Here is a 461,373-nt window from a genome sequence, read left to right as displayed (position 1 = left end):
CATCAGTTGTTCACGCAGTGAAGGCCATACGAGCACACTGAAACCTGCAAGCATTAATGCAATCACGACATAAATAATCAGAACCGACAGGGCACGCTTGATCTTATGCCTTTCCATATAATCGACGAGCGGGCGCAGCAGGTAATAGAAAAAACCAGCAATCAGTAGCGGAATGATGATGATGTGAATCAGTGAGGTCAGGGGTCTGAAAATAAAATTCACTTTATCCCCCAGATACACGATGAGCAGCAGCAGAATAATCGCTGTGCATATGCGGTAGAACTTGTTGTTTATCAAGAAACGTGATCCCTCCATGCGCTGCTCTGCCAAAGTGACTGCGGCGGTGATATGTATATCTAGTCATTTACTAAGTACCCTTAAATGACAGTCATGCCACAGCCGATGCCGAATATACACTTTTTTCTTCTCAAAGCAGAATTGAGCAAAAAAAAGAAGCAGGCGTTAGCCTGCCACATCTCGTTTGCTGAATACTACCCAGGAAATCACCATGAAAATAATATAATACACGGCGAGAACTGCAATGGAGAAACCCAGCGTCATTCCTGCACTCGGACCACCCATTAGCGCAAAATCCGCCCCGGAGGTCATGTATTTGCTAAGATCCATGTTGTTGAATAGAACATACTTGGCCCACTCATAACGGTCCGGATTGAATATGAGTGAGAAGATACTTTGCGAGAACATAATGAACAAGGATAATCCAATCGCAAGTGCGCCTGAACGAAATACGGAGGAAACCATGAAGGCAATCGCAAGCGTAATGAACAGATCGACGTACAGATATCCCCATAGCGTCAGAGCATTCGTAGCCGGACTACTGCTTCCACCCGGAGCATCATGCGAGAAAAGAATATAGGACGTTAACATCGCCATCACGATGACCAGCAATGTACTCAAAATGCTAAAGCCAACTACAGTCAGGTATTTGGAAGCTAGCACTTTGCTTCGTGACCATGGACGGATCAGCAATAGCTTAATGGTTCCCCAGGTGAATTCGCCTGCGACCGATTCCGCTGCAATCACGACACAGAAGATCGTGTTCAGGAAAAACGTAATCTGGATGGTCGTCACAGCCACTTCCCAGTACAAGACTTCATTGGACCCCATTCCTTCTCGAAGTAACACTGGCATTAACAGCGAGATCAGCGCCAGAATTGATAACATGATCCAGGTACGGGGACGACGGAAAATTTTCATATTTTCATTTAATATCAGATTACCGAAACTACCCAATGCCTCCACCCCCAGTTACTTGCAAGAATTGTTCTTCCAGGGTATGAGTCACGTTGCGAATACCGTATACCTGAAACCCTTCGCTAACCAGTTTGGCATTGATATCCGGAATCTGCTCACGAGACACCCGCATCACCAGGACATTGCCCTGTACCGTAGCACCCTGAATCAGATCCGCAGCGCGGTCAGCATCATTCAGCTCAAAAGCAACTTCAATTAATGCATCCGAACCGGCTTCAGCCCGAAGGTTTCTCACATCAATCAACTTGCCGTTCTGGATGATTGCCACGGTGTCACACATCAGTTCCATCTCCGACAACAGATGGCTGGATACGAATACCGTAATGCCTTCCTCTTGGGTAAGCTGACGCAAATAATCTCTCAGTTCCCGTATGCCTTGGGGATCCAGACCATTGGTCGGCTCATCCAGAACAAGCAACTTCGGTTTATGTAATATCGCTTGTGCGACACCCAGACGCTGGCGCATACCCAGTGAGTAGGTTTTGACCTTATCGTGAATCCGAGCCGTAAGCCCCACACGTTCAATCGTTTCCGCAATCCGTTCTTTCGTAACTCCCGGCGACATGCGGGCAAAGTGAACGAGATTCTGGTACCCGGTCAGAAACTTGTACATCTCCGGATTTTCCACAATGGCTCCTACCTGGGCCACCGCCTGTTCAAACTCATCCTTCACACTGTGTCCCGAGATCAAAATGTCGCCTTTACTAATGGACATCAGTCCAACCATCATTCGAATCGTCGTTGTTTTCCCCGCGCCATTAGGTCCTAAAAAACCAAAAACCTGCCCCGGAGAAATATCCAGAGTCAGGTCGCTGACCAATGATCGGGAGGATATGATTTTGCTGACGCCCTGAATCCGGACGACCGGCTCCTGCTGCATTCAATCCCCTCCTTCATGGACGAGCATATACTTCATGCCCGTTTCTCATATGAACATAGTGTATCATAATCTTTAGTATATTGTCCCGCAAACTGGGATTTCCCCTGACGTTTCGCTTCAACTACACACGCTTCACAGCATCCAAGCGGCATTTCACTCCGGTAGAATCCGGTGCGAAATACGTGATTGCCTCCATTGCCCTCTTCCTTCATTTCGACAGAGCTTCTAGTGACCGACACAATCATCCCACAACTGACACAGTAAAAGCGGCCCGTTTCGATCAATGATATTCCTTCCCCTCACAAGGAGCTTAGAAGTCCCTGTTATTTGTCGTTAGACGCTGAAAATTGATACATTTTGTATCTACCTCGTAATTTACTTGACACCGGGACTAATGTCAAGGCTTTAGAGCAATGAAATGAAGTAAAATACAAAAAAAGCTCCATAAATGCGACAAAAGTCTCGCATTTACAGAGCTTGATGTTAGGTAAATGATACAATTCGGTTCAAGGTATGTGTGAATATTATTATCCCGTAGTTCCAGTTGCTTTCACGACAATGCTTCATCATTCACTGTCATTTTCCTTCGGGGTATCCTCATTCTTTGAATCTGGATAATACCAGAGTAAGGTCCACTCATGCCCATCCTCTACCAGATAACAGGTCTGCACAATATCGAATTGCCCAAAGGTTCCTGAGTACGTCTGGGTAACCCGGATTCTGTAAGCTTCGGAGAATGGCTTCACGCCATCCACTACCGTTACATCAAACTCACGCTCCGGCTCTTCCATCTCCAGTTCAAAGGTCTCCACGCCAAAATGCTGCATGAATATATGTGCTCGGTTCTGTACATATGCGCTCTTTGGAAACCGCTCTTTCATCAGGGGATGAAACAATTCCCACGAACTGCCAAAGTCACCCGACTGCTCATATTTGTAAAACTCTTCGGCAATAGCAGCAGCTTCATCCGGTGTATCTGCCCGAAATAAATACGGAATGGTTCTGCCGATCAACCATAGCAATATCAAAATGATTGCTATGAAGCCTATCTTCTTGAGCAAAGCATTCCTATTCCTTCTTCGCAGCATGTCTCACCCCTCCTTGTCCTACTCCATACACTTTATGATGGATAGCAGACAAGTAGAAGCTAGAAGCGGGTTCTGAAGGCAGCATTTCCTGGGAAATCACGTTCTTTAGCGATGAGAGCTTCTAATTGATGTTATTCTCCGATAGATCGCTACGCCCGCTATCCACAACATAACACCACAGAGACCACCAATTAGATCAACTCCCACATCTCGAATGGAAGCTGTCCGATTGGGGCTGAATTGCTGGATATATTCATCAATTGATGCGATCACGACCACCGTAGCCAGTGCAATTCCTATACAGATCTTCATATCACTTCTTCGATAACGCATCCCACAATAGACAAGTACAGCTAGCACAGCATAAACAAATACATGCGCACTTTTACGAAATATGAACTCGGCAAAGTCATAGGGTCGTGCGTTCAGTGAATAATGATGCTCACCATAAGTGAACTGAATATCAGGCAAGCTTAATGCCCATTGGATTTGTTCAGACCATTGATGAAGCCAAGGCTGAATGGTCTGTTGCTGATAGGATTGTGCGGACATGGACCAGATGAATAAAATCCACGAAACAATCAGAAGTATGGAGATCACGTACCCGTATCTTCTCCGCTTATGGTTATGTCGCCTACGCCGGGAGCCCTCCTGTATTAGAATTGTAATCACCACTTTCATATCTCTTTCTATACTTCTTATAGAGCCAAGTACAGTTTATTGAACAAAATAGCCTGTAAATAATCCACGGCCATTCGTACCTACGTAGACCTTTCCATACGTCTGCCGGTCGGCTTCCATCACTTGGGGCTCATTACCGAGACCGATACCAGTCACAGGTGTGATATTATTCCAGGTGAGTCCCATATTATCGGAACGGAAGAATCCTTTCACCTGATTGACCGTGCCATAGATAAAGACTGCAGGATTAGACACTCCTGATTTCCCTTTTCCAAAAGCAAATAAATCAGACGATTGTACATTTTGTATTTTGGTGAACGTAGCCCCGGAAGTATGTGAAGCATATAAGCCTGCTCCCCCCAGACTCACCCAGACTACATTTTCCATTCCCGGCGCAGCCTCCACCTTGATTTTCTCACTTTTCGGCAATGCAGCTATATTCGCCTTAATCCAGTTAGCTCCACCGTTAGTTGTTCGATACAAATGTCCAGAGAAATACGTATAAAACTTATTCCCATTCGTTCGATCAGCTGCCAGCGTCTGATTATACGTGAATATGGAATCGCCACCTGTATTGATTGACGGGAGTCCATTCATACTTTGCCAGGTTACACCCTTATTTGTGCTCCTCACTGCGTTGCCTTTCTGCGGCAAATAAATAATCAAATTCGGATTCGAAGCCGAATAAGCTACACGCCCCAATTGAGAGCCGGCAGGAACATCCACAGGGGTTGTCGTCAGTCCATTATCGGTTGACACAAATAGCTTGGTGATGGTTCCATACCAATCGTTGCTCCCCAAATAAATGATCTGATTGGGATCTGCCTCGTGATAATCGATGCTAACCACTTCCTGCATGCCTGCAAGTGGGAGCTTTCTGATAGGTGTGTTAAACACATCCGAATGCCTGAACCCAATCTGATCAGCTACACCACTAAAAAAAGAAGCCCCTTGAGGTGGTGTCGCAGCTGAAAGGGCAACGACTTCCTCATGTCCATCTGTAATCGCATCCCATTGCGTCATTGGCTGTGTGATGTTATCTGTCTTAAATACCCCTGACCAATCGGAGGCATATACTCTTCCGGGATGATGGGGATCAAACACAACACTTGATGTCGCCGAAAAGAACATGTTGGATGTCCACCATGGGGGTCTGTCGTTTAACGTTTTGTTCACGTTGGTCCAGGTTTGACCACTATTGGTGGAGCGATATAAGGGTAAGTTACTGCCGCCTGTTCGAACAGAAGCCAAAATGTGATTATCATTGGAGGGATCAATACTTATACCATAATAGGATGAATATGCCGAACTCGGAGTAACATTGGTCCATTGCTTTCCATTATATTTCAGAACTCCACGGTTATCCGTAGTCACATACAAAATCCCACTTTTGGAAACTGTCATTCGTGCTGTACTCTCTGGGCTATTCCTAATCAATTCCCAGGTCATCTGGCCATTGCTTCGTTTCATTTTGGAAAAGATTCCAACACCTCTTATCCCCGCATACACAACTTGCTCATGCTTGGCTGCAGGATTAACTCCATATACAACGCTACGAATCCCCTGCCCTGAGAGTCCATAGGGAACCTCACGTACATGGCTCCATGTAACTCCGCCATTACTGGATGTATATAATCCATCGTATCTTGTGCCCACATGCAGATAGTTCGAGTTTGATGGGTTGACAGCGATACTCTCCCCCATGGCCCTATGAATATTTCCATTCGAAACATTACGAAGATTCAATCCTGTTCGGGTCCATGTGGCACCCCGATCTGTCGACTTCAGAATGTCACTGGGACTCCCATTCGCATACTTTCCGGCAGCAACATAGATAATATCCGGATTCTGATGATCCAGTGCGATGCCATCGATGCCATATAGATTACTTTCATCAGGTTCAATATGATCCAACAAAGGAATCCACCTGTTATTTACGGGATCAAGCCGATAGACACCGCCAATATCCGTACGAGCATAGACCAAATCAGGTTCCGTTGGGTGAACAACAACCGCTGTAATGTAACCTCCACCGCCAATGGGTATTTGATCCCATTGATAACTTTCAGCAGACTGAACAACATTTTGGGTTGTCGGAATCATAAGTGTATACATTAAAATGACGATGAATACCAATTTTGGAAGCCTGAACATACGCATGTGGTTCACCCCTTATCCATTTAACCGGAGTGTTCTTTGATCAACTGATGTATCCGATTCTTCTCAGACTGTTCCACCATATAGTAATATACTCCGTCGATTTTCTTACCTGTACCTTTAATTTCAACCGATTCAACATGCTCCAGCACGTTACGATAATTAGTGAGCATTTGCTTCATCTCATCAAATGAAATGTCTGTTTTGACATGCTCGCTCACTTCTCCGAGCAACGACTCCAACTGAAATACAGTAGATATCTGAACGGTGTTTTTCAATACCTGTTTGATAATTTCACGCTGCCGGTCATTTCGCCCAAGATCACCCTTGGGATCATCATAACGCATGCGTGAAAATCCCAGTGCACTCGCACCATCCAAGTGAAGGGTGCCCTTCTCAAATCGATGACCCTCATATTCAAAGGCAAAAGGATTGTGGACATCTACCCCACCAACCAAATCGATAACTTTAGCGAATCCTTCCATATCCACTTTCAAATAATAGTCCATGGGGACTCCGAGGAATTGTTCAACCGTTTGCACAGACATGTTCACACCGCCAAAGGCATAGGCATGGTTGATTTTGTCCTCTGTTCCATGCCCCACGATGCTCGTGCGCGTATCGCGAGGGATATTAAACATGAGCACAGATTTTTGAGCTGGATTCACACTGAGCACGATCATGGTGTCGGAGCGTCCACGATCATTGGCTCGCTCATCCACACCCAGAATCAGGGCGTTGAACGGTTCCTGATTCTCCATATCAATGGGGAACCTGCCGCCTCCCCTGTTGTCCACAATAGATACCTGCTTGATTGGTTCCCGGGGCTCATAGATGTTGTCTGCAGCTGATTTCACATGAAGGTACAGATAGATTGCGTACCCAAGTACAATGGCTATCATAAAGATGAGAACTGCTAACGTAATTTTGATCCCCAGTTTGAGTTTCATGTTCATGCCCCCGGTTACAGAACTGCGGTTTTTCTTCCATCAATATTCGTTAAACCTGGACGACCTACAGAGTAATATTGAAAAGCAGTGTCCTTGATCTGGTCTTCTTCATAAATGTTTCTTCCATCGATTAGAATCGGTTGCTTCATATGGGCTGCCAGTTCCGTCAGATCTACCTCCATAAACTCCTTCCATTCGGTTAGTACACAGAGCGCATCGGCATCCTCGGCGGCTTCCATTGCACTAGAAGTCCATGTAATTGCCGGTGAATCAACCTCCTTTCGGAAATTCTCCGTAGCAATAGGATCGTAAGCTTTAACCGTTGCTCCCTGATCAAGCAGTCGTTGGATAATTTCAACCGCCGGTGCATCTCGTACATCATCCGTATCCGGTTTGAAGGCAAGACCCCAGACCGCAATTTGTTTGCCATCCAGTACGTCTAATGCCTCTTCGAGCTTACGAATCACGTTGAAACGTTGATCCTTGTTCACTTCCACAACGGATTTCAGCAGTTTGAAGTCATAATCGACATTGCCTGCAATTTGAATCAGAGCTTGTGTATCCTTAGGGAAACAGGAACCTCCATAACCAATGCCTGCCTTGAGAAAAGATGCACCGATTCGTCTGTCATACCCCATGCCTTCAGCAACGCGACCAACATCCGCCCCTACCTTTTCACAGATATTAGAAATTTCGTTGATAAAGGAAATCTTGGTTGCCAGGAAAGCGTTGGAGGCATACTTAATCATCTCCGCCGAACGAATATCCGTTACAATAATCTGATCGGTTAGTGGCTGATGCAGCTCCTTCAGTGTGGCGACTGCCCGCTCACTATGTGTCCCAATGACTATCCGGTCAGGATACAATGTATCCTTCACAGCCGTGCCTTCCCGAAGGAACTCAGGTACCGATGCCATGTCGAACGGATGACTTGTCAAACTGCTGATCCATTCCTGAATACGATCATTGGTTCCGACAGGAACAGTGCTTTTAGTCATTATTATTTTATAATTATCCATATAAGAACCAATTTCTCGTGCAACAAGCTCAATATAACTCAGATTCGCTTCACCATTCGGTAGGGATGGCGTTCCTACCGCGATGATAATGATATCTGAACGACTGATGGCATCCTGAATGTTAGTGGTGAAGGACAGCCTGCCTGCTTTCATATTGGAAGTCATGACTTCCTTGAGTCCCGGTTCATAGATTGGAACATGACCACCCGTCAGCATTGTCACTTTTTCTACATTATTGTCGACACAGATCACGTTATTTCCCAGTTCCGAAAAACATACGCCCGATACCAAACCTACATAACCTGTGCCAATCACCGTAATATTCATTCCAACATCTCCCCCATATCATAAAGTCTTGGTTAAACGTGCTTCATATAAGTCTGAACAATGTCCTGCCATTCAATGGATACTCTAACGATATCTTCCTCAATCAGCTGACTACCGATCTGCACTTCAATGATCTCAAGTTCAGTAACCGCTCTGACAGAATGAAGCATGCTTCGATCGATAATCACCGTATCTCCCTGGCTGATCGTTCGACGCTTGCCATCCAGAATCAATTCCCCTGTCCCCGATACAACTGTCCATACCTCATTGCGGAGTAGGTGATATTGATAGCTCAGGTTCTTCCCGGCACTGATGCAGATTCGTTTCGTGAGAACCTCACCGCCGGCTTCATTTCTCGTATAATCCAGCACTCGGTAGCACCCCCACCTGCGCTCCTCATACATGGGGCGTTGATCCTCGTTTTTCACGATCTCTTTGATCCGTGGACTCGCTTCTTTGTCACTGACCAGAATGCCATCCGGACTCACAGCCACCACCACACCCGACAACCCCAAGACGGCAACCGGAATGTTCAATTCATTGATCAGGTGAGTATCGTGAGAATCATCCGTAATCCAACCTTTACCTACAACAGGAGTTCCCATCTCTTCGGTAAGGGTGTTCCAGGTTCCAAGATCTTTCCAGAATCCATTGTAAGGAATGGCAATAACCTGATTTGCCTTCTCGACAACCTGGTAATCAAAACTGATTTTCTGCAATCGTCCATATTGTTTCAGCATCTCGTCGTACTGGATGGGCAGCTCCATCTCAATGAGCAAATTGATCAAATACTCCAGCTTAAAAGCAAAAACCCCGCAATTCCATAATGCAGCCTGCTCAATCATGAGGGCTGCATCGGATTCGCAGGGTTTCTCCTGGAACTTCGCTACATTAACGTATTCGTTGCTACTTTCACTGGGAGATGAAGATTGCGGAATGATATATCCGTACTTCTCTGACGGGTAGGTCGGTACCACTCCCATTAAGGCCAGATCTGCCCCTGACTTATCGAGCATCTCAGGCAAGGTGGCCAAAACCTCGAAGAATTCCTTTTCAACAAAAGGATCTACTGGAAGTACAGCAACCGTTTCACTCAGACTCACACTCTCCACTGAATACAGATAGGAAGCGGCGAGTGCAATAGCAGGGAACGTATCTCTGCGCTCAGGCTCCACGACCAGTTTTACATCGTCTCCAAGCTGTGAAGTCAAAATCTCCACCTGAGGCAAACTGGTTGCGATAAGCGCCTGTGATGCAAGTCCGGCATGATTCAGCTGTCGCCATACCCGCTGTACCATCGATTCTGTACTCCCCTCCGGTCCATGAAGCACTTTAAGAAACTGCTTGGATCTTGAATCGTTGGATAACGGCCATAGACGCTTTCCCGAACCACCGGATAACAAAATACTTCTCATAGGGCTGCTCCATCCGAGAGCACAACCGCCCCAGATCCTTTACCTGCCTTGGCTGGTTGGTTATATGTGCTGGTCTGACCAGCTTCCAGTCTGCCTGCCGGATTGTTCTTCGTCCAGGCCGCATAATAATTCGAGTTCTTGCCATACGAATTATCCAGCAGAATGTTCGGTTGATCCAGGAGACAAGCCAGAATATGTCCATGCAGACGAGATGTCGTGACGGTTTTGTATTTATTGAATTCCTTTACGGCCGTATGTACCATCCGATCAGAATATTTGTACCACAACCAACGGGCGAGAGTGTTGCCTTTCCCTGATTTCAACCGGGATGAGATCATGCGAATGATCTTCCGGTCTACCCGGTTGTACAATGTCTCCCAGTCTTTAAATGTGGCCTTGGGTCCACTGATGGATTCGTAATGTACCTGATTCTTAGTTTTCTCAATATCTTTCCGAAAGAAATAGAGCATCTCGGCAACAGGTTGGCTTTTGGACTTGAGAGGCCACAACTGATGCGCCATATCCGGAGAAAGATATACGTTCGTTTGTTGAAACTCTTTACTGGCAATCTCATAAGATAATGTATCCCGAACAAAAAAGTGTACATCCCTATGGCGATTGAATACCTGTGCTGTCTTTTTCAATTCAATATCACTTTTGTAAAACATCGTCTGAGGCAGAATGACAATCCGGTGATTGGGATGCTGGGCAATCATTCGTTCTCTCAATTTCTGATGAGCCGGGTACAGATCGCCAAAGTTGCCTCCTCCGTGCAGTACGATCGTGATACCTTCCGGTACCTTGAGGGACAAAGGGCAATCCAGAATGCTGTACCTGGCAAGTACATTAATATGATTGTCTCGGAAGAAAGCTTCCGTACCTTTCATAATCAGCAAGTCTCCACCATTGCTGTGAACCGGGTAATCCAGATAATAGATATCGGTACGCGGGGGAATGACCTTCAGAATCTGAAGTAAGTGTCCCTTCAACTCTTCCATGGGATGAATATTGTTAGTGCCCAGCATCTCCATCTCCTCCTTGGGTAACTCTTCTTTTTTTATTCAACCGTTCAACTAGGAAAGCAATATCCTTTTTGTCAAAAAACATGCCACTGAATTTGACTTTAAACGCAATCTTCATCGCTGCAACGGTGACCAGCATACGCACGATCGAGCCGATGAGCAGGGCAATGGCGATACCGTTTAATCCCCATAGGGGAGTAAGTACAAAAAACAGACCAATCGTGACAGACAACGCAATGAGTTGTCTGATCATAACCAGCCCCGGTCTTCCCAAAGCATTGAATGCAGAAGCGAGAATCCAGGAACCGCCGCCAATAATACATTCAAAAGCCAAAATATAAAATGCCTGACTCGCCTCCAAAAACTCCTTACCGAACAAAACACCCATCAGCCAATTCCCTACAAACATGGTTGGCACGACGATGATTGTCATGATAATTAAAGAGAGTCGGAATGCTCGCCCAACGGTACGAATGACCTGATCCTGTGGTAATCCGGTGACCTTGGGGAATACAACACTGCTTATTGCATTTTGCACCGCATTATAAATGCGAGATAACGCAAAGACGACGGAATAGAGTCCGAAATCTCTAGGGGTGAGCAGAGCCAATATAATAATCTTGTCGAACTGGGTGTAGAGGGTGCCGAGGAGTTCCACACCAAATACCCGACTGCCGTATCCAAACAGATTTTTGGCTGCCTTTCGATCAATCGCCCTGGTAAACCACTTAAACTTCAGACTTTCTCTGAGCGTATATGCTGCCCATGCGACAACAATCACTGAACTCGCTATGGATACAAAAGAAGCCATTCCAATGCTCATCGCACCAAGTAACCATAAGGAGATCATGACAATCACTTTCAGCACGGGGTTATATAACCGTATCCCGTTATAAACCTGGAATCTGTCACGACTCTGCGACAGGGCAGATAACAGATTAATCAGGATCAGTACCGGAATACTGGTGACGGTAAACCAGCGGGCAATCGTAATGACTTCTGGCGGGTAATCCGCCATCCAGGAAGGCATATAGATCCAGGCAATCGCCCCAAGGATAAAGCTAATCGGAATTTGGACCATGAAGCTAAGTCGCAAATATTCAGCACTTTTCTCAGCAGCTTCCCGTTTCAGGTTATAGATAATCGAGGTTGGAAGTCCCCAACTTACCAGACCAATCAGAAATGTCGGCCAGAACAAGATAGCCGAAAAAGCTCCCTTACCCTCAACACCAAACATTCGAGAAGTAATGATCGATGTAATCGTGGTAAAGACCATAATAATGACGTTTGTTCCACTGGTATGCACAATGGTTTGTAACAGACTATTGCCTTTTAAGAGTTTTGGGAGCGCGAGTTGTGACATGAACTATTCCTCATTCCTTACTGTTATATCTGAGTATCCCGATGATCAGACCGTTCCGGTAACAGATTTGAGCCAGTTGCCGGGTGAAACGCTTCGGACTGTAAATGCATAATAAGGCTCGAATAACCCCTTGCCCCAGACGAATAGCGTGTTTTATCATTCGAATCGCGCCCTTGTCTTTTTTACGAACAGCATCACTGACGCCTTGCCAGAAGACACGTCTCAAAAACCAGTTCTTGGTCGTTCGTTCTTTGGATACCTTGTGCTGAACAGAGCCGAAGGGCGTATAAAACACTTTATGTTGGACCCTGATCCGCGAGATCAGCTCACTCTCTTCATTGGATAACAAGTTCTTCCCCACTCTTCCCAGGTCTTCACGAAAAGGCGCAATGTCCTGAAAGAGCTGTGTACGAAACGCCACATTCGCACCGAACGGTATGGATGGATTAGGCATCTCAACTACATGGTCCGCATAATCCAAAATGGTATAAAGCGACAAGTTCTCGCTAGGAATCCAGTCCGGCTTCTGGCTCTCCCAGAGTGGTTCAATCTTGCCCCCCACACATCCAATTGAAGAGTCTCTTTCGAATACATCAACGATATGTTGAATCCATAGCGGAGATGCGATAGCATCATCATCCAGGAAAAGAATGTACTCCCCGCGCGCTTCACGAATGGCTCGATTCCTTGCCGCCGATAAGCCCGGCTTTTTCTCCAGGATATACTTGACGTTATTTACGCCTTCGCCGGCCTGGATCTCCTGAACAAGCTGAGCTGTATGATCTGTCGAATTGTTATCAATCACGATAACTTCATAGTCATATTCAACATGTTGTCTGATAGCACTATGAATGGATTCACTCAGATCATAGGCTCTGTTATACGTGCAAATGGCTACAGTGGCTTTCATTCGATCGTCCCCGCATCCTCATTGATTTAGATCGTATAGAGCGAAATTGTTCGCTTCGCGATCCCTGACCATTCCAACTTATCAAGCATAGATTGGAATCCATTGCCTTCCCTGAACTCTTCATCCTTCGCACGGATCTTTCTCATAGCTTCTTCCAACCCCTCCTGATCCAAAGGGTCATATAATACTGCACAGCTCTCGGGCAAGTACTCTTCCATGAGCCCCATTCTTGGGGCAACGACAGGTTTACCAAAAGACAGTGCCAGAATTGCACTGCCTGATGTCGCAATATTTTTATACGGAAGAATCATCGAATCAATAGCTTCAAAGTAATCCGAGTACTCCCCATCCTGAATAAAATTAAAATACGTGTGAATACGATCCGAATGGCGTATTGAATCCTCCAGATCATAGTCAGGTGCCTTCTTGCCAGCAATCAACAGATGAGCATCCTTCCAATCCAGTTGTTTGAACGCCTTGATTAGATCATCCACCCCTTTATATGGTGAAACCTGACCAAAAAAAGCAAAGACATAGTCATTTGCCGGGATGTTAAAGAGGTCTCTGATATTCTGCCCTGTTCGTCCATATACCCCCTGATAATGACCGTGAGGGATGACTTCAATCTTGTTCTCAGGCACATGAAACGTCTCACTTACGCTGCGAATGAGCGGTTTGCCCATTACAATCAGTTTGGTACAATTCCGCACAAGAAACGTCCTCATCCAGTAATCATGCCACGTTCTGCCGCTGTTATGCGGCCATATGTTATGAACCGTCCAGAACAACTTCGCACCCTTTAGTCGCACATACATAATCATGAGAATGAAAAATATGGACTTGATGAATGTCGAGAACGCGTTGCTTCCTTTGTAATAAAAACTCGGCCAGTGAAAATGAAGTACATCATTCTTACGGACATGTTTTAAGTCTTTTTTGGAAAAATGCTTCACATCCCATCCCTGATCTTCGATGGACTGCGATAATAATTCATTGAATTTGTTCGTCTTGATCATTTTGGGCAACATGTAAACTACAGGTTCACGCATGACTACACCTCTGCTTTAGGCTGTTCCTTTATACTCTTCTTTGCTCAACGCTTCGCTTCGGAACTGTTTTCTCAAGCGATAACCGACCAGTATGGTCCTGATATTGCGCTTGAATAACGTGAAATTTTTCCACCATGGATAAAGAGCCAACGTATTTTTGAGAAAAAGAACATTTCGCTTCGGATTCTTGGACCATTCCATCATGCGATAATGATGAAGTTGACGCCTCTTTTGTTCCTCGCTCATATCCTTGTAATACTTAATCAGTACTTTTCGTTGTCCCTGAAACTTTTTCTTGGATGAGGTAGAGATTCGTGGCCCCTGATGAATATAGATATGCACAAGAGGTTCCCTGATATTGATCGCATGATGTCCTCTTTGCAAAATACGAAGATAGAAATCATAGTCTTGTGCCGAGGTTAATTGTTCATCAAACATGACGGAGCGTGCCAACTGGGTCTGTACCATGATCTTGGAGGTTTCCCCGATCCAGTTGTAGGTCAGCAAATCCTGATAGAATACGAGATCTCTGGATTCAACCGACACTTTCCTGCGAGTCACCTTGTGATCCTGATCCACATAGACAAGGACTTTACTGCAAAAGCAAAAGAGTTCTTTATTTTGCTCCAAAGCTCGGGTCTGGGATTGAATTTTATCAGGTAGCCACTGATCATCATCGTCCAGGAACGCAATATATTTCCCATTCGCACGTTGTATCCCTAAATTTCGGGCATGATTAGCACCTTGAGCATATGGAACCTGGATATATTGTATTCTGTGATCTTCCTTAGTCCATGCTCTGCATACCTCTTCGGTATGATCCTGTGAGCCATCATCCACAATAATAATTTCCAGAAAGGGATAGGTCTGCGCCAGCACACTTGCCATGGCTTTTTTCAATAATTCAGCGCGGTTATGCGTTGTTATAATACAACTTACCAATGCTTCCATAGAACCACCTTTCCCTTGAAACTAGGACACTTTCATGTGCACCTTGTCATAGATGGACGATAAATTTTCAATGAGACTGTTCATGTTGAACTTGGATGTGACCAGTTCCTTATTGTTCAATCCCATTTGCATTCTCAGTTCTTTATCCAGAATAAGTCTTTCCAGCACATGTGCCAGAGCTGTTATATCACCAGGTTCAACGAGAAATCCATTTAACTCATCCGTAATCACTTCAGGTATGCCACCGACCCGAGTAGAAACAATCGGTAAGCCTTCATTCATAGCCTCCAAGATTGCCATTGGAAGCCCTTCGTGATAGGAAGGTAGAACTAGTAGATCCGCATGGTGAAGCAAACGTTCCTTCTCCTCGCCTCTAATCCATCCCGGCACTTCCACGTATTCTGTGATGCCGTAATGCTCAACCAGCGCGCGAACTTCATTAACTTCCCCATCGCCAGCCAGTGTAAAGACCGCTTCGACCCCTCTTTGCTTCAATTGTTGAATAGCTAACAGGAGATCATACACACCTTTTCTCTTGCCAAGACGGCCCATGAACAAGCATCGTGGAACCTGATGCTCTTCTCTAACCGGAGGTTCTTTAATGAATACGCCATTATAAAGCACTTCGATTTTGGATTCAGGAACGATCCGAGAAAAAAAGCTCTTCCATGTATACGACAGTACAATTAATTTATCCACTTGATTCAAGACATACTTACATAGCTTCTGTTGCAAGGGATGCCGATTATAGAACACATCGAAGCTGGAAGCATGAATATGGACAATCACTGGTACCCTGAATATTTTACGGCCAACGAGAATGAACAACGCCTTACGATAGAAACTCCCATTGTAAGACATATGAATATGAATCATGTCCGGTTTGAATGTAACGAGTTTCACGAGAAATTGAAGAAAACCTTTGATGAAGATGATTAGTCGTGCGAGCACACTACCCGTAATGTAGGTTTCAATCCGTTGTAAATGGTACTGCTCGGCGATCAATGAATTTTCAATATTGACAATGACACTTACAATTCCGCCCATGTCCTTCGTAGAAGAACCTATGACCAGCACCTTAGGTTTCATCATTCCACTCCTTTTGAATCGTAACGAACCCATCCCATCAAAGAGAATTAATATAACCCTTAATAGAGGAGAGCAACTGCGAGTTACTTTTCACATAGGGTTGAAAGTCGAGTTTATCAATATTAGCTATTAATGCGTGGAGTTCATCTTCGTTCTGAGCTACCGAAATATATCCTTTATCTTGAAACACTTTTGCGATCTCCAGTTGATGATTATCCACATGTTCCCCATGATCCTTCCGCCTTGGCATCACGATTACCTTTTTGTTCATCTGCAGTGCACTGGTAATGACCCCTACTCCCGCGTGGGACAGGACAAATTCACTTTTCGCAATATGATCATTCATCTCTTCCTGATTAAAAAAGGGCTTTTGTTGATAATGCAGCGGCTTATATTCACTGTAACCGGATTGCACAAGAACCTCAGAAGGCATCTGCCCCTCCTGGATGAGATGATCGACGGCTTTCAAAAGTCGGTTAAACTGGAATCGCTGTGTTCCTAGCACGACAAAGATCAAAATAAAGCCCCCCTATACTTCGCGTTCGGATAAGCCTCTTGAAGTGTTTCCCATTGGATATAAAATTCATCGGCAAACTTATATATCATTCTCCCCGTCAGGGTCGGCGAATATATTTTGGCGTAACTTTCCACAAAAACAAGCTTAGCTCCCATCAATTTCCCAAGTAAGCACAGGGGATAGACAGCTCCGGCTCCAGTGGTAATCAGAACTTTGGGGCGTTCTTTCAGCAGAATGAACAACGAAGCTATGATATTCCTCAGAACAATAAACAGGAACAGGATATTCTTTCGCTCCTGCTGAGACAGGAAATAGGTTCGATTGGAAAGATTCAATTTACTGCTTGCTTCGCTTCTTTCCGTTACCAAAAAGTAATCATGATCTTCCACCGCAGGAATCAGGTTTAACAATTGATTCAGATGGCCACCTGTAGAACTTACTAGACAGACTTTCATTGCACGATCTCCTTTCGATGGACAAACTCCTGGGGATTATCAGAGTCAACGCGTTTCTCATCACTAATCTGATATAACGCATTAAGATAAACACAAAAAGGAGCAATTAAATGAATGGTGGATAATGTATTATCGACAAAAGAGTAGATGGAAAATCCAACAATCATCCCAACAAAATAAGGTTTCACGAGACGATTCAACTTGCTATACACCTTTTTGTATACAAATAATAAGGCTCCAAAAATCAGCAAAGCCCCTACGAGTCCCCCATCATAATAAAAGCGGATGTATTCATTATGGGGAACGGTAAATCCTGAAAAGATACTGCCATCATTAGCAACCAAGGCAGAGCCCAGTCCCTGACCAAAAATAGGGAACTCATTCGCTTTTTTGGTGAAAAAAGCCCAAGCTGAGTCTCTACCTGATAATCCCTTACTCTCCTGCCTCAACTCATAATTGTCCCACTGTAAAACAACCATCACGGAGACGGCTGCCAGAAATAAAACAACAGGAAGAAGAGCACTCGTTCTGCCCTTCACAAATTTCCTAACATGATCGATTAAATACATACCGACGATGGGGATCAGTGCAAGCAAAGGTCCGCGAGTACCCGTTTGAATCAAAATAATAAAATGGGTTAGTGTAAGAGCATAATTCAGGATCACCTGATTTTTGTATCGAATCTCCATCAGACAAACACAGATCGAAATAAAACAAAGCATTCCCAAATGCGCCGCAATATTAGCTCCCTGTAAACGACTTACGCCTGAACCCTCCAGATTTGCGATGGATAACATACCCAATTGCTGCAGAATGAGACCACCAATCAAACTAAACACGGGAAGCCAGGCCAGAACTCTGATGATCCTTTTACTAACTTCCTTCGGAAAATTCACCATCAGTAACAGGAAGGGAACAACTAATCCCAAAAAAGCCTTAAAGGGATCAAGTGGGCTCATCTTGCTTGGCATGACAGATAAAAAATAACTCTGAACAAAGAGATACCCTACAACCAAAGCCGGATAAATGAATTGTTTTTTCAATCCATACCTCATAAAAATAGGAAGTATGAAAAACAGGATCAGCAATTTGTAAAAGGAAGATGCGTCAAAACCCATCATTTGCATTCTGAAGATTTTGTCCATGGATAGCGAGAATGTACCGATCACAATCATATAGACCCAACTTGGATGTTTCATATATATCCCAAACAGAATCAGCAATCCTAATGCCATGATTGAGATGATCGGTAAGTATACTGCCATGCCGATAATGATTAACGAGGAAAGAATGATATATAACGTATTCCCTCTAGAAGAAGCGAAATAGTCTGTTTTTTGCATATCTGCTATGCCACCTCAAAGCCAGAATCGTGTTTCAAAACGCATCCTTCGAACCAAGCAGCACTCTGAACGTTCTGAAGATAATTTTGATATCCACCATCATATTGCGCTCACGGGCATACGTCAGATCCAGCTCTACCATTTCATTAAAGCCCACACTATTTCGACCGCTAACTTGCCATAATCCCGTACATCCCGGAATCATCTGCAGGCGCTGTCTATCATAAGAAGTGTAGTTCTCCACTTCTCTGGGCAGGGCCGGTCTGGGTCCAACAAGACTCATCTCTCCACGGAACACGTTCCATAACTGAGGCAGCTCATCCAGACTGGTTTTTCGAATAAACTTGCCAATTCGGGTAATGCGGGGATCGTTCTTCATTTTGAACATGTTCCCGTTCACTTCATTCTGGTCAATCAGCTGTTCTAGCAGATCTTCTGCATTCGCAACCATCGACCTGAATTTGTACATATGAAACTCTTTCCCATTCTGTCCGACCCGTACCTGACGAAAAAAAACAGACCCCTGCGGGGCCTCGATTTTGATCAGTAATCCGATGACGGCAAACAAGGGGCACAAAATGATCAAACCTATGAAAGAACCCAGCAAATCGAGCATTCTTTTCATAAATAGATACACTTTATCCGCATTTTGCCCTGTCATCGTTGATGCATTGTACCCCAGACTTGGGTCCATAACAATCTCCGCTTCCTTCGTTTGGGGAGATGGACTCATTCAAACTCCCCCCCGGCTACATGTTCTACCGACTCTTTTTCCAGGATTTGTTGCAGAGCCTGCAGCATCGGAATTCTAAGCTCCTGTTTTTGCAGAGCGAAGTCGATGGTCGTCAAAATGAATCCCAATTTCTCGCCCACGTCATAACGTACTCCCTCGAAATCGTAAGCATACACTCCTTGTGTCTCATTTAAACGCTGAATCGCATCCGTTAATTGAATCTCTCCCCCTTGACCAATCTCCTGTTGCTCCAGATGTTCAAAAATCTCTGGACTCAGTACGTATCTCCCCATAATCGCCAGGTTGGAAGGCGCTGTGCCTTGGGCAGGTTTCTCTACGAACCTGAGAACCTCTGTCAAACGACCATCCGATTGAAGCGGGTCCACAATGCCGTATCTGTCTGTTTGTTCAGCAAGTACGGTTTGTACACCAACAATGGAATGTTGAACCTGATCATATTGATCAATCAGTTGTTTGGTGCATGGCACTTCCGATACGACGATATCATCTCCGAGCAACACGGCAAAAGGTTCGTCACCGATAAAGTTACGTGCACACCAGACAGCATGACCAAGTCCTTTGGCCTCTTTTTGTCTTATGTAGTGGATATCCACGTTAGAAGATTTGCGGACCTCTTCAAGCAGGCCCAGTTTGCCTTTTTCCAGCAAGTTGTGTTCCAGTTCAAAAGCGTTGTCGAAATGATCTTCAATCGCCCGTTTCCCTTTACCTGTTACGATGATAATGTCTTCAATTCCAGAGGCAATGGCTTCCTCAACGATATACTGTATAGTTGGTTTGTCCACTATAGGGAGCATTTCTTTAGGCATCGCTTTTGTGGCTGGCAAAAAACGTGTACCCAGTCCAGCTGCAGGAATGATCGCTTTTCTCACTTTTTTCATAAATACCACCCTATCCTCTTTTTTTAGTTTTATAAAAGTTGAACCAGGGCATCTAACCCGTCCTCACGTCATACCTTCGACGATTAACGTCTAAGGTTCATTGAACCCACAGCATGACCGAGTGCCTACAGTGATAAAGGTGCAGTAGACATTACCTGTTTATTTGGAAACATAGGGTAGAACTTTTACTTTTCTCCGTAGCCCACTGGAACTGCAGCGTTTTTGATATTGTTCAGGATCGCGCCCAAGATTCGCGCATTGACATGCTCCAGAGCAGCCTTGGTCTTCTTCACCAATTCCTTCTTGACCTTGCCTGAGTTCACGACCAGCAGCACCCCATCGCACAGCGAACTTACAATGAGGGCATCTGTTACCGCCAGCACCGGCGGTGTATCAAACATGATGACATCGTATTGATCCTCTAACTCTTCAATCAGCTTTTTCATCCGATTGGAACCGATCATCTCGGAAGGGTTCGGCGGAATAGGGCCAGACGTGAACAGCTGGAGGTTGTCGATATAACTTTCTCTGAGTACCTCATCCACACTGTACTGATTAGACAGCACACTGCTAAGACCGATATGATTGGGTACGGAAAACACTTGGTGCAAGGAAGGATTACGCAGATCCGCATCAATCAGCAGAACCTTCTTGCCTTCCTGGGCATAGGTCACCGCCAGGTTGCTAATGGTTGTGGTTTTGCCTTCGCCGGCTTCAGCTGAAGCCACCATGATTTTACTGATGTGACTGTCGATCGAGGAGAACTGGATGTTCGTCCGTAATTTACGGTATCCCTCCGAGATTTGAGATTTGGAGTTAAAATAGGTCACCAGACTGTTATTTTCATTGGTTTGCCGCGACATATTTGCCATCCCCCACTTTCTGTTGAGATATGTAATTTTTCGTATTTTTCAGATCGTCTTTTTTCATTTTGGATATCACCGTAAGCACAGGCAGCCCCAGCTCTTTTTCCAGTTCAGTTTCGGATTTGAATGTATCGTCCAGGTAGTCCAGCAGAAATACGAGTGCAATCGCCAGCACTAGACCTGCGAACAGGCTGACAATGATGCTTAATGTGGTTTTCATATTAATTGGAGATGCGTTACTATCCACTTTTGCTTCACTGAGAATAGCCACATTATCAATTTTCATGATTAGGGGGATTTGAGATTGAAACACGCTGGAGATGGCATTGACTGTTTTTGCGGCTTTTTCGTAGGAAGTCCCTTGTACAGTTATGCTCATCACTTGGGACTCGCTTGCTGTAGAGACGGAGGTGCTATTCATGAGCTGGGCAGAAGTTAAGCCCAAGTCTGGATACGTCGTAGCTACTTTATCCATAATGGCAGAAGATTTAATAATTTCTCTGTAAGAGTTAATAAGTTTGATATTGGTTTGGATCATGCTGAAATCCATCATGGCCTGACCTTCAACCGTTGATGTCTGATTCACGATGAGCTTGGAACTTGCCTCATAGATCGGCTGGGTGAAGAAAATACTTTTGACCCCTGCACCCACGCCCGCTATCAAAGCAATTGCAACAATCAACCAGATTTTCTTTTGTAAAAGTCGAAAATATCCTTTCAGTTCCACTTTCATTCCTCCTATACGTTGTGATCAAACCTATGTAACTACCAGATGGACAGCAACCATTTGCGAGGTTTCCAGCGTTCTGTGACCAGGCTCGAATTCGATAGAATGTGGGATGCATTATCTGCCAGTTTTCTAACGGCTTCGGCTCCGAAGCGACGTTCAATGACACGCTCCCCCTCACCTATGGCGAACGTCCTTTTGCACGTATCATGTGCATCTGATGAAATGAAATGAAACCCGTTTTCTTTGCAAAAATGAAAACACCACTTCTGAACTTTTCGTCCGAAAAGCCCGGTGAAAGATTGAGCCGTAAGCTGGCATAGCCCACCTTGACTCAAGTAATCAGCCAACAGCTTTGGCTTCTTCAAAATGGCACGATTGCGTTCCGGATGAGCAATAATAGGGGTAATTCCCGCTATTCGTAGTTCATGCAGTATCCTGGGGAACTGTGAGGGAATATGACCAAAGGGCAGTTCCAGCAACATGTAACGACTTCCGGCGAGTGTGCAGCACTTTCCTGCATATAAGTCTCCAATCAGGTTGTCATGCACCCTGATCTCCTGTCCGGGACGGATCTCCAGGCGAATGTTACGTATGCGAAGTTCTGCGTGAAGCAGGTTCACGGCCTGATTGACCACCATCGGTTCATTGTTGTATTGCCCGTTCAGGTGATGCGGAGTAGCAATAATGGAGGTAATTCCTGAGGCTGCCGCCTTCTCAGCCATCGCAACGGACTGCTCCATTCGAACAGGACCATCATCCAGACCGGATAATATGTGGCAGTGCATTTCAACCATATCCAAACTTCCTCAATGTATGATCCCCCTTGCCCCTTTATTCATTGCGCAAATGCTTTTGGTGTTAAAGAACTAATGCATAACGCTATGAAATATAGTAAAATGGCGTTAAGTACATGTTTTGTTCAGAAATTGTTAAGAATCGACCTGGAATTATATGGTGAAATCAATGTAATGATAGGGTTGTTGCAGGGACTTTTGCTCTGTTGCCTTTTCGTACTGAAAACGGGAAACCGTGGGAAACTGAACTTCAGTAAGCATTGTGTTTAACTGTCCAGTTATATATAGTTTCTGTTCGTGCTGAATATGCAAGTTTGAATGATACATTGTGAGCTCTCCGAAGGGCTGTTTCCATTGCAACCTTGCATGAAGTCTTACACATACATGATGATCTTCAACATCCAAACCAATGAGCATTTCTGATGATACTGGCAAGTTCAAGTCGCTCAGGAAGGTGATCGTTTGAGTGTCCATTCCAAGTAACAGAACGGGGCGTCTTTTGCGGTCTACCATTTTCCCATGAAACTCCTGAATGTACATATGGACATTTAATTTCATATCAGCCCATTCCTGAATTATTGAATACATGGTTTCATTCCTTTAGAATGGATTAGCCTACATGGACTGCCTTTACTTCCTTCTCACAGGTATATGGTTAAGGCAACAAGGAGATACTTAAAATATTCCAAATGATACATTTTGTAACTCCATACGTCCAATTTACGATACAATACGTATCATGTCAAGCGGTATTTGGACATGGTTCTTTTGATTTACGACAATATGAGATGTCCTTAGACAGACCTATTTACAAATGGAAACGGTTGTAGGAAACGCACGAGGAGATACTTTTTTGTAGGAAAGCTGCCCTGATCAAAAACTTGGCTCAGGATTGTTTCAATATATATTTGATGTCGTTCAGGGGGAAATAGCTTATGAGCTACGGAAATCGCATTGCTGAATTAAGGGAACAGCGGGGACTAACTCAAGAAGAACTTGCGAGCTCCATTCATATTACAAGAGCTGCTCTCTCTCACTACGAGAAGAACCGACGTAAACCGGATTTCGAAGTGTTAACGAGACTTGCTGACATCTTTGACGTGTCTATTGATTACCTCATTGGACGTACGAAGCAAAGTGATGTCGTGATGGATGAGGACGTACGTGAATTCGTTGACACTCTGGAGTTATCAGACAAGGAAGTGCTGGAGCGCTTCGATCTGATGATTGATGGTAAATCCTTAACGGAAGAAGAGGCACGTCGTTTTATCGCTTTTGTCCGAATGGAACGCAGCATGGATTAAACCCGAAAAGAGGACCCAGTTCCCGAGAGATACACTCTCTGGCTTCTGGGCTTTTTTTGTGTCTTGAATTCCCTCCATTCCATGGTTGTCTATCCTGTCAAGGACGCTTGTTGTTGACGGAGGATACGAATTGGTTCCAACGCTCCGGGTCGATTCCGCATTGCAGTAAAACTTTCATGATGTCCATCTGAGTTGCTTCGACTTGTTTACCTGTCGGCTTACGATCGCCCCTGTTTGGATGCTTCATATTCATTCCGCTAACCTCTCTTATCTTTATACTTTCCCTGCACTCCAAAACTAGCCTTATTATACTTGAGAAACTTCCTCAATGTTGTCGTCTCATGGCGATAACGTTTTTTGAAGGGGTTCTAATTTTGTCGAAAGCAAAATAGGAGCTATCTGGCGCCAGCATGGCAACCATATAGCTCCTATTATTCTTAATACAACCTGTTCACGCACTTACACTTGAACAAGGAAGTTATTAACCTCCCGCACGCGCAAGTTCACGCATGTTCGCTTCAAACGCAGCGAGCAATGCTGCTTCTCCAGTCAGACCTGTCGCCTGAATCCGTTCAATCTGTTCTGTCATCCGCTTGAAGTCTTTCGGAATAACCCGAACGAACTGATTCAAGGCATCTTGCCAGTTATCCAGAATGCGCTGACCGGCAGCACTTCCTGTGTTGGCAACGTGACGTTGAATCATGCCTCGAAGATCTGCACTTTCGGCTACGTCTTCGATACGCTCCAAAAGAACCATTTCCAGATTACAACGTTGCAAGAATGTGCCTTCCGGATCATACACATAGGCAATACCTCCGGACATCCCTGCTGCAAAGTTACGACCTGTATCGCCGAGTACAACGACACGTCCGCCCGTCATATATTCACAACCATGGTCGCCGACACCTTCAACGACTACTTTGGCGCCCGAGTTACGTACAGCAAATCGCTCACCCGCAATACCACGGATATACGCTTCACCACTTGTTGCTCCATAGAGTGCCGTGTTACCGATAATGATGTTATCTTCCGCCTTGAATGTTGCTTTCGAAGAAGGCATCACGATCAGTTTACCTCCTGACAGTCCTTTACCTACATAGTCATTGGAGTCGCCTTCAACGGTCAAGGTCATGCCTTTAGGTACAAAGGCCCCAAAGCTTTGTCCGGCAGAGCCGACAAATTTGAATTTAACTGTATCTTTAGGCAATCCTGCGAGTCCATATTTGCGTGTGATCTCACTACCCAAAATGGTACCCACTGCACGGTTAACGTTCGTAATTGGAAGTACCGCTTCAACCGGTTGACCGGATTCAATCGCAGGTTGTGCCAGTGGCAGCAATTGCTGCATATCCAGCGTTTCTTCCAATTGGTGGTTCTGATGTTGTGTGCGGTAACGTGCAGAGCCTTCCGGCATCTCAGGCACGTGCAGCAATACAGACAGATCCACACCTTTTTTCTTCCAGTGATCTACAGCTTCTACCGTTTCGAGGCAATCTGTACGTCCGACCATTTCCTGAATGGTACGGAAACCAAGATCAGCCATGATCTCACGCATATCTTCAGCGACAAATCGCATGAAGTTAACCACATGAGCTGGATCACCCATGTAATTTTTACGCAACTCCGGATTCTGTGTCGCTACACCAACTGGACAGGTATCCATTTGGCAGACACGCATCATGATACAGCCAAGTGCAACGAGTGGTGCTGTTGAGAAACCATACTCTTCGGCTCCAAGCAAGGCTGCGATCGCCAGGTCACGGCCGTTCAACATTTTGCCGTCTGTCTCCAGAACGACACGGTCACGCAGATTGTTGAGCATCAACGTTTGATGTGTCTCTGCAAGACCCAGTTCCCAAGGCATACCTGCGTGACGAATCGATCCTTGCGGTGATGCACCTGTACCACCGTCATAACCGCTGACGAGGATAATATCAGCACGGCCTTTGGCTACACCTGCCGCGATGGTACCCACACCAACTTCCGAGACGAGCTTCACATTGATCTCTGCACGCGGATTGGCATTTTTCAAGTCATAGATCAGCTCCGCCAAATCCTCAATCGAGTAAATATCGTGATGTGGTGGTGGTGAGATCAGACCTACGCCCGGTGTAGATCCACGAACTTCAGCAACCCAAGGGTACACTTTACGTCCTGGCAGTTGTCCGCCTTCACCCGGTTTTGCCCCCTGTGCCATTTTGATCTGAATCTCATCAGCATTAACCAGGTAGTTGGATGTTACACCGAAACGTCCGGATGCTACCTGTTTGATTGCACTGCGACGGGAATCCCCGTTGCTATCTTTAATGAAGCGAGCCGGATCTTCTCCGCCTTCACCCGTATTGGATTTACCACCCACACGGTTCATTGCGATCGCAAGATCTTCATGCGCTTCTTTACTGATCGAACCGAAGGACATCGCCCCCGTTTTGAAACGACGCATGATATCTTCTACAGATTCAACTTCTTCAAGTGGAATGGAAGCTCCCACCGGTTTCAGCTTCAGCATGGAGCGAATGGTCAACAATTGATCATTCTCACCTTGCACGAGCTTGGAATATTTTTTATACAGCTTGTAATCCCCAGTGCGTACTGCGTGTTGCAGGGTATGAATGGTTTGCGGATTGAACAGATGCTCTTCTCCGTCGTTACGCCATTGATAATCCCCGCCGGAATCCAATACTTTATCGTTACCGTCTTTTTCCGTAAAGGCACGGTTATGATGTGTCAACGCTTCGGCTGCCACTTCTTCTAACCCAATTCCACCGATACGGGAAGGTGTCCAAGTAAAGTAACGGTCAACGAAGTCTGATTTTAGACCTACCGCTTCGAAGATTTGAGCTCCACGATACGATTGAATCGTAGAAATCCCCATTTTGGACAACACTTTAGTCACGCCTTTGGTAGCTGCTTTAATGTAATTTTTCACTGCTTTCTCATGCGAGATACCACGCAGTAAGCCTTGCTGAATCATGTCATCCAGCGTTTCAAAGGCCAGATAAGGGTTCACGGCACTTACACCGTATCCGAGCAGCAACGCGTAGTGGTGAATATCACGCGGTTCTGCCGATTCGAGCATAATGCTGACTTTTGTTCGGGTTCCCTGACGAATCAGATGGTGATGCAGACCTGCTACAGCAAGCAACGCAGGAATCGCAGCATTCTCGGCATCCACTCCACGGTCAGACAGGATCAGAATGTTATGACCTTTGTCGATGACACGGTCTGCAGCTTCGAAGAGAAGTTCCATCGCTTTGCGAAGTCCTTCTGCTCCTTCCGCAGCGGTGAAGAAGATTGGAATCGTCATGGAGCGGAAGCCTGGGCGACGTACATGACGAATCTTCGCAAAGTCTTCATTAGACAAGACCGGTGTATCCAAACGAATCTGGCGACAGCTCTCCGGTTCAGGATTCAACAGGTTGCGCTCAGGACCAATGGTTGTTGCCGTAGACGTTACAATCTCTTCACGGATTGCATCGATCGGTGGGTTGGTTACCTGGGCGAACATCTGTTTAAAGTAGTTGTACAGGCGCTGTGGACGATCCGACAACACCGCCAATGGTGCATCATAACCCATCGAACCCGTAGCTTCCATACCAGTTGTCGCCATGGGCTCCAGGATTTTACGAAGTTCCTCAAATGTATAACCATATGCCAGCTGAAGCTGGGTCACGTTATCATGTTTTGGATCAGGAAGTTCCGGTGCTTCCGGCAACTCGCTCAGATCCATCAAATGCTCATCAAGCCAATCCTGATACGGATTCTCGGCTGCAATAATTGCTTTTACTTCCTCATCCGCAATGATACGGCCTTGTTGTGTGTCCACAAGCAACATCCGACCTGGACGAAGACGATCTTTGTAGAGAATCTCTTCCGGTGCGATATCCAGTACCCCAACTTCGGAGGACAGGATAATACGGTCATCCTTGGTTACATAATAACGAGCTGGACGCAAACCATTACGGTCAAGTGTTGCACCAATTTGCAAACCATCTGTAAAGGCCATTGCTGCTGGTCCATCCCAAGGCTCCATCATTGTGCTGTGATACTCATAAAATGCCTTTTTGGCAGGGTCCATTCCCTCATCCGTGCTCCAAGGTTCAGGAACCATCATCATAGCCACGTGTGGCAGGGAACGTCCACTCAGATACAGGAACTCCAGTGTGTTATCGAACATGGCTGTATCCGAACCGTCCGGATTGATGACCGGTTTTACTTTCGCGATGTCGTTACCGAACAACTCGCTCTCGAACAAGGACTGCCTAGCATGCATCCAGTTCACGTTACCACGCATCGTGTTGATCTCACCGTTGTGGATCATGAAGCGATAAGGGTGGGCACGTTCCCAGCTTGGGAAGGTGTTCGTACTGAAACGGGAATGCACAAGTGCAATAGCCGATTCAACGAGATCTTCCTGCAGATCCAGATAGAACTCTCCAACCTGCTCCGTTGTGAGCATGCCTTTATATACAATTTTGCGACAAGACAAGCTCGGAAGGTAGAATGAACCGCCTTCTGCCTCATTTGCCGAATAACGAATAGCCAGCTCAGCGCGTCTGCGAATAACATACAGCTTACGCTCAAATCCAAGCTCATCCTTCACATCTGTGGATCTTCCAATGAACACCTGACGTACATAAGGTTTCGCTGCAAGTGCAGAACGGCCAAGCATTTCATCAAAAGTAGGAACATCCCGGAAACCCAAGAATGTCTGTCCTTCTTCTTCAATAATCTTCTTAAGGCTCTCTTCATGTGCACTGCGAATGGCAGGGTCCTGGGAAAGGAACAACATACCTACGCCATAGAAGCCCTGTTCTGGCAAAGCAAAACCAAGACGTTCCGCTTCCTGTGCAAAATAGCGATGTGGAATCTGAATCAGGATACCTGCTCCGTCACCGGAATTCGGTTCACTTCCCTGTCCTCCACGGTGCTCCATGTTACTGAGCATGGTCAGTGCCTGACTAACGATATCGTGTGAAGGTACTCCTTTGATGTTGGCGACAAAACCCATTCCGCATGCGTCTTTTTCGAACTGCGGGTCATACAGACCCTGTTTTGGAGGTAATCCGATGTGTCTCATGGAACGCAACCTTTCTATAATGAAGTATTTCGGAAAGATCAAGAACATAGGCAACAGGCAACAATGAAACGGGAGGAGCTGGCCTTTCGATTGCGATAGAGCCTGCTAGATAGAAGAGGTGACAGCATGAGACTGTCAAAAATATATGCCTGCTATTGGGCAGAAGCCATTGAATGAGATGAGCTGATCCGGACGATCCGGCAAACAGCATGTATAAATCAACACGCAGCCGCTGGCACGGCTACTGAAATGGAGCGACGTTTTTTTGATATAGTTCTATTATTTTAACACCGACCTAACATCAGCGCAATTTAAACTTTTTAATACCTCTGATAAGAAATGTTTTGCAGTACAGCTTTACTGTAATGACGTTTAAATTCATCTCTTTTTCGAATAATTATACACTTTTTAAGTCAGAGTACAACTGAATTAAATTGCTGACAGAAGAAAATCGTTCCATATGTGGCCTGTGTTTATCAATAATTCCACCAAATTGTTGCTGCTTGATCCAGCGAATCTTTACTTCTCTATGCATTTGTATACAAAATAGCCTGCAGCCCCTTTTTAGGGCCACAGGCTATTTGCACTATTTGACTACTATATTGCATAATTTCGCTACATGAAAATAAAGTTTTTTTTCGTAAATATCACGTTGCTGATGATCAGGTTCGACTTATGCTGTCACAACTTGACCAGAATCAGCGAGTTCCGCTTCTTTTTTCGGACGTCTGCCATTCCAAAGGAAGTAGGCCAGCGTCAGCACGATGGACACACCAGCATATATGCTGAGAATTCCTGCCTGATGCCACATTACATCCAGATTGCCACTCGATACAACCGCCTTGAAGCCCATAATGCTGTGTGTCATTGGCAACCAAGGGCTAAATGCTTGAAGCCACGATGGAATCAGTTCTACCGGGAAAGTACCTGCACTAGCCGCAAGTTGGAAGACCAGCAGCAGAATGACAACATAACGTCCAGGCAGATCCAGCCAAGTCACAAGTGCCTGAACAATCAACATGAAGGTCAGCCCTGTAATAATGGTGAACAGGTAGAACAGCCCTACGCTGTGCGTCTCCAGTCCAAGACCGTATAACATGAAGCTTGCCACGATAACCGATTGGAAAATACTCACGGAGCCAAATACCAGTGTACGGCTGACAAAACGATTCCAGCCTGTTGCACCAGGTACAGACGTTTCCCGCATTTTCAATACAATCGTCGATATCAACGATCCCACGAACAGACCGATCGACAGGAAGAACGGTGTTAATCCAGTACCATAATTGCTCACGTTCTCTGCTGTGTTCTCCGAAGAGTTCACAGGTTCAGCGAACATGTTCACCACATCATCCGTTTTCTTGACTTCGGATGTTTTTTGCGCGGCATCATTCAGCTTGGTTGCCAGTTCACTTGAGCCATCTTTTAGCTCGGTAAGGCCGTCAGCCAGTTTGCCTGCACCATCGCCCAATTGCTTGGAACCATCGGTAAGTGAATGAACACCACCACTGAGTTTGCCTACACCCGTTTGCAGAGCTGTTGTACCTGAGCCCAGCTGCTTGGCACCATCCGCAAGCAATGTACCGCCACTTGCAGCATCACCCAGTTTGCCACTGAATTGCTTCAGACCATCGGAGAGCTGTGCTCCCCCTTGACTAAGCTGTCCGGCACCAGCCAATAATTGCTGCTGACCATCCACCAGCTGGTTCGCACCAGCCAGAAGTTGCTTCTGGCCTCCATGAAGCTCGGCTGCACCCGCAGCCAGCTGCTGGTTACCCTGATGTAGCTGATCTGCACCCTGTGCCAGCTTCTGCTCGCTCTCATGCAACTGTGCACTACCATCGGCAACAGCTTCACTCGCCGCAAGCAGTTTCTGTACATCAGCATTTTCGGCCAGTTCCGGGTTCGATTCAGCAAGCTGTTTCAATCCGGCAGCTACGCCTTTTGCACCATCAGCAACCTTGCTGCTGCCATCTACGGCCGATTGCAAGCCTGTTGCCAATGTTCCGCTGCCCTGGACTGCACTTTGCAGACCTTCAGACAGCTTTGCGCTACCCTGTTCAGACGATTGCAGGCCAGCCTGCAGCTTGCCTGTGCCATCCAGTGAGGACTGTAGTCCGGTTTCCAGTTTGGCGCTGCCATCTTTCAACTGATCTGCTCCGCTCTGAAGCTGGCTCGAAGCGGCTGCCTGAAGTTGTTGCAGACCGGAGACGAGATTCGTTGTGCCACTTTCAAGCTTGGTCGCCCCCGTATGCAATGCATTAACGCCATCACTTAATGGAGAAAGTCCTTCCTGAAGTTCAAGCGTTCCGGATGCGAGCTTCGCCAGGTTATCCTTGAGCTTCACTGCACCATCATCCAGTTTGCCTGCACCCGTATTCAGTTCCCCTGCTCCGTCGCCTGCCTCAGCCAAACCATCGGTTACCTCGGAGAACTTGTCGAGCAACGTCTCCGCATAGGATTCTGTCACTTTGGCCGAGACCTTCGCTTTCAGGTCCTTAATAGCGGTCTTACCGATCTGTGCACCGACAAAGCTGTAATTGCCATTGGGTTCATAGATTAGATCAGCCGGCTCCGGCTTGTCATCGAGCAATGTTGTTGCTTGGGATGAGAAGTTCTCCGGAATTGTAATTTGCATATAATATTTGTCATTACTCATGCCTTCTTTGGCTTGACTGGCACTGACAAAATCCCATTTGAAATCTGCATTTTTCTTCAGCTCATCCACCAGATCACTACCTACATGGAGTGTTTTCCCCTCCAGCACAGCGCCTTTATCCAGATTGACAACGGCAACCGGCATCTCATCCACATGACCATACGGGTCCCAATAGGCCACCAGATAGATGCCACTATACAGGATCGGTATAAACATAATTGCAATAACAGGGATCAACACCTTCGGGTTTCTCACGGCCGATCCCACATCCTTGAAAAACACGGATAAAGATTTCATGTCATTTTCTCCCCTTAATCTCTCTGCTCTATGAGCAGGAATAACCTTAAATGAAATACAATGCCGCATTCCAGAAAACATACTGAAACACGAACTGACCACTTTCCTCAAACGGTCAATTTAGAGCAAAAAAACAACCTGTCTTCCGACAAGCCTCACTGCTTGATACACGTAAAAACCCTTTATTATAGTAGTTTAAATTCGGATTACGTTACAGCAGCAATTCCTTCCATTAAGAAAAGGCGAAAGTACGTCTTAATTTCCTCTTTGCTCAGCGGTTGATGTTGCTTGCTCCAGTCTGAGGTGAGTGCAATGTACAGGCGAATCATCATAAAAGCAACAACTTGCGGATCACAATCTCGTATTTCTCCATTGTCTTTTGCTCTCTCAAGCTCCTTAGCCAAAAAGTCGGAAATAACCTTCTCGACTTTGTCCAGACCTTCCTTGGCCTGCAGCGTTCCAAAGTCCTTCAACTCCTGTGATAACTTAACCAGCAGATCGTGATCACGACGGAACTCTAACAATTCATCCAGTACCCGAAACAGATTATCAAAAAATGCACTTTCCTGATGTACTTCACGATGCGCGATGTTCTTCATTTCCTGAATCACTTCTACCAGGATCTGATCAAACAATTGTTCTTTATTCGTGAAAAATGTATAGATCGTTCCTTTGCCAACGTTCGCAATCTTGGCGACCTGATCCATCGTGGTTGCCTTGTATCCAAACATGGCAAACGACTGGGCTGCTGCATGAATAACCTGCTGTCTCCTGTCAATCGGAGCCATCTAATCCCTCCTTTATCCTGATTCATTGTTCAAACGTTTCATATAAATGACCAAAAATACAATTCAGTCATTCGGTCAAAACTTACAATACCACCTTCGAATTAAGATTGCAACCCTAACAATGAAAAAATTGTGTTAATATTTTTTAACCTAAATGCAGTGGAAACTCCCTCTGTCGTCGTCTATAGTGTAAGATGACTCAAACAATACGCATATAAATGAAGTCAGGCTGTCTCATCGCAAGATATATGGTGTAAATATTCATAGAAGAAACATGATTCTGTGCTTCAATGTATATTCATGTAGTAATTGCTTTCTATCGCAGAATAATCGATGAATATCTTCATTTTAAATTTAAACTTATGAATAAAGGTGAACTCATGCGAAAACCAAGAGTGCTCTTATTATCGGAAGGTTTCGGTACCGGTCACACTCAGGCCGCTCATGCGCTGGCACATGGCATCAAAAAAGTCAGTCCACATGTTCACAGTCGTGTCATTGAACTAGGCAAATTTTTGAACCCAACGGTAGCTCCACTAATTTTTTCTGCATATCGAAAGACACTATCGGTCCAACCCAAACTGGTCAGCCTGTTGTACCGCACACAGTACAACAAATCATTAAATGGCTTTACCAAGCTGGCGTTGCACCGGATTTTCTATACACAGACGGCGCAGGTCGTATCCCAACTGAAACCGGATGCGGTGATCTGCACCCATCCTTTTCCGAATGCAGTGATCTCCAGGCTCAAACGCCAGGGTCTGAATATTCCGCTCTATACCGTCGTAACGGATTATGACGTACACGGAACATGGATTAATCCGGAAGTGAACAAATATCTGGTCTCCACCCCTCAGGTCAAAGCATTGCTTGAGATCCGTGGTGTCGATCCATCCCACATTCAGATCACGGGAATCCCTGTGCATCCGGACTTCTGGGAAGCAGGAGACAAAGTGAAGCTAAGGGAAGAGATGGGGCTTCAGAACATGCCTACCGCGCTGCTTATGGGTGGTGGATGGGGGCTTTCGTTCGATGAGGATCATATGAAAGCTCTCACGTCCTGGGCAGATCGTGTTCAATTGGTGTTCTGTCTCGGAAGCAACGAGAAAATGATCGCGAAGATGAAAGAAATGCCTTGCTTCCAGCACCGTAATATTCGTATTCTGGGGTATACACGGGAAGTAAGCAAACTGATGGATGTATCCGATGTGCTGATCACGAAGCCTGGTGGCATGACATGCACCGAAGCGCTGGCTAAGCGGTTACCGATGTTGTTCATACCTCCACTTGCCGGCCAAGAGGAAGAGAATTGTGAATACTTTGTACAAGCCGGATATGGTCAGGTCATTCACTCAGCCGATGTAATCACCAATCGTTTCAGACAACTATGTGAGCAGGCATCTGCTCAAGCTGAAAGTCCGCTGAACGTGGCGCTCAACTCAGGTAACCGTTCAGTCTATGATCCGACATGTTGTGCTCAAGCTGTTCATGACTTATTGTTCCCGACCACAGCCGAAGTTACAAAAACGTCCGTGGAGCGCTTCACAGCCGGAATTGCTGCCACGTCCTTGTCAGGTACCAGAATACCATTCTGACGTCTCTATGGCCCTATAGAACAGCTCTCATGAGGTGTTCTAGGGGACAAGACAAGTGCCCACGATAATAAAAGAAGGTTCCCTTCCGAATTTTTGGAAGGGAACCTTCTTTTATTTTCACTGGATCCACCGTATGATTTGGCAGAAAAAAGGGTAATTTAGAGTATAACGATATTTGAAAATAACGAAATAAAACTACGATTCAGGCGTTTTGAAGGGCCGTGTGATGCACACACAGTTAACTACCCTGCCTGTTTGCAGAATTTACGGGTCGATTACTTGTAAAAAGTATGATGACCGATCGTTTTTACTTTTTTCTGCGAGCGGGCAACTGTCAGATCGTCGGCAAGTGTCAATGATAAGAAATAATACGTATCATCGGCAACTTCCTTCTTCCCATTCAGCGCAGCATTCACTGCTTTGATACTGTCCTCGTTGGGAACCACACGTTTCAAACGTCCGTTCGCTACAGGACTGAACTGGGATTTCTGATAGATCACCTTGTAAATGGTATCGGGAAAATTGGCTGACCGCAGCCGGTTTAAGACAACATTGGCAACTGCCACTTTGCCTTCGTACGGTTCACCTTCTGCCTCTGCCATGACGATTTTTTGCAGCAGATGCAGTTCTTTATCGGACACACTGTATGACCAGGTTGCGAGTTTCGAGTCTTCCTGGTTCAAAAGTTTGGTCCGGGTAAAGTATAGTTTTTGGGGGGGAGTTGTTACAGCAGCAACTTCTTTGGCACGTTCCACTTTGGCCAATTTCAGTGCAGCTTCTTTTTTGGCTTTGGCCGCAGCTACAGCTCTAGCTTTGTTCTTGGCCTTGGCTTCTTGCAGTTCCTGCTCCTCTTGAGCAGTCGTAAGCCAGTTCTTCGCTGGCAAAGATTCAGTCCAAGTTACGGTTTGGACAGACAGATTAGAGGACAGACTTGTCCCATCTTGCATCATACGCCTCTCTTCTTGCGTAGATGTTTGGTTATTTTGCACAGAAGCCGCAAGTTCGGTCATCTGTTTACTATCACTAGCTTCGTTCCACTTCCCCGTCGCTTGAACGACATTTACCCCAACTATACATACAAGCAGCACTGATAACATCGGTGCTACCCAACGATTCTTGCTTATAATGTTCATTCGAAGATTCCTCCTGTCGAAACAATTCCCTAATCTAAGTAACCCAAAAAAAAGAATTTGAATAACGATGGCTAATATTACATAGGGATAAACGTTATGTCAATGTGATTTTATGGCATAAAAATGATTTTCAGGAAAAAGAGAACGTATCCACGACCTCATACATTGGGGATTGTCCCAGCCTTGTCACATAAAGCACAAAGTCCTCCACCATCCATGAATTAGCACCTGTGGAATGTTCTAGAAGCATACTAGCCACCCCTTTATTTTCATTACCTGGAACTTTGCCCAGATATTTTCTGGCGATGGTAATGTGCGGAGAATAAGGTCTTAATTCAGCTTCATATCCAAGGGTTGAAGTCGCCTGCACGATTTGTTTTTGCAATGAAAACAGTCGCTCTACCTCTCCGCTAACACCTTTCCAAAGTACTTTAGGGGCTTCTTCAAGTCCAAATGTACCCCAGTTCGAAAGCTGAAGTTCAAATGGCTGAAATCCGCTTGTTGCTGAGCGCAATGCTTTTCGTAGGTGTCCGATGTCACTAACTAACGTATCCCCCAGAAATTGCAAGGTTATATGGTAATCCCTATGATCTGTCCATTTACGAAAATCAAGCTTGTTCTGAACAAGCCTCGCATCCATCTGAAGAGACTGCTGAACAGCTGCAGGAAGACGGATCGCTACAAATAGTCTTTCCCGCCGGGATGCATGATCCTGATGTGATTGGTTATTCATTGCATACACCTCTCTAAAGTTCGCTCTATTATTTCATAATTATACATATCGTTTCAAGTTGGGTAAGTATAGAGTGACACAAAGATAAGAATTTGCAAATAAGGCTAGATTCCTGCATTTCCCACCTCAATGCACATCCAACATCAAATCTGATACACTTTACTTATCAAAACTCATCAAACTATTTATCTCAGGAGGACCACACATTATGGGTAAAATTGTATGTTTTCCATCTCTATCCGAAGAACAGCAACAACGCATTCAGAATGCTGCACCGGGGTACACCCTAAAATTCGGAAAGGCCAAGGAATTGGACCCTGCTGAATTGAAAGAGGCTGAAATTATTTTGGGCTGGTCCCCACTAGTCACTGAGCATGCATTGAAACAGGACAGTCTGTTAAAATGGGTCCAGGTCTGGTCCGCAGGTGTGGACAATCTCCCTTTCGCAGATCTGCAACAAAAAAACATTCAGATCACGAGTGCAAATGGGGTTCACGCGATTCCAATCACGGAAATTATTCTGGGCATGATGTTATCCCACAGTCGCTGGCTGAGACAAGCCATGTTGCATCAACAGCAGTCCGAATGGAAAACTCCAGCCAAACCACTGCCGGAACTGCATGGCAAAACAGCGGTCATCGTTGGTGTGGGTGAGATCGGCACGGAAACAGCCCGCATCCTCAAAGCACTCGGCATGCACACGATCGGAGTTCGCCGTTCAGGCAAAGATGTTCCGAACGTGGATCAAATGTACGATATGACCGGTCTGCACGAAGCCTTGAGCAAAGGCGATTATGTGATTAACATTTTACCGCTGACCGATGAAACCAAGCATATATATGATCAAACTGCATTTCAGCAATTCAAATCTGGTGCTTGTTTCGTCAATGTGGGACGTGGCCCCAGCGTGAAAACGGAAGCATTGCTGGATGCACTCCAAAGCAAGCAGATTGCCTTCGCTGCACTGGATGTATTCGAAGAAGAGCCCCTTCCGGCAGACCACCCGCTGTGGGGCATGGATAACGTGTTAATTACCCCTCATATTGCAGGAAGTACGGAACAATATACGGAGCGAGCACTCGATATTTTCGTCAAAAATCTAGAAGCTTACGTCGCTGGCGATACCCTGCCGGTGAACCTTGTGGATTATAGTCATAAATATTAACACAAACACCCGTTCCCATGCAATATTGTGCAAATTACATCTACTATGATTCCAAATAAAAAGCAAAAAACTCCATCTCCGGAAATTGTAATTCCTTCCAGATTGGAGTTTTTTTTGTTATCTTCGCTTACATACATAACCAAATATGACGTATAAACGTGCCTTTTTGTACTGTTCGATACTCCTTTACTGCCCAGCCTGCTTCCAGCAAGTGCTCTTCCACCCACTCTGTGGAAACAACAACTGCCCGATTTGCCAATCTGCGCAAGCTTGCCAGCATGGCTCGTTGCTCATCATCAGGGAGTACAGAACACAGGTTATAGGGCATGTCCAGAATAACTGCATCATACAAACCTTCCAGTTCATTCATATCTCCCAGTGTGATTCGATCCGAATCATATCCATAATGCGGTAGATTGATGCGTGCACCTCGGACAGCCAAAGGATTCAGATCGTTACCTTTTGCATCAATTCCCATGGATAAAGCCTCAATAACAACCGTTCCCATACCACAGCACGGATCAAGCAATCGATGATTTTCCACCCTCGGAATAGCAATATTAACCAACGCTCTGGCCAGTGTAATGCCGAATCCGGTCGAGTAGTTTTGCGGCTTCTGCCTATGAATTTGCCATGATCGATCTGCTTCTGTCCACTGGCCCAAGATCCATTTTTCTCCTGTTCGGATTAGGCCGAAAGTCACCTTAGGCTGCTTCATCTGCGCCTTGCCATTAATACACATGCCAACTTCTTTTTCCAGTTGACGAGACTGTGCATAATCAGGGGCATGATCCCCTTCTTTCAGACATATCACCTTAAAGGTCTCTTCTGGCAATAGCTGGATGTCTTTGGCAAAGGGAAGCAGATCTTTCACTGTGTCTCCTTCACCGATCACATCCAGTCTGCCATGAATAAACGGACTTCGTCCTGGCGGTATATTTATATCAGACCATACATACGAAGCACCGTCTGTACGGATCTCCGAACTCGGTTCGAGCAGTGTGTTCAGCTCCAGCGTACATAATTCGAGTTCGTTCTCGTGGCAAGCAAAGGTGTATAGGTGGATGCCGTAAGTAGGGTGAGTATCAGGTGATTCATCAGGCAAAATTTCTCCTCCCCTTCCTTCAAAATTCATGCTAATTTCCCACCAATCGCTGCCTGTGCGAGTCCAGTTTCTTCTATTATAAGAAGAAGGTTATATTTTTAATTTTTCAATGGATGTAAGCAGATCTTCCGATAATTCTTTCAGACTTTGAATATTGCCGCTAATCGTTTCCATCGAGCTTACCTGCTCCTCCGCCGATGCGGAAACTTCCTCCACACTGGCTGCCGATTGTTCTGAAACAGCGGAAATCTGCTGACTGAAATCATTCATGCGTCCACTTGCTTCCTGCATACCTGCGAGACCATCCGTCATGGTATTGATGACACTAACCATGCCTTCCACCGATTCATTAATCGTACGGAACAGTTGACCTGAAGCAAGCACATGTTCCTGACCCAGTTCGGTCTCCTGAACGCCCGTGCGCAATTCTGCAACCACCCCTTGTGAATCCTGCTGAATATCCTCGGTAATCGTCGTAATCTCTTCCACCGAGGTCTGTACAGCCTCAGATAACTTCCGGACTTCTGATGCCACTACGGCGAAGCCGCGTCCACTCTCTCCCGCACGCGCTGCCTCAATGGAGGCATTCAATGCCAGCAGATTCGTTTGGCGTGCAATGTCATGAATGACCTGCACCAGTTTGGAAATATCTTCATTTTTACGATTCAACTGCTCCATCTTGTTCATGGAAGCCGAGACCGAACCGGCAATCTGTTGCATCTGCTGCACCGACTGTTCCATCGCTTTGCGACCATTCAACCCTTGCTCCAGTACAAGATCCGACATGACGCGCAACTGGCTGCCTTGTTCCGTATGCTTCTGAATGTGATCATTCAGGCCTTCAACAGTACGGGCCGATTCCACGGCTGTCTCTGCTTGGCTCTCTGCAGCCTTGGCTGACTCTTCCATCGTTACAGCGATTTGGCGACTGCCAATCTTAACTTCTTCGGAGGAGATCGCAAGTTCCCCGCTCTGACGATTGACATCTTCCGCAATTCGTCTGACATTGAGAACCATGGAAGTCAGGTTACCTTTCATATCATTCACTGCTTTGGCCAGAACACCGACTTCATCCTCGTGTTTGGTATGTATGTCCTGAACGTTCAATTGGCCTTCTGCAATCAGTTTCACCGCACTGATAACACGCAACAGCGGTTTCACGACCTGTGAACGAATAACAGGAATGCTGATCGCTGTAATGATAATCATGACCAGAACACCGAAGATGATGAACAATCTGCCATCCTGCACAGATCTGATCGTTTGGGCGGAAGCAAGATTGGACTGTTCCTGATTGTATTCCACAAGATAATCCAGATCGACTTGCATGGCGTCAAAGGAATCAGCCCCTTTTTCAGCCACTTCCTTCGCCAGCTGTGCCTCCCCCTCATCGCTCAGCTTGATCGATTGCGTGTTAATCTTGAGATACGCTGCCCATTTATTCTTGAACGCAGTCCAGTGTTCGAGCTCATCTGGAGACTTCTTCTGCTGGTCATAGATTTTAATCGCCTGCGTCGTTTCACGAATATACTTGGTACGCTCTTCTGACAAGGATGCCTTGTCCGTTTCATCCGCCTCAAAATGACGATAACTTAGCGAAAGAACGTGCTCTGTGGTATAGTTCAACCGATTAATTTGCTGGATTGAGGGCATCCAATTGGTAGTAATTTCATTGGTGTTGGATTCTATTGAATTCATCCGGGTGACAATTGTAACACTTAAAAGAATTAAACAGAGGATTAACAAGTAGAACGCGATGCTGATACGCAGACCGATACTTTTGATCTTGAATCTGCTGAACATATGATTTCCCCCTTGACCTCTTCGGCCATCCCGAATTCAGGTGTTTTGTCATTGTTTTCCCCTTCTTTTGACCTCTTGCCAAAAGCACTTATCTATATTATATCGATAGGAAAATAGACGTAAAGTATTATAACATTATTTTGTTATTAAGATGCTTTGTTTTGTAAAAGATTGTTGAATTTTAGCAAAGTACAAAAAGAGCTGCAGCATACGGCAAAATCCCGTTTTGCAGCTCTTCGGTTTGTTTAGATTTCAGCAGGCAGGCGTAGGCATCCTAACGTAATAAACTACTGCACAATTGCTGTCTCATACTCAGCCAGCAATTGATAAGAGTCCAGCCTGCGCTCATAGTCTGGTCCCGCCGTAACGAGAAGCAACCGTTCCGTATCCAGTCTTCGACTCACTTGTTGCAATTGACTCCATACTTGCTCAGGTGTGCCTGCATAGTGCCGCGCCGCTTCCTTAAGATGATCAGAACTAGCTGAATCCTTCGTGCGTGAGACCAAGTCCGTGCTGGAATTCGGCTCGGTTGACTGTTCTTTTCCATCCGCCTTGCGTTTCTCCGCCATATCACGACTCCAAGCCAGAGCATCCGTCTCTGACTTGGCACACAATACACTAACGGCCACCATAACCTCAGGCTCCTTCATGGTTGCACTGGGGATGAACCCTTCCCGGTACCGTCTTACAGCCTCTGTACCATCGGCATCACTCATGAATTGACCAAATACATACCCCATCCCAAACCGTGCCGCAAATTCTGCGCTCTTTACGTTGGTCCCCAGCATCCAGAGCGATAACGGGAGCTCGGGTATCGGACGAGCTGTCACGGGATGTTCCTCGTAGGTGTATCGGTCTTCAAGCAGTTCCGTCAATGCTGCGAGCGATTCAGGCAGCTTGGACACATGCTGCAAGTAATTGCCACTGAGTGCCATCGTGGCATGTGGTCCACCTCCTGGAGCTCGTCCGAGCCCCAGTTCTATGCGCCCTGGATAGAGCGCAGCAAGCAGACGGAAGGATTCTGCCACCTTCAGCGGGCTGTAATGCGGCAACAGGACCGCGCCAGAGCCAAGTTGAATCGTTGTCGTCCTTGCTCCGATATGGGAAAGTAACACTTCGGGAGATGCGGATGCCAGTTCAGCCATATCATGGTGCTCTGACGTCCAGTATCGACTGTATCCCCACGCCTCAGCACGCTGAGCAAGTGTCACCGATTGCTGGAGAGCCTGTTCCGCTGTGGCATCGTGTAACCTTGGAACAAGGTCAAGTACGCCCAGACTGAACTTCTCACTCATTTTGGTAGCCAAGCGTCTCATCTCCCTTTGTCTTGGTGAATTCTAATCCAGATCGTAGATGGAACCCACCTTCAGACCGTAGAGTTCATTGTATATTTTCTCGGCAAATGCATCCGTCATTCCTGCAATATAATCAATCACCATGTGTTCCCAAGTCCAGATCGGCTGGGCTTTGGCTTGATCCTTCTCATACCGCTGCAGCCAGTCGGATGGAATAATGGATTTGGACGTTTCCGGATCAAGGAATGCATCCCATAATCGTTTAATCATCCACTCGCTACGCTTCTGAAGACGCTGCACACGCAGATCTCGAATCATGGTCACCCAGGCAAAGCTCTTGAGCACACTCACCGTACGCAGCATATCGAGGTCTTCAGCCCCTTCACGGACAAAGGTTACCTTCTTCCAGTCACCATCATCAATAACGCCCAGACTGCCTACAAAAAAGCTCACCCAGTAGGCTTTCACCTCACGGCGGGTACGCGAGTAATCATGCTCACAGAACGGCATCTTCTCATTCCAGATGCGCAGGAACGAAGCGAGCACCTCTTCTACCTTTTGCCCAATGGCTTCTCGGGTCCATCCGTTCCAGAACAGATCCTCCAGCGTTGTAATCTTATCCACAATCAGTCGATTGACATGCGGATCCTGCAGGAAATGCTCATGTACCTCGATTTTGCCTGCTTTGATGCCATCCTCCAGGTCATGAGAGGAGTACGCAATATCGTCGCAAAGGTCCATCAGCTGTGCTTCCAGCGTCTTCTTGCCTGCCGGCACGTTCCAGCGATCACGGATCTCACGGATATATTGCCATTCATGATGATACATGCCTTTCTTACTCTCCGTACCAGGGTACGGATATTTGTTAATTCCCAGCAATACTGCATCAGACAGGTTCAGCCCGTCGATATCTTCACGTTTTTCCAAGTGCATAATGAGGCGGAAGTTGTGCGCATTGCCTTCAAAATGCTCGTATTTTCGCTTAAGCTCTGCACGCACCTCGGATTCCGCCTTGGGAACTTTGGCGCCGCGACTTTTCTTCATGATTTTCTTCGTCTCGGTGTTGATCAGGTCATCCAGAATACCATCCAGCACTTCTTCACCTTTATGTCCAAAAGGCGGGTGACCGAAGTCATGTGCGATTGCAGCGCACTCCACCACTTCTGAATCAATAATGAGGCCGGGGCTGTCCGCCCGGTCCCAGTCTACCTTGGGAAAGCGACGAATCAGGCTTCGGGCCGCCTCTCGTGCAATCTGTGCTACCTCCAGGGAATGGGTTAAACGAGTACGATAATAATCGCCCGTTCCCGCGCCAAACACCTGCGATTTACCTTGTAACCGACGGAAGGTCGGTGAATGAATGAGTCTGGAATAGTCCCGTTCATACGCTGCACGAGATCCATCCAACTTAGTTAGTTCGGGATATTGTCTATGTTCTCTCAGATCGTTCCATTGCATGGGGATCACTCCTAGCCGACTGTCTCTATTTTGAGTGATTATACACAACATCTGTGGTTTCGAAAAGTAAAACCTGTCTGTGATTGTCATCTCTTCTTACATCAACTTGTGATGAACAGTCATCTTCTCTTATTATACCCTGCCAGACTATCATCCGTGCATCTAAATGATAATGATTAATATTGAAAGTGAAAGTGACTTATGATGGAAAAAAGTGCCTGATACAGTTTGGCGTGGCCGTTCCGGTTACGGATCGTTCTTCTGATCGCTGTTGTCTACAGGTTTTCTGAATTCCCTTTACTAAGGGAAAAACCCGGAGACAAAGGCGACCGCTCCGCTTCTTCAGAATCGATTCCGTTCCCTTCACTACTTTTGCCGTTTGATTCACACCTAATCTAAATGATATTACATTCCCTATAAAGAGGGGATTTTTTCAAAACTTTGAAAGGCTAAAGAATCCTATTCAAATGTTCAGCCATCACTACAATGATAGTCTGCCTCCCCCACACCCTCCCCGGTATGGGTAAAAAACAAAAAAACCGACAGGACGGAGATGCCCTGTCGGAGTGGAGATAGTGGGTGCAAACGATGTTACACCATTACCTTGCAGATATCGTTAGTGAACTCTACTGGATCCTGAATTGGCAATCCCTCAATCAGCAATGCTTGATGGTACAGCAGGCTTGTGTAAAGGTTCAGCTTCTCCTGATCCTGTGCGAAAGCATCTTGCAGTGATTTGAAGACATCGTGATTCACGTTGATTTCCAGCACTTTATCAGCCTGTACATTTTCACTGTTCGGCATAGCCTTCAGGATTTTCTCCATTTCAATCGTCAACTCACCTTCGGTGGACAAGCATACCGGGTGGCTTCTGAGACGTTTGGAAGCCTTAACCGCTTTGACTTTACCCGCCAATTGAGCTTGCATCGCTTCAAACAACTCTTTGTTGTCGTTGTCCTGTGCGTCCGTTTCTTCTTTGTCCGCGCTATCTTCGATACCCAGGTCACCACTGGAGATGGATTTGAATTCTTTCTCCTTGTAGTTCGTGATCATCTTGATTGCAAACTCGTCGATGTCATCGGTAAAGTACAATACTTCGTACCCTTTCTCAAGAACACCCTCGATCTGTGGCAGCTTCTCAATACGGCTAATTGACTCACCGGATGCATAATAGATGTACTTCTGATCTTCCGGCATTCTGGAGACGTACTCGTCCAGACTCACGAGCTTGTTCTCTTTGGATGACGTGAACAACAGCAGATCCTGCAATGTATCCTTGTTCACACCATAGTCGCTATATACGCCATATTTCAACTGACGGCCAAACGCTTGGTAGAACTTCTCGTAGTTCTCACGCTCGTCCTTCAGCAGGCTTTGCAGTTGGCTCTTAATTTTGTTCTTGATGTTCTTCGCGATCAGGCTCAGCTGACGGTCATGTTGCAACATCTCACGGGAGATGTTCAGGGACAGATCTTCGGAATCCACCATACCTTTAACAAATCCGAAGTAATCTGGCAACAGATCCCCGCATTTATCCATGATCAATACACCGTTGGAGTAGAGTTCAAGCCCTTTTTCGTACTCTTTTGTGTAGTAGTCAAACGGCGTGTTCTCCGGGATAAACAGGATTGCATTGTATACCACTGCGCCATCTGCGCTGATGTGCAGGTGTTTGAGCGGTTTGTCAAAACCGTAGCGTTTTTCCATATAGAAGTTGGTGTAATCTTCTTCAGTCAATTCGCTTTTATTTTTACGCCAGATCGGCACCATGCTGTTCACGGTTTGTTCTTCTTGGTACTCCTCGAACTCGTTCTCTGTGCCCTCTTTCGGACGTTGACCCGTTACATCCATCTTGATCGGGTAGCGAATGAAGTCGGAGTACTTCTTGATGATGGATCTCAGGCGGTACTCTTCCAAAAATTCGTCATACGAATCTTCTTCGGTATTTTCTTTAATTGTCAGGACGATCTCTGTACCTACGGAATCTTTCTCAGCCGGTGTAATGGTGTAACCATCCGCACCTTCGGACTCCCATTTCCATGCCTCGTCGCTGCCCAGCGTTCTACTCGTTACGGTCAGCTTGTCCGCCACCATAAATGCCGAGTAGAAACCAACCCCGAATTGTCCGATGATGTTGTGGCCGTCTTTGGCTTCATTTTCCTTCTTAAATGCCAGGGAACCACTCTTCGCGATAACCCCTAGATTATTCTCCAGCTCTTCCTGCGTCATCCCGATTCCGGTATCCGTCAGTGTGAGCGTGCGGTTTTCTTTGTCGATCGTGAGCTTGATGAAGTAGTCCTCTTTGTTGAAAACGAGCGCCTCGTCCGTAAGTGCTCTGTAATAAATTTTATCAATGGCGTCACTGGAGTTGGAGATCAATTCTCTCAAAAAGATTTCCCTTTGGGTGTAAATGGAATTGATCATCATATCCAGCAAACGTTTGGATTCTGCCTGGAATTCTTTCTTAGCCATGAGTGGTTGGACTCCTTTCAAATTGGGATATCGAATGATTTGATTGAAAATAGAAAGTAACTGAGATAACCCTGCGGCCATTAGTAGACTCAAAAACCTTTGATCGCTCTAGTCCACAGATATTGTGCTTCACTTCTAACTGGCTCATTGTAAAAATAAGTGCACGACGTTCTGCAATGTAGCCGTTCCGGTTACGAATCGTTTTTCGGATCGCTGTTATCCCCAGATTTCTTTGATTCCCTTTTAAAAATGGAGAAATCCGGTGATAAAGGCGAACGCTCTGCTTCCTCCAAATCGATTTCGTCCCCTGCACTACTTTTGCATCTGATCAGCGACTGATTTTTTAGGATAAAGGACATCAATGAGGTGATATCTCTTAAACGTGGAATCTTGCTTCAAGTCTGTTGCATACCTTGGCTTCGCATGTCCTACTCAGATTCAATATCTATTTTCAAAAACAGAATCATTCCATATGTAGTCGTGTAATAAAAACATCATCTGTTAGCACTCTAATGATCGGAGTGCTAAACCCTTCCTTTTATATAACATATGGGAAAATTGGGTGTCAATACGAAGGCGGTTATTTCAACAAAAAGATCGAATAACCCTTCAACTTTTGCACATCACCAATCATTTTACCGTAATCCCGCAGGTAAAACAAAAGCCGCCTCGAACCAAAGTTCGAACCGGCATGGTGAAAGATTGTGATGTGTCTGTTGATATATCGGCTAGTATCAAAACATTCCCGTCTAATGTACATTCGAATATCCTCGGTCTTACGGTATTGAGCCTGACGTTACGGTTACGGTTTGAGTTTGATAATTCTACTTTTTCACCATTTTCGGATCAAGGGTGTCGCGCAGGCCATCGCCCATTAGGTTGAAGCCGAGAACGGTTAACATAATGGAAACGCCGGGGAAAATCAGTGTCCACGGTGCTTTTTGTATAAACTGACGGGAGTCCGACAGCATTTTACCCCATTCGGGATCGGGTGGTTGTGCGCCCATGCCTAGAAATCCGAGCGCAGCAGCTTCGATGATCGCCGTCCCAATTCCAAGTGTACCTTGCACGATCAGAGGAGTAAGGCTGTTGGGCAAGATGTGACGAAACAAGATTCGCCCGTTACCCGCTCCAAGTGTCCGCGCCGACGTAATGAATTCCTCCTGTCTCAAGCTGAGTACCCGTGAACGCACCAATCTCCCATAGGTCGGGATGTTCACGATAGCGATGGCGAGCAGTGCATTTTGCAACGACGGGCCTAATATTGCCACAATGGCAATAGCCAGCAGGATTCCCGGAAATGCGAGCAAAATATCAAATAGACGAGAGATGAGCATATCCGCCCATTTTCCATAGAAACCGGCAATCAGACCAAGCAACGTACCCGCAATAATGGAACCAATGACGGAGAAGAAGCCCACCCACAATGAAATACGCGCCCCATGCATCACTCTGGAAAACACGTCACGCCCCAGATCATCGGTACCAAACCAATGCTCTGCCGAAGGAGCCTGGAGTCGATCCACCAGCACCTGTTCCTTGTAATCGTAAGGAGCGATGTATGGCGCCAGGAAGGCTAATAGGATGAAAAATACAATGATAATCAAGCCCGCAAGCGCAAGCCGATTTTTCCGAAACGTTCTCCACGCTTCCCGCCATGGACCGGATGTGCTCGCCGACGCAGCGTCAATGGATGGTCCGGTATTGGTCGATAATTTGGCCATGCGGCGTCTCCTTTCTTGGATATGAATGAATGATAAATCCCTCTATTTATAGCTGATACGCGGATCAAACACGGCGTAGAGCAGGTCCACAATCAGGTTAATCACCACGAAAAAGAACGCCACGATCAAAATGCCACTCTGGATCACCGGATAATCCCGCGAACTAATCGCTTCATATATATAACGTCCGATGCCCGGCCAGGCGAAGATCGTTTCGGTCAATACCGCACCCCCGAGTAATGATCCGGTCTGGATACCGATCACGGTGAGCACGGGAATAAACGCATTTTTGAGGGCATGTCCATATACGACGAAAAACGGACCCAGTCCCTTCGCCTTCGCTGTACGAATGTAATCAGAACTCATCACTTCCAGCATGCTGGAACGGGTCATCCGAGCAATAACCGCCATCGGAATCGTTCCCAGTGCAACACTTGGCAGAATCAAATGTTTCGTTACGGTCCACAACTGATTCCATTGTCCGGCAATCATCGTATCCAGCACATACAAGCCCGTAATGGCTTCCACTGGATCACGTGCATTCATTCGCCCAATGGATGGCAGCCACTGTAACTTGTTCGCGAACAGCCATTGTTCCATCAGACCGAGCCAGAAGATTGGCATGGATACACCCACCAAAGCAATGACCATGCAACAATAATCAAACCAGGAGTTGTGCTTCCATGCACTGACAATCCCGGCATTCACCCCAATAATGACAGCAAACAACATACTCGCCATCGTTAATTCAAGGGTTGCTGTCAGATAAGGCACAATTTCCTGGGCAATAGGCACCTTGGTGCGGATGGATGTTCCCAGGTCACCTTTGAGCAAATCGCCCAAGTAGGCGAAATATTGCTGGAACCAGGGTTTATCCAGACCAAGCTGGTCACGAAGGGCCTGCTTAGATTGTTCGGTTGCCTTTTGCCCAAGTATGGTCTCGGCCGGGTCACCCGGAATGGCGTGGATGATGGAAAAAACAATCAGGGTCATACCCAGAAGTACGGGCAGCAACACAAGCACACGTTTGACAATATAGCTGTTCAATCCTGTTCACCTGCCTTCGACATATCGTGCAAAAATAAAAAGCGCCGGTAGACAACGTATGCTTTGGATAGTTACGTCCGGATGTGGGTTCTGCCAAGCATTGCGTTTCACCAGCGCTTTGTAAGAAAGAATTAAAACGTAATCACTCCGAACTGTAGTGCCCTCTTCAGATCGCAGTTATCTGAAATTGATAAGTTCAGCTTACTGCTTACTCAAAATAAGCACCGGCATAGGATTCACTGCCCAGCGGAGATGGTACAAAACCTTTCAGGTTCGATTTACCCGCCAGAATTGGGGTGGTGTGCACAAGTGGAATCCACGGTGCGTCTTCCTTGATAATTGCCTGCGCTTGTTTGTAAAGCTCCGCACGTTTCTCCTGATCTGTTTCTTTCTGCGCATCGGTCAGCAGCACATGCAACTCTTCGTTAACATAGAAGCTGCGGTTGTTGCCCGGAATGGCGTCTTTGTCGAGCAAAGTGTACAGGAAGTTATCCGGGTCCCCGTTGTCACCCGTCCAGCCGAGCATGTAGATATCGTCTTTCTCCCCTGCTTTGGCATCATCCAGATACGTCGCCCATTCTGGGGATTCGATGTTCGTGGTCACACCAATTTTCTCAAAATCAGCCTGGATTGCTTCTGCTACCTTTTTGCCATCGGGCATATACGGACGGGATACCGGCATTGCATAGAAGGTTACCGGATCAGGCAATCCGTCAGGGAAGCCAGCTTCGGCCAGTAAAGCTTTTGCTTTTTCCAGATCATATGGGTAATCCTCAATGGTATCGTTGTACCCCCACAGCGTTGGCGGCATCGGGTTCACGGCAGGCTCAGCTTGTCCAGCAAAGAACGCATCAATAAGGGCCTGCTTGTTCACCGCATGGTTGAGGGCTTGTCTGACTTTGACATTATCAAATGGTTTCTTCTTGAAGTTAAAGCCGATATACGCCACGTTGAATGGTGGCCGCTCGATCTTCTGCAACTCGCTGTTGCCTTCAAGGATGGACAGATCGTCCGGGTTCAGGTCTTCCATGACATCAATCTCGCCGTTTTGCAATGCATTGAAGCGAGCCGTGTTATCCGGAATCGAACGCACGATCACTTTGTTCAGCTTCGGCAGTCCTTCTTTCCAGTAATCTGCGTTTTTTTCCAGGGTGATGGAGTCGTTACGCTTCCATTCTTTGAATACAAATGGGCCCGTGCCCACAGGCTCGCTCTTAAAGTTTTCTTTTTTCTCCTGAATCGCGGTTGGGCTGGCAATGCCAAATGGCGTCATCGCAATATTTTGCAGGAAAGGTGCTTGTGGCTGGTTCAATGTGAACTCCACCGTAGTCTCGTCCGTCGCCTTCACTTCCTTGATCACACGTCCGTCCTCTGGACCAAACATGGAGTCGTAATAATCGAAGGAATCTCCCTCAAATTTATATTCACTCGCCGGATCACCCCAGCGGTTGAAGTTGAACACAACAGCCTCGGCATTAAAATCAGTTCCATCATGGAATTTCACACCGGACTTCAGCTTAAACACATACTTGAGCCCATCCGCCGAAATCTCCCAGCTCTCTGCTAGTCCAGGAATGACCTCTGTTCCGCCTTCCTTGTAGTCCAGCAATGAATCAAACACCTGATGCCCAATCTTCAGCGACTCCCCATCGGTTACAATCGCCGGGTCGAGTGCTACCGAATCCCCACCACGGCCCATAATCATCGTATCCTGGGCTACCGTTTCGGTTGGAGGGTCGGTTCCTTCCGCCGGAGCAGGTGTAGCCTCTCCACTCTCATTACTGGAGCAACCAGACAACACCAATACGGTACTCAAAGCCATCGTTAGAACACCGGACATCCATTTTTTTCTCATTCGCATACGTACAACACCCTTCCCTGTCTCATAATGTGTGTGATGCTGGCATGAAAGATCTCCAATGTTGGCAATCGGTTTAGTGCTATGTATCATATAAAAGGCTTTAGATGCCTGCGATACCTGAATTAAAGTTCTGGGGAAAGTACGGCATGTATATGAAATGTAAAAACAGCATGGATAGATATGAATGTTAGATGATGCACATAGGTGAGGATGTCAATTGATCACTTTATAAACAAAAAGAGAAAGGTTCGACAAAGCATCTTGTAAGATAAATCTATGAGATTGCTGTGTTTGCTTGTTGCATATTATTTGAACTTGGGTCAATAAGTAACAGCGAGTGGGTATGGACTGGTAAGAACAAGTTTAAGTTGGTAGATCGAAAATACCGTATGACACATGGATACTACACTGCTGGCTACGCAATAAAGTCTGTTCCTTGAGCGTGTCGTCTTGAGCATGGAATGTGGAAACCGGATTAGGTAGCGTTCGTTTGCAATACGGATGAAAGAAACTCAACAAAGGCTAGGTTGTTAGCTGTGTAAGTTGTTTATTAGAGTGGTTTTCTCTTTCAGATTGGATGTGTAAAATGTATGAACGAGTCATCTTGAGATGTTGGATTGTACAACAGGGAGACATTACAATAACTTCATATGTTATGGTTTTGTCATGATGAGGAGGATTATGGTTATAAACCGTAGTGAAAAACAATTTCGTGTAACTTACTTTACATCACATTAATCATTTAGACAAGAGATTTACAGACATATGTCTTCAACTTTATTATATGTGTTAATATTACTTACACAAAACACAAAAAAGGAACACAGTTCGACAAAAAGCGTCCCGTGTCCCTCCTCCACTCAATCCACATTCGGATAAGATCAAATTGTCATTTGCTAAGAATCAGCTGACTTTTTAAACAAACCTCTGCGATGCATCACGGTAATAAAACGGTAAAAATCATAACTCGCCCCATTCTCGATGCTGAACAATGGATTTTTGGTGTCATATGCTAATGCTGCATCCACGGCTGCTTTCGCCCATACTGGAACTTCCATTTGCTGACGCGCCTGCAGTTTATCGACCTGGGATTTGAGCGCATCAAACGCTGCTTTCTCTTCAACTGTCATTGGTTCGCCCCCTTTCGGTGGTTCGGTTGGCGGATTCGGATTGGACGGCTCCGTTGGTTTCGGAGTAGCTGCTGCGTACCTTGCTCTGAGCTGTGCCGCTGTTCCCTCGAATTCATTCATATCCACGTTGCCACTAATGCCGCTCACCTTGCCCGAATCCGTATACTGCCAGAACGTCCAATGCTTCCATGCTGGCTGGTCGTCTGGTACACGGGTGCTGCTGTAACGTGCAATCCACAGATCGTATGAGCTGAGTGATGTGTCAAAATTCCCGGCAAATGAATTGCCCGTGTATATGATCGGTTTTACACCTGTCAGACGTTGTAATTCGGTTAAAAAAGCCTTAGCAACCGTATTCATCTGCGCTTTGCTCAGGTTGCCGGGGTTGTTCTCGTAGTCCATAACGGGTGGCAGTTGTAGCGCCTTGGCGCCTCCGACTTTTTTCAGCGTATTCGCATAATGTGCCGCTTCTGCCTTGGCACCATCGGTGGATGTCGCGCGGAAGAAATGGTACGTGCCGACCAGTATGCCCGCCGCCAGTGCACCCTTTACATTTTTTTGATAATTTGGATCGGTATATGTCTGTCCCTCGGTTGCCTTGATAAATACAAATGTCATGCCACTTGCCTTCACTTTGGCCCAGTCAATATTGCCCTGGTATCGGGAGACGTCAATGCCCTGTGTGTTGCCCGAACTTCTCGTTTGCATGTTTCTCACACCCTTTATGCGGCAAATTGCCGTTTGTATATAGTTAATGCGGTTGGATCAGGTGTTGCTTGTGTGCGTGTCCCTTGTTGATGGTAATAGCTAGGTTCAATGTTATCTATCCACCCTCTTAAGAAAACATACCAAGTCGGTACGCGACCGTTCCAGATACGAATCGTTCTTCCGATCGCTGTTGTCTCCAAATTTTTATGATTTATTATTTTAATGGTTAAAATTTAGAGACAAAGGCGACCGCTCCGCTTCTTCAGAATCGATTCCGTCTCTTTCACTACTTGTAGGCTAATGGTGCAGACTTTCGACTCTGTAGTGCTCTATATCTTGCCACAGGACAATTTTGAATGAATGCTGAGCCTTTACTTCGTTTCATCTCTAATCTGTTGAGCAGCGTCCTCATGATCTGACTGTACAAAAGATTCTCTGGAATCAGGAGTATAGTTACCTGAGATCCCCCCGGTTCCCCCTTTGCCCTTGAGCACTTCAATGGCTTGCCGAATCACCGGCGGAATCGGTGCTCCCAGTTTGCCCCCATTTTCAATAATGGATAACAGCTCATTCGCGATATAAAAAAAGGCGACCGCATCCCTGAACAAATGTCCGTCTCCCAGAACACCGTCCACCAGATGAGCCACCGATACCATTGCAAATATAAATACCTTTCGGGCGATGCCGAACATGCCGACATTACTTTCTAACTTGCCACTCATACCCGCCGCCGCGATGCCGGTTAGATAGTCGAGGATGACGAATACCAGTAGTACACCGAGCACTCCTGACCAGCCGCCGAAGAAGTAGGTTACTGAACTACTCATAAGCACAATTCCCCATTTCCATAGGGTGTCCCATCTTTCCATGGTTTCACCTCCTTTTTGAAAGATTTTTAGGTAGTTAGTTTGCCGTGATAAAGGTTCCCTGCGCCCCTAAGTAACAGTCGACACTTTGCTGCCCATTCAACTTAGGAACTATTATGAAGTTAATTGGACCTTCACGATCAAAATTAGCAGGAATAGTGAAACTAGCTCTAATATCTTCCCCTTGTCCGATGTTGGTAGTATTTTTACCACTGTAGTATCCTTGAAGAGTCCTTAAATCCCAAGTAATTGTAGAAATCAAGTACATTGCAGAGTAATTAAAATAATCTACTTTAGGGCCTATCTGAGCAGTAATACCCAACCTATCTTTCAAAGCAAAGAATACACCGTCAGTGTATGCAGACCCAGAAACACTAAGTGTAAAATAGGTAGTATTGGTCCAATTTGAAGAAAACTGAAAATAAACCGATTTTTGTGGAATTGTTCCTATAATGAAATCCTCAGCATTTCTTCCACTAGTATAAGATTTTTTTAGATTTACTTGGGTCATATTAGCATTTGATATTTCTATCTGCTTTATCTTATTCGTTAATTGACTAAATGTATCGCTGCCTGATGCCGCTACCCCCTTGCCAGTAATGGCGGCAGCGATAGCCGATTTCCCATCACTGACAGAGGACTTTAAACTCTCAAATTCCTCTCTTGATGGAACTTTGACCCACGCTCCCCAAGTATCATAAAGATTTCGCTGCCATGTCGTAAATCCTACTGGAAGAAATGTAATTAAAGTTTGTGTTACCCCTGGAGTTGACTCTTTATTTTGCGTTCCATTTTTACTAACTTTAAGACTGAATGCCACTCTAACAGGACAATTTTTAAGTGTTTCAGCAGTTAGACTAAGTTGACAATAAAATTCTCCCTCAAATACCAAGTTATTTAGATCTTCATTTTCATTAATGCTAGATGATTTTTTGAGAAAGTTTTTGTCAGCATACTGCTGAAATTCCATTTCTTTATTTTTGCTTTCCATTACAGATAGCTGCCTCGAAATATTGGAAGAATCGTTTATAAATTGTTCTATAATAGATTTCTCACTCACTCCTATCGTTCCGTTAATCGATATTGGTGAAAATTGATCCTGAACCTGATATGTTACACTATAATAAGCCGATGGATCATATTGAGAGGCTGGTAAGGAAGCTAACTCTAACCCATAAACTTCTGACTCCGGATTAAATCGTAGTATATCCCAGTAATCTCTGACATCATTTTTATAAACGGACAGTATTTTTTTAACCTTACTATTTAATTTGGCTGACAAATTATAGTTATTAATGTTATATGATTTATGCACATCAGAAGTATATACTGGTTTAACATTCTCTCTAATTATCATTCCCGTACCTACTTCTACCAAATTATCTCCCTCAATAAACGTCAATTGACCCTCTGACATGATTTGTTCAATAGTTGGTGTTGCAAGCTGGTATATGAGTTGGTATGGGTTTTTATAATCTACTGCCTCTGTCGTTGGCAGTATTGCTGTCCAATGTGCAGCGCCTCCACTTACTACGGTCCCCCACGCTTTCTCTCCTGAACCATTATATGGCATTAAATCGTTCCAATTACGCATTCGCCAACCCATAAAATAAGCCTTAATATCGTCAACTGTTGGCGTATATGAGTCTCCCCAACCGCTGTCTGAATTAGATACTGTTATATAAAGATTCGATCCTCCTTCTCTGAGCCAAGCATAATCAGCATTATCTATGACAGGCGCCCATGTTTTAAGTAAGGAACCATCATATTTTACTGTGTAAGGAAATAGACCAGTATTGCCGGCTACAAAATTGTCATATGAAAGAGTCACTGTTTTATACCCAGATCCACTAGAATCAGGAATCCAGGGTAGTGTTCCATCCAACGAAACTTTGTTCCACTTCGTCAGTTTGAAATACTGGCCATCTTTCTCGTACAATTCTTCAACATTCGTTCCGGTTATTGGATTAGCGTATAGATCCGTTTGCAGAGCAAGCACTGCATCTTCGCGAGGTTCAAATCGTTTGGTCGTTTTTCCAAGCGAGAGCATTGGATTTTTAAACACAAAATCACCGATACCTGGGGTACCTTGTCCTGCTGCATAATTTGATACATATACACGAACAATCTTTCTGTTTCCACTATTAAATGTTACCGAAGTAGCCGAAGTATTAGCTACTATGATCGCTCCATCCGTGCCGCCAGTGACAGATATTGTGGCATCGTTTTGATCAATGCTTAATGTATAATAATTGTTTGGAATAACATGAGCGTCATACGAAAGTGCCGCAACATCGTTCGTAGTTGACGTTATCGTTACTTTGTACCACGATGTTGCCTTTGCACTTCCTGTAGGTGTCCATTCATGAAAGGGAGGCAATAAATTCTCTCCATACCTTATAACATAAGGATTTCGAACAGGCTGAATGCTATCTACATAAGGATATTTCACTGCAATTCGCTCCGTTGTCATATTGGAAAGTGACGTTAACTCTGAACTGGTGATTTCATACAAACGTACAGCATCAACATGGCTAAATTGAGCTATTTCACTTCCCACTATAGAAATTTGCAAATTATTAGTCACTGTACCCAAACTAGATGCAGGAATCAACAGAATAGCAGTTGAGAATTTATCCGCTGTAACTACCGTTCCTGAAACGTTTGCCGTACCGTTCCACAGAGATAGAGCTACACTCGTAGATGTGCCTCTTTTCAAATCTGCAATTGCAAGGTAGTTTTTACTGTTAGACAGGGTTTGTCCTAACTGTTTGTATAAACTTCCCCCAGTACTTCCTCCCTTCAATGAAATTTTAATGCTTTGACTACCTTGTGTTTTGTGCGACGAATCCAATTCAGCCAATACCCCAACAGTTGTAAACCAGCTACTTGTATTCTCACACCCACCATCACGCCCCAACAAATTCACAAGCGTGCGTCCCTTCAATCCTTCCAACTTAAACGCCGAGGCACGTTCAGCATTAACAACTTGCAATCCTGGCCCCAACGTCACCGATCTACGCTTCTCCGTATCCAACCGCTCCTGAATACTACTCAATTGTGCAGCGGTTTTCTCAGCCTTTTCTTCGACATGCCCTACACCTTCATCAACCTTCTCCCAATTCTGATCCAGATACTTGTCCAGATCAAAATAGGTCGTCGACGGCGAGGAACGGTCAATCTTATTCAATCCCAAATTTGGTGTTTTTGGTTCATTCATCTATGCTCCACCTCCTGCAAATTTATCCTGTCGAGTCTGTTCGATCTCCTCTAGCGTCATGCTTTCAACCTCCGAAATCGTCAAATACCGCAGACGGTAATCCACGGCCATATGTGCTGGTTTAATATCCTCAATCGCTGCCTTCAGATCGTCCAGATTGGGCGGTAAGCCCCATGTGTCGATGAAGCGAATTCGGATCAAGTATTCCTCGGGCGACACGGATACATCGATCCCGCCGCTTTCGTAGGCCCGCGCCACGTTCTTGAGCATGGAACCAGAAACTTTGCCGCTGCCGCGCATTTTGGAGATAATTACGGATCTTCGCTGGTCGTCTGGCTTGGCTTGATTCGTCTGAATCTGCAAATCTCGCTCATAACGTTCCAATGCCCAGGTCGCAGACTCCGGGTAGAATTGGTCCAGCACACTTTCCAAACCCACCGTAAGCTTGTCCAGCTCTACACCTTCGGTCTCTGTAAGAAGCTGCATCTCCAGCACATTTTCATACAACGGGGGCAAAAGAGTCATTAATACGTCCGCTTTACTCATGTCACCTTCACCGTCCCAAGAACGGCTACTGCGCTGGGGGCGATCTCCAGATTGGACATACCACCATTCACCAGCAGATCGCTATAATCGATCACAGGCGGGATATCCAGAATGACATTGGCAATACGTGTCCAACGAACCAACGGATCGGCAAAAGCCAGTTCTTTCAGATACGCTGTAACTCCCGTTTCAATCAGTGTCTTCACGCCCTCATACGTTGAACCGGAAGCAAGCGTGACCTGCACCTCCACATCAATAGGTACTTCTTCTGCTCCCACCACTGTGACCACGGGTCCAATTGGAGCAGCACCTTCACCCATTCCATCCAGGGTGGGGTCGATAAATTCCTGCACCGCCTTAATGACCGCCTCAGCAGGTGTTTGCATTTCATTATTCAACAATGCCACTTTGACTGTACCTGGCCCTTCCCACAGTGGAAAAGCCTTCGCTTTGCCAACCCCGGAGTTTTCCCGTGCCCATAGCTCATACTGATATTTGTTGGCACTCGTTACCGGACGGGAAACTTTGTCCTGATATCGGTCAACCAAGGCTTGGTCCGTTTCCTCGTCTTCGCCAGGAACCAGCAACTGTGTCAATTCAGCTGTCGTCAGGCCAGCAATATAATCGATGGGCAGCAGCGCCCCCGTATACTCATTACCTTCCGCTCCCGCGACTTCACATTCCAACACATATCGTCCTGCCGCGAAGCGCTCCACAACAATATACACCCGATCCCCCGTAGAAAAACGACTCTCCAAAGGAACCTCAACAGGCTTACCTTCGTTATTCCGGAAACTACCAACCCATCGTGCCTTCGTGGCCGCTTTCCGACTAATGCCAGACCAAGCCACTGCCCGATCTAAGTACTCTCCAGAAGCTGTATCCGCAAACTTCAGATTGGCGTTCACATCCAGCTCGATATACATCTGAGCCATTTCCACTGCCGCTGGCGCAAGCGCATCATAGATAATGCTGCCTTCACGTTTATCCACACCATCTGGTACCCTATCCAGCATTCGGTTTAAAATAACTTCAAACGTCTGCGCTTCATACATTCATATTCACCTCCGTCTCTTCCCCGAAGCTGCCAAAATCCGTTTCCACGGTAAAAGACACCCGTACTCCATCTTCCTCGTGGACAAAATCGAACTCGGTTACATCCGAAATGCGATCATCCGGAAGCAACGCTTCGCGAATCCAGCGTTCCAGTTCCGATTCAACCATGGATCTCCCGGCCATTCCTTCCCAGGACCATTCCATGCCGTAATCCGAGGAATAGATTAGATGCTCGTAGCGGCGTGTAGACAACGCTTTATACACCGCCTGTTTTACCGCATCTTTTCCATCCAGTTGCAGTCTTCCAATTCGCTGCCCTGAAGCTTGAAACACATACGTCAGACTTGGAAGCACAGCAGCTTCTTCCTGATCTTCTGCGCTAATCTGCGCACCCTGTGGAATCATGGATTCACCAGCCGATCCAGCACGACAAAGCTGTCTCCACCTTGAACACGTAACAACAAGACATGGTCTCCCACGGTCCAAGCTTTGTTCGCTACGGATTCCGGCAGTACCAGAAAAGGCTCAGCCAACGCCAGCCGTTGTTCAACGGTTATCTCCAGAGGCTGGGTGTTTGTCACGCTTCCGTACATTACCTGAACGGGAGACTTGGCATCTACAGCGGCCACCGCTGCCTTTTTAATCACGTCCAGCATCATTTATCGTTACACCACCTTCAAATCCAGCGACATCGTATGCACGCCCCCCTGTACCTTATGCGTGCATTCGTCTACCAGAAAATATTGATTAATCTTGAGTTCATCGATCTGAATGTTGACATAACTGCCTGCCCTCACCTTGAAATCGCCAAGCGCATCCACTTTCAACGTCTGCGTCTCTCGATTACGAAGGGTCATCAGGGTCTTCAGCATGGCATCAATCTGGCCTTCATTCAGGCCGTCATCCGCTTTTTGGTACAAAAAAAGCAGCCCCCATTGACGGATGCTGCCTGAATCCTGATGAACATATGTTTCTCTTTTTCCAGTATCCTTGTTATCCCGATACAGCTTGATCTTGTTATACGTCTGGTCGTCAATCGACCTTGTATAGCTGTAATCCGTGAGCAGACTGTTATCCCCAATAACAAAGCCGTAAGGCATCTCTTCCACATCTCGAAGCACAAGCTTGCCGAAATCATCGTAGAAGATGTAATTTTTTCCGCCATAGATCAACGTTCGGTCCAATGCCTCACAGATCATGTCAATCAGCTTTTTGTTATCAAATAACATGCGTGGAATAACATATTTGGGCTGAATCAGATCATCCGTTTTCAATAGGAAATCCTTTGCAATTCGTTTAATTACATCCGCAGCAGTGGCATTAACGAACTTGTACGTCTGATTCGCAGTCAGATAACGCATCTGGTCGTAGGCTTTGATTTTGACACTTTCGTCCTTACCGCTATCCACCGAGAAGATATATCCGTAAAATATGCCTACCTCGTTGCTGATATATTTCACGACATATCCATTCTCATATGTGAATTTCTTATTCTGGTACAGACTGCCCTTGATCAACGTGAATTCCAGAGAGGAAGGTTTGCCGATGCGGGAGGTTTTGTACGTAATGTCACCGGCAATTTCGCTAATGTCCCAGATGTTGCCCTGCTTGTCATCCAGTAATAACCGTTCCTTCATGTTTGCCAGCTTATCATCCAGCCTGATCTGCTCTTGCATATTCCCTCTCCTTTCACGGAAGCTTGATCACAAGTCCAATCGGCAGCTTCTTCAGTTGTGCATCTTTGATGCTATTCAGCTTCTGCAGTTCTTTCCAGCGAGATCCATCTCCCAAATGGGCTTTGGCTACAGACCACAAGGAGTCTCCGGCTTTGAGTGTGACGGTCTTGGACTGGATTTTTTCATTGGGCCGGGAGGCTTTGGTTTTTGTTTTCGAAGCAGCTGTATCCTTGCTGCCCTTGAGTGGCACTACTTTTTTGGCGGCATAAAAAATGAACTGCTTCAGCTTGATATCATACTGGATATCCCCCACCGTACCCGCAGTCTCCTTCCAGTCGAAGCTCTCAATGGAAACCGCCATATTAATGGTGTACCTTGCACTAGAAAAGAACAGTCTGACGGGTCTGCCCGTCTGCATCCAACGGATGATCTTTTTCACATATTCATAGGGATCACGGTAAAACTGCTTCTGAATTGCCGGATGTCTTGCATCGTAGTTCAGATGATACGGGCTGTAGTCTGCCGGAAAAATCCCGCTGAAACTGACTTCACGCAGCTTCGGCGATTTGATCACGTTAATTTCACCCAAAGCACTAACGTTAAATGTACTGCCGTCTCCCGAATCCGAAAACTCAATGCTCTCTGGTGTCACCGGAAAAAACATGTATTCGGAGCGGTTATTGAAGCTTAGTTGAATATAATATTCCACTTATCCATACACCCCCTGGGCACTGGAGACGATCTGACTGCTCAGTCCATCAGTAATCTTGCTGATGATGCTGTCCACATCATGTCCGCTGTTGATATCCCCTGTGGTGACCTGAACGGTTGGCGTCAGACTGACAAATCGCTGAATCGCCTGCATCTCGGCCAGCTCACGCATCAGTTTCAAGTCCTCGCTGGTTACATCCACTGTGCCATCCACGTCACCGATCTTGTCCACCTGCCCGATATTGTTGATTTTGTTGATGTTACTCATGTTGTTACTCGGGACAACGGTGGGAGCAGGTGCAGTTGGCATCGATGGCATGGAAGGTGTTTTGGGTATTTCGGGTGTGAAGTCCTTGCCAAATTTACCTGGTAAATCTTTATCTTTGGAATCTGCTTTTGCCCCCGTTGAAAAACCGGAAAGCAATTTTTCCGCCATCTCCGGTCCTTTCCCATACGCATTGCCATTGTACTGTCCATCCATTCTCATCGACTTGAATGAATTTGTATCACTTTGCGGCTCCCATGATTCTAAAGTGTCCATCCATCCCTTAATGGTTTTGCTACCAATGGTGATATCTGATTCGGACATCACGGTCAAGTTCGTACCAAATGTGTCATTGATAAAGGAGGCAACACCCGCTATTGCACTTACAGCTCTATTAAGAAAATCCTCTATACCTAACATCACATTATATAGGGTCTGCAAAATAAACATCCCTAGATCGTAGAACAACTTTTGGACTGCATACACTGCATTAGTAAAGAAATTAATTAAGAAATCCGCTAATGAAGCAAATACATTCCACACTGTGGCTACTACTACTCGCACGATTTCTCCAAGCATCATAAATGAACCTATGATGACTCCCAAAATCTCTGTACCTGACATTCCCATCATGTTCAAAATTCCAATAACTGCTGCGATTGCAGCAATGGCGAGCAGGATTGGCCAATTTAGCAATAACCAGGCGGCAACGAGACTATAGACTTGTGCGATAACCAATGCCAGTACCACAATCGCCAATGCCATCAGGATAGGCTGAATGATATCCCAGTTCTGCTGAATCACGGCTGCAATGTATAAAATACCGTTTACCAGCATCGTCAACGCGTTTGCCGCAACCGTAAACGCATTGCTAATCCACTCAATAATGACCGTGAACTCCCCATTTGCAAAGGCTTCATTTAATCGATCCAGTAAAGGTGTTAAGGCAATGAGGGCTGCCTGTCCAATCTGACCGAGAACCCCATTAAACTGATTCACCAGTGCATTCCACTTCTGTAACGGTGAATCCAGCATGGTGTCAAAAGCCTGTTGGGTATAGCCTTGCTTTTGCAAAATAACATCCAACTTTTGGATAAATCCATCCAGATTGGATGAATCAATGGTTTGTTGCAGACCTGCTCCGCTTAGAGCTTCAGCAGGAATGTTAAAAGACTTGGCAAGCTGACCATTGTCTCCGTTCATGGCAGCGACCAAGGCACTCGATGCATCTGACATGTTTTTTCCATCTGGAGATAGCATGCTCAACCGCTTAGCCATATCCCTCAGTTGATCAACTTGGTCCGTATTCTGTGCATACGGGATGAGAGATAGTGTACCTTTCAAAGCATCCGTAACATTCTGTCCGCTCTTGAAAGCTTCCGCACGGTAGCGATTAAAGATCGTCTCACCCTGAGCATCATCACCAGTAGCAGCTATATATCGCTGCTTCAAATCCTCTTCCTGCGCAGCTGGTACGAGAACAGCTTGTCCTGCTGACTTGATCACGCTGATCCAGGCTCGCACTCGCTGGGCACCTTCTGTAAAGGCAGCATTTACCTTAGCCTGTTCTTCTGACACTCCTTGGAGTAAGTTGCCTGCCAACTGAATTCGGCTCAGATTTCCAGGGTTGAATACCGAATTGATTACGGTAGGCAGGTTTTGAAATTGCTGAACCATATTGTTTGACATGATATACAGTCTTGCAAACACTGCATACATTCATTTCTCCCTCCTTTCTCTTTTATTTCTTACGGGCGCGGTTTTTGGATCGTTCTTTCTTCTCTTCCTCCACCCGGATGGAGATCATCGCATAGATGGCCGCTCGTTCTCGCATGGAGAAGGCCATAAGCTCATGCGGCAAAATGTTCAATTCATGGAGAGCGTAATAAGCCAGATTGGCTTCGGAATCGCCCTCTTTAATTAGTTTTTTACGTCATCCACCAGTTCGTTCATATCCTGATTGAAACCGTTCAGCTTCTGAACCTGTTCGCCAAGCGAAGCAAATTCCCCAGGCAACAGCATTTTCCGCAAAAGCGATTCCGCCCCCATCACGCCGTATGAGCGCTGAAGTTCTGCGTTTTTCAAATCGGGATATACGACACTTGAACTCATCAGACGAGCCATGTAATCATTCGCATCAATGTCGGGTGTGTACACACCGTTCTTGCCCTTAATTTTGCGGGTAGCTGCCTTGCGGCATTCCTGGTTTTCGTCCTCAGTCATGCTGCGCAGTTTCCAGGCAACGGGCTCGCCTTTCTCATCTTTGAAACGGGGGGATACGATAAACTCCTCCGTTGTATCCATTGCTGCATTTTGGGCAAAAAACATACTCAATCCACTCATGTATTGTTCCTCCTCTAAAGTTAGGCTCCCCGCCGCAAGAAGCGGCGAAGAGCAGAATTTTGGCACGCCAAATAGCCCGTAACACAGGCAAGTTGAACAGGTTTCTTTTACAAACCCGCTGCTAAGTTTTACTCTTTATAAATCTCAAATCATTAAGCTTTCCGCGCTACTTTACTTCGGCAGATTGAACGATACAGGCATATCGACATCTTCAAAGGTAAAGCTCACTTCTTCCTCCAACGCCTCAGCCTCGGTATCCAGAGATGCCATGATCACACTGTCGAGGTTGACACCTTTGAGAGTTACCGTCTGTTTGCCAATTGTAGAGGAAGGATCTTCGTTGGTCACTTCAATGTCGAAGTACGTGTCCACACCATTCTGCATGTACTGGAGCATCAGCTCGCGGAAACGGGAAGTGGTATAAAAGATTGTCATGGAACCCGAACCGGACCAACCGGTTGCTTTGTGCTGTACGCCGCGGCGGCCCAACGTTTTTACCTCTGCTTTTTGTTTCTCCACTGTTGCTTCCAGCGTCTTCACATAGAACATTTCTTCCGTCTGTACGTTAATCGTTGCGTATGCGCGGCCTTCCTGACCGGAGATCGTGTCACTTGCTTTCAAAAATGCCATCTTAAACCACCTTCACTTTCATATATACTTTTTCAACGGAATCCACAGGTTGGACCTGAATCTCGATCAGAATACTGTCAGTTTCATTGCCCGGAGCAACAGTGATATCTGTTTTGGAATCGAAATTTTGAATCGCCCCAATATCCTGAAGCTGCTTCAGGTAAGTGACACATTGGGAACGGAACAGGCTGCGCCCATCTTCGTTATTGTTCACTTTGCCAATATAATAGGACTCGAAAATCCGTTTCATATCGTTAGCGATGCCATCGAGTACGCGGACAACACGGTTTTTGGCAAAATGACGTGCCTTATCCGGGGTCACCGAACGGAACGTATTTACATCCTGCTCCACCACCGCGCGGTTGCTACTCGCCGTAAAGACAAACTCGCCATTACGCAATGCTGCTTCTGTCTCACTATGTGTCAGTCGTCCGTTCACATCCACGGCTTCGTCATACGCACGGAACGTCAGGGAATCATTCAGGTTAGCTCCCGCTGTTGCGCCGGCAGTCCATGCTACGGTTTGTTTCGGTGACAGGACCGTACCATCTGCGAGCACAACACCATTTTTGACACTGATAATGCCTTCATGATCTGCAGCCGGATAATCCGACAGAACCAGTTGCACCTTCTTGCCCTCGGTCTCACGCAAACGCTTGATGTAAGCTGTGTAGACTGACTTGAGTGTGGTATCGTCTGAAATCAGACCAACCGTGTTAAAATCCAGCACCTCTAGCTTGGTGAGGAAATCAGCATGCTCCTGGTTGGTTGCTGCACCATCCAATCCGCCTGTTAGTGGAAGTGAAGCTGTAGCTGTGAGTGCACCTTCACCAGTAAATGTGACGTATGCGTTGGATTCCAGAGCTCCGATGGTAGACGCGGTTTGTTTGTCCACTTCTTTACCCGCAAGCAGAGTGGAGACATCCAATTGTTCCGGATCATTGATATTCGTGGAGATTACAACAGCCAGATCATTACCGCGTACGCCGTCGTGTTGGGCTGTTACTGTCAGTTTATCCAAGGTTGCCTTGGCTTTGGTCCCTGCATTGAGTCGATACAGAAGCAATGTTTGCGCACGTTTCAAAGCCTCGCGAATCAGCAGCATTTGCGGTGCTGTCCAGTCATAGCCCAATTTGGCTTGTACATCTTCACCTGCTTGTAAGGTCATGATGGTGCTAGCTTGCCCCCACGACAATGAAAGTGCCAAAGCCACCGTTCCTCGCTCTCCTACCGTACCTGGCAATGTGCCCTCTGATGCAAAATTCATATATACACCGGGGCGTACCTTGTTTTGTGTCGTCCATGTTCCTCCAGCCATTATTGTGCCTCCCCATTCATAAATTGTTGGATGTGTTGCTGTGCTTCTTCCATGGTGTATGTTTCTTGTTCCAGCAGAACTGCTGCCAAAATATCTTTCTCGATCCGGCTAAGTTGCCGGGATTCGGCGAACTGTGCTTTGCTGTATTTTTGATTGTTTTTCTGTTGAGCTTCCGTTTTTTTAGTGTCCGGTTCTTTTTTCGTAAACATCGCCAATGAGCCTCCTATTCCTTTCATGGTTATCCCCTCATTTAAGTTCAACAAAAGAATATTTACACTAGCCACTCCCAGTACAGAACAACCTTCCGATCGCTGTTATTCTCAGATTTTTTTTGATTCTCATTTTCAAGGTTAAATCCAGGGATAAAGGCGAACGCTTCGCTTCTTCTGGTTATTTCTGTCCTTTCCGTTCTCGTGCAGAAAATTTCGTTGAACTAATAGTTATTCGTTCACAGCTTTAAGTGCGGTATGTCGCTGTTCCAGATGTTGCATGGTCGTAGCGGACTCTGACACTTTGGTGGTTCGCATGGTATAGTACACCAGCAGTCTGGGATTGTCGTTCTCCGTTTCCCATCGTAGCTCCGTTGCGCGATAGGGTGTTCCCTCTACACTGATCGTTTCCAGCGCTTCAAACAACGCGTCCGGTAGGGTGGCTGGGATATTTTCTGCTTCGAGCCAGCGGATTTCATATGCATGGGATTGCACGAAGCGATCGCTGCGTTCCCGGGTAAGTTGCACGGATAGCAGACGGTAGATAATGCCTTTTTCATCTGGATTAGTGCTACCAGTTGCTGGGTGGATCGGGATGTCAGGGAAATGTTGTGTGAGTGTGTTTGAAATTACTGTGGTTAGTTGGTTTGTGGTCATGGTTCACCTCCTTTAAAAGAATACTCAATTAGAATTATAACAAATAATTTCAATTGATTTTCCCTATACAAACGTCGTCCAAGATGCATTATGTCATTCATAGTTTTAAAGAGGGCACCTATATCTCAAGATAAACTATGAAACTTTTCCTTTATCAAATCCCTTTATACCCCAATAAACATTAATAGCTCTAACTTCCGCGTCAACTCCTGATAATCCCCCTATTTTTGTATAAACAACATCCACCCTCAAATTTTCGCCCCCACTTTCAATATTAACGATTACATTATTGTATAGATCTTGTGCTAGCTCATCGTAAACCTTATCTCCACTTTTATAAATTTTAATACGAACATTATAATACTGCGCATGTTGTGCTAATCGATAACCGTAAACGTAAACTCTAACGGATCCACCGTACTTAAGCGAGAACGATTTGGATAAGGTATTTATATACCCAATTGGATTGTTGCCATTAGGATTATCCAGTCTATAGGGGGAGTAGCTCGGAACTCCTTCAAGCATGTAATCAGATGTATCCGAAGTTAATTCAATGTATTGAAGCGTACCCAGCACGCCACCAATATTAACTCCACTTTTCACATTCTCGGACACTAAATTATTTAGAGAAGCTGTTATCCTTCCACTACCATTATGATAGCCAGAAGGTATAACATACTGCCCACCTTGTGTAGTTATAATAGATGTTTTCGCACCATGATTTATCATTGTTCCGATCAACTTGTTTGCTTCAAAATTACTAAATGTATAACCCGATAACACCTGATCTACAGAAGCCGTACCCTTTGCCAGGATAACCCCTTCCAATTTAAAAATTAACCCCACCCATGTCTCACTAGTGGATGCCGATACACCAATGGAGTTAAGCGCGGCAACCACATTAGCTTTCTGCTCAACTCCAAGTTGCTTTGCCAATAAAGCCTCTTTCAAAGCTGCCTGTACTGCTTTTGGCGTTGCAGCCCTATCCTCAGCATTACTATCCACCGAACTAGACAACTGCACCTTCCCTTTCTGCGTCAAAGACGCATCAGGAATGTCCATCTGACTTACCGCTTCACGAAGCATCTCCAAATCCGCCTGTGTTGCGACACCCGCATCAATCTTTTCAAAAATTCCATTAATACTCTCCCGGCTTACGGTCTCGTTCCCCAAGGGCAGAGGCAATTTCAGTCGATCCGTTTCTTGTGGCATTACGCCCACACCTCCAGTTCATTCCACGTCAACGACGCGGTGTCCAGTTCATCCCAGGTCATCTGTTTGTTGTTCAGATCGTCCCAGACCAGATATCGGTACTCATATTCCACAGCCATGTGAGCCGGTTTCAGTTCTTCAATCGCTCTCTTCAGATCATCAATGTTGGGCGGGATACCCATCGTATCCACAAAGCTCACCGTACAACTCCACGCTTCTGGCTGAAATGTCACATCCACCTTGCCCCCGGCATACGCCTCAGCCACATTCGCAACCAACCTGCCAGAGAACTTCCCGGCACCACGTAGCTTCGATTCCACCACGGCACGCCGCTGCTCCACGGGTTTGAGACGATCTGTCTCAATGCCAAGCTCCTGCTCCCAGAAGTCCAGCCCCCACGTCGTTGTACGGACAAAAAACTGTTCCAACGTCTCATCCAACGCCTGATACAGCAGATCCATTTCGGTGCCTTTGGCCTGCATATCAGCCTGCATCACACGCGAAGTCTCATAATACCTGGGCAAATACGAGAACAACTCCCGCCCTTTCTCACTCGTCAGTCCAACATCTGCAATAGAAGGAGCACTCATGCCCTGTCCCCTCCCTTCCTTGCACATCCACATGTAGCGTCTCGCTCACCAGATCCAACCCGGATCGGTGTATTTCTCCCAATCTTCCTAGGTCTCCGCATTCCCCAATTACTTCCTCATCCACCATCTGCCCAACACTACTCATGCACATCCACCGTCCCCAGCACCGCCACCTGACTTGCGGTCATCTCGATATTCTGGTCACTCACACCGTTCACGGTAAGCTCCGAATAGTCGATAATCGGCGGAATGTCCAGCAGGATCGCGGCAATGCGAGTGTAACGAACGAGTGAATCAGCAAAAGCCAACTGTTTCAGATACGCGGTCACCCCGCGTTCGATCAATGCTCGTACATCGGCCAACGTTGCATCACTAGCAAGAGTCAGCTTCACCTGAATGTTCATCGGCACTTCCTCGGCTGGCATCACGGACACGACTGGTCCTGCCGGGGCAACGCCTTCACCCTGTCCATCCTGCGTTGGGTCAACGTACTTCTGCACGGCGGCTACCAAATCGGTACCCGCAGCACGTTTGTCCGTGTCCAGCAGATACAATCCCACCGTGCCCGGACCCTGCCACAATGGAATCACACGCGTTGCACCAACACCTGGTACTTCACTGGCCCATTGCACATATTGCGACTTGTTGCCACTGGTCCCCTGGTTGCGGACTTTGGCATAAAAGCGTTCCAGCAACGCCGTGTCTGCCTCAATATCTGCACCGCCTTTAATCACATCAACATTCGTGACAGAGGTCACGCCACTTACAGGTGTAGACAGCACAGTTACCGTGCCCGCAGGCACATTGCTATCTTTTCCGGCAACAAGCGCTCGCACGCCAACCACCCCGGAGCCCTCTGCATCCAATTCCAAACGTCCCACCGTCTCATATTCAAGCGAAGCTTCAGCAGACACTTCATCCGCGAGCGTAGCCACGACCGTTCCCGCAGGCACCACTTTCCCCGGCGTACCCGTAAACCTCACCGCACCTTGTGCCGCCACCGCAGCTCGCCGTGTGATGCCGTGCTCCCCTACCCGCAGATCCAGCTCTTCCGAACGAAAATTCGGATCACTGCTCGCAGCCGTACTCGCAAAGCCACGCCGCAGTAATTCCTGCGCCCACAATGCAGCCTCAGACAGCATAAACGCAACCGGAGCCTCCGCATCCCACAGAAACGACCCTTCCGACTTATCCAGATCCGCGGGCAGACGATCCAGCATGCGCTGCATAATCTGTTCCTCCGTCTGGTCCTCCAAATAACGCGGAATCTCAGCCATCCCGTCAGATCACCTCACTTTCCAGAATAAACATCTCTTCCTGCACACTCGCCACCCGGCACGAGAACATGCACTGCTCCCGATTCCAATCAAACGTAAACTGGTCTACCGAATCCGTCCGTGGATCAGCCAGCAACGTCTCCGTCACCATCCGGGTAATCTCACTTTCCATCACACCCCGGCTGTCACCCTGCCCCACCAGATCCTCCAGCTCCGAACCATAGTTTCGGGAGTAAATCACATGTCTGTACCGCGGCGTCTTGACCGCCTTGATGCACCATTGCACCCAGGCTTCATGCCCACCAGCCGCAGCAACTTTGCCACTTGGGGTCAGCACAAAATCCCCAGCATCGTAATCGAATCGCCAGCTCCGCCCAAAGCGTACCTCTTCCGAAGCCGCCCCCGACAGATCCTCCTCATCTCCCCATGCCACTCCCGTTTCTGGGAACAAACTAGGCATGCGCACTCACCACCTTACACAGCACCACAATGTCGTCACCGCCATTCACCCGCATCGCCAGCACACGATCTCCCGCTTTTAATCCCTTACCAAGAGACCACACCGCTTCTTCCACTTCCTCTTCTTGCAAAAGAAACCGTCCCGTGGCCGTCGTTCCGCCGTTTGCCACGTCAGATATACCGGAGATCGCGCCAGCAGCCTCGCGCTCCGGCAGTCCAAGCGTGCCCGGCAACTCGGCCACGAGGTAATCCTGCACTTCGTGCTTGAAATCATCCAGCTTCACACCGGATGAAGTCATCGTACCCAACACCGCGCCCAGACCGCTCACGGCCTGACGAGAATGTGTACTCATCGCCCCTCGCATGACGTCGGCAAAATGCCCATACGGATCATCTTTATTCAAGGTAATACCTCCTTTTCACCAGCTCAGCCGTCCCCAGCTCTAACGTCATCGTTCCAGGTCCAGCAGACAGATCACGGCTGACCGACATGACGATTAGCTTCAGTCCTTTTACTAACACCGCGTCCCCGGCACGAATCGTATTCACATCCGGTGCGGATATCGTAAAGGTCTCCTGAATACCCGTCAGATGACTTTTCGCCAGTTTCTTCGCCGCGGTTGTCGACTTCACCTGATCGTCCTCTACCAGCTTTTGCAATGTGCCCAGTTCTTCCACACGATCCTGCTCAATTGCAAGCACTTTGGAAGGAACTTCTTTGCCACTCGGTGACTCCGACGCCGCCATGACTTTAACTTTGGTAACCGCCCCTTCGAGCGTACGCATCTGGGTTAGATCTATCAGTCGATCCAGCTCGTATACCTTCGCATTACTTCCGACCTGGAAAAGCTGCAGCCCGCCGTGTGTCATCCGTGGATGATACATCTCCCCGCCGGACTTCGCCGTTTCCTTCAGATCAGCAAACATCATCGAAAAGATCGTCTGTGACCGATACACGGCTTTTCCCAGCTTTGTCTTGGTATCCGGGAGCGTGGCGTATGGAATCTTCCACTCTTTGGCGTAGGTTTTAAGTCGCTGTGTGGCGGTCTGATCCTTCGGCAGCAGGAACTCGTCCTCCGATTTTTCCAGATAAATCATCCGGTCGTACACCGTGAGGGACAGCCGCTTGGTGCCGCTGTTCGAGCTTTCCACCTCCCAGATGACCGCAGGATGCAGCAAGTGAACCATTGATTTTTCGCCAAAAGGAACCCCGCTAATCCGCACCGCCATACCCGGTGAGATCGAAGGCAGACCGGAAGATGCAGACACCGCCAGCCGGATGTTAGCCTGATACGCAATCTGGTCCAGAGAGTCCTTCAGCGTAATCGTCTCGACCAACTTGGTGATGTCATATTTGTCGTCGACAATGACCTTGTAGGTCATGGCATCACCAGCTTTTGTCCGGGTTTGATCCGGTTCGGATCACTCCCGATGATCTTAGCGTTCAGCTTGTAGATCTCATTCCATTTGGAACTGCTGCCCAGCTCCAGCTTTGCAATTTTGGACAGGGAGTCGCCAGATTTGACGGTGTAGGTCTTGCTGCTCTTTTTCAAATCGGTACGAGAACCCGACTTGCTCGCGGATGTAGCCGCGCCAACCCTCTCCACCTTGGAATCCCGCCATGTGCGCAGCGTAATGTCGAAGTAAATATCTCCGCTCTCGCCGCCCCGGAAGGTCGTATTGTGCGAGATCAGATATACCGGCACGTTCACCCCCGTGTTGGTAATGATGAAGCGCAGCGGCTTTTTCGATACCAGAAACGTATTCAGCATATTCATCGCTACCCGCGGATCTGGAAAATCTTTTTCATACATGCAATAGGACGCATCATATTCTTTGGGAAAAAAAGAAGAGAAGGTGATCTCCTTCACCTTCTCCCCCTGCGCAAAATCAAACTCGCCATGCTCCAGCATATTAATCGTTTCATACCCTTTGGAACGTGAGATCGTAAACTCTTCTGGATTCACAGGAAATTGAAACTTCGTTTTCCCATCGATCAGGATAAATTCCATTCTGATCCCTTCCACTTTATCTTCAAATACAGTCATACACGGCCTCCTTTCTGCTTAGGCCATAATGGTTTTTCGGTTTTCCATGGCACGGCGGAACTCACCCGTAATCCGTTGTCCGACCTGCTTGGTGACAGCATCGTAATCAATCGCATTTTCGCGCACCGTCACCTGCACCGCGCCTGGTGGAATATTTATTGCAATCTGATTGGTAGTTTCGGTTTTGAAATCCTTCAAGTATCCGGACAGACTGCTCATCTGGTCTTCGGATATCTGTACCGTCATCGTGGAAGATTTCCCATTCGTCTGTGCACCGTTACCAAGCGCCATCGCTTGGTTCTGCATCATGCTTGTTCCCATGAATCCAGCAGAGGTAGGCTGGCCGACCTTGCTGTTCATATATGCTGCTGGGCCTGTCATGGTCAATGCCGGTGGCATATAGGCAGGTGCCATCTGCGGACCTGTTGCAACTGGAGACGGTGCAGCCACCGTTGCTGCCGAGACCGTCTTCTCTTCTTTTTTGGAACCAAATCCAAAGAAGCTGGATATACCATCAGTGATTTTTTTTGTTTTCTCAGAGACGTAATCGGCTGCACCCGACAATGCGTCCCCTACACCCTCGGTAGCGCTAGACATAAAGTTTCCAATATCCTTCGCTTTGTCTCCAATCCAACCGCCTGCTTCACTTCCGGCCCAACCACCTACTGCACCACCTACCCATGTCCCGATGCCAGGCAAAAGAACGCTACCGATGGCGCTACCAATCGCAGTACCTGCTGTGCCGCCAATCATCGAACCCACCGCTCTGCCACGCTCTTCCGGGGGTGCTGTCGCTACGTTCGCCACATCGGCAAGCATGCTGATGGGCCCGAGAAGCCTTTTAGCTCCTTTGGCAAAGCCACTACTTAAATTATCCATCAATCCGTTACCAGCCAGCATGTCGGTTAAAGACCCTAATGAACCATCCGCAAATCCTAAGCGACCACTTCCTCGGATTCTTCTACCACCTCCCCTATTACGGTTGCGATCGGCCGGAGGAGTTGGAGTATCAGGTACAGGATTGGGTACTGGAGATGGACCCCGGTTCGAACGGTTACTAGACCTTCTACCACTTCGATAGTTTCGTCTGCCACGATCTGAGCCACCACCATCCGCATTCGGTGAACGGACTCTGCGATTCTTGCCCATCTTCCCACCTGTGCAACAGCAGCATTTAGATGCAGGACTTTCATCTTTTTTATTTTTGAAACGATCAATAATATCTCCAATATTGTTGAACGCATCCATAACGCTGTTAGCTACTTCTAGTGCCTTTTCCCACCATTTTTTTGGTTCTTCTTCCTTTGTATTGTTAGTAATATTTTTATTATTTTGAATCACGACAGCCATAGTTGGACCCGAAGCCCCTCCTTTACCCATCGCCACTTCGATCTTCTGCCGAACTTCAAGCGATACTGTTCCGGAAGCCGTAACCATCTGGTCCTTGAAACTGTTCAGTTTCGCCCATGCGCGATCCAGTGCCGGACTCAGCTTATCAATAAGCCCAACCGTCGGTGTGATTCGCAGCCTGCTGATTCGCACAGCCATACTATAAATATGTTCCAACCTGCGCCCGGTCGTTCTCAGCTCATTGTTCACCTTAATCAGACTCTGATAACGAACTCTGCCCAGACGTTCGGTTGAGCGTTGGATCTGATCCAGGTATCGAAGGGTTGTCCGCATTTCCGCATTGGATTTGGACAAACCTACAATCATTTCTGCCATTTTTTCACCTCCTGCCCTATTTTGTTATCGATTCATTTGCGAAGTTATCGCTGACATTTCCTCTTCCGAGAACGCAATTAACAGCGAGCGCTCCCCACGTGGCAAAGACCAGAACTCTCCGGGCCGGAGATGATGACGCACCCACATATGATACAGGAACGTGGTCATCCCGCCGGAGTGAATCAGTTTTTTAGGTCTTCAATCTCCACACCGAAGCCGGACAGCTCCAGCACTTTATCACCTACGGCATCCAATTCACCCGCGAGCAACATACGACGTACCGCCTGTTCGCCACCGGATAGCTTCATACGGCCAGTAATACGGGTGTCCCCCCAGCCGGACAATTCCAGGCTGCGGACTTTCAATTTCACCGTTGCTTCGGAAATGAGCAGCGCGTTAAACGTTTCGGTATCCACCTTTTCCTCGGTGCGGCCTTTGGTCGTTTTTCGAATCGTACAGCGTTCGCGAATATGATCCACTTTGGAGGACGTCAGTCCACGCAAGGTCAACAGCAGATCCAGACGCTGAATGCGTACATTCTCCTCTGGCAAACGTTCTGCGGCTTCAAACAACTGATCCAAAATCTGTTCTTCGGACATATTTTCATTCATACTCATTGGGCGTTATCTCCTTCTTATTTCACTAATGGGTTCATCTATGACAGCTTCCAAGCCTGTAGAGACAACAAAGAGACCGAGATCATCTCGGCCTGCATTGGTGTCCATATTATATGAAGTAACTATGCAATCACGCTTGAGCAAACCAGCTCAATAACGTGTGTATTTCAAAGCTTAGTTCGCCACAATCGGATTCAGCAACTCAAATCCTTCAAACGTAAAGCCCGTTTCCTCCGGTACTTCCTCACCCGCTGTCCAGTTGGCAAGCTGAATTTTATCCACCATGCAACCTCTCAGCAAAACGCTCTCGTGTCCATACGATTCAGGGTCGTTCAGCTTGGAAATAATCTCGAATTTGGTGAAGCCGCGCTGGATCATATCGGAAGTGACTTTGTAGCCCGTCATCGTGCCTGTTCCTTTTTTCGCGCCGTTTTTGTGCACCTTCCAGTCGTTACCGACCAGGTTCAGCTCACGCTTTTCAATCTCCACACTCGCCTCCAACTTGTTAATGTTTGTCTGCCACACACCATCGATATGCAGCTGACCATGGGTACCGAGAATTACTCTTGACGCATCCAACATATATTTTCCTCCTTAAAATTAAAAAACAGTTCTTTCCTTCCACACAACCTTATTGCACGTAAAATGTACCAAACAATTGCTCCATTACATCCGTCAGCTTCACATTCCATTGCAGGAATACTTGATCTGCTTCCGGTTTGAGAACTGGTGCCGCGCCGTAATATGCCGGGTCGAGAATGACATCATAACCGTCAGCTTCAATCACATTGCTCTGTGCGAGCAACGCCAAATAGGCCTTCATGGCACTAATCAGTGCCTGACGACCCTCTTCGGTATTGTTCACTTTACCGATATACGTATCTTCCGCGGAACGTTGCAGATCCGTGTTGATCGCGTCCAATACACGAATGGAACGGATTTTTTTCCACGCATTATTCTGTCCAGCGGCCGGAGTTACCAGTGTGTTTACACCGCGAAGTGCCTTCACCTGGCGTCCATCGTGGAAGAAAATAAATACGCCATTCTGTACTGCCTGCTCCTGTTCTGCCCGCGTCCAGCGACGTGTCACGTCATCGAACGGAGTAGCTGCATAGGTTGTGGATTGGTTCAGACGTTGTCCGGCGATCAGTCCTGCAACATAGGCAGACGTTTCCGCCGAGCTGAAGAATGCATCCCCAAGGCGCACGCCTGTACCGACATTAATCACACCTTCATGGTTGAGCGTAAGCGAACGTGCTGCTGCTTTTTGTGCTGCTGTAGCAGAGGTGTCGTCCGCTGCGGAACCGCCAAATACGGCCACCACCGGTTTGCCTTCACTACGCACACGTTTCACCCATGCCGCAAAACTCGCAAGCAGAGGTGCATCAGCCGCCTGATCCAAAGCCAAGACGTCGAATTGCTCCCCTTCCAGCGCACCCTGTACTGCAATGTACTCTGCATTGGTCAGGTCATCGTTGCCACTTACACCGCCTTTGAATGCCGCACCCGAAACGGTAGCAACTACGCCAGTACCATCGCCAATCGCCTGCGCCGTTACCCAGACATTTTGTTCATCCGCGTTAATCTCTTTTGCCAGAGAAGCTGCTGTAATATCCGCTGTCAGGAGCGCATACAACATGCGGTTACCTTCAAAAAGGCGCACTTCATGCTTCGTATTATCAATAACACCCGGCTGGATGGTAACATAGAATCCATTCGCACGATCCCCCGGATACTTCGCATCCAGTTGCAGCACATTGGCGTCACTTCCGTCCTTCAAGGTAAGCGTAGCTGCTTTGGCCGCAGCACTTGTTACACGATAAGCGAGCAACTTCTTCGGCCCACCCAACAGGGCGAGCTTCAAGGATGTATACGCCGTACCGTTGTCCAGCACATTCGCCGCATAGATACGTTCAATCGCAGCTTCGCTCCCTACTTCAACAAAAGTCCCCACCGGACCCCAGTTGGCCTTGATTGGCACAACGACCGTTCCCCGCGTACCCGCTTGAATGGCCGAGGATGCTGCCGCCTGAAAATTCATATATAAGCCCGGAAGGACCGGACGATTCGTTTGCTCCCAAGTTCCACCTGCCATTATCCCTTCACCTTCGCTTTCATAAATTGGTTAATTCGTTCCTGCGTTTCTTCAATGGAAAACGTCTCTTGCGCTGCTTCGTACAGCGCACCGTACAGCACCTCTGCCTTAACGGCAAAGAGGGCTTCTGCATGATTCATTAGTTCGGCCCTTGTATACCGCGGAGCTGTCTGTTTGCTTTTTTTCACTGAGCTTGCCATGGCCATCTCACCTCATTTGTTGGACTACTAATTTCGTGAAACATTGATCTTATCGCTATGATTTCCGAGCTACCGAGCTATGAGCTACAAGCTTGAAGCAAAATTTTTAAATTCAATCTTGGAATCTGACCATTAAGTTTGATCTATGAATTTTTGATCCTATGAACCTATGAATTTGAAGCTATAATGTTGAAGCTAAAGCAATCTACTCAAAGCTATAATCTGGAACCACTCTTAAAAGTGCATGTTCAAAAAGATCGGTTTTCAGTACCGAGAAGATGGGATGAAGTTAGAAATGGAGTAGCAGAGCGTAGGGAAAACTACGTGAGCAACGGACATTTCGGCTGAATTCCATATTCGATGCTGATGATGCCGTTAGGCATCCTTTGTAATCAAAAGCGGGCTTTTTGAACAACCTCTAATAGAAGGTTCCTCTCGACTAACGTTTACTCCATACCCTTGCTATGATGAATCTCTCGAATCAAAGGTACATTCGTACCTGGACGACGAATCCGCTGTTGCAACGTCAGGCGAATCTGACCATTCAGATAGGCATCCGTCTGCAGATCTGCCGTGACTTCATCCACTGTGATATATCGCGTATTACCTTCGTGCTCTTCGCTCCCCGTTTCATTGACGGCAAGACGAGCTTGGACCGCAAGTTGCTCGACCAACCGAGTAACGGTATAGCGTGTTAGCACTGAATGATCGGTGAGCACATGCCCCATCCACTGTTGTCGAACCTCCAATGCCGAAGTGCCCGCCACAGACGTGCTGCATCCGGCCAATCGCCATAACACAGACGGCATATCGTATCCACCGGGCCAGACATCCCCATACACCGACCAGTTCGAGCCAAGTTCCTGCTGTGTCCAGCCTTGAAGCGCATCCAGCCAGGAGTCTCCTTTTTCAGCCGTAGCTTCCGTGCGACCTTCGGGAACATATACGCCAAATCGCAGGCTACGCGTAACCAGTCCTGACCCGGCATCCACCCGATCACTATCTGAAGAACCCAGATAGATGCAGGTGAAGGCCCCGCCTACTTCATCTACCAACCTGACCTGGTGCAATCCTTCGATTAGATCGGCTGACCAAGCTTCCACTTGTTCAGAGCCACCATCTTCCGGACGGGCGTATGGTGAGATTTTAATGATCCGTCGATATCCTGCCCAGGAAGACTTCGGCACCTCTTCAGCAAACGTAACGACTGCACAAGGCCCAGTTAGCATTTCGCCTGACGCTGGAACATCCTGCACACGACCGTCCCAATCTGGAACAAGTACAGCGAGCTTTTGTTTCAGCGTTTTTTTAATGAGCGTACTCAATGTACTGATGCTCATGGCAGTGCTAATCTCATTTCTCATAGACACATTCATTTCGCCCCCTTTGGCTGCAAGTTTGAGATCTGCCCGCATATTGCAGCGATATGCAAGCAGCAGTAGAATCCCCCTTTAACACAGCGTCTGAATGACTACCGAACCCTTGCAGGGACTACTTCACCGCATCAAAAAGACCGGCCACCTGGCCGGTCTGTACATTAGCGTATGTGCTTTCGGTGCGTCCCTTGCTATTGATCCGATAATACAATCTTACACCCTTTCATCCCTAGCGCGGATGGTGTTCCGTACGACTTCGGTGCGATTAAGGGAGTCGTTGGGGTGGAAAAAAGACGATTCTGGAATCATCCATTAAAGGATACCTAAGTAAGCATTAAGATCAAGATCAACAAATTGATAAATTTATCCAAATACATTAATATTTCATTATCAAATTCATTATCGCTTACGTAAAAGAAGGAGAAATATCTATGAGTAAAACATTCAAGATTACTTCACTTGCTGTCTTAGCATTTATACTCGGGATATCCTGCTGGGCCTACTTCGGACTGTTTGGTAATCCGCTCAAGAAAAATGATGCTGAACAACAGGTAACCACTTACCTGATTGAACAGAAAGGTTACTCACCCGAACAGCTTATCGAAGTAAAAGGTACTTACTCTTCAAAAAGCTCTGAAGCACCTTACGGTGCCTCAGTAACATTCGCGGATGAACTGGAAGCGAAGTATCAATACATCATTTTTAAAAATGGAGAGATTAAGCAGTACAGTCATACCAGTGATGATCCCAAACATGAGGAGCCCATGGTGAGATAACAGTTTAGTTCAGCGTAACCTTCGGATTCAATGTGATCTCAAATGCACGGCCCCAGATGAAATCGGGATTGGCATATTCCAGCAGCGCACTGCCATACGTCGCACAGGACAATTCGTCATTACAGATCTGCTTAATCGCCACATTGCCTGTCTGGAAGGCTGTTTTATTCGCAAGCGCCGTGGTATAAGTCTGCATCAAATCACGCAGCAATGTTTGCAAATGGGCATAGTCTTCCTCAGAGTTGAACAGCAACATATTCTGATCCGAAAGGGTAGCCACGTTGGTATAGAGCGCATGGGCTCGGGAATATGTGCGGATCTCAGCAATCGCTACCGCTTTGTAGTAGTAATCCTTCAGGAAACGCTTAAACAACAACGAGCCATGCGCGTTCATCGCATCTCGCAACTTATGCTCATGCTTCTCTGTTGTGATCAACGCGTACCTGGACTGCCCCATACCTACAGCAATACCGATCTTGTTGCCCGGCGTATTCCAGGCACTATAACCCAGAACCCGTCCAGTATATGGACTATTTAGCAACGCTTCAGCAACATCGACATTCGCTGGTCCTTTACCCACAAAATCAATTACGACTGAAGGCAGGCCTTGCTCCCCATTCAGCGTCAATTGCTCCAACGCAGCCTGCACCTGATCCAGAGCCGTAATGGCAATAATCTCGATATCGATGCTTGTGTTCTCCCCGGAATTACCCGGATGACCCTTGGTCATACGATCCAGTTCGGAGGTCATGTCAAACGGGACAACTTGCTCGGCTGAACCAGCCACCAGCTGTTCATTTTCCTCGCTAGCAATCGCATCCGTCCCCACATCCGGTTCAGGATATGCCGAATCCGCTACAAGCACACCACCTACAATATCCACATGACGAACCACATTCTCGTGTACATCCATGTATTCATACGTGTTAATTATGGAATTGCCGTGAGGACCAAAATATTTCACTGCGTAACGTGTCCTCGCCCCGCCTCGGAACAACTGGTTAGCCATGCGAGCAACCAAAGCGTGCCCCAGACCATCTGCATCCGGCAAGATGATGGCACGATCCGGATTTTGTCCATTGGTTCCACCCAACCATTCATTGATCCGCGCTTCTACATATTTGATTTCATTGATCTGAACACCCTGCGTGTTGGCATCGTCGACTCCAACTGCGAGGAAATCGATATAACCTGTGCGAGCCAGCTGATCCAGAATGTACAGATTTGTTTTGAATTTATGTTGTCTTGTGTTGTAATACTGTTCTTTATCAAAATAGGTCGTTGTCCCATATTCCACCCCATCCGGAGAGAGGTTATATCCTTGAATAATATCCTCAAACTCGGTGTATGTCTGACGTGGCTGCTGCATTAACGCACGGGACTCATTATATGCATCAAGCGCCAAACCATCTGCGAATGAGGTCGTGGCAAGACGCATGATGGTGTCCATTACGAATACAGGTTTGCGTGGATATTTCTGCTTGATCACCCGGATCACATCCAGCAAACGAGTAGTCTCATCATCATATTCCGGATAGCCACCTCCTCCATCTTCGCGGAGCTGACGACTGCCAATCAGACCGCCATAGGCGAGCATATCGGATGAAATAATAAATCCATCGACTTTGGCAGCATGTTTCAGAATAAAATCATGAATGTTGGACGGTTTACCATACACCGGCGTGGAGGTGCCGAGCAGCGTTGTGCCATCTACGGTTTTCTCCGAGTCCAGACGATTCTTAATATCACTCAGGTTCGGTGTAACGATATGGATACCGGCTGCTTTCCCTTGCACAATCACATCATCCAGATTCGCTGGACGATCATCCAGTGGAACATACAATACTGTTTTCATATCACGTAGCCTCCTGTTATCTAATTAGTCTTATTACCCGATCAGGGCAAGGAGGCAATCACCGAATTAAAAAACCGGCCCCATGGCCGGTTCGTACTTTAGCGTATGAGCTGTCGGTGTGTCTTCCTTGCTGCTGATCCGATAATACCATTTTACCGCCTTTTCCCACTCGCGCTGACGGTAATCCGTACGGATAAAGTCTATTTGCTGACGCCTTCACAGCGGTTAAAAGTCGGTTTCTTGCGAGAAACTCCTGCCGGATAATCCAACCAAACCATTCCTGATGATGTTTATATGATATAAGCAGCTTTTCAAATCCTATGTACAATAAAGGATGGATATGATCATGAAAAAAAGGCATTTCTTTTATCTTTGGATTGCTGTCACCAGTTATATGGCGGGCCCCGTTATGTATGCGTTGGCGATGTACCTCTTATATCAGGAAACAGATGTTATAACGACATCACTCATTGGATGGACCGCGGCAACATTCTTATCCGTGGGCATCTTGTTTATCCTGATCACAGTAATCATGCTTCGAGTGTTAAACATCTATTATTTCTGGCTGCAAACCCTGCTCTTCAAGCTGCTGTTCCTTGCGCTCGTCTATATGACCACTGTTCTTCTTGGGGCTGGCAACACAGGACTGCCCAAGCTATCCTTTCCATTTACACCCGAAGGCGTTTCCTTATCGATGTTCTGGGGGAGTATTGCACTTATGAGTTCCTGGGGAATATGGGCAGCGCGTCAGCCTATACGAAAATCACCATACATGCTGGTGTCCAGAGTCATTTTGATTCTGTTTATCCTTGAAATTTGGCCCCGTTAAAAAGATGCAGGCTGCTCACGATTCGGTAGACCAGAATAATGCCAAAAAGGGATGTCCTCCGTCAAACTCATGACTGACGGACACCCCTTCTGAAATGTATGTTTTATCTCACGCGATGATATAACGAAATTTCTCCCATGTTTCCGGTACAGGCTCCCCGTTCTTCGCATGATGATAGAAGCTGAACGGGAATTTGAATACATGACCTCCGTACCAGTCACGGGACCGTCTATCGGTGAGCCAGTATTCCAGTTCATGGGGCAGCGCCACCGACCTTTCCGCTCGTGCTAGTGGCAGCAGATCTACAGGGGATTGCAGTGTTGGCATCTTCTGTTCGCTGTCCACATCTCGGCTTAAGCGTAGCGCCTTCACCATGGTCAGGAAAGGCGGAATACCTTTGTGAAACAATGCCGGGTAACCCAATTCATATAAAATGTTAAGCGCATGTCCGTAAGTCAGCATATGACCGATTAGATCATGATGTGCTTCCGCGTGATAGATGGTCTGGAACGCACCAAGCTCATCCAGAATCAAGCGTGACAACTGCGTTGGATCTTCGATCTCAGGGAAACCATCGCTCTTTTCCGGCTTCAGACTGCGAATTTCTTTCACGGTTGTATTCATCCAGGATCTTCCCGGGATGGTTCGATCGAACGAATCGATCAGTTCAACCAGTCGGCCAATGTCTTCCGCCGTACCCCATCCATCCAATTCGCGAATAGCTTTCAGGCTGATTGCCCCGTAGATGGCCTGATGTCCAACCCAGTGCAGCTCTCCAATGGTTCGATGCAATGCGTCCGTAATACGCGCTTCGGCATCTTCCATGGGCATCATCTCACCTATCGGAGAGGTCTGACCAGGGCTCAATCCATGCTGGCGAAGCATGGCTTTTGCTTCGGCGGTAACACTGCCGGCGGCAAGGGCAGTGAGACGATTTTCCCGTACCCAAAAATATGCCGCAATTGCACCTGCCCCATAATGGGCGTGCCACAGATCTCCTGTACGTTCCCGACTGGAAACAATAATCGCAAGTCCTTCTTCCAATAAACGTCGATCCAAGCTTGCCACCACCCTTCATCATATGTAAGCCCATCAGAGAAACTATATAAGTTGAACAAAGATTATTTACACTGACACTACGATGACAGAACAACCTTCCAATCACTGTTATCCCCAGATTTTTTTCGATTCCCTTTCCTAAGGGAAAATCCGGTGATAAATGTGAGATTATGCTTACGAAGTAGCTTTCTTTCAGAAAGCTTTAAGCTTCGCTTTTTCAGGTTTTTTCTGTCCTCTCCGTTATCGTGTAAATTTAGTTCAACTTATATATCCTAATGAATAAATAAAGCGTTTACTTCTATAACATGACGGAAATGCTCCACATATGTCCGTTTTGCACCGGAATGAGAAGTTTAACCCATTCGAAGCCTGCCCACGTCACGAATAGACACTTCTAGCGGATAGATCTGTGCTTTTTGCGTAGAGAAAAACCACGTCCGTTCCTTCCTGACCACAATAAACAGACCATGCACATCCCCAACAGGGGCAAAAGTTTCACTAACCTCACCCCAGCGCTCAAGTCCAATCTGCTGAAGCTCGTTCACCGTAGACAGAACATCATCCGTTACCAGGCCAATCTCACACACCTGTAATATATCTTTATTGGAGAAGTCATGGTCACTCTCGTTCTGAATACGATGATGAGCAATCAGCTCGATAATATTGCCTGCCGGATCTTCGAAATAGACAGAATGAGAGTCCCAATTAGCTGAGTACGTCTCATCCCGATCGTCTTCCCTACTTAAAACAACACGTGATGCAGCCCACTGCTTCGCTTCCTTGAACCGATTTGTCGGAATCAACCAGGCCACATGATAGAAGGGCTCATGATCTGTTTCACACGGTTTGAAAATCATCTTTGTGCTTCCAACCTGAAGGTTGAAAGCCTGATCTGTCTCACTGGATACCTCCATTCCCAACGTATCGCGATAAAAATGCTTGAGGTCCTCCAGCCGTGTTGTATATAACTGTAATTCTTCGATCATCATACGGTCTTCTCCTGCATCTCCTCCCACTGACTCCATGGCACCATGCCAAGCCCAGGCTTTGCTTCATCCGGGAGCATAGCAATGAATTCAAGCGAATGACCATCTGGATCGTTAAAATATACAGATACCGCAGGCATCCAGCCGAAGACGTACAGTTCACCGATATCATCATCCAGGAAGTTGTGTGTCTTAATCCCTTTGTTCTCCAAGTGAGCCACCGCATGTCTCATATCTTCCAGAGATACATGAAAAGCAAAGTGTTGACGCTTCACCTCGGAAGGTTCCTTTTGCCACAATCCCAGCATGGCATTGCCTTTTCCACCTATCCAGTAGAAGGAGTTTCCACGTTCTTTCTGCCCATAGGCATGGGGTAAACCCAAGACCGTTTCATAAAAATGATGAGATTTCTCCAGATCGGTCACGTTCAAATGTGTTTCAAATATGCCTGTAATCATGATGCTCAACCTCTTTTCCTTTTCCCATTTTCGCCGTCGCTTGCGTTCGTTCTTAGCTCATCGATGAGTTCCGCGCATTCGTTAACGTCTGAGCCAGATTCAAAAATGATCCAATGACCCGCTGAACGCGGTCCTCTATATCCTGACTGCCTTCGTACTCTTCGTATCCGTCAAATGTCGCTTCGAATCGTCTGCGCTGTGCACCACCAATGGATATCCACTCCTGCGCATTGATGCCATGCAGATTGCGAACAATCGCTTGCAGTTGTAAAAGCGAACTTACCCCCACCGCTCCACCAGAGGAGCTGATGGACAGGACGGGCTTGCCACTGAAATGAGCCTGGCTCAGGTGATCCAGTGCATTTTTGAGCACACCGCTAATACTCCCATGGTACTCTGGTGTAGACAGGATGATGGCATCTGCCGCGAGCATACGTGTATTCAGGTCTGCCAAATGTTCATGGTCTGCTTGTTTCTCATCTGGTGCGTAAAATGGAAGGGGCGTCTGATACAGATCAAACAGGCTGGCCTGGTGTCCCTGTCCTCGAATAATTTCCACAGCATACTCTCCCAAACGTGTACTGGTTGCATTGTTCCGATTACTGCCTGCCAAAATGACGATATTCATCAAAGTCACTCTCCTTGTTTTTAATACTTCAACTCTCATATTCCAACCGATCTGTTATTTCTACTCTTATCTTACCTTTCTTCCTCTGCTAATTCGTCAGCAGATAGACTTATCTTGAAATACCAAAAAACTCAACCTTTAGGTTGAGTTTATACGACTTAAGGTTGAGAATATGTCGGAATTGCTCAAACGACCCAGCCGTTTCTTACCGCATGAAGAGCCGCTTGCGTCCGATCCGCCAGTCCCAGTTTATCCAGCAGATGACTGACATGGGTTTTGACCGTTTTCTCTGTGATCACCAATTGAACCGCAATTTCCTTGTTGCTCAGCCCTTGAGCAATCAGTCCCAAGACCTCTTGTTCACGACGAGTGAGCATATCCGGACCACCAAAGGACGTTTCAGTTGATTTTCCAGCCTGCTTTGGCTCTTGATATTGACTGTCTACTGACCGATCTGTGGGTATATGCTGTGGTTGCTGTTCATTGATGGACCAATCGGATGAAGCCATCACATGCATCAATTGACCTGCAGCCGCAGGATGGAGTTCCACTTGACCCGCATGCACATTGCGAATGGCCACGGCCAGATCCTCCGGTTCAATATCCTTGAGCAGATACCCTTTCACTCCTGCACGAACAGCCGGAACCACATGATCCTGATCGGAAAACGATGTGAGCACAATGATTCGTGTTTCTGGCATTAACGTACGCATACGCCGGGCTGTTTCAATTCCGTCCATGACCGGCATATGCAGATCCATTAATACCACGTTAGGCTTTAACACTTCCGCCTGCTCCAGTGCTTCCTGCCCGTTCGAGGCTTCACCAACAACCTTCATATCTTGCTGCGTTGTCAAAAAAACGTGCAGCCCTCGTCTCACCATCGCATGATCATCTGCGAGCAAAATGGTAATCGGCATCTCTTCTTCCCCCAGACTTTATACAGATTCGAACGGAAGCGGAATGACTGCCGTTACTGTCGTTCCCTTGCGGGAAGAACTAACTATTTCTAACCTACCCCCGAGTGATTCCGCCCGTTCCTTCATAATGGACAGGCCCAGTGAGCTTCCAGACGATGCTTTTGGCCTGTTCGTACCGCCTATTCCATGATCCGTTACGGTGAGCATCACTTCATGATCATTTAATTTGAGGATGACCTCAGCAGTTGAAACACCCGCATGTTTGCGGACGTTATTCAATGCCTCCTGTCCGATTCGCCACAATGCTTCTTCTATATTACGCGGTAAAGACCGCATTCCCGCTCGATCCACCACCACTTGAAGACCCTGGCTGGTACCGTATTCCTGCAAAGCACGGAGCAGTCCTGCCTCCAGTCCCGCGGGCCGAAGCTGCATAATCAATGCGCGCATTTCCTTGAGAGCCTCCTGAGACAAAGCCCGAATATCCTTCATCGCTTCCGCTGCCGGGTACATCTGCTCGGAGCCGGATAACATACGTTCCGCACCTTTAGCAGTTAATGATAGTGAAAATAAAATCTGATTAACCGAATCATGCAGATCGCGAGCCAATCGGTTACGTTCTTCCAGTCGTGCCAGTTCCCGGCGATTCTCCGTCAGCTTCAGACTCTCCCACGAGGCCGTAATATGCTCGGCCAAAGCCTCCAGCACTTCAAGGTCTGCCTGAATAAGACCTGATGTTCCTACCCCAATCACCAGAATTCCTGTTTCCCCTGGCGTATGATACGGAAGCGGAGCAGCAATTCCCGAAGTAAGGAGATTTATCGTTTTCTCCGGCTCGCACACCGTGAAAATCTCAGTCATTTCTATTGCAGACAGGGATGCAGCACGGTGACTATTGATCACTCGGTTCATGTGGTTTGCTGCTTCCAAAGATAGAGTCGTACTTGGTAACGTCCGAACGATGCCACCTGCATAAGCTGCCTGCACCGTATATACGCCATTTTTCTGCTGAATAATTGCTGCCAAAGGCCAGTCATATTGTTGTCCCAGCAGCTGCACAACTTTTAAAGACAAAGCCTCTGAATTACTGCATTCGTTGACCGCCAGACCCAAGGCGGCGCTGAACTCCCCCAGCTTGGCATACAGATCAGCCCGTCGCTGCTCTGCGCGATACAATCGCATCCGCTCCATCGCACTACCGATCTGATAGGCAACGCCCTGTAACAATGCCAGTTCGGTGTCGCTGAAATGTTCCTTAGCGGGTGCGGCAACGTTGAGCAGGCCAAGCATCTTCTCACCCGATCGCAGTGGAACGGTCGCATGATGGGTTATATCTTGGGTATCTCCCCATTGTAATTCCACCGCATCCTCCAGCCGCTTACAGTTAATGATGTTGACCGCATGATTCAGTCGACCGTCCTTGAAACGGTTCACACACCAGCAAGTGCTCGTTCGCATGGGCTCTTTATCGTTCCGCAGTAATGCAGGGGGCAGGTTATAATCCGAGACACAGGTATAATCTCCGCGTTCATTAATGAGAAATACCCAGCCAGCAGTTAATCCGGTTAACTCCAGCAACTTGCCGACCACGGTATCCAACATTAAACTCAAGTCATTAGATGTATTGAGCGTTTCCGCGATTGTCTTCAGCGTGATCATTTCCTGCATTCCGAGTTCTTCCGACATGGCAGACTTCTCTCCTTTGGGTAGGGCGAGTCTGGAAACTCCGAAGGAGGCAGATTTTGCTGAATTTTCGTTCCAAGCAAGGAAATTTTTCGCAGGCGTGCCGGGGCACGTCAAGGGAAAGTGACGCAGCAGGGGACGAAAAGGCGGTAAAAGATGCACTTCAGCGAGTTTTCAGACACGACCTAATGCCAACTGTGGTTTGTTCAACTATTGTAACCAATCCATCTTGGATATTAAAGGATCAACTTCTTACCTGTTTCACTTAGCCCAGCTTCTGCCGCTCTTTCCGGGACACTGACAGTGGCTCCATATTAATCAGTCCGCGATCTGACAGTGCCAGCGCCATTTTGTAGAAAGCACGTGTACGAATCTTCGTATACGTATCCTTGCTGACAGGTGGATCAAACACATGGTTATACACTTTATAATCAAATACATCATCGTCCTTCAAGTACCGTTCACATACGAGTACACGTTCCTTCTCACTCAACCGGGACACAATAAAATCAATCGTATCGCAGTATGCCTGACGCGCGCGCTGCACGTCCACATTGAAGATCGCGGTTCTCGCCGTGGAATCCCCCGTCACATTGGTTGTACCGTGGAAACGCTCGGCATAACTTGCCGTCACCATAACCTCTCGTTCTTCAAATGCAATGGTTTTATAGATTCGGTATTTTTCCAGTGCAGCTTCAACAGCTGTTTGCGTTTTGCGTCGGTCCAATTCGGGTAGCATTAATTCCATAATCATTTCCTCCTTTAGTGTTCTTTATAAAATGAATATCAATTGGTTCCGCATGTTCACTTGGATGACAGAACAATCCAGTTAAACATGCAACCATCTCATCTCCTGCACTTCTTCTCATTAATCAATTCAAGTCACTCTATCGTTCACATTATCTTGCTTTGCCATCGTTTTTTTGAACGATAGCAAAAGGCTCTCAGTTCATAGAGTTGTCCAGTTTTCCTAAAAAGTAACGACATTTCTTCAATTTTAACTGTTGCCTTTTGGAATCAATCCAAACCGCTATAATCCGGGGAATTCCATTGTTCGGAGGGTACTCCCCCAAACTCAAACCTGTATCGAGTTTACATTTTGTTCGTATATTGTTCGTATTTCTATTTGAGGATACCACTTTCTGGAGATCGGAGTAAACCTTCATTTTGGTTCGTTTTGACGATAAAATAAAACCTTCGCTCTCATTTCCTATGCCTTTTGGCATAATTGTTTCATATCTCTTTACCTAATGGTATATATACGTTATAGTACTGTTTAATTAATGAACTTCCGTACAAGTCATTTGATTTTTATAAGTTAAGATTTGGATTAGATATGCACGTTAACGGAGAGGACAGAAAGAACCTGAAGAAGCGAAGCGTTCGCCTTTATCACCGAAATTCCACCTATGAAGATATACATTCAGGAAATTCGGGGATAACAGCGATCGGAAGGTAGTTCTGTCATCGTAGTGATCTGTGCAGCACGAGCTCTCTTAATTTATAATTCAAGCACTTGTACGAATCGAAGGAGTTGGCATGAATTGTGGAGCACGCTTTTGGTCCTTATATGAAACAACTGCGCGAGCAACAGGGATATAGCATCAATCAGCTCGCCGAAGCAGCCGGAATAAGCAACTCACAGATTTCACGCATTGAAAACGGGGTCCGGGGTGTGCCCAAACCTGCGACCATCCGCAAAATCTCAGATGCACTCTCGGTTCCCTATACAGAGATGATGAAACAGGCTGGCTATATTGAACCAGGGAGTTCCACTGAACTTCAGGATGTGCCGGAATGGGCTACATACAAAGACCGTCGTGATTTCAAAAAGATGCTGGAAGACGATGATGATCTGATGTTTGACGGCATTCCACTCGATGAAGATGACAAGAAACGAATTAAGGATGTGCTGACAGGTCTGTTCTGGGAAGCCAAACAGATGAACAAACGCAAAAAGACAGACGAATCGGACAAGCGCCCATGAGGCACGACAAACTGAATTTAATGAGGCAGCAGGTGAGATCATATGGATGACATCGTAACAAAGCTGATTCGAAAACACCGGACCAACTGCCCTTTCAGCATTGCCCGCGCGGTTGGAATACAGATTCGTTTCACCAATTTGGGGAAGTCCACCAAAGGACTGTACTTTCGGAAGCTCCGGCGCAGGTTTATCGTCATACACAATGATTTGCCGCCGGAATGGCAGCGGTTCGTATGTGCCCATGAGCTTGGTCATGATCGGCTTCATAAAGGAATCAATCGATTCTTTCTGGAGGAGCATTCCTATTTTGCTCCAGGCAAGCTGGAACGACAGGCTAACCGTTTTGCCATTCAATTGTTAACGTCCGGCGTGATGCCTGAACCGGATGAATCTTTGGAGAAATTCTGTTTACGTACCGGACTGCCGCGTGAAGCGCAGCATTTTTTTTACACCTTTTAAGAACATATGTTCTTTTACAGGATTATTTTTTCTCTATTTTCCATTCAAAGATTTACATGTCACTTTCAGGTTACTTATTTTTACGTAAATCGCGAGATTTCCACATACTAGTCTGTTAAAATACAACATGAGCTGTGTAAACGCTCAATTAGATTATTATTTTGGGAGGTTTCGGATTCATATGAAAATCTGGAAGAATTACGTTTCACTTCTGCTAACGGTCTGTTTGCTGTTTGGCAATGTAGGTATTGCCGCGGCTGCAACGGACACCACTTCGGGCACAGGCAAACACATTACAATTCTACATACAAATGATACGCATGCCCGTGCAGTTGAATCTTCACCTGCTATGGGTTTTGCCAAAGTAGCTGGAATCGCTGACAAATATCGTAGCGACAACCCGAACACACTCTTGCTCGATGCTGGAGATGCTGTGCATGGTACAACTTTTGCCACTCTTGTTAATGGTGAGAGCATCGTGAAAGTCATGAATGAAATGGGCTACCAGGCCATCGTACCGGGTAACCACGAATTCAACTATGGTTCGGATCGTTTGATCGAATTGGCAGACATGATGAACTTCCCAATGCTAAGTGCCAATGTGAAGAAAAAGGACGGAACACGTCTCTTCGATCCTTATCTCATTAAAGAAGTTGACGGCGTGAAGATCGGTATCATCGCCTTGACTACACCGGAAACATTGTACAAGACGAATCCGAAAAACGTAGAAGGTCTTGATATTACAGATCCATCTGCCGAAGCTAAAGTTCTGGTGAACGAGATCCGCAGCAAAGTAGATGTTGTTGTGGTATTGGGACATATTGGACAAGATGCGTCCAGCACGGATACTAGTTTAAAAGTCGTTAAAGAAGTTCCTGGCATCGATGTATTCATTGATGGTCACAGCCACACTATACTGCAGGACGGTCTTGTGTCCGATAACGGAACATTGATCGCAAGTGCAGGAGAATACACTAACTACGTAGGTGTCATCGATCTGTGGGTAGACGGTGGTAAAGTAACGAAGAAACAAGCTACTTTGATTGATGAAACTGAAGCAAAAGACATCAAACCGAATGAGAAAGTCGCGGCTCTCGTGAACTCCATTCAAAAAGAACAAGAGCCTATTTTGAAAGAAGAAGTAGCCAACACAGCCATTCTACTGGATGGTAAGCGTGAACAGGTACGTGCAGGTGAAACCAACCTGGGTGACCTGCTTGCAGATGCCATTCGTGATGTCAGCAACGCCGATATCGCACTGACTAACGGTGGTGGTATCCGTGCTTCCATTGAAAAAGGTATCGTAACCAAAGGTGATGTTATCACTGTGCTTCCTTTTGGTAATCAAGTGGTAACCCTTGAAGTGAAAGGGTCCGATATTCTGGCAGCCCTTGAAGTCGGTGTAGGTTCCTACCCTGAACCAAGCGGTGGATTCCCGCAAGTATCTGGAATCAAGTTCAAAATCGACACTTCCGCTGCAGAAGGTAGCCGTGTACATTCCGTAACCGTTGGCGATAAAGCCCTTGATCCGGAAGCAACATACACGCTGGCAACCAATGATTTCACTGCTGTTGGCGGTGACGAGTACACCATGTTCACCAAATATGCTACAACAGGTATGTACGGCGCATTGGATGAAGCGTTGATCAACTACATGCAGAAGCTTGGCGCTGTAGACATCAAAACAGATGGTCGGATCAGTGAAGCGAAAAAACCTGCAGTAGAGCCGGAAACTCCGGCAACCGAAACACCAGCTCCAACCAAGCCAAAACCAGAAACACCAAAACCGGAAAAACCGTCTAAACCGTCGCCAAGCAAACCAGCTCCAGCCAAACTGCACGTTGTTAAATCCGGAGATTCCCTGTATTCCATCTCCAAACAATACGGCACAACTTGGCAGGCACTGCAAAAGCTGAACAATATCAAAAATCCACACTGGATCTATCCGGGGCAACAATTGAAATTGCCTGCAGCTTCTTAAGATCAATACAGAGCAGCAGCATAACGGATCTATCTTGTCATAACAAAAAGGGTGTCCCCCAAGCCAGTTTACTGGTTACAGGGACACCCTTTTGTATATTATTCTTAAACAGCAATCCACATCAGGTACATGAACATTCTCTGTGGACATATCCTGCTAATCTTGACAATCATCTGAGATAAAAATAAATCCCAGTGAGGACTTCATGGACCAACTTTATCATTTGCCTTCGACAACGAACTATATAAAAACTCTCCAGAATTACCGTGTTCATGCGGTTATTGCACATTTAATTTCGACATCTCTGTCTTCTCATTATTGCATACTTGCACATCAATCAGCCTGAGTACGATCATCTTTAAACCCTTAATCATAAAATCATTTGTATACTGAATACAACTACCCGAATGTAGTTATTTCGTATGATACGATACTTAAAATCCTGCCTTTTTTATATGCCTATAGCCCTCTTTTTCTTGCTCTCATTGGAATTTCAGCAATCAAAATCATCTACCGCATGATAACCGGTACTATTATGTGAACTCATATAATTAGAAGATCCCCTGAATTTAGGAAGTGAGCTGTTCCTTCACATAAAGCACAGCCTCCTGTGCCGTCATCCCCATTCGTTTCGATTCACCTGATGCTGCAAGCGCATGTGATCCCAGTTCAACTTGCCCTTCTGCTGCCCCTCGACCAATAACGATCTGTATAGGCAAGCCAATCAACTCTGCATCCTTGAATTTCACACCTGGACGTTCATCCCGGTCATCCACCAATACCGTGTAACCGCCCTCGACCAATTGTTGTTCCAGTTCAAGGGTGAGCTGACGTTGCTGCTCATCCTTCCAGCTCACTGTAATCAGATGCACATCATATGGCGCCACAGCGGCAGGCCATCTTATGCCTTCATCTCCTGCATATTGTTCAGCTATCGCAGCCATCAGGCGGGATACGCCAATTCCGTAACATCCCATGACTGGCGCGCACTGGCGACCATTACGATCCAGGAAGGAGGCCCCCATGGCATCACTGTATTTCGTTCCCAATTTGAATATGTGTCCAACCTCGATGCCTTTGGTAAACACAAGTGGCGATGCACACGTTGGGCAAGCATCCCCTTCGGCAGCAAAGCGAATTCGCTCTACTCGCTCCAATGCAAAATCAATGCCTGGGCGTACGCCAGAAACATGTATATCCACTTCATTGGCTCCTGTAATTGCGCTCTTCATCACTGCCACGTCAGCGTCCACCACCATCGGCAGATTTAGTCCAATTGGACCCAGGAATCCTACCTTCAGATTTGGATGTGCCGCAATGGCTGCATCGTCTGCAAGGATCAGTTCCTCTGCCCCAAGCACCTGCTTCAATGCGATGTCATTTAATTCATGATTTCCACGCACAAGCGCAGCGACGAGCTGACCATCTGCAACATAAAGTAGCGTCTTGATCATCTGTTCAGCACCTTCACCTACAAAGGAACTTAACTCTGCAATCGTACGAACGCCAGGTGTCGAGATACGTACTACGGTTTCCTCTCCTGAATGTTCATCCGTTTGAAGCCCGGATTCTGCACTCGAAGAGTCGGCTGGAACTTCCAAGCTTGCTTCTTTTTCCCCAATATCTCTGAAAGTCTGATAATCAGCTTTCTCCAAGTTTGCAGCATATCCACAATGCTTGCAGGTTACAATCGTGTCTTCGCCCACGTCAGCCAGAGCCATGAACTCGTGTGTTTCTCCTTGACCGCCAATCGTGCCCGCGTCCGCCTCAACACGGATATAGTCAAGACCACAACGCTCCAGAATTCGACTGTAAGCTGTATTCATCGCCTGATAGGTACGGTCAAGCTCTTCCCAATCCGAAGCAAAAGAGTACGCATCCTTCATGATGAATTCTCGTCCGCGCAGCAATCCAAATCGAGGACGGCGTTCATCCCGGAACTTGGTTCCGATCTGGTACAGGGTGAATGGCAGCTTGCGATACGAGCTCACCTCGTCCCGCGCTAAAGCGGTTACGACTTCTTCATGTGTTGGTCCAAGGGCAAATTCCCGTGCATGACGATCTTTCAGACGCATCAATTCAGGACCATACTGTGTGTACCTTCCGGATTCTTCCCATAACTCGGCAGGCTGCATAATCGGCAGCAATACTTCCTGACACCCCGCACGATCCATCTCTTCTCGAACGATCCGTTCAACGTTCAGCAATATACGCCGTCCGAGGGGCAGATAACTGTAAATTCCCGCCGCCAATTGGCGAATCATACCGGAACGCAGTAACCAGCGATGTCCTGCCGCATCTGCCTCCGCTGGCGCTTCACGTAATGTTGGAACAAGCATTTCACTTTGACGCATCTGAACACACTCCTAATTTTTCTTATTGTTATTGGTTATCTAAAGTTATAAACAGCAAAAAGACACATCCGTCAAGGGACGAATGTGTCGTGGTACCACCCTTGTTTAACTGCACATTAAACCGTTCGCTCGCAATCTATGCGATCTGTGACATGCAGTCCTACGGAGCATAACGGGCCCTTCCGGCGGAGGTTGCAACCCTGCATGGGCATTCTCTTCCGCAGCTCGCGAGGTAGGAATTACGAAGCAGCCACAGGAACCTTGCACCACACTGTTCCCTCTCTGTTGAAGCTGACCATCACAATCATGTCCTCGGTATAACGCTGTTATCATTTTTGACCACATTAGTTCATTTACAAGAAATTGTCAACCAGTTAGTCGAATACAACCCCAGAATAATATTCCACTACATCACGTATGAGCATAAACGCATCCCCATTTGTAAGACTGTTCTTGTCAGCAATGCCAGCAAGCGTGTTCTCACTTATAAAGTTTTGCGTTTGCAATTGAGCAAGTGCCTGTTCAAGTGATGTTTCCATTTCTGAAGATCCCATGGTCAGACATAACATATACGCAGCCTGATTCAACGTTAAAGGCAGGGTGGAGGCATTCTCCATACTTGCTAGAGCTTGATCGGCACTGCCTGTGTAGGCTTCTGGATACATCGCTTGCATTCTTTTCAATTTACTTAAAAATCGTTCTGGATTCATTCCTTTATCCAGTTCCCAACCATCGTTATTATAATTGCCTGAAGTCATATACATACTCGCTGCAGCCAGCAATCCCTTGTAATCCTTATGCTCCATATAATCAGGCTGCTCGAAACGATGTACTTTCAGATCCATACCCTGATTCTCCAGCATCTTACGTAGTTCAAATGCTCGCTCTTTAGAAGCTGAAAGTTCGCGGAAGGACTCCTTATGGATATATGCCAGCTTCACCGCCGCTCCTGCTGCTTCTCCCTCTGCCATTCCCAGTGGGACAACTCTTGCACTACCGTGTGGAATGGTATCATAACTTGCTGCACGTCCGACGACGAGCAAACCGTCAACCTTTAGCGGTACAAGCGAGCGAAAGGGTACACCATATTGAATCGGACTCAACATAATCGTGCCGGGATTTCCAACACTCGTGCTCTGAATATCAATATCGTATGAACCGTATCCAATGGCATCCCAATGATCACGATTTTCCATGACATCAGCCAATGTTAATCGGTACTCACCATAGATGTGACGTGACTCCCTCACGTAAAGCTCATCCGCTGTTCCAGCATATTGTAGCCCTGCAAATTCATCATAATTTTTCTTCAGAAAATCAACAATTAGTGGGGCTTCTTTACGCCCGATTTCCAGACCTTCTTTCACAGATATCGGATCTAACGGATCTACCCCAAAGATTTGCATTGTATTAATCAAGATTGTATCATCATTTTGTCTTCCGATATTCAGACTGCGAATCTTAATATGTTGTGGATTGGAGGATTCATATTGTCGAGCATCACCGTACCCCCAAGCACTCATCTTATCAACCCCGGTTCCCTCTCTTTCCCTAAACTTTTGCCATACCTCATCTGTAACACCGCTTAGCTTGAATACAAGCGTAGAGACCATTTTGGATTTACCATCTCCAATATCTTGTCTGCCTATGGAGTATGGAACTCCTGCAGCGGCTGCAATATCCGCATCTTGCGTCGCATCAATGATGGAGCGGGTTGAGATCTGAACAATTGTTCCATCTTCTTTAGTTATGCTCATACCCGTTATTGTCGTGTGATCTCCCGTAGATTGTTCAGTAAGGGGAACTAATTCCTTAGCATTCATCAACAGGTCAATATTAGGTTCAGAACGAACCATCCTATAGAAAATGTTAGCCGCTGTATTGGTATCAAATGAACTACCCTCGATCTGGTCAAACCATTCCTGGAAAATACCTTTGTTCAAAAAGTCAGGCTGCCGCAAACTACTCAATAACTTCGGTTGTTCAGGGGAATAATTTAGATCCAGCGTATTAAGGCCACCCTCGGTCAACAATCCTCCCAACATGTTGCGGTCTCTTGCTTCCACCAGCAATACACGCATCCCATTACGAGCAGCTGATAAGGCAGCAGTAATACCTTCCGGATCCGTTCCAGCTACAATAACGTTATAGGAATCTTTCAGATTTAGTGTAGATTGCACGTCCTCCAAAGGCTGCCATACATAATTATTATTAAATTTATAATTCTTGTTCCAAATATAGAATGCACCATATGCAACACATATCAAAGCAAAAAACAAACTAGCTGTAATTGCTGTTATTTTAAATTTTCTACTAATCAAAGAAATAAACCTCCATATGTACTTTATGCTTTACCAACAAAGACTACCTTTCTCTCCTTTCCACATGAGTACACTGTAAAAACAAAAAACCTCCTAACAGTTTATACTGTGTTAGGAAGTCTTGATAATAAAACGGAAAATTCTACTTTTATGTTGCCACAAATACAGACAAAAAACATAGGAAAGTTCCTAACTTTCCTCATTATAACGACCACTTTTTGTGAAGTAAAGACTTACCAAAACCGGAAATGCATTAGAGAGATAATTAAACACTTAGACGCTTCATTCATCCCGATTACAATGAATTCCACATCGATGGCTGACATGACAGCACGTTCCCTGTAATATAGAGGAATAGAAAGATACCCTGGGTATTAATTGATAAAGGAGCTTGTCCTATGCCATATATTATATATGATCTTGAATTCACAGTAAGCCGCAATACTCGCTATTCTTCCGAAATTATTGATATCGGTGCCGTCAAAGTTACGGAAAGTGCGGATGGATTGGCCGTTACAGATACATTCCATACGTACGTTCGTCCTTCCAACAAATCCGTCCTGTCTACCGACACGATCCAGTTCACAGGCATCACGCAGAAAGATATTGATGCAGCTCCTCTTTTTCCAGCAGCACTGAATCAATTCATCGCATGGATGGGAAGCGAATCCTATTACATGTGTTCCTGGGGACCGGATGACCGTAGTAAACTAATCTCTCATTGTCGTACCCACCAGCTCGATGTGGCCTGGATTACCAATCATAACGATCTCCAGCAGCAATGGTCCCGCACCGTTCGCAAAGAAGGCAAGTTCCGTCAGCTCGGACTCGCGCAGGCTCTTGAAATCTGCGGCATCGAATTCGATGGTACCCAGCACCGTGCCTTGGATGATGCCATCAATACAGCCAAGGTGTTCATGCATCAATTTGATCGTTTCACGCTAGAATACAATTGTGCAGCGGATGATGAGGGCATTACATCCAAGGTCGTCTATTCAAGCTCCACAGAAGATGAAGAGAAAGAATCACCTTTTGGCAATCTGGCAAGCCTATTCAAAACCAAAGAGTAGCCAGCCACAGCTCTGAATTTATTGGTGTTCTAACATCTGTGTTATTGCTTCAGATTGCATGCAAATCTCAATTTCTGTCGTACATTTGTTGCCAACTGTTCAGGCGTTCTTTCATCCTGATGCGGCAGATCTCAGGTTCGATGATCTCCGCATCAGGTCCATATTTAGATACCCATACGAGAATCTCCTCAACATCACTTAATATAGCTTCAAATAACAGGTTGCCTTCCGGTTCAATGGTTAAGATGGGGCTTATGCAGAATTGCTCCTGCATCACACGCTCCACAGCATGGGGTGCAAATCGAATTTTGAACGCTGTCCACTCCGTACTTCCCTCGTATGCCCAAGGAATGCGGAAGTGCGATTGTATGAGATGATCCTCTTTGCGAAACGTGCGTGGCAATATTCGTATCCTCTGCAGCCGGCTTACCTGAAAAATTCGAAGTTTCTCCGACAGGTGACAGTACGCTAACAGCTCAAATCTGTACTCGCGAGGGATAAGACAGTAAGGATCTATGCGTACGATCCCTTTTTTACCTTGAGACAGATATTCCCCTTCAATGGTGTTCTGTGAAATGCCGGCATGAAGCAGGGTAATTAGAGATTGATTCTGCGGATCATTTCTCTCATTTTGCCATGCAGGCAATCCCAGTTTAAACAATCTACTAATATGCTCCGACCATTCCACTCGTTCTGTTTTGTTTTTCTGACTCGCAGCAACCACTTTCTCATAAGCGCTCTCAAAAGCAGGTTTCAGCAAAGGACGAATATTCTCCATAACTTCAGCAAGATGCATGAAAGCTTGGGCTTCTTCATCAGACCAATTTAGCGGATACATGGCAAACTGGCTGATAAACATGTACCCCTGCCCGTGTCCCATATTGGCGATCGGGATATGCATTGCACTGAGGGCCTCCATGTCGCGGTATATCGTCCTTTCCGTCGTCTCGCATCGCTCGGCAAGCTCACGTGCCAGAATGCCCGGCTTGGCCTGTACCAGCGTTATAATGCGCATTAATCGGATTAGTCGGTCAGTCATTTTGCCGGACCCTCCACGATGTTGTTTCAATAAATTTGATACAACTCCATCCATTGTTTAATATGATATTGATACATACATTCGACCTTCTCCTAAACTTCACCTTCAAATATGTAGACTCTCTCTATACCGTTACCATCTGAAATCAACCCTATTCCCCTAATATCTTTTTTTCACGATCATGATATCCGGTTGTAAACGTGATCCCGTAGTGATAACGCAGCTTTTCAACGATCTCGGCTTCCGCGTAATAGTCCAGATCCTGTTTCCGCGCAGCTTCAATTAACAACGCATCTGCATGACGACGCAACATATTACTTCCCTCTTGAACCCGGCCTCTTTCGTAGGCGCGCAGGGCTTGTTTGATCAAGGGCACCGTTTCACTTAATTTGATCGTCTTCTCCACCTTGGGATCTTCCGGCTGTCGCAACATGCCCAGATGACTGGTGTACTGAATATACAACTGTTCTCTTCGTAACAATACGCGTTGACTTTGCTTCAACTTCCTTGTGCTCCAATAGGCTGAACATACGGCAGCTTTTCCTGATACACGGGGTCCCATGACGAATTCAAGCAAAATTTGCTTACTTTCCCCCTTGTACATATCGCCAAGCCTCAGTACCCAGCCAATATCCGTTTCTTTGGAACGACATCCATAGATACCTTTTAGCTGTACTCCATATTCCGGTTTGAGCAAAAGTTCCAAATCTCTTGATACAATTTTGGGTGCTATTTTCCTAAGTCTTTTGGCAGGGGCACCGTTACGCCACTCTACCATCATATATACGGGGTCGGCTCCCCCTGTCGGTATGGCCTCTTTATTCCACGAATAAGATACTTCAAAGACTGAGTTCACTGGTAGTCTCTCCCCCGATTTATATGTATTATCTTCTAAGTTATCAGGGTGAATGGACACTATATTGTCACGGAACACACGTTCTCATTAAATTTTTCCAATATATTAGTTTTATATCCCTAAATCCGTCTCAATACGACAATAAACGACGAAAAAGCCTGGCGCTATGCCAAGCTTTTCAATCACTTATCTATGACAAGTCCCAAATTAAACAGTAGGATGGTCGATTCCCATTTTCTGTAAATTCTGTGTGTTACCTGCTTCGGTTACCGGAGCATAGGTGACACTGTCAATGACCAGCTTACGTCCCACTGGCTCTCCGTTAACAGTGATCATAATTGTTTTGGTTGATGTGTTCTGATCTGCTGTATACATATGTTTCTACTCCTTCATGTTCACGATCTTATATTCAATCGGATATATTGGTATCGTTCATTAAATTGCGTATTTGTGAATAGCATGCACCCGGAACTGAAGTATAAGATGTGTTAAAACGGTCCGGTGTGCTGCCTATCCTACTATTACCCCACAGATTTATAAGCTAAACAGCTCTTACTATAAATAATTTTAAATATTTCGGGTAATAAAACGATATCATCTTGAACCCATCGTCCCGGTTTTGACGTATAATGTAAGAGCCGTATTTCAACATTAGACGACGAATTCGGCAATCGACATATTTAACCGAAGAAAGAGGTGTTAACGATGCCAAAATCCATTCAGGGTTATTTCATTCGGGTGTTATTCACCACATGTATTCTATTTACCGTTTCAATAGCATCCTCAGTAAGTGCAGCCAGTGCCAATATTTTTACTGATATATATAGCGGATGGGAGCGAGTCTCTGAACTGCCCGGAGAAGTGAACGCTCTGCAGGAAAGTTATAAGCAAACGATGGAGCAACTAAATCAAACCTCTGCCCAATTGGGACAAGCCCAGGCTAATGTCGAAGCATTCAAGACCCAGAATGAACAGCTGCTGGCCCAGAACCAGAAACTTACTGAAATGGTAAGCAAACTGCAGGATGACCAGAATGCCAAAGCGGCTGCCAGCAAACGAATTCAGACGATGATTATCACTGTCGTATCACTCATATTGGGTTACTTTATTCTGATTCGTGTGATGCGCTGGGGAATGCGTCGCCGTTCGGGCCGAGTATAAAAGAACAGGAGCAACTGCATGAACATACACCTGAACAATGCTGAAGCAGGCGGAGCAGGACAAGTCGTCACATTTTCACTGATTAAAGATGACCGCCTTCATATTTTACATCCGCAGCAGATTGTGGCCTTCCGCGGTCCGAGTGGTAGTCGCAATGATAAATTCATGAATATCACGGGCATATATCGCAAAAAGAAGTTGATTAAATCCGAAATCACCGGACCTTGCCAATTTGTGGCTGCCCTGCCTCCCGGATTCACCATGAAGGAGGTGGAGCTCACGGAGGATAGTGATCTGCTCTATGACTTCCGCCACCTGTTCTTCTACTCTGATGGTGTAACCATGCATACCAAAATTCAGAAAATCAAAAACATGCTGATCACCCGTGATGCAGTGAAAATGAAATTTTCCGGCAAAGGCAAAATCGGATTGCTCACCCAAGGTCAAGTCTGCCAGCAGGAACTGCATCCGACAGCCCCGCTCTATGTGGATGCTGGCAGCATTATTGCCTATCCCGAAAATGCACATCTGGAACTCACCGTATATGGTAACAACCTTGCCAGTCAGCATATGAATTATCATTGGAAGATGACAGGACATGGATCTGTACTCTTTCAGGCCGGACGTGAGAACCATCGCTTGGAACAGGATCTCAACGATGAGGGACTATTCAAACGAATTCTGAAAGAAGTGATTCCTTTCGGTAATGTACTGATCAAGTAAGCTGTTGTAGGATGAATCCGGCCGATTAGCTGCCACTATGCTCCAGTGGGGTGGTCACCACGCGGTTTCATGTTATAATGGTTCAGACAATTGAAGAAGAAAATCCATGCCCGTGGCATGGGAGAGGTTCGCGAACTCCCTCTATAAGACTTGACCATGCGATGGTCAGTATAAGTCTTGCGTACACGTTGCAGTCACCATGCAATTATGTACGTAAAAAACTAAGGACACTTACTCTTGCCTGCTTTTTTGAAGCGGTTATGGAGAAGGTGTGTTTTTTGATGGATGCCAGTTCATGAACTTCTCTGTTCTTCCGACACTCTGTGCCTATGTGCATAGTTTGATCTCAAGAAGATGGAGAGGTTTTTTTATGTTGAACGAAGAAAAAGCAGTCGTTGTATTTAGCGGCGGTCAGGACAGTACAACTTGTCTGTTCTGGGCCAAACAACAGTTTGCCGAAGTCGAGGTCGTTACGTTCGATTATGGTCAGCGCCACAAGCTGGAGATTGAGTGTGCATCAGAGATCGCTCGCGATCTGGGCGTACAGCAAACGGTACTGGATATGAGCTTATTAAACCAACTTGCACCCAATGCGCTTACTCGCACGGATGTGGAGATTACGCATGAAGAAGGCGAACTGCCGAGCACATTTGTGGATGGACGGAATCTGCTGTTCCTCAGTTTTGCAGCCATTATGGCGAAGCAAAAAGGAGCACGTCACCTGGTTACAGGTGTATGCGAGACGGATTTCAGCGGATACCCGGATTGCCGGGATTCATTTGTGAAATCGATGAATGTGACACTTAACCTGTCGATGGACTATCCATTCGTCATTCATACGCCGCTCATGTGGCTGGACAAAGCCCAAACGTGGAAGATGGCGGATGATCTCGGTGCTTTTGACTATGTCCGTGAGCGTACCCTGACCTGTTATAACGGGGTGATTGGCGATGGCTGCGGAGAATGCCCTGCCTGCAAACTGCGCAAAGCCGGACTAGATCGTTATGTGCAGCAGCGTACAGCTGCTGAATCTGCGGGAGTAGATGTGCGATGAGAGAGCCTGGAACGTTCCGTATTGTAGAGCATCTGCAACGCATCGGAGAAGATATTCTGCCCACCCAGCTGCGCTATCACCGCAAACGTGTGCTTGTAAGCAAAGAATTCACCTTTGACGCAGCACATCACCTGCATTGTTACGAAGGCAAGTGCAAGAACCTGCACGGTCATACGTATAAAGTTATTTTTGGTATCAGCGGTTATCCGGGTGAAACCGGGCTGACGGTTGATTTTGGACATATCAAAGATATATGGAAAACTCAAATTGAGGGATACCTGGATCATCAGTACCTCAACGAGACACTTCCTTTAATGAACACAACGGCTGAAAATATGGTCGTTTGGCTGTTCGAACAGATGGAACATGCGCTCAAGACGGAGCCTTATGCCGGGCTGACCGATGGTGGACGGACGGAGTTTGTCCGACTTTTCGAGACACCCACCAGTTACGCGGAAGCGAGACGGGAGTGGATGATCCATGAGTAGTGCGACACACCAGGTGAATGAGACGGGATTTCGCAAAGAGGCTCGTATTCCCGTGATGGAGATTTTTGGTCCGACGGTTCAAGGCGAAGGCATGGTCATCGGACAAAAAACGATGTTTGTTCGCACCGCGGGCTGCGATTATCGCTGCTCCTGGTGCGACTCGGCCTTTACCTGGGACGGCAGTGGCAAGGACCAGATTCGGATGATTACTCCGGAGGATGTATGGGAAGAATTGCGCCGCGTTGGCGGCACGCGTTTCTCCCATGTCACCATCTCCGGCGGTAATCCCGCCCTGCTCGCTTCGCTGGGCGGGTTGGTTGACCTGCTGCGGGAGAACGGCATCCGCACCGCGGTGGAGACGCAGGGCTCTCGCTGGCAGCCTTGGCTGGTGGACATTGACGAAGTCACCGTCTCGCCCAAGCCACCCAGCTCCGGCATGGACACCGATTGGGCCGTGCTGGATGATCTGATCGAACGGCTCGCCGCTGGCCCGGCGGAACGAAGTCATAGTCTGAAGATCGTGATCTTCGATGAGACAGACTTAGATTACGCCCGCCGTGTACATGCACGGTATCCGGGCACGGATTTATTTTTACAAACCGGGAACCCCGATGTGACTTCCGCCGATACGCCAGATCTGGCGTCCTCGTTGCTTGCTCGTTATGAGTGGCTGATCGAACAAGTCAGTGCCTCCGATGAGCTTAACAACGTTCGTGTGCTTCCACAGCTTCATACATTGGTATGGGGCAACAAACGCGGCGTCTAATGGGCTCTATGGGTGGAGACAATAAGAGAATTAAACAGGCAAAAATGCCTATTTATATATACCGCGAGGCTTCGGGCTTTGACGGAAACAAGGAGCGTTTACGAACCGATGAGACAACCTGATGAAATGCAAGATGTGACGTTGCTGGGCAACCAGAACGTAAAATATACGTTTGAATATGATCCGGGAATCCTGGAGAACTTTGATAACAAACATCCGTACCGTGATTATTTTGTAAAATTCAACTGCCCGGAGTTCACTAGTTTGTGCCCAATCACGGGTCAGCCGGACTTTGCAACGATCTATATCAGCTACATTCCGGATGTGAAAATGGTCGAGAGTAAGTCACTCAAGCTGTACTTGTTCAGCTTCCGCAACCATGGTGACTTCCACGAAGATTGTGTGAATATCATCATGAACGATCTGATCAAGCTGATGGACCCGCGCTACATCGAAGTGTGGGGCAAATTCACACCACGCGGTGGTATCTCCATTGACCCGTATACGAACTACGGTAAACCGGGAACAAAGTACGAGCAGATGGCCGACCACCGCATGATGAATCATGATATGTATCCCGAGACGATTGATAATCGTTAAATTGTGAGGTTCATCCATTCTGTATAAAATAGAATCATAGAATACCAAAAGCCGAACTTCTTAAGCTATATAAGCTGAATTAATCATTTACACGATAACGGAGAGGACAGAAAAAACCTGAAAAAGCGAAGCGTTCGCCTTTATCCCCGGATTTCCCCCTTTAAGAAAGGGAATGGAAAAAATCTGGGGATAACAGCGATTGGAAGGTTGTTCTGTCATCGTAGTGCCAGTGTAAATAATCTTTAGTTCAACTTATACAGCAGAGTTCGGCTTTTTAGTATAAACCTTTAGAACCTCAGTCTCTCGATACAATCGGATCGCAGTGCATTCAAGTAGACTGATCTTCCTTTAGTTCTTTGACTTTTTTAACGAATGTCTCAACATCAGCACACCAATCGATTGAAAAATGATAAATATGACGATGGCAGCAGATAGAGATTTCAGTGCAACATAGACAGCCTGAAACGTTATTACAGCCATATACAAAATAGTCATCACCAACTCACGTTTGGCGGATTCATAAGGTGATAAGGATTTCATATCTCCCTCCTCTATCCTTCTTACACATAAATATGGATCATCTTACATTATACGCTAAAGTAATACGTTTCTTTTGTAAATGTAATGGCTATAAAAACATCTATTGATATCGTCAACGTTTTCCCTTGTTCCCCTTGTCGGTCCAATCAATCTATCCTATTATGTAACAATATGCTTACACGCATAGATTACAACATCAGGCGCTGATCCCTCGTGACCGCGACCAAAGGAGAATTGTACATGTCTACACAAACCTCATTAACCAAGGACGCCACAGCGCGTTCGAAAGCCCCACCCGGATCGGATGCCCAAAGCACCGTTTACCGGATACTCATTGCCATTAGTCTGGTTCATCTCTTCAATGATTCGATCCAGTCGGTTATTCCCGCCATTTTTCCGATTCTGAAAGATTCCATGCATCTCACGTATACTCAAATCGGATGGATCTCATTTGCTATCAACTTTACCGCTTCCATTATGCAGCCTGTCGTAGGCTGGTTTGCTGATAAAAAACCGACGCCGTCCATTCTGCCCATCGGTATGGGTTTTACGTTTACCGGCATGTTGCTGCTGGCCTTTGCTGACAGTTATATGGCTGTCCTGATCTCCGTTATTTTTGTCGGTCTGGGTTCCGCTGCTTTCCATCCGGAAGGTTCGCGTGTATCGCACATGGCTGCTGGTCAACGCCGTGGACTGGCACAGTCCATCTTCCAGGTCGGTGGTAACGCTGGGCAATCCCTTGCCCCATTGCTTACACGTTGGATCTTTATCCCGTTTGGACTGTTCGGTGCCATTGGATTTACAGGCATTGCTGCCATGGGGATTGCAGTCCAGATCTACATAGCCCGTTGGTATGGACGCATGCTGCAATCGGGTGGATACCTGCGTAGACAGGCTGCTGCTCGTCGTGCACCCAATCCTGCTTTGCGCAAAAAGATTACTGCCGCCATTACGATATTAATCTTGCTCGTCTTTGTTCGTTCCTGGTATATCGCTTCCATCGGCAGCTTCTATGCGTTTAATCTAAAAGATACCTTTGGATTGTCCACAGAGGACGCGCAGATCTATATCTTCTTGTTCCTGGCTGCCGGAGCACTGGGTACGTTCTTCGGAGGCCCACTGGCGGATCGATTCGGCAAACGCAACCTGATCTTCCTGTCCATGGCCGGAGCTGCTCCACTGGCGCTGTTGTTGCCCTATGCGAATCTGTTCTGGACAGGTGTACTGCTAACCGTTATTGGTTTTATCATGTTATCCAGCTTCTCGGTTACCGTTGTCTATGCACAAATGCTGATTCCAGGAAAAATCGGAACGGTCTCCGGCCTGATCACTGGTCTGGCATTTGGTATGGGAGGCCTGGGTGCACTCGTTCTGGGTAACTGGATTGATGTCTTCGGCGTATCACCGGTAATGCAGATGTGCAGCTTCCTGCCACTGCTCGGGATCTTCACATTCCTGCTTCCATCCGATAAATTACTGAATATCTGGGCGAAAGAAAATGGTAGTGAAGAGTAACCTACATTTGCAGCCTGAATAAAAGTTGAACCATAACAAAAAGGTTCCCGCCAACTCTGTATTTACAGACCGGCAGGAACCTTTTTGTTATATTTGTTTTCTCGTATTTAGCTACAAACGTTCTATTCAACATCACACATGACAACGCTGCTGCCATGAGCTGTGATCAGTGCCTGAACATCTTCAAATTCTAGGAATACCGTCGCCGTATTTTCCATGGGATGAATTCCAATTCTTTGACCGACTAGATCCTTGTCAAAGACTACGGTTACGTTTTTCTGAATATTATTGAGAACCCCCATCGGATTGACATGCCCTTTTTCCAATCCGAGGAATTCCAACAAATCCTTTTCGCTGGCAAAACTGAGTTTGCGGCTAGGTATCTTTTCGCTTAAACTTCTCAAATCAACGGACTTCGTTCCAGCAATCGTCACCAGATAATAGTTGCGCTTCTTGTCATCACGTAGAAATAGATTTTTAACGATATGTTCTGTATGTGGAATTTGATAAGAGAATATTTCCTCCATCGTGTATACTGCGGGATGTTCAATGCTCTCGTAAACGATATTATTGCGATCCAAAAGATCATAGAAACCCTGTTTGTTTAACATGTAAAATTCATCTCTTTCATTTAAGTATTCTGCTGTACGTTATTTCAACCGCTGAAGGATCAGCCGTTTTTTGTACAGCATTTTACCTGCTTCGGCTACATCACGGATCGTATTTTTGTTGCTCACCGAACCGAATACCATGCCGGCAATCGGAACGAGTTGGAACAGCTTCTTCCAGCCAAAGGATTCACTGTAGGAGTTAAAAACTTCCCGCCAGCCCTGCATCTGCGATACCACTTCAATGGGCTTGTCCGGATCATCGTAAGCTGCGAGTTCTTCAATAATCGCTTTCTTGCCTACAATATCAGCGGAAGAGAATTGCAGGCATTTGACAATAAAGATGCGCTCCAACGGTTCATCTGGATCATACCCGTAACATAGTGCCATCTCCTGAAGTACCTTCAGAGAAAGCCCCATCACCATCGGAATATCTGCTGCAATGGTTACAATGCCACCAAAACCTGTAGCTGCTCCCTGAGCCGCGGCAAACTTCGTTCGACTCTCGGTAATATTATCAGCCACCTGGTCCAGCACCTGAAGTGGCAGATTCTCTACACTATGAATCTTGGCTGTGCTCTCAGCTTCTGCTTCCTGCTCCAGAAGATCGGTCGTATCCATCATGGAATAACCGGACTTTTCAGCTTCCTCTTGCAGCAATTTGGCTATTTTTTTCTTCTGTACGAGAAATTTGCCCCCATTCTGCACATACTGACCGACGTCGTTCAGGGAATCTCCGATCTTCTGTTTTAGCGCTTTAGGCATCACTTTATCCAACATCGCAAAGGGCAAACGCCCGATTTTATCCCAAATAAACAAGTCTTTCTGCTGTTTCTCCCATTTCAAAATCTGTTCAAGTTCCTTGTCCAATGTCTCGCGTGAATCCATATGTGATCCTCCTAATAGGTTGTGTATCGTAATCTGTATCTTTCTCATACGCAGAAATCATCGTTGTGGTTGCTTTGTTTTATATCCAGGACACATATGTTCAGGCCGCTCTATCTTATCGTTCACATACGGAAGAGCCCTTAATCAGCATCACTCGCTAACTAAAGGCTCTCGTATTTAAGGTTTCACTACCTCTTATTTTGCTTCTGCTACTGCTTTTCCATCTGGAACCGGAACACCGAAATCAGGTGTGCCATCTTCACGCCAATGAATCACTTGAGCACGGGCGTGACGGTTTGGATCATACAAGGGATCACCCTCGATGTCTTTGTAATTACGCGCATGATAAATCAGAATATCGGTCTTGCCATCCGGTGACACCGTAAAGCTGTTATGGCCCGGACCGTATTGGCCGTTCGCTTCACAGGTCTGGAACACCGGCTTGGGTGATTTTACCCAGCTTGCCGGATCAAGCAAATCAGCATTTTCATCTGCGGTGAGCAGACCCATGCAATAATTGTAATCGGTCGCGCTGGCCGAGTAGCCGATAAACACCCGCCCATTCCGATGCATCACCGCTGCTCCTTCATTGACCTTAAAGCCGATGATCTCCCAATCGTACTCTGGCGTAGAGATCATAACCTGTTCGCCGCGTATCGTCCATGGGTTTTCCATTTCGGCAATGTACAGGTTCGAGTTACCCACAATATCGGGATCTTTCTGCGCCCAGACCAGATAGCGGATTCCCTTATGTTCAAAGGTCGTTGCATCCAGCGCGAATGATTCCCACCGGGTGTAAATCTGCCCTTTCTCTACCCACTCTCCTTCGAGTGGATTCGCAGAATCGTTCTCCAAAACATACATCCGATGATCGAACAGACCTTCGTTGGTCTCACTGGTGTGAGCCGCAGCGTAGTGTATGTACCATTTGCCATCGATAAAATGAATCTCCGGTGCCCAGATGTTGGCACTCATTGGCCCTGTGTCACGCTTCGTCCAAGCCGTTACCGGCTCAGCAATTCTCAACTCTTCCAACGTCTCTGCTCGCCGGATCTCAATCCGGTCAAATGCTGGTACGGATGCGGAGAAGTAATAGTAACCGTCTGTATGACGGTACACCCACGGATCAGCGCGCTGCTCCAGGATAGGATTAGTAAAGGTAATGGAATCAGTCATGGGAATGCTCCCCTTTCAAATGTGTGTGATGGCTCGGAGTTAGGAATGTAACCCAATTGCGAAAAAGCGAAAACCTTTTTGGTGGTGCACCGCCGACGTTCGGGGGTGGTAGGGCCTTGGTGCTCTCTTGTCCTCCGATTTCTTTTTCCACCGCTCCTGGCGGTTGAAATCGGATGCCAAACTCGCTCCTGCGGCTCCTTCCTCCCCCTCACTGCTTGTGCACCCTTAGTGCGCAGCTCGCTCTTTTCGCGCTCGCTGGGTTACAACCTCACTTCGAGCCTTTTTTTGTTGGCTCGGTCTTATGGGGTTGACCGCTTCGCAGGGTCACCATGTAATGCAGGGCTGGCCGCAGAGCTATAGGCCAGCTTTGGGTGCACAGCGGACGTTCGAGGGTGGTAGGGCCTTGGTGCTCTCTTGTTCTCCGATTTCTCTTTCCACCGCTCCTGGCGGTTGAAATCGGATGCCAAACTCGCTCCTGCGGCTCCTTCCTCCCCCTCACTGCTTGTGCACCCTTAGTGCGGCAGCTCGCTCTTTTCGCGCTCGCTGGGTTACAACCTCACTTCGAGCCTTTTTGTTGGCTCGGTCTTATGGGGTTGACCGCTTCGCAGGGTCAACTCTCCCCGTGTAATGCAGGGCTGGCCGCAGAGCTATAGGCCAGCCTTGAGTGCACCGCCGACGTTCGGGGGTGGTAGGGCCTTGGTGCTCTCTTGTCCTCCGATTTCTTTTTCCACCGCTCCTGGCGGTTGAAATCGGATGCCAAACTCGCTCCTGCGCCTCCTTCCTCCCCCTCACTGCTTGTGCACCCTTAGTGCGCAGCTCGCTCTTTTCGCGCTCGCTGGGTTACAACCTCACTTCGAGCCTTTTTTTGTTGGCTCGGTCTTATGGGGTTGACCGCTTCGCAGGGTCAACTCTCCCCATATTTAGTGCATGATTGGCTTCAGACATTGGCCAGCATAGATGCATTTTGAATGTCTAAAGGCAGCAATACCTTGGCGTTAGCGAACCTTAACAGGACAGCTTTGGGTACACAGCGGACGTTCGGGGGTGGTAGGGCCTTGGCACTCTCTTGTCCTCCGATTTCTTTTTCCCACCGCTCCTGGCGGTTGAAATCGGATGCCAAACTCGCTCCTGCGGCTCCTTCCTCCCCCTCACTGCTTTTGCACCCTTGGAGCGGCAGCTCGCCCCTTACTCTTCCGCTGCGCTGATCTGCTTGCCCCAGACCGCGATGCCGTGGTCATTGATGCCAGTCACCACCAGCGCGGGCTGGCTTCGCTCCCAGTCCCAGGACGGGAGCAGTCGCAACTCTTCCGTGGAAGCTCCGCCCCATGGGCTTTCTTTCCACTTCAACGTCAGTGTTTGTTTACCATCAAATGTCCAGGTTCCTGAACCCTTTTCGCTTTTAATCTTACCGTTGCTTGTTAGGGTATAAGGCACGGCTTGAATCTGCCCGTCCACGGACGGATCAAGTGCCATGCCTTCCCACTCCCCGGCAATCATGGACTTCGGAATGTCCTGTACAGTCTCACCGGCGTAACGCTCCGGTGAAACGACAGGCCAGCCGTCCTTGGTCCATAACATTTTGCGTACATGCAGATAGGGCCAGTTTTTATCCGTCTCACCCCGTGCATGATGCACGATGTAATAATCGTCTCTGTCCTTCAGAACGGAGTTATGTCCGGGCGCAACCCAGCCCTCGCCTTCTGTGAAGCGATAACCGCCGAGAATTTTGGTGCCGATCTCATATTGCGGCAGATACTCTGTATCCAGCATGTTATTGCCGTTTATGTCCGTGTACGGTCCTGTGATTGAATCAGCACGCGCAACCCGCACGTTATAGTCCTCGAATAAAGAATCATAGGAGACGAACAGATAATACTTTTTGAACTCCTGGTTATACACAATGTATGGACCTTCGACTGCACCTTCTTCGGTAGCACGATCCCGAGCAGCAATGCGAGTACCATAACCCTCGTCCTTGAATTTCCCGGTGTCGGGATCAAGTGGCGCAATGTAGATGCCGTCAAAGAATGAACCATATACCATCCACGAATTGCCCTCAGCATCCACAATAGGATTGGCATCAATGGCATTTAATTTGTCCTGTTCATTCGCAGAGGTTTTCACAACCAGTCCTTCATCTGTCCAAGGACCTTCAGGAGATGAGGATGTCTGAAGACCAATAGCCGACTGGGTGCTGCCAAAAGAAGAAGCCGAATAATACATCCGATAGGTATCACCAGCCTGAATTACATCCGGTGCCCACAGATTGACCGCACCTGTCCAGTCCAGCGCTTCTTGCGGAATCCCGGGCAGAGCTTGACCTACCCACTTCCAGTGGATCAGATCATCCGATTTGCGTACCATAACGCCGGGTTTCGCTTCTCCTGCTACACGAACGTCTGTGGAATAGACGTAGTATCCCTGATCGGTTTTGATAATGGCCGGATCATGCGCATTGTTGACCGTCCAACGGGATTCATCATCCAGTATGGAAGTGTCATACAGCTGAGTATCTTGGGGAGCTTCAGGAAAGACCGGCCGGGACACCGTTTCTTCTGCCCCTTCTCCATCACAACCCGTAGCCCCAGTAATCAACAACAGCAACATGGAAGCAACAACCCCTCTCTTCGAAAATGTCCACCCTCGGAATCTCTTCCGCTGATTCATCCCTTCACTCCCGAAATGGCAACCGATTCAATAATCTGTTTCTGGAAGATCAAGAAGATGATTAAAACCGGTAACAGAGCCACAATCGACGCTGCCATAATAAGTGGATAATCCGTCTGGATTGCATACGTGGCATTGAAGTTCGCTATAACCAGCTGCAGCGTCTGCTTCTCCGGTGAATTCAGATAGATAATCGGTGCGAGATAATCGTTCCAGATCCCCATGAACCAGAGAATTAACTGTGCAGCAACGGCAGGTTTAATCAATGGGAATGTGATACTGGAATAGAGCCGGAAATAGGAACTTCCATCAATTTTGGCAGCTTCAATAATGGCATCTGGCACACTAAGCAGATATTGCCGGAGGAAGAAGATCATAATCACATTACCGAACAACCCCGGTACAATAAGCGGCAATAATGTATCAGTCCAGCCAAGCTTAGAGAACATCATGAATTGTGGAATCATGACTGTTGGATATGGAATCATCATGGAAGCAAGCAAAGCAAGAAACAGTTTGTTTTTATGTGGAAATCTCAATTTGGCAAAAGCAAACGCAGCGATACTGGATGTAAACGTACCGACGATCGTTACACTTACCGCGATAATGAGGCTGTTTTTGATCCCGCTTAGCAACGGGCCTGCTTCCCAGATTTCCTTATACTTTCCAAATTGAAATACTTCAGGTATCCACACTGGTGGAAGCGCGAATACATCCTGCTTCTCCTTCAATGAAGTGGATAGCATCCAGATCAGTGGTGCAACCATCGCAATAGCACCGATCGCGAGTACGATAAAAATGATCGTGTTCGTTAAATTCCTTTTTTGACTGTAAGACATCTCCGATTCACTCCTTCCCTTGACAATTAATCCCCATCATAGGCTGATTTTTCGTTCATTTTGAATTGCACCAAGGTAATGACAAAAATGAAAATACCAAGAATCATAGCCATGGCTGACGCATAACCCATCTGAAGGTTACTGAAGGCTTTCTGCCAAATGTAGAAGACAATCGAAGCGGATGAATATTCAGGACCACCTGTAGGCGTCATAATGTTCATCTCGGTAAAGATCTGGGAACCGCCAATGATATTCGTAACGACGAGGAAAAAGGTAACAGGCTTCACCATCGGCCAGGTGATATTGCGGAAAATCTGGAACCCATTGGCTCCATCCAGTTCAGCCGCCTCATAATATGTACGTGATACACTTTGCAGCGCTGCCAGGTACAATAACATGGTGTACCCCAAACCTTTCCATACCGTCATAATAATCAGTGCTGGTTTGACTGTGTCTTTGTTCGCGAGCCAGTTGGGACCCTCAATGCCAAACAGGCCGAGGAACTGGTTCACCAGACCGTAATCCCCGTTATACGCCCAGTTCCACATGATGGACACCGCAGCCAGGGAGGAGATGACCGGAATATAATAAATGACACGGAAGGTCGTAGTCCCGGGAATTTTACGATTCAAACCCATAGCCAGCAACAAGGCCAGCAAAAGGCCAATCGGGATCCCGAGCATCAGGAAGAATGTATTAAACATCGCTTTGTAAAATAAGTCATCCGTTAGCAAGTCCTTGAAGTTGGCCAATCCGATAAAGTTCATCTGTCCCAGTCCATCCCAGTCGGTAAAGGAACCATAGAGGGAGTAGAGGAATGGGAACATGACAAAGATCAGCAACCCAAGAATCGGAGGTAAGATAAACAGATATCCGTACAGCATCTCTTTGCGATACAAACTCGATTTCGTAATCACGGCGTTCACCCCTGTTTCTAGTATCAGCATGTGGCATTCTTCGATTGAACCTTGCCGATCAACGAATGCCACATGCCCGTATGGAATCCAATAATACCCAATACGAATGATGCCAGCAGCATGATTGCAGGCTGCCGGCATCACCCTTTCCTATCTACTATTTCTGAGATTTCTGTTCCTGTTCAACCGCTTTGTCGAGCAGCTTCTGCATTTTGGGCTGTTGTTGCTTCACATAATCTGCGGCTGTAATCTTGCCATCCAAAACCGGCTGGATGTCTGTGAAGAAGAGGTCATACCATTCCGCATTGTACGTGTAGTTACCTGGCAAAGAACGTCCGTAATCCTCTACGATATCAATGAATTCCTGCTTGTTGGATGGTTTCGTGGATGTATCTTTGGCCCACTCGTCTGCCATATCAAGCAGATTCGGAATCTGTACCTTGGCATCTACCAGTTGCTGCATACTTTCTTTCGAAGCAGTTAGGTAGTTCACCAATGCTGCCGCTTCTTCCGGATGTTTCGATTTAGCAGATACCCCGATTCCCAGGGAACCAATCCACGTAGCCGACTTGCCAGTCGATCCCGCAGGGAAAGGTAACAAATCATACTCAAAAGGCAATTTCTCGAATGTACTCATATCCCAAGGACCTACAGGGAAGAAGGCCATTTCGCCTTTCATCCAGCGTTGGTACGTATCCAATGTTTGCGCTTCCTCAATGGAAGGTGTAATGTTGTATACGTTCTGCATATCCGCGAAGAACTGCAGAGCTTCTGCGAATTTCGGATCATCAATGGTTACCTTCGTTTTGCTGTCATCCAGCCAGTCCCCGCCATTGCTCCATACAAAGGATTGCAGTGCCCACTGTACGTTAAAACCTGTACCGAATACATCCGGTTTACCGTCCCCGTTGGTATCCTTAGTCGCTTGCTGATTCACCTTAATGAACTCTTCCCATGTATATGGTTTATCCTTGTCAGGGAGTGGAATGCCTTCTTTTTCAAACAAAGTCTTGTTGTAGCCTAGTGCAAATGGCCCGAGGTCCTTCGGCATGCCGTAAAGATCACCCTGTCCTGCCATCTTGCCATCATAACGGTATAGATCCACTCCATATTTCCAGATGTTATTCAAATCAACATCCGCATTATTTTCAATGTAAGGTGTAAGATTCATGAGAACATTGCTGTTCACATAGGCCTTAATATCGCCTGGGTTAAAATAAAATACGTCAGGCAAGCTGTTGCCTGTAATTGCCGCTCTCAGCTTGGTCGCATATTGATCTGCAGCCGTTACAATAATTTTGACTTTCACACCCGGATGATCTTCTTCGAATTTCTTGACTACCGCCTGGTATGCTTTCTGCTCATCTGTGCCCCCGCGGAACATAAACGTTAACTCCTTGTCCCCACTTGCACCGTTGCTCCCTCCTCCGCAGCCCGCAAGTACCAGTGCACTTACCAGCATAAGAAGCATAAATGTGACCCAATTCTTTTTCTTTACCATCTGAACCCCTCCTGATCTGGATTTGTAACCGTATTCAATTGGATGAAATAAGATTTCTGTTGTTAATTTATCAAATCCAGATCACTTTAGTCAACACTTTTATAAAACATTTTATATTTATCTAAAACAAATCAATACTTCGGCCATCCATTAGCGTCCCACAACAAGTCATTAATCAACAATTTCGGATTGCCATTATCCTCTGCATCATAGGCGTGTCGTGCAATGACATTCCCGTTATACACGTCCTGACCACCTGGCCCTTTCCATTTCACATTGCCGGTATCGAGTACCGTTCCGCCGCCATTCAGCATATTCACTCCGTTTTTATCCACATAAGGGCCTGTAATACTGGTCGAACGTCCATAGACCATTTTGTAGGTACTGTTCACCCCTTGGCAGCAAGAATCAATGGAAGCAAACAGGTAATAATAACCACCACGATATACAATACTTGGTCCCTCAATAGCACCTCCGTTATTCGGGCGCGCAGCAATGGAAGTTATACTTCCCGTTGGTTTCATCGTATTTTTGTCCAGCTTGACAATCTTCAGACCGCTCCAGAAAGAACCAAAGGCCAGCCATGGATTACCTGAAGCATCAATGACCAGATTCGGATCAATAGCATTATAATTATTGGCGGTCGTGGTTTGAAGCACCAATCCTTCGTCCTTCCATTGCCCTGCTCCAATGCTGTTCGCAGAAGCAAGACCAATCGCAGACCGATTGGAGCCAAAGGTGGAGATCGAATAATAGAGCCATACTTTTCCGTTATACTGCTCTACATCCGGTGCCCATACATCCAATCCGCTTTGTCCCGGAACGGCAGAAGCCCACCAGGATGGCTTACTTAAGAAGATTTGTGGAACACGATACCAGGACGATCCATTATCGGATTTCAATACTTGAATGCCCGGACCCGTTGAAAAGGTGTACCACGAACTGCCCTCTTTGATAATCGACGGATCATGAACAGCGGTATCTCCGGTCAGATTCCAGAACGCCGCCAAAGCTTTTGACTGACCTGCCAGCAGTAATACCACCACAAGTAATGCCGGTAACGTCAACCGTTTCCACTTAAACCTCTTCACATTGCTTAACTTTTCCAAACCAAACTCCACCTTTCCTGATCAAATGGTTAATTAGGTTCATGAAGTAATGAATCAATTTAGGTATAATAGGATTATAAAAGCGGTTACATGACATTTCAATGGTATATTTCAAATATATGTGAACTGATTAACACTTATTTTAACCGGAATAGTGAACAAAATATAGATTATATTTTCGTATTTGCGCTATACACAAGGGTTTTGGCTTCTATTTCTCCACCCTTCCCTTCCATGAGGGAATGATTTATAATTATCTGAAATAAAACATATAAATGTGCAAATGTCTGTGTCGAAGACTTTGTTCAGAACGGGGAAAGGAAATCCACCTATGATTTATATTAAAGATCTGATGTCGGGTGTGAATATCTTCAAAGCGCTCAGTTCGGAAATCCGGATTCAGATCATCGAGCTTCTGGCCAAGAACCAAAGCCTTAATCTCAATGATCTCGCAACCAAGCTGGGATTGAGCAATGGCGCCATTACGATGCATATCAAGAAACTTGAAGAGAGCGGATTGATCGAGATCAACACCGCTGTTGGCAAACATGGAATTCAGAAGATATGTTATCTCAATGAGGAAAAATTGATGGTTGATCTGCGTTCACAGGAGATTAACAATCGTTATGAAGTGGAAATACAGGTCGGTCATTACAGCGATTATCAGGCTGCACCTACATGTGGTCTCGCTACCCGGGACAGCATTGTTGGAGAGTTCGATGATCCGCGTTACTTTGCTGATCCACTGCGAATTGATGCGGAGATGATCTGGCTGGCTGAAGGTTATCTGGAATATCGAATTCCAAACTATCTCAAACCCAATCAGTCCTTTAGCGAAATTCAATTGTCGATGGAACTGGGATCAGAGGCCCCTGGTTTTTGTGACAATTACCCTTCGGATATTTACTTCTATGTCAATGGGATTGAGATTGGCTGCTGGACAAGTCCAGGGGATTTTGGCAATACACGCGGTACCTTCAACCCGGAATGGTGGCCTCCCCACTTGAACCAGTACGGCATGCTGAAGCTGATCCGAATCACGCAGGAAGGCAGCTATATTGATGGGTGTCGTATCTCGGATGTAACGCTGGACCAGATTGGGCTGGATTACAAAAGCGATATTCACTTCCGTATTGCGGTTACCGATGGACCTCTCAACAAACGCGGTTTAACGATCTTTGGCAAAAACTTTGGTAACTATGGACAGAATCTGCTCGCTCGGGTTCTCTATAACGTGCAAGAGGAATAGAGCCTACTCTGACTAAATGCCCATAATAAAAGCTCAACAGAACTGCCAAGATACCTAAGATACCTGTTCTTCTTCACAACAATAATGTACCTTGTAAAGAGTGCGATCCAGCACTCTTTTTTGTTGCTTCATCCCAACCAATCCCTTGTTCATTCAGGCTGGGACAAAACATAGTAGATTATAATGACCCTCTGTAGTCATCCATCTTGTTCACTGTGTCGTGATATAATAATGGCCTGTAATGACAAAATGGAATAACGGGCGGGGATACCTTTTGAAATTGGAGCGCTTAATCTCAATCATATATAAACTGCTGAACCACGAAGTATTGTCTGCTTCCACCTTGGCAGAAGAGTTTCAGGTGTCCCCAAGAACGATCTATCGGGATATTGATGTGATCTGTGCCGCCGGCTTCCCGGTCGTCTCCCATCAGGGACTCAAAGGCGGCTACGGCATGATGGACGGATACAAGATGGATAAAAGCTTGCTCGGTTCTTATGATGTGAATTCCCTGATCACGGTCCTGAGCAGTCTATCCACAGTATTCGAAGATGCACGTGCACAAGGCACGATTGAACGTCTGCAAACGATTGGACAGGAGCATCAAACCTCAAGTCTATCGGTGGATCTGGAGACTCGCCGAACAGAACCGGATGCCCTCCCTCATCTGCGTAAAGGTATTACGGATCATCAGGTTGTCCGTTTTGACTACATCAATACTAAGAATGAACATACACCCCGCCATCTGGAACCGGTAAGACTCCATTTTAAATATCGTAATTGGTATGTATATGGATTTTGCCAGACACGGCAGGATTATCGCGAGTTCCGACTGTCCCGGATGATGAACGTGCAACTGACATCGGAACACTTCCAACCCCACCTTGAGCTTCCCCAAGAGACGGTTGTGTCAGATCCGTCATGGCAAGATCAGGTAAGTGATGTGGTATTCCGGGTGAACCCGGAAGCGCTCGCGGAAGCCATGGATCATTTTCAACAGGCAGATAAGCAATTTCACGAGGATGGAAGTATGACGATGCGTATCTCGGTTCATCAGCCGTTACAAGCTAAGTGGTTATGGTCGTTTCTGCTTAGTTTGGGTAGTGGCGCCGAGGTACTTGAACCGATTGAATTACGAGGCATTCTGAAAGAACAACTTCGAAACGCACTTAAGCTCTATGAAGAAGTATGACACGCTGTTGTCATACTTCTTTTTTTATAATCATCTCAGTAAGTTCATCCAATCCATCGCCAAATTAAAGGAGACGATCATCAATGAATTATCCGGAACAAATGTATAACTACCACGCATGGGCCAACCAAACCATCCTGGGCAGAATCAAGGAACTTCCCTCTTCTGTCCTGAGTCAGGAAGTGAACAGTTCATATCCAACCATTGCTCACGCACTCAGCCATATCTATACAGTGGATAAGATGTGGTATCTGGTGTTAACTGGCACCGGGATGCCCGAGGCACTGCAAGCATGCATACCACTTAATAGTGAAATTCACGGTTCTGTGAATGAGTACATCCAATGTTTTACCGACCTGTCGGCACAATACAGTGAGTGGTTACGAGGCCAAGCTGATCTGGAGCAAACCATTCTACTCGATAATCCATTTGCAGGAGTTCGCGAAACCAGCTTATCGGAATTGGTAATCCATGTGGTTAACCACGGAACCTATCATCGAGGCAATATTTCTACCATGCTGCGTCAATTGGGGCATGCCTCCATCATGAATGACTATTCACTCTTTTGGTATCAGGAACCGGCTCAAGTATAGTTGACAATCGAATGGAAAATGTACATTGTATCCCCGTGACATCGAGGGAAGAATTGAGAAATTGGTTGCAGGAGCACGGAAAAGTCCAGCAATCTTGCTGGGTCATTGTAAGCATGAAACCAACTTCTGATACCCTGCTGTACTTGGATGTGGTTGAGGAGTCGCTATGCTTCGGCTGGATCGATGGTGTCAAAAAGAAAATATCCGAGACCCAATTGGCACAGAGATTATCTCCTCGAAGCAAACGAAGCTCTTGGACTGAATTGAACAAGGAACGTGTCCGTCGTCTTGAAAAGTTGGGCTTAATGCATGACGAAGGTAGAAAGGTTCTTCCTGTGATGGACCCGACTGCTTTCATCATCGATGCCGTCATCGAACAAAGGCTGAAAGAGGACCAACAGGTGTATGCGAACTTCTTGGCCTTCCCTGCCCTGTATCAAAACGTTCGGATTGATACGATCCAAAGTGTCAAGAAACAGCCAGCATTATTACAGAGCAGATTGGATAAGTTCATAACCAGCACAAAGGAGAATAAAATGTACGGTCTGTGGCATGACAATGGACGGCTTTTGGACTATTGAATTTACCCGAGACAGCATACAGGACCTCCATATGAGGAGGCCCTGTTTGGTGTTTTATATTCAGTCATGTATTAATGAGTCTGTCTGTATGTTTTGGGAGACTTGCCAAAGGCTTTCTTAAACTGGCGGGTAAAATAATTACTGTCGTTAAACCCGCATTCATACGAAATTTCCGTAATGGACAGGTTCCCGTTTTTCAACAAATGACATGCCTTCTCCAGACGCAACTTTTGCAGATAAGAGATCGGGGTCATCTGATAATAGGATCGAAAAATCCGATTCAGATGCCTTATTGAGATATTCGACTTCCCCGCAATATCCTCCAGCGACAGTGGCTCAAGATAATGATCTTCAATAAATGAAATGGCATTTGCCAGATGCATCAGATTATTACCTTCGATTCCTTTCTCCTGTGTATCATATTGCCTCGACAAATAAACAACCATCTCCGTAAGACGTGAGATCAACATCGTCTGATACCCTTGCTGTTTACTCTGATACTCCTCAATCATGAACGATATCAGCGATTCTACATACTCCAGACTGGAAATGGATAACGCCAATTTACTCGGAAAGGAGTGAATATTACGATAAATCGGTTCCAAAACAAACAGCGCCTGGAAGCCGTTAGATTTTCTCAGATCGGGCCCAGCCGAAGCAAGCATCTCGGGACTGAACATAACATTACAGATCCTAAAATCATGAGGGTCTTTGTACGCATGATGGGTGTCGCCATTGATCACAAACGCGTTTCCTTTTTTGATAAAAAATTCTTCGGTGTTCACCACATGAGTTGCATGACCATTCAGTACAATCACAAGTTCCGTAAAATCCATATGATTATGAAGTTCCATGTCCTCAACATGTCCACCGTACTGAATAAAAAACGGAAATTGTTGATGATCTGAAGTAAACCATCTCAAATATGCATTACTCAAAAGCATTCCCCTCCACGAACATTGTTGGGTTGAATGTCTATATCATGCTATTCCAGGACCGAAAAATCAAGGTTCCATATACTTATAAGCGTTATAATTCGCCTTGTAGCAGGGATTTTCAATGTGTCCAGATTCATACTAAACTCTCACAATGAATAGGAGCATAACATGATAAAATATACCAATCCGGTGATTCCTGGGTTTTATCCAGATCCGAGTATCTGCCGTGTAGATGAAGACTATTATCTGGTAACCAGTACCTTTGAATATTTCCCTGGTGTGCCCATCTTCCACAGCAAAGACCTTGTGAACTGGCGACAGATCGGCCATGTCCTTACTACCCCAGAACAACTTCCTTTAGCAAATGCAGGCAGCTCTGGCGGCATTTATGCCCCAACACTCAGGTATCATGATGGTTGGTTCTATATGACAACAACCAATGTCAGTGGCGGCGGAAATTTTTATGTACGCAGCATCCAACCTGAAGGGCCATGGTCTGCTCCCATCTTCGTTGATCAAGATGGTATAGATCCCTCTTTTCTATTTGACGAAGATGGTCGTGTGTATTTCCAAACAGCCTGTAATGGAAATGAAGGCGAGGGCATCTATCAGTGTGAGATAGACATCAAGACAGGAGCCAAACTAACCAATAGCCGATTGATCTGGAACGGAACCGGAGGAGCAGCCCCCGAAGCCCCCCACCTGTACAAAATAAACGACTTCTACTATTTGATGATCGCCGAAGGTGGAACCGAGTATGGTCATATGGAGACCATTGCTCGGAGTACAGATCCATACGGACCATTTGATCCGTGTCCTCATAATCCGATTCTATCCAATCGAAGCATGAAATCCAGTATCCATGCAACCGGTCATGCAGACCTTGTCCAGATCCAGGATGGAAGCTGGTGGGCCGTATGTCTGGGCCTTCGTCCAGCAGGTTACCCCATGCGGCACCATCTGGGACGCGAAACCTTCCTGGCACCTGTCACTTGGACGGATGACGGTTGGCCAATGATCGGTGTGGACGGACATATTGAGCCGGAGATGTCCAAACCTTCGTTGCCTGAGCACCCTTGGACACCTCAGGCTATCCGGGATCATTTTGACGAACCAACATTGGACATGAACTGGATCTTCTTGCGAAACCCGGCTCCGGATAGTTGGACGCTCACAGAAAATCCCGGGCAACTCATCCTGCGGGGTAACCCGGTTTCACTTGATGATGGACAAAATCCAGCCTTTGTTGGACGTCGATTGAGCCATTTCTTATGCAATATGGCTACCGAGCTGCGTTATGAGCCAAATGCGAGCGGTGAAGAAGCCGGATTAACCTTATTTATGAATGATAAATATCATTACGATTTGGCTGTAACACAGATCGATGGGCAGAAGAAAATCGTATTGCGACGAACCGTCGGCTCTCTGCGAACCGAACAGGTGCTTGACTGTGACACGGGGCGGGTTGTATTACAAATCAAGGCTGACCGGAATAACTTCACGTTCCTCTACCAGCAAGGTTCGTCCGATGCCATCGAAGTGGGTTCAGGGGAAACACATCTGTTATCTACCGAAGTGGCAAGTGGTTTCACAGGTGTGATGATCGCCATGTACGCTTATGCTCCATCGGGGGAGTGTACGCCTGCAAGTTTCGATTTGTTTGACTATGAACCTCTGGAAGAATAATCGTTTTAACTCCTATACTCAATAATTAGAAAATATAATATATGATCAGCTCAAATATATCCCCTTAAAGTAGATACTCTTTGAAAAACCTTGTGTGGTAGCATAAGGAAATGAGTGAACTTTGAGGGGATTTTGCTATCTTTATATCTTTCTCGATAATTGCTCTGAAATTTATTAAAGTTCTCCATTGCTTTATTAGAGAAGTTCTCCTAGTATTTTTAGTAAGAACACCCCAGCAGCTCTCATCTGGCAATACCTTCACTGCCCATATGAGAGCGCTATCGCTGCAGCACGAAAGAAAACGGGAGGTTGCAGATATGAAATGGAATCACTTCAAGTCCAAGCTTCTGCTTAAGTACACACTATCCTATATCTCCATTTTCCTTATCCCTCTTGTTATTTTAACCATCATTATTTATCACAACGCTGTGAACACGCTCCGTTCAGAGATTGAACAGACCAATGTCAATCAGCTCACTCAAGCCAAAACCGTCATCGATGATCGCATGAAGGAATTACAGGACATCGCTTTTCGCATCGCGTACGATGAGCAGTTAACGCGGTATTGGACCCACCATCCGTACTATAGCCGGGAATCAATCGGTGCATTGGTCAAATACAAAGCCACCAGTTCCATTATCGATGAGTTATTCCTGTTCTTCCGCGGAGATGATAACATCTATTCTTCTCAAGGTTCTGAGAATCTGGATGTATTCACTGGCCGCTACAAATTTACTACGTGGAACAAAACAGACATGATCCGGGATTTGAATAACGTGCAGTCCCCCACGATACGTCCAGCGGAGCAGGTCGTCCAAGGAACCAGAATACCCAATTCCATGCTGGCCTATCTTGTACCGATTGCACCTAACAATACACCCGCCCATGGAACCGTCATGTACCTGATTCACGAGTCCAATCTGACAGGCTTAATTGATTCCATCCTCAGTGACTATCACGGGATGACGTATATTTTCGATAATTACGGGCAAGTACTGGCGGCCAATTACAAGGGAGAAATCATATCCGAGCAAGAAGTTAACGCTCTGTTTACTCTTGAACCCGGGACGCATAGCATCTCCTTAAATCAAGAACCACATTCGGTTGTATCTGTTAAATCGGATGCGGGTTGGACTTATGTGACCGCTATGCCCAGCAACCAATTTTTCAGCCGAATCGTTCATATTCGCACCTTTGTTGTTCTCGTTTTCTCCTTCATGGTGGTGATGGGCACGTTCCTCGCCATTATGTTGGCCCGGAGACAGTATCATCCGATTTCAGACTTAATGGAGTTCATTCGGTTGAAGAATGATCCTGATCCATCTTCCACCACCAACGAGCTGGAATGGATCAAGAAAACACTGCATGATTATAGTCAGCGTGTAGATCTTCAGGAGCCCTATGCCCGCAATCACATTTTGCTCATGTTGCTGAAGCATGGTCACACCGGAGATTTCCCCTCTGAGTTTACGGATAAGCTTGGCATACGCTTTAACCGATCCCATTATTTTGTCATGATCATGGGCTGGGAAATGCATGCTTTTCCTAACGGTGATAACCCCGAGCAACCTACTGTCATGCAGCTGATGAACGATGTGGAGCTGCCGGAGTTGTCCGCTTATGCTTACGGCGTGGAGCAGCCACAGGCAAACCAATTGGCCCTTATCATAGGATTTGATGCCGAAATAGAGCATGAAGGTAGCCTAAATGCCCGTATGGAGCCTATTGTTGAAAAACTGCAATGGATGGTGACAGATCACACCAGGGTCGCGCCCGCAATCGGGATAGGCAATCAGTACACTTATCCGAAACAGCTGAATCAGTCCTACATCGAAGCCTCGACCGCTCTGGAAGCATCGATGCTGCATGGACAGGGAAGCAGTACATACTTTAACGACCTTTCCGGTTCCGGTGTACAGGATTCTTCCTTCTGGGTCCCCAAGGATGTATTGTTGAAGCTGGTTCAGAGCTTGAAACAAGGCAGCTATGATGTGGCGGTTCAGATGGTGTCAACTGCATTGAATACCCTGAAATCCGAAATACCATCTGTACCGCTGCTGCGTTGCATCTGCTTTGATATTCTGAATACAATGCTCAAAACCGCTTCGGAGCTTGGAATCCATCATGTGGTTGATCAACTTCCAAGGATCACTTCCTACGACTCGTTGGAGGACTTGGAGAAAAAACTGACAGGCCTTGCCGCCGAAATCTGCGCCCATGTCGAGGCGAAGAGTGAGACGGAAGAAAGCTCTCTTATGGATGAAATCGTTGCTTATATCGATGCCAATTTCTCTGATTATGATCTCAGTCTGGGTACGATTTCATCAAAGTTCACGATCTCTTCATCCTATTTCAGTCGTTCTTTCAAAGAAAAGATCGGCATGAACTTTACCCAATATATCTGGCAGAAACGGATGGATGAGGTCATTCGACTACTGCTGCATACTACCGATCCGTTAAAAGATATCATCACGCGTGTCGGTTACCTGGATACACCAAACTTCATCCGCAAATTCAAAAAAGAGACGGGTTATACCCCAGGGCAATACCGTAAAATGCACCGTCCCAACGGCTCCGCCGATTCCCCTGATGATGACGACGAGGAATGTATTGGATAAAGGGAGACATCGTCTAACATGTGCCTGATTCATTAGACCGAACTAACGCAAACAAGGGGCCGTCCTATACGTCATGCTCATAACGTATAGGACGGCCCCTTCGTATGTTTTTAGTCCGTAGACATAATCTGATTCGTCGCGGCCGGCGGCCTTATCCGATTTTCCCAACCGGAAGATCCTTCAGCCCTTGATGCACTGCACCCAGCAAACGGTGAGTAGGATCACAACCGTACTCCCAGAACATGATTCCGGCCAGACCTTGTTCCTTTACGTAATCACATTTGCAATGGATCGATTCTTCATCATCATAAGATATGAGGCTGGACCCATTAAACAGAAACGGTGCACAGGCTTCCTCATCCCAATAACGGATGTATCCATTCTTGTTGATGTACTTCGCTTCCAGCTCTGCAAATGACGGACCGTAGCCGCCTGTGCTACCAGCCATTTGATGGAGCCCGTGGTTTTGGTCAGGAACCTCATTCCAGATCCGGGAATAGAACGCAGCTCCGATCACAATTTTCTCCTTCGGGACACCAGCGCGAACAAACAGGTTCACGGAAGCATCCGTACTAATTCGAAACAGATCTCCTGTTGGCGTGTACAGATTCGTATGGTGTCCGGTCAGAACCTGAAAACCGCCACGCATATCATAGGTCATCAACTGAACATAGTCCAGGTACTGCTGCACCTCGGCCATCTCTGTACCATCAACGTAGTATTGATCAGCCCCTGCCGCAATGGTGAGCAGATAATGACGGCTATCCTCGGCTCCCTTGGCATCCAGTGACTCCCGAATTGTCTTGAGTAGCAAGGTGAAATTCCGTTTATCATCAGGACTGGATGCGATACCAGCTTCACCATAACAAGGATACTCCCAGTCCAGATCAATCCCGTCAAAAGGGTATTCCTCCAACACCCGGACTGCCGATGCGGCCATGGTGTCCCTCCCCACTTGAGTTGAGGCGGCCTCTGAGAAACCGCCAGCACTCCATCCGCCAACAGACAACAGCACTGTAAGATTCGGATGCTCCCGCTTGATGTTCCGGATCACATGGCCGTTTTTTAAATGCTCGGTGGTGATTGCATCATTTTTGACATGTCCGAAGGCTACGTTCAGATGTGTTAACTTCGACAGATCCTCATGTGCCATATCGGGGAGAACTGAATCAACAGCATAACCCGCAGCAATATATTTGGTCACTCTCTTCACTCCAATCCGTTCGATGATTGAGATATCGCAGCAGCTATCTGCAAGGCTTCCTTTCCCGTACCGATCTTGTAACCGGAAGCCGTATAACGGATTTGATGCTGAGTATCCAGTACAAATAGATGTGGATAACCCGCTTCGTGAGCTGCAGGCTTCGAATTGAAGCCGGACAAGGAAGCATAACTGGAATCTCGTACAAAAACCGTACGTACAGGCAGCTTTGGATAACCAGCAGGGTCAAAGGCAGCGTTCCATTCTGCATCTCCGATTATGAGTACGATTGGTATACCCAGCTTATCCAGCGGCTCTGCCAGCTCGCACAGTTCACGAATCAGATGTTTGGTCGGTTCCCGCTCCGGTTCAATCCAGGCAGCAATGGCACCCTCCGATCCCAGAAGTTCCTCCAGTTCTACCTCTGAGCCATCCAGACGGGTCAGAATACTTTCTGGTACCAGTTTACCCAGTACAGGAATATCAACCTCATTCTCGCGATAAGATAATACAACCTCAGTGGTATCTCCGGCGCTCACGGTAAAGTAAATAAAGCGTACTTTAGCCGTTCCATCTTTCAGCCTAACGCCTGTCGTTAAGCGATAAGCGCCTGCCTCAACCTCATATGGCTCACTATAGACATCCGTACTGCCATAAGGATAAATCAATGTCGTGTAGATGCCATCTTTCAGACGGGCAAACGAGAAGTTTTCGAAATAAGATGCTGCAGGTGTGTCCTGTGGAGCTTTTATATCCCAATGAAGTTGGAGCATTCCCCAGCTTCTGCTCTCCTGAGTTAGAGGTGAGGTGAGACTAAATACTGCATCCTCCCAGCCTCTGTCACTTAGATACTGTGGTTTCTGTGCGCTCGGATGTAATCGGGCCGGAATACCCAAACTGCGACATACAGCCACAAACAAAATATCCAGCGACTGAGAGTCTCCCTTCATTAGACTATACGTCCCTATTGGATTCCCTTTGCCTTTTAGATTGGGAAGATCTTCATAGTATTCATACTGCTGTTCCAGTATTTGGGCAATTAGCGAGGGATTCTCCCTGAAAGTTGCCGCTTCATCTGCCGAAAAGGCATTCTGGAATACACCCCGATAAGGGACCAGCATCTCATAGGAGATCCGCGGACACAGGATGTATCTCACGAACGTATCTTCCGCCCATGACCCTTGCTGCGAGAGCGCACCGATCAGATGATCGTCCAGCGTCTGACGAAAGGTATCCATTAAATCTTTTTCATTCATCGACTCCAACAACCGGAGCGGCCACTCACCATATGCATTGGAACGTTCCTCCAGAAAAGCTGCGATTTCGCGACTGTTCCCTCGTGCCTTCCGTAGAATGTCCCATACCCGTTCCGAAGGCAGTCCAGCCGAACGAGCCAAAGCAAACGCCTCTTCCTCACTCAGGAATGTACCCTCATATCCACTCCGAATCTTCGTGCCTTCCTCCAGGCGGCGGTTGTGATCCCGGATCTTCTCTTCCGGTAATGCAGTCACTACTTCTCCCTCCCCTTCCGGAGGGGGAACCATATCAAAATCCACGATCCCTGATGGCTGCTCTGACGAGTTCAACACTAGCTCAACATGATCGCTGTCCTGAGCCTTGTATAGGATTTCACTCCACTTGCCGCCGCTGACCGCACGAATCAAAAGTTCGCCATAGCCTGTCTTAAAAGCAGCTTCCCCTTGTGCGTCCGTCCTGATTTCGGCAATCGGATAGAATTCAGCGGTATTGTACAGCTCAAAACGGACACTCGCGCCGAGTACAGGCTCTCCCTGTTCATTTTTCACCTTCACATAAATGTTGCGTGTGGGCGCATAGTTCTCAAGCAAATTAATTTCCGTAAATCCCTTCTCGGAGAGCGTTATATCCTCCGGTCCGGGATAGTCGGCATAGATCCTCGTATTAATCAGCATGGCCCTGCGGGCTGGCGGACTGAACCACCCTTGGTTCAGACGGGCTTCAGGCTCGCATGCCCCGATGTAATACCATTGACCATCTGCCCAGGCTTCTACCCAAGCATGGTTACTGTCACAGTGAGCCCAGCGCGGTGTGTAGACCTGACGGGCGGGTATGCCAATGCTGCGAAGAGCGGCCACCGCCAGCGTGGATTCTTCGCCGCATCGACCACGAGCATTCCGGATCATCGTCAGCGGTGATATCGTACGCAGATCGCTGCCAATATAGGTCGCTTTCTCATGACACCAGTAATTGGTCTCTAGAATGGCATCCGCCATGGATAACTTCGCTGTCCGCTCGGCTAATTCGTCATATATCAAACCGCGGAAATCTTCAATATTCTCCGTATTTATGCGATAAGGCAGTACAAAATGAAGGAACAAATGATCAGGAACGCGTTCTCCCCAAGGCACACGTTTGCGGGTGTCCAAAGCCTGGCGCACATGGCTCAAGAACAAGGCCCCGTTATAATCAGCCATGTCGTTTACCGGCATATAGGCATAGACATACTTCAGTGCCCATGTCTCTTCTTGCGTTAGCTCCTGCTGAAAAACATGAAACAATTCCGATTTGCGGGCCTCTGCAAAACGTACCTTCTCCTGGAACTTCTGCTCAATCCTCTCCAATGACTGTGCATCAAGGGAAAACACCAAGGTTTGGCTGGTCATTGCGTTCTCACTCCTTCCACAGCTTTCCGTCTTCCCGAATACAGATCAAGGCCGTGCCATCCGCGGAAGGCGCAGTAATCTGGAACAGGCTGCGAGTCGTTTCAATAACAGGCTCACAGCTCCACGATTCCTCACCCATAAGCAGCTTCACATCCTGTGTAAATTCACCATGGGTTTCATAATAATTGCGTTCACGGTAATAGAGCTTACGAAGCTCCCATTTGATTCGTTCGTCTTCCGTCAACTCAAACGAATGATCCGTTCCGTCATCCGAGAATACAACATAACCCCACAACTCCGGGTAATGCATATTGATGATGCCCATAGGTGACCACACCCAGTTGTCCTCCGGATAAGGTTTACCCGTATCTGGATTCAACACCTTGCGGTACTCACCGTCCTGTACCTCGGTTTGCCACTCCACACGCGAGAAGTTGACACGCCAGAACTCACCCGGCGCAGGTGGACGGTTTCCTTCGGCACATTCCTTTAGACTGGCCCAGGGAATCGCAACTTCCACGCTCCATTTCCGGTTCTCTGCATCAGGTCTGTTCAGTTCCCCATCGATATATACGGCCGTCTTGAGACCGCTGATATCCCAACCGTTAACCGGAGGCCCACCATCCCGATAAGGCTTCACTAATAACAGGTCCCATACCGTATTGAGCGCATTGATCTCGAACTCATAATATTGATGGGAATCCCCGTCGGGATCGATAAAAATTTCGAAGTCATTGTCATAAAAAATAACGGAATCACGTTCAGTCAGGGTAGCCCAGATCTGATCTTCAATCAGCTCGGCAGCAAAATAGAAATAGTCGTCATCCCACAGCATTTTTACCCGTGTCTGTTTCTCTGGCTTCGGACGAAGATCCCCTTCGATATCAACGAAATCATCCGTCCAATGAGCCGCATTCCAAAATGCCTTATCCACACGACCGTCTAACACCAACGGTTCCTGCGCACGCTTGCATATATAATGTTTGGGAGCATACTCAATCCTGGGTTCTGGCACTCCACTTCTGTTCATGTCACTCTCTCCAATTCGTAAGGGAGGGCATGCATCTACCAGCACATGCCCTCCCCGTAATGGTTAGTTATGGGTGACAACGGCTCCAGAGCCGCCGTACATTTCCAGCTCCTCATCAAATTCGAGCTTAAGAACGGTCACCTGTTCATGCGTGTCCTCCGGGGTCATCTTGATCCACGTTGTCCCCGGGATATTGAACCAAGGCACGCCCCCATGAATCTCATGATTCAGCTCTTTGCCCGAATGCAGCACGGTAATTTTCTTGATCGGATTGCAGAGACCCTTGATGCACACATTCTCTTTTGGATCGTCATACACAAACAGGTACAGCGTCTTTCGATCCTCGGATACGGTGCTTCCCCCCAGATAATAGCGGGGCATAATGCCTTCGCCCGTACCAAAGACGGCCTCTTCATGGGTTCGGATCCATGCTCCCAGCCCAAGCAGAATGTCCTCCTGCCTCTGATCGATGGTGCCATCTTCACGCGGACCGATATCCAGCAACATATTACCGCCCATCGAAATGCAGTCACAGAACATTCGAATGATCTGATTTAACGATTTGTATTTATGATCGGTTGGCACATAACCCCATGATGTGTTGATCGTGGTGCAGAATTCCCAGGGTCCCTCCGGTCTTGTGATCGGAATGCCTTGCTCAGGCGTTTTGTAATCCCCATAACCCTGCAGACGGGAGTTAATGATAATATCCGGATTGAAAGATTGCAGGTAATGCTTGAACTCCGGCAGATTCCACTGCTGGGCGCTCCGTTCCCAGTCCCCATCAAACCACAGCAGATCCACCTTTCCGTAATTTGTTAAAATCTCTCCCAGTTGGTGGTTATTGAATTGCAGGAACTTCTGCCACTTTACCTGATCCTGAACGCCGTCCACAGGACTTGAATGCCGGTTGACTCTGCTGAGATCCTCGGGTACTTTTCCACCTTCATACACGCTAGGATAATCCGGGTGTGACCAATCAATCAGCGAGTAATACATCCCCAGATGAATGCCCTTTTCCCGAATCGCTTCCGCATATTCCTTCACAATGTCACGATTCGCTGGTGTCTGTTTGACAACATTGAGATCGCTATATTGCGTATCCCATAGAGCAACGCCATCATGATGCTTCGTTGTTAATACGGCATAACGGGCACCAGACTTCTCAATCAAGTCCGCCCACTTCTCCGCATTAAATTCCGATGCCGTAAAACCATCCAACTGTTTCATATATTCTTCATAGGATATCCTGCCATTATAGAAGGACCAGGATTCCGCAACCCCGTCCACCGCATAGATGCCATAGTGGATGAATATCCCCAGTTTGGCTTCTTCAAACCATTTCTGCATAGCTGTCCACACCTCTTTCGAGAGTCCTTATCTGTGAAAAATCTTTAGGTCATTCTCCAGTATTCCAGCGGTCATATGCCCCCTGATACAGTTCGATGATACGGTCACTGCCCATTTTCTTCATCTGTGCAGTGTACTTATCCCAGTTCTCAAGCGGTTCCTGACCGGTCACAAACTTCGCTTCCATCTGTTTGACGTACGTATCCAGGTCAGACAATAGAGCGGTTGCTTCGCTTTGCTCTTCATTCGTCAGATAAACGTTAGGAAATGGTGCTTTTCCGATAGGTACCAACTTCTCTTGATTCTGCTGGTCAATCCACTCATCAAATTCGGTGCGTAGCCCCTTCGCTACATCCGGATCATTAATACCCGGTGTCAGGATACCAAAGTTCGGCGTGATTTTACCCCGGTATTCCTCACGATCACCGCCGCCAGGAACAGGGAGCCACTCTTTCACGTGATTTTCCTTGTCTTTGAATTTCCACAGCACACCTTCTGGACCTTGATTGAACAGTGTCGCACCTTCATAGCTGTATAAGTAATCGATCCATCGCATCGTCGCCTCGGGTGACGGGTTGCTGCTTGTAATAGCAAAGGTACCGCGAGCCGACATCCCCGGATGCTTGCCGTACACTGGAGAGTCTGCCACCTCGCTCTTCACGGGTGTCATCAGCGGATGATCCGTGCTAGGTTCACCACCAAGCGTGAAGTATGGATGGTAATCGTTGAACAGTGCAAGTTTGTTGCTTTCACCTTTAGCTTTTTTCTGATCACCTGTTTGAGAGAAGGTCTCGTGATCCAGCAAGTCTTCCTTCCACAAGCGGTTCATGAATGTAAGATAACCTTTGTAGCCTTCTTCTTGATAAGGATAGTGAACTTTTCCGTCTTTATCGGAATAGATGCCTTCGTTGTACATTCCCCAGAAGCCGAAGAAAAACATGCGAAGATCATCCAGTTTTACAGAAGTAAGCGGTATTTCATCTTGCTGGCCATTGCCATTAGGGTCTTCTTCTTTTACACGCTTAAGATACGTATACAATTCTTCCGTAGTCTTGGGCTCTTCTACGTTAAGTGCCTTCAAGAATTCCCCGTTGTACCACATTGGGCCTCTATACCACACGGCCGCTTTATCAATGAATGGGAGTGCATACATATGCCCATCAGGTGTTGTAAATGATTTGCGGACATCCGGGTTCTCATCGAGGATCTTTTTGATATTGGGTGCATAACCTTCGTCAATGTATTTTTCCAACGGAATCAGAATGCCCTGGCTACCATAAGTCACCTGCTCAGCTGGCTTGAGGTCTGCAGCATAGAACATATCTGGCAAGTCCCCGCTCGCGAAAACCAGATTTTTCTTCGTTTCAAAGCTATCGATTGGTGAGAGCTGGTACTCCAGCTTGATGCCCGACAGTTTCTCCATTTCTTGCAGCACAGGCATGGTGCTCCAGTCGGCTACGCCCGCATCCTGGGACATGACCTTCAACGTTAGTGTTTTGTCTACAATGGGGAAACCTTCTTTTTTGACCCCCTCTACTTTGGAGGTCGTGCTTCCGTCTTCATTGGTTGAACCACAAGCTGCAAGCAATGTTGCGAATAAGGTGAGACAGAGTGTAATGGATGAAGCCTTACGAAGCTTTTTCATGACAACAACTCCCCTTGTTTAATGTGGTATATGGATTAAGATCATCCCTTAACGGAACCGATCATAACACCCTGTACAAAGTAACGCTGTAGGAACGGATAGACTGCAATAACCGGAAGGGTGGCAACAATAATGACGGCATATTTAACCAGTGCAGCGATCTCCGCTTTGGTATTCATCGCCGTTGCTGAAGACGTATCGATAGCGCCTCCCCCTTGAGCCGCCATTTCCTGAAGCACCAGAATCTGGCGCAGAAAGAGCTGCAGCGGGTACTTGGAAGAATCATTCAGATAGATCATGGCACTAAAATAGCTGTTCCAGTGTCCGACTCCATAGAAGAGCGCCATCACTGCAATGATTGGCATGGAAAGCGGGAGCACAATCTTGATGAACAACCGGGTGTTGGTACACCCATCAATATGCGCCGCTTCCTGTAACTCCTTGGGAATGGTCGATTGGAAGAACGTCCGGCATACGATAATATTCCATATGGATGCAGCTCCAGGCAGAATAAGTGCCCACATGCTGTTCACCATACCAAGATCCTTAACGAGCAGGTAACTTGGGACAAGCCCTCCGCCGAAGAACATCGTTACCATAAACATCGCCATGAAGAATCCACGTCCCACAAAGTCCGAGCGGCTGAGCGCATAGGCTGCGGGTAGTGTAACAATCAGGTTAACGATGGTGCCTACAACGGTATAGATGATCGTGTTTTTGTACCCAATCCAGATGTTGGTGTTCTCAAACACCCGGGCATAACCTTCAAAAGTAATGCCTTTGGGTAGCAGCCACATCTCACCGGAGGCTACATATTTGGGATCACTGATTGAAGCACTGATGATGTATAACAGCGGATACAGCACAATGACGAGCGCTACCGTCAGATAGATGTAATTGCACAATAAGAACAATTTATCACTTCTGCTTTCTTTCACAGCGGATGACATGTGTATTCCCTCCTTTTACCATAGGCTGTTTTCACTGGTGCGGCGTGCAATCTGATTCACGGTAATAAGCAGAATTGCATTCACTACGGAGTTGAACAATCCCACCGCCGTAGAGAAACTGTACTGCGCATCGACCAGACCGGACCGATAGACAAATGTTGAGATGACATCGGACGAGCCCATGTTCAGCGGATTTTGCAGCAACAGGATTTTCTCGAATCCGACGCCCAGAATACTGCCCATATTCAGAATTAACAAGATGGTGATTGTAGGGATGATCGCTGGAATGTTAATATGCAAAATCCGTTTAAACCGGCTCGCACCATCTACCACAGCCGCTTCATGCAGTTGCGGGTCCACACCCGATAGAGCGGCAAGGTATATAATGGTGCCCCAGCCTGCACTTTGCCAGACTCCTGACAGAACATACACTGTCTTGAACCACGCAGGGTCCGTCAGGAATTGAGGTGCCTGGAATCCAAGGGCCTGTACCAAATTGACAATCATGCCTGACGATGGTGATAAAAAGGTAATGATCATCCCCGACATGACAACGACCGAAATAAAATGCGGTGCATACGTGACGGTCTGTACGGTACGTTTGAAAAAGGAGTCCTTTACTTCATTGAACGCTAACGCAAGAATGATTGGCAGCGGAAAACCTATGGCCAACTCATACAAGCTGATGCTAAGAGTATTCCATAGCAAATCCCAGAAATAATAAGAATTGAAGAAACGGATGAAATGATCGAATCCGACCCACGGGCTTCCCGTGACACCAAGTGTCGGGATAAAGTTTTTGAATGCGATCTGTATACCGTACATCGGACCGTAATGGAATATCAGAAAGTATAGAAATGCTGGCGCGATAAACAGATACAACTCCCAGTTTCGAATCATCCTTCTCCATAATTTATTTTTCTTGCTGTTCGGAATCGTGTTTACCGCTAAGTTTTGCGTCGAGGGAGACTCCCCATTTAGCTGCATCAGTTTGTTTCCTCCTTTTATAATGAAAATCCGGCCGTTTGTGAGGAAGAGCCCAGCACACCTGTTTAAATATAAGGAAGGATTTCCGAAACGTTTCCATGACGAGCAGCTCTGTTTCCCTCCCTATTTGGTAACGCTTACATACTGAGTTTATGGATCATTCTCTAATTCGTAAATATGCCATTTCCATCTTCACTCTTAAAATCACGGAATATACTGTTACAACGGGGGTTTACACTTTTGTTATCAGCTTGTCATTGTCATTTTGGGGAAGTAAAACATGTAGAATTTGACCTTTTTCCCTCCTTTAGATGTCATTTGGAGTTGTATCCTACGAACTTGGAAAGATGTTGGAACTAAACGGAGGTTAGCAAACAGGCCTTAAAGTCAAAACCCACATACTTACCTGACCAGGGTGTTCATGTCTAAACGCATCATACTGCAGGGAAAGCCACTTAAATGTTAAATCGAAGTGTAATATTATCTTTCATATACATAACGCATAATACAAACCTGTAACTGCTTGTCCTTATTCTATAATTCTCCTCCCTCTTTCGTATATATGTTGTTTTTATCTTTGCCTATAGGATACATGAATGCCTGTAAACACTGGGGATATTGAGTCGTATATGTAGATTTTGCACAAGGCTTGTAAACTGAGTCCGGTGAGTTTTTTTGGAAAAAGACCATAATATAAGCTGCTACGATAACACAAATTAGCTGTATAACCTTAACAAATACCCATTATATATTTCATAGATTATAGATTTATGTTAATAAACATAACACAAATAATTTATAAAACTTCATAAAGTGTAATTTAAATTATCATACAAAGGAAAAGTTGTCATGTAACCCGACTGAGATGTTCACTTCAACTCAAATGAAAAACCCACCTTCCATACATATATGGAAGGTGGGTTTGAGGATACATATCCGTTTAATCAGCGTTTAGTTTGTATGGTTTGCAGTGAATTTACTTACCAGAAGGTTGAGCTTCTGCCGTATATCCCGTTGGGATATCCGTTTCTGCGGTCACATTTGTGATAACCATCGGATACATCATGTCTGGATCAGGTTGAATAATGGAGTAAAGCACGATAGCGCGTCCATCCTTCTCCAATTTTACATCATCAATCTTCAATCCATAACCAGGGTGTGGCATTTCAGCACTGAGTTTAACTTTGGTTGTTTTGTCATCAACCTTCGTCGTTGTTACTTCAGGTACAATCGCTTGTTGGCCTTCACCTGGATTAGTTGGAGCTGGCTCTGCCGAGCCGCCATTGCCGTGTTTATCCACAAATTCAAGTGCATTGAAGATCATGCTTGCAGCCTCCATACGGGTAAGCGACTGATCTGGACGGAAGTTACCGTCCTTATCCAGTTCAATGATGTTCATGTTCAGCAGGTTCTGGACTGCAGATATGGCGTCCTTACCGATTTTATTTTCGTCCTTAACAAGATTATACTTCATGATGACCGGATAATTCCCGGTTGTGTTAATCCCTTCATGTAGCAAAATGACAAACAGTTCACGCGTCATCTTGCCCTGCGGGTTCACTTCAACCGGAATGGACAGTCCATTCTGAGTAGCGGCTTGAACAGCGTCAGCATACCAAGTGTCCGGACTGATTTTATTCTGAGCGGATGCTTCCGCAAATTCATTTTTCAGACCAAATGCATTCACAATCAGTTGAACACCCTGTGGCTCGGACAATGCAAGATCTGGACGGAACAGATCCGCTGTTACTCCGTTAACAATGCCTTTTGATTTCAATGAATCGACAACCGACTTCTGCCCTTCATCTTTCACATCTGAAAACGCGAGTACCGATGCACCTCCTGCTGTCAAAGAAACGCAGAGCGCAAGTGTTGCAGCCAATCCTCTTTTATGTTTCATTTCCTGGCACCTCCATATGTTTAGTAAAGCCTATTTGTTACCTCTTCATTCCTACAGACGGGGTATCCCTAGAAAATGTTTCAGTAATTTCGACATCTGGTGAATACAACACGAGAACACGGCATACAACTCTTCTCCAACGCCGATAATCTAAATCACCTGCTTTTTGCTAAGTGGCTTCGTTGACATCCCATCGGATTAGCGCAAAAATAAGAATAGAGAAATCCATTGGATGACGGATAAACAGCAAACCGGATCGCATACAGTAAGAGGGCACGACGCGCTAATAACCAGGTGTCGGCCCTCTTCTTGACTCCACCTGAACTGACTTCACCTATACCAAAGGAGAACAACGCTTATGTCCAAGAAAGGATTACTTCGCGGTTATGTTGTGTCGAACTGGCCTGTATATCTGATTGCTGTTCTTCTGATTATTGCCTCCAATGTCGGGCAGGCATCCCTCCCCCGCATACTGGGCAGTTTCACCGACCAGTTGATGCAGAATACACTTCAGATGCAGACAGTCGTAAGGTACAGCCTTTCCCTTCTGGCTATTGCCATCGGGTATAATCTGCTCTTCGGTACCGGGCAATTCATGATTATGAAGCTCGGTCGACGGTTCGAATTCATGACGCGTGAGCGTATATTCAGTAAGTTTTCCGAACTTAGTGAGCATTATTTCTCCAAACAGGGGAACGGTAAACTGCTCAGTTATTTCATGAATGATGTGACTTCCGTACGTGAAGCCATATCGAACGGCGTGACGCTCATGACTAATGCCACCTTCCTCTTATTATCCTGTATCGTCATGATGTTGCTTAGCGGGATTCCATTGTCTCTTATTCTGATTAGTATCGTGCCCTTGCTGGCCATTCCATTTCTGGTTGTGTTTTTCGGTCCGCGAATTCGCAAGCGCTCTCGTGACGTACAGGAGGCCCTTGCGACCATGACGGAGTCCGCAGAAGAACAACTGGGTGGTATTCGCGTAACCAAGACATTTGCCATCGAAGACAGTGCCCGTGAACGTTTTGGAACCACCGTCGATGCGATCAAAAGCAAACAGCTGCGGCTTGTCCGCCTGTCTTCCCTGTTTCAGGCTTTGCTCCCGCTGCTCGGAGCGATCTCATTGGTTGTTTCCCTTCTTGTTGGAGGAATGATGACCATGCAAAATTCCATTACACTCGGAAGTTTTGTCGCCTTAACGTTATATCTGCGCATTATCATGGGACCGCTTCAACAGATCGGCAATGTCATTAATACTGTCCAGCGCTCGGGGGCATCCCTGGAGCGAGTGAATGACCTGCTGAGCGAAGTAGCCGATGTACGTGAACTTCCTGAAGCCACAGCGCTCCAAACCGTACAAGATATCACCATGGAGAATCTAACCTTCTCCTATCCTGGCAGTTCATCTCCTGCTCTCCAAAACATTCAACTGAATATCCGTGCCGGGCGAACCGTCGGTATTGTAGGCAAAACAGGTTCTGGTAAAAGCACCCTCGTTAAGTTATTGCTACGTACATATGAACCACCTGAAGGATCGATCCGCATCAATGGTACAGATATTCGGCAGTTATCGCTCGAAAGTCTTAGATCCCGCATCGCCTATGTCCCTCAGGATGGATTCCTGTTTAGCACCACCATCCGCGATAACATTGCATTTAGCGACCGGGAAGTATCGCTGGATACGGTGGAGCATAGTGCGCGCCAAGCCATGATCTATGACAATATTGTCCGATTCCCCGACCGCTTCGATACACGACTTGGCGAACGTGGGCTTACGCTATCTGGCGGACAGCGTCAACGAACGAGCCTCGCAAGAGGACTGATCAAGCAAGCACAGTTACTTATTCTGGATGACAGCATGAGCGCGGTTGATGCTGTCACAGAGAGTGGTATTCTGCGCAGCCTGCGTGAGATCGGCAAAGGCAAAACCACATTAATCATCTCTCACCGTATCAGCGCAGTCCGTCATGCCGACGATATTATCGTTCTGGATGAAGGGCGAGTTGCTGAACAGGGAACACATGCTCAGCTGATGGCTGCCAAGGGATTATATGCGGCAACCTATCGTTTGCAGGAGGAGGGATTGCATCATGTCTAACGCTAAGGCTGAACTTCGCCCAGATCCAGAGGCCGATCAGAGTAAACGAACTTCGTTCAAGGCCATGATGGCATACGCCAAACCTCATAAATGGGCCTTTGCCGGTATCTTCTTCTGTTCACTGCTTGGCATATCGGCAGATCTGCTGCAACCCTATCTGGTGAAGATCGCCATCGATGATCATCTGGCCATAGGCCAGACCAGTGTGGGCTTTCTCGTTCAACTCGCAGCCATTTTTCTCGGGCTGGCTGTCATCAGTTTTATTTTTACCTATATCCAGAATAATCTGTTGCAGCATGTGGGACAGAACATTGTATCCCGGATCCGAAAGGACCTGTTCAAGCATATCTCCAAAATGTCCATGTCCTTCTTTGACCGTTTCCATATCGGCAGTCTGGTTACGAACGTATCCAGTGATACGGAAACCATCAGCAGCTTTTTCACTCAAGTACTGCTCAGTCTGATTCGAGATGGCATGATGCTGGTGCTCATTATCGTCTTTATGTTCCAGCTTGATCCTGTACTGGCGAGTTACTCCCTGATCGTGCTGCCTGTCATTGCCGTTGTTGCAGTATTATTCCGTAGTCGACTGCGGAAAGCTTATCAAAATGCTCGTACGCGTCTTTCCCGTTTGATCGCATTTACGGCAGAGAACTTGTCCGGCATGTTCCTGATTCAAGCTTTTCACCAGGAAGAAGAACAGAAGAAACGTTTCTCGGAACAGAATGCACTCCATCTGAAAGCCAACATTGCGCAAGCCCGTTCCAATGTCATATTCAACCGCACGTTTGATATCCTTGGTAATGCGGCACTGGTCATGATGGTCTGGCTTGGAGGTCGCGCCGTATTGGGTGAGTCCCTGCAAGTCGGGGTATTGTATGCGTTTATCAGCTATATTCGTCAGTTCTTTCAACCGATTAACCAGATTACGATGCAATGGAATACATTCCAATCGACCACTGTGTCGATGGATCGCATCTGGAACATTCTGAATACGCGGCCTGAAGTGGCCGATCCCGAACCTCAACAGGCTTCGTCACTGGAACCTCGGAACGTGATGGGGCAGATTGATTTTAATGATGTATCGTTCGGTTATCAGGCAGATCGGCCCTTGATCCAGCAGATGAACCTGCACCTCTATCCGGGTGAAATGGTAGGTATCGTTGGAACAACAGGTGCTGGCAAAAGTACACTGATCTCCCTGCTCAATCGCTTCTATGATGTAGATAAGGGCAGTATCGAGATTGATGGTACGGATATCAGGCATCTGCCGCAGGCTAAGCTTCATCGTATCGTGGGTCTGATTCAACAGGAACCCTTCCTGTTCTCCGGTTCCATTATTGATAATGTGAGAATGTTTCGTGAGGATATTACGAGAGAGCAGGCGATTGAGGCCTGCCGGTTTGTCGGAGCACACGCGATGATTTCACGTTTGCCTCAAGGGTATGATACGCATCTATCCGAACGCGGAAGCGGTCTGTCTGCCGGGGAGCGGCAGTTGATCTCGTTTGCCCGGATCGTGGTGTTCCAGCCTCGCGTGCTCATTCTGGATGAAGCAACCGCCAATCTGGACTCACATACCGAACAGCTCGTACAGCAAGCGCTGGAATCGGTATCCCAAGGACGCACAACCATCGTCATTGCCCATCGTCTGTCCACCGTGATGCACGCCGATCGAATTCTGGTGATGGAGAATGGGGAAATTGTGGAGGAAGGCCCACACAAGGAACTGATCGCTGCCAAAGGCGTGTATGCAGACTTGTACACCCATGCGCGTGATGCAGGTAAAAATTCAGCTATATCCGGGTAATGAACCTGAGTTATATTATACAAAGAACGTTGAACATGCCGCTCTGCTCATGCAGGCGGCACGTTTGGCATATCGATCAGCAATGTTCATGAGGAGGAGTATCTATGCAACAACCTGAAACACCCAAGCATGACGGTCAGCAGATTCGTTACCGTCGCAGCACGGCTCTCTGGAAAGGAAGTCTATGCTTGTTGTTCCTTCTCTTGTGCGTGATCCTGTTGTGGATCATCGTAGATGGACAAGCCGAAAGACTGGAGACGATATACTATTCCATCGCAGCCGTACTGGGCATGTGGTTGATCGGGCCATTGTTCTTCATGTTCCTGTCTCGACTAACCAGAACCCCCGCTGTTTTGTTGTCTTGGGATGATGAGTCTGTACGTACTGGCAAACGGAAGATTCCTTGGAGCCAGATTCGTAAAGTTGAACTCGCCTCACCCGCTCGTAGTAAGTGGCTACTATCCACCTCACCCATGTTTGTCCTGTACCTCAAGGACGGCACGCGATCTCACGTTCAGACCGATCACCTGCTCAGCAAAAAAGAACTGAATCAGGCAGTGACTTTGCTTCAGCAGGCTTTACAGGAACAGCAGCAAGCTCTATGAGCATCGGGATGGATAAGGACAAGCTTCCCACACATCACCGTGATTTCTCTACACCTATGGACAGGCTGACTTTGTAATTGCCGTAAGGCAGCAAAGCTTCCAGCAGTTGACCCAACTGCTCTGTGTTACTGGTCTGCACTCTCATCAGATAACAGCCTTCTCCGCTCACACGATGGACTTCAACGATGTCCTCACGTTCGGCAGTAAATGCACGAAAGGCGGTATGTCTGTCGCCGGAGTTCAGAAAAACCGTGACAAAAGCCTGTAGGCCGAGGCCTACACGTTCGGGGTTCCATTTTACCGTGTACCCTTCGATTACACCCAGATCTTGCAACTTACGCACCCTTGCACCAACAGCCTGCCCTGTAAGGTGCACCTCTTCACCAATCTCTTTGTGAGAACGCTTGGCATCCCGGATCAGGATCTGCAGAATGCGTATATCTGTGTGATCTATCGTTTCATTCATTAGCTTCAGCAATCCTTTCACCGTGAAATTAGTGCAGCCTGTTTCCATTCATCATGTTATGTACGACGTCAAAGGGGTTGTATACCATATAGGGTAATACTATTAAACAACCTGAAGGAGTGCAAATATAATGAAAATTCAATTGATTCGCCATGCTACACTCTGGCTGGAATTCGGAGGGCTGAATATCCTCGTTGATCCGATGTTGATGGACGCTGAAGTCATGCCTGCATTTCCAAACACACCGAATGAGCTACGTAACCCGAGAGTCGGTCTGCCTGAAATCGAAACGGATTATCTGAATCCGGATCTGTTGATTATCACACACACCCATCTGGACCACTGGGATGAAGCAGCAACGAAGCAATTTCGCAAGGACATCCCGCTGATCTGCCAGCCTGGGGACGAGAACGTATTTCTGGAGGCTGGATTCACGGATGTAACAGCTGTAGATGAGAAGCATGAGCATCACTCTGTCCGATTCGCCCGTACTTCCGGGCGTCATGGTACGGGTGAAATCGGCGAACATATGGGCAAGGTGTCCGGCTTTGTACTCGAAGCAAATGGAGAACCTGTCACGTACATTGCCGGGGATACGATCTGGTGTGAAGAACCCGCCGAGGCTATTCGCCAATACAGCCCTGAAGTCATTGTCCTAAACGCCGGAGGAGCTCGCTTCGTAGAGGGTGATCCCATTACAATGGACGGGCCTGATGTTGCAGCCGTGAAGCGCCATGCGCCATCTGCTCATGTCATCGCTGTGCACATGGATGCGATTAACCATTGTGTGGTGTCTCGCACGGATCTCGCCACTTATCTGGCATCCGAGCAGTTGGACGGTCAGGTGCTCATTCCACGCGATGGCGAAAGTTTTGAGTTTAAAGCGTAAGTGAGACCGTAGCACATGACAAAAAAAGCTGGATGCGATGAACTCGCACACAGCTTTTTTTGATTCCAGAAGTACGCTAATCCATTACTGGACTTTCAAACGAATCACGTTCCATGATGCTTTCGCCAGGCTCGCCGTAATCAGGGTATCGGAGATGACTGCACCCCCACGATTATGAGGAGCCACACGATTCGGTTGTGCTGCCGTATTAGATGCTTTGAGATCATCACTTTCCAGCACGATGTGCTCGATCACGGTACACTTCCCGAAGCTGCGCAGGTCCACTTCGAGCGGAAGGGATTCTTCCAGATGGCGGTTGACTGCAAATACAGTCACTTCACCCTGTTCTTCGTTATGCACCGCAATAGCTTCCAGATAAGGTACATCTGTGATTTGTTTTGTATCGTATTTCGGAGACTGGATCAATGGCACCAATGCTGTTCCGCGTCCGAAGAGAGACGTATGCATGAATGGATAGAAGATCGTCTGTCTCCATGAACCACCGCCCGTATCTGTCATAATCGGTGCAATCACGTTAACGAGTTGTGCCAGACATGCCATTTTGACCCGATCCGCATGTTTCAACATACTGATAAGCATACAGCCGACAAGCAGTGCATCCTCATGATTGTAGATATCCTCAAGCTGTGGCGGAGCAATCTGCCATGGGTCCATCTTCGAATCATTTTCATTGGAGTGATACCATACATTCCACTCGTCAAAGGACAGATACATCGTCTTCTTGCTGCGCTTCTTCGCTTTGATATAATCACAGGTCGCCTTCACCGTATCGATAAAACGATCCATTTCAAGCGAGCGTGCGAGGAACGTTGGCGTATCTTGCTCCTGGTTGCCGTAGTATTGATGTAAGGACAGATACTCCACGTGATCATACGTATGATCCAGCACCGTTGCTTCCCACTCCGGGAACGATGGCATGTTCAGGTTCGAACTTCCGCAGGCTACCAACTCAATCGTCGGGTCCGTCCACTTCATGACTTTTGCCGCTTCCACAGCTAACCGTCCATACTCTTCTGCCGTTTTGTGACCAATCTGCCAAGGGCCATCCATCTCGTTACCCAGACACCATGTTTTGATCGCATGAGGCTCTTTATAACCATGCTTGATTCGAAGATCACTATAATACGAACCTTCCGGATGGTTACTGTATTCCACAATATTACGAGCTGCATCCGTACCCCGTGTTCCCAGATTGACCGCCATCATCACTTCGGAATTGGCCTGTTTCGCCCAGTCCACGAATTCGTTGAAGCCAAATTCATTGGTTTCAATCGTTCTCCAAGCCAGTTCAAGTCTGCGTTTGCGCTCAGACACAGGTCCAACCGAATCTTCCCAATTGTAACCGGATACAAAGTTACCCCCAGGGTAACGTACAATCGGTACTTGAAGCTCCTTGACCATCTCCAGCACATCTGTGCGAAAACCCTGTTCGTTCGCCGATGGATGTCCTGGCTCATATATTCCACCGTACACGGCACGTCCGAGATGCTCAATGAACGAACCGTATAAACGCTTATCAATTACGCCAATTGTAAAATCCTTGTCTACCGTCATTTTTGCTTTTTCCATAAAGAATTTCAACTCCCTTAGATTAATATAAAAATTAATTGATATTCTATGGATCAACGTTCATATTTATATTAAAATCGATTATAGCCTTAATTTCAACAGGAATTTTGCAAAATGTTATTATTTTCACTGGATTTATGTTTAACTTAATTCTATACACGAAAATTGGAGGAACAATTGTGATTAGAGCAAATACCGATGCCGAATGGCTCCCTCTATATGAAGCACTCGCCAGTGAAGTCCGTTTACAGATCATCCGCCTGGTTGCAGAGACACCCATGAATGTGAAGGACCTCGCTGCTTCACTGGGTTTGAGTAGTGCCATCGTGACCATGCATGTCCGCAAACTTCAGGATGTGGGCATTATTCAGTCCAAAATGATACGCAAAGATGGCGGCACCCATAAAATGAACAGTCTTGCTGTAGATTGGATTGGCATCTCCATGCCCCAGGAAAGCGGGACAGCCCGCAAGCTGCACGAGGTTTCCGTCCCTGTGGGACACTATACTCACTTTGACGTCTATCCGACATGTGGTCTGGCTACATCCACTCAGGTCATTGGACAGTACGATGACCCTCGTTATTTTCTAGACCCCGAGCGGATGCATGCCCATATTCTGTGGTTTGGCCGTGGATTCGTGGAGTACAAAATCCCAAACTATATCTTATCCGGACAGCAGATCAATGCCATTGAATTATCTCTGGAAATTGGATCAGAAGCCCCTTCGGTGAATCCGAATTGGCCCTCAGATATTACATTTATGCTTAATGGCATCCCATTGGGGGAATGGACAAGCCCTGGAGATTCAGGCAACGGCCGCGGCATGTTCACCCCGGAATGGTGGAGTGACAGTATCAATCAATATGGCATGCTCAAGGTGCTGCGAATTACGAATGAAGGTACGTTTATCGATGGACAACATCTATCCGAAATTACACTCGCAGATATCCCGGTTGAACGCAACCAGTGGACTCTTCGTCTTTCGGTGGAGGAAGATGCTCAGCATGTAGGCGGTCTTACCTTATACGGTGAGGGATTCGGCAACTACAATCAGGATATCCTGTTCCGACTGTACTATCAGGATTGAGTCCATCGGGATAACAAATAACACAAAAACACCTTCCACTCGCCTTTTAAAGGCATATGGAAGGTGTTTAATTATGCATTCGAACATGTGTAGAATATCGTAGAATATCTAAAAAGATTCTTGTTCTGACCTACAGTGCACTGCCACCAAACAGGAAGCGATACTCCCAGTGTTTGCCGGAGATATCACTAGTGGTTACACCACCGCCAGCGTTGGAATAGGTGTGTAATACTTTTCCATCGCCCAGGTAAATCCCTGTGTGCGTAATGGTTGCGCTAGATTTATTCACGCCCGAATACGATGATGCAGAACTGCCTTTATAAGACATGAAATACATCAGATCTCCACGTTTCAGGTTTTTCCAATTCGTCTGAACCGAACCTTTCGCTTTTACATAGGCTCCCTGTTTGCGAGAATCCGCTGGAAGTTTGATGCCCAATGCATCGATGAAGGCTTGACGCACAAAGCTGGAACAGTCAAACGTCGCTGTGCTACTGCGACTGGCTCCGAATTCATAAGGTGTCCCCCAATATTTCATCCCTGCAGCAATCACTTTCTCCACAGCTGCATTACCGGTTACCGTTGTACCACTCGAACCTGATCCACTTGTGCTGCCACTAACTGCTTGTGTGTATTTGGATGAAGAAGATATGTAGCCTGTCCGATTAGCAGAATCCTTAATTTTATACCAATTCGAACCGGATTGCTGAAGCACCGTTACCGTTTCCCCTTTAGCGACCATACGAACAATCTTTGCAGAAGAAGCTGGTGATGTGCGAAGGTTTACGCCCCAGATTACTTTTACTTTTGAATTGTCAACAGCAGCTGCTGATACTTGTGCCGTTAGTGCTCCTGTCGTCAGACTTCCCATCAGCATCGTTGCTGTGACACTTGCCGTAATAATGGTTTTCTTCCAGTTCATGATGTCGAGTTCCCCCTGATGTTACAGAATTTTAACCTGGCTTGGTTCTCCCCGGCTTGCCCCATTGTAAACGGGCTATCCATAACGTTCATCAGTCGAAAGTCCTGTATTGATATAGGCACACTTGAGCACTAAGTATCAGGGTCTGTCCATCATCTGCTGGCAAAATTCACTGCTGATTCCTTCTTTTTCAAAGGTTAAATTATTGTAACTATTTGATGTGCTTCATTTTTCCACGCTACAAGAGTTAGGTCGTTTCTCATCCAGGACATGCGCCATATGACCTAGGTTTTAATGTTTATAATCGCAAATATGGTAAACATTACTATGGTTCATTTACCGATTACGGTACCCCGTATTCACATTTTTGCTTCCACCCTCGATACTGATCGATATACCAGCGGTGTCCGTGACATTATTTCGAATTTCATTGTTGCTTGATGAAGTTATATTCTTCGGTTATAACCATTCAAATATGAAGTATTTTCACAAAATAAGAAAAAGCCAGGGATTTCTCCCCGGCTAACCTGCATTATTAATATCATTACCCTACAGCTCTTCGAACAGGTTTTTAAGGTTCAATTCCCCATACCTTGGCGCCATCCTGATACGCTGTCACTTTAGTCCAGGCACTGAAGGCCGTATTGGTGGAATCAAAGGAATAATCATTCGTTTGGTCAAAAGTAGTCCAGTTGTTTTTGGAGAAACGTCCCTGGATGACTCCGGTCTCGGCACCCGCAGCCAAGCTGCCAGCATCCGGTTTGAATCCAATCTCCAGATAGGTGTCTGCCGTGCCCTTGGCCGGATCTACCGAAACAAAATGCCCTTCCACATTACCGCTGCCAATCTGTGCATAATCACACCAGAAGGTCAGATCAGCCGCACTATCCTTCGTGAAATAATACCGGATCTTCACTTTGCTCAAGTCCACAGCCGTTGTACCTGTATTCTTCACATTGAACTGCGGAGTAATCGCATTGCCGGAAGTTCCTGAACCACCACTGCGATACTGCACTTCAAGCGTGCCCGTTGTGACTGGAGGGGCCAATGGTGTTAGCACCAATACATTGGATATCGTCTGACCACTCGTATTCATCGCTACGACTCTGTAATTGTAAGCCGTACCATTCACCGCCGTAGCATCGGTATACGTCAGTGCGGTCAAACCTGTTGCCAGATCAGCATATGCCCCGCTACCCACCGAACGTTGTACTTTGTAAGTCGCTGCTCCAGTCGATGCTGTCCATGTCAGTACCGCCTGAGCATTACCAGCCGTTCCTGTAAGAGTGAGCGCGCCTGGCACAACGATACCTGCCAGCGGTGTTGCTGATGCCTGTGTTGACGGAGCGGACTCACCTACGGCATTCACCGCAGTGATGACATAATAATACGTTGTGCCGTTGGTCAAGCCTGTGTCCGTGAATGTCGATCCTGTGACGCCTGTCGCTACAGACGTATAAGGGCCACCGTTCACTTCTGCACGTTTCACCGTATATGACGTTGCACCAGCGGCTGCGTTCCAGTTCAGAACGACTTGCTCGCTGCCACCAGCAGCCGTTACGCCGACAGGAGCAGCCGGGACTTCAACTTCCGGCGTATCGGTATCACCAAGCAGACGATCATACTCGCCATACGCTGTAGCCATATCCACCTGTGACCAGAAACGGTGATACGTAAAGGTTGGAGCACCATTTTCCCACTGCTTCGTGGTCGGGTTATAAGACGTTTTGTACAGATTATCGAGGTAAGCCCATGCCGGGTCTTGTTTGATGGCTGGGCGCAGGTCAGAGTATCCAATGTAGACGCCATTGCCACCTTTCGCCGGATCGGAAGGTACACCAGCTGTACCTGGAATCGTGTTACCCTGACCGAAGGTTCCTGACCAGTTTGCCGGGATGTAGATCTCTTTCGCGAAGAAGCGGAAGTAGTCTTTACGTACTTCTTCCGTTACAATCCCCACGCCATCATTGTAATCCCAAGCCGTATCCAGTAGTGTCTCGGCCAGATCTTTCGCTTCCTGTCCTTTGGCACTGAGCGTTCCATTCTCTGCCTGAGTTCCTGCGGCAAAGAAAGTCAGCGCTTTAATGTAACTTCCCAGTACCCCTGTGTCCTGCGCAGGATCTTTCGTTACCACACGGAAGTTTGGATTTTCCGTAAAGGAACTGAAACCATTCCATTTGTCCGGTTGACCTTGCCACTCCTGACTGCCTGGAATCCAGAACTCTCCCGGGGCTGGAGTTGTTGCTACCTGGGCATTGGTACCGCCAAGAATACGTTGACCTGCCGCGTTCAGATAGTACCCTTGGGCATCCGTGACCGGACGCTCATCTACAAATACATAATCCTTGGACCAATCGATCCATTTGGTAATGACTTTTTTGGCCATCTGGAAGTTCTCGGAACTCAGATCTCCGCTCTCGGCGAGAATATAATACATCTCAGCTACACGTTCCAGCGACCATGCCTGGAATCCAAACCAGGTGTTGGAATCCGGATCACGATACACAGGTGCCTCCTGATAAGCCATGTCATAGAATGTACTCACCCCAGCCGGATAGGCTTTGTATGAACCGTCCAGGCTGTTCGTTGCACCTCCGCCAATCGCTCCTTCATGGGATTGCAACCATGTGTAGAACTCCAATTGACGCTTCAATGATGCATTCCAGTCTGCCTTAGCTGTAGCTGATTTTGGAATCAAGCCACCTGCCGGATCAGACAGTGCATATGCCGCGACCGGATTCTGATAGGCCTGATGAGTATGACTCGCACCAATCCGCCAAGCCCAATCCCCACCTTGACCCAAGCCACCGCCCCATGACGTATACCAGGCCATGAGATACATGTTTGAATCTTTACCTGTACCCGGCGTTGGCGTACCATTCTTCGCACTGCCGATCTTCTGGAAGTACTTGTCGTGCATTCCATAACGCAGATAGTCCCCCATCTTCTTCGCCTTATCCAGATACGCCGTATTGGTGTATCCCATCTCCTTCGCCCAATACAGCACTTGTACTGCACGTGCATCGGCGTCCGTTGCGTTCGTATAACGCCACTGCGCTGATGGTGCCTGCGTTTCTTTCGTAAACAGGCTCATGAATCCTTCGTTCGGCTTTCCAAATGTTTTATTATCCTGGGACGGATGCGGAATGGCTTCCCACACGGACTCCTGCTCCCCACGCTGGAACGTATTCACATAGGCAGCAGTATGAGATGGATTCAACAGGTTTCCATATCCGTACCAATTATCCACATCCACTAACCAGTGCATCAGGTAGGTCTGATTGTTACCATAAGCCGCCTTGAATTCCGCATCAAGCGGGTCCTTTCCTGCTGCATATTGTCCATTAATCGCCGAAGGATATTGATCCGGGAAAGGTTTCTCGGCTGCATACGTGGCAGGGCTATTCGGATTATAAAAGCTCATAGTTGGCTGCTCTTCCTTGCCATCGCCTTCATTGACCGGGATAATGTATTTCTCCATGCTGTCCCATGCCGCTTCCAATTGGGACCAATCCCCCGTATAGTGCCCATACATCGTCTCCAGCCATAACCAGTAACTGTAAGCCTCCGAAGTCGTCATATGCCCATGATCCGGAGCCTCGCTGAGCAGTGTTTCAATGGAATGATACGGAATGCCCTCTGGAGAAAAATATCCGTTCGCCGGATCTTTCAACTGATCGTACAATTGCAGAAACCGGGCTTCATTCATGCTGTCTGACTGAATCTCGATGGCCTGATCGGCGGCATGTGCCGTTTGCGGTCCTGCCCAGAGACCGGTGTATCCGGTCAACATGACGGTTCCCGCCAGCATGGCTGTTAAACTTTTTTTCGCAGCTGATTTCAACATTGATATATACCTCCCTGAAATAGTGGAAATTGAATATAAGTCTGTTGGTCTGCCCATGCTGATTTTTCGGCTTCCGACATTCCGTCAGTTACGGCTCCAAGCCCCATACTTTGGTGTTTCCCTGATACCCGGTTACCTTGTTCCAAGCGGTAAGAGCCGTCATGGATGCATCATAGGAATAGTCGTTACTTTGATCGAAATTGCTCCAATTTGTTTTGGAAAAGCGTCCCTGGATCACGCCAGTCTCTGCTCCAGCGGCCAAACTGCCCGCCCCGGACTTGAAGCTAATCTCCAGATATGTGTCAGCTGTACTCTTCGCCGGACTTACAGTACCAAATGTCCCTTCTATATTAGCTGCGCCAACTTGGGCATAATCGCACCAGAAGGTCATATTCTCCGTACCATCCTTGGTGAAGTAATACCGGATCTTCACAGTACTGAGATCAATCGGCTGTGTTCCCGTATTCTTCACGTTGAACTGCGGGGTTAGCGCATTACTCGAATTACTGGACCCTACACTGCGGTACTGCACTTCAAGTGTGTCGCTAGTCACCGGAGGTGCAGAAGGCGTTAGGGCCAGGACATTGGAAAGTATCTGTCCATTCGCATTTACTGCTGCAATCCGGTAATTGTACGCGGTGCCATTCACAGCTGTTGTATCCGTATAAGTCAGCACAGACAATCCGGTTGCCACATCCGCATATGCTCCGCCTGCAGCCGAACGTTGCACCTTGTAACTAGTAGCGCCCGAAGCTGCTGTCCAGTTGAGGACCGACTGCGCATTGCCAGCTGTCCCACTTAAAGTCAGTGCCCCCGGAACTGTCGTTACTGCTTGCGGTGTAGCCGACACCTGCACAGAACCTGCCGACTCCCCGGCTGAATTCACAGCAGTCACGACATAATAATAGGTCTTGCCATTCACAAGTCCCGTGTTCGTATAGGTCAGTCCATTCACACCTGTTGCGACAGATATGTACGGTCCTCCGCTCACCTCGGAACGCTTCACCGTGAATGATTCGGCCCCGGATACAGCTGCCCAGGTCAGGTTAACCTGATTGCTTCCGGCTATAGCCTGCACACCAGCAGGTATGCCCGGAACGGTGACTGGCGTAACACCAGGCTCCTGTCCATACACCTTTACCCCTGCATCATAGACTGGAAGGTACACGCTCTTCACAGGATTGCCTGTGGTCAGCGTCTGGAACGAGTGATCATTGCTTGCATTCCATGCGCCCTGCGGACCTGTAATGCGGAACTGTACTTCTTTGCGATAATTCCCTTCCCCACCTGGGTAAATCTTCGTATTGCTGAAATTTGCAGTGATCGCATAGATGTGCTCGGCCGCATTCACCACAACCGGTTGGGATACCGTCGCCCCCTCCGTATAGGAGGTTGTCACTTGCACGTCCGATACCGTACGTCCGGCAGCATACACTTCACTCAAATCCAGGAAATACTTAAAAGACAATTGATCCCCCATTCGAGCAGGCCAAGCGGAACGATTATTAAGTTGTGCCCTGATTTCCGTATAATTGGAACCCGATGATTTGATGGTAGCCTCAACAAAGAACTCATCACCCTTCACCTCAGGTGCAGGAAAGTTCGAAAGGGGCTGATGATTCTGCCCATACAACAGATTCATCTTCGCCAGTGCACCTGTAAAGCCAGCATTGTAATCGGTCGCCACCTCATTGCTCACATAATCTCCGATATCATCGGTATAGCCATCCGATGCGTCTGGTCCACCGACCATGGCACCGTACAGAACGTGGCGATGGTTAGCCGGGATATCTTCGTTATTCAGCCATGAACCGTGAGCAGTCCGATGATGCGGATGTTGGGGTGCATTTTGCCCGTATCCGACAACATAACTGCTCTGACGCGGGTTATCGCCTAGAATATAGTCCATTTGTGAGACGGCAAAATCCTGATATCTTGCTTTTTTCACAGGGTCACTGACCCAGTCGGAGTATACAAGCGAGATAAAAGACGCATTCGCTGCATATCGGAGCGAACCCCATTGATCCAGCCACGCCAGACCTCCCGGTGTATATCTGACTCTCTGTCCATTAGTCCCAACAGACCAGTAATCCAGGTTACGCTCGGTAGATTGAATAAACCTCACGGCTTCTGGCATGTTCAGACTGGACGTAATACGCGCCAGCAAAATTTGGGCACCATAGTTTTTGGTATCCCAGCCTTGTGTCCAGGTATATGGCCAATTGGCGGCACCTCCACTGGAAGACCACCGGTCCGTAGCTGCAATGGCTTTGGACAAGTAAGCGCTATCATTAGTAGCTAAATAAAGCCATGCCCCACCCCATGCCAGCTCATCATAGTATCCGGACCACGAGTTATAGAATGATTGTGCATCAGTGATACAATCGGAGTACTTCCCCCGATATGTATCTGCAAAGTGATACAGTTCCTTCGCATGGTGAAGCAGCTTCGCAGAATACACAGGATCATCATCGGCAAATACAATGGAGGCAGCTGCAAGTGATGCGGCAGTTTCTCCCGCCAGATCGCTGCCTGGACAGGAAGCATCAATCTTAAATGCAGGACGGTTCATCTGCATTACTTCAGCCGGGCCCCACCAGGCGTGATCCACATTCCCGGCTCCGACTTGTCCCCATAATTCATTTGGTTTCGTATGCGCTTTCATAAAGTAGTCTGTGGCCCACTTGATATTATCCTTAATCTCTTCCAGCTGTCCTGCCTGCTCATACCCTTCGCGGTATTCCACCACGGACCAGGCAAGCATGGTCGCAGAATAAGCCATGGGTAATCCAAATTTCACATGATCTCCGGCATCATACCATCCCCCGGTCAGATCAACCCCTACATCCGCCCCATCCTGCATCCCCGAATCGCCGCGCCATTCGACCCGATTGCTCTCTGGCAATGGACCCGAACGCTGCGCCTCATAGAAATAGATGGCCTTTTGCAGTGCTTCAGCATAGTTCTGGTTTCCGGCGGCCGCATCCGCCTTACGAATTCCTGTGCCCATCGATAAACTCCCTGCCAGTAGTCCTGCCGATAACGCGATCATGGCGACTCGTCTCCACCAGCTCCCTTTCATGTTCAATTATTCATCTCCTCTTCATCAATGTTCCGTATGCATTACTCTGGACTGCGAGTTTATATCGCTCCTCCCCATGGTGTATTTCAATGTAACTTCCACCATTAATTACCATTATAGTCTTTTGTTTAACTTGCTATATAAGCGTTGGTGACTTCTGAAATAACATTGTTGTGACCTCCTCTGCGTTAAGCGACAAAAAAAGCTGTTTCTCTGACGCATATGCGCCATAGAGAAACAGCTTCTCGATGTTGCTGTAATCAACACCACAGATCGAATGGCATTCTGACCATCTGGTCTGTATGTTTCTGTACACCTTAGGTATCAGAACATCTCATTGGTTACACTTTGAATTTGTTAATTTGCTCCTGCAGTTCTTCCGCCATCTTGGATAATGAACCTGCGGAGGATGCGATCTCTTCCATCGAAGCCAGCTGCTGCTGAGTTGCGGCAGATACATTATGCACTCCGCCTGCTGCTTCTCCGGCAATATTGGAGATCTGACTCACATATCCTACAACCTCAGTTGTACTCGCAGACATTTCCTCTGAACCTGCAGATACTTCCTGAATCTCACCCGCTACTTTGTTGACCGCATCCGAGATCTGCTCGAACACTTGTCCTGCCGCAGTAACCATCTCGATTCCGGCTTCTGTCTCACTGCTATTCACTTTGACTGCCTGAACAGCATGATCCGTATCTTTCTGGATCAATTGAACGAGATCTGTAATTCTTTGCGCAGATGTGGAAGATTCCTCAGCGAGCTTCCGCACTTCTCCCGCAACTACGGCGAAACCACGTCCATGCTCTCCTGCTCGTGCGGCTTCAATGGCTGCATTCAGTGCAAGCAGATTGGTCTGCCGGGCAATGTTGTTGATTACCTCGGTAATGGTGCCAATCTCTGCTGAACGTTCCCCCAACCCTGTAACCAGCTCTGTCAGCGAAGCAATGGAATTGCGAACAGAACCCATCTGTTCAACCGCTTGCTGAATAATCATGTTTCCTTCGGAAGATTGATTCGCCGCATCTACAGCAGATACGGATACACTCTGAGCAAGCTCGGCAATCTGCTCTGATCCGAGAGCCATCTCATTCATCGCCTGTGAAGAGCGCTTCACAATATCAACTTGATCAGACGTACCTACAGCCAGTTCCTCGACTGTTTGGGAAATCTGTTCCGAGGCTTGGGTATTCTGCTCTGCACTTGCAAGAAGCTCCTCCGATGAAGCGGCTACCTGTTCGGAAGTCATCGATACCGATTCAATCATGGAGCGCAAATTACCACTCATGGAATTGAAGGAAGCTGCCAGTGTTCCCAATTCGTCTTTGTTCTTAAGCACAATCGTCTCACCCGTCAGATCGCCATTGGCAATGGCCATGGCCGCTTCATTCATCTTTTTGATTGGACGTGAAATGATGCTTGCAATGAAGAAGGCAATAAATACAGCTACCAGGAATGCAAAAATCGTCACTGCCAAAATTACATTAAATGTACTTTCGGCCATCTCAACAGATTCATTCGTTGCCGCGTCCGATCCTTCATTACCCAGGGTAATTAACTTGGCGATCGAATCGTTTGCCGTGTACCACATTGGATAAGCCTCCCTGTGTAAACGACTGGACTCATCATAATTGTTGTTCAAACCAAATTCGATAAATGCTGGCATTTTCGCCACATAAGCATCATAATTCGTACTAAAATCATTGTAGAGCTTCATCGCTTCATCATTGCTCTCAATGAACGTTAGCAACTGTTTACGTTCATCTTCAATCTTCGTAAGCAGTAGCTGTAACGCTTCATTTAACTTGGCTGTTTCATCTTTGTTCTGTTCAACGATGATGGCCAGTGCCAAGCGCTCTACATCAGAAATATCACCGTTCATCTGACCCAGCAGACTTACACTCGGCATCCAGGTCTGATCCACAGCGCCCGCTTTATTGGCCATATCTTGGGTCTGTACTAACGCATAGCCACTTACAATAATCAACAAAGCTACGACTATGAGAAAACCAGTCAGTAACTTGCCTCGAATCGTTAACTTCAATTTCCCCAACCTGTTTCCCCGCGTGTCTTCCATGTGTCCCACTCCTCAAATAATACATATTTATAGTATATCGTCACCTATCGTCATGAATTGTAGATGTTAGAATTCAATTTCTAGAAATTTCATGTAACTTCGTATATAACGCAAAAGAAGCCTCCCATCTTTGGCAGAACCAGAGATAAGAGACTTCTTTCATTAAACGAAACTATCACTACTTCACTAGACATCACATTCAGCTGCTATCGGAAAACACGTCGGTGTATGTTAATGAAGAAGTCTGGAATCGATTTGGTATAATTGCGGGTTGTAATCAGAACTACACTAAGCAGACTTCCGAGAATGAATCCTCCCAGGATATCTCCAGGATAATGCACACCAACATATACACGAGACACCCCTGTCAACACAGCGAGTAACAGCATCCATAACCCGAAGCGACGTCCAATAAAGAATGAAGCAGCCGCTAGAGCAAATACAAAGGAAGCATGCTTACTTGGAAAAGAAGGATCAGGTACATGGGCAACCAGCTGATGCACGGTCCCTTCCACAAAAGGTCTTGGATGACCGACCGCTGGTGATATCCCCCACTTGGCCAGAACTAGCGCTACAATGGAAGCCACACATGCATAGAAAACCATTCGCTGTTTCGATGGATCGCCGAGAAACCATACGATAACGAGCAGTGCTATCATAATCCAGACTGCATACTCGGATGATGTAATCATAAACCAGTCCAGAAACGGAATTCGGTCTGCAAACTGATTGATCCAATTAAATATGGATTGATTCATACCGCCTTTTCATGCCCCCCCTTACACAAAACAAGATTATTTTTTACATAATAAATATACACTAACTATTTGTCAAACAATCTTCCATTTTACCGAAGTTACGAAATCAAAGAGGACATTTTTCTTTCTTTTTGTTAAACTAGTTTGGGTTACATATCAGTTCAATCATAGAAAGGTGAAGATTATGCTAAAAAAATGGTTATGGGGTACAGCCCTGACCTTGGCACTTGCAGTTACAGGTGTCATTGTCTATTACGGATATTCGATTGTTCATTTTGCCAATAGCATCTCCACTGCTTCCGGGACTACATCCAACTCGTCCTCTTCCGGCACAGACAGCGATTCAGACAAACCGACTACAACAATCCCCAGGTGGGAGGGCCAGGAACGGGTGAACATTCTGTTGCTTGGTGGAGACTCCAGAGGCGAGGATGCAGGGCGTTCGGACTCTGTCATGGTGGCTTCCATTGATCCGGTCACCAAGAAAGCCCATCTGTTCTCTGTATTGCGAGATACCTATGTTGCAATTCCCGGGCATGGCAAGAGCAGGCTTAATGCAGCCTTTTCCTTCGGGGGGGCGGAGCTGACCAAACAAACCGTCAGTGATCTGCTCGGTATTCCCATTCAGCATTATGTCTACACGGACTTTACGGGCTTCATGGCACTCGTTGATGCTGTAGGCGGCATTGAGATCGATGTGGAGAAAGACATGTACTACACCAGTAAAGCAGATAAACATATGTACGACATTGACTTGAAAAAAGGTCTGCAACATATGGACGGCAAGACCGCCCTGCAATATGTTCGGTTCCGGCATGATGCCACCTCGGATTTCACACGCACCGAACGACAGCGGATCTTCATGACCGAGCTAGCCAAGAAGATGCAGAGCACCACATCACTCTTTAAAATCCCGGATATCCTGGAAGCCATCGCTCCCTATATTGAGACGGACCTTAGTCCAACTCAGATGTTAAAACTCGCATCACTTGGCTTCGATATCCATGTGAACGATATCGATCAGCAGCAGATTCCCCCGAACAAGCTGCTCACCAATGAACTCGCGGGCTCAGCACAGGTACTGGGTGTCGATGTAACGAAACTCCAGTCCTACATTCAGAAACTATTTGAAGAAGATACCTTGTCCTCGGAGACCCAATCATCAGAGGATATGAACTAAAACAAGCAAGAAACTGGAGCATGATTGAACAAGATATGCCTGAGTGATATATCAACAAAAAAGACGGCCGAAGCCGTCTTTTTTAGTACCTATTTTCTTCATTTAATGCAGCCTTAATGTTTAACAGGTACCCTTATATGATAAACTCCGGTTCCTGGAGGGAGGACTACATGTGAAAAAACCACGCATAGCGGAATGGACCGCGCTACGAGGCATTGCTTTTCTGGCGATCGTCATGCAGCATACGATCGCTGAATATATCTATCGCGCCGATATTGAACAACCGGATTCCATTATGCTGACCATGATTTATCATCTGACCCGGTTCGGTACGCCAACGTTTGTATTTCTATCGGGTGTAATGTTGTTTTACCATCATCGTAGCACCAAACCGGATTATCCTCGCTTCATTCGGAAACGATTGGGTGATATTTATATGCCATTTGTCGTATGGACACTGATCTACTGGCTTGCTGTCCGTATCTTCACCCCCGCGTTCTGGTCTGCAGGCATACCCGATTTTCGTAGTCTCATTCGTGAACTGTTCTTCCCGCAGACGGGATATCATCTCTGGTTTGTCATTATGGTGTTTCAGTTCTATATCTTGTTCCCCCTGTTTTTGGCAGGAGCAAAAGCCATTCAGAGACGTATACAGAACGCCTCACGTTTCACGCCCATGCAAGTCATGATAGGGCTCATTCTTCTTGCAGCAGCGTTGTATGCCCTGCTTATGAAATGGTCCTACTATAATATGGGTGGTTGGACAGAATCACTGTCCGAGCCTTGGTCAACGTTACTGCGATATCGATCCTATTCATGGATCATGTACTGGTTCTACTTTTTGCTGGGAGCCGTGTGTGCCTGGTCAGTGGATAACTGGCGGAGCCTGATTACCAAGATCCTGCCTTGGACGATTTGTCTGTTCATAGGCATGTATATTTGGCTTGGATACGATGTGCTACGCGGGTCCGGGGATGTTGTTAATCTGAATATTTCGACCTATCTGAAGCCAACCACATTCCTGATCATTATGGCTCAGATGCTTATGTTCTACGGTTTCCTTGTACTAATGCAAGGCAAAGACACGAAGTTTCAGCACCTTTTATCCTGGATAGGCCGCTACTCATTTGGTGGATATCTGGTTCATGCACTGGTGATCTACGCGATCGCTTACGTCACCAGACCGCTTCAACTCAGTGGATGGCATCTGCCGATAACCTTGCTCTCGTTCCTTGTAACGGTTGTTATGGCTCTTGCGATCAGTTGGGCGCTGTCCAAGCTTCCTGGCTCCCGCTTCACGGTAGGGTTAATGCGCAAATCAAGCCCCAGACCTAATCCATCTGTTACGGCGGACAAGAGAAATTCACCACAGCCAAGCCCATCACCTGTTCCCATCCGCAGTCGGGGAACGAGTGAGACATGATGAAGCAAGAAGAGCGTCCCCCTTATGGAGACGCTCTTCTTTTATTTCACTTCAGTCGAAGTGGATCTTCCAGGGACAGGCTCCTGGGAACCTGGGGCTTCATGTGCGTTGCCCTTCTGATTCACAAACCTCTTCAGATCACCTGTCAATTGTTCCTTCAGCTTGTCTACTAGCTGCGTTTCACTAATGCCTTTTGCCTGAGCAATCTCAGACAAGGATTTTCCTTCCTGAAGCTGCTCGTGCAGTTGAGCAGGTGTGACTCCAATGAACCGGGCAATGGCTCCCTTATCTACCATGGAACGTTTGCCATGGTGAGCAAACTCACGCCGCAAATCACGAAGCGGGGTATTGATGACTTTTTTCAACTTGGTATCCATGTCTGCCTTCGTAGCTGCTGCTTGTTCCTTGGTGAGACAACCCTCATCTACAGCTTGATCCAGACGCTGCGCAAGTGTAGGCTTCAACTTCTGCAACAACTGTTCCTCACTGAGTCCCTTGCGCTCTTTGGCAATCTGAGACAATGTCTTGCCCAGTTCCATCTGTTCTTTTAGATCCCTAAGCCCAATCCCAAGCAAGTCTGCCGTTTCACCAATCATAAACAGGCCATGTCCTGCCTGCATGCATGGCTTCGCTTGTTTGCCGGAAGAAGAAGCTTTAGACCCATCCTCATGTTCCTCAGCCCGAACGGCTGGATCAGCGAATGCCACATGCCCTGTTGTTGCTGTTATAACTACGGCTGCCAATCCGGCTGCCATCCATGTTTTCCATTTTATTTGCATTTTTCTGCCGCCTTTCCAATGTCGAAATCCTGTGCCTTCCTAGTTTGAGCCTAAAATCCACTTTTTTATGCCATAAAATACAAAAAGTCATCATTTTTCTCACAAATGATCACAAAAAATCCTATTTTTTTCAGTTTGTTTCCGCTATACTAAATGTAACTTCATGATCTATATCAGTTGAACTACATATTATTTACACTGACACTACGCTGACAGAACAACCTTCCAATCGCTGTTATCCCCAGATTTTTTGATTCCCTTTCCTAAGGGAAAAATCCGGTGATAAAGGCGAACGCTTCGCTTTTTCAGGTTCTTTCTGTCCTCTCCGTAATCGTGTAAATGATTAATTCAACTAATATAGTTGAACAGTCCTGGAATACCTTAGTCGCAGGAAGGACGATATGTAACGATGCGAAGAGAATGGTTAGATCCGTTTAGATCCGATCTGGAGGCCGTATTCGCTTCAGCGGAAGAACTCGTACGGAAATATCCCGAACCCCTATCAGGATATGGATTGGAACAACTTCATTCGGTCAATCCCCTGTTACGCGACTCGGGGCATAGTTATATCGGGTATATCATTCCACTCTGGATGCAACATTCGGATGGACTATTCCGTGAGCACGCACACCAATTGAGTACAGCCTGCCTCATTCACATGTTATATTTCCTGAATCAGGACGATGTGATGGATGAACAGCCTGAGAACGCCACACGGAAGTTATCCCTGGGTAATCTATACTACCTGGATGCACTTCAATCCTACTCGGAGTTATTCGAACCCACCTCCACATTTTGGATCTATTTCAGACAATACGTCGTGGATTGGGCCGTTAGCGTTACGGGTGAGCATTTCATTGACTATTTTCAACATAATCCCTTGCTGATTGCGCAGAAAGCTGCCCCTCTGCTCATTGGCGCTACTGGTGCACTCCTTCTGCTGGAACAATCCGACCAGATGAACCCGGTGTGCTCTGCCATCAACATTACACTCATGACACTCCAGATGACTGATGACTTCACAGACACGCAACAAGATGCTGTGCATGGAAACTACAACAGCTACCTCTCCCACATATCCGCAGCACTGAATCATAACTATCCAGATCATCCTCTAAGTGAACGTATACATGACAATGTATACAGTACACAACTCATGAACTCATACGTAGACATTGCTAATCACTATAATCGTACATTAACATCTTCTAACTTGGGAATATCGCATCTTGAAGCGTTCAATTCTTATTTATGCAGCACTTTGGTACAAGCTGTTCAGGAGATTACACAACGAAAAAAAAGGCTCCTCCAAGGCGGGTTTCATTACTGGATCAGCGATCAACAGCTGGAATCCTGAGCATCAGGGATGAAGCTGATTCGGTTTAATTTTAAATATGAAGGGAATGTTGACGATGATGGTATCAGAGAAAACGTTGCATGAGGATATTATTGAAAAGGCTTGGAGCGACGAGCACTTCAGACAACAATTGCACTCCAATCCGAAGCAAGCGCTTCGTGAAGCATTCGGCATCGTAATCCCGGAACACATTAAGGTACGTACCGTTGAGGAACAGCAGAATGACTATGTTCTTGTCATACCTCCCAATCCTTCCAAGGTAAATTATGATGTGAATTGTGGACCTTGGAGAAGCTAAATCGGGTAAGTTAACTTTGTAGTGCAAGAAGTCAGGGGTAGGAACAAAAAAAGCCGCTGTATCCTTCTGTGAGTTCGTCATTCGACGAACTCGGCAAAAGATACAACCGCTTCTGTTCCTACCCCTTTGGTGCTTGTAAAACTAATCTGCCCTTGCATCGCTTCTACAATTCGAAAAGTAACCATCATACCCAGACCTGTGCCTTTAATTTTATTGGAGAAATAAGGCTCGCCCAACCGGGAGAGTGCTTCCTCGTCCATCCCTTCTCCGTTATCCCTGACATGCACTTTGATGATCCCATCCTGCTTATACGCCCAGATATCAATCTGGCCTTGTCCTTGCAGGGCTTCGATACTGTTCTTGATAATATTGATAAAAGCCTGTTTGAACTTCGAGGAATTGCCCCGAATATACAGATCTGGCGGAATATCCGTTGTGATCTTGCCACCCTCCAGATTAGCCATCGGTACAAGAATACCTTCAATATGATTGAATTCATCCGAGATATTGAGCGAGATAATATGGTCAAACTCAGGTTTGGCAAAGGTAAGAAAGTCCGTTATGATGCCGGAAGCCCGATCAAGTTCCTCCAGTGCAATTCGAACATATCCCTTATTTTTGTTATCTTCCTGTTCTGTCATCAACTGCAAAAACCCTCTTGTCACCTGAAGCGGATTACGCACTTCATGGGCAACCGAAGCAGCCAGTTCACTAATAATCTCCATCTTCTCGGATCGCTGCAACTCATTGTTAAATAACTCCAGTTCCTTGGAGTACTCTAGAACTTTGGTATGTTTTTCGGCAAAGCGACTTCCGAGAATGGCAATTAACGAGATCACAAATGCAACCATCGACCATTTCCACCATAACAGATGATACGAACCATTCCGCTGATAGTACCATAACAGTTCAGCCACACTAATCAGGGCAAATGTACCGAATCCTGTCGCAAGCAGCATCGCTTCCCGGTTTCGTTGTAGCGCTTTGGCGATGGTGCCCACTAACAGAATCGTCAGCAGAATGACCAGCACCATGCCAACTACACGCTGTACGAGCAGATTGTAGAGCACATCCCATTGCCCGCCTGAAATAACATAGATAAATAGAGAGAATATGGCAACAACTGAATATATGAATTGTATTTTTCGCAGTTTGGTGAAGATTCCATGCAGTCCTGGCCCAATAATCTGTTCGAAGAAATAACAGAGCGCTGGCATACCTAACAGCATTGCCAGATCAAAGACTACGGAATACAGGTCACCATTCACCTGATAGAATGTATACAAAAATTGCGAGTACGTGATGATCATCGTTCCGATGGCCCCCATCACGATGCATAGTGAGATCCACAATCCCTTGTGGAATTTGCCTAGAAAGAACGTACAACTCAGCATCGTAAGGGCTGTGAAGACAAAGGTCGCGCCCAAGATTACATCAATAAGCCCATTATGAATATATTTCTCCTGTAACATGACATAAGGCCCAACCTGAATGGTGCCTTGAACGCCCAGACGGCCTTTTTCATTTTGCGACCATACATAGAGCGTGTCACCTGAATTTTCGTTGGATAAGGGTAGCAACACAGCATTATTATCATAATTGTAATGGTAGTTCTCGTAGACCTTGCGGTACTCCAGATAGATAACAATATGATTGCCTTTGATGTTCTCAAATCGAATGGCTGAGCTTTCCTCACTCAATTCAGGGATGGTCAGGCGAGTCCATAAGGAACTCGATCGATCTGTATTGCTGTACTCTAACTTATCGACGCCTTGCTTTTCCCATATCTCGTCTGCTCCCTTAACCTCACTGATGAACCCTTGATCGTCAACGTTCCCCCACTTTACTTCCCATCCTGTAATGGATACAGGCTGCTGAACCTCTCCTGTAGTTGCAAAGACTATCCCATGCGGCATGCATAGAATAATCATTACACTCATCCATAAGATGATGATAGCTTTGGGCACATTTTTCATTCACAGCACCTCAAAGTGTTTATTTTCCTTATATTAGAATCTCTCATCTATCATTCGCCACGCTTTGTCACGTCACCTTCTTGAGATAAAATGAAATTTCACATTTAAGTCGATTTATAGTCTTATTTCCATTTTATTGTTAAAATCATCCGGTTAATCACGCAGATCTTCGAACTGATTCACTATCATTTCACGTTCTTTTTGTTCAACTTGACTGCGGAATTCAAGCCACTGCTCTGTTTCCTCATCATCATAGATGGTCCATATATCGGAAAAAAGGAAATCACGCAGCTGGACAACTTGTCCAGACCATATACCGCCTACCCAAAACAAACCATCCGGACGACGGATAACGGTACGGGAGAACCCGGGTGTGGACGCCTTTTGCCCGATACGAATACGTGTGATCATATTGCCCAATGTGAACCAGTCCACATGAATCCCTCCCTTACATATTCATGCTTCATCATAACATAGGCAAAACATGAAAAGCTGCAAAAACGGTCGCTGCGATTCAATCCTTTCCTTCGGGTGTAATGGTTTCTCAAAGCAATCACACACCCTAAGGAGATGATTTCAATGAATGAGCCACATCGTACAGTTGAGGTAGAACATAAGGATGTCCAGCATAAATCGGATTCAAGTAAGGTCGCTTCCACATTTATTAAATATGCCGCGTATATCATTATCTTTTTTGGATTTTTATACTTCTTGGTCAAGTATGTATTTCCCAAATTCTAAGGCATTCATATCGTAGTGGACACCCGGAGATAATAACCTTTGCAAGATTACAATACCAGCGCTTTGGGTAACTACGGGGTAATAAGCTTTTGGGCAACTCAAATGAAAGGAAGTGCTACTCATGTCTGACAAACCAATCAGCAACGAAGAGAGCGACCGCTACTACGACCGTTATCAGAGGTCCCGCGATATTCCACCAGAGACGGAAGTTCCGAAAGGTGATATGGATACATTTGACGAGGTTTCCGGCAGACGGATTGTCACGGAAGATTCGAATCTGCCACCGGTAGCAGCAACGGCTGTGGATGAGCCAGAATTGGATTCACGTTTGGCTGAGACACCGCTGGAATCCGTACCCGATGCAGATCTGCTGCAACCGAACAGCCCGGTTGATCCTGCTGCACCTGATCCGGATGCATTGCATGGTACGGATCTGCTCAATGGCGCTGGTGCAGACGCCAAACCGGAGAACGACATTCCACCACGACGCTAATAGTTGTAATGACATCCTGAACAAGGAGGTGCATACACGATGAAAGATGAACGCAAAGAACATGAGCACGAACCGGATAATCTGGTAACGGAACGGGATATTGATCCAGACTTCGGGCTCTTCACAGAAGATTCTTTTCCAGATGCGCTTGAGGACGAGGATCAGCGTGATGCTGTTGAACATGCCATCCCCAAGGAGAAGACTTCCCGTAGGCCCTCTTCGGATGAAAATCCCTAGTAGACTTAAAAAAGATGACGTCTGTAACTTCACAGCGTCATCTTTTTTCGTTACCTTTCAGTCCACTTTCTGTACGCAATTCAGCGTCACCGCTTTGCTGCAACCTTACCTGTTCCAGGCAGCTTGTGATCCAATCCAGACCATTTTGCTACAATCGCAGTGATTAACAATGCAACTCCGTTAATGATAAAAATCCAGCGAATCGGCAGCCAGCCACCGAGAACACCACCAATGATCGGCCCCGCCATCGTCCCGATTTGGGCAGCAGACTGATTCAAGCTAAATGCCCTTCCCCTGAAATTCGATGCGGTAGCCTGCACAATCATGGCGTTAATCGCTGGATATACAGCTGCAAAGAATAAACCGTACACAAACCGCAATATGCCGAATCCGATATACCCTGTTGTAAAGAACTGCAGAAGGTTCCCTACAGCCCCGCCAACCAGTCCAATGATCAGCACTTTACCGTATCCAATCCTTGAACCAATCTTGCCCCAGCGCGGTGCCATGATGACTGTTGCTACACCTACCGCCGAGAAAATAATACCCGAGCTGAGTGAGGCACGATCAGGTTGCACACCCATCTCCATCACATAGACCGTCAATAATGGCTCCAGAATCATGACCGAGAATGTACATATGCCCATCATGCCAAGCACAGTCATAAACAACCGATTCGCTCGCGCTTCACGTATATCATCCATGACGTGGGAACGTGCCTTGTTCCGGTTAAAGTTTTCCTCTTTCACCCAGAAGGTTGCAATGATCGCAGAGACCAGCACTACAATGGCCGAAAACAAAAATGCATTCCGGTTGCCGTAATAGTGGCTCACCACGCCACCGATTAACGGTCCAATAATACCACCTGTAGCTCCCGCAGTAGACATAATGCCCAGTGCATACCCTGTCTTCTCTTCCGGTGTATTCGTGCCTACCAGGGCAATCGCTGCTGGAACAAACCCTGCAAGCAGACCCTGGAACAATCGAACAACAATCAGTGAATAGGGGTCCTGCACGAAGTAATTAATTAAATACAAGACGGCAAGACTATATCCCGACCGGATGAGCATGGGCTTACGCCCGTATTTGTCAGCCAGTGATCCCCAGAAAGGAGACACGAGCGCACTCGCCAGAAACGTAATACCGAAGGCCAATCCTGACCATAACTCCAGATGATCACGAACCCCCAGATCAGCACTTAGAAACAGGGGCAAAAACGGAATCGAGATCGAATAAGCGGTGCTGCAAAAAAATACACCAATCCACAATATCACCAAATTGCGCTTCCACGAGAAGTTCATGCCCACACGTCCTTTCCGTTACTGACGCCGGGACTGCCGTGTATTGGAGCGGACGGAACAGACCCGTACGTCCCCGATGCGGAAGCATTTTCCTTATTTTACACCCATGATTCCATGAAGACCATCCCTTGTTCACCACAACCACACGTATTACATTGCCATCCTGTCCACAAAAACGGTATGATAGTTGGGTAAATATCCAAATAAGATTTGGAGAAAATATATCATGCAGAGATGCAAGGGGGAACATTTTCATGTCTTTACGGTGGAAAAAAAACACAGTAGTTTCGCTGGTTCTTGCGATGCTGCTTATCGTCATTAGTGGTTGTGGACGCCCTTCGAGTGGGGCTACGGAAACACCAGCTCCAGTTGAACCAACAGGTCCCAATCCGGTAGCTACTATTGAAATGGCAGATGGACAGAAGATCGTCATTGAGCTATATCCGGAAATTGCACCCAATACGGTGAACAATTTTATTTCACTAGCGAATCAGGGTTTCTATGACGGCCTGATCTTTCACCGTGTCATTCCTGGATTCATGATTCAGGGTGGTGATCCAGATGGGAAAGGTTCGGGCGGCCCGGGATACACGATTAAGGGTGAATTTACATCCAACGGTCACAAAAACCACCTGAATCATACCCGCGGAGTTATTTCCATGGCGCGTACAGATAATTTGGACTCGGCAGGCTCCCAGTTCTTCATCATGTTAGCTGACGCGGATCATCTGGATAATGCCTATGCTTCCTTCGGTAAAGTAACGGAAGGCTTAGAAGCTGTGGATAATATTGCAGCTCAGGAAATAGGTGCGGGTGACAAACCGGTTAACGATCAAGTTATGAAAAAAGTTACGGTTGATACCCATGGTCTGGAGTATCCAGAGCCGGTAAAAATGCCTTAATCAACATCCCTACCTATTGGATACAAATCCAAGGCCCAAAGCTTGCTTTGGACTGTTCAAACAAACAAAAGCTCTGTCCTATGCGAATGTCGCAAGGCAGAGCTTTAATTAATGATAACGGTTACATAATTGACTTTATAAAAAATGACCTCTTCCGGCATCATCCTCAATACATCCATCCCATCAAACGTAACCAGCCGATAATCGCAATCCATAACGGGCAGCTGAAGGCAACGCCCCATGCAAGCCCTTTCAGTAAACCACGGTTTACTTCCACGAACAACGACTCCTTTCTCCAGGGAATAGTCGCAGTATCGGTAATAGTATATGATTTTATACCCGATTTCATTCGTCACGCAACACTCGTTTTCCTGCTTTTGTTCCGCAGATTCATGGAATGCATTACGTGAACCTGATATACTATGACTACTGTATGATAAATGGAACCTGATTCATGTTTGGAAAGGAGATTTTCCTATGGCAAAATCCAAAAAACGCACTCCTGCTCCCAAAGCAGCAGTAGCACAGGATAAACCCACAACACTGAAGGATCTGCTTAGCAGTGATGTGCTGGAGAAGCTGAAAGCTCAGGCGGATGAAGCCAAGGCTGCCGAGGCAGCAGTTAAAGAGCAGGAACGTCAGCAAGCAGAAGAAGCTCGCCAAGCGGAGCAGAAGCGCCGGGATAACGACTTCGAATATTTGCTTAATAACAGCGCTATGGACTGGAAGAAACATAAGTAAGCATCGGACATGACTTGAATGAGTTTCCCACCATTCACATGCCAAAATAAGTTCACAGCAGACAGATGATGAAGTTGATCTGTTCCAGAACAGGGCCGCGTTGCGGTCCTGTTCTTTTTGATATATACACATATGATTCATCAGTCTTGAGCCGGGTATGTAAAAGTAGAGCGTACAACGACAATCTATACCATACGGAGGGATCAGAGATGACAGAACAGCGTTTGGAAGGCAAAGTCGCAATTGTAACCGGAGGTGGATCGGGTATTGGTCAGGCTACCGCTATTCGTTTCGCCGAGCATGGAGCCAAAGTGTACATGCTGGATCGCACACCCGAAAATGCGGAGGAAACCAAGCAGACGATTGAAAAAGCTGGCGGAGAAGCGTATGTGATCGAATGTGATATCTCCAAACCGGATAATGTGCAGAAGGCGATCAATCAGGCTGCGGCTGAAGCGGGTAAACTGGATATCATATTTGCGAATGCTGGCATCAACGGAACGATGGCCCCGATCGAAACGATGGACATCGAGGACTGGGACCAGACGATGGAGATCAATATGCGCGGAACCTTCGCAACCGTCAAATATGCCATCCCCCATCTGAAAGAACATGGCGGCAGCATCATTATTACCAGTTCCATCAACGGTAACCGGGTCTTCTCAGGGATCGGTTTCTCTGCATACGCTTCCAGCAAAGCAGGACAAACTGCGTTTACGAAGATGGCCGCACTGGAGCTGGCTCGTTATAAGATCCGTGTTAACGCTGTCTGCCCAGGAGCCATCGATACCAACATTGATGATAACACCTACCCGTCGGATGATCTGAAAGAAGTGCAGATTCCTGTTGAATTCCCTGAGGGTCATGAACATCCGCTCAAGGGCGAACCTGGAACGTCGAAGCAAGTGGCGAACCTCGTTCTGTTCCTCGCTTCCGATGAAGCTTCCCATGTTACAGGTACACGAATCTACGTGGATGGTGCAGAGTCTTTGCTCCGCGGATAACATCAACAAAAAGTTGCCCCGTTTCAGGGACAACAGCAGAACATCCCGCAAGCGATCTGAACGGATCAGATTACTGCGGGATGTTTTATTTATGCACAGTTAGTAATCATACGGAGCAGGCGCAACTACAAGGATCATCTCTAAACCGCGGAGCTTTTCCCCTTTTTCATACGATGATTCAACCGGTCCGGAATGGCAAATAGCAGAACATACATCAGCGAAAACAAAACCAGTGCCAGAACCTCTTCCCCAAGGATGTACATGGGATAAGGCCCCAGCATATCCAGGACCGAGGGTGTACTCGGCTTGAATCTCAAGAACATGTAATTCGCATCAAGCAGAATATCTACTATATATACGAACAATGCAGCTACATTCACAAATATCATCGAACCTGCTACCGATCTCCAGCTAGGTCGCAGCTGTTCCACCCATGTCATATAGAGTAAAGCCAGAATTATACAGGCATGTGCAACGAAAAATTGAATGAATCGAAAATGTGCATAAGCATAGCCCAGATTAGGAGTAAGAATGGCCATAAGGGCTCCTGCGATGCCTGCGAACAACAGTGCCGAATGTAACCATCGACAACGTGTGAGTAATAACACCCCCGATAATAACAAAGACAAACTGCATAGTTCGAGTGGAAGTGATGTCTGCAGGCTCCATATACCGCCATATATGTACCAGAGTTGCAGCACGATTTCACAGCCGAACATGATGCAAGCGAGAACAATCCGCAGTGTACGACGTGCCCTCTCTGACCACAATCGAAGCCGGTGTCGAAGCAAAAACAATAACACAATCAGTACTGCAATTCCGCTAATGGTTACGATATGTGAAGTGGAGAACAGAATAAACAGCTCAGCATCATACGGGTCCAGCCATGGTGGATACGCCATGCATCTCTACTCTCCTTTGTTTAATCAATCATCTCACCAACATTATCTCTCTTTAATGTTAACTTTTTCATTTTGCCATTGAATGAAATTACTGTCCAGTTGGAATTCTAAATAAGGATTGTAATTTAAATATCTTTATGTTAAGATAAATTCAAGAACAAAACACACTAAAAGTTAGTAACTTTCTCAATAGACAATAAATTAAAAACACACTCACATGATGTTCAGCTACACGTTTACACTAAATCATTTCATCCAGGAGGAATTATTATGCAAATCAAAGGACTTCATCACGTATCAGCACTAACCGCACACGCCGATCAGAACTATCATTTCTACACTAATATCATGGGGCTGCGCCTCATTAAGAAAACGGTCAACCAAGACGATGTGTCCGTATACCATCTCTTCTATGGTGATGAGAAAGGCAATCCGGGTACCGAGCTTACCTTCTTCGAGATTCCGATGGCTGGACAGACTCGTGAAGGCGTGAACAGTATATCAGGAACGTCACTCCGTGTTCCTAATGATAAGGCTCTTACGTACTGGCAGCAGCGTTTTGACGAATTCGAAGTTGATCATGGAGAGATTGTTCAACGGGGCGGTCGTGCCTCTCTCTCATTCACAGACTTTGAAGGACAACGTCTGATTCTGGTCTCCGATGAACACAATACAGGTGTTGCTGGTGGCAAACCTTGGGATCAGAGCCCTGTACCTGCTGAATACGGTATTGTAGGCTTGGGCCCCATCCATCTTACGGTAAAAGACGCCTCCCTTACCGCTCCGGTTCTTACCGAGCTGCTTGGTTTCAGAGCGAAAGGAAGCTACCCTGCCTTTACTCCAGGTCAACCTGATGTACTGGTCTTTGAATCAGGCGAAGGTGGCAGCGGCTCCGAAGTACATGTCGAAGAACGGAATGACCTTGCTCAAGAACGTCCTGGACGTGGCAGCGTGCATCATGTTGCGTTCCGCGTGGATAATGAGGAAGAACTCAAACAATGGGTGGAACGGGTTCATAACTTCCAATTCCCTAACTCCGGTTTTGTAGACCGCTTCTACTTCCGTTCCCTGTATTTCCGTGAAGCAAACGGTATACTGTTCGAACTGGCCACCGATGGTCCGGGATTCGATACAGACGAAGAATTGGCGCATCTGGGAGAATCGCTTGCCTTGCCACCATTCCTTGAAGGTCGCCGCGCCGAGATTGAAGCCAACCTCAAGCCGCTGGACACCGTCATCCGCTAAGCGAATCTGACTAGCGTTCTCTATACATCTGTACAAGCAAATAAAAACGATTATCGCTTATGCATTCCGGAGATGATCCGGGTAAGGCAGAGCCGGTAATCGTTTTTGATTTGATCTATTTTAAATTATCTCTGGGCAGCACAAAACGAGGCTGTATTTCTCGATTTTTTTCAGCCTCGCCCTGTCCTCTCTGTCCGTCAAAACAGAAAGGGAGATATTTTTTTCAATTGCTTACTGGTAGGACTTCACTTTCATCCACGAGAACTGCCAATCCCCGCCACACTAGGTGTCTATACTATACTGCGATATCAATCAAAGGATTCATAATATTCCTCTTCGTACATTTCCATACTGTAGTTCAAATCTACAGCCTTCCACTCGCCATCTCTATATTCATAAGCGAATGTGAGATCACCAGCATATAAAGCTACACCATAAGAAGCCGCTGCCGTTACCACAAGCTTGCCATTCTCCAGACTGTAATACGTAACCCCACCGAATCCAAGCTCTTCGTTATATACGGCACCGCTTGTATCACCCTCTATACGGGAAGGTTCTACCCGCTCCCCATCCACCGTAACGTCAATATCAACACGGTCTGCCGTAACCGTAACTTTTGAATTCACATGCTCCTTCACAATCTCATCCAGAGATTGCATCTCCATCTCATCCAGCGTCACCGGATCAACAATACGTGCTTGTCCCAAATAAATACCTGTGCCATGACCTTCCGTGTACAAAACAACAATCTCTTTCTGGCCGTCTCCATTCAGATCCAGCTCGTGTACTTCGGGTTTGTAAGACCCGCCTTCTCCCTGCCAATCACTGAATTCTCGCGTCTTGCCGTCCACTTCCAAAATCATTCCGTTATATATATATCCTGAACCCTCAACTTTCATAGGGTATAATCTGACATTTTCATTCTCAGGTGCAACCGAAACGTTCTCCTCTTTCACGGGGATCGATTCCTTCGTTGTCTTCGCTGTGTCATGCATTTTATCTATATTGGAAGCCTCGACCACTTCGGTCTGGCTGGATTGATCATCTATGTTAAGCTGTTTTTGCGATTCATTCATGGTTCTGGCAGCTGAAGTTGTACTAATCGTAGCTACCGCCAAAATAATCATCAGCAGGATACCTGTCCAAGTTTTCAATATACTGGGCTCCTTCTTCTGTGTGATAATCTTATTATATCTTCATTTATCGCCTGCAAGTTGCGAATTTGTTAATCTTTTTAAAAAAATCTTTACAAATTTCTGTTTTCACGAAAGAACGTTCGGCTTTAACCAGAATAAGCAAATTCCTAAGTCAAAACGGTTCTCACAAAGCAAAAAAAATTCCGAACACAGCTCAAGGCTGCATCCGGAATGCTTTGGTTTTGTCCATTAATCGATCGGTTAACTGTCTCAGTTCTTCAGCAGAGGATGAAATCTCCTCCATGATGGCTGTCTCTTCGTGTGCGGCATCCATGATTCGTCTTGCCTCATCCGAGAACGATCCGGCTTTACCCTGGATCTTCTTCACATGACCGTGCGTTTGTTCCACTCGGCCTGTCTGTTCTGCAATCTTGGAACCAATATCATGTGCACCCTTCATGAATACTTCCACCGTACCTGTCAGTTCATGCAACGTCTGATCCACAGAGATGGTCCGCTCCGATTCATTAACCACCAGACCATGCTGCTCATGAGATAGTTGTGCCGTCTCCCTGATCCGCTGCTGCACACGACTGATCAATTCATTAATACGGTGCACCGATTCCTTACTCTCGTCTGCCAGCTTACGGATCTGCTGTGCCACGACTGCAAAACCTGAACCTTCTTCACCGGCTCGTGCTGCCTCAATGGAAGCATTCAGGGCAAGCAGTCCTGTTTCCTCAGCAATGTTTTTGACAGACTGAGTAATCACTTCGATATCGGAAGCTTCCTTCTCCAGCAACAGCATAATGTCGCGGGAACGATTGTGAGATTCGGCCAGCTCGTCCATTCCTTTCATCAGTGATGAAAAGGTCTGCTTCGTATGATCTACCGATCGTTCCATCTGACCAGACATCTCTGTCATCCCCATCGACTGGCTATGCATACGCTGGAAATCGTTCAACATCTCATCCGCAGTAATCAGGGACTGATGGGAAGTGACTTTCTGCTCTTCTACTCCCACCGCAATATGATCTACCGCTTCGGACATCATCTCGATCTGCTCGGCAGCTTGGGTAATCGCTTCACTAAGGGACTGGGCATTCTGTGATGTGGTCCGTGTACTGTCCGCAATATCATTTACAATACTTCTGAGATTAGAAACCATTACGCGAAAAGCATCATATAATACAGTAAGTTCATCCTGCGCACGACGCTGCGGAATCTCGGTTGTGAGATCCCCGGATGAAACTTGTTGTGCCGCACGAGAAAGCTGAACAATCGGGCGAGTCAGCCAGCGAGAGGCGAACCACCCGAGGATTCCGTTCCAACATACCCCCATAACAAGGATGATGGAGATATACAACCAGCTTGGCATGTTGAATGAGAGCCAGTCCTGGAGAAAAAATATAAAAAAGCCGCTAGTTCCGTACGTAATAATTGAGATCAGTACCAAACCCGCGACTGTCTTTGCGCCTAAAGTCCATTTCATATTCACACCCCGTAGTCCTTTTTTCCTATTTTACCAATCATGTACCAAATATCATGTGACATACATCACTGAAAACGTTCTATCTACGCCCTGCTTACGATTCATGCATGACTTCTCTACCATGTAGTGCATAATGGATAAGACAAGCTTTTCAGCCCCCCTTTAATGATGACTGCGTGTAAAGTAAATCCCTAATTTAAATTATTATCGGCAAATCAGACAAAATGATTTAGCTTGGCATCCATTTTGCTTAAATGATATACTGAGTGCGCTTCGGCATAGCCGGAGCTGACCTATTTATTGGATGCCACTGGAGGCGAACGAAATGTCTACAATGTCCACAAGGACGGAGAAAGATTTTATCGGTGAAAAAGAAATCCCGGCTTATGCTTATTACGGAATTCAGACGGTACGGGCCGTGGAAAACTTCCCAATTACCGGCGTGCCGGTACACCGGGAGCTGATCACAGCTTTGGCTGCGGTGAAAAAAGCAGCGGCAGTTACGAATATGGAACTGAAAATGCTACCAAGCAAAATTGGCGATGTGATTGTCATGGCAGCTGAAGAAATGATGAAAGGCCATCATCATGATCATTTTATTGTAGACTCCATTCAGGGCGGTGCAGGCACCTCCATGAATATGAATATGAACGAAATTTTGGCCAATCGCGGACTCGAACTGTTATTGCAGAATAAGGGAGATTACTTCCACTGCAATCCCAATAATCATGTGAACATGTCCCAATCGACTAATGACGTGGTGCCCACAGCACTGCGTATTGCGGCGTACCGACTGTCCGAGACGTTACTGGCAACGATGAAGAGACTACAGGATGCGTTCCGTAAAAAAGAAGTGGAATTCAACGATGTGGTGAAGGTTGGCCGTACCCATCTTCAGGATGCGGTGCCTATTCGCCTTGGACAAGAATTCGGAGCTTATGCCCGCGTAATTGGACGGGATATCGAGCGTCTTGAGTTCGCTAATCGCCGCCTGCTTACCATTAACATGGGTGCAACTGCGGTCGGCACAGGACTTAATGCCAAACCCGAATATATCGTCAAAGTCACGGAACATCTGTCCGACGTTACCGGACTACCATTACAAACGGCTGAAGATCTCGTGGATGCAACGCAGAATACGGATGCCTATCTGGAACTTTCGGCGGCGTTGAAGGTATGTGCGGTCAGCCTGTCCAAAATCTGTAATGATATTCGCATGATGGCTTCAGGTCCGCGTGCAGGATTTAATGAATTACGTCTGCCACCGCGTCAGCCAGGATCGTCCATTATGCCGGGCAAAGTTAACCCTGTTATGGCGGAAGTCATTAACCAGGTATCTTTCCAGGTGATGGGTAATGACCATACGATCTGCATGGCGTGTGAAGCTGGCCAATTCGAGCTGAATGTTATGGGCCCGGTTATTGCATTCAATCTGCTGCAATCGCTGAAAATTATGAATAACGGCATTGATGTCTTCACACGTTATGCCGTAGAAGAGATGGAAGCTAACCGTGAGCGCTGTGAATTGATCATGAAGCAAAGTTTCAGTGTGGTTACGGCGTTGAACCCGCACCTAGGTTATAATGTGGCAGCATCCATCGTAAAGGAAGCGCTCAAGACTGGACTTTCCTTGCAGGAGATTATTTTGGAACGCGGACTGCTGACTCCGGATGAACTGGAAGAGATCCTTCATCCGGAACAGATGACGACACCAGGTATTGCCGGAGAACACTTCCTGCGTAATATGGAACGCTTGTAGGAAATTAGATAATCTAATACAGGAACCTGAATAGCGATAATATAACAAGAACCCCCGCAAACCGTTCATCCGGTTCGCGGGGGTTCTTGTATTCAGAGATGATATGACGCCAGCTACTCCATTAATCCCATCGTTTACGCTCAAGGGAAGGCAGAATCTGAAGCTCCTCCCTGTACTTGGCAACCGTTCTGCGGGAGATGACAATTCCCTCCTCGGCGAGCAGTGTGGCCAAATGACGATCCGAGTACGGCTGCTGCGTCTGTTCCGTGCGAATGATTTCTTTTAATCTCCGTTTCACCGCCGAGGCAGATGTTTTATCCCCTGACGTTGTGCCGATTCCCGAGGCAAAAAAAACTCTGAGTTCATATACACCATGCGGAGTGTCAATGTATTTACCGTTCACCGCACGACTTACCGTTGATTCATGCATGCCAATCTTCTCGGCAATAACAGCCAGATTAAGCGGTCTTAGCGCGGAAGGTCCACTGGTCAAAAAGCGCTTCTGCTCTTCCATCACGGCTGCCAGCACACGCATTAATGTTCTGCGCCGCAGGTGCACACTACGAATGATCGCCCTCGCCTCTGCCGCACGGGTAGACCAGATTTCGTCCGGTGCCTCATCCCTGATCCAGCGGGTGCAGGCTTCATTCATGGATACACGAGGGTTACCTGCCGCATGCAGACTGAAATGGGCCTCACCATTACGCAATCCGACAATGGCATCCGGAATAATGTAATGCGGTCGTTCCGTACATCCGATGGATCGGCAAGGCTTGGGGTCGAGACGCGTAATATAGTCATAAGCAGCCTGGGCTTCACGTGAAGTCATCCCTAATCGACTTCCTGTTCTACCTGGGTGAAAAGGAACCAGTGATCCCAATCCCGCTTCTACCATGCGTTCAGCGTACAGAACAGCCGATGGATCACGCCTGATCTGGAGCAGCAGACATTCCTGCAGGTTCCGCGCCCCTACACCTGCGGGGTCCAGCGACTGGAGAAGTTCCAGTCCCGCTGTAATCTCATTCATGGGCAATCCAAACGCAGCTTGCACCTCTGCCAGCTCAACCGTCAGATACCCATCATCATTAACACACCCTGCCAAGTATATTGATATATTTTCCAATTTCTCCGGGATGGTCATCATCCGAATCTGTGCAATCAGCAATTGCTCCAGTGTAGGTTCGGCATCTTTAACCTGAAGCAGCGGATCATAGGAAGCATATCTGCGCTGATCCACTCGCCTTGGGATCCGGGCAAAGGGCGCCGCTTGCTCTTCCAGTTCAAGCACTGGATTTTCTTCTGCGGCATCCTGCAAATAACGGGTCAGATCCTGACCAGACATGGTTAGCAAATGAAAGGATTGTTTCATCTCCGGCGTGATGGACAGCCGAATACGTTGTTCCTGTACCAACTGAACACCTAACATCCGTTTCCCTCCTTAAGCATTGCTGGGCAATAAACCTCTGTTTTCTTATAATGCGTGTTCAAAAAGTCTGGTTTTCAGTACCGAGAAGATGGAATGAAGCTAGAAATGGAGTAGCGGAGCGTAGGAAAACTACGTGAGCAACGGACATTTCGGCTGAATTTCATATTCGATGCTGACGATGCCGCTAGGCATGATTCGTAATCAAAAGTGGACTTTTTGAACTACCTTTTATACGGACAAAAGCATTTGCTGGGATAATAGCATACTATTCAAGCGATTGTAAGCACTCTTTTAGCTGAATTATAATAATCTTTCTAGTATTTCTCCGATACCAGCTTCGCTTGTGTAAACAACAGCAGATAGTCTCTTCCACCTGCCTTGGAATCCGTGCCCGACATGTTAAATCCGCCAAATGGATGCGTGCCTACCAGTGCCCCGGTACATTTCCGGTTGAAGTACAGATTACCCGCGAAGTACTCATGTCTTGCCTGTTCCAGATGATCACGATTACGTGAGATCACCGCTCCAGTCAGGCCATAATCCGTATTATTGGCAATATCCAGTGCATCCTGGAAGGATTCTGCTTTGATGAAAGCAAGTACCGGTCCAAAAATCTCATCTTGAGCGATCCGTGCTTTCGGGTCCACATCCGCAATAATGGTTGGTTCAATGAAATACCCTTCAACGTTCCCTGTACCACCACCGTGCACAAGACGCCCCTCACCCTTGCCAATTTCAATATATTCCGTGATCTTCGCATATGCCTTGTCATCGATAACCGGCCCCACCTGACTGCCAACTTCAAGTGGACTGCCCATCGTCAGTTTCTGTGTCCGTTCAATCACTTTTTGCAATACTTCATCATATACATCCTTATGAATAATGGCACGGGAACACGCCGAACATTTCTGTCCCGAGAAACCAAATGCCGAAGCGGTAATGGACTCTGCCGCCAATTCCAAATCGCTGTCGCTGTCTACAACGATGGAATCTTTGCCACCCATCTCTGCAATAACTCGCTTGATCCATTTCTGACCCGGAGCAGTACGGGCTGCACGTTCATTAATTCGCAGTCCTACATCTCTGGAACCAGTGAAGCTGATAAATCGGGTAAGCGCATGATCCACAAGATAATCGCCAACTTCACTGCCCGGTCCAGGTAAAAAGTTCACTACACCATCCGGCAAGCCAACTTCTGCGAGCAGTTCCATGAATTTTGCTGCAATCACCGGCGTTGTGCTGGCAGGCTTCAAGACCACTGTGTTGCCAGATACCAGTGCAGCCGAAGTCATGCCTGCCATAATCGCCAGCGGGAAGTTCCAAGGTGGAATGACAACACCAACGCCCAGCGGAATATAACTCAGTTCATTATCTTCCCCTGCAATCCGCACGAGGGGCTGCGGTTCACTCAGTCGCTGCATATCCCGTGCGTAGAATTCCATAAAATCAATGGCTTCGGCTGTATCCGCATCTGCTTCAGGCCAGGTCTTGCCAGCTTCATAGACCATCCATGCCGAGAACTCATGCTTGCGACGACGCATAATAGCAGCTGCTTTGTACAGATAACGGGCCCGTTCATTCGGGTCAGTATGTTTCCAGGTGTGGAATGTCTCCGCCGCGGTCTGGATGGCCTTTTCGGCCAATTCCTGATCTGCTTGGTGAATGGTTCCGACAACCTGATTCTTGGCTGCGGGGTTCACGGACGTTAACGTGCGGCTACTTGTTATTTTTTGCCCCCCAATAATAATTGGATATTCCTGCCCAAGTTCAGCTTCTACCTGACGAAGTGCGTCTTCGAATGCTTCCCGATTCGCCGGGACCGCAAAGGGTGTGAATGGTTCGTTAACAAAAGGGATATTCATAAATGATTCCTCCTTCAGGATGTTGGGTTCACTGGCTGCTCGCCTGAATTGATATGCATGTTACTCATCACCAAATATATGTAGCAAAATCCGTGCCAACTCCGTTTGGAACTGAAATTTTTTCTTTGGAAAATAAAAATGGGATCTTCGCTGTTCTGGCACGCTTCTTGCTTCTATAAAGGAATACAAAAAGCAGAATTCAACCGAGTTGAATCGAATGATGCACGATGCTGAAGGAGGAAACAAAGATGAGTGTAGGAACGGAAATATATCGCAAAACCTTGTTGACTGTGGCAGGCAACAAAGCTGTGGAGAACCTGTCCATCAAATACGGCAAAAAGCTGGCAGGCAAGTTCATCGCAGGCAATACCCTGGAGGAAGCTCTCGAAGAGATCCGTATACTCAACAACAAGGGCATCATGGCTACACTCGATCATCTGGGCGAAGGCATTACCCGTTTAAGCGAAGCGGCATTATACAGAGACGAGTATGTACGACTGGTCGAAGGCATTGCACGTGAAGGCGCAGACTCCAACGTCTCGCTGAAACCTACGCAAATGGGCCTCGCACTCGACCCTGAAGAGGGTTATCGAAATATCCGTACGGTAGCTGCACAAGCCAAGCTGCATGATCTGTTTGTCCGAATCGATATGGAAGATAGTCCATTTACGCAAGCGACACTGGACATTGTGCGCAGACTGCACGCCGAAGGACTGCACAATACAGGCACAGTATTGCAAGCTTACCTTCATCGTACGGAGGAAGATACGCGTGATATGATTCGGGAAGGCCTCCGGCTGCGTCTGGTCAAGGGAGCTTACAAGGAACCCGGATCTGTTGCCTATCAGAATGCTTCTGAAGTCATTCATCAATTCAAAACGATGATTCGCCATCATCTCGATCAGGGCGTGTACACAGCGGTTGCCTCGCATGACGATCACATCATTAACTGGACGAAACAATACGCCAAGGATCGGGGGATTTCGCCGGAAGCCTTTGAATTTCAGATGTTATACGGTCTGCGCATGAGTGAACAGGAACGTCTCGCCAAAGAAGGTTATCGCATTCGCTGTTACGTACCTTATGGCACCATGTGGTATCCATACTACACCCGCCGGTTGGCCGAAAAACCGGCTAATCTCTGGATGGTTGTTAAAAACATGTTCCGATAGTTTTTTTCCAGCCGGATCAATATATATATGAAAAAGAAAACCATGTTGCCTCTTTCTTTCTGGCGGCACATGGTTTTTTCTGTACGAACACTTTACGAGATCATCCAACTTTACGAATGGTCTAAACAAAAGTTGACAACTATATAGTTAGGTACCATACTATATGTATGGACAATCAAAACAAATCAACAACTGATATGTACCTCATCCCTTCGTTAGTACAAACGAAGCGTCAGGTTGATCGCTATCAATTAGACGTGGATGCACAAGCCGTGCTTGTCGCATCCAGACTGATGGTAGCAGGAGCCAAACTTGGGCATGCTGCGGAAATTCATTTCTCCAGATTCGGTTTGTCGACAGGTCGATATCGCCTGTTGGCAGATCTTGAAGATCACGAAGGGGAAGAACTGCCCTCCCAACTGGCGGAAAATCTGGGTGTAACCCGTGCTACCGTAACTGGTCTAATCGAGATTTTAGAACGCGACGGACTGGTTGCTCGTCGGACGAGTTCCGTTGATGGTCGTCAGAAGTCAGTCATTTTGACCGCCAAAGGTGCGAAGAAGCTAACGGATATGGCTGCGGAACATTTTGCCAGACTGGAAGCGATGGTCGGATTACTTACGATCGAGGAAAGGAGTGTGTTCCTCAACCTGCTGGGGCGTGTAACACAAGGTATTGCAGCACTTACAGATGAGTCACGCGACTTCTCCGAACCAAAATCCTAGGAGCATAACCAAGAAAGGTAAACCGGGCTAGTTGAACTAGCCCATTTTTACCCCTATATAGTTAGGCTCCTAATTATATATAGACGAAAGCAAATCAGTGATTTCTATGCAAAAAAGGAGTAGTGATATGGTTAACCTTAATGACCCCATTCATTCCGAGGAAGCTTATCCAAACCGAGCCGCTAATCCTCCCCAAAAACCTTTTGTGCTGTGGCGTGAATTAATCCCGGCCTACTTCTCTCCTGCCATCATGGCAAGCATCGGGGGAATCGTTACCGCTGATAAAGTCCTTCAGTTACGAGCTTTAACAACGATTGGAGGGGCGTCTCTGCTTATGGCTCTATGGGCCGGACTCTGGCTTCGTAACCGTGAGAACCGCACACGGTGGGTGGCGAAAGCACCCCGGTTCATTGTCGTTGGCTGCTTGGCACTTGCAGGCGCAGGGTTTGGCTTTGTGGCGGCGTGGGGGATTTCTAATGTATTGCAGATCGTAAACCCGAGTTCTTCCTGGGCTTGGTTGGATCATATTGGGTTCGATTTTCCATTGTCCGGTGCAATAGCTTGTACGATCATGACATGGCGCTGGCGAGCTTACATTACCAAATAAACAAGTTCATTATAAGGAGAGATTGAAACATGATTACTATCATTGGAGCAACAGGCATGATTGGAAATGCACTTTTGAGACGTTTGATGGAAAGAGGTATTCCCGTTCGGGCAGTAAGTAGAAAGCCGGATAAGCTTCGTCAACAAATGGCGGACTTCGCGTTGTCCGGGATTGAAATCTGTGCTGCCGATGCAAATGATTCCAAATCGATGCGAAGAGCTTTGGCGGGTACCAGTCAACTATTTCTAGCGTTATCCAACAACCCTAAACAAGTGGAACTAGAGACATCCATTATTCAGATGGCTGTGCAAGAGGGAGTGGAGCATGTCGTCAAAATATCCAGCCCAGCATATGACGAACGTTCACCAGTAGCTGTAGCAGGCTGGCATGAACAAATCGAGCAAGCTCTAGTGAAATCCGGGATGACATATACGATGCTGCGGCCCTATGCTTTTATGCAAAATCTGCTCCGACTCGCACCAACCATTACAACCCAAGATTCGTTCTTCGGCTGCATAGGAGATTCCCCGTGCAACTTCATCGATTGCCGAGACATCGCAGATATTGCCACAGAAGTGCTGACTAGAGACAAACCAGTGAACCGCATCTATACGCTGACGGGTTCCGAAGCATTCACTTATACACAGATTGCAGATAAGATGTCCACCCTGTTCAATCGACCGATCGGATTCCTCAACCTCAAACCCGAGGAGCTTCGAACGGATCTGATCGAACATGGACAGATGCCTCCTTGGCTTGCAGACCACGTTGTGGAAATTCAGACGATGTCTACCGTTGTGCCAGAGAAGCCGACGGATACCGTTCAACGCTTGCTTGGCAGAGCGCCGCGCTCGCTTGATGCATTCCTGGGAGAGCAACGAGATGCATTTAAACCAAGGCTGTAACAGAGTCATAAAATAACGAAAAGTCATTAAAGAATTATGGACAAACAACTATGAGATCTACAGGAATCATAGGCGGTAATAATGTCTATTTTTCTGGACACACCCATTTATTATTCAAAAGTTAACCACTTAATTGTTGAATTAGGATAGAGGCATTCGCATTGATCTGTGTTCCGCCTGCCAGGGTCTGCAGATCAACTGCCGATGCATTGGAATGATTCCGTAATGTCAGTACATCACTTGATGCAGCAGTGATAATGACCATTTCTGGATTGGGCAACGATGAAAGACACCGCGTAGTCCCCAGCATTAAAAAAACAAAATTAATCACGATTTCCGATTGCCTTATGTATGATTCATGTCAAAAAATCTATACACACTTCACTTTGAAAGCTATAATATGGATAACTATCTCACTCAAATATTTCCATTTACTCCGATCATAAGAGTTCCTTGTAACAGGTACAGTTCTGAAAGTTATGCTCAAACTGAGGTGATACCGATGAAACATTTACTTCCAGATTTAATGTCTTTATTGCGCACGGATATGGGTACTCTGGATACGGTCCTCCCCACCCCCTGTATCCCTTCATCGACATCGCTGGTAGATGCCATCTCTTTATTCGACACATCTTCTTATCTGTTCATTCAGGATGAAGGACCCGTACTGGGATATATCGTGGTGTCCGATGTCCTGCATGCCATGATGCATGCGCATCGCCTAATAGAAGCTTATTTTGAGACCACACTGGAGACTGCGGGTTCAGCTCTGACATTAATTAATGAAGATGCCAAGGTGGCCTACTGGACAACTGGCGCGGAGCATGTTTTTTCGATCAGCAAAAATGATATTATCGGAAAGCCTGCGGCAGACTTTTTTCCGCCTGATCGGCTACAGTCTCTCAAGACGTTGTATACCGGCGAAACGGTCTATCGCAAACAGCATCAGCCACGGCCCGACCTGTTCGCCCTGATTAATGCTCGTCCTGTCCAACTGGATGGACATATTGTGGGTGCAGTTGCTGCCGAAGTGGATATAACAACTGAAATCCGATTACATCAGGAACTATTACATATGACCTCTAAAGTCCAGCATCTGGAGAAAGCCGTTGCGAGACTGCGTCCTGACACAGATCCCTTTGCTCGCATCAAAGGCAGCAGCCCAGTGATTCACCAGTGTTTGGAGACCATTCGCAAGATTAGCACCACCTCAGCAACCGTACTTATTCTCGGAGAGAGCGGCACAGGCAAGGAGTTATTCGCCAAAGCTATTCATGATCTTCGTGAATTGCCGACGGCACCATTTATCGCGATTAATTGCGGAGCAATTCCCGCTTCCTTGTTCGAAAGTGAGTTATTTGGCTATGAGAAAGGCGCATTCTCTGGCGCTGATCCCAAAGGCAAAAAGGGCAAGATCGAGCTTGCCGAAGGCGGTACCCTTTTTCTGGATGAAATCGGTGAGATGCCTTTGGAACTACAAGTGAAGCTACTTCGGGTGTTGCAGGAGAAGAGTTACTTTCCTGTGGGGGGAACACGTATGAAGCAGGCTGACTGCCGGATTATTGCAGCAACCAATCAGAACCTGCTCAGCATGATTGCCCGTAATCAATTTCGTGAGGATCTGTATTATCGGCTTAACGTCATCAATCTCATCATCCCTCCCCTGCGTATGCGCAAGGAAGATATATACGAATTAACCCAGACGTTCCTGCAAGAGTTCTCGTTGCTCTATAACCGTCATATTGAACTGGTTCCACCCGAAGTGTTCAAGCTGTTGTTCCAGTATGATTGGCCGGGCAATGTACGAGAACTAAGAAATGTAATTGAACGCCTGACCATTCTGACCACAGATGGGGAGGTCAAGTCGGAATACCTGCCTGATACCCTCACTTGCATTGACCTGCAAGAACAGACCGAAGTGCAGTTGACATCGGGAATTCATTTACATTCCAACAGCGAACACGAGGAACGTGAATATTCAACGGAAACGGAGCAAGACTCTCGAATTGCTGCGAATGTGGGAGATTCGGATGATACCTACCAACAAAAAATGGACACCTATGAAGCGCAACTTCTAATTCAATATCTGGAAGCCGCAGGTGGCAACAAACGAACACTCGCGAAACAACTCGGCATCTCCAGGGCAACGCTATATAATCGCATGAAGAGGCTTGGTCTATGACCAGCCTCTTCTTGTCATTATAATGGATGAAAAAAACTACAAAATCCGTGCCAAGCGGATCAGCGCTGTTCGAAGATGGCGATAGAATGTCGCCCGACTCATTGAACATGTCTGGGCTGCGGCAGTTGGATTGCCAGCATGTGTCCAGTAGGCCGCATGGAGCAGCATCTGATCCTGTGGTGACACACCATGCACTCTGCCTTCCAGCAAGTCCAGTATGTACAATTGTAACTGGATACCATCATTTACTCCTGTGATCCTCTTAGCATATTCATGCAATTCCCCCGGAGAACGAAGATGCCCCAACATCTTGCGAACATCCTGTTCCGTCCAGACTTCACGATCTGCCTCCGATGTTTCTGGCTGTATTTGTTCCTCTTGTGTTTCGGGATCAAGCAGAGACATGACCCAGGCTCCGAACTGCCCACTACGCAAATCCAAATCAAGCACATGAGCCTGATCTTCATATCTGTCACAGACACGCGTACGTGTTCCTCGCATTCGAAACCCAATGCTCTGCAAGAACAATTTCAGATGAGGATTCGTTGCAACCAGCAGCGCTCTCGCACCATCACCCAACAGAGAGAGTCGGTCCAGTGCCATGTATCCCACCAGTTCTTCTCGTGTGTAACCAGGCACGTCATCTCTTGCCGCAGCCAGCAATGCAAAGTGAGTATCACTCTGATCCGGGTCATTCTCAAGCTCCTGTAGAGTGAAGCATTCATGCATCTCATTCGGAAAATATTTCAAAAGCAGCTCACTACTATCCCTATGTACAAGTACCGTGATGAACATGGCGATCGTCTCCCCAAGCTTGTCACGCATCAATACGATTCCTTCAGGATAACGGTGTGCCAATTCATCCAGAAAGGGGCCATAGGACACAGCCTGCCATGGTTCCACGCTGTACTCGCACCATTGCTCTAACAACCTGTGCAGAGCGGGCAGATCCTCTTTTCTCATCGTCTCAAGAGGCGAGAACAAGGAATCACGAGACACGTCTGCGTACTTGCGGTATTGAAGCATTGATTCCTGACAGAGCAGCAGCATCTTTCGGGCGATTTGACGACGTTCATGAGCCCCTGCCTGTTCATGCAGCGGTTTCAGCAGCTTCGCGATCTTGATACGCATCGTCTGCAACCGATGTGGCTCACGCTGGCGAAAATCCCGCAACAGATGCACCCTAGCCATGTCATGCATTCCAAGACCATCCGGACCGGAACGGATAAACGACATCTGTCTCAGCATGTGGTAGTCTTCTTGCGTCACAGTCATGTCCAGTACAGATGATAACAATTCCTGATTAGCTGTCTCAATCAGTGTCAGTACCTCCACCATGGGATGTAGACGGGGATTCGTCAGTTCCAATAATAATCGTGCACTGATCATGTGTGATAGCTCAGCCCATTCGGCCTGAGGAAGATTCCGTCTCTGATCCGCAGCCTCCACCGCAAGGGCCAGGCCAAGCGGATGTCCATCCGTCATTCTCGTAATGGTGCCTGCCATGCCCCTATTCAGGAAACCCGCCACCGTGATATACTCCGTAATCTCATTCGTTGTAAAATGTTGAAGCCTCATCGGTACAAATCGCTGATGCAATCGCGGATGTGTCCGCCAGGCGGATGCCAGTTCCGGGCGTGAGGCCAGAATGACAAGTATCCCTCTTAACGGAAGTTTGGATATGAAGACTTCCATAAACCAACTTTCCAGCAGAGCAAGTTCTTCATAATTATCCACCGCCAGGACCATTCGCTTTTCAATTGACGTGTCATTCAGCAGACTCAATGGTCGTGGGTAACCTTCACCATCCAATGTCTCCAGCCCTAATGTCGAGGACAAATATTCCATAAAGACGGAAGGTGTCGCACCACATGATCGGCCGTCCATCCATATTGACGTTGCACCTTGATCCCGAGATATGGATAACATCTCTGATAGTAAGGAGGATTTACCGATGCCCCCCATACCCGTAATTGAAAATATGGTCAATGGGGCTTCCGGATGATTGAACCACGCCTCCAGTGCCGTTAGTTCCTTGGCTCGACCAACGAAACGTTTCCCATGCTTAACATATTTGTCGTATTTCGCCTCACTACTGTTTCCCATATATGTCCTCCGCACTAGATACTGGTACTTTTAATATACAATATATCCTCCCAAAAATGAGACTATATTGAGACGCGCAATTGCATGTGAAGTGATAGAATCTTGTTAAAAGCCAATTTAATGGAAATATTTAAAACAGCGGACATGGAAACGTATAACAAGGTATACATAAACGCCTCCGCACTATTTCTTATCATAATGGATCATTCCGCCGATCAAGCTACAATCAACATGTACATGAGCATTTACCGATCTCGAATTCATGCTTCCCTTTCAGTCCTTACTACCAGCCCGATATTCCAAGAAAGGCGGATTTGTGTGAGAAAAAACCTCGATATCTGTAATCTGAGCGGACAACTCGGAATCAATCCCAAACGACTTAATGAATGGCTGCTCCAAAGCGGTATTTCAATGGCAGCCAATGAGGCTGAACCGGGAGAGCGCTCCGACCGGTCAACACCCCCATATCGGCTGGCTGCTCCTTCTTCTTTATCACTGGCACCATCCTCCGGTCAAACGAAACTATATCGAGGACGCCGTTCTACTCCCACCCTGCAACACCTGCCCGCCTCGTTACAACGTACTCGGCGGATCAGTAAAAACTGCTAGACTGTGCACGAGGTAGTGTAACGATGCACAGTCTGTCTTACATCTCACAACACCCCATCAAGAGGATTGCCACTGTCCATTCTCAATCATCGCATGCGCGAGCAGCGCCATCTCCAGACAGATTCTTCTCTCCTGCTCCATGTAATCAGGTCCCATCAGCTCTTCCAGCTTCTCCAGTCTGTTGTACAGCGTTTGCCGATGAACAAACAACTGGGCAGCGGCATCCCGTTTGGAACCAAAATTCTGCAGATAGGCAGCCAGCGTTTCTACCAATCGCAAGTGATTCGTCTGGTCATGTTCAATCAGCACACCCAAGTGATCCTGGACAAAGGGTTGCAGGAAGGCTTGGGGTAAGGCTTTTAACATTTGATATATACCCATACGTTCGTAAAAGTGAACATGTTCCATCTGATCTACCGATCTCGAAACTTCAATCACCTGATAGGCCTCCTGAAGGCTCTCAGGCAAGCTGGTCAAACGGCTGCGTAACTTGCCAAATCCCGCATGGATGGTGACTTGTTTCAAGTTACGGCTGGCAAACCGGTTCACATCCAGCGTGATTCCTTCCAGCAAGCGCAGCAGTTGATGACGCGCATTAGCAGTTACAGCTTCCTTCGCACAGCACAGATACACCTGATTGTTCTTCAGCATGATCAGGCTGGGCAGATTATTTTTCTTGAGCAAAGATCGAAGCAGAACAAGAATATCCTGATGATTGGCTTCCATCCGCTCCCGGCCTGTACCCTTCAACCGATGTTCAATCTCTATAACCCCTCCAGCAAACCAATACTGTCCCTTCACCAATAAACGAAGTCCCATTCGGGTCTGAGCCTGCTCCTCCTGATGAATGTTGCCATTCATTAGATCCTGGATCAGCTCGTTCTGATTGCGGACCATCTTCTCTTCAAGAAACTGGGAACGAAGTGTGAGAGCTGCCGCTGCCTTCGCTGTATAATCGAGCAACAGCTTGAGATACTCCACAGGAGCGGACGGATGCACGATCATGCCTACAGCGGAGAACACCTGCCCGAAACAGACGACCGGATGACACAGCAGAACCTTCTCTTCATCCATGTGGAACCATAATTCGGTGTCAGAATCATTCAGATCCAGGTGTTCTACCTCTTGTTCATACCACGTATAGATCGTTTGTTCCATCTCCGGAGCCAGTTCAGGTACAAAGCTGCCGGGTTCCATGGACGAGATATACACCACCGGCTTAGCAGCGTACTCATGCAGCAGGTTGAGCACAGCAGACATATCCGTACTTTGTAATGTTCGCTGCTGAAGCTGACGGGAGTAAGCTTCCAGACTTTTCAGCAGTTGATGCTGATGATTAATGAGCAGCGAGTGAATATCCTGTGTGATCTCGACAAAACGGACCGGTTGTTCAAACACAATCAGCGGAAACTGGTGGCTATCCGCCAGTTCAATCAGCTCTTCGGGAATTCCGTTGATGCTGGTACCAAACTCCACACACAGCCCCGCAGCCTCACTGCCAATAAGCTGGAGCAGATACTCTTCACGCCCTTCTTCCGATTGAAGCCACAGCCCAGTGGATAAAATAAGATCATGGGGGCTTACGAATGGAGATACATTCGTAATCTCCAGAACATGAACCCAGCCAACCTGCCGATTCACCCCATCCTTCCCTGCCGCAAGCCTTGCGCGGCCAAATACCGGACGTGCCAGGATATCTCTGATGGTAAACACGCGATCATTTTGCAATGGCGATCCCTCTTCGTGTTATTTTTTCTTACATTATAATCCATGGACAAATGTCCTGAACAGTCTTTTTCGACAATATGTTGAGTTGTATTCCTAAAAATTAGACATCAAGTAAGGTGCAAAACGATTATCCAGGTCATAAACTTGTAGTATAAGCTAACAACCAATAAATGGACGAGGTGCATGGCGATGAGAATCGGAATTCCCAAAGAAATCAAAAATAATGAAAATCGTGTAGCAATGACTCCGGCCGGGGCTGCTGATTTCATCAGAGCCGGTCACCAAGTGATGATCGAACAAGGCGCAGGCATCGGCAGTGGATTCACGGATGATGAATATCAAGCTGCGGGTGCTGAGATTCGGAATGATGCCAAGTCCGTTTGGACAAAGGCCGAAATGATCATCAAGGTGAAAGAACCTCTTGCCAGTGAATACGGTTTTTTTCGTCCGGGGCTGATCCTGTTCACCTACCTGCACCTCGCTGCGGAACCGGAGCTTGCAAAAGCTCTTATTAAAAGCCGGGTAACGGCCATTGCATATGAGACGCTGGAGGTCAACAATACCCTGCCTCTGCTCACCCCTATGAGTGAAGTCGCAGGACGCATGGCATCTCAGATTGGAGCACAATTGCTGGAGAAGACGGAAGGTGGCAAGGGCATCCTGTTGTCCGGTGTACCAGGTGTCAGTCGGGGAAAAGTCGTCATTATTGGTGGCGGTACAGTCGGAACGAATGCAGCCAAAATTGCTATTGGTCTTGGCGCCGATGTGACCATCCTTGATCTGAATCTGAACCGTCTGCGCCAGTTGGATGATATCTTCGGCAATCAGATCCACACGCTGGTATCCAGCCCGTCCAACATTGCTACAGCTGTTGCGTCGGCAGATCTGTTGATCTGTGCAGTGCTGATTCCGGGCGCCAAGGCGCCAACCCTTGTCAGCGAGCAGGTGGTGAAGACCATGGCACCGGGCTCGGTCATTGTGGATGTGGCGATTGATCAGGGCGGGATTGTTGAGACCATTGATCATATCACGACCCACGATGAACCGACCTATGTGAAACATGGCGTCGTGCATTACGCGGTGGCGAACATGCCAGGCGCCGTACCGCGTACGTCCACGGTGGCGCTGACCAACGCCACCCTGCCTTATGCGCTGCAGCTGGCGAACCACGGTGCAGCCGCCGCGATTCGCGGCAGTTCGTCCATTCGCAGCGCGGTCAACGTGCTGAATGGACACATCACGTATGAGGCGGTTGCCCGGGACCTCGGGCATGCCTATGTTCCTGCGGGACAGGCGCTGGAGAATACCGCCGCTGTCCAGTAATCTTGATATGATCGTTCCACCCGGCGCCTTGTCGCCAGGCCTGTGGAACGCCATAGAAGCGCAAGTCGGTGAGATGATGTTCCCGGCTTGCGCTTCTTGATTTTTTTCACATATGAAATAACTCGTTGGTATAAGGCCTGATGTTCCTACGAAGTTGGATCTAGACCGCACGTTCGCTGCACACTTCCCGGAAGTTGCAGTCCCTGCAGGACCGGTGCGAAGGCATCGCCGTAAAGTAGGTGACGTCCTTGGGACGGTTGTAATACTCATCCTCCACGCAGGATCGCATCTCCTCGATGTAACGCCCTACGTTCTCTTCTACCTTCCGTATATCCTCTTCCGTTGCGGTAAACTCTCGGTGCTTTCCGGTTAACAGGTACTCCACTCGCAGCTCAATCTGCTCCAAAGGAATTCGGTAGTGCTCTCTCACATAGGATGCGTACAGCATTAACTGATCGGAGAAGTCATCTTCCTTGCCCGTCTTCCAGTCCACAATGACAATGTTGCCGTTACTGCGTCGATACAATAAGTCCATCTTCACATACACACGTGTATCGTGCAGCATCATGGTATCCCATTTCTCGATCTCCAGAATGTCCGTACTTGCTCGGGACAAGTCCTCCCACGTAAGCGTCTGGTACAGGTTGCTGACACAGGCCGAAGCACGTTCCTTAATCGTGGCAATCCGGTCATCCAACGTATCATCCCCGTAATAAATCTCGGACAGCATCGTGCGATTCTTGGGGTTCAGCCGCCACTGATCCGCATCCATGGATTCCACATACGCCTGATTCAGCAGCTTGCGTATCGTCTGTTCCAGAAAGTGTTCACGTGGTTTATCTTTGCCCTCTTCCCTGCTGCGTACCGCCGACTCACACATCCGATGCGCGAGGTCCCCGAAGACAAGGTACAGATTGCTAAGCTGTTTCAGACGGTACAGACGAACCTGCATCTCATCCGCAGCGTCTGTCTTCCAGCCATTATGGGCACCGTAATAATGATAATAATATTTGCGCAGGCACTCATCGAACATACTCGCCCGCGACTGCGAATAAGACCACTGCGGGTATTGTGCCATAAGAACTTCTGCCTTTCTATATGCCGGATCTGCTTGAGATCCCTTAATGCTCACAGTATAAAGCCAGGTCAACCTCGCCGCAAGCATGCTTCCGTTATTTTCTTCTGACGCAACCGTTTCCGATTCAATCCGTATCGTTTATATAGTAACATCACCAAAAGATGAAATTGCGGAGCAGAACGCTTAATATACTTCATAGAGGACAAAGAATCCGGGATGCTGGTATGTGCCCAGGGCGGGCCTGGAATTAACGCATCTTACACACCTTATCACGTGCATAATGCGGTTTTATTAAATCTAACGATCTCCAGACACGCTAATTAGTCTTTTTTGGGGTTGTAGAACGTAATTATTTTATAAAAAAATTGTACAGGCATATCCTAAAAGGAGGCACCACCCATGAATCGACCGGATTGGTTCCAGGCGGAAGAGGCATTACAACAGATCCAAGTCATCGGAAGCGACCGGAATGAGCTCGTGAACATCATCGGCGATGTAGAAGGATTGAATTGCATTGGCACAGGTACGGATGCGGCTGTATTTACGTATGACGGCTTGCCGCAGTATGCCTTCAAGATGTACTCGGATCATGCCTTGGACAAACTCGAAAATGAAAAGCAGGTATACGAGCAGCTTAAAGGCCTGCCATACTTCCCTACCTATTACGGCAGCGGCAGAAATGTCCTCGTGATCAGTTTTGAACCCGGTGATACCCTGCTGGAGTGTTTGGAAAAAGGAATCCCCGTCCCCGAGCAGGTCATGCTCGATGTAGACGCAGCACGAGAGGCCGTTCGCAGCCGTGGGCTGAACCCTCGCGACATTCATTTGAAGAATGTCCTTCTCCAGAACGGACGCGGGAAAGTGCTCGACGTATCCGAGTACATTCAGGACGGCAATGACAATCGCTGGGAACATCTTGTCTGGGCTTATCACAACATCTATCCGCGAATCAAAGGAACGCCCATATCTCCACGTATGCTGCAAACGATCAAATGGGGATACAATCAACTCGATCATGCCAATGTCAAAATAGACGACCTCTCCAAAAAGGCGAATAGATTGTTCTCCAGATTTATGAAATAAGCATGTTGCAAACTCACTTCAATAAAATAACCCGGATGATCGCCAGAAATTGGCGATCATCCGGGTTTTGTTTGTCTAATGCCATCTCTCCAAAATTATCTTACCCTAAATTCAAATGCCGCAGCTTATCTGGATTACGCATGAGATAAATCCGTTGAACGCGGTCGTTTCTGAACGCAAGGCTGACAACAGTCGGGATTGCCTCGGAAGGGCTGCTTAATACAAATCCAAGTTGTCCGTTGATCTTGACGAGCCGCACAGCCCCCGTGCTGTCACTTTTGGATACAAGCCCTTGAATGAACGCAAGAACTCGCTGGCTTGATGTAACGGGTTTAATTGCTGCCATGACTTTACCGCCACCATCACTATACAGCACGATATCGTCCGAAAGCATTCTGAAGAGCCCTTCCATATCACCAGTAGAGGTGGCCTGGAGGAAACGAAGTGCAAGCTGCTCGGACTGCGCGCTGGGGGTCAACTCGACTTCCGGCTCGTCTTGGATTTTACGTTTTAGACGACTGTAAATCTTGCGGCATCCCAGCTCCGTCTTGTTCACGAAGTTTGCAATATCGCAATAATCAAATTCGAAGGCTTCTCGTAGAACGAATACCGCGCGCTCAATAGGAGTTAGCCGATCAAGCATGACAAGAAAGGCGTACGAGATCGTATCTTCCAGTTCAATCGTTTGGAGTGGGTCCTGTCCCGCTGCTGAAGCCGATCCTGGAGCGACCATATAGTCTTGCACCAGAGGTTCGGGCAGCCATGGCCCGATATATACCTCTCTTTTTTTACGTGTTGATTTCAAGTAATCCAGACAACGGTTCGTAACCATTTTGCATAAGTACGCTTTTAGGTTACGAACAGGGCCACCCTCCATATGGATATCCTGCTGTTGTACCGTTACAAATGCATCCTGCACCAAATCCTCAGCATGAGTGACAGATCCTAACATACGATATGCGATGGAAAGAAGAAGAGGTCTGTACGTTCTGTATACCAAGTCAAGCTCCATGATACATCCCTTCCTTATCCTTTTCTCTACCTGCTATTATCATTTGAGCAGCCTCTTTCGCGCTCGCTAAGGATGCGTTAATCAACATCCCCTCAGCTCCTACCCAATCGCCAGCAACATAGAGTCCGGGTCTTCCTTTGACCGCAGGTCCAGGCCTGCCCGGGAGGCCGCCGTTCGCTGCGGTGACGATGCCATGCGAGACAAGCATTCGGGGAAGGAAACGCTGCTGAATGACGTGCTTGCGCCACCCCGGCTGAATGAAATCAAGAAAGCCTTTAAGCTCGTGTTCATCCTGCCTGGGGTCCGAATGGATTGAAGCTGACAAATACTTCATGACATGCACAACCTCGTTTGCCGGGTTCTCTGATAAGGAAGCCGCGGCGGAATGGTTGGAGTAGTACAACGGGTAATCGGCGCCTAAAACAAATTTCGCCTTTGGTTGAGGCATCCCCGATACGACGAGATCCAGGCACGCGGCACGAACAGGAGTTAACTTTTTATAAGCTTCCGCTTCCATGGGTGTAAGAGCGGGATTGAGGAGAGCTAGCGTATCCATTGGACCGGCAGTGGATATCACGTGACGAGTCGTCAACTGGGATCCATCTTTTAAAGTGACCATCATTTGCGGATAGCTCCCGGCAATGCCCAGTACAACCGAGCTCGTGCGGATTAACACGTTAGCCTGCTGGGCTTGTTCTGTCAGCCGGTTGACGAGGAATTGCCAGCCTTCATCTATATACAGCACTTGGCTCTGCTTGAGCTGCTTGATGACAGCGCCAGCACTTAGCTGGTCGGGAGCATCGCTGTACGTGCTCAAACGAACGAGACCAAGCACGACACTGCGCACACGTGGACTGGAGATCTGGGCTTCCAAGTGAGCCTGCAGACTAACTTTACACAGAGCAGATGTGTCTGTCTTGCTTAGGGAAGTATAGAACCGAAGGAGTTGGGACTTCTCCTGCCACTTCAAGAACGATCCGAGCAAGAGCTGAGCTAGAGGAATCGTCCTATAACCGCCGTTTGTTCCTTCGAACACCAATGTGCCTGGCGGTTTCGGTACTGCTCCGGTAGGTGTGACGCCTACCTCTTGCAGAATGGGAAGCGCACTCTTACTGAGAGCATGGGCTCCCAAGTTTACGCGTGCGGCTGCGATCTCAGTCGAAATAGCCCGGCCTCCGGGATGTTTTCCTTTGTCGAGCAACAGTACAGTCTGGCCCGCCCGTGCCAGATATATCGAGGCGGTTAATCCGGCAATGCCTGCTCCCACGATGACAACATCCCATATCGGCTTATTGTGATTCTGTATCATGTATATCAATCCCTTCCGCTTGATGCATACATGACGATGAACGGAGTATTTTTGTGACTCAACCTTCCTTCTTCAACCGCCCCTGGGAGGGAGTCATCCCCTTGTATTGCTTATACAGTTTCGTAAAATAATTGGCGTTATCACAGCCGACTCTGGCGGCGATCTCCGTAATGGTCAGACTGCTGCCTTGCAGTAGTTTCTCCGCCTCACTCATCCTGCACCCGTTCACGTATTCCACGAAGGTACGTCCGGTCAGCTTTTTGAACATTTTGCAGAAATGATACGCATTCAGTCCCACATGGCTGGCCGCTTCGGTAACAGACATCTTCCCTATGGGGTCCGCTTCGATCTGCGCAATCAACTGTTTGAAACGTTCACGATTAGGAAAATACGACCCAACCGATCTATCTGGCAACTGCTGTGGCATAAAGGTACGAGCAAGCAGAGTGAACAAAGCATGCAACTTGGACTTCACTACCAGCTGATAAGCCGGGGGCTGTGATGCCATTTCCTCTACAGCTTCATTCAACAAAGAATAATAGCCCACGCAGGCTACGTTTTCCTCTGCTGGTTTGACCGGAAATCTCACCCTGCCTTCCAGATACGGCGCGACATATTGCTCATGCACGGGATCATGGGTGAAATCATGAAACAGTGCACGGTTAACCACGACGGAATCATAATGCACATCCCCATCATCCAGGGCATACCCGACATGCAACGCACCTCCGGGTATGATGATGACCTCACCCACTCGAATGACATAAGGTTTGCTATCGATATGAAATAACGCACTGCCCCTTCGCATGACAATCAGTTCAAAATGTTCATGCCAATGCAAATACAGAATGCATTCTTCGGCTTTCATATCCGAACACCGATTTCGGAACAACTGAAACGGGTGCGATTTATGATCAATTCGGGTGTTTTCGTGAAGCGCTTTCAGATCCAGCACGACTTCTTCCCCCTCTTCACAAGATCCGACTAATATTACACAAGATTGTTTAGAGCCATCCCTTTAATCCCCGTCTATAATGAGTGTCACGAAGTACTATAAGCCAATATTGGAGTGAATTACAACCATGAAAAATCCATTACGCATCGGTACCCTTGTAGGCGGGCAGGACGCCGTCCGAGTGATCCCGCAGATCATGCAACACGGTTTCGAATCATTCAATCTGACTTTCTGGCAAACGACAGGCGATCTGGATCTGGCCGAGACAGCGAAACGTGTTCGTGAAATCGTGGATGAACAAGGCATTGTCATCTCCGCGGTGAGTGTGTTTGGTAACCCGCTAACTGGAGCGGGAGACAACGCGGATACACTCGCGAGCTGGGAGCGAGTCATCGATCATGCACAGCTCTTCGGTGCAGATATCGTCTCCGGGTTCACCGGACGCCTGACCGATCAACCCATCAACGAGTCCATCCCCCGTTTCAAGGAAGTATTCGGTGAACTGGCACGCCGGGCAGCAGACCGGGGTGTACGCATTGCTTTTGAAAACTGTGATATGGGTGGAACCTGGCAGACGGGCGACTGGAACATAGCCCATAACCCGACAGCCTGGGAGATGATGTTCGACGCTGTTCCGGATGAAAATGTCGGGCTGGAGTGGGAGCCTTGCCACCAAATGTCCAGCCTGATCGATCCTCTTCCACAGCTGCGTAAATGGGCTCACAAAGTATTCCACGTACATGGTAAAGATGCCACGATTGCCTGGGATATCGTCAAGGAATATGGAGTGCATGGACCACGTGAATTTGTCTGGCACCGCACTCCGGGCTTCGGGGATAGCAACTGGGCAGACATTATCACCATTCTGCGTCAGAACGGCTACCAGGGCACGATTGATATTGAAGGCTGGCATGATCCAGTCTACAAAGATGAACTCGAAATGACCGGACAGGTGCATGCTTTACGATATTTGAAACAATGCCGTGGTGGCGATTTTGTGCCAAACCCAGTGTAGGAAATCTCCCTGAACACTCCTTGTAATGCACGATTCAAGCTGTATAAACACAATCCATACGAAGGAGATGAGACGATGAGTCATGCTTATCAGGTAATTATCGCTGGCTGTGGCGCCATGGCCAATACGTGGGCAGACTATGCCTTGCAAAGACCGGATACGGAAATCGTTGGGCTGGTTGATCTGTATGAACAGACAGCCACTGCTTTCGCTGCAAGACATGGTCTCACCTGTCCTACGTTCACCGATATCCGTGAGGCCATTCAAGCGACCGGTGCGAATATCGTGTTCGATGTCACGATTCCGGCGAGTCATTACGGCATTGCCATGACAGCGCTGAAGGAAGGGTGTCATGTCTTTGGCGAGAAACCCCTTGCGGAGTCCTTCTCCGAATGCACAGATATTGTGCAAACCGCTCACAGCACAGGACGCATTCAAGCCGTGATGCAAAATCGCCGGTTCGATCCGCGTATCCGTGCCTATCAGCATCTCATTTCCGGCGGAGCTATAGGGCAGGTAGGTTATGCCGGGGCTGACTTTTTCCTCGGGCCACACTTCGGCGGATTCCGGGATCTGATGGAAAGTCCACTGCTGCTCGATATGGCGATACATACGTTCGATCAGGCACGGTACATTCTCGGAGCCAATCCGGTATCGGTATACTGCCATGAATTCAACCCTCCAGGTTCCTGGTATCAGGGCAATGCAATGGCGCTATGCATATTTGAGATGTCTGACGGGTCCGTGTTCAACTATCGCGGATCATGGTGCGCAGAGGGTGTACCCACATCATGGGAAGCAAGCTGGCGCGTAACGGGTGAAAAAGGAACCGCCATCTGGGATGGTCATGATGATATCTATGCTGAGGTGGTTGCTGCGCAACACCTGGATGCCGACGGCAAACCATCCTTTTTCCAGCCAAGTGAGCGGATTGAAGCGGAACTGCCGACCATGGACAAAACAGGACATCACGGCTGTCTCGAAGACATGTTCGCTGCGTTGGAATCCGGACGACTGCCTGAAACCGATTGCAGTGACAACCAGTTTAGTATGGCCATGGTCCTCGCATCACTCGAAAGCGCCCGTACAGGACAGAAAGTGTTCATCGCCGATCTGCTGAAAAACACATAGCGAAGCGCCTGTGTACTTCATATTAAACAAAGCCCAAACTGCAAAAGTTTAGCAGTTTGGGCTTTCTTGTTTTTTACCTACTCTCCTATTCTAAAAATGATGTCGTTAAAAAAACAGTCGCGCTCGATAGTAAAAGTAGTGCAGGGAACGAAATCGATTCTGAAGAAGCAACGCGGTCGCCTTTATCCCCGGATTTCGACTTTACAAAAGGCGATCAGGAAATCCGGGGATAACAGCGATCGAAAGAACGATTCGTAACCGGAACGGCTGCTTCGCGAGCAGTGAGCAATTTTTTTTGAACTTTCATCATTTTATAGAATTCCTTTTTTCATTGCCTTGTACACCAATTGCGAGAACAGACTATTAGACCAAGCAAACCAGGGTCTGGTGAACGTGTTGGGATCATCGGCGTGGAAACCCTCATGCATATATCCGGTACCTGCGTCCGTGTTTTCCAGCAGCTCAATCATGGCCAGCATTTCCTCGTCATTGTCTGCAGTTAAGCCCTGCATGGATAGCGCCATATGCCAGATGTATCCCGGAGGGGTATGCGGACTGCCAATGCCTTTGGCTACCTGCCCTTCATAATAGAACGGATTTTCCTTACTTAAAATGAATCGACGTGTGTTCTGATATACCCTGTCTTCAATCGAAGCATACTCCATATACGGTATAGACATCAGTCCAGGCGTGCCCGCATCATCCATCAGACAAAAGTTGCCGTAACCGTCCGTCTCATAGGCATAAATCTGCCCATACTCTGGATGACGGTATGTACCGTACAGAGAAATACCGTGTCGTATCTCTTCTCCCAAACGAGCCATACGACTCACCAGCTGTTCATCTCTGAACACCCACCTCGCGATCTCCCCCATCTGGCGCAAGGTTACCGCAGCGAACATGTTCGCCGGAATATTATAGTGAAAATCACAGGCATCATCACTCGGACGAAATCCGGACCAGATCATGCCCGTGTAATTCACAGGCATACCCAATCCTTCATTACGCAGCGTATCATGGGCTGGACAATTACGGCGCATGAACCGGTAAGGTGAACGCTCTGCGTGATGCTGTTCTATCTCCCACAGGTGTAAGATATTCTCCATCACTTTCTTGAAGCGCTCGTCAAATATATCCGTCAGTTCCGTCTCCCGCCAATATGTATAAGCCAGCTTCATGGAGAAACAAAGGGAATCCAGCTCAAACTTTCGCTCCCACACCCAAGCCGACATCTCCGTCTCATCGTTGGCATCCCAATGCCATCCATTTGCTGTTTCATTGAACGCATTGGCATAGATATCCTGATCAGCGTAGAACGTATGCCGTTTGATCAGGCCTCCGATAATACGCTGCAACTTCTCATCATCCTTCGCAAGCGGAACATAATGCATAACCTGCTCTACTGAATCCCTTAACCACATGGCAGGGATATCTCCTGTAATCACAAAGGTTGTACCATCCTCTAGCAGCTTCGTGGTCGTTTCCAGCGTATTGGGGAAACAATTTCGAAACTGGGCCAGCAATCTCGGCCTATGTTGCAAACGCTCGTCTGCCTCAGTCAGAATATCCTGCACTGCTTGCGGCAGTTCCAGATGCGGCATGGGGATCTTCGGTAATCTGAACTGTTCCATGGATGTCGTCTCCTTTGAATTGGTTTATTTAAGTTCAGCTAAAAATTTTTACACCAGCACTCCGATTGCAGAATAACCTTCCGATCGCTGTTATCCCCAGATTTCTTGATTCCCATTTGAGAAGGGAAAATCCGGTGATAAAGGCGAACGCTTCGCTTCTTCAGATTATTTCTGCCCTCTCCGTTATCGTGTAAATGTTTAGTTGAACATATATAGATTGGATCTAGCACTCCAATTTATATTGTTATTTTTGTTATGATAATTTATAATAACATTATTATTTGTAAGTGTACTGTGTCAGAAGATGATCGTCAAATGAAGGAGTAATGATATGTCACGCAAAGTATCCATTCAGACGCTGGCTGACCAGCTCGGATTATCCAAATACGCCGTCTCCCGTGCACTCAGCGGCAAGACGGGCGTCAGTGAAGCGACACGCGCACGGGTACTGGAACTCGCTCGGGCACTGGGGTATCGCCAAAGTACTCCAGGTACTAGCAATAGTTCTGCTGCTGCAAACCATGTGGATCCTGCCGATCCACCGTTTGTTCTCATTTGCATGAATCAGCTCAACCGCGGTGAACCCCACTACTGGCAACGTGTTCTGTCAGGTATGATCTCCGCCTGTAATGAGCGTGGTTGGCATCATGCCATTGTATCCCCCTCACTCGGAGTGACGGACGAGAACACCTCTCCCGAAAAAGCTATTGCTCCTCATTTGGACTGGGAACGATGTGCCGGGATTATTGTCATGGGGGCTTTTCCTCATACAGTTCTGCAACGGCTCTCTCAGACGGGTCGGCCTATTATTCTGGTAGATCATCAGGAACCCCTGCTGAATTGTGATACGATCAGCCATGATAATCTGGAAGCTGGCATCACCGTCGCGAGATATCTAATGTCTATGAATTGCCGAAGGATCGGCCTCATCACAGATGATGGTCGTGCTGCGAGCTTCGCCCAGCGGAAGATCGGGATTGAGTTGGCTTTGAACCATTTCCATGTGGATACCAGTCATACGACCAGCTTCAGAGAATGGAACATTCCGTACGAGAACGGCGAATGGGTTAACCAACTGGCTACCACCATTCAAAACATGCCAGATAACGAACGTCCCGATGCCTGGATTGGTGTTAATGATGATATTGCTTTGCAATGGATGCACAAATTACAGGAGATGGGTATCTCTACACCTAAAGATTGCCTTGTCATCGGTATCGACAATGTACATTCTGCCGTTACGTCCTCCCCACCACTGACCACGGTTAACCTGTGCAAAGAGGAGCTTGGACAGCGAGCCGTCGAGGCTTTGCAACGCCGGATTGAACGCCCGGGGACACCGAAAGAAACGGTTATGTTATCGACCACGTTGATTCCAAGGGAATCGGCATAATTCGGAAAGGGTAACTGCACTTTTCTGAAGATGGATTCGTTATGTACTTGCTGTCTCCGTAAATCTGGTGCAAACGAAAGAGGCCCCGCATATTATGCATGGCCTTTTTCGTATATCAGGCTTATATCCTTATATTCCTGTACATTCACACTTAAATCTGTTGATCCAACCTTATACATCCATTCGAAGCTTTCATTTACTTCATGTCTTGAATTGTACTAGTGGTTATTTCAGCCAAGGCAAGCTATTGTACGACGGAAGATCCACTTCCCAATTCACATCGCGATACTCTCTATTGACTACGGTTCTTTTCAAAGTGAATTTTGTACCCTTTTCTTCGTTAAACCCCCGAATTTTTAATTGCAGATCATCTTCAACGTATTCACCGTTATTATTAGGTTGATCCGGATAACCGTTCACTTCAACAGGATACTCTTTTCCATCCGAATCTACTGCAACCCAGCGATCACCCATGAAAGCATTTCGGAACGTCCCACTCCCCTTCAGAACTAGTGAATACCCTTCCTTTACATCAATCTTCGGAGGATCATACGATTCCATCAGTGGCTCGTACTCAAAATCATAGAATAATATTTTATCTCCAAGCTGTTCAAATTGTGCAAAGGTATAAAAATTCGTGTCCTTACGCCTCTTATTCAGATCAACTTCCACTGATTTCTCTTCTTTCACCGGCAGGGTGTAACCATCCATAACAAAGCGAATGTTCTTCGCATCTACCGTTACCAACGCAGGGTCCCATGTCTCTGACAACTTCAACGGCCCACCGTTCCTTAAGTCACTCTGATCTTGGAGCTGGAACTTGGCTTGACGGGCATCTGGTCTTATTCCATTGAAAATTCGATATTCATTTGTTTCAGGAATCTCAAGATGGTAGATGATACTCATATAGCTCGCCCAATTCTCATCAACTTTGGCACGAAGTTCATCATCCAGACTCACATTCAGGTCAAGCCGGGTTCCGTTTGGCGTGCGTACAAGCTGTGTCATATCAAGCTTTAGTCCTTCTGGCGTCGTATATGTGTTATCCATAGAATTTTCAACAGCCAATGATTTGGCTTTGGTCATATCGATGTTGAATTGGAAGCTCCAATCCACCGTAACATCTCTATCTTCGTAAGATTTCTTCTCGTAATCATAATAGCTGCCCACATTCAAATTACGCAGTTCACCCCGCACGACCACCTGATCCGGAATTTCATCATGAAACTGGAATAACAATCGTTCAGTTACGGAACCCTTAGTTCTGGTATCTCTTGCAAGAGTAGCAACCTGTCGCCCCTCTTCATCCGTAACATGAATTCTCCCCATCTCAGACAGTAACCGTGATAACCCTAATCCCTCAGGTGTTGTTTGTTGCATGGTCATTACCATATGAGATCGGTCTACAAGCACGTCTTTAATTTTAAGCGTGTAGCCCTGGTCATTGATATTGATATCCGGATTAACCACAAGTCCAAGAGGTTTAAGACGTTTATAATCATCCGCAAAATAGGAATATTTCAATGCTTCAGGCACAGGCATATTCGGTAGCAGGGGGCGATCCACAGCGCTCACTGAGGGGGAGGGTGGCTCTGTTGTACGGTCAAAAGCAAACCAGGCCCCTCCGGCAAGAATCACAACCGCCGCTGCGGCGATTCCAGTCCGGCGCATCCAATGCGCTCTTATGGATTTTTTCACGAATGGATGCTCGTCTTCGCCACGTTCCATAGACACGCCATCCAGCTTCTGCATGAGCTTAAGCGTAAAATCTGCGTCCGGCTCCTCACGGTACAGGTGCTCCTCCCATAACCGATCTTCATCCCTTGAAATAGGCTTCATACGTAGCTAAACCTCCTTTGCGTTCCATTTGCTTCCTCAGCGTTTTTTTCCCGCGATAAAGGGCGTTGCGTACTTTGGTTGAACTCATACCCGTAATGTCTGCAATCTCTTCATAGCTCAACTCGTTTGTGTACTTCAGTAATAACACCAGGCGATACGATTCAGGTAACTGTTCGAGCTGTCGATATATTTCACGCTGCATCTCTTTATGCAGCACACGTTTTTCCGGTGTTTCATTACTGACAGGTTCGATCCCCTGATCGACCGGAGACATGACGGGTTTCTTTTCCCGTATAAAATCCCGCATCCGATTCACCGCAATGGTGTACACCCACGACGAGAAACTGCTTCCCTCCCGCCGCGACGGGAGATAGCGATAGATGCGAATAAACGTATCCTGAGCGAGATCCTGTGCATCCGGATGACTCGCGCCCATTCCGCGCATGATGCCGTAGACTTTATTTTTATATCGATCTACTAGCACAGAGAACAACTGCTTATCCCCTGCAATAATGCGCTGAATAAGCTCCTCCTCCGGTATCTGTTGAGTCATGTAATCCCCCTTCTCTACAGCTTCCATGCATGGTTCTGTACTATATAGACGGAAGTCGTTCCCGAAACCTCTCACTTTATCCAAAAAAAAGAATTCGCCCTTATCGGCGAAGCCGAATGGGTGAACTCTGAATACACATATGTTAATTCCGCAGCACGATTCACTCTATAGATGACCTTGGAGCTGCACTTGTTCTTGCCTCTTAATCTTCCCTGTTCTTCTCCCCGACAAAATCAGCAAGCTGTGAATAGATCGCCACAATCTCATCCATCGACATACGCACGAGTCCACTGGACGATGGAGCGACGAACTCCTGGATCTCCTTGACGACCGGTTCGTCCTGGAATCCCCATTGCACGTTGGCGCGCTTGCTGTACTGGGTGTATACCCCTTTCCCAACAAAACAGGCAATATCCGGTCGGTATTTCTCCAGCTTTTGCCGTAAAATCTGTCGTCCTTCTGCATACTCTTCCTTCGTAATATCCTCCATGCCTTTGGTGGGCCGGGCCACGATATTCGTAAATCCATATCCCAGCTTCAGCAGTTCGCCGTCCTCCTGTGCATCGTATAAACGCGGGGTCAATCCCGACCGTTCAAGAATGCGCCAGAAGCGATTGCCCTTGTAGGCATAGTGGTGTCCGGTTTCACCTGACGTAATGCTCGGATTAAATCCGATAAACAGAATGGATAAACCAACATCCAGATGATCTGGAATCATAATGGGAGACCCCCTTATCTTTTTAGCATTTTGATCGATATCTTGCTGATTGAAAGGCACTCTTGGGATTTATGCAAAATGCTCGTCTATAAAATGATATAATAAGCAATGTATTTTCGAAACCGGATTGAAATTTTCATGAAAAAGGAAGCTGAACTGATGATTGCAGACATCATGCTAGAAGTCGTCCTGCCTGTCTTTCTCCTGATCGCCGTCGGGTCCTGGATGCAAAAAGTGTTCAAGCTGGACTTGTACACACTCGCCAAAATCAATTTCTATTGTATTACCCCCGCAGCCGTCTTTATGAGCATGTATCACTCGGATATGTCGGGCGAACTGCTCGGGACCGTGACACTCTTTTACGCAATATATGTATTGATTCTTTATATTGTAGGTTCTATATTTGCGCGTTCACTTCGGATGAATAAAGGCATGAAGGCTGCCTTCAACAACAGTATTATGCTGGATAACGCAGGCAACTATGGTCTTCCCATCAATGCACTCGTATTCCGCGGTGATCCACTGGCTTCTTCCATTCAGGCGTTGGTGATGTCTTTGCAGGCATTACTGACCTTCACCTATGGCGTATTGTCCATCCAGGGCGCGAAGCTCAAGGGCAATTACCGTGCGGTGATTATTGGATTTCTTAAAATGCCCGTTCCGTATGCACTCTTGCTGGGGATTCTGTTCCACATGTGGAAGGTTCCCTTGCCTACGTTCCTGTCCATGCCGCTGACCTATGCACAACAAAGTATGGTTGCCGTGGCGCTTCTGACACTCGGAGCACAGATTGTTAAATATCCCATCAGATTGTATCGTCTTGATGTGTATATTAGCACATTTTTACGTCTTCTGATTGGCCCGGCTATCGGGATTTCGATTGTGCTTCTGCTTGGGTTGGAAGGTATCTCTGCACAGGCACTCATTATCGCTTCAGGTATGCCTACTGGTGTTAACGCATCCATCCTGGCAGAAGAATACGATAATGAACCCGATTTTGCAGCCCAGACAGTACTGATCTCAACGTTGCTCAATATCATTACGATTACGGCACTGATCTCTTATGCCAAAACGTTCTGAACATAAAAAAACAAGTCCATGACCCATGAACAGGGTTGTGGGCTTGTTTTTTGAGTGCTAAAACTATGATTCAAACGTCGTTCGTTCCGGGAACTTGCCGCCTTCCCTGAATAAACATCGTACCAGTCGCTGCGCGGCTCGGTTAAAGAAAAAACTCGGACTTACCCCATCCACTTGGACAGGTTCCAGTTCCCTCACACTTTCCTTGATCTTATTCATCTCAATGAGCCCCATCTTTCGCTCATTCGGTCCGAATCGATAAATAACCTTCTCATCGTCCTCCGTCTGTTTCACCAGAAGAATCATGGATGCCATACAGGTTACCCCCTATCGTTACGTTATGAGATTCCAGTAATCGCTTGCCTACTATAATTATTACCCAGATTCTAGTGGAAGGATATAGGACTTAAGTTAGTTATACCAAAATTAAATATCCTGATATAAAGATTCTCTGAAATGAGTCATTAGGCTCACAAACACCGTGTTCACACTATCCTTATAGATAGTCACTGTCAGGAAAGTGCGTACTGCCCAAGTTATTTTTCTCCGTTTATACTAGGGCGTGTCTGAAAACTCCGAAGGAAGCAGATTTTGCCGAATTTTCGTTCCAAGCAAGGAAGTTTTTCGCAGGCGTGCCGGGGCACGTCAAGGGAAAGTGACGCAGCAGGGGGCGAAAAGGCGGTAAAAGATGCACTTCAGCGAGTTTTGAGACACGCCCTAACCTTATCTTGAAATTCAAAGGAGAAGAACATATATGTCTACAGTTCAAATCTATAGCCACGGTGTCCCGTGGGAAGAAGCATTCAGTGTTGCTCAGGGATACAGCGTTAACGGTACGATCTACATTGCAGGACAATTTTCACATGATATGCAGGGAACGTTTATCGGTGAGGGTGATATTGAAGCACAAGTTCGCCAGACACTCGATAACTTGGATCGTGTGCTCGCCGCATTCGATGTAACCAAGTCGAACATTGCTGAACTGGAGATTTTCTTAGTTCATCCGCAGGAGCATCTTGAGCCATGTGTTGCTGTGTACAAAGAGTATATTGGTACGCATCGTCCGGCTGTTACGATGGTTGGCACATCGGGACTGGCCTTCCCTCATCAACTGATTGAGATTCGCGCTGTTGCACATACCGACTGATTCGGAAAATCCCTAACGCTCCAGCACTAAGAAAAACGACCTGATAAATTACTCACTATAACGAAGTTCATACACACAAAAAAAAAGCAGGGTCGGATAAACTCCGAACCTGCTTCATCATTTATTCTTTTTATTTAACAATTTACAAACGCGGGTCTACTCGCTCCGACTCCAGTGATAGCGTTGCCAGCACACATTCATGAATTCGCTCCACTGGCTCTCTGCGTATAAAGCGCTCAATCCCTTCCAAGCCCAAGGCACTCTCCATTAAAGCGTGGCGTTCTTTTTTGGACGTTTTGCGTTTACGAAGTCGGGACAGATTCTCGGGTGCAAGGTAATCCATCCCATAGATGATGTGCAAATATGCACGTCCTCGTACTTTAATCGCAGGCTGGATGATTTTATTACCGTTCCAGGTGCGGAACGTTTCGGGCTTGATCACAATACCTTCATGTCCTTCCGCCGTAATCTCATCCCACCAACGAATGACATCCGCTTCATCTGCCTCACTTGCGATTACGCGATATTCTGTCTCCATCATCATGGTCGACATGCGAGCGAACTCACGGTTCTGCTCCATATGCCATTCATGCGTTTGCTCCCAAAATGCTCCCGTGCTATGTGCCAGTGTGTGGAATGGTGCAATTCGAATGTCCCCGATATCCTCCACATCCCAGCAGTATTTCTGGAATACATCGCGGAACGTCTCGGCATTAGCGAGTTTACCTGCTGTCTCCTGCAACCAGTCATCTACATTCCGGCCTGCCGCTTCAGCTTCACGCAGTTTGTCCAGCACCGTAGAGCGATCCATGAGCGAGGCTTCGGCCACGTGTGCATACTGTGAAGCAATCAGCTCACGCGCCTTCAGATTCCAAGGTACAATCTCCGCATCGAGCAGTACGAACTCCGTCTGATGACGATCAAAATAACCATCTGTGGTCAAGTCCGCATGTAATCTGGAAAGCACATCTTGCTCTGTCGAAGGGTCAAAAAAGGATCGGCCCGTCCGGGTCACAATGTTACCCACCATCGGTCGGCCCACTCGTTGCACCGCAGCTTGCTCATCGCGGAAAAGAAGCAAAATGGCCCGGCTGCCCATGTGTTTCTTCTCGGCAACCATACGGGTAACGCCCTGTGAGCGATAATATTGGAACGCATCCTGTGGATGCTCCAGGTATCCCTCTACGGAGCATACACCCGGCGGAGGACTCATTGTAGGCGGGATGTAGATCAGTTCTTCCAGCGGCACAGTATAATGGAAAAACGTATCAATCGCCGTCTTCGCCACCTCACCGTACACAGAAACATCCAGTTTGGATGCTGTCTGAACCGTGAAACCCTCCTTAGAACTTACGTATGTTGGGCGGAGCAAAACGCCGCTGTTCCCAGCGCTTTAATGGACTATCCGGATCTCCTGCATAATCCTGCTTCGCCGGAACACTGACTGCCTCACGTTCTGGCATTCGCCAAGCAGTGAGCATGCCACCAAAAACGACACCTTGATCAATGTTGACCGTATCATTCACAATCGTAGGATATGGACGGGGATCATGTCCCCAGACGATGTATTCACCCGAATTGTGATCCACGTACCAATCCTTGCGCACAGGCCGACCCTGCTCATCCATACCTTCCACATCGCCATATCGGCAGTAATCCTGAATGCGTTTGGACTGTTTTCCGATAAAATGATCTCGAATCCCCGCGTGTGCAACAACCACTTGTCTTACCCCGTTGCGGGAAAAGACCAGATGAGATGGTGCATCAAGCAGAAAGGTCCTTAGCTCTGCACGTACTCGCTTTGCTGTCTCTTGACCTCGCTCCTGCTCAAGCTGTAGCAGTTCCATCTCCACCCGTTCGTCACCATGACTCAGCGTTACGTCACGACCATCCAGATAACGTGCAATCTTCCAGCCGTGATTACTGTCAATCATGTAGGCAAGCTCGGCGGCACAATGTCGTTGCCAGAACAACAGACATTTTAACGATTCTGGCCCACGGCTCGTTACGTCACCAACGGAGACCAATTTACGTCCTGCGGGGTGACGGTACAGACCAGTTCCATCCTCGTCCATATACCCTAGACGGACGATTAATTCCATCATTTCATCGTAACAACCATGAATATCTCCGACGATATCAATACCTGTACCCATATCAATCACCAGCGGATTGGATGTGCGGACAAATGTAATCTCATCCGGCTGCTTCAGCACATAGCTGGCATCGAAGCCATCCTCACGGATGGAGCGTAATGTACGCTTGAACTGCTGCACCTGTTGCTTCACCCGTTGACGTCCACGCGGATACTCCCGCTGGGCATCACGTTCCAGCAGTTCTTTTTCAGGGATATCCAGTACCACAGCAATTACAGGCACATGAGCTTTTCTTGCCACCTGAATCAGGCGCTCGCGATCCTCGGGATACAGATGTGTCGCATCCACCCAGGTCAACTTGTTCAGACGGCAGCGGGTTGCCAGCATCGCCTCCATCGCTTCAAATGCTTTAGCCGATACTTGCTGATACTCCGCATAGATCACATCCGCTTCGCTGCGCGGTCGATGTTTCCAATCCACATACTCATCATCCCCAACCAACATGCGGAATTGATCGGACGAGACTGCTTCCGTGCGGCGAATGACGCTTTCAGCAACAAGACGATCCAGTAACGTACTTTTGCCACTGTTGGACGGGCCGACGAGAACGACAATACCTGCATGTGGCAGATGAATCTCCCGTTCTCTTCCCTCTGTCCCACTTTCCCAATTCTGCTGTCCTCTACCCGCACCCGCTATTTCGTTAAAGTCCGTTTCTTTCCTCATGAATGACTCTCCTTTTTCCGATCAAAAATGACCAGTTGGGTAGGTTGTCCATAGCCTTCCGCATGCTCACCGATACCCTTAATTTCATAGCCATAGTTCCCTTGGTACGTCCATTCCTCACACCGGGAAGCCAGCTCCGCACGAGTCCACTCAAAGCGATGATCATGGTGACGGAAACTTTCCTGCTCCATTGCATACACATCGTTGTATTCCTTGTTCGGTGTAGTGACCAGCAACACTTCTGGCTGATATTCGTTCATGATCGTATCCATAATTCCGTTCAGACGGTATTCCTCAATATGCTCAATCACTTCGCACAGAATCATAACGTCCTGGTTTTGCAACTGCTCGTCAAAATAAAACAATGAACCGATGATAGGCTCCGGCATAGCCACCACTCCTGAACGACCCTCCAACTTAGCAAAGCGCTCCATGGCCCGGAGCCGCGACTGACCGGAAGGTTCAACGGCCAAAATTGCCTCCACACCGGGAATGTACGCCAAACGGGCAGACAGCTTGCCCTCACCAGCTCCCATATCAACAATGCTCCGTTTGACTGGTAAAGCTGCAACCACATCCATAATCGCTCGATAACGCAGTTCATTTAAACGCAAGGGCGGTTCAGATTGGGTCCCATCTCCTTCAGCTGTATCTGTATCCGTACCACCTGTACTTTTTGAATCTGCATTAAGTTGCATCCCGTCGCTATCGGACTCGGACCCACGTTGCTCTTGTTCTCCGTCTTCTCGATGTTCCACGTTAACCTCCTGAATAACCGCCTCCAAGATGCGACCTATTCCTCTCTCCTGTCCAAAAGACGCAGACAAGGCACCCTCTTGTCGCTCATACTGTCGGATCAGTTCAGCAAAACGCAACGTACGCTTCACAATGAGTTCTTTCAGTGGGTGAGCATCCAGCCACCCTTCACCATACCGTTTGATTTTATCGATCTCATCTTCACTGATGAAATAATGTTTGTAATTATCCAGTACTGGAATCAGCAGAAAGAGCTGACGCAGCGCATGTTGTACCGTGTTACGACCACGCAGGATGATATGGCGAACCGTGCTTCTGTTTTTCAGATCAAATGAATACGAAAGCTCTCCACGTTCCACCGAAACGGAGTATCCTAATGGCGAGAATAATTCCTCCACAACCTTATCGGGCAGATCGGAAGCCACTGGACCAAATTTCAGTTCCAGTTCAAAGGCATGATTCACCCACTGCACATAGTCCTCCTTCGGCTTACCATTCAGGGCCGTCCCGAGCGCCGCACGTATGTAGGAGCAGAACAGACTGCTGGTCACGAACTCACGATCGTTAATATATTGCGTTATGTCATATCCATCAGGTGTACCTCTCACCAGATCCACAGGATCAGGCTCGGCATGAATCAGTACTTCTGTTTCGTTCTCTGTAGCCGCAGTGTACACCATTCTTACACGCACACCTTTGTCTACGCGGTCATATATATTCAGCGGATTCTTCGCTAACAGATGGGATACAACTCCCGCGTCAGCGCCGCTTGCTTTCAAGATTAGATGCATCGGTTCTCCTCCTTCGGATCAATTCCATTCTCTTTCACGATTTCCGTTGTCATCAAGCCCTAATTAGTTCCCCACACCTCTTGCAATGCAACTCGAAAATCCGATCCAATTCTTCAAATTGAATTATTTGCTCATTCTCCATCTGGCCAGCCAATCGTTCAACATGCTCGATCTTCTCTGTCAAAAAAGCCTGTATTGCTGGCAACTGCGGCTCCAGATCCAGTTCCTCGCCCGCCTTTTTCCGGCGCAGCAATTCATGAATCTCCGTATATAGCGGTGTAGTCGCAGGTACAAGTTCTTGCACCAGCTCTTCGAATGCCATCGGTGGCATCGCATCGTAACGTTCGATCCAGCCACAAGCCAGCAAGGGGCGCAGCACGTAGAAATACTTTTTGATCTTCACTTGCTCACCTTGTAAATAATCTCGTAAATTGCCCTTTGCCATATTTAGATAATGATACATGCAGGACTTGGGCGAGAAGGTCAAAGGCGACAGTGCACGGATATGCTGTGCCACGCTATACTGTTCATCATACTGAATGGGGGATTGCAGCCACTCCAGCAGCGGTGGATTGGATTTGCGAAACAGCTTCAAGGCCTTGCGCAGATCCCAACCATTGATGTCGAGCTGATCACTGATCGGGCGTTCGATCACATCCCTTTTATCCTCAATCGACAAATACCATTCCAGCGGTCTTACATATATGAAACGCACATCATAATCACTGTCCTGTGAAGGAAATCCCCACGCCCGACTGCCGGATTCACAGGCATAGATAATCCGAACTTGCTCCTCCTGTTCAATCTGCATCAGCTGTTGTCTAATCGTATCTCTCATTTCTTCATGAACATGAGTCATGTCAGTCGCCTCCTTTTAGAAAATTACATTATGTATCATGGATTCCTATTCCCTTCTCGCATTGTTCACCAGATCGATTAAACGTGTTGCCCTTCCTCGCTCATACCCTCATTATGACCCAAGCATGATCATACGAACATGGCAGAAGTATGGCGACGAATCACTTTCATAACTCATTAAATTATCGTTTACCTTCATAAGTTTAAATGAAACCAGCCACTCTTCCTGCTACAATGAAGGGATAACAAGGAGTGAATGTTCATGGCAAGAGAGAGTTTTGACAAAGAAATTCAGTTCTTACGCATGTTATCCCTAACAAGCGGTGCATATAACCGCAAACAGTATGCCGAGCGGCTTGGCATATCCGTACATACCTTTGATAAAACCAATCGCAGATTAAAAGACATCATGCAGAGCGTCACTGACCAGCGTTCAGGTGCTGAAGCAAGCCGGGAAATGGCTGATCTCGTCCGCTTCCAGTATGGAGAATCCGCGGAACCTATGCTGCTCTTCCTCTTCCGCGCCAAGTCTATGAAGGAGACTGAAGTTCAGCGACTTTCTGTCCTTCTGCATACCTTACAAGATAAAGCACTGACCGCAATGGAACTGCTGGATGCCTGCTGTGCTGATCTGCCGGAAGATCTGGCGTTACCTGACGAGAAAACCATTCGCTCTGATCTGAAGTATCTGGAAGAGGTTGGAGTTATACGGAAGGAGCCCGGTGGCAGACCGTATCGATATGCCTTGCAACAGGATGTCCTTACCGAATTAACGGTGGAGGAACAGCTGGAGTTATATGATTTTGTAGATATGATGGCGAACACTCAGGTTCCATCCGTACAAGGGTACTTATTGCGGGATAGTCTGAAGAAAGCCATTAAGGCAAGTTATCCGCAAGAAGAAGCTACCGAGCCCTATATCTATAAGTATCACTATTATTCTCGTATCCTGGATGAAGCTCATCTCTACACGCTGCTTGGTGCGATTCGCCAGCGCAAACGTGTGCAGTTCTTGTACTTTTCACCCAAAAAACCATCCAGCTACAGTTCACAGAATACGAATCCACGCTTTGAACGGGAAGCAGGCGGACGATCCAACCGGATTGTACCCCTAGAAGTGGTCTATGACCATCAGTATGGTCGTTGGTATGTGATTGGATATCAGGGTCGCCGCGGCTTTGTGAAATTCCGCATGGAAGGCATCACACAGCTGGAGGAACAAGATTCAATAGAAGAAGAATATATGCTCGAATTGAAGCAACAATGGACTGACATCAGTCGCTACAGTTGGCTCGTGGATACGGGCAATACCGTGACGGTTCAAGCTCGCTTTTTCCACCCGGAGCGTGGTCAGCGCAATTTTATTCTGGATCGGGTTCGTCTGCAAGGTCAATGGGGCAAGATTATACCCGAAACAGACCATACCTTTCTCTACGAAATTCAGGTCAATGGTACCACCGAGATCAAACCGTGGTTGCGGAGTTTTGGCTCAAGCTGCGAGATAATCGCGCCCCAAAGACTACGCCAGGAGATGATCAAGGAATGGAAGGAGATTGCGGAATATTATGAACCTGTTCGAGAAGATGTTCAATTACCAGATGATGACGCGATTGAATGAAACCGGACTGTTCACCTGGACCTCACAGGAAAGGGCCTGGCTTCGTATGATGCTGAATCACCCTGCTGCGAGAGAAGCGCTGAGTCCTGTAACGTTGGATAAAATGCACAATATGCTTCATGATGAGCAGGACCTGAACCTTCAGGATTACCTGACCGAGAAAGCCAAAAGCGAAGAAAACAGTGTCTCTCATCCACTTCTTAGACGGTTACGATTAATCATTCTTCATCACCAGGGATTTCGACTGATCGGTCGCGTCCGCAATGGACGCACGAGTCAGGATGAATTCGGCTTCCCGTATAAACTGGAGTATTCCATGGTCAAAAAAGAATGGTATGTGCTCTGGTACGCCCCTCGCTTCGACAAACTCATGTCCACCAAGCTGCACAGCATCGTTACCGTGGAAGCCCAGCAGGTTGAGCCGGATACCGCTTCTGACTATACTGCACGAATTGCTGCGATAACGGAGAAGCGTAAGACGACCATCACCATTGAAGTCCTGCCCGAATTCAATCAGGAGCTGTCCCGAATCCTCTATGCCTTCTCCTGCTTCGAGAAGCAGGTCGAGTACCTGGAAGCCGAGCAGACATATCGGATCGAGCTAACCGTCCCGCGGAATGAGATGGACTATGTCTTATCCAAGATGCGTTTTCTGGGCAAACGGGTTCGAATCGCTGACCACACGGTGCTGCGGGAGCGCATGTCCGAGACAGCTGCAAAGGCACTAGCCCGTTATGCGCAAGCTGAACCTGATCAGCATTCTGAACGCACACGAGGCGTCATACCGCACCAGCATGATGAAGAACCTCTCGCGAATGCCGATGTCCATTGATTTTATGAGAGTGGGTTAAATGTCTACTTGTCAAAAGCAGCAATTTCATCTACGCAAATAAGGTCTGGATGATATTATCCAGACCTTATTCCTCTATTCCTGTAGAACTACCTAACTGCCTGTGAACCCCATGATTCTGCACTATGTTCCACCACTGCTGGCAGCCGAGTTTCGTCTTTTATTAATCGCATGTACGCCCATGACCACTGCAATTAATTCATACGTGTCCAGTTGTTCCGACTGGTTGTCTAATACAAATGCCCCGGAACTAAACCAGCCGTTGGTGCGACGGAAACTGGCCACGATCCGGCCACCACTGCCGCTTATATCATATTCCTGCGAAAATGCTGGAGCAGACACATCATTCGTTCCGCGTGATCCTGCGTCATATTCATACTTTTTGCTAAAGAAACTGAACCTCGCCCGAAGTACACCCAGATGTCGCCCATCTGCTGCAGTGATGTCCCAGCGATTGGTTAACATGCGGAATTTGCCGCTGCAAACCAATCCCGAGTTATCCGATACATCGAGCGAAGAGCCAAAGACACTTTTCAAATCCAGATGCCCTGCCTGTTCCTGATTCGGATTCATAATCTCGGTGTAACCGGCATTAAAAAAGTTATCCCTGAAGTATAGTTCCATAACGCTTTCTCCTTTCCCTTACAGATCCTTTTGTTCTCTTTAACCTAATCTCACATCGAGCACACATTATATCTAAACTTACGTATAATTAGCGGGATTCGATTCATCAAAAAGTGAAGTGAACTATCAATGGATGTAAAAAACGAGCAACCCTGGTTGCTCGCATCATGTGACCCTTTTATTAGACTTCAACTTTTTTGTTGTTCAGATAGATGGTAGCCCACACCAAGATAACGGCTACGATGATTTCAAATATAGTACTTCCCCACATGCCGTCCGACCATAATACACCATTGGCTGTGATCGAGATCCCTGTACTTTCTTCCGTGTACTGGAACACCTCGTTTGGATTAAAGCGCCCTGTCATAATAATATTCTCCAACCAGCCAATCAGATTAACGAGTACCAAGAATGCAACGATGCCGATCCATGGCCCAGTTTTCCAACGGAAGCTGCCTGCAATCGAGATCGAAAGGAAGATGATGACGGTCATGAATACCATAACCCATGCGCTAAACAGCAACAAACTAATATAATCCGAGACATGCAAACCCGAAAGATCAATATTGCTAGCGATGTTCATTCTTAGCTTCATTGAGATATAGATGTAGGCATGAGTCGCGAATATAATGACTAACCCCAACCCGCAAAGGGCTCCAAAGATCAAAGGAGACAACACATGTGACAGGCCCGTTACGGGTAAAAGACGGCGATTATATGAGCGGATATTGGACGTGTATGTTTTGATCATTTTCACATAAATAGCCACACCAACTCCAACATAACCCATAATGCCAAGCACAATCCCTGTGACCTCAGACGTGATAAGGGACAGCCCCACTTGAGCGATAATCAAAATAACTAGCCCGGCCAGCAGTGTATTCCAGTTCCTTCTAAAGTCATACTTCAATAATGTCATCATTCCGCATAGACCTCCTTGAACATCTCATCCACACTTTTTCCATATTTCAGACGGAGCGTTTCCACTTCTTCCCGCATCACCAGCTCGCCCTTGCGAATAAAGACAACTTCATCAAAAATCCGTTCGATATCATTCACAAGATGCGTGGAGATGATCAGACTGCTGTCTTCATCATAGAATTTGACGATCGCATCCAGAATCTTGCCACGCGCAACCGGGTCAACTCCACCGATAGGTTCATCCAGCAAATACAGACGAGCCTTACGAGAAAGTGCCAGTGTTAGTTGTAGTCGTTCATTCATGCCTTTAGACAGATGCCGTACCCGGTCACTCTCGACAAGGTTCATAAAGTCCAGCATCTCCCGTGCCTTCTCTTCATCAAAATCAGCATAGAAATCGCGGTAGTATGCAATTGCATCCCGCACTTTCATCCACTTCTCGGTTAATGGACGATCCGGCATGAACGAAACCAGTGCCTTCGTCTCCAGCCCAACAGGCTTACCTGTGACTTGAATCGTTCCGCTACTCGGATGCAACAAACCTGCAACCAGCTTCATGAGCGTACTTTTTCCACTACCGTTGCTACCCAGTAGACCTACGATTCGTCCCGGTGCAATATCCAATGTAATATTACTGAGCGCTTTCTTATTGCCATATGTTTTATTGATCTGGTTCAGTTCAAGGATGTTACTCATGCGTTGTTCCTCCCTTTCCTTCCGCAACGGCATCAGCTACGATAGATAAGATATCCTGCTCTTCGATCCCCAGTTCCTGCATTCCGGTCAGAAAGCGTTCCAGCAATTCACCGGCCATCTCTTTTTTGATCGTCATAATCTTCCGCTCCTCACTGGTCACGTATCTGCCCAAGCCCCGTTTGGTTTCAACCACTTCTTCCCGCTCAAGCTCCTGAAATGTCCGTTGTACTGTATTGGGATTGATCTGTAGTTCGGCCGCCAATTCACGAACCGAAGGGATTTTGTCCCCTGCCTGAAGTGTTCCGGTCACAATCTGTCTTTTGATGTACTGCATGATCTGCAGATAAATCGGTAAGTTATTATCAAATTCCATAGTCACAAAGCTCTCGCTCCTCCCTGTACTGGTGTGTTAGTTATATAGTACACTAGTGAAATAGCATTGTAAAGCCCATTTGTTTAAACCTATTTTTGCTTAGGTCATGCGGAAGCTTCGGCTATCTGTTAATTTGATTAACTTTGCATATAAGCATGGACAAAAAAAAGAGCAGATCGTGTAGATCTGCTCCGCATGACTTATTATTCGTATTTCCGTCTTATTCTACACGATATCTAAAGGTACCTTGCCTTTAGGTGCAGGGAATACCTCATTCAACCGGGTTAACTCCTCTTGTGTCAAAACGATGTTCACTGCTGCCGCATTGTCAGCCACATGATTCAGCTGTACCGCTTTGGGAATTGCCAGCACGTCTCCGTCCCTGATGACCCAGGCTAATGCGATCTGGGAAGTTGTGACCCCTCGGTCCTGTGCAATCTCCCGAATAACCGGATGCTCCAACAATTCATTTCGAAGTCTGCCACCCTGGGCCAGTGGACAATACGCCATGATCGGAACACGTCGTTCCCGCATCCAGGGAAGTAGATCGTGTTCAATACCACGAGAAGCTGCATGGTACAACACCTGATTCACCATACAATGCGAACCTTCCGGCAAGCTCCATAACTCCTGCATATCCCTTGTGTCCAGATTCGAGACACCCCACCGCAAAATTTTACCGGATTGCTTCAATTGTTCCAAGGCCTGAACCGTCTCTTCGAGCGGTACTCCTCCACGCCAGTGGAGCAAGTACAGATCCAGACGATCTGTACCAAGACGCGTGAGACTACGCTCACAGGCCGTAATCATCTGCTTGCGATCCGCATGATGAGGATACACTTTGGATACGAGAAATACTTCGTCACGACAGCCCGAGATGGCCTTCCCCGTAACGACTTCCGCCCCGCCTTCTGCATACATCTCCGCCGTATCAATCACGGTCATTCCCAGTTCAATACCGGAACGCAGCGCCCGTACTTCTTCTTCCTGACTGGATTGCTTCTCTCCCATGTTCCATGTACCTTGTCCTATCGCAGGCAAGGCCGTTCCATCTGGGAGCAGAATTGTGCGTGTCTGATTACCATGCATCATCTATATTCCTCCATTCTGAAGACTTTATGGACATTGCGACCTCTCTAACGACGACTATACGAATCATGAATCATGTTATCGCTCACATGTCTCCAGTGGCTCATCATCATGATATACAATTGATCCAGTGGCAAAGTCAGGCTACTTTGGGCAACACTAATCGTCGCATCGACCATATTGCTGTTAACCGTCATCAACTTACGTTTCATCCCGTTCTGGCGATCCAAAAAAGCTTTCTCATCCCGCAATTTGATTCCGATCATTTTCTGTCCCATTAATTCATACATAAAAATATTCTCAACGTCTCTCCATGCCACTGCTCCTCCTGCAGTATAAGAAGATGAATCCACAAACCCATCCTCATCGATTACAAAAGAAGGCTCCTTCTTAATCATCTTTACCAGACTGTAGCAGAAACATAGCCCGAAAAACAAAATAGAAAGAAGTCCAATCACACCCGAAAGGATGGAATCATCCGTAACTGAGGAACCATCAAAAATCAAAAAAAATCCGGCTACCACAAAAAGTGCAGCCCCTGCCGTAAGCCACGCCATTCGTTTCCGGTTTGGATATTCCACATGCTGCTCATAGGATGTGCTCAACGTGACGTTCCTCCTTCATTACCGACTGAATGATAAGCTTTATATATAAACGAAATGCTATGAATCGAATACCTTAATGTAGAACAGGAATAGCATGGTACATTAAACAAAATCCACCTGTGTTAAACATTAGATAAAGACAATTTTTCGTCATTTCTGCGGTTATTCAACATTAGGATTCGTCATCCTTCGAGCAAATCCTTTTAACACACCTATATGAATTGAACTAAGAATATTTACACGGGCCACTCCGATGACAGAACAACCTTTCGATCGCTGTTATAAAAGTATTGCCTCTCCTTCATTACCCTTATTGTCCTGTCCCTAGCTTTCCGTTAATATAAATGGAAAGGTTAGGAAATTAGCCAATTCTAATTCATGGTGGGAGGACAAACAATGAACAGTCTACGCGGCATAACATCGGAAGATCTTTATCAGATTACATGGGTTAATGATCCAACTCCGTCCCCTCAAGGCGGACAACTGGTCTATGTAAGCCGGAAAACGAATGAAGCACGTGACGGTTATTGTTCTCACCTGAGACTGCTGCATCTGGGGAGTGGAAAGGACAGACCCTTTACCTCTGGTGAGAAGGATCATTCCCCTGCCTGGTCGCCCGATGGGTCTCAATTGGCCTTTTTAAGAGAGGTTGATGGGAAATCCCAAGTGTGGATCATCGCATCAGATGGAGGAGAAGCACAGCAAATCAGTCACCTGAAACATGGCGTCAGTTCCCTGCTCTGGTCACCGGATGGTCATACCATACTTGTGAAATCATCCGTGGATATGAGCGGAGATGAGGAATCAGAACATACAGATCCTATAGACGATGGACCTAAACTGCTGCAAGAACATGTCGTAGACCGGATTCGCATGAAATCAGATGCCAGCGGATTATGGAACGGTAGACGTTCCCACCTCTTCGCTCTCGCACCGATCGATGTGGAACCACTCCCTGTAACTACAGGTCATTATGACGTTGGAGACTACGCTTGGTCACCGGACGGAAGATCCATTGCATGGATTGCCCAGCTGCCCGAAGATGGCGAGGATCATAACGATTACACTCTAACCAATCATGTGTACCTTGCCAAGGCAGACGGATCGGATGTGCAGCAGTTGACCCCGGAAGGATATACGTTCAGCCGGCTGGCCTTTGCACCGGATGGACAATCCATTGCACTGCTCGCCAGTGACCGTTCCTATGGAAATGCCACGCTTGTGAAGCTGTACACCCTTCCGGTATCAGGTGGTGAGCTCGTATGTCTGAGCACCGATTGGGACGTACAGTTAAATCACAGCATTGTCGGCGACATGCGATCACATCTGACAACCACAGGGCCTGTATTCAGCCGGGATGGTTCCTCCATCCTGTGTCTAGCAACCATACATGGTAGTGTCCGCATCGCCAGATTCGCACGAGACGGCAGCAGTGCCGACTATATGTGGCCTGACGAACGGGAGATTTATCAGTTTGCAGAGTTGGACAACGGGCGAATCGTTGCTGCTGTAGCCGATACGCAAAATCCTGGTGATCTATATGTGTATGAGCAACCAGAAAATCCCGGAGTAGAGCCGATTCAGCTCACCCGCAGCAATCCACAGCTTGAGGATGAGATCCATCTCAGCACGCCAGAGACCTTCTGGTTCAATTCCTCGGATGGCCTGCGGTTGCAAGGATGGATCATGAAACCTCATGGTATGGTCGACGGAGTCAAAATCCCGACCATTCTGGAGATTCATGGCGGCCCGCACATGATGTATGGTTTTACATTTATGCATGAGTTCCAGATTCTCGCCGCACAAGGCTACGCTGTTATATATATCAATCCACGCGGTGGCCTCGGATACGGACAGCAGTTTGTAGACGCCTGTCGTGGAGATTACGGCGGTGGCGATTATCGCGATCTTATGGAAAGTGTAGATCATGCGCTGTCCCAATATGAGTTCATTGATGAATCCAGGCTGGGTGTAACCGGTGGCAGCTATGGTGGTTTCATGACCAACTGGATTGTCGGGCACACGGATCGTTTCAAGGCTGCAGTTACCCAGCGTTCCATCTCCAATTGGCTATCCTTCTACGGTGTAAGTGACATTGGATATTTCTTCACGGAAGACCAGATTGGCGGTAACGCGTGGGATGACACGGAAAAACTGTGGAAGCACTCTCCGCTCGCTTATGTCGGCAACGTGAACACGCCGCTGCTCATTTTGCATGGCGAACAAGATCTCCGGTGTCCGATTGAACAGGCCGAGCAGTTGTTCATTGCGTTGAAACGGCGTAAGCAGACCACAAGGCTCGTTCGTTTCCCGGGCGCTAACCATGAGCTGTCACGTGGAGGTCACCCTCACTTGAGAGTACGCCGCCTGGAGCATATTGCTGGATGGTTTAACGAGTACCTGTAACGGACTATTAATTCAGAGTATAGAATCAGAGATGATTCAACCCTAAAAGCCGTCCAATGAAATCTGTTACGATTTCAACGGGCGGCTTTTGCTGTTCACTTTGTATGAAGGGAAGATTACTCTTCGCCCCATACCACGGTGATTTCATTCAGATCCTTGTTGGTTGCAGACACAGCACCTGTGATCGTCACGGCATATTTACCATCTTCACGACCCACGATGCTGAAGCCGTCTGCCTGGATATCCTGACTGTTTTGGCTTAGATTTTTGGTCTGGTAGTAGTCTTTGTAGGATGTTCCAACGGTTAGCAACGTTTCTTTGGTGGTGTACGTGAGCACTACTTTTTTATTGTCGCCGTCTACATTGCTCTCAATGAGACTTGTTGCCTTTGCATCCTTCGGTAATGGGAAATCAACCGGAAGATACTTGGACTTCACGCCTGCCGCTTGTGTGTTCGTGCCTGTAGATGGCGATGTTGATCCCCTATTGTCTGTGGATGTTGACCCACCGGAGGAGCTTGAGGAACCGATGCTTACTTTATTGTTTTGGGAATCATACTTCACTTCGGTCTTCAACGCATCGGCAATGGAGCGAACGGGGAGATATGTACTACCCTGATACGTAATGGGTGCAAGTTTTTTGCCCTGGTCACCTGTCGGTGTGAATTTCTGTCCGTTCACTTCGATGGCGAGCCCATGGTTTAGGTAAGCTTTGATCGTCTCCAGTTGAGTTCCTGCATATACACCTGCCGACCCTGTCAACACCATGCCAAATACACCAGCAGCAATCAACCACTTTTTGCTTTTCATCCCTATACGCCTCCTGAATTCAAATGTCGGCCTTTTGCATAATACCGTTCAAGACGCTCTTCGATTTATGCAAAAGACTCATGTAGTGTTATGCTCATCATGTATGGGTACGAGTCTATTCGGATAACAACCCGTTGTTCCATCAAATGTTAGCAATATAATAGCATCTGGTGAGAGGTTGTAAACGATAAATGGACAAAACAGGACCAGGGGCGTACAAATTTAGTCTTTGTCGTATTCCCGTTGTTCTCTCGCTCGTTAAGTTGTTCTTATATGAATAAAGTCCCGAATTTCGGATCATACATATGAAGCTAATCATGCACGTTCATGAGTTGCGAAAATTACCAATGTATTAGATAATTATTTGTCGATTGTGGTCGAAGGAACGGAAATTCAAGGGGGATTCATACGATGAACAACAATAACAGTACATTTGACCAGTCTATTAACCGGATTTCTACCGGATCTGAAAAATGGGATGCACTTGAGGATATTTTCGGCGCTGCTGATGCGCTTCCGATGTGGGTTGCCGATATGGATTTTGCTGCTCCACCGTCCGTCATTCAGGCCCTGCAAACACGTATGGAGCATGGAATCTTTGGTTATACGGTGCGGACAGGGGCATATCATGCAGCCGTTGCAGGTTGGATGGAACGGCGCCACAACTGGAAAATTAACGATGATTGGATCGTATTCACTCCAGGTATTGTGCCAGCACTCAGCATTGCTGTACAACGATTCACGGATCCGGGAGATGCCGTGGTGATCCAAACTCCGGTGTATGCTCCCTTCTATGAGGTGGTACGTGGTCAAGGCCGTGAACTGATCACCAATCCTTTGATAGAGAATGATGGTCATTACTCGATGGATCTGGAACAACTGGAATCCAGCTTGAAGACGGGTCGGGTCAAGATGCTGATTCTGTGCAGTCCTCATAATCCGGTTGGACGTGTATGGACTCGTGAGGAACTTGAAGGGCTTACGTCACTGTGTCTGCAATATAACGTACTGATCGTTTCAGATGAAATCCATGCTGATCTTGTTCATCAGCGCGGAGCTCATACACCGCTGACCCTGATCTCGGACGCCGTCTCTGATCTAAGCATCATCTGTACGGCTCCAAGCAAAACATTCAATATTCCCGGCCTCAGCACATCCAATATCATCATCCCTAATGCAAAGTTGCGTGAATCGTTCGCGCAGGGTGTGAAAACGATGGGACTTGCCAGTATCAGTACACTGGGCGCCGTCGCAACCGAAGCTGCATACAACGGTGCCGAGAGCTGGCTGGATGAGTGTCTTGCCTATATCCGTGGAAATATGGAGTATGTACAACAGTATGTTACGGAACACATGCCACAGATCAAAATGCATCTGCCCGAAGCGACCTATCTGTTATGGATGGATTTCCGGGAGCTGAATATCCCACATGCACAACTGTGCAACATGCTGCTTCATGAAGCGGGGCTTGCTTTCAATGATGGAAGTTTCTTCGGAACAGAAGGGACGGGATTCATGCGCATTAATGTAGCCTGTCCACGTTCTACGGTTGAAGAGGCGATGCGGAGATTATCTGTGCTGGTTAGCAAACTGTCGGACAATTAAGCTGTACGTCTTATCTATGTACAGTGCTTATGAATAGGAAAAAGGGTGCCCCCATAGTCATATCCATGTTTATACTCATGGTTAATGACTTCAGGGGCACCCTTTTTTTGTATTGAATGACTATATAGGCTCAAAAAACTACAGTGACGTGGGCATCGGAATAATTCTGTCACACAGCCTGTCCAGTAAATCCCGATCATGGCTTATGATCAATAGCCCCAGATTACGCTGGCGAGCCACCCCCATCACGGTATGCCAGATCTGTGCCTGAGTGATCGCATCCAGCATCGTCGTCATCTCATCTGCGATCACGTAACGTGTCGCTGTGCCGAGCGCCCGCGCCACACAGAAACGCTGCAGTTCTCCACCGGATAATTCACCCGGCCTGCGGTCCAGCCAGGCTTGCTGGATACCCAAGGCTTCGAGCAAATGCTCATCCTGCACAGCCGCCTCCTGAAGCACGCGGCGCATTCGCCAGCGTGGGTTCACCGCCTTCTCCGGATGCTGGAATACCAGCTGAACCGGACATGCTCCCGTGCGAGGGAGTGGTTTCCCATCCAGTAGCACTTGTCCTGCCACAGGTTCGGCATATCCTGCAAGGATGCGTCCAAGGCTTGTTTTGCCACAACCACTAGGTCCCCACAAGCCAACCGCTTCTCCCTGTTGCACCTGCATGTTCATCTGTTGGAATACCCATGATTTCTGATCGTAACGATAACTCGCCTCCCGTGCTTCAAGTGACATGGATACACCTCACTTCTCCGCCTCGTATCTTACGAAGCTCTGGACGTTCGCGAGTACATGCAGCGGTTGCTGCGTTGCATCGGGGAACAAATGAACAGCCTGCTGTGATCTCTTGACCTGCCAACGGCTGAGAGCCTGGAAGCCGCTGAAATCCATTCTGCGGCAGTGCATTCCACAGCGCTTTCGTATAGGGATGACGCAGACGTTCTCCATTCCCCGTAAAATCATCTACTTGCGCCGTCTCTACATTGGCCCCCGCGTAAAACACAGCGATGCGATCCGCTGCCGTCAGGGCCGTCGTGATATCATGAGTAATCCACAGAATGCCTACACCTTGATCTGCAAGTTCGCGAAATTGCTTCATTGTCTCGGCCAGCACTTCGGGATGAATGCCTGGTGTCGGCTCATCGGCAATGATCAGCTTGGGCTGAACCGTGGTCGCTGTCGCCATCAGCACACGCCTTGCCATACCTCCGGACAACTCAAACGGGTATTTCCCGGCTGTTCCTTGAGGAAGACGATACCGCTCGGTCAGCTCCTGCTCCGTCTTTTTCAAGTGGGATCGAGTCATGAATCTGGGCTTCCGTCCCGAATCCCGGGTTACCGGCTGAACTTGCCTTCCCACCTTCATCAACGGGTCCAAATAACTGACGGATTGCGGAATTAACACCAGTTCATCACCACGCAGTTGAAGTTGCCGCTCTGGGGACAAGGGCTCGCCACTATAGCTAATCCTCCCATCCAACCTGGCATTGGCAGGCAGAATACCCATAATGGCTTGCGCCAGCACACTTTTACCCGATCCGCTTGCACCTACAACTGCCATAATCTCTCCCTCATGTACGGAAAGATCCAGATTTTGAATGACATACGTCTGTTCATGCCCAAACCATCCACGAGCACGCCGAAATGACACCGACACTCCCTCAATATCAAGAAGAGCCATATTTACCTCACCTCCCTTGAACTACCCGTACCCGTTAATGTCTTCAGACTATTGCCCAATACATCAAACGCACGAACAACCAGCAACAATGCCAGTCCCGGGAAAAAGGCAAGCCACCACATGCCAGCAGATAAATATCTCATCGACTCTGACAAAATAATTCCGATGGCCGGTTGTTGCGGGGACAATCCCAGCCCCAGAAACGTAATGGCTGCCTCATGCAGAATCGCATGAGGGAAAATTAACAGCACGCCCACGAACAGCTGCGGCACTAAATGCGGCAGCATATGCTGCACGGCAATGCGCAATCGAGATCGGCCCAACTTATGTGAAATCTGAATATATTCTGCGGATTTCAGTTGAATCATCTCCGCTCGGACAATCCGAGCCAGATTCGGCCAGTGCGTCAGCGCGATCGCTGCCGCTACTCCTGCCAGACCTCCACCGAATACAAAGGCCAGCATGACCAGCGATACCAGATGAGGCACACTCAGGAACAGGTCGATGATCCATGAGATTACCCGGTCAGCAGCCTTGCTAGAAGCCGCCCCCAGACCCAGCAGTAGTGCGATCAGTCCGCCACCACAAGCTGCAAGCAATCCCACTTGAATGCTGGTTGCCAATCCTTTTAACGTGCGCATGAACATATCTCTTCCGAGCCAGTCTGTGCCAAATGGATGTGCCCAGGCAGGAGCCAGGTTCCGATCCATTAATGAGGTTAGGGTAGAACCAGCGGGAAGCAACCTACCCGTCAACCACACGATGACAATCCAGATCAAGGCAAAGCTCCCCCAGATCACAGCCCTTTGGCGAGGATTGCGAAAAGGTTGGTTGCTGATACCCGTATGAATGTTGTACCGTACCTCTTGATTTGTCGTTTTTACTTTCTGTACTTCGGCTGTTTCTGCCATCTGCTCGGAGGAGCGTTCTACCATCTGTTTCATGACATCAGCTCCTCCTTCATCCGTGGATCGATCATACGATAGAGAATATCGGCCACCATATTACCTGTAAAAACAAAAATTGCACTGCACATTACAAGTCCGAGCAGCAGTGGTACGTCACCGCGCAACCCCGCCTGGACCGTTGCCTGACCCAGTCCGGGGTAAGAGAATACCTGTTCCGCAAGCACAGCTCCCCCAAACAATTCACTGAATGAAGCAAACTGCAGTGTGATAGCCGGCAAAACAACATGTCTGAACCCATGTCGACGAAACAGCTGAAATCCACGCTCACCCCGCGCTCTCGCGAACAGAATATAATCTGACTCGAGCACATCGGTGAGCTTCTGCCGAGTATGCAAAGCGATGGAAGCTACCCCGGTCAAACTAAGGGTCAACGCTGGCAGAATCATATGAATAGCCCGATCTCCCCATGTCACCTGATCAGCCGACATCCCTGCGGGTACTCCAAGCCCAACCGGAAGCCATCCGAGCCATACCCCAAATACCATGAGCAGCAACAGCGCAATCCAGAATACCGGCGTGGAGGCCAGTGTATAACAATACCAGCAGATCAGGCGATCCAGCTTCGAATCCCGTCTCATGGCAGCAACTACGCCAAGAGTGAACCCAATGATGCCGGATAGAAGCCAGGCTACAGCCATAAGCGCTACAGAATTCATGAATCGCTCCTGAATGATATCTGCTACAGGTTGTCTGTAAATCATTGATGTTCCCAGATCTCCCTGAATCAGCGCTTGTCCCCAGGTTAGCAATCGTTCTGTAGGGGATTCATTCAATCCCCATCGTTCTTCGATAAGACTGCGCTGTTCGGCGCTTACCCGGATCATGTCTCCACCAATGTAGGCCTCGATCGGGTCCACAGGAGAGAATTGCATTAATATAAAAGACAATACACTGACTCCAACCAATAGAGATAAGAGTCGCAATATTTTAAAACCAATAAATCTGGCCCATCCATCCCTGCCCGTCATCCCAATCTCTCCCCAATTCAGGCTAAAGCTCATCGCTTCGTTTCCTACTTCGTACTGTTATCCCACGACCATTCCTCCAGATTGGTTGTCACCGGCCAGCCGTGACCATGGGGATGGATCTGCTGCTCACCAATATTCAGGCCATTCGTAACCAGATACAGATGATCTATGTTCACGAGCCACGCCCATGGCGCATCCCCCTGATAACTGAAACCTGTTGTTCCATCCCATTCCGCTTTCTGCCAGAACGGTAATGCTTCTTCTTCACTGGTTGCCTGAAGGGCGTTCTCCATCCATGAATCCACAACAGGATTACTGTACAGTCCCACATTGTAATATCCTTCTCCCTTGTGGGTGCTGCTATAGAGGTTATAGGTCTCCAAGGGATCATGGCTGCCCCAGCCAAATAATACCGCGTTGGAGTATGCCATCTTTTTTGTGTCTTCACGGCTTTTGCCCTCAACATTGATTTTGATTCCCGCTTGGGCAACCATATCCGCAGCAGCCAGCGCCAGAGATTGTCTTGTTAAATCACCTGCAAAATAAAGCAGATTGAATTCGGCCTTAACACCGTTTTTCTCGACGATACCGTCACCATCCGCATCTACCCAGCCACCAGCGGCCAGAATCTGCTTCGCTTCTTCGAGATTGGCATCCGTAAATACAGCTTTCGCATTGCTCCAAGGCAGATCATCACTGACGGAATACGCTGGACGACCGTACCCTTCCAGTACACCCTCAACCAAAGCCTCACGATCAATCACAACATTCACCGCTTGGCGAATCGCCAAATCGGCCGTCACATCATTTCCTACGGGAAGACCCTCGCCCGATTTGGCACCAGCAGGTTGCATGGGGAACATGATGCCCCGGTTATCTACACTCTTCACGGCCTCCAATGTCATACCATTCACCTGTTGCTTGCTAAATGCTGCCGGAATAGCAGCAATATCTACCGTACCTGCCTGCGCAGCGGCGTAGGCTGCATCTTCATCCAGGTACAGGAATGTAAGTTTGTGGAACATGGACTTGTTTCCGTAATATTCTTCATTGGCCTCAACGATGGCCTGTTGTCCTTTGTCCCACTGAACCAGCTTGTACGGTCCTGATCCGACTGGATGTTCTGCATAATCGGCACCATAGGCGTGTTCAGGTACAATGCCAAGTGTCGTCAGCAGACTGATGAATGTAGACTGCGGCGACTTCAATGTGAATATAACCGTGCTATCGTCGGGTGCCTGCACATCAGCCATATTCGTCAAATCAATCACAGACCCACTCTGAGCAGCCGTATCAAACGTAAATTTTACATCTTCAGCCGTAAGTGGCTCCCCATCAGAGAATTTTACATCCTTCCGGAGTGTAACCGTCCAGGTCAGCCCATCTTCACTAACTGAGTATGCCGTAGCCAGATCGTTAACCAGTTGCAGCTTGGCATCCCGCTTCAGCAAGGTACTCTGGAAAAGTGGTGACCCATATTGCCCCCATCCGGTTGTTGGATCAAACCCGCCTTCCGGCTCGGTGCCAACGGCCAGCACCAATTCATCTTTGGTTAAGGCTGTACCTGATTGTCCATTCTCTGCTGATGAAGCTGTTGGCGCTGTGCCCTGTGCACAACCAGATAATCCAATGGAACATATAAGCAGGATCCCTAATCCTGTTCTAACTTTTCGTTCTCCCCATCTCCATGAAAATCCACCCATACTGGTCGTTCCCCCTCTTCATTTGTGCTACCCTCATTCATTTCGTGTTACTTTTTACAGAAATTGTAGCACAAAATACAAACCATATGTCAACAAAGTTAACTTCATAATCCATATATTTTCATATTTCAGATGAAAAACCTGATATATATATTATTAAGGATCTCATTCACCCTCTAAAGTCAGGTATTATAACAAATAACAAAAAAACAGACGGTTGGTATCTAACCAACGGTCTGTTTTGATTACATTCGCTATTTTTTTTGAAAATCGTACTCGTAATTTTCCTAATCTGCAGATCGATTATGATGATGATTGTGAGTATGACCATGCTGACCCGGATTAGGGTCCTGACCGTGATTATGAGCATGAGCCAGTTTATTGAGTTCATCCACATAAGTCACGGACAGTTCCGCATACAGTACACCTTTTTGCACCTGAATCTGTTGATGAAGATGACGCAGCCGTCCGAGGTTTCCCCGTACAGCAATAACTTCCAGACACTGGTCATGATTCAGATGCACATGCATATTGGAAATGATGTCATGATGCGCCTCATGCTGAAGCTCCATTAAGCGAATAGGAAGATCACTGACATGATGATCATAGACCATCACAATAGTACCAGCCACATCCTGATCGGATTGCAGTACGGAGGGTTGAAGTAATGTTTTTCGAACAAGGTCACGGAAAGCCTCGGATCGGTTTTTGTATCCCTGTTCCTCAATATACTGGTCAAACTGCTCAATTAGAGGTGTAGGAAACGCCACCCCGAACCGGGTCAAATCTTCTTTGTCTGCCATGCTTCTCCTCCTGCGCCCTCATTTGCTTCGAGTGTACCACAGACTTGTCTGCTCATCGACTATACTGTTGCATAAAACGTACAGCCGATTGCATTGCCTGTTGTCCAGCTTCACTCTCCAGATCAAATTGATAATCATGTCCCAGCTTCTCCGAAGAGGTTGAGAAAAACAAGGTTTCCGCATCGACATCAAGGCGCTTCAAGACTTGCGCCAGTTCAACCGATTGACTGGTCAACGGGTCATCATTCCCTGAGGTAATAAATGCAGGCGGGTACTCTGTTGTGGCTTGAAGCACAGTCGACATTTCATCCAAACGTGGATAGTCTTCAAATGTTTTGATTCCTGTATATGACCAGAGAAAGGTCCGTATGAGCGGAAAACCTGTATTGGCTACGGTACTCAGATTATAGGGACCACAGAATAGAAGAACCCCGCGTAACTCTTCCGGATCAACGGTTGGCATTATATTCATCAGCTTAGCCAGAGATGGATTTGTCACCACGGCTGCGGTCTGACTTGCAATCTGGGCACCGGCCGAATTGCCTGCGAGAAATATGTTCTCCGGGTCACCCTGAAACTCATCGGCATGGTTCTTCACGTAAGTCAAAGCCTGATTCGTCTGAATCACGGGAATTGGATATTTCGTATCCGGTGCGAGCGCATAATTCATACTGACGACAACATAACCCTGTTCGGCTAGTTGTATCGCATAATCTGCAATGTCCTCCTTGTCACCCAAGACCCATCCACCGCCATGAACCCACAGCACTACAGGCAAAATTTCCGTTGTTACGGAAGGATAATAGATATCCAGCGTACTGTCATTACGACCTTCGTCTGCATAGGGTACATCCGCAACATGAGTTATTCCATCCGAGATCATAGCGTCCTTGCGGTTCGTGTCCCGACTAGCAGTCTCAATGAATGATTTTAGTAAAAATACCGTTATTTTGGGTGTCCATTGTGTACCAACTCCAATAAAACCCATGATCAAGATTAGTACAACGCTGGGAATCCAGTACCGTTTACGTATAAAACCTCTCGTCCCCGCACGTTTCTTTTCCAACTTTGGCTGCAACAGCTTCACCTCATTTCATCATCATTGAAGCGTCTTTACATCTAAAGTGATGTACGTTAGGGATTGAACCGGGTTTCCTATTATTTGGGTCTCTTGGCGATTTCCTGTCTGACTTTCACGTATGTAGTGGATACTTTTTGCTCCAGTGTGTGGATATGTTGTTTTGAGCCTGCCCACTTCTCCGCTGCAGAAGCCAAAGCGTTCAATGAGCTGAGTACACGTGACGGTTGGCCTTGCTTCGCGCTCTGTTTGAACTGTTGCAGGGCGTTCGCATATCGTTCTTTCACCAGACTCGCCTGCTTTTTAGCCGTTTGAATCTGTTTCTTTCCCGAGTCGGCCCCTGCTAGCATAGCTCGTAAACGTTTTATTTCAGCGCTCTTCCGTTTACGTGCTTCAGCAAGTTCCTTCTTCTTGATCCGGATGTCTTCTCTGGCAAGCTGCACAACCGGTCTCAGCGTCTCTGCTTGTGTGCGGATTGCGGCACTCCATTCCTTATTTTTGATGGCTTTGGCTGCATCCAACTGTCTATTGACTGAACTATAGAGGGCGAATAGTGGTTCATATCGGGCTTGGGTTTGCTTTACCTGTTCAGCTAGAGCTGCGACCTTCGCGTCATCAGTTTGTCTTATTTCTACACGTAATCGCTCCAATTCCGCGGTATTGGCGGCATGAAGTGTCTTTATTTTTTGTTCCCAGGCCTGCTCTTGAGCCTTCCAGTTCCCTACTTTCTCGTACGCTTGCTTCAACGTTAACTTGGTTTGTCCATCGGCCTTGTTCAGAACGGTATCCCATGCTTTCTGCGCTGTTACCCCAAGATCAATGCTCGCAGCCTCGGCTGCCGAAGCAAAATCCACCGTGCCCACGCTGAACAGAATCACAAGCCCTAGGAGAAAGCGTGACTTCACTATAAGATGGGTGAATGATCGCAATTTGTTACGTTGGACTTTACTTTGATCCATCATACGACTATCGCTACCTCCTATTGGGGAAGGACAACATACTGTTCCCTCCTGATCAGTTATCATTTCCTTCCACGCTCCTGTTTGCATGCATTCCTACACCCTTTCTTCAAAATAGTTGGAAGATATTAAGCTGCCTGATCCTCTGTGCTGTGCATTTCGAGCAAATCCACCCCCTTTCCTCGCAGCAGAAACAGCTAACGATATCTGCGAACGACAAAAAAGCACCCGCAAGTCAGGCATTTGCCTGCTCTTACGGGTGCTTCCCTCATAAGCCGTTCCAATATGAGATTCGATTGATCAAGTCGCTCGAAGCTTGCTTTTTCTAATATATTCCATCGATTGAATAAGGTCAAGTAGATCTGGTCTCACTGGTTGAATATCCAAACCTTCGATTAACGTGAGAACCCTTCCCGCTTATAGTTAACAGCTTACAGCTCAGTTTTATTGATTGACCAAAATAGCTTTCATTTCCTCGGTCAGATCCTCTTCTTTCAGCATCATATAGATGTTCTCGCCACGAGTTACATTCAACTTGATCTGATAGATGGTATCTTTCTCTGTTAGATAACCCGACCGTTGACGATTGAGTAGATCGCTAATGATTTTTTTGTTTTTGGTCGCGACCTGCTTCTTGATGCTAAGACTCCCATCGATATATTCTGACTGCGGAGTGGCCCACTGAAGCGAACCCGGACTGTTGATCTCTTGCTTCACAAACTGAGCGGAGACAATCTCGTCTGCTTGGACAAGCAACTGATCGTATAATTTGTTCTCCTTCAGCCAAGTCAACACCCGATCATAGCTAGGTTTGATTTCAAAATTCCACATCTCTTTCGGTTGAAATGGATCTTTTGAAGACGAATCCTGATTCATCTCCGCGTAGGCAAACGACTGCCACGGGGAGCGCTGTTCTTCATAGGTCTGATCCAAAATGTCCTGTTTCAACAATGCTTTGAACTCACGGACTTGCTCCGGATTGCTAATATAAACCTTCCGGTATGAACTTATGGCAGAGCGAATGCCGAAACTTAATGCATCTTCATCCAGCTTATACGTTTCAAAGGCGACTCTTTTGTAATCCTGGGACTGTTTCAGAGCCATTAATTCCTGATGGAATTCGGCTTCTGGAATATAGTATTTACGTTTCATCACCTTACCGTTATCCAGCTTGTAGTTAATAAATACATACTCATCGTTACGCATACCCGAATTGATTGGGTCATTCAGTAAGGGAAGATCGGAATCCACAATTTTTTGATGAAGAGCGATAACTGCCCCCATGTATTCCGGATCATTAGAATAGAGGTGAGCATCGTCCTTTTTCTGACTGACACCGTTACTGTAGGTATAACTCTCCCCACCAAGCTTGATGCTGTTCACCTTGCTCATTTCAGGCACTCGAGCGGCGTATCCATTCCAGTCGGCAATAGGCACGTACAGTATCAGACCAGCGATGATACCATATAGAATCAGCTTGGGTAGCAGCCTGCTTCTCCAGATCAGCCATGTTTTGCGAATAATCATCTCGGCAACGATATAACCTACAATTCCTCCGAGGATATATCCGAAGATTCCCCATCCAGCTGATCCTCTTGGAGCAATCATTGTAAAGTAACCTCCGCCAATCAGAACCAATGTAAACATCAATCCAAACCGGAATATAGGTTTTATAAGCTTAAACGTAACTGCTTGAGTAGCAGATTCAACCTGTCTCTTCGCATAAAGCACATAAGTTAGAGGAATAAACAGGATTGCAAATATCCCATAGATAATTAATTCCTGACGGATTACAGGGAGGATACTGATCGAACCCACACGCAGGACAAGTGAGAGTTTCTCCGCATTAATACCTACTTTATCATAAGCATATCCGAGCAAATAATGCTGGAGATGAAGTGACATAATGAACCACACGACAACAGGTAACAAGAGGAGCGCGTACACGGTGAGCCCCTGCAATACAGATTGCCCGATACATATGCCGACCACCACAGTGAGCATGAACATAAATAGCGAGTAGATGCTCATACTCAAACCCCACATCCAAATTGTACTGCCATCGAATAGAAAAGCCGGTTGATCCAATACTGCCCATACCCAGCCGGTAATCGCAGTTGTAATCCAGATCGGAAGCAGGATCATGCCATATCCCGTCAACAGATTCACCGTTAACAGATGTTTACGACGTAACGGCAAACTATGGAACAGATCCGAAGGTGCACCGGATTGAACATACCGGAAAAGAAAGATACCTGCAGCTACTGGTAGTGTAATGGCGAATAGAATCTGCACTTCACCATTAGCCTGAAACAAACTTGTAATCTGCTGTGGCACATCTCTGTACTCGGTAGCGATATATAGCGGAAGTGAGAACAACAATGTGATGAGATATAAAATACCTATCCATCCATGCTGTCTGAAATTTTGGATCAGGATGCCCCGGTTACAGAACAATCGGTTGAATATCATACCCTGCGTCCTCCATTTCATAGATAAAGATTTCTTCTAGTGTAAGTGGCAAAACATCCAGCAGATACGGATCATGTATACGGAATTGATCGGTTACCTGTTGTCGGTTGCCTTTGACAATATACAGGGATACGCTTCCCCGTTTCTCTTCATGCAAAATATCAATCTGCTCCTCCATGGCTTTGGCATGGTCCGGATGGCGGAAAGCAACTTGGATTTTATGCGTATCCGCCTTCAGATCATCGAGATCCTTTTCTACTATAATTCGGCCTTTATGCATAATCGCCACATGGTCACATAGATCTTCGATCTCACGTAAATTGTGGGACGAGATGACAATGGTTACTTGACGCTCAGCTGCTTCCTGGAACAGCAAGTTTTTGATCTGCTGGCGCATGACCGGGTCGAGGCCGTCAATCGGCTCATCCATCAACAGCACTTCAGGCATACAGCTAAGTCCCAGCCATACGGCTGCCTGACGGCGCATGCCTTTGGACATGCGATGCAGCTTGCGTTTTACATCCAGTTTGAACACGGTCGACAGTTGCTTGAACCGCTCCTCATTCCAGCGCGGATATACGGAACGATAAAATGCAGCCATCTGAGTAATTGAAGATTGCGGGAAAAAGTAGGGCGAATCTGCCATGAAAATTGTGCGGCCTTTGAGATCCATATTTTCATAAATTTCAGTATCCTCGATACGAACAGTTCCGCTGTCCTGACGATAAATGCCAGCTATCATTTTGAGCAGCGATGTCTTGCCTGCCCCGTTGGAGCCGAGCAAACCATAGATCGATCCCTTATGTATGTGCATCGTTACGCCATCCACTGCCTTCTCCTGTTCAAACGCTTTGACGACTTGATTCAGCTCAATCATGAGGCTCCTCCTTCTCTATACGGGCCATCGCTTCCTCAAACAAAAGCGTCATATCCGCTTTGGTCAAACCAGAATACGAAGCTTCTGCAATCAACTTCACCAGAGACTCTCTGATCTCATCTCTCATGGCTTCATTCGGATGTTCCACTGACGATGATACGAAGCTCCCTTTTCCCTGCAAAGAATAAATGTAACCTTCACGTTCAAGCTCACGATACGCTTTCTGAATCGTATTTGGATTCACCGTCAGCTGCGTGGATAACGCACGAACGGAAGGAAGCTGCTCGTCGGGCTTTAGAATACCGTATACGATCATTTCTTTGACTTTGTCCACTAGTTGCTCGTAGATCGCCTTACGGCTGCGTACATCTAATTCGAACATCCCGCACCTCCTCTCTGTAAATGTGTGAAACAACCTATGAGTTTAAATGACTGTATCTGAGGTGTATGTGTAGTTATCTAGGTGTAAAAAGGCATTACCTAAGTTGTACAGCTGTACGTATTCAACCCTTAGGTGTATTAACTGTACTACTATTATTAATACAGTTAAATCAGATTGTCAACCGTTGACTTTGACTTCTTGTTTTATTGGGAGTACGTTAATAAAGAGAGGTTATATGGTTTATTTGACATATCAAATGATTGGAAGCAAGTTCATTTCGACTTAGGACGGGGCACGATCAGATGGCATTCACATGAGGTTAGGCAAAACGGCTATCTGAAGCGAAGTGGCTAGATGTGGCTACTTGAAGTGATACGGCTACCCAAAACCTTTTGCTGACCACTTTTGATAGAATTACATGCAAAGGTTGTTCAGGTCTTTCCCCTTCCGTTATGATGGAGATAAAATTATGTTCAGTGATCACTATGTCTTTGTTACTTTTTTGTGCGCGTTTAATCTGATTGATTGTTAGGTCTGTTATTCGTTATATATGTTGTGTTGTGTTGTGTTGCGTTATAGACCTATTGTCTGCACAAACGGTTAGCCTTACAGCAGACAGCTATATTAGAGTTAGCAAGACTGTGTATTTACTTTAAATTCGGGTTTGCACACTAGAGCTATTATGCAGTGGTCGAGTGTAGACTGGGCCCGTTATTCATTTGGCTTTTTGGTCTAAAAATCCGAAGGTCTATATATGATTCACGTTGAATGGGTCGGGCAGACTCCAGCCTTTTCCATCGTTTATCTGTTCGTTTGGAGGGCCAACTCGTGATGTCCGCACTGAGCATACATATTGTAGATATGTCTTTCAAAGGGTGGACACGGACATGAGAAAGTAATCCGAAATTGATATTCTACATATAGATTATTTTTAATTTTATATCTAAAAACATCTATATGTAGTGCTTCATTTTCTTGGATGGATATAGTCTCTTTTTAGAAAAAGTGTCCACTCTTTGAAAGACAAAATTAAGATAAATGTCCTTTTATAGTGGACAAATATATCCCCGAATTCCATTTATATAAGTTGAACTTTACATTTACAAGGAAATATACAAGGCAGTAATAACCCGAAGAAGTGTAACTAGAAGCTTGCTGTAAGAAAGATACTATGGAGGCATATGTTACGCTTCTAATACCTCACAAGGAGAATCGGCGATGAATGAACATAGACAGGATGAAGATCAGAATAATAAACCAAACGCATCATTCGAAAATAGTGGACACCACGGGGATTCAACTGGGGAAATAAACACTTCAGATATAAGTCCGGTACAAGCAAATTCATCACAACGTGTGTTAATTGTAACCGCGGTTGATGCGGAGAAAGATGCGGTTCTCCGTGGTTTGGGAGACACGGGCGCGGAACGATTTGATGTCATCACTGCGGGCGTTGGCCCAGCCTCGGCCGCAGCAGGTACAGCCGCTACATTGGCATATGCCGTAGCGGCTGCAAGCACGAGTGCGTTGGCGCAGGGTTCCACCGCGTCAAGCACATCCGATGTGGCACAGACATCTGCCACATCTTCAAGGCCGGGGCCCCTTGCCGGAGCCGGATCTTCACCAGCCTACATGCTGGTGATCAGTGCCGGCATCGGCGGCGGGTTCCCCGGCCGAGCAGACGTCGGCTCCCTCGTGGTAGCCGACGCCATGGTTGCCGCCGATCTGGGCTCGCAGACGCCAGACGGCTTCCTTCGTGTGGACGAGCTCGGATTCGGCTCGTCCATTGTGGCGGCGGACGCGGAGCTTGCCGCTCGCCTGCGCCATGAGCTGCAGCGGGCCGGGCTCGCTGTCAGCGGAGGCACTGCGGTCACCGTGTCCACGGCGACCGGAACCGCGGAGACGGCCGCGGAGCTATTGCGCCGCGTGCCGGATGCTGCCACCGAAGGCATGGAAGGCTTCGGCGTGGCAACAGCTGCCCAGCAGTTCGGCGTGCCAGCACTCGAACTGCGGGCCATATCCAACGCGGTCGGTCCACGCGACCGCGACGCTTGGCGCATCAAGGATGCCCTCGATGCGCTTCAGGCTGCAAGTTCCATTTTACGGGAGGTTATTACATCATGAAAATTGCATTTTCCCCTTGTCCAAATGATACATTTATCTTTCACGCGTGGGTGCACGGATTGATTCCGGGCGCACCTGAGCTCGATGTCCGTTATGCTGATATTGATATTACCAATGGCCTGGCGGCGAATCCCGATGGACCAGATACACCCGAAGTGATGAAAATATCTTATGCAGCACTGCCATACGTGCTGTCTGACTATGCTCTGCTACCCGCTGGAGGCGCACTCGGCAGAGGATGTGGTCCGCTGGTTCTGACTGCTAACGGTACCACGGATCCCAGCTATCTGTCTGGACGGCGGGTTGCTGTGCCGAGCGAGCGCTCAACAGCTTATCTATTATTCCGTCTGTGGGCAGCACAAAATGTTCCTGGCGGTGTAGGCGAAATTGTTGTCATGCCATTCGACCAGATCATGCCTGCTGTTCGAGACGGCAAGATCGATGCCGGACTTGTTATCCATGAAGCACGCTTCACGTACCAGAACTATGATCTCAAGCTGATGACGGATCTCGGGAACTGGTGGGAAAGCGACACAGGTCTTCCGATCCCGCTTGGAGCGATCATCGCACGTCGCAACATGGATGCTCACGCCCTCGCCGGCTGGGCACGTGCCTCCGTTGAATATGCATGGGCGCACCCGGATGAGTCGAGAGCATACGTTATGGAACACGCCCAAGAAATGGACCCTGACGTAGCTGCACAGCATATTGGCCTGTATGTTAACGAATTCAGCGCAAATCTGGGTGATGATGGTTATGGTGCGATTACTGCACTTCTTGGGCGTGCCATGAAAGAAGGGCTTGTTCCCGAATTCGATCTTGATTTGTTGCGAATCTAACATGTATTTATTTAAACATTTAATTTTTTTCAGCTAGGTCCGTACGCTCTATATCTAACGAACCCTAGGCACCTTATTCAGCCGAATATCATGCTACAAAAATTCTAACGAATCCCAGACACTCTATTCAGCTGGAAATGGGCCATATCGCCGACCAACTCGCTTAATTCCATACAATAACGCTTCTACGATTCGTTAGAAATTGGTATGTGCGTATTGCCAGCGAATAGCGTGTGCTCGGTTCGTTAGAGTCCTGCATAGGGTGCCTTCGGGGATAGAAATTTCTTAGCTAGCCAGGATGATCGTAGTGTCCTAGTGACTTGTTTTTTTTAGGATTTGGGTACTTAGGGTTAGTAACGGTCGTACTCAGGATGTTCAAGAATCGGAGTTTGCCCGCTAAACCGACCACACCCTATTTCACCGATCTCTACTTTCTAACAAAATCTATGAACCATACCTAGTCTGCGGTTTGCGGTTTGCGGTTTTTAAAGTCTACTTTTTAACTAGGCGAAATACTTGCATCTAGATACTTTCTGCAAACTAGTAATCTCACTAACCATTTTGGACTACACACGACATAGAAAGAGCTGTCCCCTAACGTCAGACTTATGACGATGGGACAGCTCTTTTTGACTTTATATTTCAACTTCATATTTATACTCATATCTATCACTTTACCCAACCCAAGATTGAAGCAGAAAGAAACCTATCTCCTTCACTCCTTCCCAATCCACTGCTCTCCCTTTCACAACTGTGGTCTACGAATCCAACCGTCAGCTACAATTCAGCACACCTGTGCCTACCTAACGCAACCGTCTCCTACGATTCAGCCACAACCGCGCGAATCATTATTCGCAGCGCATCTAGCATCACGGGAATAGGCAGCGACGGAACGGAAGGCTGCAGCACCGCCATCTCTGTGGAGGCTGGAAAGTGTACAAATCCGGCACGGATCGGGAACTGTCCTACTCGAATGTGATCCAGCACCCGGTACATCGTGTTGTTGCATATATACGTGCCTGCTGTATTGGATACGGCAGCCGGAATGCCTGCTGCGGACATGTCATTCACCATGGCACGTATGGGCAAGGTGGAGAACAGTCCGTCCGGACTTCCTTCCACAATCGGCTCATCCACCGGGCGCTGTCCCTGGTTATCCGCGTAGGAGCCAGGAGGAATGTCTTTGACATTAATGGCAATACGCTCCGGCGTGATGGACGTTCTGCCCTTGGCCAGTCCACAGGCGATGACCACATCGGGCCGATAGGCCTCCATCTCTGCGATCAGCAGATTTGCACATTCATTGAAGTGCACAGGCAATAGTACTGTTTTTAGCTCAGCACCCTCCATCACTTCGTTCGCAAGAGCTTCCATTAACGCTCCCGTTGGATTCACCGCATCCCCGCCAAACGGTTCAAACCCGGATATCAGAATTTTCACCATCACACGCCAACTCCTGTCTGTTTACTCCGATTTGTAACGCAAGCCCCACTGGCCCCGAATCGTGTCCATCAGCTTCATGATTTCCAAGGATTCGTCCAGTTTAATGGTATCGCTCTCCGTCCGGCCTTCCAAGATACAACGTCCCGCTTCTTCTGCCTCAAAAGCATAACCAATACATGTTCGATCATCCGTGAACTTCTCGGGCTCATCCTGACCATTCACATGCAGATAGGCTTCTTTACCCGCCAAGAATAAAGGTAGACGAATCTTGCCTTCTGTACCGTATATGACCGCTTCATTGCTGAGGTTCAGACGAATAGCAGCACTCAGTGATGCGGAACGCCCCTCGGAATAGGACAACAATACGGAAAATTGCTCGTCTACACCCGTCTTACCGATATTAGCCGTACTCCATACATGCTGAGGCTGTTCGCCAAAGATCATCGAAGCAAAGGAGATCGGGTACACCCCTGCATCGAGCAGAGCACCCCCACCCAGATCCGGGTTAAGTAAACGACCTTCCGGCTCCCAGCCGATACGGAATCCAAAGTCTGCCTGGACCAAACGGACTTCACCAATTCGCCCTTCTTCAATCCATGCTCTGGCTTGGGCAATGGGCGGTAAGAAGCGTGTCCACATGCCCTCCATCAGAAATAGCTTGCGCTCCCGCGCAGTCTCCACCAGCTGCTCCAACTGACGTGCATTCATCGTAAATGGCTTCTCACAGAGCACCGCTTTCCCTGCCTCCAGACAAGCCATCACATTCTCTTTATGTACAGGATGAGGTGTTGCCACATAGATAATATCCACCTCAGGGTCTTGCAGCATTTCATCATACGAGCCGTAAGCGCGTGCAAAACCATATTCTGCTGCAAACTTATCCGCGCTTCCCGCTGTCCGCGAACCTACCGCTGCCTTCTCCGCGTTCCCTGCATGCTCCAAATCCCTTGCGAACTGGGATGCAATCCATCCCGTGCCCATAATGCCCCAACGTACTTTGTCCCGTCCCACTACTTCTGTCATATTAAAGCCTCCCTACTGCAAATTGAGTTAAAAAGATCATGATTCAGATCAAGCCAACATGGTATCCCCTTTATTTTACCAAAAAGAAACGATCACGTCAGAAAACGTTTTCGACTACATCTGAACAGAAATAAATACATCGTTTTGCTTGACGATATGTCATATCAAACTTATGATTTAGTTAGTCGACTAACTAAAAGGATATGAACGGAGCGGAATATATGAACCCAATCCAGAATGATCGGTTAATGGGACAATTATCCGAACTTGTGAAGCTGAAACGCTACAAGGTTCATGAGAAACTTGTGAACCACCCCGAGTTATACCCAGGGCAACCCCCGTTGCTGTTCCAGCTTGAACGGGAAGATGGTCAATCCCAGAAAAAGCTGGCCGAACAACTTCAGCGCAGTCCCGCAACGGTAACGGTGATGCTCAAGCGCATGGAAACATCCGGTTATATTAGACGCGAAGCCGACCCGAAGGATCTGCGCAGTCTGCGGGTATACCTGACGGATCAGGGGCGCTCCGCGCTACAAGAATTGAGAGAAGTGGTTCAGGAGTTGGAACAGCAGGCCCAGAAAGATTTTACCCCGGAAGAATCCCGGATCATGTCTACACTCGCACAGCGTATGCTCCAAAACCTGCGTGAAGCCTGAGGCGATGCAAACTCGCAACATTGCTAACAACAACTTGCTTATGCAATTAAAACTGAGGTGATTTCCTATTGTGGACGTTAAAACGATTCTTGACCCCGTATAAGTCGGCGGCGATCCTCGCCCCGCTGCTCATGGTACTTGAGGTTGCCATGGACCTGCTCCAGCCCAAGCTGATGTCCAGTATCGTAGATAATGGTGTGCTTGCAGGGAACCTGTCCCATATCGTAACTACAGGTCTGACCATGCTACTTGTTGCGTTAATCGGCTGGGTCGGCGGCGCAGGCTGTACACTCTATTCAAGCAAAGCTGCCGTTGGATACGGCACGGATCTCCGCCAGGAGTTGTTTGACCACATTCAGACCTTCTCCTTCCGTAATCTCGATACGTTCCAGGAAGGATCTCTGATTACTCGTCTAACCAGTGATATTACCCAGATGCAGACCTTTGTGCAGATGCTGCTGCGGATGTTTATCCGTTCGCCGATGCTGATCATCGGTAGTATCATCATGGCGTTTACGATCAGTGTGAAACTGGCTTTGATTCTTATTGCGACTGTTCCGGTCCTGTTTATTATTTTATTTATCCTGATAAAAGCGTCCTATCCACTGTTCGCCAGCGTGCAGAGTAAGCTTGATCAGGTCAACGCTGTTCTTCAGGAGAATCTTGCCGGCATCCGTGTCGTCAAGGCATTTGCACGTGCGCGTCTGGAGAAAAAACGGTTCAAACATTCCAATGAAGATTACACCTCAACTGCCGTGAAAGCATGGCGGATCGTCACACTGAATGCACCCGTACTTAGCCTCATGCTGAATGCTACCATTGTAGCGGTGCTGTGGTTCGGAGGTTTCCAGGTAGTGGGAGGCGATATTGCCGCCGGGGATCTGATTGCTTTTATCAACTATGTCACGGTTGTACTCTCGTCCCTCACGTCGATTGGCATGATGATGATGAGCTTCTCCCGTGCCAAGGTATCTGCTGCCCGGATCAACGAGGTGCTACATACACAGCCGGATATTCAATCGGGAACGGATAAATCCGAGAATGTACAGTCACACCAGATTAACCTTGATCCTTCTCCATACCAACCGTCTCTCTTTCCCTCACACGCTACGGGTCAAGTGGAGTTCAGAGACGTATATTTCCGTTATGACGGAGAACACACACTCACCGGAATTAACCTGATCGCTCGTCCCGGCGAAAAAGTGGCTTTGCTCGGTTCAACAGGATCAGGCAAAACATCGCTGGTGCAGCTGATTCCCCGTCTGTATGATGCTTCACAGGGTGAAGTGCTCGTGAATGGAGTGAACGTTCGCCACTGGGATCTTCAGGATCTTCGCAGCCGTGTATCCATTGTGCTGCAGGAATCCATCCTGTTCAGCGGCACCATCCGGGATAACATTTGCTTCGGCCGGCCTGGTGCAACGAATGCTGAATTGCGTGCTGCGGCTCAAGCTGCGGCGGCGGATGATTTTATTATGAAACTGAAGGATGGCTATGACACGGAGCTGGGTCAGCGCGGGGTCAATCTGTCCGGTGGACAGAAACAGCGTATATCCATTGCACGCGCCCTGCTCATGCGGCCGGAAGTGCTGATTCTGGATGATAGCACCAGTGCGGTCGATCTGCGTACGGAAGCCAGCATTCAGAAGGCTTTGCAGTCCTTGATGAAAGACAGCACGACCTTCTTGATTGCACAGCGTATCTCTTCCGTGAGGGATGCCGACTGCATATATGTCATTGATGAAGGGCAGATTGTTGCCAGCGGTACACATGATCATCTCATGGCTCATTCATCACACTATCAAGCCATCTATTATTCGCAGCAACGGAAGGAGGATGTTCAATTTGGCTAAACCTGCATCTTCCTCCCCTCAGCAAACCGTCGTGCCTCCGATTGGAAGACCCGGACCAGCGGGCAGAGGACCTGTCCCCAAAGTCAGAGCCAAAAATGCTCGCCATGCCTTAATTCGGGTATGGTCCTACATGGGGCGTCATCGCAAAGGAGTTATTGCTGCATTGGTGCTGACTGCTCTCGGAACACTGCTCAATCTGGCAGGACCTTACCTTCTCGGACGTGCCGTTAACGAACATATCGTTCCCAAAGTAACAGCGGGCTTGCTGAAGGAATGTCTCCTCTTGCTGAGTGTTTATGTCTTTGGCTCGCTCCTGATGTGGGCTCAATCCTATGTCATGATTGGTGTGTCCCAACTGACCGTTAAGGATCTGCGACATGCGTTATTCTCGCGGCTACAAGAGCTGCCAGTAAGCTTTTTCGATAAAAATCAAAGCGGGGACCTGATGAGCCGGGCCACCAATGATATCGATAATGTATCCACAACGCTGAATCAAAGTGTAACCCAATTGATGTCCAGTGCCATCCTGCTCGTCGGCTCCTTGTTGATCATGTTTGCGCTCGATGTTCGCCTTACATTGCTCAGTCTGGTGACGGTACCCTTAATCACCATCGCCACTCGCCTGATCGCTTCGAGAACCCGCAAACACTTCACTGCCCAGCAGAAGTTACTTGGTGAACTTAATGGATATGCTCAGGAGACCATTGCTGGACAGAAAGTCGTGGCGGCCTATAACCGACAGGATCAGGCACATCAACATTTCAAGAACCTGAACGAGAAACTGCGCACATCCAGCACACAAGCCCAGACCGTTTCGGGTCTGGTAGGCCCTACAATGAACGTGATGAATAATATCGGGTTTGCCATACTCGCTTCCGTAGGGGGATGGATGGCTTATCATGATCTGACGTCTATCGGACTAATCGTCAGTTTTCTCGCATACTCCCGCCAGATTGAACGGCCGCTCAACGATCTGGCCAATCAATACAATTTGATTCAGGCTGCCATTGCAGGTGCTGAACGCGTGTTTCACATCATGGATAAACCTGGTGAGTATGTGGAGGAACAGAAGAAACAGCTGGATCAGATTCAGGGTAAAGTCGTATTTGAAGACGTCTCCTTCGGGTACAGTGCCGAGAGAGATATTCTGAAGAAGGTCAGCTTTACCGCCAAACCTGGCGAGATGATTGCACTTGTTGGACCGACCGGTGCAGGTAAAACGACCATTATCAACTTGTTACCTCGTTTCTACGAGATTACAGGCGGACGGATTACCATCGATGGATATGACATCTCGGAACTGGAGAAGGACCCGTTACGGCGGCAACTCGGCATTGTGCTTCAAGATGCCTACCTGTTCTCGGGTACCATTCGCGATAATCTTGCCTACGGCAAGCCGGATGCAACCGATGAACAGATCAGGCAAGCAGCTATACTTGCGAATGCACATTCGTTCATTCGCAAACTGTCGCAGGGCTACGATACGCCCATCATTTCCGGGGGAAGCAATCTGAGTCAGGGACAGCGGCAACTGTTAACCATTGCCCGGGCAATTCTTGCTGATCCGGCCATTCTTATTCTGGATGAAGCAACAAGCAGTATCGATACTCGCACGGAGATGCAGATTCAGGAAGCGATGCGCACGTTGATGAAAAACCGTACCAGCTTTGTCATCGCCCACAGGCTTAGCACGATACGTGAAGCCGATCAGATTCTCGTCATTGATGATGGACAGATCGCTGAACGGGGAAGCCATGACGAGTTGATGCAGCAACAAGGATTCTACTATCAGTTACATCAGGGACAGGTCCAAATGAAAAACTCCGCACCGGACGAGATTTGAGGACGTCCTCTCGCTTGCGGCTAGAGCAAAGAATGGGCGAACGTTAACGAATCTGAGGCTTCTTAATCAAGGGTTTGAAGCATGTTCCTTAGAAAATCATCTACTATACGCTCGAATCATAAACTAAACGCCGCATGGGGTTCTCCAGGACCCATGCGGCGTTTTTTTGATAAGTGAATATGTTGCTGCTATTTCTGAGTCTGTTATACAAGTTACGTCTCCATTGGCAGATGAAGCGTGAAGGTGGAACCAATCCCCAGTTCGCTATGAACGGTAATTTTCCCGTTATGATCTTGGGCGATCTTCTGACAGAGAGCCAGTCCGAGCCCTGTGCCTTCTTCTTTAGTCGTATAAAATGGATTAAAGATCGTAGAAAGCGAATTTTCCGGAATGCCACTTCCCGTGTCTGTAATCGAGATGAGTACGGCGTCCCCGTCCTGCAACAGATCCATATGAACCTCACCGGGGTCTGTCATCGCTTCAAAAGCGTTGCGAATCAGATTGATTAATACCTGCACAATCTTATCCCGATCCATGTTGACCACGACTGGCTCACTAGTCATTTCAAGCGTAATTCGATGTCCTCGGGATGCTGCATCCGACTCGGTCAGCGACATGACTCGTTCAAGGCAGTGTCCGAGCTTTTCGGGCTTCATATGATTGGCTTGTGGTTTGGAAAACTGTAAAAATTCAGCCGTCAGATCGGTTACCCTCGTTACCTCACCCATAATCACTTCATACCAAGGCGCGATATTGTATGCTTGTCCACGTGACAGTTGCAGGAATCCCCGAATGGCGGTGAGCGGGTTCCGGATTTCGTGAGCCATACCAGCGGCCAATTCACCTACGGCCCTTAACCTTTCGGAACGGAATACTTCTTCTTCTTTTTTCAGCCATTTACTCCGCTGCTGTTGAAGCAACCTGTCCTCAGCAACCGTCATGAATTGCTGCAATGTCTCAGACATTTCCGGGTACAACGAGATGCTATAACTTACTTGCAACTCCTGGAGCTGATCTGATAGCAAAAATGTCATTCGTTCTTCAATATTCTGTATTTCTGGTATAACAACCGCAAAACGGTCTCCCGCATACCGGGATATACCATAGGCCTCCGGGAACTGATTGGTAATGATTTTGCCTGTACCCGTAATTACTGAACACCAGGGATCTTCTGACTCTTTCTTAAATCCGCTAAAATTATTGACATTCAAAAGAACAAGCAAAAAGGAACGTTGTTCCTCCACCGTCTTCCGCAGCACCTCCATATAACCTTCATAGTTCAATAGTCCGGTTAGTGGATCATGAAGGGTAAGAAACCGGTTCTTCTCTCGAAGTCTGCGCTTCTCGACCTCACTGTTAATCAAGGTATGATACAAGAAAATAATGACAACCGAGGTTAACAGATCGAATAACGAAACCAGCAAAGTATATGTATCTATAGGCACGTAGGAGAGCCGAATCACAGTATATTGCAGCATGAACAGTAGTGAGATCGGTAATGTTTGTACCACACGTTGTTTGTCCTGAATCATTGTAATGATCAGCATATAATACAGCATGTTGCACCAGTTCAGTTGACTGAAGTAATGGAATATTCCGAGAAAAATCCAATGAACATTTCGCAGCACAGGATATCTTTTCTCCCCATAGATACTTGCAATCAACAGGGCACCCGAAATCAACAATAATGCCAGATTAGGCGTAAGCTTTAAAACATAAGAGGACAAAATGACAAGCAGACAGCCCAGCGGGAATATCACCATTTTCATCGTGTAACTTAGCAAATAGCCTCGCCCCCTTTGACAAAACTCACATCTAACAACTTTATGTACATGTATTATATCGATTATGATTAGCTGATGTTGTCGATTAATGGAGGATCGTCAAATTCGCACGAATGTATAATTTATGAAGGCAATAGGACATATGCATGAATTGTAATCGAAAAAGTAAAAGAATTCCTCTACGCATGGATCACTATTATGCTACAATACATTTATGGATTAATTTAGGATAAAATCTCGGTTATGGAGGTAATTGCATGACAACACAACGAAAACCACTGGGCCTCGGAACGCTCTCTCTACTCGTACTGTTGATGGGTCTCGCCTTTAACTTCCAATGGGGCAAAACAAATTTTATGATCAGCCATTACCTGTTCAACTTAATAAACATGCCTATCTATAGCAACGGAACTCAAGGACTCCACATCCCCTTTGTAGTCGCAGCCCTCTTCTGGATTCCGACCTTCTGGATAGCCCAAAAAAATCGTTCACATTATGGTACAAGTGTTGCCCGTAATGTGGCCGCATTTATGCTGGTATTTTGTATTATTGGCCCTATAATTACTGTTGTAGATTGGTTTGTAAATGCATAACGCTTAAAGCCAGCTCTCTATATCCCGAGGGCTGGCTTCTTTGCTGCTTTTCCATATAAGATGAACAAATTATTTACACGATAACGTAGAGTGCAGAACCAATCTGAAGAAGCGGAGCTAAAAGCTTTCTGAAAGAAAGCTACTTCGGAAGCATACACCTCGCCTTTATCACCGGATTTTCACTTCTTTAGAAGGGAATCAAAAAATCCGGGGATAACAGCGATCGGAAGATGGTACTGCACTCGGAGTGCAACGGTGTAACCTTTTCACGTTCATCTCATATCCTTTTTATTTCTTCGCCATATACTTACGGATATCAAAAGCCACCGCAGCAACAATGATCAATCCTTTGATAATCAACTGCCAGTATGGGCTCACACCAATAAACGTCAGACCATAGTTAATGACCCCGAAGATCAGTACCCCCGCCATAACACCAGGCACCGTTCCAATACCACCAGCCGTTGATACACCGCCTACCACACATGCAGCAATCGCATCCAGCTCATACATGTTACCGTAATTGTTCGTAGCTCCACCTGTCCGAGCTGCTTCAAGTACACCACCCAGACCATACAACGCACCCGCAATGGCATACAGGGCAACCAGATTACGTGCAACATGAATCCCGGATACATGCGCTGCCTGAATGTTACCACCAATCGCGTACATGTTTTTGCCGAGACGGGTTTTGTTAAAGATCACCCAGCAGATTAACGCCACCGCAATAGCAATCAGGACGATATACGGAATGGAATATCCACCGCCCAGATCAATGTATCCAGAACCAATGACGGTGAAGTCGGGTCTCAATCCTCCGATTGGCTGCGACTGATTGGGTTCCGTATCAAAATAAATGGAGTTTAGTCCGTACACGGCAACCATCGTACCCAGCGTTGCGATAAAAGGAGGCACATGCAATTTGGCGATAATGAGGCCATTCACCAATCCCACGAACAGGCCAACTGTGATTCCAACCAGAATCGGCAATAACACCGGCAGATGTGGCAGATCAGGGAAGAAGCGGTTCGCATACTCGTCAATCTGAAGCATGGAGGCCGATACGACAGCCGTCAGCCCGACAACCCGACCAGCGGACAGATCGACCCCTCCTGTAACCAGGATGAAGGCTGCACCGAGTGCAATAATGGCTCTTGTGGAGGACTGCTGTAAAATATCCCGTAGTGTGGAGAATGCAAGGAAGTTTGGATCAGCGATGGCAATACCAATAATGAGCAGAATCAGTACGATAAAGATGGCTCGCTGTGTTACATATTGTTTCACTTGATTGATTACCTGTGTATTCATCTGTTTCCCTCCTGACTAAGCCATCCGCTGCTGCGCGGCCAGCCTCATAATATCCTGCTCAGTTGCCTCGGCTCCGTCCACGATTCCGGTGAGACGTCCTTCGCTCATCACCATGATGCGATCCGACATGCCCAGAAGCTCAGGCATCTCTGAGCTAATCATGATAATGCTTTTGCCCTGACGAGCCAGTTCCGTAATAATGGTGTAAATCTCAAACTTGGCCCCTACATCGATTCCACGCGTCGGTTCGTCCAGCAGCAGAATCTCCGGGTCGGTCAGCAACCAGCGAGCCAGTAGAACTTTCTGTTGATTACCACCGGACAGGTTTCGAATTAGCGTGTTAACCGAAGGCGTTTTGGTTCTAAACTTCTCTGTCTGCTCCCTTGCTTCCTCGCGGCCCTTTTTCTCATTCAACAAACCTATGCGATTTTTGTAACGGCCAAGACTTGCGATAATGGTATTCTCATACACCGACAACACAGGAAATATCCCTGTCACCCTTCGTTCTTCCGTGAGCAACGCAATGTTGTGACGCTTTGCGGCAGCGGGAGAATTAATCTTTACTCTGCGTCCATGGATCGAAATCTGACCTGAAGCGAGACCGCGCAGTCCGAACAAAGACTCAATCAATTCTGTCCGCTGTGCTCCAACCAGGCCGCCAATGCCAAGCACTTCGCCTTTTCGCAGCTCAAAGGATACGTCCCGAAACGATTTCGACTGATTCGATGTCAGACCCTCTGCCTTCAGAATGACTTCACCGGGTACATTCGTCCGTTCCGGGAATCGTTCGTCCATGTCACGACCCACCATGCGTGTGATGATCAGATCTGTTGTTAAATCCGCGGCGTCCCATGTACCTACAACGAAGCCATCACGCATGATCGTGACTTCATCCGAGATCGTCAGGATCTCCTCCATTTTGTGGGAAATGTAGATAATGGATACGCCGCGACTGCGTAGTTCATTAATAATGGCGAAGAGTTGGTCCACTTCCTTGCCTGTCAGGGAAGAAGTAGGCTCATCCATGACGATGACTTTGGATTGAAAAGAGACCGCCTTGGCGATTTCCATCGATTGAATCTTGGAGACAGACAATGTTCCAGCTTGAGCCTTCGGATCAATATCCAGGTTCAAGTCCTTGAACAGAGCCAGTGTATCGGTATACATCCGTTTCTCGTCCACCAGTATTCCCCTCATCGGAAAACGACCCAGCCAGATATTCTCCATCACCGGACGATGCGGGACCGGATTCAGCTCCTGATGAATCATGGATATCCCTTGCTGAAGTGCAGCTTTGGAATTGGGAATATCCACGTCCCTTCCTTCGATGCGTATCGTTCCTTCATCTGGTCGATACATGCCGAACAGACATTTCATCAGCGTAGATTTGCCCGCTCCATTCTCTCCCATCAAGGCGTGAACCGTTCCCGGCTTCACCTTCAAGGTCACTTGACTTAGTGCCTGCACACCCGGAAATGCTTTGGAAACTCCATTCATCTCCAGCAGGTAAGGTGATTCCATCTTGTATCCTCCCCTTCCATATGACCGGCAAAAAAAGGGACGCTACCCGAATGACGGACGTCCCTGTCTACTGCTGTTATTGGGCGTCGGCGATGTTGTCTTTCGTAATTTTTTTGTATGCAATCCAGACGTATTTCCCATCTGTAATGTCGTATTTGGTATTTTCCTTCGTTGGTGTCTCCCCTTTGGCAAGGACAGAAGCCAGAGCAACCGTGGCAGCACCCTGATTCTTGGCATCATTAAGTACCGTGCCCAGCATCGTACCATCCTGTAGAGCCTGAATGGCAGGAGCTGTTGCATCCACACCTACCACCGGCATTAATTTGCCATCCTTGAAGTATCCGGCTGCTTTCAATGCCTCAATGGCTCCAAGCGCCATGTCATCATTGTTTGCGAGAACGGCTTCAATCTTGTCGCCATGGGAAGCAAGGAATGCCTGCATTTTCTCCTGACCTTTCACGCGGTCCCACATCGCCGTGTCTTCCGCCAGTGCTTCCACTTCGATACCGGCATCCTGGATCGCCTGAACCGAATATTTGGTTCGAAGCTCTGCATCCTGGTGGCCCGGTTCCCCTTTCAGCATGACGTATTGCAGTTTGCCATCGCCATTTTTGTCTGCTTCCGGATGTGCTTTCCAGTAATCCACAATCAGCTGTCCGGAGATCGTACCAGACTCTTCCGCTTTAGCTCCGACATAGTACACTTTATCCCACTTGTTCATGTCTTCCGCTACCGGCTCACGGTTGAGAAACACGACTGGAATGTTCGCTGCCTTGGCCTTGTCAATGATGACGCCCGCCGCTGTGCGGTCTACCGGATTCACAGCCATTGCATTATATTTCTTGGATACAAATAGATCGACTTTCTCATTCTGAGTGGGCTGTGCATTCTGACTATCCACGATATCCAAGGTTGCAATACCTTCCGCTGCTGCGTTCATCGCATTACGTACACCGGTCATGAACGTATCATCGAATTTGTAGATAGCGACACCAATCTTCGGTGTTTCCGTCCCAGCTGCTGTCTGACCGCCTGTATCTGTTCCCGTACTTCCACCTGCACTGTCTCCGCCGCTGCTACAACCCGCCGCCACAACCATACATGCCGTAATCAACAGTGTCATCCATGTCTTCTTCATATCCTAATGACCTCCCCCAAGTTCATTCGGCTTCACCGATGTCTTTATTATGAAAGGGTTTACATTAAATTCGAATACAATATCTTCACCTGTTCTATCGAAATCTTCCTCAAGTTAAGAAATGGATTCATTTCATCATTCCGTATTCGTCATTGTACAAAAGGAAACAGCAGCTTCTGGTTATCCATCCAGAACATATTGTCGGTACTAACCAGCTTCGTCTCAAGTAACACTCTCGCCTGCACCTGTTGATTGTTCAGCCGCGCAACCGCTTGATTCAGTCCCAGGTAACCTGCACTGTATCCATTCTGGACGATGAGATGCTCAAAGACCCCTTCCTGAAGCTGCTCCAATTGCTGTTGTTCACTGCCGAATCCAACAATCCTTATCTTATCCGCAGACTTGCGTCGATTCAGTTCATCGGCTGCTCCCAGAGAAGCCGGTTCTTGAAGGGCAATGAAGCCATCTACCTGCTGTTGGTCCAGCAGCTGCTTCGACGCCTGCCAACACCCGTCCCGGGTATTGCATACCGATTTGGGTTCCACTTGGATGTCAGGATACTGTTCCAGGACTTCCATCACACCCTGCTCTCTGTGAATCAGACCGGAATTAAGAGGATCTGGACCCAATAAAGCCACATGCCCTCGTCCTTCCAGCAGCTCCGCCATGGCCCGCCCTGCTTGCCGTCCAGCCTCCACATTATCCATGGAGATGACACTGGTGATGCCTTTCACGGGAAATTCATCGTTAAGCACAATGACAGGAACAATGGCTCCATCGGAATTCGTTGCCTGCGCCTCCTGAATAATGTCGCTGAGCGCCGTCTCGCTCAGGGGATCAACTAACAGAGCTGATGCTCCCTGCTTCAGAGCCAAGGCGGCGGCTTCCACCTGAGCCTGCTCTCGCGCACTACGAGACAACGTTCGGCGGTCTGCATGGGCCTGCTTAAGCTGTATCTGACTGCCAACGGAGTCTGGAATGGAGGGCGTGTACACATTACCGTCGGAAGGGTAGGCTTCCACGGTCATTAGTTCTGCCCCGCTCTCTTTGGCAGCCGCCTCGGCACCAAGCCGGATGGCTTCCGCAAGTTCCCCTGTCCCAGCTGGCGTAATTAGCGCGATACGTGGCGGTAATGTACGGTCATCGGGACTCGGTATGCCACAGGCTGCACATATTAGCAGACAGCAGCTTGCAGCTGTCAGGAATACCAACCTACGTTTCCGAATTCGCCGGAAGCTCGCATGGGCATCGTTCCTATTCACTTGGCTGTCGATCATCAGGCTCGCCCTCCTTCTGCTGCAATTGAATGGGAATCCGCATCCAGACCGTGGTGCCTTCTTCCAACTCACTTGCAAATTCAAGGCCATATGCCTCCCCGTAATAGAGCCGAATTCGATCATGTACGTTGCGGACAGCTACACCTGATCCTGCACCGCTTTTGACAACCGGACTACCACTTAATAATCCCGACATCTGCTCTTCCGTCATGCCAACCCCATTATCTGTAATACGAAACACCAGCTTGTTATCCTCACGATAGACATCAACCTCAATACATCCCTCATCCATGTGGTACTCGATGCCATGAACAATGGCATTCTCAATCAAGGGCTGAAGCACCAGCTTCAATGTCAGGCAATCCAGAAGTGTATCATCGGCCTTAATCGTGAAGTTGAATTTGCGCTTGAATCTCATCTGCTGAATCGTCAAATAATGCTGCGCATGCTCCAGCTCTTCCCTGATCGTTATAATTGTTTTGCCTTGACTCAGACTGATGCGGAACAGGCGCGAGAGTGACGTGATCATCGTAATCACTTCCTCATTACGGCTCATGCCTACCATGCGCACCACAGAATTCAGGGTGTTGTATAGGAAATGTGGATTAATCTGAGCCTGCAAAGCCTCCAGCTCCAGACGCCGCTTCTGCTCCTGTTCATGGATGATCTCATCCATTAGGGTTCGGATTTTATTGACCATCAGATTAAAGCGACGGGATAGACGTTCCACCTCCAGCGGTCCTTCAATAGGCAACTCTACGTTAAAATCCCCACGCTCTACGGCCTTCATCTTACGTTCCATTCGCCGGATTGGGCGAGTCAGACTGGAGGATAGAAACAGGGACACGATAATAACCAATACCAGGACAACGACCAGGACACGAATGAGATATCCGTTCACTTCCTGACGGGTGGTCATAATCTCATCCAGATAGGCCACACCCACGATTTTCCACCCAATATTGGCAACGGACTTCACGGTATTCAACCTTTTCTGCCCATCTGCCTCATCTTCATAACTGCCGGTAGCCACCAAAGCCTGTTCGATATTCTCACTTTTGAGTCCCATATACATCAATTGCTGCTGCGGATGGTACACAATATTGCCTGCGCTCTCATCAATGATATACACATATCCCCGTTGTCCCAGACTGACCCTGCGGCTCAGTTCATCCATCTGTTTGAAATTGATATCGACCAGCAGGATGATCTGTCGGTCCTGACCATTTTGCCGTATGGTTATGCCTTTGCTCATGGAAACGACCCATTTGTATGGGCCTGTGTACATGTTCTGAATATGAGGTAACGAGAAACTAAGATGATCTGGCACGCGGAGCGCAGACTGAAACCACCCTTGCTGTGTCACATGGGCACTGGTTTTTAATTCAGCTGTAGGTCTGTTCTTCAGCAATTGCCCCTTGGAATCAAGCAGCGTTATGGAGATGATATCCTCACGACTGCTGAGCAGTGTGTCGAGCTGTTTATCCACCTGCTCCCCTTCCCATGTCCCGTCACGCAGCATGTGTTCCTCAATGGCACGGTACAGATGCGACATGCTGCGGACGTAATCCTCCAGATTATAGCTAACCTGATCCACAATCTGTCTCGTCGTCAGTTCCGCACTTCGCTCGGCAGCCTGGGTGAACTTGTCATGCAGAAGCAACGCCATGATGGTCAGCACCAAGACGATGAAGACGGAGAAGGACCATGTAATAATAAACCGGATACTGCTGACCCTGGATGAACGCAGACGAGAGCGTAACTGAAGTCCGATAGACTTCACCCATCTGACAACTGATCTCATCGGATTGAACCTTCACTAGCTGCCAGAGAAGCCTGTTTACGATATTCTTTGGGTGAGACACCGATATGTTTCTTGAAACAAAAACTGAAATAATTCGGTTCGGCGAAGCCAACCTGCTCCGCAATCTGAAACGACTTCAGCTCTGTGGAGCGAAGCAGTTCCCGGGCTGCCTCCATCCGGATCTGCATCAGGTATTGCAGGAAGGTGAGCTGTACTTCTTTTTTGAAAATGCCACAAAAATAACCGGAGCTGATGTGCAGATGTCCGCACACTTTCTGAATGGACAGATCCGGGTCAGCATAATGCTCTTTCGTGAAGACTAACGCCTGTTCGACAATATCCTTATATACATGCTGGCGTCCGCTCGCAATGCGATGTTGTACAAGCAGACAGACCTCCCGCACCTTCCTCTGTGCCTCAGCAAGTCCCGGTAATCGGAACAGATCCGCATATAATTGGAACCCTGCACCGAAGATATCTTCCATCTCTTCTCCTGATGCCTGCGCTGCCTTCCATACCGTCGTTAACACTTCAATCAGATACAGTTGAATATCACTTCGACTATGTTCGACCGTAATTTCCCGGAAAATGATCTCTAGCACTTCCTCCAGCTCCGCCTGCGTACCTGCCTTCAGACAACGTGTCAGCGTCTGCTGCTTCAACTCGTCAAACCGCAGCTTGCCAGCCGTCTGACGCTCCACATCCGCAATATATATAATAGAATCTGTTCCGGGTACAAGACGGTAATCCAGTGCCAGCATGGCATCTTCATAGGCATGATTCACATCCGCAAGTGTATTCACGATCTGCCCAGATCCCACTGTCGCCGGGATGCGCAAGTAGTGGTTGATGCTTCGCATGACATTTTCCAATGCCTTCTGTTGTCGCTTCGCTCCATCTGTACCGCCCCACCGATCCACATAGAGCAGGACGATCGTCTCCTGATGCATAAACGCATGACCAGCGCCGTGTTCCGCCCATACTTCTGCCGCAATGTTAAGTGCAGCAAACCGTTTCAGTTCAGCATCTTCGTCCATGTGCAGTGTCAATACAGATACGCCATAGCGTTCTCCTGTCAGATCCAACCCACATTGTTTGGCTTTACTATGAATGTATGTGGAGGACTTCTGACGATGGAGCAAGGTCGCCATCAGATCTGCCTGTAGTAACGGCAAGCTGGTATGATAATGCTCACGCAGCTGCTGTACATCTTCACGCTCAGCTACTTCTGCCGCCATCTGGGCACGCAGCCTTGTCAGCAATTCGGTGAGATGTCCTGCCGAGAATGGTTTCAGCAGATATTCATCCACACTTAGCGAGATGGCTTGCCGGGCATAATCAAATTCATCATATCCGGTCAAAATGACCACTTTCACGAGTGGATTTCGCTTCCGCAATCTTTGTGCGAGTTCCAAACCATTCATGAACGGCATGCTGATATCGGTCACCACAATGTCCGGCTCTACCCGCTCCGCCATCTCCAATGCTTCCCGCCCATTTTCAGCCAAACCGACAATCCGCAGATCGAGCGCTTCCCAATCGACCTCCACCACTAACCCTTCGCGCACATCTTCTTCATCATCCACCAGCAGTACCCGGTACACGTGCGGATTCCTCCCTTTTATATGACGGGCCCAACACCCGATTAATAATATAGATCTCAGCTTTTGCATCATTTGATATTCATCGCTCACGGGTCTTATGCAAAATGCTCATGTTGATACGTTCCAGGGTTGCCATCATAATATACAATATTATCGGGATTATGTAATCGCTTTCTTCATTAGAGGTAAGGCAACCCTGACGGGCGGTGCCTCTGTGACATGTTAAGGGTAGTATATGAATGCTAAGGGTAGGTTAAAGTAATACAAACACGGTAAATTTCGAAGTACTTCTAATAAGAGGAGTTTTGTTTCTACCTAAAATGGATCCTTCGTTCTGATTTCAATGATGATTCGCATTTAAAGCTTTAACATAAACCATTGTCGTATCAGGATTGGTGTGTCCCATCATGTCCGCCAGAAGGTGCAACGGCGTATGTTCTGCCATGGCATAGCCAAAACGATGGCGCAGATCATGTGAACTCAGGCCTTCCAGCCCTGCTGCAATCATGACTTTTTTAATGAGGTGGCGCAGTGCTCTCTCCGTTAAACGATCATTTGTCTTCTCGGAGGGGAACAGGTAAGAACTGTCGCTAGCAAGTCCGGATAAGTACTGAGTCAATATTACGATACACTGCATATTCAAAGGGATCTTTCGTTGTCCATTGCGCTTGTCAGCTCTTACTGTCAGGTGACCACTCCGTTGACCAAGCTCGATATCATAAGGCGTGAGGTTGCATACCTCCATCGTGCGCAAGCCTGTGTGAAACATAAGGGTAAGAATGGTCTGATCCCGAAGGGAGTTGCTGCACCCCACCGCGGAGATGAATGCTTGTTCTTCTTCGACTGTCATTCGGCGTGGACTGACTTTGTCTTCCGGAATGAATTTCAATGCCTTGGAAGGATCACTGCTGAGCCCGGCTTCCAAGACAGCCCATTTGAAAAAACGCTTCAACGTAATCAATCTCCGGTTAATGGTAGCTGGCTTCAAAAGCATAACTTTGTGTGAATCTTCACGATAATTGACTAAAGTGGATGTGTTCACGTCTTCAATTCGCAATGTGAATTCTTCGCCGAGCGTGGTGCTTTCCTTATACCATTCGATAAAGTGCTTCAGATCACTTGCGTATTCCTTCACGGTTTTGGGATGCAAATCTCCCTCATTGGCAAGCACATGTACGAATTCTTCTATCGTCGGTTTCCGCTGCACCGATATCACTGATGAATGATTCATTAGAAAATACCTCCAAATCTTGACTTATATTAGCGGACATGGTATTATCATATTAATCGATACATTAGCGGACATCAAGTCTGTGGTTTAAATGCACCAGGTGAGTGTCAATTTTTTAATTTATACTCGTCATAATGATCGGCTAAAAACTTATTTTTTGGAGGAATCACATGCAAACAGGTACAGTGAAATGGTTCAACGCGGATAAAGGATTCGGCTTTATCGAAACTGAAGAAGGAACAGACGTATTCGTTCATTTCAGTGCAATTCAAGGTGAAGGTTACAAATCTTTGGACGAAGGTCAACGCGTTCAATTTGAAGTAACTCAAGGCAACCGTGGACCACAAGCTGAGAACGTTACTAAACTTTAATTATATGAAAGCTGCCTTATTAATAAGGCAGCTTTTTATTTACTCATATTTTGCACAGTAAAGATTCCACATCCCAAGAATGAAAGCGAGGTATTCCCCATGGATAAAGAACAATTGATCACAGAAGTAGCTAAGGCTGGCGGTTTCTCCAAGAAGAATGCTGAAAAGGCTGTAACCGTTGTACTGGACTCGATTCTCGAAGCTCTCAAAGAAGGTAAAGAAGTTCAACTGGTTGGATTCGGGAAATTTGAAGTGCAGAAGCGTGAAGCAAGAACCGGAAGAAGCCGTAAAACAGGCAAAGAAATTCAATTACCTGCAGGTAAAGTTCCTGTATTCACAGCAGGCTTAAGCATGAAAGAAGCTTTAAATTAAACAACGCAACACCCCATTGAAAAGAGGTTTTTATTCAAACACACAATGATAAAATGGATGTAAATGTCGTCTTTTCTACCGTTGATGATATCATTAACTTTTATTCAGGTAAGCAGACGAACCCGGATCATACAGAAGATCACACTCACTCTAAGTCCCCATCATCAACAAAGTCCGATTGTACCCTACGACCACCCACCCGCTAAATTAACATTTCATCTTGGACAACAAGAGGCCCTGATCCGCTCAAAACGGTCCAGGGCCTGATTTGCTTGAAAATGGCTCCTTCAGGAACCAGCCATTTTCTTGTCTTCTTTTTACACCTGTGCTACTTGCTGTTCAGAAGTTCGCGCAATGTCTGTGAATCATAGGTAGAGACAAGGCGTTCCAGATAAGTATCCAGCCATACCTCATCCTTCTCCCACCACTTTAGTTCGAGCAGCAGCGCAATTGTTTCTTCGTCAAAGCGCTTTTTGACAGTCTTGGCTGGATTACCGCCAACAATCGTATAAGGTTCAACGTCCTTAACAACGGTCGAATTGGAAGCGACAATGGCGCCATCTCCAATGGTTACACCAGGCATGATCGTCACATGTTGTCCAAGCCAGACATCATTCCCCAGCACCGTATCACCCTTATATGGAAGTTGCTCCAGTGTAGGTGTCACGCGCTCCCATCCCCCACCGAATATGTTGAAAGGATACGTCGTCATACCCTCCATCCGGTGATTGGCGCCATTCATGATGAATGTCACTCCTTCTGCTATCGCACAAAAATTGCCGATGACCAAACGATCACCAATAAAGTCATAATGATGCTGTATCCGGTCATAGAATTGCTCTGGCGGATTCGTGTTATCGCTATAATACGTATAATCACCAATGTCCACGTTGGAACGAGGCGGCAGGTTTTGAATGTAACATACAGTGCGGATATTCTCGTTCGGGAAAAGTTTTGTTTTATCAGGGGCCATAGGCAGTCCCTCCTTTTCCCTATTGTAACAGATATTAAATCTTAAACGGACTAAGTGAGGTCTGCAGCTCTGTCGACACATCGGACAAAATAGCCGCAGATGCCTTGATCTGTTCTACCGACTTAAGCTGTTCATGGACAGATCCAGCTGCCTGTTGTGAATTGGTACTAGCCGTCTGCGCATGGCGAGCGATCTCATGTACGGAAGCAACGATCTGCTCCACGCCTGCGGACATCTCTTCACTCGTCGCAGCCATGTCCTCAATCTCTATGGCCATGCGCAGGTTCGTATCCCGGATCAGGCTGAAGTTTTGTTCAGTTTCGCGGGTCAAACGTAGCCCTTCTTGCACTTCGTCCTTCACTCTTGACATGGCCGATAGGGATTGCTTCATGTCTTGTTCCATGGCTTGAACCAATTCTTCAATACGATCCGAAGAGTCTCCAGCTTGTTCAGCAAGCTTGCGTACCTCCGTAGACACCACGGCGAATCCTCTGCCATGCTCCCCTGCTCTTGCCGCTTCAATGGATGCATTGAGCGCAAGCAGATTCGTTTGATTCGCGATCTCATGAATCGTGGAAACCATCTGGCTAATCTGTGCCGACTTCCCTTCCAGCATACGAATGACTTCATCCGTTGTGGTAACGGAGGATTCGATTGTAGACATCTGCTGAACGGTCAGCTGTACAGCTTCTCCTCCGGTTTCTGCCTGTTTGCGTGAATACAATGCTGAATCGGAGATGCTCAAGGCCTTGTCTGCCATACGTTGTACGCCTATAGCTACTTCTTCCATCGCCTGCAGATTCTCTTCCGTACTAATCGTCTGACTCTCTGCTCCTTGAGCCACTTGTTCAACGGAAGATGCAATCTGGGCCGATTCATTGGCTGTCTGGTCCGCAATCTTCAGTAGCAGCCCAGTCGAATGTTCTGCTTTCTCCGCAGCCTGAAGTCCACCTTGAATGATGACCTGCAGATTACTTCTCATCTCATTGTATCCCGTACCCAGCAATCCGATCTCGTCTTGGACGTCGTCCACAACCGGCTGTGTGAAATCGCCCGTGCCCGCACGCTTAATCGCCATGGATACCCGTTCGATCCTTACTCTTACCCTGCGAACGTACAACAGGATCAGGGTAATCGCGACCAACATCGCGAGCAGGAATACAATCAGGAACGTCTTGAGGAACGAGGAGATAATCACGTCAATTAACGACTGAGAAGCGCCTACATAGAAAATTCCGATAATCTCTCCCGATGCATTTTTGATGGGTTCATAGGCCGTCTGATATTTCTGACCTACAACCACAGCTTCACCAAAGTACCTTTCCCCTTGTTGCAAAACGGTCTGAGCGACCTCTTCGGACACCTTCGTGCCTACAGCACGCTTTCCATCCACCATGACATTCGTTGCGACACGTTCATCACCTCGAAAAATCGTCACGGTGTCACCAGAAGCTTCTCCAATCTCATCCACCAGTTCAAAGTTGCCTTCCAGCGCGGTATCTCCCTTGAATAATTGTCCGTCCTTAATAGCCCAGTCTCCTGGATACTTATATGTAATGATATGATTCGCCATCGCCAGATCTCGCTTCGCCTTCTCTGTAGCAAATGTCGTAATCCCCTGTCTCATCTCCAGGATTACACTTACCGCCACAGCTGAGGAGAAGACGATAAATATACTGATAACGATCAAACTAATTTTGGTACCGATGCTCATGCTTCGCATGTGTGTGAGCCACCCTTTTCCCTATGTAATTGTGGGGATATTCAAGCCGACTTCGATGCCGTTTCGAATATCACATATAGTCTTATCGGTAGGACAGATCACATAATTTATAATGATGCAGTGATTTTTGTCACAAAACAATCCTCTTAAGATCTAATCTTTTACGTTTTCTCCGTAATCATGTGAGAATGTCCTTCCGTTTGGAAATTTAAAACGACTATCGGTATATAAATATCTATATTATGTTGCCAACCACACAAAAAAATGATATATTTTAGTTGCCGACAACATAATTAAGAAAGTTTGAGTACAGTATGACATCTACAGAAGAATAAAGACGAAAAGATAGATTCATCTTCAACCTATTCCCTTAACGACTGGAGCGTGTAGATAATGCATACAACTAGTATGAAAGCTATCCAAGTTCATCAATACGGAGGCCCAGAGGCATTACAGTTCGAACAGGAAGTCCATATGCCCCATCCAGCTGCCGGAGAAGTTCTGGTACGCATTCAGTATGCAGGAGCCATTCCGCTGGACTGGAAGATTCGTAATGGCTGGTTGCAGAACGTGTTTGTCAAAGAGCTGCCTTATACACCCGGAACGGCCATGTCAGGTATCGTTGAATCCGTGGGAGAAGGTGTCGGTACCTTTCAGCCAGGAGATCGCGTCTTCGGTAATGTGAACGGAAGTTATGCTGAATATGGCATTGCTCCTGCTACGGATTTGGTTCATATGCCGGACGACCTGCGTTTTGAGGATGCTGCGACCATCAAAGGCGGAGCCGAATCTGCATGGAAGGTGCTGTTCACCGAGGGTGAGCTGGAAGCAGGACAAACGGTACTGATTCATGCTGCTGCGGGTGGTGTCGGACAATTCGCGGTGCAGCTCGCAAAATGGAAAGGCGCTCACGTTATTGCTACCGCGTCTGGTGCCAATGTTGATTTTGTTGCTTCATTGGGTGCCGATCAAGTGATTGATTACAAGACGGCCCTGTTTGAAGAGCTGTTAAGCCATGTTGATCTGGTTGTTGACGCTGTTGGTGGAGGGATCGAAGAGCGCTCATGGGGTGTTCTGAAACCTGGGGGCAGGCTGGTATCGTTAACTCAATTGCCTTCTGCCGAAAAAGCAGCGCAGTATGGCGTTACCGCCAAGTTTAATTCCAAATTTCCGACATCAGAGGATCTGTACACAATCGCTCAGCTTATCGCTAACGGCTCCCTCCGTTCAGAGATTGATTCCATCTTTCCTTTAAGTGAAGCGAATCAAGCACATGCCAAAAGTGAGTCCAGACATGGACGTGGCCGAATTTTGCTGGACGTGCGATCGGTCTAAGCAGAACAAAAAGGGATTCGATCTGACCATCGAATCCCTTTTATCATTCTCCGTAAAACAACATTGTCCTCAGAGATATTTCTTATTTAGATGTAAGGCTTACTTGTGCAGCGGTTTGATCCCAATCCACGGTCAATCCCAGTCCTTCAGAGATGAATCGAACGGGCACGAGTGTGCGACTGTTTTGAATAATTGCCGGTGTATCCATTTCGAGTGTCTCCCCATTTACGCTTGCCGTGCTGCTTCCGATCTTGAGCACAAGGGACTGGTCATTCAGAATAGCTGTGACCGTCTTCGCTGTTTTGTCCCATGTCACTTCTGCACCCATTGCTTCGAGGATTGCGTTCAAAGGCACCATCACTCGGCCACTTTGCTGCAGCGGGTCCTGATCCGGGAATATGATCGATTTACCATCGAGTGTTACGGTAATGGTTTCGTCCGTTGCCCCGGATGATGTATTGGAATCTGTCTCTTCCGAAGTCTCAGGCAATGGTGTCACTTCACGCCCAAGTTGCTCTTGCAGATTCGCAAGACGGTTCAGTGCAAATGTCGTCAGTGATCCGGCAGCCATGGAGCCCATGCCTCCGCCTCCACCGCCGCCAAAGTTACCGCCAGGACGTGTCTGCGTAGTGTCTGTACTCGTTGTTGGTGGTGTTGTCCCATCTGGAGGTGTCATTCCTTCGAAACCTTCAGGCGGCGTCATGCCTCCCATGTCCTCGGGGGGTGTCATGCCTTCAAATCCTTCTGGTGGTGTACCGCCCATACCACCTGCTACATCTGCATTGGCAGAATAAGCGATGTTGGATTCAAACTGTTCTATCGTATAGAATTTCGTTGGATCTGCTTCCACATAAGGACGAATCTCAGCAGCAAGGCCAGTAATACGATCCTGAATGCCTTCCAGATAGTCCGTCAGTTCATTGACGTAGCTCAAATATTTTTCCTTATACTCCGGCACAGCAAGCAGGTTGTTAATCATCGGTACATTTTCCATGCCGATACCCAGTACAGGCTCGTCCACAGATACGTTCGTTGCGTTGGTGTTGGTTGTGGTTGATCCGGTTGTTGTGCCACGTCCGCCTCCACCCGAGTACCCGTTGAAGGACATGTTGAAGTCCCAAGGAACAACCGTGAACTTGCCGTCGGCATCACTGTAGAGCATGTAGTTGTGCCCTTTGTCGCCGTTATAGCTGTCATAGTTGCCGAAAACCATGTTGCCTGCAATATATTGAAGCGCCGAATCCACGTCCAGCACGCTCTCGATATCGCCTTTTTCACCTTCTGGCATCTCGTTCAGCGTTTGGATGAAAGTTTTCAGTTTTGCTTTGTCCTTATCCGTACCCAAGTCTTTGGTGATTGTACTGTAGTCGCTGCCCTCTTCATATTGAAGATAACTCTTCTCATCCGTATCATAGAGGACGCCTTCTTCGTAATCCTCACCGTAGTTGCGCTCCAGATAGCTGTCATCCACCGCTTCAACGCCGGTATAGAAACCAACCAGCTCGCCATTAACATACAGATTAACGTAATTCGTCATCGGTGCATCCATACCAATACTGCGAAGTGCTTCGTAGTGAAGTACCTCACGCATATACGATGGATCAGCGTAGTTGTTATTCAGCACCATTTTGTCTAGTCCAAGCAAGGTTTGTGTTTTGTCGTATTTATCAAACTTCAATCTGAAGCTGTAACGTTCCGATTCTTCCATGGAGGCTACGGCTTTCAGGGTCAGGTTCCCCTTGGTGGAGAAACCAACGTTGTCCAGCTTGTTGCCGTCCACTTCCACACTCACATTCTTGTAATCCTTATCCAGCGGGCTTTCGAGCATGCTCTTCCAGTCCGCATCATCAATCGTTACATTCACATCAATGACGTTATCCGTCTGGAACAACGACTCATAAGCCTGCGTTACGCCTGCACTCGTAATTGTCGCTGTACTCTCTGTGGCAAATGCCGCATTAGGACTTCCGATCAGACCCAAAGATGCCGTTACCATCGTGACGGATAATGCCGTTACTGCAACTTTTCGTAATATAATATTCAAATGATACATCCTCCTTCTTGGTTTCTGTTAAGCAACTGAGGCTTATGTAACCATGGTAGAGGACGAACCTTTAGCGAATCTTAAATGGTAATCATCTTCAATAAACACCCGTGTGGCTTGTGCTAAAGAAGTTTCCATCGACATACGTGAAGTCATGTAAAAACGCAATTTAATTCCAAGGAACCGGTTCATAAGTCCTATTTTACTTGAAATATCTAACATTAGTATGTCGAAATAACGATATAACTGAGGAGTAGAACTTTCCTGGAGTTCATATACGTGAATAGCAAAACATATTACAGAAGCCGTTTTACAGAAGTAAAAAAGAATCACATTAGATCTAAAATTACATAGCGTGTACAACGCCCAGGATAAGTCCTTCGTCACAATTGTAGAAGGAGTGAACAACCTTGTTTAATAAGCTTCGCTGGAGTACCATGCCTTTCTTTGTTAAAAATTTGGTGATCTCATTCGGTAGCATCACCTTAATTGGTATTATCCTGATTACCGCGGCTTACCAGCTGCAAAAGAACATTCTGGTAGAACAGTTGCATGACCAAGCCACTGTCATCACCCAGAAATCATATAACGATCTGGACATCGCCAAAGTCGCCCAAGCCGCCAGTGAAAAAAGCTACGCCGGTCCTGTACAGCAGGAAATGAAGGCTTATCTCGATTCCATCCATGAGTTCTATCCAAACATCGCGCAAGCGTACATTTTCGGTTCAGAACTTGAGCAAGGAAACGGAACGTCCATCATCGCGATTCCAACGAACTTGTTGGAGCCATTCGAGCAAGACAATCTGCTCGCAGGTGCCATGTACTCGCTGCCCGAGAATAACGTTGTAGTGCTGGAACAGATGAAGAAGGACGGAAAGCCGGCTTTCAGTGATTTCTATACCGATGACTACGGAACTTGGACTACACTAATCTATCCGATTAATAACGCAGATGGCTCCATGTACGCTGCTCTTTTCTTCGATGTCGATGCAAGTGCGGTTCCAAAAGGACTAAATGAATTACTTACGTACGGATTAATGTTCCTTGTCGGTTTCCTGATCCTGTTCATGGTGTTGCAATTCATTTTGCTAAAAAGAACGTTGCTGCCGATTCGCAACCTGATGAAGGGAATCGAGGAAGTCAGCACAGGCAATCTGGATGTCACCATTGATACAGGACGAGATGATCTGGGTGTCATTAACGAGAAGTTCAATGCCATGATTCATCGTTTCAATACAACCATCTACAAAGTACAGAATACTTCTCATCACCTCTCGGAATCTTCCAAACAACTACTGGGAATTTCCGAGAAAAATAATGTGAACATTCAATCCATCAGCCACAACATCCGGGAAATATCCACCGGACTGGTGTCACAGGACAAAGCGACTGTGGAGAATGCACGCGCCATGACAGAGATGTCAACGGTAGTGCAGACGATCGCCAGCAGTTCAGCTGATGTAGCAGACGAAGCCCTCAGCATGGAGCAGCGCTCAAGTACGGGTAATGTGGTAATGCAGCAAGTTATTGAGCAGATGCGCCTCATCTCCGGTGCAGTGCAACATACATCCGAGTCCATTCAGTCTTTGGAAAATAACTCGAACCAAATTAGCAACATTGTCAATCTGATTACGGAGATTGCCGGACAAACCAATTTGCTGGCCCTCAACGCTTCGATCGAGGCCGCCCGTGCAGGTGAAGAAGGACGAGGATTTGCCGTGGTTGCAGGCGAGGTACGTAACCTGGCAGAGCAATCTCAGGAATCAGCGAAGCAAATTCGACAGTTAATTGAGGAAATTCAGCGGGATATCATCCAGTCTTCCGAGGCGATGCAGCTAGGTTCCAAGGAAGTAACCAAAGGCTTGGAAGTTACGCAAGAGACTGGCGTATTCTTCGAAAACATTCTGAATGCTACAAATAAAGTTGCAAACCAGATTCAGGATATCTCCAGCTCTACCGAAGAGATCTCTGCAAGCACCCAAGAAATGTCTGCCACAGCCGATGAACTCTCTGCCAATGTCAGCAAGGCAGCCAATAGCAGTAAACAAATTGAGCAGTCCATTGAAGAGCAGGAAGCTTCCATGGCAGCCATTGTGAGTGCCTCCGACGAGCTCTCGGTTGTATCCGAGCAACTGCAAGAGCTGATTTCGTTCTTTAAAGTACGAGCAGAATAGAATTAATAGGATATATAAAAGTCATAGATACAGAAAAAAACCAAGGCTCATGAGTAACTGAACTCAAATCCTTGGTTTTTTTGTTGTTACCAGGGTAGGCTCTGTACTTTCCCGGTATCATTTAAATGACAGTATTTCTTCTGCATTTATCGTCATCTTCTTCTCGTCACTGTAGCCGGAATGTTCGGATCGAAATCCGGCATTAAGAACAAGATCGACCTCACCATTCGATATATATTGAACCTGCTCTGGTGTGAGTGTTATTTCAAATTCTTCCGAATACCAACGATCTTTCGTTAATTTAGTTGCCAATTCTTCACTGGTGCCCGACCTAGGCGGGAGAATCGTCTTCCCATTCATTTGCAGATTTATATCAAACACTTCTTTGGAATGATATATCTCATTGATGGCATCTTGGCCTATATATTTTATTCCCGGTTGAAATGTTAAGGTAGGTTCGCCTTGTTGTTGGACGATTAACTGAAGTTCATATTCACCCAGTTGTCTGGTTGCCGTCATCGTCTGTCCTTCTCTTTGAATTTGGTCTCGTGCTGTATCGTTGCTTTCCAGTGAGGCATCTGAACAACCGAGTAGGACAAGACACATCATAAGGATATAGGAGAAATGTTTCAAGGTTAGACCTCCTTTCATTCTGATTAAGAATTTGGCTCTTAGATTTTGGACGTAGAATCGTACCAACAAGTTACATTGTTCAGAAAATATATAGAAAATTCCCCCCTTAAGAGAAAGCATATCTAAACAGCCCATAGTATAAAGGTCCAATCCCGATAACTAATGTTATCAACATCAAAACTCTCCTCATCATAATCGGTAATCCACCCAAAATTTCTTTCCCTTCGTAATCCTTTAAAAGCATCGCGAATAATAAATCCCATAACAAAGCTGCCACGGTAATAAATTTCCACACAGCAGGATTTAGAATAGCCGTTTCCGTAACATATCCTAGCAGCCCTATCCATGTAATGACGGATACGACAAAATCTATTTTGCTAAGTTTTGACTCGTACATCCCTTTTAAAAAATACGAGAGTGATGCTGTGCCCAGCAACCCAAGATAGATCGTCCATAAAACGTGTTCCATACATATTCCTCATTCTTTGTTGAATTTTATAATTCACTGTTTCTTCGCTACCCCTTTGCTATTATAGCTATTCAACTCTATAACTGATATATCTAACACTTTTCCATATTATAGTAAATTCTCATCCGTACTTCTTTTACTCATTTATTGTTTTCATTTCTCAGCCCACACTATGACAATGATCACATCCACCTCCCCTCCTCAAGTGCTACAGTTATCAACGACCAACTGACCATAATGGTAAATCGGTCACCAAAGAGTTACCTTACCATTATCCTTTCAACCTACAAGGAGGTGTATATGTCATGAAAACGATAGATCGAAGGCAACAGGTGATGGACTCTGCCGAGAAATCCTTTGCCCTGTTTGGCTACAAAGCCACAACGATGGAGCAGGTTGCGAGACTTGCCAATGTAGGCAAGGGAACGATCTATACTTTTTTCGAGAATAAAGAAGAACTGTTCAGTGAGATTCTGCGCTCGATCATTGCGGATATGAGACAGATTACGGAGCAGACAGTGAAGGAAGAGAACTCCTTTCTGGATAACGTGCATATGAGCATGGATTCTTTACTGGAGTACCGGGAGGAACATGAGCTGTTAATCAAGCTCTTTCAGGAGGTCAATGAGTTCGGTACGCCGCAGGCCAAGGAAGGTTTGCAGAAAGTGGAGACAGCCATTCTCGAATATTTGGAGCGTCAAGTGAGCCGTGCCATGGAGCTAGAGCAGATTCGCAGGGATGATCCCAAGTTGGTTTCTTTTGTCCTGCTGAAGCTGTATGTCACCTTAACCTCGGATTGGAACAAAGCGCATCCTACACTGCACAAAGATCAGATCAAGGATTTTGTGGGCCTCTTTCTCAAGAATGGCTTATCCCCCACGTAGAGAAAGGCATGCCACTAGATTCAAAACATAATAGAGATAGAACAAATGGATTAGCGTAAGGATAGGGAGAGAACATGATGAAATCATTCCACGTATTTGGGCAGGATCTGAAGTCCGCCTTCAAGAAACCAAAAGTATGTATTCCGATTCTTGTCGTACTGTTCATACCGGTACTGTATAGCGGCCTGTTCCTGAATGCATTCTGGGACCCCTATGGCAAAATGAATGAATTACCTGTAGCCGTGGTCAACACGGATCAGGGCGCAGTCTACAACGACAAATCCCTGGAGGTCGGTCAGAATTTGGTCGATGAATTGAAAAAAAGTGATGATTTCAACTGGCAATTCGTCACTCGCGAACAAGCAGAACAAGGTATGGAAGACAACACGTATTATATGACCATTGTGATTCCGGAGGACTTTTCCACCAAAGCAACGACCCTGATGGATGAACACCCTGAGCCGGCAGATCTGATCTATGAACCCAATGAAGGATACAACTTCCTTGCAGGTCAGATTGGCGGGACAGCAGTCAAACAAATTCGCTCCAAAGTCGCTGCCAAAGTCACAGAATCATATACCGAAACGCTATTGGATCAGGTAGAAAAAATCTCTGGAGGTTTGGCGGATGCCGGGGATGGCGCAGGTCAGATTCATGATGGTGCGATCAAGCTGGATGAGGGTGCTGCTACATTAAAAGAGAATCTATCCAAACTGGCCGCAGGCACAGACAAGCTCGAAACGGGCGTAGTTCCGTTAAAAGAAGGTACGTCTACTCTCGCCCAAGGCATTGGTGATCTCCATAATGGCGCGAGTGCCCTGTCCAGTGGGCTGTCCCAATTGTCAGCAGCAGCCACGAAGCTGGGTGATGGAGTAACCCAGGCTGAGACAGGCAGCAAACAGCTACAGGTTGGTCTTCAATCTGCTCAGGAAGGCGCAGCTAAGCTGGATGCAGGACTGGCGGCTTCCGAGGAAGGCAGTGCGAAGCTGACTGCTGGGCTGCAAAGTTCTGTTGAGGGCAGTGGTAAAGTAAGCGAAGGTGCCAAAGCTGTTGCACAAGGCCTTGCCCAATTAGCTGAAGCCAGTCCGGAACTGGCCGCAAGTCCGGCTGTGCAGCAGCTCCTGGCAGCAAGTCAGGCCGTAGCCGCTGGCAGCGAACAGGTGTATCAGGGCGGACAGCAATTGGTTGCAGGCAGCCAAAACCTGTACACTGCACAACAGCAACTGCATCAAGGCAGCAGCCAGTTGGTACAGGGCGAACAACAACTGGTACAAGGAGCCACGCAATTATCCGCCGGACAAGAAAAGCTTGCGACTGGTCTACAACAATTCAATTCCAAATTATCCGAAGCTGCCGCTGGAGGAGCCAAACTTGCGGATGGTTCAGGTCAATTGGATGCTGGTGCAGGCAAGCTGGTTGCGGGTGTAAGCCAGCTTACAGACGGAATCTCAACCCTTGCAGATGGCTCACATAAGCTCGATGACGGTGCTGGTCAGTTAAAAGAAGGTACGCTTAAGCTAACAGACGGCTCTGGCGAACTCGCCACCAAACTGAATGAAGCAGCTGAGCAGACGGCTAGTGTGAAAAAGACGGATGAACTGGTAAAGATGTATGCTGAGCCTGTTCATGTTGATGAACATAAATATAACGAGGTTCCTAATTATGGTACAGGATTCTCGCCATACTTTCTGTCACTCGGGCTGTTTGTCGGGGCATTGATTGCCACACTGGTTGTACCAACACGCGGCAGCACGGTTAGCGAGGCAAGTGGCTGGAATCGCTTTGTGAGTAAAACGTTGGCTTTCACGCTGATGAGTGCTGTACAGTCTCTGCTTGCTTCATGGCTGGTCTTGTACGGCTTGGGTCTGGATGTTCAGAGCGTTCCATTGTTCCTCTTGTTCAGCTTTGTTACCAGTCTAAGCTTCATGTACATCATTCAGGCACTGGTGACTTGGCTGGAGAATCCGGGACGTTTCCTCGCGATTCTGATGCTGATCTTCCAGCTTACTACCAGTGCGGGCACCTTCCCGCTCGAACTAATTCCAAATTGGCTGAAAGTATTCAACCCTTGGCTGCCTATGACCTATTCGGTAACGGGATATAAAGCAGTCATCTCTAGTGGACAGTTCGGCGTGGCTTGGGATCAGATCGGCATTCTGTGCATCTTCGCGGTGATTGGTCTCGGAGGAACCTTAACGTATTTCCTGATGCATCGCACCACGGAGAATGAAAACGTCAGCAGTGAAGTCGCGATTCACGCATAGTACCGATAAAGGGAAATTAAAATAGATAAAGGCATATCCCCTGCCCTGACTCGCTGAATGACAGCAAGTCTGGCGTAAAGAGATATGCCTTTGTGCTTTTGTTAGTTTAAAAATCTAAGAAAATCACCTTGCATGGAGCCAAGGGTAAGCATTTTCTAGTGATGAATAGCATCGATATTATTCCTATTCCTTTTCCTAGTATGTAGAGTACATATCAGAACTCGAGATAGCGAAAGTAAATAACAGCACGAACGCAATCAGTAATAAGTATAAAGCTACACTGATGATTCCACAGACAAGGCCAGCAATGGCTAATCCTCTCCCTTGCTCCATACGGTTCTTAATTTCTTTGAGCGATACGGAGGCAATGATGATAGCAACAATACCAATCAATAATCCCACGTATGGAATCATGATGGACAGTATGCCCAAGACAAGAGCTGCAATCGATTTGCTATTGGTTTTTGGTACTACATAAGGTGGTGGTGAAGGTGAATCGTTATAATAACGATTCACCTCATTCTCGCGATGTTCCAAGGTAAATCCTCCCTATTTATTAAGTAATTTCATTATAATAGTTTAATAGAAATAGTCACCTCCATAATTTGTAAACTATGAATTATTATTAGTTTTATTTTATTTTCATCATCTGTACACTAAAATTGAAGTATAAGTTTCCACAGTGTACTCCAAGAGTATGAAGTTTAGAATCCATTTATCACTACAATGATCCAAACAAATAATTCTTCTAACATACAGATACTATTATAGTAGTAATATCTTTTTGGATTATATTAGGGGGATCGACATTTATGAAAATAGATAAAGTACTGAATATACTTATGACTTTGATGCTTGTGGTCATCGCTGTTTATCGAAATAATGTAGCTGTACTATGTTTTAGCATTGTTTTGTTTGGAATCATGAGTTATACGACTTTTAGAATTCGATCCCTTTGGAATGTAATCACTTATATCGTGTTGACGCTGGTATTGATCGTCTGGAACATATATCTGTGGACATAAGCCATTATTTTCAAAAAAAAAACGCAATCCCTTATTACTCATAGGATTGCGTTCTTTCACATTATATAATTTGAGGTTTCTTCTACCTCTCCACTTCCACCCGCTGCAAAAATGTCCGGGTACGTGCAAGCTTCGGATTGCCGAAGATCTGCTCTGGTGGACCTGCCTCAGCGATCTCGCCGTTATCCATGAAGAATACGCGATCCGCAACGTCACGGGCGAAGCCCATCTCATGCGTAACAATCATCATCGTCATATTTTCCTGTGCAAGTTGTTTGATTACACGTAGTACTTCCCCGGTCAGCTCCGGGTCCAGTGCCGATGTTGGCTCATCGAACAGGAGAATGTCTGGCTGCATCATCAGTGCCCGAGCGATAGCAACACGCTGTTTCTGTCCACCGGACAGATTGGCTGGATAGGCATCAGCCTTGTCCGACAGCCCTACTTTACCGAGCAATTCCAGACTGCGATGCCTAATGGCGCTTGAACTTTCTTTTTTCAAAGTCTTCGGTGCGAGTTCCAGATTAGCTTGTACGGTCAGATGCGGGAACAAGTTGAAATGCTGGAACACCATACCCATGCGATCCGTCATCTTGCGTATATCCGCAGCACCTGCGTAACGGCCATTATCGACCAACGTCTGATCCTGAATGCGAATCGTTCCGCCCGAAATATCCTCCAGATGAATCAGGCTGCGCAACATCGTACTTTTACCCGAACCCGAAGGCCCAATCACCGCAATCACCTCGCCTGGTTCCACGTTGAAGGATACCTGCTTCAGCACATCAAGTGTACCGAATGATTTTCTCAACTGATTTACTTCTATTATATGTGTCATATGCAGACAGTCCTTTGATTGATCAGATTTAATTTATTCAAATGAAAACCGCTTCTCAAGTGCCTTGAACAACAACGTAAGTACAAGTGTCATGAGCAGATACATAATCGCTGCCACAAAGAAAGGGATCAGCTGCAAGTCGCGATTCACCGCCGCTTGAGCATAATACAACAGCTCAGGTACAGCTACAGCATAGAGCAGCGCTGTATCCTTGATGAGCGTAATGGATTCATTGGCCGTTGCAGGCAATACTACACGAATCATCTGCGGAATGATGACTTTGGTCATCGTCTGCCATTTCGTTAATCCAAGTACCTTTGCTGCCTCATGTTGCCCTTTATCAATGGACAGCAATCCGCCCCTGAAGATTTCAGCAAAGTACGCCGCATAGTTCAGGATGAACGCAATTCCCGCTGCTACAAAGCGATCAAACACCAGATACTCTCCAATCACCGGAAGCAACGGTAAACCGAAGCAGAAGAATAGAATTTGGAGCAGTAGCGGTGTTCCTCGCATCACATATACATACGTATGGGCAATCCATGCCAGCGGTTTAATCTGGCTTCTCATGGCGAGCGTTACCGCAAATCCAAGCGGTACAGAGAGCACGATCGCGAGCAAGAACATGAAAATCGTGGTCTGTGCACCTTCTAGCATAGGTTTTAAAATGGTCGATAGATAATCCCAACTCATTATTTTGTCTCCTCTAATCTGTTAACCCCGCATTCCTCTGGGGCATGAATCGCTCCAGCATGGAATACGGGGTCCGTTTTGTTTCAAACTATATATCAGGTGTGTAACCTGCCTATTTCAGAACCTTGTCTTCACCCAACCATTGGGTGGAGATTTTAGCTGCTGTTCCATCTGCACTCAGCTCATCCAGTGCTTTTTGCAGCTGATTCAGAAGCTCTTCATTGCCTTTTTTGATACCAATGCCATATTGTTCCGGTGCAAGAGATTCATCCAGCAGTTTGAATGTTCCCTCTTCTTTGGACATGTAGTATCTCGCTACCACTTCATCAATGATGACCGCATCCAGACGTTTCGTTTTCAAGTCCGTCAGTGCAAGCACGTTATCCTTGAATTCGGAAGCTTTCACTTTATCCTTCAGGGGACTTGCTGCCAGTGCATCTGCCGCTGAGGACAGCGCCTGCAATCCCACATTTTTGCCATCGAGTTCATCCAGCTTCGTAATTGGTGAGTCTGCCAATGTAATGGCTACCTGACTGTTTTCCAGATACGGCTTCGTGAAAAGCACTTTCTCTTTACGCTCATCTGTAATGGTGTACCCGTTCCAGATCATGTCGATCCGACCACTGTTCAGCTCTGATTCTTTGGAAGACCAGTCGATCGGCTGGAATGTGATTTCTTTACCCATTTTCTCCGCTGCAGCTCTTGCGTAATCAATATCAAAACCTACAATTTCATTCTGCTCGTCTCGGAAGCCCATTGGAGCAAACTTATCATCAATTCCTACAACAATCTTGTTCTCATCCTTGCTTGCGGAACTGGAACAACCAGCAACAATCAACACACATATACTGATGAATAATAGTAGAATCGCTTTTTTTCTCATCTCTCGAACCCCTCCATGTCTATATCCAAACCCAAACGCTTTAGTTCGTTACCACGTTATCAGAGACTTATAATAACATAGCATGGGAGAAGAGTCGAGTATCTTGCCTATTTCCTTCTATTTCATGCAGCTTAATTGTCAACAATCTGTGAAAAAGCCTCTTTCACTTGTGCCGGTTCTACCAGCTTCTCGCGTACAGTTGAATTCCATAGCTCCGGGTTCTGAAGCTTCTTTAATTCCTTACCTGTCCATTGTTGGGCAGATTCACGACGTAAGGTATGGCTGGTATTCTCTAATTGGTAGACGATCTGCTCCAGATTATCGATCATAACAAAGTTCGCAACCGCATTATATACGAGTATCCGCTCAAGTTCCTCTGCATCCATCTCACGCGTATCCAAGCTATAATTCACTTGGACCGTGAACGTCTCCGGGTACAGTTGGTAACCATTCAATCTTTCACGTAAAGGTAAAGCCTGATTCAGATGACTAAGGTTTGAATTATCACCCATGTAGGGACTGCGATATTTGGCTAAAGCGGCAAAATCATGTGTCAGCGGATTCTGCTGCTCTTCCTCGTACCGAGCCTGTTTCGCCTCGATCTTCGGATTAACGAAGCCTTCAACAATCACTAAGCCAATGATGCCCAACACAACAAGTGTTATAATCCATATGTTTCTAATTCTCATAACGCATCACTCACTTCATACTTACTAACGATCCGATACGCCCGATGCACCACCAAAGGAATAATAACACTCAGTAATGGGATGGCAAAGGCAATGACGATCACTGCAAACTGATAGGGTCCATCCACCTGAATGGGTCGATTAAACCAGATGTTGCTTCCGAATCGCAACGCTGCCTGCGTTCCCCATAGTACGAGTATTAATGCCGCCCACAACCACCATATTCTGCGATTCCACTGCACTAAGGCAGGGATTCGAATAACCGTGGTTTTCACAGAAGTTGCAGAATCGTTCGTCTTGTTGATCAACAGATACAATACATACGTGCCACCAACAATGAGACTCACGATCATAAGCAGATTGTTTATGGCGGAGCCTTGCATCAGCACTCTCATTGGAATGGTAATGATCCAGGCTATGAGGCTATAAATCAGGGCAGACTGCAACAACGCTGTCCAGTAAGGAACACGTTGTACCCTTCGATGGTCACTCATCACTTCATCCATACCAGCGATATGCTGAATGGCGGTCTGGAACGCCTTCTCTTCACTCATCCCCTGCGAGATATAATCGTCAATCCGCGCAGCAAGATTGCTGTGAATCTCTTCTTTTAATTCTCGATTGTCCAATGTATTTTGTGCGTGAGCGAACAAACGATTCACATGACGGGTGATGCGAGCTTCCAATCTCATAGGTCTTCATCTCCTTTTTCTCCAGTTACAATCATGCAATCAATCAGTGCCTTGGCTGCCTGCCAAGCCTGAACCTGCTCTCTATATGCTTCGAGACCTTGCACGGTAATTCGGTAATATTTGCGTCGTCCTCCCTGCGTCTCTTCCCCCCAGTAAGACTCCACATATCCACTCTTCTCCAGCCTTTTCAAACTGGAATAAAGCGTAGGTTCCTTCAGTTCAAACTGTTCTCCGCTCTTGCGATAGATTTCCTTAATAATGCTGTAGCCATAGTTATCGGCTGGTATAAGTACACTTAGAATGATGGGATCAATGTTGCCCCGAATCAGATCACTATTAATCACTTGCGCATCCATCTGCGATATTCACCGACTTTCTTCCGTCCTGCGTATACTATAAGACATATTACTATGTCTGTAAAGGTAATATGTATCGTATGGTAATGATGCATTGCAATGAGCAATATTCCTCTCTCGCTTTTCGTCTGGATGATATGGGGTCTTTGTTATCCGTGGTGGCAAAAAAATAAAAAAACAAACAGGGCCCCTCCATCGGAGAAGCCCTTACTCACTTTTATCTATTGCTGCACTTTCTCGCGATCTTTCCCTTTATCGGATTCACCCGCGTTTTTGTTGGCAGCATCGCGATCCTGTTTCATTTCTTCCACCGTTTTCACCTTCAGACGTGCTGCACCTTCATATTCCTTCGTTGGAATAAGGTCGCCAGCAGCAAGTCTCTTTTCCGCGGCAGCAATCGCATCTCCGTACTGCGGCAACCACTGGGCTTGGGCAACCAGCATCTCGTCGACCATCTGCCAGATCTCCTTTGGATTACACACGGCACCCACGAGTGGGTCCATCATGAACGCCTGACGAAGTAATTTGTCATCTCCGTTCACCGCGGCTTCAACCGCAAGACGTTGCACGGAAATACTCACATTACATACCGCAGCCGGGCCAAGTGGCAGATCCCCTACATGCGGCATAGAGATCCCGTTGCGATCCACATATCCCGGTGCCTCAATAATCGCATCATCCGGCAGGTTCGAGATTACTCCATGATTAACGGTATTGAAATGTCCACGATAGACACGCCCCGTCTCCAGCCCTTCAATAATGTACGAACCGTGCTCCTCACCCCGTTTCTCCGGAACGAATTGCATCGGTTCATCCTTCATCCAGTTAGGAAAATCAGTCTCAAACCAGTTGCGTCCCTCGGTACACACCCGCAGATACCCACCTGTCTCTCCGTTAATCCAATTGCCCAGGTCGATCCATTCGTTGATCTCTTCCGGACGTTTGCGGTACCACGGCACATATTCACTCAGGTGACCATTCGATTCCGTGCTGTAGTAACCGAAGCGGCTCAGCATATCGATCCGTACTTTCTCGGTGCGGCTGTACTCTGGATGTTTCTCGAAAGCTTCGAGCAGATCACCTGTAAGGTCTTTACCCTCATGAGAAGCCTGGATATACCAGGTCTGATGGTTGATGCCGGCACAGACAATATCCACTTCACTCTTTTTCAAGCCAAAAGCTTCCGCAATCTGATGATGACCATGCTGTACGCCATGACACAGTCCGATCGTCCGCACACCGCCGTACTTGTTGCATGCCCATGTGAGCATCGCCATCGGATTGGAATAGTTCAAGAGCAGCACGTCGGGTGCACTCTGTTCACGAATATCTTTACAGATATCCAGCATCTCGGCGACTCCGCGTTGTCCATACATAATGCCACCCGCACACAACGTGTCACCGACACATTGATCTACCCCATACTTCAGTGGAATATCCACATCTGTTGCAAATGCTTCCAGTCCCCCAACACGAATTGTACACAGTACATACTTCGCATCTTTTAACGCTTCTTTCCGATCTGTTGTCGGCTGAATCTGAATATTCAATCCATTCTCACGGATATCCCGCTGACACAGCTCAGTCACCATGTCCAGATTGTGCTGGTTAATATCGCAGAACGCAATTTCAATGTTGTCAAACTCTGGTACCGTCAGCAAATCCCTTAGCAATCCCCGTGTAAATCCGATACTTCCTGCCCCGATAAACGCCACTTTAAACGACATGTCTATGTCCTCCCCTAATCCGAATCTTTCGCTTCGGTTAATGACTCTCTTCATGAAATCATTGTACCAACGGCAAAAGGGGAAGCGTTATCAAAATCATGACCTGTTCAAGATCTTGTTGTCAAAAATCCTAACTTTTACGCGCCAGTTCCACTAATCGAGATATATTCGAAAATAACTGCAATCGGCTCATTCATCCGACGGGTACTGACTAACATGTCGTTCCATAGAGGAGCGAAATTCAACTGGCGTCGAGCCTGTATATTTCTTGAATAACATATGAAAATACTGACGACTGCCTACACCGACATAATCGGATATCTCTGAAATCGGGATATTGGTCTGCTGAAGCAGCATCTTGGCCTTCTCCATGCGAAGCATCGTCAGGTAGTCGGTCGGTGTGCGCTGCGTGTGCTGACGAAAAATGCGATGTAAATAGCCTGGATGCAGATTGACTGCTGCCGCGATATCCTTCATCTGAATATTGCGATCCATATTGTGATGCATGAATTCAATGGTTCGTTTGACATACAGCTCGGCCTGATCTGGGGCACTCCGGCTCATTTCTCCGCGCAGACGTGCAACACGGACCAGCAACTGGATAAACAGTGTACGCACCAGCATTCCCTGTTCGGGAGACGACAGATTCCGAGCTTCGCGATGTTGTGCCCTTTCCTCTGTAGGAATAACTCCTATCGATACAGACGACCTTCCTTGCTCCAGCAGACCGCGCTGGTCGAGTTCCAACACCAGACTTTTCATAATGTGATACACCTCTTCCGGGTCAGGCAGTACCAGATATGGCGAAGCATTAGTGAGTAGAGTATGGACTTCTTCCTCTTCCAACGCGAGCTGACGGATGGATAGCTGTCCGGGAGGCGAGCCTGAGAACCCAAACTCCACATTGAGCATACGGCAAGGGACACCATCTTCCACCAGCAAACGGTGCGGGACACCTGCGTCGAGCATGATGAACTGTCCTTTTTTCAAAATAGTCTGCTCTGAACTCCCATCTGGCATCTGCACATCCACCCGGCACATTCCCGAAATAATGTACATGATCTCCGTGGAATCATGTTGGTGATAGGACATACGGTAGTTGTCCCATTGCTTGTAATAGTAAGCATAGAAACGCGGTCCACAATCCTCCGTTCGTAGTCCCTCCTGATACAGGCTTCCTGTCCAGCGCTTCGCAATGCTCATGTCCATACCCCCATTTCTACAACGATCAATCCTCACTTTTCTCCATTGTAGCAATTCTGTAGGTTGAATATAAACTGTCTTCGTTAAAACCATCATTGCATTATTTAATTAGATAAATGCTACCGAGCATCTAGACTCCAACGATGTAAAAGAATGACGTAACATGGATGGCTGGGAAAACGCCAAGCTCTATCCGCAGATCCTAATGTGAAAAAAGCTCTGAAACCTCCATGTGCCGAGACACATTGGAGCTCCAGAGCTTCCAAGCTTCGATGCCAACTCTTAAAACTAACGACGCTGCGTTACGTTACAGCCTGATCTTGAACACATGTTATGTTGCTATTGCTAGCTATTATTACTCCGGCCTGCTTACTTTCCGCCCTTACCTGGCTTGTAGAACTTAGGCAGCGTTACTTTGGACCAGTCGATATCCGATGCCATGTAGAAGGACGGATAGGAAGGCTGGTTGTATCCACTGTTCTGTCCGGCAATACCCACACGATACATCGCATCATGCATGAGCGTGTACAGCTTGCGGTCTGTCTTCTCGGTACTCAGATAGATGCGGATCGCTGAGCTGTCGGTGGTTCTCACCAGCATCTCTTCCCGCCAATCTCCGAAGATATCAGCTACGAGAGAAGGCGTACCTTTCGTGTGATTGTTGGTCAATGTGCCTGTTGCGGTCAGCAACGTACCACGACTCCAATCCTTGATGGTTGGGGTAACATCAATCGCACCATCAACGATCTGTGTCGTCATATCGGCAGCCCAACGGATATTCATATTCGTTCCCGGCATCTGATCACTGATTTTCTCACCCTTAGCTGTCCACAAGCCTACAGCCCATGTCTCCAGTCCACGACGAGTCGGATCAACATCCCCCACCATGCCGCGACCGGTATCTTTCCCTGTGTACCCACCATAGATGACTTCTCCGGTCTTCGCATCCCGCAGGGAATAGCCGTATGGCGCCCAAGGACCACCCTCATGAACCATGAAAATCTCAAGTCCCGGACGATCCGGGTCGATATCTGCCACATGAAGAGCGTCCCCATGACCCAGACGGGCAATCGTTCCCGGCGCAGCACTCTCGGCAGGCATCAGGTCTGTGGAGCTGTACAGCACGCTGCCGTCATGATCAATCGTGGCAGAGCCATAGATGATCTCCTGTTTGCCATCTCCATCCACATCCGCCACACTGAAATAGTGCGCTCCCTGGGTTGTTATGGAGCCGTACTCTGGATCTGTACCATCTACGCCGTGTGGCCCGTCATTGAACGGGTTTTTCATCGGTGTCCAGCCGCTATCCACTTTCCATTCCTTCTTCAGCTTCTTGCCATCCCAATTGTAGGCAACCATCGTCGAACGTGTGTAGTATCCGCGTGCAAAGATTGCGGACGGTTTCTTGCCGTCCAGATACGCCACGCCTGCCAGGAAACGGTCTACCCGATTCCCCGGTTCAATCCGTGCCATCGCATAATCGCCCCACATCAGGCCATCATCATGACGCTCAGGTTCATATGGAACGGTCTCTAGTTCCTTGCCTGATTTGCCTTCAAATACCGTAACATACTCCGGTCCATCCACGATAAAACCTTCGAACTTACGCAGCTCATTGCGGTTGCTGCGTTCTACCGCATATACATCAATGAAGTAGTCGGCCAGGCTCTCGGCATCCTGCTGAGATAATGGGTAGTTATATTTTTTCTCAATCCCAAAAGCCTCTTCCAATGTCGCAGGCCAGTTCCCCTTCACAACCTCATCGTGTTTATGCCAGTTCCTGAACATATCCACCACGTGATCATAGTAACCGTCAGCACTCAAACGATAATCATCTTCGTTCGAGTACCCTGCCTTGCGATCCTGCTTGGGAAGCGTGATATATTTCTCGGATGTCACTTTTCCTTTTTTGTTGTATTTAATAATCTTCGTACCGGGAGCGGTCTTGAACATCATCTCGGCCTTGCCATCCCCGTCAAAATCGTAAACAAGCATCTGTGTATAATGAGCACCCGCCCGGATGTTAACCCCAAGATCGATCCGATACAGCAATTGTCCGTCCAGGGTGTAAGCATCAATGTAGGTTTTACCGGTGTACCCTTTTTGAGATACGTCCTTGGCGTTAGATGGGTCCCATTTCACGAAAAACTCATACTGGCCATCCCCGTCTACATCGCCCACGCTCATGTCATTGGCGGAATACGTATAGGCTTCTCCTGCTGGTGTCACGCCATCAGCCGGTTTTTGCAATGGAATGTCCACGTAGCCGTTCGCCCATGGTTTGACAGATGCACTGCGTTTGCTCTCCTTGCCCTTCTTGTTCACCGCTGCCACTTCATAACGAGACGATGATATGCCGGTGGCATCTACATAGTTGGTGCTGTCCGTGACGGTTGCGATCTTTTTACCATCACGATAGACATTAAAGTCCGTACCTGTCAGCCCTTTGTCGCTGTACCCTGTGGCCTCGTCACCAAGCAATCTCCAGCTGAGAAACACCCCTTCAGATGTCGAAGCAGCCACCAGTCCCCGATCCAGATATTCCAGTTGAATCTCTTTCACGTGACCGCCTCCCTTATGTGATTGCAGGCTAGCCTCCGTCGCCCCATTACCGTTCGAAGCTGCTGCTCCCGTAACGCCAGCTGTTCCCCCAACAAGCAAAGCTACGCTGAGTGCCGAAGAAAGCACCTTTGCTGCAAGTGGCATACGTGCCTTCCTGCGACCGGATTGCCGACCTGAAGCCGATCCATTTTGTACCGGCGATGTTGTTTCTGAGTTCATCCACTTTCACGCTCCTTGAGACAGAATAGGTGACGCTTATACACATCGATGAGGATTAGACGTTCGATCATTCGTAAGACCCTCTTTAAAGGAAGATCCCACATTTTATGATTGCGCTTACAAAAGTAAAAAAGAGAAATCAGCTTGCCCGACTACCGGAGTGCGGTCCCCCTTCCATTCTCTTTCCAATCCGAGCGAGGGAATCCCGCCCATCGGGTTCTATTATAGACATCCTGCCTGTCAGACCCTAGGCAAATATCCGTCCAAAACGATTAATAATCAGTGTTTTTAGGATTCATTTGGGAAATCAAACCGATGAACCGTTCAGGCTGAAGTTTGATTTAAGCTCACCGCCAAGTTTTTCTAACGAATCTCACACACCCTATTGGGGCATTAAACTCCAACAACGAATCCTAACGAATCTCAGTAACCTTATTTGGACCAAAAAGGGTCTAAGGGGCTCAAAATCCACCTAAATCAACTGAATAGCGTGTCTACGATTCGTTAGAATTTTCAACTGTATCAATTCAACTAAATAGCGTGCCCTCTGTTCGTTAGAAAAGAAATAGGGCTGTCCCTTGATCATTTTTATGACCAGAGGATAGCCCCGCCTGAATAGCAAAAACCGCGATCCTCTAACACACTGAGGATCGCGGTTAAGACAATTACAAGTAAAGTTTAAGGCTCAATGCCCCACACCAGGTTTCCACCTTGATAGAGTGTTACCTTGTTCCAATCCTGATAGGATGTTTTGGTTGGATCGAAGGAGTAGTCGTTACTCTCGTCAAAGTTGGACCAGTCTGTTTTGTACATGCGAAGCTGGATGTCTCCAGTCTGTCCACCATCCTGAATGCTGCCAGCGCCAGATGTGAAGCTCAGCTCCACATACGAGTCTGTGAAGGTCCGCTGGATATTGGCTCCACCCACTTGAGCGTAATCGATGGCAGAATCCATCGCAGCCGAGCCTTCTTTGGAGAAGTAATATCTGATCTTCAGATCACTCAGATTCACAGCAGTACTGCCCAGATTTTTGATGTTGAAATACGGTTTGATCTGGCTATCCTGAGCATTGGTATCTCCAGCACGATATTGCAGGACAAGATCACTGGTCGGTACAACGACACTTTGAGGTGTCGCGGAAGCTACAGCGGAATTGGCACTTTGCCCTGCTGTATTCACTGCACTTACCACATAATGATACGTTGTGCCGTTCGTGAGGGCAGTGTTGGTGTAGGACGTACCACTCACATTCGCCGTGATCGTTGTGAACGGACCTGATGCACTCAGCGCCCGTTTCACATTATAACTTGTCGCACCTGTAGAAGCGGTCCACGTCAGGCTCACCTGTGCATTGCCTGCGGTTGCTGTGAGAGCAGTCGGTGCAGCTGGCGCCGTTACACCTGCAACGGGTGTAGCTGTTGCTGTTGCAGAGTTAACACTTTCACCTACTGCATTCGTTGCCGTTACCACATAATAATAGGTTGTACCATTGATCAGGCCGGTGTTGCTGTAAGATGTTCCACTTACATTGGCTGCAATCGTTGTGAATGGACCTGATGCACTCAGTGCCCGCTTAACACTATAACTTGTAGCCCCTGTAGAAGCAGTCCACGTCAAGGAGACCTGGGCGTTACCGGCAGAAGCCGTCAATGCTGCTGGTGCTGCCGGAGCTGTTGTTCCCCCCGGAGGATTGCCTCCACCGTTACTGGCAGGCAGTACAGGGAATGCGTTTTTCACCAGTGCCACGAATTGATCATGGAACCAGTGACCCGATACCGGAGCATTAGGCAATGCACCTGTTAATACACCATCCCGAGTTGTGAAGGTTGGATCACACATCCGGTCGAAACCTTTGCCTTCGTTATTCGGAATTTCGGAGCTGGAGCCATCGGATTCACCCGGAGGTTTCACCCATACATAAGCATCCAAATGCGCTGGTCCTGGTGCAGCCTTAGGTGCTTCACCAATACCTGCACCACTGGCATTACACCAGTTCCCCCGATGCTCCCGGCGATCTACACGTCCAGAATTCACATAATCATTGATGTTGCTGCCCGTAGCAGATGCTGGACGGTCTACCCCGCCCCACCCATTACGGCTGGTATCGATCAGGAAGCCCGTGCTGCTTGGCCATCCTGCTTGTACAAATCCAGAATAAAGCGCTGCAGTGAAATCCGTCTCGTCAAAGTACGGGTTCCACTCATAATAATCGGAGGATCGGATTGGTTGTCCACCAATATTCAGATCCGGATTAGGCAGATTCGGTTCATGGGTAGGCGTCGTATTTGCAGTGTTGGTGATAAAACCATCTGCGCTCTGCAAACCTGCTGCTGTATCATTTACCACGTCAGTATACAGGGCAATCGCACCGCTACGGTTGTTGTCCCATCCGAGCCAGCCGGAGTGGCCTATATCCAGGTAGTTGTACACATTGGGAATGGCATGCAGCTTGTCCAGAGCATACTTGACCCCAGCTTCATAGATACCTGTTGAGCTGGCTTGTGCACAGGCGGGAGTACTCAGATTGGTCACAAGGTTAGGCAGACTGTCCGGCTCAATGATCGCTACAATACGAATATCCTGATATTTCGGATCTGCGAAAATATCTGCGATCACATCAATATAATCCGTTTTGTAGGTCTGCAGCGCAGCCTGTGTTAGTGGAAGTTCACCATTGGATGCAAGTGCATGACAATCCCGACCTGGCAGGTTATAGATAACAAATGAAGCGGTTATTGGTGTGCCAGGTTTCTTTTGGGCGAGAACGGCATCGAGATGCTGCTCAACGCTTTTGCGACCAGCATTGTCTGCGCCGCCATAGATCGCAGCTATACGGTCAATCCACACTGCCGTTGGATACGATTTGACCGTCTCCATCTTTGCCTTCAGCGATGTATCATTCGTAAGCGCAATGGACGTATCCACGAGAGCCGAATAATCCTGGTTCAGATAAGCCGTGGCTCCCACAAATGGATTATCCACATGTGCTTCAGCAGCCTGAGTCAGACCTGGAGACATTCCCGGAAAAATCCCCGCCGCGAGCAGCGTTGCTGCCAGCATTTGTTTTACACCTTTGCGCAGGATCTTCTTACCTCTCGATTTGGTATTCAATTTAGTCTTCATAGTTCCACCTTTCCTTTAGTTAGATTGGGTTGCACTCATGTCTGATCCTCTGTGTCATTATGATGCTTAGCACGAAGAGAACGTTCGGATGAGTTGGTTGTATCACCTCCAAAAGAAATAGTTGCGTAGCTGGAATCTTGAGTGAATATACCGTGTGTGGGGTCGAACATGTGAGTATAATGTGGTGGGTGTGGTTGAATGTGTGTTGGACATGAAGAAGTGTGAAAAGGGATTAAGGGATATCTGACTCTCCAACGTGGTAAGCGCTTTCTTTAAGTGGTTTAAAAAAAGGTATTCGCCTACCCATCTACGATCACGATGTTCGGTGTTCACCTCCTTATGTTCTGATTATACGACATGTAAATATTACTGTAAATTGAATTATATAAATTTAATTATATTTTTTTCCATATTTCAGGCAGGAATCTAAGCATCCCTTGCCCCAAACGACACAAAAGGCCCATCCTGGCGATATGCCACAATGAACCTCCCGTTGATTAAGGTCGAATCGACCGCTTGTCTAGGGCAGAACGACAATATCTCCCGGTTTCAACCCGCTAACCACCTCCGTCTTGTCTCCCGACTCCATTCCAGCCTGGATGGTCAGTGGCTCTGTCTGTCCGTTCCCTTTATCCAATAAAACATAAGGTTCAGTCTGATCCCGCATAATCGCCAGGCTGGACACAACGGTCACCTTGTCCTTACGGATCGTCTCGATATCCCCTTCCAGACTCACGCCTCCATACATTCTGGCATCCGGCTTCAGATCAATGACCACGTCAAACTGGGAAGCCTGCTTGAGGTCCGCATCGGTACTCTTGCGCGCAAATTTGGACACCTTACTCACCTTCCCGGTGAATTGCAGGTCTTTCTGCGCTGTCATTCGCACCTTCACTGGCATTCCTACCTTGAGTTTGAACATTTCCTCCTCGCCAACAATCGTCATGAATTTCAGCTTGCTGATGTTCGTAATAGACCCAATTAGCTGTCCTTCCGTCACCGCACGTGTCTTGCTGTCCTCTTCATTCATCTGAAATATACCGGAAGCAGCAGCATAGACAATAGACTTGCTTATTACTGCCTGCTTTTTCTGTATCTCTTTCTCCTTGAGGACCAGCGCTTTCTGATTCAACTCATTCGTCAGGCGTTTGCCTTCCCGGTCTGCAAATGCCTTCTTGCGCTCTTCTTCTGTCACGCCAAGCGACTCGCTCATATTGGCCTGATCCAGGCTAACCTGATTCATCTTATTTTCCAGTTGAGCTTTCTCCAAATCGCTCTGCAACTGCTCTACTTCCGTTTGTAATGCGTACGTGTCGAGGGTAAACAGGATATCGCCTTTGCTCACCGACTCACCACTTTTCACGTGCCACTGCTTGATGTTGGAAGCATACGGAGCGAAGATATCCGTCTGATCGGTGTATACGGATTTCCCCTTCACCTGTATCGTTTGCGTCATCGTTTCCTGTGTGACATCAAAGGTAATCGGGGGCGGGATCTCAACAGGTGCCTCCGGTTTGGGCTTGTACTTTTCATACAGCCAGTACCCCGCACCTGCCAAAAGTATAACGGTGATGATGATTTTAATCCATTTCTTCATGTGCCCAATTTCCCTTTCGCTGATAAAATTACATCGATTTGATCACAGTTAATGCATTGGTCCGGGATGCGCTGATTGCCGGATAGATCCCAGAGATAATACCGACTAGAACAGCAAAAACGATACCCAGTGGCAGAGCAGACTGCTGAATAACGACGGTCATCGGACCATTCACCTGGTCTGCCATCTGACTCGCCAACAGACTGTTTACCCCGCCGAGGGCAGCAAAGGCAATACCGACACCCGCCACGCCACCCATCAATCCGAGCATCGCTGCTTCCGTAATAAACATCTGGCGGATCTGCCACAGATTCGCACCCAGTACCTTCATCACACCAATCTGCTTACGCCGCTGATGCGTAGACATAATCATTGCCACAATAATGGACAACGAGGCCAGCAGCATGATAAAACCACCGATGCCCAATGCCGCTTTTTGGTACATCGCCAGTTGGCCTGCCATCGCTTCCTCCTGGAACAGATTGCTCTGTGTGTTTAACGTTAGCTTTTGGATCTGTTCTTCTACCTGAGATACATAGCGTTTATCCTCTACCTTGACCAAGGCCGAGTTAAGATGTTTGGCCGCACTATTGTCTGCCTGTTGCAATCCAAGCTCATCCTGCAATGCACGAGCTGTATCGAGTGGCAGATATACTTTTTTGTCACCCTGAGCAGTCATATCATCCATATTGGAAGGTTTCATTAGTTCTCCAGATACACGTATGGAGCCGCTCATTCTGGTTTTGCCCGCATTCACAAAGTCTTCATATCGAAACTGAACATGCTGCTGGACGAGCTGATCCTGCTTCGATGCAATCGTCATATACTCTTCCAAAAGCGTATTGTTATATGGATCAGCATTCAACTGCTCGAATAACTTCTGAGTTACTTTGGGATCTACGAGTCCGAATGCGGTCCCATAACTGGTCACCGCCATACGACCATCTTCCGCACCACGCCCCTCAGCATACTTGTATCCAAACCCGCCCAGGGTCTCAAGCTGTGTACCAATGACTTCAACATAAGTACTGCGACCATCTGGAAGCACCATTTCCAGCGAATCCAGCTTTAACATGGGAGCCACGGCAACCACATGGGGAAGCCTTTGGATAATCTGAATCTTTTCCAACGTCAACGCGCCCCGTTCAAACTTCGATGTCTGACTGCTCCCCTTGCCGTTGCCCGTACGAATGCCTTCATTGGGCGTAATCGTAATCTCATCCATCTTGTAATTATCGTTTAATGTTCTCTCGCTATAGGTCTGCACGGACTGCCCCACACTAAGTGCAATGATCATGGCAGCAGAGCCGATGGACAGCCCCATCATGCACAGCAATGTGACCATTTTTCGGCGAATGATCTGTCCCCAAGCCATACGTGCTACATCCCGTATTCTCACATTTCCTCTCCTTTTTGCCTCAAACTTCCCTTACGCCTCTTCAACCAATATTCCATGTTGCAGGGTAAGCACGACCTGCATCTGCTCGGCGACCTCTGCTTCATGTGTCACAATGACGAAGGTTGTATTCATATCCCGGTTAAGCTGCTGCAAAATCGCAATAATCTCTTCCTCCGTCTCGGTATCCAAATTTCCTGTCGGCTCATCTGCAAAGATCACCGAGGGTTCGGTAATGAGCGAGCGTGCAATACTGACACGTTGTTGTTGACCGCCCGACAACTGAGACGGGAACAAGTTTGCTTTTTCACCCAGTCCAACCTGCTCCAACAGCTTCAATGCTTTTGCTTTGCGTTTCGAAGGGCTTACGCCCATGAACACCAAGGGTAACTCTACATTTTCCCGGATCGTAAGATTAGACAGCAGCTCATAGGATTGGAAAATAAACCCGATATGACTGCGCCTGAACTCAGCCAGGCGGTTCTCACTGAAACGTACAATATCTTGTCCCGCGATTAGAATCTTGCCCTGATCCGGTTTCATCAGCCCTGCCATCAGATTAAGCAGTGTAGACTTGCCTGAACCCGAACTGCCCAGCAGGGCCACCATCTTGCCTTCTCCAATCGTCAGGTTGATATCTTGAAGAACCGGCACGGTTCCCTGGCCATTGCGGAACGAGTGGGATAATTGTTCAACTTGAAGCATTACTGCATGTCTTCCTTTCTACTTGCTGAATATGTATAGATTCGCGTCGCACATTCCCTTTTATTATAGGGTGGAGATGTATCCGGGCTGGCCGGAGTTGTATCCAACTTGTAAAATATCAAAACAAAAGACCTTGTCCGCAGAGTAGCTATCGCCAGCTCCATCCAGACCAAGGTCTTATATTCGTATACCTTTCGCAGCTTACCAGGCTCTAAAACTAAAGCGGTACATCTCACTTTTATCCATCGTGCTGCCCACTGCAAATAGCTCATCGTCATTCCATTTCAGATTGATGAAGTTATCAATATTGCGGTAGATCACCGTATCCGACGAAAGCTTGCTGTCATTCAGGTAGGCAATATGCAACTCATTCTTCTGATTCTGATTATCCATCGGATAAAAGTAAGCGATTCGAGATTCCTCTGCATCCAGTTCGAAGTTCCAGATGGAACCTTTTAATACCAGATCATACTGCTCCTGTGCTGCACGATACCGATACAGCCCCTGTACCTTATTCATCGTTCCCTGGATGAGCATGTCACCACTTTTCAGTAACTTGAATTGTTGAATGTCTTCCATTACAGCATATGCCTTCACTTCATGCTCGTCCTCAAGCGATACACGATAGATGGCATAATTGTCTTTGAGCATCACCAGCATATAAAACTGTTTCAGGTCTTCACTAACCTGCAAGACATCCATCACGATAAACGTATCATTCGAACTTTTCCCTTGTCTTGGTCCTGTGAACATGTCCATCAGCTCATCATATGTGTAGATGACTTGACTCGTCCCCTGGCTCAGATCTACTTGTTTGAATAAGAGATCATCCTGACCGATGTAGGATTCGTTCCCTACAAACACTCTATAATAGGAGTTGTCGTTCGGAAGCTTGCGACGTTCCCCATTCTCAATCACATACTCATACGTCGTCTTCTGCGTCTGACCCACCCGGTACTGGGAGTATATGATTTTCTTGTGATCCGGGCTGATCGCTACACCGTAATCCGTATTACTCGCAATACTCTTCACTTCATTATCATCCAGATGCAAGAGAGACAGTTGAAGCCTGGAATAGGAAGATTCCAGTTGATTTAATATAATCGTGTTCCGGTCTACCACTTCAAAATCAAAGATCGGAAAGTCATTTGGAATCTTGGTAGCTGACTCGATCTGAATTGTACTGCTCGGGGGCGGCGCCAGACGGCTATTGAATTGCTCACCTGACAAAATTACGGTTCTTGGTTTGAGGTTCGCGATACTGAACAGGCTACCAATCCCGAAGATTCCGCTGACAAATGCAATTAACAGCCCTGACAGCATTAATCTGTCGCGGTTTTTACGCCAAAATCCGGGATGTCTCATGTGTTCATTTCCCCCGGAAGACTGATATTTACTTGTGTCCCTTGACGCATGATACTCTTCATCTCCACTGTTCCTCCGTGACGTTCAACGATGTTCTTCACAATAGATAAGCCGAGCCCCGCGCTGCCTTTCTCCGCCCTATTGATCTCTTTATCCTGGTAAAAAGGTTCAAATACATGCTGAAGTGCTTCGGCACCAATACCCTCTCCCTGATCACGAATTACGATAGCTATGACATCAGCCAACCGGAAAGATTGCACCTCGATGATTGAATTCACATCACTGTACTTGACCGAGTTATCCAGAACGTTAAGGAAGACCTCCTTCAACTTATCCCGATCTCCTTGTAGATACTGGTTTTCTTCCAGCTCATAGTGGATGCCTATATTGTACTTGCCCGCCTTAATCGACATGTCCTCACAAGCTTCACGAATGATGACCGATACATCTATACGTTCAAATCGGTACGCCTGAATGACCGCAGACGAGACCGACACCTCCAGAATATCAGCAACCATCGTGTTGAGACGCTGGCTTTCCTTGATAATATAATTCATGCCTTTGTCAAAAAAGTCCTGATCGGTGAATCCGTTATCCCGCAAAATCTGGGCGTAACCCAGAATCGTCGTTAGCGGTGTCTTCAATTCATGCGTCACATTGTCAAAAAAGACTTTGCTTCGCGCCTGCACTTGTTTCACTTCGTCCCGCTCCCGCTCAATCACATCAATCTGCTCCCGTACCCGATCAATCATGACGGTGAAGCTTGAAGCCAGTTCACCGATCTCATCCTTGGTGGTAATCTGGATGTCTGCATTCAGACTCCCTTGGGCCACTTCCGCAGAACGTTTCGTGAGTACACGGATGGGTTGTGTAATTTTCCGGGAAATAAAGATAGATGCGATAAATAAAAATACGAAAATAACCGCTGCGAACAGCTTGATCGTATTTTGAAAACGAAGGTTGCGTTTGAACAAATCCGTATAATCCTTCTCCATCTGTACGATTCCAATCAATTGTTGATCCATCTGGAGCGGGAAGGACAGACTAGCCGTGACCTGGCCTTTATCCACAACTGTGGTGTACGCGATTCGGGAGTGTTTGGCTTCTTCCATATCAGGATGGTCAGACCGCTTAGCCACGTTAACCTCGTTGCCCACCGATCCGTATGACGAGGCATCAGGACGAAATACTGTAATCTCCCCTCCAACGGCTGAACCAATCTGCTCCGCAAGCTCGCGGCTCCCTGCTTCGAGCGTGTCTCTGCTCATGCGTTTGTTATGAATCAGGAAGTACTGGTTCAGTGCGATGTCCAGATTTCTTTTGGATTGCACCATGTCCTCATGTACTTCCCGGTACATATTCTCCTGTGCCACCTTATTGGACAGAATCAGCAGAGCCGAGAATCCAATAAAAACGATGACCGAGAATAACACCACCATTTTGAACTGGATCGTCCACTTCATGTCTGCACCTGAATATTCAGCTTGTACCCCACACCGAATACCGTTTCAATCATCGAAATGCCTTGCACACCACTATCCAATTTCTTGCGAATCCGTTGCACATGAATGTCCACGGTTCGGGTATCCCCTGCAAAATCAAATCCCCACACCTTGTCCAGCAGTTCAGAACGTGTATGCACCTTCCGATGATGGGTCACGAGGAATAACAACAGATCATATTCCTTATTCGTGAGTCCTGCACGTTCCCCGTCCTTCCACACTTCCCGTTCATCCTTGCGAATCTCAATATGCTTGCCGAGCCTGACCACCTCATAGGACTGATTCTCCAGTGTCTCGCTAATGAGATCAATCCGGCGAAAGATCGCCCGAATGCGTGCAACCACCTCACGGATATCAAAAGGCTTCGTGATATAGTCATCCGCCCCCAGTTCCATGCCAAGTACTTTATCCAGCATGTCTGACTTGGCCGTGATCATAATGACGGGTATCTTGGAGTTCACAGATAATTGTCTGCACACATCAAAACCGCTCATGTCTGGCAGCATCAGATCAAGCAGGATCAGATCCGGCTTCGAATCCCGAAGCAGATTCAGACCCTCTTTACCCGTAGCTGCTTCCTTGATTCCGAATCCTTCTTTACGTAACGAATAGGATAAAATATCGCGAATGGACTCCTCGTCCTCAATAATCAAAATCTCTTTTTGTCTCATGATACCCTCGTAATCTCCCTGCTCTATGAATTTCATCTGCCTATATTTTGTATCCCAAGCCGTATGCTTGAATAGAGGGAAGCACGAAATGTTACAACTCCGATACAATTCTGAACCTTTTGGAAACAACCTCCCGATATACTTGGATCATAAGAGACTCATACCAGACCGGACCCAAGCCTGATCTGTATCCAAGGGGGATTCACATCATATGAACAGCACACGAATTAATGAAGCTTATATCAACTATAAATCAGAAATCACAAGGTATCTATCCCATATCGTCAAACAACCGCAAGATGCAGAAGATCTGGCTCAGGATTGTTTCATTCGACTAATGAACGTCACCGTTGATATCCCTGAAGATCGGCTTCTTTATTATCTCAAACGCATTGCCCGTAACCTTGCCATGGACAGTTTCCGTAGGCGGACCCGTACACTTAGACGAGACAGTCGTCTGGAAGTACCTACCCATCACCTCGATACACCCCATCTTGAAATTAATGAAGGGGTCGACGATCTGGTCTCCCATATTAACAACACCGAACATCGTAAAATATTGGAGCTGCGTCTCATCCACGGATACTCCATTAAGGAAACGGCAGAGCTGGTGAATCGCAGTGAAGGTATGATTAAATCCTCTGTCTTCCATGCCGTCAATCGAATTCGGGCCAAAGTCATCTCATAAGAGATGGCTTTTTTAATGCCGAAATCAATATACGTGGGTAGATCGGATAAATAAAGACAGGATCGAATTACCTATAGATATGTCAAAAGACCCAATTTTACAAATATCGAGTTAATTTTTACACATTGTTATGACTATGTGAGATTTTCATGTGGTAGAATATGGACGAACTCATGAATCAACTAATATTTGGGAGGGATTTGGTTGGGTAAATTAACAGGTATGCGAGGCGTATTTCTAAAATCACTCCTGGCATTGTCCATGGCTTTGCCGCTTCAGATCGGATTATGGAACGGAGATGCATCGGTTCATGCGGAAGGACCGACAGACCCGGCACCGTTCATCCAGGCAAAGGTTGTGAACCAAAATGCAGGTAAAAAGGTATTGTTCGACAACTCTCACGGCCAAACGGCTGGAGCTGCAGACTGGGTCATTGATGGTGGTTTCTCCGACTTCGGGAATGCACTCGCGAATGATGGTTACTATGTCAAAGAACTTCGCAAGACAACTCCATTTACCTATGATGATCTGAAAGAGTATAACGTATTCGTTATTGCAGAGCCTCAAATTCCTTTCAAAACATCCGAACAGGCAGCACTGAAACAATATGTTGAAACTGGCGGCAGTATCTTCTTCGTTGGAGATCACTATAATGCCGACCGTAATAAAAACCGCTGGGATGGCTCTGAAGTCATCAACGGCTATCGTCGGGGAGCTTTTGAAGATCCGACCAAAGGTATGAGCACCGATGAGCGTAATTCTGAAGCCATGCAAAATGTAACCGGCTCGGACTGGTTGTCCGATAACTTTGGCGTACGATTCCGCTATAACGCACTTGGCGATATCAACGCCAATATCGTCGTACCGGCAGATCAAGCCTTCGGCATCACAGAAGGAGTATCGGCTGTAGCCATGCACGCCGGTTCAACACTCGCAATCACCGATCCGGAAAAAGCAAAAGGCATTGTGTACCTGCCAAAAACCAATGCAAAATGGAATAATGCAGTGGACCAAGGCGTCTACAACGGTGGCGGGATCGAAGAAGGTCCTTACGTAGCCGTATCCAAGCTGGGTGCAGGTAAGGCTGCTTTCATCGGCGACTCCTCTCCAGTAGAAGATGCATCACCAAAATACTTGCGTGAAGAGACTGGCACACGCAAAACGACTTATGACGGTTTCAAAGAAGCCGATGATGCGGTGCTGCTCGTGAATACCGTGAACTGGCTCGCTACGCAAGAGAACTACACAAGCCTGACTGAAGTGAACGGACTTGAACTGGACACAGCTACAGCGTTGTTGCCATTCGAAGAGCCGGCTGCTTCCACAGAACCACAGGCTGAACCTTGGTCCGCTCCTGCTGCCGGATACAAGTGGTACGATCGTTCCACGTTCAAGGCTGGTTCTTACGGCGGCCCTGCATCCAGTGCAAATGCTGCCTACAGCTTCGTGAAACAGGATACTCTCCCAAATGCAGAAGACTTCCAGGTTCGTGTAGTTGTGGAGAACATGCCACCCAACACAACCGTATCCGGTTATAGTGCCGGTATCTATCTGACTGGCGGAACACAGGTCGCCATGATCCAGAATGAAAGTGGCACTTGGCCGACTTCGTACGGCTATAGCTCCACATTCAGTGTAACCTCAGACAGCAAAGGTCGCGCGATCAAAGACCTGAACGTACGCATCAAACCAGGTACAACTGGTGCTGCCAGCTTGCGTCTGCGTCTGAATGGTAGCAACCTGATCACCAATGCCGTGACCGTTGGCAATGTGCCAGCAGAACAGCTTCCGGAAGAAGAAGGACCGATCCCAGCAGCTATTACAGTGGCTGAAGCACGCACCAAAGCGGTTGGTACTACCGTAACGATTGAAGGTGTTGTGACGACAGAGCCGGGTGCATTTGGTGGACAAGCCTTCTATCTTCAAGATGAAACTGCCGGAATCTACGTGTTCCAGCATACTAGCGGCTTCCATGCTGGTGACAAGGTTAAAGTAACGGCAGCAACAACCATCTATAACAGCGAGTTCGAGCTTACCGATATCGTTGCGATTGAGAAAACAGGTACAGCTTCCGTACCTGCTCCAATCGAAGTTACAGCAATTACAGATGCGAACCAAGGTCAACTGGTTCAATTGAAGGATGTAACAATCGAGAATATCATCAGTGCTACACCAGTTGGATCATTTGAATTCGACGCGGTAGCAGCAGACGGAACAAGCACGCATATCCGTGTAGACACCCGTACAGGTGTGACAGATACTTCCTTCCCTTATGTTGCAGGGGACAAGATCAGTATCACAGGCATTTCCGCTATTTTCAAAGATGTGTATCAATTGAAACCAAGAAGTTTGAATGATTTTGTACCTGCTGAAGATCAAGGTGGAGGCGAAGTGCCTTCCACTCCAGCTGCGGGGGCACCAGGTAAACCGGTGCTTTCTTCTGATAATGGATATACAACTGGCCTGTTCGCAGGTTCGTATAACGTAAGCATGAACCTCTGGTGGGGCGAAAATGGTTCCGAGTACAAACTGTATGAGAACGACGTTCTAATCGATACACAGAAGTTGACTGCGGCTTCACCATCGGCTCAGTCCTCCAAAACGGCTATTACAGGCAAAGCCAACGGCACGTATACTTATGTAGCCGAGCTGACCAATGACAAAGGCACAACACGCAGCGACGTGCTGACGGTACAAGTAACCAATGCCGCTCCAGGCAAAGCTACGTTGTCCCAAAACAACTGGGATGGTGATGGCAACTACAACGTATCCATGAACCTCTGGTGGGGTACGAACGCAACGGAATACCGTCTCTATGAGAATGATGTATTGATTGATACACAAGCGTTGAACGCAGCAACACCAGCTTCTCAAAGCGCTACAACGGACTTATCGGGTCGTGCTAACGGCACGTACACGTACCGTGCTGAACTGATCAACGCCGCAGGCGTAACAAGCACAGAGACGATTACGGTACAAGTAACCACAGCATTGCCTTTGGCTAGCTAAGTCTCAGTAAAGAAGCCTAACGTTTAACGAAGAATATAAAAAACCGAAACCAACATTGCCTGATTCACAGGGCAACATGGTTTCGGTTTTTTCATTCATTTCAAACGTTCCGGCTCATATCCATTTCTTGCAAATAGAATGCTGTTCCATACAGCAGAATAGGCGGCCATGGTGATGACACAAATGACAAAAATCAAGTTTATGTGTGTAAACGTATAACTGCTTCCCGTGAAAACGATCAGGATTGCACTGAGTCCAATATTTTCTCTGTTATGTTTTTTAAACTTCTGAAAGACCATTCTGTATAGCAATAGGAGTACCATAAACCCAATCCATATATATTGAAATAATTCCATAGGTCACCTTCCTTATCCCTGAATTCCCTTTATATAGAAACTTTCATTTTACATATAATTGAAAAATAATTCAATCATTGTTATACATATTCTTTGAGCACTCTTATTCCTCAGCCGTTAGCAGAGCAATAAGAATACTGCATTGTTTATTTGCAGACACCAAAAAAGACTATCCCTGCCAATATTCTGGCACCGAATAGCCCTCTCCTCTTACTCTATCATCTACTATAATCGCAGCTCCACATTAACCCTACACCAACTTCTTACGAATATACCCCGAGATCAAGTCAATAATCGTGATCATCACGATAATCCCCAGCAGGATAATACCTACTCGCGGCCAGTTCCGTGTGCTAAGTGCGAAGATCAGCGGTGTACCAATCCCCCCTGCTCCGATTACACCCAGTATGGTCGCAGAACGTACATTAATCTCGAAACGATACAGCGTATAGTTCAAGAATCCAGGCATAACCTGCGGCAGGATGGCGAACCACAACTGCTGCATACGATTGGCTCCGGAGGCGAGCAGCGCCTCAGATGGGCCGTAGTCGATATTTTCAACTTCATCCGCGTACAATTTGCCTAACATGCCGATGGAGTGCAATCCAAGGGCGAGTACCCCTGCGAACGATCCGGGGCCCACTGCCTTGATGAACATCAAAGCCATGATAATCTCAGGGAACGTACGGATGAAGCTGAGTACCATTTTACCTGCACCTGAGATGGAGCGATGTCCACTCATATTGCGGGCAGACCAGAATGCAAACGGGATACAGAGTACTGCCGAGATTACCGTACCTAGTACGGAGATTGCCAACGTGTCCAGGAGACCTCGCAGCAAGTCTTCTCCCTCAGGCAGATATACAAAATCCCAGTCCGGTGAGAAAATCCCGGCTACAATAGCCTTCATAATCTGAGCAGCGGTTTCCTTGAAACCAGTAAACGGTACACCAGCAAGGGCCCAGGCATACACAAGGATCAGCAGTAACACAATAACCCAGCGTAGCAGGTTCTTCCGTGGTTTTGGCCGAATGCGACTTGTTTCATTTTTCATCATAGCAATTTCTCCCGCAGCTTAGTACTTACATAATCAATGACCAGAACGATGACGAGGGTAAACAGAATGATAACGCTGGTCTTGTCATACTCCAGGAATCCAAGTGTAGCCTCATAGTAGAGTCCAATCCCTCCGGCTCCCACCAATCCCAGAATGGCAGCAGCACGTATATTAATTTCGAAGGCATACAGCACATAGGATGTGAACTGGGCAGCCAGTTGCGGCACCACGCCATATACAATGAGCTGAATCCGGTTCATACCGACAGCCGTCATCGCTTCCAGCGGCCCCTGATCAATGGTTTCCAGCGTCTCATACGTCAGCTTTGCAATCAGACCTACGGAGAACACAGCCAGTGCCAAGATTCCCGGAATAGGTCCCAGACCAAACACAGCGACGAACAAAGCAGCAAGCAGCAGATCCGGCACGGTCCGAATCAGGTTCAGCAGAAAGCGTGCCGGATAATAGATCCAGCGACTCGGCATCAAGTTACCGGCACAGATGATCGAGACTGGAATGGCAATAATGGCACCAATCGTTGTTCCAATCAAGGCCATTCGGATCGTCTCCAGCATGCCTTGAACGATATTATCAAAGTAACTCCACCGGGGTGGGAACATATCCTTTAACAATTTCCACATTTCAGGGAATCCCTGAAATAACTCTGTGAAGCCGGCATCGGTCTGCTTGGCACTCGCCCATAGAAGGAGCAGAATGATAACTAAAGTGAGCAGATGTTTCGTACGCCCAGGCGGTTTTGGGCGATTTACAACCTGAGCCGGGCTGGAACCAGGTTCCTTCCCCACTCCGCCTGAATTCTGAAGTGGAACGTTGGACTGCCCCTTCATACCACAACTTCTCCCTGCTCATGCACAGCCTGCTTGTCCAGCAATTCGTCAGCCAGAATCGGTCTGCCGTATATCTCTGCAAAGCGTTCATCCGTTGCCTCTTCCACCGGGCCGTCGAAGACCACCTCACCTGCTCGTAATCCGACAATCCGGGTCGCATACTCTCTGGCCAGATCAATAAAGTGAAGGTTGACGATGGTCGTAATACCAAGCTCCTGATTGATACGTTTCAGGTCATCCATAACCTGCTTCGTTGTAAGCGGGTCAAGTGAAGCAACCGGTTCGTCGGCCAAAATGATTTTCGCTTCCTGTGCCAGTACACGGGCAATAGCCACACGCTGTTGTTGTCCACCGGACAGCTGATCTGCACGGGAATAGGCTTTCTCGGAGATATTCACGCGATCCAGTGCAGTGAATGCCAGCTCAATATCCTCCTTTGGAAAACGCCCGAGAATGGTACGCATGGTGGAATGGTATCCAACTCGTCCAGCGAGTACATTACGGAGTACACTGGACCGTTTCACGAGATTGAAGCTCTGGAAAATCATGCCGATGTCGCGTCTGATCATGCGCAGCCGTTTGCCTTGTGCCTTCGTGATGGAGCTTCCATTAATCAGAATCTCGCCCTCACTAATGTCGTGCAGTCGGTTAATGGAGCGCAGGAGGGTGGATTTACCCGCACCGGACAGACCCACTACAGCAATGAATTCACCCTCCTCAAATTTCAGATTAATATTATCCAGGCCCTTGGTGCCGTTAGCGTAAGTTTTGGTAACGTTATGAAGCTCAATCATGGCAATAATCCTTCTTTCATTCATAATGATCATACATACCTAAGTCCTTGCTATAATGGCACAAGCCAGCGCAGCGTAGATCACGCTGAACTGGCCTGTCCATTGCTACGATTAAGCTGTTCCCATCCAAGAGAGCTATTACAAAGTGAACAGATCCCGAACTACATTTGGGTCTTATTTACTCACCTTTCACTTTTTCGCCATACTGACGAACGATCTCGAACTTGCTATCATCGGACTCTACATAACCTTCATGCGTATAGATTTCTTTGATGATCTGGTGACCTTCAGTATCTTTACCGATATCGATGAAGGCTTGTTTGATCTTCGCAGTCCAATCTGCATTCATGTCTGTTCGAACGGCGATGGTATCATTAGGAATAGGCTCAGTGAACGCCAGTACTCGTGTATCTTCAAATACAGTCGGATAGTCTTTGGCTACCGTATTGCGGGCATCTTGGAAAATAGCTGCTGCGTCAACGTCACCGTTCAATACAGCGATAACACCCTGGTCATGACCTTTCAATGTTACAGGTGATACATCTTTCAATGGATCAATGCCTCTGTCCAGCAACAGACCTGCTGGCCATACATAACCTGCGGAAGACGTTACATTTTGATAAGCAACCTTTTTACCTTTAAGTTCTTCGATGGATTGAATCGGAGAATCTTTTTTTACAATGAACATGGATTTATAAGAATCCGCCAACTCTTCCGTTGGAGCACCTGTCTCATCATTTACACCAAAACGTTGTGCTTGCAAAATAACTTGTGCAGCGCCTTTTTCTTTTGCCAGTACATAAGCTGTCGGAGGCAAGAAACCAACGTCCACTTTGTTGGAAGCCATTGCTTCAATAATCGTGTTGTAGTCGGTGGATACGCTGACTTTTACCGGAATGCCCAGTTTGTCACCAAGCAACTTCTCAAGCGGTTTTGCTTTAGCTTCAAGCGTGTCTGCATTCTGGGAAGGTACGAATTGAACCGTCAGTTCAGTTGGCACATAACCTTCGACAGGTTTCTCTGTCTCTGTCGTAGACGTACCGGATGCATTGGAACTCGAATTATCCCCGTTAGCTGAACCAGTTGTACTACTAGACCCACAAGCACTCAGAAACATAACCAAAATCAACAATGGTAAAAATAAAGCAGACTTCTTCAAACGAACACCCTCCAAAGAGTTTCTATTTTTCAGTACTTATCTACTATAGTTGCCAAATATTAGCGCGATGTGAAACGGAATTTGGAGTTTTGTAAAGTTTCCTGTCAGGCTGTCAGCGCGACTTGTATCTGTTAGAATAGGCTCATTATGGTTGAAGATATAGGGAGAACATCGGAGATCACAGCGTATATTTCGATTCTTCATGTTAATCTGTCTTCTCCGTTTTATAGTAATTCCATATATCTGAACTTATATATTAGAGGAGATTGTAAAATGACATCCATAACCACCCATACGGCAAGCTTCGACATCCTGTTCACCAGTGATCTGCATGGAGCGATCCGCCCCATTCATTACAATACCAATGCATACCGCCCGGCGGGACTTGCCCTGCTCGCTTCGCTGATTCGTAAGGAACGCGAACGTTCACCTGAACTGATACTGGTAGATAACGGGGATCTGTTGCAAGGATCACCCTTGGCCTCTTATGCAGCTTCGCAAGTTTCCAAAAACGAAGTGCATCCATTTATAACCGTTTTGAATGAATTGGGCTATGATGCTGCCGTAATGGGCAATCATGAGTTTAACTATGGTCAGCATCTGTTACGCGGGGCGGTTGAAGCTTCCGACTTTCCTTGGCTGTCTGCCAATATTGTAAAAGATGAGCATCCAGACGTACCTGCCTTCGGTCCTCCATATCTAATCAAAACCCTATCTTCAGGCGTCAAAATCGCCCTAGTGGGCGCAACCACGCATTACATACCGAACTGGGAGCACCCGAAAAATATTGAGGGCCTACAGTTCCTTGATGCCTTGGAGACCCTTCGTACATGGGTTCGCTATATACGCGAGCATGAACAACCCGATGTCATGGTTGTGAGTTATCATGGCGGATTTGAGAGTGATCTGGAGACAGGAGGACCTGCTGAACGGTTAACTGGAGAAAATCAAGGCTATGCCATCTGCCGGGACATCGAAGGCATCGATGTGCTGATTACCGGACATCAACATCGTCAGCTTACCGCTAATATTCATGGCGTAACCGTCATTCAGCCGGGATTCAGTGGTAACGGTGCGGGGCATGTATCTGTTCAGTTGGAACAATCATCGGGCGGGAAGTGGCAGATTACCGATAAGAAGGCTCGATTGTTACTTCTGGATGAATATAGTGAAGTAGAGCCTGATGCGACAGTCTTGAAACTTACGGATGAGGTAGAAAATGAGGCACAAGCATGGCTTGATCAACCCATTGGCGAGGTGGCTGGGGATTTATCCATCACCAATGCTACGTCCCTGCGACTCAAGGCACATCCATTCATTGCTTTTGTACATCAAGTGCAGATGGAAGCGACCGGGGCTGAGCTGTCCAATACCGCAATGCTGAGTGAAGAAGCTCGGGGATTCGGACGCCATATCACCGTTCGGGACGTATTGTCCAACTTCATCTATCCCAATACGCTTACGGTGCTGGAGCTGAGCGGTCAAGACATCCGGGAAGCGCTGGAACAAACGGCTCGTTACTTTGAAGTGAATGCTTCTGGTGAAGTCGCCGTGAATCCTGCCTATATGGAGCCCAAACCGCAGCATTATAATTACGATATGTGGGCTGGCCTAGAGTACGAGCTGGATATCTCCCAACCTGTGGGCAGTCGAGTTGTGAAGTTGGAACGTGAAGGAAAACCAATTGATATGGATGGTACATACTCTGTGGTAATGAACAGCTACCGCGCTGCTGGCGGCGGGGATTATGCGATGTATCCAGGCAAAAAGGTACTGCACGAAGGTGCTACGGACATGGCCGCACTGGTGGAGGATTATATTCGCAGACATCAACCACTTACAGTAGAGCAGGCGGATAATTGGAAGGTTGTTGGCGGTTAATTGAGAAAGAGCAGATCCTGAACACAAGATCTGCTCTTTGTTTTTAACCTATATATTTCGTTTTTTACTTCTCGGCGAGGATCATATAGACAGACTGGTTAGCAACTTTGGTTGATGGGTAGATTTTATTCACAATGGAAAATCCAGCATCCAGAATTGCAACTTCCATATCTGTCGAAGAAACTCTTGGACCAGTAGAAGTCTCCGTCTTTTCTAACTCTATACATAAGAACAAACCTCTGTCTTTCATAACTCTGTTGATCTCTTTCAAAGCTGTTGTAAGTGGTTGAACTTCATGTAAGGAAATTGAAGCAATAGCTATATCAATAGTCTGGTTATCTAACGGAATATCGTTAAAGTGTCCTACAACGGATTTGATGTTTGCCATGTTTCTTTCCTTCGCAAGTGATTCAAGGTATTCAAGGATATCTTTGTCATAATCGAATGCATATACGGTTTTGACTCGTTCCGCAATCGAAAGTGAAATATAGCCGGTACCCGCTCCAAGATCCAATACATTGTCGTCTTTCTTGACAGGTAAGAACTCAAATAATTCTTCTGCTGGAAATCTCTCAATATTCTCTAGGTTGTTAATTTTTTTCTGTAATTTTGGATTCATATTGATCTCCCTTTCAATTAAAGATATTGAAACTCTTTTATAACTATATTAAATATATATCGTATTGTAAACAGTAATTTCTAATCATGAAGTAAATGTACTTGATATCAGAAACCGGTTGGTTGACCGGCTGCTTACTTGTTCTTATTGAACTATCTGGCCCGTTATCCGACATATTGAAGAATTAACTGATATATGGCTATGGAAAACCCTAAAATACTTGCTTTCATTTTAGATGGATGATTTCTTTCGCTGCGAAACAAATAAAAGAAAATTACCATAAACCCTGCAGGGATCCATAGCTCAAAGACACCTTTTGTTGTACTTTGAGAATAAATTGGAGTAATGAACGTACTAATCAAAAAGTAAAAGAAAACCGTAAAACGCCTTGTTTCTAATTGCTTGCTCCACCTTACCAGAAAGAAAAGAATAATTATTGTGATAATCGTAATGTGTACAGGGGGTAGAAGAATAGCACCATTCCCGAATCTAAATTCCATTCCGCATGGCCCTCCTCTCTTTTAATGCATCACTTGACTGACTAAAGGCATACGTCTGGCAACCTTCCAAAAACGGACCTATTCCATTATACCCATATTTTAACACGCAATCACAATTCCATTTCCCACGTTTCTCCAATAAAATATGCAAAAAGAGCAGAAGTGAGGAGCATCGTGCCCTCATCCCTGCTCTTTTTTACATACCTACAAGCTTTCTAATACATGTCACATATTATCCAAAATGACTACTGCGCCTTTTTACGCAGCTGACTGTAATACAGCTCGCTGTAGAAACCGCCTTGTTCCAGCAGGGCATCATGCGAGCCTTGCTCCAGAAGATGCCCATCCTTCAGTACCAGAATTCGATCCGCCTGACGGATCGTGTTCAGTCTGTGGGCAATGACAAAGCTGGTGCGACCTTGCATCAGACGTTGCAGCCCTTCCTGGATTTTGATCTCTGTGACTGTATCAATACTGCTGGTTGCCTCATCCAATACAAGGATGGACGGATCGGCCAGAATTGCCCGGGCAATGGCGAGCAGCTGCTTCTGCCCCTGACTGATACCGCTTCCGTCGGCCTGGAGTACTTTGTCGTACCCGTCCTTCATCCGTACGATGAAGGAGTGAGCATTTGCCAGCCGGGAGGCTGCTTCCACCTCTTCATCCGTCGCGTCCAGACGGCCAAACCGAATATTTTCCCGAATCGTGCCCTGAAACAGAAATGAATCCTGCAGTACAAACGCCATATGGGACCGCAGATTCTCACGCCGAATGGTGGTCATATCCCGTCCATCTACTGTTAACGTGCCACCCGTCGGATCATAGAAACGGGATAACAACTGGATCAGGGTCGTTTTCCCCGCTCCGGTTGGTCCTACAAGGGCAATCATCTCCCCCGGTTTGGCTTCAAAGCTGATTTCATGCAAAATGTTACGTCCTTCATCGTACCCAAAGGATACTTTGTCAAAACGAACAGCTCCCTCCACCTTATCCAGAGATACCGCTGCCCCTTCATCCTTCGCTTCCTCATCTTCGTCCAGTACCTCAAATACACGCTCAGCCCCCGCAATCGCGGACAATAACGTGTTCCACTGGTTCGCCAGATCATTCAGCGGACGTGTGAATTGACGGGCATATTCCACAAAGATAATAATCACCCCAACCGTAACCGAACCCTGAATCGCCAGAATACCACCGATGCCCGCAACAATCGCAAAGCTCAGGTTATTCAATCCATTCATCAGTTTCGGGATAAAACCAGAGATCGTCTGTGCCCAGAAACCGGAAATCCGGATGCGGGTATTGCGTTCCTCAAAACCGCGAATGACACGCTCCTCTTGGGAGAATGCCTTAATGATGCGCTGCCCGGATAATGTCTCTTCGATATAACCGTTGAGTTCACCCAGATTGCGTTGCCGTTCCTTGAAGAGCGGTCCGGTTCTGCGCGTAATCCAACGCATGCCGATGGCCATCAAAGGCACAACGATAAAGGTAAGCAGGGTCAGTAGTGGGCTGAGCCACAGCATAACGCCAAATGTCCCAAGCAGGGTTAATACACTCGAAAAAATCTGGATGGCCGAGCTGTTCAGCGTACCGCTGACATTCTCGATATCGTTGGTCACCCGACTCATAATTTCACCCTGCTGGCGTTTACCGAAGAATGGAATCGGCAATTTGTGCAGATGGGAGAATAGATCATACCGCATGCGGTATACGGTTTCCTGTGCAATTTCGATCATCCATATATTCTGGAGCCAGGATGTGAGTGAGAATAAGACATAAACGGCCGTTAATCCAATCAGAAACCGAGTCCAGCTTGAGCCGGCTTCGCCCGCGATGAAATCATCCACGGCCACCCCCACCATGTAGGGGCCAAGCAAAGCGAGTGCGGAGCTGGCAAACACCATCAACAGTACCATGGACAGCTTGACCTTACGCCTTGCCAGATAGGTCCAGATCCGGCCTAATGTGCCGGACCAGTTCTTCGCTCTTGCCTTGGGTTTGCGGCCACCACCTGACCGTAACGTCTCAGGATCAATCGGTGGCGGTGGCTGACGGAAAGGCTCAATGAATGCTTTGAACATGCTGTGCACCCTCCCCGTATTGTGATTCATGGATTCGACGATACAGCTCTGATGATTCCATCAGGTCTTCATGTTTTCCCTGTCCGATGAGTTGTCCATCATCAAGCAGCAGAATCAGGTCCGCCGATGTCGTCGAACTGATCTTCTGGGTGATGATAAACGTGGTACATGACAATTCTTCCAGTGCATCCAGCAGTCTGCCCTCTGTAGCTACATCCAGCGCACTTGTGCTATCGTCCAGAATCAGAATTCTTGGTCTACGTACCAGTGCTCGTGCAATGGAAAGTCGCTGTTTCTGTCCACCGGAGAGATTAACTCCCCGTTGACCCAGCAATGTATCATAACCGTTTGGTAAATTTTCAATGGTTTCATGGATCTGCGCACGCTTGGCGGCTTCCACGATCTCCTCCAATGTCGCATCTTCCCGGCCCCAGGCAATATTCTCCCGTACAGAGCCCGTAAACAGGATGACCTCCTGCGGCACATAACCAATCGAACCACGCAGCATGGACAGATCCAGCTCTGATGCATCGGCACCATCAATCCGTACCTTACCTTGATCCTCTGTATATAACCGCGGAATGAGCTGTACCAGCGAGGATTTGCCTGAGCCTGTTGCTCCCATAATGGCAATGCGCTCCCCCGCTTTTGCAGAGAAGGTGATGTTATCCAGTACTGTAATATCACTATTCGGATAACTGAAGCCTACACTACGGAATTCAACCGCTCCCTGCATAGCGCGCTGTTTCTTCACTGAGTATACCGATTGCGGAGAGTGCGTAGATTTCACAGATCCAGCAGATGGTGCAGACGTTGATAACGCCTTCGTCTGTTCAGTCTCCGATGTGTCCTCCGTATTAAACACTTCATTCAGTCGTTGCGCTGAAGCGCTTGCTCTGGAGAAGGTCACCAGAATCCATGACAACGCAGACATCGCACCAATTGTGCGAAGCAGATAGTTAATGACGGCAACCACTTCACCTACAGTTGCATTACCAGAGGCGATGTCTACTCGTCCAAACCATAGCACCGCGATGATACAAACGTTCATCATCAGCAGCATGAACGGCATCGTCGTCTCCGTCAGGCGTAGCGCGGAGATCGTGCCTTTCATCAGCTTGCCGCTGAAACCGGCAAAGCGTTCAATCTCGTGGCCCATCCGTACAAAGACACGGATCAGCCGAATGCCTGTCAGATTCTCCTGGATGACTCCGTTGACAGCATCCAGTCTGCGCTGCACATTGCGGAACAGCAGCGCTGCCTTTTTGATCATCCACACCACAACAATGAGCAGTACAGGCACCATGACAACCAGCAGCAGACCCAACCTCGGGTTCACGATCACTGCCATAATCATGCTGCCAATCACCACCAGCGGTACACGCGTCATGAATCGCAGACTCATGAAGACGGTGTCCTGAACCTGGGTCACATCCCCCGTTAATCGGGTAATCAGGGACGACGTTGCGAAACGATTAAATACGGCATAAGAGAACGTTTGCACTTTCTCATATAACTTCTCGCGCAGATCGTATCCGAACCCCAGACTCGCATGGGATGCAAAGAACGAACTTGCAATTCCGGCAACAAAAGCCACAACAGCACTGCCCACGAGCACGCCGCCCCACAACCAGACGACAGACAGATCTCCCTGCTGAATGCCGTTATCAATAATCTTGGAGATCAAGTAAGGCTGAGCCAACTCCACCGTCAGCTCAATTAACATCATGACCAAGGCTGCAATTGCGGCAACTCGGTACTTCTTCAGGTGATACAACAGCTTGATCATAAGCATTCCTCCGGCTCGGAGCACCCTAAACCGATTGCACGTTCCAGCTCAGAGTCTCCATTAGACATGTTGATTTCTCCACTTCGTCCAATATGTAATCATTTTCTATGTACACATATGGTTATTATAGCGTATTTTACAATCCCGCTTCTATTCTTATTACCCTACTTTTCCCATTACAATAAACTTATCAACATTTTGACAGTAAAAAAAGGAAGGTCTCCCTTCCACACGCTAGTTAGGTACCTATAGCTGATGTAGTTTTTCACTTAGATACTCCCGACGTTTCACCACATATTCGCGAATTCTTTCCGGTTCACCTGCAAATACATCCATGGGCCATTTCATGTAAGGATCTTTGCTGACATCTTCACGAATTTCATTGTGCAATCGATGGACTAGAGGCATAATTCGCTTCTCTGTAAAAGCATTCATCAGATGCTGGCGCATCAGCTTTTTATATTGTTGACGGAAACTGCGGAATGCCAGCAATCGTCCGGTAAGTCTGTTATACCCCTGAATTCGAACAAGATTGGGGTCAACTCGTGTTCCATAACAGTTCCTCCCCCAAGTACCCTCATAATCCCAAGGCAGGATGCCATATTTTCCGCTTTTGATTTTCTCATACCATGTGTAATTCTGATGAAATCCGTCGAAGTTCCCTGTAAGCACAGCTCCACTTAACCAGCGTAAATAATTGTCTGTATCCACCCTCGACTGTAAAAAACGAAACAATTCCAGCCTGGACTTTGTGTTCAACTGCTGAATAAAGTTACGTAGCCTTGTGCGATCCACATCTTTGCCACGAATTAAGCTGTATCCGGACAATAGATCGGTACTTGTTGAAGAGGAATTCGAATTTATCATAAAACCAGCATGATCATTCACCGCATAGAAGATGCTGCGCACAGGGATTTTCCGTTGGCGAAAAAAGAAGGATTTCACCCCTTCGATCCTCAGGTATACACCCAGAAGCTGCCCATTCAGATAGAGTACGCAGTGTTGTGTAGACGGTGCGGGTACACGAATCGACTCAAAAAAACGAAAAGAAAGTGCATTACGCAACAACGAAGGATCATCATACTCCGCATTAAAATGATACGTCCGGCTGGATGTACGAATCTCAAATGATTTTTTGGGATAACCGCGTGTATGTCCTCCACGGTATCGAAGCCGGATCGGAAACGGCTTACCGCCCATCTGCATCGTGCTGTTCACAAACGTCTCTGACCATATATTGGACGTTAACTGTTGATATTCGGTTGGAGACAAGCTGATATGGTAGACAGGTAGAGCCATTTCCATCCGCCTTTCGAATACCTGTAAGATTCGCCCTTAGGCTCTTACATCATCCTATGCAGATGCACAGAAAGTCGTACGGGCGAATGCACAGTCCTGATACTTATCACATCCAAATTCACTTGTCATAATGCGGAATAACCGGGTTATTAATCTATAAATTTACATCATTTTCATAGATTATAGCTGAAATGGTATAAATATAGTTAACTGGCTAGTCCCTCCAAGAAGCATGTCACATATGCTTAAACTACAGACAGACACGAATGACGAATGGAAGGGATCATAATTACATCCACCATTTCTGTCCATCTGAACTTATATCATGGAAGGGGTCAAACACAATGTCTATGAATGGTCAAGGAATAAGAGGTTTGTTGGGAAGAGAGATTAAGATTAACCGGGGAGGACCTGATTCAGTACAAGGTACACTTACGGATGTACGCTGGGACTACATGGCAATGAACTGCAAAGAAGGGATTGTCTACGTTAATGAATCACATGTCAAAAGCATAACAGATACAGGCCGTTCCGGTGGTAACCGAAATGCAGCCATGGGGAACCCTATTCCTTCCAACACGTTTTTGGGCGTTATGCAAGCACTCCGCTTCCGCCGTGTTCAGATTAACCGGGGAGGACCTGAAAAAGTCGAAGGCATCCTGGCCGATGCCAACCAGAACCAATTGATCATGACTTTGAAAAATCAGGAGATTGTTCGTATTCCGATGCAACATGTGAAATCTGTATCCCTCGTACGTGGTGGCGGGAACAACAACAACAACAACAACAACAATAGCAGTAATAATACAAGTCAAGGGAACCAAGCAGCCCAAGGTAATCAAGCGGCTCAAGGCAACCAGTCGCGTGGCAATCGTTCTCAAGGGAACCAAGCAGCTCAAGGCAACCAAGCTCAGGGGAATAAGTCCGGCGGCAATAAATCTCGAAGTAATCAAGGCAATCGTTCTCAGGGGCAACGAGTTCAAGGCAACCAATCTCAAGGCAATAAATCAGGTGGCAACAAGTCGCGAGGCAATCAAGGCAGTCAATCCCGTGGTAACAAATCCGGCGGTAAAAAGAAGTAAATAAAATAAACTGACAACTTAAGTTATCTACCAGCTTAAAGGGGGGAATTATCATGTTGATCTTCGTCGCATTAGTCTTGATTGGTGTGCCTTTTTACTGGATCGTTACACCCGGAAGGCCCACTCCATCCCATGAACATCTGCTTCAGGCTTCGTCAGGACTTCTCCCCCTGGGAGGTGAATCACAGTAAATGCCTGACTACCAGTTGTGGTTAACCTTCGGGGTCTTTATCATCACTGTCATTTTCCTGATGTGGCGTCCTGGCGGATTGAATGAATCTATACCCACCTCGCTTGGCGCCCTTCTTCTTATTTTAACTGGAGTGAGCAGCTATGCTCACATTGTTGGAATCTTCGGGATCGTATCTGGTGCAGCCGTAACAATCCTCTCTACCATTGTCATGTCGATTATTCTAGATAGCATCGGTTTTTTTCGCTGGATCGCTTTGAATATGATTGAGAAAGCAAGAGGTTCCGGCTTTCGATTGTTCTGGCTAATTCTATTACTTTGTTTTCTCATGACCATCTTCTTCAACAATGATGGCAGTATTCTGATCACAACTCCGATTATTATTCGAATCTGTTCTATACTTCGTCTGAAAATGCATCAACAGTTACCCTACCTGATCTCCGGTGCTCTAATCGCTACGGCTTCCAGTGCGCCAATTGGACTTAGTAATCTGGCTAATCTGATTGCTTTGCAAATGGTTGGTTTAAATCTGAATACTTATACTCAGATGATGTTTGTGCCATCCATGCTTGCGATCATGGTGATGACTGTACTGCTGTTCTATTATTTTCGTAGAAGTATTCCCAAAGTTATTCATCATTTCCCTGTATCCCTGCAGTCTTCATCAGGTTCAGGATATCATCCGCTGCAGACAACTGAATCTGAGAATAAAGTGGACTGGTGGCTGTTCCGTGTCTGTATAGGTATCGTTGTATTTATCCGTGCAGGATATTTTCTAGCTGAGCAAGTCGGTATACGCATGGAGGTAGTTGCAATCACTGGTGTTATTCTCATGCTCGCTGTGCGTTGGTATCGCACCCGGACTGGACTCAAAGATGTGATAACACAAACGCCCTGGCACATTCTACTCTTTGCCTTCAGCATTTATGTCATTGTGGATAGTCTTCACCGCGCAGGCTTGACCGCGTCAATCATTCAGTGGATGAAACCTATAATAGAAGGAGGAAATGCCAGCATCATTGCTGTGTCGGGGTTAATGCTCACTCTGCTTTCCAATCTATTCAACAATTTGCCCTCCGTCATGATTGGGACCTTTGCTGTTACAGATCTTCCACTAAGTGAATCTCAACTGCATCTTGCGTATCTTGCCAACATTCTGGGAAGTGATATCGGAGCCTTGCTGACGCCTATTGGCACCTTGGCAACGTTAATTTGGATGTATATATTAAAGACCCATCATATTCGAATCTCCTGGAAACAGTATATGAAAGTTACCTTTATTGTGATACCAATAAGTCTAATTGTTAGCCTAATTTCACTATATATTTGGACATCTATTCTCTATTGAGAGGAGGAATACTGTGGAACTTCTTACTCATTGGCTGGGTAAATCCGTCGAATTGGAGCTGTCTGGCTGTAAACTACCGATCCAGGGTGAGATCATTGATGTAGGCCAGGATCTGATTGTAGTCTACGGAAACCAGCGATTTGTTTATATTCCACTTCATCATGTTCAATCCATGCATGTCAATACGGCAGATGATTCAAGTATAGTTTTGCCAACACCTGACCCCGAGATGGATCACACCAACATCTCTTACCGCAAAATGCTGATGAACGCCCGTGGACGTTTCAGTGAAATCTCCATCGGAGGGAAAACATTGCATGGTTATATTACAAATATTATGAATGACTACTTTATGTTCTACTCTCCGTTATATCATTCTATCTATGTTTCCATTAATCATCTGAAATATATTATTCCTTCTCCTACTAACAGCACACCCTATTCTCTTAGTAAGCAACATTTCCCTATGCAACCTTCGTCCATGTCACTCTCCCGTACACTCGATCAGCAACTTCATAAAATGATAGGTGAACTTGTTGTACTCAACCTCGGTTGCAAGCCTTACCGAGCAGGGTTATTGAAGAATGCAGACAACCACTTGCTTGCGTTGGTAGAAGCAGATGGGACTTCTTTAATTATGCATACCGATCATATCCAAACCATTCATCTCCCTTGAGTATCAGAAGAACACAAAGGTTCATCTGCCTATGGCCGATGAACCTTTTTTTCACCTTTACACTTACTACCATCTTCTGCGTCCACGATCACCCCGGTAGTCATCATTCAACTCACCAAGACGATCGTATGTCTCTTTATATATCCGAATCACAGCCTGAACTTTGATAAAATCAGCATCTTCCGGTCCAAGTCCCTCCATAAACATTCTCTGAATGATCTGTTGGAAGAATTGCACTCTGGCCTCCATCTGTTCTTGCTCAAGCTTCAATACTTCCTCGAAGCTATGGTTCCCTATGTAATCCATCAACTCATCATCAGGACTGGAATAATCTGCGTTTCTTCGATCTGCAACCCATTCATCCGGTTCATTGGACTGGAGGTTAACACTGGTGCGCAGTTGAGATAAGATGATTTTCTCTTTGGCCAACATGACATGAAAATCTTTGTTACGGAGCAGCTCCGATACAATCAGACTGCACATTTCACGATTTTGGATCAGTATGCCGTCAAAAGGATGCAGTGTCCAATTCCTGTTAGCATAATACAGGTTAAAGTTAAAGAACTCACTGCCATATTTGTATTGAATATTAATCTTGGTCTCATCAATAATCTCGAATGAAAAGTCCAGCATGTTCAGCAAGCTCCTTCGCACAACCCCAGATTTTACCCTCATTCTATCAAATAAATGAAACAAAGAGACGCACTCAGCGTCCCTCGTAGAAAATAAATACATGTAGCAATCTCGATACGATATGCAGCGAGTCTTACCCTAATCCAGGAAAGATCCTAATGCACTGGAATCCGGTTTGTTTTTCTCCGGAATGGCAGCAGCTTTCGGCCCTTCGAGACCCAGTCGATCGCTCATTTTGGCGTTAAGTGTTGTCATCTTGTTGGTATAGTCATTACAGCTCTCGATAATCCGGCGATTGGACTGCTCGGACAGATCCAGCGCAGACATCAGATCACCCATCGCCTGATTGACCGCTTCAAGGGACATGGCCGGTTTGGACAACAGCTCATTCGTTTTCTCTGTCGTTGTCTTCAACAATCGGGCATTCTCCTTGAATTGATCTTCAATCGTCTTATTCGTAGCTTCCACAGCAGAAATGACCTTCTCCTGATCATTAAGTGCCATCGCAATCATGGCCGAAACGGTGATCAGATTCGCTGTTTTATCAATGGCGTTATTCACTGAATCAATCAACTTGTCATTGTTATCATTAATGATGTCGGTAGCTGCAATCGCTTGATTGTACAGCATGATCATCTCTGTCATGGATTGGGTACGTGTTACCACTTTGCGCAACCCACGCTCCAGATGTGCTTTGCGATTCTCGTTCTCAGGCTTGGCGATCTCGGTTTCAAACAATGCTTTTAACTGATTACCAAAGGAGATTTTGGTCTGCAGGTTGTAGATCTCCTGAATCGAAGAACGTTTCAGCTGACGCATGTTCACGATACTTTCTTCCAGGTTATCCTTACCGTCGCGCAACCCGTTAATGATGGCATCAATGTTCGTGCGAACGGATTGATAACGGTACACGTAGTTTTTCAGTGGGCTTTTACGTAACAACTTCCCGACAAAACTCACATTTTTACTCTGCTGCAGACTCTCACATTCATCACGGAGCTTCAGGATCATGTTCGATACCTCAGCCCGATTCCCCGACATCAGTTCATTGACTGGACGATCAAGCAGCTTGAGGGTCTGTCCTGCTCTCTCTTGTGTTTTCACACCCAACTTGCCGATATCATCCATTAAGGTATCCAGGTGAGCCGGATCACTTTGGGACACTTTCTGAATAAGCTGCGTTGCTTCCTGGTTAATCCGTTGCTCATCTTCCTGCTTCAACTGAGCCCATTCCGTTGCCATGCCAATCCCTCCTATAATTCAGAGCTGTTATACCGTTGATGTATCAGTTCCGCTTTGTTCTGGAGCTCCATTAAGTCTTTATGTTCAATCGTTGATACAATATCCGATATCTTGGAATCCACGTCTCGAAGACCATTCAGAAGCATACGCCGATTGTTGCGTTTGGCTTCTCCACTCAAACGTAGAAATGGATTAATAAAACCGTTCAGGTCTTTCAAAATCAGTCTGCGCACCGTATGGTTGATATCCCCGTTGTTCAGTTCCTGAAGGGAAGGAATCACACGCTGCAGACGGGCAAACAACGCCAGTGATTTCTCCACGATCTCATTATCCAGCTCGTTCTTCTGACCTTCGGAGATGATCATGTCCTCCAGAACCTCCAGGTACTCAATCACCGGATCAAATACAGGATCTGGTTCAGTCCGGGAAGGCTTCGCTTGTTCTGAGTTCGCATGTTGAGCCGGAGCGGAACTCGAATGAGGCTGTGCCGGAGAAGCTTCTATAGTCCCTGCTGGCACTGCGCTCGGCGCTTGTCCACCGTTCAAGCGAGATGTTTCATTTCCAATGTCTGTAATGGGCACAGGTGCTGATGACGAACCCTGGACCTGTGTACGTGGCGTGGAACGTGAAGGAATCAGTCCCCCCACCACAGTTGCCAGTGCCGGAATCGCCCACGTGATGACATCCGGTAGAAAGGGACTCGAGATTGCCGCGAGACCATAACCGACCAATGCGCCTATACCTATCTTCGTTTTCCGTAACATTACTTGTCCTCCTGCCTGTAACAACACATAAAGTGCATATTCAAAAAGTCTGGTTTCAGTACCGAGAAGATGGAATGAAGATAGAAATGAAGTAGCGGAGCGTAGGAAGGAAAACTACGTGAGCAACCACAATGTTTCCCAAGGAAACATACTTCGTAAGCCTCCCGCTTATTTCGGCTGAATTTCAACTTCGATGCTGATGATGCCGTAAGGCATTATTCGTAATCAAAAGTGGACTTTTTGAATAACCTCTTATCCGTATTGTAAAAAAACCATCCAGAAGGTGTCAACGTTGAGGGAAATTCTCAGCTAGACGTGATGTACTCCGCTTACCTTCTGAACGTCGATTATAAATGGCTGTTCGATATGACTTCCCAGAAGACCAAACTTCGGATAAAGTGGTCCAATATCATGACCAAGTGCAGACTTGACCGCAAGATAAGGGAAGTTCACGCCGGACAGACAAGACATGTGCAACCCACCCGACATACGCGGATTGATCTCCAGCAGCTTCGGTGTATCCTTGCGATATTTCATCTGAATATTAAAATTATAAGGAATCTGATATACCTCTGCCACATTACGGGCAATTGCCAGTAATTCCTCATTTTCTTCGAGCAAGCGTAAGCGTCCTCTTTCTTTTCTACGCGGAATAGCCGTTAATAGTTTCCCATCGCGATCCGAAAGACAATCAATACTGTATTCATATCCTTCCAGCACCTCCATCACCATGACATTGGGAAAGGACGGAGCAGAAGAGAACGCACGCAGGGCATCTTCATATGAAATCGAGTTAAGCGCATACCCGAATAACTCCTGCAACGGATCACGTTCATTGTTAATCACCCGGAATCCCATGCCGCCCTCCCCATTACATGGTTTGAAGCATACATCGTGTCCACGTGCACGCAGCGCCTCATAGGCTTGCTGGAATTGTGCAGCATTACTGACCGTGAAATAATCCGGAATCTCCATAATGCCCTTCTCACGCACTGATTCATAGAAGCGATCTTTCTCCATCAATTGTTCCAGCAATTCCGTATCCGAGCATACGATAACCCGTGTACCGATCTCTTCGAACAAGGAGATATGTCTGCTGATGTCCAGCATGTTCCAGCGCGGAATAAAGACATCAATCTGATGACGACGGCAAAAGTCGAGGCAAAAATCAACATATTCCCGGCCCGTTACACGCGGTTCAACTTCTGCAACATCACAGCCCTGTAATGCCATGTGTCCCGGATCAGGATGAGTACCGTAGATCTCAAATTCCAACCCATCCTCATTGTCCCGAATTGCATTCATATAATGATACGTTACAGAGAACCAACGGTTGAAGTAAATCTTCATTTTTTTCATTTATACGGTCTCCCTTATCTCGGCATGGTCTATCTGGATCTGTTGATCGTTATGGATACGGTGAACGTAATCGAGAATCTCATCTGCTGCAAAAGCACCGAATTGTTCCGTAAATTGATACGGTACCTGCTCGGGTACACGCTGTCTCTCGACATGCAGCTCCCCATGAGATGGAGCAATGGCATGCTGCGCAAAGTCCAGCAAACAGCGATCCAGCAAGGAATCGCCCGAAGCAATCACAGGCACATCGCCAATGCGTTGCCTAATGTGCTCCACTGCAGCTCTTTTGTTCACGGCCGAAGGCACCAGATAGAGCTTCCGACCCTGAATTGAACTCTCCCATCCCAGCGTCTCTAACACCCGAATCTTCTCAGCAATGCGCTCCATTGGAAGCTTGTCACGTTCGATCAGCAGTGCATAGAACAGCTCATCACACAATCGCTGATTAATCACCCATTCCGGGCTGAGTACATCGTCAAATAAATCCAGAATCTCTTCGGGAGTGGCTGCCTGCTGACGAAGTAAAGAGCGAATATGCAGGTTCCACTCATTGTCTACCTGACCATCAACAATAATGTTGCCACCATTGCTCGTCACCGCATATTTCGGAATACATTCGGTCTGAAAAATATGAATGCGTCGGTACTGCTCCACAGTACGTGTCGTCACAGGCATAAATACAATATCTTGCGGCAAAGACTGCAAACGCTCCAGTGCATATGCTGACATAAAAGCGGACAACTTGCCGTTAATCCACTCTGCGGGAACAAGTCCCGGTGTATCTTCGGGAATACGGAGCGCACGACGGGAGTACACCAACGTCTGGTCCAGATCACTTGCGTAGATCATCATTCTCCGCCACCTCCCAGGGATTGAATAATGCCGCAACAGGAATAGGTTAATCCCGGATATACCTCAACCGGCACATTTCTGTCTCTGGCGAGCATCATGATATGTTGCAAATCCGGATTATCCAGACGGTCCACAAGAATCTTCCAAGGGACCCGGCGCAGTAGCACCCGGGTTGTTTCTCCGATTCCAGGTTTAATCAGATTGATGTTAGCAATGCCAAAGGATTGCTGAATGGACTCAATATCCTGCCAGCCTTTCCAGGTGATTTCCGAAGTACCGATAACATTGGCGTCCGTACGAAGTTCCACTTGATTCATCACCTGTGGAAAATGCCGTGCAATGGTATCCACGTATTGGTTCGACACATCGTCAGAGGACCATTCACGATACCATTTGGCTCCGTGAAAATCTGTCGGCCCAATCAGATCATCCCGAAGCACTGTACGACTCACCAGTCCGGAGACGGTGGAATTCAGACAAGCGCTAGGAATGAGATAATCTTCTCTTGTCCCAAAGGTGCCTGAACATTGCCCCGGATCGGCCAACACGGCAAGATCATCATCAAGGTTTACGCCATAAGTCCGTTCCATTTGGTCACAGGATTCTTTCAGCACTTTGCGAATAGCCCCTTTGCCGGTCCAACCGTCTACAAACTGAATGGCTGTTTCCAGCCCATGCTGCTGTAAGATATATAAAATTGCGTTCTCGTCCATACCTTTGCCACGAATAATGGAAATGCTATAATGCGGAATCGTCACCTTGTATTTCAATTCAATATAACGCTTGATCAGGATGCCAACAGGGGTTCCCGCTCGAGCCAATGATACCAGCACAAGATTCAGGCCCCTGCGCTCTACGATCTTCTCAGCCACGATGGCGGTATGAAGTGCAATTCTTGCAGCGGATTGTTCCAACGTCTGGTGAAACAGCTCGATGTATTCGGCGGTGGGCTGATATTCCACAGGTAACATCTCCGAATAATGAACCCCGGATTGGATCGCCTGCTCCCGTTCACCTGTTCCCTTTTCCAGATCCACATGGCTGATATCCTTCAGTAGGAAAACAACGTCGGATGCAGCATAGCTGCCCATCGGCGCGGGAGACTGAATCTCACGTTGTCTGATTAGCTCAAGTGTAGTTAAGTTCATTGCTCGTTGTCCCCTGTCTTCTCTGGCAAGCCGCAGTATACGATATGAATGTGTCCGCATCCCAGCTGCTCCAGTACCTTCACCATCGGTTCCATTCGTTCTTCGGACATCTGTCTCTCCAGCAGAACAAAAATCTCGTCATATTGTCCCGGGGCGATGTTGTAGATAAAGTTACGAACAGATGCGTCTTCCGGTGAGGCATATCCAGCACCACTACGAACAGCATATCCTGGAGCCGGATGGGTGTGGATTGGACTGCGAGTCGTGGATTGATACAACACGCCTTCTCCCATCTCGGCAGCAATACGCATTGGAATGTACATGAACTCCCCTGTTCCCATCACCAAAGTCCGTTCTCCCTTACGCTGCGACCGAAGTCGTTCTGCAATCCGACTAATCTCCTGACGTAATACGCCATTATGCCGGGATTGCATACCAAACCTGCCCGTATGCTGGACGTAGCTCGCTGTGCTACGTTTACCTTCACCATCCTCCGAAGTGGCATGAAGCTGATCGAAGGCATCGGCAACGGTAGATATCTGAAGTGTTACAGCAGGATGGGACAGCTGCTCATCTTGGGGTGTTGCTTCCAACTGTGGAGTACCCACCACTTCAATGCGACCCTTCAACAGGCTTAATGGTGTAATGGTAATCCCAAGCTCAACTTCCAGTTCGGCAAATCGATTCTCGTCCGCTTCCGTACGCCAGTCCAGCAGTGAAGCAATCACATATTGCTTCCGGGGATATCTGGCCTGAATATCCCGAATGATATTCAACGTCGTTTTGCCCGTCGTAATCTCATCGTCCACCAGAACAATAGGACCCTCTCCTGCAAAAGCTTCGTGATCCAACGCATAACAGCGATGAGCCATCGCGTGGGAATGTTCTTCTTCAAATTGAATATCCGGACGCATCGCTGGAACATATTCGCGAGTGGTGTGAATGTAGGAAGCATGATCAGCAAACATCTCGTACATGCTGTGTCCCAACGCTGTAGCTGTCTCGGCAAAACCAACAAAACGAATCGTTTCTGGCAAACTCAATTTTTCTTGCAACAGCATGTTGTACACCTGCCGGGCTTGCTTGGGATCAATCAATCCTTCGACCATTTCCCGTTTCCACTCGGTGATCTGATCTTTGGTCTCTTCCGTCTTTTCAGTCAGGTGCTCATATAACAGAACAGCCAATGCAGCGCCGCTTAGAAGCGAGGTATACGGGTTAACCGGGATATGCTTGCCCAGCAGTCTGCTTACAAACAGAAAAGAACGTTTCTTATTGATTCGTGCAGCCATTGAAAATAACGATTCCAGTGGCAGTTGCAGCGGATTATGTGTGACCTGAACATGCAGACTGAATTGATCAAGAATTGGGAACGTAGTTGTCTTGTTGTTCGTGCTTGGGCAAGAGCCCGACAAAATGCTGCTGTTCATGTAACACCCCATATATTTGTGATCGGATTAGAATTCGATTTGCCCAACTCAAGTGTGGTTTAATCTCATTCATTTTGTTATAGTAATTACTTTTGAACACACCCAGGCTACCGTCATTACGAGCGATGATGTCTTGGGCATCAGAATATTCCTCATGTGTAACAACGTACATCGCTTGTACTGGCTTGATATGAGAAGGATGAATGATCGTTTTGCCTACAATTCCATTTTCCTTGTCCATCATGACTTCACGCATCAATCCATCCATTGTGTTCGTAATATATTTCATTCTCAGATGCAACCCTGATTTGCCGAGAGTTTCTTCGAATGGAGTCTGTCGTAATTGAGGCTTGAACACGCGCTCCCGCTGGCTAAAATATTCCCACACTGGACCCGAGATCACGTACGGCTTATCCATCCGACCGAACAGATTAATAATATCCGAGATGCAATCACGGATCGTGGCGATATCGTATATGGTCAATTCCGGGCTGCGGCGTAGTCCAAACAGGCTGGAGAAATCGGTCGCACCAATGCGTACATTGAGCACATATTCATGGTTCTCATCGAGGATGTTTCGAAGGTCCAGCAAGGTCTCCCAACGTGTCTCACGATAGATTATTGAAGCAGTCTCCAATATAGGCATTCCATAAAGAACGGGATAATGATCCGGTTTCCGTTGATTATACTTGCGGATCTGGTCGAAATAGGCTCTTCCATTGCCCACACAGAACTTAGGCAATGCCACGCCTGTCAGCATGGATACCAGTTCTCCCAACGTATCAATCAGACGTTCCAACTGTTGTGGTGAACGTACACGAGCAAACAGAAGAGGCATTCGATCCTGACTGAGCATGCCTGTCTCCATATAAGTCATCAGTTGAGTTAGATGCTGTACCAGACACTGTTCGGCAAACTCCACTTGGTCGTCACCCACAGCGTCCTCCAGATCAATAATAATGGTCGTCAGACCTTCATGCTTACCATTTATAATGTCGTCCGCGATATGTGTGCGGGTCGCGGGCATATATAAAGCAGCCCCAACAGCATATGCCAGTAAATCTTTGGAAGTCCGGTGATTGAACGAGACGGGTGAAGAGAAAAATAAAGTATCTTCTTCTTCCAGACTCAAAAAGTTAAAATATTTCAGGATTGTCTCCTCCTCGCACCTTTGGCAATAGCCAATCTGCTGAATTGATTCAAGCTGTCGGGGCATAAAAACCAATCCCTCCTTAATCTGGAGGGATTGAATAAATACGAATGATTATTTTCTTCCAGCAACCCACTGCATTCCCCAATCATGGGCCTCGTCCAACGCCTGATGCCCATTATAGAACTGCACAATTCGTTCAATACTGAATGTCTCATTGTTCACATTGCGTAACATGGCAATGCCGCACATGCCGAGTGGACTTCCGTATTCATTCATTCGGACAATGATATCTGGACCATCCTTCTGTTGGATGGTTACCACACCGTCTACTTGAGACCAGTTGGCCACGCCGCCATAAATGTAGGTAAATACCAGGATGCGCTCAATTTCCGAGATACGGCCACCATTAATCCGTAGATTCTCTCCCGTCTTAACTGATCCCGTCCGGTCATCCCCATCCAGAGCAATATAAGGAAAACGATTCAGCGAGCCAAATGTTTGTCCCAAGGCCTGGATCACATCCCGTGTACCATCCTTCATCTCGAACAGGCAGCCCAAGTCCAAGTCAATACTCTTGTTACGGCCAAATAACCCTTTGCCGCCCTGTTGATTCCAGTTCAGGTTAATCAGGATTTCACCAAGTCCCCCTGCATTTTTCTTGAGGTTAATGGTGTCACCTTTCTTCTTCAATTCAATTTTGCTGAAATTGATCGAATTCACAGGAGCAGGCGTCGGCTCAGGTACGGGTACCGGGGGTGGTGGAGTCGGTGCAGCTGTCGAGGGTATGGTTGATGTGCTTGGCGCAGAATCTGATCCACCATCCACATCCACACCAAAGTTGGCACATAGTGCATTCAAGCCACCTGCAAAACCCGATCCTATAGCATTGAACTTCCATTCTCCGTTATGGCGATACAATTCACCGATGACAATCGCGGTCTCCACTGTAAAACCGCTGCCCAGATCATATCTCATCACTTCCTGACCTGTAGCTGCATTGGCAAACCGTAGAAAACCATGCTGAACCTGTCCAAAATGATGGCGTCGTGCTTCACCGTCATGAATCGTCAGGCTGAAGGCGATTTTCTCCATTCGGGCAGGGATTTTGCCAAGATCAATGGCGAACTGTTTCTTCTCGCCACCAACCTGCCCACCATCCATATACGTGATGAACGAGGTAGTAGGCTGGTTATAGAAGATAAAATCCTCATCTCCAGCTACTTTATTGTCTGAACCCAGAAGGAATGCCGATGTGTCCAGTTCCACTCCGGAAGCTGCCTCCCAACCAATGCCTACGGTTAAACGAGACAAGCCCGGATTGGTTTTGGTCAGATCACTCTTCTGGCCTTTCACGACAGAAATCGCCATAGCAGACTCACCTTTCTTATGCCAAGTTATTGTGCATCCAGTCCGTAATGTTTGCATAAAGCAGATAGTCCGCCTGTAAAGCCGCTACCTACCGCCTGGAATTTCCAGTCCGCACCTGCACGGTAAAACTCACAGAACACCACAGCCGTTTCCGTGGAGTAGTCTTCTCCCAGGTCGAAACGAAGCACTTCCCGATCGCTTGCAGCATCAACAACACGAACAAAAGCGTTGGAGACTTGTCCAAAATTCTGCCCTCGTCCATCTCCATCATAGATCGTTACCGTAATCCCGATCCGGTGAATGTGCGCAGGGATTTTGCTGAAGTCAACGACTACTTGCTCATCGTCGCCGTCACCCTCACCCGTACGATTGTCACCGGTATGTGTGACCGAACCCGCACCACCGCTTGGATTGTTGTAAAAAACAAAATCATCCGTACCTTTGGCTTTTCCATCTTCATACAGCAAAAAAGCCGAAGCGTCCAGGTCAAAATCGACTCCACCACGATATTTGTTCGTATCCCAACCTAACCCAACCACAACACGGGTAAGGCCCGGATTGGTCTTAGTCAGGTCAATACGTTGTCCTTTGGCAAGACTGATCGTCATTTGTTTTTCCACCTTTCCAAGATATGTGATTAAATGAAAAGGAGAACCGTCCAGGAGACGGTTCTTCCCATCCTGTAAGTCTTACTGTACGTCCTATTGCAAACCGTAGTCGCGTGTCAATCCAACCAATCCATCCTGGTAACCACTACCGATGGCACTGAACTTCCATTCGCCGCTATGACGATACAATTCACCAACAACTACACCCGTTTCAATGGAGAAGTCTTCTCCCAGATCGAAACGAATCAATTCTTCGTTGTTTGCTTCGTTGACGATTCGCACATAAGCACGGGAGACTTGTCCGAAGTTCTGGCTACGTTCCGTAGCTTCGTAGATCGTGATAGCGAATGCAATTTTCTCTACATTGGCGGGTACGTTAGGCAGGTCGATATTGATCTGCTCATCATCACCATCGCCATCTCCTGTACGGTTGTCACCGGTGTGAACAACAGAACCATTTTCATTTTGTGGATTGTTGAAGAAGATGAAGTTTTTCTCGCCTTCTACTTTACCGCTTGCATTGGCACAGAATACCGATACGTCCAGGTCAAAGTCTTTTCCGCCATCATACTTGTTGGTATCCCAGCCCAAACCTACTGTAATTTTAGTCAGACCTGGATTCGTTTTAGTCAGATCGATCTTTTGACCTTTGGAGAGATTAATTGCCATCGTTGATCATCCTCGCTTATTTATAATTTATTGTAGTTATCGTTACATATGAATATTAGGATTATTGTCGAATTAGATTAAATCTTGTACTTAGGAGTACTTACGAGCGAGTTCGTTGATATGTACCGCATGGGAACCCTCTCCAATTGCCGAGAATTTCCATTCACTTCCATGACGATACAATTCACCACAGATCAACGCTGTTGAACCTGTGTAGTTATCGGATAGATTGAACTTCACCAGCTCACTGGAATTTTTACCATCCAGAATACGAATATAAGCCTTCTCAATCATGCCAAAATCTTGTTTGCGATTGACGCAATCGTAGATATTAACAACGATTAATACTTTATGAACATCAGCAGGAATACGGGACAGATCCATTTTGATCTGTTCGTCGTCACCGTCTCCCTGACCTGTTAGATTGTCACCTGAATGGATAACCGAACGACATGCACTTTGCTTGTTGTGGAAGCAAACCAGGTTGGAGTCCTTCACCAACTTGCCTTCTTCATTCAACATGATCGCCGATGCATCACAATCGACATCCGCTTGTTTCTTTCTTCCGAAGAACCCTTTGGCAGTTACCGGGTCCCAACCGAGACCAGCAATCACCTCAGTAAGTCCTGCATTGCCTTTGGTTAAATCAATCTTCTGTCCTTTGACCAAATTAATGCTTGCCACTGATTTTCACCTCCCTTCACATGTAAAATAGCTACTTAGAGATTGAATTCACTCGGGTTCAGACCAAGCACATTGCATATCTCGGCAACGACTCTTTTCTCCTGATCATCAAAGTTGCCATCAGCTGAACCAATCGCACTGCACACGCCCACAATAACGCGGCCTACATCCGGCTTGGATTTGAACTTCCCAATAGCTTTCAGCGCTTCCTGCTTCCCAATCTCCGGAGAGAATTCAAAGTTCGCCACGTAATGATTGAAGCGTGTAATCACTTCTCCCATGTCGAATACTTTCAATTCCTGACTCAGTTTAATATAACCGGCCATCTTGTTCTTCTCGGCTTCGTCAATGGAACCATCCGCAAAAGCAACCAGTGCACAACCTGCTACTACGGCGTCCATAAAATCTTTATTTTTAAACTTTTTGACTTGCTCTTCAAGTCCTTGTTTTGTTGAATTTAACCAGCCTTTAAATGAACTCATACTCAACCTCCAATAGTTTCATACATGGTGTTCTTTCCACCTTTTCATGATTTTCAGTAATTTTCATTACTACATCATGATTGAATATAAGTTAAATTATTCCTTAACTATACTCTGAAATACGGCAATATTCTACATTAAAAAACAATTAATACCTTATCATACGCATCGTTCTGGATATAGTTTCAAGCGAGATGCGAGAACTTTCTATTCACTTCATTTTTCAGGCAAATATTCACGTAAAAAGGCTCTGATCAGGGGATCAGAGCGCTTATTTCTACCAACACCAAAATTATAAATCTTATGAATGATTTGAATCCTTGAATTCACTTCGATTTTTCAAAATCAGCCTGTTGCTGTTCATAGATTTCATAGAAATCGTCCCAGACCAATACATTATCCTTTTCCTTGCTCCACCAGTCTTTGTACCATGCTTCAATCTCCGGGCCACCGCCCTGTTCCCACTTCTGCTGTGCTTCTGCAGCAGCCTGTTCCACCGTATATTTGCTGCCGCCAATGATGGAACGGGTAAAGATATCGTTAATGGCTGTCGTCACATTGGTCAGCTTCACCTGGAGTTCCTTCGGCAACTGCGGCATATGTTCCGAATGGGTAACGCCCTCTCCCACCGGAAGATCCGTCATGTATACTTCACGCGCTTCCTTAAACAGTCGAAGTCCTTCCTTCTGCGACGGAATCTCTTCGCTGAACAACATTTCAGTGTACCCACATTTGCCTTCCTCCAAGCGACTATACAGCATGGCGTAATCGCCTGCCCAGCTGATCTCCTGCTTGTATTTCTCCTGATCCGAGATACGCGGACAGCCTTGATCGTTCAACGTATAATGCGTGCCTTCAAATCCATTTTTGAAGGTTCGGCCTGACTCTGTTTTGGTCAGAAAATCGATATATTGCATGACTGCTTCCGGATTTTTGGCTCGCGCATTCACAGCTGCAGTCATCTGAACCGGGTTATTCCACACCATCGTGTGCTGTCCTACGGACGTGGTTGGCAGAGCGATGACCTTTAATTTAGCTTCAGGAACATTTTGCATCAGTGTATCCAGTTCCTTCGCTGCAAACCCTGTATAATCCGAAGTCATGGCCGCGTACATACCGATTTTTCCATTCAGGAAATCCTGCTTCGCCTTGGCCCCATCCTTGTCGGTCAGTAAGTCCTTATCCACCACGCCTGCTTCATACAATGCACGTTTGAATGCTGTGGCTTCCTTCATGTTGTTGGGACCGACTACCATCTCCTTGTCCTCCACATTCACCCAGTTGGCGTTGTACATATAGCGGAATAGACCCGCTGTATCGCCGAACTGAAATCCACCGATGCCATATGTATCCTTAGCTCCGTTTCCATCGGGATCATTCTCCGTGAAGGCCTTGGCTACCGCCAGCATCTCTTCCTCATTAGTCGGTACCTCCAGATTCAACTTTTCCAGCCAGTCTTCCCGTATGAAAAAGCTCGTCAGTGGAAACACCTCGTTCATACGTCCCACTTCATAGAGCTTACCATCGCTTTTAATGCCGGCCTTCTTGAGCTGGGGATATTTCTCCATCAAGGCTTTGTATTCCACGCTCGAGTTCTCGATCAACTCATCCAGCGGCATCAGCTGTTTCTGATTAAACAGTGTGTTACGGATAGGCGTACCGAATTCAAAAATAATATCCGGTGCACTGCCAGAAGCGAACAATACGTTAAGTTTGGACTGGGATTCCCAGCGGGGAACTGCTGTATATTTTACATTAGCCGGCCCATTCTCGTTGATCCATTTGGACCACATGTTATCTTCGATCGTACCCATGCCGCTCGGGACCGCGCCCCGATCATAGATCGTTGACGTGATGTTCCCCCTGTTGCCTTCGCCTTCCCCCTGTTCGCTACCGTTATCTCCTGTACATCCCGCCAGCAAACCACCGATCAAGCCCAGAACGAGACCCGACTTCATCCATGCCTTCATCGTTAATGCCATAGGTAAGACCCTCTTTCTCTCCTGTAATATGAACCCATGCGGGTTAACCTGCAGCCTGCCTTAACCTTTAATTGATCCAAGCATGACCCCTTTAACGAAGTACTTCTGCAAGAACGGATACACCGCCAAAATGGGTATGACCATCACAATGACAGCCGCTGCCCGGATGCCTTCCGGGGTCAGATTCGATATCATCGTTGGATCGGTAAAATCCTGTACATTCAGATTGGACATAATCATATTCTGGACGAGCACGGTCATGTTGTATTTGGACGTATCATTGATATAAATCATCACACTCATGAACGAATTCCAGTAACCTACGCCGTAAAAGAGGGCAATAGTCGCCAATAAAGGTTTGGATAATGGCAACACGATTCGGAACAAAAGCCCCAGTTCACCACAACCATCGATGCGCGCGGCCTCGTCTACTTCTCCCGGGAGATTTTCAAAATAAGATCGCATGATCAGCATGTTATACGTGCTCACCAGGCCCGGTAGCCAAAGCGCACCGTAACTGTTCACAAGACCGAGATTTTGCACGACCAAGTACGTTGGAATGAGTCCACCGTTAAAAATCATCGTGAATACCATCGCCATCGTAAAAAAGCGCCGGTGGTAAAAATGTCTGCGTGACAGGGGATATGCCGCCATAATCGTCACCGCCATGCTCAGCCCTGTACCGATCAATGTGATCTCCACACTATTCCAGAATGCATTCAGAATTGGTGTTCCCGTAATTAGGCTGTGGTAGGAGAACCAGGTGAAATCGACGGGCCATAACCCCACTTGACCTGAAACGACCGCTCTCGCATCACTAAATGACAAGGCAACGATGTTCAGTAAGGGCAGGATACAGCTGATGGCAACCAGTGACAACAATACATAATTGATTAGGTAAAAGACTTTTTCACCTTTGGTTTTTCTCATGTTGCTCTCCCTCCCTACCACAAACCTTCGTTAAATCGACGTGCGATATAATTGGCACTGAAAATGAGAATAAATGCAACCAGGGATTCGAACAATCCCATCGCCGTTGTCAGGCTGAACTGTGCTCCCTGAAGACCGGTGCGGTAGATATACGTACTGATGACATCCGCTATTTCGTTGACATTGGAATTCTGAAGCATGTACACCTGATCGAATCCGACCTCCATCACTCTTCCCATCGACAGGATAAGCAGGAGAATAATGGTGGAGCGTATACCGGGCAGGGTGACATGCCAGATCTGACGTATTTTGCTGGCTCCATCCATCTGTGCAGCCTCATACTGGCTCGGATCAATGGTCGTTAGTGCCGCGAGAAAAATGATGGCATTGAAGCCCATGTCTTTCCAGATCCCTGAGCCGACAAATACCGCAACCCATGAGCCCTTGTTGTACATGAAGGGATAAGGCGCTCCCGTCCAGGCCTCAACCCAGCGGTTTACGATCCCATTTTCCAAAGAGAAGACCGTCATGATCATCATCGCAATGATGACCCAGGAGAAGAAATGTGGCATATAGACTACCGTCTGTACCGTTCGCTTGAATGCCATGTTTCGCACTTCATTGAGCATGATGGCCAAAATGATCGGAATGGGAAATCCGATAATAATGCTTAAGAGACTGAGGAACAAGGTGTTGCGAATAATCTCCACCGTGCGCGGATCGCTGAACAGTGTCTGAAAATGCTGAAAGCCCACCCATGGACTGTCCCATAGACCGTCATAGAAGTTATAATCCTTGAAGGCCATGACCAGACCTCCGATGGGTGCATAACGAAAGGTAAGATAGAACATAATCACTGGCACAAACATCAAGATTAACGGAATATTCATCTTGAATCGTCGCAGTCGCTGTTGCCGAATCCGATGCTTCATCTCACTGTCCGGCGGTTGCAATCCAGACGGCGGACCTGCGGTCAGTTCCCCTTTCACATCCATCACTCCTCTCTGCTGTTGATGTCCTATAGTTGTATTTTAGATAAAAATGTAAGCGTAAACATTTGTTATTTAACGATCCTTTTATAATTTTCTACGCAAAAATAACCCCACATGGTGGGGTTGACCCTGCAGCCGTTCAAGAGGGATTGCTACATCACTAATCCGGGCACTTCACTTGGCTACTTGCTTGCGATATTCGCGGGGCGATACCCCCGTCATCTGTTTGAATACGGTTGTAAAATAACTGGAGTTATCGAACCCGGTCAGTTCCGCTATATCTGCCATGCTCTGCCGAGTGCTGTGCAGCAGCAGCTTAGCCTTATCAATTCGGCGCTTGCTGACATATTGGCTGAAGCCTTGTCCTGTCTCTTTTTTAAACAAATGGCTCAAGTAGTTGGGTGTCACATGAACATGGGCAGCCACGGCCTGCAACGTGCAGGTGCTGGAATAGTTCATTTCAATATACTGCATAACTCGTGTAACGACATGATCCTGCTGTTCCTGAGTTAGTCGCATCAGCATATCCACCCACTCTTCACTCTTGCAACGGGCCCAAGCGATGACTTCAGGAATGGTATGAATCCAGAGTAGTGGATCTGGGGAAGTTGAGTCCATCCCACCGGATTCCTGAGGCTGAAGCTGTTGTACCAGCAAGTCCGTCATGACCTTCATAAGCATATGAATCTCCGCTTTGCCTTGCGACAAGCTCATCCCGGATACTTCTTCCAGCAATATCTCAATCCGATTCATTATCGCTCCGAATTGATGATGGAGCACCAGTGAAGTCAGTTCCTCTCGCAGTCTCTCAGTACGGTCCACCTGGCTGTATTGTTCCCTGATCCGAATGTCAGACTGTTTCCGGCGATATCGTTCATGTGCCTTTTGCAACACCTGACATGCTTCATCGAGCGAGAACGGCTTCAACAAAAATTCAATCGCCCCATAACGGATGGCACGCTGTGCATATTCGAACTCACGGTATCCGGTCAAAATGATAATCATAATGTCCAGTCCACTCTCGTGTATGCGTTCGGCAAGGTCCAGACCATCCATCACAGGCATGTTGATGTCCGTAATGATGAGATCTGGTGTGCAGCTGTGTACAGCCTGTATCGCTTCTTCTCCATCGGCCGCTTCCCCAACGACCTCCCAGCCGAGGGGGTTATTACGAACCAGATGAATCAACCCCTGACGAAATAATGCTTCATCATCCACCACGAGCATACGTCCATTCACAAAACCTACTCCTCTCAGTCATCTGAATTTCCCGGCATGAGTCCCTCACCAATCTGATAAGGCAAACGAAGACGCACCAGCGTACCCTCACCCACAGTCGACTCGATCTGTACACCGTAAGGTTCGCCATGAATCAACTCAATTCTTCGAAGTACACTCCGCATGCCAATGTGCTGACGTTCCTCATCCACATGTGCCACTGGCGTCATAATGCGTTCAATGACCGATGCGTGCATGCCGCAGCCGTTATCTGAGATTTCAATGATGAGCAGATCCGGCTCTCCCTCATGTCCGTTTTGCCGCGAGCCACGAATCTCCAGATGGCGGTTGTTCCTTTTGTCCGAGAAGGCATGAACAAAAACATTCTCCACGATGGGCTGAAGCAACAGTCGGATCACCTGACAGCGAAGCAATTCATCAGGAACGGTAATTGTAATCGACAAAGCTTCCTGATACCGAGCCTGCTGAATCTGCAGGTAATGATCCATTTGCTTCATCTCATCCTGCACGGTCGTTAGTCGCTGCACGGGCTCCAGCGTATACTGCAGCATCTCCGACAATGCAGTGACCAGGCGAGCCGATTTCTCATCGCCAAGCATATAGAACTTCCAGAAAAACATGCTGAGTGTGTTAAACAGAAAATGGGGATTCAGCTGGGCCTGAATGGCTTTGAGTTCGGCTTCTTTTTCACTGAGTTCCCGTTCATACACTTCATGGATCAGCGTATCAATCCGAGACGCCATTGCATTGAATCGTTCACCGATGAAGCCGAGCTCATCCCGGGACTCAATCCTTACCCGTGTATCGAACTGTCCATCACGGACTCTTTTCATCGCGTTGACCAGGCTCGCAAGCGGACGCAACAGTCTGCCGCTAATTACGGTAATGATAAGCCATGAGCATAATACGCTGGCTAACGCAGAGAACACGGCAACTTTTAGAATGATCTTTCCCTTGTTCTGAATCTGAGCGAGTGAGACCTTGCTGACCAACGTAAAGCCCGCTTTGTCTGACGTTTGTTTCGTATACAAGTGGGTTGTTCCCTGCTCGTCCCTGATCTCGGTCGCTCCTAGGCTTAGCTCGGTAAGCGGTGGTGGATCTGCATCCTGATTATGAAAGGCATATAGAAGCTCACCATCTGCGTCAAACAAGTAGACAGCCACTTCCTCATTCAGTCGCAGATCTTTGAGATAAGATTCGAACAACGAGGTGTTAAACAGAATTAACATGACGCCATAGGTCTCCAGATCAACAGACCGCATTAATCGTCCCGCCAGAATCCAATTGGATTGTTCCTCCTGCAAGAAGGCATCCGGTCCCAAACGATTCCAACCATATTCGCCGCCCGTTCCTTCCAGTCTATGAACCATTTCTGCAAGATAGGAAGGGTCCATCTGTTGAAACGAGCCAGCAAAGGCGCCGAGATTAAATATGTTTTCCTTCAGATCATATATGCGGAGCCCCATGATCTCCGGTGCATCCAGCCTTACCTGATACAACTGATCATCCAGTTCATCTTCCAGCTTCATCTGATCATAGGACGAGATGCCTGAGGTCTGTGCTTTGATGGCATTTTTCACGGAGGGATTCAGTGTGATATAATCGGTGACTTTGTACATGTCGTGTACCCGAGAATCCAGACGTGCAAGAATCTGCTCAGCTGTAAGGCTATACTGGCGACTGACCTCTTCATTGAACAGGTCGATATGGATGCGATAGGTGATTAACCCTGTGGTTCCCGAGATTAGGACCGTTGCCGCAGATAAAAACAAGATTAGCTTTGTTTTGAATTTAAAGCGTTTACAAAAGTTCATCCACCACATCTTGCACACGCACCTCACCTATTCCGTACATGTTTTACTTTTAAAAACATATCATACCCCTATTGGAAAAAACCAGAAAAACCCTGACCCCGCTTCAATCGGTAGTCAGAGTTTGAAGGCATTGTGACCCAGACATGTAACCAGGATTCTCCAGATTAACTCTATCAGGCTATTTTATTCCCCGTAGATCTCTTTGATCCGTTCTTCCTCATTTGTAGACAACACAACATTAAGCAATCCCATCGCATTATTGGCATCGGTTCTCGTCGTCTTATACATCTCAGCAAACGCCGCTTCATCCTGCTCCGGGTCCATCTCTGCAAGCTTGCCCCACGACGTGCGGGCCTTGTCGTATAGTGTAGTCAATGTGATGTCATAAGGATGCTGTGCAACAGGTGCCATGGATTCAAATTTCGCTGTAATGCTGAAGAAATCCTTGGAATCCTGGAACGATGTACTGCTGAAATCCTTATTTTTCATCGCATCTTCGGTAATCAGCAGACCTTCACGGGCGATAAACAGCGTTTTCACCATGGCACGTTCCAGATTCGTTGCTTCTTCCCAGGTTACATAAGATTCGTCAGGTGCTTGTACAGTTGTGAAAAAAGGAAAGGCATCATCAATCAACCGCTGCGAATCGGAATGAATCGGTACCTCCGCATTCATGTCCACAACGGTATCACTATAGTTGGCCACATTAATATTTTTGGAACCTTCCTCACTGACCCGACGTACGGGATGATCCGTAAGCGGGATACGGATATAACCAAGCTTATCGGCATACTGCTGCTTCAACTCTTCCAGTGTGGAATCCTTTCCAATCTTGCCGTCGTCAGCTGAAGAAGATTCTTCTGTAGCTGAACCTGTCTGCTCACTACCATTAGAACCGGATGCTGCTGTTTCTGTGACGGTCGTATTGGGACTGCTTGTCTCCGACGAAGTAACTTCTGTACCCGTAGCAGACTCCGGCGATGACGCCTCTTTAGCTCCACCACCACAAGCTGTCAAAATCGCTGCCAAACTGAACATAACGGTGAACGTCTTTATCGTATTATTCCATTTCATCGTATGATCTTCCCCTTATCGGTTGTATAACTTACAACAATATCCTTTCAGATAACATGCTTGATTCACAATTGGACATGGTCTACATTCTATCACAAGTAGAAAATCGGTTGTATACGACGATATACCTGTGTCTAAAGCCTTTTACTACCCGTGTATGAACTACCACCGCAACACAAAAACACTGTCGCCCATATGGACAACAGTGTTCGTGAAGCAAGATTATTTGATACCTTTGGCCTTCTCCATGTGTTCTGACCGAATCTGAGGATCCGTGGAATTGACCGATGAGAGCAGAGCGTAGATCGCCTGAATATCCTTCTCTTGAAAGACTGTCTCGGGAACTTCAGTCTCCAGTCGTTCTGTCTTGCGCTGAATGGTCTCTACCAATTCATGGTCGTAGATGATTAATTCATCCGAATTCACATATCTCACAGCAGGATCAACACTGATGCGGCAACGGTTCGTGAAGGTGACCATGGAGACGAGACGTACTCTTTTGTAATCTCCGAGGTGTGCATGAATCGCTTCAACATGGGCACGATGCTGCATGAGCGGATTGTACATTTTGACCCGGCTGCTGCTGACCGACCAATTGGCTTCTCTTCGGCCGCCGCGGATCTCACCTGTCGTCAGATTCCGGGTTTCGATGACGAAGATTGCCCGCGGACCGATCACGACATGATCAATCTGCGAATAACCGGAGCGTGACTTCGGATTGGTAACAAGTAAGTCGTTCAGCACTTTATATTCACTTGGGAGACCTATTAGCTGATCTGCTGTACTAGGCTCCTCCGGCTGACGTGTCCAATCCCCTTCCGCTTTTTTCTTGCGCTTACTTCGGACCATACGCGGGGGAATGGTTGTCGTCGCTGGTAACGCTGAAGCGGAGGCTTTAATCTGGTTCGCAAGCTCTGGTTGTGTCTTGAACAGAGACAGGATTTTCTTGAACATGGGCAAGCTCCGTTCTATTATAGTGTGGGTTACGGGTGACCATTACAGGAGGATTAACATCCTTTGACACATTCATTATGTAAACTTCTATTACTTATGTCGGATAAAGCGGGGTAAAAATAAAGGGAAAACGATCAAAATCTCTCCATTATGCAAAGTACATATGAACATTTAACCAATTTTGTGACTTTAGACGCATAAACAGGCCGGAAATCGAAAAAACAGCGCAATCTTTTCTGAATCGAAAAAGAATTACGCTGCTGTTCTCTTGGATGTTAAGCCTGTAGATAATAGGTGTAGAGCACCTGTGTACCTTTCTCATCCAGACCATTATTCGCTATTTCCTGATACAGGGATTCGGCCAGAGCCAGCCCAGGCGTTTTCATGCCCATCGCTTTTGCAGACTCCAGTGCAATTCCCATGTCTTTGATAAAATGTTTCACATAGAATCCAGGCTCATAATCGCCTGCGATCATGCGCGGACCGAGATTACTGAGCGACCAGCTTCCGGCTGCACCGGTAGCAATGCTCTTCAGCACGGTCTCTGCGTCCAGACCAGACGTCTTGGCATAGGCAAGTGCTTCGCATACGCCCATCATGCCAGAGGCAATGGCAATCTGGTTGCACATTTTGGTATGCTGTCCGGCTCCTGCGTTGCCTTGCAGTACAATGTTGGTGCCCATCTGCTCAAACAACGGACGAACGGCTTCAAAGGCCTCCGAACTACCCCCAACCATAATGGACAACTTGGCGTTCTGCGCTCCGATATCGCCGCCCGACACAGGCGCGTCCAGTGCATGCAGTCCTTTGGCTTCAGCAGCTTCAAAGATTCGTGCAGCCAGTAGTGGACTGGATGTTGTCATATCAATCAGATATGAACCCGGTTTGGCATTGGCTACGAGACCATCCTCACCGAGATAAATCTCCTCCACATCTTTTGGATAACCCACCATTGTGATGATGACATCACACGCGGCAGCCAGTTTGCCTGGTGTGTCATGCCATACGGCACCTTCTTTCACCAACGCTTCCGCTTTGGCAGCGGTTCGCGTGTAGACGTGCAACGGGTATCCTGCTTGCTGGATGTGCCCAGCCATGCTTTTACCCATCACGCCTGTACCAATAAAGCCAACTTTCGTCTCTCCAGGTGCCTTCGCTGTATTTGTCATCGCAGGTTTCCTCCCTATTTCTCTAAGTTTTGTGAGGTGCTTGTTCTGAGATAGATAGCTATATCTGTATGTTAAAGCTTTCGTACCCCGCCGTCTATCTTTTGTCTCCAAATCTAGCGAACTGACATGCGGTATTGGTTCGGGGACATATGAACAAAACGTTGAAACGCACGGTTCAAATTACGTTCAGAATAGCCTACCTTTTCCGCAATTTCCGTTATGGTACAATCGGTGTCCTTTAGCAGTTGCTTTGCTTTTTGCACTTTCATATTCATCAGATATTCGATAAAGGATACTCCCATCTCCTTCTTGAAGAGCCTGCTCAGATAGGATGGACTGACGTTCACGAGTTCCGCACAATCCGAGAGGGATTGGACTCCTTCAGGCTGAAGGTTAAGGTGCTCGCATACACGCTGCACAATATGACGGGATGAATGTGTACGGAGATCTTGACTGATCTCTATGCATAGCGGAAACAACACACCCATAAACCAATCATGCATCTCTCGTGACGTCTGATTCTCCTGCAACTGATCGAACAGATTCCCACCAAGACGTTCAAGCATGCCTGGTCCTTTCGTTTCCATATATTGAATAATAGCCGACAACAGCATGTGGTAGCCCTGGATCATGATTGTATACGATTCGGAACCACGGACCCTTTTGGAGAACCTGTGAAGTACATCTTCAGCTTCGGAAAGGGTACCATTCCATAATGACTCCATCATCTCCGTCTCCATCTCTCGCGGATACATAAACACCGGATTTCGCTCGATCGCTACAATATCTTCGTAGAACAGGACATTCTCCGCATCGTCAAATAATCGGTATTGCAGCGCAAGCTGTGCTTCCCTGAACGACTCTGCTACAGTTTCAAGTTGAACTGACCGGCCCACACCAACCGTAGCAGAGAAGGAGAGGTACTGATTCAGAGCGTCATGAATATCCTCTGCATAGCGACATACCCTCTGCCTTATATCAACAGAAGACATCTCTGCATCAAAGTGTAATATCGCTACGGAGTCACTATCATTTTTATCCACCACGTATCCTCTAAGATCATCATTCTGACTGAGAAGTTCATCCATTACATTTTTCAAAGCGAAAACAATAACGGGACCTTCACTTGGTAAAAAACGTTTCTTCTTCACCAGATTCTCTACTTTCACCACCAGCACAATGTACTGTCCTTCGGTTGAAACATCATGTCTGGCGCATTCCTCTGCAAACGGAGTGCCTCTCCATGAACCGCTGAATTGCAAGAGCTTCTGGAAGAAACGATCACGCAAATCAGGTTGTATGCCCTCAATATAACGGTTAAGCTTCTCCGTCTGGTCGTTGAGATAACTAAGTGAAGACCTGATATATTCAATTTCGTTCCCTTTGGGGGCTGATTCCTGGCCATTTCTGCGCAGATGTTCTCCGTAACGCAGTAACTGTTGAATTGGATTATAGGCCAGCCGTGAGCTGAACCAGGTAAGCAGTAGTCCAACGAACACAAAGATCGACACACAGATCAGGATTAATACGCGAATCCAGTTCAACTGGGCAATCATCTCCCGCTCGGGCAACTGGGACACATAGGTTCTTCCCATGGATGCTCCCACGTAGGCCACAAGCTCATTACCCTGTTCCCCCTTCAGTACGTCATGCCCTGACCTTTCCCTCCCCTTCAGATACGCAATCTGCTGTAATATGGCATCATCAGACGCCGCTGTACCAATTGCCTTGGGTCCGTCTGTATGCAAAATAATTCGTTGATCTGAATTCAAGATTGCCAGGGACTGATCTTCCAGACTAACGGAATAACTTCGTAGCAGACTTCGCAATGCCTGTTCTTTCATCTGCAGAATGATCACACCACTGGGTGGCCCCTGACCCATGATCGGCAGTTGTCTGACATAGGAGATATAACCCGCCTCTCCGGACCCAGGCAGATACATCCATCCTGCCCCTTGGCTTCCTTCAAGCGCGACCTTCATATCTTGCTTCTCTCGGTAATCTACCAACGGGACCAATCCATAGTAATGGGATAAAACCATATCCGTTCTGCCGTCAAAATAGATCATTTCTTCAATCAGATTATTGGTGTTTTTGTGAAGTTGAAACAACTCCAGCAGATCTAGATGCAGAAAGTAATCGCTCTCATAATTGGCATTCCCCAGTGCGTTACGCATTAAGGGACCACTGGCGAGCTGCATCGATTCATGCTCAATATTGGTCAGAATATTCTCGACCCGGTCTTTGAGCAAATTAAGAGAGGCCATGTTGTTATCCTGAAACTGACCGGTCAACTTGATCATGGAGAAATGATAATACGCACTCCCGGCAAGCACTACCGGAATGACCACCGACATGCAGCCCAGCCAGATCAGCCTTTTCAAATACCCATTCGTTGCGAACCAGCGATCCAATATGGATCGGACGGTATGCATGATACGTCTCATGTAATCACCCCCGTGTGCTGCCTTATGCTCATTACCCTCAACTATTAGGGTTCATTATATCAAGAGCGGTATGCGGATACACTCCCAAACATCAAGTCGGGGAACGTTTATTTTCAATTCACCTTCAACCCATTCCGTTTTCAGAAGATTTCCGGTAATTAAGGCTTCCGCTTCTCCTGCTGGCCCCCCCTCAACAGAGCCCACCGTAATCTCAATATCATGGAGCGGAAGGACGGAAGACAAGGGTCTGCGCCCTGCTCCGTTGACCAGATGAATAAGCAGCTCGTCGTCTTTGCGAAAAACTGTTAATTGTAGTCCCGGAATGGCTGTCACAGATACCAGTGCCTTTCCATCCAGCAAAAGGTCTACGGCGTTAGCGAAGAGTCTGAAATGTTCCTCCAGCTTAAATTCCTGGATTAGACTGCTAAGCGAAAAAGGTAAATAACACGCCTTCCCCCCTCCAAGTGTACGAAGCAGTGCCAGCGGCAGATCCGTCTGCTTTACAGCCAGTGAAGCCCGTTCAGGAGGTGCGCCCACACTTTCCAAGGGAGAAAATGGAGGCACCAATGTTGCCAATACCTGTACGTCTGTATCGATCGGTTGGCAGTACATTACCTTGCCGCGATGGGGGATAAGTTCGGTCTCTTCCAGTTCACGCTGCAATGGGTTCGTGCCTTTAGATGTGTCTTTGCCTGCAGGTGCCGAAGATTCGAAGCGCAAGTAAGAAGCGAATAAATACTCGCTTTCCTGCATTTCCCCGGCAATACCGAACAGATCAGCCAAAAGGGACTTGCTCTGCTTTTCTTCCATGGGCAACTGCCCTTCTGCAAACACACTCCCTCCTTGACTCACATATTCATGTAACGATTTGGCAAAATCAGGCGGATACGTACATCCTTCAGGCAAAAGAATGACCTGGTACCGATGCAGATCCACGCTTGCCAACTGTTCCGGCAGAATTATCTCAAACGGAATTTGCTTATGAATCAGCGCTTCAGCCAGACCTTCCGCAGAACGATCCGCGTTCCATAGTAATGCTACCTGACATATTGGCTGAGCACCGTCCATATATGAAGCAAGTTTTGCCGCATCCATGTTGACTTCTCTCACCGTACGCAAGATTCGCTTATCCGTAATCGTCTCCGGAATTCCGGTCAGGGAGTGCCAGAGTTGGCCTCCATTGGCCGGAATCTGTGAGAGCCAGAACCGGTACTCGGCTGGTGGAAGCCCCGTGTGGCGCCAGTCCATCCCCGGACAGGAATGAATGATGCCGAAGGGATCCGGACGTCCAGGAACGGAGCGCCCTACTTTGATACTGAGCGCCGGCTGCCAAAATTCCGGTATGCGCGTATGTCCCAGTGACAGGACATCCTGTGGCTCCGTGCAGAGCATATCCGTAATGGAAACCCTCTTCTCCAGATGATCCCGGTGCAGATTATAGTACAGAATCATTGGTACTTCAGGTCGGACAGTCTTGATCTCCTGATACATCCGTCCCAGATTATCATCGAAGCAACGTGCAGCAAAATCAGGCTCGCGTTCAGCAGACGTTCCAGGCAGATCCGCACCATATAGACCTTTGTATTTCTCCTGACATTTGGAGCATTGGCAGAAGACATATCCGGGGGCGTTAAAGAAAACACCGTCGATCTCATAACGTTCCAGCGCCTCCCGAATGACTGGAACAGCCAATTCCTCGTTCCGATAACCCCCGTTAATGCAGGTCGACATGAGAAGCGGCCAATCACCCGGGCGTGTAGCCCCAATAATGTCCGGTTGCCCTCCTTCCTTACGTGCAAACCATTGGGGCCGCTGAAGATAGACGGAGTCCTCTGCCTTGCTGAAATCAAAGCGGGCGATAAATCGAATTCCCCGCTGATGACAACTGTCGATCAACTCCCGCAGCAGATCACTGTCATGAGGCAAATAGTCATTATGCACATGAAATTTCACTTGGGATGAATACCAGGCATAGATCCCACCGGTATTGAACACCATCGCATTGGCGCCCATCTCCATGATCTGATCCGCAAGTTTTTCGGGATTAATCTTAGCCGTATCCTTGACCTGCATATTCGGCTGGATGATACGTAGCGGCTGCTGCCACCAGGGACGATGTTCCTGCTCAGTTATTGGGCTCTTCATCGCTTCTCCTCTATTCCGTTATTGTAGGTTGATTGAATTGATCATACGCTTTGGCCATTTCCTGGTACGCCTGCTTGATGTCAGGCTGATTATTCAATTGGTCTACATAGGCTCTGAGTTGTTCCACACTGGTTTGACCGACAATCGTCCGGGTTAGCATGGAACTGTATTCGTCTGCGTATTTAGGCCACGTTTCTCTCCATGCTTCTGAAGTGATGACGCGATAGAAATCAATCTTGCCTATCTCATCAAAGTTCTCGACTTCCTTGATTTTGGCATCATTATAAGCCTTGTCACCAGAAGCACTGATGACCTTGCCCCATTTGGCGTAAGCGAGCACACCCGCCCCTTTGCTGGTCGTATTCACTTCCTTAACGCCCTGTTCCGTCAGAACCTTCTGACCGTCCTGTTCTGTATAATGAACACCTTCAATTCCATAGTAAGAGAAATCCGTCATCTCCTGAGAAGCCGTCATGTCAAAATACTTCAGAAGCTGCTTCACCTTCTCTTCCGGCACCTTTTTCGAAATATAGAATCCACCCGCTACGCCCGTTTCCAGCCCGACTGCCGCATCTCCATGAGGACCCGTCAGGGACAGATTCAGAATCTTCGCATCCGGTTGGCCGGATTTCTTCATGGCCTGCTCCCATTCGTGATCCCACCAGATTGGACGTCCGTAGGAAGCGGCCCGATTGGTCTTGAAGAGTTCCTCAGCCTGGCTCTCTTTCATGACGGCATACTCTTTTGATAACAATCCATCCGCATACAATTCACGGAACCATTCAATCATCTCGATATACTGAGGTGTTAAGCCGGGGCTCATCAACCCGCCGTCATTATCATAGGTAGGATTATAAGCTCCGAATCCCGCCTGGAACATTGCTGGTGGATTGTTGATGAACAATAAGCCGACGGTATCCTTATTCCCGTTGCCATCCATGTCACTATCAACGATCTTTTTCAGGACTTCCCTGTACTCTTCGAATGTCTTGGGAATCGGCAGATTCAGCTTCTTCAGCCAGTCCTCCCGAATCTTCAGCCCTCCATCAATACGAGAGCGGGAACGCGGCACCGCATAGATTCCTCCATCGACTGTCAGATACTTCAGGGCATCGGGTGCCAGATTCTCCTTCAGATTCGGATATTCGCTGAGATCTCCAAGGAACGGCGTCAAATCCCAGAACGCACCATTTTGAATGGCAGTAATCAGAGTTGGACGAATCTGATTCTGGTAGGCCACCACTTCGGGCAGATCACCCGAAGCGAGCAGCAGATCCAGCTTCGTATCCAGATCTCCCGACGGTACCCATTCGATGTCCAACTTGGCGTTCGTTCGTTTCTCCCATTCGGTCCAATATTCATTGTCCATATCGGGAATCTCATTGTATAAGCCTGCAAACATCTTGATATTCAGCGTCTGATCTCCCCCAGATTCCCCTGTACCTGGATTAGTGGCTTCTCCCGATCCACTGCACCCGGCAAGCATGGAAACGGTCAAAAGAATACAGAGCCAAGTCGTCCATCGTTTATTGAGCTTTTGCATGGTTATTTTCCTCCCTAAAATCCTTTAGTAAGCGTTTGCATATTCATTTGATAAACATTTTGTTTATTCACTTTGTAACTGTCACCCTTTGACCGAACCAATCATGACCCCTTTGGCAAAGTGTTTCTGTAAAAATGGATATACGATCAGGATCGGTACCATCGCCAGTACAATGGAAGCCATTCGAATCGTCTCCTGCGGCACAACACTTTCGTCACTGGCTCCCGCCTGAGCCACGGCGACCGAATTCGAATCGATTACAAGAGTTTTGATAAGCAGCTGAAGTGTCCATTTGCTAGAATCGGATAGATAGATGAGTGCATTAAAATAGGCGTTCCAGTGTCCCACTGCGAAGAACAACGTAAACGTCGCGATGGCTGGCATCGATAACGGGATTATGATGCGGATGAAGGCCGTCAGGTCACTGCATCCGTCAATCTGTGCCGCATCCTCCAATTCGGAGGGCAGCGATTCGAGAAAGCTTTTAATCACAATCAGGCTCCATGCATTCGTCAGTCCAGGCAGAATCATGGACCAATATGAGTTCAACAGCCCCAATTCCTTAACAAGCAAGTAGTTGGGAATAATGCCGGCACTGAACACCAAGGTGAAAATGACCAGCCCCATGATCCACTTATGACCGGGCAACGACTTCTTCGTTAAACCATAGGCCATCGTGAAGGATACGATAATATTCAGTATGGTGCCAACCACCGTAATAAACAACGTGCTTTTGAAAGCGTTCAGGAAGCTATTCGTTGATAAAATGTAACGATACGACTCCAGCGACCATTTTTCCGGGAAAAGATAAAACTTCAGCGGCACATACACCTTCGGATCGGTAAACGATACGCTGAACACGTACAGAAACGGGAAAATGCAGGCTAGCGAGATCAAGGCAACCAGGCTGTAATTAATCCAGTCAAAGAGTGTCAGACCTTTTTTCTGCACAACAAAGCTCATTTCTTATCCTCCTGTCCAAAAAGAACAACGACCCTCCGGGTTAATAGATTCCCTCATGTCCAAGTCTTTTCACAATTTTGTTGGCAGCCACAATCAGGAACAATCCGACCAGTCCTTTGAACAGTCCTACGGTTACTCCGATGCTGATCTTGCCTTGCAATATGCCATACGTGTAGGAGTAGGTATCGAATACCTCCCCTACCGAGCGCACCAAGGGGTTCATCATCAGCAGGATCTGTTCAAAACCGGTATCCGCCATGCTCCCAAGGCGTAGAATGAGCAAGATGATAATTGTTGGCCGAATGGCCGGCAAGGTAATATGCCAGATCTGCCGGAAACGTCCGGCTCCATCCACAACCGCAGCTTCGTAACGCTGAGGATCGACCCCCGCCATCGCAGCAAGGAAAATGATCGTCCCCCAACCAGCTTCCTTCCACATGCTCTGAGCGGTAAGTAAACCCCAAAAATAATTCGGTTCGGATAAAAACGAAATCGTGTCTTTCCCACTCTGCGCAATCAGTTTGTTCACGATGCCGACGTCGGTGGAGAGCAGGAAAAACGTCATGCTTGCAACAACGACCCATGACAGAAAATGCGGTAAATATACAATGGATTGATTGATGCGTTTGAACGTCTCATGCCGGATTTCATTCAGCATTAGCGCCATCAGGATCGGCAATGGGAAATGGAACACCAGCGCGATCAGATTGATGGCGAGTGTATTGCGCAGCATGATATAGAAGTTGGAACTGCCAAACAGTTCATTGAAATGCTTAAATCCCACCCATTCACTGCTCGCAAATCCAAGGAATGGATTGTAATCCTGAAAGGCGAGCAGCAGTCCCCAGAGGGGAACGACTTTGAATAATAAGAAGTACAACAGCCCCGGTAGAATAAGTAAATATATCATCCGGTGTTTGTACATGCGCGATAGCAGACTGCCAGATTCCAACTTGCCACTTGAGCGGCTTATCGTCTTTAGCTGGGTGTTCATCGATCTACGTCACCTCTCTCTTCGAGGCATGATCCATGTCGATTACAATGGCCTCATACCGTGCCAACCTAGGGAGGCTAATCCTTGTTACACTTCCCTCTTGCTTGATGGGAACAGCCTTGGACGAACACAGGGAGTACGCATGTATGGATGTGCCGATGTTGTTAAGTTCAATTACAAGGTCGTATAGCGGTAACGCTTCCATATATGTCGTGCCATTGAAACCGGACAAGTTCAATAGCTGAACCAACAGGTTGCCATCTTCCATCCGGTTCAGGAACAGCTCTACACTGGCTGGAAGGTCTGTTCTCAATGAGCGTTCTCCAATGAACCGATCGAGGATATCCGTCACTGCATGTTTGTGATCTTCGAAACCGTGTTTGTAATACAACGCACCTGGATTCCAACCGTAATATATGCCTGCCCCACGATCTGCATATTGGGTGATCCCCAATCCGTAACTCTTTCCCATCTGATGACCATAGGCCCGCTCCGGTGGACCAAAAGAGGCTGGTTCAATATACGGCATATATCGCTCCGTATGCGATGGATTGAACTGCATCCGCGAAAAACCGCCGCTGACCGTAATCCACTCCCGATCCTTCAGACTGGGAAAGAGATCGTTGTCACCTACATGCAAGTAGGCGGCAGGCAGCATATCAACATCCCCTGAGTGGACAGCCCCAAACCATTCCTGCAAACATTCCGCATCATTCTTGAAGGCATTGCCTGTAGCAAGCAGCGCTACTCCCTGACTTTGCACTTCTTTCAATGCTTCTAATGGTAGTGGCTCAGGACGTTGCAACCCGGGCAAGATGACTACCTTCACTGCGGCGAGTTTATGCGCCATGGCTGCAATCTGTTCTTCCACGATGACATCAAACAGTATGTGAGCTTCTTTTAACATTTTGAACAATCCTAGATATTCCCTTCCCGACCCAGCCACTGACGGTTTGATCAAAATGACTTCTGCCATGGAAGCGAGATGCCCATAGATATGTTCATGGTCTGCATGATAGCGGAAGATACGCTGTGCCACGGCAAAGTTCCTTCGATCCGGATATCCCTCAAATGCCCCAATGATACAGAAGTCCAGCCCTGATCCGTTCGCGATATTCTGAAGTAACCGCACTTCAGTCTCATACGGAGAAACACCTGTGAACCGGTAGGTCAGGTCGATGGCATTGATGCTGCAATTGCTGATCAGCTTGTTATCCCAACTCTGTACGACAGAAGCTACATTTTCAGAAGCAGAGTACTGCCATAAAGGCAAGGCACGAGTAAGTGATGTGTTGGATTCCTTACGAATGATATCGACCTGGTGAGGATGGTAGGTGCTGATTGCCACATGAGGCCAGCGGGATTTGACCAAGTCATGGATTTTGCTGAGAATCTCTCTGGAAGTGAACTCTTGAAATTGAAGATACGCTGCATGCAGCTCATGCTCAGAGCCTGTATAGTCCAGTAGCTCACTCCCGCAGATCTCTTTGAAACGACGCTGACAATTGTCACAGTAACAAGGACCATAATAGTTACCACTGTAATCCCAGTGCTGATAACCAAACATATTGAAGAAAATGCCATCCACCGGATACTTCTCCAATACTTCCGTGATGGTTTCGAGCGATTTTTCCTGCTGATACGCACCGTTCAGACATGTATGCACAATCCCATAATAATTCACTTCTTGTCCTTCACGATCACGATAAAACCATTCCGGATGTGCTTCAAAAAGCGATTCATGGGCTTTGCTGAAATCAAAACGGGCAACAAACTTCATATCCAGCTCATGTGCCTTGGTGACGGCTTCCTGAAGCACATCCGCATGAAGATAAGGTGTGACGTATTGGTGCTCCAATGTGGAAGGATAGAAGGCAAAGATGCCTCCCGCATTCATCATCAACACATTGGCTTGAAACTCCTGAAGTTCTTTCATCAACAGGTCCACATTCATCCCCGCATCGATCTCACGGAGATTGTTCTGAATCAGGCGAAGCCGGTTCGAAGACCACCAGTTCATTCGCATCGTCCTCCTCTTGTCTGCGATGTACTTTAACCGTATACCTTGGATGACAGGCACAGTAGGGACATTTTTTGCAGAAATCGGTTAGGAAATATATGTCTGTTCTACAGAGCCAATGACCCGTATGAAGGCATACATACCAGATATGGCAGACAATAATTGTCCGGTTGCTACTTTGCTGAGTTTTTTGATTCAAAAAAACTGAAAAAGGAATCAACTTCCTATATGCTGTACAACCTAACGGAAACTTCCTTCATTGGAAAGGAGGATTCCCATGAGTCGTGAAAAAGGTCAAATTACCATTTGGTTGTCCTTTTCCATCATTTTATTAAGTGCCGGGCTCGTCTCTCATGTCTTGTCTGTTCCAGCGATTCTCGAAGCTGCAGGCAGGGATGGATGGTTATCTGTTGTGGCGGCTGGCCCCTTATTCATGGTGTTTCTAGGTATGATGTACATCATTATTCGGCGTGTACGTGGACAGCGATTAACCGATTGGATTACGCGAGAATTCGGTGCTGTTCCTTCCTGGATCTTCCGGATCTCCGCTTCCATTCTACTGTTCACGCTTGGCACACATACGTTGTATGAGACAACTAACTGGACCGTGTCCACATATCTTCAATTCACGCCTCCCTATGTTCTGGCCGGTGGCGGAGCACTGGTTGCCGCATGGGCAGCGGCTAAAGGTATACGCTCCATTGCGATGACTTCAAGTCTTCTACTGCCTTTTGTGGTTCTGCTCGGTTATTTTGTAATGTCCGCCAATATGAAATATAAAGACTACAGCCTATTGTTCCCGATCATGGAGAACGGCATGGGGCCCGTGTGGCGGGGCATGATCTATTCTCTTGCCGGACTTATGGAAATCTGGATTCTCATGTTGTTCCAACATGAAGTCAGAGGCAAAATTCGGTGGTGGTATATTCTGATCCTCGGCATTTTCATGCTCAGTATGGCTATCGGACCAACCATCGGAGCCATTGTGGAATTCGGTCCTGAAGAAGCAGCAAAACAACGAAACAGTCCCTATGAGCAATGGAAACTTGTGAATCTCGGTAAGCTGCTGCAACACGTTGATTTTTTGTCCATCTATCAGTGGCTTAGTGGTTCTTTCGCAAGAGTGGCCATATCTATGTATCTCATCGTGGATCTGCTGAATTTCCGCAGGCCGAAGAAACGATATATCGCTATTCTCACCATCACTGTCATCATGAGCTTCATGGCGATGCAATGGTGGCGCATTGATTATGTGGATTATTATGTGGATCATATTCAGTTCCCGGTCATGCTCGCCTATGTCTCCATCGTTACCGTAATATTGACCATTGCCGCATTAATCCATAAAAAGGACAAGGAGGCTCCCGATCATGCCGATCTCAACCCAGCCCAAGAATAATCCTGACGTTGAACCGTTCCGAATGAACGAGCATAACCTGAACACCTTTTTTGCCGGATCTGACGACGTCATCATTAATAGTCACATGATCGGAGAATCTCCGATGCAGATCCTTATGGTATATTGCAGCGGTATGGTGGACAGTGAGGCGATCTATGATATTATTCTTCCGGAACTCAAACGAACGTATGAGCACACACACTTTTTCCGTACGTCCGACATTGAGAAATGCATCAGCCTGCAATGGACCCGGATGGATCTGCAAGATCCGGCATTCGGAACCGAGCTGATGTCTCTCCGTGTTTTTGAAGGCCATATGTTGATCTGTATTCCTTCTCTTCAAGCTATGTGGAGTATTGATATTTCCAACATCCCCACTCGAACGCCGGAGGAATCGACCACCGAGGTTTCGATTCGCGGAGCAAGAGACGGGTTCATTGAACCCCTTGCCGTCAATGTTGCTTTGATACGTACACGTCTGCGTACGAACCAACTGGCCTGTAATATCGAACTGATCGGTTCACGTTCCGCAACCAAGGTAGCCCTGATGTATATCAAGAATATCGCCAATCCGGAGATGATTGAAGACGTCCAGGATCGGTTGCGCAAGATAGAGATCGAACGCATCTTGACCGCCAATGAACTGGAGGAATTGCTGTCCCCTTCGAAGATTACTTTGTTTCCTATCACCCATTATACGGGCAGGCCTGATTTTGCTGCGGAATGTCTACTGAACGGACGTTTCATTCTTATTGTGGACGGCAATCCCAGCGCCATTATTGGGCCAGTCAATTTGTTTCTTTTGCTCAAATCACCGGAGGATGCCAGCTTTCCGTTTCTTCCTGTCAACGTGGGGCGGATGCTGCGCTTTCTGGGTCTGATAATCACCGTGTTCCTGCCCGGGTTCTATATTGCGCTGACATCCTTTCATATGGATCAGATCCCCTTTGCTCTAGTCGCCACAATATCGGTTGGACGCATGGGACTTCCGATGGAATCGGGGATGGAGATGTTTCTCATTATGCTGCTGATGGAGCTATTTCGTGAGGCAGGGGTACGTTTGCCAAGTGCCATCGGCCAGACACTGACTGTCGTTGGAGGTCTCATTATCGGAGATGCCGCCATTCGAGCCGGGATGGTCTCTCCACTCATGATTGTCATCATCGCAGTCACTGTTGTAGCGGGAGCAACCATTGTAAACCAGGTGATGACCAGTTCCGTGCTGATCCTGCGCTTCCTTTGTTTTGTCCTGGGAGCTTCCCTCGGCATCTTTGGGTTCATCCTGTCGTTGATTCTGTTCCTCATCTACCTGACCGATCTCAAATCATTTGGCATTCCGTATCTCACGCCGTTAACCCCCCTTCATTTCAAACAAGCGATAGCTTCATTATTCAAACTGCCAAAAGGACTCGGTAAACGTAGACCCGTCTATCTCGAAACCCAGGAGCCTCGCAAGAAAGGGAACGGACGATGAAGCGTTTGTGGCGGCGATGTATACTGGGTGTGTTAAGCCTGTCGATGTGTGTGATGACGACTGGATGCTGGAGTGCTTTTGAGATTCAACAGGTGGACTACGCCAAAGCCTTTGGCATTGATTACAAAGATGGCATGTATCATCTGTATGTACAAACACTGGATTTTGCGAGTGTCGCCAAAAGTGAGAGTTTTACCAAAAGTGCAGATACGCCGCCTGTATGGGTCGGACATGCCGAAGGGAAAACCATGAGTCTGGCGCTGAACGAACTGTTCCGTACGGCTCAATTGCACATGGCTTGGGGGCATGTTACCGCCATCGTCATGGCCGAAGGGGTGCTCACCAGCAAACATATTAAAGAAGTCTTCGACATGCTGGGACGGTTCCCAGAATCCCGTTATACAACCTGGGTATATGGAACCCGCGAACCACTGGAGAAAATCCTGAGTGCAACGTCCATCTATAATATGTCGCCGCTGGATAGCATTCTTCACAATCCACTCCCGACTTATATGGAAGAATCGTTGTATCCACCCGTGCTTAGCTTCAAGCTTATTGCAACGCATAATGATCCAGCTACCACGACATATCTGCCGAGTATTGCATTGAACAATACCCAGTGGGCAGAGAACCAGAAGAAACATGATTTGTTTCTGATCGAAGGGGCTTTTTTTGAAAGGACAAGTGTTGACTTTGAGTTCCTGCCCCGCAGTCAGCTACCCGGTTATCATTGGCTAATCAAGGACATGCGGCGTGCCCCCTTGCTTGTGCAGAAGGATGGAACGATCTATGGAGCACTCAGTGTAGGATTGCCCAAGATCAAAATCAAACCTGTCATTCATGGTGAAGAGGTCAAGTTCAACATTGACGCCAAATATCTAACTGCTCTGTACGAATATCTGGTACCCACCTCTTATGAAGAAATGATCCAGATTAGTGAAGTAAAGTTACGCGAGCAGATCATGCAGACCTATCGTCACGGCCTTGAGCGTGGTGTGGATATCTATGGCCTGCAGGAGAAACTGTATCGTAAAAATCCGAAGCTCTGGCGGAAATTATCCAACAATGGGAGCAAGATGATGCTTACCGAAGACTCGATCCAGGATCTCAAAATCCATCTCACCATCCCGTATACAGGGAAATATAAAAGGAAAGTGTAACAAGAACGCGAAACCCCTTGCCCGTATGGTACGACGGATAAGGGGTTTTGTGTTTACGCTGTGGTTTGTTTGCAGTTCGGATCATGCGGATGATTACTCTGAAGTTTCCATTCCATCAGCCAACCTATTAATATGGACAAAGACAGGCCGAACAGCAGGATTGGCACGTTGTAAAACAGTGTGTTCGTGTATTGGTTCAGCCAACCAAAACGGTATACTGCCGAATTCGGATCATTCGTGAATCCGTTGAGTTGCAAGCGTAAGTCATCGATGATACGTAACTCCAGAAAGACTGAAAATACACACAGTAGGAGAGCAACCAAGGGTATACAGACATGCACCTTCCCTCCCCAGCGCTGACGCTGATCATATAACCACCATTTGGACAAAGTTGTCGTCCAGATACATAGAATGAAAAAGGTCAGAAGAGATGGAAATAACACCAAAATCCCTAGATTACCGTTACCAGACACGCCTCTACCGGGCTCATGCTGGAAGGTTAATCCACGTACAGCACCAATCATAAGTACGTTCCAGGTCAGGAAGATGAAGTATGGCTTGTTGATTCTTTTGATGCGACTCATATTTGCTTCCCCCTAATATAATGCATTACCCGCAACCGAGTAGTCAGAATTAAGGTCTGAGGAATGAGCACAAAGACAATATACATAAGTACAATTAACCATAGATGTGCGGCAAAATGTTCTGCACCAAACGTTGGTTTCGGACGCTCTATGTAATACCACCAGCATGGGATGGCAATAAACCAGGTCAATCCTGTCGAGAGGAACAAGTCTTTCACATCGCTCCACAGGAAGCAGAACAGCGCGACAAACAAAATGGGACCCGTCCACGAATCCAATATCGGGCCCCAGCTCTGGAAGACAAAGATAATGGCAGGATATAGAAGATTGATGGTCCAGCGCCATATCAAATTGTTATAGATATACATAATTCCCCCCAGTTCGGAAAATAAGGACGATTAATAAGGGTACTGAGCTTTGCGTCGATCTTCGCGGTCGGCCTCTTCCATCTTCCTTATATATTGTTTTAATTGTTCTTTGTGTGCTTCTAACTCTGCTAATTTGGATGTAGTTCCTTCAAGAAATGTCGACATTTTTGCAGACAACTGTACTGCAGACTCCCCCTTCCAATCGTGCAGTCTTCCATATATGTTTCGCATCTGCTGTTCCTGTTGAATCAAGCGTTGCTGCAACTGTTCACACTGCTGGATCGCTCTTCTCAAATCTGACAGAGAGACAGATATTCTCCCCATATGTACACCTCCTGTAGTTCATTGCAACTAAACTATTATCGATCTGCCAGAACAAAATCCTGTCTTTTTCGTTCGATATAATCTGCGATCTCTGTAATGGATTCTTGGTACCACCGATTGACCCGCTCCAACGTTGCTGTAGCATCATAGGCAATGGGTGTAAAGGACTGGCTCTCACTTGTTGATATATGCGCTTGAAACATCTGGATTGAAGAGCGCGCATCATTGGCAAAACCATGTAGACTATCCCGCATCTGTCTGGAAGCATGTCCAAGCTCCTCAGGTGTTAGCTGAATGGTGCTTCCGTGTTGGTCGCCAACATAGTACGCTGAGTTCTGTCTATTCATATCGACTGGGCTGATTCCTAGTAATGCTGCCGCAAGTTGGCCAAAACCTCCCATAGCAGAACCATGCTTCTCGACAAGCATATTCATCGCTTCCTTAAACTCTTCTCTTGCCTTCATCATCTCTGAATAATTTTCTACTCTAGGCTGACCATCCACACGTCGCCCATCTATCGTATACAATGTATTACTTATGTTCCCTTTCTCATCGAATGTAAAATGATCCATACTATGTGTTCTCTGACCCACTAGCATGGAATCCAAAAACTTAGATAGTACACTTTGTTCTCCGGATATAGACGGAACACGAATAAATTCAAACGACCACTTGTTACCAAACAATCTTTGTTCCCACCACGTCTCCCGAGGTGCCGGTAAGAACATGGGGATGGTCTCGTATCGATTAGCATCTTCAAAAGTCGAATTGATATAATAAGTAGCACCGACATGCTGCTCAGCATTCTTCACACCAGAACCCACAGAATCCCCTGGATGGACATAGGCCACATTCGTTTTCAGATAATCTCCGTTCCGAACCTTTTCTTGTAAATCATCAGGAAGTAAATGCACAATACTTGGCGGATTATAACTAGCTGACGATATTCCATTACGAATCGCTACATATTCCGCCTGAGCACCTCCCAACGAGTGTCCAGTCGTTGATATATCAGCTTCTGGGTACTCCTCCTTCACTTTATCAAAGAGGTTCATTGCCTGAACAAATTGATTATTCTGATACCTAGACTCAGCCTCAATAAAAGGCATGTTTATGCAGAGGTAGCGAGGCAATCTCTTCCTTATATTGCTCCATATAATTGTGAGTTTCCTCCAAATTCTTGGTTCGATTACCCACAACATCATTTAAATCAGTCTCCCAGTCTGTTAGTACACTCCATTTGGGACGATCAGGTGGTTCAGTTCCTCTATAACCAATAATAACTTGATTATTATCCTCATTGTAAAACACTGAAGCATCAAATCCCGAACCATTCGTATCGTGGAGTATTGCTCCCTTCGGTTCAACTATTGTCCAACCTGGAAGATTTTCATTTTTATATCCGGATGATGGTAATTCTCGTATGTATACCTCATCAGCAATGGTCCAATAGGTCTTATCATTTATGTATGTCATGATACCCCACCTTGTCTATTACAATAATTTGTATTAAAGTGTCTTTAGAGTTTATTTCCATAAAAGGAGAATTAACGCTTATGCAAATAAAGCCTATAGCTCTGACCGTACTTATTTTTCTATTCTTATTAGGAGGATGTTCAAGTATGTCTACCTCAGAGAAGCAAAGTATTGTAGAAACAGCTACACCAATAAGTGTTCAGTACATAAAGAAATACTATAATGCGGACTTTATTGTAACGAGTCACGATATTGATGATCCTTCCATTCATTCACGTCTATATCTATACGGTCATATAACGGGACATGAGGATGAACGTATCACAGTTTCCTATAACTACGACTCACAGGAGGTTATCAGTGTACAAGGACCAGGCTGGTTTATCGATAGTCGAAATCCAAAAAAGGAAGTACCTTCTTCCCCAGAAAAAACAGCAAAGTAATATACCAATGTTAATGTTTCATTAGGAATGACCTGGAGAAAACGTCCAGGTCTCTTTTTTTGCAGTTGTTAGACGTAGTTTATTTGTAACAATTTACCTGTATTTATATCCATTTATTATAAATCAATATCTACACACCCGAAAACACATGCCTGCAAAAATAAGTAGAAAGTCTGTAATTTGAGTTTAAATAGCAAATAATAATGAATCCTTCTAGGCCATTTTTACCAGATAAAATCAGTGATATGCTTAATTATGGGACAGAAATGAAGAGAAGAAGCATGATTTTGGATATTATAGCTCATACTACCTTCAGGAAAATTATCGAAGGAGTGACAGCATGAGGTTAAAAAGTATCATCGCCGTTGGAGCCGTGTTAACCTGCTCATCTCTGTTATGGGGCTGTGGTAATGGCACTGCGAACAATGCTTCCCAGCAACAGAATGACACCGTTCGGTCGGAGAGTTGGAGCGATCCCAAACGACTGGAAGCTTCCCATCTTGAGGCGCTTGAACGTATGGAGAAAGACCATATTCACCGAATGGTTTCGCTTAGTGCAAGTACAGATGGAGACAAAGTAATGACCACACTTGAACGGTCGAGCCAAAAGTTGGAGGAAATGAGACCGCTCGCCGAAATGCTCCAACATGAAGGACATCCGGCATTATTACAGCGAATCCAGGACATGTCCGGTGATATCCAAGGTTCCAAATCCGTCATTGCTGAGATGAAAAATCTGCCTCAGGACGGTAAAATTAAGATTCAGTCCGAGAATTCTGATTCCTTGCATCACATCAGCAGCTTCCGCGATTACCACCAGTATATTCAAGAGAAAATTCAAACATTGAACAGGAATACTACTGATATACACTAATCAGTTATAGCACTGCTTACCCAAGGAAAGTAAAGAGTTAGGTAGGAGGATCACTTCCTATCTGACTCTTTACTTATGAGCAGATTTAGACAATTACTGTATCTTACTGCAACCTTCCATGAATCGTACGTATCTTCTGTTCCTGTTGTATCAGTCGTTGCTGATCAGCGATTACGAAATCTTCTCTCCTTCATACAAATTAAGATAGGGCAGTTCCGAAATTTCCTTATATGTTTTATCAGTTATATAGGTATCCATAAAAACTCTTCTCTGTTTACTGATCTAAAAAGTTAAAGTATATTATAATGTGCTAAGTTAACATATATAGGAGGTTAAAGATTATTTTTAAAAATATTCAATTTGTATCTTTTATACTTATAATCTTATCCCTTATATTGGGAGGATGTAACTCTATAACGAATCAAGACAAGATTATTGAAGAAGCCACTCAAGTGGGTCATCAATACTTCATTAATCACTATAATACTAAAGTGGAATTCATTGATCATAAATTTATGCCGAAAGATCTTAGCCACAATATTAGTTTGAGTGGACATGTTAAAGATCATAAGGAAACCGAAATCACTATCCTAATTGATTATGATACATTTGAAGTTCAAACAGCTGTTGTACCGAAAGAGTTACTCGACAAGAAAATCAAATAAGTTCCAACAAGGAGTGGTAGATGTGCTCAATAAAAAATATCGTACACCTCTAACCCTATTAATATTGATTAGTATAAGTATCACTGTATTTTGCGGTTGCATGTCCAACGAGCAAAAAGAAATTGTACAAAAAGCCGAAATCGCAAGCCTAGCTTATTTTAAAGAAACCTATGGAATTGATGTTGAGTTTACAGGCCACAAATTCATTCCATCTGACTTGTCTCATACGGTATCACTAACGGGGTACGTAAAAGGGAATAAAACTCAAGAAATAGTTGCAATGGTGGATTATGATACTTATGAAGTCAAAACAGGCTCAGCACCTGATGACATCAAACCTCTTAAGTAGATGTATGAGCCTAAAAGAATTGATAGTACCAAGAGCCTTGTAGAGATGCATGGCTCTTGGGTCAGATCAGTTGTACTTCGTTATATGCAAAAGGTTAGACAGTGACGAGTAATCCTCCCCCCTCACTGTCTAACCTCACCTCTCTGCTACTCACTCGCACCCAGATACGTCAGTAACGCCGCCAGCGTCATCACAATAAAGATGTGAATCCATACGTTCGCAGCTCCATACGTCATGTTGAAAAACCCCAAATAGGTGAACGAGTCACCTCCGTGACTCACCAATTGGAATATAAGTAGCATACACAGCAGAATACTGAATACGACCACTGTCAGCGCTCCGGCTTTTACCCTTCGCTCCTCATCCATCCGAAAAATCAACAAAGCACCAAATACGATCGCAATAAAAAACACAATAAATAACATACGGGGTCCATCCTCCTTATCTCTCTAGCTGTCCACTACTCTACCCACAACGATACCCAGATGAACATGCTAAACAGCAAGACTGGTGCAAGTGCGCCTGTGGCTAATATGATCCAAAGTGTCGCGGGCTTGATCTTTTGGCAGTATGCATCGACTTTGCTCATCCGGTCTTTGCGCCACTTGGCGAACCTGAGCTGTTTGATCATCCGATTGAGAACTATTTCTCGCTGCTCGCCCTCTTCCACATCTTCGATCTCACGCCGCAACTCCTCGTATAATTGAGCCTCTTCCTGCCCAGCCACTGTAGGTGTACCCATCTGACCCTTCCTCCCATAAGAACATTATTGAGATATAGCAACTACTTAAATAACACATTACAGACCTTCAAAGTTTGAAGTTTTTTCAAAAAATGGACAATCCAAAAAGCCCGGGCATGGCCCGGACTTCGTTAAATCATATTGAACTATTTATCTAAGTGCTTTTTAGCCCGCGTTAGCGATCAAAGCATTCAGACATACTGCGCCTTGTGCACGCACATTAACGACAATAATCGGCGTTTCCAGCATGTCGTGCATCCATGACATATACTCTTCTACTTTTTCGTTTGGAAGGATCGTCAGAATAACCCCTGCGAATCCACCACCATGAATACGACAAGCGCCATCACCCAGGTTTTGCAGATAATTCTCGGTCAGTGCCAGCGCGATGCCAATCTCTTGTTCCTTCACAGCACCACTCTGATATACATTCTGCAACCACTTCCATGACGAGTTACCAGACGCCGTAATCAGTTTCAAGAAATCAGCAAAACGTCCATCACGCAACGCCTGAACCTGACCATCGACACGATTGTTTTCCTCCAGGAAATGAAGCGCACGCAGCACGGCACGATCCCCAGCAGCTTCACGAACCTTCTTGAGGTTGGCATAGATGGCGTCTGCAGTAATTTCCCGAACATACTCACTGCCCAGTGCCTGAGCAACCGCTCTCATCTCATATGGCACAGCAGCGTAATCTTCTGTCAGATCAGCGTGGTTACCGCCCGTATTCACAATGACCAATGAGTAGCCGTTTTGTTGGAAATCCCACTGAACAGGCTCGATGACTGGCTGTGCAGGATTTTCAAAATCAATAGCAATGAGTCCGCCGTACGCACAAGCCATCTGATCCAGCAGACCGGAAGGTTTGTTCCAATAGTGATTCTCCGCATACTGACCAATTTTGGCCAAGGTTACAACATCCAGTGCTCCATCGTTATAGAAATGATTCAAAATCGTACAGATCAGCATCTCAAATGATGCCGAGGAACTCACTCCTGATGCCGAGAACACATTACTTGAGAGGTACGCCTGGAAGCCGCCTACCTTATATCCGAATTCTCCAAATCCCGCAGCCATACCACGAATTAATGCAGTTGTGCCATCGTCTTCCGTATTTGGCGTAAGATTCGTGAGATCGATTACATATTTCTTGTCATAACCTTCTGAATAAAAGGTAATAACCGATTCTGCCGTTGGCGCAGCCACCGCAAGTGTATCCAGCGTAATGCTGCCCGCCAGCACTTTACCATGGTTATGATCCGTGTGATTGCCGCCAATCTCGCTGCGTCCTGCCGCGCTGAACAACTTGCTTCCCTCTTGCGCGCCGAAGTACTCTTCGAACATTGCGTTCAACTTCGTGTAACGTGCAGTCTGTTCCTCTACTTGTGATTGTCCATACATTTGAGCAAGCAATGCTTGGCCCTCCGTGGATTGGATCAGATTCAATGGTTGTGTGGTCATTAATAATCCTCCTATGGATATGCAGCTTTTATTTTTAGACTATTGGTGAACATGGTTGTCGCGTCTGTTTCATGCGTTATTCCTCTCCCATTATCTCAGCTTCGTAGCGGAAAAGGTAGGGTAGAATTGAAAGTTTGTAAGCGTTTTGTGAAGTTATTTGTTGTAAAAATAGGATTGAAAACCATTTTAGAATAACTTAAATTTGGTTTAAGTGAAAACACATTATTTTCCAACCTCAATGTTACTATGCTATACATCTTATTGGCGGAGGGAACGATGAAAATCAAGTCGAATTATACCAAGTTATTTGGTGCATTTTCGCTTACATTTTTGGGTGATGGACTTACACTTGCTGCGGTTCCTTGGCTCATATCAACCCTTACAAGCGATACGCTGTATGCCTCTGTCACCATGACTGCACTTCGTTTACCCTGGCTGCTATTCAGTCTGCCCGTGGGTGTCCTCATCGACCGTTACTCACGCAAACATATGCTGATTGGGGCAGGATTTACGCGAATGATCCTTCTGCTTGCCCTGACGTTATGTATCTGGGGAGGATGGGTGAGTATTCCGATTCTGGCTCTCTTCATGTTTGGTATTGGCATGAGCCGAGTTGTATTCGACAGTACGGTGCAGACGGTCATTCCTCACTTGTAGATGAAAGTAAATTGGAGAAAGCGAATGGGCAGTTCACCGCCGGACAGTTAATCACAAGTGATATTCTGGGCGTTGCTATGGGAGGGTTCATTATCACCCTGCATATTGTTTTTCCTTTTGCCATAGACGCCGTAACGGCTGTTATTGCTCTGCTTTTTTTAATCAGTTTGAAGGGAAACTTCTATCCAGGTGATACGGAAACATCCAAGAAGGAAGTTCGCCCGATGAAGAATTGGAAACGCGAGATGTGGTCCGGTATTCAATATGTCTATCGAGATCGTTTTCTCCGCGGACTAGCGATTCTGTCTGTCACCATTACGCTGATGTATTCGATCATTCTGGCTACTCAGATCTTTTTTGTACGCGATGTGCTTCAGTTGGATGCTTTTGCATTCGGTATTCTCATCTCCATTGCAACAATAGGCAGCATTGTAGGGAGCCAGGCTGTTGCTTATATGCGCAAGAAATGGAGTACAAAACAATTGATTATCTCCTCCATTTTGTGCATGGGAATTATCTACGGTGTGGTGGGTCTAACTACAAATGCGTATATGGTAGGTAGTCTGTACTTCTGTGCTGCATTTTTCATCATTGTCTACAATATTACCCGTTCCTCCATCCTGCAACGTTCCGTTCCTAATGAGATGCTCGGCAGTGTCGGAAGCGTTTTTCGCTTTTTGTCCGTTGGCATCAGTGCCATTGGTACGCTTCTTGGCGGATTATTGGTGCGGGTTAGTGAAACGACATTTGATCGAGTGTTCTCGCTCCAACTTCCTTATCTCTTGTTAAGCCTGATCTATATCCTGTCTGCTCTGATATTCGCGCTGAAAATGCATAATCATTCAGAGAGCCAGCAGCACAACATCAACGCTTGACTGTAACGTTAGGTCATACTTGATAATGATCTCAAGCTAATAAGAAGGAGAGATTAAGGATGAAAATTACCGCGTTACGTTCAGATAAAATCTATAAGGAGATCATCCAGGCTGCACCCGATGAGAAATTGGAGTTATACCGCGAGCGAATGATGAGTCCATTCATGAACAAATGGAACATTCAACAGATCCCGTTTCGCTCTCAAGAGCCTCACGGCTTCGATGTGATCATGATGAATAACTTTATGAATATCGCTCCCGCAGATATCACACCTGAGATTAACGAATCGTTAGCAGCGATTTCTTCTGAATCATTTTGGCAACAGTGTTATGAAGCTGTCCGTACGAGTCTATCGACCTTTACAGATCACGGGATTGAGCTATCGGTCTCCGAATATCTATATACGATTTTATTAGGCGACAAGAACAGTCCATCACTCACCATGAACGAAGGCATCAGCGGAGATGGTGGAATCCCGGGTTATATTATTGCGAACCTGATCCCCAATGGGTATACTCTACCTCGTATGCAATCCGTGTTGGCCCATGAATGCAATCATAATGTGAGATATCAATATATCCAGTGGAATCCACAGATTACGCTTGGTGAAATGGTTGTTAGTGAGGGGTTGGCTGAGAGCTTTGCGACATCCCTGTATGGAGAAGATTTGCTAGGCCCCTGGGTAGCCCAAACGGACATGGAGACATTGAATACCTTAATCAAACCCAAGATGAAAGACCAGCTGCATGTCACCGGTTTTGACCAAATTAATCCGTATCTATACGGCGATGAACTTGCCATCATGCAAAATTTCACGCCCGTAGGTATGCCCTATGCGGCTGGCTATGCCTGCGGTTATCACTTAATTCAATATTATCTGCACAAAACAGGTACACCGATTACCAAAGCAACCATCACTCCGGCAAGTGTCATTCTTGCTGAAACAAAGGACTTTTGGAATGAAGACACCCTATTTCACCGTTAAAGATATCATTCAGATTACTGGCATCACCAAACGCGCATTACATTATTACGATAAAACCGATCTCTTAAAACCGAGCAAAGTCGAGGACAATGGCTATCGGTATTACGATCAAGAGGCACTAGGGAATCTGCAAATGATTCTCTTGTTCAAAGAAATGAATTTCTCATTGAAAGACATTGCAACCATGATACGGCTCTCCAAAGAAGAACAGAAAGATATCCTGAGAGAGCATCGCAGTACACTCGTTCAACGAAAACAAAATCTCGAAACCATCATCGACCAGTTGGACGAGTATGTAGGTGGAACGGATATCTCTCATCTTAATCTGTTTGACGACTCTTCCATCCTGTCCATTCAAGAGCAATATGAATCCGAGGCGAAGTTCATCTACGGAGATACCGAGAAATATCAGGAATTCGAAGCTAATGTGAGCCAGCTGTCTGTGGAAAAACAAGAAAAAGCCTACCAGCAGTTCTCGGTCAACATGGAGCAGGTATTTCGGGAGTTGGCGAAGCATCAGGAGCAGTCCCCTGCTTCTGGTGAGGTGCAAGCGTTAGTGCGTGAATGGAAGAGTTTTCTGGAGCAGTTCATGGTATGTGATGATGAGATTCTGAGATGTATCGCAGAAGCCTATACGATAGATCGTCGCTATGCGGGTTATTTTGATCAGTTTGGTGATGAGGATTTTTTGAGGTTTTTATATCAAGCGATTATGGTTTATGTGGAGGGTGGGGAAGCATAAGTTGCTTTCAAGCTCCTCCAGACGCGGTAAGACGACAAGCGATTAATCACACCCGTTCCTAGAATCCAACGCTCCTTGACTTTGTTGCCCATAACTTGTCAAGCTTATAAGTTACGGAGGACTGTCTGACACAGAGGAACAAGAATATCATCAGAAGGCGATTACTATTTCGAGTCGCATTTTTTTGTGAATTTAATCTATTTTTTAAATATTTCTGAAACTTTTCTCGATTTATTTTGTTATATATTATTATAGTTGGAAAATAATTTAATATATATTATATTACATACAATCATTTTCTGCTTAAATAATTTTAGGAGAGTGAAGAATTTGTCTAAGGGCAAGGTGAAATTGTTTGGATTACTTGGCTGCATCTCTTATGTTCACAGTGACTAGCTCATCCTTGTATGCAGCTCCTATTGAACCAAAAGAAGGGCTGTTTTTTGCTACAACCTAAGAAATTAGCAAAAACGTGTCACGGTCAAACATTACACTTGAGACTCCTAGTTCTGATTTACCTAATCTTAATGACTACAGCTCTTTCGCCTATGATGTAAAGGTAGTGGAAAACAACCCTGAACTGAGATCGTTCTTACAGAAAGCGCTCCAAGGTGGGAAAAAAGTTTACTTATATGGCGGACTGACTCCAGGGAAATATGAAGAGCTTTTAAATCAACCGTTAGAGTTTAAAGTCGAAAATGAAGCTGAAGGGGAAGTAAGGTCGCTCTTCATTGATGATGTTCAACAAAACGAAGGTCAACTAAATGGTGGACTAAAAGAAACAACCGAACAGGACATTGTCGGTTACACCCTGGAGGACAAAAATAACAAATTGTTGATGCTTAACTATCAGAACATGGATGAGAAAGGAAATGAAATACCTACAGATGCATCCCATCATACATATTGAATCAAATAGTCAATCACGAAGAAAGAGCAAATCAGATTACTCCTATGTCTACTATCGTAAAAAGTAACACATCTGATATTAGGACTGTGGGTGGTCTCTATGGAGTAGATAGTGCAGAAATGACAACTCAATGGCTGCTATACAAAGAAAAAAATGAGTCAGATGCAAAATTTGATTATTTTGCAATTAAAGATATTATACGGATCAAAAAACTTAGTGGTACTACCAATGCCAAGAAGTTAACTGCCACTCACGATGTCATGTACTCAAAGGATGATTTATACGATGCTGCTCCTGGTGACAGTAGTAGTGGTCCTTATGAAGTTATATTTACGTATCCTTGGGCACTAGAGTGGAGCTTTAGTTATGATGGTAATCCAAACATCGATCTCACAGAAAATACAAGCAAAGACACAGCGAAATGGGTAATTACACCAGATTGGTTACAGAATCTTCAATCAACAGATAACTTTCAACTCGGCACCAGTTGGAAGGCAGCTTCTGCATATCCTTATACAGGACTCCAAATAAGCCATGTCACGGAATGGCACAGTGCTGTTGAACACATGTTTGATTTAAATAACACATTTAACGTAGGGTACAATTGGTAATGAATAATTTCCAAAAAATTGTATCTGTTTCACTGGTGCTGATAACTGTCTTACTGAGTCTTATCTATTCTGAAATGAGGCATAGCAACAAAGTACAAGACGGTATTCATAAATATTTTTATAATGCTGATTAAAGCATAAGCCCCATTAAATTTCTGTTTTCAAGGAAGCTTAGTGAAAGTGAACACTAGGCTTCCTTTCCTTTGTCCTTAAAGGTATACCTTTACAGATTATATGTACGCCTAATATGGTCGCACTCTTACGAACATGTAATGTAATTCTAACTTTTCTTTAAGGGTAGTAAAATCAGAAAATACAGGACAAAAAAAGCCCTTGTAGGGCTTTTAAAATTATTATAAAATAATTTACCATTGTTTGGGTAATATACAAATAATCTCTTTAACTTTCTCTTGTCGGAGTATGAGAAGCGACTCTCCATTGACCTTCCTCATAGGTTAAAGTTATTTTTGCAGAGAGCGAACCCTCATTGGAACGATACTTACTGACCTCTATGGTAATGTTATTATCTGACTGTTGCTCCTGCTTTTCAATTTTCAGTAAAACCCCTTTAAGCTTGCTTTCAGACTGTTCAGACAGTCCTTCTTCAACCAATTCTTCATAGGTTAGGTTATATATCTTTACATTATATTTGCTTTGAAGGTAATCCTCGATGCTTTTTTTATCAGAAGCCTTTATTGGAAGTCCTTTATCGAAATCCAATGAGATATACTCCATGTTTTCATTAAGAGCCTTATCTGTTGAAATTAATTCATCCAACGCCACACGATAAGGTTCACCTAGTTCATTCTGCTGACTTGAGCCAGTAACACCACTTCCGCAAGCTGACAGTAAAAAAACCGCTACAACACTGAGAATAAAATATATTGACTTTACTTTTATGACAATCCCCTCCTTGGTACTCGTTACCTAATCAACGTAATAAAAACCATAAATGTTGCATTTTAATTTAAAAAGCAGCCCACACGGGCTGCTTTTTTTTATACCGTTCAAGTTAAATATTACTTTCTTGGCCTTCTGGAAGATATAATTTCGGAATGTTATTTACTTTGTTATATTTTTCGATCAAATTAATTTCATTCTGAATATTGTTAAGATCCAGACTGTGAGTATCTGTACTATTTTTCGCTACGCCTTGTGACTGTGACTGGATACCAGAATCAAACTTTCCTTGAGCTTGTCCTACCAAATAATAGCCGAAATCGTTCTTATCCGGTCTCGATCCTTTATTGCCAGTAAGAAATACAATGGCTTCTTCTCCAATTTTAAATGTAGGAGAGGCTTCTTCATTGAGGGTGTAAATCATATTATCTGTTTCCCCACCCTTAACCCGTATTGTTACTGTTTCACCAGGTTCTCCTTTATAAACAGTTTGAACCCGAATGGTAGTATCTGTGACAGGGAATCCTTCAAAGTCTTTTTTCACTTCTTGAGAAATAACTGTTCCAGACACAATAACATCAGCTTCATTTACAAGTTGATTTTTATCATATTGAATAACTTCAGCTTCAGAATGAACAACAACCTTATCACTATGATCTGATTTGGAGCTTTCATCATCATTTGTTCTCAGTGAATTAGTTATCCATCTCGACACTGAAGCTTGGGCTGCCTCCCGATCAGCAGTTGTCAACGTTCTCTTGTAGTCTGTATTCAATGATCCCTCGCCAAACATGGTATCTTCATAAATCGGAGAATGCCCTACACGAAGAGAATGACCAAATTCATGAGTCATCGTACTTTGAATATCACGAAAATTTGGTTTTGGAGAGTTGGACCAGTTGTGGCTGCTGTTAACTCTTATATCTGATTCAATTACTTTTCCGGCAGAATTGAGATAAGGCACATGTTCACCGGTAAACCCATCAGCTCCGTAAGGATATTTTGTTATAGTATTGATGTTGTTTTGGCTTGGTGTCGAATCATTGGTATCTGAAGCCGATTTATAAAGAAAGCTGCCTGAAGGCAATGCGTTATTCCATTGGCTCATTGCAGTTTGCATTTGTGTTTTGGTAGTAGAATCAAAAGTAGATTGGATAGAATAAGTGACACTTGATCTTCCCTGTGGCCAATAGTTAGGGTACAAATCATGACTGTAGGCAGCGAAAGACGTTCCTGCGCTACTCATTAACAAAAGTAATGAGCCAGCTATAATTAAAGGTTTTTTCAATTGTTTTTTAGACATCTTGTTTCCCCTCTCAATAAGTCTAGAATTTAGTAGCTTAAAAATAACGTGATCTGAAATGAACTCGAACCTTAGAACATACAGAATCCAAAGAGCACCTCCCTTCAAAGGTTCCCCGTGAAATGCTTATAAAGCATTGTGTTCTATATTCTAAGTTGTGCTAGGCCTTACTAAGCAAAAGGGCACATACCATATATACCCTATCAAAAAGGTAAAAGTTTCATTAAAATGTTATTTTTTATCGAATTAGCAATCCTTAAGAAAAAAAGGGCGATTTTCTCATGGCCCCCCCTTACCTTTATGGTATTTTTTCCGGGCTTTATTTGGCAGCTTGAAAAGATATACCTTTGAGACCCGTGAGGTATATAGTATCAGTGAAAATGGAGATCACGATCACATGGTTTCATGCTACAAAGTAGTATTTCTTGATTGCGAAATGGTTCCAATTGCTTCATATATCTCTTCAAAAAAAGATGGGGGTACTATCAAGGAATATCATCGATGAATAATTTAGTTATAAAAATATTACTAAACTCTTAATGTAACCGCTACTGTCCCACGTTCAAAATACGCATGCAAACGATACTGACAAATCTCCTTCGTCCAACGATACAGTAGCTCCTTTTCCTCCGTATCCTGCACTTTTACATTCAGCGAGAACATGCCATCCTCGAAACGGGTCATACTACCCTTCGCCCCGCTCCACATAGACATTGGCATGTCGATTATCAGTTTTTCAATCCGTGTTGCCGTCTTCTCATTCCATTCCCAGATCGCAAGTTTGCCTTTGTCCGAAAAGTCCTTCCGTTTCCGGTACTCCTTCTCCGTCAGGTACGTATGGAAAAACCTTGCCATCTCCCCCGGTGTGATCGGGTCCATCCAGTGCGCTTCGCCTCGCTCCAGCATGTACAGCAGCACGATCATTTTATAGCTTTTGTTCATGAGTGTCTTCTCCACATCGCGCAGCCAAGCCTCATGCCGGACGTAAACCTCCCCCTCAGTCGGGGACAACAGCTCCGTCCAATAGAGAAATCCAACATAGGAGCCAAATTCGTTTCGGTACCCGATGCTCTTCGAACGCCCCATCAGATGCAACTCCAGATAGTTCGGAATACGCCCCAGCTCTCGTTTCACATCCAGAAAATCCTGATGCAACTTCTCGCGGCGCGGCAGCCGTTTGCGGCTTAGCTCCTGAAGTAGGTTCACCACTCGAGTCTCCAGATGAATCCCACAGTTAGCCGGAACTTCCGGCACAGCCGAATCTCGGACCTTCGCTGTTCCCTCCAGCTCCCCGCGCACATCCAGTAAACTCAGCTTCACATCCGCATTTCGGTAGTTTCCGATCAGATCGATGATCACACAATGCGATTTCCCCTCTGCCAGCCGCAGACCGCGCCCTACCTGCTGGGTAAACACGGTGAGTGACTCCGTTGGACGCACAAAGAGAAGCGTGTCCACACGCGGTATATCCGTTCCTTCATTGAATAGATCCACCGTCAACACAACCTCCAGCTCACCCGCATCAAGCTGGCGAATGGCTTCCTCCCGCGACATCTCCGATGTGCGCGAATGCAGACTGAGCACCTTCACGCCCTGACTGCGAAAATACGCAGCCAAATAGTCCGCCTGCCGGATCGACGAGCAAAAGCCAATCGTTCTCGTCTGCTTGTGCCGCCGCCAAGCTTCATAAATGGTCTCCACATGCTCCTCTTGCAACTGAACAGCCATGAGCTGTTCTTCATCATACTTCGTACCGATCCAGCGGATCTGCGAATAGTCCGTATCGTCGAATACTCCGTAATATTGAAATGGCGCCAGCCAACCTCGCCGGATCGCTTCAATAAAATGCATCTGGTAAGCCACATTCCCATCACAGAGCGCATACACATCCTTGCCATCCAGCCGATCCGGGGTAGCCGTGATGCCCAGAAGGAACTCAGGCTGGAAATGCTCAATCACCGACATATACGTCTTCGCCGCCGCATGATGGAACTCATCCACCACGATCAGATCAAAGGCATCCACCGCAAATCCATCCCGGTGCTTCTGCATACTCAGCGTAAAGATCGAAGCATACACACAATCTGCCGCCCCATCCTTATACTGTCCGTTATATATCCCATGACTGCGCTCTGGCATAATCCGTTGAAAAGACTTCTTCGCCTGGAACAGAATCTCTTCCCGATGCGCCACAAACAACACCCGCTGGAACCGTTGGGCGAAGAAACCCGCCAGATACGTTTTGCCAAGCCCGGTCGCCATGACGACCATCGCTTTGTCGTACTGCTCCTCCATCGTGCCATGGAGTGCTTCGAGGGCATCCAACTGAGCCAAACGCGGCTGGATCGGCGCAAGCGAGAGCTCGGCGGAGGTTTCTTCATCATTTTCCTCTGGTAGCCCCGTACCGAACTCCGCTTCTTCCATCTCCATGATCCGCTGGATCATCTCTGGGTTCTTCTGGTGATATTTGAGGTACTCTTCCTCATACAGCGCAATCGAATCCAGGTTCACTGGCAAGGTTGTCTCGTGGTAGAAGCTCTGCATGAACTTGTCCAAAGCTGACTGGAACGTATACGGCTCCGCCTCCGCATTCATCGCCAGATTCCATTCATACCCTGTCTTCAGGGCCGTGAACGAAAAGTTGGACGAGCCAACGATCAGCAGCCCTTCCCCATTGTCATGATCGAACAGATACGCTTTCGGGTGAAAAGAAGTGCCCATACTTCGCCACAAACGTGTCTCAATTCGTGGATCAACCTCACAGAGCGCACGCAAACCTTCCGGCTGTGTGATATACAGATAATCTCCTGCGAGCATCCGTACTTCTGCCCCACGTTCTGCCGCCCGTTTTAAGTGCGGGGCCAGCAGTCTCACCCCGGACTGCATAATAAAGGACGTCATAATATAAATCCCGGACGCATGCTGCATCCGGGAAATGAGTTCGTCTGCCAAGTTATCTGTAATGAGTTTAACGTTAAGCTTCGTCGACATCGATCAGATACACCCGTTCCTGGAATCCACCGCGCTCCTCGGCCTTGTCCGCCCGCAGCTTATCCAACTGTGCTGCATTCGCTCCATGCACCTCCGCCAGCGCCCGGATCACCTCCAGCATGTCAGCCAGTTCTTCTAGGGCTTCCTGATCACTCGCTGCATTTACGTACTCATCCGATTCTTCTTGCAGCTTCGTTCTTAGTTCTTGCTTATACTCCTCCAGGTCCAGAATGCGTGTACGGCATTCCTTACCGCTGGATGTGATAATATGCGGAATCTTGTCCCGCACCAATTTGTTGTATGTAGGCATGTGGTATAACATCCTTTCTGCTATGAGAGCCTTCAAGCCTCGCGCCAGAATCTCCCTTTTTGCCATTATACCATTTGCTATGGGGAGGGATGGGTTGATTTTGTAAAGTGGTTGGGATGGAATGAGGAGATAAAAATAACCCATGACTACTCGTATTCGAGTTGAAATGGGCTTTCTGCCATTATTAATGTCTAATTATTTTGCATCAAACTCTGGTTCAGAAGGATTCTAAGCCAACAGTTTTGAGACAATAGCATTCATATTCGTTGTTTCTTTATCAATCTCGACCAAACAAGTGTCATCATCCATAGCTGGTTCATAACCGATTCTAACTTTTTCAATTGCATACTTCTTCATAATATCAAGAATATACTCTATTAACTTCTGAGCATTTAACGTTGTCTCTGAATTTTCTCCGCTGAACAACTCCTCTTCAGGAAAATTCATAACGATATCTCCAGATTCCTCATCGAATGAAAATACAATCATCACGTCGTTAAAGGTATGACCCAGGTTAAGCTGAGACAATAATATATTCCCCGTTCCCTTAGGAGAAAGAATCTCTTCAAGGCTCTCTATTTGCTGAAATTCAATATCGTTTTCACTACGGTTATCATAAAAGTGAGAACTTTTGATATGATTCAACTGAATGTTCAAATCATTCTTAATGAATCGATCTAGATTATTTTTGTTAAAATCAATCAAAATAATTTCTAAACTTTCCATATCCAAACCTTCTTACATCATATAATTCTTTCATTTTCCCAATGTTTTCAATTCGGTATTGTAGGCGGATGTAGTTGCTTATGTTCCAACTCAAACCATTGCTCAATATGGTTACATAACAATGGGATGTCTTGAATCGCTTGCTCACAGATTTCTTTATATGAATCTTGAAGCACTTCTTCAAGTTCCAAATTCACCTGATATGCCTCAGTTTGTTTCGCATGGTATACATCAGCAGGCTCAATGACATAATTTTTATTTTTGGTTAAAGGACTTACATAGATCGTCCACTCAAGGTTACCCTTAAAGTGCTGAATACAATGCTTTAATTCCTCGTAAAGCTGATCAGCGTTATGGAATCTAAAATAAAAACCCGCAGGTTTCTCATATATCCGATTCGGATTATACATCTCTGTTCTATTCCATTCATACGAACCTAATTTGGCCAAGGTATACGCCATAAGTTCCGGTGCAAGCACCTCTTCTTTTTTCTTCATATAAATACTTTTTGACACCATGCCACCCACTTTAGAATCCGTTTATTCATTTGTTGAAAACTATGTTTTCCTGATTACTTTCAATGATCTTATTATTAATCCTCCATTGATTGGATCGCATATTCTATGTCTTGCTCCATATCCAGATCAGGATACTTCTTTTGCAATTGAAGAAGACAATCTATAAATGCTCGACTTTGGAATTCAGAAGATAGATCTTCAAATATCTCACTGAGCCAATATAAATCTTCTTCTCCGCATTGATTTAGAAATGATATGGCACTCTGCTCATTCTCTTTTAGAATGTCTACCATCTCATTCCATATCGTTTGAATAGCTGGATCGTCGGGGTGTAAATCTTTTCTCTTCTTTACTAATGAGATCACTTTTTCACTGTAGTCTACCATGGTTCGCTCTCCTCACGGTTGTCTTGAGTTATCTGGAGTAATCGTTCCGATCTGTCCATCGTTCTTGATCACTCCTACTCTAACGTTATTATAGTTTCCAAACATCCATTCACCATCACCTTTAACTCTGTTCTTGGGAAGATTTGCTACGTACTCACCTGACTTTTTGATATCTTCCGATGTCCACTCCTTAGGGAACCATGCTTGGCCCTCTCCACTTCGCTTTGCTTTATTTTTGTGATTAGGTATATTACCAACTCGTACACCGTTTGCATATTCTTTAGTAATGTTGAATGGAATTTTATTTTTATTTAAGTAATTGATATTATCTTGACCATGACCGCCATTGATCAATCTATTTTTAGAATTGAAATCTCCAAGTGAAGCATGGTGAATTCTTTCATTACTTACTGTAATTCTTCCACCGATCATACCTTTTGGGAATCCTAAACCTCCATTCGGAACCTTATAACCCCTATTATACGTTCCAGTAAAAGCCAACACGAGCTTAGCAGTCTGTAACCCCCCTATAGAAACTGCTGCTTGCCATGCAGGAATGGATTCTCCCGTTACGGGATGATGACCTTCCTTAAATGCGCTGATCTGTTCATCATATATATCCCCACCACTAGACACCGGTTGCTTCGGCCCAGCTCTCATTTCCTCATAGGTGCCACCCTTTTTCCAATACTTAACGAACTCTTTTTGCCCTGGCATCCCATCCTCTGCTTCACTGGCAGGCATGTTAACTCCAAACAAAGGATTATATACCATTCGTCGTTGCTCTTCTATGTTACCTGTATTATGGTTCATCATTGTATGGGCAGCAATCTGTCCAGCAACGGCTCCCAAGCTCACTTGTTCCTGATCTGCTTGGTCGAATCTCTCGGCAATCGCCATTAGATCCTGAGAGGACTTCACCATACTTTCCAGTGCTCGATCCAGTACAGGACGTGACTGCTGAAAATCATAGAAAAATCGTTCCTGCGTTGCTCCCGCCCACTGAGACTGGATAAATCCGATCCGTGCAGTCAGGTCATTACGTATACCCTCCAACTGTTGCCTACCCTGCTCGATCTGCCTGGATATATGCATCAGTTGCTCAGGTGTCACTTTAATTGTATTCATATCATTCTCCGCCGTTAAAATTAGGATTTTACAATGTTAGCAGAAGTTTGTTGCAAATACATCCACCTATTATCCTGATTTCCCCTTTCCTGTGAAAGGAACCTCCAGATCATTATACACGTCTTACATCAGAAAAACTTTGATAAATCATCATTCAATCGAGTGGCTAACTCCTCCAATATGTCTTCCGTTCGTTGATGAAGCTTTTCGATGTTATCAAGGTCTAAATATTGATCCTCTTCGCGTTCCTCTAAAGATGACATATGTTGTATCGTGCCGATGAACAAGGCAATATCCAGTCCGGGTTCAGTGTCCGTATGAACTAAAGGCAAGATTTCGTTCATGGTGAGTTCCTTGGGTGGATGTACTGAGTGATACTTATGGATATAAAGCGCCTTAATCATAGAGGCTAGAGCCCAATCACATAGAATTAGGCAGGCTTTGAACTGATTGTGATTACACATGATGGCGGCAAGTTTGAGATGATACTTAGCATGTTGGTGATAGGCCATTATTGTGGTACGTAGCATATGGTAAGCAGGAATATGTTTGGACCTAGGTTGTGTGGAGATATCATGGTCTTGCAAACGTGGGGTAAAATCTACTTGGTGATTACAATGTGCTTCGGTTATGGACCAATTTCTTGCCATTGTCATCCCTCCAAAGAGTTAATACCAGTATTATACAATAAAATGATACATATAGTAATCAAATAAATTATTTGTATTCTTCGTTTGGTGTTTACCTTGAGGAAACTTGTCTACACTTTTGAACATAGAGAGGTGAATACCATGAACGAGGACAGAGAAGTTTTGAAGCTGGTCGGAGCCAGAATTCGCGCACTACGCAAAGAAAGAGGGTATTCACAGGAATCCCTCGGAGAAAAAGGTGGATTTCATTTTTCATACATAGGACAAATCGAACGTGGAGAAAAGAATGTTTCTTTGGTGAACTTGGCAAAGATCGCTGAGTCACTGGATGTTAATTTGATTCAATTATTTGCTTATGTTGATGAAGACTTTCACTCCACAGAATCAGAAGTAGTAATTCAAGAAATTGTAGGCATGTTGAGAGATACTTCGCCACACAATATTCAATTAACGAAGAATGTGATACGTGAAATATTAAAAGGAACATGAAAATCGAGAAATACTATCACCGGCTTAGCCGGTCGCTTCCATCAGTCCTCTAAGGGCGTGGTACAAGCAAGTGCTGAGAAGGCACGCTGAATCTGCCAACCCGCGTGGCGTCTCTGTCTGCCCCTTCAGAGACTTTTTTTATTTGTCCTTTTTTACAGACTTACCCGTAAACGGGTTCAGCTCTTCTTTCATCGTCAGTTGTTCGTAGTTTCTTGTCTTCTGTCAGTTGATTCAGAATGTACTGTTTCTCCACAGTATCTACATAGTATCCTCTACACCAGAAAATGGATATTTTTGTATCGGTATTTCAAATTGGCGAACTTATTGAAGATCATCATCGATTCCCTTTTAAATATCCCATAAACTCTGAGGCACTCTGCTTCGGTGAATTACTTACTAAGACTTACTAACATATGGATATAGTCTACACATGCCTCTCTTCAATAATTTCTTCCTTTTTGTTCACATAACTCACATGATCTTTCTAATCTCACGTTTCCAATTTTTCAAAAATCGCTTGTTCTATATTTCGTGCTATTACGATAGGATATCTGCAGTTCAATCGGATATGTGCTAGACTGCATTTGTCCATCCGTTTTCCTCCTCTGATTCATCTAAGCGGTTGAAAGACCAGTTTCAGATTATTATTGAAGTTCAAAGGATGACTACTCATAGCTATAACCTTTCTGAAAAGCCCCAGTTCAACTGGGGTTTTCTTTGAAATAAAAAAGGCAACTTTAGATCTGCTAAAGTTGCCTTTTCATATATTGAGTTGTAATTTACAAGTTATATCACCAATTAAATAGTTACCATTTTTATTCTCCATAACTAGCTTAAATTCGAAATAATATGAACGGAATGTCTCTTCGCATATTTTGCTAAGGCATCTTCCTCTCGAGCCGATATTGAGAAACTAAGTTGGATAGTTCTAGGACATTTTCTGCAAAATTTTCATACTCTGGTCCGTATTCGAGACAAATTATATTATAACAATCATGCCAAAATTTTTTGATTTCTTTATCTACTCCTTCTTTTAAAACAACATAATGCGGGCAACTTATAGCGCTTGAATTTGCCGAAATTGTCTCAAGGATAAGGTTGATATCAGGATCATTTAAACTGTAGCCTAAAAAAAGTACAGAATTTGTCATAAATAGCGCTTGGAGTAAATTGTAAAATTCAGGGTAGTCTTTTTTTGCATTGTAGTACTGCTTTTGAGTAAAAACAAGTTGATCTATATCATCGATTGTCCCATGTGCTTTTATGATAAGGTTTGTGGTAGATTTAATATTTGATAATATCTTTCTAACCTCAGTATAATTGGCAACAGCATACCCATGACTGTTACACAAATTGTCGTATATCTTGTCAAAATTTGTTGTTATTAAAATTTTTGGATCTATTTCTTTAAGAAGATGATGAACGTTTGAAGCTTGATAATCAGGATTACTAAAAATATCTCTTAAATAGCTACTATATATACCAGGATCACAGCTATCGTATATTGCTTGTAGTGCTAGTAAGTAATTATTCTGCGATAACATCTTCTCTATAAAAGGTATTGAATTGTTATGAACGGGATTAATCAATTTTTTTGCACCATTAAGAAATCCCCCCCATGTTTCAGGCGATTTTCCATCTTTATCTATTGCAGTAGCTGATACTCCAGATCCTATAAATAGAATACACCTTCTGTAAGCTATCTCTTCTATTAAATTTCGCGGCCATCTTATATTCATCTATATTCACCGATATTTTCATTTAATTTTTCACAAATAATAGAAATCATAGATTTAAATTTCTCAGCTGAAGCGATTTGTCCTCCGACCAATCCATCTGAATATGACAAGTCGTACATAGGAGCATTGTTAGATTGAGCAAGAGGAACCAGGCTATAAAGATAGGGAACATCACCTAAATTTAGATCTTCAACTGACAAATCGTTGTAAATTAAAAATCCGAGTTGATCTAAAACTGTATTAGGGATTTCTCTAATTATTTTATCATAAGAGGCTACAGCCCTTCTCCCAGTTGAGAAGTTCCTTGTAACATATTGTTGGATAGAAAAACCAACTAATCTTGTGGTATTTTCCAAATTAAAATTCAGAGGATGTTTATTCAGTGCTGAATCTCCATAAGTTTTTTGCTTTAATAAATCTATAGCATTTGTATAAATTTGCATCCAACTTTTTATCCAAACAGATATATTTGATACTCCAATTAAGCTGAAAATATCAGACCCCATAGGTGTTACCATATAATCTGAATTAAGTAGGATACTTCGGTTGAGTGCGCCTAAAGAGGGTCCAACATCTACAAACATCAAATCGTAATTTTTAAAATGTTCTTTGAACGATAATAGCCAATTTGTTTTTCTAAATCCACCCAGATCTCCTGAAGAACATTTATTCCATGAATCAGATAAAATATCTTCTACAATCGATAATCTTTGATGACCAGGTATAAGATCGAAATGAAATCTACTCTGACTTTGAGGAAAAGGATCATAACTAAAATCCACATAAGAATCACCTTCACTTATAGGTGACAGGAAATCCATTAATGTCGGATTAACAGCATCTTCACCATAAAACTCACTCCATTTCTCCTCAGGCACAACCATTTGAGTAGAATTGGCCTGAGGGTCTGCATCTAAAAAAAGTACTTTTTTCCCATAATGGCTTGAGAAGTAGGATGCTATGTTAACAGCCAGTGTTGTCTTACCGACTCCACCTTTATTATTAAAGAAGGTGATAATTTTCATTCAATACACTCCCAATAATATAATTATTTAGTATAACTTGGGCATTATTCTCCCGATTCTATCATAATTTACTTCTAAAACAACTATCGGTAAATTGGCTGCTTCTTTAAAGTCAACTTCTAAGCACCTTAGTACATCCTTAGCACTTGGTGTTCTATCGGTTAAATAAGAACCTGTTTCATCATTTGGTACCACCAAAATACAAGCATCGATGTTATCCGCATAAAAGCTGTTACGAAGTAGCACAATGTCTCTAGTCAGAGAGTCACTCCGTGAAGAAATTTGTAACATAACCCCCAACCGCACAATAATTTCCTGATTAACTCCTCTTTCTTTAAACCAATTGAGACCATTCTTGTTTTCTTTAATCCACTCTCTTGAGAGAAACTCGTTATCCAATCTTTTTCTGACCTCTCCTGCACTATTACTATTTGTTTTATCAAGGATCTCTATATAAGTTGAACTGATTATATCTTTCACTTCAATATATATATCGGTAAGGCCTAGTCTATTAATCTTATTCATTGAGCCACCATAAAAATTCTCATTGGTAATAATCATTTGACCCTCCCATTTTCTGTGATTTATAAAATTAAAAGTTCCGCAGGCGGTACGTCCAATGCCACTGATATTTTATAAATATTGTCTAGAGAGATATTTCGAGTTCCTCTCTCAACATCGGAGACATATGTCCTATGTAACCCACATCTAAAAGCCAGTTCTTCTTGAGATAATTTTTTATTTATTCGTAAAAGTCTAACATTTTCACCAAATTTTTTTTTTATGTCTGTCATTTAGACACCAACTTCCGATAATTGACACTTATCTTTGTTAAATGATAAAATCTTTGTAGATTATAAGTCAACAGACTTTAAGTTACGGAAGTGAATACAAAAATGAAGTACTATTCGATCTATGACATTATTATGGATAAAGTGAAGTTAAATGACGAACCTGAAATTTTCAAATTCTTTAAAGATCAATTTAAGTTGAATAAAAAACAAGTCCTATCTCTAAAGGAAAGTACGTTTATACCTCATGATAGGGAAGTTCTTGATGCTTTTTTAAAGTATCTTGATTTAAGTGAATTAGAACTTTCTTTGATGCTGGGAGTTGTACCTATTCACTATCAAGACACTTATTTGAAACATATTAAAGATATTGCATATCTTTTAGAAAAAAACACAGACCTTCCTTCTCAAGTTATTAAGCCAAATCATAAAAATACTGCTTTCTTTTCAACTCCAAATGGCATTTTATATAATGGCGATGTAATGGAAATGTTCCATTTTGTTGAAGACGAGTCTATTGATCTTATCTTTGCGGATCCACCTTTTAATTTAAATAAAAGTTATGATGCTGGTGTTAATGATAAAAAATCAGTTAGTGATTATATCAATTGGTGTATTCAATGGCTAAATGAATGTGTAAGAGTTCTAAAACCAGGAGGATCTATTTTTATATACAATCTTCCTAAATGGAATTCTATTCTTGCTAATCATTTAAACCACTCATTGAAATTTTATAATATGATAACTGTGGATATGAAGCATTCTTTACCAATTACAAATAGATTGTATCCTTCTCACTATAGTCTTCTTTATTATGTCAAAGGAGACCGTCCTAAGTCATTTAACAACCAGCGTATACCGCTTCAAACCTGTAGGCATTGTGGAGGGGAAATAAAAGATTACGGTGGGTATAAGAGAAAGATGAACAGTCTAGGGGTGAATATCTCAGATGTTTGGACTGATATCTACCCCGTTCGCCATTCTAATTCAAAGAACAGAGACTTTAACGAACTACCTATCAAACTTCTTGATCGAGTTATTACTATTGGGTCAAATGAAGGAGACACCATATTAGATCCATTCGGGGGAAGTGGTTCCACTCTCGCTGTTGCGGAATTATTATCTCGCAAATGGGTAGGATTTGAATTGGGAAATTGTGGAATTATACAAGATAGGATATCGAATAATCATAATGATTTAGTTTTACTTGAAAAGATTTATGCAGAAAAGAATAAGTTATTCCCAGAAAAAGCGAGAAAATTGCGAAAAAAAAATAATTTTTGGTTACCTGAAGATTTTGAATTGGCTCCACATTGTGATTGTAATTCATAGCTTATTTCCAAAAAAATAGTAACAGTGTCAGTGTCTTGATAGCTTTGACACTGACACTGTTACTATTTCCTTCCTGTAACAGTTTATAGTTTATCTCAATTTTTTTTGATAAATTAGAACATATCTGATAAATTCAAATGTGATACTCTATCATTTCATCAGGCTTTTTTTATTGTTTTATATATTTTATCAGTTAATATTTTTATATGCTCTTCTAGTCGAAATGTTTTTGCTTCTTCTGGCAAAACTGCATCTCCAAAAATATTCGTTATTAAAAGGATAATAGATATGCGATTTTTTCAGCTTTTATTGCTGCCATATATTGAAGTATTCAGTAGCATATCTATTAGATTTTTTTGAATAATTCACCAGTGGTTTAACTAATCATACAAACAAGTATTGAGCTAATGGAGAATAAATAAGTATAATTTCCCCTTATAAATTATCATTGCCGATAAGAATCCAAGAATATTGAACTTGCAACACGAACTACAAGTATAGTCACTGAGAAAAGCACATTAGCATTTTTTAAGAAGCCCTAATTTACATACTTTTTTTTGGAAATAGTAGATTTGTATTAAAACTAAATAAGATACTACGACGACCCAAAACAATTAACAATTGCTATATTTATGTTCCACTCAATTTTAGTTGAAGTTAACGTTGTAATGAATTCAAGTTGATCTTATACCTTTTTTATTTATTCAAACAATACACTTATTCGCCACCGCCACCATCTTCGCAGGCATCTCTTCCCGCAGTCGCCATACAAAGCTCATCGGTTTGTTTCCTTCATGACTCACATAATCCGCTTCGCCCAGGAATACAAATGGAGACGTATAGCCATGCTCCTCCTTATACTCCCGCACGAACAAGGCGATCCGGTTGCCTGTCTCGCGATGATGAATATATCGCTGCGCGGTAGCCGTATGCTCTGATACCCGGCTCTGTGTCTGCCAGTGGAATAGACGCTCGTTGATCGCATAATCCTCATACAGCGTGGAGGGTGAGAAGTCTTTGTCCGATTTGTTCAACGTAATGAAGAAGATATCGGTCTGTTCATCGGCAAAATACTTCACGCCTTCACGGAAGGCGGGGGATTGCTGGGCATTCCAGTAACCAAAGGCAGCAAGAACTTGGTCAATAGAGTACATACAGTGGATATCCAGTGGACAAGTGTACGGGAACGAATTACTTTTATCCACAAATCGCAGATGAGCCAGATTATATTTAAAAATATCCACAAGCTCTGCTCGGAATGCTTCACAAGACAGCACACGCTGCACACCCTCTTCGATGTTGCTCAATCCTAGTTTCTCAGGCGCGGCCCGATGGAAGGTGTAATAGAACATAATCAACATGCGCCGTTCATCGGCGGTGGTTGCTTCTTTGCCTTTTTCAATAAAGTCGATCAGGAACGTCAGCCAGCTTCGGGAGTTGATCGTCAGCACAGACGGCAGTCTGCGGATGTACTCTTCGTGTTCATCTTCAATGGGTGCTGTTAATCCGGCTTCGGCCAACATGCCACGGAAATACCTTTTCCCCGTGCGTCCACCATACAATTCAACCAGTGTCATCCCGTGATGCTCTACAAAATGAGCCAAGGTTAGCGGCAGTCCGGTGTCTTGCTGGAACTTTTGCAGCTTCTGGATCAGCGCTCTGCGATTACGACTCATCTGCTTGAGGTTGCGCATGATGTATTCTTTCGCTTGCTTCTCTAATTGAATGAACGTGCCGCGTGGCAGGTTAGAAAAGCCGTTCTCGACGTAGTACGAGATGGAATGTTTGGTGACGCCGATCAGAGCGCGGAACTTATCTTGGAACCTGTACTCCTGATGCGCTTGCCCGATGAAGTCGAGCACGGTCAGGCACTCTTTGCCCTCCGCCATCCGTAGTCCACGTCCCAACTGTTGCAGGAATACGGTCAGACTCTCGGTAGGACGCAGGAACAGGATGGTGTTCACCTCAGGGATATCCACGCCCTCATTGTACAGATCCACGACAAAGATCATGCGCAGTTCCCCGTTCACCAGCTGTCCTTTCGCAGAATGACGCTCCTGTTCGTTCGACCCGCCATGTAGGGCCATGGATGGAATGCCAGCTTCGTTAAATATTTTTGCCATATAGAGCGCATGATCCACCCCTACGCAGAAACCAAGCCCCTTCACATCGTCCAGATCGGTTACGTATTTGTTCAGACTTTGAATGATCTGGTTGGCACGGATTTTGTTATGGGTATAGAGCTTCTCCAGTTCGTTCAGGTCATAGCCTTTACGAGACCACTTCACCTGAGATAGATCGACAGTATCGGTGATGCCAAAATATTGAAACGGACTCAGCAGCTTCCGATCAATCGCATCAGTCAGACGGATCTCGGCGGCAATCGTATGATCGAAGTAGGCGGTAATGTCTTTGCCATCCATCCGTTCCGGGGTCGCTGTGAGTCCCAGCAAGATCTTCGGTTCGTAGTGGGACAACAGCTTCTGGTAAGAAGGTGCAGCGGCATGGTGGAATTCATCCACAATGATGTAATCGTAATAATCTGGACTGGTGATCTCCGTCAGCTTCATAGCGTTAAGGCTCTGAATGCTAACAAACAGGTGGTCCAGCGCCTCCGCTCGGTGATTCCCGACATGCAGCTCACCAAAGTTCATATCCTTCAGGATATACCGGAACGTGTCCCGGCTCTGCTTTAAGATTTCTTCCCGATGGGCGACAAAAAGCAGCTTGGCTCCCGCATGGCTTGTCCGGAACCGCTTATAATCGAAGGCTGAGATGACCGTTTTGCCAACACCTGTGGCGGCCACGATGAGGTTGCGGTTTCGTCCATACAGCGTACGCTCGGCGTCCAGCTGTTCCAGCACTTCTTTTTGGTAATCGTAAGGCTGGATGTCGAGGTGAAAGTGGTTGGACTGATCTTTTTTACGATTCAGAGCCGCCTTCAACTGTGCCTCATGGCCATCATCCTCAGCCATATACCGCGTAAATTCACGGTCATTCCAGTAACTCTCGAAGGTCGCTTCAATCTTGCGCAGCACGTCGAGTGAATCCTTCTCCGTCACCTTGAGGTTCCACTCCATACCACTGGTCAGCGCCGGGTTGGACAGGTTAGAGGAGCCGACATAAGCTGTAGTGAAGCCAGTATCGCGGTGAAAAATGTACGTTTTGGCGTGTAGCCGAGTCACTTTGGTATCATAGGAAATCTGGATTTCAGTGTTAGGTAATTTGCTGAGTTCAGTAATGGCCTTCAGGTCGGTTGCTTCCATGTATGTAGTTGTGATGATCCGCAGCTTCCCGCCACCCGCCGTAAATTGCTGGAGCTGTTCCAGCAGCAGGCGAAGCCCGCTGAATTTGATAAACGATACCAGCCAATCGATCCGATCGGCGGTCACGATCTCCTTTTGCAACTCCAATAACATACTCGGCTCGGACTTTGCACCTGTGAATAAAGAGCTTTGGGCGATAGGCGTATCTGGACGAACGATTTTGGTATCCCGGACCGCACGAATGCTGTTCAGCTTGGAGTACACATGGGTCAGCACTTCCCCCTGCTCATCCAGTTGCAATTCGTTGTATTCTTCTTCCCCCAGTGTGCCTTTCAGGGTAGCAATAATCTCATTACACGTTCGGATCTGCGCCAACACTGCTGTCTTATCTTCCGTCTGTTCCCGCACAATCTTGAGCGCTCGCCGGGTCACCGCTGCCAGATACGTGGACAGCAGTTTACGTGCTTCCTCTGCATCCAACTTCTCGGTCCCAATGTTATACACATCCGGGTCCAGCGCCGAAATCTCATGTCTGGTGATGGTGTTGATAAGCTGTTCATATATGCCTTGTTTCATGAATGTACCTCGTGTGGGTGTAGGATGGTTGTGGATAGTTCTTTATGTATATGTTAGCTGAAAGTTGCTTCTTCTATATTATCGACCAATCTGTGGAAGATTTCATTAATTGTTTGATTTCATAGAAAAAGCACCTCTACTTATGGTCTGGTAGAAGTGCTTCTCTATGAATACGATTATGCGAAATATTAGCCTAGTGATCTACAGATTATTAAATATCAATCGGATCTTTCTCAACAAATTTTTCATACCAATTATTTAATGGGAAATGTGAGACTTGTATAATTTCTAGTGAGAGTGGTTTGATGGTAAAAGAACCGCCCCGTTCAAAAAGTTTAATTAACGGTTCATATATGTCTAGATATTGACTGATGCTCGGAGTATTCTCTGCGTACTTCGCCAACTGTAAATAGTATTCAAATATTCTTTTCACATAGGAGTTTTGATTCAAATACGCAACAGCCTCTGAACTACAATAAGCTGAAATATCTAATTCCTCTCCGTGATCCCCTAGCAGTTTCGCCACATTTGTAAATGCAGGTGGCATAGGCTTCAGCTGCTCCGCTTTATAAAACTGAGCCATTCTTCTGAGGAATTCATATCCGAGTTTAGTATCCTCCTCAGAGATAACAGTACCTACTAAGGCCCAATTTATATTATTTAGTTTGGATACTGCATTTTCCAATAACATTCTGTTTCACCTCAACATTTAGTAATCAATCTCATATTCGTAGTACTTGCTAGTATCCGCATTCCATAAAAATGCACCTCTACGTTTTTTCCGGTAGAAGTGCTGTATGCTTTATCTGTAATTCAGTTGTGATGTTTCGTTTAAAGGCTTTAGGGATCGATGTAGCACTACTCCTTTTCCCACTCTCATAATTCGTTGTAACTCCTAAAATATGATCCTTTACCCTATAAAAACAATTACGTCCTGTCTTTGAAATGCAAGTGGCAACTTTTCTCGAAGTCCCTCTATTCTTTCGACTATTTTATCCCTTTGATCATCTTTTAAATTCTTTACAGCCCATTCCTTTACCAGAAGTAGTTCCTCAACAATCATCGGCACATCTTCCCCTTCTACATCAACACCAGTTGAGAAAAGATCTATCCATTTTAAATCTAATACTTCAACTGCGGGTGTCCAGCAATCTTTAAAAAAAGTTTCTGTTGCAACTGGAACAAAAAAACTCTTTTCAAAATCATTTTGTGGTTCATGTATCACAGCACTAATAGACATTCCTTAATTCCCTCCGAAATTTGCGCAAAATCCCACGCCTAACGTCCACAACTTTGCCCACTGTCATAGCATATACAAGACTGGTTACAGTATTGAACGAATGATAGATGAGAGCCTCAGCCGTACCCGTGATTAGTCTCTCTATCACGGGTAATTATCCTAAAAAGAATTTCAATTTATTTCTATTAATTATTGATTTTAAAACATAGTTATCGATCATTTATCATTATTTTGGTCTTGGTAACTAGCAGATCCCTCCTTAATATGTACTTTGAGTATTCCTGAATCTACTTTATCAAGATGCCACCACCAATTGTTAATAGGTAGGTCTCTATTCTCATCCCCAGCAGTAATCAATAATTTTTCATCATCTATGTCCAATAATCTCAAAATCAACTCATCTACATGATTTATCTTTTCTTCAAGAGATTTATTTATAGATTGAACTTTTAGATCTTCTCTCATCTCAAAAAGGTTCTTAAATAAGTCTAAGTATTGCAGCTCCTCACCATCCCATCCACCTTCTTCTTCAATACACTCTATTCCACCGACAAGCTCTTCGTTTAAACATTGGATAATATCTTCGATTACTTCATCATTAATTAGTCTAGAGTCATAAAATTGTTGAGTGTTTTTAAATTTTAAATTCTCTATCTCATCATTAACAAATAATCCACTATCACCATGATATATAAACACATCTTTGCTTTTATCAAGGATTGAGTAAATCTCTTTACAAAAAGATAACGCCAAAAAGGTAGCATTTCGATCCTTGCTAGGTTGAATAAATAATGCAGTTTTCAGATTAGTATTTTTAACCTTATCCTTAGAAATATCAAACCACATATTCCTTATCTCATCATGATCTTTAAGAATATAATAGTTAACCCATATCCAACTGTTGGATTTTTCTATTCCCCAAGAGGATATTTGATCTTTGGCACCAAACTCAGACAGCACACTGTTTAATTTCTCAATACTAAGTTCTTCTTCCATGTACATTACTATATTGGATTGTGACATTATCTTTTGTCTCCTTTTAGGGTATTAATTAATTCCTCTGGAGATGTTACAATTTCAACACCAATTGAACTTATATTTTTTGCTTTCACAGTATCAATACCATTTGGGGCATATAAAATAACTCCTTTATGATCAGGATTTATATGTGGCTGCTTAACATCGCCTTCAAAGTATTTATAAAAATCACTTATTGATTTTGATTTACCTCCAGTAGCATTGAAACATTCAATAATATAATTCGATGTTCCCAGATCAATCTCCCCTATCCTACCACCTAATTCCTTAGCATTATAAGTTGTACCAGCCTCTGTTATTTTTATTTTATTATCAAGTAATAACTTAGCAGTATCAGCTTCCAGTCTAAAACCTTCCCTACCAGATTTTGATCCTTCTTTTAAATTTTTTAGAATCTTTTTTAATGTGTCCTCACTTGCTAGTCCTGAACTTATAAGTTCATCGGAATTCACTCCAATGTACTCAGATATCTTTTTTTGTTGGATTTCAGTAAGTTTTAAATTCTCGTTATACTTAAAAATCCCACCATGCTCCGGCTTAGCTCCACCCGATCCACCCAGATCGGTATGCTTATCATCCATCGAACGAAAAGCTTTGCCAAATAAAACATACGCTAGGACCTGTCCCGTCATCGCTCCACCGTAATACCCTGCTCCACTCTCATCGATCTGCTTCTTCTGCTCTTCTACAAATTGCTCTATATCAGACCTCGCCGTTCCCGTACCCCAAGCGGTATCCCATGCAAACTGAATACCACGCCCAACGTCTACAACTTTGCCCACTGTCATCGCATATGCCACACTACTTAATGTACTGAACGAGTTAGAGAAGAAAGCTTCTGCCGTCTGGCCCATTCCTGTTAATGTTTCTCCTACTGATTTATCAAGCAGCCCTACAGCGAAATTCCGCTTTAGTTCTTCTGGAACATACAGCGCAACCTCACCTGAGCCATCCGTTGTTCTGAAGTTCATTGCGATAAACGTAAACTCTTTCTGGATTTCGTCCAACAGCCCGAGTGTAGTCGGGAACACTTCTTTCACCTGCATAAAATCCCAGAAGAAACGCTCTCCTGTCACACCCGACCAATCAGATTGCAACATATAGATGGATTTCTCCAGTTCCCTGACCATTCGCTCCAGTTCCTGTTTCTTCTGCTGGACCAACCGGACCTTTTCCTCCAATAGATCGGGATGTACCTCGATTCGCTGCATTTCCTTATCACCCGCTAACCTGACCGTAGTTTATGTAACCAAATTTTAACAAGTAAGAAGGAAGATTGGAATCAAATGGAAGGATCATTTCCTCAGTGGTTATCCGGTCGATGGGCAACATCCTTGGGTAACTATTTTTGCACATTAATGCATGGATGAATGCGGTTGTGTCGACTGGGTATCTTGTACAAAAAGAACGACTTCTATCACAGATAGAAGTCGCACAAGATAACGATACAGTAGGATTAAATCTTCTTTAAGACACTACAAATTGTACGACAATTGGAGTCCCATCATTTAATGCATCTCCACCGGGAATTGTAATTGTAGTCGTCGTAGCCGAGGATGTATCTGCTGTTTGCATAAGGCCATTAATATAAAGATTGTAGTAGTTGTAGGTGCCTGGAAATGCGGTTGCAGCTACACCAGCGTCGTTTGTAAAAGCAGTCGCAGCAATGGCAAACGTTGCCCCAGTGCCGGTCCCATCACCAATGGTTGCAGCAAATCTTAAACTGTTCTGAAAGGGTGTCACAAGTGGCATGTTTCTCACCTCCTACCTAACATAGTATATGTGGTAGGTTTGGGAGTAGTGAAGGCAAAGGAACCAGCAACTAAAACCAATTTTAACCATTTATGATATTGGCTGTTATTATAATTATCTCAATAGTAATAGGTGTCCCTGCAAAGATCACACCGTTTTGTGGCGGAAAAAACAACCCCTCCGCACTTACATTGTATGAGTTTCCTGGTTGGACGATCCCGTTTATATAAAGATTGTTGAAACTAGTAATTCCAACCCCGGCAAACTCTGTTATGCTGCCGCCATCGTCATTTGTGAATGCTGTGGCAGGAATTATAACCGAGGTCGACAAATCCAGATCGGTGTCCGGAAAATAGAAGTAACGGTTTACCGTAGGAATGATTTCAATTCCTGGTACGCTGCCCGGCGGACCTTGCTCACCTGGGGGGCCCGTTGGTCCTTGGACTCCGGGAACTCCCGGTTGACCCGGTTCGCCTTGAGCACCTGCAGGACCCTGCGCTCCGGGAACTCCGGGTAGACCCGGTTCACCCTGAGGACCAGCGGGACCCTGTGCTCCCGGAACTCCGGGTTGACCCGATTCACCTCGAGGGCCTGCGGGGCCTTGCGCTCCAGGAACTCCCCGTTGCCCCGATTCACCTTGAGGACCAGCCGGGCCTTGCGCTCCAGGAACCCCTTGTTGACCCGTCCCGCCGTGAGGGCCTGCAGGGCCTTGCGCTCCAGGAAGCCCCGCTTGCCCCGGCTCACCGTGAGATCCGGCAGGGCCCTGGGCACCTGCCACACCTTGCGTTCCAGGGAGACTCACAGTCTCCAATTCGTGCTGTCTCAACGGAGCGAGCTGGGGGGCGGGCTCACAGCATACCGGGTTGCTGCCTCCCCCTCTCGGTAATGCAATGACTTTTTTGTCACGGGCCATTTTCTGTGATCTTAATGGACGCTTCAGTGAGCAGCGCTTTCTCCGATAAGATCTACGGATAATATGGCATTTCTTTCGTTTTCCCAAGTGTTTTTTTCTGCATTTCAACGTAGAACGACTGGGCCTTAATTTGTTGAGGGTGGCTGTCCTCTTGTTCAGATACTTCAAAATGGTCATCTCCTTAGGCCAAGGCACACAGTATATATGCCTTATACTATGTCCTTAGCACATTCGGAGAGTGTGCGAATAACTATGAGGAAAGCCCAATAAAAAAGACAAGAGTCCTGCTGTAGTTGTCCTTTGTCTTGCCAGCATGGCTTCATTGTTTAATTATGAGGGAAGCGAAATACCCTTATGAAGCGGAGCTCAACTTCCTTTTTGCCGTCCAATAACTCCAGCCTTGGAATACTACAAACAACGCTACCGTTATGGTCAAACTCATCCCCATCTCCACCAATCGCTGCATATTCCCATTCAAGAAAACGCTGTACCCCCTGAGTTACCGCGGAACTGAACTGTTCTGAGGCGAAAAATACATAATAGAGACTAAACATCAGCATATGAACAAAGGTATACACGATGGAGAAGGCAAAAGGACAGCGGGGGACGGGATGATCTATAATACAAATATTACCACACCACACAAGAGACAAATTCCGTGATAAACTAACGCTATGCTCCATTACAGCGCCGATGCGTTGCTTGATAAGATTTTATATTGAAACTCGGAGGAATATGGATGAGAACGGCATTAACGAAATGGAACCGAATGAGTCTTATTAAACGAATTTTACTAGGAATTGTCTTGGGGGTTGTCTTGGCCCTGATCGTGCCCGGTGCAACAGGAATTGCACTTTTCGGTTCCTTATTTGTCTCAGCATTAAAGGCGGTTGCTCCAATCTTAGTGTTACTTTTGGTGATGGCCGCTATATCCAACCATCGAAAAGGTGTTCAAACCAATATGAAAAGGATTATCGTCCTTTACGTTATGAGTACCTTTCTGGCTGGGCTGCTCGCGGTTGTGGCAAGTTTCTTATTTCCGGTTACATTGACTTTGGTATCGAGCGTGCAAGAGTTGACCCCACCTGATGGCATTGTCGAGGTCCTGAAGAGCTTACTATTGAAGATGGTTGATAATCCGGTAAGTGCACTGATGAACGCTAACTATATCGGTATTCTGGCTTGGGCGGTGCTGTTTGGTGTTGCTCTCAAAAGCTCCAGTGATAACACCAAAAACCTGATTACTCAATTCTCGGAAGCAGTATCGAAGATTGTGAAATGGGTAATCCAGTTTGCACCGTTCGGGATTATGGGTCTTATTTTTGACTCCATTACAACAAGCGGACTTTCGTCTTTGTTGGGTTACGGAAAATTACTTTCCGTTCTTGTTGGATGTATGGTGTTCACCGCGCTTGTTGTGAATCCACTAATCGTATATCTGAACATTCGTAAGAATCCATATCCCCTCGTCTTTCAGTGCTTAAGAGAAAGCGGGATTACGGCATTCTTTACACGAAGTTCTGCGGCGAACATTCCAGTCAATATGAGATTGTGTGAAAAGTTAGGCTTAGACAAGGATACGTATTCGGTATCCATCCCGTTGGGCGCTACGATTAATATGGCGGGGGCAGCCGTTACCATATCGGTCTTATCCCTTGCGGCTGTTCATACGATGGGTATTCAAGTGGATTTTGGAACAGCGCTGATTCTCAGCGTGTTATCCGCTGTAGCCGCTACAGGTGCCTCGGGCGTGGCGGGTGGCTCTCTTCTTCTTATTCCTATGGCATGCAGCTTGTTCGGCATATCGAATGATATTGCGATGCAAGTCGTTGGGGTTGGCTTCATCATCGGAGTGTTGCAAGACTCATTTGAAACGTCCCTGAATTCATCCTCGGATGTCTTGTTTACCGCTACAGCAGAATACGCTAAGAAACGTAAAGAAGGTAAGAAAACAGCAGTTCAACTCTAAACCAACAGCAGTTGGCCTACCATATCCCCTCCTGGTTACAGTGAAAAAAGATCACATGATGACATGCGATCAACACCGTGGACCCGAGGGGATTTCTTCATTACAACGTAAAATGGAACAATAACTTCTGCAACATTTTTTCTCCATAGAAGAAGGCATGAGCGCTCCGTTTTCTTGCATCAGCGTTACACATTATTAAAAAATCCCCTTCAAGTAACCACATGTTCTGAACGAACACCGTTTACTTGAAGGGGATTGATCTGTACTCTACTTCTCGAATCGGAACCAGCCGAAGTCAAACTGACTGCCTGGCAGGAAGATAAAGCTTACTTTCTGCTCACCTTTCACCTGTTCAAGCTCAAACACCCGTTCTTCGTATCCACTCGACTGTGTGAACTCAACCAGCTGGTTGCTCTGTCCGTCCGCACCTGCGAAGCGAATATGAATCGTATTCTTATCAATCGGTGAATGGCCGTAGATCACGAGCTTCGACGTGCCTTCTGTCGTAAAGTCCATGTTTTCAAACTCCAACGACACGTTGTTCCCGATGCCTTCAACACGGTCACCTTCAATTTTAAACGTATCTCCATAGAGATGATCACAGGATGCAGCAGCATTCTGCTCGAAGGCCCGACTCTGACGTTCGAAGGAGAAGCCTTTAATATGAATCTTCTGCTTCAGTACAAAACAGATCGACGTAATTCCGCTAAGACGTTTGGATAGTTGGTACGTCTCTTCCTGGTACACATTCCAAATGGACTCTTTGTCATACACCACATCCGCGATCATCGTACTTCCTTCTTCATCCGGCATACCTTCCCAGATCTGAATGAAGTAGTCCTCACTGGACAGCGTGAAAATAGGAATCGTTATGGTATCGGAGCCGTACGGTCCGAAGTCAATATTACGGAAGCCCACGTGTGTCTCCCCATCCCGACTTGTGGCTACCCCACGTTCGTTGCCGTTACCAACTTCACCTTTGGTGTAATCATACAGTCCGCCCGTGATGAAGCCGTATGGATCTTTGTACGCTGTGCCGAGACCGTCGGCCTTGAATTCCAGCTGCGAGATGAGTTTCGTTTTATCCGTACCGTTGGTACTGGTTGCGCGAAGCCGGAACTCCCCATCACCTATAGCCGATACCTTCACCGCATGTTGATGCTCACCGTTGTCGCCCGTTTCCGCTTGGACAGCTTCCACTTTGGCAATGTTAGACTCGATCCCCGCATCATTCACAACAGCCCACTCGATATCCCGGTAGGAAGTGTTCTCCGGGTACAGCTTGGCGGTTACGACCAGCTCCGGGTTAGATGGATCGAGCAACTGTCCTGCTTTACTGATGATCTCAATTTTCCGCAAAGGAATCTCCTGAGCATTCCCGGTAAGCACTGGACGTTCTTCATTGTTCATGAAGACAGGTTTCGCTTGTTTCTCATCAACCAGTTCCTCATTCACAATATGCGATTCAAACTCAGCTACAGCCCCTTCCAAACCTTCGGAAGAAACTTCAATTCGGACCGTTCCAGGTTCATTTGTTGCTCCGATAATGGCCATCAGTTTGCCGCTGAACAGTCTTCTGCTCAAACCTTTGTATGGATCGTAGTCCGTGCTGTCCCCGTTATCCAGACCCAGCAATCGTCCTGCACCCGTCACCTGAACTTGTACGCGATTGTTCGCATTGTGCACCGGATTACCCGCTTCATCTTCCACATCAATTTCTACAAAAATAAGGTCTGTGCCATTCGCTTGCAATTGTTCCCGATCCGCTTGCAGACGAATCTTCTTCGCATCCGTATATGATCTTTGCACATCGGTTGCAATGATCTGACCGTTCTCATCGTAAGCGATCGCTTTCAGCTCGCCCTCTTCGTACGGCACTTTCCACCAGCCAGACAGCTGTGTTCCATTGGCATGATCGATATCGTACGTGCCAATCGTTTTACCATTGAGTTGTAGCTCAATCTTCGGTGCGTTGCTGCACACGCGTACATCAATGATCTGACCCGGGCTGAAATCCCAATAAGGGAACAGGTGCACCATCGGACTTTTCTTATAATCCGTCCAAGCCGCTTGGTAGATATAATAGGAGTCTTTCGGGAACGTTGCTGTATCCAGCTGTCCAAAATACGAATTCTTCGTATGATACGGTGTCGGTTCTCCGATATAATCGAATCCAGTCCACAGGAACTGACCCAGTGAATACGGCGTATCCCGCTCTGCCAAAATGCAGTATTCTGCCGACTTCGCGCCCCAGCTCGTCGTACTGTTACCCAAAGCCGAACACTGCTCGTCATCATCTGCCAGAATCGGCTGTTCGAACGGGAAGTGATAGATGCCACGACTCTGCACCACAGAAGACGTTTCACTTCCATAGATGATCCAATCTGGATGTTCTTCATGATGTTTGTCGTAATATTTTTCCGCGTAGTTGTAACCTGCCAGCTTCACGATATCTGCGCATTTTTGTGCATTTTCCCATGGCATGTAGTTGGAACCAATCGTCACGCCAGCATTACCTTTTGGATCAAACTCCAGCACATAATCCATCAGCATCCGAGTTACTTCCTGTCCACGCTCATCCGCATGGGTATCATAGATTTCATTCCCGATACTCCACATAATCAGGCTGGCATGGTTACGGTCGCGCTTCACCCAGCTCTTCACATCGGTATGCACCCACTCCGGGAAAAATCTCGCATAGTCGTATGGCGTTTTGGCACGTTCCCACATATCGAAGGCTTCAGACACAACCAGCATACCCATCTCATCCGCAAGTTCCATGAACTCTTTGGCAGGCATATTATGCGCGGTGCGGATGGCGTTAACGCCCATTTCTTTGAGCAAAACAAATCTTCTACGCAATGCCGTCAGGTTAAACGCAGCTCCCAGCGCACCGAGATCATGGTGTTCACACACGCCGTTCAGCTTCATCTTAACTCCGTTCAGGTGGAACCCTTCATTGGCATCCAGCTTGATATCCCGGAATCCAATGCGCTGTGATACCGATTCAACTGTCCGATGTTCCTGATCATCCGAGGTCAATCGCAGCTCCGTCACCAGTTCATACAGATGCGGTGCATCCGGGCTCCATAGGTTAGGATTCACAACCATAAGCTGTTGGCTATCTACTGATGCTGCCGCATTCTCACCCACCGAAGCCGTAACATTCGCTTGGCTGGATGCCACCACCTGACCTTCATACCGGATCGTATGCACCAGCTCTGCTTGTTGATTCTGTTCCAGGTTCAGCTCCGTATCCACTTCCACCTGCCAGCCATCCGGCTGCTGCTGAATCGATACATACGTTCCATCCGTCACGATGTGGTTGCGGTCTCTCGTTTTTAGCCACACATGGCGATAGATTCCGGCCCCGGAATACCATCTGCTGTTCGGGCTCTGATGCACCACTTTGACTACAATCTCATTGTCGCCTTCCACCAGTGCATTCGTGATCTCATGCTCAAAAGCGGAATAGCCATACTTCCACTCCCCAACCAGCTGCCCATTCACATACACGGAAGAATCCATGTATACGCCATCAAAACAGAGCAAAAGTTGCTGCTCATTCTTCGTGTAATGGAACGTCTTGCGGTACCATCCAATGCTGTCCTCATACAGTTCAAGCGTATTATATATCAGCCAATCATGGGGAAGTTCCACAGGTTCATACACTAGACCCGCAGGTTCCGTAACATCCAGCTTACTTTTCGCAAATTGCCATCCATCATTAAAAAGCCTCTTCTGATTCATGGTAGATTCTCACTTTCTTCAAGTAAATTATGATTACGGTTACAACACTAAATATCGCTTTTTACGAAAACCTTTTCGGAAGTATTCAAGTATGACTGTAACACATAACCCGATTATACCACCAGTCTCTTCCCTATACCTCCATTTCGCAAGATTTTTTAGCCAGATTGATGAACATTTTATTCCTTCAAGCATTAGAACTCGCGATAACAACAAACCAAAAAGGCAACCCCTCAAACGGGTCACCTTCTATACTATAGCACGCCACTTCTTCTCTCTACACTTCTACACCAATCATACCCAACCTCTATCCCTTGTAAAAAGGGTTCCACCCTATGCCTTTGCCCGATGGCATCGCGCCTGGCACCCCATCCGCTTCAAGCAGCGGACGGACAACTAACTTCACGGGCCACTCCCTGCTCTCGAATATCGTATGAGCGAGCGCGGCCCGATCGGATTCGGGAAGCTGCACATGTTGCAGCGCTTCCTTCCAAGCTTGCTCTGTGATCTCCCATAACTTCGTTTCCGGGATGTGATACACCTCGCTCAAAGCCTCCATGATCGCAGCCAGATTCACCTGCGTCCCCAAAGACTGCACATAGAAGATCAGCTTCTGGATCGTCTCGTTATACAGGCTGTTCGAGTAACCCGGCCGAATATGGTATGCAGGGTCTGCAATGCCATGCTTGTCCAGATAAGGCTGATGCAAACGCACCGAATCATGATCGCGGAACAATATACCTTTTACCTGATTATCCCGTAACACCAGACAGCAGTTCTGACCATGAATCTCGGGTACAACGCCCACCTTGAACAAACGCATCACGATATCATAGAACGTCGTAGCTATATTATTGTAGAAATCTACCACGTCCGTACTGCTCGGGTTATCACCCAGAATGTCCGTCAATAGATGATGCCCTTCCAGATTCACACCCAGTGCAGCCATTGGAATGACTTTATAATCATCATCCAACAACTCAGAGGGATACACACGAATCTGTGCAGCCAGGTGGCGGGGATGATCATCGAACAGTCCCATGGATTCCGGCATGAAACCCCACCAGTTCTGCTCTTTGCACATATACACCTTGTCCTTCAACGTCTCGTCACAAGCTACAGCTTGCCTTAGCATCCGTTCTCCAGCAAGACCATTCAACAGTTTGACTACCGGAAGATAACGAGCAGCCCCCAGAGACAGAACACTAACCGGTAGCTTAAGCATCCGGGTGGACTCGGTTGATGGGGCCATCGAGCGCAGAGAGGATGTGGCCTGTACTTCGCCCACTTCTATGTCTAATACGACTATGCTACCCTCTTCGATCTCTCCCGTGAAGCGAGGCAGAATCACATGTTCCAATTGCCACGGGTGAACAGGCATTGGCAGATATTCGTCCAACGTGATCCCTTTGCGGGTAAACTCGGCTTCCACTACTCCACGCTGAACATCGTCTAACACGTCCAAAATGGACATCCCATCTTCGCAACCTTGCTGCACGGCATCCAGCCGTATAGCTACCCAGCGCAGCGAAATCGCCTTCCCGAATTCTGCTGCATACCGAGTTACATCTTCTGCGTTGAATCCCACTTTGGCTTTGGACGATGGGTGAAATGGACGATCCCGCAACGCCGCAACACGTTCACCTTTGATAAACCATTCATAAGCAGAAGCTGGGACGTTGGTGGACAGATACTGGACTTGTTCCCAGCCCAGAGCATACTGCTCCACAGCAATGTCCAGACTAGCAAGAAACTCCGCCACTCCGGGCTGCGCATAGGCCTCATCCGACAAAGCCTTCTGTAACACGGCACGTCCAACCTCTACCGGAGAATCAAGGAGAACCCAGCTTCCATCTGGTTTCTCCTCGTAGATTGGTGAACCCTGAACCCATTGAGTCCCCTGTCTTACTCCTGTTTCAACCAAACACAGCACGCCTTGAGTGTGTAATCTATAGCGAGAAGCTACATTATGATTGTGCTCTTCTCTGTCATATTCCTTATACAATCGACGGAACGGTGCAGGGGCCGTAGCAAAATCATTGAACGAATAACCTTCTAATGGAAGCAATTGCTCCGACAAGAAGGCGTTCATCAGATCCGCCATAATCCGGCGTTCAGCGGCTTGCAGACTGGTATGCTTCATCAGTGTTGACATGATTATTGTCCTCCGTTAGATAATGGAATGCCGGGTGCGGATGCCCCAGAAAATCATGATGCGAGATGGTCCAGCAATAAGCTCCAGACTTTTCAAACAAAATAATATCTCCCACGCGCAGCAGTGCTACCTCCGCATCGGAATGCAGGCGATCCTTGGGTGTGCATAGCTCACCTACCACATGAACTCGACGATCTCTTACCTCTGGTCGGGCAAACGAGTGTTTCCAGCGATCTGTCGCCATAATCTGAAACGGATGGTTATGCCCCCATGAAGCAGGCAGACGATTGTGGTGCGTACCTCCCCTTAACACGGCAAAATACTGATCATGAGAAGTTTTGATATCCGTAACCTCTGCTGCGTAATATCCATGGTCTGCCACCAGCAGTCGACCCGATTCAAAATACAGCTGGCCTCCACGTGAAACAAGGCGCTGTCTGGCTTCACTTTGCTCCAGCAGAGAAGTGAATAATGGCCAGTCGAATCCGGGACTGCCATCATACGTGACACCGAATCCACCTCCTGCATTCACCACTTCCACAGGTAGATCATACTGCTGCTGCCACTGCTCCACCTTTTGCAAATACAGCTCGATCATCTCGGCATGCAGCCTGGCATCCATATTGTTAGACAAGGAATGGAAATGGAACCCGCTTAACCGAACCACACCCGCGCCTTCCACACGAATGAGTTCAATGGCTTCTTCCACTGCCTCTTCATCGATTCCAAAAGGACTCGGCCCACCACCCATAACAATCTTCGTCCGAGGTAACGTACTGCTTCGCAGGTTGATTCGGAGCAGTATGCGCACTTCCTGCGCTTGCTCCTGTTGTTGCTTGTGTTTTGGCTCATGTCCCGGGTTCTGCTCCCATTCTTGCTTCTGCCTGCTCTCCTGCACCTGCTCCTGCTCCATCGCCCTCTCTTTCGCAATCGCAATGATGCGCCGAAGTTCCAACAGACTCTCCACATGGATGTAGCTCACGCCATGCTCGATCGCCAGACGCAGTTCGCTCTCCTTTTTCCCCGGACCTCCAAACAGAATCGGAACCTCGCGACTTACCGCTCTAACCTTGAGTAGCTCTCCAATCGAAGCCACTTCAAATCCCTTCACCAATGGAAGCAACGCCTCAATGATGCTCGGATCTGGATTCGCCTTGATGGCGTAGAACAATTGTGTGTTCCGGGGCATGCTGTCCAGCATCTGACGTACCTGTTCCTGAATGCCAGCCAAGTCGTAAACGTACGCACATACCGGTTCTTCCATCCCGCGTTGCAGTTCATCAACCGCATGCCATACACTAGGTTTCATATCTGCCCACCCGCATTCCTGTAGTCATTCCGTTTTTGGGCATATGCCCGAAACGCCGTATTCCGATCATCACCAAGCACATATATATGTACTCCCCGCTCAGCCCAGAGCGACATATCCTCCACACCTCTGGTGACCGTTGCATAAGGTACTTTGCACTGCTGGGCAGTAGCATGCAATTCATCCAGTACATGTCTCACATCCGGGTGCTCTGTCTGCCATGGCACTCCGAGGGATTGCGACAGATCCGCCGCCCCTTCCAATACAAAACTCACCTGAGGGTGAGACAGAATCTGTGCACTTTGCCGCACGCCCTCCACGCTTTCGATCATGGGTACAACCATCACTTGTTCGTTCGCTTCCCCAATGTATCCCGTGAGCGGATATTTCCCGAATACACCGGGACGACCGCTATTCAAGCTCCGCATACCAACCGGATGATAGTAGGCGTGACGAACAGCTTCCTCCACCTGCTCCAATTGCTCGACATGCGGAATGACGATACCTTGTGCGCCACAGTCCAGCACCTTAAGAATCTCCGCTCTCTCCACCTTCGAGATCCGAACCAGCGGGGTTAGGCCGACCAGTTCCGCCGCACGGACCAACTCTTCCACCTGCTCCATCGATATTGCGGCATGTTCCAGATCAATAATGACAAAGTCATATTCCGCATGTCCGATCATCTCAATGATCACCGGGTGTGGTATGGATACAAAAAGGCCATAGACGGGCTGTTTGCGTGCAATTTTTTCCTTCAGCGTGTTAATTCTCATTCGACGATTCCCTTTAATTCGGGTGTTCTCTTTGATTCAAGTGCATCCTTCGATATCTTGAGCGGATTGCTCGCCTTGCGGAAATATAACTCTCCATCCCCATATAGACGGCGCTTGGTCATCTCTTCGATCATTGCATCTTCGGCAAAAAGGTCAAATGCAGCGAATCGCTCTTCGTACTCCGGGTGCTCGCGCTGATAATCCACAATCACACCTGCACATAGCTGCCAGAACGCTTCTTCCGACAACCCAAACTTCTCCAAAGCCAGCGCAATATCCGTCATACAGATAAAAAAGAATGCGTCATATGTATAGTCACGGACTTCCGACACATCGCCGGCATAGATGAAGGAATACCGATTGAACTTGCGATGAGTTTCGGGCTCTGGATTCAGTTTCGGTGCCCGTTCCGGGTACAACAGTTGATCCGGCACATAGCGAACACCATCATGCAGATCCTTGATGATAATTCGTTTGGGCAAATCATCTTCCAGTACCAAAATGATATTCTGAGCATGAGATTCCAGCGCAATCCCGTGTGCATAGAGCAGATGAATAATCGGCAGTGTAACTGTGCGAACAAGGGCCTCGCTCCACTTTTCCACACCATGTCGTTCTACAGCATCCTGAATAAATGGAACACCATCCGGCTGCACCAACATCAACGCATTCAGCGGCCATGCTGTCTCGCCTTCATTCAGATGAACCGATACATTCTCCCGCCAGATCGCACCAAGTGTGCCGTAGGCTCGTCCATATTGGGTTGCAGGCAACTGTTCATAACGGAATGACAGTCCCATGATTTCTTTTAAAATGCCAAACTGCACCTGCTGCAACAGCTCATCTTCACGAATGAGTTCTTCCAGCCAATCGCTGATCAGCGGTGCGTTCTGGGTCGTATGCTGTGCCAGAATACGTGTGCTCGACGTGTTGGTGATGCTGAGGGCCAGTTTGATGTAAGGGGCTTCCGGGTTCACCTGGTTCGACAGCGAACGGATCGACTGCTGCGCGCGATAGGGCGAAGACGATGGACCGAGATATACGATGTCTCCATCCATGCGCTGACGGGCAAATACCGATTCCAACTGGTGCTCCCACTGCCATGGATGAACTGGAATGAACACATATCGATCATCCGCGTCAGAACCTATTTCCCCATCAACCTTGCTGCCTTTGCCACCAACGCTAGAGCCTACTAAGCTATCTTGAGCAATGGTTATATCACGAACATCGGTACTGCTCCCAGGCTGATCTGCAATCGTCGCATATGCGTTGACGTTCTCGCCCGTGTCCGTACGACCTTGTTGTTGCAGGATCTGTTGAAATCGCTGCATATCCTCTGCGGTCAGATGTTGCCCCACCAGTTTTTCAGAGCTATACCCTGCGGATACAGCGGTCTGAGCCAAATCTTTTTTCACAGCAACCCAGACTAATGCAACTTCCGTGTTAAATTCAGGGCCATAGGCCAGATTGTCTTTCAGAGAAAATCCCAGCCTCGACTTATAACTCGGATGGTACAGATGACCGTCGGTCATATGACTTTCAAGCGCATCATAATGCCGATCCTCACTCGGAATGTTCAAGGGTAATATCGCCCGGCACTGACTATCCTTTGCCATCGTTTCGAGAAGTTCCTGGATAAAAGCTGTCACATTTGCACCCTTCAAAGCATTCAGCACGATTTCCTCCAGAAACAGATCCAGATCGGTGCAGCGGACGCCTTCCCTTTGGATCGAACCCTTCTTCACCTTCACCCGGCCAAATGAAAACTTCCGCTCGGCTTCACACGTGTACGCCACAGGTTTTCCTGACGATGTAAGTCCCTCGGTTCGCCATTCGCTCCCACTTACATGACTGTCCAGAATGCCTTCGAACCACATCGCCTCCAGCGTCTGCCGCATGATCCGTTCCTGTACACCCACGTAGACTGCTTCTGTCCTGCCGCCTGCTTCAGCCCTGTATCCCACGACTCCCATGTACTTCACTCCCCATTCGTTTCATTACATTGCTCACCGGCACGTAGGCCGGGGTCTGGCTGATACCCCTTAGACAACTCACCAAGTTTTGTTTGGCCAGAAAAGCATCCGTTGTCAGCAGATGTTGCACATATGCATTGCCCGTTCGTTCCAGTTCATCCACAAGTACCTCACGTACCTGCTTCCAGAAATGCTCCTCGGGTACGTTCACATCTCGCGCCATTGCATGAATTAGAGACCCCAGATGATTGACGATAAAATAGTAAGAAGTCCGCGCCCAGGCTTTCTCTCGCGAATAAAATAATAAATCGGACGCAGCACGATCCTGCTCACTTATAAGTTCCTCATCCACACTGACCCCTTCCAGATCGCGGACGATAAAATCCACAGGCAACCCATCCTTTAAGGTCACAAGGGTATTCTGCAAATGGGCTTCAAAATGAATGCCTTTCTCGCCCGCCGCCCGTACAATCGGCAACAGAGAACATGCCAGATAACGATCCAGCCAGCGCTCCGGTATGTCACGTCCACCGCCCAGCATTGTCATTAGTCGCGACCGCATCCCAGGAAGCGGTGCTTCAACCAGACTGGATAAGACATACGTATTCGCAGGGTCGAACTCAATGGGACGATAAGCTATCGTAAACAGACTGGTTAACTCTTCATCATCAAAGGTACAAGTCGCTACGCCTGTCTCATACGCAATATGCGTGTTCTGTTCATCAGCACCGAAACAGTCATGCTGGCTGACGTATTTGGAGGCATCCAGTGTTCTGCGCATCTGCTCAGCACTGTTGGTGCGAATCATGTTGGTGATCTGCATGTTCAGTGACAGCTTGATATTGCAGTTCCATGCCGGAATATAGACTGTACGGACCGAAGAAGTTGGATAGACGGTTGGCCCCGCATTGCCGAGCAGAATCAATTTTTGATCTCGAATATAGTGCTGTACCTCGGTCAACTGTGATATGTACGCGTATTGCCATGGATGGACGGGCAGCAGCCCATACATTCCACTCTTTTCTTTTAAAATTGGCTCCACATGGCTCCGCAGGAGATCATGCAAATCCATTACCGCCTCGTCATCCACCCATTCCTGCACGTAGACGTCTTGCCTCACGGCGATATAACAGAGTTGAAACGATGTCCGTAGTTCCGGACTGTACTTCTGAACATCCTGCTCGCTGAAGCCTTTGGAATTCTTCGGGAACGGATGGAATGGATGACCATACAACAGTGACTGTTCCGATGTGCGATAGTCGTGGATGTCGAGACCGGCTGCTTGTTCGATATACAACGTAAGGTTACGCACACTGTTATCTACCTTTTGTGCAAAATCTCTGGCATACGCCGCCTCTACGCGATTCTTATTCTCATCAACTGGATGTACATTCTCCAACTCAAGTGAACTCTTCAGGTCTATCGCACTCTTCAGCATTCCATGTTGATCCGAACTCTCACCCTGTGCCCCATCTCCACTTAGCTCACATGTGATCCAGCGAACCAGGTCGCGATAATGCACCGCTTCTCCGTCAGATTCCATGCTGAGGTATTCATGCTCACCTATGGCCGAGTAATAGGATAGCTGTCCTGTCACCTTCACCCTACTGGCTTGAAAAGCAACAGCGTACGTCAGCGTATTTGGGTTGATCCGAATATCGTTTTCCTTCTCTAGCGCAAGCTCACGGATGTAACAGTTCAGCAGCAGTTTGCATGAATGTTCATGGGCCTGCTGCTCAGCCTCAGACCGGAGCTTGTTTTCCATCTCGAACAATGATGCCAACCTTCTTTCGGGTTATAAGTAAGACCAGGGGAAGTGTAAGCAGTATGGCGCAGCCAAGTCCGATACAGATCTCTTTGAGCGCTCCCCATTTTGCCATCTCCATGGATGTTCCTGCCCCGGCAAGCCATTGCCAACGCATATCGTAATATAGGGTCAAGCCCATCACCGCAAACGAAGAAGCGAGCCGCTCAATTGTGGTCGATAATACCGACCCCTCATGCATGTCTTCGTCCGGTAATGCTTGCAGGCCCATCGCAGAGATACTCATGCCTGACAGACCAACGCCAATTCCGCGGCACGCCATGAGCATCCCGATGATCCAGATCGATGCTCCCATGGGCAGAACTGCAAACGACAAGATCGATATGGACACCAGCAACGTCCCCCATGCGATAAACTGCATGGACCGACCGCGATCCAGCAAGCTGCCGCCAATCCACATGAACAGACTTGTACAGATCGACAAGGGAATGAACAACGCACCGGACAACGCCGGCGACAGGTGGAAGACGTCCTGGAACAACAACGGTAATGCAAAGATCACGCCAAACATGACACAATCCTGAATGGTCGAGATCAGTACAGTCAGCGGAAAGACGGCATTACGCCGCAGCAACTGGTATCGGATCAATGGTTCCTTGCGACCATTCTCGGATTGGACAAAACGAATAATCAACACCACACCAAGCGCAATAAGTATCCAAGGTACCCATACTTTCACGACAGGACTTGCGTACAACTGTACCCCCAGACTAAGGGCACCTACCGCGCAGATCAGCAGCATGACACTGGATGGATGCCATTTTTTCCTGCGGGCTGGGATATAGGTCTGAATGACTCGACCGCAGCCGATGAACGAGAATATAGCCAGTGGCACATTAAGCCAGAACAACATTTCGAGCCGTCCATACTGAATGATAAAACCACCCAGTGTTGGTCCGGCAGCCGGAGCGAGCATAAGCAGCAAGCCCCACGCTCCGGTAATTCGCCCTCGTACCTCCGGTCCGTATACATCGAACAACAGCACAAGTGATAAAGGAATCATCAGCCCCGCGGCAACCCCGTGCATGAATCGGACCAGCAACAGTACTTCGATGGAGTGATAAAACAATGCACCTGCCACCGAGAACAGTCCGTAGATACTGATGCCCAGCATATACGTCTGCTTACGGCCCAGTCGGTCCACGATCAGGGAAGCCAGCGGCATCGTTAACGTCATGGCGAGCATGTACAGCGCGATGATCCATCCGCCTGCTGTGGTAGAGATCTGATAATATTGCACAAAATAAGGCAGCAGCAGGTTAAATGCACTGTTGGTCAGCACCAGCGAAAAAGCACCGATCAGAATCGCGATTAATACTGCATGCCTCTTCATCAGGGAAAGCTTCAGCATGCGGCTGTTGCCAAGGCAATCGCTTCAGCTACCGATTTCTCAAAGATCGCAAGGATTGCGCCCGTTTCTTGCTCCGTAATATTCAGCGGCGGCAGAAAACGAACAACAGCTGAATGACGCCCGCCCACTTCTACAATTAATCCATTCTTGAAACATTCACGCTGAATAGACTCAGCCAGCGCACCATTAGGCAGATAATGACCCAGACGATCCTTGCGTCCCATTGAATCAACCACCTCAACGCCAATCATCAGTCCTCTGCCTCGCACATCACCCATCTCTGCATACCGCTCTTTCATTGCATTCAGTTGATTCATGAACTGCTCACTGCGTAGATGCACGTTGTGTAAAACATCCTGTTCCCGAATATAACGAAGTGTCGCAAGTCCCGCTGCCATGGCTAGTTGATTGCCACGGAATGTACCTGTGTGTGCACCAGGCTGCCATTGATCCAGTTCTTCTTTGTAAATGACGACAGACATGGGCAGACTTCCGCCAACTGCTTTGGAGCAGATGATTACATCGGGTATGATTTCGGCATGTTCAAATGAAAACATTCGCCCTGTTCGTCCGATGCCTGTCTGCACTTCGTCGATAATGAGCGGAATGCTTCGCTCTGCCGTAATTCGGCGCAGCTCCCTCAGCCATTCAATGTCTGCCGGAATGGCTCCACCTTCACCCTGTACCGTCTCCACAATGACCCCACACGGTGCGGCAATACCGCTCTCGCAATCATCGAGCAGGTTCTCGATATACTGTGCGCTCAACCGGGCCGTCATGCCTTCACCAACACCAAATGGGCAGCGGTATTCATAAGGAAACGGCAGGAAATGAACATCGGGTAACAGGCTTTGCAGATGTTGTTTCTTGCTCAGGTTGCCACTCATCGACATTGTCGCTTGGGTCGAACCGTGATAACCTCCCTGAAAGGCAAGAATAGACTTGCCACCTGTAGCATGTTTGACCAGCTTAATGGCTGCTTCTACTGCATCGGCCCCCGTTGGACCACAGAACTGGATTTTGGCTTTGTCTCGCATCTCTGCCGGAAGAATGGAGAATAGTTCTTGCATATATGAAAGCTTCAGCGGTGTTGCCAGATCCAGTGTATGAAGCGGAATCTGCTGATCCAGCACATCGCGAATGGCATTGACCACCGTGTCATGGTTATGCCCCAGCGCCAATGTTCCTGCACCAGCCAAGCAGTCGTAGAATACGCGGCCTTCCGTATCGGTAATCTTCACCCCATGGGCCTTGCTAATGACAAGCGGGAAATGTCTGGGGTACGATCTTGCATTGGATTCCTTCTCATTTTGCATCTTCAGATATTCCGTCTGCACCTCTACTGACATAGCCCTCTAACGCTCCTTATAATCGATTCAGGCTGAACCTGCTGCCTGTGTTTCTTGTTCTGCATCTTTTATCCGTTGTTATAAGCTGTACATCTTATATTCAAGTTGCTCCTGACACAGGTATTCCAGGTATAACCGAACCACATCACGGGTTGTTCCACCATGGGGAAAGACGTGGTGGGTCAGATCTGGCAAAGCGTTGACTTCCAGAATGCCCCCCTGTTCACCCGAGATGGGAGTTCGGATATCACGACAACGAACATCGACCCCTGCTACATCGATCTGAAGAGTCTTTGCCGCCTGAATGATCATTCGCGCATTCTCGGGATGAATGATTTCGGTACAATCTTTGTAGAATTCACTGATTTTTCCGGCGGCTGAGTTACGGAGATCATATAGCTCAATTACTTTTCCGGCGGCAGGAACTTCATCCAGAGTTGTCCCTTGTGCATGCAATACCCCCAGCACTCGTTCCGTTTCTGCATCAACCTGAGGAAAAGCTTCATACTCGCCAATGTGCGTCATCTCGATTCGATCCTGATTCAACTGCTCAATTAACGCCCGAACGGTTGAAGTTCCGTCTCCCTCAACATAGACAGGCCGATACTGGTTCACAGCTGCCACTTCACCGTTAATGATCAGCACTCTGTAATCGATTCCGGTTACAAATTGCTGCAACATGATGCTACTGCCATGGACACTCGCAAGACAAATGGCTGCTTCCAGTTCATCTGCGGTACGCACATCCAGCGTCACGCCCATGCTGCTGCTCGCATCCAGCGGTTTCACCACAATGGAGCCGTATCTATTCAGAAAAGCTACTGCGTCGCTTCCCATCGCCGGGATCACGCTAAACGATGGTACAGGCATCCCCTGCTCATGCAGCAACATATTGCATGCCTGCTTGTTCTTCGCGAGCAGTCCAGCAATTAAGGGCAGATGGTGAGATCTGGTTTTGTTAATGATGATCTCTTGGTCCCGTACAGACAGCTTCAAAAAATCTTCGCATCCCTCAAGAAGTGGCTCACAGGTGATGCCCATTTCTCTCGCTTTGCTTATAATGAGTCGGTTTTGCAGATTATGAATCCCTTTCGGAAACACTGAAAATCCTCCTCGATCGAATGAAAGTATTCGCTCCTATATAAGTTGAATAACTGCTTTTACACGAAACCACTGCGCGGTCAGAACCATCTTCCGATCGCTGTTATCCCCAGATTTTTTTGAATCCCTTATACAAAGGGGAAATCCGGTGATAAAGGCGAAGCTTATGCTTCCGATGCAGCTTTCTTGCAGAAAGCTTGTAGCTCCGCTTCTTCAGGTTTTTTCTGTCCTCTCCGTTGCATGTAAATGATTAATTAAACTTATATTGCTCATACTCTCATCAATTTTTATTTTAATTTGATATTGATAATGATTATCAATATCATACAAAATCTATTTTATGGCAATTCGAGTTATTTTGTCAATAATAAACTTTTAAGGAAAAATAAGATTAAATTTTATGTGAGTTTAAGTCGCCTTATGTGGTTTAGGATCGAATAACAGGCACAACAAACCAGGCAAGCCTGGGACATGGTTTTACCAAAGGCTTGCCTAATTTGTCATCTGTATGCCATACAATGGAGTTGATGTGGAGTTTTGAATAACTGTTGAACGAATCAAAAGCGGACTTGTTGATCCTCAAGCCAGTTGTGTATAACGCTGTTCCCCATTCAGCCTCCTTCCTCTTCCATGTGGGATGCAGGTTGGTGTGCCAAACAGTGGATCGACCGCAATCTCACACTCCATCTGGAAAACCTTACGAACCATCTCCTGTGTAACAATATCTTCCGGTTTACCTTCTGCGTAGATGGACTTGTTGTGAACAGCCACAATGTGATGCGCATAACGACATGCCAGATTCAGATCATGAAGTACCATAACAATCGTGCGTCCTTCCCGTTCGTTCAACTCAAACAACAGATCGAGGATATCAATCTGATGTGTCATATCCAGATAGGTTGTAGGTTCATCCAATAGCAGCGTTTCGGTACCCTGCGCAAGTGTCATCGCAATCCAGGCACGCTGACGCTGTCCACCGGACAATGCATCCACAGGTCGATCCGCGAGTTCTGTCAGATGTGTGGATTCCAGTGCCAGCTTGACCATACGCTCATCCTCACGAGACCATTGCTTCAGCCATGTTTGATGTGGATAACGTCCTTGCTTCACCAGTTGGTTCACCGTCAGGCCCTCCGGAGCAGTGGGACCTTGCGGCAGGATGGACATGCGTCTTGAAATTTCCTTGGTCGGCAGCTTTGCAATCTCTTCGCCATCCAGCAGTACCGAACCGGAGCTGGATTTCAGCAACCGGGCCATCGTACGCAGCAGCGTAGATTTACCACAGCCGTTGCTGCCAATCAGGACGGTAATCTGTCCCTTGGGAATGGTCAGGTTCAAATTTTCAATAATGGGATCTGCTCCATAGGAGATCGTAAGCTCCTTGGCTTCCAGAATACTCACAGCTCGCTCCTCCTCAAAACTGATTTCGATTCTTGAACAACAAATACAGGAAAAATGGTGCGCCTACGCCTGCAGTGAATACCCCTGCGGGAACATCTAACGGTAGAAAAGCTGTGCGGGCAATCAGATCTGCCGCAAATACAAGCAGAGCACCCACCAGTCCAGACACAATCAGCATACTGCCAAACATCCGTCCAACCAGCTTCCGTGCAATATGTGGAGCGATCAGGCCAACAAACCCAATGGTTCCGGCTACTGCAACGGCAATTCCCGCCAGCAATACACTACATAACAACAACGCCGAACGATGCCGTTGAACGGTAACACCCAATCCCGTAGCCAGATCATCTCCGAACTCCTGTGCATTCAGGCTACGGGCGAACCAGATCGCCAGCGGTACAACGATCACGATAACCGGTAAAATCGTTTGGACATCGGTCCACGATGCTCCGTATACACTTCCTGTCAGCCAGATATAGGCTTGACCTGCCGTGTAGAACGGACTCAGGATCAGCATAAAGGTCGTCCCGGCCCCGGTAATGGCCGATACTCCAATCCCGATCAGCACCAGACGGATCGGACTGACTCCCTTTTTCCAGGCAAGCACGTAGATGATCAAAGCCGTCACAATTGCGCCAGCGATGGCGAACAATGGCAACAACTTGATACTTACCGCTCCACCCAGCAACGTAACAAAACCTACAGCTGCAACGGCCGCGCCGCCGGTGATGCCGATGACATCCGGTGAGGCCAGCGGATTACGGATAATGCCTTGCAGAAGTGCGCCTGACATACCGAGGGCTGCTCCTACGAGCAGAGATAATAACACCCGTGGCAGTCTTAAGGTCAGCACGACGAAGTCATGCTCCCCTTCATTCAGACCGAATATCGTTCGAAGCACATCCAGCGGAGAGATAAAGTCACTGCCCACACTGGTACCAACAACTCCGGCCACCAGGAACAAGAGGATACACATGCCGATGACAACCAATGATTTTCGTTCCATTTGCACCGAGATGGTGTCTTTTTTGTTGCGGAAAGTCAACAGCTTCCTCATATCTTCGTCACCCCCTTGCGGGCAATATACACGAAGAAGGGTCCGCCAATCAGTGCAGTCATGACACCAAGTGGAACTTCCTGCGGCATAATCACCAGCCTTGCAACCACATCCGCAGACAACAGCAGAATCGCTCCCCCTACAATAGAGTAAGGAACGAGCCATCGGTAATCATTGCCCACCAGTGCACGCATGATATGTGGGACAACCAGACCAACGAGCCCGATCGAACCGGCTACGGCAACCGAACCACCCGCCAGCAATACCGTAACAATTCCCATGAGCACCTTAACCAGAATTACATTCTGTCCCATGCCTTTGGCGATATCATCACCGGTCAAGAGCAGATTGATGGCTCTGCCCATGAACAGAGAGACAATGGCTGCGGCTGTCATGTACGGCAGAACAGGATATAACATATCCAATGTCCGACCACTTACTGAACCGGCAAGCCAGAACAATACATCCTGCAATCCGGTTCCATCCAGCACCAGAATGGCCTGTGTGAACGAGGCAAACAATGCTGAGATAGCCGTACCCGCCAGTACAATTTTGATCGGTGTCAGGCCATCACGACCGAGGGAACCTAGCCCATATACAATCGCCGCGGCAACCGCAGCTCCGGCAAAACCAAACCACATCATGGTGGTGAGCGAAGATACGGATAATACCACGATGGCAATGACAATAAAAAAGATTGCACCCGCATTGATCCCGAACACACTTGGTGATGCCAGCGGGTTACGTGTCAATGCCTGCATCAGTCCGCCTGCCACAGCCAAACTTGCTCCCACAACAGCAGCAATAACCGTACGTGGCAATCGTTCCGTCAGCAGAACCACATGTTGCACAGAACTCTCGTCATAGAATTGCAGTGCTTCCCATGCCATCTGAAACGTGATATGTGTACGTCCCAGAATCATACTGGCTAGGCAAGCAAGTAGAAATAATATGAATAAACCAGCCAGTCCATAGATCTTGGCACTTGCCTTTGTAAGAAGGGGAAACATACTCTCACTCTTTCATCTGTAAAATGATAAAAGACCTGCCTGCCCATACACTTCGTTAACGAATGTCCTGGTGCATGGCAGGTCCTGCTCCTGTTAGTTAGTTCAGGTTGAACTGCTTATATAGATCGTCCAGCATCATGTTGGCCGATGTGTATCCACCTGCCATGTTCCAGGCCACTTCATCGACCTGAACCAGTTGGTTGTTCTTGACTGCATCAAGGTTTTTCCACAGCGGACTGCTGGTCCAATCATCATAATTTTTCTGAATGGCATCGGTTTCTGTGCCTGAGTTGAAGTTAAAGATCATGTCTGCATTCATATCCGGAATGTTTTCTTTGGAAGTCAATTCAACTCCCCATGTGTCTGCGTCATGTCCCGCAGGTCTCGTGAACCCAAGTTCTTTCAGAATCTTACCTGCATATCCCATGTAGAAAATACGAACCTGATCGGCTCTAAAGTTCGTGATGGTTGCTTTAATTGGCAGACTATCCCCCATTTTCTCTTTAAAATCAGCTACACGGCCATCCCAATCAGACAACAATTTATCCGATTGCTCAACCATATTCATCGCTTCTCCAACGGTTTTCACCGTTTCCTTCCAGTCAAAAAGCGTCTCCGTCACTACCGTTGGTGCGATCTGCGACAGTTGCTCATAGATCTCTTCATGTCTGATCTTCGTAGCAATAATCAAGTCGGGTTTCAATTTGTTGATCTCTTCCAGATTGGGCTGCGATTCCTGTCCTACTTGTGGAACTCCGTCCAGATCTTCTCTCAGATATTCATATACCGGCTGCTGAACCCATGATTCCACCACGCCTGTCGGTTTCACGCCAATTGCAACAACGACATCATTTGCACCCTGGAACAGTGTCACGATCTTTTGCGGGGTTCCCTTGATTGTGGTTTCGCCCATGGCATGCTTGATCACTCGGGTCTGATCTTCAGTCGCACTGGCGGTTGTATCACTTTCATTATTGCTCTCATTGCTGCTTGCAGCTTGGCTGGACGTATTCGTTGTCTCGGCACTTCCACCCGAAGCACAACCAGCAAGTAGTGAAATCATCAGAAGAAGTGCTGCATAAATGTATAGCTTTTTCTTTACTTTATACATGAAATCCGTCTCCCCTTTTTTATCTAAATGATATTGAATCTCATTATCAATTGTATTGTAATGGAGATGAAATCATTATACAAGCATTTTATTTGGAAAAACTTCTCACTCCCTGTCGAACTCTGTAACTTCATAAAACAACATTAAATAAAGATATATTAACCCAACCAATACAATATATATGAATACAATACGCCTCCACATAAACCATATATGTAATTTTTTCTCTATAACTTAACATGCACATTTCTCTTCTTACTTGTAGCTTCATCTAATACATGTCCTTTTGGATAGTGAATCATTATTCATTCATATGCGTTTAACTGATGAATCAACTGTAAAACAATTCCTGTAATTTCTTGTCGTACTATGTTAGATTATCCATTGGAATAAAATCACATCTATAGATAGGGGAATTTTTAACGTGAAAAAATCTTGGATTTTATCATTTATTATGAGTTTTGTATTGCTCGGCGGGGTGTTCGCACCTGCAGGGTCCTATGCCGCTGCTGCGGATGACTCAACCACTACATATTCGGAAGACGAATACTATGAAGAAGTTGACACGTCTGAACAAGAACCGATTCCTACAGTCGAAGAAGAAGATTTCCTCAACTACCTGGATGCATTGACTGATCCTGCCGTATACGAGAAGAAAGCCTTGAATGCAGTGGGTGGCAGCACGTACATCACATCTTCCAATCGCAAATCCTTCTATCTGAAACTAAATAATACAGCCATCCCTAACTACACCAAGTATGTCTCCATGCTGAAACAGATCAAACCGGAGAACGCTGAACTGAAAAAAATCCATGCCAAACTGATCAAAGGCAGCTATGCTCAGCTTGAAGGATATCAATTGTTCAAAAAGTCTGTTGCCAAAACAAAAGTAAACAGCAAGCTGCTTAAACAAGGTAATGACAAGATTGCATTAGGAATCAAAAGCATTCAACAATACCATGCTGAAATTAAAGCCTATGGTGAAAAACTCGGTTACCAAATGTAAAGCAGCCACACATGTATAACGTCAGACTGCACTATTCTGGCGTTCACGTGTGAATGGAATCATCGTTTTATCCTTTTTAAGAATTTTTGAAATTTAAGGAAAAAAAGTGTTTTCTTTTGCTGCGTTAGTTCGTATAATAGCACTATAATCAAAAGGCTATGCTGCCGAAAGGTACAACCTCGTGAACAATTGAGGTTGTGCCTTTTTTGCGTTTAATGGCCGCTTTTATCTGAATTTCATCATCTGACGAGGAGTGATTTACATGATTCTTGAAGCCATTTACCACCGCCCCAAACTCAATTGGTCTTATGCTTATGACCGCTCGACCATGCACCTGCGACTTCGGTCCAAACGTGGGGATCTGGATGCGGTGATTGCCATTACCGGGGACAAATATGCCTGGGATCGGACGATCACACACATCCCCATGCACATCTTTGCCCGGGATGAAATGTTCGATTATTGGGAAGCTGAGACTTCACCTCCCTATCGCCGATTACGGTATGGCTTCCAACTGATTCAGGGAGAGGAATCGGTCTGGATGACGGAGCGCGGATTCGAGCAGGCGCTGCCTGATCATCCACTCGAATTCTTTGATTTTCCATTTATGAATCCGGTCGACATTTTTGAACCGCCTGCCTGGGTTAAGGACGCTGTGTTTTATCAGATTTTCCCAGAACGCTATGCCAATGGCGATCCATCCATCAGTCCCAAAAATGCTGAACCCTGGGGAGGAGAACCTACACCGGTGAACTTCTTCGGCGGTGATCTCCAAGGTGTGCTGGATCATCTGGATCATATAAGTCAGCTCGGCATCAATGCCATTTACTTCTGTCCGCTGTTTGAGGCCACGACGAATCACAAATACAATACAGGCGATTACATGAAGGTTGATCCTCACTTTGGAACCAATGAAGAGTTCAAGGCGTTCGTGGACGCCTGTCATCAGCGCGGTATACGCGTTGTTCTGGATGCGGTATTCAATCATTCCGGTAGAGAGTTCCCTCCTTTTGTCGATGTCATGAAGAATGGTCCCTCTTCCCCCTACGCAGATTGGTTCTATATCAAGGACTGGCCGCCACGTGTGGAGGATGGCATACCGACTTATGACACTTTTGCCTTTGAACCGCTTATGCCGAAGCTAAATACAGAACACCCTGAGGTGAAGGCATATCTGCTGGAGGTAGGACGTTTCTGGATTGAAGAGATGGACATTGACGGCTGGAGGCTCGATGTAGCCAACGAGGTGGATCATCAGTTCTGGCGCGAATTCCGTCAGACGGTAAAAGCGATCAAACCTGACGCCTATTTGCTTGGTGAGATCTGGCATGATTCGCTCATGTGGCTTCAGGGAGACCAGTTCGATGCCGTGATGAATTATCCGTTTACCAATTCGGTATTGGACTATACGGTGCATGGCAAGCTCGATGGACTTGGATTCGCCAATGAGATCGGCAAACTGCTTGCAGCCTATTCACAGCCTGTAACGGAAGCCGCCTTCAATTTGCTCGGAAGTCATGATACACCCAGACTGCTGTCCTTGTGTGATGGAGATGAGCGCAAGATGAAGCTTGCCGTTACGTTACTACTTACGTATCCAGGTGTACCATGTATCTATTATGGAGATGAAGTGGGACTTGACGGGGGATATGATCCGGGTTGCCGCAAGTGTATGGAGTGGGATGAGACCAAGCAGAACCGCGAACTTCTGGAATTCTTCACCCGTACGATTGCCCTGCGCAAACAGCACCCTGCCCTGCGCAGCACAGAACTAAAGATTGTATATGCAAAAGCCGGAGACCCTTGTCTTGCTATTGAACGATTGGATTCGCATACGGGAGAGCGCATGCTTCTTGTGCTGAATGCGGGTGATGAGCCGTGTACCCTTGAACTCCCTTTGGCAGATCGTAACGTCTGGCGAAATCTGTTCACATCAAACACCGTGGAAGCTCGGCAAAATAAACTGACCCTCGATCTGGAAGCATACGGATTCTCCTTACTGCAAATGGAGGCCAAACAACCCGCGAAAGCCTGATAGGAATACGGCTAACAAGGTAAAAAAATCAAAGAGGCTGTCCCCTAGGTCATATTGACGACCGGGGAACAGCCTCTCCTGCATCTTATACGTCTGATGCATCTTATACGTCATATCCCAACGAACCCAGCACACGTTATTTGCTTCATTATACGCGGGTTAAATGCCTAACGAATCAGAGAGACCTTATTGCGTCCAATAAGTCGATTTTTGCAAGCAGAAGCCGTATTTTTGACGTAATAACGTTACTGAGATTCGTTAGGCTTTACTTTTCTTGATTATCCCCTCAATACGATGTTTGAGGTTCGTTAGCGATAGCGATTCAAGCAAGGTGAAACTCTTCAAAAAAGCACCTTTTCTGTTCCCTTTCGCGCTTTTCGGATTGGTTAAAGTTCTCTACTCTCCAGCCTGATGTTCAGTGGTGGCCGCGACCTCTCCCTCAGACGAGGCGAAAGGCACCGGAATCATCGGTTTTCGTATTTTCTTCATTCTTGAACTTACGAGCACCTCTTGTGTAATCACAATTTTCTGAGGAATCTTGTATGAAGGCAGCTTGTCCCGACAATATGCCCAGATGGATCGCCGCAGATCGGTGAGAGTACATTCTGTAGCCAGCCGGATCGTCACCTTCACCCTCTGACCGGTGATACCGCTGTGATCTCCCGAAACTACGGCCGCTTCAATACATTCCATCTCTTCCAGAACACCCTCGACCTCAGCAGGATACACTTTCCGTCCCCCTACGTTAATGATCTCGGAACGACGTCCCAGAATTCGAATATACCCCTCTTCCAGCACAGCTTCATCTCCTGTTCGCAGCCACCCATCCTCTGTAAAGGGTGATGGTGCATTCAAATATCCAATCATCGCGGTTTCCGTATGAATCTGCAATTCTCCTTCCACGACCCGGCACTTGACCTCTTCATCTTGAATGGAAAACAGCAACGAACCTGGCTCTTTGGAGCGGGTTGGCAGAATGCCAAGTTCAGACATGCCATAGGCCTGTATCGTCCTTAGTTGTGGAAATCTCCGGTTCCAGGCTGCCAGTACGGATTCAGGCATCACTTCCGATCCGTATGACACAACTTCAAGACTGGATAGATCATACCCCTCATCATTTCTGCCCAGCAGCAACAGATTCATGAATGTTGGAGAGACCGGAAGAGCCTGCACACGAAACTTCTCAATCGTTCGGCACACTTCTTCGGGAGATCGATCCGCAATGATACACAGACAGCCCCCACTGGACAGGGATTGCAGCATGGTATTTACACCACCGATATGATCAAACATCATGAATGGAATCGTTCGCAAAGGCCGAACTTGCCGCCGAAAACCATGTAACAGCCGATCTGCACGATGCACAGTCGCTTTACTCACTCCGGTTGATCCGGATGAAAAGAGTACCAATCCCCCTACGCCATCCTGTGCCAGCGAGGATAACAATACAGGAACCTCTCCAGATAATTCACCCGTTTGCCGAATGCACAACTGGCCATCCTCAATGCCCAAACGCCACTTCACCTGTGCCAGCTGGATATATTCCTGTCGTTTGGCTTCAACCAGGTACCGATCCATGGGAAGCACGATACACCCTTGTCCGAGCAAAGCAACCAATGCTGCCGCTGCATAGGGGGAATAGTCTTCCTCCAGCGTTACAAGTTGCCCAGTCAGCCCTTCTGCTGTAATCCACTTACTCATGATGCCAACCTGTTCCAGCAGCCACCGATAGCTGTACTCCTGATCTTTCCAGATCAGTGCAGGATGCTGTCCCTGTTCCGCGAATCGTTCAAGTAAGAATTGGTTCATCATCTTGCATCCTCCTCACGGTCAGGTGCCCATTGCTGTGCAAGATAATCAACAAGTGAACCTACAGTCTGATATGGGCTTTCCGGCATGGAAGCAGCAGCTATCTCGGCCAGTGCGGCTCCCATCGCCGTCCCCCATCGATCTTCGATTCCCTGCTCTACCACTGCAAGTAATGACACGAGTTCCAGCGAATCCAGTTGCCCACTTCGTCCGTATAGCGGAGCATTACCACCCTCACCAAGTGGAATCGATGTATTATGGTACGCGTTTAACTCCCGACAACTATCCAATACGATACGGAGCAAATCCTCCCTGTGTTCTTGTCCAATCATCGACACAGTCTGGCGTGGGAAGCAATCTGCCTGAGGTATGGACTGTCGAAGTGACTCATACCAGTGCCATTCATCGGTGACCAACATTTTAATTACACCTGTTAGCTGTACTTTCCACTGCTCACGCTGTTTTATTCGACTGACCTGAAGCATATTGTAGGCCTTCTCCCAACGTACGATAATTTCGCTAAATTCTCTTGCATATCGATCAAGGGGAGAAACGAGCCATAAGGCCGACTCTTGAAGCAAATCCCTGAGAAAATATCGACTCCATCGCATATCAAACAGCAGACCGGATATCAGCATTTCATTGTCCTGCTCCCCTTCACTCACCACATGCAGTGCATGTAACAGTTGCAGCGATACCGCATGTCCAAAATAATAATTGCGCTCTCCTTGTGTAATCGTCCTGCCTGTCAGAAATTCTTCAATCTGTGTTGTCAGCGCCTGGGTCAACATCTCGCGATAACCCGCTGAGTCCAGTTTCACAGTCGCCCGAATGTCCATGGTGCCATACGTTCGAAGTTCTTCTTTGCGCTTGGCCTGAGCAAGCTCGGGTATACTTTGGTTACCTTTCCAGAAGTCATGAAAGGCCGCTTGAGCAACCTTTCCCATATACTTGGAGGGAACGGGATCATAGACGTGGACATACTCATCTTCCATACCATACACGGCAATCCAATGGTCTACCAGATGCAGTCGGGAGCCTTGCTTCACGTGTTTGCGAATGTACTGGGGATTCTGATAATCCTCACAATAAGGCAGATGATAACTGGTTCCTGTAGCCAAAAAAAGCCCACCTTCGCCGATATGCTGCCGGATCAGCGTCTTCCCCTCTTCGAAGCTTCCCAGCTCCCGCTGACCATACATCTCCCAGATCGGTTCTGCATAATCCAGCTTGTGAAAATAAGGCTTCACCAGTCCGTTATCCCCGCACGAAGGAAGGCTGTACAACCGACTTGCCGCCAGCAGTGCCAGACTTGTGATGGATCCTTGCCGATGGAGCACTTCATGAATCAGAGGAAAATTGCAGGGATAATAATAGGGAATGTCCAGCACCGGAGCGAATGAGTGAATGATCATTTTTGGCCTCCTGTTCCCATTTTGGCAGACGTATTGCCCCATGACTGGATTTGGTAATGCACAGACATATCATCTGTTGCCCGAAATACCCGATTGGCAATAGGCTTGCCATCCACATTAGTCTCAAAACGCCGGAAACCACGTGTAAACCGGAAGGAGAACCCACTATCGCGCGGGACTCGGTAACAACCTTCATATCGACCTTTACCGGAACGAACCAGCTTCATGCCCATGCCACCATATATCGTTTCCTCCGAATCTTCATCGGGAGCTACTTCTGCACGAATGCAGACCTCTACGTGCGTAGACAATTCAGGAATGACCGTATAGATGCGTGTAGTAGACAGTTCTCCCACAGTCAGCGTGATGGATGCACTTCCAATACCGACCGGAATTAACTCTCCACTCGCACGAACCTGAAGTACATCCGGGGCACTCGATGTATAGTTTCCTTGCAACAGACTTTGAACCAATCCGCTTTCGTAGTGGATTCGTGCATTAATGCATACGTTCATTCCACCCTGTAGCCCGATGACATCCCTACCAAGCAGTTCGAGCGAAGATGGCTTACCCACTTGACCGAACATGCACAGTAACGGAAGGTGAGCGCGTGCTCCCCAGTCGCCTTCCTGATGACATGCATTCGGCTGTTCGAGAAATGCCAACTCCTCACCCGATCTGACTCCCCGTTCAAGCAATTGATGAGCCACCCTTCTGATCTGGGAGGGCAGAAACAAACCTTCCGTATCTCCAATATCCATCCACATTCTAACGGCAGGTACTTCCACTGGCAGACGGTACATGTTTTCTTCCAACAGTCCGCTATCCGACGTTTCGTCCAGCTGCACATCCACATAGAATGGCGACATCATGATCAGTTTTCCGAAAACATCCGGATTTCGCATCCCCATGTGCAATGTACAAAGCGCCGCGGCAGATGAACCCAACAGCCCGGTATTCGACTTGTCCGGCAGTGTACGGTAACGATGATCAATGAGCGGTTTGAGCTCATGAATGATGAAATGTTCATAGGCAATGCCTGAGCAACCCACGCTCACGGCCTCTCTCTCAGGAGCGATGAAGTGGTAGAATTCGTTGTGCGTGACTGGACGGACATGTGCAATACCGACAATAATCAGTGATTCAATCTGCCCGGAGGCAATCAGACCGTCCGCTGCCTGATCCATATTCCACGTTTCATTGCCTGGCCCAGATGGACCAAAAGCCCGCTGCCCTGCATGAACGTACAGCACAGGATACTGCCGGTCTGTCTGCTCGCGGTAACCTGGCGGGAGATACACATAGATGTTGCGAATATTGCCGAGCTGCGAGGCCTGAACACCTTCCAAACATTCGATGACAGAATGGGTACTCAACTGATCATCAACCGCCTTTCTTCTCCCGATTCGACTGCATCATAGACAAACAAATAACCCCGCCTCAGAAGAGACGGGGTTGTCCCAGAACATGTGAATGTCCCTGGAATACATAGCCCTTATATTGTGAATCTGCGAATAGTTTAAATCCCCGGACATGCTTTTGTAAACATAAAAATAGAAAATAAATGCTCTCAAAAAAGTTATTGACATAAGATCCAATATTTCTTACGATAGCGTTGTGATCATAACTCGAGGGCCATGCTTTTAAACCAGAGCGGTTTAGGACAACCCCGGTAACTCCCGAAGGAGATGCCGGGGTTGTTGGCGTGTCAAAAGGAGGGAAGTCTTCAATCCACTGCGTAACATCCTGTTGTATTGAAAGCGCTATTATTCAAGATCCAGGTTGGTTGTTTATCTAAACTACTACATTCACGAGAAGGGTGGATTACTATGTTTCAAATGGCCAAACGCGTACTCCTCAGCACAACACTGACACTCAGTTTACTTGCAGGGGGCGCACTTCCCTATCTGCCTGCTTCAGCGATCCATGCCGATGCGGATACCGCGGTTACCAACAAGCAGAACTTTAGTACAGATGTTATCTATCAGATCTTTACAGACCGATTCCTGGACGGCAATCCTTCCAACAATCCTACCGGAGCTGCCTACGATGCCACTTGTAGTAACCTGAAGCTGTATTGTGGCGGCGACTGGCAGGGTTTGATTAACAAAATCAACGATAACTATTTTAGCGATCTGGGCGTAACGGCATTGTGGATCTCCCAACCGGTTGAAAATATCTTCGCTACCATCAACTACGGCGGCGTGATTAACACAGCGTATCATGGCTACTGGGCACGTGATTTCAAGAAGACCAATCCGTATTTCGGAACAATGGCTGACTTTCAAAATCTGATTACAACCGCTCATGCCAAAGGTATCAAGATCGTAATTGACTTTGCACCGAACCATACGTCTCCTGCCATGGAAACCGATACGTCCTTTGCTGAGAATGGCAAGTTGTACGATAACGGTAATCTTGTTGGCGGATACACGAATGATACGAATGGATATTTCCATCACAACGGCGGCTCCGATTTTTCCTCCCTGGAGAATGGTATCTACAAAAACCTCTATGACCTCGCTGACCTGAATCACAACAACAATACCATTGACCAATATTTCAAAGATGCCATCAAGCTCTGGCTTGATATGGGCGTGGACGGCATTCGCGTTGATGCGGTGAAACATATGCCTCTCGGCTGGCAAAAGAGCTGGATGTCCTCCATCTATGCACATAAACCTGTATTTACCTTCGGTGAATGGTTCCTGGGATCTGCTGCATCCGATGCGGATAACACGGAATTTGCCAATGAATCCGGAATGAGCCTGCTTGATTTCCGCTTTAACTCTGCTGTACGTAACGTCTTCCGGGATAACACATCCAACATGTATGCTCTGGATTCGATGATTACAGGCACAGCGGCAGATTACAATCAGGTGAATGATCAAGTTACGTTCATCGACAACCATGATATGGATCGGTTCAAAACAAGTGCCGTGAACAATCGTCGTCTGGAACAGGCGCTGGCCTTCACGTTGACTTCACGCGGCGTACCTGCCATCTATTATGGTACCGAACAGTATCTGACGGGTAACGGGGACCCTGATAATCGGGCCAAAATGCCTTCCTTCTCCAAAACAACCACTGCCTTCAACGTGATCAGCAAGCTGGCACCTCTGCGCAAATCCAATCCGGCGATTGCCTATGGCTCCACTCAGCAACGCTGGATCAATAATGATGTGTACGTCTATGAGCGCAAATTTGGCAAAAGTGTAGCTGTTGTTGCGGTGAACCGTAATCTCTCCACACCAGCAAGCATTGCGAATCTAAGCACTTCACTGCCAACAGGCAACTACACCGATGTATTGGGCGGTGCACTGAACGGTAATAACATCACTTCCACCAACGGCAACGTCTCTTCATTCACGCTGGCTGCCGGAGCAACCGCGGTCTGGCAGTATACCACGAGCGAAACGACACCAACCATCGGGCATGTGGGTCCTGTCATGGGCAAACCGGGTAATGTCGTTACGATTAGCGGACGCGGATTCGGTTCCACCAAAGGCACGGTATACTTCGGTACATCAGCCGTTACCGGTGCAGCCATTACATCCTGGGAAGATACACAGATTAAAGTTACGATCCCAGCTGTTGCCGCAGGCAATTATGCTGTAAAAGTAGCTTCGAATGGCGTCAACAGTAATGCGTATAACAACTTCACCATCCTTACGGGTGATCAGGTCACTGTACGATTTGTCATTAACAATGCTTCCACCACACTGGGTCAGAACATCTATCTGGCAGGTAACGTGGCAGAACTGGGCAACTGGAGTACGGGTACAACAGCTATTGGCCCTGCTTTCAATCAGGTTATCCATGCCTACCCAACTTGGTACTATGATGTGAGCGTGCCAGCCGGGAAACAACTGGAGTTCAAATTCTTCAAGAAAAATGGTGCAACCATTACGTGGGAAGGTGGTTCCAACCACACGTTCACCACACCAACCAGCGGTACAGCGACTGTAAATGTCAACTGGCAATAGAATATTCAGTCCACAAGCTAACCCGGAGTTACGCTAACGCAGCGTATGCTCCGGGTTTTGCTGTACCTAGCGAGGTTGCTTAGATTGCTTCCATCCTCTCTCTGTTGAATGTGTACATGTGGGTTCAATTCATATCATTATGATGTATCATAGAATGTTATTGATAGGTTCGAATCGACTTCAATGTTGTAGCGGCCAGAATACCTGTCGCCAGCAGTAATATGCCCACGCCTTGTAGCACAGAAGCTGCTCCCCATTGATCTGCCAATACGGAGACTACCGTTAATCCCAGAATAGGCGCTGTACTGGTGATTGTTCCAACCACGCCATAGACCCTTCCTTGCAGCTCGTCCGGAACCGCTGTCCTCAGCATAATCTGGGTGAGCATCGTACAGCAGGCGAACATCGCGCCTCCGCCCACGATGAACGGCAGTGCCATCATTGGCGAGGATATGTTCGATAAAAGAATGTATATCGGTCCCAACACAATCAGACCGATAAATACCCATCTCCCTCTTCGCTTCAATCGTTTTCCCGAAGCAATCAGCACTGCAGAGCCAATCATGTATCCGAGTGGAATACAGGTTTCAATTAATCCAAACTGCACCGGGTTTGCCTCCCATACCTTGACCGCCATCACTTGAACCAGCATCATGGCCGACATGAAAAACAAAATCAGCACCGGATTGAGCAATACGATGGAACGGATCAAAGGGTTCCGATAGATGTAGCCAAACGAACTGCGCCACTCCTGAGCAAACGTGGTCTGCTGACTAACGGATCGCTGTACCTCTGGAAAGTGGCCCGCCATCACTACACAGACTGCGGACAACAGGAAGGTTGCCCCTGTAATTAATATGGCAACGAATCCGCCAAATGCAGCAACAGCCACTCCCGCCGCGGCTAGTCCACTGATCCGGGCAAGATTATCCACCATATGAATGGTTCCGGTTGCTTGTTGAATATGCTCCCTGCCTACCATACTTGCTACAGAGGCGTGGAATGCAGGTGCCTGAAAAAGACTTGAAAACATGGATAACGAAAGCAACAACAGCACCACCGGGAACGGCGCATGCCAACCGAACAAGCTAATCGCAATCAGTACAGCCATTACGCCCCGAAATACATCCGAGGCCAGCATCAGCTTCCTGCGATCCAATCGGTCTGCAACCGTACCCGCCACCGATCCAAACAGAAAACTGACGACCATATTGCAGATCTGTACGGCCGCCATGCTCTTCGCACTCCCGGTGGTCTGTAGCACCCACAGGCTGATTGCAATTCCATTAAAGCAATCCCCAAAGACCGAGATCCCGTAGCCGTACAATATCCTGCGGAAAGTGACATTATGCCATAGTGTTCGCGGAGCTTTGGTATTATGCAATGCAGCTTGTCCATCTTGGTATCCCATAACCTCGGGCTCACTGGACGGGTTCATGCCCATATATCACGTTCCTCCCTAATCATCATTCGAGCCCATGTAGAATCAGGCACTTCCGCTGCAGTGCCAGTCGATAAAGACATGACATCACGGAAGTGCCTGGTTAAAGTGCCGCAGGGATCGCGGCTGACTATGCTGTTATGGCACGGTTTACCCCTTCGAAGCTCCTGCCGTCAGACCCTGAACAAGGAATCGTTGCAGGAAAACGAACAGCAGTGTAATTGGAATCGCGATCAGTACCGCACCCGCAGCGAACATCGTAAAGTTACTGTCCTGATAACGGTTGACCAGATCCCACATACCCACCGCAAGCGTCCAGTTCTCCTTTGTCCGCAGCACCAGCCGGGCGAAGATAAAGTCCATCCATGCACCCGTGAAACTGGTTAGTGCCACATAAGTCAGCATCGGCTTGGATAAAGGCAGGATGATGCTGGTGAATACCCGCAGGTGACTTGCACCATCCATGCGGGCCGCTTCATCTAGACTGCGGGGAATCGTATCAAAGAAACCTTTGACGATAAATCCGCCCAGTACCGCCCCTGAAGAATAGACCAGGATGAGCGCAGCGTGGGTGTCGAGCAATTTAATTTGCAGTAAAATGATATAGATGGCAATCATGCTCATGAAACTCGGGAACATGCCGAGGATTAGCATGGTGGAGAGAATCGTTTTACGTCCACGGAAGCGGAAGCGGGACAAGGCATACATCCCGAGTGTCACCATCAACGTGGAGAAGATCATTGTGAAAAAGGCAATTTTCAGCGTATTCATATACCATCTGCCGTACATAAAGGACGGGTTATTGAACAGTTCCCCGTAATGGGTCAGCGTGAAAGCTTCCGGCCATAACCGTTCACTGAACAATGCCGCACCGGGTCTCAGGGAAGAGAGAAAGATCCAGAGTACGGGATAGATGGAGACAACGGCGATGATCAGCAACAGCACATAACTCAGGGCCAAACGCAGCGGATTATTACGTGTCTTCATTGAATCATGTCCTCCTCCTTGAATGATTTGGAGCGGCGGAAGTTCCAGATAGAGAATGAAGCGATAATAAGGAAGATGATAATGCCTACCGCTGAAGCCATGTTGAATTTGTTATTGTCGAGCGTGAGCTTGTAGAGCCAGGTCACCAGCAGGTCCGTTGCCCCTGCGTACTGGTAGTCTCCCCGCAGCGGATTCCCGTTGGTCAGCAGGAAGATGACATTGAAGTTGTTGAAGTTTCCGGCGAATTGCATGATGAGTACCGGGGTTGTGGCAAAAAGAATGAACGGCATGGTAATGATCCGGAATTTCTGAAACGCAGATGCTCCGTCCACTTCGGCAGCCTCATAGAGGTCACGAGGGATGGCTGTCAATACACCCAGAATCAACACCATACTGACCGGAATACCGATCCACATGTTGACGACAATAACGGTGACCTTAGCCCAGAATGGATCTGTCAGCCAGGGCAATCCTTCCAGTCCAAATGCTCTCATATACGTATTGATTGGACCAAACTGACCATTGAACAGATTACGCATGAGCAGCAAGGAGATGATCTGTGGGATCGCATAAGGCAAAATAAAGATCGTCCGCCACAGCTTCTTGAAGCGTATGCCACGCTGTTCAATCAACAGTGCTACTAACACGCCGCCAAAATAGGTGGTGACTGTCGCCAAGATGGCCCAGATGACCGTCCAGGTCAGAACGCCGTAGAATGTCTGACTCCAGGATTTCAGCTGGATCAGATCACTGAACGTCTTGAAGCCTACCCAGTCCACGAGTTTTGCTGGCGGAATATGATCCGGGGCCGAATAGTTGGTAAACGCGATCGTGATCGTAAACAGGATGGGCATAACGGTGAAGAAAAGAATGCCCAGGGCCGGGATGGACAGGAACAGATACGGAAAGTTTTTGTCCATCATGTTCCGAAGCGATGCCGCTGCGCCTAGGGTCTGTTTGCCTTCCTCCCTCGCGAGCCCCGTGACGTACGCATCCCGAATATTCAGGATGTAGATCAGGATAAACACAAAAAACACCAGCAGTACGATAATGCCATCAAGCAGCAAAAAGATGGAATGGTCTCCCCTTTGAAGTACGGTAGACCCATTTACTTTGACAAAACGCTGTGTATTTTCCCCCAGTGTCCATATGCCCCATACGGCCTGTGACAGGCGAGGAAGCAGGTACGCAAGCCCTGCCCCCTCCAGTAACAGTAGACAAATCCCCTTAATCCATTGTCGATTGTACAGCTGTCCAAGACCTTGCAGTATGATGGAACATATGGCCGCTGTCATCCGATGCTGTCTTTCCGTGTTCGGTCCAACAGGCACCGGGACATGCTGCTGTTGCATTCGCTCTCTCCTCCCCGCCTATTGCTAACCTGCATACATTGAACAAAAGTGTACTTACACTGACCACTCCGATGACAGAATAAGCTTCCGATCGCTGTTATCCCCAGATTTTTTTCGATCCCTTTTCCAAAAGGGAAAATCCGGTGATAAAGGCGCACGTTCCACTTCTTCAGCTTCCTTCTGTCCTCTCCGTTTTTGTGTAAATATGAAGTTCAATTTATGCAGCTCTTATTCATATCTTCGCACTCGTCGTTCGTCCTCATTGGACGGTTGCAAGGCTTTCCTGGATCTGTTTCACAGCGTTATCCAGTGACGCCTTCACGTCCTTATCGGTATCCCATATATCCGTAATGGCCGAAGTGATCGGTCCCCATACGCTGTCCATGGCAGGAAGCGAAGGCATTGGTGTTGAGTTGTTGAACTGTTCCAGGAATGCCTTGTTGATTGAGTCTTCCTGCAACTTCGGATCAGCAGCCACGTTTTTGTTCGCAGGAAGTGTACCGTTCAGGTCAAAGTTCTCCATCTGGGCCTCTTCATTCGAAAGGAACGCTGCCAAGAGCTTCGACGCATTCGGATATTGCGTAAATGCATTCACATAATAGGCTTTAACGCCTGAGAAGGAGGTCATCGGTTTGCCATCGATTGCAGGAAGCGGAGCAACACCAAAATCAATACCTGCATTGCGATAATCGGCAATGGTCCATGGACCGTTAATGTCCATAGCCAGCTTGCCGCTGGAGAATAATCCCTTTTTGATATCATAGTTCACGTCACCCATCTTAAGCGGCAGCACTTCCGACTTCAGCGTCTGCAAGAACTGTCCACCCTTCTGGGCTCCTTCGTTATTCAGACCGAGATCCGCGCTGTCCATCCCGTTGTCCCCGAAAATATAACCGCCCTGCGAAGCCAGGAACGCATAATTATAGTAAAATTGCTGCAATTCCCACATCAACGCATACTGATTGGACTTCACATTATTGAACGTCTTTGCGAAACTGATGATCTCATCGAAGTTTTTCGGAGCTTCCGGATAGAGTGCCTTGTTATAGAAAAGGGCATAGGTCTCCACGCTGTACGGATAGCCGTACAGGATATCCTTGAACGTCACCGCCTTCAGTGCGTTGTCGCTGGTGTTCTCTACGGTCTCTGCTTCGAATATGTCATTGGGCAGAATAAGTCCCGCCTCTGAAGCGCTACCAATCTTATCGTGTGGGAAAACGACGACATCTGCCGCCAGACCCGCCGGGCCATCCGTGGTCAGCTTGGTTACCTGATCGGTTGGAGGCAACTCCTCCATTTTGACCGTTACCCCATATTTTTCTTCGAATTTTTTGACCCTTTGCTCAATAAAGCTACTTTGATTTTTATCCTCCCAGATCACCAGAGTCGCCCCTTCTTCCGGTTGAAGGTTTTCGGCTGTCAGCTCTACAACTTCCTCCGGATTCTCGCCTGCCGTTGTTGGAGATGTGCTTCCACCTCCCGTAGAGCACGCAGCCAGTGTAAAAGCCATCATGACGGACAATGTTGCCCCTTGCCATTTTCTCATGTAAAATGTCCCCTTCCCTCTGCTTGGTCCAACAAAGTTCGCGCTTTTCACCCTTTTGTCTGCGTATGTTGTCAGGTTTCGCATTCCATAATCACTGTTGTACAAACGTTTGCTCAAATGGAAGACAAGATTACCTATCCGTTCAATATGTAGGGAGAAACAAGTCAAGAAGTATGTAATTCCACCGATGTAAGCGCTACAATAACAATCACATCATACAATACTGCACTTTCTTTGCACAAACGTTTGCACAAGCCATATTCGTTCAATTTTAACCATTTTCTTTCTTCTACCTACAGTAATTTCCTGTTTCCTTGTTCTGACTCTTTCTTCCTTAATTTTACTTCACGTGCATCCCTTACTCGGCAGTTAGCAATTGATTTCTCATATCCTTTGGATTACCATAGGAGAATATTTATACGATTGTTCAGAAGGGATTTTTTCACATGATTACGATCAAGGATATTGCCAAATTGGCGGGTGTTTCCCCTTCTACAGTGTCACGGGTGATTTCCAACCATCCCAGAATCAGCACCGAGACGTCTCTCAAAGTGAAGCAAATCATGAAGGAATTGAATTACCATCCCAATATTATGGCGAAGAGCCTCGTGTCCAAAACAACACATACCCTTGGGATTATGCTTCCGCGTCCTGCAGAAGAGCTGTTTCAAAATTACTTTTTCGGAGAATTGCTGCGAGGTATTATTACGCATGCCACCCGTATGAATTATGAATTGCTGTTAACAACCGAAACATCATCAGACAATGAATTGCATGCGATATCCCGCCTTGTGCATGGCCGTAGAGTGGATGGCATTCTGCTGCTTGGGTCCAAACGGGATGATCCCATCATTTCATTTTTGGAAGCGGAAAAGTTTCCTTTTGTGTTAATCGGTCGCAGTGAAGCCCATCCAAATGCTCCCATGGTGGATAACGATAATGTGCAGACCGCTTATGATGCGACGCATCATCTGATCGCCCAGGGACATACTCGAATTGGATTTGTCAGCGGACCACCGGACATTACGTTATCGCATGATCGCATGCTAGGATACCAAAAAGCGCTTGCCCAAGCCGGGCAGGATGCGAATAGTGATTGGATTGTGGAAGGCGAATTCCTCCAGGAAAGTGGATTCAGAGCCATGTCGCTGTTCATGTCCTTACCGGACAGACCCACCGCAATTGTTGTCATTGATGACAACGTGGCCTTCGGGGTATTGAGAGCTCTTGCCGAGCTTCATTATCTGGTGCCTGAAGATATCAGTGTCGTCAGTTTTAACAATATTGCTTTATCAGAACTGGCTTCACCCCCACTAAGCTCTATAGATATCGGAACCTATCAGCTTGGCTACACAGCCGTTCAGGTATTGTTGAAAATTCTAAGCGGGGAATCACAGCCTCATAATCCGGTCATTATTCCCCATCGTCTGATCGTGCGCGAATCCTCACTCTTTTCCAAGCCAAAGCCACCCTCAGATTGATTCATTTCGAGTATTCGCGTAGTAATGCAAACGTTTGTCCTACACGGAATATGATGCTGTTATCCACCGTACGTAGGTGCATAGATGCAAAAAAGAAGCCGCATATACTCATGCGGCTTCCTTAATTCACACACTATTTCCGTACTCCATGCTCGACTGCACTTGAATGGATTAATAAGAGCTCCAGCCAGCATCTGCTGTAACAACAGTTCCGTTCACGAAGCTGGACTCGTCAGATCCAAGGAACAAAGCCACTTTGGCGATCTCTTCGCTCGTCCCGATGCGTGGGTTAATTGCCATCCCAAGCTGTTGCCGCCCTGCACCGAAATGGCTAATACCTGTCATGGAAGAGCTGATATTGGTTGCCACAGCGCCTGGAGCGATCGCATTACAGCGAATGCCTTGCTCAGCATACATGTACCCTGTATTTTTGGTGAAGCCCACGACCGCATGTTTGGAAGCCGTATAGGCTGCTCCTGCACGTCCGCCGTGTAGGCCCCCTGCCGAAGCAATGTTCAAGATAACACCTTTTTGTTTTTCCAGGAAGATCGGCAATACTTTACGCGTTGTCCGCATCACACTGGTCGTGTTCACAGCGAACAATCTCTCCCACTTCTCATCCGTTACATCTGCTGCCGGTTCCATGCCATCCATAATTCCCGCATTGTTAACCAGAATATCTACTGTACCGTATGTGCTAACCGTCGTATCAATCAGATTTTGCACATCTTCTTCTTTGGCTACATTGGCCAGAACGACAATCGCTTCTCCGCCCTGTGCTTTAATATCATTGACTACCGCTTGTGCAGATTCTTCGTTAATATCCGATACGACGACTTTCGCGCCTTCTTGAGCATACAACGTGGCAATTGCTTTCCCCATACCTGAACCAGCACCTGTAACAACTGCAACTTTATCTTGAAGTTTCATTCCATGTATCCTCCTTTGTGTATTCGTTTACAATAAGTTAACAAACAAATGTTCATTAACTCCTATCCTTAGTATAATAAGTCATAGCGTTTTACTTCAATCAGTAAAAGCTTGTCCAGTTGTACGTTAAACAACACTTATAAGTCTAAATGTACTTTAACTAATACAGTGAACTTACGAGGAGGAAAATAGATGTCAGAAACTCCGAATTCGATGGACCGAAGAATTAAAAAATCAAAAGCTGCACTGAAGGATGCACTCATCCATTTGATGCAAAGACATCCCTTTAAAGAAATATCGATTACGGATATTGTGCAGCGTGCCGACCTGAATCGGGGAACCTTCTACAGGCACTATCAGTACAAAGAAGACCTGTTCAACGAGATTATCGATGATGTAATTCAGGATCTGGTGACTTCTTTTCGCAAACCCTATCAAGGGTTGAAAGAGTTCGAGGTTGGTCTGATGCCCTCTTCGGCAATCACCATATTTGAGCATGTGCACCAACACGCACAATTCTACACACTGGTTGTGCAATCCGAGGCTTCTTCCAACTTCCAGCGTATGATCTGTGATGTTCTTCGAGATCTCTCCTTACAGGATCTGAACCAAATCTTCCCGCAGCACATTAACCATGGACTGCTGGCAAGTTACCAGTCTCATGCGATATTCGGCATGATCATGGAGTGGATCAGACAGGATTTCAAGCACAGCCCCGCCTACATGGCTGAGGAATTGTTCAAGATCATTCATTACAGGCCTGAAAATGTCGTGTTGAAAGACTGAATATTCAAATCGTCATACAGCATCTCATTGAGAGGGATTTTAAGAAAGGTTTATCACCCTAATTTTGTAAATACATTCCTGTAATTTCTGGTATTGATATGTTAGATTATCCATTGGAATACAAACAAAAGGAGGATGACATTACATTTGAAGAAGTCGTGGATTATATCATTGATTACCAGTTTTGTTTTGCTTGGCGGAGTGCTTTTCTCTCCAGCCGCTTCTGCCGATGCAGCCAAAGTATCAACCTCTACATATTCAGATTCAGATCAGAGTTATAGTGAAGACGAAGATGATTTGAACGAAGAACTTATGGACGAATTAGAATTAGATGATGCAGAACAGGAGCTCACTAAAGATCAAAAGGAATTCGAAAAATACCTTGAACAAATATCTCGTCTGGTACCTTATGAGAATAAAGCAATCGACACGTTGGGTAGTGTGGGAGGTGAGGTGAATTCAACCAATCGCAAGTCCATGTACCTCAAACTTACGAATACGGTGATCCCTAATTATACAAAAACGGTCTCCATGTTAAAACAAATCAAACCTTCCAATCCTGAACTTAAGAAAATACATGCCTATTATGTCAAGGGAAGCTACCTTCAGCTGGAAGGATACTTGTTGTACAAACAAGCCGTTTCCAAAAACAAAGTGAATTCTAAGATACTGCAACAAGGTCGTGCCAAAGTACGTGCGGCTGGCGTTCTCCTCGACCAATACGAGCAGCAGATATACCCTTATGCACGGAATATCGGGTATCTACATTAGTACCAATCTTCATTGAAGCCCATAAAGCGACCATTCCCCATGCTTAATGAGGAACGGTCGCTTTTTCTAATTATAAAAGAAGATAACCAATCTAATACGCAAAATTATTTTTTTCTTCTAAAATTACAGCCCCAGTTTCTGCCCTTTCTCCAACCGCTGAATCTGCTGCTCTCCGGTATCCGCAAGTTCACGGAACTGGTTAATCGTCTCGCGCATTCTTGGCAGAGCTTCCTGCTTATAAAGACTGATCGAATCAAGTGCTGACAACACATCGGTAAACGCCTGTTTCATCGTATCCACGGAGATGCTAGCTTCATACGCCTGCTTCTGGATGGCAATCCCCTGATCCTTGAGCATCTTGGATGTTCCGGCGATCAGATCGTTGGTTGTCTGGTTCAACAATTCAATCTTCTGCAATACAATTTTCTGGTTATACAAAGCACTCGCTACAGTAACGGCAATCTTCAATGCCGAGATCGTTACATTCTTCGCCCGGTCTACGCCTCGGATCAGTTCCTTGTTGTTACGGATCACCACTTCAATCGCCATGATGCCCTGCTGGTTCACAACCAGCATCTGCTGCAGATCCATGACCCGCTGACGGAGCGGGAACAATACTTCTTCCGTAATAAAACGAACTTTCTCGGGGTCTTCATTGCGGACCTTGGCCGCTTCAATCTGCGCATCGATGGACTCATCCATAAGCACGCCAAGATGAATCTCCTTTTGTAGTCGTTTGGTGAGTTCCCGCAAGTTCTGCTGTTCAATCTCCAGCGTTGTATTATCGTTACGGAGGGTGGATCTGCCCTTATCCAAAGAGGTTACGATGTCAGCGATGACTGCGTCAGCCTTCTGATATTTCAGGAAATAAGCGCGAAGCGGATTGAACAATTTCCCGAGGAAACCGGTCTTGGCGAAATCGACCACGCTCGGGTCGAGATCCTTCAGTTGCATATGCAGCTCGGTCAAACCTTTGGCGACCTGACCGCCCTCGTCTCCCGTCTTGGACAGATGTCCAACGGAGACTTGAAGCAAAGCGTTTTTCTCAGAAGAGGATCTCATCGTGTTCAAACCAAAGCCGTCAATGGATTGCAGAATTTCTTTGCGCTTCTCCAGGGATTCGAGATCCAGTGTCATGATCATCTCTACGTTGGCATTTGCCACTTGTTGAAGCTCCGCGACCTCGGCGGGCACGGGTTTCACCTCTTCTTCAATCACCTTCTGAATTTCCTTCTGGCTTGGTATTTCCATTGAAAATGACATCTACAGTTCCCCCTTTAGATTACATCTGTACGTTAAACAGGTTTCCGATCTTGTACACAACATCGTCGGTATCGGCATTGATGCTTGCTGCTTCGTTAATGCTGGAGATGCTCTCCAAAGCCTTGATGTCCGCGTTGTATCCAATCGTATAGATCGGTACTTTGTACGTCTCGACCAGATCCCGGATATCCTTGAGGGTATGACCTTCGTTGGTCTCGCCATCACTCAGGACAAAAATCAACGGCTTCACGTTCGGATTAGCAGCCATATAATCTTCCAGCATCTTCATTGCTACCACGATCCCGTCAAAGGTCGCCGTACCACCACCAGCTTGCAAACTATCAACTGTTCCGACAAACATGGACTGCTGATTCGTATCATACTTGGCAATCGGCAGGTTCACGGTTACCCCGCTGGAGTAAGAAACCAATCCAATACTGTTCTCGGTGCCCAGGTACTTCTGACCTTTGCGCAAAGACTCCTTCAGTCGGTTAAGCGGTTCGCCGTCCATGCTTCCAGACACGTCTGTCACGAACACGGCGGCAATTGGTTTGCTGCCGTTTTTCTTCTCTTTCCATACTTTCTGTGCAGACAACAACGTGCCGCCATCCACGGTAGCCAGTTCGGATTTGTAATCCTGTAACCCGTTGAAACCGAACTCCTCCGCCGATTGTTGGTACTTCGCTTGGGTTACGAATTCCGCAAACTTCTGGATGATCTCCTGTTTGTTCTGTGGCAATTGTCCCAATGCATACAACGGGCTATCATGTCTCACGCCAAATGGTGTAAAGACGTATCCACTCTTCAGATCAGCGGTATTCACATACGTCTGGTATTCGAGTACAAAGGCATCCAGTCTGCCAGACTTGGCAGCTTCCCGCATCTGAATCGTTGTCGACGCTGTAAACGGTACATTCGTCTGGAATTTTTCGAACCCTTCAATGGCCTTCTCGCCGAGTGGATTGGTACTGTCATACGTATTCAGTGCGGTCACCAGGAAGTTCAGTCCTGTAGAACTGGCAAACGGATCGGTATATCCCATCGCGAGTTCATTGTTGGCAATCGCTTCGGTTACGGTCTTCACATTAACGGAGCCGTACGTATCAACCAGTGCGTCATATTTGGCTTTGGAAATAACAATACCCGGAACGTTCCCAACCAGTCGCTCAGACACCATCTCCGTCTTCACCCCGCTAGCCTCAACCATCTCGCCCCATAGTTCGTTAGAAGGTGTAAATGCATCCGGCATATACTTGCCAGACTTGATATAATCGGTAGCCGTACCGGAGGCGATGTTGCGGATTTTGACCGACACCTGTTTGCCACCAACGGTAATATTAGCTTTGTTGAACTCCTCACCCACCTCGGTTAACCAGCCGTCTACCCCGCTGCCCGACTTCTCTGTGGAAGAAAAGATTTCGACGTAATCATTTGTTGTATTCTCTACGGCAATTGCAAATTTGGAGATATCCGGCAGTGATTCTGCCACATCGACCGGGTCGAGATCAATCTGTCCTTTGACCGGTTCCGCCGTTGCTGGTGCAATGTCCGTATACAGTTTCCCCAGTTCCTTACCTGCATTCTCTGTGCTCACCTGTGTGGTCGACTTGCCAAAGTTCGACGTCAGTGTAATCCCTGCATAGACCAGACCAAATACAAGTACCAGCATTACAATCGATATGAAAAAAAACTTTCCCTTCTTGGCCATACGAGCAACCCCTCACTGTCTGTATAATTTGGTGTGCTTGATTAACTGATCAATCTCCTGCATACAAGGCATCTGTTCAATATCTCCAGCTTCAAAGCTGTCGAGGCGTGAAATCTCCAGTAACAACTGATCGAGCTTGAGCAAGATTTCCTCATTGGTGTGTAATGCATTTTTCACATAAGACAGATAATCGTCGTATACCTTGGTTTTTTCCTGAAAAAGCTTCTGGGGAAGTGTTGAGGATTTGGATTTCATCATGTTGGCATAGTCAGCTTCATCGAATACATTTAATCGGTTCAGCACACTGCGGATGTTCAGGTACAACAGCTTCTCCACTTCCAGTGTGACCGAAGCAAATTTCTTGTAGCTCAGTTCTCCTGGATCAAACCGTTGATGAAGCACATTCAGGAGGGTTTCTTTTTTCTTTTTCATTCGACTAAGTTGGGACAGCCCCAGCGTAATATCTTCTTCGAGCACTTTGATGCGTCTATAAAAAGATAGTGCTTCCACATAATCTTCATGTGTTTCGATATGCTTCACAGGCAGGACTACCGGCTGTCTGAACAGCAAGGTGTAACTGCCATATAAAAGTGCCATGGCACTGCCGAACAGAAGGGTAACGGATAGCGCAGTTGTGAATGCACCCTCTTCGAAATTCAGCCCGATAAAGCCGGGTGAGAATGCCAAAACATTCACAGCCACAATACCGAAGATCAACCCCAACAATTTTATGTACTTGATCATGTTCAATCATCCGACCTCCTTTCATGTTATATATTGGTGCTTATTGTCGTAATTTTCCTATTCAACTTATTCTTATTGTACATGATGTTAACGCTCTCAGGTGGATAAGATTGGATATTTGGATACTCATAATATACGTGGTTTGGGCTTATCCCATTTCATATTTTCAGGGACAACGTGGAACTTGGCAGGAAATTTGGTGGTCAATCCATTAAAAGTGAGTTTTACGAGACAGCAGATTGTTGAGAAGAAATGTTATCAGGTAATACGTGGAAAATAGCTATGCGTGTCATTTTTTATATAAGACTTGTCTGAAAAAGAGTAATGCAAAAAGGACGAAACGTTGATCATCCCGTTTCGTCCCTTATGCGTTGGTTCATCATTTTCGTGCTTCCACTACCTCAGTTTGAACAACGAATCCAGCGAAATGCGCAAGTCAGGATACACGACGGATTGAATCGTTTCCTGTTCTGTATACAGATGACGGGTCTGGTAACTGCCATCCTCCAGCGAGTACACATGGACGGTTTGATTGCCGGGGTCAACAATCCAATATTCGTTCACGCCATATTTATGATACAAGTTAAATTTTTCGTTAAAATCCTTTAACGCAGTAGAAGGCGATAACACCTCTATAATTAAAGAAGGTGCACCGTGGCAGCCACTTTTGGAAATCTGGTCTTTCGAGCACACCACCGATAGGTCAGGTGTACAATTTGATCTGGTACATCATATTGTTCATTTTCGCTAAAAATACACATCGAAAGGGGCTACAAACACGAAACATTTTCGATTCTGAAAAAAAGTCCGCAAGGAGAAGTACAGCTCACCCACAATAAACTGGTGTGATGAAGTAGGTACTGGCGACATATTAAAAGCTTTGCCGTTAATTAATTCCCAAGATCCTTCCCATGTTAACCAATCCTGAAAGTTATAAGTACCTTTATCGTCGGGTTTTGCCACACTTCCATCCTCCTCTTCCAACGAACCGTAATTTATCTCCATTATAACATTGTGTTTTGCGCCTTTTCACACCATGCCTCTTATTATGAAAAGATGGATTCCGGTTTGCTCCGCGTGGTGCGTACCTCCACGACTTTTCCGGCACAGCCATTGTCATCCAACACTTGGAACACTACTGTAACGCTATCTCTGCCCGATGTAACGTTCTCAGGAATATCATAGGTTACATAAAACACGTCGCCGATTTTGTTCATGTGAATTCGCTGCTCTCCGATAACAGTTCCATCCACGGTAATGCTGAATCGTCTATCATATAACGTACCTTCCCTTTCAAATGGGGAATGATCTCCGCCCCAATAGGCCACGCATAGATAATTGGATGCCGTTCGATCCACTGCCAGTTGGTAACTGAAATAAGCCCCGCTGACACCAAAAGCCTCCCGCCACATATGCAGCTTGTTGCGGCTGTCCGTATACGACCCGTTGTGATGCTCACCGCGGCAATTGCTATCCAGTTGATGCCCAATCTCATCCTGCTGACCATCCGCCTGAACCCTGTCGATCGTAATATCATTTAACTCTTTCTCAAGTGCATCACCTTCATCGTTAAACGGCCAATACACCGTATAGAACTCATGATGCACATCATAAAACGGAACAAGCTTCACGGCTTCGCCCGTGGAAGTTACATCCTTGCTAAGTTCAAATGTTAACGTGCCTGCATCTACGACCTTGATCCACTCTCGTACATCCTTCTGCTCCGTCCAGATCACAGGTACGGGAGCAGTCTTGGGATTCAGTGCTGTTTCGTCCACAATCGTATCCTCGGGCAGACCCTCACTTCCAAGTGCACCGGCGAGTACAATCGGGCCGTACAGGAAGGCCACTTTGTGCGAATCATCCCGGGAAGTGTACTGGTGGAGCGCCATTGGCAGTGTGATGGTAATGACATCGCCCGCTGTCCATGTGCGGTCGATGGAAAGATAACCGGGTTGCTTCCGTGTATACGGATGCTCCGTATCCCCGTTGACGGTTGCCGTCATTGGCTCTTGCAGCCATGAGGGCACGCGTAATCTTAGATGGGCCGAGGCGGTGCCTCCGGTGATCGTCAGGGTTACCTTTTCCGAATAAGGAAAGTCGGTTTCGAGCTTCAGGGATAATCCCTGTGACGCCCAATCCAATTGGGAAGCGATATACAGGTTGACGTACAGGTCCTGTTCATCCTCAAAATAAATCGCCTCGGCATATTTGCCCGGGTTCTCCATGCCTGATCCTGTACAGCACCACCAAGCCGTATCGTGTGTACCATAGATTTTGTAGTGACCTTGCAGCGTTGAGGCAAAATACGTTTTGTTCCCCGTATCCGGGTCCTGCGTGCCCAGGATGTGATTGTAGATGGCGTTTTCATAATAGTCCATGTAGGCGCTATCGTGATTCCAGGCGAAAAGTTGTTTCGTCAGATGCATCATGTTGTGGGTACAGCAGCTCTCTCCTGTCTTGATCCCGAGACTCTCCATACCCTTCGCTTCATAATGCTCCGATATGCTCGTTGCGCCAAAGACGTAAGAACGATGATGCACGGTGGTGTTCCAGAAAAACTCTGCCGCTGTCCGATAACTCTCATGAGTATGGTCCTGGTTGTAGATTTCGGCTGCGCCGATCACTTTGGGAATCTGGGTATTGGCGTGTCTGCCTTGAAGATCATCCTGCTTGTGTTCCAATGGTCTCAGAATCAATTGATGGGTAAACTTATTAGCGATCTCAAGATATAAGGCTTTGCCCGTGATTCCATACAAATGTGCAAATACTTCATTCATGCCCCCGTGTTCACTTTGAAGCATCGTCTGCATCTGTTCTTCTGTCATCGGGAGCAAACCTTCTACTGCCCAATCTGCAAATCGAGTAACCACCTCAAGTGCCTGTCCGTTGTCAGTCAGTTTATAGGCGTCAATCAGACCACGATAGATTTTGTGCACACTATACCAAGGAACCCAGTATTCACCGATGTTGAATCCACCAATATGTTCGGCGCGGAATGCGATGTGGAATGCTTCTTCGGACAAACCGCCGATATATCCGCTCCCCGTAGTCTGTTGGATTCTCGCCAGTTCGGTAACCGCATAGTCCAACGTTTCTTTTAATGTGATATTTCCGGTGGCTTGATACGTTACAGCCAGCGCCGACAGATAGTGGCCGAGGGAATGCCCGCTGATGGAACGTGCCTCCCACCCCGCGTAGCGTTCTTTTCGGGCCGGTAACCCATGGGCTTCGAAGCACGGAGCCAGGAATCGATCCATATCCAGCGATAACAGGTAACGCTCCCCAACCTCTTGTGATGTTTGAAAAACACCATTTAACAGATCTACATGTTCCGGTCCCAGAAATCCTTTTTTCGTATCAATCATTACATTCACTCCTTCTCGGGATGTACTACATAAGTTGAACTAAAGATTATTTACACTGACAATACGATGACAGAATAACCTTCCAATCGCTGTTATCCCCAGATTTTTTTGATCCCCTTTCTCAAGGGGAAAATCCAGGGATCGCGTATGCTTCCGATGCAGCTTTCTTTCAGAAAGCTTTTAGGCGAACGCTCCGCTTTTTCAGGTTTTTTCTGTCCTCTCCGTTATCATGTAAATGATCTTATATAGATATCCATTCATTCTTGAGGGGTAAAATCCGTTTTATTAGCTATAAGACTAATACTCATCAATCCACTGTAGAGCTTGAATATCCTCATATTATCAAATAAAATACAATTACATCAGACTCATAATCCAAGAAAAGGTGGATAAATCCGTCCTATGCAAAAGCCACTGGAACATTACCTGTGCGGCAAGTTCATATCCGAAGGGAACTGGAGCCACATGAGACGCAGCATGCCTGTTCACGAGATTATTTTGATGCTGGAAGGTGAGATGTACATCGCGGAAGAAGAGGAACAATATGTGGTTCGTGCCAACGATCTGTTGTTTCTGCGCGCTGGTCGCACCCACTATGGCTACCGGATTAGCGACGCACCTGTTAGCTTTTACTGGGTTCACTATGATGCCTTGCAGGCTGAATTCAATCGCTTTAGGACACATGCCACCATTCAGGTGCCTTCCATGGCCAATCAGTTATTCAAGCAATTGCTGCATGTGTCCTCTTTTTCACCGGAGGAAGCAGACGCAGCTTTGCTATTGTTGTTCAGAGAGCTGGAGCGTAATATAGAGGCGGATTATCGCCCCCACAATGCGGTTGTGGACCATATCTGCAAGTGGGTCGATATTCATCTGCATACGAACATTACGGTGAGTCAGATTGCAGAGAATTTTAATTTTAACAAAGACTATATCTCCAAAATGGTGAAACGCGAGAAAGGTACCGGACTCAAAACCTATATCCTCACAGAACGAATTCGCCGGGCGAAACAGTTACTGCTGAATACCAATGCCAGTGTAAAAGAAATTGCCGGACAGTGCGGCTTCTCCGATTACAAGCTGTTCCTGCGCATGTTCAAGCAATACGAAGGCAATACGCCAACCGAATATCGCAATCATCTGTATTCCACACAGCTCAATCGCTGACGCGCTCTGATCCATAGAAATGACTGAGTTAACTATAGAAAATTTGAATAAATCAGATGGAGTCAATTATGGTAAAATGCAAGAAAACTATATTCCATACTTAACCTATAAGAGAAGAGGAATTATACGATGACAACGGCTGCCGTTACGATTCAACCTGCCACAGAAGCTGACCATCCAGAGATTGTTGATATTCTTGTTGCAAGTTACGCCGAGTACCGGGAGACATTTGAACAAAATGATCGATGGGAAGCCTACCTGAAAGACATTAGAGAGTCTCTGGACAACCCGCATCTCAAAGAATTGTGGATTGCCAAGATTGAGGATGAAATTGTTGGGACCGTTCAATTGTTCGAAACCGCGCACAAGGCTTATCCGAATTTTGAATTGCCAATTGATTATCCGTTTATTCGGCTGTTGGGTGTCGATCCACAATGGAGAGGCCACGGAATCGGCAGAGAATTGCTCCAGCAATGCGTAGATTCTGCCAAAGAGATGGGCAAAAATACGGTGTACTTATATACTGGTGGTCAGATGGTCAACGCCATTCGTTTATATGAGCGTTTCGGTTTTAAAGAGGATGAGGAATTCAGTTCCGAGAGTAGCGGGGGCAAGGCGATCTGCTACCGTTATGATTCCTAGTGGAGTGTTAAAGCGAGCCGCGAGCCGCGGAGTATGATTAGTGGAGAGCAGTTAGTGAAAGATGCGTGCTCTACTTGAATAACGTGAAATGACCATTCATCCTCATGAGTGGTCTTTTTTCACTATTTTAAATTTATACATCAATTATTTGTTTTTTTGAAAAATCTATCTTCGTTAGCGAAAGGGCTTTAGCCGCCAATCTCCACCAAAATCTTCGCATGGCTCTTGTCGCTCATCAACAGCTCCAGTCCTTCCTGCACGATGTCGTCCAGTTTGATTTTCTTGGTGATGACCTGTTTCACATCGAGAGATCCTTCCGCAATCAATGAAATTACTTCAGGGAAAATGTGGCGATAAGCTAGGGTTGCCGTCAGATTCGCTTCTTTGACCAGAAGATCGAAGAAGTTCACTTGAAGCGGATTTGGAATCGCTGCGATGACAACGATTTCTCCACCTTTTTTGACCACCGCAACGGCGCTGTCCATCGTTGGTTGCACACCTGCTGCTTCATAGGCCACATCGATGCCACCCGATTGTTGCAAAATCACCTCGGTTGCATTGACTTTGGCACTGTTCACCGGAATGGCTCCCAGTTTGGCTGCAAGGTCCAGACGTTCCTCAAATACATCAACTGCATAGATTTCAGAAGCTCCTGCAGCTTTGGCAGACAGAATGGTCAACAATCCAATTGGACCGGCTCCGTATACGGCTACCTTGTTGCCCACTTTCAACTTGCTATGACGAACCGCGTGAAAGGCTACTGCTGTAGGCTCTACGAGCGCACCTTCTTCGAAAGTTACGTTATCCGGGATGGGATGAACCATGTATGCTTCAACAACAACATACTCTGCAAAACCACCATCACCATTCAGTCCAACGAATCCAAATTGAGTACATTGGTTGTAGCGACCCTGGATACAGTATTCACATTTTCCACAATGGTACAACGGCTCTACCACAACACGATCTCCTACACTGATACCGCTTACATTATTGCCCAATTCACGCACAGTTCCTGCAAATTCATGACCCAATGTCAACGGTGCTTTCTGTCCTGAGAGCGGATGATTCTCGCCTTCTTGGATGCCCACACCATGATGATAGGCATGCAGGTCACTGCCGCAGATCCCCGAATATTCGACTTTGATTTTGACCTGACCAGCTTGAGCAACCGGAACTTCTCGCTCTTCCACACGCACGTCTTTATGGGCGTACCATACTGCTGCTTTCATGAAGTTCATCCCCTTTGTATGATTGTCTATATATTATATCGCTGTTTATGTATTATTCATATTTATAGATACTAATGTTAACATTAGTTATAGTAATGCTAAATGGAGATGAAATCATGAATCTGGAACAACTTGAATATGTCGTTGAAATTGCGAAGACGCAATCATTCTCCGCAGCCTCAGAGCATCTACATGTCACGCAATCGGCGATCAGCCAATCGGTTCATCGTCTGGAGAAAGAACTGGGCTTGATCCTGTTCGAACGTTCGCGACAGGGAACTCACCCCACTCCCGAAGGCAAACAATTCATTGCCAAGGCGCTGGACATTTTGCAGCGGATTGATGAATTGAAATCGGTGAACGCCGAAGCCTCCTCTCTTAGCGGAGAGCTTCATGTGGCTACTTTTCCAAGTGTCATGCCCTATCTTGTCCAGTCTGCTGCGGATATGAAGCGTGAGCACCCGCAACTTAACATCTCCATTGAAGAGAAAGGGTCCATGGAAATTATCGAGGATATTCGAAACAACAAAACTCATCTGGGCTTCATTGCGATCTATGCCAAGCAATTGAGGGAATTCGATGGACTTCACTTCAGTCCCATGTATTCAGGCAAGCTCGTGGTATGCACCCATCACCAGTCTGAACTTGCCAAGCACAGCCGGGTTACACCGGATCAATTAAAAGAACACAAGTTGGCCCTCTATCGAGACGGTTTCATCGAAGATTTCATCCAGGAATTCACCTATGATCGTGGACCACTGTCCATTCTGTTCAAAACGAATAATTCAGAGGCCATCAACATGGTGTTAAGAAACAATATTGCTGCAACAATTGGTCACGACTTCTCCTTTTACCAGCATCCGCTGTGGAAAGAAGGCATGGTGAAGATGGTCGAGATCGCTGGAATCGATCAACCGAAAATGCAAATTGGCTTCGTCCAAACGGAATCGAAGGAGACCGCCTTAGCCGCAGAACGATTCGCCCGACGCTTCAGACAGGCGATTGAGCTGGATCATTTAACGGTATAAACGTAAAAAAGTGCTCCACGCCTCTGAAGGAAGTTTGGGATACACACCAACTTCTCCAAGAACGGAGCACTTTTTTTTACTTTTCACAGTCACATAACAACCTATATTTTATACTCTTGTCTGACTACCTCTTGCGTACCTTTACTACACCTTACTCAAACTATACTTTCACTTTTCGCACCGCTTCGCTCATCTCATTCGTCTGCTGCTCCAGCATGGTGGAGGTCTGCGCCACTCTGTTGAACATGGCCGACTGTTCACGCATTAAGCGATAGATTTCATCCGAATGATCCGACACGCCGACTGATATCTGGGAGATCGTATTGACCGAGGCTGCTGCCTCCTCCGATCCTGCCGAGATTTCCTCTGCAGCTGCGGAGACTTCCTGAATGCGACGAGTTACCAGTTGGAACGCATCAACCACATGGGCGAATGCTTGCTCCGCTTCGGCTGTAATCGTAACCCCTTGTCCAATCTCCGTTGCGGTAACCCCCATCTGTGAGCCAATCTGCTGTGATTCTTGTTGAATGCGAAGCAGCAGATCTGAGATCAGTTCCATCGATGTGCTTGAGGCCTCTGCAAGCTTCCGTACTTCGTCCGCCACAACCGCGAAACCTTTGCCGTGTTCTCCTGCATGTGCTGCCTCAATGGATGCATTAAGCGCAAGCAGCTTCGTCTGACTCGCAAAATCACGAACGGTGTGCAATGCACCACCAATCTCCTGGGAGTAATTGTTCAGCACCTGAACCATCGCTACGACTTCACCCGAGACATCTGAGATGCTCTCCATCTGCTTTTTCATCATTGTCATGCTCTGTTTACCCGACTCTGCCGTAGCAAGTGCACTTGTGGCCGCATCTGATACAACCATCGAGGATTCGGATATATCCGTTATGCCTTTTGCGATCTCTTCCATCGCATTCGCACTATCGCTCGCACCCTGCTTCTGCGTATGTGCACCCTGCCTAATTTGTTCGACAGATTGATCAACCGTCTTGCCCATCTCAAGCATCTCTTCGGTACTGCGATTAAATTCCTTCGTTGATTCCGATAAAATATCTGTAGTTACTGCTACGCCTTCAACCATGTTACTCACAATCTTATTCAAGTTACCAGACATATGTATCATCGCTTGATATGTTGTTCCAATCTCATCTTGGCTGCGCAAACGATACGACGTCAAAATTTGGTTCGCTTCTGCAAGCTCACCCTGTGCCATTTTTTCCACACTCGCCTTCAGCGGTTGAAGTGGTCGCAGTCCTCTTACGATAAACCACGTGACAACAGCAATGCCTATAAGTGTAATTAAAAGCAATAAAGCATAGAAAGGAATACTCGATTTCATTATATCTGACTCAATGCTTCCGATCACCGATACCGCCGTATCGATACCAATTACACCTGTTACAGCGCCATTACTATCGAGCATGGGAGCATAAGAGGAAATATAGTCGCCATACTCCTCATTGTTAATGATCGAAGAACTGGCTGTTTGCCCCTGCAACAGCTTCTGAACAGCCTCCTGAGGGATATCGGTTACTTCATTAATCGGTGAGGCTTTATCTGCATCCTTCATGCCGTCCACCATAATTAGTGGCGTACCTTTTTCATCTATTTTGACGAAATACACATACATTGCACCAATGCTTACGCGAAAGTCATCCAGTTCATCACGAATCTTCAAGAATTCGTCATTCTCCTTGGGGTCCTTGGCAAACTCGGCATAAGATGCTGTATCCAGCTGATTCACATAACTCTGAGCAATCTGGATGTTGTAACTCGAAATGGCCTCCTGCGCAGCTAGCTTCATATTGGCCACCTGTAACAGCATGCTTCCAACGGCTATAATCGTAATGACCAATGTGACTACGGCAACAATGCGCACAACCAAACGTTTTCTAAAAAAACCGATCATCCGCTCCTCTTCCTCTCCCGTAAACCTAAGCCTTTTTGACTAGGCACTACCCAAAAAACGCATGCTTTAAGCACTATGTATGGGAAAATAGTAAACGAATATGTCGAATTAGGCAAGAAAATATTGGGTTAACGTAAAAACGCTATTATGGCCGTGATAGCTTTGTTCATTGGAACTGCATTTAGGCTTTATCTCAGTTTGTTTGCCAAACAAAATCTGCGTCATTATAACTGACCATGCAGATATTAATTAAAGGTTTCTTTCATAAGGAATTCATGAGTTATGTTTATTCGGTATTAGGAGTTTTGTGTATACACTATTGAGTTATCTGTGTTGAATATAAAGTTCATTTTTTACATCCTTTACACGGAGATTGCATTTTTCAATCTCGTAACCGCATCTGGATTTTTCGTATTGTAGCAGCGGATCTACGTTTAAGTTTAACCCTTCGCAAACAAATTTAACTATCTGTATTAGTTTGTAACGGCATTAATAAAAACGACAGAATATATGGCAAGGAAGGTGGATTGAATCAACACATGTACTATAATAATGGAAATTAAATGAGGGATGGTGTTTCTCAATTGAAAACTTTTTATTGTGATCTGGAAATTACCTTGGATGTCATTGGCGGAAAGTGGAGACCTCTTATTCTGTATTACTTATTAAAAGGTCCTAAACGGACCGGTGAATTGAAAAGGCTCATGCCAACAATTTCTCAGAAAATGTTAGTCCAGTCATTACGGGAGTTGGAGGGTGATAATCTGGTTATAAGAAAAATGTACAATCAGGTACCACCAAAAGTGGAATATTCAATATCAGAAATGGGTATGTCACTTGAACCCACTCTGCGGGCTCTTTGTGAATGGGGTAAGAATTATGCAGAGAAGACATTGAGCAAGGATGAATATCAGAGAATAAATGTAGAATAGAGTAATTTCAAAAACCAAGTTATTTTGTACTTCGTCCCAATTATCACCTTTTAGTTACTATATAACCTAAAAGTACGTACTATTTTAAAAGTAATACATGGTACATAATGAGACTTGTGACCATGAAGAAAATCAAAGAATAGTAATTCTAATATGCGTTTCAAAATTTAAACCTGGTAAGGAAGGAGCTTTCTGCGACAGTCTATGGTCATACAACTGGTGAACGATCGGAGAGTAATGATTAGATTAGTTTCTAATTGTAAGATTTACAGCAGTATATTAATAAAAGTCCAAAGGGGTTATTAATATGGGTAAAATACTTATTACTGGAGCAACAGGTAATCTCGGCAGCAGGACACTAGAGCTTCTTCTTAAAAAAGTTCCGTCAAGTCAGGTCGCTATATTGGTCCGTGATCCGGAATCTGATAAAGTGGAAAGGTTTGTTAAAGAAGGTGTGGAAGCTTACCAGGGCGACTATTTTGATTATAACTCCCTTCTGCGAGCTTTTAGTGGTGTTGAAAAAGTGATGCTTATTTCCGCGCAAGCATTTACCGACCGCAATACGCAACATTTCAATGTAATCGCAGCTGCAAAGCAGGCTGGTGTTAAACAAGTCCTCTTCACGTCGATCATACGAAGAGAAAATTCAAATCTTATTGTGCCCGAAGTATCGACGTCAGACCTATTTGCTGAACAAACACTTAAAGCATCTGGATTAGCCTATACCATTCTGCGGAATCCACCGTATCTTGAAGTCATGCATTCGTATTTCGGAGATGCGCTTAAAGTTGGCGTGCGAGTACCAGAGGGTTCCGGTAAAGTAGCCGCTGCATCTCTGGATGATTTGGCGGCAGCCATCGTAGCCGTTCTCACCCAAAACGGGCACGAAAATAAGTCATATACTCTAAGTGGCAGCGAGGGAAGCTCTTTTGCAGACATCGCTGCAGCCCTCTCGGAGATTAGTGAGATAAATATCCCTTATGAGGCAATTAGCGAAAAAGAATATATAGACACTATGGTAACGAATGGCTTACCTGTTCTTATGACTGATTTCTTATTAGGTTGGGTGCGAGGAATCAACACTGGAGAATTCTCGGAGACGTCTGGGGATCTTGAACGTCTGATTGGCCGAAAACCAATGACATATAAGGAATTCTTTAAAATCAAATCTCAGTCTTCTAAAGTTGAAGATTGAAAGCTGACATGTTACTAACCTGACTCTAAGAAAAATCAGAGTTATTTTGAACGTGTTAATGTCCATTCTAGCAATCGGTTCTGGTTATAGAACAAAATATATTCGCTCACTTGCTGCTCAACATCCGCTTTTGCTAACTGCTTCATTCAAGTAATTTTCTCAGTCTTTAAATGAGAGAAGATGACTCGATACAGGCATTGTCCAGGCAATTCTCACGCCTAGAGTGAATTCTTAGCATTTTAAGTTGTTTCAGTTTACTGTTGAAGGGCTTAGAAGTGTATAAAATAGGGACTGCTGAAAGCAGTCCCTATTTTACTTATAAAGTTTTCTCATTAATTATGACTACCTAACCATACTACACTGTCCGTCCATTCGTCTTCCTGAATCGAATCAGGGACCAGATTATCAGCAACGCGAGCACGGCAAGACAGATGCTAATGCTGAACCGATTACCTGCATCAAACACAAACATGACCGCAATGACACTGAGACACAACACGACGACTCCGGTTATATAAGGAAATCCCCAGACTTTGAATGTCGGTTGAACCGGATATCTCTTCCGCAGTTTCAGCTGAGATGAGGCAATACAGATCCACACAAGGATTACCACAAACCCCGGAACCGCAAGCAATACGCGGAACAGTTGATCCTGCGCGAACAGGCCAAGCAAGGAACCTCCAAGCAGGACGACCGAGCACACCAGAAGTGTGTTAACAGGGCTACCGTTGCGATTCGTCTGCGACAATGCCTTCGGAGCTTCCCCGCCCACTGCCATGGAGTGCATCATCCGGGATGCACCGTAGATCCCTGAATTCGCAGCAGACAGAACCGCCGTCACCAAAATAAAGTTCATAATGTGTGCCGCTCCTGGCAGTCCCGTGGAGGCGAGCACCTGTACAAATGGGCTGCTCTCCGGCCCAATCTCATTCCATGGAATGAGTCCACAGATGATGAGAATCGGCAACGTGAAGAACAGAATAATTCTGAGCATGAAATTGCCTACGATTTTGGGCATGACTTTTTCTGCATTTTCCGTTTCGGTCAGGGTCAGACCTATCAGCTCCGATCCCCCATAAGAGAACATGACCACAAGCAGTGCCGAGAAGATCGATGACCATCCGTTCGGGAAGAACCCGCCTGCTTGCGTATAATTTTGCAGATAAGGAGTGTTATCACTTGGAATAATGCCAAAGATCAATCCTGCACCCAGAAAAATAAAAATAATGATCATGGCGATTTTGATCCCGGCCAGCCAAAATTCAAATTCCCCGAACACACCCACACTGAGCAGATTAACCAGTATAATAAACGCTGCACAAGCCAGACTCAGCATCCACAGCGGTACTTCACTGAACCAATACTGCAAAAAGCTCCCGGCGGCAATCACCTCAATGACACACACCGATAACCATAGAAAACAGTACATCCATCCCATAACAAATGACACTCTGCTACCAAATGCTTCTTGTACGAAGTCTTTCATATTTTTGTTCTTGTAGACCGTAGCCATCTCCGCCATCGCGGCCATAACGACCAGCAGCAATAATCCGGCAAAAATGTACGTGACGATCACGCCCGGACCTGCGAGTCCGATCGTCTCTGCACTGCCTTTGAAAATTCCCGTTCCAATGACACCACCCATAGCCATAAAACTGATGTGTCTTGGTTTAAGCTTCTTCTGTAGTGTTCCTTCTGTCTGAGCCAATTCAAGTCCTCCTGATGTAAAAAACGTCTATAATGCTGTCTTGTTTCATATTTTTGCACAATCTCATAAACATAATGTCCAGTATACCCTATTGTCCATCAATCAGCCCAGAAGTTCCTTATGGCCAATTCATCCCAAACGTATACGGACATAACCTATGTTTTATACCCCACAATGGCATCAAGCAATCTATGTACAGTCATCCAAGCACCACAGCAATTATAGGACATAACACCAAGATGGCAAACAGCGGATTCATCTGATCGAACCACCAATATATCATACACGACTCCCTCCACCCTTTTCATAGCATGGTCCATGTTACATCATTGAGTTTATTTTACTCTTTTTCCAAACTTCAATATGTGTGATATGTTGCATATAAAAAAACCAGCATTCTGTAACAACAGAATACCGGTTTCTCATGCGAATCCATTTAGATTGTCTTTGTCATAAACGTGCTGTTCGGGTCCAAAATATAATCTGCGAATGGTTCGCAATATTCGAACCCGAAGTCTTCATACAACTTCCGTGCTGGGATAAACGAATCCATTGAACCCGTCTCCAGGCTGATTCGCTTATAACCACGGTCTGTGGCAACCTCTATAATATGGGACAAAATCTTCCTCGCTACGCCTTTTCTCAAGTGAGCCGAAGCGGTACGCATCGACTTCAATTCGGCATGCTCCGAATTCAGTTCTTTGATAGCCCCGCAACCGAGTAAGTCGTCCCCTTCCCATGCGCACCAGAAAGTAATTTCAGGCTTCTTGAGTCCATCCAGATTCAACGCATGAATACTCTCCGGTGGTGAATCGGCTGCCATTCCTTGCAAGTGCTCTGCAATTAACGCTTTGACCTGTATTCCACTCAAATCATCCACTTTGATCTCCAAAACGTATCACTCCTGCCGATAATTTTATTGAATCTGTCATTGAATGTATATCGATTATTCCATATTACTACCGTGTTAGGTTTCATGACAAGAGGCTGCTTAGCTCCACTGAAATACGCTGTTGTGATTCACCTATAATTTCCAGTATGATGGGGCTATTCATACACCAAAAGGAGACCCCTATGACACTAACAACGGATAACCTGTTCTATAGCACACGATTGAAAATGACGCCACCACGTCCTGAAGACGTACAAACGATGCTGCTCTGGAACGAAGACCCGGAATACCTTCGGAATGTGGATACCGATATGGCCATCCCCTATTCGGAGAAACAGTTGGAAGATGAGGGAGAAACGAAGAATAAGGAAGTGTACTTCCGACTTCGGACGCATGAAGACGATACCCTGATTGGTTTTGTCGTCATTCATAGCATTGAATGGAATAACCGCTGCGGACAGCTCGCTATTGGTATCGGCCTTGCCGAACATCGCAACAAGGGATATGGCACCGAGGCGTTGAATCTTATTTTACGGTATGCATTCCATGAGATGAACCTGGACCGGGTTGGCCTTGATGTCATCGCCTACAATGCCAAAGCAATCCGTTCCTATGAGAAGGCTGGTTTTCAGTTGGAAGGTCGGGCACGCTCAGCTGTATATCGTGATGGTAAGCGTTACGACCGCTTGATGATGGGAATTCTAAGACCAGAATGGGAAGCACACAATCAGATCCATACGGAGGGTGAACAAGTATGACCAAGAATGCAGAAGTTACTGCGTTTATTGAACAGATTCAGATCCCCTGGCAAGTACAAATCGCTGAACAACTGCGTCAGTTGGTACATGATTCCATCCCTGACGTTCAGGAACGCGTGCAATACAAGAAACCTCATTTTCTGAAAAACGGGAAGTACGCTGCGGTCATCTCGCCATCCAAACAGGCCGTATCCTTCACCATCTTCCATGCAACCGGACTCGATCTGCCCGATGGGATATTCGAAGGCCCGGAAGATCGCAAAACGATCAAGCTCAAGGAAAAAGATACGCCGGATTATGAATGGCTGTCGGGACTGCTGAAGCAGGCATCTGCAGAATTGTAGGAAAATCTGAAGATACATTAAAGAGGCATACCATGAAGTTCAAGAACTTACGGGATGCCTCATTGCTTCAACCATCAAGATTGCTGGTAGGATACGGCGGTCATCTGGCATGGCTCACATATGAACATGTAGTACATCCCCTCACCATATTCCTCAACCTCGCCCCAGTCCAGTTGTGCGACAGCCTTCATTCTCGTGGAACAGTGTGGACATGTTGGGTACTCCGCATCCTGAACCCATCCCGGATGGCCGCCGACCTGAGATAGCGATGGCTCCATCGCCCACTCACTGGCATGGAATACATGACGTGGTGCGTTTGCAATCCGAAACTGTCGGCCCACATCTGGTGTAAGTTTTACATCGTCCTCCGGGTCAATGTCGTCCGCTCCCACGGGCATGACATTATGTGAACTCCATAGCGGTTCCCCCGCTGCATCCATCTCCATGTAAACCACACCGTAACTGCTGCATATCACACAAGTCTGTATCTGAAGTCGCGGGGTATGCCAAGACACGTCCTGCAGAGCTGGATGCTTAACATCCAGATTAATTAAGGTCGTTAAAGCACTACCACACCATGGACAGCAATTGGTGCTCGAGGTCAGCATCGAGATTGAGTCTCCGGTTATTGCCACATTAGTTGTTTCACTCTCTTTTACTTTATAGAGTGAATAACTTGGGGTGGTGAATAATTCTCTGCGCTGCCCGTCTTTCGTGAGCTCCCAGCCAGCTTCCGTGGTGTAATGCTCCGGTGCCACAACCAATTCGCTCGCCCAAGATGGCGGAGACTGTCTCCACTGCCGGAACTGCTGCTCGACAACATCATCCCCGATATGGGCCAGCGTGAGCAAAATGTGGTTACGATTCTCGTCATCGGTGTTCACCTGCTGCAAAAGATGATTCCGCACTTCTGCCGAGGCACTTTTATACAAAATGGCCGGATAATAGATTTCCTGTTCCAACAACTCAGGAATTTCGACAGTCAACGATACATCATGGTAACAGACCAGATACAACAGGATATCTCTGCCGGTATCTTCATCGCCTGTACGAATCCGTTGCATCGCATAATCCTTCATCTCATCTTGTTGTTCAGCTGACAAAGACAGATACACCTGTTCCTTGGATTGTCCATATGACACATAACGAATTAATGGATCGCGAACCTGAGGTTCGTGCATGATTTTCAAAACTTCCACCGGGTCTGTGATGCCCGCATACAAGTTCACGTCACGCCGATTCGCTTCAATGTATCTCTGACGCTCTTCACGCTCCATCTCCTGCTTGCAAGGCATGCAGTATCCACCTGTTTTCGCCGCTGTTGCTGGTAAAATGGTATTTGTACACCCTTCTCGTATACATGGAATTCGTTCTGTCATCCCTCCACCTCCTCTGCTGTCTGCTCGCTTCATCATGCCATGAAAAACACGCCACAACGTGGCGTGCTTGTCTCATGATCGTACACTCAATGCCTATCTCTTATCTAAATAAGGAGATCAGTGATGTCCCAGCTGGTCCTTGGTGAACTCATAAAAGGCAAGCGCATCTTCACTGCTCGCAAAACCTGCCTGAGCCATTTTTTCACTGCCTCCACCTTTACCCTGGTATGCTCCAAGATTGCCTTTGAAGAAAGGTCCACAAGCCCATTCAGGGGGTTGTCCATTCTGTGCCAGAACAACTTTGGCCTCCGAGATACTGGCGAACAGTACAAGCCCCTCATGTTCTGCTGTCAGCTTGGTAGCCAGGCTCTGCATATCCTTGAGCGATTTGTCTTCAAAGACCTGAGCAATAACCAGCCCTTGCCGAGCAGCCAGCAGTTCCTCCGCATAATAGGCATCATTGGTTGTTTTCACTGCATTCAGCTCGGTTTGCAGCTGTTTTTGCTCCAGTTCCATTTTCTCAATGCGCTCCAATAATTCGTCCTTGCTGGTCTTTAATTTAACCATGATGCTGTTGAGCACATTTTGTGTGGATGTGAATTCATTCAGCGCCCTTGTTCCACATTTGAAATAAATGCGAGTGCCGCCCTTCACTTTTTCGGTTTTCAACAGTTTGATGATGCCGATCTCGCCTGTCGCCGACACATGGGTTCCGCCGCAAGCATTATACTCCACACCCTCGATCTCAACGATGCGAATGTCTTCCGTTACCGTAGGCTGCTTCACCAGTGGCAATTGTGCGGCCTCTTCTGCTGTAACCCATGAAGTGTTGATTCGAGCGTTACGATAGATCTGACGATTCACCTCTTGTTCAATGGCGGTCAATTGATCCGCTCCCAGTTCAGCCGCAGCCACATCAATCGTGTCATACTCCGTACCAAGATGGAAACTGAGCGTCATCGCTTCCGTCAGCTTCAGCGTGATTGCCGATAACAAATGCTGTCCGGTATGCTGCTGCATATGATCGAATCTTCGCTCCCAGTCAAGCTCACAATGTACTTCAGTCTGTTCAGGCGCGCGTTCCAGCTTATGCCACACGTCACCATCTTCAATGTTCACATCCAGAACAGCGATGCCGCCAATTTGTCCCAGATCACAAGGTTGTCCACCCCCATGCGGGTAAAAAGCAGTCTCCGCCAGTGTGACATATACGCCGTCTTCCTTGTCCACTCTGCCTGTAATATGTGTATTCCACTCCCGTGTGTAAGCAGAGTCATAATAGATTTTTTGCGTCATTAATGATCCCAATCCCTTCTCGTTCATATGGATTATCATAATCTCCAGATTACACTATCTGGAACCCTCAATCCAGTTTATGGCATACAAGATCGCACTTCATATCCAAAAGAACGCTCTGTGAGCGAAAATACCTTCTGATCAAGAATGAAACGTTACAGGGGGATGCTTCTGGTCGGGGTATGCTCGACTTTTATCAAAAAAAAGTAGAGTGAAATGATCACTCTACTTTCGAAAACCGTTTTAACTAACAACTTGTTATTGCGCCTGTAACTAATAGATCGCTATCGGTCCGTAAGGTCCATCAATAATTTCAATTTTCGTTTCAAAAATATCTGTTAAAGTTTCGGGGTCCATCACTTCTTTTACGGTTCCAAAAGCAGCGATTTGTCCATCTTTCATCGCACATATTCGATCTGAATATTTGGCTGCAAAATTGATATCATGCATAACCGTCAGAATGGTTCTTCCAAATTCATTAGCAGCATATCTCAAATGCTCCATCATCCGAACAGAACGAGCAACATCAAGGTTGTTTAGAGGCTCGTCCAAAAGTACGTATTCCGTCTCTTGGCACAACACCATTGCGACATAGGCTCTTTGCCTTTGACCACCAGAAAGTTCATCTAGATATCTATTTTCCAGAGCAGTTAAGTCTAGAAAATCAATATATTTAGATATAATAGCTTCATCCTCATCCGTTAATCTGCCCTTAGAATAAGGAAAACGTCCAAACCCAGCAAGTTGTCTAACGGTAAGCCTTGTGACAAAATGATTTTCTTGTCGTAAAACCGTTACTATTTTAGCCAAGTCTTTTGACTTGGTCCTAGAAACATCCATATTGGCAACCTTAATTTGACCTTCATCCAAATCCAAAAGTCTTCCGATCATCAGAAGTGTCGTCGACTTCCCCGCACCGTTGGGTCCAATTAAAGAAGTAAGACCGGCTTTGGGTATATGAATATTCAAAGGGCCTATCTCTACCTCGGCTGCATAGGACTTTTTGACATTACTGATCTGTATCATAAAGAACCCTTCCTTAAAATCACAATTAAAAATGTTAGTCCGCCAACCAATTCTATAATGATGGAAACAACACCTTGGGCATTGAAGACATGATTCATAATAAAGTACGCACCGGTTAAGATCACAAACCCTATAGCAAGAGCCATTGGGAAAACATATCTGTGATCATAGGTTTGAGCTGCCTGATAACTCAAAATCGCAACCAAAAATCCATAGAATGTAAGGGGTCCAACCAAAGCCGTCGAAATGGCCATCAAAATGGAAACCAGGACCAGCGTATAAATCACACTACTTTGATGTTTAGTTCCCAAGGAAGTCGAGACATCCTTACCAAGCGACAGTACATTTAACCTCTTGGCATTAGCAAGTAGCAGGATTGCTGCAATGATGACGATAGGAATCGCAATCGGGAAATAGGCAGAATCCGCATTATTCACGGAAGCAAACATTCTTGCCTGTAAAATATCAAATTCGGACGGTGCAAGGAGTCTTCTCATAAAAGAGGATACAGACCTCAGACCAGTCCCGATAATAATACCGACTAAAAGTAGAAGTTGTAAATTGCCGTATTTTCCGGAAAGCAACCATCCATAGAGGATTAAACACATGATGACCATTGCAGCAACTTGATATAAAAAGGAATCAACACCGCTAAAATTCACAAATACCGTAGCACCAAGGAAAAATATAGTACTCGTATGAATGGTTGAATAAATAGCATCAAAACCTAAAAGGGACGGAGTTATAATTTTGTTATTCGTAATCGATTGAAAAGCAACCGTAGATAAACTTTGGCAAATTGCAGCGATAAGCATTGAAACCAGAGCGACTACCCTTCTTGTAACGACAGGTATGAAAGAAGGAGAAGATACCGGGACCGGATTGTTATAAATCAGCAGTCCAATCGATGCAAAAACGCCCAGAACTATCAATGTTATCAGCAAAATCCAATAACGCTTTTCTTCTTTCTTGGTACGGAAGGCTCTAGCTGATCTTTTTTTAGGACGACGGCTAGAATCGATTTCGATATTTAGTGGATTACTACTTGCTAAGTCGCTCATCTTACCCTCCTTGTTGACCTCCTTTGTCTTAACAAAATGACAATAAATACGACGGCTCCCACTGTTCCAAGGATCATCGAGACAGGTATTTCAAAAGGCATGATAATGACTCGAGACAGGATATCACACACAATGATGCTGCCCATCCCTAATAAGCACACCCATGGCAGATTGCTCCTGAGATCGTCACCTCTAAACATGGAAACGATATTGGGGACAATTAACCCTAGAAAAGGCAGGTTCCCAATGACAGCTGCAACGATTCCAACAGCTAGTGAAATAAGCGCAGTCCCCATAAGAATGATCCTGTCATAATTTACGCCAAGACTGGTAGCCACATCTTCCCCTAGTCCGGCTAAAGTCAACCGATCAGCAAAAACAAAAATAAGAATAGTCACCAATACAATGAGCCAGAGATATTCATACCTGCCAATTTGCACAGATGAAAAGGAGCCTGCAAACCAGCTTTCGATATTTTGAGTCATTTGAAATACAAGCCCAACGAAAGTTGAAAATGCAGAAATGACTGCTCCAAGCATCATCCCAATAATGGGCACAACTAAAGACGAGCGGAGTTTAACTTTCTTTAGAAACATAAAAAAAATCATCGTTCCTATAAAAGAAAAAATGATTGCGCCGGTCATTCTTAGTGTTAAACTCGGGGCAGGAAAGACCAGATAAATAAACATGATCCCCAGACCTGACCATTCCATTGTTCCTGTTGTGGTAGGTTCCACCAAGCGATTCTGTGTAATAAGCTGCATGACCAGTCCTGCCATGGCCATTGCGGCACCGGTAAGCATCAATGCAACAGTTCTTGGGACACGAGTGATGAAGAACATCTCCATTCCATCCGCTTGTCCCCGTATGTCATAGACTCCAATAAGCAGTGATGTAATGCCTAAAACAATGGTGGCTATAATCGCAATGATAAAAGGCAGGGTCCATAACCTTTTGTGATTATGACGCTGGGGTTGAGAATTCTCAACCCCGGCTATTTTGGGTATTAAATTTTTCAGCACTGCAGTATGCTCCTTTTACTGTTTAGCTAAAGCTTTCGTAAGGTTGTTAATCAACTCCAAGAAAGTTTCGATAGATTCATTAGTGTACGTATCGTTTGGAGCATAGACAATTTGCTTTTTAGTAATAGCAGTGGTGTTTTGCAGAGCAGGTGAGTTATCAATAACGTCCTGAGCCGGAACCGAACCTTCTTCAGCAGATACAGCTGCATCACGATCCAGTACGAAAATCCAATCCGGATTGCTTTGTGCGATCGCTTCAACAGAAATATCATCACCTTGATGATCAGAAGAAGATTTGTCCACTTCTAGTGCCGGAACCCAGCCGAAAATGTCATACAATGGTCCCCACACGCGTCCAGTAAGAGGAGCCGAGAAACCAATGTTTCCACCAGATACGACAACACTCATAATTTTATCTTCACCGTTATAAGCGGCCTTAGCTTCTTCAATAGCTTTATCAAAATCAGCAATCAATTGAGTAGCTTCTTCTTGCTTTTCAAAAATTTTACCTAGATTGGTTGTTGCATCTTTAAGACCATTAACAAAGTTTTCTCCAGGTGCTGCTGTTTCTTCAAGCTCAATATTAAGGTCAATGACTGCTGCATTAGGCACTAATTTTTTGATGTCTTCATAAAAGCCAGCAAATCTTTGACCAACAATGACAAGGTCAGGCTGTATAGATGCCAATAGTTCAAGATTTGGTTCACGATGATTTCCAATATTCTGTACCGATTCATCCGCCACATATGGTGAATCTGCTGGCATTACATCCTTCGGCGCTGCTGCTAGTTTGACTCCCCAATTAGACAGAGTCTCAAATGTTCTGTTATCCAGAGCAACGACTTTCGTTGGATTTACAGGTACAGTTACTTTTCCATGAGCATCCGTAATTTCAACGGTTGTAGCTGTAGTAGCAGCATCGGAAGTTGCGGTCTCTGTATTAGCAGTACCAGAAGTAGCAGGTTCATTACTTGAACATGCTGCCAACACCAAAGTTAAAGCTGCAACCATAATAAACATTAATTTTGAAGAAATAGACTTTTTCATTTCATTTATATCCCCCTAGAATTTAGAAAATTTGACTCAAACGCAGCCTATTGTATTGGATAAAATCAGTATCATATACCTCCTCAGGCGTAATCTAGTGACAAAAACAAATGATAGTGATTATCAATATCAGTAGTTTATATTATAACAAGTTAGCAGGCATTTACAATAACCTAATCGTTTTAATTCATGGCGAAATTATGAACCAAAAATTCAATTGTATGTATTTTCATGCATAAAAACCGACATTTCTACAACAAAAAGAAGTATCACAATGTGATACTTCTTTGGCAGTAAGAACACTTTATAGATTTATATTTCTCATCGAAATGATCTAATTTTTCACAACATTCTTATTTTATCGACTCAGACAGCTCTGTGAAAATAACACCTAACGCATATGCGCCAGCGTCAGGGTAGCCCAGACTACGATCGCCGACGGTACCCGCGCGGCCCATCCGTGCCACGATGTCTTCGGTTTTCTTCGCACCTTCAACGGCTGCTGCTGCACCTTTGGCAAATGCGGTTTTGAAGTCATCTCCAGACTCCGCACTTTGCGTCCAGGAATCGGCACATGGAACGAGTGCATCGATCAAGGTCTTGTCGCCTACAACGGCACCACGTCCGAAGGATCGCTCTCCTGTAGACTGAATACCTTGCACGGCTGCATGTAACATTTCTGCAAATTCAGCAATGTTCAATTGCTGTTTATCCCCTACTGCTTTGCCAGCCGCACGGAATGCCGAACCCCAGATTGGACCGGATGCGCCGCCACAATATTCCATGATGACCAGTGAGCATGCATCGAGGAATGAACCGATATCTTTTTTATCTTCGTTAATGATGTGACTCCATTCGCGTTTCAACTGGCGGAAGCCTTTTGCCACACTCATACCGAAATCGCCATCACCTGCATGGGAGTCCAGTTCACAGAATGGTACTTCATTCTTGATGATGATCTCGCCCATTTTATCGATCAGATAGACGATGTTGTCCAACGAGAATTGATTATTGCTAATCACCGCAGATGTTGCAGGCGTCTCCACTTCGTAAGATACCGGAGCGTCTTCACCTACGACAGCTTCCAGAGCCTCGGAATACGCTACTTGTGCCACTGGAGGACCGGATACTTTAAACGCAGGTGTATCACTTTCCTTGAACAACAGAGTTTTCAGTTCCTCATCCAGTTTCAGGATCGTAACCGACGCACCCGCCATATCGATGCTTGTCATGTAGTTGCCCACAAACGTTGTAGCGACCTTCAGACCTGTATGTCCTGCAAGTTCACGCTGCACGGAATTGTTGAGTAGGTACAGTTCTTGCAGTGGTGTTGCACCAAAACCATTCACGAGCACCGCAATCTCAGCGGATGCATCCTTATCTAACTTCATGTCTGCGAGCAATGCTTCGATCATACGCCCTGCCAATTCATCAGCCGAAACAATTTTCTCCCGGCGAATCCCTGGCTCACCATGAATCCCTACGCCGAATTCCATTTCATCTTCAGCGATCTCGAATGTAGGCGTGCCTTTGGCGGGCACGGTACAGGATGTGAATCCAAATCCAATACTGCGTACGTTCTGAGCTGCTTTCTCGGCAACGGATTTCACATCTGCCAGACTCCGGCCCTCTTCAGCTGCTGCTCCGGCAATCTTGTGAACCAGTACAGTTCCGGCAACGCCGCGACGTCCAACGGTATACAAGCTGTCTTGTACAGCGATGTCATCCTCAACACGCACATACTGTACGTCGATGCCATCTTCTTCAGCCAGATGCGCTGCATTCTTGAAGTTCATCATGTCGCCGCTGTAGTTCTTGATGATCAAGAGTGTTCCCTTGTTGCTGGCTGTTGCTTTGATTGCTTGGTACACCTGGATTTGGGAAGGAGATGCGAACACATCTCCACATACCGCTGCATCCAACATGCCTTTTCCCACATAACCTGCGTGAGCCGGTTCATGTCCACTTCCGCCGCCACTGATCAGGCTGACTTTATCCGCCTGAATCTCTCTGCGTTTGATGACTTTATATTTCTTCAGGAATTCCAGCTCCGGATGCGCGAGCGCGATTCCGTTGCACATTTCCATAACAACATGTTCTGCTTGGTTAATAATTTTCTTCATTATTTTGCCTCCCGGCGAGCTGCTTTGTACTCACGGCCCATGCGGTCAGCCGCTGCAATGGCAGCAGCCACTTCAGGAACGGTGATCGGGAATGGCATCGCGTGAATGGATTCTTCCGGAATACAAGCGATCTCTGCAACTTTCAACAACTCTTCCTGACTAATCGTGTCTACACCGATATCCGCCAAGCTAATAGGTAGTCCTACTTCGAGACAGAAGTCCATGACTTCGTGCAGCTCTTCGGTTGGTGCATTTTCGAGCACGAGTTGTGCGATCGTACCGAAGGATACTTTTTCACCGTGGAAGAAGTGATGTGTTCCCTCCAGAACAGTCAAACCGTTGTGGATTGCATGTGCTGCGGCCAGACCGCCACTTTCGAATCCAAGACCAGACAACAAAATGTTGGTCTCCACGATGTTTTCCAGCGCTTGTGTCACAACGTTGCTGTCACTCGCTACTTTTGCTTTTGCACCGTCAGTCAGCAGCATTTCATAACACAGTTTTGCCAGTGCAAGTGCCGCATTGGTACCTACTGCTGAGGGTGTGTATCCTTCGCGGGAACCCATTGGCAGACTTGCGTTTACACGGGAGTAGGATTTCGCTGTTGCTCTTGCTTCGAAGTATGTAGAGAGCGCATCTCCCATACCGGATACGAGGAAACGTGTTGGTGCATTGGCGATTACCGTTGTATCGACAAGAACCACACTTGGGCTTTGTTTGAAGTAAGCATAGTCATCGAAAGCACCTTCCGGTGTGTACAACACAGCAGAGTGACTTGTCGGTGCATCCGTTGCCGCAATGGTTGGACAGATGATCAATGCTTCGCCTTCAGCTACACATTTGGCAGCATCGATCGCTTTACCGCCACCTAGACCAATGGTAGAGTGACAACCTTTTTCCTTCGCAATCTCTTGCAGACGAGCAACTTCCTCACGGGAACATTCCCCTTTAAAACCGCTTTCAACAAACGTAATATTGAATTTCTCAGCTGTTGCATCGAGCTTCGCTTTGACACGCTGCACATCATCCGGATGTGCGATCAGCAATGCAGATTCTCCGAAGGATTTAACAAAGTACCCCAGGTTCAACAACTCATCTTCGCCTTGTACATATTTGGTTGGGCTGATAAATGCTTTTCTCATATTATTATATGCCTCCTAAGGATATGGAATGGTGTAGTAGATACATTAAATTTTAATTTCTTGCAATTGACCTTAATATAACGCATGGACAGCAGCTTTACAGTGGACTTTGATAACAAATTATTATAATTTACAATCGTAATTTTTTGCTTTTTAGTGCAATCATGGTATGTTATTGTCATGAGATGGTTCAATTTTGACCTCCCATAATACATTACCCGTCATCATTACATCTTAATATGTACAACTTGCTAACTTTTAACGGCCTAAATCATGAATTAGGTTAGCTATGGAGGTCTCATCCAATGATTAAAGAATATCTGCATATCAATAAAATTCTGGATCTTAATAAATGGAAGCGCCTACAGGATTCTCTTGCTACAGTCACCAAACTCGCGATCCTCACCGTTGACTATAAAGGCATTCCCATAACCAGTCACAGCAGCTGCCAGGCCTTCTGCCAGAATGTACGCAAAGACCCCGAGCTTCTCCCCTACTGCCAAAAATGTGATTCGCGCGGCGGTCTGGAAGCGGTTCGGTTGAATGAGCCCTATGTATATCTATGCCATTTCAATATTATTGATATCGCGATTCCGATTACGATTGATGGCAAATATATCGGTGCCGTGATGGCAGGACAAGTGAAACTCGCCGACCCGGACAAGGGTAGTGATCTGGAACAGATTGTTACTTCCAAGAACGTTCCCCTGCATGCAGCCAAGCTGGAGGAATTAAAGGATGATTACGCTCAGCTGCCTGTGATGACCTATGAAGAGATTGTGAAAATCTCCAACATGTTATCCCTGCTCTGCAACTACATTGTAGAAGAAGCGCTCAACAAAAATCTGTTAGTTGAAATGTTCGAGAAAGCTTCAGGTCATCAGGAGTCACTGAACCTCTCCACCATTCTGCCGGGTTACTCCATTCGTAATATCGAGTCGATCAAAAAAGAGATGACGAATGCGATTGCGGACGCCTATCTCAAAAATAGCCCAAGTGACATGGAAAGCTCCAGCCCGGTGCTTCAGCCTGCTTTTGAATATATTCACAGTCATAAAAGCGAACAAGTTTCGCTCAAACAAATGGCCGATCTATGCCACCTGAGTCCGAGTTATTTCAGCAGGCTGTTTGCCAAGGAAACGGGTGAAAACTTCACAACCTACCTGGCTAAACTCAAAGTTAAGTGGGCCAAGCAATTGCTGGAGGTCACCGACATGCCTGTCTCACAGATTAGTGATGAGCTGGGATTCAATGAATCGGGATATTTTATCAAAATATTCAAAAAGTTCGAGGAGATTACGCCCGCCCTCTATCGCAAATATATCCAGGAAAAAATGTAGATTCACTGATACTTTTTTCGTATCAAAGATGAGGTTAAAAGATATTTCACCTATTAATCTGCCATTGCTACAATGGAGTCCAGATGACTTAGGGAGGCGACATGAATGGAATATCGCAAATTAGGAAACAGTGGATTAACCGTCAGTGAGATTTCACTCGGCAACTGGATTACGCATGGAGCGCAAGTCGAGGATGGAATAGCAGAAGCTTGTGTGCGAACTGCATTGGATGCAGGTATTACCACATTTGATACCGCAGACGTGTACTCTAATACCAAGGCTGAAGCCGTACTGGGACAGGCTCTTAAGGATATACGAAGAGAAAGTATTGAACTGTGTACCAAAGTCTGTCACCCAACCGGCACAGGTCATAATGACCGCGGACTTTCACGTAAACACATCATGGAAGCCTGCAATGGTTCATTACAACGGTTACAGACGGATTATATTGATGTCTATTACGCTCACCGTTATGATTACAACACTCCGCTGGAAGAGACGTTTCTGGCATTCTCCGATTTGGTGCGTCAGGGCAAAGTCCATTACATTGGCGTAAGTGAATGGAACGCAGATCAGATTGCAAGAGGAGCCGCTTTGGCGCGGGAATTCCATGTCCCCTTCATTGCAAGTCAGCCCCAATATTCAATGTTATGGCGTGTGATTGAGCAAGAAGTGGTGCCTGCAAGCGACCAAGCAGGACTTGGACAGATTACATGGTCTCCACTGGCTCAGGGTATACTATCGGGCAAATATGCGCCTAACGAAGCATTGCCCACCGGATCACGTGCAGCTGCTGAGGCAGGAGCACCCTTTTTCAATAAACTGGCTGGTCAGTGGTTACGTGAAGATGTTCTTACCGCTGTGCAACAGCTTGTTCCACTCGCTAAAGAGATTGGTCTAACTCTTCCTCAACTCGCTGTCGCGTGGGTTCTACAACATTCGTATGTCAGCTCCGTTATTATCGGTGCATCCCGGCCAGAGCAGGTCTTGGAAAATGTAAAAGCTTCTGGTGTGAAACTGGACTCTGCGATCATGACTCGCATCGACGAAATACTGAACCCATGGATTGAGCGTGATCCAGCCAAGACGGGATAGTTTCTTTTTTTACTACTCACAACATAACTAAGTTGTACTAATCATTTACACGAGAACGGAGAGGACAGAAAAAACCTGAAAAAGCGGAGCGTTCGCCTTTATCACCAGATTTTCCCCTTGAGAAAAGGGATCGAAAAAAATCTGGGGATAACAGCGATTGGAAGGTTGTTCTGTCATCGCAGTGTAAGTGTAAATAACCTTTAGCGCATCTCATATTCCCCATCAACAAAATTCATAAAGCGGGACACTACTTCCTGATTCATATCCGTCCGCCATGCCGTGTACAACGGTACGGAGGGCGGATTTTCTTGTAATGGAAGAAAGACTACACCCTTTCGCTGGAACACATCCACCGAAGAAGGGACAATGGAAATGCCCATGCCTGCCGCAACGAGATTAACAATCGTATACATCTGGATCGCTTCCTGCGTAATTCGAGGATCTACGCCATGCTCCCTGCAATAATCCAGAACGAGACGATGGAACGGAGAACCCAGATGCCTTGGGAATAAAATAAAATCTTCATCCGCCAGCTCTCGAATTGAAACTTGAGTCTGAGAAGCCATCGGGTGATGATCTGGCAATACGGCAATCAACGTTTCCATCTGGCAGGGACGGAACGAGACATGACGAGTATCTTCCTGATATCTCAAAAATCCAATATGGATCTGTCCGTCTTCCAGTGCCTGCAATTGTTGGGATGAGGTCATCTCACGCAGCGTTAGTTCAATCTGAGGATACGCAGCGCGAAATTTCCTAAGGACATCCACCATAATGCTCCCCGAAGCCGAATCCACAAAGGCTATGGTTATATGCCCGATGATACCCTGATCTGCCTTTTGCGTAAGCTGAATGGATCGTTCGAGCTGGGCCATGATCAGTCTCGCCTGTTCCAGAAATACCGCACCAGCTGGTGTGAGACGAACCATTTTTCTGGTGCGCTCCAACAGCTTCACTCCAAGCTATTCCTCTAAATTCTGAATTTGCTGGCTCAGCGGTGGTTGCGTCATATTTAATTTTTCCGCTGCACGGTGAAAATGAAGCTCCTCCGCCACGGTGATAAAATATCTTAACTTGCGAATATCCATAAGCCGATTGCGCATCCTTCCGTCTACCTTGTTAATTCATCTGTTCCTGAACCCAGATTGCCGACTCAGCCAGCATTGTCATTAATTCATTAATATCCACAGCAATCTCCTTTAGAGGAGTTTCCCCTGCATCGTGGAACAACATCATTATCTTGCCTGAGCTTTGATCCAGTATAGCCATACTGCCTTCGCCAAAACCACCAATCGGGAACGGTTGGAGATCAGCTGAAAGCTCGTATTCCTTCTCAACTTCTCCGTATACTTCCAGAAACTCGGGATAAGCCCAGTTCAGTTCTTTCACAGTATACAGGGCAGGATCGCCGAAGTTACACGCACCGAATTCGAGCAGAAGCGCACGATACGCTGCGGGCAATTTCACGTTATGCTTTTGCTCGAATTCCTCAATGCTCTGTTGCGTTTCGGGAGCACACCCTTCTCCCATTGTCGTATCGTAAGCTTTCACCAAAAGATCACGAATCGGTTCCAATTCCATAGACTTCACTTGAACCCCTCCTTTTAATACGTGTTGAACAACCTCTTTCAGGTCGAGCATTTAAATCAACTTATGATCTCACCTGTTTACGTAACTCCTGATCCAGCCATTCCAATGCTGCACGCAGTTTGTCTGGAGGAACCTGCTCATACCGATCGCCCGCAGAAAATTCAAAGGCACAGCTGTTCCCACTCGTCTTGTTCAGATATGAAGTCATTCCTATGCCATACTGCTGAGCCATTTGCACCAGAATTGGTTCAACTTCGGCAGCAGCGAGCGCAAAGTGCACATGAAACATATTCGATACCGGTACCTCGGGCAAAGTATGTATCCCATGACAGGCATTCAATAAGGAAGCGAGTTCTTGAGCTTGCTCGTAATAAAGTTCCATTTTGCCAATCCGCTCATTGTAATAATACTGGGAACTCAGAATATACGGATACAGACCGATCAGATCGCCCCCGTGCCGACGTTTCCATACTTTCGATTCTTGCATCACATCCGGATCACCCGCCAATATAGCCCCCGCAATGCCTCCGATTCCTTTGTAAAAGGAAACATACACCGTATCAAACAGACTGCAAATCTCCGCAGGCGTTTTCTCATAATACGGAGTGATCTCAAACAGGCGTGCCCCGTCCAGATGCAGCTTAATCCCGCGTTCACGGCAATAGGCCGAGATCGCTTCCAACTCTTCATACGTCGGTAATTGCCCACCAATCTCACGTTGCGGAAGTTCCAACAGCAGACAGGCAATGTCCTGATCAAGCGCCTGTACATCTTCCAATCGAATCAATAGGTCCTTGTCCGCTAGCAAAATCGATTCAATCTGGTGTAACTCTTTCAGTCCGTCTTCCTCATGGATTTCCAGATGGCATAGAGGGTGGTAAGCTACACGCTTTATCCCTTTGCGGTCACACCAGATCCGTAATGCAATCTGCTGTGCCATCGTTCCACTCGGGAAAAATACAGCCGATTCCTTGCCGAGAACGTCAGCCATCTGTTGCTGAAATTCTTCAATGATGGGGCCGTTACCGTAGTGGTCACTGAACATCTCCCCATCGATCTGCTCCAGTACGTTCTGAAGTACCTTCACTTTGCGACTGCCATGACCCCCTACAATAAATTCTGCCTGATTAAAGGCATCAGCCAACGTTAACGCAGTTTCTTTCAAGATCACTCACTCCTTTATAGTGCATGTTCGTAAACGGACTTTTGAACAACCTCTTATAGTTCTGGTTCTGTAATGATCTCCACCAAAGCGCTGAGCGCACTAGATATATGTTCACCACGAGAATACACAAATCCTACTTCCAACCGGCAATAGGGATCAGGCAAAGACATCACCGCGATCTCGCCTCTTGATTCTGCTTTGGTAACCGAAGAACGTGGCAGCAATGATACACCGAGCCCGGCAGATACCCCATTCAGAATCGTGTCCAGTGTTCCATATTCCATGATGTTAAGCGTGTGGATACCCTGACCTTTCAAAAAGGATTCCGCCTGATCCCGATGTGTGCATCCGATCTCAAAAAACAACATCGGCCTGGACAATAACGTGTTTAATTGATGTACTCCAGGTTCGGCGATCAGCACCAATTCTTCGTCATACATCTTCATATAGTTCAGCTCAGGATGGTCGATAGGACCATATATTAAGGCACCGTGCAATTCATGTTGAATGACCTTCTGGTTCAGTTCATGGGTCCCACCCGTGACAAGCGAATGCTGTACTTCCGGGTAGCATGAACTGTATTCAGCCAAGAGCGGCGTCAGAAAAGTGGAAGCTGCTGTCTCTATGGCACCTAGACGAAGCATGCCCGCTGGTGGGTTACCCACTTGCGTGGCCTGCTCCGCTTCATATAATAATTCCAATATTCTATCCGCATACCCAAGCAGATTCTCGCCCGCTGGTGTGAGCGACATCCCTCGATTGGAACGATGAAATAGCGGTACTTGCAGTTGAGTCTCCAACTGTTTAATCCGTGTTGTTACATTGGACTGCACATAATTGAGTGAGAGCGCAGCTTTACTGATGCTACCTTCGCGGGCAACCGCCTGAAATATTTTCAGATCACCTGCATCCATACCCTGATCACCTGCTTGATATCTATGATTTTAAATGATACTGACTTTCATTTTTGTTCATTTTACGTGAATCTGTCCCATCTGTACAATGAGGCTCAGTAGTGAAGTACAGCTACATAGACAGGAGGAATATTGAACATGAAAGCTATTGTCCATTCCGGCCAGAGCGGCCTTGCAGGTCTTCGATATACAGAGTCAACATCTCGCACACCTGAGACAGGGGAAGTGAAAATCCAACTGAAATCTGCTGGAATTAATCATCGTGATCTGTTCATCATGGCAGGACGAACGCGTCAGGATGCCCCTCTCATTCCCGGTTCGGATGGGGCAGGTATTATCGTTGAGATCGGCGAAGGCGTAAGAGAATTCACAGTAGGTGATGAAGTTATTATTCATCCAACGCTCGGTTGGGAGTTTGCGGGTAACGTACCCATCGTTCCTGATATTGTGGGTGGTCCTGCGGATGGAACGCTCGCACAATATATTACGTTGCCTGCTGAAAATGCTCTGCCTAAACCAGCCCATCTATCCTGGGAGGAAGCAGGCGTGTTGTCTCTTTCGGCATTGACCGCCTATCGCGCTTTGTTCACTCGCGGTGAACTGAAACAAGGTGAACACATCCTCATTCCCGGTATTGGCGGCGGTGTAGCGACCTATGCCCTGCTCATGGCCGTAGCCGTGGGTGCCCAGGTTACCGTCACCTCCAGAAGTGAAGCCAAAAGAAAAGAGGCGCTGCGCCTGGGTGCTTCCCATGCGTTGGATAGTCATGCCGATTGGCGTTTGCAGAATGATCTGGCACCTGTGGACATCATCTTGGATAGCATCGGACAAGCCATGTTCCCAAAATATTTTGATATAATCAGACCAGGTGGACGTATCGTGATGTATGGTGCAAGCTCGGGGGATGATCTGACCCTACCAATTCGCTCTATCTTCTTCCCTCAGATCAGTCTAATCGGCACCTCTATGGGTAGCCGTGAAGAGTTTATCCAGATGCTGCAATGGGTGGAGCAACATGATATACATCCTGTGATTGATGGCGTATATCCGTTACAGGATGTAGCAAAAGCATTCGAACGCATGGAAAAAGGCGAGCAATTTGGTAATCTGGCTATCCTTATGGAGTGACATCTATTTTGGAGATGGGCCTTCATGAATTGTTAAAAATTGATTTACGATAATGAGGTGAATCCATCTGACCCGTCTAGTTAAACATATACTAATTTTTCTTGTTGCTATTATGCTTTTGGCCCAAATTCCTATGTTAAAAGAAACCTTAGCCCGAGGAGTTACTACGTTATATGTGAAGATAAAGTATCCCGAAGGTTCCTTTCAATTCCATGATTTCATCTACGAGTCTCATTTCGGGAACTATTTCATTTCTTATACTGATCAAGACGAACAACGTATTAGTCTGATGCTTGAGCCCAATTTTTTTCCGGCGCTCATTACGTATGATCCATGGAATCAGCCCATGAAAGACTAGTTTGTTCACACTATGAATCATTCAGGAGGTATGGATAAATGCCCTGCAAAAAGCCATTCTGTTCCTCAAGTTTGAAGCCGAGGAGACTGATTCCCTGCTCTATGCGGGCAGTCCGCTACTGAACAGCGTGTTGGAAAAGGTACGTGAGGTCAGCACATTTGGAGAGTACGCCAAAGAACTTCACTCTCGTCCCAACGAATATGCAGAGCGTTTCATGCGCGCCAAGCTGGAACGTTCTTATGCAGAAGAATTGGCGCTGCGTGAACGGACTGAGGAACATAAGAACGAAATCCTCAGATTCTGCATGTATCCTTATCCGGTTAAATAATCAGTAAACCAAGCTACCCCCTCCCTTATTTCCATAATTTCGTTATAATGGTAAGCAAGACATCACGCTATTGGAGGAGAATTATGGAAACGGAAGCTCTACGCAACGTGGAACAACTAGCCCTGAAGAAACACAAGATTTATAAACAAAGCTTAATCAGGTACCTTGCACGCTCCATGCTGGCCAGTATGTTTATCGGATTCGGCGTCATCGTGGCGTTTAAGACAGGTAACTTCTTTTATATGGAGCAGTCCCCTTTCACCTATCCTATGGCAGCAATTACGTTTGGCGCGGCCATCATTCTGATCGCGTACGGTGGCGGTGACCTGTTCACAGGCAATACGTTCTATTATACGTATGCGGCGCTGCGCAAGAAACTTCGCTGGTTCGAAGTGGTCAAGCTGTGGATTGCGAGTTATAGCGGTAACCTGATGGGCGCAGCCGTATTTGCCCTGCTAATCTACCTGACGGGATTATTCGACTCGTCTGAGGTGAATGGTTTTCTGTTAAGCGTGGTGGAGCACAAGATGGAAGTTCCAACCATGCAGCTCTTTTTCCGGGGGATATTGTGTAACTGGCTCGTATGTATGGCGTTCTTTGTGCCGATGTTCATGAAGGAGAATGGAGCCAAAATGTTTGCTATGATGCTCTTTGTGTTCTGCTTCTTCATCTCGGGATATGAGCACAGCATCGCCAATATGTGTACGTTCGCGATTGCGCTCGTGCTGAACCATCCGGGGACGATCTCATTTGAAGGCGTGATTCATAACCTGGTTCCCGTGACTTTGGGTAATCTGGTGGGCGGTGTGCTGCTGATGGGCTTCATGTATTATGCGGTGAACAAACCGTTTCTGGATGAAGAGACTCATTAATCTTTGGCAAAAAAAGATCTCCTTACAGCCCGGTCATTCGACCGTGGCTGCTCGGTAAGCCAAACCATAAACACCCCAGCAATCTTCCCATCTCAGGGAGAAGGTTGCCGGGGTGTTTCTTTACGGGCAGGCTCACGGATAAGCAGCCTGCCAATCCCATCCGTGGCTTAGAAGTAATCCCGCCACGGAGTATATTCAATATCGTTGTCGCCACGCGTGACCACGATCATATTTTCCATTTTGCCCGTTTCCTTATTGGTACGGTAGATCATCGTACGCGTCTCGCCTTCCTCCGGCACAGAGAACAGGAACTTGTCCGCGACGAAGGATGAACCGAGTCCTGTCGCATGTTCCGTGAAGGCAGAGCCTGTCTTGCTTGTGAGCAGCAGACCAATGCCGTAGGCTGTAGCCGTTTGTGCCACTTTGCCAAAGAGATGCTCGCCTTGACTGGTCGTATGCGTTTGCTCCGAATACTTATACTTTTCCGTATCCTTGCTATAGTCCACCACATTGCCCTGTTTATCCAGACTGATGGTGGTCGTTTCGCCCTTGTCGCTTTTCACCTGATACGTACCCACGATGGAATCCTCGGTAATTTTCACCGTCTTGCCCGTATTGGGGTCAGTCTGATAGATTACATCTTCATACTGAAGCCGAATGATGTTCATGCTGGCCTGAATCTGCTGCGCCAGTTCTTCGTCACCCATCTCTTTGGCTTTCTTCAGCATTTCCTCATAGTTCTGGTATTTCTCGGCATCCTTCTCAGCCCATTCATCCATGTTCTTTGGTGGACCTGGCGTTTTGTCCAGATCATCGCCTTTATTTTTGCCCATGGTTGATAGCGCCCGCGCTGCGGTCAGCGCCGTCATGATTGCCTGGCTCACTGCCTCTTCATCTGTCGTGCGGAAACGCTCGGCAATCTTCTTAAGCTCCGACTGAATGGACAGAACCAGTTCCAGAACAGATTTCATCGTGCCTTGAGCCGTTGAATAATCGTTATAGAAGCGTTCCCGTTCCATGCCATCCCAGTTGCTGCGCATGACACTCATCTTGCCGTCCAATGTGGACATGAATCCCGATAATTGCTGATGCGCCTGAGCAAACTGCCCACTGACCTTCTCCAGTTGTTCCGGTGTCACCTTGATCTGAGTCATCGTGCACACTCCTCTGCGTGTTCATTAACATCCTGTGGTTAACCAATGTGTTGCCCGAACAGCACTCTCCCAGATCTTGACCAACTTGTCATGATCCTGTTCCCGATATGCAGCGACTAACATATCCAACGTATGCTCCTTTTCTATTAAAAGTAAAA

General features: G+C 46.7%; 396 protein-coding genes and 3 pseudogenes (1 of these 399 cut by a window edge). 109 read left to right on the top strand and 290 right to left on the bottom strand.

Annotation, left to right across the window (positions count from 1 at the left end):
* The 25 genes from WFI24_RS05550 to WFI24_RS05430 form a co-directional block, all read right to left on the bottom strand.
* Positions 1-297, bottom strand: the start of a protein-coding gene (locus WFI24_RS05550) for an AI-2E family transporter (RefSeq protein ID WP_336759369.1). 777 nt of this gene lie to the left of the window's left edge; only the first 297 of its 1,074 coding nucleotides appear in the window; its start codon is at positions 295-297; its stop codon lies beyond the left edge, outside the window.
* A 165-nt stretch (positions 298-462) separates the two neighbouring features.
* Positions 463-1,254 (bottom strand): ABC transporter permease, encoded by a 792-nt coding sequence (locus tag WFI24_RS05545; RefSeq protein ID WP_336759367.1) that lies wholly within the window; start codon positions 1,252-1,254, stop codon positions 463-465.
* Complete coding sequence (locus WFI24_RS05540; RefSeq protein WP_145320554.1) at positions 1,247-2,155, bottom strand: ABC transporter ATP-binding protein; 909 nt, start codon at positions 2,153-2,155, stop codon at positions 1,247-1,249. The genes WFI24_RS05545 and WFI24_RS05540 overlap by 8 nt, the downstream gene beginning before the upstream one ends.
* 32 nt (positions 2,156-2,187) lie before the next feature.
* On the bottom strand, positions 2,188-2,439 hold the full coding sequence (locus WFI24_RS05535) for a hypothetical protein (protein ID WP_143760279.1): 252 nt from the start codon (positions 2,437-2,439) through the stop codon (positions 2,188-2,190).
* A gap of 282 nt (positions 2,440-2,721) precedes the next feature.
* The gene (locus tag WFI24_RS05530) at positions 2,722-3,243 is read right to left on the bottom strand and encodes a hypothetical protein (protein ID WP_336759366.1); all 522 of its coding nucleotides are present in this window, start codon (positions 3,241-3,243) and stop codon (positions 2,722-2,724) included.
* 105 nt (positions 3,244-3,348) lie between these two features.
* Positions 3,349-3,843: a VanZ family protein gene (locus WFI24_RS05525; protein ID WP_336759364.1), complete on the bottom strand. Its 495-nt coding sequence runs from the start codon at positions 3,841-3,843 to the stop codon at positions 3,349-3,351.
* A gap of 117 nt (positions 3,844-3,960) precedes the next feature.
* On the bottom strand, positions 3,961-6,084 hold the full coding sequence (locus WFI24_RS05520) for a hypothetical protein (RefSeq protein ID WP_336759362.1): 2,124 nt from the start codon (positions 6,082-6,084) through the stop codon (positions 3,961-3,963).
* A 20-nt stretch (positions 6,085-6,104) separates the two neighbouring features.
* Positions 6,105-7,031, bottom strand: coding sequence for an LCP family glycopolymer transferase (locus WFI24_RS05515; RefSeq protein WP_336759361.1), 927 nt, complete (start codon positions 7,029-7,031; stop codon positions 6,105-6,107).
* A gap of 14 nt (positions 7,032-7,045) precedes the next feature.
* A complete protein-coding gene (locus tag WFI24_RS05510; protein WP_336759358.1) occupies positions 7,046-8,377 on the bottom strand; it encodes a UDP-glucose dehydrogenase family protein in 1,332 nt (443 codons plus the stop codon).
* A gap of 32 nt (positions 8,378-8,409) precedes the next feature.
* The gene (locus WFI24_RS05505) at positions 8,410-9,792 is read right to left on the bottom strand and encodes a sugar phosphate nucleotidyltransferase (protein ID WP_336759356.1); all 1,383 of its coding nucleotides are present in this window, start codon (positions 9,790-9,792) and stop codon (positions 8,410-8,412) included.
* Positions 9,789-10,817, bottom strand: coding sequence for a polysaccharide pyruvyl transferase family protein (locus tag WFI24_RS05500; RefSeq protein ID WP_336759355.1), 1,029 nt, complete (start codon positions 10,815-10,817; stop codon positions 9,789-9,791). Before WFI24_RS05500 ends, WFI24_RS05505 begins: the two co-directional genes overlap by 4 nt.
* Positions 10,804-12,177 carry a lipopolysaccharide biosynthesis protein gene (locus tag WFI24_RS05495; RefSeq protein ID WP_336759354.1) on the bottom strand — a complete coding sequence of 458 codons (1,374 nt, stop codon included), beginning with the start codon at positions 12,175-12,177 and terminating at the stop codon, positions 10,804-10,806. The genes WFI24_RS05500 and WFI24_RS05495 overlap by 14 nt, the downstream gene beginning before the upstream one ends.
* Before the next feature lie 10 nt (positions 12,178-12,187).
* Positions 12,188-13,087 (bottom strand): glycosyltransferase, encoded by a 900-nt coding sequence (locus WFI24_RS05490; RefSeq protein WP_336759353.1) that lies wholly within the window; start codon positions 13,085-13,087, stop codon positions 12,188-12,190.
* A gap of 26 nt (positions 13,088-13,113) precedes the next feature.
* Entirely contained in the window at positions 13,114-14,136 is a 1,023-nt protein-coding gene (locus tag WFI24_RS05485; protein WP_336759351.1) for a glycosyltransferase, read from the bottom strand.
* A 15-nt stretch (positions 14,137-14,151) separates the two neighbouring features.
* The gene (locus WFI24_RS05480) at positions 14,152-15,087 is read right to left on the bottom strand and encodes a glycosyltransferase family 2 protein (RefSeq protein ID WP_336759350.1); all 936 of its coding nucleotides are present in this window, start codon (positions 15,085-15,087) and stop codon (positions 14,152-14,154) included.
* Between the two features lie 21 nt (positions 15,088-15,108).
* The gene (locus WFI24_RS05475) at positions 15,109-16,179 is read right to left on the bottom strand and encodes a glycosyltransferase family 4 protein (protein ID WP_336759348.1); all 1,071 of its coding nucleotides are present in this window, start codon (positions 16,177-16,179) and stop codon (positions 15,109-15,111) included.
* 34 nt (positions 16,180-16,213) lie between these two features.
* Positions 16,214-16,693 carry a PssE/Cps14G family polysaccharide biosynthesis glycosyltransferase gene (gene pssE / locus WFI24_RS05470; RefSeq protein ID WP_336759347.1) on the bottom strand — a complete coding sequence of 160 codons (480 nt, stop codon included), beginning with the start codon at positions 16,691-16,693 and terminating at the stop codon, positions 16,214-16,216.
* Positions 16,690-17,148, bottom strand: coding sequence for a PssD/Cps14F family polysaccharide biosynthesis glycosyltransferase (gene pssD / locus WFI24_RS05465; RefSeq protein WP_336759346.1), 459 nt, complete (start codon positions 17,146-17,148; stop codon positions 16,690-16,692). The genes pssE and pssD overlap by 4 nt, the downstream gene beginning before the upstream one ends.
* Complete coding sequence (locus WFI24_RS05460; protein ID WP_336759345.1) at positions 17,145-18,491, bottom strand: O-antigen ligase family protein; 1,347 nt, start codon at positions 18,489-18,491, stop codon at positions 17,145-17,147. The genes pssD and WFI24_RS05460 overlap by 4 nt, the downstream gene beginning before the upstream one ends.
* A gap of 34 nt (positions 18,492-18,525) precedes the next feature.
* Positions 18,526-19,224: a sugar transferase gene (locus tag WFI24_RS05455; protein ID WP_442956195.1), complete on the bottom strand. Its 699-nt coding sequence runs from the start codon at positions 19,222-19,224 to the stop codon at positions 18,526-18,528.
* Positions 19,221-20,123: a UTP--glucose-1-phosphate uridylyltransferase GalU gene (galU, locus tag WFI24_RS05450; protein WP_036611572.1), complete on the bottom strand. Its 903-nt coding sequence runs from the start codon at positions 20,121-20,123 to the stop codon at positions 19,221-19,223. Before galU ends, WFI24_RS05455 begins: the two co-directional genes overlap by 4 nt.
* A gap of 185 nt (positions 20,124-20,308) precedes the next feature.
* On the bottom strand, positions 20,309-20,986 hold the full coding sequence (locus WFI24_RS05445) for a CpsD/CapB family tyrosine-protein kinase (RefSeq protein WP_145320586.1): 678 nt from the start codon (positions 20,984-20,986) through the stop codon (positions 20,309-20,311).
* A complete protein-coding gene (locus WFI24_RS05440) occupies positions 20,967-21,722 on the bottom strand; it encodes a YveK family protein (protein ID WP_336759338.1) in 756 nt (251 codons plus the stop codon). The genes WFI24_RS05445 and WFI24_RS05440 overlap by 20 nt, the downstream gene beginning before the upstream one ends.
* A gap of 32 nt (positions 21,723-21,754) precedes the next feature.
* Positions 21,755-22,513, bottom strand: a complete 759-nt coding sequence (locus WFI24_RS05435; protein WP_336759336.1) for a tyrosine-protein phosphatase — start codon at positions 22,511-22,513, stop codon at positions 21,755-21,757.
* Positions 22,514-22,666: 153 nt separating this feature from the next.
* Entirely contained in the window at positions 22,667-23,026 is a 360-nt protein-coding gene (locus WFI24_RS05430; protein WP_336759334.1) for a hypothetical protein, read from the bottom strand.
* A 422-nt stretch (positions 23,027-23,448) separates the two neighbouring features.
* On the opposite strand from WFI24_RS05430, the gene WFI24_RS05425 reads away from it, so the two are divergent.
* On the top strand, positions 23,449-23,817 hold the full coding sequence (locus WFI24_RS05425) for a helix-turn-helix domain-containing protein (protein ID WP_047841965.1): 369 nt from the start codon (positions 23,449-23,451) through the stop codon (positions 23,815-23,817).
* A gap of 97 nt (positions 23,818-23,914) precedes the next feature.
* Here the strand turns inward: WFI24_RS05425 and WFI24_RS05420 are convergent, their stop codons facing one another.
* From WFI24_RS05420 to WFI24_RS05405, 4 genes are all read right to left on the bottom strand, one after another.
* Positions 23,915-24,070: a hypothetical protein gene (locus tag WFI24_RS05420; protein ID WP_167350832.1), complete on the bottom strand. Its 156-nt coding sequence runs from the start codon at positions 24,068-24,070 to the stop codon at positions 23,915-23,917.
* Positions 24,071-24,298: 228 nt separating this feature from the next.
* Entirely contained in the window at positions 24,299-28,897 is a 4,599-nt protein-coding gene (gltB, locus tag WFI24_RS05415; RefSeq protein WP_336759330.1) for a glutamate synthase large subunit, read from the bottom strand.
* 673 nt (positions 28,898-29,570) lie between these two features.
* Positions 29,571-31,853 (bottom strand): YhgE/Pip domain-containing protein, encoded by a 2,283-nt coding sequence (locus WFI24_RS05410; RefSeq protein WP_336759328.1) that lies wholly within the window; start codon positions 31,851-31,853, stop codon positions 29,571-29,573.
* A 206-nt stretch (positions 31,854-32,059) separates the two neighbouring features.
* Complete coding sequence (locus WFI24_RS05405; RefSeq protein WP_145320600.1) at positions 32,060-32,641, bottom strand: TetR/AcrR family transcriptional regulator; 582 nt, start codon at positions 32,639-32,641, stop codon at positions 32,060-32,062.
* A gap of 380 nt (positions 32,642-33,021) precedes the next feature.
* Here WFI24_RS05405 and WFI24_RS05400 point away from each other — a divergent pair, with 380 nt between their 5' ends.
* Positions 33,022-34,236, top strand: a complete 1,215-nt coding sequence (locus WFI24_RS05400; protein ID WP_336759326.1) for an MGDG synthase family glycosyltransferase — start codon at positions 33,022-33,024, stop codon at positions 34,234-34,236.
* Positions 34,237-34,511: 275 nt separating this feature from the next.
* On the opposite strand, the gene WFI24_RS05395 is transcribed toward WFI24_RS05400, so the two are convergent.
* Both WFI24_RS05395 and thpR read right to left on the bottom strand, forming a co-directional pair.
* Entirely contained in the window at positions 34,512-35,369 is an 858-nt protein-coding gene (locus WFI24_RS05395) for a cell wall hydrolase (RefSeq protein ID WP_145320604.1), read from the bottom strand.
* A gap of 130 nt (positions 35,370-35,499) precedes the next feature.
* Positions 35,500-36,102, bottom strand: a complete 603-nt coding sequence (thpR, locus tag WFI24_RS05390) for an RNA 2',3'-cyclic phosphodiesterase (protein WP_145320606.1) — start codon at positions 36,100-36,102, stop codon at positions 35,500-35,502.
* 208 nt (positions 36,103-36,310) lie between these two features.
* Here thpR and WFI24_RS05385 point away from each other — a divergent pair, with 208 nt between their 5' ends.
* On the top strand, positions 36,311-37,267 hold the full coding sequence (locus WFI24_RS05385; RefSeq protein ID WP_336759323.1) for a D-2-hydroxyacid dehydrogenase: 957 nt from the start codon (positions 36,311-36,313) through the stop codon (positions 37,265-37,267).
* A 127-nt stretch (positions 37,268-37,394) separates the two neighbouring features.
* Here the strand turns inward: WFI24_RS05385 and WFI24_RS05380 are convergent, their stop codons facing one another.
* The 36 genes from WFI24_RS05380 to WFI24_RS05205 form a co-directional block, all read right to left on the bottom strand.
* Positions 37,395-38,372, bottom strand: coding sequence for a TRM11 family SAM-dependent methyltransferase (locus WFI24_RS05380; RefSeq protein ID WP_336759321.1), 978 nt, complete (start codon positions 38,370-38,372; stop codon positions 37,395-37,397).
* Between the two features lie 90 nt (positions 38,373-38,462).
* A complete protein-coding gene (locus WFI24_RS05375) occupies positions 38,463-40,175 on the bottom strand; it encodes a HAMP domain-containing methyl-accepting chemotaxis protein (RefSeq protein WP_336759320.1) in 1,713 nt (570 codons plus the stop codon).
* A 287-nt stretch (positions 40,176-40,462) separates the two neighbouring features.
* The gene (locus WFI24_RS05370) at positions 40,463-41,491 is read right to left on the bottom strand and encodes an MsnO8 family LLM class oxidoreductase (protein ID WP_336759319.1); all 1,029 of its coding nucleotides are present in this window, start codon (positions 41,489-41,491) and stop codon (positions 40,463-40,465) included.
* Positions 41,492-41,512: 21 nt separating this feature from the next.
* Entirely contained in the window at positions 41,513-42,928 is a 1,416-nt protein-coding gene (locus WFI24_RS05365) for a deoxyguanosinetriphosphate triphosphohydrolase family protein (protein ID WP_336759317.1), read from the bottom strand.
* Positions 42,929-43,519: 591 nt separating this feature from the next.
* The gene (htpG, locus tag WFI24_RS05360; protein WP_336759316.1) at positions 43,520-45,400 is read right to left on the bottom strand and encodes a molecular chaperone HtpG; all 1,881 of its coding nucleotides are present in this window, start codon (positions 45,398-45,400) and stop codon (positions 43,520-43,522) included.
* Positions 45,401-46,224: 824 nt separating this feature from the next.
* Positions 46,225-47,124 (bottom strand): nickel transporter permease, encoded by a 900-nt coding sequence (gene nikC / locus WFI24_RS05355; RefSeq protein ID WP_076209596.1) that lies wholly within the window; start codon positions 47,122-47,124, stop codon positions 46,225-46,227.
* A 42-nt stretch (positions 47,125-47,166) separates the two neighbouring features.
* Positions 47,167-48,171, bottom strand: a complete 1,005-nt coding sequence (locus tag WFI24_RS05350; protein WP_336759314.1) for an ABC transporter permease — start codon at positions 48,169-48,171, stop codon at positions 47,167-47,169.
* Between the two features lie 208 nt (positions 48,172-48,379).
* Positions 48,380-50,026: an ABC transporter substrate-binding protein gene (locus WFI24_RS05345; protein ID WP_336759637.1), complete on the bottom strand. Its 1,647-nt coding sequence runs from the start codon at positions 50,024-50,026 to the stop codon at positions 48,380-48,382.
* A gap of 902 nt (positions 50,027-50,928) precedes the next feature.
* Entirely contained in the window at positions 50,929-51,870 is a 942-nt protein-coding gene (locus tag WFI24_RS05340; RefSeq protein ID WP_336759312.1) for a glycoside hydrolase family 25 protein, read from the bottom strand.
* A 371-nt stretch (positions 51,871-52,241) separates the two neighbouring features.
* Positions 52,242-52,739 (bottom strand): phage holin family protein, encoded by a 498-nt coding sequence (locus WFI24_RS05335; protein ID WP_336759311.1) that lies wholly within the window; start codon positions 52,737-52,739, stop codon positions 52,242-52,244.
* A 34-nt stretch (positions 52,740-52,773) separates the two neighbouring features.
* Entirely contained in the window at positions 52,774-55,956 is a 3,183-nt protein-coding gene (locus WFI24_RS05330) for a pyocin knob domain-containing protein (protein ID WP_336759310.1), read from the bottom strand.
* On the bottom strand, positions 55,957-56,502 hold the full coding sequence (locus tag WFI24_RS05325; RefSeq protein WP_336759308.1) for a putative phage tail protein: 546 nt from the start codon (positions 56,500-56,502) through the stop codon (positions 55,957-55,959).
* A complete protein-coding gene (locus WFI24_RS05320) occupies positions 56,499-57,557 on the bottom strand; it encodes a baseplate J/gp47 family protein (protein WP_336759306.1) in 1,059 nt (352 codons plus the stop codon). The genes WFI24_RS05325 and WFI24_RS05320 overlap by 4 nt, the downstream gene beginning before the upstream one ends.
* A complete protein-coding gene (locus WFI24_RS05315; RefSeq protein ID WP_336759305.1) occupies positions 57,550-57,963 on the bottom strand; it encodes a DUF2634 domain-containing protein in 414 nt (137 codons plus the stop codon). The genes WFI24_RS05320 and WFI24_RS05315 overlap by 8 nt, the downstream gene beginning before the upstream one ends.
* Entirely contained in the window at positions 57,960-58,217 is a 258-nt protein-coding gene (locus WFI24_RS05310; RefSeq protein ID WP_192133027.1) for a DUF2577 family protein, read from the bottom strand. Before WFI24_RS05310 ends, WFI24_RS05315 begins: the two co-directional genes overlap by 4 nt.
* Positions 58,218-58,223: 6 nt before the next feature.
* Complete coding sequence (locus WFI24_RS05305) at positions 58,224-59,234, bottom strand: XkdQ/YqbQ family protein (protein WP_336759302.1); 1,011 nt, start codon at positions 59,232-59,234, stop codon at positions 58,224-58,226.
* A gap of 13 nt (positions 59,235-59,247) precedes the next feature.
* On the bottom strand, positions 59,248-59,943 hold the full coding sequence (locus WFI24_RS05300; protein ID WP_336759301.1) for a LysM peptidoglycan-binding domain-containing protein: 696 nt from the start codon (positions 59,941-59,943) through the stop codon (positions 59,248-59,250).
* Positions 59,944-61,929, bottom strand: coding sequence for a hypothetical protein (locus WFI24_RS05295; RefSeq protein WP_336759300.1), 1,986 nt, complete (start codon positions 61,927-61,929; stop codon positions 59,944-59,946).
* A gap of 201 nt (positions 61,930-62,130) precedes the next feature.
* Entirely contained in the window at positions 62,131-62,553 is a 423-nt protein-coding gene (locus WFI24_RS05290; RefSeq protein WP_336759298.1) for a phage tail assembly chaperone, read from the bottom strand.
* A 171-nt stretch (positions 62,554-62,724) separates the two neighbouring features.
* The gene (locus WFI24_RS05285) at positions 62,725-63,183 is read right to left on the bottom strand and encodes a phage tail tube protein (RefSeq protein WP_336759296.1); all 459 of its coding nucleotides are present in this window, start codon (positions 63,181-63,183) and stop codon (positions 62,725-62,727) included.
* A gap of 1 nt (position 63,184) precedes the next feature.
* Positions 63,185-64,501, bottom strand: a complete 1,317-nt coding sequence (locus WFI24_RS05280; RefSeq protein ID WP_336759294.1) for a phage tail sheath family protein — start codon at positions 64,499-64,501, stop codon at positions 63,185-63,187.
* Entirely contained in the window at positions 64,501-64,710 is a 210-nt protein-coding gene (locus WFI24_RS05275; RefSeq protein ID WP_336759292.1) for a hypothetical protein, read from the bottom strand. The genes WFI24_RS05280 and WFI24_RS05275 overlap by 1 nt, the downstream gene beginning before the upstream one ends.
* A gap of 231 nt (positions 64,711-64,941) precedes the next feature.
* The gene (locus tag WFI24_RS05270; RefSeq protein WP_336759291.1) at positions 64,942-65,367 is read right to left on the bottom strand and encodes a phage tail terminator family protein; all 426 of its coding nucleotides are present in this window, start codon (positions 65,365-65,367) and stop codon (positions 64,942-64,944) included.
* Positions 65,368-65,502: 135 nt separating this feature from the next.
* Positions 65,503-66,579, bottom strand: a complete 1,077-nt coding sequence (locus WFI24_RS05265) for a phage tail protein (protein ID WP_336759289.1) — start codon at positions 66,577-66,579, stop codon at positions 65,503-65,505.
* Positions 66,579-67,169 carry a YmfQ family protein gene (locus WFI24_RS05260; protein WP_336759287.1) on the bottom strand — a complete coding sequence of 197 codons (591 nt, stop codon included), beginning with the start codon at positions 67,167-67,169 and terminating at the stop codon, positions 66,579-66,581. Before WFI24_RS05260 ends, WFI24_RS05265 begins: the two co-directional genes overlap by 1 nt.
* A 137-nt stretch (positions 67,170-67,306) precedes the next feature.
* Entirely contained in the window at positions 67,307-68,446 is a 1,140-nt protein-coding gene (locus tag WFI24_RS05255) for a baseplate J/gp47 family protein (protein WP_336759286.1), read from the bottom strand.
* Between the two features lie 4 nt (positions 68,447-68,450).
* A complete protein-coding gene (locus WFI24_RS05250) occupies positions 68,451-68,906 on the bottom strand; it encodes a DUF2634 domain-containing protein (protein ID WP_336759284.1) in 456 nt (151 codons plus the stop codon).
* Entirely contained in the window at positions 68,899-69,309 is a 411-nt protein-coding gene (locus WFI24_RS05245) for a hypothetical protein (protein WP_336759283.1), read from the bottom strand. The genes WFI24_RS05250 and WFI24_RS05245 overlap by 8 nt, the downstream gene beginning before the upstream one ends.
* Positions 69,302-70,288, bottom strand: coding sequence for an XkdQ/YqbQ family protein (locus WFI24_RS05240; protein ID WP_336759282.1), 987 nt, complete (start codon positions 70,286-70,288; stop codon positions 69,302-69,304). The genes WFI24_RS05245 and WFI24_RS05240 overlap by 8 nt, the downstream gene beginning before the upstream one ends.
* Positions 70,285-70,917 (bottom strand): LysM peptidoglycan-binding domain-containing protein, encoded by a 633-nt coding sequence (locus tag WFI24_RS05235; protein ID WP_336759636.1) that lies wholly within the window; start codon positions 70,915-70,917, stop codon positions 70,285-70,287. The genes WFI24_RS05240 and WFI24_RS05235 overlap by 4 nt, the downstream gene beginning before the upstream one ends.
* Positions 70,918-70,971: 54 nt before the next feature.
* Positions 70,972-72,678 carry a hypothetical protein gene (locus WFI24_RS05230; protein ID WP_336759280.1) on the bottom strand — a complete coding sequence of 569 codons (1,707 nt, stop codon included), beginning with the start codon at positions 72,676-72,678 and terminating at the stop codon, positions 70,972-70,974.
* A gap of 182 nt (positions 72,679-72,860) precedes the next feature.
* Positions 72,861-73,295, bottom strand: coding sequence for a phage tail assembly chaperone (locus WFI24_RS05225; protein WP_017690174.1), 435 nt, complete (start codon positions 73,293-73,295; stop codon positions 72,861-72,863).
* Positions 73,296-73,469: 174 nt separating this feature from the next.
* The gene (locus tag WFI24_RS05220; protein ID WP_036611426.1) at positions 73,470-73,877 is read right to left on the bottom strand and encodes a phage tail tube protein; all 408 of its coding nucleotides are present in this window, start codon (positions 73,875-73,877) and stop codon (positions 73,470-73,472) included.
* A 49-nt stretch (positions 73,878-73,926) separates the two neighbouring features.
* Entirely contained in the window at positions 73,927-75,390 is a 1,464-nt protein-coding gene (locus WFI24_RS05215) for a phage tail sheath subtilisin-like domain-containing protein (RefSeq protein WP_336759277.1), read from the bottom strand.
* The gene (locus tag WFI24_RS05210) at positions 75,390-75,590 is read right to left on the bottom strand and encodes a hypothetical protein (protein ID WP_017690177.1); all 201 of its coding nucleotides are present in this window, start codon (positions 75,588-75,590) and stop codon (positions 75,390-75,392) included. The genes WFI24_RS05215 and WFI24_RS05210 overlap by 1 nt, the downstream gene beginning before the upstream one ends.
* Before the next feature lie 446 nt (positions 75,591-76,036).
* Positions 76,037-76,960 (bottom strand): hypothetical protein, encoded by a 924-nt coding sequence (locus tag WFI24_RS05205; protein WP_336759276.1) that lies wholly within the window; start codon positions 76,958-76,960, stop codon positions 76,037-76,039.
* Between the two features lie 437 nt (positions 76,961-77,397).
* On the opposite strand from WFI24_RS05205, the gene WFI24_RS05200 reads away from it, so the two are divergent.
* Positions 77,398-77,742, top strand: a complete 345-nt coding sequence (locus tag WFI24_RS05200) for a YfjL-like protein (RefSeq protein ID WP_336759274.1) — start codon at positions 77,398-77,400, stop codon at positions 77,740-77,742.
* A 4-nt stretch (positions 77,743-77,746) separates the two neighbouring features.
* Here WFI24_RS05200 and WFI24_RS05195 read toward each other — a convergent pair whose 3' ends face one another.
* Positions 77,747-79,597, bottom strand: a complete 1,851-nt coding sequence (locus tag WFI24_RS05195; protein WP_336759273.1) for a DUF4127 family protein — start codon at positions 79,595-79,597, stop codon at positions 77,747-77,749.
* A gap of 346 nt (positions 79,598-79,943) precedes the next feature.
* Between WFI24_RS05195 and WFI24_RS05190 the strand changes: the two genes are divergently transcribed.
* The gene (locus WFI24_RS05190) at positions 79,944-80,426 is read left to right on the top strand and encodes a hypothetical protein (RefSeq protein ID WP_336759272.1); all 483 of its coding nucleotides are present in this window, start codon (positions 79,944-79,946) and stop codon (positions 80,424-80,426) included.
* A gap of 108 nt (positions 80,427-80,534) precedes the next feature.
* Here the strand turns inward: WFI24_RS05190 and WFI24_RS05185 are convergent, their stop codons facing one another.
* The 7 genes from WFI24_RS05185 to WFI24_RS05155 all read right to left on the bottom strand — a co-directional run bounded on the left by WFI24_RS05185 (position 80,535) and on the right by WFI24_RS05155 (position 86,908).
* On the bottom strand, positions 80,535-81,494 hold the full coding sequence (locus tag WFI24_RS05185) for a hypothetical protein (RefSeq protein WP_440131252.1): 960 nt from the start codon (positions 81,492-81,494) through the stop codon (positions 80,535-80,537).
* A gap of 344 nt (positions 81,495-81,838) precedes the next feature.
* The gene (locus WFI24_RS05180) at positions 81,839-82,474 is read right to left on the bottom strand and encodes a VOC family protein (protein ID WP_336759271.1); all 636 of its coding nucleotides are present in this window, start codon (positions 82,472-82,474) and stop codon (positions 81,839-81,841) included.
* Entirely contained in the window at positions 82,471-82,929 is a 459-nt protein-coding gene (locus tag WFI24_RS05175) for a VOC family protein (RefSeq protein WP_336759269.1), read from the bottom strand. The genes WFI24_RS05180 and WFI24_RS05175 overlap by 4 nt, the downstream gene beginning before the upstream one ends.
* A 52-nt stretch (positions 82,930-82,981) precedes the next feature.
* On the bottom strand, positions 82,982-83,557 hold the full coding sequence (locus tag WFI24_RS05170; RefSeq protein ID WP_215080022.1) for an NADPH-dependent FMN reductase: 576 nt from the start codon (positions 83,555-83,557) through the stop codon (positions 82,982-82,984).
* A 185-nt stretch (positions 83,558-83,742) separates the two neighbouring features.
* Positions 83,743-84,477: a response regulator transcription factor gene (locus tag WFI24_RS05165; protein WP_336759265.1), complete on the bottom strand. Its 735-nt coding sequence runs from the start codon at positions 84,475-84,477 to the stop codon at positions 83,743-83,745.
* Between the two features lie 18 nt (positions 84,478-84,495).
* On the bottom strand, positions 84,496-86,163 hold the full coding sequence (locus WFI24_RS05160) for a GAF domain-containing sensor histidine kinase (protein WP_336759263.1): 1,668 nt from the start codon (positions 86,161-86,163) through the stop codon (positions 84,496-84,498).
* 262 nt (positions 86,164-86,425) lie between these two features.
* Entirely contained in the window at positions 86,426-86,908 is a 483-nt protein-coding gene (locus WFI24_RS05155; RefSeq protein WP_336759262.1) for an ArpU family phage packaging/lysis transcriptional regulator, read from the bottom strand.
* Between the two features lie 795 nt (positions 86,909-87,703).
* On the opposite strand from WFI24_RS05155, the gene WFI24_RS05150 reads away from it, so the two are divergent.
* The 3 genes from WFI24_RS05150 to WFI24_RS05140 all read left to right on the top strand — a co-directional run bounded on the left by WFI24_RS05150 (position 87,704) and on the right by WFI24_RS05140 (position 90,587).
* Positions 87,704-88,147 carry a helix-turn-helix domain-containing protein gene (locus WFI24_RS05150; RefSeq protein WP_145320688.1) on the top strand — a complete coding sequence of 148 codons (444 nt, stop codon included), beginning with the start codon at positions 87,704-87,706 and terminating at the stop codon, positions 88,145-88,147.
* Positions 88,148-88,189: 42 nt separating this feature from the next.
* The gene (locus tag WFI24_RS05145; RefSeq protein WP_336759261.1) at positions 88,190-88,606 is read left to right on the top strand and encodes an ImmA/IrrE family metallo-endopeptidase; all 417 of its coding nucleotides are present in this window, start codon (positions 88,190-88,192) and stop codon (positions 88,604-88,606) included.
* 181 nt (positions 88,607-88,787) lie between these two features.
* Positions 88,788-90,587 carry a 5'-nucleotidase C-terminal domain-containing protein gene (locus tag WFI24_RS05140; protein ID WP_336759260.1) on the top strand — a complete coding sequence of 600 codons (1,800 nt, stop codon included), beginning with the start codon at positions 88,788-88,790 and terminating at the stop codon, positions 90,585-90,587.
* Between the two features lie 569 nt (positions 90,588-91,156).
* Here WFI24_RS05140 and WFI24_RS05135 read toward each other — a convergent pair.
* Both WFI24_RS05135 and WFI24_RS05130 read right to left on the bottom strand, forming a co-directional pair.
* Positions 91,157-92,941 carry a proline--tRNA ligase gene (locus tag WFI24_RS05135; RefSeq protein ID WP_336759258.1) on the bottom strand — a complete coding sequence of 595 codons (1,785 nt, stop codon included), beginning with the start codon at positions 92,939-92,941 and terminating at the stop codon, positions 91,157-91,159.
* Positions 92,942-93,315: 374 nt separating this feature from the next.
* On the bottom strand, positions 93,316-95,121 hold the full coding sequence (locus WFI24_RS05130) for an FAD-dependent oxidoreductase (protein WP_336759256.1): 1,806 nt from the start codon (positions 95,119-95,121) through the stop codon (positions 93,316-93,318).
* A 539-nt stretch (positions 95,122-95,660) separates the two neighbouring features.
* Between WFI24_RS05130 and WFI24_RS05125 the strand changes: the two genes are divergently transcribed.
* Positions 95,661-96,332 carry a 3'-5' exonuclease gene (locus tag WFI24_RS05125; protein ID WP_336759254.1) on the top strand — a complete coding sequence of 224 codons (672 nt, stop codon included), beginning with the start codon at positions 95,661-95,663 and terminating at the stop codon, positions 96,330-96,332.
* A 67-nt stretch (positions 96,333-96,399) separates the two neighbouring features.
* On the opposite strand, the gene WFI24_RS05120 is transcribed toward WFI24_RS05125, so the two are convergent.
* The 3 genes from WFI24_RS05120 to WFI24_RS05110 all read right to left on the bottom strand — a co-directional run bounded on the left by WFI24_RS05120 (position 96,400) and on the right by WFI24_RS05110 (position 98,602).
* Positions 96,400-97,371: a helix-turn-helix transcriptional regulator gene (locus WFI24_RS05120; RefSeq protein ID WP_336759253.1), complete on the bottom strand. Its 972-nt coding sequence runs from the start codon at positions 97,369-97,371 to the stop codon at positions 96,400-96,402.
* Between the two features lie 151 nt (positions 97,372-97,522).
* On the bottom strand, positions 97,523-98,227 hold the full coding sequence (locus WFI24_RS05115) for a hypothetical protein (RefSeq protein WP_307414655.1): 705 nt from the start codon (positions 98,225-98,227) through the stop codon (positions 97,523-97,525).
* A gap of 207 nt (positions 98,228-98,434) precedes the next feature.
* On the bottom strand, positions 98,435-98,602 hold the full coding sequence (locus WFI24_RS05110) for a hypothetical protein (RefSeq protein ID WP_336759251.1): 168 nt from the start codon (positions 98,600-98,602) through the stop codon (positions 98,435-98,437).
* A gap of 330 nt (positions 98,603-98,932) precedes the next feature.
* Between WFI24_RS05110 and WFI24_RS05105 the strand changes: the two genes are divergently transcribed.
* From WFI24_RS05105 to queF, 6 genes are all read left to right on the top strand, one after another.
* Positions 98,933-99,388: a hypothetical protein gene (locus WFI24_RS05105; protein ID WP_336759249.1), complete on the top strand. Its 456-nt coding sequence runs from the start codon at positions 98,933-98,935 to the stop codon at positions 99,386-99,388.
* 18 nt (positions 99,389-99,406) lie between these two features.
* A complete protein-coding gene (locus tag WFI24_RS05100) occupies positions 99,407-100,111 on the top strand; it encodes an AIM24 family protein (RefSeq protein ID WP_036668803.1) in 705 nt (234 codons plus the stop codon).
* Positions 100,112-100,484: 373 nt separating this feature from the next.
* The gene (gene queC, locus WFI24_RS05095) at positions 100,485-101,165 is read left to right on the top strand and encodes a 7-cyano-7-deazaguanine synthase QueC (protein ID WP_145321473.1); all 681 of its coding nucleotides are present in this window, start codon (positions 100,485-100,487) and stop codon (positions 101,163-101,165) included.
* Positions 101,162-101,653, top strand: a complete 492-nt coding sequence (gene queD / locus WFI24_RS05090; protein ID WP_336759246.1) for a 6-carboxytetrahydropterin synthase QueD — start codon at positions 101,162-101,164, stop codon at positions 101,651-101,653. Before queC ends, queD begins: the two co-directional genes overlap by 4 nt.
* Positions 101,646-102,419, top strand: a complete 774-nt coding sequence (gene queE, locus WFI24_RS05085; RefSeq protein ID WP_336759245.1) for a 7-carboxy-7-deazaguanine synthase QueE — start codon at positions 101,646-101,648, stop codon at positions 102,417-102,419. The genes queD and queE overlap by 8 nt, the downstream gene beginning before the upstream one ends.
* Before the next feature lie 108 nt (positions 102,420-102,527).
* On the top strand, positions 102,528-103,019 hold the full coding sequence (gene queF, locus WFI24_RS05080) for a preQ(1) synthase (protein ID WP_036668798.1): 492 nt from the start codon (positions 102,528-102,530) through the stop codon (positions 103,017-103,019).
* 348 nt (positions 103,020-103,367) lie between these two features.
* Here queF and WFI24_RS05075 read toward each other — a convergent pair whose 3' ends face one another.
* Positions 103,368-103,559 (bottom strand): hypothetical protein, encoded by a 192-nt coding sequence (locus WFI24_RS05075; RefSeq protein ID WP_336759242.1) that lies wholly within the window; start codon positions 103,557-103,559, stop codon positions 103,368-103,370.
* A gap of 240 nt (positions 103,560-103,799) precedes the next feature.
* Between WFI24_RS05075 and WFI24_RS05070 the strand changes: the two genes are divergently transcribed.
* Positions 103,800-105,074 carry an MFS transporter gene (locus tag WFI24_RS05070; protein ID WP_336759240.1) on the top strand — a complete coding sequence of 425 codons (1,275 nt, stop codon included), beginning with the start codon at positions 103,800-103,802 and terminating at the stop codon, positions 105,072-105,074.
* Positions 105,075-105,196: 122 nt separating this feature from the next.
* Here WFI24_RS05070 and WFI24_RS05065 read toward each other — a convergent pair whose 3' ends face one another.
* From WFI24_RS05065 to WFI24_RS05030, 8 genes are all read right to left on the bottom strand, one after another.
* Positions 105,197-105,685, bottom strand: coding sequence for a prolyl-tRNA synthetase associated domain-containing protein (locus tag WFI24_RS05065; protein WP_336759238.1), 489 nt, complete (start codon positions 105,683-105,685; stop codon positions 105,197-105,199).
* A 39-nt stretch (positions 105,686-105,724) separates the two neighbouring features.
* Positions 105,725-106,570, bottom strand: coding sequence for an EcsC family protein (locus WFI24_RS05060; protein ID WP_336759236.1), 846 nt, complete (start codon positions 106,568-106,570; stop codon positions 105,725-105,727).
* 195 nt (positions 106,571-106,765) lie between these two features.
* A complete protein-coding gene (locus WFI24_RS05055; RefSeq protein ID WP_336759234.1) occupies positions 106,766-107,746 on the bottom strand; it encodes a glycoside hydrolase family 43 protein in 981 nt (326 codons plus the stop codon).
* 1,185 nt (positions 107,747-108,931) lie between these two features.
* Positions 108,932-110,353 carry an arabinan endo-1,5-alpha-L-arabinosidase gene (locus WFI24_RS05050; RefSeq protein ID WP_221819319.1) on the bottom strand — a complete coding sequence of 474 codons (1,422 nt, stop codon included), beginning with the start codon at positions 110,351-110,353 and terminating at the stop codon, positions 108,932-108,934.
* Between the two features lie 56 nt (positions 110,354-110,409).
* Entirely contained in the window at positions 110,410-111,252 is an 843-nt protein-coding gene (locus WFI24_RS05045; RefSeq protein WP_221819058.1) for a carbohydrate ABC transporter permease, read from the bottom strand.
* 26 nt (positions 111,253-111,278) lie between these two features.
* A complete protein-coding gene (locus WFI24_RS05040; protein ID WP_124117107.1) occupies positions 111,279-112,169 on the bottom strand; it encodes a carbohydrate ABC transporter permease in 891 nt (296 codons plus the stop codon).
* 157 nt (positions 112,170-112,326) lie between these two features.
* Positions 112,327-113,670 (bottom strand): ABC transporter substrate-binding protein, encoded by a 1,344-nt coding sequence (locus tag WFI24_RS05035; protein WP_221819057.1) that lies wholly within the window; start codon positions 113,668-113,670, stop codon positions 112,327-112,329.
* 131 nt (positions 113,671-113,801) lie between these two features.
* Positions 113,802-114,737 carry a glycoside hydrolase family 43 protein gene (locus tag WFI24_RS05030; RefSeq protein WP_397376241.1) on the bottom strand — a complete coding sequence of 312 codons (936 nt, stop codon included), beginning with the start codon at positions 114,735-114,737 and terminating at the stop codon, positions 113,802-113,804.
* A gap of 373 nt (positions 114,738-115,110) precedes the next feature.
* Here WFI24_RS05030 and WFI24_RS05025 point away from each other — a divergent pair, with 373 nt between their 5' ends.
* The 4 genes from WFI24_RS05025 to WFI24_RS05010 all read left to right on the top strand — a co-directional run bounded on the left by WFI24_RS05025 (position 115,111) and on the right by WFI24_RS05010 (position 118,394).
* Entirely contained in the window at positions 115,111-116,028 is a 918-nt protein-coding gene (locus WFI24_RS05025) for an ArsR/SmtB family transcription factor (RefSeq protein ID WP_017690213.1), read from the top strand.
* A 274-nt stretch (positions 116,029-116,302) separates the two neighbouring features.
* Positions 116,303-117,220, top strand: a complete 918-nt coding sequence (locus tag WFI24_RS05020; protein WP_221819055.1) for a helix-turn-helix transcriptional regulator — start codon at positions 116,303-116,305, stop codon at positions 117,218-117,220.
* Between the two features lie 83 nt (positions 117,221-117,303).
* A complete protein-coding gene (locus tag WFI24_RS05015) occupies positions 117,304-117,813 on the top strand; it encodes a DinB family protein (RefSeq protein ID WP_221819054.1) in 510 nt (169 codons plus the stop codon).
* 11 nt (positions 117,814-117,824) lie between these two features.
* Positions 117,825-118,394 (top strand): YdeI/OmpD-associated family protein, encoded by a 570-nt coding sequence (locus WFI24_RS05010; protein ID WP_221819053.1) that lies wholly within the window; start codon positions 117,825-117,827, stop codon positions 118,392-118,394.
* Between the two features lie 71 nt (positions 118,395-118,465).
* Here WFI24_RS05010 and WFI24_RS05005 read toward each other — a convergent pair whose 3' ends face one another.
* Positions 118,466-119,332, bottom strand: a complete 867-nt coding sequence (locus WFI24_RS05005) for a helix-turn-helix domain-containing protein (protein ID WP_221819052.1) — start codon at positions 119,330-119,332, stop codon at positions 118,466-118,468.
* Positions 119,333-119,503: 171 nt separating this feature from the next.
* On the opposite strand from WFI24_RS05005, the gene WFI24_RS05000 reads away from it, so the two are divergent.
* Both WFI24_RS05000 and WFI24_RS04995 read left to right on the top strand, forming a co-directional pair.
* Complete coding sequence (locus WFI24_RS05000; protein ID WP_221819317.1) at positions 119,504-121,018, top strand: glycoside hydrolase family 43 protein; 1,515 nt, start codon at positions 119,504-119,506, stop codon at positions 121,016-121,018.
* A 317-nt stretch (positions 121,019-121,335) separates the two neighbouring features.
* On the top strand, positions 121,336-123,636 hold the full coding sequence (locus tag WFI24_RS04995) for a helix-turn-helix domain-containing protein (RefSeq protein ID WP_221819051.1): 2,301 nt from the start codon (positions 121,336-121,338) through the stop codon (positions 123,634-123,636).
* A 151-nt stretch (positions 123,637-123,787) separates the two neighbouring features.
* On the opposite strand, the gene WFI24_RS04990 is transcribed toward WFI24_RS04995, so the two are convergent.
* The 8 genes from WFI24_RS04990 to WFI24_RS04955 all read right to left on the bottom strand — a co-directional run bounded on the left by WFI24_RS04990 (position 123,788) and on the right by WFI24_RS04955 (position 135,341).
* Positions 123,788-124,840 (bottom strand): glycoside hydrolase family 18 protein, encoded by a 1,053-nt coding sequence (locus WFI24_RS04990; protein ID WP_221819050.1) that lies wholly within the window; start codon positions 124,838-124,840, stop codon positions 123,788-123,790.
* Positions 124,841-124,845: 5 nt separating this feature from the next.
* Complete coding sequence (locus WFI24_RS04985) at positions 124,846-127,479, bottom strand: transglutaminase domain-containing protein (RefSeq protein WP_221819049.1); 2,634 nt, start codon at positions 127,477-127,479, stop codon at positions 124,846-124,848.
* 7 nt (positions 127,480-127,486) lie between these two features.
* The gene (locus tag WFI24_RS04980) at positions 127,487-128,509 is read right to left on the bottom strand and encodes a carbohydrate-binding family 9-like protein (protein ID WP_221819048.1); all 1,023 of its coding nucleotides are present in this window, start codon (positions 128,507-128,509) and stop codon (positions 127,487-127,489) included.
* A 63-nt stretch (positions 128,510-128,572) separates the two neighbouring features.
* Positions 128,573-129,859 (bottom strand): alpha-L-fucosidase, encoded by a 1,287-nt coding sequence (locus tag WFI24_RS04975; protein WP_336759226.1) that lies wholly within the window; start codon positions 129,857-129,859, stop codon positions 128,573-128,575.
* Positions 129,860-129,908: 49 nt separating this feature from the next.
* Positions 129,909-131,504 carry an extracellular solute-binding protein gene (locus WFI24_RS04970; protein WP_336759224.1) on the bottom strand — a complete coding sequence of 532 codons (1,596 nt, stop codon included), beginning with the start codon at positions 131,502-131,504 and terminating at the stop codon, positions 129,909-129,911.
* 41 nt (positions 131,505-131,545) lie between these two features.
* Positions 131,546-132,454: a carbohydrate ABC transporter permease gene (locus WFI24_RS04965; protein ID WP_036668765.1), complete on the bottom strand. Its 909-nt coding sequence runs from the start codon at positions 132,452-132,454 to the stop codon at positions 131,546-131,548.
* 15 nt (positions 132,455-132,469) lie between these two features.
* Positions 132,470-133,441 (bottom strand): ABC transporter permease, encoded by a 972-nt coding sequence (locus WFI24_RS04960; RefSeq protein WP_237176658.1) that lies wholly within the window; start codon positions 133,439-133,441, stop codon positions 132,470-132,472.
* 976 nt (positions 133,442-134,417) lie between these two features.
* A complete protein-coding gene (locus WFI24_RS04955; RefSeq protein WP_336759222.1) occupies positions 134,418-135,341 on the bottom strand; it encodes an S-layer homology domain-containing protein in 924 nt (307 codons plus the stop codon).
* A 358-nt stretch (positions 135,342-135,699) separates the two neighbouring features.
* Between WFI24_RS04955 and WFI24_RS04950 the strand changes: the two genes are divergently transcribed.
* The 3 genes from WFI24_RS04950 to WFI24_RS04940 all read left to right on the top strand — a co-directional run bounded on the left by WFI24_RS04950 (position 135,700) and on the right by WFI24_RS04940 (position 139,857).
* Positions 135,700-137,442 carry an ABC transporter ATP-binding protein gene (locus WFI24_RS04950; RefSeq protein ID WP_336759220.1) on the top strand — a complete coding sequence of 581 codons (1,743 nt, stop codon included), beginning with the start codon at positions 135,700-135,702 and terminating at the stop codon, positions 137,440-137,442.
* The gene (locus WFI24_RS04945) at positions 137,435-139,252 is read left to right on the top strand and encodes an ABC transporter ATP-binding protein (protein WP_336759218.1); all 1,818 of its coding nucleotides are present in this window, start codon (positions 137,435-137,437) and stop codon (positions 139,250-139,252) included. Before WFI24_RS04950 ends, WFI24_RS04945 begins: the two co-directional genes overlap by 8 nt.
* Before the next feature lie 104 nt (positions 139,253-139,356).
* Positions 139,357-139,857, top strand: a complete 501-nt coding sequence (locus WFI24_RS04940; RefSeq protein WP_336759217.1) for a hypothetical protein — start codon at positions 139,357-139,359, stop codon at positions 139,855-139,857.
* 34 nt (positions 139,858-139,891) lie between these two features.
* Here the strand turns inward: WFI24_RS04940 and WFI24_RS04935 are convergent, their stop codons facing one another.
* Positions 139,892-140,323 (bottom strand): Lrp/AsnC family transcriptional regulator, encoded by a 432-nt coding sequence (locus WFI24_RS04935; RefSeq protein WP_336759216.1) that lies wholly within the window; start codon positions 140,321-140,323, stop codon positions 139,892-139,894.
* Between the two features lie 130 nt (positions 140,324-140,453).
* Here WFI24_RS04935 and WFI24_RS04930 point away from each other — a divergent pair, with 130 nt between their 5' ends.
* On the top strand, positions 140,454-141,212 hold the full coding sequence (locus tag WFI24_RS04930) for an MBL fold metallo-hydrolase (RefSeq protein WP_336759215.1): 759 nt from the start codon (positions 140,454-140,456) through the stop codon (positions 141,210-141,212).
* Between the two features lie 84 nt (positions 141,213-141,296).
* Here the strand turns inward: WFI24_RS04930 and arfA are convergent, their stop codons facing one another.
* Positions 141,297-142,802, bottom strand: a complete 1,506-nt coding sequence (gene arfA, locus WFI24_RS04925) for an arabinosylfuranosidase ArfA (protein ID WP_145320764.1) — start codon at positions 142,800-142,802, stop codon at positions 141,297-141,299.
* 182 nt (positions 142,803-142,984) lie between these two features.
* Here arfA and WFI24_RS04920 point away from each other — a divergent pair, with 182 nt between their 5' ends.
* Positions 142,985-143,890 (top strand): ArsR/SmtB family transcription factor, encoded by a 906-nt coding sequence (locus tag WFI24_RS04920; protein WP_442956198.1) that lies wholly within the window; start codon positions 142,985-142,987, stop codon positions 143,888-143,890.
* Between the two features lie 130 nt (positions 143,891-144,020).
* Here WFI24_RS04920 and WFI24_RS04915 read toward each other — a convergent pair whose 3' ends face one another.
* The 5 genes from WFI24_RS04915 to WFI24_RS04895 form a co-directional block, all read right to left on the bottom strand.
* Positions 144,021-144,812: a C40 family peptidase gene (locus WFI24_RS04915; protein ID WP_336759211.1), complete on the bottom strand. Its 792-nt coding sequence runs from the start codon at positions 144,810-144,812 to the stop codon at positions 144,021-144,023.
* Positions 144,813-145,383: 571 nt separating this feature from the next.
* Entirely contained in the window at positions 145,384-148,659 is a 3,276-nt protein-coding gene (locus tag WFI24_RS04910) for a glycoside hydrolase family 48 protein (protein WP_336759209.1), read from the bottom strand.
* Positions 148,660-148,747: 88 nt separating this feature from the next.
* Complete coding sequence (locus tag WFI24_RS04905; protein ID WP_336759635.1) at positions 148,748-151,741, bottom strand: glycoside hydrolase family 9 protein; 2,994 nt, start codon at positions 151,739-151,741, stop codon at positions 148,748-148,750.
* Positions 151,742-152,082: 341 nt separating this feature from the next.
* Positions 152,083-153,819, bottom strand: a complete 1,737-nt coding sequence (locus tag WFI24_RS04900) for a methyl-accepting chemotaxis protein (RefSeq protein ID WP_336759208.1) — start codon at positions 153,817-153,819, stop codon at positions 152,083-152,085.
* Positions 153,820-154,025: 206 nt separating this feature from the next.
* A complete protein-coding gene (locus tag WFI24_RS04895; protein WP_336759206.1) occupies positions 154,026-154,577 on the bottom strand; it encodes an undecaprenyl-diphosphatase in 552 nt (183 codons plus the stop codon).
* Positions 154,578-154,761: 184 nt separating this feature from the next.
* Here WFI24_RS04895 and WFI24_RS04890 point away from each other — a divergent pair, with 184 nt between their 5' ends.
* Complete coding sequence (locus WFI24_RS04890) at positions 154,762-155,757, top strand: LCP family protein (protein WP_336759204.1); 996 nt, start codon at positions 154,762-154,764, stop codon at positions 155,755-155,757.
* Between the two features lie 172 nt (positions 155,758-155,929).
* The gene (locus WFI24_RS04885; protein WP_336759202.1) at positions 155,930-157,180 is read left to right on the top strand and encodes an acyltransferase; all 1,251 of its coding nucleotides are present in this window, start codon (positions 155,930-155,932) and stop codon (positions 157,178-157,180) included.
* Between the two features lie 41 nt (positions 157,181-157,221).
* Here the strand turns inward: WFI24_RS04885 and WFI24_RS04880 are convergent, their stop codons facing one another.
* A complete protein-coding gene (locus tag WFI24_RS04880; RefSeq protein ID WP_336759200.1) occupies positions 157,222-157,959 on the bottom strand; it encodes a hypothetical protein in 738 nt (245 codons plus the stop codon).
* A 409-nt stretch (positions 157,960-158,368) separates the two neighbouring features.
* Here WFI24_RS04880 and WFI24_RS04875 point away from each other — a divergent pair, with 409 nt between their 5' ends.
* The gene (locus WFI24_RS04875; RefSeq protein WP_336759198.1) at positions 158,369-159,316 is read left to right on the top strand and encodes a hypothetical protein; all 948 of its coding nucleotides are present in this window, start codon (positions 158,369-158,371) and stop codon (positions 159,314-159,316) included.
* A 55-nt stretch (positions 159,317-159,371) separates the two neighbouring features.
* Positions 159,372-159,614 (top strand): NHLP leader peptide family RiPP precursor, encoded by a 243-nt coding sequence (locus tag WFI24_RS04870; protein ID WP_145320782.1) that lies wholly within the window; start codon positions 159,372-159,374, stop codon positions 159,612-159,614.
* A gap of 77 nt (positions 159,615-159,691) precedes the next feature.
* On the opposite strand, the gene WFI24_RS04865 is transcribed toward WFI24_RS04870, so the two are convergent.
* Complete coding sequence (locus WFI24_RS04865) at positions 159,692-161,590, bottom strand: HAMP domain-containing sensor histidine kinase (protein ID WP_336759195.1); 1,899 nt, start codon at positions 161,588-161,590, stop codon at positions 159,692-159,694.
* 153 nt (positions 161,591-161,743) lie between these two features.
* Positions 161,744-162,025 (bottom strand): hypothetical protein, encoded by a 282-nt coding sequence (locus WFI24_RS04860; protein ID WP_017690238.1) that lies wholly within the window; start codon positions 162,023-162,025, stop codon positions 161,744-161,746.
* 144 nt (positions 162,026-162,169) lie between these two features.
* Here WFI24_RS04860 and WFI24_RS04855 point away from each other — a divergent pair, with 144 nt between their 5' ends.
* The 3 genes from WFI24_RS04855 (at position 162,170) to WFI24_RS04845 (ending at position 163,061) form a co-directional block, all read left to right on the top strand.
* Complete coding sequence (locus WFI24_RS04855) at positions 162,170-162,331, top strand: hypothetical protein (RefSeq protein ID WP_167483752.1); 162 nt, start codon at positions 162,170-162,172, stop codon at positions 162,329-162,331.
* Positions 162,332-162,452: 121 nt separating this feature from the next.
* Positions 162,453-162,824: a hypothetical protein gene (locus WFI24_RS04850; RefSeq protein WP_145320788.1), complete on the top strand. Its 372-nt coding sequence runs from the start codon at positions 162,453-162,455 to the stop codon at positions 162,822-162,824.
* A gap of 39 nt (positions 162,825-162,863) precedes the next feature.
* Positions 162,864-163,061 carry a hypothetical protein gene (locus WFI24_RS04845; RefSeq protein WP_336759188.1) on the top strand — a complete coding sequence of 66 codons (198 nt, stop codon included), beginning with the start codon at positions 162,864-162,866 and terminating at the stop codon, positions 163,059-163,061.
* Positions 163,062-163,147: 86 nt separating this feature from the next.
* Here WFI24_RS04845 and WFI24_RS04840 read toward each other — a convergent pair whose 3' ends face one another.
* The gene (locus tag WFI24_RS04840; RefSeq protein WP_336759186.1) at positions 163,148-164,362 is read right to left on the bottom strand and encodes an MFS transporter; all 1,215 of its coding nucleotides are present in this window, start codon (positions 164,360-164,362) and stop codon (positions 163,148-163,150) included.
* A 254-nt stretch (positions 164,363-164,616) separates the two neighbouring features.
* Here WFI24_RS04840 and WFI24_RS04835 point away from each other — a divergent pair, with 254 nt between their 5' ends.
* From WFI24_RS04835 to WFI24_RS04825, 3 genes are all read left to right on the top strand, one after another.
* A complete protein-coding gene (locus tag WFI24_RS04835) occupies positions 164,617-165,264 on the top strand; it encodes a peptidylprolyl isomerase (protein ID WP_336759185.1) in 648 nt (215 codons plus the stop codon).
* A gap of 477 nt (positions 165,265-165,741) precedes the next feature.
* Entirely contained in the window at positions 165,742-166,005 is a 264-nt protein-coding gene (locus WFI24_RS04830) for a YqkE family protein (protein ID WP_336759184.1), read from the top strand.
* 209 nt (positions 166,006-166,214) lie between these two features.
* A complete protein-coding gene (locus WFI24_RS04825; protein WP_076214533.1) occupies positions 166,215-167,009 on the top strand; it encodes an SDR family oxidoreductase in 795 nt (264 codons plus the stop codon).
* 140 nt (positions 167,010-167,149) lie between these two features.
* Here WFI24_RS04825 and WFI24_RS04820 read toward each other — a convergent pair whose 3' ends face one another.
* Positions 167,150-167,911, bottom strand: coding sequence for a YwaF family protein (locus WFI24_RS04820; RefSeq protein ID WP_336759182.1), 762 nt, complete (start codon positions 167,909-167,911; stop codon positions 167,150-167,152).
* 270 nt (positions 167,912-168,181) lie between these two features.
* Here WFI24_RS04820 and WFI24_RS04815 point away from each other — a divergent pair, with 270 nt between their 5' ends.
* Positions 168,182-169,156 (top strand): ring-cleaving dioxygenase, encoded by a 975-nt coding sequence (locus tag WFI24_RS04815; protein WP_336759180.1) that lies wholly within the window; start codon positions 168,182-168,184, stop codon positions 169,154-169,156.
* A gap of 308 nt (positions 169,157-169,464) precedes the next feature.
* On the opposite strand, the gene WFI24_RS04810 is transcribed toward WFI24_RS04815, so the two are convergent.
* Both WFI24_RS04810 and WFI24_RS04805 read right to left on the bottom strand, forming a co-directional pair.
* A complete protein-coding gene (locus tag WFI24_RS04810; protein WP_336759178.1) occupies positions 169,465-170,310 on the bottom strand; it encodes a hypothetical protein in 846 nt (281 codons plus the stop codon).
* 196 nt (positions 170,311-170,506) lie between these two features.
* Entirely contained in the window at positions 170,507-171,784 is a 1,278-nt protein-coding gene (locus tag WFI24_RS04805; RefSeq protein WP_062832946.1) for a methyl-accepting chemotaxis protein, read from the bottom strand.
* A gap of 325 nt (positions 171,785-172,109) precedes the next feature.
* Here WFI24_RS04805 and WFI24_RS04800 point away from each other — a divergent pair, with 325 nt between their 5' ends.
* On the top strand, positions 172,110-173,543 hold the full coding sequence (locus WFI24_RS04800; protein ID WP_336759174.1) for an aspartate ammonia-lyase: 1,434 nt from the start codon (positions 172,110-172,112) through the stop codon (positions 173,541-173,543).
* Between the two features lie 121 nt (positions 173,544-173,664).
* On the opposite strand, the gene rpoN is transcribed toward WFI24_RS04800, so the two are convergent.
* Positions 173,665-174,969, bottom strand: a complete 1,305-nt coding sequence (gene rpoN / locus WFI24_RS04795) for an RNA polymerase factor sigma-54 (protein ID WP_336759172.1) — start codon at positions 174,967-174,969, stop codon at positions 173,665-173,667.
* Positions 174,970-175,283: 314 nt separating this feature from the next.
* Positions 175,284-176,831 carry an L-glutamate gamma-semialdehyde dehydrogenase gene (pruA, locus tag WFI24_RS04790; protein WP_336759171.1) on the bottom strand — a complete coding sequence of 516 codons (1,548 nt, stop codon included), beginning with the start codon at positions 176,829-176,831 and terminating at the stop codon, positions 175,284-175,286.
* A gap of 248 nt (positions 176,832-177,079) precedes the next feature.
* On the opposite strand from pruA, the gene WFI24_RS04785 reads away from it, so the two are divergent.
* From WFI24_RS04785 to WFI24_RS04770, 4 genes are all read left to right on the top strand, one after another.
* The gene (locus WFI24_RS04785) at positions 177,080-178,003 is read left to right on the top strand and encodes a proline dehydrogenase family protein (protein WP_336759169.1); all 924 of its coding nucleotides are present in this window, start codon (positions 177,080-177,082) and stop codon (positions 178,001-178,003) included.
* 167 nt (positions 178,004-178,170) lie between these two features.
* Entirely contained in the window at positions 178,171-178,728 is a 558-nt protein-coding gene (locus tag WFI24_RS04780) for a MarR family winged helix-turn-helix transcriptional regulator (protein ID WP_336759168.1), read from the top strand.
* 127 nt (positions 178,729-178,855) lie between these two features.
* Positions 178,856-179,335, top strand: a complete 480-nt coding sequence (locus WFI24_RS04775; RefSeq protein ID WP_336759167.1) for a hypothetical protein — start codon at positions 178,856-178,858, stop codon at positions 179,333-179,335.
* Between the two features lie 29 nt (positions 179,336-179,364).
* Entirely contained in the window at positions 179,365-180,240 is an 876-nt protein-coding gene (locus WFI24_RS04770) for an SDR family oxidoreductase (RefSeq protein WP_336759166.1), read from the top strand.
* Between the two features lie 121 nt (positions 180,241-180,361).
* Here the strand turns inward: WFI24_RS04770 and WFI24_RS04765 are convergent, their stop codons facing one another.
* Positions 180,362-180,520, bottom strand: a complete 159-nt coding sequence (locus WFI24_RS04765; protein WP_336759164.1) for a hypothetical protein — start codon at positions 180,518-180,520, stop codon at positions 180,362-180,364.
* Positions 180,521-180,742: 222 nt separating this feature from the next.
* Between WFI24_RS04765 and WFI24_RS04760 the strand changes: the two genes are divergently transcribed.
* The gene (locus tag WFI24_RS04760) at positions 180,743-182,422 is read left to right on the top strand and encodes a sigma-54 interaction domain-containing protein (protein ID WP_336759163.1); all 1,680 of its coding nucleotides are present in this window, start codon (positions 180,743-180,745) and stop codon (positions 182,420-182,422) included.
* Between the two features lie 36 nt (positions 182,423-182,458).
* On the opposite strand, the gene WFI24_RS04755 is transcribed toward WFI24_RS04760, so the two are convergent.
* Complete coding sequence (locus tag WFI24_RS04755; protein ID WP_336759162.1) at positions 182,459-184,528, bottom strand: ATP-binding protein; 2,070 nt, start codon at positions 184,526-184,528, stop codon at positions 182,459-182,461.
* A 318-nt stretch (positions 184,529-184,846) separates the two neighbouring features.
* Between WFI24_RS04755 and WFI24_RS04750 the strand changes: the two genes are divergently transcribed.
* Positions 184,847-185,137 carry a hypothetical protein gene (locus WFI24_RS04750; protein WP_145320813.1) on the top strand — a complete coding sequence of 97 codons (291 nt, stop codon included), beginning with the start codon at positions 184,847-184,849 and terminating at the stop codon, positions 185,135-185,137.
* 57 nt (positions 185,138-185,194) lie between these two features.
* Here WFI24_RS04750 and WFI24_RS04745 read toward each other — a convergent pair whose 3' ends face one another.
* Entirely contained in the window at positions 185,195-186,865 is a 1,671-nt protein-coding gene (locus tag WFI24_RS04745) for a PucR family transcriptional regulator (protein WP_336759160.1), read from the bottom strand.
* Positions 186,866-187,054: 189 nt separating this feature from the next.
* Here WFI24_RS04745 and ald point away from each other — a divergent pair, with 189 nt between their 5' ends.
* Entirely contained in the window at positions 187,055-188,188 is a 1,134-nt protein-coding gene (gene ald / locus WFI24_RS04740; protein ID WP_336759158.1) for an alanine dehydrogenase, read from the top strand.
* Between the two features lie 160 nt (positions 188,189-188,348).
* On the opposite strand, the gene WFI24_RS04735 is transcribed toward ald, so the two are convergent.
* The gene (locus WFI24_RS04735; RefSeq protein WP_336759157.1) at positions 188,349-189,266 is read right to left on the bottom strand and encodes a PD-(D/E)XK nuclease family protein; all 918 of its coding nucleotides are present in this window, start codon (positions 189,264-189,266) and stop codon (positions 188,349-188,351) included.
* A gap of 399 nt (positions 189,267-189,665) precedes the next feature.
* On the opposite strand from WFI24_RS04735, the gene WFI24_RS04730 reads away from it, so the two are divergent.
* A complete protein-coding gene (locus WFI24_RS04730; protein WP_336759155.1) occupies positions 189,666-190,349 on the top strand; it encodes a serine/threonine protein kinase in 684 nt (227 codons plus the stop codon).
* A 100-nt stretch (positions 190,350-190,449) separates the two neighbouring features.
* On the opposite strand, the gene WFI24_RS04725 is transcribed toward WFI24_RS04730, so the two are convergent.
* Genes WFI24_RS04725 through WFI24_RS04715 form a run of 3 tightly spaced genes read right to left on the bottom strand, consistent with a single transcriptional unit; the run spans position 190,450 to position 193,625 of the window.
* Positions 190,450-191,361 carry an RNA polymerase sigma-70 factor gene (locus WFI24_RS04725; protein ID WP_336759154.1) on the bottom strand — a complete coding sequence of 304 codons (912 nt, stop codon included), beginning with the start codon at positions 191,359-191,361 and terminating at the stop codon, positions 190,450-190,452.
* Positions 191,351-192,670: a phytoene desaturase family protein gene (locus WFI24_RS04720; protein ID WP_336759153.1), complete on the bottom strand. Its 1,320-nt coding sequence runs from the start codon at positions 192,668-192,670 to the stop codon at positions 191,351-191,353. Before WFI24_RS04720 ends, WFI24_RS04725 begins: the two co-directional genes overlap by 11 nt.
* 58 nt (positions 192,671-192,728) lie before the next feature.
* Positions 192,729-193,625 (bottom strand): helix-turn-helix transcriptional regulator, encoded by an 897-nt coding sequence (locus WFI24_RS04715; RefSeq protein ID WP_336759151.1) that lies wholly within the window; start codon positions 193,623-193,625, stop codon positions 192,729-192,731.
* A 127-nt stretch (positions 193,626-193,752) separates the two neighbouring features.
* On the opposite strand from WFI24_RS04715, the gene WFI24_RS04710 reads away from it, so the two are divergent.
* Together WFI24_RS04710 and WFI24_RS04705 are read left to right on the top strand one after the other, a co-directional pair.
* Positions 193,753-194,640, top strand: a complete 888-nt coding sequence (locus tag WFI24_RS04710) for a sugar phosphate isomerase/epimerase family protein (protein ID WP_336759150.1) — start codon at positions 193,753-193,755, stop codon at positions 194,638-194,640.
* Positions 194,641-194,715: 75 nt separating this feature from the next.
* The gene (locus WFI24_RS04705; protein ID WP_336759149.1) at positions 194,716-195,771 is read left to right on the top strand and encodes a Gfo/Idh/MocA family protein; all 1,056 of its coding nucleotides are present in this window, start codon (positions 194,716-194,718) and stop codon (positions 195,769-195,771) included.
* A 311-nt stretch (positions 195,772-196,082) separates the two neighbouring features.
* Here the strand turns inward: WFI24_RS04705 and WFI24_RS04700 are convergent, their stop codons facing one another.
* Positions 196,083-197,402 (bottom strand): glycoside hydrolase family 125 protein, encoded by a 1,320-nt coding sequence (locus WFI24_RS04700; RefSeq protein ID WP_336759147.1) that lies wholly within the window; start codon positions 197,400-197,402, stop codon positions 196,083-196,085.
* A 331-nt stretch (positions 197,403-197,733) separates the two neighbouring features.
* Here WFI24_RS04700 and WFI24_RS04695 point away from each other — a divergent pair, with 331 nt between their 5' ends.
* Positions 197,734-198,795, top strand: a complete 1,062-nt coding sequence (locus WFI24_RS04695) for a LacI family DNA-binding transcriptional regulator (RefSeq protein ID WP_336759146.1) — start codon at positions 197,734-197,736, stop codon at positions 198,793-198,795.
* Between the two features lie 225 nt (positions 198,796-199,020).
* On the opposite strand, the gene WFI24_RS04690 is transcribed toward WFI24_RS04695, so the two are convergent.
* The 3 genes from WFI24_RS04690 to WFI24_RS04680 all read right to left on the bottom strand — a co-directional run bounded on the left by WFI24_RS04690 (position 199,021) and on the right by WFI24_RS04680 (position 201,905).
* A complete protein-coding gene (locus WFI24_RS04690) occupies positions 199,021-200,634 on the bottom strand; it encodes a hypothetical protein (protein WP_336759145.1) in 1,614 nt (537 codons plus the stop codon).
* Complete coding sequence (locus WFI24_RS04685) at positions 200,612-201,187, bottom strand: RNA polymerase sigma factor (protein WP_336759144.1); 576 nt, start codon at positions 201,185-201,187, stop codon at positions 200,612-200,614. The genes WFI24_RS04690 and WFI24_RS04685 overlap by 23 nt, the downstream gene beginning before the upstream one ends.
* Before the next feature lie 202 nt (positions 201,188-201,389).
* Positions 201,390-201,905, bottom strand: coding sequence for a mismatch-specific DNA-glycosylase (locus WFI24_RS04680; protein WP_336759143.1), 516 nt, complete (start codon positions 201,903-201,905; stop codon positions 201,390-201,392).
* A 159-nt stretch (positions 201,906-202,064) separates the two neighbouring features.
* Between WFI24_RS04680 and WFI24_RS04675 the strand changes: the two genes are divergently transcribed.
* Complete coding sequence (locus tag WFI24_RS04675; protein WP_336759634.1) at positions 202,065-202,985, top strand: AEC family transporter; 921 nt, start codon at positions 202,065-202,067, stop codon at positions 202,983-202,985.
* A 63-nt stretch (positions 202,986-203,048) separates the two neighbouring features.
* Here the strand turns inward: WFI24_RS04675 and WFI24_RS04670 are convergent, their stop codons facing one another.
* Positions 203,049-203,300 carry a hypothetical protein gene (locus WFI24_RS04670; RefSeq protein WP_145320846.1) on the bottom strand — a complete coding sequence of 84 codons (252 nt, stop codon included), beginning with the start codon at positions 203,298-203,300 and terminating at the stop codon, positions 203,049-203,051.
* A gap of 439 nt (positions 203,301-203,739) precedes the next feature.
* On the opposite strand from WFI24_RS04670, the gene WFI24_RS04665 reads away from it, so the two are divergent.
* Positions 203,740-204,132: a RidA family protein gene (locus WFI24_RS04665; protein WP_336759141.1), complete on the top strand. Its 393-nt coding sequence runs from the start codon at positions 203,740-203,742 to the stop codon at positions 204,130-204,132.
* Between the two features lie 142 nt (positions 204,133-204,274).
* On the opposite strand, the gene WFI24_RS04660 is transcribed toward WFI24_RS04665, so the two are convergent.
* The 4 genes from WFI24_RS04660 to WFI24_RS04645 are packed head-to-tail and all read right to left on the bottom strand — an operon-like array spanning position 204,275 to position 209,360.
* Entirely contained in the window at positions 204,275-205,432 is a 1,158-nt protein-coding gene (locus WFI24_RS04660; RefSeq protein ID WP_336759140.1) for a polynucleotide kinase, read from the bottom strand.
* 43 nt (positions 205,433-205,475) lie between these two features.
* Entirely contained in the window at positions 205,476-206,954 is a 1,479-nt protein-coding gene (locus WFI24_RS04655) for an AAA family ATPase (RefSeq protein WP_336759138.1), read from the bottom strand.
* Positions 206,951-208,501, bottom strand: a complete 1,551-nt coding sequence (locus WFI24_RS04650) for a 3' terminal RNA ribose 2'-O-methyltransferase Hen1 (RefSeq protein ID WP_336759136.1) — start codon at positions 208,499-208,501, stop codon at positions 206,951-206,953. The genes WFI24_RS04655 and WFI24_RS04650 overlap by 4 nt, the downstream gene beginning before the upstream one ends.
* 52 nt (positions 208,502-208,553) lie before the next feature.
* The gene (locus WFI24_RS04645; protein WP_442956194.1) at positions 208,554-209,360 is read right to left on the bottom strand and encodes a nucleotidyltransferase domain-containing protein; all 807 of its coding nucleotides are present in this window, start codon (positions 209,358-209,360) and stop codon (positions 208,554-208,556) included.
* A 261-nt stretch (positions 209,361-209,621) separates the two neighbouring features.
* On the opposite strand from WFI24_RS04645, the gene WFI24_RS04640 reads away from it, so the two are divergent.
* Positions 209,622-210,977: a helix-turn-helix transcriptional regulator gene (locus WFI24_RS04640; protein ID WP_336759134.1), complete on the top strand. Its 1,356-nt coding sequence runs from the start codon at positions 209,622-209,624 to the stop codon at positions 210,975-210,977.
* Positions 210,925-211,809: a WYL domain-containing protein gene (locus tag WFI24_RS04635; RefSeq protein WP_336759132.1), complete on the top strand. Its 885-nt coding sequence runs from the start codon at positions 210,925-210,927 to the stop codon at positions 211,807-211,809. The genes WFI24_RS04640 and WFI24_RS04635 overlap by 53 nt, the downstream gene beginning before the upstream one ends.
* 141 nt (positions 211,810-211,950) lie before the next feature.
* Here WFI24_RS04635 and WFI24_RS04630 read toward each other — a convergent pair whose 3' ends face one another.
* From WFI24_RS04630 to WFI24_RS04605, 6 genes are all read right to left on the bottom strand, one after another.
* Entirely contained in the window at positions 211,951-212,451 is a 501-nt protein-coding gene (locus tag WFI24_RS04630; protein WP_336759130.1) for a hypothetical protein, read from the bottom strand.
* Positions 212,452-212,632: 181 nt separating this feature from the next.
* The gene (locus WFI24_RS04625; RefSeq protein WP_336759128.1) at positions 212,633-213,373 is read right to left on the bottom strand and encodes a hypothetical protein; all 741 of its coding nucleotides are present in this window, start codon (positions 213,371-213,373) and stop codon (positions 212,633-212,635) included.
* Positions 213,370-214,068: an ABC transporter ATP-binding protein gene (locus WFI24_RS04620; RefSeq protein WP_336759127.1), complete on the bottom strand. Its 699-nt coding sequence runs from the start codon at positions 214,066-214,068 to the stop codon at positions 213,370-213,372. Before WFI24_RS04620 ends, WFI24_RS04625 begins: the two co-directional genes overlap by 4 nt.
* Positions 214,061-214,447 (bottom strand): GntR family transcriptional regulator, encoded by a 387-nt coding sequence (locus tag WFI24_RS04615; protein ID WP_026081254.1) that lies wholly within the window; start codon positions 214,445-214,447, stop codon positions 214,061-214,063. The genes WFI24_RS04620 and WFI24_RS04615 overlap by 8 nt, the downstream gene beginning before the upstream one ends.
* Before the next feature lie 219 nt (positions 214,448-214,666).
* Complete coding sequence (locus tag WFI24_RS04610) at positions 214,667-215,530, bottom strand: aldo/keto reductase (RefSeq protein WP_442956197.1); 864 nt, start codon at positions 215,528-215,530, stop codon at positions 214,667-214,669.
* Between the two features lie 47 nt (positions 215,531-215,577).
* Positions 215,578-216,135 (bottom strand): STM3941 family protein, encoded by a 558-nt coding sequence (locus WFI24_RS04605; RefSeq protein ID WP_336759123.1) that lies wholly within the window; start codon positions 216,133-216,135, stop codon positions 215,578-215,580.
* A gap of 396 nt (positions 216,136-216,531) precedes the next feature.
* Here WFI24_RS04605 and WFI24_RS04600 point away from each other — a divergent pair, with 396 nt between their 5' ends.
* On the top strand, positions 216,532-218,541 hold the full coding sequence (locus tag WFI24_RS04600) for a S9 family peptidase (RefSeq protein WP_336759122.1): 2,010 nt from the start codon (positions 216,532-216,534) through the stop codon (positions 218,539-218,541).
* A gap of 116 nt (positions 218,542-218,657) precedes the next feature.
* On the opposite strand, the gene WFI24_RS04595 is transcribed toward WFI24_RS04600, so the two are convergent.
* Positions 218,658-219,350 carry a stalk domain-containing protein gene (locus tag WFI24_RS04595; RefSeq protein ID WP_336759120.1) on the bottom strand — a complete coding sequence of 231 codons (693 nt, stop codon included), beginning with the start codon at positions 219,348-219,350 and terminating at the stop codon, positions 218,658-218,660.
* A gap of 411 nt (positions 219,351-219,761) precedes the next feature.
* Between WFI24_RS04595 and WFI24_RS04590 the strand changes: the two genes are divergently transcribed.
* Positions 219,762-220,955 (top strand): MalY/PatB family protein, encoded by a 1,194-nt coding sequence (locus tag WFI24_RS04590; RefSeq protein WP_336759118.1) that lies wholly within the window; start codon positions 219,762-219,764, stop codon positions 220,953-220,955.
* 138 nt (positions 220,956-221,093) lie between these two features.
* Here WFI24_RS04590 and WFI24_RS04585 read toward each other — a convergent pair whose 3' ends face one another.
* From WFI24_RS04585 to WFI24_RS04535, 11 genes are all read right to left on the bottom strand, one after another.
* Positions 221,094-221,699 (bottom strand): ABC transporter ATP-binding protein, encoded by a 606-nt coding sequence (locus WFI24_RS04585; RefSeq protein WP_336759117.1) that lies wholly within the window; start codon positions 221,697-221,699, stop codon positions 221,094-221,096.
* The gene (locus WFI24_RS04580; RefSeq protein WP_336759115.1) at positions 221,689-222,645 is read right to left on the bottom strand and encodes an ABC transporter ATP-binding protein; all 957 of its coding nucleotides are present in this window, start codon (positions 222,643-222,645) and stop codon (positions 221,689-221,691) included. The genes WFI24_RS04585 and WFI24_RS04580 overlap by 11 nt, the downstream gene beginning before the upstream one ends.
* Positions 222,646-222,647: 2 nt before the next feature.
* On the bottom strand, positions 222,648-223,589 hold the full coding sequence (locus WFI24_RS04575) for an ABC transporter permease (RefSeq protein ID WP_336759113.1): 942 nt from the start codon (positions 223,587-223,589) through the stop codon (positions 222,648-222,650).
* On the bottom strand, positions 223,586-224,581 hold the full coding sequence (locus WFI24_RS04570) for an ABC transporter permease (RefSeq protein WP_336759633.1): 996 nt from the start codon (positions 224,579-224,581) through the stop codon (positions 223,586-223,588). The genes WFI24_RS04575 and WFI24_RS04570 overlap by 4 nt, the downstream gene beginning before the upstream one ends.
* Before the next feature lie 44 nt (positions 224,582-224,625).
* Entirely contained in the window at positions 224,626-226,284 is a 1,659-nt protein-coding gene (locus WFI24_RS04565) for an ABC transporter substrate-binding protein (protein WP_336759112.1), read from the bottom strand.
* A 287-nt stretch (positions 226,285-226,571) separates the two neighbouring features.
* Complete coding sequence (gene nikR / locus WFI24_RS04560; RefSeq protein ID WP_336759111.1) at positions 226,572-227,087, bottom strand: nickel-responsive transcriptional regulator NikR; 516 nt, start codon at positions 227,085-227,087, stop codon at positions 226,572-226,574.
* 52 nt (positions 227,088-227,139) lie between these two features.
* Positions 227,140-228,165 (bottom strand): alpha/beta hydrolase, encoded by a 1,026-nt coding sequence (locus WFI24_RS04555; protein ID WP_336759110.1) that lies wholly within the window; start codon positions 228,163-228,165, stop codon positions 227,140-227,142.
* Positions 228,166-228,245: 80 nt separating this feature from the next.
* Complete coding sequence (locus WFI24_RS04550; RefSeq protein WP_336759109.1) at positions 228,246-229,127, bottom strand: hypothetical protein; 882 nt, start codon at positions 229,125-229,127, stop codon at positions 228,246-228,248.
* A 441-nt stretch (positions 229,128-229,568) separates the two neighbouring features.
* Entirely contained in the window at positions 229,569-231,596 is a 2,028-nt protein-coding gene (locus WFI24_RS04545; protein ID WP_336759108.1) for a hypothetical protein, read from the bottom strand.
* On the bottom strand, positions 231,571-232,473 hold the full coding sequence (locus tag WFI24_RS04540; RefSeq protein ID WP_336759107.1) for an ABC transporter ATP-binding protein: 903 nt from the start codon (positions 232,471-232,473) through the stop codon (positions 231,571-231,573). The genes WFI24_RS04545 and WFI24_RS04540 overlap by 26 nt, the downstream gene beginning before the upstream one ends.
* Positions 232,466-232,855, bottom strand: a complete 390-nt coding sequence (locus WFI24_RS04535; protein WP_036606399.1) for a GntR family transcriptional regulator — start codon at positions 232,853-232,855, stop codon at positions 232,466-232,468. The genes WFI24_RS04540 and WFI24_RS04535 overlap by 8 nt, the downstream gene beginning before the upstream one ends.
* 1,218 nt (positions 232,856-234,073) lie before the next feature.
* Between WFI24_RS04535 and WFI24_RS04530 the strand changes: the two genes are divergently transcribed.
* Complete coding sequence (locus WFI24_RS04530; protein ID WP_336759106.1) at positions 234,074-234,979, top strand: futalosine hydrolase; 906 nt, start codon at positions 234,074-234,076, stop codon at positions 234,977-234,979.
* A complete protein-coding gene (locus tag WFI24_RS04525; protein ID WP_336759104.1) occupies positions 234,976-235,818 on the top strand; it encodes a 1,4-dihydroxy-6-naphthoate synthase in 843 nt (280 codons plus the stop codon). The genes WFI24_RS04530 and WFI24_RS04525 overlap by 4 nt, the downstream gene beginning before the upstream one ends.
* 819 nt (positions 235,819-236,637) lie before the next feature.
* Here the strand turns inward: WFI24_RS04525 and WFI24_RS04520 are convergent.
* The gene (locus WFI24_RS04520) at positions 236,638-237,261 is read right to left on the bottom strand and encodes a pyroglutamyl-peptidase I (RefSeq protein ID WP_336759102.1); all 624 of its coding nucleotides are present in this window, start codon (positions 237,259-237,261) and stop codon (positions 236,638-236,640) included.
* 21 nt (positions 237,262-237,282) lie between these two features.
* The gene (locus tag WFI24_RS04515; protein ID WP_336759100.1) at positions 237,283-238,284 is read right to left on the bottom strand and encodes a Gfo/Idh/MocA family protein; all 1,002 of its coding nucleotides are present in this window, start codon (positions 238,282-238,284) and stop codon (positions 237,283-237,285) included.
* Positions 238,285-238,505: 221 nt separating this feature from the next.
* On the opposite strand from WFI24_RS04515, the gene WFI24_RS04510 reads away from it, so the two are divergent.
* The 3 genes from WFI24_RS04510 (at position 238,506) to WFI24_RS04500 (ending at position 242,636) form a co-directional block, all read left to right on the top strand.
* Complete coding sequence (locus WFI24_RS04510) at positions 238,506-238,940, top strand: MarR family winged helix-turn-helix transcriptional regulator (protein ID WP_336759098.1); 435 nt, start codon at positions 238,506-238,508, stop codon at positions 238,938-238,940.
* A 68-nt stretch (positions 238,941-239,008) separates the two neighbouring features.
* Positions 239,009-240,793 (top strand): ABC transporter ATP-binding protein, encoded by a 1,785-nt coding sequence (locus tag WFI24_RS04505; protein ID WP_336759097.1) that lies wholly within the window; start codon positions 239,009-239,011, stop codon positions 240,791-240,793.
* On the top strand, positions 240,786-242,636 hold the full coding sequence (locus WFI24_RS04500; protein ID WP_336759095.1) for an ABC transporter ATP-binding protein: 1,851 nt from the start codon (positions 240,786-240,788) through the stop codon (positions 242,634-242,636). The genes WFI24_RS04505 and WFI24_RS04500 overlap by 8 nt, the downstream gene beginning before the upstream one ends.
* 212 nt (positions 242,637-242,848) lie before the next feature.
* Here WFI24_RS04500 and WFI24_RS04495 read toward each other — a convergent pair whose 3' ends face one another.
* Positions 242,849-244,420, bottom strand: coding sequence for an ATP-binding protein (locus WFI24_RS04495; protein ID WP_336759093.1), 1,572 nt, complete (start codon positions 244,418-244,420; stop codon positions 242,849-242,851).
* Positions 244,421-244,677: 257 nt separating this feature from the next.
* On the opposite strand from WFI24_RS04495, the gene WFI24_RS04490 reads away from it, so the two are divergent.
* On the top strand, positions 244,678-245,013 hold the full coding sequence (locus WFI24_RS04490) for a hypothetical protein (RefSeq protein WP_336759091.1): 336 nt from the start codon (positions 244,678-244,680) through the stop codon (positions 245,011-245,013).
* 288 nt (positions 245,014-245,301) lie between these two features.
* On the opposite strand, the gene mglC is transcribed toward WFI24_RS04490, so the two are convergent.
* The 7 genes from mglC to WFI24_RS04455 all read right to left on the bottom strand — a co-directional run bounded on the left by mglC (position 245,302) and on the right by WFI24_RS04455 (position 254,896).
* Entirely contained in the window at positions 245,302-246,321 is a 1,020-nt protein-coding gene (mglC, locus tag WFI24_RS04485; RefSeq protein WP_145320916.1) for a galactose/methyl galactoside ABC transporter permease MglC, read from the bottom strand.
* A gap of 15 nt (positions 246,322-246,336) precedes the next feature.
* Complete coding sequence (locus tag WFI24_RS04480) at positions 246,337-247,842, bottom strand: sugar ABC transporter ATP-binding protein (RefSeq protein WP_145320918.1); 1,506 nt, start codon at positions 247,840-247,842, stop codon at positions 246,337-246,339.
* 76 nt (positions 247,843-247,918) lie between these two features.
* Complete coding sequence (locus tag WFI24_RS04475; RefSeq protein WP_336759090.1) at positions 247,919-248,980, bottom strand: galactose ABC transporter substrate-binding protein; 1,062 nt, start codon at positions 248,978-248,980, stop codon at positions 247,919-247,921.
* Positions 248,981-249,129: 149 nt separating this feature from the next.
* Positions 249,130-250,257 carry a substrate-binding domain-containing protein gene (locus WFI24_RS04470; RefSeq protein ID WP_336759089.1) on the bottom strand — a complete coding sequence of 376 codons (1,128 nt, stop codon included), beginning with the start codon at positions 250,255-250,257 and terminating at the stop codon, positions 249,130-249,132.
* Positions 250,235-252,061: a cache domain-containing sensor histidine kinase gene (locus WFI24_RS04465; RefSeq protein WP_336759087.1), complete on the bottom strand. Its 1,827-nt coding sequence runs from the start codon at positions 252,059-252,061 to the stop codon at positions 250,235-250,237. Before WFI24_RS04465 ends, WFI24_RS04470 begins: the two co-directional genes overlap by 23 nt.
* Positions 252,058-253,665, bottom strand: a complete 1,608-nt coding sequence (locus tag WFI24_RS04460; protein WP_336759085.1) for a response regulator — start codon at positions 253,663-253,665, stop codon at positions 252,058-252,060. Before WFI24_RS04460 ends, WFI24_RS04465 begins: the two co-directional genes overlap by 4 nt.
* 340 nt (positions 253,666-254,005) lie before the next feature.
* The gene (locus tag WFI24_RS04455) at positions 254,006-254,896 is read right to left on the bottom strand and encodes a tyrosine-type recombinase/integrase (RefSeq protein ID WP_336759083.1); all 891 of its coding nucleotides are present in this window, start codon (positions 254,894-254,896) and stop codon (positions 254,006-254,008) included.
* A 170-nt stretch (positions 254,897-255,066) separates the two neighbouring features.
* Between WFI24_RS04455 and WFI24_RS04450 the strand changes: the two genes are divergently transcribed.
* Together WFI24_RS04450 and WFI24_RS04445 are read left to right on the top strand one after the other, a co-directional pair.
* Positions 255,067-255,267, top strand: a complete 201-nt coding sequence (locus WFI24_RS04450; RefSeq protein ID WP_017690333.1) for a cold-shock protein — start codon at positions 255,067-255,069, stop codon at positions 255,265-255,267.
* 99 nt (positions 255,268-255,366) lie between these two features.
* Positions 255,367-255,639, top strand: a complete 273-nt coding sequence (locus WFI24_RS04445) for an HU family DNA-binding protein (RefSeq protein WP_036606368.1) — start codon at positions 255,367-255,369, stop codon at positions 255,637-255,639.
* Positions 255,640-255,967: 328 nt separating this feature from the next.
* On the opposite strand, the gene WFI24_RS04440 is transcribed toward WFI24_RS04445, so the two are convergent.
* Both WFI24_RS04440 and WFI24_RS04435 read right to left on the bottom strand, forming a co-directional pair.
* Positions 255,968-256,612, bottom strand: coding sequence for a CatB-related O-acetyltransferase (locus WFI24_RS04440; protein WP_145320931.1), 645 nt, complete (start codon positions 256,610-256,612; stop codon positions 255,968-255,970).
* A gap of 34 nt (positions 256,613-256,646) precedes the next feature.
* Positions 256,647-258,335 carry a methyl-accepting chemotaxis protein gene (locus WFI24_RS04435; RefSeq protein WP_336759069.1) on the bottom strand — a complete coding sequence of 563 codons (1,689 nt, stop codon included), beginning with the start codon at positions 258,333-258,335 and terminating at the stop codon, positions 256,647-256,649.
* Positions 258,336-258,728: 393 nt separating this feature from the next.
* Here WFI24_RS04435 and WFI24_RS04430 point away from each other — a divergent pair, with 393 nt between their 5' ends.
* On the top strand, positions 258,729-259,670 hold the full coding sequence (locus WFI24_RS04430; RefSeq protein ID WP_336759067.1) for an NADP-dependent oxidoreductase: 942 nt from the start codon (positions 258,729-258,731) through the stop codon (positions 259,668-259,670).
* An 82-nt stretch (positions 259,671-259,752) separates the two neighbouring features.
* On the opposite strand, the gene WFI24_RS04425 is transcribed toward WFI24_RS04430, so the two are convergent.
* Positions 259,753-261,723, bottom strand: coding sequence for a CotH kinase family protein (locus tag WFI24_RS04425; RefSeq protein ID WP_336759065.1), 1,971 nt, complete (start codon positions 261,721-261,723; stop codon positions 259,753-259,755).
* Positions 261,724-262,151: 428 nt separating this feature from the next.
* Here WFI24_RS04425 and WFI24_RS04420 point away from each other — a divergent pair, with 428 nt between their 5' ends.
* A complete protein-coding gene (locus tag WFI24_RS04420) occupies positions 262,152-263,888 on the top strand; it encodes a methyl-accepting chemotaxis protein (RefSeq protein ID WP_336759632.1) in 1,737 nt (578 codons plus the stop codon).
* Between the two features lie 117 nt (positions 263,889-264,005).
* On the opposite strand, the gene WFI24_RS04415 is transcribed toward WFI24_RS04420, so the two are convergent.
* Positions 264,006-264,521, bottom strand: coding sequence for a hypothetical protein (locus WFI24_RS04415; RefSeq protein ID WP_336759064.1), 516 nt, complete (start codon positions 264,519-264,521; stop codon positions 264,006-264,008).
* 106 nt (positions 264,522-264,627) lie between these two features.
* Positions 264,628-264,990 (bottom strand): hypothetical protein, encoded by a 363-nt coding sequence (locus WFI24_RS04410; RefSeq protein WP_336759063.1) that lies wholly within the window; start codon positions 264,988-264,990, stop codon positions 264,628-264,630.
* Positions 264,991-265,295: 305 nt separating this feature from the next.
* Between WFI24_RS04410 and WFI24_RS04405 the strand changes: the two genes are divergently transcribed.
* Positions 265,296-265,874 (top strand): TetR/AcrR family transcriptional regulator, encoded by a 579-nt coding sequence (locus WFI24_RS04405; RefSeq protein ID WP_062837398.1) that lies wholly within the window; start codon positions 265,296-265,298, stop codon positions 265,872-265,874.
* A 77-nt stretch (positions 265,875-265,951) separates the two neighbouring features.
* Positions 265,952-268,138: a YhgE/Pip domain-containing protein gene (locus WFI24_RS04400; RefSeq protein ID WP_336759631.1), complete on the top strand. Its 2,187-nt coding sequence runs from the start codon at positions 265,952-265,954 to the stop codon at positions 268,136-268,138.
* Between the two features lie 195 nt (positions 268,139-268,333).
* On the opposite strand, the gene WFI24_RS04395 is transcribed toward WFI24_RS04400, so the two are convergent.
* Positions 268,334-268,675, bottom strand: a complete 342-nt coding sequence (locus tag WFI24_RS04395; protein WP_336759062.1) for a DUF4190 domain-containing protein — start codon at positions 268,673-268,675, stop codon at positions 268,334-268,336.
* Between the two features lie 275 nt (positions 268,676-268,950).
* Between WFI24_RS04395 and WFI24_RS04390 the strand changes: the two genes are divergently transcribed.
* Positions 268,951-269,163 (top strand): hypothetical protein, encoded by a 213-nt coding sequence (locus tag WFI24_RS04390; RefSeq protein ID WP_336759061.1) that lies wholly within the window; start codon positions 268,951-268,953, stop codon positions 269,161-269,163.
* An 82-nt stretch (positions 269,164-269,245) separates the two neighbouring features.
* Here the strand turns inward: WFI24_RS04390 and WFI24_RS04385 are convergent, their stop codons facing one another.
* The 16 genes from WFI24_RS04385 to WFI24_RS04310 all read right to left on the bottom strand — a co-directional run bounded on the left by WFI24_RS04385 (position 269,246) and on the right by WFI24_RS04310 (position 289,384).
* Positions 269,246-270,001: an amino acid ABC transporter ATP-binding protein gene (locus WFI24_RS04385; protein WP_336759059.1), complete on the bottom strand. Its 756-nt coding sequence runs from the start codon at positions 269,999-270,001 to the stop codon at positions 269,246-269,248.
* 33 nt (positions 270,002-270,034) lie between these two features.
* Positions 270,035-270,694, bottom strand: a complete 660-nt coding sequence (locus WFI24_RS04380; protein WP_253430947.1) for an amino acid ABC transporter permease — start codon at positions 270,692-270,694, stop codon at positions 270,035-270,037.
* A 112-nt stretch (positions 270,695-270,806) separates the two neighbouring features.
* Positions 270,807-271,577: an amino acid ABC transporter substrate-binding protein gene (locus WFI24_RS04375; RefSeq protein WP_336759055.1), complete on the bottom strand. Its 771-nt coding sequence runs from the start codon at positions 271,575-271,577 to the stop codon at positions 270,807-270,809.
* Positions 271,578-271,708: 131 nt separating this feature from the next.
* Positions 271,709-272,266 carry a DUF4825 domain-containing protein gene (locus WFI24_RS04370; RefSeq protein WP_336759053.1) on the bottom strand — a complete coding sequence of 186 codons (558 nt, stop codon included), beginning with the start codon at positions 272,264-272,266 and terminating at the stop codon, positions 271,709-271,711.
* Positions 272,263-272,958, bottom strand: coding sequence for a permease prefix domain 1-containing protein (locus tag WFI24_RS04365; RefSeq protein WP_336759051.1), 696 nt, complete (start codon positions 272,956-272,958; stop codon positions 272,263-272,265). Before WFI24_RS04365 ends, WFI24_RS04370 begins: the two co-directional genes overlap by 4 nt.
* The gene (locus tag WFI24_RS04360; RefSeq protein WP_336759050.1) at positions 272,955-273,314 is read right to left on the bottom strand and encodes a PadR family transcriptional regulator; all 360 of its coding nucleotides are present in this window, start codon (positions 273,312-273,314) and stop codon (positions 272,955-272,957) included. The genes WFI24_RS04365 and WFI24_RS04360 overlap by 4 nt, the downstream gene beginning before the upstream one ends.
* Before the next feature lie 221 nt (positions 273,315-273,535).
* Positions 273,536-275,041, bottom strand: a complete 1,506-nt coding sequence (locus WFI24_RS04355; RefSeq protein ID WP_336759048.1) for an alpha-glucosidase/alpha-galactosidase — start codon at positions 275,039-275,041, stop codon at positions 273,536-273,538.
* 189 nt (positions 275,042-275,230) lie between these two features.
* Positions 275,231-276,244 (bottom strand): AraC family transcriptional regulator, encoded by a 1,014-nt coding sequence (locus tag WFI24_RS04350; protein WP_336759047.1) that lies wholly within the window; start codon positions 276,242-276,244, stop codon positions 275,231-275,233.
* A gap of 369 nt (positions 276,245-276,613) precedes the next feature.
* Positions 276,614-278,950 (bottom strand): rhamnogalacturonan lyase, encoded by a 2,337-nt coding sequence (locus WFI24_RS04345; protein WP_336759630.1) that lies wholly within the window; start codon positions 278,948-278,950, stop codon positions 276,614-276,616.
* Between the two features lie 753 nt (positions 278,951-279,703).
* Positions 279,704-282,148, bottom strand: coding sequence for a glycoside hydrolase family 6 protein (locus WFI24_RS04340; protein WP_336759046.1), 2,445 nt, complete (start codon positions 282,146-282,148; stop codon positions 279,704-279,706).
* A gap of 520 nt (positions 282,149-282,668) precedes the next feature.
* Entirely contained in the window at positions 282,669-283,745 is a 1,077-nt protein-coding gene (locus WFI24_RS04335; protein ID WP_336759044.1) for an efflux RND transporter periplasmic adaptor subunit, read from the bottom strand.
* A gap of 28 nt (positions 283,746-283,773) precedes the next feature.
* Positions 283,774-285,144: an ABC transporter permease gene (locus tag WFI24_RS04330; protein WP_336759043.1), complete on the bottom strand. Its 1,371-nt coding sequence runs from the start codon at positions 285,142-285,144 to the stop codon at positions 283,774-283,776.
* Positions 285,145-285,174: 30 nt separating this feature from the next.
* Positions 285,175-285,846, bottom strand: coding sequence for an ABC transporter ATP-binding protein (locus tag WFI24_RS04325; RefSeq protein WP_336759042.1), 672 nt, complete (start codon positions 285,844-285,846; stop codon positions 285,175-285,177).
* A 201-nt stretch (positions 285,847-286,047) separates the two neighbouring features.
* Positions 286,048-287,211, bottom strand: a complete 1,164-nt coding sequence (locus tag WFI24_RS04320; RefSeq protein WP_336759040.1) for a hypothetical protein — start codon at positions 287,209-287,211, stop codon at positions 286,048-286,050.
* Complete coding sequence (locus tag WFI24_RS04315; RefSeq protein ID WP_336759038.1) at positions 287,208-288,674, bottom strand: sensor histidine kinase; 1,467 nt, start codon at positions 288,672-288,674, stop codon at positions 287,208-287,210. Before WFI24_RS04315 ends, WFI24_RS04320 begins: the two co-directional genes overlap by 4 nt.
* Entirely contained in the window at positions 288,671-289,384 is a 714-nt protein-coding gene (locus WFI24_RS04310) for a response regulator transcription factor (protein WP_145320987.1), read from the bottom strand. Before WFI24_RS04310 ends, WFI24_RS04315 begins: the two co-directional genes overlap by 4 nt.
* Positions 289,385-289,595: 211 nt before the next feature.
* Here WFI24_RS04310 and WFI24_RS04305 point away from each other — a divergent pair, with 211 nt between their 5' ends.
* Both WFI24_RS04305 and WFI24_RS04300 read left to right on the top strand, forming a co-directional pair.
* Positions 289,596-290,072, top strand: a complete 477-nt coding sequence (locus WFI24_RS04305) for an RNA polymerase sigma factor (RefSeq protein ID WP_336759035.1) — start codon at positions 289,596-289,598, stop codon at positions 290,070-290,072.
* Between the two features lie 222 nt (positions 290,073-290,294).
* On the top strand, positions 290,295-293,081 hold the full coding sequence (locus WFI24_RS04300) for a DUF5689 domain-containing protein (protein WP_442956196.1): 2,787 nt from the start codon (positions 290,295-290,297) through the stop codon (positions 293,079-293,081).
* Between the two features lie 95 nt (positions 293,082-293,176).
* On the opposite strand, the gene WFI24_RS04295 is transcribed toward WFI24_RS04300, so the two are convergent.
* From WFI24_RS04295 to WFI24_RS04275, 5 genes are all read right to left on the bottom strand, one after another.
* The gene (locus WFI24_RS04295) at positions 293,177-293,437 is read right to left on the bottom strand and encodes a hypothetical protein (RefSeq protein ID WP_336759033.1); all 261 of its coding nucleotides are present in this window, start codon (positions 293,435-293,437) and stop codon (positions 293,177-293,179) included.
* Between the two features lie 250 nt (positions 293,438-293,687).
* On the bottom strand, positions 293,688-294,494 hold the full coding sequence (gene phnE, locus WFI24_RS04290) for a phosphonate ABC transporter, permease protein PhnE (RefSeq protein ID WP_336759031.1): 807 nt from the start codon (positions 294,492-294,494) through the stop codon (positions 293,688-293,690).
* Complete coding sequence (gene phnE, locus WFI24_RS04285) at positions 294,491-295,342, bottom strand: phosphonate ABC transporter, permease protein PhnE (protein ID WP_083657224.1); 852 nt, start codon at positions 295,340-295,342, stop codon at positions 294,491-294,493. Before phnE (WFI24_RS04285) ends, phnE (WFI24_RS04290) begins: the two co-directional genes overlap by 4 nt.
* Entirely contained in the window at positions 295,339-296,136 is a 798-nt protein-coding gene (gene phnC, locus WFI24_RS04280; protein ID WP_145320996.1) for a phosphonate ABC transporter ATP-binding protein, read from the bottom strand. Before phnC ends, phnE (WFI24_RS04285) begins: the two co-directional genes overlap by 4 nt.
* A 178-nt stretch (positions 296,137-296,314) precedes the next feature.
* A complete protein-coding gene (locus WFI24_RS04275) occupies positions 296,315-297,310 on the bottom strand; it encodes a phosphate/phosphite/phosphonate ABC transporter substrate-binding protein (RefSeq protein WP_442956193.1) in 996 nt (331 codons plus the stop codon).
* A gap of 258 nt (positions 297,311-297,568) precedes the next feature.
* On the opposite strand from WFI24_RS04275, the gene WFI24_RS04270 reads away from it, so the two are divergent.
* On the top strand, positions 297,569-299,176 hold the full coding sequence (locus WFI24_RS04270) for a bifunctional metallophosphatase/5'-nucleotidase (protein ID WP_336759029.1): 1,608 nt from the start codon (positions 297,569-297,571) through the stop codon (positions 299,174-299,176).
* Between the two features lie 64 nt (positions 299,177-299,240).
* On the opposite strand, the gene WFI24_RS04265 is transcribed toward WFI24_RS04270, so the two are convergent.
* From WFI24_RS04265 to WFI24_RS04245, 5 genes are all read right to left on the bottom strand, one after another.
* Positions 299,241-299,795 carry a class I SAM-dependent methyltransferase gene (locus tag WFI24_RS04265; RefSeq protein WP_336759028.1) on the bottom strand — a complete coding sequence of 185 codons (555 nt, stop codon included), beginning with the start codon at positions 299,793-299,795 and terminating at the stop codon, positions 299,241-299,243.
* 164 nt (positions 299,796-299,959) lie between these two features.
* Positions 299,960-300,295 carry a hypothetical protein gene (locus WFI24_RS04260; RefSeq protein WP_336759026.1) on the bottom strand — a complete coding sequence of 112 codons (336 nt, stop codon included), beginning with the start codon at positions 300,293-300,295 and terminating at the stop codon, positions 299,960-299,962.
* Positions 300,296-300,540: 245 nt separating this feature from the next.
* On the bottom strand, positions 300,541-302,379 hold the full coding sequence (locus tag WFI24_RS04255) for an ABC transporter ATP-binding protein (RefSeq protein WP_264934603.1): 1,839 nt from the start codon (positions 302,377-302,379) through the stop codon (positions 300,541-300,543).
* Complete coding sequence (locus WFI24_RS04250) at positions 302,360-304,168, bottom strand: ABC transporter ATP-binding protein (RefSeq protein ID WP_336759025.1); 1,809 nt, start codon at positions 304,166-304,168, stop codon at positions 302,360-302,362. The genes WFI24_RS04255 and WFI24_RS04250 overlap by 20 nt, the downstream gene beginning before the upstream one ends.
* A 246-nt stretch (positions 304,169-304,414) precedes the next feature.
* Positions 304,415-305,467, bottom strand: a complete 1,053-nt coding sequence (locus tag WFI24_RS04245; RefSeq protein WP_336759023.1) for a CotH kinase family protein — start codon at positions 305,465-305,467, stop codon at positions 304,415-304,417.
* Positions 305,468-305,811: 344 nt separating this feature from the next.
* Here WFI24_RS04245 and WFI24_RS04240 point away from each other — a divergent pair, with 344 nt between their 5' ends.
* From WFI24_RS04240 to WFI24_RS04225, 4 genes are read left to right on the top strand one after another with little or no spacing between them, the layout of a single operon-like run.
* Complete coding sequence (locus WFI24_RS04240) at positions 305,812-306,549, top strand: hypothetical protein (RefSeq protein WP_336759021.1); 738 nt, start codon at positions 305,812-305,814, stop codon at positions 306,547-306,549.
* A 53-nt stretch (positions 306,550-306,602) separates the two neighbouring features.
* Complete coding sequence (locus tag WFI24_RS04235) at positions 306,603-306,740, top strand: hypothetical protein (RefSeq protein WP_155985018.1); 138 nt, start codon at positions 306,603-306,605, stop codon at positions 306,738-306,740.
* On the top strand, positions 306,741-308,087 hold the full coding sequence (locus WFI24_RS04230) for an arsenic transporter (protein ID WP_315371678.1): 1,347 nt from the start codon (positions 306,741-306,743) through the stop codon (positions 308,085-308,087).
* A gap of 13 nt (positions 308,088-308,100) precedes the next feature.
* Positions 308,101-308,763 (top strand): hypothetical protein, encoded by a 663-nt coding sequence (locus WFI24_RS04225; RefSeq protein ID WP_036606285.1) that lies wholly within the window; start codon positions 308,101-308,103, stop codon positions 308,761-308,763.
* A gap of 66 nt (positions 308,764-308,829) precedes the next feature.
* Here WFI24_RS04225 and WFI24_RS04220 read toward each other — a convergent pair whose 3' ends face one another.
* From WFI24_RS04220 to WFI24_RS04090, 27 genes are all read right to left on the bottom strand, one after another.
* Entirely contained in the window at positions 308,830-309,396 is a 567-nt protein-coding gene (locus tag WFI24_RS04220) for a hypothetical protein (RefSeq protein WP_336759017.1), read from the bottom strand.
* 138 nt (positions 309,397-309,534) lie between these two features.
* Positions 309,535-310,638 carry a toxic anion resistance protein gene (locus WFI24_RS04215; protein ID WP_036606281.1) on the bottom strand — a complete coding sequence of 368 codons (1,104 nt, stop codon included), beginning with the start codon at positions 310,636-310,638 and terminating at the stop codon, positions 309,535-309,537.
* A gap of 11 nt (positions 310,639-310,649) precedes the next feature.
* On the bottom strand, positions 310,650-311,402 hold the full coding sequence (locus tag WFI24_RS04210) for a hypothetical protein (protein ID WP_336759012.1): 753 nt from the start codon (positions 311,400-311,402) through the stop codon (positions 310,650-310,652).
* 309 nt (positions 311,403-311,711) lie between these two features.
* Positions 311,712-312,761, bottom strand: a complete 1,050-nt coding sequence (locus WFI24_RS04205; protein WP_336759010.1) for an ATP-grasp domain-containing protein — start codon at positions 312,759-312,761, stop codon at positions 311,712-311,714.
* Entirely contained in the window at positions 312,762-313,610 is an 849-nt protein-coding gene (locus WFI24_RS04200) for a hydrolase (protein ID WP_336759628.1), read from the bottom strand.
* Positions 313,610-314,761 carry a cysteine protease StiP family protein gene (locus tag WFI24_RS04195; RefSeq protein ID WP_336759008.1) on the bottom strand — a complete coding sequence of 384 codons (1,152 nt, stop codon included), beginning with the start codon at positions 314,759-314,761 and terminating at the stop codon, positions 313,610-313,612. The genes WFI24_RS04200 and WFI24_RS04195 overlap by 1 nt, the downstream gene beginning before the upstream one ends.
* Positions 314,758-316,191, bottom strand: coding sequence for a phosphoribosyltransferase family protein (locus WFI24_RS04190; RefSeq protein ID WP_336759007.1), 1,434 nt, complete (start codon positions 316,189-316,191; stop codon positions 314,758-314,760). Before WFI24_RS04190 ends, WFI24_RS04195 begins: the two co-directional genes overlap by 4 nt.
* Positions 316,121-317,323, bottom strand: coding sequence for an HpcH/HpaI aldolase/citrate lyase family protein (locus tag WFI24_RS04185; RefSeq protein ID WP_336759627.1), 1,203 nt, complete (start codon positions 317,321-317,323; stop codon positions 316,121-316,123). Before WFI24_RS04185 ends, WFI24_RS04190 begins: the two co-directional genes overlap by 71 nt.
* Before the next feature lie 132 nt (positions 317,324-317,455).
* Positions 317,456-318,712 (bottom strand): TerD family protein, encoded by a 1,257-nt coding sequence (locus WFI24_RS04180; RefSeq protein ID WP_336759006.1) that lies wholly within the window; start codon positions 318,710-318,712, stop codon positions 317,456-317,458.
* 26 nt (positions 318,713-318,738) lie between these two features.
* On the bottom strand, positions 318,739-319,320 hold the full coding sequence (locus WFI24_RS04175; protein ID WP_145321022.1) for a TerD family protein: 582 nt from the start codon (positions 319,318-319,320) through the stop codon (positions 318,739-318,741).
* Between the two features lie 93 nt (positions 319,321-319,413).
* Positions 319,414-319,989: a TerD family protein gene (locus tag WFI24_RS04170; protein ID WP_336759004.1), complete on the bottom strand. Its 576-nt coding sequence runs from the start codon at positions 319,987-319,989 to the stop codon at positions 319,414-319,416.
* Between the two features lie 90 nt (positions 319,990-320,079).
* The gene (locus WFI24_RS04165) at positions 320,080-320,673 is read right to left on the bottom strand and encodes a TerD family protein (protein WP_336759003.1); all 594 of its coding nucleotides are present in this window, start codon (positions 320,671-320,673) and stop codon (positions 320,080-320,082) included.
* 35 nt (positions 320,674-320,708) lie between these two features.
* Positions 320,709-321,155, bottom strand: coding sequence for a tellurite resistance TerB family protein (locus WFI24_RS04160; RefSeq protein WP_336759002.1), 447 nt, complete (start codon positions 321,153-321,155; stop codon positions 320,709-320,711).
* A gap of 326 nt (positions 321,156-321,481) precedes the next feature.
* Positions 321,482-323,137: an extracellular solute-binding protein gene (locus tag WFI24_RS04155; RefSeq protein WP_336759001.1), complete on the bottom strand. Its 1,656-nt coding sequence runs from the start codon at positions 323,135-323,137 to the stop codon at positions 321,482-321,484.
* A 60-nt stretch (positions 323,138-323,197) separates the two neighbouring features.
* Complete coding sequence (locus WFI24_RS04150) at positions 323,198-324,067, bottom strand: carbohydrate ABC transporter permease (RefSeq protein WP_145321031.1); 870 nt, start codon at positions 324,065-324,067, stop codon at positions 323,198-323,200.
* Positions 324,068-324,081: 14 nt separating this feature from the next.
* Entirely contained in the window at positions 324,082-324,999 is a 918-nt protein-coding gene (locus WFI24_RS04145; RefSeq protein ID WP_336759626.1) for an ABC transporter permease, read from the bottom strand.
* 234 nt (positions 325,000-325,233) lie between these two features.
* Positions 325,234-326,298, bottom strand: coding sequence for a response regulator (locus tag WFI24_RS04140; RefSeq protein ID WP_336758999.1), 1,065 nt, complete (start codon positions 326,296-326,298; stop codon positions 325,234-325,236).
* A gap of 14 nt (positions 326,299-326,312) precedes the next feature.
* The gene (locus WFI24_RS04135; RefSeq protein WP_336758998.1) at positions 326,313-328,121 is read right to left on the bottom strand and encodes a cache domain-containing sensor histidine kinase; all 1,809 of its coding nucleotides are present in this window, start codon (positions 328,119-328,121) and stop codon (positions 326,313-326,315) included.
* Between the two features lie 174 nt (positions 328,122-328,295).
* Entirely contained in the window at positions 328,296-329,186 is an 891-nt protein-coding gene (locus tag WFI24_RS04130; protein ID WP_336758996.1) for a hypothetical protein, read from the bottom strand.
* Positions 329,187-329,408: 222 nt separating this feature from the next.
* Positions 329,409-330,140: a nuclease-related domain-containing protein gene (locus WFI24_RS04125; protein ID WP_336758994.1), complete on the bottom strand. Its 732-nt coding sequence runs from the start codon at positions 330,138-330,140 to the stop codon at positions 329,409-329,411.
* Between the two features lie 275 nt (positions 330,141-330,415).
* Positions 330,416-331,309 carry an NAD(P)-dependent oxidoreductase gene (locus WFI24_RS04120; RefSeq protein ID WP_336758992.1) on the bottom strand — a complete coding sequence of 298 codons (894 nt, stop codon included), beginning with the start codon at positions 331,307-331,309 and terminating at the stop codon, positions 330,416-330,418.
* Positions 331,310-331,422: 113 nt separating this feature from the next.
* Complete coding sequence (locus WFI24_RS04115; RefSeq protein ID WP_336758991.1) at positions 331,423-333,756, bottom strand: helix-turn-helix domain-containing protein; 2,334 nt, start codon at positions 333,754-333,756, stop codon at positions 331,423-331,425.
* Positions 333,757-333,810: 54 nt separating this feature from the next.
* On the bottom strand, positions 333,811-335,901 hold the full coding sequence (locus tag WFI24_RS04110; protein WP_336758989.1) for an alpha-amylase family protein: 2,091 nt from the start codon (positions 335,899-335,901) through the stop codon (positions 333,811-333,813).
* A gap of 10 nt (positions 335,902-335,911) precedes the next feature.
* Positions 335,912-337,444, bottom strand: a complete 1,533-nt coding sequence (locus tag WFI24_RS04105; protein ID WP_336758987.1) for an extracellular solute-binding protein — start codon at positions 337,442-337,444, stop codon at positions 335,912-335,914.
* Positions 337,445-337,525: 81 nt separating this feature from the next.
* On the bottom strand, positions 337,526-338,407 hold the full coding sequence (locus WFI24_RS04100) for a carbohydrate ABC transporter permease (RefSeq protein WP_076332971.1): 882 nt from the start codon (positions 338,405-338,407) through the stop codon (positions 337,526-337,528).
* Positions 338,408-338,447: 40 nt separating this feature from the next.
* A complete protein-coding gene (locus WFI24_RS04095) occupies positions 338,448-339,401 on the bottom strand; it encodes an ABC transporter permease (protein ID WP_336758983.1) in 954 nt (317 codons plus the stop codon).
* A gap of 4 nt (positions 339,402-339,405) precedes the next feature.
* The gene (locus tag WFI24_RS04090) at positions 339,406-341,421 is read right to left on the bottom strand and encodes a family 10 glycosylhydrolase (RefSeq protein ID WP_336758981.1); all 2,016 of its coding nucleotides are present in this window, start codon (positions 341,419-341,421) and stop codon (positions 339,406-339,408) included.
* A gap of 277 nt (positions 341,422-341,698) precedes the next feature.
* Here WFI24_RS04090 and WFI24_RS04085 point away from each other — a divergent pair, with 277 nt between their 5' ends.
* From WFI24_RS04085 to WFI24_RS04075, 3 genes are read left to right on the top strand one after another with little or no spacing between them, the layout of a single operon-like run.
* Positions 341,699-342,820, top strand: coding sequence for a GerAB/ArcD/ProY family transporter (locus tag WFI24_RS04085; protein WP_336758979.1), 1,122 nt, complete (start codon positions 341,699-341,701; stop codon positions 342,818-342,820).
* Positions 342,792-344,294 carry a spore germination protein gene (locus WFI24_RS04080; protein ID WP_336758977.1) on the top strand — a complete coding sequence of 501 codons (1,503 nt, stop codon included), beginning with the start codon at positions 342,792-342,794 and terminating at the stop codon, positions 344,292-344,294. The genes WFI24_RS04085 and WFI24_RS04080 overlap by 29 nt, the downstream gene beginning before the upstream one ends.
* A complete protein-coding gene (locus WFI24_RS04075) occupies positions 344,291-345,454 on the top strand; it encodes a Ger(x)C family spore germination protein (RefSeq protein WP_336758976.1) in 1,164 nt (387 codons plus the stop codon). Before WFI24_RS04080 ends, WFI24_RS04075 begins: the two co-directional genes overlap by 4 nt.
* 53 nt (positions 345,455-345,507) lie before the next feature.
* Here the strand turns inward: WFI24_RS04075 and WFI24_RS04070 are convergent, their stop codons facing one another.
* The 5 genes from WFI24_RS04070 to WFI24_RS04050 are packed head-to-tail and all read right to left on the bottom strand — an operon-like array spanning position 345,508 to position 348,206.
* Positions 345,508-346,038: a hypothetical protein gene (locus WFI24_RS04070; protein WP_336758974.1), complete on the bottom strand. Its 531-nt coding sequence runs from the start codon at positions 346,036-346,038 to the stop codon at positions 345,508-345,510.
* The gene (locus tag WFI24_RS04065; RefSeq protein ID WP_336758973.1) at positions 346,035-346,406 is read right to left on the bottom strand and encodes a hypothetical protein; all 372 of its coding nucleotides are present in this window, start codon (positions 346,404-346,406) and stop codon (positions 346,035-346,037) included. Before WFI24_RS04065 ends, WFI24_RS04070 begins: the two co-directional genes overlap by 4 nt.
* 30 nt (positions 346,407-346,436) lie before the next feature.
* On the bottom strand, positions 346,437-346,730 hold the full coding sequence (locus WFI24_RS04060; RefSeq protein WP_100526553.1) for a hypothetical protein: 294 nt from the start codon (positions 346,728-346,730) through the stop codon (positions 346,437-346,439).
* 35 nt (positions 346,731-346,765) lie between these two features.
* Positions 346,766-347,767, bottom strand: coding sequence for a hypothetical protein (locus tag WFI24_RS04055; RefSeq protein WP_336758972.1), 1,002 nt, complete (start codon positions 347,765-347,767; stop codon positions 346,766-346,768).
* A gap of 58 nt (positions 347,768-347,825) precedes the next feature.
* Complete coding sequence (locus WFI24_RS04050) at positions 347,826-348,206, bottom strand: hypothetical protein (RefSeq protein WP_336758971.1); 381 nt, start codon at positions 348,204-348,206, stop codon at positions 347,826-347,828.
* Positions 348,207-348,352: 146 nt separating this feature from the next.
* On the opposite strand from WFI24_RS04050, the gene WFI24_RS04045 reads away from it, so the two are divergent.
* The 3 genes from WFI24_RS04045 (at position 348,353) to WFI24_RS04035 (ending at position 350,537) form a co-directional block, all read left to right on the top strand.
* On the top strand, positions 348,353-348,649 hold the full coding sequence (locus WFI24_RS04045) for a hypothetical protein (protein ID WP_243391246.1): 297 nt from the start codon (positions 348,353-348,355) through the stop codon (positions 348,647-348,649).
* A gap of 340 nt (positions 348,650-348,989) precedes the next feature.
* Positions 348,990-349,523: a hypothetical protein gene (locus tag WFI24_RS04040; RefSeq protein ID WP_100526550.1), complete on the top strand. Its 534-nt coding sequence runs from the start codon at positions 348,990-348,992 to the stop codon at positions 349,521-349,523.
* A 687-nt stretch (positions 349,524-350,210) separates the two neighbouring features.
* On the top strand, positions 350,211-350,537 hold the full coding sequence (locus WFI24_RS04035) for a DUF1433 domain-containing protein (protein ID WP_336758969.1): 327 nt from the start codon (positions 350,211-350,213) through the stop codon (positions 350,535-350,537).
* Positions 350,538-350,683: 146 nt separating this feature from the next.
* Here WFI24_RS04035 and WFI24_RS04030 read toward each other — a convergent pair whose 3' ends face one another.
* The 3 genes from WFI24_RS04030 to WFI24_RS04020 all read right to left on the bottom strand — a co-directional run bounded on the left by WFI24_RS04030 (position 350,684) and on the right by WFI24_RS04020 (position 352,743).
* Positions 350,684-350,962, bottom strand: a complete 279-nt coding sequence (locus tag WFI24_RS04030; RefSeq protein WP_100526547.1) for a hypothetical protein — start codon at positions 350,960-350,962, stop codon at positions 350,684-350,686.
* Positions 350,963-350,997: 35 nt separating this feature from the next.
* Complete coding sequence (locus WFI24_RS04025) at positions 350,998-351,279, bottom strand: hypothetical protein (protein ID WP_336758967.1); 282 nt, start codon at positions 351,277-351,279, stop codon at positions 350,998-351,000.
* 165 nt (positions 351,280-351,444) lie between these two features.
* Positions 351,445-352,743: a galactokinase gene (locus WFI24_RS04020; RefSeq protein WP_336758966.1), complete on the bottom strand. Its 1,299-nt coding sequence runs from the start codon at positions 352,741-352,743 to the stop codon at positions 351,445-351,447.
* 276 nt (positions 352,744-353,019) lie between these two features.
* On the opposite strand from WFI24_RS04020, the gene WFI24_RS04015 reads away from it, so the two are divergent.
* The 6 genes from WFI24_RS04015 to WFI24_RS03990 all read left to right on the top strand — a co-directional run bounded on the left by WFI24_RS04015 (position 353,020) and on the right by WFI24_RS03990 (position 357,524).
* On the top strand, positions 353,020-353,400 hold the full coding sequence (locus tag WFI24_RS04015) for an MFS transporter (RefSeq protein WP_336758964.1): 381 nt from the start codon (positions 353,020-353,022) through the stop codon (positions 353,398-353,400).
* A gap of 11 nt (positions 353,401-353,411) precedes the next feature.
* Positions 353,412-354,275, top strand: a complete 864-nt coding sequence (locus WFI24_RS04010; protein ID WP_336758962.1) for an MFS transporter — start codon at positions 353,412-353,414, stop codon at positions 354,273-354,275.
* A 59-nt stretch (positions 354,276-354,334) separates the two neighbouring features.
* Positions 354,335-355,261, top strand: coding sequence for a DUF2268 domain-containing protein (locus tag WFI24_RS04005; RefSeq protein ID WP_336758960.1), 927 nt, complete (start codon positions 354,335-354,337; stop codon positions 355,259-355,261).
* On the top strand, positions 355,236-356,003 hold the full coding sequence (locus WFI24_RS04000) for a MerR family transcriptional regulator (protein WP_336758959.1): 768 nt from the start codon (positions 355,236-355,238) through the stop codon (positions 356,001-356,003). The genes WFI24_RS04005 and WFI24_RS04000 overlap by 26 nt, the downstream gene beginning before the upstream one ends.
* A gap of 562 nt (positions 356,004-356,565) precedes the next feature.
* Positions 356,566-356,913, top strand: a complete 348-nt coding sequence (locus WFI24_RS03995; RefSeq protein WP_336758958.1) for a hypothetical protein — start codon at positions 356,566-356,568, stop codon at positions 356,911-356,913.
* A 44-nt stretch (positions 356,914-356,957) separates the two neighbouring features.
* Positions 356,958-357,524, top strand: coding sequence for a hypothetical protein (locus WFI24_RS03990; RefSeq protein WP_336758957.1), 567 nt, complete (start codon positions 356,958-356,960; stop codon positions 357,522-357,524).
* A 399-nt stretch (positions 357,525-357,923) separates the two neighbouring features.
* Here WFI24_RS03990 and WFI24_RS03985 read toward each other — a convergent pair whose 3' ends face one another.
* The 9 genes from WFI24_RS03985 to WFI24_RS03945 form a co-directional block, all read right to left on the bottom strand.
* Complete coding sequence (locus WFI24_RS03985; protein ID WP_336758956.1) at positions 357,924-358,307, bottom strand: hypothetical protein; 384 nt, start codon at positions 358,305-358,307, stop codon at positions 357,924-357,926.
* A gap of 229 nt (positions 358,308-358,536) precedes the next feature.
* Positions 358,537-359,727 carry a matrixin family metalloprotease gene (locus WFI24_RS03980; RefSeq protein ID WP_336758954.1) on the bottom strand — a complete coding sequence of 397 codons (1,191 nt, stop codon included), beginning with the start codon at positions 359,725-359,727 and terminating at the stop codon, positions 358,537-358,539.
* A gap of 528 nt (positions 359,728-360,255) precedes the next feature.
* Positions 360,256-362,718 carry a DEAD/DEAH box helicase family protein gene (locus WFI24_RS03975; RefSeq protein ID WP_336758952.1) on the bottom strand — a complete coding sequence of 821 codons (2,463 nt, stop codon included), beginning with the start codon at positions 362,716-362,718 and terminating at the stop codon, positions 360,256-360,258.
* Positions 362,702-363,028, bottom strand: coding sequence for a nucleoside triphosphate pyrophosphohydrolase (locus tag WFI24_RS03970; protein WP_301880742.1), 327 nt, complete (start codon positions 363,026-363,028; stop codon positions 362,702-362,704). Before WFI24_RS03970 ends, WFI24_RS03975 begins: the two co-directional genes overlap by 17 nt.
* Positions 363,029-363,256: 228 nt before the next feature.
* Positions 363,257-363,754, bottom strand: a complete 498-nt coding sequence (locus WFI24_RS03965) for a hypothetical protein (protein WP_336758949.1) — start codon at positions 363,752-363,754, stop codon at positions 363,257-363,259.
* A 47-nt stretch (positions 363,755-363,801) separates the two neighbouring features.
* Positions 363,802-364,272 (bottom strand): hypothetical protein, encoded by a 471-nt coding sequence (locus WFI24_RS03960; RefSeq protein ID WP_336758947.1) that lies wholly within the window; start codon positions 364,270-364,272, stop codon positions 363,802-363,804.
* Between the two features lie 74 nt (positions 364,273-364,346).
* A complete protein-coding gene (locus tag WFI24_RS03955) occupies positions 364,347-364,658 on the bottom strand; it encodes a hypothetical protein (protein ID WP_336758945.1) in 312 nt (103 codons plus the stop codon).
* 12 nt (positions 364,659-364,670) lie between these two features.
* A complete protein-coding gene (locus WFI24_RS03950) occupies positions 364,671-365,786 on the bottom strand; it encodes a WXG100 family type VII secretion target (protein ID WP_336758943.1) in 1,116 nt (371 codons plus the stop codon).
* Positions 365,787-365,914: 128 nt separating this feature from the next.
* The gene (locus WFI24_RS03945; protein ID WP_336758941.1) at positions 365,915-366,436 is read right to left on the bottom strand and encodes a hypothetical protein; all 522 of its coding nucleotides are present in this window, start codon (positions 366,434-366,436) and stop codon (positions 365,915-365,917) included.
* Positions 366,437-366,577: 141 nt separating this feature from the next.
* On the opposite strand from WFI24_RS03945, the gene WFI24_RS03940 reads away from it, so the two are divergent.
* Positions 366,578-366,925 (top strand): helix-turn-helix domain-containing protein, encoded by a 348-nt coding sequence (locus WFI24_RS03940; RefSeq protein WP_336758939.1) that lies wholly within the window; start codon positions 366,578-366,580, stop codon positions 366,923-366,925.
* A gap of 138 nt (positions 366,926-367,063) precedes the next feature.
* Here the strand turns inward: WFI24_RS03940 and tnpA are convergent.
* The 5 genes and pseudogenes from tnpA to WFI24_RS03915 form a co-directional block, all read right to left on the bottom strand.
* A pseudogene (tnpA, locus tag WFI24_RS03935) lies at positions 367,064-367,517 on the bottom strand (IS200/IS605 family transposase).
* Between the two features lie 286 nt (positions 367,518-367,803).
* Positions 367,804-368,664: an SIR2 family NAD-dependent protein deacylase gene (locus tag WFI24_RS03930; RefSeq protein WP_336758937.1), complete on the bottom strand. Its 861-nt coding sequence runs from the start codon at positions 368,662-368,664 to the stop codon at positions 367,804-367,806.
* The gene (locus tag WFI24_RS03925) at positions 368,661-369,689 is read right to left on the bottom strand and encodes a ParA family protein (RefSeq protein WP_336758936.1); all 1,029 of its coding nucleotides are present in this window, start codon (positions 369,687-369,689) and stop codon (positions 368,661-368,663) included. Before WFI24_RS03925 ends, WFI24_RS03930 begins: the two co-directional genes overlap by 4 nt.
* 27 nt (positions 369,690-369,716) lie before the next feature.
* Complete coding sequence (locus WFI24_RS03920; RefSeq protein WP_336758934.1) at positions 369,717-370,250, bottom strand: hypothetical protein; 534 nt, start codon at positions 370,248-370,250, stop codon at positions 369,717-369,719.
* A gap of 23 nt (positions 370,251-370,273) precedes the next feature.
* Positions 370,274-370,483, bottom strand: a complete 210-nt coding sequence (locus WFI24_RS03915; protein WP_336758933.1) for a helix-turn-helix domain-containing protein — start codon at positions 370,481-370,483, stop codon at positions 370,274-370,276.
* Positions 370,484-370,615: 132 nt separating this feature from the next.
* Here WFI24_RS03915 and WFI24_RS03910 point away from each other — a divergent pair, with 132 nt between their 5' ends.
* Positions 370,616-371,812 (top strand): DNA methyltransferase, encoded by a 1,197-nt coding sequence (locus WFI24_RS03910; protein WP_336758932.1) that lies wholly within the window; start codon positions 370,616-370,618, stop codon positions 371,810-371,812.
* Between the two features lie 704 nt (positions 371,813-372,516).
* Here the strand turns inward: WFI24_RS03910 and WFI24_RS03905 are convergent.
* From WFI24_RS03905 to WFI24_RS03875, 7 genes are all read right to left on the bottom strand, one after another.
* Positions 372,517-375,654, bottom strand: coding sequence for a DUF3427 domain-containing protein (locus WFI24_RS03905; protein WP_336758931.1), 3,138 nt, complete (start codon positions 375,652-375,654; stop codon positions 372,517-372,519).
* A gap of 211 nt (positions 375,655-375,865) precedes the next feature.
* Complete coding sequence (locus tag WFI24_RS03900; protein ID WP_336758930.1) at positions 375,866-376,345, bottom strand: hypothetical protein; 480 nt, start codon at positions 376,343-376,345, stop codon at positions 375,866-375,868.
* 219 nt (positions 376,346-376,564) lie between these two features.
* Complete coding sequence (locus WFI24_RS03895) at positions 376,565-376,894, bottom strand: hypothetical protein (protein WP_336758929.1); 330 nt, start codon at positions 376,892-376,894, stop codon at positions 376,565-376,567.
* 216 nt (positions 376,895-377,110) lie between these two features.
* Positions 377,111-377,917: a hypothetical protein gene (locus WFI24_RS03890; protein ID WP_336758928.1), complete on the bottom strand. Its 807-nt coding sequence runs from the start codon at positions 377,915-377,917 to the stop codon at positions 377,111-377,113.
* Positions 377,917-379,143 (bottom strand): WXG100 family type VII secretion target, encoded by a 1,227-nt coding sequence (locus tag WFI24_RS03885; RefSeq protein WP_336758927.1) that lies wholly within the window; start codon positions 379,141-379,143, stop codon positions 377,917-377,919. Before WFI24_RS03885 ends, WFI24_RS03890 begins: the two co-directional genes overlap by 1 nt.
* Before the next feature lie 256 nt (positions 379,144-379,399).
* Positions 379,400-379,684: a DUF4183 domain-containing protein gene (locus WFI24_RS03880; RefSeq protein ID WP_091034485.1), complete on the bottom strand. Its 285-nt coding sequence runs from the start codon at positions 379,682-379,684 to the stop codon at positions 379,400-379,402.
* Between the two features lie 82 nt (positions 379,685-379,766).
* Positions 379,767-380,597, bottom strand: a complete 831-nt coding sequence (locus tag WFI24_RS03875) for a DUF4183 domain-containing protein (RefSeq protein ID WP_336758924.1) — start codon at positions 380,595-380,597, stop codon at positions 379,767-379,769.
* A gap of 739 nt (positions 380,598-381,336) precedes the next feature.
* Here WFI24_RS03875 and sstT point away from each other — a divergent pair.
* Entirely contained in the window at positions 381,337-382,566 is a 1,230-nt protein-coding gene (gene sstT, locus WFI24_RS03870) for a serine/threonine transporter SstT (protein ID WP_336758923.1), read from the top strand.
* A 267-nt stretch (positions 382,567-382,833) separates the two neighbouring features.
* Here sstT and WFI24_RS03865 read toward each other — a convergent pair whose 3' ends face one another.
* The 13 genes from WFI24_RS03865 to WFI24_RS03805 form a co-directional block, all read right to left on the bottom strand.
* Entirely contained in the window at positions 382,834-386,316 is a 3,483-nt protein-coding gene (locus WFI24_RS03865; RefSeq protein ID WP_336758921.1) for a glycoside hydrolase family 2 TIM barrel-domain containing protein, read from the bottom strand.
* Positions 386,317-386,623: 307 nt separating this feature from the next.
* Positions 386,624-388,471 carry an IucA/IucC family protein gene (locus WFI24_RS03860; protein WP_336758919.1) on the bottom strand — a complete coding sequence of 616 codons (1,848 nt, stop codon included), beginning with the start codon at positions 388,469-388,471 and terminating at the stop codon, positions 386,624-386,626.
* Positions 388,431-389,780: a type III PLP-dependent enzyme gene (locus WFI24_RS03855; protein WP_336758917.1), complete on the bottom strand. Its 1,350-nt coding sequence runs from the start codon at positions 389,778-389,780 to the stop codon at positions 388,431-388,433. Before WFI24_RS03855 ends, WFI24_RS03860 begins: the two co-directional genes overlap by 41 nt.
* The gene (locus WFI24_RS03850; RefSeq protein ID WP_336758915.1) at positions 389,777-390,553 is read right to left on the bottom strand and encodes an HpcH/HpaI aldolase family protein; all 777 of its coding nucleotides are present in this window, start codon (positions 390,551-390,553) and stop codon (positions 389,777-389,779) included. The genes WFI24_RS03855 and WFI24_RS03850 overlap by 4 nt, the downstream gene beginning before the upstream one ends.
* Positions 390,550-392,529, bottom strand: coding sequence for an IucA/IucC family protein (locus tag WFI24_RS03845; RefSeq protein WP_336758913.1), 1,980 nt, complete (start codon positions 392,527-392,529; stop codon positions 390,550-390,552). The genes WFI24_RS03850 and WFI24_RS03845 overlap by 4 nt, the downstream gene beginning before the upstream one ends.
* Positions 392,504-394,294, bottom strand: a complete 1,791-nt coding sequence (locus tag WFI24_RS03840) for an IucA/IucC family protein (RefSeq protein ID WP_336759625.1) — start codon at positions 394,292-394,294, stop codon at positions 392,504-392,506. The genes WFI24_RS03845 and WFI24_RS03840 overlap by 26 nt, the downstream gene beginning before the upstream one ends.
* Complete coding sequence (locus WFI24_RS03835; protein ID WP_336758911.1) at positions 394,272-395,687, bottom strand: MFS transporter; 1,416 nt, start codon at positions 395,685-395,687, stop codon at positions 394,272-394,274. The genes WFI24_RS03840 and WFI24_RS03835 overlap by 23 nt, the downstream gene beginning before the upstream one ends.
* Before the next feature lie 11 nt (positions 395,688-395,698).
* Complete coding sequence (locus WFI24_RS03830; RefSeq protein ID WP_336758909.1) at positions 395,699-397,054, bottom strand: diaminobutyrate--2-oxoglutarate transaminase; 1,356 nt, start codon at positions 397,052-397,054, stop codon at positions 395,699-395,701.
* 78 nt (positions 397,055-397,132) lie between these two features.
* A complete protein-coding gene (locus tag WFI24_RS03825) occupies positions 397,133-398,155 on the bottom strand; it encodes a hypothetical protein (RefSeq protein WP_336758908.1) in 1,023 nt (340 codons plus the stop codon).
* Positions 398,156-398,734: 579 nt separating this feature from the next.
* Entirely contained in the window at positions 398,735-399,556 is an 822-nt protein-coding gene (locus WFI24_RS03820; protein ID WP_336758906.1) for an ABC transporter ATP-binding protein, read from the bottom strand.
* A 13-nt stretch (positions 399,557-399,569) separates the two neighbouring features.
* Entirely contained in the window at positions 399,570-400,613 is a 1,044-nt protein-coding gene (locus WFI24_RS03815) for a FecCD family ABC transporter permease (RefSeq protein ID WP_336758904.1), read from the bottom strand.
* Positions 400,610-401,623, bottom strand: a complete 1,014-nt coding sequence (locus tag WFI24_RS03810; RefSeq protein WP_336758903.1) for a FecCD family ABC transporter permease — start codon at positions 401,621-401,623, stop codon at positions 400,610-400,612. The genes WFI24_RS03815 and WFI24_RS03810 overlap by 4 nt, the downstream gene beginning before the upstream one ends.
* Positions 401,624-401,720: 97 nt before the next feature.
* The gene (locus WFI24_RS03805; protein ID WP_336758902.1) at positions 401,721-402,734 is read right to left on the bottom strand and encodes an ABC transporter substrate-binding protein; all 1,014 of its coding nucleotides are present in this window, start codon (positions 402,732-402,734) and stop codon (positions 401,721-401,723) included.
* A 424-nt stretch (positions 402,735-403,158) separates the two neighbouring features.
* Between WFI24_RS03805 and WFI24_RS03800 the strand changes: the two genes are divergently transcribed.
* Both WFI24_RS03800 and WFI24_RS03795 read left to right on the top strand, forming a co-directional pair.
* Positions 403,159-403,740, top strand: coding sequence for a hypothetical protein (locus tag WFI24_RS03800; RefSeq protein ID WP_237176826.1), 582 nt, complete (start codon positions 403,159-403,161; stop codon positions 403,738-403,740).
* Between the two features lie 262 nt (positions 403,741-404,002).
* Positions 404,003-405,775, top strand: coding sequence for an alpha-glycosidase (locus WFI24_RS03795; RefSeq protein ID WP_336758899.1), 1,773 nt, complete (start codon positions 404,003-404,005; stop codon positions 405,773-405,775).
* A 396-nt stretch (positions 405,776-406,171) separates the two neighbouring features.
* On the opposite strand, the gene WFI24_RS03790 is transcribed toward WFI24_RS03795, so the two are convergent.
* The 3 genes from WFI24_RS03790 to WFI24_RS03780 are packed head-to-tail and all read right to left on the bottom strand — an operon-like array spanning position 406,172 to position 410,375.
* Entirely contained in the window at positions 406,172-407,587 is a 1,416-nt protein-coding gene (locus WFI24_RS03790; RefSeq protein WP_336758898.1) for an ANL family adenylate-forming protein, read from the bottom strand.
* Positions 407,584-408,999, bottom strand: a complete 1,416-nt coding sequence (locus WFI24_RS03785) for a hypothetical protein (RefSeq protein WP_336758897.1) — start codon at positions 408,997-408,999, stop codon at positions 407,584-407,586. The genes WFI24_RS03790 and WFI24_RS03785 overlap by 4 nt, the downstream gene beginning before the upstream one ends.
* Positions 408,996-410,375, bottom strand: a complete 1,380-nt coding sequence (locus WFI24_RS03780; RefSeq protein WP_336758895.1) for an alpha/beta hydrolase — start codon at positions 410,373-410,375, stop codon at positions 408,996-408,998. The genes WFI24_RS03785 and WFI24_RS03780 overlap by 4 nt, the downstream gene beginning before the upstream one ends.
* A gap of 453 nt (positions 410,376-410,828) precedes the next feature.
* Between WFI24_RS03780 and WFI24_RS03775 the strand changes: the two genes are divergently transcribed.
* Positions 410,829-412,985, top strand: coding sequence for an alpha-amylase family glycosyl hydrolase (locus WFI24_RS03775; RefSeq protein ID WP_336758893.1), 2,157 nt, complete (start codon positions 410,829-410,831; stop codon positions 412,983-412,985).
* A gap of 157 nt (positions 412,986-413,142) precedes the next feature.
* On the opposite strand, the gene WFI24_RS03770 is transcribed toward WFI24_RS03775, so the two are convergent.
* The 4 genes from WFI24_RS03770 to WFI24_RS03755 all read right to left on the bottom strand — a co-directional run bounded on the left by WFI24_RS03770 (position 413,143) and on the right by WFI24_RS03755 (position 418,311).
* Positions 413,143-414,429, bottom strand: a complete 1,287-nt coding sequence (locus WFI24_RS03770) for an MFS transporter (protein WP_336758892.1) — start codon at positions 414,427-414,429, stop codon at positions 413,143-413,145.
* Positions 414,430-414,576: 147 nt separating this feature from the next.
* The gene (locus tag WFI24_RS03765) at positions 414,577-415,413 is read right to left on the bottom strand and encodes a sugar ABC transporter permease (RefSeq protein WP_017690474.1); all 837 of its coding nucleotides are present in this window, start codon (positions 415,411-415,413) and stop codon (positions 414,577-414,579) included.
* A complete protein-coding gene (locus WFI24_RS03760; RefSeq protein WP_336758888.1) occupies positions 415,410-416,765 on the bottom strand; it encodes a sugar ABC transporter permease in 1,356 nt (451 codons plus the stop codon). The genes WFI24_RS03765 and WFI24_RS03760 overlap by 4 nt, the downstream gene beginning before the upstream one ends.
* Before the next feature lie 259 nt (positions 416,766-417,024).
* Positions 417,025-418,311 carry a sugar ABC transporter substrate-binding protein gene (locus WFI24_RS03755; RefSeq protein ID WP_336758886.1) on the bottom strand — a complete coding sequence of 429 codons (1,287 nt, stop codon included), beginning with the start codon at positions 418,309-418,311 and terminating at the stop codon, positions 417,025-417,027.
* A 446-nt stretch (positions 418,312-418,757) separates the two neighbouring features.
* Between WFI24_RS03755 and WFI24_RS03750 the strand changes: the two genes are divergently transcribed.
* Positions 418,758-419,792, top strand: coding sequence for a LacI family DNA-binding transcriptional regulator (locus tag WFI24_RS03750; RefSeq protein ID WP_336758884.1), 1,035 nt, complete (start codon positions 418,758-418,760; stop codon positions 419,790-419,792).
* A 171-nt stretch (positions 419,793-419,963) separates the two neighbouring features.
* Here WFI24_RS03750 and WFI24_RS03745 read toward each other — a convergent pair whose 3' ends face one another.
* On the bottom strand, positions 419,964-420,722 hold the full coding sequence (locus WFI24_RS03745) for an SDR family oxidoreductase (RefSeq protein ID WP_336758883.1): 759 nt from the start codon (positions 420,720-420,722) through the stop codon (positions 419,964-419,966).
* A gap of 192 nt (positions 420,723-420,914) precedes the next feature.
* Between WFI24_RS03745 and WFI24_RS03740 the strand changes: the two genes are divergently transcribed.
* Together WFI24_RS03740 and WFI24_RS03735 are read left to right on the top strand one after the other, a co-directional pair.
* Complete coding sequence (locus WFI24_RS03740) at positions 420,915-421,508, top strand: TetR/AcrR family transcriptional regulator (protein WP_336758881.1); 594 nt, start codon at positions 420,915-420,917, stop codon at positions 421,506-421,508.
* A gap of 135 nt (positions 421,509-421,643) precedes the next feature.
* Positions 421,644-422,279, top strand: a complete 636-nt coding sequence (locus tag WFI24_RS03735; protein WP_336758879.1) for a hypothetical protein — start codon at positions 421,644-421,646, stop codon at positions 422,277-422,279.
* A gap of 123 nt (positions 422,280-422,402) precedes the next feature.
* Here the strand turns inward: WFI24_RS03735 and WFI24_RS03730 are convergent, their stop codons facing one another.
* The 6 genes and pseudogenes from WFI24_RS03730 to WFI24_RS03705 form a co-directional block, all read right to left on the bottom strand.
* Positions 422,403-423,542: a toxic anion resistance protein gene (locus tag WFI24_RS03730; RefSeq protein ID WP_336758877.1), complete on the bottom strand. Its 1,140-nt coding sequence runs from the start codon at positions 423,540-423,542 to the stop codon at positions 422,403-422,405.
* Between the two features lie 19 nt (positions 423,543-423,561).
* A complete protein-coding gene (locus WFI24_RS03725) occupies positions 423,562-425,250 on the bottom strand; it encodes a vWA domain-containing protein (RefSeq protein ID WP_336758875.1) in 1,689 nt (562 codons plus the stop codon).
* 12 nt (positions 425,251-425,262) lie between these two features.
* Positions 425,263-425,994, bottom strand: a complete 732-nt coding sequence (locus tag WFI24_RS03720) for a hypothetical protein (protein ID WP_336759624.1) — start codon at positions 425,992-425,994, stop codon at positions 425,263-425,265.
* Positions 425,995-426,390: 396 nt separating this feature from the next.
* Positions 426,391-426,702 (bottom strand): annotated as a pseudogene (locus WFI24_RS03715) (Uma2 family endonuclease); the annotation flags it as partial.
* A gap of 39 nt (positions 426,703-426,741) precedes the next feature.
* Positions 426,742-426,957, bottom strand: coding sequence for a Uma2 family endonuclease (locus WFI24_RS03710; protein ID WP_336758873.1), 216 nt, complete (start codon positions 426,955-426,957; stop codon positions 426,742-426,744).
* A gap of 83 nt (positions 426,958-427,040) precedes the next feature.
* Complete coding sequence (locus tag WFI24_RS03705; RefSeq protein ID WP_336758872.1) at positions 427,041-429,362, bottom strand: beta-L-arabinofuranosidase domain-containing protein; 2,322 nt, start codon at positions 429,360-429,362, stop codon at positions 427,041-427,043.
* A 402-nt stretch (positions 429,363-429,764) separates the two neighbouring features.
* On the opposite strand from WFI24_RS03705, the gene WFI24_RS03700 reads away from it, so the two are divergent.
* Together WFI24_RS03700 and WFI24_RS03695 are read left to right on the top strand one after the other, a co-directional pair.
* On the top strand, positions 429,765-430,529 hold the full coding sequence (locus tag WFI24_RS03700) for a helix-turn-helix transcriptional regulator (protein ID WP_336758870.1): 765 nt from the start codon (positions 429,765-429,767) through the stop codon (positions 430,527-430,529).
* Between the two features lie 129 nt (positions 430,530-430,658).
* Positions 430,659-431,171, top strand: coding sequence for a GNAT family N-acetyltransferase (locus WFI24_RS03695; RefSeq protein ID WP_336758868.1), 513 nt, complete (start codon positions 430,659-430,661; stop codon positions 431,169-431,171).
* A 188-nt stretch (positions 431,172-431,359) separates the two neighbouring features.
* Here the strand turns inward: WFI24_RS03695 and WFI24_RS03690 are convergent, their stop codons facing one another.
* Entirely contained in the window at positions 431,360-432,403 is a 1,044-nt protein-coding gene (locus WFI24_RS03690) for a 2,3-butanediol dehydrogenase (RefSeq protein WP_336758867.1), read from the bottom strand.
* A 116-nt stretch (positions 432,404-432,519) separates the two neighbouring features.
* On the opposite strand from WFI24_RS03690, the gene WFI24_RS03685 reads away from it, so the two are divergent.
* Complete coding sequence (locus WFI24_RS03685) at positions 432,520-433,431, top strand: LysR family transcriptional regulator (protein WP_336758866.1); 912 nt, start codon at positions 432,520-432,522, stop codon at positions 433,429-433,431.
* 160 nt (positions 433,432-433,591) lie between these two features.
* Here the strand turns inward: WFI24_RS03685 and WFI24_RS03680 are convergent, their stop codons facing one another.
* Complete coding sequence (locus WFI24_RS03680) at positions 433,592-435,346, bottom strand: methyl-accepting chemotaxis protein (protein ID WP_336758864.1); 1,755 nt, start codon at positions 435,344-435,346, stop codon at positions 433,592-433,594.
* Positions 435,347-435,930: 584 nt separating this feature from the next.
* On the opposite strand from WFI24_RS03680, the gene WFI24_RS03675 reads away from it, so the two are divergent.
* On the top strand, positions 435,931-436,278 hold the full coding sequence (locus tag WFI24_RS03675; protein WP_313771415.1) for a winged helix-turn-helix transcriptional regulator: 348 nt from the start codon (positions 435,931-435,933) through the stop codon (positions 436,276-436,278).
* 307 nt (positions 436,279-436,585) lie between these two features.
* The gene (locus WFI24_RS03670; RefSeq protein WP_336758862.1) at positions 436,586-437,473 is read left to right on the top strand and encodes an SDR family oxidoreductase; all 888 of its coding nucleotides are present in this window, start codon (positions 436,586-436,588) and stop codon (positions 437,471-437,473) included.
* 355 nt (positions 437,474-437,828) lie between these two features.
* Here WFI24_RS03670 and WFI24_RS03660 read toward each other — a convergent pair whose 3' ends face one another.
* Together WFI24_RS03660 and WFI24_RS03655 are read right to left on the bottom strand one after the other, a co-directional pair.
* Positions 437,829-439,181 carry an amino acid permease gene (locus WFI24_RS03660; protein ID WP_336758861.1) on the bottom strand — a complete coding sequence of 451 codons (1,353 nt, stop codon included), beginning with the start codon at positions 439,179-439,181 and terminating at the stop codon, positions 437,829-437,831.
* Between the two features lie 436 nt (positions 439,182-439,617).
* Entirely contained in the window at positions 439,618-440,073 is a 456-nt protein-coding gene (locus WFI24_RS03655; protein WP_336758860.1) for a GNAT family N-acetyltransferase, read from the bottom strand.
* Positions 440,074-440,255: 182 nt separating this feature from the next.
* Between WFI24_RS03655 and WFI24_RS03650 the strand changes: the two genes are divergently transcribed.
* Together WFI24_RS03650 and WFI24_RS03645 are read left to right on the top strand one after the other, a co-directional pair.
* Positions 440,256-440,831 (top strand): GNAT family N-acetyltransferase, encoded by a 576-nt coding sequence (locus WFI24_RS03650; protein WP_336758859.1) that lies wholly within the window; start codon positions 440,256-440,258, stop codon positions 440,829-440,831.
* Positions 440,828-441,175, top strand: coding sequence for a DUF1801 domain-containing protein (locus WFI24_RS03645; RefSeq protein ID WP_336758857.1), 348 nt, complete (start codon positions 440,828-440,830; stop codon positions 441,173-441,175). Before WFI24_RS03650 ends, WFI24_RS03645 begins: the two co-directional genes overlap by 4 nt.
* 74 nt (positions 441,176-441,249) lie before the next feature.
* On the opposite strand, the gene WFI24_RS03640 is transcribed toward WFI24_RS03645, so the two are convergent.
* The 8 genes from WFI24_RS03640 to WFI24_RS03605 form a co-directional block, all read right to left on the bottom strand.
* Positions 441,250-442,554, bottom strand: a complete 1,305-nt coding sequence (locus tag WFI24_RS03640; RefSeq protein WP_336758856.1) for a DUF1963 domain-containing protein — start codon at positions 442,552-442,554, stop codon at positions 441,250-441,252.
* A 117-nt stretch (positions 442,555-442,671) separates the two neighbouring features.
* Positions 442,672-443,850, bottom strand: a complete 1,179-nt coding sequence (locus WFI24_RS03635; RefSeq protein WP_336759623.1) for an alanyl-tRNA editing protein — start codon at positions 443,848-443,850, stop codon at positions 442,672-442,674.
* A 273-nt stretch (positions 443,851-444,123) separates the two neighbouring features.
* Complete coding sequence (locus WFI24_RS03630; protein WP_336758854.1) at positions 444,124-444,876, bottom strand: iron ABC transporter ATP-binding protein; 753 nt, start codon at positions 444,874-444,876, stop codon at positions 444,124-444,126.
* Positions 444,873-445,937 (bottom strand): iron chelate uptake ABC transporter family permease subunit, encoded by a 1,065-nt coding sequence (locus tag WFI24_RS03625; RefSeq protein WP_336758852.1) that lies wholly within the window; start codon positions 445,935-445,937, stop codon positions 444,873-444,875. Before WFI24_RS03625 ends, WFI24_RS03630 begins: the two co-directional genes overlap by 4 nt.
* The gene (locus tag WFI24_RS03620) at positions 445,934-446,944 is read right to left on the bottom strand and encodes an ABC transporter permease (RefSeq protein WP_440131274.1); all 1,011 of its coding nucleotides are present in this window, start codon (positions 446,942-446,944) and stop codon (positions 445,934-445,936) included. The genes WFI24_RS03625 and WFI24_RS03620 overlap by 4 nt, the downstream gene beginning before the upstream one ends.
* A gap of 30 nt (positions 446,945-446,974) precedes the next feature.
* Positions 446,975-448,006 carry a siderophore ABC transporter substrate-binding protein gene (locus WFI24_RS03615; protein ID WP_336758851.1) on the bottom strand — a complete coding sequence of 344 codons (1,032 nt, stop codon included), beginning with the start codon at positions 448,004-448,006 and terminating at the stop codon, positions 446,975-446,977.
* Positions 448,007-448,359: 353 nt separating this feature from the next.
* Complete coding sequence (dhaK, locus tag WFI24_RS03610; protein ID WP_336758850.1) at positions 448,360-450,129, bottom strand: dihydroxyacetone kinase subunit DhaK; 1,770 nt, start codon at positions 450,127-450,129, stop codon at positions 448,360-448,362.
* A complete protein-coding gene (locus WFI24_RS03605) occupies positions 450,129-451,271 on the bottom strand; it encodes a glycerol dehydrogenase (protein ID WP_145321190.1) in 1,143 nt (380 codons plus the stop codon). Before WFI24_RS03605 ends, dhaK begins: the two co-directional genes overlap by 1 nt.
* A gap of 305 nt (positions 451,272-451,576) precedes the next feature.
* Between WFI24_RS03605 and WFI24_RS03600 the strand changes: the two genes are divergently transcribed.
* Positions 451,577-452,611, top strand: coding sequence for a PocR ligand-binding domain-containing protein (locus WFI24_RS03600; RefSeq protein WP_336758848.1), 1,035 nt, complete (start codon positions 451,577-451,579; stop codon positions 452,609-452,611).
* A 105-nt stretch (positions 452,612-452,716) separates the two neighbouring features.
* Positions 452,717-453,706, top strand: a complete 990-nt coding sequence (locus WFI24_RS03595) for an aldo/keto reductase family protein (protein ID WP_336758847.1) — start codon at positions 452,717-452,719, stop codon at positions 453,704-453,706.
* A gap of 200 nt (positions 453,707-453,906) precedes the next feature.
* On the opposite strand, the pseudogene WFI24_RS03590 reads toward WFI24_RS03595, so the two are convergent.
* The 4 genes and pseudogenes from WFI24_RS03590 to WFI24_RS03570 form a co-directional block, all read right to left on the bottom strand.
* Positions 453,907-454,794: pseudogene (locus WFI24_RS03590) on the bottom strand (LysR family transcriptional regulator).
* A gap of 31 nt (positions 454,795-454,825) precedes the next feature.
* Positions 454,826-455,287, bottom strand: a complete 462-nt coding sequence (locus tag WFI24_RS03580) for an SMI1/KNR4 family protein (protein WP_336759622.1) — start codon at positions 455,285-455,287, stop codon at positions 454,826-454,828.
* Positions 455,288-455,357: 70 nt separating this feature from the next.
* Positions 455,358-456,461, bottom strand: a complete 1,104-nt coding sequence (locus WFI24_RS03575; RefSeq protein ID WP_336758842.1) for a threonine aldolase family protein — start codon at positions 456,459-456,461, stop codon at positions 455,358-455,360.
* 53 nt (positions 456,462-456,514) lie between these two features.
* The gene (locus tag WFI24_RS03570; RefSeq protein ID WP_336758840.1) at positions 456,515-457,375 is read right to left on the bottom strand and encodes a LysR family transcriptional regulator; all 861 of its coding nucleotides are present in this window, start codon (positions 457,373-457,375) and stop codon (positions 456,515-456,517) included.
* Positions 457,376-457,513: 138 nt separating this feature from the next.
* Here WFI24_RS03570 and WFI24_RS03565 point away from each other — a divergent pair, with 138 nt between their 5' ends.
* The 3 genes from WFI24_RS03565 to WFI24_RS03555 all read left to right on the top strand — a co-directional run bounded on the left by WFI24_RS03565 (position 457,514) and on the right by WFI24_RS03555 (position 460,061).
* Complete coding sequence (locus WFI24_RS03565) at positions 457,514-458,503, top strand: quinone oxidoreductase family protein (protein WP_336758838.1); 990 nt, start codon at positions 457,514-457,516, stop codon at positions 458,501-458,503.
* A 488-nt stretch (positions 458,504-458,991) separates the two neighbouring features.
* Positions 458,992-459,189 carry a hypothetical protein gene (locus WFI24_RS03560; protein ID WP_336758836.1) on the top strand — a complete coding sequence of 66 codons (198 nt, stop codon included), beginning with the start codon at positions 458,992-458,994 and terminating at the stop codon, positions 459,187-459,189.
* An 83-nt stretch (positions 459,190-459,272) separates the two neighbouring features.
* Entirely contained in the window at positions 459,273-460,061 is a 789-nt protein-coding gene (locus WFI24_RS03555) for a formate/nitrite transporter family protein (RefSeq protein WP_145321215.1), read from the top strand.
* A gap of 167 nt (positions 460,062-460,228) precedes the next feature.
* Here the strand turns inward: WFI24_RS03555 and WFI24_RS03550 are convergent, their stop codons facing one another.
* Positions 460,229-461,215: a WXG100 family type VII secretion target gene (locus WFI24_RS03550; protein WP_336758834.1), complete on the bottom strand. Its 987-nt coding sequence runs from the start codon at positions 461,213-461,215 to the stop codon at positions 460,229-460,231.
* Positions 461,216-461,373 lie beyond the last annotated feature (158 nt).

The organism is Paenibacillus sp. USHLN196 (assembly GCF_037144955.1).
Classification (GTDB): domain Bacteria; phylum Bacillota; class Bacilli; order Paenibacillales; family Paenibacillaceae; genus Paenibacillus; species Paenibacillus xylanexedens_C.
Note: the sequence above shows the minus strand (reverse complement) of the source record. Positions and strands in the feature narration are given on the sequence as shown.

Excerpts from the sequence above, each read along its gene's own strand:
- WFI24_RS05540 (WP_145320554.1), bottom strand. The coding sequence starts at position 2,155 with ATGCAGCAGGAGCCGGTCGTCCGGATTCAGGGCGTCAGCAAAATCATA.
- WFI24_RS05530 (WP_336759366.1), bottom strand. The coding sequence starts at position 3,243 with ATGCTGCGAAGAAGGAATAGGAATGCTTTGCTCAAGAAGATAGGCTTC.
- WFI24_RS05520 (WP_336759362.1), bottom strand. The coding sequence starts at position 6,084 with ATGCGTATGTTCAGGCTTCCAAAATTGGTATTCATCGTCATTTTAATG.
- WFI24_RS05515 (WP_336759361.1), bottom strand. The coding sequence starts at position 7,031 with ATGAAACTCAAACTGGGGATCAAAATTACGTTAGCAGTTCTCATCTTT.
- WFI24_RS05510 (WP_336759358.1), bottom strand. The coding sequence starts at position 8,377 with ATGAATATTACGGTGATTGGCACAGGTTATGTAGGTTTGGTATCGGGC.
- WFI24_RS05505 (WP_336759356.1), bottom strand. The coding sequence starts at position 9,792 with ATGAGAAGTATTTTGTTATCCGGTGGTTCGGGAAAGCGTCTATGGCCG.
- WFI24_RS05500 (WP_336759355.1), bottom strand. The coding sequence starts at position 10,817 with ATGCTGGGCACTAACAATATTCATCCCATGGAAGAGTTGAAGGGACAC.
- WFI24_RS05495 (WP_336759354.1), bottom strand. The coding sequence starts at position 12,177 with ATGTCACAACTCGCGCTCCCAAAACTCTTAAAAGGCAATAGTCTGTTA.
- WFI24_RS05490 (WP_336759353.1), bottom strand. The coding sequence starts at position 13,087 with ATGAAAGCCACTGTAGCCATTTGCACGTATAACAGAGCCTATGATCTG.
- WFI24_RS05485 (WP_336759351.1), bottom strand. The coding sequence starts at position 14,136 with ATGCGTGAACCTGTAGTTTACATGTTGCCCAAAATGATCAAGACGAAC.
- WFI24_RS05480 (WP_336759350.1), bottom strand. The coding sequence starts at position 15,087 with ATGGAAGCATTGGTAAGTTGTATTATAACAACGCATAACCGCGCTGAA.
- WFI24_RS05475 (WP_336759348.1), bottom strand. The coding sequence starts at position 16,179 with ATGATGAAACCTAAGGTGCTGGTCATAGGTTCTTCTACGAAGGACATG.
- pssD (WP_336759346.1), bottom strand. The coding sequence starts at position 17,148 with ATGAAAGTCTGTCTAGTAAGTTCTACAGGTGGCCATCTGAATCAATTG.
- WFI24_RS05460 (WP_336759345.1), bottom strand. The coding sequence starts at position 18,491 with ATGCAAAAAACAGACTATTTCGCTTCTTCTAGAGGGAATACGTTATAT.
- WFI24_RS05455 (WP_442956195.1), bottom strand. The coding sequence starts at position 19,224 with ATGAGTCCATCTCCCCAAACGAAGGAAGCGGAGATTGTTATGGACCCA.
- galU (WP_036611572.1), bottom strand. The coding sequence starts at position 20,123 with ATGAAAAAAGTGAGAAAAGCGATCATTCCTGCAGCTGGACTGGGTACA.
- WFI24_RS05445 (WP_145320586.1), bottom strand. The coding sequence starts at position 20,986 with ATGTCGCGGCAAACCAATGAAAATAACAGTCTGGTGACCTATTTTAAC.
- WFI24_RS05440 (WP_336759338.1), bottom strand. The coding sequence starts at position 21,722 with ATGAAAGTGGAACTGAAAGGATATTTTCGACTTTTACAAAAGAAAATC.
- WFI24_RS05435 (WP_336759336.1), bottom strand. The coding sequence starts at position 22,513 with ATGGTTGAAATGCACTGCCACATATTATCCGGTCTGGATGATGGTCCT.
- WFI24_RS05430 (WP_336759334.1), bottom strand. The coding sequence starts at position 23,026 with ATGGTAGACCGCAAAAGACGCCCCGTTCTGTTACTTGGAATGGACACT.
- WFI24_RS05425 (WP_047841965.1), top strand. The coding sequence starts at position 23,449 with ATGAGCTACGGAAATCGCATTGCTGAATTAAGGGAACAGCGGGGACTA.
- WFI24_RS05420 (WP_167350832.1), bottom strand. The coding sequence starts at position 24,070 with ATGAATATGAAGCATCCAAACAGGGGCGATCGTAAGCCGACAGGTAAA.
- gltB (WP_336759330.1), bottom strand. The coding sequence starts at position 28,897 with ATGAGACACATCGGATTACCTCCAAAACAGGGTCTGTATGACCCGCAG.
- WFI24_RS05410 (WP_336759328.1), bottom strand. The coding sequence starts at position 31,853 with ATGAAATCTTTATCCGTGTTTTTCAAGGATGTGGGATCGGCCGTGAGA.
- WFI24_RS05405 (WP_145320600.1), bottom strand. The coding sequence starts at position 32,641 with ATGGCTCCGATTGACAGGAGACAGCAGGTTATTCATGCAGCAGCCCAG.
- WFI24_RS05400 (WP_336759326.1), top strand. The coding sequence starts at position 33,022 with ATGCGAAAACCAAGAGTGCTCTTATTATCGGAAGGTTTCGGTACCGGT.
- WFI24_RS05395 (WP_145320604.1), bottom strand. The coding sequence starts at position 35,369 with ATGAACATTATAAGCAAGAATCGTTGGGTAGCACCGATGTTATCAGTG.
- thpR (WP_145320606.1), bottom strand. The coding sequence starts at position 36,102 with ATGAATAACCAATCACATCAGGATCATGCATCCCGGCGGGAAAGACTA.
- WFI24_RS05385 (WP_336759323.1), top strand. The coding sequence starts at position 36,311 with ATGGGTAAAATTGTATGTTTTCCATCTCTATCCGAAGAACAGCAACAA.
- WFI24_RS05375 (WP_336759320.1), bottom strand. The coding sequence starts at position 40,175 with ATGTTCAGCAGATTCAAGATCAAAAGTATCGGTCTGCGTATCAGCATC.
- WFI24_RS05370 (WP_336759319.1), bottom strand. The coding sequence starts at position 41,491 with ATGAGACGCTTGGCTACCAAAATGAGTGAGAAGTTCAGTCTGGGCGTA.
- WFI24_RS05365 (WP_336759317.1), bottom strand. The coding sequence starts at position 42,928 with ATGCAATGGAACGATCTGAGAGAACATAGACAATATCCCGAACTAACT.
- htpG (WP_336759316.1), bottom strand. The coding sequence starts at position 45,400 with ATGGCTAAGAAAGAATTCCAGGCAGAATCCAAACGTTTGCTGGATATG.
- nikC (WP_076209596.1), bottom strand. The coding sequence starts at position 47,124 with ATGGCCAAATTATCGACCAATACCGGACCATCCATTGACGCTGCGTCG.
- WFI24_RS05345 (WP_336759637.1), bottom strand. The coding sequence starts at position 50,026 with ATGAGAAAAAAATGGATGTCCGGTGTTCTAACGATGGCTTTGAGTACC.
- WFI24_RS05340 (WP_336759312.1), bottom strand. The coding sequence starts at position 51,870 with ATGCAAACGAGAAGTTCGGGCAACACACAGGGCATTGACGTCTCCCGA.
- WFI24_RS05335 (WP_336759311.1), bottom strand. The coding sequence starts at position 52,739 with ATGGAAAGATGGGACACCCTATGGAAATGGGGAATTGTGCTTATGAGT.
- WFI24_RS05330 (WP_336759310.1), bottom strand. The coding sequence starts at position 55,956 with ATGAATGAACCAAAAACACCAAATTTGGGATTGAATAAGATTGACCGT.
- WFI24_RS05325 (WP_336759308.1), bottom strand. The coding sequence starts at position 56,502 with ATGAGTAAAGCGGACGTATTAATGACTCTTTTGCCCCCGTTGTATGAA.
- WFI24_RS05320 (WP_336759306.1), bottom strand. The coding sequence starts at position 57,557 with ATGTATGAAGCGCAGACGTTTGAAGTTATTTTAAACCGAATGCTGGAT.
- WFI24_RS05315 (WP_336759305.1), bottom strand. The coding sequence starts at position 57,963 with ATGATTCCACAGGGTGCGCAGATTAGCGCAGAAGATCAGGAAGAAGCT.
- WFI24_RS05310 (WP_192133027.1), bottom strand. The coding sequence starts at position 58,217 with ATGATGCTGGACGTGATTAAAAAGGCAGCGGTGGCCGCTGTAGATGCC.
- WFI24_RS05305 (WP_336759302.1), bottom strand. The coding sequence starts at position 59,234 with ATGCAAGAGCAGATCAGGCTGGATGATAAGCTGGCAAACATGAAGGAA.
- WFI24_RS05295 (WP_336759300.1), bottom strand. The coding sequence starts at position 61,929 with ATGTATGCAGTGTTTGCAAGACTGTATATCATGTCAAACAATATGGTT.
- WFI24_RS05290 (WP_336759298.1), bottom strand. The coding sequence starts at position 62,553 with ATGAGTGGATTGAGTATGTTTTTTGCCCAAAATGCAGCAATGGATACA.
- WFI24_RS05285 (WP_336759296.1), bottom strand. The coding sequence starts at position 63,183 with ATGGCATTTTTGAAAGCAAGTGACACGATCTCCGGTCAGGAAGGCCGC.
- WFI24_RS05280 (WP_336759294.1), bottom strand. The coding sequence starts at position 64,501 with ATGGCTGGAGGAACATGGACGACACAAAACAAGGTACGCCCCGGTGTA.
- WFI24_RS05275 (WP_336759292.1), bottom strand. The coding sequence starts at position 64,710 with ATGTTTACGAAAAAAGAACCGGACACTAAAAAAACGGAAGCTCAACAG.
- WFI24_RS05270 (WP_336759291.1), bottom strand. The coding sequence starts at position 65,367 with ATGACCACAAACCAACTAACCACAGTAATTTCAAACACACTCACACAA.
- WFI24_RS05265 (WP_336759289.1), bottom strand. The coding sequence starts at position 66,579 with ATGCCACAAGAAACGGATCGACTGAAATTGCCTCTGCCCTTGGGGAAC.
- WFI24_RS05260 (WP_336759287.1), bottom strand. The coding sequence starts at position 67,169 with ATGAGTGCTCCTTCTATTGCAGATGTTGGACTGACGAGTGAGAAAGGG.
- WFI24_RS05255 (WP_336759286.1), bottom strand. The coding sequence starts at position 68,446 with ATGGCTGAGATTCCGCGTTATTTGGAGGACCAGACGGAGGAACAGATT.
- WFI24_RS05250 (WP_336759284.1), bottom strand. The coding sequence starts at position 68,906 with ATGCCTAGTTTGTTCCCAGAAACGGGAGTGGCATGGGGAGATGAGGAG.
- WFI24_RS05240 (WP_336759282.1), bottom strand. The coding sequence starts at position 70,288 with ATGACCTACAAGGTCATTGTCGACGACAAATATGACATCACCAAGTTG.
- WFI24_RS05235 (WP_336759636.1), bottom strand. The coding sequence starts at position 70,917 with ATGGAATTTATCCTGATCGATGGGAAAACGAAGTTTCAATTTCCTGTG.
- WFI24_RS05230 (WP_336759280.1), bottom strand. The coding sequence starts at position 72,678 with ATGGCAGAAATGATTGTAGGTTTGTCCAAATCCAATGCGGAAATGCGG.
- WFI24_RS05225 (WP_017690174.1), bottom strand. The coding sequence starts at position 73,295 with ATGAGTATGAATGAAAATATGTCCGAAGAACAGATTTTGGATCAGTTG.
- WFI24_RS05220 (WP_036611426.1), bottom strand. The coding sequence starts at position 73,877 with ATGTTGGATGCGTCAAGAGTAATTCTCGGTACCCATGGTCAGCTGCAT.
- WFI24_RS05215 (WP_336759277.1), bottom strand. The coding sequence starts at position 75,390 with ATGGCAGGTGGAACTTGGGAGCAAACGAATCGTCCGGTCCTTCCGGGC.
- WFI24_RS05210 (WP_017690177.1), bottom strand. The coding sequence starts at position 75,590 with ATGGCAAGCTCAGTGAAAAAAAGCAAACAGACAGCTCCGCGGTATACA.
- WFI24_RS05200 (WP_336759274.1), top strand. The coding sequence starts at position 77,398 with ATGAGTAAAACATTCAAGATTACTTCACTTGCTGTCTTAGCATTTATA.
- WFI24_RS05195 (WP_336759273.1), bottom strand. The coding sequence starts at position 79,597 with ATGAAAACAGTATTGTATGTTCCACTGGATGATCGTCCAGCGAATCTG.
- WFI24_RS05190 (WP_336759272.1), top strand. The coding sequence starts at position 79,944 with ATGAAAAAAAGGCATTTCTTTTATCTTTGGATTGCTGTCACCAGTTAT.
- WFI24_RS05180 (WP_336759271.1), bottom strand. The coding sequence starts at position 82,474 with ATGATGATCGAAGAATTACAGTTATATACAACACGGCTGGAGGACCTC.
- WFI24_RS05175 (WP_336759269.1), bottom strand. The coding sequence starts at position 82,929 with ATGATTACAGGCATATTTGAAACACATTTGAACGTGACCGATCTGGAG.
- WFI24_RS05170 (WP_215080022.1), bottom strand. The coding sequence starts at position 83,557 with ATGAATATCGTCATTTTGGCAGGCAGTAATCGGAACAATGCAACCAGT.
- WFI24_RS05165 (WP_336759265.1), bottom strand. The coding sequence starts at position 84,477 with ATGCCGATTACCATTTTGCTCGCAGATGATCATGCGATGGTGAGACGA.
- WFI24_RS05160 (WP_336759263.1), bottom strand. The coding sequence starts at position 86,163 with ATGTCGGAAGAACTCGGAATGCAGGAAATGATCACGCTGAAGACAATC.
- WFI24_RS05155 (WP_336759262.1), bottom strand. The coding sequence starts at position 86,908 with ATGGAATTAATGCTACCCGAATTGGACCGACGCAAAACGCAAACAGCT.
- WFI24_RS05145 (WP_336759261.1), top strand. The coding sequence starts at position 88,190 with ATGGATGACATCGTAACAAAGCTGATTCGAAAACACCGGACCAACTGC.
- WFI24_RS05140 (WP_336759260.1), top strand. The coding sequence starts at position 88,788 with ATGAAAATCTGGAAGAATTACGTTTCACTTCTGCTAACGGTCTGTTTG.
- WFI24_RS05135 (WP_336759258.1), bottom strand. The coding sequence starts at position 92,941 with ATGCGTCAAAGTGAAATGCTTGTTCCAACATTACGTGAAGCGCCAGCG.
- WFI24_RS05125 (WP_336759254.1), top strand. The coding sequence starts at position 95,661 with ATGCCATATATTATATATGATCTTGAATTCACAGTAAGCCGCAATACT.
- WFI24_RS05120 (WP_336759253.1), bottom strand. The coding sequence starts at position 97,371 with ATGACTGACCGACTAATCCGATTAATGCGCATTATAACGCTGGTACAG.
- WFI24_RS05110 (WP_336759251.1), bottom strand. The coding sequence starts at position 98,602 with ATGTATACAGCAGATCAGAACACATCAACCAAAACAATTATGATCACT.
- WFI24_RS05105 (WP_336759249.1), top strand. The coding sequence starts at position 98,933 with ATGCCAAAATCCATTCAGGGTTATTTCATTCGGGTGTTATTCACCACA.
- WFI24_RS05100 (WP_036668803.1), top strand. The coding sequence starts at position 99,407 with ATGAACATACACCTGAACAATGCTGAAGCAGGCGGAGCAGGACAAGTC.
- queD (WP_336759246.1), top strand. The coding sequence starts at position 101,162 with ATGAGAGAGCCTGGAACGTTCCGTATTGTAGAGCATCTGCAACGCATC.
- queE (WP_336759245.1), top strand. The coding sequence starts at position 101,646 with ATGAGTAGTGCGACACACCAGGTGAATGAGACGGGATTTCGCAAAGAG.
- queF (WP_036668798.1), top strand. The coding sequence starts at position 102,528 with ATGAGACAACCTGATGAAATGCAAGATGTGACGTTGCTGGGCAACCAG.
- WFI24_RS05075 (WP_336759242.1), bottom strand. The coding sequence starts at position 103,559 with ATGAAATCCTTATCACCTTATGAATCCGCCAAACGTGAGTTGGTGATG.
- WFI24_RS05070 (WP_336759240.1), top strand. The coding sequence starts at position 103,800 with ATGTCTACACAAACCTCATTAACCAAGGACGCCACAGCGCGTTCGAAA.
- WFI24_RS05065 (WP_336759238.1), bottom strand. The coding sequence starts at position 105,685 with ATGTTAAACAAACAGGGTTTCTATGATCTTTTGGATCGCAATAATATC.
- WFI24_RS05060 (WP_336759236.1), bottom strand. The coding sequence starts at position 106,570 with ATGGATTCACGCGAGACATTGGACAAGGAACTTGAACAGATTTTGAAA.
- WFI24_RS05055 (WP_336759234.1), bottom strand. The coding sequence starts at position 107,746 with ATGACTGATTCCATTACCTTTACTAATCCTATCCTGGAGCAGCGCGCT.
- WFI24_RS05050 (WP_221819319.1), bottom strand. The coding sequence starts at position 110,353 with ATGTTGCTGTTGTTGATTACTGGGGCTACGGGTTGTGATGGAGAAGGG.
- WFI24_RS05045 (WP_221819058.1), bottom strand. The coding sequence starts at position 111,252 with ATGTCTTACAGTCAAAAAAGGAATTTAACGAACACGATCATTTTTATC.
- WFI24_RS05035 (WP_221819057.1), bottom strand. The coding sequence starts at position 113,670 with ATGGTAAAGAAAAAGAATTGGGTCACATTTATGCTTCTTATGCTGGTA.
- WFI24_RS05025 (WP_017690213.1), top strand. The coding sequence starts at position 115,111 with ATGATTTATATTAAAGATCTGATGTCGGGTGTGAATATCTTCAAAGCG.
- WFI24_RS05015 (WP_221819054.1), top strand. The coding sequence starts at position 117,304 with ATGAATTATCCGGAACAAATGTATAACTACCACGCATGGGCCAACCAA.
- WFI24_RS05010 (WP_221819053.1), top strand. The coding sequence starts at position 117,825 with ATGGAAAATGTACATTGTATCCCCGTGACATCGAGGGAAGAATTGAGA.
- WFI24_RS04995 (WP_221819051.1), top strand. The coding sequence starts at position 121,336 with ATGAAATGGAATCACTTCAAGTCCAAGCTTCTGCTTAAGTACACACTA.
- WFI24_RS04985 (WP_221819049.1), bottom strand. The coding sequence starts at position 127,479 with ATGACCAGCCAAACCTTGGTGTTTTCCCTTGATGCACAGTCATTGGAG.
- WFI24_RS04980 (WP_221819048.1), bottom strand. The coding sequence starts at position 128,509 with ATGAACAGAAGTGGAGTGCCAGAACCCAGGATTGAGTATGCTCCCAAA.
- WFI24_RS04975 (WP_336759226.1), bottom strand. The coding sequence starts at position 129,859 with ATGCAGAAATGGTTTGAAGAAGCCAAACTGGGGATATTCATCCACTAT.
- WFI24_RS04970 (WP_336759224.1), bottom strand. The coding sequence starts at position 131,504 with ATGAAAAAGCTTCGTAAGGCTTCATCCATTACACTCTGTCTCACCTTA.
- WFI24_RS04965 (WP_036668765.1), bottom strand. The coding sequence starts at position 132,454 with ATGTCATCCGCTGTGAAAGAAAGCAGAAGTGATAAATTGTTCTTATTG.
- WFI24_RS04960 (WP_237176658.1), bottom strand. The coding sequence starts at position 133,441 with ATGCAGCTAAATGGGGAGTCTCCCTCGACGCAAAACTTAGCGGTAAAC.
- WFI24_RS04955 (WP_336759222.1), bottom strand. The coding sequence starts at position 135,341 with ATGAAACATAAAAGAGGATTGGCTGCAACACTTGCGCTCTGCGTTTCT.
- WFI24_RS04950 (WP_336759220.1), top strand. The coding sequence starts at position 135,700 with ATGTCCAAGAAAGGATTACTTCGCGGTTATGTTGTGTCGAACTGGCCT.
- WFI24_RS04945 (WP_336759218.1), top strand. The coding sequence starts at position 137,435 with ATGTCTAACGCTAAGGCTGAACTTCGCCCAGATCCAGAGGCCGATCAG.
- WFI24_RS04940 (WP_336759217.1), top strand. The coding sequence starts at position 139,357 with ATGCAACAACCTGAAACACCCAAGCATGACGGTCAGCAGATTCGTTAC.
- WFI24_RS04935 (WP_336759216.1), bottom strand. The coding sequence starts at position 140,323 with ATGAATGAAACGATAGATCACACAGATATACGCATTCTGCAGATCCTG.
- WFI24_RS04930 (WP_336759215.1), top strand. The coding sequence starts at position 140,454 with ATGAAAATTCAATTGATTCGCCATGCTACACTCTGGCTGGAATTCGGA.
- arfA (WP_145320764.1), bottom strand. The coding sequence starts at position 142,802 with ATGGAAAAAGCAAAAATGACGGTAGACAAGGATTTTACAATTGGCGTA.
- WFI24_RS04915 (WP_336759211.1), bottom strand. The coding sequence starts at position 144,812 with ATGAACTGGAAGAAAACCATTATTACGGCAAGTGTCACAGCAACGATG.
- WFI24_RS04910 (WP_336759209.1), bottom strand. The coding sequence starts at position 148,659 with ATGTTGAAATCAGCTGCGAAAAAAAGTTTAACAGCCATGCTGGCGGGA.
- WFI24_RS04905 (WP_336759635.1), bottom strand. The coding sequence starts at position 151,741 with ATGAAAGGGAGCTGGTGGAGACGAGTCGCCATGATCGCGTTATCGGCA.
- WFI24_RS04900 (WP_336759208.1), bottom strand. The coding sequence starts at position 153,819 with ATGGAAGACACGCGGGGAAACAGGTTGGGGAAATTGAAGTTAACGATT.
- WFI24_RS04895 (WP_336759206.1), bottom strand. The coding sequence starts at position 154,577 with ATGAATCAATCCATATTTAATTGGATCAATCAGTTTGCAGACCGAATT.
- WFI24_RS04890 (WP_336759204.1), top strand. The coding sequence starts at position 154,762 with ATGCTAAAAAAATGGTTATGGGGTACAGCCCTGACCTTGGCACTTGCA.
- WFI24_RS04880 (WP_336759200.1), bottom strand. The coding sequence starts at position 157,959 with ATGCAAATAAAATGGAAAACATGGATGGCAGCCGGATTGGCAGCCGTA.
- WFI24_RS04875 (WP_336759198.1), top strand. The coding sequence starts at position 158,369 with ATGCGAAGAGAATGGTTAGATCCGTTTAGATCCGATCTGGAGGCCGTA.
- WFI24_RS04870 (WP_145320782.1), top strand. The coding sequence starts at position 159,372 with ATGATGGTATCAGAGAAAACGTTGCATGAGGATATTATTGAAAAGGCT.
- WFI24_RS04865 (WP_336759195.1), bottom strand. The coding sequence starts at position 161,590 with ATGAAAAATGTGCCCAAAGCTATCATCATCTTATGGATGAGTGTAATG.
- WFI24_RS04855 (WP_167483752.1), top strand. The coding sequence starts at position 162,170 with ATGAATGAGCCACATCGTACAGTTGAGGTAGAACATAAGGATGTCCAG.
- WFI24_RS04850 (WP_145320788.1), top strand. The coding sequence starts at position 162,453 with ATGTCTGACAAACCAATCAGCAACGAAGAGAGCGACCGCTACTACGAC.
- WFI24_RS04845 (WP_336759188.1), top strand. The coding sequence starts at position 162,864 with ATGAAAGATGAACGCAAAGAACATGAGCACGAACCGGATAATCTGGTA.
- WFI24_RS04840 (WP_336759186.1), bottom strand. The coding sequence starts at position 164,362 with ATGAACTTCTCGTGGAAGCGCAATTTGGTGATATTGTGGATTGGTGTA.
- WFI24_RS04835 (WP_336759185.1), top strand. The coding sequence starts at position 164,617 with ATGTCTTTACGGTGGAAAAAAAACACAGTAGTTTCGCTGGTTCTTGCG.
- WFI24_RS04830 (WP_336759184.1), top strand. The coding sequence starts at position 165,742 with ATGGCAAAATCCAAAAAACGCACTCCTGCTCCCAAAGCAGCAGTAGCA.
- WFI24_RS04825 (WP_076214533.1), top strand. The coding sequence starts at position 166,215 with ATGACAGAACAGCGTTTGGAAGGCAAAGTCGCAATTGTAACCGGAGGT.
- WFI24_RS04820 (WP_336759182.1), bottom strand. The coding sequence starts at position 167,911 with ATGGCGTATCCACCATGGCTGGACCCGTATGATGCTGAGCTGTTTATT.
- WFI24_RS04815 (WP_336759180.1), top strand. The coding sequence starts at position 168,182 with ATGCAAATCAAAGGACTTCATCACGTATCAGCACTAACCGCACACGCC.
- WFI24_RS04805 (WP_062832946.1), bottom strand. The coding sequence starts at position 171,784 with ATGAAATGGACTTTAGGCGCAAAGACAGTCGCGGGTTTGGTACTGATC.
- WFI24_RS04800 (WP_336759174.1), top strand. The coding sequence starts at position 172,110 with ATGTCTACAATGTCCACAAGGACGGAGAAAGATTTTATCGGTGAAAAA.
- rpoN (WP_336759172.1), bottom strand. The coding sequence starts at position 174,969 with ATGTTAGGTGTTCAGTTGGTACAGGAACAACGTATTCGGCTGTCCATC.
- pruA (WP_336759171.1), bottom strand. The coding sequence starts at position 176,831 with ATGAATATCCCTTTTGTTAACGAACCATTCACACCCTTTGCGGTCCCG.
- WFI24_RS04785 (WP_336759169.1), top strand. The coding sequence starts at position 177,080 with ATGAGTGTAGGAACGGAAATATATCGCAAAACCTTGTTGACTGTGGCA.
- WFI24_RS04780 (WP_336759168.1), top strand. The coding sequence starts at position 178,171 with ATGGACAATCAAAACAAATCAACAACTGATATGTACCTCATCCCTTCG.
- WFI24_RS04775 (WP_336759167.1), top strand. The coding sequence starts at position 178,856 with ATGGTTAACCTTAATGACCCCATTCATTCCGAGGAAGCTTATCCAAAC.
- WFI24_RS04770 (WP_336759166.1), top strand. The coding sequence starts at position 179,365 with ATGATTACTATCATTGGAGCAACAGGCATGATTGGAAATGCACTTTTG.
- WFI24_RS04760 (WP_336759163.1), top strand. The coding sequence starts at position 180,743 with ATGAAACATTTACTTCCAGATTTAATGTCTTTATTGCGCACGGATATG.
- WFI24_RS04755 (WP_336759162.1), bottom strand. The coding sequence starts at position 184,528 with ATGGGAAACAGTAGTGAGGCGAAATACGACAAATATGTTAAGCATGGG.
- ald (WP_336759158.1), top strand. The coding sequence starts at position 187,055 with ATGAGAATCGGAATTCCCAAAGAAATCAAAAATAATGAAAATCGTGTA.
- WFI24_RS04735 (WP_336759157.1), bottom strand. The coding sequence starts at position 189,266 with ATGGCACAATACCCGCAGTGGTCTTATTCGCAGTCGCGGGCGAGTATG.
- WFI24_RS04730 (WP_336759155.1), top strand. The coding sequence starts at position 189,666 with ATGAATCGACCGGATTGGTTCCAGGCGGAAGAGGCATTACAACAGATC.
- WFI24_RS04725 (WP_336759154.1), bottom strand. The coding sequence starts at position 191,361 with ATGGAGCTTGACTTGGTATACAGAACGTACAGACCTCTTCTTCTTTCC.
- WFI24_RS04720 (WP_336759153.1), bottom strand. The coding sequence starts at position 192,670 with ATGATACAGAATCACAATAAGCCGATATGGGATGTTGTCATCGTGGGA.
- WFI24_RS04710 (WP_336759150.1), top strand. The coding sequence starts at position 193,753 with ATGAAAAATCCATTACGCATCGGTACCCTTGTAGGCGGGCAGGACGCC.
- WFI24_RS04705 (WP_336759149.1), top strand. The coding sequence starts at position 194,716 with ATGAGTCATGCTTATCAGGTAATTATCGCTGGCTGTGGCGCCATGGCC.
- WFI24_RS04700 (WP_336759147.1), bottom strand. The coding sequence starts at position 197,402 with ATGGAACAGTTCAGATTACCGAAGATCCCCATGCCGCATCTGGAACTG.
- WFI24_RS04695 (WP_336759146.1), top strand. The coding sequence starts at position 197,734 with ATGTCACGCAAAGTATCCATTCAGACGCTGGCTGACCAGCTCGGATTA.
- WFI24_RS04690 (WP_336759145.1), bottom strand. The coding sequence starts at position 200,634 with ATGAAGCCTATTTCAAGGGATGAAGATCGGTTATGGGAGGAGCACCTG.
- WFI24_RS04685 (WP_336759144.1), bottom strand. The coding sequence starts at position 201,187 with ATGACTCAACAGATACCGGAGGAGGAGCTTATTCAGCGCATTATTGCA.
- WFI24_RS04680 (WP_336759143.1), bottom strand. The coding sequence starts at position 201,905 with ATGATTCCAGATCATCTGGATGTTGGTTTATCCATTCTGTTTATCGGA.
- WFI24_RS04675 (WP_336759634.1), top strand. The coding sequence starts at position 202,065 with ATGATTGCAGACATCATGCTAGAAGTCGTCCTGCCTGTCTTTCTCCTG.
- WFI24_RS04670 (WP_145320846.1), bottom strand. The coding sequence starts at position 203,300 with ATGGCATCCATGATTCTTCTGGTGAAACAGACGGAGGACGATGAGAAG.
- WFI24_RS04665 (WP_336759141.1), top strand. The coding sequence starts at position 203,740 with ATGTCTACAGTTCAAATCTATAGCCACGGTGTCCCGTGGGAAGAAGCA.
- WFI24_RS04655 (WP_336759138.1), bottom strand. The coding sequence starts at position 206,954 with ATGAGGAAAGAAACGGACTTTAACGAAATAGCGGGTGCGGGTAGAGGA.
- WFI24_RS04650 (WP_336759136.1), bottom strand. The coding sequence starts at position 208,501 with ATGCATCTAATCTTGAAAGCAAGCGGCGCTGACGCGGGAGTTGTATCC.
- WFI24_RS04645 (WP_442956194.1), bottom strand. The coding sequence starts at position 209,360 with ATGACTCATGTTCATGAAGAAATGAGAGATACGATTAGACAACAGCTG.
- WFI24_RS04640 (WP_336759134.1), top strand. The coding sequence starts at position 209,622 with ATGGCAAGAGAGAGTTTTGACAAAGAAATTCAGTTCTTACGCATGTTA.
- WFI24_RS04635 (WP_336759132.1), top strand. The coding sequence starts at position 210,925 with ATGAACCTGTTCGAGAAGATGTTCAATTACCAGATGATGACGCGATTG.
- WFI24_RS04630 (WP_336759130.1), bottom strand. The coding sequence starts at position 212,451 with ATGGAACTATACTTCAGGGATAACTTTTTTAATGCCGGTTACACCGAG.
- WFI24_RS04625 (WP_336759128.1), bottom strand. The coding sequence starts at position 213,373 with ATGATGACATTATTGAAGTATGACTTTAGAAGGAACTGGAATACACTG.
- WFI24_RS04620 (WP_336759127.1), bottom strand. The coding sequence starts at position 214,068 with ATGAGTAACATCCTTGAACTGAACCAGATCAATAAAACATATGGCAAT.
- WFI24_RS04610 (WP_442956197.1), bottom strand. The coding sequence starts at position 215,530 with ATGCATGGTAATCAGACACGCACAATTCTGCTCCCAGATGGAACGGCC.
- WFI24_RS04600 (WP_336759122.1), top strand. The coding sequence starts at position 216,532 with ATGAACAGTCTACGCGGCATAACATCGGAAGATCTTTATCAGATTACA.
- WFI24_RS04595 (WP_336759120.1), bottom strand. The coding sequence starts at position 219,350 with ATGAAAAGCAAAAAGTGGTTGATTGCTGCTGGTGTATTTGGCATGGTG.
- WFI24_RS04590 (WP_336759118.1), top strand. The coding sequence starts at position 219,762 with ATGAACAACAATAACAGTACATTTGACCAGTCTATTAACCGGATTTCT.
- WFI24_RS04585 (WP_336759117.1), bottom strand. The coding sequence starts at position 221,699 with ATGTCACTTGAAGCACGGGAGGCGAGTTATCGTTACGATCAGAAATCA.
- WFI24_RS04580 (WP_336759115.1), bottom strand. The coding sequence starts at position 222,645 with ATGGCTCTTCTTGATATTGAGGGAGTGTCGGTGTCATTTCGGCGTGCT.
- WFI24_RS04575 (WP_336759113.1), bottom strand. The coding sequence starts at position 223,589 with ATGAAACAGATGGTAGAACGCTCCTCCGAGCAGATGGCAGAAACAGCC.
- WFI24_RS04570 (WP_336759633.1), bottom strand. The coding sequence starts at position 224,581 with ATGACGGGCAGGGATGGATGGGCCAGATTTATTGGTTTTAAAATATTG.
- WFI24_RS04565 (WP_336759112.1), bottom strand. The coding sequence starts at position 226,284 with ATGGGTGGATTTTCATGGAGATGGGGAGAACGAAAAGTTAGAACAGGA.
- nikR (WP_336759111.1), bottom strand. The coding sequence starts at position 227,087 with ATGGCAGACAAAGAAGATTTGACCCGGTTCGGGGTGGCGTTTCCTACA.
- WFI24_RS04550 (WP_336759109.1), bottom strand. The coding sequence starts at position 229,127 with ATGATGGATCAAAGTAAAGTCCAACGTAACAAATTGCGATCATTCACC.
- WFI24_RS04545 (WP_336759108.1), bottom strand. The coding sequence starts at position 231,596 with ATGATATTCAACCGATTGTTCTGTAACCGGGGCATCCTGATCCAAAAT.
- WFI24_RS04540 (WP_336759107.1), bottom strand. The coding sequence starts at position 232,473 with ATGATTGAGCTGAATCAAGTCGTCAAAGCGTTTGAACAGGAGAAGGCA.
- WFI24_RS04535 (WP_036606399.1), bottom strand. The coding sequence starts at position 232,855 with ATGTTCGAATTAGATGTACGCAGCCGTAAGGCGATCTACGAGCAACTA.
- WFI24_RS04530 (WP_336759106.1), top strand. The coding sequence starts at position 234,074 with ATGAATGAACATAGACAGGATGAAGATCAGAATAATAAACCAAACGCA.
- WFI24_RS04525 (WP_336759104.1), top strand. The coding sequence starts at position 234,976 with ATGAAAATTGCATTTTCCCCTTGTCCAAATGATACATTTATCTTTCAC.
- WFI24_RS04520 (WP_336759102.1), bottom strand. The coding sequence starts at position 237,261 with ATGGTGAAAATTCTGATATCCGGGTTTGAACCGTTTGGCGGGGATGCG.
- WFI24_RS04515 (WP_336759100.1), bottom strand. The coding sequence starts at position 238,284 with ATGACAGAAGTAGTGGGACGGGACAAAGTACGTTGGGGCATTATGGGC.
- WFI24_RS04510 (WP_336759098.1), top strand. The coding sequence starts at position 238,506 with ATGAACCCAATCCAGAATGATCGGTTAATGGGACAATTATCCGAACTT.
- WFI24_RS04490 (WP_336759091.1), top strand. The coding sequence starts at position 244,678 with ATGACAACACAACGAAAACCACTGGGCCTCGGAACGCTCTCTCTACTC.
- mglC (WP_145320916.1), bottom strand. The coding sequence starts at position 246,321 with ATGAATACACAGGTAATCAATCAAGTGAAACAATATGTAACACAGCGA.
- WFI24_RS04480 (WP_145320918.1), bottom strand. The coding sequence starts at position 247,842 with ATGGAATCACCTTACCTGCTGGAGATGAATGGAGTTTCCAAAGCATTT.
- WFI24_RS04475 (WP_336759090.1), bottom strand. The coding sequence starts at position 248,980 with ATGAAGAAGACATGGATGACACTGTTGATTACGGCATGTATGGTTGTG.
- WFI24_RS04470 (WP_336759089.1), bottom strand. The coding sequence starts at position 250,257 with ATGATCGACAGCCAAGTGAATAGGAACGATGCCCATGCGAGCTTCCGG.
- WFI24_RS04465 (WP_336759087.1), bottom strand. The coding sequence starts at position 252,061 with ATGAGATCAGTTGTCAGATGGGTGAAGTCTATCGGACTTCAGTTACGC.
- WFI24_RS04455 (WP_336759083.1), bottom strand. The coding sequence starts at position 254,896 with ATGAATCATTCATCAGTGATATCGGTGCAGCGGAAACCGACGATAGAA.
- WFI24_RS04450 (WP_017690333.1), top strand. The coding sequence starts at position 255,067 with ATGCAAACAGGTACAGTGAAATGGTTCAACGCGGATAAAGGATTCGGC.
- WFI24_RS04445 (WP_036606368.1), top strand. The coding sequence starts at position 255,367 with ATGGATAAAGAACAATTGATCACAGAAGTAGCTAAGGCTGGCGGTTTC.
- WFI24_RS04440 (WP_145320931.1), bottom strand. The coding sequence starts at position 256,612 with ATGGCCCCTGATAAAACAAAACTTTTCCCGAACGAGAATATCCGCACT.
- WFI24_RS04435 (WP_336759069.1), bottom strand. The coding sequence starts at position 258,335 with ATGCGAAGCATGAGCATCGGTACCAAAATTAGTTTGATCGTTATCAGT.
- WFI24_RS04430 (WP_336759067.1), top strand. The coding sequence starts at position 258,729 with ATGCATACAACTAGTATGAAAGCTATCCAAGTTCATCAATACGGAGGC.
- WFI24_RS04425 (WP_336759065.1), bottom strand. The coding sequence starts at position 261,723 with ATGTATCATTTGAATATTATATTACGAAAAGTTGCAGTAACGGCATTA.
- WFI24_RS04420 (WP_336759632.1), top strand. The coding sequence starts at position 262,152 with ATGCCTTTCTTTGTTAAAAATTTGGTGATCTCATTCGGTAGCATCACC.
- WFI24_RS04410 (WP_336759063.1), bottom strand. The coding sequence starts at position 264,990 with ATGGAACACGTTTTATGGACGATCTATCTTGGGTTGCTGGGCACAGCA.
- WFI24_RS04405 (WP_062837398.1), top strand. The coding sequence starts at position 265,296 with ATGAAAACGATAGATCGAAGGCAACAGGTGATGGACTCTGCCGAGAAA.
- WFI24_RS04400 (WP_336759631.1), top strand. The coding sequence starts at position 265,952 with ATGAAATCATTCCACGTATTTGGGCAGGATCTGAAGTCCGCCTTCAAG.
- WFI24_RS04390 (WP_336759061.1), top strand. The coding sequence starts at position 268,951 with ATGAAAATAGATAAAGTACTGAATATACTTATGACTTTGATGCTTGTG.
- WFI24_RS04385 (WP_336759059.1), bottom strand. The coding sequence starts at position 270,001 with ATGACACATATAATAGAAGTAAATCAGTTGAGAAAATCATTCGGTACA.
- WFI24_RS04380 (WP_253430947.1), bottom strand. The coding sequence starts at position 270,694 with ATGAGTTGGGATTATCTATCGACCATTTTAAAACCTATGCTAGAAGGT.
- WFI24_RS04375 (WP_336759055.1), bottom strand. The coding sequence starts at position 271,577 with ATGAGAAAAAAAGCGATTCTACTATTATTCATCAGTATATGTGTGTTG.
- WFI24_RS04370 (WP_336759053.1), bottom strand. The coding sequence starts at position 272,266 with ATGAGAATTAGAAACATATGGATTATAACACTTGTTGTGTTGGGCATC.
- WFI24_RS04365 (WP_336759051.1), bottom strand. The coding sequence starts at position 272,958 with ATGAGATTGGAAGCTCGCATCACCCGTCATGTGAATCGTTTGTTCGCT.
- WFI24_RS04360 (WP_336759050.1), bottom strand. The coding sequence starts at position 273,314 with ATGGATGCGCAAGTGATTAATAGTGATCTGATTCGGGGCAACATTGAT.
- WFI24_RS04355 (WP_336759048.1), bottom strand. The coding sequence starts at position 275,041 with ATGTCGTTTAAAGTGGCGTTTATCGGGGCAGGAAGTATCGGATTTACA.
- WFI24_RS04350 (WP_336759047.1), bottom strand. The coding sequence starts at position 276,244 with ATGAGCATTGCGAAGCGCTGGACAGGAAGCCTGTATCAGGAGGGACTA.
- WFI24_RS04345 (WP_336759630.1), bottom strand. The coding sequence starts at position 278,950 with ATGCCACTTGCAGCAAAGGTGCTTTCTTCGGCACTCAGCGTAGCTTTG.
- WFI24_RS04340 (WP_336759046.1), bottom strand. The coding sequence starts at position 282,148 with ATGAAGACTAAATTGAATACCAAATCGAGAGGTAAGAAGATCCTGCGC.
- WFI24_RS04335 (WP_336759044.1), bottom strand. The coding sequence starts at position 283,745 with ATGAAGAAATGGATTAAAATCATCATCACCGTTATACTTTTGGCAGGT.
- WFI24_RS04325 (WP_336759042.1), bottom strand. The coding sequence starts at position 285,846 with ATGCTTCAAGTTGAACAATTATCCCACTCGTTCCGCAATGGCCAGGGA.
- WFI24_RS04320 (WP_336759040.1), bottom strand. The coding sequence starts at position 287,211 with ATGAGACATCCCGGATTTTGGCGTAAAAACCGCGACAGATTAATGCTG.
- WFI24_RS04315 (WP_336759038.1), bottom strand. The coding sequence starts at position 288,674 with ATGAAGTGGACGATCCAGTTCAAAATGGTGGTGTTATTCTCGGTCATC.
- WFI24_RS04310 (WP_145320987.1), bottom strand. The coding sequence starts at position 289,384 with ATGAGACAAAAAGAGATTTTGATTATTGAGGACGAGGAGTCCATTCGC.
- WFI24_RS04305 (WP_336759035.1), top strand. The coding sequence starts at position 289,596 with ATGAACAGCACACGAATTAATGAAGCTTATATCAACTATAAATCAGAA.
- WFI24_RS04300 (WP_442956196.1), top strand. The coding sequence starts at position 290,295 with ATGCGAGGCGTATTTCTAAAATCACTCCTGGCATTGTCCATGGCTTTG.
- WFI24_RS04295 (WP_336759033.1), bottom strand. The coding sequence starts at position 293,437 with ATGGAATTATTTCAATATATATGGATTGGGTTTATGGTACTCCTATTG.
- phnE (WP_336759031.1), bottom strand. The coding sequence starts at position 294,494 with ATGATGAAAAATGAAACAAGTCGCATTCGGCCAAAACCACGGAAGAAC.
- phnE (WP_083657224.1), bottom strand. The coding sequence starts at position 295,342 with ATGAAGGGGCAGTCCAACGTTCCACTTCAGAATTCAGGCGGAGTGGGG.
- phnC (WP_145320996.1), bottom strand. The coding sequence starts at position 296,136 with ATGATTGAGCTTCATAACGTTACCAAAACTTACGCTAACGGCACCAAG.
- WFI24_RS04270 (WP_336759029.1), top strand. The coding sequence starts at position 297,569 with ATGACATCCATAACCACCCATACGGCAAGCTTCGACATCCTGTTCACC.
- WFI24_RS04265 (WP_336759028.1), bottom strand. The coding sequence starts at position 299,795 with ATGAATCCAAAATTACAGAAAAAAATTAACAACCTAGAGAATATTGAG.
- WFI24_RS04260 (WP_336759026.1), bottom strand. The coding sequence starts at position 300,295 with ATGGAATTTAGATTCGGGAATGGTGCTATTCTTCTACCCCCTGTACAC.
- WFI24_RS04255 (WP_264934603.1), bottom strand. The coding sequence starts at position 302,379 with ATGTTCAAAGCATTCATTGAGCCTTTCCGTCAGCCACCGCCACCGATT.
- WFI24_RS04250 (WP_336759025.1), bottom strand. The coding sequence starts at position 304,168 with ATGATCAAGCTGTTGTATCACCTGAAGAAGTACCGAGTTGCCGCAATT.
- WFI24_RS04245 (WP_336759023.1), bottom strand. The coding sequence starts at position 305,467 with ATGGCTCTACCTGTCTACCATATCAGCTTGTCTCCAACCGAATATCAA.
- WFI24_RS04240 (WP_336759021.1), top strand. The coding sequence starts at position 305,812 with ATGTCTATGAATGGTCAAGGAATAAGAGGTTTGTTGGGAAGAGAGATT.
- WFI24_RS04235 (WP_155985018.1), top strand. The coding sequence starts at position 306,603 with ATGTTGATCTTCGTCGCATTAGTCTTGATTGGTGTGCCTTTTTACTGG.
- WFI24_RS04230 (WP_315371678.1), top strand. The coding sequence starts at position 306,741 with ATGCCTGACTACCAGTTGTGGTTAACCTTCGGGGTCTTTATCATCACT.
- WFI24_RS04220 (WP_336759017.1), bottom strand. The coding sequence starts at position 309,396 with ATGCTGGACTTTTCATTCGAGATTATTGATGAGACCAAGATTAATATT.
- WFI24_RS04215 (WP_036606281.1), bottom strand. The coding sequence starts at position 310,638 with ATGGCAACGGAATGGGCTCAGTTGAAGCAGGAAGATGAGCAACGGATT.
- WFI24_RS04210 (WP_336759012.1), bottom strand. The coding sequence starts at position 311,402 with ATGTTACGGAAAACGAAGATAGGTATAGGCGCATTGGTCGGTTATGGT.
- WFI24_RS04205 (WP_336759010.1), bottom strand. The coding sequence starts at position 312,761 with ATGAAAAAAATGAAGATTTACTTCAACCGTTGGTTCTCTGTAACGTAT.
- WFI24_RS04200 (WP_336759628.1), bottom strand. The coding sequence starts at position 313,610 with ATGATCTACGCAAGTGATCTGGACCAGACGTTGGTGTACTCCCGTCGT.
- WFI24_RS04195 (WP_336759008.1), bottom strand. The coding sequence starts at position 314,761 with ATGAACTTAACTACACTTGAGCTAATCAGACAACGTGAGATTCAGTCT.
- WFI24_RS04190 (WP_336759007.1), bottom strand. The coding sequence starts at position 316,191 with ATGAACAGCAGCATTTTGTCGGGCTCTTGCCCAAGCACGAACAACAAG.
- WFI24_RS04180 (WP_336759006.1), bottom strand. The coding sequence starts at position 318,712 with ATGGCGATTTCTGTCGTGAAAGGCCAGAAGAGTGATCTGACCAAAACC.
- WFI24_RS04175 (WP_145321022.1), bottom strand. The coding sequence starts at position 319,320 with ATGACGATCAGTCTTGCCAAAGGACAACGTATTGACCTGACTAAGACC.
- WFI24_RS04170 (WP_336759004.1), bottom strand. The coding sequence starts at position 319,989 with ATGGCAATTAATCTCTCCAAAGGTCAAAAGATCGATCTGACTAAAACG.
- WFI24_RS04160 (WP_336759002.1), bottom strand. The coding sequence starts at position 321,155 with ATGAGTTCATTTAAAGGCTGGTTAAATTCAACAAAACAAGGACTTGAA.
- WFI24_RS04155 (WP_336759001.1), bottom strand. The coding sequence starts at position 323,137 with ATGGCATTAACGATGAAGGCATGGATGAAGTCGGGTCTCGTTCTGGGC.
- WFI24_RS04150 (WP_145321031.1), bottom strand. The coding sequence starts at position 324,067 with ATGAGAAAAACCAAAGGTGAAAAAGTCTTTTACCTAATCAATTATGTA.
- WFI24_RS04145 (WP_336759626.1), bottom strand. The coding sequence starts at position 324,999 with ATGAAGCATCGGATTCGGCAACAGCGACTGCGACGATTCAAGATGAAT.
- WFI24_RS04135 (WP_336758998.1), bottom strand. The coding sequence starts at position 328,121 with ATGTGGTGGATGAACTTTTGTAAACGCTTTAAATTCAAAACAAAGCTA.
- WFI24_RS04130 (WP_336758996.1), bottom strand. The coding sequence starts at position 329,186 with ATGAAATGGAATAATACGATAAAGACGTTCACCGTTATGTTCAGTTTG.
- WFI24_RS04125 (WP_336758994.1), bottom strand. The coding sequence starts at position 330,140 with ATGTTCAAGAAAATCCTGTCTCTGTTCAAGACACAACCAGAGCTTGCG.
- WFI24_RS04120 (WP_336758992.1), bottom strand. The coding sequence starts at position 331,309 with ATGACAAATACAGCGAAGGCACCTGGAGAGACGAAAGTTGGCTTTATT.
- WFI24_RS04115 (WP_336758991.1), bottom strand. The coding sequence starts at position 333,756 with ATGAGACGTATCATGCATACCGTCCGATCCATATTGGATCGCTGGTTC.
- WFI24_RS04110 (WP_336758989.1), bottom strand. The coding sequence starts at position 335,901 with ATGAAGAGCCCAATAACTGAGCAGGAACATCGTCCCTGGTGGCAGCAG.
- WFI24_RS04105 (WP_336758987.1), bottom strand. The coding sequence starts at position 337,444 with ATGCAAAAGCTCAATAAACGATGGACGACTTGGCTCTGTATTCTTTTG.
- WFI24_RS04100 (WP_076332971.1), bottom strand. The coding sequence starts at position 338,407 with ATGAGCTTTGTTGTGCAGAAAAAAGGTCTGACACTCTTTGACTGGATT.
- WFI24_RS04095 (WP_336758983.1), bottom strand. The coding sequence starts at position 339,401 with ATGAACACCCAGCTAAAGACGATAAGCCGCTCAAGTGGCAAGTTGGAA.
- WFI24_RS04090 (WP_336758981.1), bottom strand. The coding sequence starts at position 341,421 with ATGAACTGGTGGTCTTCGAACCGGCTTCGCCTGATTCAGAACAATCTC.
- WFI24_RS04085 (WP_336758979.1), top strand. The coding sequence starts at position 341,699 with ATGAGTCGTGAAAAAGGTCAAATTACCATTTGGTTGTCCTTTTCCATC.
- WFI24_RS04080 (WP_336758977.1), top strand. The coding sequence starts at position 342,792 with ATGCCGATCTCAACCCAGCCCAAGAATAATCCTGACGTTGAACCGTTC.
- WFI24_RS04075 (WP_336758976.1), top strand. The coding sequence starts at position 344,291 with ATGAAGCGTTTGTGGCGGCGATGTATACTGGGTGTGTTAAGCCTGTCG.
- WFI24_RS04070 (WP_336758974.1), bottom strand. The coding sequence starts at position 346,038 with ATGAGTCGCATCAAAAGAATCAACAAGCCATACTTCATCTTCCTGACC.
- WFI24_RS04065 (WP_336758973.1), bottom strand. The coding sequence starts at position 346,406 with ATGTATATCTATAACAATTTGATATGGCGCTGGACCATCAATCTTCTA.
- WFI24_RS04060 (WP_100526553.1), bottom strand. The coding sequence starts at position 346,730 with ATGGGGAGAATATCTGTCTCTCTGTCAGATTTGAGAAGAGCGATCCAG.
- WFI24_RS04050 (WP_336758971.1), bottom strand. The coding sequence starts at position 348,206 with ATGACATACATAAATGATAAGACCTATTGGACCATTGCTGATGAGGTA.
- WFI24_RS04045 (WP_243391246.1), top strand. The coding sequence starts at position 348,353 with ATGTCTACCTCAGAGAAGCAAAGTATTGTAGAAACAGCTACACCAATA.
- WFI24_RS04040 (WP_100526550.1), top strand. The coding sequence starts at position 348,990 with ATGAGGTTAAAAAGTATCATCGCCGTTGGAGCCGTGTTAACCTGCTCA.
- WFI24_RS04030 (WP_100526547.1), bottom strand. The coding sequence starts at position 350,962 with ATGTTATTTATTGTGTTTTTTATTGCGATCGTATTTGGTGCTTTGTTG.
- WFI24_RS04025 (WP_336758967.1), bottom strand. The coding sequence starts at position 351,279 with ATGGGTACACCTACAGTGGCTGGGCAGGAAGAGGCTCAATTATACGAG.
- WFI24_RS04020 (WP_336758966.1), bottom strand. The coding sequence starts at position 352,743 with ATGACCACACAACCATTGAATCTGATCCAATCCACGGAGGGCCAAGCA.
- WFI24_RS04015 (WP_336758964.1), top strand. The coding sequence starts at position 353,020 with ATGAAAATCAAGTCGAATTATACCAAGTTATTTGGTGCATTTTCGCTT.
- WFI24_RS04005 (WP_336758960.1), top strand. The coding sequence starts at position 354,335 with ATGAAAATTACCGCGTTACGTTCAGATAAAATCTATAAGGAGATCATC.
- WFI24_RS04000 (WP_336758959.1), top strand. The coding sequence starts at position 355,236 with ATGAAGACACCCTATTTCACCGTTAAAGATATCATTCAGATTACTGGC.
- WFI24_RS03990 (WP_336758957.1), top strand. The coding sequence starts at position 356,958 with ATGTCTACTATCGTAAAAAGTAACACATCTGATATTAGGACTGTGGGT.
- WFI24_RS03980 (WP_336758954.1), bottom strand. The coding sequence starts at position 359,727 with ATGTCTAAAAAACAATTGAAAAAACCTTTAATTATAGCTGGCTCATTA.
- WFI24_RS03975 (WP_336758952.1), bottom strand. The coding sequence starts at position 362,718 with ATGTCGACGAAGCTTAACGTTAAACTCATTACAGATAACTTGGCAGAC.
- WFI24_RS03970 (WP_301880742.1), bottom strand. The coding sequence starts at position 363,028 with ATGCCTACATACAACAAATTGGTGCGGGACAAGATTCCGCATATTATC.
- WFI24_RS03965 (WP_336758949.1), bottom strand. The coding sequence starts at position 363,754 with ATGGAAAGTTTAGAAATTATTTTGATTGATTTTAACAAAAATAATCTA.
- WFI24_RS03960 (WP_336758947.1), bottom strand. The coding sequence starts at position 364,272 with ATGGTGTCAAAAAGTATTTATATGAAGAAAAAAGAAGAGGTGCTTGCA.
- WFI24_RS03955 (WP_336758945.1), bottom strand. The coding sequence starts at position 364,658 with ATGGTAGACTACAGTGAAAAAGTGATCTCATTAGTAAAGAAGAGAAAA.
- WFI24_RS03950 (WP_336758943.1), bottom strand. The coding sequence starts at position 365,786 with ATGAATACAATTAAAGTGACACCTGAGCAACTGATGCATATATCCAGG.
- WFI24_RS03945 (WP_336758941.1), bottom strand. The coding sequence starts at position 366,436 with ATGGCAAGAAATTGGTCCATAACCGAAGCACATTGTAATCACCAAGTA.
- WFI24_RS03940 (WP_336758939.1), top strand. The coding sequence starts at position 366,578 with ATGAACGAGGACAGAGAAGTTTTGAAGCTGGTCGGAGCCAGAATTCGC.
- WFI24_RS03930 (WP_336758937.1), bottom strand. The coding sequence starts at position 368,664 with ATGAATATAAGATGGCCGCGAAATTTAATAGAAGAGATAGCTTACAGA.
- WFI24_RS03925 (WP_336758936.1), bottom strand. The coding sequence starts at position 369,689 with ATGAAAATTATCACCTTCTTTAATAATAAAGGTGGAGTCGGTAAGACA.
- WFI24_RS03920 (WP_336758934.1), bottom strand. The coding sequence starts at position 370,250 with ATGATTATTACCAATGAGAATTTTTATGGTGGCTCAATGAATAAGATT.
- WFI24_RS03915 (WP_336758933.1), bottom strand. The coding sequence starts at position 370,483 with ATGACAGACATAAAAAAAAAATTTGGTGAAAATGTTAGACTTTTACGA.
- WFI24_RS03910 (WP_336758932.1), top strand. The coding sequence starts at position 370,616 with ATGGATAAAGTGAAGTTAAATGACGAACCTGAAATTTTCAAATTCTTT.
- WFI24_RS03905 (WP_336758931.1), bottom strand. The coding sequence starts at position 375,654 with ATGAAACAAGGCATATATGAACAGCTTATCAACACCATCACCAGACAT.
- WFI24_RS03900 (WP_336758930.1), bottom strand. The coding sequence starts at position 376,345 with ATGTTATTGGAAAATGCAGTATCCAAACTAAATAATATAAATTGGGCC.
- WFI24_RS03895 (WP_336758929.1), bottom strand. The coding sequence starts at position 376,894 with ATGTCTATTAGTGCTGTGATACATGAACCACAAAATGATTTTGAAAAG.
- WFI24_RS03890 (WP_336758928.1), bottom strand. The coding sequence starts at position 377,917 with ATGTCACAATCCAATATAGTAATGTACATGGAAGAAGAACTTAGTATT.
- WFI24_RS03885 (WP_336758927.1), bottom strand. The coding sequence starts at position 379,143 with ATGCAGCGAATCGAGGTACATCCCGATCTATTGGAGGAAAAGGTCCGG.
- WFI24_RS03880 (WP_091034485.1), bottom strand. The coding sequence starts at position 379,684 with ATGCCACTTGTGACACCCTTTCAGAACAGTTTAAGATTTGCTGCAACC.
- WFI24_RS03875 (WP_336758924.1), bottom strand. The coding sequence starts at position 380,597 with ATGGCCCGTGACAAAAAAGTCATTGCATTACCGAGAGGGGGAGGCAGC.
- sstT (WP_336758923.1), top strand. The coding sequence starts at position 381,337 with ATGAGAACGGCATTAACGAAATGGAACCGAATGAGTCTTATTAAACGA.
- WFI24_RS03865 (WP_336758921.1), bottom strand. The coding sequence starts at position 386,316 with ATGAATCAGAAGAGGCTTTTTAATGATGGATGGCAATTTGCGAAAAGT.
- WFI24_RS03860 (WP_336758919.1), bottom strand. The coding sequence starts at position 388,471 with ATGTCAACACTGATGAAGCATACCAGTCTGCAAGCCGCTGAACGCCGG.
- WFI24_RS03855 (WP_336758917.1), bottom strand. The coding sequence starts at position 389,780 with ATGAAACCTAGTGTATGGCATGCGGTTGATGAACTGCAACGCGGGATG.
- WFI24_RS03850 (WP_336758915.1), bottom strand. The coding sequence starts at position 390,553 with ATGAGAATTAACACGCTGAAGGAAAAAATTGCACGCAAACAGCCCGTC.
- WFI24_RS03845 (WP_336758913.1), bottom strand. The coding sequence starts at position 392,529 with ATGGGAGTCGTGGGATACAGGGCTGAAGCAGGCGGCAGGACAGAAGCA.
- WFI24_RS03840 (WP_336759625.1), bottom strand. The coding sequence starts at position 394,294 with ATGGAAAACAAGCTCCGGTCTGAGGCTGAGCAGCAGGCCCATGAACAT.
- WFI24_RS03835 (WP_336758911.1), bottom strand. The coding sequence starts at position 395,687 with ATGAAGAGGCATGCAGTATTAATCGCGATTCTGATCGGTGCTTTTTCG.
- WFI24_RS03830 (WP_336758909.1), bottom strand. The coding sequence starts at position 397,054 with ATGTCAGTAGAGGTGCAGACGGAATATCTGAAGATGCAAAATGAGAAG.
- WFI24_RS03815 (WP_336758904.1), bottom strand. The coding sequence starts at position 400,613 with ATGAGGAAGCTGTTGACTTTCCGCAACAAAAAAGACACCATCTCGGTG.
- WFI24_RS03810 (WP_336758903.1), bottom strand. The coding sequence starts at position 401,623 with ATGTTTCCCCTTCTTACAAAGGCAAGTGCCAAGATCTATGGACTGGCT.
- WFI24_RS03805 (WP_336758902.1), bottom strand. The coding sequence starts at position 402,734 with ATGTATAAAGTAAAGAAAAAGCTATACATTTATGCAGCACTTCTTCTG.
- WFI24_RS03795 (WP_336758899.1), top strand. The coding sequence starts at position 404,003 with ATGATTCTTGAAGCCATTTACCACCGCCCCAAACTCAATTGGTCTTAT.
- WFI24_RS03790 (WP_336758898.1), bottom strand. The coding sequence starts at position 407,587 with ATGATGAACCAATTCTTACTTGAACGATTCGCGGAACAGGGACAGCAT.
- WFI24_RS03785 (WP_336758897.1), bottom strand. The coding sequence starts at position 408,999 with ATGATCATTCACTCATTCGCTCCGGTGCTGGACATTCCCTATTATTAT.
- WFI24_RS03775 (WP_336758893.1), top strand. The coding sequence starts at position 410,829 with ATGTTTCAAATGGCCAAACGCGTACTCCTCAGCACAACACTGACACTC.
- WFI24_RS03770 (WP_336758892.1), bottom strand. The coding sequence starts at position 414,429 with ATGGGCATGAACCCGTCCAGTGAGCCCGAGGTTATGGGATACCAAGAT.
- WFI24_RS03765 (WP_017690474.1), bottom strand. The coding sequence starts at position 415,413 with ATGAAGACACGTAATAATCCGCTGCGTTTGGCCCTGAGTTATGTGCTG.
- WFI24_RS03760 (WP_336758888.1), bottom strand. The coding sequence starts at position 416,765 with ATGCAACAGCAGCATGTCCCGGTGCCTGTTGGACCGAACACGGAAAGA.
- WFI24_RS03755 (WP_336758886.1), bottom strand. The coding sequence starts at position 418,311 with ATGAGAAAATGGCAAGGGGCAACATTGTCCGTCATGATGGCTTTTACA.
- WFI24_RS03750 (WP_336758884.1), top strand. The coding sequence starts at position 418,758 with ATGATTACGATCAAGGATATTGCCAAATTGGCGGGTGTTTCCCCTTCT.
- WFI24_RS03745 (WP_336758883.1), bottom strand. The coding sequence starts at position 420,722 with ATGAAACTTCAAGATAAAGTTGCAGTTGTTACAGGTGCTGGTTCAGGT.
- WFI24_RS03740 (WP_336758881.1), top strand. The coding sequence starts at position 420,915 with ATGTCAGAAACTCCGAATTCGATGGACCGAAGAATTAAAAAATCAAAA.
- WFI24_RS03735 (WP_336758879.1), top strand. The coding sequence starts at position 421,644 with ATGACATTACATTTGAAGAAGTCGTGGATTATATCATTGATTACCAGT.
- WFI24_RS03730 (WP_336758877.1), bottom strand. The coding sequence starts at position 423,542 with ATGTCATTTTCAATGGAAATACCAAGCCAGAAGGAAATTCAGAAGGTG.
- WFI24_RS03725 (WP_336758875.1), bottom strand. The coding sequence starts at position 425,250 with ATGGCCAAGAAGGGAAAGTTTTTTTTCATATCGATTGTAATGCTGGTA.
- WFI24_RS03720 (WP_336759624.1), bottom strand. The coding sequence starts at position 425,994 with ATGATCAAGTACATAAAATTGTTGGGGTTGATCTTCGGTATTGTGGCT.
- WFI24_RS03705 (WP_336758872.1), bottom strand. The coding sequence starts at position 429,362 with ATGATTGATACGAAAAAAGGATTTCTGGGACCGGAACATGTAGATCTG.
- WFI24_RS03700 (WP_336758870.1), top strand. The coding sequence starts at position 429,765 with ATGCAAAAGCCACTGGAACATTACCTGTGCGGCAAGTTCATATCCGAA.
- WFI24_RS03695 (WP_336758868.1), top strand. The coding sequence starts at position 430,659 with ATGACAACGGCTGCCGTTACGATTCAACCTGCCACAGAAGCTGACCAT.
- WFI24_RS03690 (WP_336758867.1), bottom strand. The coding sequence starts at position 432,403 with ATGAAAGCAGCAGTATGGTACGCCCATAAAGACGTGCGTGTGGAAGAG.
- WFI24_RS03685 (WP_336758866.1), top strand. The coding sequence starts at position 432,520 with ATGAATCTGGAACAACTTGAATATGTCGTTGAAATTGCGAAGACGCAA.
- WFI24_RS03680 (WP_336758864.1), bottom strand. The coding sequence starts at position 435,346 with ATGATCGGTTTTTTTAGAAAACGTTTGGTTGTGCGCATTGTTGCCGTA.
- WFI24_RS03670 (WP_336758862.1), top strand. The coding sequence starts at position 436,586 with ATGGGTAAAATACTTATTACTGGAGCAACAGGTAATCTCGGCAGCAGG.
- WFI24_RS03650 (WP_336758859.1), top strand. The coding sequence starts at position 440,256 with ATGACACTAACAACGGATAACCTGTTCTATAGCACACGATTGAAAATG.
- WFI24_RS03645 (WP_336758857.1), top strand. The coding sequence starts at position 440,828 with ATGACCAAGAATGCAGAAGTTACTGCGTTTATTGAACAGATTCAGATC.
- WFI24_RS03640 (WP_336758856.1), bottom strand. The coding sequence starts at position 442,554 with ATGACAGAACGAATTCCATGTATACGAGAAGGGTGTACAAATACCATT.
- WFI24_RS03635 (WP_336759623.1), bottom strand. The coding sequence starts at position 443,850 with ATGACGCAAAAAATCTATTATGACTCTGCTTACACACGGGAGTGGAAT.
- WFI24_RS03630 (WP_336758854.1), bottom strand. The coding sequence starts at position 444,876 with ATGATACAGATCAGTAATGTCAAAAAGTCCTATGCAGCCGAGGTAGAG.
- WFI24_RS03625 (WP_336758852.1), bottom strand. The coding sequence starts at position 445,937 with ATGAGCGACTTAGCAAGTAGTAATCCACTAAATATCGAAATCGATTCT.
- WFI24_RS03615 (WP_336758851.1), bottom strand. The coding sequence starts at position 448,006 with ATGAAAAAGTCTATTTCTTCAAAATTAATGTTTATTATGGTTGCAGCT.
- dhaK (WP_336758850.1), bottom strand. The coding sequence starts at position 450,129 with ATGAAGAAAATTATTAACCAAGCAGAACATGTTGTTATGGAAATGTGC.
- WFI24_RS03605 (WP_145321190.1), bottom strand. The coding sequence starts at position 451,271 with ATGAGAAAAGCATTTATCAGCCCAACCAAATATGTACAAGGCGAAGAT.
- WFI24_RS03600 (WP_336758848.1), top strand. The coding sequence starts at position 451,577 with ATGATTAAAGAATATCTGCATATCAATAAAATTCTGGATCTTAATAAA.
- WFI24_RS03595 (WP_336758847.1), top strand. The coding sequence starts at position 452,717 with ATGGAATATCGCAAATTAGGAAACAGTGGATTAACCGTCAGTGAGATT.
- WFI24_RS03580 (WP_336759622.1), bottom strand. The coding sequence starts at position 455,287 with ATGGAATTGGAACCGATTCGTGATCTTTTGGTGAAAGCTTACGATACG.
- WFI24_RS03570 (WP_336758840.1), bottom strand. The coding sequence starts at position 457,375 with ATGGATGCAGGTGATCTGAAAATATTTCAGGCGGTTGCCCGCGAAGGT.
- WFI24_RS03565 (WP_336758838.1), top strand. The coding sequence starts at position 457,514 with ATGAAAGCTATTGTCCATTCCGGCCAGAGCGGCCTTGCAGGTCTTCGA.
- WFI24_RS03555 (WP_145321215.1), top strand. The coding sequence starts at position 459,273 with ATGGAAACGGAAGCTCTACGCAACGTGGAACAACTAGCCCTGAAGAAA.
- WFI24_RS03550 (WP_336758834.1), bottom strand. The coding sequence starts at position 461,215 with ATGACTCAGATCAAGGTGACACCGGAACAACTGGAGAAGGTCAGTGGG.